We start from the raw sequence: 461,373 nt of genomic DNA, 5'->3' as shown, positions 1-461,373 counted from the left end.
ACGCACACCGCCGTAACCAGCGCGCCCAGCGCCGCGTTCTTACCATAGCGGGCCGAAATAAAATCGGCAATAGAGGTGAGCCGCTGCTGCCGGCTCACGCGGATAATCTTGCGCAGCACCAGCCACCACACCGGGGCAAGCAGCGTGGGCCCCAGGTAGATGCCCACAAACTCCAGCCCGTTGTGCGCGGCCCGGCCCACCGAGCCGTAGTACGTCCAGGCCGTGCAGTATACGGCCATGCTCAGGGCGTACACGTAGGGATTGCTCACCAGGCTTTTCCGGGCGGCCGAACGGCGCTCGGCGGCGTAGGCCACACCGAAAAGCAGGACCAGGTAGCCGAAGGAAAAGCCGATGACGAGCAGCTTGGACATGGGTGAAAGAATGGGCTGACTTAATGAATTAGGGTGTTAATCGGCTGTCATCCTGAGCTAACTTCTACGCTTGCGCACCAGCAGGCCGGTCAAGGTCACCAGCGCAATCCAGGTCAGCAGCACGTAGAGATATAGTACCGGCACGCCGCCCACTCGCCCGTCGTGGTCGAACAAGGCCAGCAGCGGGTAATTGAGCAGCACCCCGAACAGCACCGCGATGAACAGCAGGCGCGGCTCCTGACGCGGCGCGGGGCGGTCGGCGGGCACGAGATTGGGCAGAGAGTTATCGGGAGCGTCGGGCATGATAGTGGGGCGGCTTGGGACGGCCAATCTAAGAAAAAGTCCGCCGGGCACGGGGCCCGGCGGACTTTCACCTGGTCGCAGCGCGCGAACAGGTTAAGCGGCGGGCTGCTGCTCGTCAATCAGCTTCACGTTGCGCACGTCCTTCATCAGGGCCATACCAATGATGAAACAGATGAGGGCAATGGTAACCGGGTAAACCAGGCCTAATAGACTGCTATGCTCTTTGGCGAAGGTGCCGGCCGGCTGGGCGGCGGCCCACACACCAATGGCCGTGGCAATGAGCGGCACAAAGCCCCCAAACACGCCGTTGCCAATGTGATACGGTACCGACAGCGAGGTGTAGCGCACGCTGGTAGGGAACAGCTCAACCAGATAAGCCGCAATGGGGCCGTACACCATCGTCACGAACGTGACGAGGAAGAACACCATCGCAATCATGGCCGGGATGTTGGGCGTGAGGGCCTTCATCACGGCGGGCACGGCTTTGCCGGCGGCATCTACCGTGGCGGGCGTGATTTCCGTGAGGGGGCCGGCAAACGCCTTCAGGCCATAAAAAAGCGGAACGGTGAACAGGGCCCCGCAAATCATGCCGGTCATAATAATACGCTTGCGGCCAATGCGGTCAGACAGCGAGCCGAAGTACACGAACAGCGGCGTGCCCAGCAGCATGGCCACCACCATGATGATGCTGGAGTTCACGATGTCGAGCTTAAGAGTGGCATTCATGAACGTGAAGGCCTGAAACTGACTGGTGTAGAAAATTACGCCCTGGCCCATGGTCACACCAAACAACGCAATGAGGACGAGGCGGCGGTTCACCGGGTTCATGAACGAGTCGCGCAGGGGGCTTTTGCTGGTGGTGCCGGTGGCCTTGGCCTTGGCAAACAGCGGCGACTCGTGCAGCTGGCGGCGGATGTAGTACGAAGCAACCAGCAGGAAGCCCGAGAGCAGGAACGGAATGCGCCAGCCCCACTCCTTGAACGCATCCTCACCCAGCAGCTTGCGCGTAATCAGAATAACCGAAATGCTGAGGATGAGGCCGCCAGTGGCCGTTATCTGGATGAAACTAGTGAAATACCCCCGCTTGGCATCGGGTGCATACTCGGCCACGTAGGTCGCAGCACCGCCGTATTCGCCGCCCAGGGCCAGGCCCTGCAACAGGCGCAGCACCACCACAATGGCCGGGGCCGCGAGCCCGATTTTGTCGTAGCTCGGCACTAGGCCGGTGATGAACGTGGCCCCGCCCATAATCAGCAGCGTAACGAGGAAGGTGTACTTGCGACCAATCATGTCGCCGAGCCGGCCAAAGAACATGGCCCCGAACGGCCGCACCACAAAACCGGCCCCAAATACGGCCAGTGCCCCGAGCAGCGTGTCCTCAATCTTGCCCTTCGAGCCAAACAATACCGGCCCGATAATGGCTGCCAATGAGCCAAAAATGTAGAAGTCGTACCACTCGATGACCGTGCCCACCGACGAGGCGGTGATAACCTTCCAGATGACGCTGGTGGAGGTGGTGTTGTTGTCGTGCGCAACTTCATTGTCAGCCATATAGGGCGGGTTTAAACTCTGTTCCATACTGATTAGTCAAGAAAAAGGGTTAGCAAAGCAAGAAGAAGCAATATGCCGGGGCCTACAGGAATACCTGCGTTTGCAGCGTGACTTCGGGCCGGTACTTCACGTCGTTCACGTTGGTGAAATCGGGCCGGGCACGGTAGTTGAGCGTCACTTTAGCGTTGTGGCCGTCGAGGAGCACGTTCACGCCACCGTCGAATACGTTCGTACCCACTTGGTTGCCGCCGGAGTCACGCAGGCCTTCGTAGTTGCTGCGCAGGTAGGCCACGTAGGGCTGCAGGCGCGCCTTAGGCCCGAGGGTATTTTTGGGGAGCAGGAAGCCGCCCTGGAAATAGAATGAGCCTCCCGTACCCGACTGCGGCACGGCATTGCCGCGCAGGGCACTGGTGCCGTAGCCCGGGTTTTCGGCCCCCACAAAGCGCACGTAGTTGGGCCCCATGTTGAAGTTGTAGTACACGCCGTAGAGCGTAATGGCCGTGCGCGAGGTCGTATCGAGTGGCACATCGTAGAAGGCATCCACCCCGAACAGCGTCATGTCGTGCTTGGTGGTGCCAATGGTGCCGAACGGGTCGGCCGTAACGGCCGGCGTCACTGCTACGCTGCTGCTCGTGGAGCGCGAATACATGGCGTCTTTATTGTACAAAAAGCCCGCACCGACGCTAAAAACCCGCTTTGTGCCCAGATAGGAGCCCTGCGTATAGGGCAGCAGGTTGGCCTCGGACTCCAGGAAGTTATAGCTGAAGTAGCCCTGGTACACATGGCTGGTATTCTGCGGATTGTAGGCGGCCACGCCGGTGCCGGTGCTCACGCCCGCCGCGGTGGTGCCCAGCGCCAGCGGGGTGCTGGCCAGGTTGGTCAGGAAAGCGTCGCTCATCGACACGCGGTAGTCAAACTTGCCCACCCGGCCCTTGGCAAAAACGCCCAGCCAGCGGGCAAACTGGTCGGTGTTTTCGATGGTGGGGAAGTTGGTGAGCGGCAAATCCATCGTCAGGATGCTGGTAGTGCTGGCGTTGGTCAGCCGCGAAATGCCGTTGTAGTAGTGCAGACCGGCCCCCAGGCTGAGGTACTTGTTCACCTTGTACTCCGTAACGGCTTCGTGAATGAAGAACTGCGGCTTCTTGCCGTCGGTAGTGGGTGCCACGCCGCCGCTCACCGCATTCTGGTTGTTGATACCTAAGTGGGTATACACTAGAAAGCGCGGGTTGAGCTGGGCCATCACCACCATGCGCGAGCGCCGGATGCCGAAGTCGACCTGGCTTTCCTTAGGCGTGTTGGGGGCACGCAGGGTGCCCGTGTTGTTCTCGGTATAGCGGGCGTACACCTGCGTCCAGAGCAGGATGCGCACGTATTTGGAGCCGTCGGGCGAGAGGTTCATCTTCAGGCCCCCGCCATAGGGAGCTGACTTGGTGGGCGCGGCCGGCGCGGGAGCCGGTGCCGGGGCGGCCGGCGGCGGCGAGGTTGGATTGCCGACGGGTGGCGGCTGCACCTGAGCCGACACCGCTTCGGCGGCCAGCAGCGCAGTAATGGTCAGCGCGTAGCGAGAAAATTGCATGGATTTGTGGGAATAGTTAGAAAAGAGAGCAGCAAAACCAGCGCAGCCTTTTGGAAGTCGCCAATCAGTTTCCCCAAACCTATACATTCCCGGCCCGATGACGCCGCGCGGGCTATAGTTGCGCCCCGCTGCTATAGCTCAGCTCCCCCGGAACCGTTCCCAACGAATCACCATAAACTTGTCGCCCAGCTCCGTTACCATCATACCAGCACCTTTCAGGTTGCCGGGCTGTTGAAAAAACTCTGCCAGCTCCTTGTGATTGAGTATTTTATAGGTCGGGTGGTAGTCGGGCTGGCGCGGGGCTTTCACGCCGTATTTCTTCACCCAGTTCATCACGCTCACGTGACTCACGCCCAGCAAGCGCTCAATCTCGCGGTAGCTCACGCCCTCGATGTAGAGCTGCAACGCCTTGATGACGTAGTAGCTATCTACCTCGCGGCCTACCTTGGCCACCGTATAGTGGTAGCCGCATGCCCGACATTTAAACCGTTGCCGTCCGCTGATAACGCCACTTTTGGTGGCTTCGTCCGAATCACACTTTGGGCAAGCAGGCGTATTCATCAGGCACAATCGTTTGGGGTGAAGGCCAAAGCTACAGCTATTTAGCAAATATATATTAGTTTAGCAAAAATATAGCCCCTTCCGCCCGCTCAACTCCCCGCCAACACCGTTGCCAGCAGCGCATCCACGGCCAGGGCCAGCCGGCGGATATCGAGCCGGGCCAGGGTGTCGGTAGTTTGGTGGTAGCTCTGGTTGCGATAAAAAGCCGTGTCCGTGAGCAACACCGCCGGGTAACCGAACTTCCAGTAGTTGAGGTGGTCGGAAAAGTCGATACCCGGCAGCCAGGCCGGGGCCTTGAAGCGTTTCACGGGCAGCCCGGCCACCTGCCGGTACCGCCGGGCAAAGCGCCGCCCAAAAGGCCCGTTGCCGAATTTCTGGGCCACCGTTACGTAGTTGCCCCGGCTGCCATAAATGAGTTTCAGCGGCCCGATGGGGTACTGCTGCGAGCCCCGGCGGTCGTCGTAGTAGCCCAGCATTTCGAGCGCCACCATGCCGCGCACCGGCACCCCGGCGGCCTTGAGGGCGGCAGCGTGCACGTAGCTACCCATGTGGGCCGTGCGGAAAAACGGCGGCTCCTCCAGCGTGTAAGCTACCAGCTCGATGCGGTACGGCAGATTGGCTTGCTGGCCCAGCAGGCGGGCCAGCTCCAGCAGGGCGGCCACGCCGGTGCCGTTATCGTCGGCCCCCGGCTGCTCGCCGCACACGTCGTAGTGCGCCCCGATTACCAGCCGCGGGCCAGCCGCCGGACCGAAGGTGCCCAGCACGTTGCGGTAGGCACGGCCCTGCACCTGGTAGGGCTGCTCCCCCACTTCGCGCGCGCCGGCCGCCCGCAGCCGGTCTGCCACGTAGGCAGCCACCGAATCGAGCACGGCCGGGTGCGCGTAGTTGCGCGGCTGCGGCGTGGTGGTGAGATACGTGAGGTGCTGGCGCAGCCGGGCGGTGTCGGCGACAGCTACGGAGCGGGGCACCACCACTTGGGCCAGCGCTGACCGCCCCGGCAACAGCAGCAGCAGCAGCAGCAGCAGCAGCAGCAGCGTTGGCAGAATAATTTTCATGCCAGCAAGCTACTTAACGTAAATTACGGAGTGTATACGCAAGCCCCGTTGGGACGACATACCGGCAGAAAAATCTACAAAAAAGACGCCAGAGCCCCACCGGGGTGGCATTAAAGCTGTTTAGGAAGTCCGTTCTGGTTCGTTGCTCCGGTCCGACCGCCTAGGGCGGTCGGACCGGAGCAACACGATATTCTAAACAGCTTCATTTATTGAACGAGTGTCGCCCCGATGGGGCTCAAAAACGACTCACCAAGGGTTCTACTACCGATATGCCGCCCCTACGGGGCTAAGGTCGTTCGCAACTTGGACTACTTCCCGCGCTTCTGATTATTCGTAAAAATTGGCTCCCCTCTCCTTTTCGGAGAGGGGCCGGGGGTGAGGCGCACCGCTGAACGAGGGCACTACGAACCTGATAACCGCAGTAGCTTTGGTCACTCAACCCACCGCCCTACGCTCATGCTCGCGCCCAAGCCCGCTTTCCATTCCCTCACTCCTTCCGACCTCACCCCTGCCCAGTGGCACCCCTTCCTGGTGGGGGCCGTGGCCCCGCGCCCGGTGGCCTTCGCCAGCACCATCGACGCCGAGGGCCGCGTGAACCTGAGCCCCTACAGCTTCTTCAACGTCTTCAGCTCGAACCCGCCCATCCTGGTGTTCTCGCCCGCCAACCGCGTGCGCGACAACAGCCAGAAGCACACCCTGCAAAACGTGCGCGAAGTGCCCGAAGTCGTCATCAACATCTGCGATTACGCCCTGGTGGAGCAGATGTCCTTGTCCAGCACCGAGTATGGCAAGGGCGTGAACGAATTCACCAAAGCCGGCCTCACCGAGCTGGCCTCTGAGCTGGTGCGCCCGCCCCGCGTGGCCGAAGCGCCGGCCGCCTTCGAGTGCGTGGTGGAGCAGATTATTGAACTGGGCCAGAACAACGGAGCCGGCAACCTCATCATCTGCCGGGTGGTGCGGGCCCACTTCCGCCAGGACATTCTGCTAGCCGACGCCACCGGCATCGACCCGTTTAAACTCGACGCCGTGGCCCGCCTCGGTGGCGACTGGTACTGCCGCGCCAGCGGCAGCAGCCTCTTTGAAGTGCCCAAGCCCAACCGCCACATCGGCATCGGCATCGACCAGCTGCCCGAGCACCTGCGCACTTCCGACGTGCTCACCGGCAATGAACTGGGCCGCCTCGCCAACATCGAGCGCGATGCCCTGCCTACGCCTGAACAAGTCGAGGAATTCAAAACCGAGCCCATGGTGGCTTACCTCCTCAACAAGCACCGCGACGATGCCCCGGAGCTGACGCGGCAACTGCTGCAGCTGGGCCGCCAGCTGCTGGCCGAAGGGCGGCTGGTGGAGGCGTGGCAAGCGCTGCTGCTCAAAAGCTGATGATGGCCCCGATTGGGAAGCCATCCGGGAGCTGACTCAAAATTGAGGCCCGGGTGGGCAATACAAAAGGCGACCTTTTCTGTTGCCCTACTCAAAACACTCACCCCCGCCGCATGTCCGACATTTCCATTGCCGAATCCGTAGTCCTACCGCCCATTAAAGAGGTGGCCGCCCGCCTGGGCATTTCCGAGGACGACCTGGAGCCCTATGGCCGCCACAAGGCCAAGCTCCCGCTACACCTGATTGACCCGGGAAAAGTAGCTGCCGCCAAGCTGATTCTCGTCACGGCCATTACTCCCACGCCAGCCGGCGAAGGCAAAACCACGGTATCCATCGGCTTGGGCGACGGGCTGCACAAGCTGGGCAAAAAGGCCGTGGTGGTACTGCGCGAGCCCTCGCTGGGGCCCGTATTCGGAGCCAAAGGCGGGGCTACCGGCGGCGGCCGCTCGCAGGTGAGCCCGATGGTGGACATCAACCTGCACTTCACCGGCGACTTCAATGCCGTGGAAAAGGCCAATAACCTGCTGGCCGCCCTGCTCGATAACGCCATCCAGACGCCCAACCACCCGCTCAACATCGACCCGCGCACCGTGCTCTGGAAACGCTGCCTCGACCTGAACGACCGCAGCCTGCGCCAAATCATCATCGGGCTGGGCGGCAAGGCCAACGGGGTAATGCGCTCCGACGGCTTCAACATCACGGCCGCCTCCGAGGTCATGGCCATCCTGTGCCTGGCCACCAGCCTGCCCGACCTCAAGGCCAAGCTCGGCAACATCCTGGTGGCGTTCAGCTACGATAACAAGCCCATTTACGCCCGCCAGCTGCAGGCCGAGGACGCCATGGCCATTCTGCTGCGCGACGCGCTGAAGCCCAACCTGGTGCAAACCCTGGAGCAAACCCCCGCCCTGGTGCACGGCGGCCCCTTCGCCAACATTGCCCAGGGCACCAACACGGTGCTGGCCACCCGCATGGGCCTCTCGCTGGGCGACTACGTGGTGACGGAAGCCGGTTTCGGAGCCGACCTCGGGGCCGAGAAGTTTCTCAACATCAAGTGCGGCTACGCGGGCCTAGCCCCCGCTGCCGTGGTGCTGGTAGCCACCGTGCGGGCCCTGCGCCACCACGGCGGTGCCCCCGCCGCCGAGCTCAACACCCCCGACCTGGCCCGCTGCGAGCGGGGCTTTGCCAACCTGGCCCGGCACATCGAAAACACCCAGAAGTTCGGCTACCAGCCCGTGGTGGCCATCAACCACTTCGTAACCGACACGCCCGAAGAAGTGGCCCTGGTGCAGCAGCTGTGCCAGGCCCGCGGCGTGGAGGCCGTCCTCAGCACCAGCTGGGCCGACGGCGGCGCCGGCGCCACCGCCCTGGCCGAGGCCGTGCTGGCCAACATCGCCCAAGGCACCAACCACCTGCGCCCCCTCTATGCCTGGGACCAGCCGGTGAAAGCCAAAATCGAAACCATTGCCCGCGAGGTGTACGGCGCGGTCGGGGTCGACTATACGGCCCAGGCCGAAGCCGACCTGCGCCGCATCGACCGCCTGGGCCTGGCCGGGCTGCCCATTTGCATGGCCAAAACCCAAAAGTCGTTTTCCGACAACGAGAAGCTCATCGGCCGGCCCGAAGGCTTCCGCGTTACCGTACGCGAGTGTGAGCTGGCGGCCGGTGCGGGCTTCCTCATCCCCATCCTCGGCACGCTGCTGCGCATGCCGGGCCTGCCGCCCGTGCCCGCGTCCACCGGCATGGAAATAGACGACAGCGGAGTGATTACGGGGTTGTCGTAGGCCCAGCGGTTGCCGGTAGGGCCGCCGGCCTGATTGGCCGGCAGCCCTGCCGTTTCCGTAAACCGGGACATTTCCCCAACCATCGCCATCCCGTCCACCATGCCCAAAACCACCAGACCCCGCGTTATCTGCCACATGATGAGCTCGCTCGACGGGCGTACCATTCTCAGCCGCTGGGGCCAGTCGCCCGATACCAAGGAGTACGAAACCACCGCCGCCACCTTCGGGGCCGATGCCTGGATGTGCGGCCGCGTGACCATGGAAAAGGATTTCACCAAAGCCCTCGCCCCCGACCTGCAACCCGTGAGCCACCCGCTCGACCGCCAGGATTTCGTGGCCGACTACACCGCCGATTCCTTCGCCATTGCCGTGGACGCCCACGGCAAGCTGGGCTGGAAATCCGGCTCCATCGACGACGACCACCTCATCAGCATCCTCAGCGAGCAGGTGAGCGACGAGTACCTGGCCTACCTGCGCAACCAGGGCGTTTCCTACCTCTTCGGCGGCACAAAAGAGCTTGACTTGGCGCTGGTGCTCGACAAGCTGGGCCGCCTCTTTCCCATCAAAACTATCCTGCTGGAAGGCGGCGGCCATATCAACGGCTCAATGCTCAAAGCTGGGCTGATTGACGAACTCAGCCTGCTGCATTTCCCCGTCATTGATGGGGCGGCCACTTCGGCCACCATTTTTGAGCAGGGTGAAAACCCGGGGCCGGCGGCGCAATTGAAATTAATTAGCGTGGAGCAGCGGCCGCATGGGGTTATTTGGCTGCGGTATGAAGTGGCGGCTTAGAATGCCTTAAGATTCAATGTTCAGCGACAGAATAATCTTACCGCCGCTTTCCTTGTAAACCAAAACTTCTGCTAAAACTAAATCGGCAATGTCATGGCCCCAAATGCCGTAGGTTCCATTAGTATGGTTCCTATTATAGGTCGTGGTTCGCTTTTCAGCAGGAATTGTTTTAGTGGTAGCAGTACGCTCTTCCTCCTCGTAAATCTTGTAGTAAGCCCTGCTGATATCTCGTAAAAGCTGCGCTCTGGTGAACCCTATTTTTGATTCTGCATCAAATCGAAATTCCTTTGCCAATGGATAATCAATCACAATTGTGACCTTTTTTTCAGGAATAACTATTTTGTTTGCATCAACAAGTTTTGAGATTTCACTTTCGGGATTTTCGATACTGGCCCAAGGAATCAGGCCATTTGCAAATTCCTTTTTATCGTCAGTTCTAACTTCGAAGGAGATGTTATTAAGTAACTCCCCATAACCATTAGTTTGCCTTTTTGAATAAGCTGTTTCTTTTGCACGTAATGCTGTGCTATAATCCGTCAAACTATCAGCAGAATCTACTGGGGCTTGCTTAGAATCGTCTTTCTTACTTTCCCCACAGCCAAGTAGCGAGATACATAAGCCAAGAAAAATCAGCGAAAAAAGCGCTTTACTATTAGCTTTCATTCCGCAACGAATTAATTGCGCACCGCAATCAACAACCCCAACTCCTTATACCGCAAATTAAATTTCTTCGCAATCATCGCATTCGTCAGCGAGCCTCGGTAGATATACACGCCGCTGCGGAAATGCTCGTTGGTGAACAGCACTTCGTTGATGCCGCCGTGCTGGCTGATTTCCTGGAGGATGGGCGTGAAGATGTTGCTCAGCGCGTTGGTGGCGGTGCGGGGCACGCGGGAGGCGATGTTGGGCACGCAGTAGTGCACCACGTCGTATTTGCGGAAGATGGGGCTGCTGTGGCTGGTCATCTCGCTGGTTTCGAAGCAGCCGCCCTGGTCGATGCTCACGTCGATGATGACGGAGCCGGAGGCCATGCTGGCCACCATTTCCTCGGGCACCATGAAGGGAATGCGGCCGTCTTCCACCGCCAGCGCGCCGATGACCACGTCGGCCCGGCGAATTTGCTGGCTGAGCGCGAACGTGTCCAACGTGCTGGTATATAGCTGCATGCCCAGGTTGTGCTTGAGGCGGCGCAGCTTGTAGAGGTGGTTGTCGAACACCTTCACTTCGGCCCCGAGGCCGGTAGCGGCACGGGCGGCGTACTCGGCCACCGTGCCGGCCCCGAGGATGACCACCTGCGACGGCGGCACGCCCGTGATGCCACCCAGAATAATGCCCTTGCCCTCGTTGGAACGGGCCAGGTATTCGGCCGCAATCAGCATCACCGTCGAGCCTGCGATTTCGCTCATGGCGCGTACCACGGGGCGGGCGCCGCTGGGGTCTTTCATCAGCTCGAAGCCGATGGCGTTGATTTTTTTGCGCGAGAGGGCCGAAATGTATTCCTGCGTCATGGAGCCCATCTGGAGGGCCGAAATCAGGGTTTGGCCGGAGTGCAGCAGCTCAATTTCTTCGAGCGTGGGCGGGGCCACTTTCAGCAGAATATCGGCTTTGAACACCTCCTCGGTGGAGTAGGCAATCTGCGCTCCGGCTTCGGAGTAGTCGTGGTCGGCGTACTTGCTGGGCTCGCCCGCACCGGCTTCCATCACTACCTCGTGGCCGGCCGAAACGAGGTGATGCACGGCTTCGGGCGTGAGGCCGAGGCGGTTTTCCTGGAGCGAGGTTTCGCGCGGCATCCCGATGAAGAGCTTCCGCTTGCGCGTTTCCACGGCCAGCATCGATTCCTGCGTGAAATAGGCACGGCTGGTGGCCAAGGACTCAAAACCGGAGGGTAGCTGCTCGGGCATTACTGAAAATTAAAAATTATAAATCAAGAATTAAAAGTTACCAACAATCAATAATAGCTAAGCGAACTGGAAGCCATTTTTAATTATTAATTTATAATTTTTAATTCAATTTCCCGGGTTTCATCCGGCAATACCAACACGCGCACTTCGAGGTAGGGCACGGGCAAAAGAGCCGCCACGCGGGCTGGCCATTCTACCAAACAAAGATACCCGGAATCGAGGTACTCCGTTGCGCCCATCTGCTCGGCTTCGGCGATGGAGTCAATCCGGTAGAAGTCGAAGTGGTAAATAGGCGTGTCGCGGGCATCGCGGTACTCGTTTACCAGGGAGAATGTGGGGCTGCTGACGTCATCGACGACGCCCAGCGCGCCAGCCAGCGCCCGAATGAGGGTGGTTTTGCCCGCCCCCATCTCGCCCTGAAAGGCCACCACCGGGCAGCCGGCTTCGGCAATGGCCGCCTGCAGGCGGGTAGCGGCGGCGGGCAGGGCCGCCAGCGAAGGAACGGTGAGGATAAGGGGATGCATTGGGCGAAAATACCGCCGTAAAGGCAGAAATGGCTAGCTTTTTTTGGAATATCGCCGGCTCAACTACACCTTTACACTTTGGCGGGGCCGCTAAGCAGTTCATCCCAAAGACTATATCCCTAGCTTTCGCAATGCGGGCCTGGTGCCCGCCGGCAATCGACCGGGAGATTCTGCTTCCCAACTCCTTCCTCAGATTTCTACCCAATCGCTACCCGATGCCCCACTTTTACCCGCGCTGGTCTGGCAGAGGCACAACTGGTTTTTACCCGTTGATGCTCGCCGGAATCAGTTGTTTCGCACCATTAGCCGCCCAGGCCCAGAGCCGCTCCACGCTGAGCGGGACCGTGAGCAGCGCTGCGGGCTCGCCCGTGGAATTTGCCACCGTGACCCTGCACCGCGCCACCGATTCGGTGGCCGTAAAATCGGAGCTCAGCGACGTGCAGGGCCGGTTCCAGCTGGAGGCGGCTACGGGTGGCTCCTACCGGGTTTCGGTGGCGCAGGTGGGCTTTGCCCGGTACTGGAGCCCGGTGTATGCCCTGCCGGTGGCCGGCCTGGCCGTGCCGGTTATCCGCCTGGCAACCAGCAAGGCTACTACCCTGAAGGAAGTGACCGTAACGGCCCGCAAGCCCCTGTTTGAGCACCTGGCCGACCGCACCGTGGTGAACGTAGCCGACAGCCCGCTCACGGCCGGGGCCACCACGCTGGAGGTGCTGACCCGCGCGCCGGGCATGACCATGGCCGGGGATAATATCATGAGCCTGCGCGGCCGGCTGGGCCTGTTGGTGGTCATCGATGGCAAGCGCGTGCCCCTCACCGGCGCGGAGCTGGCCGACTACCTCAGGGCTCTGCCCGCCGAGCAGCTGCAAAGCATTGACCTGATTACCAACCCGCCGGCGCAGTACGACGCCCAGGGCGGCGCGGGCGTGATTGACATCCACCTGAAAAAGGACCAGCGCCTGGGCACCAACGGCAGCGCCAACGCCAGCTACGGGCGGGGGGAGTACGGCAAATTTACGGGGGGCTTCGGACTCAACCACCGGCGCAAACGCCTGAACCTGTACGGCAACTATGCTTACACCGACCGGCACGGGTTTGTGCGGGTCGATTTCAACCGGCAGTTTGGCACTACGGCGCTGCTGCCGGCAGCCAGCAGCGTGCAGGCCAACGAGCAGCTGTCGTGGCTGCGCTCGCACAGCGGGAAAGTTGGGCTGGATTTGACGCTTTCCAAACGCACGCAGCTCGGCGTTTCGGCCACCGCGCTGGCCAGCCAGACCACCAACACGACCACCAATCAGACCCAGCTCTACAACGCGGCCGGCGAGGCGGCCGACCATTATTCTGCGGCGGTAGCGCAGGACATTAACCGACCCAACGGCAGCGCCAACCTGAACCTGCGCCACGCCTTCGCCGACTCGGCCACGGCCGCCGTCCTCACCGCCGACGCCGACTACGCCCGCTACCACACCACCCGCCTGATGGCGCTGAATACGTATTTCGACGCGCCCGCGCTGCCTTCCACCCTGCTCACCGGCGACCAGCGCAACAACCTGAGCATTGGGGCGGCGAAGGTTGATTTCAGCCTGCCCCTGCCCCACCGAGCGCGCCTGGAAACCGGCGCGAAAGTGACCCGGGTAAAAACCGATAACGACGCCGTTTTTTGGTACAATGGCGCATTCAGCCCGGCTCTTTCGAGCAGCTTTCAGTACCGCGAAAATGTGAATGCCGCGTATGTCAGCCTGAAGGGTGCTGCCGCCCAAACCACCTGGCAGGCGGGCCTGCGCGCCGAGCAGACCAATACGCAGGCCGATTTCACGGGCGAAACCAGCCGTGAGCGGCACTACCTCAACCTGTTTCCCAGCGCCACGGTGCAGCGCACGCTCAGCGCCCGGCACGCGCTGGGCCTGGCCGTGGCCCGGCGCATCGACCGGCCCAACTACACGCAGCTGAACCCGTTGCGGACTTACCTCGACGCAACTTCCTATAGCGCCGGCAACCCCGATTTGGTGGCCCAGACCAGCTATTCGGTCGAGCTGACGCACACCTACCGCCAGAAGTTCATCAGCGCCCTGGCCTACGCCCGCACCGACCAACCCATTGTGAACGTGGTGCTGCCCGCCCCCGACGGCGGCCGCCTGGTGGTGAACCGCAACGTGAACCTGAGCACCCTGCACAACTACAGCCTCACCCTCACCGCACCCCTGGAGCTCAGCAAATGGTGGACGCTCTACGCCAACGGCACCTTCTACTACGCGCGCTACGTGGGCTACCTGGCCGGCACTGCCCTCGACCGGGGCCAGCTGGCCTGCACCCTCACTGCCAACAACAGCTTCACGATGCCCAACGGCTGGTCGGCCGACGTGAGCGGGCTCTACGAGTCACGGGAAGTGTATGGTTTTGAGGCCATCCGGCCACGCGGCCAGGTAGCGGCGGGGCTGCAAAAAAGCATCTGGAAAAAACAGGGCACCCTGCGCCTGAACGCGGCCGATATTTTCTACACCACGCCCCTGCACATCACCTCCACCTACGCCAGCTTCACCGAAACCTTTTTTACCCGACAGGACTCGCGGGTGGTTACGGCGGCCCTCACCTACCGTTTAGGCAGCAGCAGCGTGACGGCCGCCCGCAAGCGCGCCGCCGGGGCCGACGAGGAGCTGCGCCGCGCCGCCGGACAGTAGCGCCTGCGGCTGAATAAAAAGAAGAAAGTACGAGCACATCGAGCCGCTATCCAGGTTCTTCATTTTATTAAGCGCAACGTCTTTTACCTTCGTGGGCCGAAGCGGCATTCATTTCTCCGTTTTCCCCTATGCAAGTATCCAAGATGGCAGCCGGCCTTATCGGCTCCGAAATTATTCGAATTGGCAACCAGGTAAGCGAGCAGGTGCGCCAGGGCGCGAACATCTGCAACCTGACCATTGGTGATTTTGACTCCAAAATTTTTCCGATTCCGACCGGTCTCACCGCTGGCATTATCGCGGCCTACCAGGCCGGCATGACCAACTACCCGCCCGCCGCCGGCATGGGCGAGCTGCGCGACAGCGTATCGGCCTTCCTGAAAATCCGCCAGGGCCTGGAGTACGGCCCCAATGACATTCTGATTGCCGGCGGCTCGCGGCCGCTCATCTACGCCACCTACCGTGCTTTGCTGGACGAAGGCGACAAAGCTATTTTCCCGCTGCCCAGCTGGAACAACAACCACTACTGCCACCTTGTAGGAGCCACGCCGGTCGCCGTACCCACGCTGCCCGAAAACGACTTCATGCCCACGGCCGCCGACCTGGCCCCGCACGTGGCCGGTGCCACGCTGCTGGCCCTGTGCTCGCCGCTGAATCCCACCGGCACCTTATTCACCAAGGAAGGCCTGGAAGAGATATGCGACCTGGTGATTGCTGAAAACAAGCGCCGTGGTCCCGACGAAAAGCCGCTCTACATCCTCTACGACCAGATTTACTGGCTCCTCACCTTTGGCGATGCCAAGCACTTCGACCCCGTAAGCCTGCGCCCCGAGCTGCGCGATTACGTCATCTACATCGACGGTACTTCCAAGTGCTTTGCCGCCACTGGCGTACGCGTGGGCTATAGCTTCGGGCCAACCGGCATTATCGAGAAGATGAAGTCCATCCTGGGCCACGTTGGGGCCTGGGCTCCTAAAGCCGAACAGGTGGCCATGGGTAAATTCCTGCCCCAGACCGCCGCCGTTGATGAGTTCCTGACCAGCATTAAAGACCGCCTGCAAAGCTCCCTAACCGCGCTGTTCGAAGGCTTGAAGGAGCTGAAAGCTCAGGGCTACCCCGTCGATGCCGTGGTTCCCGCCGGGGCCATCTACCTCACCGCCAAAATCGACGTGCTGGGCCGCACCGCCCCCGACGGCACCGTGCTCACCACCACCGCCGAGCTCACCTCCTACCTCATCGCCGAGGCCAAGCTGGCGCTAGTGCCGTTCTCGGCCTTTGGCTCGCCGGCCACCGAGCCGTGGTTCCGCGCCTCGGTGGGCGCTGAGACGGTGGATTCGATTACGTCGGCGTTGCCACGTTTGAAGGCGGCGTTGGATAAGTTGAAGTAGCTTATTGCCGGCTAAAAGAGCGGTAGTATGACACGAAATGGTGCGACGAAGCCCGGTGGGCAATTCGTCGCACCATCTGCTTTTGAGCCATTGCCAAAAGGAAGCCCCTTCCCCGCTAAAATCAGGGATATAAAAAGGAGGTACGGTGCCGCTTTGAGATGCCTGCCGCCAAAACCCACGCAGCCCCGCCGGGACGCCTTTCAGGGGCCCTGGCGGGGCTGCGTGGGTTTTGGCGGCTTGTGTTGTTGTTGCTTGGTGCTTGGTGCTGGTTGCTTGGTGCTGGTTGCTTGGTGCTGGTTGCTTGGTGCTGGTTGCTGGTTGCTGGTTGCTGGTTTAATAGGACTTACACAGAAATAGTCGTATGCTCCGGTTCGACCGCCCTAGGCGGTCCAACCGGTTGTCGTGCGGACGAAATCGGGGGTGCTTCGACCGGTCGGACCGCCTAGGGCGGTCGGACCGGAGCGTACGACTACTTCGGCACAACTGCATACAGCAGTTTTCGCGCTACTGTCCGGCCCTGTACACCAGCTTGGAAGCCGCTCTAAAACGCCGTTTTCCGGACAACACAGTTACGTCGCGACAGCTCAATAAACCGGGAATTCAACGACTCCATTTTTCAGATTATCGTCTAACAAATAGAGTGCTGATGGTTTTCAATTTTTTACAATATACTGATTATCAATTACATAATAACTGTTTTATCTTTTGGCACTTCCTTGGCCTTGCCCCGGCCAAACGAACTACCATGCTTAACAAAACCGAAAAAATATTCCTGGTCGACGACGACCCTTATTGCCGCTGTTTGATAGAGCACGCGGTGCGCAGCCACGGCTTTAGTGACGTGCACCTGTTTGAAAGCGGCGGGGCCTGCCTGGATGCGCTCATCGAGGAACCAGACATCATTTTTCTGGACCAGAGCATGGGCAGCGTGTCAGGCACCGACGCCCTGCGGGCCATTAAGCGCTTCAACCCTGACACCTATGTGGTGCTCGTGAGTGGGCAGCGCCACGTGCAGGTAGCCGTGGACTCGCTCAAGCTCGGGGCGTTCGACTACGTGGTGAAGGACGACCATCTCACCACCCGGCTCATCACGGTACTCGACAAAATTGGCGCGGTGAGCCAGCTGCTGGCCCAGCGCCAGGCGCCCCAGCCCTCGCGGCTCAAGGCCTTTTTCTCTTCCTTTTCCAAGCCGGCACCCGTGGTGGGTGCGCCTTCCCTTTCCAATGCCCCTCATGATTCAACTAGTACACCTTCGCGGCCCACTGGGTCTGAGTCTCTTGCTCGTACTTGGCTTGCTGAGCAGCTGCACCCAAAACCTGTTCACTACTAAAAAGGCGCTGCCGGCACCCAGCACCCTCGACGTGGGCCCGGCCTACCAGTACCACCTGCGCAGGGACGATAAAGTCAGCCTCAGCGTGTGGGACCACGAGGAGCTGAGCGTGGGCTCCATCTACGGGCACTACAGCGTGAACGAAATAGAGGGCAAATGGCTGCTAGTGGACGCTACCGGCGGCCTGAACGTGCCCAAGGTGGGCTCCTACCACGTGGAGGGCCTTACGGTGCCCGAGGCGGAGGAAATGCTGGAGAAAGTGCTGAGCAAGTGGATTGTGAACCCGCAGCTGACCCTGAAAGTGCTGAACATGGAAGCCACCGTACTCGGTGAAGTGGGCATTCCCGGCAAGCAGCGCTTTGAGAAGGAGCGCAACACCCTGGTGGAGGTGCTGGGCAAGGCCGGCGACTTTGGCGCCTACGCCGACAAGCGCCATGTGAAAGTGCTGCGCCAGGATGCCACCGGCACCAAAACCACAGAAGTCGACCTGACCCAGCTCAGCAACTTCGAGCGCAACAACCTGGTGATTTTGCCCGGTGATGTGGTGTACGTACCGGCCAAAAACGGCAAGCAGTTTGACCGCAAAGCGCCGTCGGTGCTGGGCATTGCTTCCATCGTGAGCACCATTCTCATTCTCACCCGCTTCTTTTTATAATCTCATTACAATGAGCGAATTGAAACAAACTTCCCGCCTGCTGCGCCCCTTGTGGCGGGGCCTACCCGTGGTGCTGCTGTGCCTGAGCCTGAGCCTGGCTGCCGCCTGGCAATACCTGCGCTACGCCACGCCGATGTACGAAAGCACGGCCAAAATCAAGCTGGCCGATGTGAACGAAGGGGCCATGAACACGACCCTGATTAAGAACCTGGACGCCTTCTCGGGCACCGACCGCAGCAGCGCCGAAGCCGAGCTGGTGCGCTCGCCCCTGCTGCTGGGCCGCGCCCTGGACCGTCTGCCCTTCGACCTGAGCACCTACCGCGTGGGCAAGCTGCGCACCACCGAAATGTACCGCGCCAGCCCTTTTCGGGTGGCACTGACGCTGCGCAATCCAAAATGGACCGAGAAGGCCATCGACCTGCGCATCGACGCCGCCGGGGCCCTGACGCTGACCGCGCCTTCGGGCGAAGTGGTGAACGGCCGCCTGGGCCAGCCCATGCAGCTAACCGGCGCGGAAGTGACCATTACCCGCAACGAGGAGCAGCTGAAAAACCGCCCCGACGTGCCCCTCGCCGACCACTACCGCCTGGTGCAGCACGACCGTGGCCAGCTGATTGAGGCCCTCGGCAGCCAGCTCGACGTGAGCAGCACCGACCACAACGTGCCCGTGCTGCGCATCAGCTACCAGAGCCCGGTGCCCCAGAAGGCCGCCGATTTGGTGAATGCCCTCACGGCCGTGTATCTGGATGATTACCTGGCCACGAAGTACAAGGTAGTGAATGCCACCTCGCAGTCGATTGCCGAGCAGCTGAAGACCGTGCGCCGCACGCTCTCGCACTCGGAAGACACCGTGGAGCAATACCGCGACAAGAAGAGCATCGTCAACATCAAGCAGGAAACCGAAACCGACCTGCACAAGATTGCGGAGCTGAAAATCCAACGCGCCAACATCCAGATGAGCCTGGCCGCCGCCAACGACCTCTACCGCTACATGACCAACGGCAAGGACCACGCCCTAGCGCTGGCCCCCAACTTCGAGGCGTTCAACGACATGCTCTCGACGGATATCATCAAGAAAATCAAAGACCTGCAGGCGGAAAAACACGACCTGCTGCTCCGCTTCACGCCCGAAGATGCCCAGGTGCAGACCGTGGACCTGAAGCTGGCCGACCTCAACAGCTACCTGCTGGAAAGCATCCGGAACACGCGCACCAGCCTCACCATTCGCGCCCGCGACATCGACCGCACCATTCGGCAGTCGCAGGGCGTATTTGCGGGCCTGCCCACCCGTGAGAAGGATTTGGCCATTCTGGAGCGTGATTTTCAGCTGAATGAGAAGCTGTATACCTTCCTGCGGGAAAAGGAAACCGAGGCGGAGATTGCCAAGGCCACGCCCATTTCCTACCACCGCGTGATTGCCGATGGCCTGGTGCCCACCGAGCCCACCTCCCCGCACCGGGGCTTCGTGCTGCTGGTGTCCGGCTTTTTGGGCCTGCTGGTGGGCTCGTTGCTGGCCTACCTGATTGCGGGAGTGAGCGCGACGCCGGGCGATGCTTACTCGGTGCAAAAAGAAGCTTCTACGCCGCTGGCGGCCACTATTCCGCATTTGGGCGAAGACCTGGAAGGCCAGCTGGCCTTCTTCAAGCAGCTAGCCACGCGGCTGGCGCTCAAGGGCTTCTTCGTGCCCGGCAGCAAGCTGGTAGTGAGTGCTTTCTCGGACAAGGAAGGGCAGTCATTTTTCTTTGAGCACCTGCAGCAGGCTTTGGTCCTGCAGGGCCTGAAAGTGCGCGCCCTGGTGCTGCGCGATGCAACGTCGCCGGACCCCGACGCCCAGCCCGATGAGCTGCTGCTCATTCAAAACCTGACCCTGGCCCAGGACAGCCACGCCCTGGCCGTGATGACCGGTGCGCAGGCCAACTTGTTCGTCATCGACAGCCGCACCACGCCCACCGCCCGCCTCGCCGAGCTGGACCTGCTGGTGGCCGAATACCAACTGCCCAACGTGCAGCTCTGCCTGAACCGCGACGGCTACGACCCCGGCTTCCTGCGCATCGCGGCCCGCCGCCTGCGCCGCTGGACCCGCCGCGCCCCGCAAGCCGCCGCCGAATCCACGGGCCTGTCCCTGCCCGCCGGCCTCGACCTGCAGGCATGAACCCAACCCTGAACACGATGCTACCGAAGCCGCTCCGGGCCCTGCGCCTGGAGCGGCTTCGGCTGTCGCCGCGCTACTGGGTGGTGGCGGGCCAGGCCACGGTGAGCGCCACCAGCTTTCTGACCAACATCTTCATTGCCAAGCTATTCGGCCTGGCCACCTTTGGCGAGTACAGCGCCTGGCAGCTGGTGCTGCTGCTGCTGCTGGCGGTGCAGGGGGCCGTTATCACGCAGCCCATGCAGGTGGTGGTGGGCTCGCTGCCCGCCACCCGCCGGGCTGCCTACCAGCAACTGCTGCTGGCATTGCAGCTGATTTTTAGCCTGCTGGCGGTGGTGGGTGTGGTGGCGGGCGCCCGCATGCTGCCCCAGGCCGCCGCGGTGCTGCCGGCTTTTGTGGTACTGCTGGCCACCGCCGGGGGGCAGGATACGCTTCGCAAGCTGCTGCTGGCCGATGGCAAAGTGCAGGCGGCCCTGGCCAGCGACGTGCTCTCGGCCGGCGGGCAACTGCTGGTGCTGCTGGTCCTGGCGCTCCGCCCCCAACCGGCCACGCTGGCCCAGGTGATGTGGGCCGTGGGCCTTACTACCATGCCGGCGCTGCTGCTGGGCGGGCGGGCGCTGGGCGCGTGGCCCAACCTGCGCGGCCTGCGTCGCTTTGGGCGACGGCACTGGCGGCAGGCGCGCTGGCTGCTGCCCACGTCGCTGCTCCAGTGGGGCTCGGCCAACGTGCTGCTGGTGTTTGCGGGCTGGGCGGGCTCGCCGGCCATGCTGGGCGTGCTGCGGCTGGCCCAAACGGCCATGGGCATCTTCAACCTGGGGCTGCAGGCGGTGGAGAATTATGCGTTGCCGCGCCTCAGCCAGAGCTTCTACCACGCGCCCCAGCTGTTTGGCAAGCAGCGGGCGGCGCTGGCCCGCAAAATGCTGCTGGCGGCCGTGCCGGTACTGGCGCTGCTGGCCCTGGCGGCCGGGCCGCTGGTGGCGCGCTTTGGCCCGGCGGGCGGCAGCCAGTACGCTGATTTGCTGCGCTTGTGCTGTTTGCTCTACGTGGTAATTCTGCTGGTGTACCCGCTCCGGCTCACCATCCGCCTGCAGGCCGATTCGCGCCATTATTTCGTGGGCTACATGCTCAGTATCGTGGTTTCGCTGCTGTCGGTACGCTGGCTTACGGGGCACTACCAAGCCAGCGGCGTGGTACTGGGCTGGCTGCTGGCCCAGCTGGTGCTGGGCGGCTACTGGGCGCTGGCCCTGCGCCGCGCCGCGCCGGTGGTCAGGTGATAAGTAGTAAGGGGTATAGAAATACGACACTTTTCATTTCTATACCCCTTACTAACAGTTATTTACCACCAATATGCTGCCCTCTGGGTACGACCCCGCTGGGGCTCAGTGAATATGCTTCGTGTAATTCCTGACAAAACAACAATTGTGGGGACTGATTGAAATGGCTCCACTTTTCAGACGACACTCTGAAAAGTGGAGCCATTTCAATCTAATTCATATCAATACATACTGAAAATCAGTATTTTAAGTTTATTATCAAGTTCTGGCACTGCGTTGGCCTTAGCCTCTGCCAAACGAATTGCCACGCCGAACTGCACGCACCCAAGCCTACTGCTCGCCACTTACTAACTGCCATGAAAATCATTCACTTAATCCTCGGCAAAGCCAACCCCGAACGCATGAACGGGGTGAACAAGGTGGTGCACGCGCTGGCCACCCAGCAGCAGCGCGCCGGGGCCGATGTGGCCGTGTGGGGCATCACCGCCGACCTCAGCGAAAACTACCCGGCCCGCGAGTTTGCGACCCGGCTGTTTCCGGCGCAGCGCAACCCATTTGGGGTGGCCAAAGCGCTGCTGGCGGCCCTGGACGAGCTGAGCTGCCGCTCGGCGGTGGTGCATTTGCACGGGGCATTTATTCCGGCGTTTTATACGCTGGCGCGGCGGCTCACGGCGCTCGACATCCCGTATGTGCTCACGCCGCACGGCAGCTACAGCCCGGCGGCCCGGCGCAAAAGCTGGCTCACCAAGCTGGCCTACGCGTTTTTGTTTGAGGGCTACCTGCTGCGGCACTCGGCACGGGTACACTGCCTGGGCCTGAGCGAGGTAACGGGCGTGGAGCACATGAGCCACACCGTGCGCACCAACCTGATGCCGTACGGCTTTGAACCGCCCCAGGCAGTGCTGCCCCTGGTGCCGGCCGCGCGGGGCCGCTTCCGGGTGGGCTTCTGCGGCCGGCTCGATGACAACCACAAAGGACTGGACTGCCTGCTGGCCGGCTTTGCCGAATTTGCCCGGCTGGTGCCGGAGGCCGAGCTGTGGGTAATTGGCGACGGCCCCGACCGCCAGCTGGTGGCCGACTGGGCCGCCGAAGCGCCCGAGGGCTCGGTGCAGCTGCTGGGCAGCCGCTACGGCGATGAGAAAATTGCTCTGCTGGGCCAACTCGATGTATTTGCCCACACCTCCCACTACGAGGGCCTGCCCACCGCCGTGCTCGAAGCCGTGGCCCTGGGCATTCCGTGCGTGGTGACCGAGGCCACCAACCTGGGCAGCTACGTGCGCGAGTTTGGCTGCGGCGAGGTGCTGGCCACCGCCAGCCCGGCCCTGCTCACCGATGCCCTGCACCGCCTTTACGCCCAATGGACCGCTGCCCCGGCCGAAACCGAGGCGCTGGCCCTGCGCTGCCGCCGCATGGTGCGCACCGCCTTCAGCTGGCCCAACCTGCTGCCGGCCTACGAACAAATGTATCAGGAAGCCCTTGCGGCCTAACTTATTTATGGCCAAACTGCTACCTTCCGCCGCCGCGCCGCACCGGGTATTTCTGCGCACCATGGGCGGGCTGCTCACCCTGATTGTGCTCATCAAGCTCGCCGGCTTTTTTGCCTGGAACGACGACATTGGCGTCACCCGTATCCTCAAACTGGTGACCCGCCTGGGCATGACGGCCGCCGTCATCGGCGCGTATTCGCTGATAATTCGCCGGGGCGCGGTGGACTCGTTTCGCTGGCGCAACAGCCCGGTGCCGCTGCTCTACGGGGCCTACCTGGCGCTGGGCCTGGCCTCGCTGCTCTGGTCGCGCAACCCCGGCTACTCGTTTCTGCAGTGGATGATGGACATGGAAAGCCTCGTGTTTGCCTACTACTTCGTGAAGTGCTTTTTGCTGCTCAAGGAGTTTTTCCCGGATAGCCAGGTGCGCTTTTACCATGTGCTGGGCAATGCCGTGTTCGTGATTCTGCTGGTATTTCTGGTGGGCGCGCTGGTGGCCCCCGACGTGTTTTACCGCCTCACCCACGGCGGTGAGGAGGCCCGCCTGGGCGGCTACCTCATGAACCCCAACGAGCTGGGCATGCTTTGCGTGGTGGGCATTGCCTGCCTCATGTTTGACTTGCAGCGCCATCACCGCACGGGATTCACGGTGGTCAAAATTGGGTTGCTGCTGCTGGCGCTGGTGCTCACCGGGTCGCGGTCGTCGCTGGTGGGGTTTGTGCTGGTGCTGTTCTTTCACATCCGGCAGGCGGGCAACCCGCGTATTAAATGGGCCGCCAATGCGGCCGTGCTGCTGGGCGTGGTGGCCCTGGTGCCGCTGCTCTTCATCAAGCAGGGCGGGCTGGAGGAAGTGCTGAGCATGACCGGCCGGCTGCCCTTCTGGCACGCGCTGCTCACGGAGGCGCTGCCCCGTGAGCCGCTGCTGGGCTACGGCTTCATGCGCATCAGCTACGGCGAGTACTTCCAGAGCGTGCACACCTACGCCGCCCAGATGGCCCACAACACCTTCATTCAGGTGCTGCTGAACCTGGGGCTAGTGGGCTTCACCATTGCCATGCTCCAGCTGGGCTGCACCATCCGGGCCTTCGTACAGCAGGCCGACCCGCAGGTGCGGCTGCTGGGGGCGGGCCTGCTCATCCCCATTCTCATCAATTCCTTCACCGAGTTCGGCATTTTTGGCATGACGAACTACGGCATCCTGTTCTATCAATTCCTTATCTTTTTCGGTAGCCTGCACTACCACGCCCGGCTCTCGCCCGGCGAGCAGCAGTGGCTGCACCGCCGCCGCCCCGAGCTGGCATTGGCCGTGGCCTGAGCCGACCCCAGGCGCATTCAATTACCCAACCGTTACTGTTTCCACCAGTATATATCACTTAACCCCCGCTCCTGCCATTCGAAAACACCCCCTTTGCCCCTGCTCCGCATACCTGATTCGTCCTCCGACTTTGATGATAGCGCCGACCAGCGCCGCCGCGCGGTGGCCTGGATAGTAGCCCTCACGGCCAACATTCCGCGCCGGCATCACACCGCTACGCGCGGCAGCAGCTGGCACGCTACCAACGGGGCGACATCACCTTCGCCCAGCTTGTGGCGCGGCTGGAAACCAATGTATACCAGCGCCTGTACCGCAGCCGGTCCACGTATCGCCCCAGCGAGGCGCAGCTGCGGGAGATGCTCGCGCTGGCCCGCCTCCACAACTCCCGCAAGCAGATTACGGGGCTGCTGCTCTACAGCGAGGGCATTTTTGTGCAGATGATAGAAGGGCCCGCAGCCGAGATTCGGGAGCTGTACGCCCGCATTCAGTGCGACTCCCGGCACACGCAGGTAGAAACGGTGAGCGAAAGCCTCCTACCCAAGCGCAAGTTTGCCGAATGGAGCATGGACTTTGACCTGGCCGAAGCGCCCGAAGTGGAACGGGTGCTCGGCGCGATTAAGACCCAGCATCCACTGCCCGCGGCTGCCCGCGTTCTCCATCGTCAATACCCGCTTGCAAACGCTGCTCCAGGCGTTTATCGGCCGCCGGGCCAGTGGCCCCGCTGCATTATCCACGAATTTTTCCTCCGCTTTTCCCCTGCCTCATCCTGGGCAGGGCCGCCCTGTGCACCATCATCGGCCACCTGCTTACCGGCGGTAACTCCGGGCTAATGGTGCGTTCACTAACCCGATTTTTTGTTCCATGAAAACAGCTTTCTGCCCCCCGGTCGCGGCCTTACCTTTCCAAATGGCACTGGCAGCTGCCGAGCAGCGCATCCAGCAGCTCACCGCGGCCCTGGCGCAGGCCCGGAAAGCAGAGCAGATGGTGGAACACGTCTCCAAGGGGCTGCTCGAAGGCCTGCTGCTGCTGGATGCCACGGGCACCATTGTGCTGGCCAACCAGCGCTTTTTCAGCTTACTGGGCTTGTCCGATGAGCCGGATTCCTGGCACGGCCAGCCCTTGCAATGCCTGGCAGCCCTGGTGCAGCCGCTGGTGGCCGCGCCCGCCGAGCTGGTGCGCTGGGCCGAGCACGAGCCGCACAAGCTGCAGCAGGGCCGGCCGGAATTGCTCCGGCTTCACTGCGGCCCCGTGCTGGCCTGCGAGATAATGCCGGCAGCGGCTGATGCCGGCCCGGCGGGCACCTGGCTGGTACTGCTACGCGACGTGAGTGAGCAGCAGCAGTACCTGGCGGCACTAAAATCGATTTCCAATATTCCTTACGAAAACCCCAGCCCCATTGTGCGCATCGGGGCTAACCGGCAGCAGCTTTATGCCAACCCGGCGGCCAAGCGCGTGGGCCTGCGCCTGACGCGGTCCGAGCAGGTGCGGCTGCAAAAGCAGCTGCGCTGCGCCGCCGCCGCCGCCCTGGCGCAGGCCACGGCCCAGCAGCTCGAAGTATCGATGGGTGAGCTGCTATACAGCGTGGCCGTGATGCCATTCCCGCAGGAAGGCTACGTCAATCTGTATTTCTCCGACATCTCGGAGCGCGAAGCCATGCGCCGGCAGTTTGCCGAGCATCAGCAGTTTACCCAGCAGGTGCTCGATACCATTCCCGCCCTGGTTTTTGTGCGCGATACGAAGCAGGAGCTGGTTTTCCAGAACCCGGCTATGCGAGGCCTGATGGCCAACTCCGGCATGGTACGGCCCGACGCCGTGGCCCCGGATAGCGTGCAGGCCCGGGAGCTGGCCGGGTACGCGGCCGTCGATGCGCAGGTGCTGGCCACAGACCAGGAAATAACCGTCGAAGAGCCCCACACCTTGCTCGACGGCACCACGCACTGGTTCTATACCGTGAAGCGCCCCCTGCACCGGCCCGATGGCACGGTGCACGTACTGGGCGTGAGCACCGACATCACGGCCCTGAAGCAGAGCCGGCAAACCCTGGAGCGCAGCGAAAAGCAGTACCGCGTCATGGTGATGTACAGCCAAGCCCTCATTGGCACCTGTGACATGCAGGGCATCGTCATCAACGCGAGTCCGGCCCTGGCCCGCCTGCTGCACGAAGATGCGGCCAAGATGGTCGGCACGTCGGTAACCGTGCACATGACGGAGGAAGACCGCGAGGGCTTTTCATTTTACCTGGAGCAGATTGCCCGCACTGGTGAGGCAGCGGGGGTGTTACCGGTGCATCCGCGCGGCAGCGACCAGCTGCGCTACCTGCACTACCACAACTATGTGGTGCGCGAGCCTGGCCAGGAACCCTACATTGTATCGCACAGCCACGATATTACCGGGCGGGTATTGGCCAGCAAGGAGCTAAAGCGGGCCAAGGAAGCTGCTGAAGCCGCCGTGCGGGCCCGCGAAAACTTCCTGGCCAACATGAGTCACGAAATCCGCACGCCCATGAACGGAGTGCTGGGCGTGGCCAATTTGCTAGCTAAAACATCCCTCAGCCCCGAGCAGCAGGAGTACCTGCGCATCATCCGCCGCTCGGGGCAGCACCTGCTGGCGGTGCTCAACGATGTGCTCGACATGGCCAAAATCGCCTCCGGCAAGCTGGAGCTGAATCTGGAATCATTTAATCTGTGTGATTCGGTGACGCATGCTTTACAGCCGCTGGCCTTGCAGGCCCTGGAAAAGGGCCTGCGCTTCGAGGGCACGCCGCTGAGCGCCACCTGCCCCTACCCCATGGTGCAGGCCGATGCCCACCGCCTGAACCAGATTATGCTGAACCTGGTGAGCAACGCCATCAAATTCACGCCGGCGGGCGGGCGGGTGAAAGTGCAGAGCGAGCTACTGGGCGAAACCGCCGACACGCTCACCGTGCGGTTTCGCGTGACCGACACGGGCCTGGGCATGCTCCCCGAAGTGCAGGCACGCATCTTCGAAAGCTTCACCCAGGCCTACGCCGATACAGCGCGGCACTTTGGGGGCACGGGCCTGGGCCTGAGCATCAGCCGAGGCCTGGTAGAGCAGATGGGCGGTGAGCTGACGGTAACCAGCGCCCCCCACGTGGGCAGCTCCTTTGCCTTCAGCCTCACGCTGGCCAAGGCCGTGGTGCCGGCCGCAGAAAGCCTGGCGGAAGCCTTCGATACCGGCGTGCTGGCCGGCTTGCGGGTGCTGCTGGTGGAAGACAACGACATCAACCGCTTCGTGGCCCGGTGCACCATGCAGGAGTGGGGCGTGGTGGTGACCGAAGCCGAAGATGGCGCCAGCGGGGTGGCCCGGTTTGCCCAGGAGCCCTTCGACCTAGTGCTGATGGACATTCAGATGCCCGGCATGAGCGGCCTGGACGCCACGGCCATCATTCGGGCCCATCCCGAGCCGGCGCGGGCCGCCGTGCCCATCCTGGCCCTCACGGCCAACGCCTTCCACGCCGACCACGAGCGCTACCGCGCCGCCGGCATGAACGACTGCCTGGCCAAGCCCTTCGAAGAAGCCGAGCTCTACACCAAGCTCCTGAAGCTGCTGCGCTACTAATACGCTGAATTTTAGCTGCTAACACTGGATAAACCCAGCACTGGCTCATCACGATGCTTTCGGATTTGTCACCTCCTTCCATGAAAATCACTGCTTTTCTTCGTTGCAGCTTGCTAGCCTTTGCCACTGCGGCCTGCGTGGCACCCGGCCACGTGCTGCAGCACCTGCCTTCGGCCGTCAATAACCATCTGCTACCGCCCCTGGAGCCCACCGTAGCAACGGATGCGCTGAACAACATCGACAGCGCATCGCACGATGACCGGCTGCGCTTGTTCCAAAACGAAATTTACCGCAATGTGGCGGAGCCAACCAGCATGACCAGCCTGGGCTCGGCCCTGCTGCAGGTGCCCGAAGTTGAGGTGAAGCGTACCGGCCGCATGCTGCAAGTAGTTCAGCTGCTTACGATGCTCACGCCCAGCCTCGTGGGTCTGCCGCTGGAAACCTACCAAACCACCCTCACGGCCCGGGTACAAATCCGGGACCTGCAAGGCAAAGTGCTGGGCGAATACGAGGGCCACGGGCAGGCCAGGGTGCAGGTGGCGATGTACTACGGCTACTCGCAGCGGCACGCCCCCGGCCTGTCCGATGCCCTGGCCCTGCGCATGGCCCTGGCCCAGATTCGGCAGCAGCTCGACACGGCGGCCACCCGCCTGCGGCCGCTGCTGCTGGCCGCCGGCCCGGTCGTGACCACCGGCGGGCACCCCGAATCCAAGGCCGCCGCCGGCCAGCATTAGCGCTACCTGTCGCGGGTTCGCATAATCCTCCGATTGGAAGCCGGGCCGCTACTTTATGCCCCACCCCCTTTCTTCTTATCACCCTATTTCCATGGCTGCATTTATACATTTACGTACATTTTTAGCACTGATTACTTATATACTGATGTTACGCACGGAGTTGGCCGAGTTGGTGGTACATGGCTTTCAGGCCGACGGTATAGAGCTGGGCTTTGAGGCGGAAATGCCCGATGCCGCACTTGAGCTTAAGCACTTCCAGTTTGGTGTAGGCCAGCACGGCGGCGAAGAAATGGGTGGCCTGCGTGGCCGGGGTTTTGGTGGGCGCCTTGCCCATCGAGGCGTTCTTTTTGAGCGACTTGTGGTATTCTTCCACACAAAAAGCTTGATGCGCTTTTCCACCGTCTCTGGTAAATCGTGGTCAGTTGGGCCTGGTCCAGGTCGGTGTCGCTGCTGACCAAATACAGAATGCCCTGACTACCGTCTTGGTTTGTGAAGACTTGCTTAGTTACGAGCACCGCCTCTTGGACGGACCACAAATAGACGCGCAAAGGCTGCGTATCGGGAAACACCAGCGACTGCACGGCCTGGAGCTGGCCGGCGGCCCGCGCGGCCGCGCTCAAAGCCACGGTGCGGCTGCTTTCAAGGGCAAAAACAAAGTGGTGGCCCAGCGCCCGCACCAGGCTCATATTCTCGGCCGAGGCGTACCAGCTGTCGGCCAGCAAGTAGCGGTAGGCCACCTGTTGCTGAGCCACGCGCAGCATTTGCTGCAGTACTCATTCTTGGTGAATGGACTCTGGTAGCTGGTTTTCTGGGCCTTGGGCTGGTAAACGGGCACGGTTTTGCGCACCAGCTCGACGGCAATGGGCAGGGCCAGTTCGCCGGCCTGATAGAGTAGGCTGACAAAGTTGAGGCCCTTGACGTAGCGCTGCTGACTGTGGTCCCAATGCTTGCAAATCAGCTCGTTGGCATCGGTGTGCGCCTTCTCCAGCACCGAATCGTCCACGATGAGCACCGCGAACTCGTCGGCCGGTCGCCGGGCCTCGGCCTGGCGAATCAGGGGCTTGGCCTGCCGCCAGATGTCGGCCGGGCCGTAGGTGGTCTGGCTCAGCCAGCGCGTGACGTGGTCGTGGCTCAACGCCCCGTCCAGCAGCCGCGACAAGCCCGTGGCCGTGGTCGGGCCCGTCGAACTTAGCAAATAATCTGTGTACAGGTCCAGCGTGCAAGTCATCATAAGCAGTGTTAACCGGCCAACCAACTCAACGACTGCGTAATATCAGTTATATATTGACTACTCCGCTGCTGAGCTATGGGCAGGCAGGCAAACCCGTAGCCGGCCTGGCCGTGCTCACCGGCCGGGTGAGCGGCGCCACCACCGATTCGGTGGTCGTGTCGCTGCGCGAGAACCTGCTTGAGCCGGCGGAAAAGCTATTCCGCACGCGCCTGAGCAGCAAGGGCGAGTTCCGGCTGGCCGTGCCCGTGAGCGGCCCCACCAAGGCCGATTTGGTGTACGGCGACGACGTGGCACCGCTGTTTCTGGACCCCGGCACCGATATGGACGTGCGCTTCAGGGGCAGCGACATGGCGGGCACCTTGAAATTTAAAGCCAACGACGTGCCCACCGGCCTGGCCACCAAGCTGCGCAACGGCGCCAACCTGACCGACGAGCAGCGCCACCGCCAACAGGCCGCCAACGCCAACAACTACCTGGTAGAAGCCGATGCCCAGTTTGTGGAGAACGGTGGCTTCCAGGTACTGCCCGATAACATTCAGCTCTACGAAGCGCCGTTTCTGTCGTTTCTGGAGTACCGCCGCAAGCACGAGTTCGAGTTTCTGGAAGACCACGCGGCCAGGCAGTCGTTCACGCAGGATTTCTACAACTACGCCCACGCCGAAGTGGTGTACGCCTATGCCAACGACAAGCTGACGTTTCAGGACCTGCGCGAACAGGTGGTGAACACCGAAGGCCGCCTGAAAATGGCCCCCGACTACTACAGCTTCCTGCGCGAGCCCGACCTGCTCAACGAGCCAAGAAGCTGCCCGGCGTGCAGCTGCACCTCAGCGGTAGCCTGCGCTCGGCCCTGGCGCAGGTCTATGCCTTACAGGACGTGCCCACCTACCTGCTGGTGGGCGAAGACGGCACCTTTCTCAATATCAGGCCCAAGCGCCTGAGCAGCCGCGCCGCCATGGACGAAATCAATGAGTCGTTCGGCAAAGCCAGCACCTATACGATGGCCATTGAGCTGGCCGCCGGCAAGAAATAAGCGAAGGGTCAGGCCACGTTGCGCAGGCCCGCACGCGGCCGCCGCATCGCAACCCCGGACGCCACCACCACCCCCGCCATGGCCGCCGATAGCGCGGTGACCACAATCTCGAAATTATCGAGGGCAAAATCGGCCAACAGCAGGCGCAGCAGCAGCAGCGTCAGGGCCGTGCCGCTGGCCAGCAGCCAGTAGCGCCCAATGGTGCCGGCCGGCACGGCGGCTACTACCAGCTGGGGCAGCCGCCACACAAACCGCAGCAGCAGCGCGGCCCCAAAGGTGGAAGTGAATACCGCGAGTACCACGAATACCGCCGGCGAAAACGGCCCGATGTGCAGGTGCGCTTTCAGCCACGGGAAGTATGGCACCAGCTGGCCCCGGCGGTGCGTGAAGCTGTCCCAGATAAGATGCGTGGCGGCCCCGATGATAATGCTCAGTAGCACCACCACGTAGTGCCGGCGGAAGTAGCGCCCCCAATCCGCGTCCTGAAACCGCGCCAGCCGCTGCCGCAGGAACCGGGGCAGGTGCGCAATGAGCGGGTCGCGCACCACCCCGTGAAACAGAAACGCCAGCCCCAGCGAAACGGGGCAGCTGAAATACAGAATACTGGCCAAGGTATGGCTGTGCCCGTTGTACAGACCCAGCCGCAGAAACTTCTCAAAATCGGGGGCAATGCTGCTTATAATCAGCCCCGTAGCCGAAAGCCGGGTTTTGTGGTGGCGCAGCAGCGGCAGCACCGCCGCAACGTGAAACAGGGTAAAAGGCATTGGCAGGAAAAAAACGGAACGGCAAAGAACAATCCTTCAGCGCACAGCTGAAGCCTGCGCGGTGGGTATCAGGCATTGGCCCATCGGCTTTATTTCTGCGGAAGTGCGGTGCGCGGCATCCAGCGCGTCTAGTACGGCGGCATCCGGATTCGGCGCAAACTTGCGGGCCCAGAGCTTGGGCGAGGCCAGCAGGGCCGGCAGGTCGGCGCGGGTGAGGGTGCGGGGGCTGGGGCCGCCGCCGGCCCAGTCGATGTAGCGCAGGTTGTCGTTGACGATGCTGGGGCGGAGCGGCGAATTATACAGAATAGTGTGAATCAGAAACTCGTCGGAGCCCCAGGTGAGGCGGGCGAAACGTCGTAGCCGTGGCTGGCGGTCCAAGAAGGCGAGCAGGTAGGTAGCGGCGGCGCGGCTGAGCGTGTACCAGCCGCCCATGTTGCCGCCGTGCAGCACGTAGGGCAAGGGAAACCGGCGTTTGGGCAGCAGGGCATTCAGAACTTTCTGCACGGCGTGGCTCCCGGCAAACGGAAATTCCGTGAGGTGGTAGCGCTCCACGCGGCGCGCATTGGCCTGCCACCAGGCCGAGCCCAGCGGCTCGCACTCAATGAAGGACTGCCCCACCTGCTGCTGAAAAAACCGATGAATCTGCTCGGCCGATTTCAGCGGGTAGTCCTGGCCGCTCAGCACGTTGATGAAGTCGTAGTGGGCGAAATGGGCCAGGATTTCGCGGCTGCCCGCCAGAACCACGTTGGTCAGGCTGTAGCCGCCCCATTGCACGTCGAGGCGCGTGCGGGTGAAGAACACCCCGGCCCGGTCTTGCAGGCGGGCGAAGGGCGACAAATCGGCTTTTTTATCGATGTGGATGTAGCAATCAGCATTGGGGTGCGCCAGGGCAGCGAGCAGGCGCGCCAGCTGCGCGGGGCCCTGGTGCGTGAGGATAAGGTGGGCAATGCGCATTTGGAGAGTCGGTTAGCGGTTGGGTTTTGGCGTTGGGCGGCTCATATTCCAGGCCGCTGCGTCGTGGGCGGGTGCCAACATGGCCCGGCCCGTCAGGTGCCGGAACAGGCGTTGGATTTCCAGCAGCCCATCCCGCAGGATTTCCGGGATGGCAATGGGCAAGGACTTATTCAGCAGAAAGTAGCCGAACACAAACCCGGACACGATGGTGGGCAGGCTGGCCAGCGCCACGCCGTAGATGTTGTGGCAAAAATGAATGCCGATGAAGTCGCCGGCCACATTCACGGCCAGCATCAGCAGCACCTTCAGCAGGTTCAGGCGGGGCTTGTTCAGCACGTCGAGGGCCACGCCGCTGAAACGGTCGATGGGAAAGAGCACGGCCATGGCGATGGCAATACGGAGCAGGTTGGCGGCCTCGGTACCGGCATATTTGCTGCCCCCGATGAGGCGAATCGGCACATCGGCCAGTAGCACGGTGGCCACTATCACGGGCAGCAGCAGCCAGGTGAGCAGGCCCGCGTTGCGCCGGATAATGCGGGCCATTTCCGGCGTATTGCCCTGGTTGAAAGCGGCCGAGAGCGAGGGCATGGCCGTGGCCATAAAGCTGCGCAGCGGAATTTCGATGATTTCCATGAAGCGCTGGGCCAGGTTGTACACCGCCAGCGGGGCCGGCCCTAGCAGGAAGTTGATGATGAACGTATCGGAGCTGCGCAGCAGGCTGGAGCCGATGTAGCTGCCCACGCTATACTTGCCGAAGTGGCTCAGCTCCCGCACGCAGGCGGCGGTGCGGGCCGGCAGGTCGCCGATGCGCGTCCAGCCCATGAGCAGGGCCACGAGGCTGGTGAGCGCGGCAGCCACAAGGTTGCAGTACAGCACCCGTTCCAGCGTGGTTTGGTGCAACAGCATGAGCGTGATAATGCCCAGGATAAAGGTGCCCTGCGTGAGCAGCCGCAGGTAGAGCAGCTTGTCGAACCGCAGCTGGGCCTGCAGCACGCACGCCGCCAGAAACGACGGCAGCGTGAGCACAAACGTGACCGGAAACCACTTAATAAACAGCGCCAGGCTGATATTGGCCACCGGGCTGGGCCACAGCCGAGCCAGCAGCGCCAGCGCAATCAAAGTGCCGGTGATGAGCAGCGCCAGCACCCAAGTCGAGCCCACTACCTCGGCCGCTCGGACCCGCGACGCGCCCGAATACGAGCGAATAAACGCCGTGGTGATGCCCCCGGCTCGCAACGCATCGCCCAGGCCCAGGATGGAAACAAAAAACACCCAGGCCCCGATTTCCTGCACCGACAAGGCCCGAAACAACAGCGAAACCGACACTACCGTGAGCCCCGACGCCACCAGATTGCCGGCCAGCGACAGCGCCTGGTTGTTGCGCAGCAATGGCCTGAGCTTGTTGAGGAAGGGAATTTTCATGCGGCAGGAAATCAGAGCAAAAAGTACTTAGCGGCTATCTGGGTCGGACCGAAACTTTCCCTGGGCTGACAGGCTTACCGCGTTGGAGCGCCATAAGCCTGTCAGCCCAGGGAAAGTCGATTGATTGGGGCAGCTTATTTGTCGGTGGCTTAGTGGGCCGCCGGACGATGCATGCTGCGGCCGTTCTTCATGTAGCTACGAACATGCTTTTGATAGGCCGAAGGCTTTCCGAAGCCTAAAATGTTAATGGCGTTAGCAGTTGGCGCGAAGAACAGGATGGCGAGAATGATGGTGAGGGTACGCATGGTTGGATAGGGAAAGTGTGAATTCATTTAGAAAATTGTGGTGAGGGCAACAACGATGGCAACCAGGAGCACGGCTTCCGCGTCCGAGCCAAATTCGGGCTATCTTACGTTATTTCAATTGTTTATGGTTGATGCAAACCCAGGCGGCGTGCTTTGGGTCGGTGATAAGCGGGGGCCGCTGCTTGAAGCATGACCTCCTGTTTGGGTGCCTATTGCGCGGTGGCTACAGCGGCGCGCTGGGCCTTATCCCAGGCGGCCGGCTGGGCCTTGCGCACGAAGCGCCAAAAACCCTGGAACACAGCCACGTTCATCATCGTGAAGTAGAGTGGCACCAGCAGCGGGCCCGCCGCCCGGCCCCGCGCCGCCAGCCGCCAGCCCAGCCCGGCCGCCGCATAAAACCCCAGCTGCGCCGCCAGCATGAGCGTGTACCAGCCGCCCTCGGCCACGGCCAGCAAGCCATTGAGCGGCAGCAGCAGCGCCAGCAGCAGCGGCGTGAGGCTCCAGCGCAGCACCCGGTGCGACACGTACAGAAACACCACCACCGGCTGCCGCAGCGGGTTGAGCAGCGCCGGCAGCCGGCTTATGGCCTGCCAGCCGCCCGCGCAGATGCGCACCTTGCGCTTCATCTCCTCCCCCAGCGAAAAGGACGGCGGCTCCATGGCGTAGGCCCGGGGCTCGTACACCACGCGGTAGCCGGCATTCACGATGCGCATCGACTGCACGAAATCGTCCAGAATGGTATCGGCCTCCAGCGGTTTGAACAGCTCGGTGCGGAAGGAAACCAGCTCGCCCGCCGCGCCCATCAGGCTGTAAATGTCCGAGTCGCAGCGCTTGAGCAGCGACTCGTATTTCCAGTACAGGCCCTCCCCCGCGCCCGACGGGCTGCCGTCGGCCTGCACCCGCTTCTCGCCTGACACGGCCCCCACTTGCGGGTCGGCATAATGCTTCACCAGCTCGCGCACGGCCTCGGGGTTGAGCAGGGTGTTGCAGTCGGTGAAGACCACGCAGGGCGTGCTCACGTAGCGAATGGCGCGGTTTTCGGCCATCGACTTGCCACCCCGCGCCGGCAGGTGCAGGTGCCGCACGGTGGGATAGCGCGCCAGTACCTCGCCCGAATTATCGTCGGAGCCGTCGGTGATGAACAGCAGCTGGAGCTTATCGGCCGGGTAATCCAGGGCCAGGCAGTTCTGGACTTTGGCAGCCAGAATATCGGCCTCGTTATACGCCGGCACTACCAGCGTGACCTCGGGCTCGAAAGCAGGCTGCAGGGCTGGCCGGCGGCCCCGCGCCAGCTTCGCCCAGGCCCAGACTATCAGGCCGTAGCCCAAATAGGTGTACAGCACCACGGCCAGAAACAGCCAGAAAAGCAAGGTTAGCATCGTGTAGGGATTTTCATTGAAGTGATTGATTGTGCGGTGCCGCTCAGCGGCCGGGGAGCGGCGCGCTAGGCCGGAGGCCTTTCCCAATTGCCGGAAGCGGCGCTGTACTGGCGCAGAATGCGCGCCGGATTGCCGCCCACCACAGAATAGGGCGGCACGTCTTTGGTGACCACGCTGCCGCCGGCCACCACGGCGTGCTTGCCGATGCGCACACCGGCCGTAATCACGGCGTTGGCCCCAATCCAGACATCGTCTTCCACCACGATTTCGGCCGCCGTGCATTGCTGATAGCGGATGGGTTTGGTCACGTCCGCGTAGCCGTGGTTCATGCCCGAAAACACCACGTTCTGGGCAATAATCACGTCGTTGCCGATGCGCAGCGGGCCAATCAGCACGTTGGCGATACCCACCAGGGTACGCGCCCCAATCACGATGCCACCCATGCCGTTGGCCACCGTGGTGTAGTCTTCAATAATGGAATCGGCCCCCAGCACGAAGGCGTTAAAGGGAATCAAATCGCGGCGCACGCGGCGCAGCAGCGAGCCGCGCCCATAGGTATGCACGAAGGGGTTGGCAAGCCACTTCACCCACCAACGGGGCCGCGCCCGCCGCGGCTGAAACAGCAGGTACGCGGCCAGCTTTTTCAGGCGCGGGTCGCTTTTGATGCGGCGGGCGAAGCTGCTTTTTTGCGGCTCAGCGATGCTGGCAGCCGGGCTGGCTTGGGTAAGAATTGCGGCCATTGGATTGGTTGGGAATGGTGGGATAGCGGGAGGCGTAACCCCGGTCTGACCGCCCCAGGCGGTCAGACCGGTTGTCGTTGTTTATGCGACCGGTTGCCGTAGTTGTTTAGCGGAACGTGCTGGCGGCAACCGGTCAGACCGCCTGGGACGGTCAGACTGGGATTACGCGTTCTCACTAGCACGCAGGCCTTTCCAGAAGCCATAGCCGAGGCAAAGCAGGGCGGGCAGGGCGATGATGTCCCAGGGCATGAGGCGGGCTAGAGGACGCTGCTGGCTTTGGCAGCGTGCGGCGTAGGCAGGAAGGACGTTTTGGCTTTTTTGAGTTGGAGCAGCGCCAGCGCCATGGCCCCCAGCGCCACCGGCAGGTGCGCGGCGGCTCGCGCCACCTGCCGGCTGTAGAGGCGGCGGGGCAGCGCCAGCAGCAGCGCCGCGCCCGTGCCGCCCAGCAGCGCCGCCCAGAACCCCGGCGTGGGGCCAAAAGGCAGCACCCACGATATGAGCACTAGCAGGGTGAGCAGGCCCAGCAGCAGCACCCGGGGCAGCAGGGCAGTCTGCACTATTTTGTCGAAAAACTCCCAGTTGCCGCGCCCTAGCTGCCGGAAACCCTCGCCGGAATACTTCCCAAGGAATTCCCACTGGGCGGCCATCCAGCGGGTGCGCTGGGTGCCGAACACAGCGGCGCTGCCAATCTTTTCGTCGTAGACCAACGCGGCCGGCAGGTAGGCAATTTTCACCCGGTCGCGCAGGATGCGAAAGTCCAGCTCCTTGTCCTCGCCGGGCGTGTCGCCGATGTCCTGCAGTAGGCGTTTGAGGTAGTCGTATTCAAAGGCCATGCCCGAGCCGATGAGCGACGGCGACATACCCAGCCGGGCGTGGCCCAACCGGAAAATGTGGTTGTTGATTTCCTCGTTGCAGGCATCGAGCACGGCAAACGGCGAGTCCAGGTTTTTGGCGGTGCGGTGGCCCTGCACCACCCGGTAGCCGGCCGCGAAAGCGTTGTTCACCTGCGTCAGGAAATCAGCCCCCATCACATTGTCCACGTCCAGAATTACGGCCACGTCGTACTGGTCGGCGGGCAGGGCGGTGAGGGCGACGAGCAAGGCCTTGCCCTTGGTGCTTTGGGCGAAGTTGACTTCGACCACGTTCACGCCCTCAGCCTTCAGCGCTGCTACCGTATTGGCTTGCAGGCCGTCGGCGATAACGCAGACATCGACGGGAACGGCATAAGCGTGGGCCAGGGCGGCGGGGGCGGTTTCCCGAATCACGGCATCGGCGTGGTAGGCGGGCATTAGCACGCACATGCGGCGCGGCGGGCCGCTTGCGGCGCGGGCAGGGCGCGGGCGGGCGGGCAGGTGCCCCGCCAGCGCGAAAGCCAGTAGGTATACCACGTTCAGCAGCAAGTAGGCGGCGGCCACGTACAGCGGCAGGCCGACCCAGAAAAGCAGGCTATTCATGCCGCAGGTTTTTGATGGGTTTGGCCGGCACGCCGCCTACCAGCGTGTAGGGTGCCACGTCTTTGGTGACCACTGCGCCGGCGGCCACGGCCGCCCCCTCTCCTATCGTCACGCCCTTGAGGACCATGGCGCCCATGGCAATCCAGACGTTGTCGTGAATGCGGATGGCCCCGGTTTTACCGGCCGAAAAGTGGCTGGCGGCATCGTGAAAATCGTCGTCCATGATGACGACATTGGGCCCGATGCGGACGTTGCGGCCGATATCCACCCCGATGCTGACGGAAATATGCGCGCCGTTGATGCGTGAATTATCGCCCACGCGCAGGGTAGCGCCCCGGCTCACGAAGATTTTAGCCCGCTGAATATCAGACCATATGCGTACCTGGTCGCCCAGAATGACGCGGCCCGCGTTGCGAAACAGCGGCCGGCCCTTCACCGAGACCCGCTTGCCGAGCTGGGTATTATTCAGGTAGAAGCGGGCCGCCGCCATCTTCAGCAGGCCCGCGCCGAGGTCGCGCACCACGCCGAAAGCCAGGCCCAGCTTGCTCAAGCCGGGTTGCTGCTGCTGGAGCAGGGCCAGCCGCTGCACCAGCAGCGGCCGAAAATCAGATACCACAGTCATGGCGTTCGGACGGAAAGAAAGTGGTTGTGATGAACATTGTGCGGCTGCAAGTGCCAGCGCAGGCCGCGCCACAGGGCCCGCAGGTGGTCGTGCCGGGCACTGAGCAGGAAGGTGAGCGAATGCCTAGGCACAGCCACCAGCAGGAAAAACAGCACCCCGCTCCAGAGCTGCCAGCCCCGCACGTTGCGGCGCATAAACAGCAGCCGGTTGCGGTACATGTAGTGGGTTTTGAGCACCGAAGTCTTGCCCACCGACACCGATTCCTTGTGCAAAACCGTGGCCGCGCCCACGTAATGGCATTCGTAGCCGGCGCGCCGCACCATCTGGCACCAGTCGTGCTCCTCGTAGTAGAGGAAGTACAGCTCCGGCATCAGCCCCACCTCGCGGATGACGCGCATGGGCAGCATCATGGCCGCGCCGTGGGCCAGGCCGGTGGCGAAGGAGCCGTTGTGCTGGCCCGCATCTGGCTCCTGACTGCCAATGGTGTGGCCCCGGCCAGTCCAGGGGTTTATGCCCGCGCAGCCGGCGTACTGGATGAGACCGGCGGAATGGTAATAGCGGATTTTGGGGGAAGCAATGCCGGCGTGCGGGTTGGTTTCGAACAGTGCCACCAGCGGTTCCAGCAAGCCGGGGGCCACTTCGGTGTCGTTGTTGAGGAAGAAAACGTACTTGCCCCGAGCCGCTGCCACGCCCAGGTTGTTGCCCCCCGCGAAGCCCCGGTTTTGCGCCGAGCGGATGAGCTGCACCTCCGGAAACCGCGCGGCAATGGGCGCGGGGTCCTCCGTAGGCGAGCCGTTATCGACCACAATCACTTCGTAGTTGGAATAGGTCAGCAGCCGCAGCGAGGCCAGTAGCTCGCAGGTGATGCCGGGCTGGTTGTAGTTGACGGTGATGATGGAAACGAGCGGCTGCATAGGGAGTAAGTGGGAGTGATGTCGGGTAAAAAGCCGTCATGCAGAGCGCAGCGAAGCATCTCGCGTGCTGCCACTAATTCTACTAATTGAGTCACCATTGCACGCGAGATGCTTCGCTGCGCTCTGCATGACGGGCTGTTCAGCATCACGCTCTGCATATCCCTTATCCAGTGCCGGCCCCAGAAAAACGAAGGCCCAGCCGATGTACACAATCATGGCCGAGGGCATCTGATTCATGACTTCGTTGCCGTAGCTGCCCATCAGAATGCCCATGAACCCGGCCGTGAGGGCCAGCAGCTTTTGCCGCAGCAGCGGGTCGCGGATGCGCCAGACGATGCCGCAGCTTTTGCCCAGGATGTAGAGCATCATGCCGAACCAGATGAGGAAGCCCACGATGCCGTACATGGCCCACACTTTCACGAAATAGCTGTCGGGCGCAATGGTGGAAAGGTATTTATCGGCGTTGTACTTCTCGCCCCACATGCCAATCACACCCACGCCGCCGCCGAAAGGCCGGGGCCCCAGGTACTCGCGCAGCCGGGCCTGGTTGCGCAAGCGCACTTGCAGCGAGGGGTCGTTGGGGTCGAGAGAGGTGCGCATGCGGGCCACGCTGGGGCTGGCGTTGCCGATGGTGGTATACTTGAGCACACCAAACGCGCCCACGGCCAGCGCGCCGCCCAGCACCAGCACCTTCACCTGCTTGCTGAGCACGAGGTACATAAACACGCCCGCGATGAGCACGAACATGGCCCCGCGCGTACCCGAAATCAGCATGCCTTCCAGGCAGAGGGCGCTGGCAAGACCAAAAATCACCCGCTTCCACCACTTGAACGGGCCCAGCGCCAGCACCAGGCACACCACGCAGATGTGCGCCTGCGAAGCCCCGAACTGCGCCGCCTCGCTGTAGTAGGAAAATACCCGCAGCACCCCGAACAGGATGTGCGTTTTGGCCGCGCCCGAATCGAGCCAGAACTGCTCGGCCACATCCGGCCCGAAGGCCTTTTGCTTGAGCCCATAGAGCGCCCCGGCCACCGAAAAAAAGATGACCAGCGTGAGGAAAAGCTTGAGGTCTTTGGCCCGGTAAAACAGCATCATGGCCAGCGGCACGCTCAAAAACCAGTAGAACGTGGTGCCGCGCATCTCATAATACCAGCCCAGAATGCTGGCCCCGGCGGGGTTCACTATTTCGAGCACCGTGATGACGAACCAGGCCAGCCCCAGCTTGCACAGGTCGTTGTTCACCCGCGACCAGTCGGCCACTTCCCGGTTGCGGTGGAAGATAACGGCCAGCCACACCAGCACCAGAATAGCATCCATGCCCAGCCCAAACGGCGCGCCCTTCAGGTGCCGGTTGATGGTCATCACCAAAAAGCAATACCCAATGAAAGCCACCACGCCCAGCCTCGGATGCTGAAACAGCAGCGCCAGACACAACACCGCAATGGGCAGGCCCACCAGCAGGCCGGGTATCATAATACCCATCCGACTAGCCAGCCAGCCGGTGCCCAACGCCAGCAGCACGGCCCCCGGCAGCAGCAGCAGGCTGCCCAGGGCGGGGCTGAAGGATATGGGGAGGGACAGGGATTTCATGGGGGATTGGGGAAGGCTAGCTTAATTGACCGTTGTGCAGCGCATTCTGCTTTCAGGCCACTTTCGCGGCTGGAATAACCAAGTCTGTACTATCATAGCGGGCCACGCCGCAGAGCACGATTTCGACCGGCGCGGCGGTGGCGGCGCGGAGGTCGGCCACGGCTTGCTGGTCGGTGAGTTTCCAGCTGCGGCTGGCTTTGAGGGTGAGCAATACCAGGCTCAATTCCGGGAGCAGGGTGACGGGGTAGGTGGCTTCGAGCAGGGCCGGGAATTCGATGAGCACCAGCTGCACATCGGCGGCGCGGGGCTGGGTGAGCTCGGCCAGGTTCCAGCGGTGCAGGGTGGCTTGCGCGGGCGAGTAGTAGCGGGTGTAGTCGTTGGCCGGGCCGGCGTCGGTGCCTTCGGGGTAGAGGGCCAGCGTGGGCAGGCCGCCGGCATTGCAGCTTTGGGCCAATGACTGAACGACAGTGGTTTTACCCTCTTGGCGCAACGGGCTCAGCACGCCGGCCACAAAGGGCCGGGCGGGCGCGGCGCTCACCCGGCGCAGCACTTGCCGGGCCAGGTGCTCGGCGGCGGCGTGCTCGTAGCTGTGGTCGCGGGGCTTGGGGGCTTTGGCGGGCTTTTTGGTTTTTTTGAAGGGGTGGATGGGGTGCGCCGGGAGCAGGCCCAGCACCGGCAGGCCGGTTTGCGCCTGCGCCACCGAGGGCATCCGCAGCGATTTATCCAGCAGACCCATGCCCAGCAGGGTGGCCGCCACGAAGAAAAAGCCGCCAAACGCCCCGCCCGCCACCAGCACCAGGCGCTTGCCGCCCCTGGCCTGCGAGGGCAGAAAAGGCGGCGCCACAATCTTGAGATTGGTGGTCAGCTCATTGTTTTGCTGCGAGGCCTTGCTGTCGTTGAGGCTGGTGAACAGGGCGAAATAGGTTTTCTGGGTCAGGTCGATTTCCCGCTCGATGCGCTTGAGCATGGCCCCGAGGGGGGCCATTTTGTGATATTCTGCCATAAACTCGCCCTTGCGGCGGCCCATCACCTCCAGCTTGGCCTTGTTTTCGGTGGCTTCCAGCATGTTTTTCACCCATTCATCGAGCAGGCCCTTACTGGGAATGCCCTCCACGGAGTTGAGCTGGGCATAATGGTCGTTGAGGGTGGTGCGGATGGCCAGCACGGTTTCGGCGGCCTGCACCTGCAATTGCTGAGTGCGCGGGGCGGCATCAGTTTCCTGCTGCCGGGCAAACAGCTGCTGGTTAGCTATTTCCGTATTGAGGTTTTCCAGGTGCTTGCGCTGGCGCAGCAATTCGGCACTGCTGAGCAGCGACGCGCCCCGACCGGCCAGCTTCTTGTCCACGGCCGCCAGGGCGGCCAGGGCCCCTGCGTACTGCATCTCAATCTTGTTGATGTCGGAGTACAGGTACTCTCGTTCGCCGGCGATGTACTTCGTCTGCTCGTAATAGTTGATGATGTTGTTGTCGCGGTTGAAAACCAGGAATTTCTCTTCCGCATCGTTCAAACGCTTCAGGGCCTTTTCGGCTTCCACCTCGTAATAGCGGATTACGACGGCCGTCTGGCTCATGCGCAGGCTGCGGTACTCGGCCAGAAATACCTGCGTGGTAAGCGCCAGCGTGGCCCGGCAAATGGCGGCGTCCTCGGTTTCCAGCTCCAGCTTTATCAGGTCGCTGCTGTTGATACGGGTGGCATTCACCTTGCCCAGTGCCTCCACCGAGTACACAGGGTCGTGCGAGTTCAGCAGGCGGTACAGCTCGTTGGTATCGTTGGCACTGGCGTAGGCCGTCACGTTGCGCTGGGTAGCGGCCAGCGTGGGGCCGGTGAGCTGCCGGCGCAGCGCGGCCGGCAGCAGCGCCCGCATCCGCGAGAGCGAGGCCCAGCTCAATTGATTGGCATCCAGCTCTTTCAATTGCAGGTGGCTGGCCAGCAGGTAGCAGGCGGCATGCTCCTTGGTTTCGCGCGATTTTATCAGCGAGAGCAGGTTATCGAAGGCGTTGCTGGTCCGGAAATAGTCGCTTTCCGAGTTGCCCGTGAGCGAATAGCCCGAGGCAATGCCCGTGTAAATAGTGGTTTCCGAAGCGTAGGATTTGGCCTCATGGCGGGTAAAATAAAACAGCGAGCCGCCCAGCGCCAACGGCACCGCGAGCAGCAGTTTCCAGTTTTTCAACAGGAGGCGCAGGATATCGGTGGGACTCATTTAGCGGCGGCGGTCATCAGGACGGAGATTTTGCCGCCGACGAATTCTTCGAGGACCATGAAGGCAGTTTCGTACCGGCTGTGAGCATTTTGCTGCTCGATGGCGGCGTTGATGTATCGGTCATTCAGCTGCGACACCTCGCCAAGCAGCATTTCGCCGGCTTTGAACTGCTTCTCGGCCAGCTGATAGTTTACCTGGGCCGAGTAGTAGGCCTGCTGGCGCAGGGCCAGCACTTTGCGGTCGAGCAGCACGGTCTGGTACAGCTCAATGATGGACTGGCGCAGGCCGTCTTCCTGGGCCTGCTGCAAGTGCTCCAGCTTCTGGCATTGCAGCTGCTGCCGGTTTATCTGGTTGCGCCGGCTCAGGAGCCGGTCCAGCGGCAGGTTCAGGTTGATGGCCGTGGAATAGTGCGTATGCGACGAAGTGGTGCCGACATTGGGCAGCAGGCTTTGGTCGGCCACGGTCACGCTGGCAATGTTGCCGTAGCCGAAATTATTTGAGAGTATAATACTGCTCAGAATGGCCTTGCGGGCCATTTGCAGGTCTTCGTGCGTAATGCGCTGGTCGGTTTTGATGGCTTCGAGCGCGGCCGAGTGCTGCACGGCTGCCGCCACCAGCAGCGGCAGCGCCACCGCCGGAGCCTCAAAAAAAGTGGCTTGCCACGCCTCCGGCAGTGGTGCGGCTGCCTGGCCCAGGCCCGGCAGCACCAGCCCCAGCAGGCCCAGCAACAGCAGCACGAGTACCTTCATCACACGTTCTCCTTTTGGAACAGCGCCGGAATGGTGCGCAGTAGAATCTCCAGGTCTTTGCGCAACGAATGATGCTGGGCATACTCATTATCAAGGCCTTTACGCTCGTCTTCCGACATTGTGCCGCCCTTGCCGCGCTTCATCACCTGCCACAGGCCCGTGATGCCCGCCGGCGCAATAAACCGGGCCGCAAACTGGTCCGTCATCAGCTTTTCGGCCTCATACAGCGGCAGCGGACGGTTGCCCACAATGGCCATATCGCCGCGCAGCACGTTCCAGAGCTGCGGCAGCTCGTCAATGCTGGTGTTGCGGATGAAATGCCCCACGCGGGTAATGCGTGGGTCGTTGGCAATTTTCACGAAGGCCGCGCCGCCCTGCACCTTTTTATCGAGCCAGTACTGCTTCTCGCAAATCGCCGTGCCCGTGTCGTTGAAGAGCAGGCTTTGGCACCGGCCCGTGCCGCCAAGCACGCAGGCCGCGCACAGCCCAGCCGGGGCCGCAGCCGGGGCCGCAGCCGGGGCCGCAGCGTACTGGTTCAGGTTTTTCATCGAGGCCAGCAGCTGGTCGGCATCCGGGCGCATCGAGCGGAACTTCCAGAATTTAAACACCTTATAACCCGTGCCCACCCGGTACGAAAAGTAAAACACCGGGCCCTTCGATTCGAGCCGCACCAGCGCGGCCACCACCAGCAGCAGTGGCGAAAGCAGCACCAGCGCCGTGGCGGCGCACACTATGTCGAAGGCCCGCTTGCCCGGCGTTTTGCGGAAGGCATACTGGCTGGCCGCTTCGGGCGCGGCGGGCCGGTTCACGAAATAAATGCGCGCCAGCAGCTCCTTGCGGGCCATATTCGGGGGCAATACCTCCGCAATGCCCAGCAGCAGTGCCCGGGCGGCCGGAATCAGGTCGGCGTTGGCCAGCCAGAAAATGGGGCACGCCACGGCCAGCTCCTTTTTCAGCAGCCGCATCAGCTCCAGCCCCAGGCGGGAGGTGAGGGGCGCGACGTCGATGATGGCCTCAAAAGCGCGTTCGGGCTGCTGGCACAGGGCTACCATGCGGGCGGCGCTGTCGATGTGCAGCACCGCCAGGTCGTCGGCGTAGGTCTGCTGAAAGCGAGCCGCTTCCGCAGCATCGGCCGAGAGGTAAACGACGGTTTTTAGGGCCTTGGTCATGAGTCGCGGGGCTTAAAAGCTGAGCTTGCGCATCATGTTTTTCAGGCGCAGGGCCAGCTCTTCGGGGTTGAAGGGCTTCACCATGTAGTCGTCGGCCCCATGGCGCAGGCACTGGATTTTGCTACTACTTTCTTCCTTGCCCGAAAGCATGATGAGGGGAACGTGCCGGTGCAAAATACTGGTTCGCAGGCGCTTAATAAAGGCCGGGCCGTTCATCACGGGCATCTCGTAGTCGGCCACAATGGCGTCCACGTCGTTGCCGTCGTCCAGCCATTGCATTGCGGCCTGGCCGTTAGGCTGCGGCACTACCAAGTACTCATCCTCAAAGTAGCGCTTCAGGATAAGTTGGATAGTAGGCTCGTCGTCGACGACCAGTAAGGTTTTTTTCATGCTGATTTAACTTTAGAAAATCGAGGATTGGCCGGCCCGCCCGGGGTTACTGCTGGTATTCGATGGCCAGCTCCGCTACCGGGTGGTGGCGCAGTTTGCGGGGTGCCGCCGTGCTGCGCGGCACCTGCTGGTGGTAGAGCTGCTCGACCTGCCGGGTCATGGCCTCGGCCGTGAAGCCCGCCTGAATGGTCTGGTAGGCGTGCGCGCCCAGCGTGCGGCGCAGCTCCTGGCTGGCGACCAGCCGCTGGATGGCAGCGGCCAGCAGCTCGGGCGCTTTAACGGGCACGAGCAGCCCGTTCACGCCGTGCTCAACAATTTCCTTGGTGGCCTCAATAGTGCTGGCAATAACTGGTTTACCCATCGCCATCGCCTCCAGAATGCCAATGGGCAGGCCTTCCCACAGCGAAGGCAAACAGTAGATATCCAGCGCCTGCAGCACGTCGGGAATGTCCTGGCGGAAGTCGGTAAAAATGACCTTCGCTTCAATGCCCAGCTCCCGGGCCAGCTGCTGCGCCCCGGCCTTCAGGTCGCCGTTGCCCACCAGCAAAAACTTCACGTTGAGGCCCGCCGGCAGGGCTGCCACGGCCCGCAGCATGGTGAACGGGTCCTTCTGCGCCGTCATGCGGGCGATGTAGCCCACCAGCACCACGTCGGCGGCAATGCCCAGCTCGGCGCGCACGTTGTAGGTACGCAGGCTGGGGTTGAAGCGGTGCAGGTTGATGCCATTTTTGATGACCACGGCGTGGCGCATATCGCTGAATTCCAGACCATCGCGCCGGTTGCTTTCCGATACGCAGATGGTGGTTCCGGCCTGCCGCATCAGCAGCTTTTCGGCCAGCTGATAGACTTTGCGGACCAGCGGCTTCTGGTCGAGGTGAAACGACCAGCCGTGCACCGTGTAGATAACGGGCAGGCCCAGCTGCTTAGCGGCCCAAAAGGTGTTGGAATGCGCCCGCGTACCGTGTGCGTGCACCAGGTCAATCCGCTCCTCGCGCAGCAGCCGTTTTACCCGCCGCCAGGTGGCAACGTTGAAGGGCCGCTCGGTGTGGATGACGTGGGTTCTGACACCCATGGCCATGAGCCGGTCAATCATGGGGCCGGGCGTGAACGAGAGCACCACGGGCTCAAACTGCGACTTATCCAGGGCATGCACCAAGTCCAGGACGTGCGTTTCGCCGCCCCCAATCTGCCCCTGCCGAATGGTTTCCAGTACTCGTATTTTGCGTGGCATAAGGGGGTAGGGGGAGGTGGTAAGCGTTGGGGAAAGATTGGTTAGCGCGCCGGGGCCAGGGCCGGCACCAGCGCCGCCGGGGCCGGGCTCACGGCCCGCACGGCGGCGTAGAGCTTGGCCACGCTGGCCGCCCAGGTATGACTTTGGGCCAGGGCCACGCCACGGGCGGCGCGCCCGGGGTCGGGCGCTACCAGCACCTGCGCCAGCTGGGCCAGCCATTCGTACTGGTTGCCCGCCAGGTAGGCGTAGTCGGCAAACACTTCCATGGTGCGGGTGCGGGTGGCCACCACGGGCCGGCCCATGGCCAGGTACTCGTCAATTTTGAGCGGGTAATTGCCCTGGGTCACGTCGTTCACGGCCTGCGGATTGATGCACACATCGAAATGCTGCACGTAGGCCGGCAGCTGCGCGGGCGTTTTATTGCCCAGAAAATGCACGTTGGGCAGCTCGTGCAGGGCGCTTTGCCGGAAGTCCGCGTCCTCGGGGCCCACCAGCACCAAGTGGTAGTCGGGGCGCTTGCGGGCCAGGGCCAGCAGCAATTCCAGGTCGAGCCGCACGGTGGTCAGAAACCCGGTGTAGCCGATGCGGGGCAGCGGCACGGCGGCCAGGTCGGCGGGCACTTCGTGCCAGGTTTCGGCCTGGTACAGGGCCAGCACGCAGCCCTGACCGATGTCGTAGCTGTGCGGGTTGGCCTGGTGGGCGTAGTCGGTCAGGTAGGCCGAGTTGGCCGCCACCACGTCGGCCTGCTGCAACAGCCGCGCCTCCGCCGCCGGCCCGTGCCGCCGGAAATACGGCACCGTCACCATGTAGTCGCGCAGGTAATAAATGAACTTACGAGGCTTGAGGAGCCGCCTCAACTCGGTGCCCTGGAAGATGAGGCCGTCCTGCAACAGGTAGGGCGCATCGAAGCCCAGGGTGCGGGCAGCTTTGCGAATGCTACGTGCCAGCAGCCACGCGTTCAGCTTATTCCCCATCGAAAACAAGCGGGCCGAGGTCAGCCAGTTGATGGACAGCACCAGGCAATCGGGGGTGCACAGCCACACGTTGGGTTCGACGTAAGTAAGCCCCTGGGCCCAACCCAGCAGCACCCGAAAGCGCTGGCGCACCGCCGGCCGCCGAAAACCTAACACCAATGCACTGATATCCAGGGGCATATTTACGTATAGCACCCTGTTGTGCCGGGCAAACTCCCGGGCCAGGTTGCGGGCGTTGGTCCCCAGCTTCAGGTCCCAGTCCTGCTGGCACAGCATGATGATGTTTTCCTGGTTCATACGGTCAGGCCGCCAGGCGCAGCTCCTGTTCAAAAAGCCGCACCACCACGTCGGTCGTCGTGGCCACCACCTGCAGAATGGCTAGCAGCTCCAACTTGTCGCGGTGCTGGAAGGCAATGCGCTCCATCTCTTTCAGCAGGCCGGTGCTGGGCTCGATGCGCAGGTTGCCGAAGGTGGATTTCAGGCTGTGGGCATGGTAGGCAATGGTCACCCAGTCCTCACCTTCGATAGTAGCTTTGAGCTGCGCAATCTGCCCGGGCACCTGGTTCACAAACATCGACTGCATTTCCCGCACAAACGCGGAGTTATTAGCCAGCTTACCCAGCCCGGAAAAATCATATAGCGGCCGCGCTGCCGGGGGCATTATTTCAGCAGCCATAAGATGACCAGGGTTCGGGGGAGCGGTTTGGAAGAGGGCCTGGGTTTGCATGTTCAGCTGTAGTAGTGAGGGGGATATACCAAGAGAAAGTGCCTGGGGCGGGCAGCCAACGCCTGCCCCGGTCTGAAGCATCGGGCCTGGGTTACCGGCTGCAAAGCTAATGGGGTGCCAAAAGATTTTTATTTAATATATATTTCAAAATCAATTAATTATAAATAAACAAGCCCTGCAAACACTCCACCTTATAGAGTAAGCATCCAACATCTGGAGTGTGGGCAATTGGCATCCTCGCTTTGCTGCGAGTAGTGGTCGCACAGCTTACCAAACCCACATGGCAGACCGTTGACCGGCAGCCACGGAGTGGTAACGTATCAATAACAGAACCGGGAAGACAGCACGCTCAAGCCCGGTTGGGGCAACACTCGTTGACCAGGCACCGCTCCAACCGGGCTTCGAAAATTAATAATCCCCAGATTTCACCACCGACACCTCGCCGCCAACAGCAGGCTGCCCACCCGCAAAAAAGCCGTCTGAAACGCACGCGTTTCTGGTCCCGCTTCAGGGCTCCCCTGTTGCACTCATCTGCTATCGCATGAGGTCCGCCATCGTCAGGCCCGCCTTTCCCATCCTGCTTTGTTGCAAAAGAAGCGCGCCAGACTACCACTCCAGATGCTGGAAAGCCACTCCACGAGGTGGAGATAAGGCCAAGAGCACCATTAATAAAGCATTAATATTCAATTATTTAAAAATTATATTTTCTTTGGCACCCCATTCGCCCTGGGGCTGGCATGACTCATTCGCTACCCGTTTCCGACCACACTACCAACCCGGCCGATTTGCCCGCGCTGCTGGCCCGCCTGGGCTACGCTCCGGTAGCCACTGGCGGGGTGCGCCTGCGGGGCTGCCCCAACCCCGACGGCAGCCTGCGCTGGCTGTGGCCCACCACCCTGCGGCAGCCCCTGTTCCTAGAGCTGTATAATGCGGCGTCGCCCAAGGCGCGGCTATTTAGCGCCTTCGTGCAGCTGGTGTTCTTCTGCCGGCTGCAGGGGGTGTTTTTTCGGCGTTTGCCGGGCCGGTTTGCGGCAACCGGCCAGCAGGTGTGGCCCCGGGCCGATTTCGCCTTGTTTACCGGCACGCCCGGCCCCAACCGCAAGGCGGTGTGCTGCTACGCATTAGCCCCCGGCCAGCTGGTGTTTGCCAAGCTGCCGCTGGGCCCCGTTGCGGCCGAAAAAGTGCAGGCCGAAACCACTACCCTGCTCGACCTGAACCAGCGCGGCTTCACCGGGTTCGACCTGCCCCGGGTGCTCGACTACGAGCCCGGCCATCTGCTGCAAAGCAGCGTGCAGGTGCCCGGCGCGCGGCGCGCCACGCGCTTCGGGCCGGCCCACGCCAGCTGCCTCCAGGAGCTGCTGGCCACCACGGGCACGCGGCAGCCCCTGGCCGCCAGCAACTGCTGGGAAAGCATTGCCGGGCAGGTAGCCGAGCTGCAGGAGCTGAGCGAAACGCGGGTGCCCTTCGGCTTGCGCACCAAACTCCAGCACCTGCTCGCAACCCTCGACCCCAACCAGGAAATCTCGGTCGGTTTTGCCCACGGCGACTTCACGCCCTGGAACTGCTGGCTGGGGCCCGAGAAGCTGGCCATCTACGACCTAGAGCTGGCCCTGCCCGAGGCCTCGCTGCTCTACGACCTGTTCCATTTTGAGGTGCAGCAGGCCCTGCTCACCACGCACCGGTCGGCGGTTGATATCCGGACACAGGCGCTGACCACGGCCCAGCTGCACTTTGCCACGGTGCCGGCGGCCGAGCTGGGCGTGGCATGGCAGCTGTATCTGCTGCACCAGGTGGCAACCGGAGCGCTGCTCTACCACGCCCAAACGGCCTGGCACCCGCAGGTGAGCTGGCTGCTGAACGGCTGGAATGCCCTGCTCACCCTGGAGCTGGCCCCCACGATGGAGCACCGCCAGCTGGCCATTTTCGACCTGCTCGACTTCGTGCAGCTGCTGACCCGGCCGGGCGTGGTGCTCAAGCCCCGCGCCGCCAACGCCTACTACCCCGCCCCATCTTCCGACCTCGACCTGCTGCTGGAGGAAGCCGATATGGAAGCGGGCGTGCACTTCCTGCGCCATTATCCGCTGGCGCAATCGGCGGTGCTGCGGCCGGCCGCGCACATGCAGTCCGTCGATTGCTTGTTCCTAGACGGCTCCCTGCTGTCCGTCGACTTGCTGCACCAGCTCGAGCGCATGGAGCTGCGCCTGCTCGATACCGAGGCTGTGCTGAGCCAGGCCGAGCGGGCCGTGGCCGGCGTGCCCGTACCCAGCCTGCGCGACGATTTTGTGTACACCTGGCTGTTTTACTGGCTCAACCAGAGCAACTTGCCGCTGAACCACTTGCGGCACTTCCAGCAGCTGGCCGCCGGGCAGCAGGCGGCGCTGCTGGCCCACCTCACCGCCGCCTACGGCCTCACCTTCCACAGCCTGGCCGAAGCCAGCGTGTACGTGCCGGCCAAGGCCGAGCATTTGGCCTTCACCTTGCGCCAGGCCCCGGTCAACCGCCGGCTCCACCGCTGGGCGCGCGGCCTGCGCTACCTGCTGAGCACGGCGGTGGAGTTTGGGCGGCCGGGCGGCCTCATCATCACCTTCAGCGGGGTCGATGGCGCGGGCAAGTCCACGGTGATTGAGCACGTGAAGGAGCGGCTCGAAAAGAAGTGGCGCAAGCGCGTGGTGGTCATCCGCCACCGTCCGTCGGTGCTGCCCATCATCAGCGCCTGGAAGTATGGCAAGCAGGGTGCCGAGGCGCGCAGCGTGCAGAACCTGCCCCGCCAGGGGCAGAACTACGGCCTGGGCTCTTCGCTGGCCCGCTTTGCCTACTACTATGTCGATTATGTTTTTGGCCAGGCCGTCATCTGGCTCAGGCACACCCGGCGCGGCCACGTCGTGCTCTACGACCGGTATTATTTCGACTTCATCAACGACGGCCGGCGCAGCAACATCGACCTGCCCGTCCGCCTCACACAGGCGCTCTACGCCCTCGTGAATAAGCCCCGGCTCAACTTCTTTCTCTACGCCGACCCGCAGGAGATTCTGCGCCGCAAGCAGGAGCTTTCGGCCAGCACCATCACCCAGCTCACGCAGCAGTACAAAATACTGTTTGGGCAACTTGGAGCCCGCTACCGCGACTCCCGCTATGTGCCCATCGAAAACCAGGATTTAGACACCACGCTGGCCCTGATTGGCCAGTACATCCAGCAGGAAATTTAAGCGGCCACCATGAAATCTCTCCTCGAAAAATGGGTGCGCCGGCGCAACCCGCACTTTGCCCTGCACCCCAGCGTGAGCACCGCCGTACTGCTGGGCTTCGGCTTCCAGACGGCCCTGAGCCTGCTGCGCGGCAGCCAACTGTGGCTGCGCGGCCGGGCATCGGGCGGGGCCATGCTGGGCCAGGGCGTCCGGTTTCAGTACCTGGGGCTCATTCGCTTTGGGAAGTTCCTGAAAACGGGCGATAACGTACGCTTCAGCGGCCTGGGTACTGATGGGCTGACACTGGGCGACAACGTGAGCATCGGCGCTTTCAGTCAGGTCATTGTCTCGACTTCGCTCAGCGAGCCGGGCCGGTTTATCCGGGTGGGCAGCCGGGTGGGCATCGGCGAGTTTGCCTACCTGGGCGGCGGCGGCGGCCTCAGCATCGACGACGACTGCATCATCGGCCAGTACTTCAGCTGCCACCCCGAAAACCACAGGCACGCCGAGTTCGACACGCTCATCCGCCTGCAGGGCGTGGTGCGCCAGGGCATCAGCATCGGGGCCAACTGCTGGATTGGCAGCAAAGTAACCGTACTCGACGGTGTGACCATTGGCGCAGGCTGCGTGGTGGCCGCCGGAGCCGTGGTCACGCGCCCGGTGCCGGCCGGCTGCGTGGTAGCGGGCGTGCCGGCCCGCATCATCGCCTACCGCGAACCAGCCGAAACCGCCGCCGCAGAATTAATCAACGCACTCGCATGAACACCGTATTAATCACCGCCTACGCCGTCAATCCCTACAAAGGCTCGGAAGACGGCATGGGCTGGAATTTCATCCTCCAGGCCGCCCGCTTCCAGAAAGTGGTGGCCGTGACGCGCCGCAACAACGGCCCGCACATTGTGCGCTACCTGGCCGAAAACCCCGCCGTGGCCGCCCAGGCCGCCCGCGTCGAGTTTCTCTACTTCGACCTGCCCGCCTGGACGCGCTGGTGGAAAAAAGGCCCGCTGCTCTCGCTAATCTACTTCTACATGTGGCAGCTGGGCCTGGCGCTGTGGCTGCGCGCCCGCCGCCCGGCCGTGGACGTGGTGCACAACCTCAACTTCCACAACGACTGGACGCCCAGCTTCCTCTGGCTGCTGGGCCGGCCGCTGGTGTGGGGCCCCATCGGGCACCACCCGCCCATTCCGGCCAGCCACTTGGCCCGCTACGGCGCGGTGGCCTTCTGCAAAGACCGCCTCATTGGCAGCCTGAAACATTTTTTCTGGCACCTCGACCCATTTTTGTGGCTGACGCGCCGCACCGCCCACCGCGTGCTGTGCATGAACTCGACCGCCGGCCACCGCCTGGGCCGCCCCGCTTCGGCTTTTGAAATCATGCCCTCGGTGGCCATTGACTTGCCGGCCACCGCAGGGGAGCTGAACGCCGGAACAACGGTCAAAACCGGCTTCACGGCCATGATTGCAGCCCGCATGGTGCCGCTCAAGGGCTTTGACATGGTGGTTCTGGCCTTCGCCAGATTCTACCACGCCCTGCCCGCCGCCACCCGCGCCGAGGCCCGGCTGCTGCTCATCGGCAGCGGCCCAGAAGAAGGCCGCCTGAAAGAGCTGCTCGCCTATAATCAGCTGACTGACTGCGTGGTAATCCGGCCCTGGCTGGCCCGCGAGGAGCTGCTCACGCTGTACCAGCAGGCGTCGGTGTTCTTTTTTCCCTCGCACGAGGGGGCCGGCATGGTGGTGGCCGAGGCCATGAGCTACGGCGTGCCCGTGCTCTGCTACGAGAACGACGGCCCCGGCGAGCTTACCCCGGCTGCCTCCACCCTCAAAGTGCCCTACCGCTCCTTCGCGGCCAATGTGGAGGACTTTGCCGCCCAGCTCACGCGCCTGCACCACTCCCCCCTGCTGCAAGCCGCCGAGGCCGACCTGGCCCGCCGCCACGTGGCGCAGCACCACACCTGGGAGCGGCGCGGCCTCCAGCTTCACAGCGTGTACCAACAAGTGCTAGCCGCATGAAAAAGCCCCACATCCTCGCCGTTCACCTGCTCAACGACCGCAGCGGCAGCCCGCTGGTGCTGCGCCAGTCGCTGGAAGTGCTGGCCGAGGCCGGCTATGCCATCGACCTGCTCACGGCCACGCCCGGCGCACCGGGGTTCCTGAGCGACCTGCCCGGCGTGACCACCCACGCGCTGGCCTACCGCTGGTCGGCCAGCGCGTGGCGCACGCTGCTCAACTTTGGGCTGGTGCAGTGGCTGCTGTTCTGGAAAGTGCTGCGGCTGGCCACCGCCGACAGCACCGTGTATGTGAACACCCTGCTGCCGGCCGGGGCGGCGCTGGCGGCCCGCTGCCGGGGGGCGCGGGTGGTGTACCACCTGCACGAAGTGTCGCTGAGGCCCGCGCTGCTACGGCGGCTGCTGTGCGCGGTGGCCGCCCACACGGCCCACCAGGTGCTGTGCGTGTCGGAGCATGTGCGCACGGCGCTGGCGCTGCCGGTGGCCCGGCAGGTCGTGGTGCACAATGCCCTCGCGCCCGCCTTCGTTGCCAAAGCCAGCCAGACGCCCCTGCCCAACCGCAGCCCCGAGCCCTTCGTGGTGCTCATGGCCTGCTCGCTGCGCGACTACAAAGGCATTCCCGAATTCGTTGCCCTGGCCCGAGCCATGCCCGCGCTGCGGTTCGAGCTGGTGCTGAACGCCGCGCCCGCCGCCGTGGCCAGCTACCGGAACCAGATTTTGGTGCCGAACAACCTCACGCTTTTCCCGGCGGCGCACGACATGCACCCGCACTACCAGCGCGCCGCCGTGGTCTTAAACCTCTCGCGGCCCGATGAATGGGTCGAAACCTTCGGCATGACCATTCTGGAGGCCATGAGTTACGGCCGGCCCGTGATTGTGCCGCCCGTGGGCGGCGTGGCCGAGGTGAACGTGCACACCCACACCGGCTTTGCCATCAATGGCCGGCACCTGGAGGCCCTGCAGCAGGCCCTGGGGCTGCTGGCCCACAACAGCGCCTGCTACGTGCGCATGGCCACCGCCGCCCGGCAGCGGGCCGCCAGCTTTGCCCCCAGCCGCTTTGCCGGGCAGGTGCTCGCCACGTTCCGCGCCGAACAGCCCGGGGCCACTGCCCCGGCTCCCACACCGGTGCCCATGGCCCCGGACGCGCTGGCCGGGGCCTGACCGGGGCCGCACGGCCCCGCTTTTCTATCGCAAGTCCTTTTACCTACCTCCTCTGTTCGAATTTTACTGATGTCCACCAACACGCACAAGAAAGTTGCCATTATCGGCACCGTGGGGCTGCCGGCCTGCTACGGCGGCTTCGAAACCCTGACGGCCTACCTCGTCAAGTACCTGCACGAGCAGCACGACCTCACGGTGTATTGCAGCGGCAAAACCTACCCCAAGGCCGAGCGTCGCTCGCACTACGAAGGCGCCAAGCTAGTGTACCTACCCCTGCAAGCCAATGGTATGCAGAGTATTATCTACGATTGCCTGTCTATTCTGCACGCCGTGCTGTTTGCCGATGTGCTGCTGGTACTGGGCGTGCCGGGGGCGCTGATGCTGCCCTTCGTGCGCTGGTTCACCAACAAGAAAGTCATTGTTTCCATCGATGGCATCGAGTGGCGGCGCGAGAAGTGGAGCCCCTTTGCCAAGCGGTTTCTGCGCTGGTCCGAAAACCTGGCGGTGAAGTACTCGCACGCCGATATTTCCGACAACGACGCCATTCAGGACTACACGGCCCGCGCCTACAGCACGAGAAGCCGCGTCATCGAATACGGCGGCGACCACGCCCGCCCGCAGCCCATCACCGACGAGGCCCGGGCGCAGTACCCGTTTCTGGCCAAGCCCTATGCCTTCAAGGTATGCCGCATCGAGCCCGAAAACAACGTGAGCATGGTGCTGGAGGCCTTTGCTGCCCTGCACAGCTACACCTTCGTCATCGTGGGCAATTGGAAGAACAGCGTCTACGGCCGGCGCATTTTTGCCGAGTTCGGCAACGGGGCCTACCCCAACCTGCACCTGCTCGACCCCATCTACAACCAGCAGCAGCTCGACGTGCTGCGCAGCAACTGCGCCGTGTACGTGCACGGCCACAGCGCCGGCGGCACCAATCCCTCACTGGTGGAGGCCATGAGCCTGGGCCGGCCGGTGCTGGCCTTCCACGCCTCGTTCAACAAGGCCACCACCGAGAACAAGGCCATCTACTTCGCCACCAAAGCGGAGCTGATACAGCAAATCAAAGAAACCAGCATGGTGACCTGGCTGGAGCTGGGCCAGCAGATGCAGAGCGTGGCCAACCGCCGCTACAACTGGGCCGTTATCGCCCGCAAGTACAACTACCTCATCCTCAAAGTGGCCGGCATGGTGCGCAAGAACGCCAAAGCCGGCCTTCACTCCCAACTGAGCCAGCTGCCGCCCGCCGACCTGGTGGCCAACCAGCTGGGCCAGTACGCGGCCCTGAAGATGTTCTATGACGACGAAGTGTAGGGCTTCAACAGCGCAGGCCACCTGCATTCGCCCTTTCCCAACCAATGGAGTTGTTTAGAAAGTCACAAAAGGTACTCAACCGGTCATGCTTCGCTGCGCGCTGCATGACCGTTCGGGGACTTTCTAAACAGCTTCAATATTGCCTGTTTAAACAAAACACATAAACCATTTTTTAAACAAAAATGATTGTTTTTCATTTAACGAGTAATATAGCTCATTCATCGTCTTTATTGACTGGTTAATCGTGCATACCTTAAATGTATATTTTTATATTAAAACATAAATAAAATATAAATAATACCAACTTTTATCATTCAGTTACCTGAGATTTATTACATACTTTCAACCTTTCATCTGTACCGGCCTTTTTATAAGGTTGGGGGGTATCGGCCCGGCTGGTTAGTGTATACCGCAGCTAACTAGTCCTTAAGGCGTATCGCGCCACCTTACTGAGCCGGCAAAGTCAACTATGGAATCACCTTTCATCATCTTCATCGTTGAGGATGACCCCTGGTACGGGCAACTGCTGCACTACCACCTGTCCCTTAATCCGGAAAATACGGTTCACCTCTGGACGTCGGGGCAGGAATGCCTGGACAACATGCACTTGCTGCCCGATGTGGTAACCATCGACTTTTCGCTGCCCGACATCAGCGGCGACAAGCTGCTGAGCACCCTGCGGCAGCGCTGGCCCGAGGTGCCGCTCATCGTCATCAGTGCGCAAGATAAAATCGCGACGGCTGTGCACTTGCTCAAGATGGGCGCGTCCGACTACCTGGTGAAAGACGACAACACCAAGGATTTTCTCTGGAATACCGTGCAGAAGCTGCGCGAAACCAATGGCCTGCGCCAACGCGTGAAAAGCCTCGAAAGCCAGCTCCAGGCCAAGTACGATTTCAGCAAAATCATGAAGGGCAACAGCCCGGCCATCAAGCGCATTTTTGGGCTGATGGAGAAAGCGGCCCAAACGCCGGTCAACGTTTCCATCACCGGCGAAACGGGTACGGGCAAGGAGCTGGTGGCCAAGGCCATTCACATGAACTCGGGGCGGCACCGCAAGCCCTTTGTGGCCGTAAACATGGCCGCTATTCCCACCGAGCTGCTGGAAAGCGAGCTGTTTGGGCACGAGAAGGGCGCGTTCACCAGCGCGGTGGCCCGCAAAATCGGCAAGTTTGAGGAGGCCAACGGCGGCACGCTGTTTCTGGACGAAATCGGGGACCTGAACCCCGCCATTCAGAGCAAGCTACTGCGCGTGCTGCAGGAGCGCGAATTGCAGCGCGTGGGCGGCAACGAGCGCATCAAGCTCGACGTGCGCCTCATCACGGCCACGCACAAGAACCTGGCCGATGAAGTGCAGAAAAGCACGTTTCGCGAAGACCTGTACTACCGCATCATGGGCCTGCCACTGCTGCTGCCGCCCCTGCGCGAGCGCGGCCAGGACACGCTGTACCTAGCCAAATACTTCGTGGACGAGTTTTGCCGCGAGTATGGCAAGCCCGCCCTGGTGCTGGCCCCCGACACGCTGGCTAAGCTGCGGGCCTACGCCTACCCCGGCAACGTGCGCGAGCTGAAAACCATTGTGGAGTTGGCCGCCGTGCTCAGCAACGGGCCGGAGATTTCGCCCGCCGATGTGATGTTTGCCCCGGCCGGGCGCGACACCAGTTTCCTGAGCTCGGAAAAGACCCTGCGGGCCTACACCTGCGCCATTGTGCGGCACTACCTAGAGAAGTACGACGGCAATGTGCCGCAGGTGGCCCAAACCCTGGACGTGGGCAAGTCCACGATTTACAAGATGATACAGGACGGCGAAATATAACCGGCCGGCGTTTCCACTTCTCTGACCGTGCCCATGACCCCCAACACTACCCGTGCCACGCTCGAGCACACGCTGCGCCAGCGTGATGCCGAAATCGCCGAATTGCGCGCTCAGCTGGCGGCCGTCTCCGACGCGGCTCCTTTGGGTGAGGGCAGCCCGGCCGAGTTGCAGGAGCAGCTGCAAACCAGCTACTCCGGGCTCCTGCTCAGCGATTCGCGGGGCTGCATCATCTGGGCCAACCCGGCATTGCTGGCCATGTGCCGCTGCACGCTGGCCCACCTGATAGGCCGGCCGCTCTCCGACCTGCCCCCCGACATGCAGTCCAGCGCCGAGGTGCAGGCCACGGTGGCGGCCAGCCTGGCCCGGCAGGAGGCGTTTCAGTTTGAATTGCCAGACCACCCCGCGCAGGAAGGCAAGCGGCTGCGCCTGGATATGCATCCCCTGCACAAAACGTCGCAGGGAGAGTTTGAACTGTTTCTGGGCCTGCTGGAGGACCTTTCGCTTAAGCGGAAGGCCCAGCAGGTATTGGCCGAAAGCGAAGCCCGGTTCCGCATCCTGGCCGAAAGTGCGCCGTGCGTGCTCTACCGCGTGCGGCAGGACAACGATGACCCGCGCCGGTTCACGTACTGCAGCCCCAGGCTGAAGGAACTTTTCGGGATTGATGACATGGAGCACCTGAGCGACTTCGTGCATCCCGATGACCACCCGGCCAATTGGGCCATCTACCAGGCGGCCATCGCGGCCAACGTGCCGGTGATGCTGGAGTGCCGCCTGGTGGTACCGGGACAGCCCTTGCGCTGGTGCCGCCTCAGCTCGGCTATGTCGGGCCAGGACGACTACGGCCGGGACTTCAGCGGCAGCATCGAGGACATTACCCTCAGCAAGCTGGCCGAGGAGGAAGCGCGCCGCAGCATTCTGCGCGGGCTGCTCATGATGGAAGGCCTGGGCATGGGCACCTGGGAATACCACTACACCACAAAACACACGTCGGTATCGCACGAATGGCTGAACATGCTCGGCTACGACGACCAGGTCTGGGACGACGAGAGCATCACCCTCCTCGACTACGTGCATCTGGATGAGATTGCCCTGGTGAACCAGGAGTGGACTTCCTGCCAGAGCGGCGAAAAGGAGCTGTTTGCCTGCGAGCACCGCGTGCGCTGCCACGATGGAAGCTACAAATGGGTGCTGAACCGGGGCATGGTGACCAAGCGCAATGCGCTGGGCACGCCACTTATTTTCACAGGCATCATCGGGGATATTTCGGCGCGCCGGGAAGCCCAGAATGCCCTGGCTACCACGGCGCTGCGCCTCACTACTACGTTTAAAGAGCTGAAGCGCGGGGTGCTGCTGGTGGACGAAAATCACAAGGTGGTGCTGACCAACAATGCCTTTTGCCAGCTCTTCGAGCTCACGGCTGCGCCCGAGGAGCTCATCGGCACCGACTATCACCAGGTGGAAGCGCAGATACAAAGCTGCATTGCGCGGCCGGTGGCCGACGCGCCGGACATGGCCACCCAGGTAGTACGCCGGCTGGAAGAGCGCCTCAACCTGTTTCACATGAGTAATGGGCGCGTGGTAGAGCGCGAGTTCGGGCCGGTTTGGGACGGGGATACGGATATCGGGTTTCTTTGGAAATTTGAGGACATTACCGAGAGCTACAAAGCCAAAAAGGGCCTGCAGCTCCGCGAGGCCAAGTACCGCACCATCATCGACAACATGCAGCTGGGGCTGGTGGAGACGGACCTGGAGAAGCGCGTGCTCTATGCCAACCCGAACTACTGCAACTTTATTGGCTACACCAACGAAGAGCTGCTCGGCAACCCGCTGCCTTCGTTGCTGATGCCCTACGGCAGCCTGCCGCACATCGAGCAGCAATACCAGCTGCGGGAACAAGGGGTGAGCAGCTCTTATGAGATGCCCATCGTGACCAAGGACGGCAAGACGAAATGGCTTTTTACCGGAGCTGCCCCGCTCTACGACCAGGAACATGCCGTGATGGGCACCATTGGCATCAGCCTCGACATCACGCACATGAAACAGCTGGAACAAAACCTGCGCGAAGCCAAGCAGCAGGCCGAGTATTCGGCCAAAACCAAGGAGCTGTTCCTGGCCAACATGAGCCACGAAATCCGCACACCCATGAACGCCATCCTGGGCATGAGCCAGCTGCTGGCCAAAACCCCGCTGGCCACGCGCCAGAGTAATTACCTGCACGCCATCACCACCTCGGCCGAGAACCTGCTGGTTATCATCAACGACATCCTGGACCTGACCAAGCTCGATGCCGGCCAGATGACCATCGAGCAGGTAGGCTTCAACGTGACCCGCCTTTGCGCCCAGGTGGAAAAAACCCTGCTCTACAAAGCGGAGGAAAAGGGGCTGGCACTGAACACCGTCATCGATTCGCTGGTGCCGGACGTGGTGCTCGGCGACCCGTACCGCATCACCCAGATTTTGCTGAATCTGGCCGGCAATGCCGTAAAATTCACCAGCAAAGGCGCCGTAACCATTGAGTGCGAGGTAGCCGGTGTTGAAAGCGGGGCCGTATGGCTGGCGTTTACGGTGCGCGACACCGGCATCGGCATCGACCCGTCGTACCTGAAGTACATTTTTCAGGAATTCAGCCAGGAGGACGTATCCATTACCCGCAAATTTGGCGGTACGGGCCTGGGCCTAAGCATCTGTCGCAGCCTGGCCCGGCTGATGGGCAGCGAAATCGTGATTGAGAGCGAGAAAAACCAGGGCACCACCATTCACTTCGCCCTGGCGCTGCCCATTGGCACCGTCGATGACCTGCCGCCGCGCCGGTCGGCCACCAGCCCCAACGCGCAGGAGCTGCGTGGCAAGCACATCCTGCTAGTGGAAGACAACGAGTACAACCGCTTGATGGCCAAGACACTGCTCCTCAATGCCCATATCAAAGTAACCGAAGCAGAAAATGGTGAATTTGCCATTGCGTGTGTCCGCGAACAGCGCTTCGACCTGATTCTGATGGACGTGCAGATGCCGGTGATGGACGGCTTCGAAGCCACGCGCTACCTGCGCGAGCAAATGGGGCAGACCACGCCCATCATCGCCCTCACGGCATCGGCCACCAGCGGCGAGAAGGAAAAATGCCTGGCCGCCGGCATGGACGACTACCTCACCAAGCCGTTTTACGAGGACGAGCTCCTGCAACTCGTCTACGACTGGGTGCTCCGGCCGCCCGGCCGCCCGCTGCCCCCCGCTGCCCCCCCAAAGGTGGCCCCCGTGCCCCAGCGCCAGCTCTACGACCTGCGGCTGCTGGAGAGCATGGGCCAGGGCGACCAGAAGTTTATCGCGTCGATGCTGCAAACCTTTATCAGCAGCACCGGCACGGCGCTTCGCGACCTGCACGCGGCGCTGGCCGTGGGCAACCTGGCCAGCTTGCAGGCCGCCGCCCATAAGATGTGCCCCAGCCTGCGGCACCTGCACATTCAGCCGGCCATCGAGCTAATGGATACAATAGAAAACTGGGCCGGTCTTTTTTCCTACGACGACCTGCAGCCCATAGTCGAAGTCGTGGACCTGCAATTGCGCGAGGTCATCTTCGCAATGTCGGCCGAGTTGGAAGCCCGCCGCACCGGCGGCGCCTGAGTCCGGAAGTACATGCTCCGTTTTTCAGACATTTATTCTGAAAAACGGAGCTTCAGGCCTGAGTTTACACCTATAACTATCATACTATAAGCTATTTGGCGGCATTAATAAAAATTGGTATAGCAGTGGCTACAGACAGGAAAAAGCCCTGCTATGCCTCCAACTATACTGCTCGAAGAAACCCCCGCCAGCCCAAATTTCCGCCCCAGCACTTCGCGCAAGTGGCTGTGGCAGGTGGGCCTGTTGTTTAGCCTGCTGCCGCTGGGCCGCTGGAGCCGCACGGCATTGCCGCCGGCGGTAGCCACCATCCCGGCGCGGGCCGGGCTCGGGCCGCGCCTGCTGGTGCCGCTTCCGGCGCCGCTGGTGGCCACCCAGCACGAAGTACTGCCGATGCCGGCACGGTACTATCCGGCCGCGCTGCGCCCGGCACTGCCAACTACTGGATTATGAATCTTTTGTGGGCCTTGCGGACCGTGCTACTGAGCACCCGCGTCTGCTTGCCTTTACCGGTGGGCCTGCTAGCCGGCCACGCCATCATTTTCCTTCCTAAATACCACACCTTCATTCCGATGCTATTATCCTCTATTGTCGCACCAACCCGACCGGGCCGGGCCGGGCGCGGGCTGTTGCTGTTGCTGCTTCTGCTGGGCTTTGCCCCCGCCACGCACGCCGCCAACTACTATTGGGTGGGCGGCACCGGCCTCTGGAACGACCTGGACCACTGGGCCAGCAGCAGCGGCGGCAGCGCCACCCACGACCAGGTACCTCAAAGCACCGACAACGTTTATTTCGATGCTAATTCCTTCACGGCCAGCAACCAGACCATAACCATCGATGCCACCGTCACCTGCTTCGATATGGACTGGACCGGAGCCGTGCACGCGGTGGGCCGGGGCGGCACCACCGGCGGCGCGCGCCTCGTGGGCAGCGGCACCGTTGAGGTGAACGGCGACCTGCGCCTGGCCACTGGCCTGGGCCAACAGGACGCCAACGTCAGCCTGCTGGCCACCTCGACGGGGCACGTCCTTGATTTGCAGGCCGTGCCCATCAACGGCTGGCTGAGCTTCGATAGCAAGCTCGGCGGCTGGCTGTTTACCAGCGATGCCAACCTGGTGCAGTACGGCGCGACGCCCAGCCTACTGCTCAATACGGGCTCCATCGACTTTGGCAGCGCCCAGGTATCGTGCTATGGCGTGCGCAGCACGGGCAATCTGTATCGAACCATCCTTTTGAATAACAGCACGTTCAACCTGCTGTCGCCCGTTAATACCTGGGAGTTGTCGGGCACGAACCTGATTTTTGATGCGGGTGCCAGCATCCTGCGGCTGGGAACTACGGTGCGGGCCACGGCCAACGGGTACTCCTTCATCAGCACCGAGCAGGTTTACAACGTGGTGGAAGTAGCAGCCGGAACCACGGCTACCTTTAGCGTAGCGGGCTCGGCTTTTACGAAGCTCCTCATCAATGGCAATACTACCCTGACCAGCGCGGCCGCCATTGGCGGCACGCTGGCCGTGGGCCGCGATGTGGTATTGCGGGCGGCGGCCGGGCAAGCATTGTCCTTTGCCGGTACGGCACAAGTAGTATCGGGCGGCAGCTGCGCCGGCCTAGCCAGCCTGCAATCGAGCGTGCCGGGCAAGGCAGCGGTTTTTAACCGGACCGGGGGCTGGGGCAGTACCGCGCTCACCTACGCGGCGGTGCAGGACGTTGTCTTTAGCGGGAGCGGCGTGCCACTGCCGGCAACGGCCTGCCTGGACCGGGGCAACACCCAGGGAGCAGCATTCAGCACCCTGGCAGTGAGCGACCTGTACTGGGTGGGCGGCACGGGTGCCTGGCACGATGCCAGCCACTGGGCATCGGTCAGCGGCGGCAGTGCCAGCGGCAACAGCTGCCTGCCTTCGCTGGCCACCAACGTGCATTTCGACGCGAATTCCTTTACCGCCAGCGGCCAGGTAGTGACCCTGGACGGCGCCAATGCCTTTTGCCGCGACCTGGACTGGACGGACGCCAATGCCCCGGTTTTCAGCCGCGACGCGGCCAACCCGGGCCTCCAGCAACTGGGCATCGGGGGCTCACTGACGCTCAACACCACGATGACGCTGGCGCTGGCCACCGACCTGGTTTTTTACGGCTACGAAGCTGGCGCACCGAACCCCACGGTGCTAATGGCCAAACAGGTACTGACGGCCAACCTCTACTTCCGGGCCCCGGGCAGCACCTACACACTGCTCGATGCCCTGACGCTGGCACCCGGCATTACCTCGCCCAACGGCCGCATCTACGTAGAAGCCGGCACCCTTGATACCAACAGTCAGGACGTTGCCGCGCAGGGCTTCACCAGTGGCTACGCCGCCACGTCGTCCGTGTTCAGCACGGGCACGGCGGGGGGCGGCCCGGTCAGCGCAGCGCCGGTGGTGGTGAACCTGGGCAACAGCACGCTGACCCTGACGCCCGCCTCCGCCCTGGGCGACGTGGGCACGCGCGCTACCTATACCTGGGACGTAGCGGCCGGGGCGGTGCTCAACGCCGGCACCAGCACCATTCGCATTGGCACCAACGCCACCAACAACCAGCCGGCCTACTTTGTGGCGGGGCTGGGCCAGCAATACCACACGGTGGCCTTCACCGACCCCGCAGCGCTGTCGCTGCCCTGGCTGGTATCGGGCGGCGGCGCGCCGGCCACTTTTGATGAGCTCATCTTCGCCGGCTCGGCCGATATCAATTCCAGCAATGTCTTTACCCAGCAGCTAGTGCTGGCCCCGGGCCACGCCTACACGTTCAACAGCACCACCCAGACCTTTGCCCGCAACGCGCAGCTCAACGCCGTGGGAGGCTGCGGCGGCTTTCTAAGCATTAGCGGCACCAGTGCCACCGCCGGGGCCACATTCAGCAAGCCCGCCGGCGGCATCCTGCCCAATATGGTGCTGCAGTTCACCGCGCTGCGCGATGTCGCTTTCACGGGCGGAAGCACCTGGACGGCCAGCCAAAGCCTCAACAACGGCGGCACTACCGGGCTCGTGTTTACCAGCCCCCCGGTGGCCCGCACGCTGTATTGGGTGGGGGGCACCGGCCCGTGGAGCGCCCAGAGCCACTGGGCCCTGAGCAGCGGCGGCGCGGGCGGCAACTGTGCCCCCAACCAGCTGGACGATGCCCTTTTCGACGGGCAGTCGTTCACCGCTCCCAACCAAGTGGTGACGCTCGATGCGGTGCAGGCAGCCTGCCGTAGCCTCAATTGGGCCGCTGCCACCAATACCCCCACGTTCAGCGGCATCAGCACCAACAAGCTCAGCGTGCATGGCTCCCTCACCTGGAGCCCGGCCATGAGCCAGCAGCTGCTGGGCGAAACCCTGGTGCTGGGGGCGGCCACCATTACCAGCGCGGGGCAGGCATTCGGCGGGGCCCTCACCATCAATGCGCCCGGGGCCACCGTGGGGCTGGCCGATGCGTTGCAGCAGCCCCGCACGGCGGGCGCTGGCCTGACCCTGCTGGCCGGCACCTTCCTTACCAACAACCAGACGGTGCGGTTGCGCAATCTGCTAAGCAACCCCCTGCCCGGCACCGCCCCTGCCGCCCGCGCCCTGCGCCTGGGCAGCTCCACCGTAGAAATCACGGCCGGCAACTGGACCATTACCCAGCCAGCGTCGCTCACTTTTGATGCGGGCACCTCGACCATTTTCCTCAGCACCGGCACATTTTTCAACGGCAACGGCCTCACTTACAATACCGTGCAGCTGGGGCCTGGCATTCTGCACGTGATGGGCGGCAACAGCACCATTGCCACCCTGCTGCTGGCCGGCGTCAATCTTCTCACCGGCAGCAACACCATCACCAGCCAGCTAACCCTGGAGCCGGGCTCAACCTTCCGGTTTGGGGCGGGCACCACCACCACGTTTGCCGCGGCGGCCAACGTGCAGGCCAGCGGCACGGGCACCCGGGTTATCACCCTGCAAAGCACCATCAATGGCCAGGCCTTCATCTGGAGCAAGCCGGCGAGTGCCACTCCCGCCGGCACGGTGTGCGCCAGCTTCATCTACCTGCGCGACAGCCAGGCCCAGGGCGGCGCTTATTTCGAAACTGGCCAGCAGGCTAACAACCAAGGCAATACCAGCGGCTGGAGCTTTGCTACCCTACCGCAGGCCATATCCCGCAGCCAGCAGGTATGTCCGCAGCTTGGGGCGCATACGTTGCGCTTCACGTTCACGGGCCTCGACCGGCTCACCCAGCAGCCCACTGTCCTGGCGGCGGCCCAGTTCCCGCTCACGGTGGTGCTGCGCAACCTCACGGCCGGCACCAACCAGACGATTTCCGTACCCTACGCCACCTACGACCTTCCGATGCCCAACAGCACGGCCACTACCAACTACCAGGTGATAAGCGTGGCCACCAACAGCGCCAGCTGCAGCTCCCTGATTAATACCGGCACGTTCCCGGTGGTGACCGATGGGCCCCTGAATGGCCCGGCCGGACAGTGGACCGGGGCCGGTACCGGCCCCGACTGGCTCGATTGCCAGAACTGGGCCAGCGGCACCGTGCCCACCGCCACCACCAACGTGACGGTGGCCGCCAGCCCGCTGATGCCCGTACTGAACAGCCCCGGGGCAGCCGTGGCCACCCTGCGCGTGCTGCCCGGTGGCCAGCTAACCCTGGGCAGCGCCGCCGAGCTCGCCATAACCGGCGACTGGCTGAATACCGGCACCACCACCCTGGACCCCGCCAGCCAGGTATCGTTCGTTGGCAGCAGTGCCCAAGCGCTGGCCGGCAGCGCTTTTGGCCGCGCCGTGGTAAACAACCCCGCCGGCCTCGTGCTGCAAACCGATGCCGGCACGGCCACCAGCCTCACGCTCACGGCCGGACTCATCACCACGGGCTCGTACAAATGGCTGCATACCAATTCGGCGGCCACCAGCCTCACCACCAGCGGCAGCGGCAGCTACGTGGTGGGCAACCTGCGCCGCAGCATTGCCGATGGCGTGAGCGCCACCTACGCTTTCCCCGTGGGCACGGCGGGCCAGTATGCCCGCCTCGACCTGCTCAGCAGCCAGCTCGCGGGCACCAGCTTTCTCGATGCCCGGTTCAGCCTCAAAACCGACTCCGATGCCGGCCTGAGCTGCACCGAAACTACGCCCAGCGCCCTGCGCTACCTGGCCGTTTACCCGGCCGGCATCTGGACGCTGACGCCCGATGCGCAGCCGGCCAGCGGCACGTATGCCTTGCAGGCCTCCCTGATGCCGTTTGCCAACCTGGTTGATAATGAGTTCGGCCTGCTTCGGCGTCCGGACACCAGCCTCAGTGCCACCGACTGGAGCGCCGGCGGCGGAAGCCTCAGCCCCGGCAACGGCGCGGGCCGCCTCGTGGCCGATGGCTATACCCTACGCAGCAGCTTGCGCACCTTCGGCCAGTTTGGCCTGGGGCAGGCCAAGTCCTTCGCGCCCCTGCCGGTTACCCTGGTTTCGTTTCAGGCCGTGGCGCGCGGGCAGGCAGCCCTGCTCACCTGGACCACGGCCCAGGAGGTAAACAACGAACATTTTGACGTGGAATTTTCAACTGATGGCCAGGCATTTAAGACTATGAAGCGGGTGCCGGGCCACGGCTCCAGCACCGTGGCCCACACGTACAGCTTCACAGATGAGCAGCTCGCCAACTACGGCGCTAAGCTGGTGTACTACCGCCTGCGGCAGGCAGACGCAAACGGTAGCAGTCAGTTCTCGGCCGTACGCACGGTCGCAGTTAGCGGAACTACCGAAGCCTTTGCCGTCTACCCCAGCTTACTGGCCCCGGGCGAGCCCCTGCACTACGCCCTGGGCGAGGCCGTGGCCGCGCAAGCCACCGGGGCCGGGCTCCTCATCTACACCCTCACCGGCCAATGCCTGGCGACGCACGTGCTGGCAGCCGGCGCAACGGGCAGCATTGACACCGCCCGGCTGCTTCACGGCTGGTACCTGGCCCGCCTGCGCCTGGCCAACGGCCGCTTCCTGACGGCCAGCTTCGGGGTGCAATAGGCATCCCGGGGCATCAGAATGTTGACACAAATTTATATTATCCAGCCACTTATGATGCGCGTCAATGGAAAACTGCTTCCGGCTTTTCGTTGACGCGCGGTGCTGTTCGGTAGCCGGTAGCAGCCCGAGGTAGCCAAACCGTTTTTTCAAGAAGCCGCCAAAACCGACCAGCCGGCAAAAAAGCGGGACGCGCCCCCATTCGGCCACCCGAATTCTTTAGCGGCGACTTCCAGCTTTCGGCCAAGGCGGAAGTACCGCCGCACGGCGCGGCCGTTCTATGAGAACCGAAACACGGGAGAAAACACGGCTTTCGGCCCCGAAATCAGGGAAAGCTCAGCGTTTGTATCTTGGCTGGTGCGTACCTTTCCTGAACGCTCTACCCTTCGTGATGCCTGATTATGAGCCACTTCCTGTTTCCACTGCGCCACTCCAGCCGTTGGAGCAGCCCCAGCAGACTTTGGAGCAGCCCCTGCGCGCCCCTGCCGAGGAGCACCGCCTGCGCACCATCCTGCATCAGGTGCCGGCGTGCATGGCCAGCCTGGCTGGGCCCGAGTATATGGTGACCGTGACCAATGAGCTCTTCCGGCAGCTGTTTGGCGAGCGGCAGCTCATCGGCCTGCCCCTGCGCGAGGCCCTTCCGGAGCTGGTTGGGCAGCCTTTTTTTGACTTGCTGGACGAAGCCTGCCGCACCGGCGAGCCGTGCTACGGCTACGAAGCCGGGGCCTACGCCAGCGCCACACCTACGCCGGCCTGGACCGGCCCATCTATTTCAACTTCAGCGGCCAACCCGTGCGCGACGCCCTGAGCCGGGTTATGGGCATGCTGCTGTTTGCCTACAACGTGAGCACGCACGTCCGGACCCGCCAGCTGGCCGAGGCCGATGACCGGCCGCCGGCCACGGCGCATCAGCTGGCCATTGCCAACGAGGAGCTGTCGGTGAGCTACGAGGAGCTGGATGCCAGCAACCACCTGGCCGCCACCAACCAGGAGCTGGCCACCGCCAATGAGCGCCTCCGAACGTCCAATATCAGCATTCAGCAGCAGGCCCGGGAGCTGCACAAGTCGCACCTGGCCGTGCGCAAGCTCAACCAGCAGCTCGAAGCCCGCGTGGCCGAGCGCACCGGCCAGCTGCAAGTGGCCCTGCACGATATCGAGCGCGCCAATACTGCCCTGCTCCTGAGCAACCAGCAGCTCACCCGCACCAATCAGGACCTTTACAGCTTCGTGTATGCCTCCAGCCACAACCTCAAACAGCCCGTCAACAATCTGGCCGGCCTCATTGATGAGCTCCGCCGCAGCGTCACCTTTGCCGACCCCGCCGAAGAGCAGCTTCTGTTGCCCCTCATTCCTGACGCGTTGCGCCAGCTCAGTACCAATATTGACGACCTGGCGGCTCTGGGCCAGGCCCAGCAAGTAGCCCTGGCTCCCGCCCGAACCCGTGGACCTGCAGGCCCTGGTGCTGGACGTGCTCCAGACCCTGGAGCCGCAGGTGCGCGCCACCCGCGCCCGCATCACCACCGATTTTAGCGGCCGGCCCATCCTCTTCTACCCCCGGGCCAGCCTGCGGACCATTCTGCTCAACCTGCTCAGCAACGCCTTCAATTACACCGACCCCGCCCGCCCGTCCCGCGTGCACTGCTCGCTCTGGCTCGAAAACGGCCAACCCGTGCTCTGGGTGAAGGACAATGGCCTGGGGGTTTGATGCGGCGCGCTACGGGGCCGAGCTGTTCCAGCTGTTTCGCCGCTTCCACACCCACACCGAGGCAACCGGTGTGGGTGTGTACCTCGTCAATCGCCTGGTGCAGGTGCAGGGCGGCCACCTGGCAGTAGAAAGCCAGGTGGGCGAGGGTGCCACCTTTCGGGTGCACTTTGGGCGCGTTTAAGTACTCGTGCTACTCAAACCCACCACAACCGGGGAGCTCCAGCAAGGCTAATCACGAAAAATGCCGCCTCAATTGAGGCGGCATTTTTACGTTTAATTCCGGCTGTTCTGACTACCCTTTTGCCGTGAGCGTCACGTAAGGAATAATGCATTCCTCCAGCGAAATACCGCCGTGTTGGAACGTGTCCTTGTAGTAGTTCACGTAGTAGTTGTAGTTGTTGGGATAAGCGAAGAAGTAGTCGCCAATCGTAAATACATACGCGGTGCTCACATTCTCGCGGGGCAGGAAAATGGATTCCGGCTTGCGCACCACGTACACATCGCGCGAGTCCTCGAAGCCCAGGTTTTTGCCGTGCTTGTAGCGCAGGTTGGTATTCGTATTACGGTCGCCCACAATCTTATACGGGCGCTTGCAGCGGATGGTGCCGTGGTCGGTGGTGATGATGAGCTTGCCTTTTTTGTCGGCAATGGTCTGCATCATCTCATAGAGCGGCGAGTGCAGGAACCACGAGCGGGTGATGCTGCGGTAGGCCGATTCATCGGCGGCCAGCTCCCGAATCATGGCCATATCGGTGCGGGCGTGCGAGAGCATGTCCACGAAGTTGTACACGATGACGTTGCACTTATAGTTGTTGTGCAGGTTGCTCATCTTACCCAGCAAGTCCTTGCCGGCCTGCAGGTTGGTTACCTTGTGGTAGCTGTGCTTGGCCTTCTGATTGTTCTTCTGGAAGTTAATTTCCATGAACTCCGCCTCGTGCAGGTTTTTGCCCTCGTCGTCGTCGTCGGTCACCCACAGGTTGGGGTATTTCTTCTGAATATCGCTCGGCATCATGCCCGAGAAAATAGCATTGCGCGCATACGCCGTGGTGGTTGGCAGAATGGCATAGTACATCTCCTCGCTGTCCACCGTAAACATTTCGGTGATAATGGGCTCCAGCACTTTCCACTGGTCGTAGCGCAGGTTATCGATGAGCACGAAGTACACGGGCGTGTCGCCGGTGGCCTTCAGCGTGGGAAACACGCGCTCCTTGAACAACTGGTGCGACATGAGCGGCGCGTCCTTATCGCTACCGTCCACCCAATCTTCGTAATTCTCCGTGATGAAGCGGCCGAAGTAGGTATTGGCCTCGTCCTTCTGCATATTGAAGACCTCGGCCATGCTTTTGCCCTCGGTTTCATTTATTTCCAACTCCCAGTATACCAGCTTCTTGTATACTTCGGCCCATTCGACGGGCGTGAGGCGGTCGGAAAGCTGCATGCCGAGCTGGCGGAAATCGCGCTGGTAGCCCGAGTTGGTGGCCTCACTCACGAGGCGCTTGTTGTCGAGCACCTTTTTCACCGACAGTAGTATCTGACTGGGATTCACCGGCTTAATCAGATAATCAGCAATTTTCGCGCCGATGGCCGACTCCATGATGTGCTCTTCCTCGCTCTTGGTAATCATTACCACGGGCACGGTGGGCCGGATGGCCTTTATTTCGGTAAGCGTCTGTAAGCCAGTCAGCCCGGGCATGTTCTCATCGAGAAACACGAGGTCGTAGCTCTTCTCCTGAATCTCCTCAATGGCATCGGCGCCGCTGTTTACGGGCGTTACGTCGTAGCCTTTCTCCTTGAGAAACAGCAGGTGCGGCTTGAGCAGGTCGATTTCGTCGTCGGCCCAGAGAATGGTGGTTTGTTGCATAGTAGGGACTTGAGGTCTTGGGGACTTTAGCGTCTTGGTTAGTATAGCTAACGTAAGACGTCCCGAATGGATATATAGCCGGCTTACCACGTTGGCACTGCCGACTTCGCACAAAGGGTTGAGCTTGCCCAAACGGCCTGCCGTAGCTTCGCGTTCAGTTATTGACGGGTGAGCCGTGCAAATGTTGCTTGTTTTTGCCCATTCGCGGCGTATTTATCCTGTTCTGATTTCTGCCCGTCATCCCCTCCCCGCCCGTTCCGTGAACAAGAAAAAAATCTTCAACGACCCGGTTTACGGCTTCGTCACCATCCCGACGGAGTTCCTGTTTGACCTGATTGAGCACCCGTATTTTCAGCGGCTGCGGCGCATTCAGCAGCTCGGCCTCACCGGCTTTGTGTACCCCGGGGCGCTGCACACGCGCTTTCACCACGCGCTGGGAGCCATGCACCTGATGTCGCTGGCCCTGCGCACGCTCAAGGACAAGGGCGTGAAGATTTCGGCCGCGGAGGGCGAGGCGGCGCTGGCGGCCATCCTACTGCACGACGTGGGCCACGGCCCCCTATCCCACGCGCTGGAAACCGCCATTTTCCAGGATGTGCCGCACGAGCAGCTCTCGCTTTTCCTGATGGAGCGCCTGAACAAGGAATTTCACGGCAAGCTCGATTTGGCCATTGAAATATTTAAGGGCACCTACGGCCGGCCGTTTTTCCATCAGCTGGTGAGCAGCCAGCTCGACATGGACCGCCTCGATTACCTCAACCGCGACTCCTTCTATACCGGCGTGGAGGAAGGCCGCCCCGGCGCCGACCGCCTCATCAAGATGCTGCGCGTGCACGAAGAGCGGCTGGTGCTCGAAGAAAAAGCCGTGTATTCAGTCGAGAATTTCCTGGTGAGCCGCCGGCTGATGTACTGGCAGGTGTACCTGCACAAAACCGTGACGTCGGCCGAGCAGATGGTGATTCGGGTGGTGCAGCGCGCCCGTGACCTGGCCCGCCGGGGCGTGGAAGTGCCCGCCAACAGCTGCCTGGGCTACTTCCTGGGCCGCGCCGTGAGCCTGGGCGAGTTTGAGAAAGACGAGAAAATTCTCAGCCATTTCGTCGAGCTTGATGACTACGACATCTGGTCGGCCATCAAGGCCTGGGCCGGCCACCCCGATGTGGTGCTCAGCTACCTCGCCAAGAGCATTCTGCACCGCAACCTGCTCAAAATCGTGCTCGCCCCCGAACCGTTCGACGAGGAATTCCGCCTCGGCATCCAGGAGCTCATCGCTGCCAAGTTCGGCCTACCCATGAATGAAGCCGCGCTGCTCATGATATCCGGCCGCCTCAGCAACAGCGCCTACAACGCCGAAAGCCAGGAGCCCATCGAAATCCTGACCAAAAAAGGCGACGTGGTGAACGTAATGGAAGCCTCCGACCTGCCCAACATCCGCGCCCTGAGCCAGCGCGTGGAGAAATTCTACATCTGCTACCCGAAGGAGATTGTGTAAAAAAGAACGTCATGCAGAGCGCAGCGAAGCATCTTGCCCGCAATAAGTAATCCAATCGCAAGATTAAAAATTAGTGGTGGCGGGCAAGATGCTTCGCTGCGCTCTGCATGACCGTTCTGACTCTTACTTTTACCCCTTACTATGGAATTTACCGTTCAGCAAATTGCCGAAGTCCTCGGCGGCACCGTGGAAGGCGACGCTACCCTGCGCATCTTCAGCCTGGCCAAGATTGAAGAAGCCCGGGCCGGCTCCCTCACCTTCCTCTCGAATAGCAAATACGAGCCGTTTCTCTACGAAACCGGCGCTTCGGCCGTCATTGTGGGCCAGGCTCTGGAGCTGAAACACGCCATCACGCCTGCCCTGATTCGGGTCGAAAACCCGTACACTGCCTTCAGCCAGCTGCTGGAATTTTACGCGCAGGCCACCCGCACCGGCAAGCGCGGCGTGGAGCAGCCGTCGTTTATTGGGGAAAGCTCCGAGATTGGGGCTGGCCACTACCGGGGCGCGTTTTCCTACATCGGCGAGAGTTGCAAGCTGGGCGAAAACGTGCTGGTGTTCCCCCACGCCTACATCGGCGACCGGGTCACGATTGGCGCGGGCAGCGTTATCCACGCCGGGGCCAAAATTTACTCGGATACCGTCATTGGCCAGTTTTGCGTCGTTAAGGCCGGGGCCGTGGTCGGTTCCGATGGCTTCGGCTTCGCCCCGCAGCCCGACGGCTCCTACAAAGCCATTCCGCAAATCGGCAACGTGGTGCTCGAAGATTACGTGAGCATCGGAGCCAATGCCACCATCGACTGCGCCACGCTGGGCTCCACGCGCATCGGCCGGGGCAGCAAGATTGACAACCTCGTGCAGCTGGCCCACAACGTCGAAATTGGCCAGCACACCGTCATTGCCTCACAAACGGGCATTGCCGGCTCGGCCAAAATCGGCGACTATTGCGTGCTGGCGGGCCAGGTGGGCATGGCCGGCCACGTCACGCTGGCTAACAAAACCACCGTTACCGCGCAGTCCGGCATCGGCAAGAATGTGAAGCAGGAAGGCACCTTCCTGCAAGGCTCCACGGCCTTCGACTTCAAGCAGAACCAACGCGCCCAAATCGTTTTCCGCCGCCTGCCCGAACTCGAACAACGCGTGGCCTCGCTGGAGAAGGTGAAAAACGCGACGGAAAAGCCCTAGCTTTGCACTCAGTTGAGCTGTTAGCCATTAGCTTTTAGCTATTAGCATCTCGACTGGTCATTGTGAAGCTAAAAGCTAAAAGCTAATGGCTAACAGCTAATTAAATGAACGACAAGCAACACACCATTCAGGCACCCGTGACGGTGCGCGGCATCGGACTGCACACCGGCGTAGAGGCCACCATGACGTTTTGCCCCGCTCCGGTGGGCCACGGCTATAAGTTTCAACGGGTCGATTTGCCCGGGCAGCCCATCGTGGATGCCGACGTGGACAACGTGGTGGACCTGAGCCGCGGCACCACCATCGAGCAGAACGGCGCCCGCGTCAACACCGTGGAGCACACCCTGGCGGCCCTCGTGGGCCTGCAGCTCGACAACGTGCTCATTCAGCTCAGCGGCCCCGAGCCGCCCATCATGGACGGGTCGTCGGCCGAGTTCATCAAAGCCCTCACTTCGGTAGGCTTTGAAGAGCAGAACGCGCTGCGCAACTACTACGAAATCCCGGAAAGCATTCGGTACGTGGACAATGCGCGCGGCGTGGAAATCGCCGCCCTGCCCCTCACCGACTATCGCCTCACGGTGATGGTGGACTACAACTCGCCGGTGCTGGGCTCGCAGCACGCCACGCTGGACGACATTGGCAAGTTCAGCGAAGAAATTGCGTCGTCGCGCACCTTCTGCTTCTTGCACGAGCTGGAAATGCTCTACAAAAACAACCTCATTCGCGGCGGCGATTTGAGCAACGCCATCGTGGTTGTGGACCGCGTGGTGAGCGATGATGAGCTCTCGGACCTAGCCAAAATGCTGGGCAAGCCCCGCGTATCGGTCAAGAAAGAGGGCATTCTGAACAACGTGGACCTGCGCCACAAAAACGAGCCCGCCCGCCACAAGCTGCTCGACCTCGTGGGCGACCTCGCCCTGGTAGGCCGCCCGCTGAAAGGCCAGATTCTGGCCGCCCGCCCCGGCCACGCCGCCAACGTGGCCTTCGCCAAGAAAATCAAGAAAAAGATGCTGGAGTCGCGCACCAACCCGGTGCCCATGTACGACCCCAACCGCGAGCCGGTAATGGACATCAACCGCATCATGCAGGTGCTGCCCCACCGCTACCCGTTTGTGATGATTGACAAGGTCATTCACCTGGACGACCAAGTGGTAACGGCCGTCAAAAACGTGTCGATTAACGAGCCGTTCTTCCAGGGCCACTTCCCCGGCAACCCGGTGATGCCCGGCGTGCTCCAGATTGAAGGCCTGGCCCAGACCGGCGGCATTCTGGTCATGAACACCGTGTCGGACCCCGAAAACTACTGGCAGTATTTCCTGGGCATCGAGAATGCCCGCTTCCGCAAAAAGGTACTGCCCGGCGATACCATCGTGTATCATTGCCAGCTGCTGGCCCCCATCAAGCGCGGCATTGCCAAAATGCGCGGCCAGGCTTTCGTGAATGGCAAAGTGGTGTGCGAAGCCGAAATGAGCGCCGCCATTGTCCGCAAGGACAGTTAAAAGTTAAGAGTTAAGAATTAAGAATTGAACCGCACGCTTGCAATCCAATTGTTGACTCTTTCCAATGAAACCTCATAACTCTTAACTTTTATCTCTTAACTCTCAACTGAAGAATGCTTTCCCCCCTCGCCTATATTCACCCTTCTGCTCGCCTCGCGGCGGGCGTCACCGTTGAGCCGTTTACGACCATTGCGGCCGATGTCGAAATCGGGGAGGGCTCCTGGATTGGGCCGAATGTGACCATCATGGACGGGACGCGCATCGGGGCCAACTGCCAGATATTCCCCGGGGCCGTGATTGGGGCCGTGCCGCAGGACCTGAAGTTTGCCGGCGAGCAAACCACCGCCGTTATCGGCGACTACACCGTGGTTCGGGAGTGCGTGACCGTGAACCGCGGCACCGTGGACCAGGGCGAAACCCGCGTGGGCAGTTACTGCCTGCTGATGGCCTACGTGCACATCGCCCACGACTGTATCATTGGTAATCACTGCATTCTGGCCAATACCGTGCAGGTGGCGGGCCACGTCGAAATTGGCGACTACGCCATTGTGGGCGGGTCGTCGGCGGTGCACCAGTTTGTTAAAATCGGGGCACACGCCATGGTATCGGGCGGCTCGCTGGTGCGCAAGGACGTGCCGCCGTATGTGAAAGCGGGCCGCGAGCCCCTCTCCTACGCCGGGGCCAACTCGGTGGGCCTACGCCGCCGGGGCTTCTCCGAAGAATCCATCAACATGGTGCAGCAGCTATACCGCACGCTTTTTCTGGGCGGCCTGAACAACCACGATGCGCTAACGCAGATTGAACGCGAGCTGCCCGCTACGCCCGAGCGCGACCTGGCCCTGGAATTTGTGCGGGCCGCCACGCGGGGCATTATTAAAGGCCCCAAGCGCGGCCGGGCCGACGGCAGCGAGTCGGAGTAGTTACTTCTTGCCTTGGCATTGAGGCAAAAAAGAACGTCATGCTGAGCGTAGTCGAAGCAGCTCTCCCGCAGCAGTAATCCCAGTCGATTGGATTAGTTGCGCGGCAGAGCTGCTTCGACTACGCTCAGCATGACGTTCTCTTGTTAAAAAATCAACATTCCCGCTTTGCAAATCACCGCCACCGGCCTGGGTAAGCGCTTCCAGCGCGACTGGATTTTCAGGGGCCTGACACACACGTTTCGGCCGGGCAGCGCTACGGCCGTCCTTGGACCCAACGGCGCGGGCAAGAGCACGCTGCTGAACACTTTTTCGGGGCAGCTACTAACCACCGAGGGTACGCTGACCTACTCGCTGGCCGGCCGCGCCCTGACCGTGGAAGACGTGCCCCGGCACCTGGCCTACGCCGCGCCCTACCTGGAGCTACTGGAGGAGCTGACGCTGCTGGAGATGCTGCAGTTTCACACGCAGTTCAAGCCGCTGCGGCCCGGCGTAACGATTGACCAGCTTATCGGCATCATGTACCTCGAAAAGGCGCGGCACCAGCTGGTGCGCGAGTTTTCGTCGGGCATGAAGCAGCGGCTGAAGCTGGGGTTGGCGCTGTATGCCGATGCGCCCCTGCTCCTGCTCGACGAGCCCACCACCAACCTCGATACCACCGGCGTGGCCTGGTACCAGGAGCATGTGCAGGCCACCCGCGCCGGACGCACGCTGCTGCTCAGCTCCAATGTACCGGCCGAGTACAGCTTTTGCGACGAGCAATTAGTGGTAACAGATTTCCAACCGGTACGCGGGCAATAATCTTCAATTGCGGGCTTTTAACTACCTGATTTCTTGCCCGGAATAATATCTTGGCGGGCCGGTAGAAGTTCCATTCCCAAGCCTGAGCTTATCTTTTTTCTCCACACCAAAGAGGCGGAAATGGAACCGAAAATCCGCCACGGCCGTATCTTTGCGGCCTATTCAAGCATCATTTCTCACTTCAACCTAATCCGCCCCGGCCATGATTGATGACGACGACCTGGACGACGACTTGCTCGACGACGACGATAACCTAGACTCCTACGCCAAGAAAGGCGGCGCTGCCGCCATTGGCAATACCGAAGACCGCCTCTCGGCCAAATACGCCGATTACCTGATGTGGACCGACACGGGCTCGTCGCACGACGAGGCCCTGGACCTGGCCAACATGAGCGAAGAAGAATTTGTGGAAGCCGAGCGCGCCGAAAACTCCGACCGCGGCGGCTTCACCAGCCTCGACGATGACGACGACGATTTTGCCGACGACAACGATGATGAGGACGAAGGCTACAGCAGTGGCCGGGGCAGCCGCAGCGGCAGCAGCTTCGACAGCGACGACTATTAAACTGGTTTCTGGTTCATAAAAATGCCCCGACTGAAAATTCAGTCGGGGCATTTTTATGAACCAGAAACCAGCAACTTTTTATCGGCCAAATACCGACTTAAGAATGTCGCTGGTGCGAGCGGCGGGGTTCTTGCGGATTTTGGCTTCCTCATTGGCCAGCAGGATGAACAGGCCATTCACGGCTTTCTGGGTGGTGTAGTCGGCCAGGCTGAGGTTGACGGGCGTCATGAGCGGAATCTTGTTGTATTTGTCGGTCACGGTGGCGTAGGCGCGGCCGGCACCCACCTGGTCGATGGCGGTTTCAATGTCGGGGTGGAAGGCCATAATCAGCTGCTGCTGAGTCGACTTGCGCAGGAACTGCGTGGCCGCATCGGTCGAGCTGCTGGTTACCAACGTGAGAGCATCGGTGATGCTGATGTTAGCCAGGGCGTTGAGGAAAATATCCTTGGCTTTGGGCGCGGCAGCCTCGGCGGCGCGGTTGAGCTGCGTTTCGAGCTGGGTGAACACCAGACTCATGCCCGGCAGGCGGCCCACGGTGCTTTTCACGATTTCCAGGTCGGGCGGCACGGGAATGTGAATGTCGTCGTTCAGGTTGAAGCCGTCGGGCTCGGAGGCAAACTGCACGGCCTTCACAATGCCTTTATTCAGGGCTTCTTTGATGCCGGCGCTGGCCTGGGCTTCGGTGAGGGGCGCAACGGGCGCGGCCACGGGGGCCGGCGCTTTGGTAGCGGCGGTTTTGGCGGCGGCAGCTTTGGCAGCAGCGGCTTTTTTCGCGGCGGCCGTCTTGGCGGCGGCAGCTTTGGCGGCGGCAGCTTTCTTGGCAGCGGTGGTCTGGGCGTGGGCGGCGGGGGCCGAAGCGGCCAGCAGGCCGGCTACGAGCAAGGCACTGGCAATGCGAGTAAACATGAAATAAACTGACGCGACGGGAAAACCGGATGGCCCCTATGGCTGTCCTTGGACCGCCGCTTGTGCAAATTGAAGACAAATTTGCGGCCAAACCTATTTTTTTCGCCCAACACATGCCCACGGCACAGCTAACCCCCAAATCCAGCCCCTTATCGACTACCCACGCCGCGCCGCCCGATGTCGAAATCATGACCATCGGCGACGAGCTGCTGTACGGGCAGGTTATCGATACCAACTCGGCCTTTATGGGCCAGGAGCTAGGCAAAATCGGTCTGCGCGTGCGGCAGATTTCGTCGGTTTCGGACCGGGCCGATGAGATTGTGGCTGCCCTGGACCTAGCCCGGCAACGGGCGCAGGTAGTGCTCATCACCGGCGGCCTCGGCCCCACCAAGGACGACCTCACCAAGCACGTCCTCGCCCGCTACTTCGGCACCGGGCTGGTGATGCACGAGCCTACGCTGCTCCATGTGGAGGAAATATTCAAGCGCTTCCAGCGGCCCATGCTGGACGTGAACCGCCAGCAGGCCCTGGTGCCGGCCAACTGCGAGGTGCTGCACAACGCCGTGGGCACGGCCCCCGGCATGTGGTTTCTGGACCAGGGCACCATTTTTGTGAGCATGCCCGGCGTGCCCTTCGAAATGAAGCGCCTGATGACCGACCACGTGCTGCCGCGCCTGCAGGCCCAGTTTAATATCGCCCCTATCGAGCATGTGGTAGTGATGACGGCCGGCCTTGGCGAGTCGTTTCTGGCCCAGAGAATCGAGGATTGGGAAGATGCCCTGCCTGCCAACATCAAGCTGGCCTACCTGCCCAGCTTCGGGGCCGTGCGCCTGCGCCTGACCGGCTCCGACGACGGCTGGCCCGACCTGCGCGGCCGCATGCTGGCCCTGCTGCCCGCCTTGCGCGAACGCATCGGCGAATACATTTTTGCCGAAGAAGAAACCACCCTCGAAGCCGCCATCGGCAAGCTGCTGCTCGCCAAAAACCTCACCATTGGCACCGCCGAAAGCTGCACCGGCGGTCTGGTGGCCCAGCGCCTGACCAGCGTTTCGGGTAGCTCGGCTTATTTCCGGGGTAGCATCGTGGCCTACCACAACGACATCAAGCAGCAGGAGCTGGGCGTGAAAACCGAAACCCTGGCCGAATTCGGAGCCGTGAGCGAGGCCACGGTGCGCGAGATGGCCGAGAGCGCCCGTCGCCGCCTGGGCGTGGACGTGGCCGTGGCCACCAGCGGCATTGCCGGTCCCACCGGCGCCACGGAAACCAAGAAAGTGGGAACCGTGTGCCTCGCTTACGCCGATGCCACCCAAACCATCAGCCGCGAGTACGTGCTGGACCGGGGCCGCGCCCTGAACACAGAATACGCCGCGCAGTCGGTGCTTACGCTGCTGCGGCAGCAGCTGGCGCTGGGGTAGTACAGCGCCATAGCCCCAGCGGAGCGGCATATCGGTAGTATCCAACGCAAACAACATAACAAAGCCCCAGCGGGGCGACACTCGTTAAGCAAGTGTCGCCCCGCTGGGGCTTTAAAGCTAAAACAGGCAGCTGTCACTACCGACATGCCGTCCCTACGGGGCTTCGCTACGCCGCCGGCGTTTCGGCAGACACCACGCGCATAATCTCGTGACCCATCTTGTCGCGCTTGGTTGTCAGATACACCTCGTTGTGCGGATTTGAGTCGATTTCGATGGGCAGGGTTTCCACGATTTCGAGGCCGTAGCCGATGAGGCCAGTGCGCTTCTTGGGGTTGTTGGTGAGCAGGCGCATCTGGCGCACGCCGAGGTCGCGCAGGATGCTGGCTCCCACGCCGTAGTCGCGCTCGTCGCCCTGGAAGCCCAGGTCTTCGTTGGCTTCCACGGTGTCGCGGCCCTGCTCCTGGAGCTTGTAGGCTTTGAGCTTGTTGAGCAGGCCAATACCCCGGCCCTCCTGGTTCATGTACACAATCACGCCCCGGCCTTCGCGCTCAATCTGGCGCATGGCCTGGCGCAGCTGCGGGCCGCAGTCGCAGCGGCACGAGCCGAAGATATCGCCCGTCACGCACGAGCTGTGCACGCGCACGAGCACCGGCTCGGGGCCGCTGATATCGCCCTTTACCAAGGCCAGGTGCTTGGCCCCGTTTGAGTTCTGGGTAAAGGCATAGAGGTCGAAGTCGCCGTCCTCGGCAGGCATCCGCACCGAGATTTCGCGGGTAATGAGGCTTTCGGTAGCGAGGCGGTACTTGATGAGGTCCTGCACCGAAACCAGCTTCAGGTCCCATTTTTTGGCCACAATTTCGAGGTCGGGCAGGCGGGCCATCTCGCCGTCTTCCTTCAGAATTTCGACCAGCACCCCGGCCGGAGCCAGCCCGGCAAGGCGGGCCAAATCCACGGCCGCTTCGGTGTGACCGGCACGGCGTAGCACGCCTTCCTTACGGGCCTTGAGGGGGAAGATGTGACCGGGCTTGCCCAGCTCTTCGGGCTTGGTGGTGGGGTCGATGAGGGCCAGAATGGTCTTGCTGCGGTCGGAGGCCGAGATGCCGGTGGTCACGCCGTTCTTCAGCAAATCGACCGATACCGTAAACGGCGTGGCGTGCAGGGCCGTGTTGTGGCCCACCATCAAGTCAAGCCCCAGGGCTTCGCAGCGCTCTTCGGGCAGCGAGGCGCATACCAGGCCCCTGCCGTGGGTGGCCATGAAGTTGATAATTCCGGGCGTAGCGCACTCGGCAGCGCAAATGAAGTCGCCTTCGTTTTCGCGGTCTTCGTCGTCAACTACGATGACAACTTTGCCAGCCCGGATGTCGGCAATGGCGGATTCGATGGAGTCAAGCATGGGGTGGGGTATTTCGGGCCATAACAGCGGGGGCCGGTGCAAAGTTAGCCCCGGCCGGCTGCGTCCCCGTTTAGCACCTAGCAGTAGTGCGGACTTTTAGTCCGCATCCCCGCGCCGCTTGAATGACTTTAACGGCACGGGGGCACGGACTAAAAGTCCGCGCTACTTTACTTCGCCTGCTGAAAGCGTTGCGTAGGCTGCCAAACAGTGGTTTTAATGCCCCGCAGGTAGCGCCAGTAGCCCAGCAGCAGCGCCGCGTTCATGCTATAAAAGTGCGTGATAAAGCGCAAAAGCCGGGGGTGCCGGCCGGTGCGTTGCAGCGCGGCATCGAGCAGCAGCAGCAGCGGCAGGCCCACCTGGCCGACCAGCGCCAGCCAGAAAAACCACCCCGTCCCGCGCGCTACCAGGCCCACCGTGGCGGCCAGCAGCAGCAGCAGCAGCTGCGGCGTGCACCAGCGCAGCACCTTGTGCGACCACCACGCAAACGCCACGCCGCGCCAAGGCGGCCACAGCAGCCGGCGGAACTCGCCCAGATTTTGAAAGTTACCGGCCGAGATGCGGGCCTTCCGGCGGAACTCCTCGGGCAGATGGTCCGACACGTCCTCGTAGCAAATGGCGTCCAGCTCGTTGATGGCCTGGTAGCCATCGCGCAGCACGGCCATGGTGATGTAAAAGTCGTCGACCAGAAACTCGGCCGGGGCGGGGTGGTAGCAGGCGCGCCGCACGGCAAAGCAGCCGCCGAAAGCGCCCATCATCGCACCCCACACCACGCCCTCCTGGTATTTCATCCGGTTTTCGCGCTCCAGGTAGGCTTTCTCCTGGCCCGAAATACCTTCGGCCCGATGGTCGGGGTTGAGAATATTGCCGCCCACCAGACCGATGGCGGGATTATGAAAGTGCTTGACGAGCTCAAACAGCGTGTCAGGCTCGAAAAACACGTTCGCATCCGTGAGCACCAGCACCGGGGCGGTGGCCTTCCGGGCCAGCCGGTCAATCACGCCGGGCTTGCCGGTGCGCTGGCCGTAGGCTTCGACGTGCAGCTGCGGGTATTTTTCGGCCAACGCGGCCAGCAGGACATTGGTCTGGTCCGAGGAATTATCGGAGCCTACCAGCAGCCGCAGCCGGTCGAGCGGATACGTGGTGGCGAACGTGGAGCGGATTTTTTCGGCAATCACGGCTTCCTCGTTGTGCGCAGCCAGCAGGATATCCACGGCCGGCAGGTCGGAGGCACCGGCCGCGTACACGTCCGGGTTTTGCCGGCGGCCCCGGGCCAGCCGGCCCAGCAGCACCGGAAACAGCACGTAGGTATGCGCCACCAGCAGCAGGCAGCCCCAAAACACGAGCAGAAGCGCGGCCGTTATCATGCGGCCGGCACCGGCCGCAGCCGCTCGTAAAGGTCCACAAACTGCCCGGTTACCCGGCGGCGGTCGTAGGTATGGGTGGCGGTGTGGGCGGCGGCCGCGCCGATGGCAGCTACGGGCAGCTCCTGGCGGCCCCATGCGCGGAGCGCATCCAGCCACTCAGCGGCGGTGTCGCGCAGCACAATGTCGTGGCCGTCGCGCACGGCAATGCCTTCGGCGCCCAGCGTGGTGCTCAGCACGGCCTTGCCCAGGGCCATGGCCTCGATGATTTTTATGCGCATGCCGCCCCCGCTGAGCAGCGGCACCAGCATCAGCTCGTATTGCTGCATAAAGGCCGGGGCCGACGCTACAAAGCCGTGCACGAACACGTTGTCGGTGCGCGGGCGCAGCAGGTCGTCGGGGGTGCCGCTGCCGGCAATGTGCAGCTCCACATCGGGCATTTCGGCGTGGAGGATGGGCCAGACTTCGCGCAGCAGCCAGTGCAGGCCCTCCAGGTTGGGCAGCCAGTTCAGCGAGCCAATCATGAAGAGGGTACGCGGTTTGGACTTGACCAGCGGGTCGGGCTGAAAGCGGGCAAAATCGACGCCGGCCGGAATGAAAACCACCGGCTCGGGGCAGCCCATGGCTTGCAGCCGCTGCGCATCATCGTCGGTGATGGCGGCCACGGCATCGACCCGATGCAGCATCCACTTTTCAAATTTCTTGAGGCGGGCGGCCATGTCTCCCAGGTACCATTTTTTCAATGGGTTACCGCTTCGGCCCGCCAGCATTTCCCAAATGGAGTACTCAACATTGTGCGCCCGCAGCACAATTGGCGGCAGGTTTTGCGCAGTCGGCCGGTTGCTCTTCGCGCCCTGCGCGGTCAAAAAACCCGCATACCAGGCGGTAAATGTTCCTTCCAGCTGCACCACGTCGAAGGATTGAGTGGTGAGCAGCTCCTTAAACTTCGCCGCCACGGCCGGACTGATAAACCGCTCCACAATGTAGGGCTGGCGGCTCAGAAGCAAGTTTTTCAGGGCCCGCAGGGGGGTAATATCCGTATCCACATCCACGGTCACCAACCAAAAATTCGGTCCGAGGTGGACCAGCGCATCCGCCGGCTGGTGGTGCTTGGGCGTATTGATGGCCAGCATGGTCACGCGGTGGCCGGCCTGCACGAGGCCGGCGGCCACGTCATACATCGCAATGGCCCCGCCGGTAGTGAGCGGGTAAGGAACGCGCGGGCAGAGTTGCAGAATGTGCATTTAGATGGGTTAGGAGTTAAGGGTTAAGAGTTAAGAGTTACGAGAACTGGCTGATTCATCATCCCAACTCTTAACTTTTAACTCCTAACCCTTAACTCAATTACAGCTGCCGGAAGCGCACTTCGAAGTTTTCAATCTGCTCCTCGCTGCCGAGCACGAGCAGCACATCGCCGGCAATGGGTACGTAGTCCACGGGCGGGCTCACCAGCAGCGAGCCATTGGCCTGGCGCAGGCCGATAATGGTGGCCCCGGTGATGGAGCGCACATCAAGCTCGCGGATGGTGCGACCGTGCAAATCGCGCCGGATTTGCTGAAACGTCATTTCCTCAAGGCGCAGCTTGTCGGCGCTGAGGCCCGAAATCAGGTCCAGAAAGCGGATTACTTCGGGCCGCACCACCAGCTTGGCCATATGCGAGCCGCCGATTTCGTCGGGCATCACCACCGAGTCGGCCCCGGCCGAGAGGAGCTTGCTTTCCGAGGTTTTGAGCGAGGCGCGGGCGATGATTTTCATGCGCGGGTTCAGGGCGCGGGCCGAGAGGGCGACGAACACGTTGTCGGCATCCTTGGGCAGCGAGGTGATGAGAGCCGAGGCCCGCTCCACGCCGGCCTGCTTCAGCACCAAGTCGGTGGTGGCATCGCCAAAGACGGTGAAGATGCTGCCGCCGGGCACGCCATCGCCGTCGTAATCCTCGCCGGTATGGCCCCCGGTGATGTTTTTCATCAGCTCCTGATTGGATTCAATCACCACCACGCGGGCCCCGCTGGCCCGCAGCTCCTGGTAGGCGCGGCGGCCGTTGCGGCCAAAGCCGCACACAATAACGTGGCCGCTGAAACGCTTTATCTCCTGGTCGGTTCGAATCATTTTGTAAATTTTGCGCAGCTCGCCGTCAAAGATAAAAGAAGAGAAAACTGACACGAGGTAGGCCACCACCACCAGATTGTAGAGGATGTAGATGGATACGAACAGCCGCCCCATCTCCGAAAATGTGTGAATTTCGCCAAAGCCCACCGTGGCCACGGTGGTCACCGTCATGTAGAACGCATCGATGGGCCCGTAATGCTCGATGTAGGTGAAGCCGGTCATGCCAATAATCAGGCTCATCATAGTGAGGATGACGGCCAGAATCAGGCGATTGATGTTGAGGCGTTGGAGCATTCTAGTTTAATTAGGACTTACGCAGTTGAAACACTAACCAACTGAAAAACAGCAATATAACAAATATACGTCTTGAATGCAAGTCGTTGATTTTCAGGTTACATAGCTTTTGAAGTGCGTAAGTCCTATTAATGTAACCACTTAATTACCACGAGGTATGATTGTACCTAACTGTTTTGCCAACTCTTTGTCAATTGTCTCAAGCTCCATTTTACGGCGCATTATCATCACCATTTCATCCCACTCCATTGGTTTTGCTAGGGCATCTCGGCAGGCAATGATTTCCCGTTGGACATTGCACTTATTTAGCCGTCGAAGCGCATTCTCACAAGCTTGACCCATTAGGTCTACTTCGTTAAATACGTATATTTCTTTTGTACGCCAGTTGGGACTAATTTCGTAACGCTCCGTAGCCAAATCCGTGATTAGGGAGCGAATTTCCTCTCGCTCCGTCTGAACCAGTGTACGCACTTCGGGGAAACGGCCAGCAAGCAGTTCCTGCCGACAAGCCTCCCACATTTCTGCAAAGAGTGGCGTTTTAAATGGTGCATCATCGAGCTGACTCATAAAATAGGCCGCGACGCTAATTTCTGGCTCAACTTCACGCGGCGCATACAACACCATCAGCCGCAGTACCTCGCGCTCGCAGGTCTGGAGCACGTCCGGTACCGTATCAAACTCCCCAAAATCCTCAGCGGTATTGTTAATGCCCGCGCTTTGCAGTTCCGATGGGTCAGCTCCATACATGAGAGCTTGTATTTCCTCTTCGTGGGTCATGCCACGCGGTGCGGCTGGCTGGCCGGGCTGCTGGCCGTTACTCACGACGCCAGGGCGCGGCGCGGGCTTCCGCGCCACTTTGTTGTATTCGGTGATAAGCACCTGCTCATCAATACCGAATACCGTCGCTGTTTGCTGCAAAAACACTTGCCGCTTAATGGCATCAGGCACTTTGGCGATGCTGTGTAGCACATCGCGAATGGCTTCCGCCTTCTTCACCGGGTCGCCGGAGGCCTCGCGGGCCACTAGCGTTGTCTTAAATGAGATGAAGTCCTGGCTCTTAGTTTCGATATACTCGGTGAAGCGCTGGTCGCCCACTTTGCGGATGTAGCTATCGGGGTCGTCGCCGTCGGGGAAGAGCACAACGCGCACGTTCAGGCCGCCTTCGAGCAACAAATCGGTGCCGCGTAGCGAGGCCTTTATGCCGGCCGCATCGCCGTCATATAGCACCGTCACGTTATCAGAATACCGCTTGATAAGTCGAATCTGGCCTTCGGTGAGTGAAGTACCCGACGAGGCTACTACATTCTTAATGCCGCCCTGATACAGCGAGAGTACATCCAGGTATCCTTCCACTAGGTAGCAGACTTCTTCTGTCCGAATTGCCTGCCGGGCCTGAAACAGGCCATACAGCACGTCTGACTTGTGGTAAATTTCCGACTCCGGCGAGTTCAGGTACTTCGCCATCTTGTCGTCGCGCTTCAGGGTACGCGCACCGAAGCCTACCACCCGACCGCCGATGTTGTGAATCGGGAACATCACCCGGCCCCGAAACCGGTCGTAGCGCCGCCCAGTATCAGCCCCTTGGTCATCGGTACGAATGACTGTGAGGCCGGTTTTTTCGAGGTATTTCTTGTCGTAGCCCGCCGTTTCGGCGGCCTTCATCAGGTCGTCCCACGCGTCGAGCGAGTAGCCCAGCTCAAAGGTCTGAATGGTGCTCAGGTTCAGTCCCCGCTCCTTTAGGTAGCCATAGCCGATACTCATGCCCTCCTCCGAGTTTTGCAGCAGGCGGTGGAAGTGATTTTTGGCGAAGTCCGAAACAATGAACTGGGAGTCCCGCTCGTTCTGCTCCAGTTGCTGTTGCGGGGTCTTTTCTTCTTCCTGAACGGTAATCCCGTATTTGCGGGCGAGGTATTTTAACGCTTCGGGGTAGCTACTCCCCTCAATTTCCATGATGAATCGCACCGCATCGCCGGACTTGCCGCAGCCAAAACATTTGAAGAAGCCTTTGGCTGGCGTAACAGAAAACGAGGGCGATTTCTCGTTATGAAACGGACAGTTGGCCCATAGATTCTGGCCCTTGCGCTTGAGCTGCACAAAGTCGCCGACGACTTCCACGATGTCGGCGGTCTGGATAATCTGGTCAACTAATTCTTTGGGGATGCGGGCCATGGGTGGCGGAATATCGGGGGCAAATGGGGGCGTCAGGTAGTCGGGAGCGCCTCACCCCCTGACCCCCTCTCCGAAAAGGAGAGGGAGTACCGGTTATGCTCCCTACAAAGTCGGCTGGCTCCCCTCTCCGAAAAGGAGAGGGGCCAGGGGTGAGGCGCTGCCGGTTGCGTACTATTACAACAGTCGTCACAACAAATTTCGCCCTACTTTCTCCTACGTCCTACCTTTGCCCAGAATAAACTCCGCGCAAGATGCCCGCATACCGTCCCGAAGAAATTGAAAAGAAGTGGCAGGCCCACTGGAAAGCCCACCACACCTTCCAGGCCCACAACCACTCCGCCAAGCCCAAGTACTACGTACTCGACATGTTTCCCTACCCCAGCGGGGCGGGCCTGCACGTAGGGCACCCGCTGGGCTACATTGCCTCCGATATCGTGACGCGCTACAAGCGCCTGCGCGGCTTCAACGTGCTGCATCCCATGGGCTTTGACTCCTTCGGCCTGCCCGCCGAGCAGTACGCCATCCAGACCGGCCAGCACCCAGCGCTCACCACCGAGAAGAACATCGAAACCTACGTGCAGCAGCTCAGCAGCCTGGGTTTCAGCTACGACTGGAGCCGCGAAGTGCGCACTTCCGATACCTCCTACTACAAGTGGACGCAGTGGATTTTCCTCAAGCTGTTCAACTCCTGGTACAACCTCGACACCAACAAAGCCGAACCCCTCACCGACCTCACCGCCCGCTTTGCCACCACCGGCAGCGAGGGCATCCGCGCCGCCGGGGACGATGGTGACCGCCTCAGCTTCTCGGCCGGCCAGTGGCAGTTATTCAGCGAAAAGCAGAAGCTGGCCGCCGTGCTCCCCTACCGCCTCGCCTACCAGCAAGATACCTACGTGAACTGGTGCCCCGGCTTGGGCACAGTGCTCAGCAATGATGAAGTGAAAGACGGTCTGAGCGAGCGCGGCGGCTACCCCGTCGAGCGCCGCCTCATGCCGCAGTGGAACCTGCGCATCACCGCCTACGCCGACCGCCTTCTGCAGGGCCTCGACCAACTCGACTGGCCCGATGCCGTGAAAGAGATGCAGCGCAACTGGATTGGCAAGAGCATCGGGGCCGAAGTCACCTTCCCGGTGCAGGACCACGAAAACGCCCAAATCAAGGTATACACCACCCGCGTCGACACCATTTACGGGGCCACCTTCCTGGTGCTAGCCCCCGAGCACGAGCTGGTGGACACGCTCACCACGCCCGAGCAGCGCGCTGCCGTGGACGAGTACATCGCCGCCACCAAGCGCCGCTCGGAGCGCGACCGCATGACCGACGTGAAGGCCGTGTCCGGCGTGTTCACCGGGGCCTACGCCCTGAACCCGGTGAACAACGAGCCCGTGCAAATCTGGCTGGCCGACTACGTACTGGCCGGCTACGGCACCGGCGCCGTGATGGCCGTGCCCAGCGGCGACCAGCGCGACTACCTCTTCGCCAAGCACTTCGACCTCCCGATTCCGGCCATTTCCGACGCCCAAAAGGACCTCGACCAGCAGGCCGACCCCACCAAGGAAGGCCGCTACATCAACTCTGGCATCATCAACGGCCTCACCTATAGGGAGGCTACGCCCAAGCTCATTGCCTTCCTCGAAGAAAAGGGCCTGGGCAAAGGCAAGGTGAATTTCCGTCAGCGCGACGCCATTTTCGGCCGCCAGCGCTACTGGGGCGAGCCCATTCCGATTTACTACAAGGACGGCACCGCCTATGGCATTGCCGAGGCCGACCTGCCCCTCGTACTGCCCGAAATCGACGAATACAAGCCCACCGAGTCCGGCGAGCCGCCTCTGGGCCGCGCCCAGAACTGGCTTTATAAGGACAAATACCCCTACGAGCTGAGCACCATGCCTGGCTGGGCCGGCTCGTCGTGGTACTACCTCCGCTACATGGACCCCACCAACGAAGCCCGCTTCGTGTCGGAGGAGGCCGAGCACTACTGGGGCAGCGTGGACCTCTACATGGGCGGGGCCGAGCACGCCACCGGTCACCTGCTCTACGCCCGCTTCTGGTACCTGTTCCTGAAGGATTTGGGCCTCGTCAGCAGCAAAGAGCCCTTCCAGAAACTGATTAACCAGGGGATGATTCTGGGCCGGTCGAATTTCGTGTATCGGGCAAATCTTTCATTTACCTACAATCCAAAACCTGGCCGGAGTTTAGAAATTAGTCCTGAGGAACTTCCAACACTATTCGTTACCAAAAGCTTAACCGATTCTTTCCTATCTGACGATGCAGCCAAAAAAGCTGCTGCTACAGAAGTAATACTTTCGTGGTACCGCATTCGAATTAGCAGCTTGCTGAATAAATATCCTGATGCTGTTTTTCATGCCACAACAGCAGAAGATTTAAGTATAACTCCTCTGCACGTTGATGTCAGCATTGTAGAGAATGACGTGCTTGATATGCAAGCCTTCAAGAAATGGCGGCCTGATTATCATTTTGCTGAATTTATTCCTGAAGAAAACGGAACGTATATCAGCGGCTGGGAAGTTGAAAAAATGTCGAAAGCCAAATTCAACGTCGTCAATCCGAATGACTTAATTGGCAAATACGGCGCGGACGCCCTGCGCCTCTACGAGATGTTCCTCGGCCCGCTGGAGCAGTACAAGCCCTGGAACACCAACGGCATCAGCGGCGTGAGCGGCTTCCTCAAGAAGCTCTGGCGCCTCTTCCACCCCGAAGACGGTGACCTGGCCGTAACCGATGAGCCCGCCACGCCCGCCGAGCTGAAGGTGCTGCATCGCGCCATCCAGAAGGTGCAGGAAGACATTGAGAAGTTCAGCTTCAACACCTCCGTCAGCCTGTTCATGATTACCGTGAACGAGCTCACGGCCCTCAAGTGCCACAAGCGCACCATCCTGGAGCCGCTCGTGCTGCTGGTGTCGCCCTATGCCCCGCACCTCGCCGAGGAGCTGTGGCAGGAGCTGGGCCACGAGGCCGGCAGCATCAGCCACGCCGGCTACCCCGAGTTCCGCGAAGAATACCTGGTGGAAGCCAACGTGGTGTACCCGCTGGCCATCAACGGGAAAGTGCGCGAGCAAATGGAGTTTACCGCCGCCGCTACTCCCGCCGAGATTGAAGCCGCCGTGCTGGCGTCGGATTTCCTGGCCAAGCACGGCGAGGGAAAAACCGCCAAGAAGGTGATTGTGGTGAAAGGCCGGATGGTTAACGTGGTGGTGTAGTGAGTTGTGCGGCAAGCTTTAGCTTGCCGTATTATCGTCGCCAATACATAACGGCAAGCTAAAGCTTGCCGCACAAGCAAACGGCCCGCTGCAATTGCAGCGGGCCGTTTGCATTTAATTCTGATACTCGTCAGAATAGCATCTATTGCTTTATCTGAAGTTGTTGCTTGGTCGGACTTATCATAAATAGCGAGCAAATAAATTACGTCATCGACGAGCTTTACACAGGTGATTGCCCGCGCTCCTCCGCTTTTGCCGGTATTCTTGGCTTTTATTTTGACCCGGACTTTGTAGCAGTTGCGTCCCAGAGATTCGCCTGCTTACAGGTTGTCCTGCAACTCTGCCAGCAGAACAGATAAATCTGCTGCCGCTGAGTTATACTTTAGACTTGTTCCCGAATAAGAAATGCCTGAAAATTTTCGCTGCTTCGGGCAACAAGGCAGCGTGTTTAGCTTGGCTAAGCCAGTATCCTCGGATTCTTTGAACAGCGCCCGTTTCTGGCTCCGAATATGGCTTGGAAAATGTCCGATTTCTTATTGAAGAACAAGTCTATTTTCTTTAGCTCCTTGAACTGACGCTTGAAATCACCGGTAAAAATAATGCTATACTTCATCAAGCGAATCGTAAGCTGAAGGCAGTGTTATCTTTCCTTGCTGATGAAGTTCAACTTGGTGCAGTGAGTGTTCTAGAGCTTTAGCCAGTTGTTGTTGTTGCGCGACTGACAACGCAGAAGGCCTCTGCTTCGCGGCTTTAGCCGGCTTGACAGAGAGGTTAAGCTCCCGCAGAAGCTTCTTCACGAAATTCACCCGGTCGTCGGGTACGGTTACAATCAGGTCCATAGCTCAAAGTTAAGGGGGTACAGGCAAAGTTACCGATGGCGGGATGCCGCGATTGCCGCATTCAGAAATAACCCACTCGCACCTGATTTTGTGCCCTACCTTGTGGCTTCAAAACCACTATTTCGTTTTCGATGTTCGCGTATTGCTCCCGCTTGAAAAGGGCATTTCCTTTTCAAATCTCCAGTTTCCTGCGTCTGGCGGCCTTATTAGTCGCGGTGTTGGCCTGTAACCCCACCCGCGCCCAGACGCCTACTACCGACGCCATCGGCCCGCTGCTCACCCCCGAGCAGTTCCTGGGCTACAGACTGGGCGCGCAGTTCACGCCCCACGCCGAGCTGCTGCGCTACGTGGCCCACATCACCGCCCACACGCCCGGCCGCATGAAGCTGGTGCGCTACGGCAGCACCTACGAGAAGCGCCCGCTCGAAGTGGTTCAGATTGCCAGCGCCGAATCCTTCGGCCGCCTCGACGAGGTGCGTCACAACAACCTGCGCCTCGCCGGCCTCGAAAGCGGCAGCGCCAAACGCCAGGAGCCGGCCGTGTGCTGGCTGAGCTACAACGTGCACGGCAACGAAGCCGTGAGCTCGGAAGCCGTGATGCAGGTGCTCTACGACCTGGCCAACCCCCAGGACCAGCAGATGCAGAACTGGCTGAAAAATACCGTGGTCATCGTCGACCCCTGCATCAACCCCGACGGCCACGACCGGTACGTGAACTGGTACAACCGCGTGCGCAACCAATCGCCCAACACCAGCCCCGACTCCTGGGAGCACCACGAGCCCTGGCCCGGCGGCCGCTTCAACCACTACTACTTCGACCTGAACCGCGACTGGGCCTGGCAAACCCAGCAGGAAACCAAGCAGCGCATTGCCCTCTACAACCAGTGGCTGCCGGCCGTGCACGCCGACTTCCACGAGATGGGCCCCAACAACACCTACTACTTCTCGCCCGCCGCCAAGCCCTACCACGCCGACCTCACGGCATGGCAGCGCAAGTTCCAGGGCGTGCTGGGCGACTACAACAAGGTGGCTTTCGACAAGAATAACTGGCTGTATTTCACCCGCGAAGTCTACGACCTCTACGCTCCTACCTACGGCGACACCTGGCCCAGCTTCAACGGCGCCATCGGCATGACGTATGAGCAGGGCGGCGGTGGCCCCGCCGGCGTGGCCTACGCCCGCCTCGACGGCGACACCCTGACGCTAGCTCAGCGCATCGCGCACCACCACGCCGCCAGCCGCGCCACCATTCAGGCCACCGCCGAGCGGCACGACGACCTGCTGCGCGAGTTCCAGAGCTACTTCGCCAACGCCGCCAGCAAGCCCCAGGGCGAGTACAAAAGCTACGTGATGGCCGCCGGCAACGACCCCGGCCAGCTCCACGCCTTCACCCAGTACCTCGACCGCAACCAGATTCGCTACGGCTACGCGCCCAAGCGCACCAAAACGCGCGGCTTCAACTACACCACCGGCAAAAACGGCGACGTCACCATCGAGCCGCAGGATGTGGTTATCAGCATGTACCAGCCCAAGTCGACGCTGGTAAAGGTGCTGTTCGAGCCGCGCCCGCAGCTCGAAGACTCCCTCACCTACGACATCACCTCCTGGGCCCTGCCCTACGCGTTTGGCCTGAAAGCCTACGCCGTGGCCGGCCGCCTCGATGCCTCGGGTGCCGCCGCCTCCGCGCCGGCCGTGAAGGGCAGCGCCGCTACCGATGCCCGTCCCTACGCCTACCTGGCCCGCTGGAACAGCCTACAGGACGTGCGCTTCCTCAGCCGCCTGCTGCAGCAGAAAGTGAAGGTGCGGTACGCCGAAAAGGCGTTCGAGTCGGAAGGCCAGCAGTACGCGCCCGGCACGCTCATCATCACCCGCACCGGCAACGAGGGCCTCGGGGCTCGGTTCGACCAGCTGGTACGTGCCCAGGCCGACTCGGCCGGCACCACGGTTATGGCCGTGAAATCAGGCTTCTCCACCACGGGCCGCGACTTGGGCTCCGGCTCGGTGCACTTCGTGAAGACGCCCAACGTGGCCGTGGTGGCCGGTCCCGGCATCGATGCCACGGCCTTTGGCGAGGTGTGGCACTTCTTCGAGCAGCAGCTGAGCTACCCGCTCACGGTGCTGGGGTCCGATTATCTGAACCGGGTTTCGATGCAGAAATACGACGTCCTCATCCTGCCCAACGGCAACTATACCGACCTGTATTCGGATAAATCGCTGGAAAGCCTCAAGGCCTGGGTGCGCGACGGTGGCCGCCTCATCGCCCTCGAAGGCGCGGCCAAGTTCCTGGCCAACAAAAAGGATTTCCTCCTGAAAACCAAGGTTGCCGACAGCGTGGCCATCAAAAAAGCCGCCAAGGACAACCCCTACCAGCTGCTGCGCCGCTACGGCGACTCGGAGCGCGAAGAAGCCGAAGATGCCGTGCAGGGCAGCGTGTACCGCGTGCAGCTCGACAACACCCACCCGCTGGCCTTTGGCTACAGCGACACGTACTACGCCCTGGTGCGCAACCCGCTCAACTACAGCTTCCTAGGCAAGGGCGGCTGGAACGTAGGCGTCATCAAAAAGAATAGCTACTCGGCCGGCTTCATCGGCACCAAGGCCCGCAAGCAGCTGGCCGATACCTTCGTGCTCGGCACCCAGGATTTGGGACGCGGCGAAGTGGTGTACCTGGGCGATAACCCGCTGTTCCGCGCCTTCTGGCAGGGCGGCAAGCTGCTATTCGGCAACGCCGTGTTCCTGGTGGGACAGTAGCACAGTAGCTTGGACTCTGCGAGTCCGAGCGTGAGCGCAGCGAGCATGCGGAACCAAACGGTCTCCAATGCAAGATGCTCGCTACGCTCACGCTCGCAGAGTCCAAGCTACTATTGCTCCAACGCAGCCTTTACGCCCTTGGGGAGCGAGGTCCGCACCAAATCATACGAGTGGTCAATCAGCTCCCGCAGCTGGCTATCGGGCGCGCCGGCTCCGATGAGCACGGTATTCCAGAGCTGCTTGTTCATGTGGTAGCCGGGCAGCACGTAATCGTGCGCCTCGCGCAGTTCCACGGCCCGCTCGGGGTCGCACTTCAGGTTGATGCTGGCAAAGGTGTTGATGTCGGTCAGGGCGAACATTTTGCCGCCCACTTTAAACACCAAGGTATCGGGCCCGAACGGTGTGTGCTCGGTCACGCCGGATTTTAGCAGGCAGTAGTCGCGAAAATCCTCAATGTTCATAGCACTCCAAACGCTACAATACGTAGCGGAACAGCATCACCACCAGGCACACCAGGAACATGGCCAGGCTGAGCTTATTGATGAAGTGCATGGTCTTCATGTTGAAGTTATTCTTGCGGCTGGGGTCTTTACCACGGAAGTAATAGCCGAGTACAGGACCGAAATTGAAGAGGTTTTTACCGTTCATGGCGGGGCGGGTTTAGTTGCTTAAAGACAACATCAGAAGCGCCAGAAAGATTTGTGACGCGGCATGCTTTCCTTCGTCGCTGAATCCAATAAAACCAAGTAGATGAAGCTGATTCCCGTCCTGCTGCTGGTGGCCGCCGCCACGCCCGTCGCCCACGCCCAAAAAGCCGCTGCCGAAACCGCCGCCGTGAAACAAACCATCACCGCCTTTTTCGACGGCATGCGGCGCGGCGACAGCACCGCCGTGCGCCGCACGCTGGCCCCGGCGGCCGTATTCCACGGGTTCGGCGGCCAGCCCGGCCAGCCGCCCACGCTGGAAATCGAATCCATCAACGGCTTTCTGAAAGCCGTGGGCACGCCCCACTCCGAAAGCTGGGACGAACGGGTGCAGTTCGAGCGGGTGTTAATCGATGCTAACCTGGCCAGCGTGTGGGCGCCCTACGAGTTCTACCGGGGCAGCCATTTTAGCCACTGCGGCTACGACTCATTTCAGTTGGTGAAGCTGGCCGACGGCTGGAAAATTGCGCATATTATAGACACGCGAAGGAAAGAGAAGTGCAAATAGATTCTTGATTAACCACCGTAGCCTACGCCTTATTAAATCAGGCTTATTACACGCTGATTCAGTCCACAGAATTCTACATTAATTTCAGCACATTCTTCAATATCAGTGAGGCAAATACCACCGACACATTCCAGAATTTCATTAGTCGGAAGTACTCCGATTAATTCTAAACCTGCCAATGCTCGCCAATTGGGCTGTTGTATATGCCTGCGAAAGAAGGATTGAAACTCCGTTAAGTAAGCAGTTGAAGGCTGTAAGACCCCTCCTACTACGCCCATTGAATCATCAATAACTTTTGATTCAATTACCCCAAGGGCAATTGGGCCTGCAAATAGCTGGATTTTCATTCGCAAAAGAATTATTTAACTTCCCACCGGCTCCCCCAACACCTCCTTCTCAATCCACCTTCCGTCCTCGCGCATCAGCTCAATCAGGTCGTCCACGGCCCTCTCCTCGGGCACCGATTTCTTGATGACTTCCTGGCCACGGTAGAGGGCAATTTTGCCCTTGCCCACGCCCACGTAGCCATAGTCGGCATCGGCCATTTCGCCGGGACCGTTCACGATGCAGCCCATGATGCCGATTTTGATGCCCTTGAGGTGGTCGGTGCGCTTGCGAATCATGGCCGTGGTTTCCTGTAGGTCGAACAGGGTGCGGCCGCAGCTGGGGCAGCTGATGTATTCGGTTTTGCTCATGCGGGTGCGGGCCGCCTGCAGAATGCCGAAGCTGAGCTGGTTCAGGGTGTCGATATCGCGCAGCCAAGCGTCCTGCTCCTGGTTGGGCAGGGCATCGGTGCAGAGCGATATACCGTCGCCGAGACCGTCGATGAGCAGGCCGCCCACGTCGGTAGCGGCATCGAGCTGGGTTTGGGCGGGGTTCTCGATGGTATAGCAGCGGCGCACCACCACCGGGCAGGTGATGCCAGCGTTTATCAAATCGAAAAAGGCCCGGCGCAGCTCCGGCATGGCGTGGGCGTTACTGGTTTCGAGGGTGAGCACCACCGTTTGGTCGATGCGCAGGTGCTGGAGCATTTCGGAAGTGAGCGCCGCCAGGTCGGCCAGCAGGAAATTGAGCTGTGGGTGGCGCTGCGCGGGCGTGGTGGCCAGGTAGGCGTCAGGCGTCATCAGCGGGTAGTGCTCGGGGCGGTGGCCGGCGTCGCGCCAAGCCGTGAAGGTCACGATTTCCTTCAAGCCGTTGGGCAGCATGTAGGGCACGGGCCGCTCGCCGGTGTAGATGTAGTCGGCCCCCAGGTCGCCCATCTGAAACTTATCGAGGAAGGGCGAATACAGGTGGCCAGCGGCGCGCAGGTCGCCATACTCTAGGTGTGGCAGGCGCGATAAATCGGCTACGACGCGGGGCACGTTCTGCCCGCCGAAATTGACCACTTCGTGCGTGTGCCGGCGGAAATACTGGAATGGATTAATCGGCTCCTCGCCCACCAGCGGCTTGATGGGCCGGGCCGTGGCCGCCCGCCCCGTGTAGCGGTCAATCAGCATGCGGGCCACCGGGGCTTCGGCTTCGGGGGCTTCGGTGAGCGACACGCGCACAGTATCGCCGAGGCCGTCTTCGAGCAGCGTACCAATGCCCACGGCGCTCTTGATGCGGCCGTCTTCGGCCTCGCCGGCCTCGGTCACGCCCAGGTGCAGCGGGTAGGGCTGCAGGCCTTCCTCGTCGAGCTTCTGCACCAGCAGGCGGTAGGCCTGCACCATCACCTGGGTGTTGCTGGCCTTCATGCTCAGCACCACGTCGTAGTAATTCTCTTCCTCGCAGAGGCGCAGGAACTCCAGCGCCGACTCCACCATGCCCAGCGGCGTGTCGCCGTAGCGGCTCAGAATCCGGTCACTCAGCGAGCCGTGGTTGGTGCCGATGCGCATAGCGGTGCCGTGCTGCTTGCAAATCTGGACCAGCGGCCGGAACCGCTCGCGGATGCGTTCCACCTCGGCCGCGTAGGTGGCGTCGGTGTATTCAATTTCCTCGAATTTCTTTTTATCGGCGTAGTTGCCGGGGTTCACGCGCACCTTCTCCACGATGCGGGCGGCCAACTCGGCGGCATTGGGCGTGAAGTGAATGTCGGCGATGAGCGGCACGTTGCAGCCCCGCTTGCGCAGCTCTTTCCTGATTTCCAGCAGGTTTTGGGCCTCCTTCATACTGGGCGCGGTGATGCGCACGTATTCGCAGCCGGCCTCTACCATGCGCAGCGTCTGTTCCACCGAGCCCATCGTATCCATCGTATCCACGGTGGTCATGCTCTGCACGCGGATGGGGTAGTCGCCGCCCATCGGCACGCCGCCAATGTTGACCACGCGGGACACGCGGCGCTTGTATTCAGTGAGGCTGGGGCAATACGTTTTATTCATAATCCAAAAACCAGGGGCGGTAGGCGAAAGTTGCGCCCTACTACAAAGGTAAAGCGGGAGCGGCCGGCACCGTATGGCAGTTGCGCGATTCCATTGGCTGGCTGAGCTGTGGCTGGCCCATCTTTACCCTTGGACTGCGGATGGCCCGGCCCGCGCCTGAGCGGGTTCCCGTAACCCTCGGGCCGTACATCCTACTTGTCGCGCTTGAATGCTGCCGCTGGCTGGGCCGCTTGAAATGAGGTCATGCTAACGTTCTTTTACATCAAACTATACCTAAACCCCACCCCACATGCGTACGCCCAGCTATGATGCCGTCGTCGTCGGTTCCGGCCCCAATGGGCTGGCGGCGGCCATTGTAATGCAGCAGGCGGGCTTGTCGGTCCTACTGCTCGAAGGCAAGCGGGAAATCGGTGGCGGCCTGCGCACGGCTGAGCTGACTCTGCCCGGCTTTCGCCACGACATCTGCTCCGCCATTCACCCACTGGCGGCGGCCTCGCCCTATTTCCAGACGCTGCCACTGGCCCGCTACGGGCTGGAATACCTCACGCCGCCCGTGGCCGCCGCCCACCCGTTCGATGACGGTACCGCCGCCGTGGCCGCGTCGCTGGCCGATACCGCCCGCAGCCTCGGCCTCGATGCCGAGGCCTATCAGCACCTGCTTGGCCCGCTCGTGGCCCAGTGGCCCAACATTGCCAACGACGTGCTGGCCCCGCTGCATTTCCCCCGGCACCCGCTCGATATGGCCCGATTTGGCCTCTCGGCGCTGCTCCCAGCCACGGTGCTGGCGCGATGCTTCACCCACGAAAAAGCCAAAGGCCTACTGGCCGGCATGGCCGCCCACGCCATTCAGCCGCTGAGCAACCTCACCACGTCGGCCGCTGCCCTGGTGCTGCTCATTGCGGCCCACCGCGGCGGCTGGCCCCTGCCCAAAGGTGGCTCGCAGGCCATTGCCGATGCGCTGCTGGCGCATTTCATCGCCCTGGGCGGGCAGGTCGAAACCGGGACTTACGTGCTTTCGCTGGCGCAGCTGCCGGCGGCACGGGCCGTGCTGCTCGACGTCACGCCGGCGCAGCTGCTCCAGATTGCCGGGCACAGCCTGTCAAGCATTTACCAGTGGCAGCTGCGGCGCTACCGCTACGGCATGGGCGTATTCAAAATTGATTGGGCGCTGGCCGCGCCCATTCCTTTCACCGCCCCCGAATGTGCCCAAGCCGGCACCATACACCTGGGCAATACGCTGGCCGAGATTGCCGCCAGTGAGCAAGCCTCGGCACGGGGCCAGCACGCGGCGCAGCCCTTCGTGCTGCTGGCCCAGCAAAGCCTCTTCGACACCACCCGCGCCCCGGCCGGGCAGCACACCGCCTGGGCCTACTGCCACGTCCCCAACGGCTCGCGCGTGGACATGACGGCCGCCATCGAGCGCCAGGTCGAACGGTTTGCGCCCGGCTTTCGCGACCGCATTCTGGCCCGCCACACCTTCGACACCGCCCAGATGGAGGCGTACAACCCCAACTACGTGGGCGGCGACATCAACGGCGGCCTGCTCGATATCGGCCAGCTATTCACCCGTCCGGCCCTGCGGGCCTCGCCCTACCGTACCTCGCAGCGAGGGCTGTACCTCTGTTCTTCGGCCACGCCTCCCGGCGGCGGCGTGCACGGCATGTGCGGCTACTACGCGGCCCGCCGCGCCCTGCGCGATATATTCCGGCTGCCCGCACCACCGCTGCACGGGGAGTAGCGCAACCCTACTCCAGCTGCACGGACGCTGGATGAGCTTGGCTTCTTTATCAGGCCTTCTCCCCACCCATTTCCAACACAATCTTACCGATGTGGGCGCTGCTTTCCATTAGCTCGTGCGCCGCCGCCGCTTCGGCTAATGGGAAGGCTTTGTAGATAACCGGCCGGAACTTGCCCGCCGCAATCAGGGGCCAAACGTGCTTTTCTACCTCCGCCGCCAGCGCCGCTTTAAAATCGGCTGAGCGGGGCCGCAAAGTGCTTCCTGTGATGCTCAGCCGCCGCCGCATCACCTCCAGCGCGTTGAATTCGCCCTTGGCACCCTGCATGGCATTTATGAACACTAACCGGCCGTCGTCCTTCAGCAGGCGCAGGTTTTTGGCGATGTAGTCGCCACCAATCATGTCGAGCACTACGTCCACGCCTTCGGCATTCAGCACTTCTTCAAAGTCTTCGGTTTTGTAATTGATGGCCCAGTCGGCACCTAGTTCCCGGCAGGCGCTGCACTTGGCCTCATCCCCGGCCGTGATGGCCACGGGGCTGCCCAGCGCCCGCGCCAGCTGAATGGCTGTGGTGCCAATGCCGCTGCTGCCGCCGTGCACCAGCAGCGTTTCGCCGGGCTGCAGGTTGCCGCGCTGAAACACGTTGTGCCATACCGTGAACACGGTTTCGGGCAGGGCGGCGGCTTCGGTCATGCTCAGACCGGTGGGCACGGGCAGGCAGTGGCGGGCATCCACCACGGCATATTCGGCGTAGCCACCGGCGGGCAACAGGGCGCACACGGCATCGCCGGGGTGCCAGCGCGTCACCTCGGTACCGGTGGTTTCGATGGTGCCGGCTATTTCCAGGCCGGGTACCAGGCCGGTTACGTCGCCGCTGCCGGCATACTTACCCTGGCGCATCAGCACATCGGGCCGGTTTACGCCGGCGGCATGCACCCGGATAAGCACTTCGTGGGCGGCAGGCGTAGGTTTGGGCTGCGGCCGAAGCTGCAGAACCTCAGGCCCGCCGACCTGCTGAATAATAATGGCATTCATAAGTAGGAAACGCTGGGGCAGCCTGAGCGGCCCGGTGAATTGGCAAGTGCCACGTCTACTAACGAAAAACGGCTCCGAGGAGCCGTTTCAAATACTACTTATTCGATAATCTACTGCTTACCAGCCGCTTCGCGCAGCTCCTTCACCTCGCGCTCCAAATCCAGCGTCCGGAACATCACCTTGGCTTCGAGGTCCGAATAGGCGGCTTCCAGTTGCTCGCGCATCTGGCGCTGCTCCTGAATATCGGTGCAGGTGCCAAACCAGGCGATAATCTGGCGGTCGTCGCCCCGGCGCGGCAGAGCCTGCCCCAAAAACCAGCGGTACGAGCCATCCTTGGCTTTGAAACGGTACTCTATGTTGTAGTCGTCGCCGGTGGCCAACGAGTGGCCCCACACCTCCCGGACGCGGGAGCGGTCGTCGGGGTGCAGCAGGTTGTTCCACATATCCAGCCCCACGCTGTCGGCCAGCACGTAGCCCGTAAAGGCCGTCCAGCGCTGATTGAAATAGATATGGAACCCATTCTGGTCGGTAATCCAGACCAGTTGCGGAATCACATCAGCCAAAAAAGTGAACTACTCGGACCCAACCAGCCCGTTTTGGGCGATGGCGGGCAACGGGGTAACTGCTTGCGGAGTGCTCACGAGTAGAGAAGCTTAAAAACCAAAATAAGAATATACTAAGCGCGGTCGAGCTGCATTTCCATACCCGACGCAAAGTACAGGTTCAGTTGGCTATGCAAGCCATCGGCCGAGCGGCGCATGCGCGTGACAAGGGCACGCGTTGCTTCATTGGTCAACTCGAAGTTGAGGTATGGCCGGTTCATGAGCTCGTCGCGCAGCACCGCCCAATTGCCGGTCTGGCCGGGGCCGGGCGGCGCGGGCGTGGTTTCCAAATGGCCCGGCATGAGCGCCAGCTGCTCGGCCAGGGCCAGCGGGCTGCCGGGGTCGTTGCGGTTCAGCACCCGGCTGGCTACCCGCCATTCGCCCCCCAGATAGTCATCCGGCAGATGTTGTAAGTTTATATCCAGCAGCAAATCAGATATACAGAAGAAAAAGCACCACTCTTAGGCAGAAAGTTAATGGAGTTGTTTAGAAAGTCCCCGAACGGTCATGCTTCGCTGCGCGCTGCATGACCGTTCGGGGACCTTTTGTGACTTTCTAAACAACTCCATTAAGTGGGGGGCTAAAATTGCAATAGAAATTAGCGATAATTTCGAAATTTCCGTTGTCCTCTTCAATCACCACTCACCCGGACTTCTAACCCATTTGGGCATCGCTACGTTCCTTGTGCAAGGCACCCAGGCCCACTATTTTGTTATCAAATCATGAAAAAACCGCGTTTCCTGCCTGCTATACTTGGGGCTGCTCGCCTCACTGGCCTCGCGGCCTGGCAAACCGGCCGCCTGTTTCGCCAGCTGGCCGCCCGCGCCCTCGACAGCGTGCAGGACGTGCTGCGCGCCGAAGTAGAAAAAGGCAACCTCAAGCTGGTGGCCGATTTCCTGGCCGATAAGGCGCTGCCCGCCGCCCGTGTCCTGCTCATCGAGCAAATGACCGTGCGCCTGCTGCTGCGCCTGGGCCTGCGCGGGGCGCTGGCGTCCAACGTGGTGGGCTGGGTGCTGCCCTTCGTCATCGAGAAGCTAATCATGGTGGGCAACAAAAGCGGCTTATTCGACAAGCTGAAGGCCAATCCCACCATCAGCGAGGCCTTGAACAAGCTCGACGAGCTGCGCAGCGCCACCTGGAAAATGCTGGTACCCGACCCCGGCAGCAGCGCCGAGGTGCTGGCCAACGAGGCCGACGATGCGAAAACGCCCCGCCTGCCCCTGCTGCTGGCCGCCCCGGCTCCTAAATCTCCAAAAACGCCCAAAATACCCCAGGCAGATATAATTTCGGCATAAATACGCCCAAATATCGGCTGCAAACGATTGTGGTCGGTCACCAAAAAAAGCCACCTCACCCGAGATGGCTCTTTCAAAACCGGGGCGCGGCGAGAATTCCCACCCAACACCGGACCCGATTCCGTCCGCTGACGAATTACCGGCTGAACAATAGTTCGCGGTACTTCACCAGAGGCCAGTCCTCGTCGGCCACCATCTGCTCCAGCTTATCAACGGCGCGGCGGATGGGGTCGAATTTTGGTTTCACTTCTTCGCAGTATGCTACCGCCTTCTCGCGGGCATCTCCGATTTTGTTGGCTTGCTTACGCGCCTCCGTCATAGCGTCGGCGTTGGTTTTGATGGTTGAAACGTAGCGGGAAATAGCTTTAATCATTTCCAGCGTTACCTGGCTGTGCTCGTCGTCGAGGCCGAGCTCACGAAGGCCACGCACGTTGTTCACCAGCTTGGTCTGATACGAAAGCGCGGTCGGAATGATGTGGTTGATGGCCAAATCGCCCATTACGCGGCTTTCAATCTGGATTTTCTTCTGGTATTCCTCCAGCAAAATCTCGTGGCGGGCATGAAGCTCCACTTCCGAGAAGATGTTGTGGCGGGCAAACAGGTCGGCGGCGTCCTCGCGAATCAGGGCATCCAAAGCCTGGGGCGTGGTAGCAATATTGCTGAGGCCACGCTTTTCGGCTTCGTCTTTCCACTCATCGGAGTAACCGTTCCCCTCGAAACGAATATTCTTCGAAGATATTACATACTCGCGGAGAATCTCCACAATAGCCACTTCTTTCTTCTTGCCTTCCTCAATCAGGGCATCAACCGACTGCTTAAAATCGATGAGCTGCGTGGCAACGATGGTGTTGAGCACCGTCATGGCCGACGAGCAATTGGCCGACGAGCCCACGGCGCGCAGCTCGAACTTGTTGCCGGTGAAGGCGAACGGCGAGGTCCGGTTGCGGTCAGTGTTGTCGAGCAGGATGGCTGGAATCTTGTCGATGCCCAGCTTCAGGTAAATGTTGTCGCCTTTGTCGAGCGGCAGTTTGGCGGTGCGCTCCAGCTCATCGAGTACGCCGTCCAGCATCGAACCCAGGAACACCGACATGATGGCCGGCGGGGCCTCGTTGGCACCCAGGCGGTGGTCGTTGCTGGCCGAGGCGATGCTCGAACGCAGCAGGTCGGCGTAGCGGTGCACCGCTTTGATGGTGGTGATGAGGAAGGCCAGGAACTGCAGGTTCTCCTTGGGGCGGCGGCCGGGGGCGAGCAGGTTCACACCGGTATCGGTGCTCATTGCCCAGTTGTTGTGCTTGCCGCTGCCGTTTACACCGGCAAAAGGTTTCTCGTGCAACAGCACTTTGAAATTGTGACGCTCACCAACGCGGGCCATCACGTCCATCAGGAGCTGGTTGTGGTCGACAGCCAGGTTGGCATCCTCAAACGTGGGGGCGCACTCAAACTGGTTGGGGGCCACCTCGTTGTGGCGGGTGCGCAGCGGAATACCGAGCAGATTGGCCTCTTCCTCAAACTCCAGCATGAAGCCGTGCACGCGGGCCGGAATCGAGCCAAAATAATGGTCGTCGAGCTGCTGGCCTTTGGCGGGAATGTGACCGAACAGCGTGCGGCCGGTGAGCACGAGGTCGGGGCGGGCGTCGTACAACGCCTTATCAACCAGGAAGTACTCCTGCTCGATACCGAGCGTGGTGTTCACACGGTTTACGTCTTTGTCGAAATAGTGGCAAACGTCCAGGGCCGACTTTTCCAGCAGGGCCAGCGACTTCAACAGCGGAGCTTTATAGTCGAGGGCTTCGCCGGTGTAAGCCACGAAAATCGTGGGAATGCACAGCGTCTTAGCGCCTACCGTTTCGATGATGAAAGCGGGCGAGGTGGGGTCCCAGGCGGTGTAGCCACGGGCCTCAAACGTGTTGCGGATGCCGCCGTTGGGAAACGACGAGGCATCGGGCTCCTGCTGCACGAGGGCCGAGCCCTTGAAGTTCTCAATCGGCCGGCCGTCGGAATTGAGGTCGAAGAAGGAGTCGTGCTTTTCGGCGGTAGCGCCGGTCAGGGGCTGAAACCAGTGGGTGTAGTGCGTGGCACCCTTGGCCATGGCCCAGGTTTTCATGGCCGAGGCCACGGCATCGGCCACGTTGCGCTCCACGGTCGCGCCCTGCTTGATGGCAGCCTGCAGCTTTTTGAAATAGTCACCGGGCATGGTAGCCCGCATGGCTTCCAGATTGAACACGCTTTGCCCAAAGCTGTCGGAGCGACGGGCGGCAGCGGGTGCCACAGTAATGGGGCGGCGCAGATTGACGAGTTCTAAAGCTTTAAAGCGGAGGATGGCCATAGGAATTGACTACCAAACGGAAAAATAGTGAGGCGGATGAGTTCGTATTCTGGGGGCAAAGATAAAACATGAATCACAAACCGTAGCAAACCACCCTAAATTATTGAGGCTTTTTCTCAAATACGCTCATATTTTCCGGTAATATGCTTCTTTTTTTAACCTGATTTTTAAAATTCGGTCTTCATAAAGACAAAGCCGATTACGGCCTAATGTTTTGGGGCGTATCGGCGGGCTATATCTTTAGGGCGTGAAAAACCGCTTTGCGTTCCAGCCGCGCTACTTTTTTTTCTGGCTGGTATTTTTTGAGCTGTGCCGGGGCTTGTTTCTGGGATACCAATACAAGGCCACGGCTCAACTGTCGGTGGCGGAGGTATTGGGAAGCATGGGGCACGGCCTGCGGCTGGACGCTTCGGCGGCGGCCTATGTCTGCCTGATTCCGTTCCTATTGTTTGTAATTGGCAGCCTGCTGCCCCGTTTTCAATTGCAGCGGCTGATAACGGGGTATTCGGCCGTTATCGGCATTGTGCTGGCCGTGTTGGTCACGGCCGACCTGGAGCTGTACCGCGTGTGGGGTTTCCGGCTCGATGATACGCCCATCCAATACCTGAACTCGCCGCAGGAAATGGCGGCCTCGGCGGGCAGTGCGCCCATTGGCCTGCTGCTGGTGTTGCTGCTGGGCCTGCTAGGCGCGGGCACCTACTTATATAAGGTAGTGATAGGGCGGCTGGTGCCGCTGCCCGCATGGTTTGGGCGGGGCCGGGCAGCACTAGCCAGCTTGCTCTACGCCGGGCTGCTGGTGGTGCCGCTGCGGGGCGGCACCCAGCAGATTCCGGTGAACCAGAGCGACGTTTATTTTTCCAGCATTGCTTTCGCCAACCATGCGGCCCTCAATGCGCCGTGGAACATGATAAGTGCGTTGGTACTGCGCGCGGCCGAGCAGCCCATTAAGCCCTTTATGCCCGACAGCACAGCTCGCCGCCTGGTGGCGGGCCTGTACCCACTGGCTGTGGGTACCCCGGCTCCGCCCGATTCGTCGGCGCTGGTGCTGAGCGAGCCCCGGCCCAACGTGCTGTTTATCATCCTCGAAAGCTTCACCTCCAAGTTTGTGGGCAGCGTGGGCGGCGAAAAGGGCGTGACGCCCAACCTCGACAGCCTGGCCCGAACCGGCATCCTGTTCAACAACATTTTCGCGGCCGGCGACCGCAGCCAGAAAGGGCTGGTTTCGCTGCTTTCGGGCTACCCCAATCAGCCCACGACCAGCATCATCAAGTTCCCGCGCAAAACGGAGCGCCTGCCCCATTTGTGTCAGTCGCTGGCCTCGGTGGGCTACAGCTCGCACTATTACTACGGGGGCGAGCTGGCGTTTGCCAACATGCGCAGCTACCTGCAAGCGGGCGGATATCAAAAGTTTACGGAGCGCAACGACTTTGCAGCGGCCGACCAGAACTCGAAATGGGGCGCACACGACGGGGTGCTTTTCGACCGTATTCTGGGCGACTTGAGTAAGCAGCCGCAGCCGTTCTTCGTCACGGCCTTCACCCTCAGCAGCCATGAGCCCTTTGAGGTGCCCATGAAGCCGCATTTCTCCGGCACCAGCGAGGTAGAGCAGTTTCGCAACTCGGTTTACTACACCGATTATACGCTGGGTAAATTCCTGCGGGAGGCCAAGAAACAGCCCTGGTACGCCCATACGCTATTGGTACTGGTAGCCGACCACGGTCACCAGCAGCCCGGCAACTCCGCCAACCAAAGCCCCAATAAATTCCAGATTCCGCTGCTGCTGGCTGGCGGCGCGCTGCGGCCCGAAGCCCGTGGCCGGGTAATAAGTGCGCTGGGTTCGCAAACCGACGTGGCCGCTACCCTGCTGCACCAGCTGCAATTACCGGCTCAACATTTCGTCTGGAGCCGCAACCTGCTGGCTCAGCATAACCCGCCCTTCGTGTACTACTGCTTTAATAATGGTTTTGGCGCCGTTTCGCCGCAGGGTACCATCACCTTCGATAACGTGGGTAGCCACATTATGGACCGCGACCCCGGCACCCCCAACAGCCAGCTGAAGCTGGGCCAGGCCATGGAGCAGGTATCGATGGAAGACTTTGCGCGCAAGTAGAACGCGCCCGGGCCGTACCTTTGCCGGACTATGCCTACCCCCCAATCCGTTGCTTTTTATACCCTCGGCTGCAAGCTGAACTTCTCCGAAACGTCGGCCATCGGCCGGCAGTTTGAGGAAAAGGGCTTCCAGAAAATTCCTTTTGAGGCCGGGGCCGACCTCTACGTTATCAATACCTGCTCCGTCACGGACCACGCCGACCGCAAGTGCCGCAAAGTAGTGCAGCAGGCCCTGAAACATAATCCGGAGGCCTTTGTGGCCATTGTGGGCTGCTACGCCCAGCTCAAGCCGCAGGAAATCGCGGCCATTCCCGGCGTGAGCGCCGTGCTGGGCGCGGCCGAGAAATTTATGCTGGTCGATATTCTGGCCGATTTTCAGAAGCCGGCCGCCGGGCAGCCCGGCGCGGTGCATGCCTCGCCCATCTCAGCAGCCACCGAGTTTGTAGCCGCGCACTCCTTCGGCGACCGCACCCGGACCTTTATGAAGGTGCAGGACGGCTGCGACTATACCTGCTCGTTCTGCACCATTCCGCTGGCGCGGGGCGGCAGCCGCTCGGGTAGCATAGCCAGTGTGGTGGAGCGCGTGGAGAAGTTAGCTGAGAACGGCGTGAAGGAAATCGTGCTCACCGGCGTCAACCTCGGCGATTTTGGCCTGCAGGGCCCCGAGCGCGAGCGCCGCGAAGATTTTACCCAGCTGGTGCAGGCCCTCGATGCCGTGACCGGTATCCGCCGCTTTCGCATCAGCAGCTGCGAGCCCAACCTGCTCACCGACGAGATTCTGACCACCGTGGCCGCGTCGGAGCACTTTATGCCGCACTTCCACATCCCGCTGCAAAGTGGCTCGGACAAGATTCTGGGCCTCATGCGCCGCCGCTACCGCCGGGCCCTCTACACCCAGCGCGTGGCCCGCATCAAGGAGCTGATGCCACACGCCTGCATTGGAGTCGATGTCATCGTGGGCTTTCCCGGCGAGACGGACGCGGATTTTCTGGACACCTATAATTTCCTGAACGAGCTGCCGATTAGCTACCTGCACGTTTTCCCGTACTCGGAGCGGGCCGATACGCTGGCCCCCACCCTGCCCGGCCGGGTGCAGGACCGGGTGCGGCACGAGCGCACCACGCAATTGCGCAGCCTCTCGGAGAAGAAAAAGCGGTTTTTCTACGAAGAACACCTCGGCCTCGAAACCGAAGTGCTTTTTGAAGACGATGTGACCAATGGCCAGATGGAGGGCTTCACGCCCAACTACATCCGCGTGGCCGCCAAGTACGACCCGCTGCTGGTAGGCGAAATGAAGCCGCTACGCCTCACCAGCGTGAATGCCTTCGGGCTGATGGAAGCCGAGGAAATGGGTATTCTCGTCTGAACCGCAGATTCTGCTGATTAAACGGATTGAACGGATTCTCACTTAGGCTATTAGAAAACGCCTTTCCGAAACCGTAAAACAGCGAGGGCTGCCCATTGGGCAGCCCTCGCTGTTTTACGGTTTCTCAACCGGATGCCAAAATCTGTTCAATCCATTTAATCGGCAGAATCTGCGGTCTAGACCATGCTTTGTCGGGCCATGGCCAGCATTTCGCGCAGCATATTTTGCTGCTCCAGCAGGTGCTGGTTGCGCATTTCGGCGAGGGCCAGCTGGTGCTGTAAGTGTTGCGCATGCAATGCCGCCGCCACATAAACTTCGGGTGCGGATGCGCTGGGAGCCGGCGCGGGCACTGCCGGGGCTGGTGCAGGCGTGGGATGCGGAGCCGCCAACACCGGCACCGGCTCCTGAATCAGCGGGGCGCCTGGGGCTGCCGGGGCAACGGGCGCAGCGGGGGCTTCGGCAGCGGCAGCAACATGGGTTGCCACGGGATTTTCTGCCACGACAGGCGCAGCGGGAGCTGCCGCGGGCTGGGGCACTTCGGCCTCACCAAGAGCGGAGGCTCCGTTGGCGCGCACCGGCTGATTGGCGGCGGCAGCCAATGCCAGCGTAGCCGCTATTTCGGCTGGCTGAAGCCGGGAGCCGGCCACGCCCGGCCCGGAACGCCGCGCCGCATGCACCTCTACATCGGACAAATCGATGGGTTCGAATGCGGCTTCCGGCGCTACGGATGCGAGTGGCGCGGCGGGTGGCGTTACTGCTTTTGGTGCGTGCTCTCCACTCACCAACATCGGGCCACGGCCTAACAAAAGCCAGTCTCTGGACACATTTGGATAAATTTCAAACACCTTACACAACAGGTCATAGCCGGGTTTATTGCGGCCGTCGATGAGGTGCTGCACCACGCTGGCCGTCTTGCCCAGGGAGATGGCAAAGCTGTTTTTGGTCAACCCAAACTGCTGAATGAGTTGCGCAAAGCGCTGGTCGATGGGAACAGAAACGGGCACAGCCATACACTTACACAAATGAGTAGTTGTGCAAATGTATAAAAAAGCCGCTTATCAGCCCCGCTTTGCGTTTTGGCTATTCGTAGCGCAGCGAATCAATCGGGTCGAGCGCGGCGGCTTTACTAGCGGGGTAGTAGCCCGAGGCCATGCCCACCCCTACGCAGATAACCAGGCCCGCCGCCATCCACCCCCACGGCACCAGGAAGGAGCCCGAGCCCACGAACTTGGCCACCAGGTTGCCACCGAGCACACCGAGCAGAATACCCATGCCGCCGCCCATGAGGCAAATCACAATGGCTTCCATCAGAAACTGAAACCGGATTTGGCGGGCCGTCGCGCCCAGCGCCTTGCGAATGCCAATTTCACGGGTCCGCTCCGTTACCGACACCAGCATGATATTCATAAGGGCAATGCTGGCCCCGAGCAGCGTGACGAAGGCAATGATGCTGCCGCCGGCTTTCATCTTGCCCGAAATCGCATCCAGGTCATTGGCCAGCGACGTGCTGCTCTCGACCACGAAGCTCTCTTCTTTACCCAGCTTGTCGTGCCGCACGGCGCGCATGATGCCGGTGGCCTGGCCCATGACGAAGTTGAGGGTGCTGTGCTCGGCGGTGGCCGTTTTCACGTCGTAGCTGAGGGCGCGCTGGCGGGGCATCTGGTTGCCGGTTTCGAGGGGTAGCAGGGCCACGCGGTCGGCCCCGCCGCCGCCACCAGCTCCACTCCCACTCTTTTCGAGCAGGCCCACAATCAGGAAGCGGCGACCCATGGCGGCCACGTACTTGCCCACCGGGCTCTGCTTCGGAAATAACTTGGAACGAATTTCGTCGCCCACTATCATCACATTTGCCCCGCTGTTGAGCTCGGCTTGCGAGAAGGTGCGGCCATTGGCCAGGTTGTAGCCTTCTATTCGCAGGTAATTTTCATCGCCGGCCACCACCTGCATGTTAGGGTTGGTTTTGGTGCCGTTGGCTTTCATTTCCACGGCCCCGGCAATGAAAGCCGACACGCCAACCTGGGCATCGTCGCCCATGGCTTTTTTATACTGCTTGGCTTGCAGGAAGCTGATGGGCGGATACTGCCTGGACTGCACGCCGCCGCGCCGCCCGCGGTTGCTGTAGCCCTTGGCGTGCAGTTCGAAGGAGTTGGCCCCGAGGCTGGCGAAGGTTTCGGACAGCGAATTCTTCATCGCGTCGATGCCCGTGAGGATGCCCACCAGCGCAAACAGCCCGATGCTGAGAATAAGGGCCGTGAGAATGGTGCGCAGCAGGTTGGCGCGGATGGAGCGGAAGGCTTCGCGGACGTTTTCGAAAGGACTCATGGGCAGGGATTTGTAGCACATGCTATAGCTTGTGCACTCAGGAAGGCACAAGCTAAAGCATGTGCTACTGAGTCAAAGTTCGGCGGCCGACGCTTAACTTGAACCACTGGCGCGGCAACCTCGTTGGTTTGCTGCGTTTCTTTCCCCCAAAAACTATGCTGCTCAAGCGTTTTTTGTTGCTTTTGCTCGTGACCGTGGCCCCGCTGGCGGCCCGCGCCAACCACGTGTTCATCCCCATGGATAATACCCAGAAGGAGTGTCTGAAGGCCTACGGCGTGGCTTTCTGGCTGCTCCAGCGCGAAGTACCGGTCGATTGGCTGCTCAACTACCGGGGCGGCTCCTTTGCCTTCGAAAGCACGCCGGGGGCCGAGAACGAGCTGGCCGTGCGCGGCGTCAGCTTCCAGGTAATCAGTGAGGCGCAGTACACCGGCATTCTCCAGGAAATAGCCGACCCCAACGCCAACATGGACGTGATGAAGCTGGAGAAGGTGCCCAAAATAGCGGTGTACACGCCCAAGGGCAAGCAGCCCTGGGACGATGCCGTGACCATGGTGCTGGCCTACGCCGAAATTCCCTACACCCAGATTTACGACGACGAGGTGCTGAAGGGCGAGCTGCCCAAGTACGACTGGCTGCACCTGCACCACGAAGACTTCACGGGCGAGTACGGCAAGTTTTACGCCACCTACCGCAACTACCCCTGGTACCAGCAGCAAGTGCGCGACGCCGAAGCGGCCGCCAAGCGTAACGGCTTTGCCAAAGTGAGCCTGATGAAAGGCACAGTGGCCACCAAAATGCAGGAATTCATCGCCGGCGGCGGGTTTCTGTTCGCCATGTGCTCGGCCACCGACAGCTACGACATTGCGCTGGCCGGCCTAGGCATCGATATGGTGGAAAGTATGTACGACGGCGACCCGGCCGACCCGGCCGCGCAATCCAAGCTCAACTTCAACCGCTGCCTAGCCTTCCAGAATTTCCAGCTGGTGCGCGACCCGTACTTCTACGAGTACTCCAACATCGACATGCAACCCAACGAGCGCGGCCTGGGCGAGCAGAACGACTATTTCTCGCTCTTCACCTACTCGGCCAAGTACGACCCGGTGCCCACCATGCTCTGCCAGAACCACGACAAAACCATCCACGGCTTCATGGGCCAGACCACGGCCTTCCGCAAAAGCCTCATCAAGCCCGACGTCATCGTGATGGGCGAAACCAAGCAGACCGGCGAGGCCCGCTACATCCACGGCACGCTGGGCAAGGGCACCTGGACGTTCTACGGCGGCCACGACCCCGAAGACTACCAGCACCTGGTGGGTGAAGAGCCCACCGATTTGGCCCTGCACCCCAACTCGCCCGGCTACCGACTGATATTGAACAACATCCTATTCCCGGCGGCCAAAAAGAAGAAGCAGAAAACCTAAGAAGCTTCGCTCCCCCCGCGCCAATCCCCAACCTTCACCGATTGGGGCTTTTTTTGTCCTGAAACCTCCGGCAGGCGGACCCCAATGGCTTTATGCAGCGCCCGGCAACTCGCCTTGGCGGGAGTTTACCCGCTGTTCGCCCCACGCAGCGCGTCATTCACCGGTTTCGCGCTCATGATGAGGGCACTTATGGCTTAACTTTCAGGACCACATTAATATCCTTGCGCTTTGCTGCTACGCTTAAGCTTGTTCCTGTTTGTTCTGAGTGGCTTGGCAGCCCGTACGGCCCAGGCTCGCCAGCCCACGCATTTCCCTACTGACTCGGCGGTGCAGGCACTGCGGCCCATGCACAAGGGCCGCGCTGTGGCCATGCGCATTGCCGTGCCGTCGGCGCTGGTGGCCTTGGGCGTGATGGCCCACAGCCCCACCTACAGCACGGTGCTGTGCCAAGCTAAGCAGGACATGCAGGCCAAAACCCAGGAAGTTTTTGGGGGTTTCGATGCCCATGGCATCGACGACTACTCGCGCCATGCGCCCTTGGCGATTGCCTACGGCCTGATGGCCACCGGCCACCAAGGCGAACGCTCGGCCGTGGCCTTCACGCTCATTTACCTGGCCGCCCACGAGCTGAACGAAGGCATCGTGAGCAACCTCAAGCGCATCACCGCCGAACCCCGCCCCTACAACGCCCAGGATTTGAGCTCATTCCCGTCGTCGCACACGTCGCAGGCCTTTCTTACGGCCACGCTGCTGCACGAGCAATACGGCCGCCAGTACCCGTGGGTAAGCGTGAGCGGCTACGCCGTGGCCACCGCCACCGGGGCCATGCGCCTGATGGGCAACAAGCACTGGGCCACCGACGTGCTGGCCGGCGCCGCCATCGGCTTTCTTTCGGCCGAAACCGTGTGGCACCTCTATCCCGCGCTCACCAAAATGCTGCCGCCTCGCCTGGCCCACCGACTACTGCTGGTGCCCACCTACATGCCCGGCGCGGGCGCGGGGGCCGCGCTGGCCTTCCGGCCGTAGCCCGGCATTCATCGTTTGCAGAAGCCGACTCCTTTCGAATCAGAAAGTGGGCCGGCTTTTTTTGAGCGCGCGGGCCGGCTTCTGCTGTATCATTATTCGTCTTGTTTTCGTTTGGTAAGCAGCACGTTGCCAGCCGCCGATGGCTCCAGCAGTCTTTACGTTTCCTATTCGTATGGACGAACTGCATCAGGTAAACTACTCACTTTCCGCCAGCCAGCCCGAAGCCGCCGCTACCGAAGAAGCCGCCACCCCCCTGCCCCGGGCCGTGCTTCGGATGAACGGCCACATGCTGCTCGACGGCACCTGGCACTTCGCCGAAGACGCCGAAGACGTGGGCCTGCGCGAGAACTGGGCCCTGGGCCACGCCTACGAGCACACCGCCCAGTGGCCCGGCTCGGTCGAAGAGCACCTAGCCCAGGCGCGGGGCCACCAGAACGGCCCGGCGTGGCAAGACCAGGTGGTGGTGTGGTACGAGCGGGAATTCTACCTGCCCGAAGTAGGCGAATCGCAAAAGCGGTTGATGCTCCAGCTCACGTTTGGGGCCTGCGGCTACGACACCCGGGTGTGGCTCAACGGCAAGCCGCTGAAAACCATTGAAGGCGAAGAAATTCACCTGGGCGAATACACGTCGTTTTCTTATGAGCTGGACGAAGAATACCTGCATCTCGTCAACCGCCTCACGGTCCGCATTGCCGATACCATGGACGCCGAGGTGCCCCGCGGCAAGCAGGAATCGCACGTTTACAAGCGGGGCGGCATCTGGTACCAAACCTACACCGGGGCCGTGCGCAGCGTGTGGCTCGAAATGGTGGAGCGCAACCGGCTGCGCTCCCGGGTAGGCGTGGTGAGCGTGGTGGAAGACCGGCTGGTGCGCTTCAACCTCACCCTTCGCATTCACGATACTGGTGCTTATACCATTCGCCTACAGGCTTTTGAATCCGATACCAAAGACCGCACTACGCCCCTGGCCACCTCCGACTTCCCCCTGCTGCTGGTAGCCGGGCAGTGGCAGCAGCGGCTGGTGCTCGAAGTGCCGGGAGCCCGGCTGTGGTCGCCGGAAGCGCCGCACCGCTACCGGCTGGTAGCGCAGCTTATTCATGCCGATGGCTACGCGGCCCAGATTGAAACGCTGTTTGGCTTGCGCAAAATTGAAGCCCGGGGCCGCTACGTGTACCTCAACAACGAGCCGGTGTACCTCGATGGCATTCTGTACCAGCCCGGGCAGACCACCTACCAGGAAATGCAGCGCCACATGCACGCCATGAAGGCCCTGGGCTGCAACTTGGTGCGGGTGCACATTGCCGGCATCGACCCACGCATCTACAACCTGGCCGACGAGCTGGGCCTGCTGCTGTGGGTGGAAGTGCCCAGCCCGCACAGCTCTACCGCCCGCAGCCGCCAAAACCACCGGGCCGAGCTCCTGCGCCTGGTCACGCTCAGCGAAACTCACCCCAGCATCGTCATCTGGAGCCTGTACAACGAGGACTGGGGAGCCCAGGACATTGCCACCAACCCCGAAACCCGGCAGTATATCGTCGATACTTATCACTTTATGCAACTTGCCTACCCGCAGTTTCTGGTGGTGGATAACGACGGCTGGCACCACGTTTCCTACACCGGCCGCCTGAAGTCGGACCTGCTCACCGCCCACCTCTACACCCCCGACCTGAGCCGGTGGCAGGAGCTGCTCGACCGCCTGGTGGGCGGCGAGCTGGAGGGAACCGCCGCCTTCCCGCTGGTGGTGGGCGACCCGTTTTTCTACCGCCGCCAGGTGCCGCTCATTGTGAGCGAATGGGGCGGTTTTGGCTTTCCCGACTACGGCGGGCCGCAGGATGCGGGAGCCCGCACCAACACCATTCGCGCCTTCAAGCAGGAGCTGCGCCAGCGGCCCATTGCCAGCGACGTGTACACCCAGGCCACCAACATCGAAGACGAGCGCAACGGCTTGCTCGACCCGCATACCGGTGCGCTAAGCGTGCCCGCCGGCTTGCTAAACTCGCACCAGGTGCCGCCGCAACCGGTACAAGCCCCCGCCGCCGACCAGCTAGCGCCGGTTAGCGCGAAGGCTCGTTGGGGAAGCCGCCGCTAAGGTTGCCGTCATGCACCAGCCGACCCGCGTGGCGGTATTGCTGGCCTGTCGCTGCACACATAGCCGGGCCGGCACGGTAGTCGTCACGGAGTTCTCCTGCAAAATCAACGGGCCAATTTCCGGCTGCTGGCGTGGCAAAGCTATTTTTGCCGCCCTGGGCACAATCAGCTCAAATACGACTACTTGCTCTTGGTCTTCTTCACATGGCGCGCAGCATACAGGCTGCAGACCGTCGGTTCCGGATTCTTGGTCACGATGTTGCATAAGAGTTACAGGTAAAAGGTGAATGGATGACAGGCCGGAAAGTAAGGAAAATATTTTTTCTGTAAATATGATATCTATCAGCCAGAAAATCAAAATCTATGAAAAACTATTTTAATTATTTTTTTAATACTATCTCAATAATTCACTGCTCATTCTGCCGCTAGCGGCGGGGTAGCGGCCGGTTTCCGAACCACGCCGACCTTTCGGGGGTTATCTTTGCGGTACGCTGCCATTTGGCGCATTGCCTCCTCCATGACCATAACCAAAGAAGCCGTTCTCAAAGCGCTGAGCTACGTGGAAGAGCCCGACCTGGGCCAAGACCTCGTGACGCTCAACATGATTGAGAACATTGAGATTGACGGCCTCACCGTCGCGTTTACCGTGGTGCTCACCACCCCCGCCTGCCCGCTCAAGCAGCTCATTCACGATGCCTGCGAGCGCGCTATCCACACGATGGTGGATAAGGACGCCAACGTGGTGATTACCATGACCTCGCGCGTGACCACCCTGCGCAACAACCGCGGCGACCTGCTGCCCGGCGTCAAAAACATCATCGCCATTGCCTCGGGCAAGGGCGGCGTGGGCAAAAGCACCGTCACGGCCAACCTGGCGGTGGCGCTGGCCGCTACCGGGGCCAAAGTGGGCCTGGTTGATGCCGACATTTCCGGCCCCAGCATGCCCGTCATGTTTGACGTGGAAGACCAGGCGCCGCACGTATTTCAGGGGCCGAACGGCAAAAACCTGATTCAGCCCATCGAGAAATACGGCGTGAAGCTGATGAGCATCGGCTTTCTGGCGCCGGCCGAAAGCGCCATTGTGTGGCGCGGTCCCATGGCCTCGTCGGCGCTCAAGCAGTTCATTACCGAAGTAGATTGGGGCGAGCTCGATTACCTGCTGCTCGACCTGCCGCCCGGCACTTCCGACATTCACCTCACCCTGGTGCAAACCGTGCCCGTGACCGGGGCCGTTATCGTAACAACGCCGCAAAAAGTGGCGCTGGCCGATGCCCAGAAGGGTTTGCAGATGTTCCGCCAGCCCCAAATCAACGTGCCCGTGCTGGGCGTGGTGGAGAACATGGCCTGGTTTACCCCAGCTGAGCTGCCCGATAGCAAATACTTTATTTTTGGTGAAAACGGCGGCCAACGCCTCGCCGCGCAGCACGATGTACCGTTGCTGGGCCAGCTGCCGCTGGTGCAGAGCATCCGCGAAAACGGCGACCAGGGCCGGCCGGCCGTACTCGACCCGAAATCGGTGGTGGGCAAAATGTTCGCCGACCTGGCCGAGGCCGTAGCCCGCCAGGTGAGCATCCGCAACAACGTGGCCCCCAAAACGGCCGTCGTGCAAATGAACCCCTAACTACCTGTGGAAAACCAAGCTGCCTCCCCCATTTTCGACCATCCGCTCATGCCCCGCGTAGAGGCTGCGCTGGACAGCCTGCGCCCCTACCTGGCCACCGACGGCGGCAACGTGCGCGTGGCCAACATCACCCCCGAGGGCGTGCTGCAACTGGAATGGGAAGGTGCCTGCGGGGCCTGCCCCATGTCGCCAATGACCCGCGCCGGCCTGGAAGACACGGTGAAAAAAGCCGTACCCGAAATCACGGCCGTCGAGGCACGGTAGGGCTTTTCTCATTATCCTCAGGTCAAAAGACCATCGTCATGCAGCTCGCAGCGACGCATCTTTACCGCAGCAAGTAATCCTTTCGATTGGGCTACTATTGCGGTAAAGATGCGTCGCTGCGAGCTGCATGACGTTTTTTGATTCGACTCCCTTCCATATCCCCCCAACCTCACCACCCCCGTATGCCCAACGAACTCAACGCACCTTCGCTTCACTCCTGGATTGATATTCACCCCGAAAGTGACTTTCCAATCCAGAACCTACCCTTCGGCGTATTTGAAACCGATGAGCGGGGGCCGCACCTGGGCGTGGCAATTGGCGGCTATGTGCTTGATTTATATGCCGCCAGCCAGTTTGGTTTTTTTCAGGATTTGGATGAGTTGGGCGATGCCCAGCCCAAGGTATTTCGGCGGAAGTCGCTGAATGCATTTCTGCGGCTGGGCCGGCCGGCCTGGCGGGCCGTGCGCCAGCGCGTGAGCGAGCTGCTGCGTCACGACGAGCCCCGCCTGCGCGACAACGAGCTGGCCGTGCGCGACTGCCTCCTGCGCCAAACCGAAGTGCGCATGCTGCGCCCCGTGAAGCCGGCCAACTACACCGATTTTTACAGCAGCATCGAGCACGCCACCAACGTGGGCACCATGTTCCGCGACCCCGCCAACGCGCTGCTGCCCAACTGGCGGCACTTGCCCATTGGCTACCACGGGCGCACTAGCAGCATCGTGGCCTCGGGCACCGATATCCGCCGGCCCAATGGCCAGCGCAAGGCTCCGACCGAGGACGCGCCTACCTTCGGCCCCAGCCGCCAGCTCGACTTTGAGTTGGAAATGGCCTTTGTAGTAGGCACCGGCACCGAGCTGGGCACGACGGTATCCATCGACGAAGCTGAAAACCACATCTTCGGTCTGTGCCTGTTCAACGACTGGAGCGCCCGCGACCTGCAAAGCTGGGAATACGTGCCACTAGGGCCTTTTCTGGGCAAGAATTTCGGCAGTAGCATGGCCCCGTGGGTAGTGACGCTGGATGCGTTGGAGCCCTTCCGCATAGCTGGCCCCACGCAGGAACCCCAGCCCCTGCCCTACCTGAGCCAAAGCGGCGCGCACAACTTCGACGTGCACCTCGAAGTAGCCCTGACGCCCGCCAATGGCCCCGAAACCACCATCAGCCGGGCCAATTTCGGGCTCATGTACTGGAGCATGGCGCAGCAGCTCACCCACCACGCCTCCAACGGCTGCAACCTCGAAGCCGGCGACCTCTACGCCTCCGGCACCATCTCCGGTGCCACGCCCGATTCGCTGGGCTCCATGCTGGAGCTGAGCTGGCGCGGCACCCGCCCCGTGCCCCTGGCCGATGGCTCGGAACGGAGCTTCCTGCTCGACGGCGACACCGTGACCATGCGCGGCTACGCGGAGAAGGATGGTGTTCGCATTGGCTTTGGCGAAGTAAGCGGCACGGTGCTGCCAGCGCTGTAAGAAGTTTTGAGAGTTGAGTTTTGAGAGTCCATTCAAAACTCAACCCTCAAAATTCAACCCTTCTTAGTGCATACGGTCGTCGCGCACCGGCAAATTTGTCACGATTTCGCCTTCAATTACCAGCAATTCCTGCAACCGCTCTTCTACCAGTTTCGGGTCGCAATATTCTTTGGCCAGGTCGACGTAGCTCACGAAATGCGCGGCTTCGGACACCATCAATTCGTAATAGAATTTACTTAATTCCTGGTCGGCGATATTTTGCCACAGTAATTTGAACCGCTCGCAGCTGCGCGCCTCAATCAGGGCCGAAATCAAGAGTTGGTCCATGAGCTGGCGCTCGCGGGCACCGCCTTTGCGCACATGGGCCAGCAGCTGCACCACGTACTCGTCTTTGCGGGGACGGCCCAGGGCAAAACCGCGTTTACGCAGCTCCAGGAGCACTCGTTCGAAGTGGCTCCACTCCTCGGCTACCAGGTCGGTCAGCTCATCCACGAGGCGGGTTTTCTCGGGATAATGGATAATCATGCTGATGCCGGTGCTGGCGGCTTTCTGCTCGCACCAGGCGTGGTCAACCAGAATATCTTCGATATTTTTCTCCGCGATATTTACCCAGCGCGGGTCGGTATTGAGCTTTAATTTGAGAATGGTCTTTTCCTTTATCATCGTCATTCTAATTGAAGAAATTCCACTTTACGCCCAGCTGAAGCCGACGCGGATAGCCGGTGTAGAAAGGCGAAGCGTAATAGCCGTTGTAATTGAGTCCCTGGTTGACGTAAGCAATTTTCAGAAATATCGAAACCGTCTTGATATCGGCCACAAAAAACACGTCGGCAATGGCGTGAGCACCGATGGTGAAATGGTCCTGCTGGTAGAATTGCTGGGCCGTGGGATTGTAGGTGTAGCCCCGGAATGCAGACTGGTAATATACTTCGGCCCCAATCTGGTTGAACAGCGCTTTGTGGAAGATGTAGCTTTCGAAAAACACTCGCGAATTGGTTACCAGACTGGGAATACGCAGGCCTTCAGAGTCATTATCGCCCTTGGTGTAGGTGACCTGGTTATCGAAGCCCACGCGGCCCAGCATGGTGCGGTGGCGGGCGAAGACAATAACCAGATTACGGTTGGTGCCGAGCTGCTGCGGGGCTCCCGTGGTGCCATAATACACCAGATTGGCGATGTTTACGCCGCTCACGCTGGCCTCGAAGCGCTGGCCGGTGAGGAGGCCCAGACTGGGCAACTTCAGCTGCAGGCGGCCGGTGAACTGCTGGGTACTGATGTTTTTATCAAACGTGCCATCGACGGCATTGGTGGCGGGGCTGATATAGTTGCCGCTCCAGTGGCTCCAGGCATAGTGGTTGCCGATGAACTCCTGCTGGGTGAGCGTGGGCGAGTAGGAATTCACCAGCACCTCGGCCGAAAGCGGGCCGGTACGCACATTGCCCCGAAACCAGTATTCGGGGCTGAAATTACTCGAGCTAAGGCCACTCAGGGGCAGCAGGTACACTTCGCCGGCCGTTTCCACGGCGTAAATGGTGCGGTAGTTGAACGCAGCCGTGCCCCCAACAAAGAATTGGTTGAACAGCCGCGACGGAACGGGCTGGCGCAGCATCAGGTTGGCAGTAGTAGAGCCGGTGAGCAGCGTCTGGCTGACCAGGGAAGCATCGCGGTCGCGGGCGTAGAGGCGGTATTCGACGGCTTTGGTGCGGCCCAGCACCCCAATGGTGTTTTCGACCTGGCGGTACTCGGCCCGGTCGATGGTGGCGGTGGGGCTGTTGAAGGAGCTGGGGAAAAACGAGCGCTCCAGCGAGCCATCGGAGGCGCGGACCGTTTCCAGGCCCAGGTCGGCAAAGCTGTTGTACTGGCGCTTGGCGTCGAAGGTGTGGTAGACGGTGAGGCCGCGCCCGAGCAGGCGGTAGGTTTGGGTGAGGTAGAGCTCGTCGCGGTCCTCGTTGTTGGCCGCCTGGGTGAGCCACACCTGCTGCTCGCGGTACTTGAAGAGGTCCTGCGGCGTGTTTTCGCCTTCCAGCGGCTTGATGCCGCCCTGCTCCAGGGCCCGGTGGCGCACGTTGCTGAAGTTGAACAACAGGTGGTACCGCTCGTTATCATTTTGATACCGGCCGAAAAACAGCAGGTTGGAATGTTCCACCAGGCCATCGCGGGAGCCCTTGGCGGGCGCCAGCACCTTGTTCGAGGCAATTCGCTCGTAGGCCACACCCACGCTGAAGTTCTTTTTCAGGCTGCGGCTGTAGCTGATTTCAAAAACCTGTTCGCCCGCCCCCGACTGCACCACCCGGAAAAACGAATACGGCGAGCGGGAATCGTAGTACGGCACCGTGCGGGCATCGCGGGCATATTTGTCGAACGCGTTGCGCCCGAAGCGGGCCCCCAGCTCCAGATTGGGCTGATAAAGCAGCGGCCGCGAGGCCGAGCCCACCGTACCCAAATCCTGCTGGAAAGTGGTATCGTGAAACCAGAACCGCGCCTGCGGCCACTTGGTGAGCGTGGTATCGAGCGGGGTGCCGGAAGTGGAGTCGCGCAGCACCTCGGCCTCGTAGATGACGCGGGTCGTTTTGGGGCCGTACAGTACCTTGGTAGAGTCATCGACTACCTGGGCCCGGGCACAGGGCGCGGCCAGCAGCAGCAGGCAAACAAGGGGCCACAGGCGCGACCAGGAGCGTAAAAAAGGAGATTGCAGAGCCTTCAAGGAGGAAACAAAATAGACGGGCGGGCAATATTGCCGCCAGTCAAGTCAATGTAAATCAAGCACCCGCAGCGGGCACGGGCGGCAACAACTGTCGCAGAGCCACGCCACCATCGCCCAGAAACGCCGCCCGTACCGGAATGGTATAGAGCGGCAGGCCGGCCCGGGCGGCCCACAATTCGGGAGCCAGCAGGCGCGTGGCGTCCTTTTCCGTCGTAAAAATAGGCCAGCCCGGCTGCCAATGCGCCCGCAGCGCCGCGACATCCTCCGGCGTGAAGGCGTGATGGTCGGGGAAATTGGCGTGGTGCCGGATGCCATAACCCTGGTTTTCCAGGTATTCGCGCAGCGGGCTAGGCTGGGCAATACCCGTCAGCAGCAGGGCCGGACCGGCAGGTGTGGCGGGCAAAACAATGGACGAGGCACCTGGCAGCGCCCGGGGCGCGGCGTAGTCGTAAGCGGAAAAAAGCACGGGCGTACCGGGCCGGCTGTAGCGCCGAACTTGGTGCGCGACAGCCTGCTGGTCAGCGAATGAAAGGGTGAGCGGGCACTTGGTTACGATGATGATATCGGCGCGGGCGGCCCCGGCGCGGCTTTCGCGCAGGCGGCCAGCGGGCAGCACGTAGTCCGCATAAAAAGGCCGGGCCAGCTCCGTGAGAAGAATATTGAGCGCCGGGCGCACGGCGCGGTGCTGGTAAGCGTCGTCGAGCACGATGACGGTAATTTCCGGGTGTTCGCGCAGCAACAAGTGCGCGCCCAGCCGGCGCTCCTCGGCCACGGCCACCACCACGCTACGGGCCGCAAACTGCTCGAAATACTGCCAAGGCTCGTCGCCCACGGTCGCGGCCGAATCCTGGGGGCCGGCCAGGCGCGGGCCTTTGGTCTGGCGGCCGTAGCCCCGGCTGAGGATGGCCGGGCGGTGGCCCTGGCGCAGCAATTCTTCCACCAGCCATATTACGTGCGGCGTTTTGCCGGTGCCGCCTACGCGCAGGTTGCCCACATTGAGCAGCGGCACGGCGAAAGTTTCAGTCCGTTTCCAGCCGATGTCGTAAAGCCAATTGCGCACGGCCAGCACGGCGGCATAAAGCCAGGAAAACGGCAACACTAAAAAGGTTATAACGGACTGCACGCGCGAACTATTACCGGAGCAAAGGCCCGCAAAAGTACGGCGGTTGCCGAGCCACCCGCACAACTAAGCCCCGAAGCGGTTGCACCCAACCCGTCACCTCACGCTATTTACCATTTCCATGCGCTCGTTGTTCCTGCTTGGCTGCCTGTTGGCCGTGGCCCCAATAGTGCCCGCATGGGCTCAGGTCCCCGCCGATTCGTTGCCCCGGCAGCTGCCTGCCTCTTCGACTGGACTAACTGCTTTTGCTGCCGAGCGCACCCGGCTCGACCAGCGGGCGCTGGCAGTATTGGGCGGCTGGGCCGTGGGCAATTTAGTGGTCAGCGGCATTGCTACGAGCCAAACGGAAGGCTCGGCCCACTATTTTCATCAGATGAATGTTGGCTGGGGCGCCGTTAACCTGGCCCTGGCGGGCACCGGCTACCTGGCCGCCCGGCGGGCCAATCGGCCGCCGGCTGCCGACCGCGCCACCAACGTGCGCGCCCAGCTGCGTACCGAAAACCTCTACCTGTTCAACGCCGGCCTCGACGTGGCCTACCTGGCCACGGGCTTTTACCTGCTCGAAAAAGGCCGCAATCCCACCGCCTCAGGCTCCCCTGAGCGCTGGCGGGGCTACGGGCAGTCGCTGCTGCTGCAAGGCGGATTCCTACTTTTGTTCGATGGGTTGCAGTTTGCAGCCCACCACCAGCACGGCGCTCGGGCCCTCTACCCATTGCTAAGTCGGATTAGCATCGGCCCCGGCGCGGTGGCCCTGACATGGCCTCTGGGCGTCTCGAGGCATCGAACGGTCACCCCGGTTATTTCCCAATAAAGCCTTAATAATCCATGCCAAACCTGGCTACTTCCCTTCCGCGCCTTCTGCGCACCTTTCCCCTGCCCACGGCCCTACCGGCGGGGGTAGAAGCCCGTTCCGCGAGCCGGCCGTATTCGACCTGCTGAGCCAGTTTACCCATAAATTCTACCCCGAAGCGCCACCCCGCGTGGCCGTGCTGGGCATCAACCCCGGCCGGCTGGGCATGGGCCTTACCGGCGTGGCCTTCACCGACCCCACCGCCCTGACCGACCTTTGCGGCATCGAACACGACCTACCCCGGCAGCGGCCCGAAACCTCCACCCAGTTCGTGTACAAAGTCATTGCAGCCATGGGCGGCCCGGCGACATTTTATCAGCACTTCTATGTGGGCTCATTAGACCCACTGGTGCTACTGAAAAATGGCCTGAACTACAATTACTACGACTCCCCCGTTCTCACCAAAGCCCTGTGGCCGTATATCCAACTTTAGCTGCGCCAGCAGGTAGAATCGTTAGGTTTACGCCGCGATGTGGCCGTGAGCCTGGGCAAGCGCAACGGCGAATTCTTCAAGCGCCTCAACGCCGAGCTGAGCTTATTCGATAAAATCATCGTGCTCGACCACCCGCGCCACCTCATGCAGTACAAAAGCCGAGGCGAAGCCGCGAACGTAGCCCACTATGTAGAGATGCTGGGCCGCTGCCTACTCTACCCTACTATTTTTCTAGTGAATTGATATCGAGTAATTTGCCAGCAAAACCAGCGCAATACTGTTTCCACCATTCGGGCGAGCTTCTCAGCCGCCCCGGTACCGGGGCGGCTGAGCTGGCGCAGGATATTTAAGCCGTGTCGGCTAAGGCTCATGGCTCGGTAGCCGTGGTTTTTGCGGCCGATGGGCTGGCTTTTCCGGTCGGCTACCGTGCCCACGCCCAGGCAAAAGGCGTACGCCAGACTGACCAGGGCCACGAGCTTGCGCAACTTCAGGTGGCAGCGCAAGTGACTGGCCTCCAGGTTGAAGCCCCGACCTTTGAGGTTCTGAAAGCACTGCTCGATGGTCCAGCGCTTGGCGTAGAGCTGCCCCATGTACGGCAGGCCCACGTTGCCAAAAAGAAAGAGGAAATCCCCGTCCGTCAAGGCCTTGACCCAGACCTGTCCCCAGACCCCGTCGACCTGGCACTGGGCGAAGCGCCGGGTCTGTCCGACGGCCAGGCCCAGGTCCGTAATGGCTTGCCGGCGGCCACTCGGGTGAGTGAGCAGATGGTGCCGGGGTAGACGCATAACAAAAGGCAGTCCGTTGTCCTTGAGCCATTTGAACCAGGCATGGCCCACGAATTCGCGGTCGCCCAGCACCAGGCCAATCCGGTCTTTGCCCAGCACCTGGACGCAGACCCGGAGCAGGGCGATGCGGTCAGCCGCGTTGGAATTGCCGCTGCGGTTGTCGAGCAGTTCCCAGTAGAGGGGCACGTGAAACGCGCCCTGACCCACGGTCACGAGCAGGATATTGACCTGGCACTGGCCGAAATCCCACTCCGTGCGGTCCAGGCACAGGCGCAGCTTGCCCTGGGCCGGCAGCAGGCCCAGCACTAACTGCGCCAGCACCAGATAGTTCAGGTCCGTTTCGCGGAAAAAATCCTGAATCCGGGTTTCGTTCGAGGCCAACTTGACGGCATCGTTCAAGTGCTGGGCCACCTCGCAGAATTGGACGTTGCGGCTTTTTATCAGCGCGATGATGAACTGGCTCACAAACTTTTGGCGAGCCAGGTTGCGCACCACCGGCAGGTGTTGTAAAACGGTCGTAATTTTGGCGATGAGGCGTTGCTTCATGGGGCGGAACGAGTTGAGCGTGTAGGAACCTCAAAGGTCGGGCCGCCCCGTTTTTTTGCCTTGCCTGACTTTTAGTAGGGTAGAGTAGCCGCTGCCTACCCTGCTCATAACTCAACATTCAAAACTCAACCCTTCCCCCAAAGTGCCCACCGTTCAAGACCTTGCCCGCCTGCTGGAAGCCGCCGCGCCCCTCGCCTACCAGGAAAGCTACGACAACGCCGGCCTGCAATGCGGCGACCCGCAGGCCGAAATAGCCGGCGTACTGATAACGCTGGACTGCACCCCGGCCATCGTAGCCGAGGCCGTACGGCGCGGCTGCAACGTGGTGGTGGCCCACCATCCGGTTATTTTCCGGCCCCTCAAGCGCCTCACCGGGGCCAATGAAGTGGAGCAAACCATCATCGCGGCCCTCAAAAACGACGTGGCCATCTACGCCGCCCACACCAACCTCGACAACGTGCGCGGCGGCGTCAATGACAAGCTCGCCGAAAAACTTGGCCTGCTAAAAACCCGCGTGCTGGCTCCGCAAAGCGGCACCCTGGCCCGCCTCATCACCTACGTGCCCAACCGGCCCGAAGACCAGCAAACCGACTTAGCCGGCCGCGTGCTGGCCGCGCTCTACGCCGCCGGGGCCGGCCAGGTGGGCCAGTATTCCGACTGCAGCTTCCGCACCGAGGGCACCGGCACCTTCACGCCCGGCGCGGGTACTCAGCCCGCCATCGGTATCCAAAACCAGCCCGAAACCGTGGCCGAATTGCGCCTCGAAGTGCTGCTGCCGCTGCACCGGCAGGCGGCCGTGCTGCGGGCCTTGCGGGCCGCGCATCCTTATGAAGAAGTTGCCTATGAGCTGATTAAGCTCGAAAACACGCATCAGGAAATAGGTGCGGGCCTGGTGGGCGAGCTGCCTGAGGCGCTGGCCCCGGCCGCGTTCCGGCAACTACTGAAGCGGCAGCTGCTGGTGCCCGTGGTGCGCCACACGGCGTTTGATAAACTAATTAAAACGGTGGCCATCTGCGGCGGGGCGGGCGCGTTTCTCATTGGCGCGGCGCGGGCCGCGGGGGCCGATGCCTACGTGACCGGCGATGTGAAATACCACGAGTTTTTTGGGGCCGAGGGCCAGCTGATGCTCTGCGACGTGGGCCATTTTGAGAGCGAACAGTTCACCGGCGAAGTATTCCGGGATTTGCTAACGGCCGGATTTGAACGTACTTTTGCGGTCTTAATCGCTGAAACCCCTACGAACCCCGTTCAATATGACTGCTAAAAGTGCCGCCGTGGCTCCCGCCGACGTTCCCGTAGCCGCCAAGCTCGAAGCCATGCTCACCTTGCAGCACCTCGATTCGCAGCTCGACGAAATTCGGCGCGTGCGGGGCGATTTGCCCGAGGAAGTGAGCGACTTGGAAGACGAAATTGCTGGCTATGAGGTGCGTGTGAAGAAGTTCGACGAAGACATTCAGGGCCTGAACGACTTTATCAAGAGCCGCAAGCAAGCCAGCAAGGATGCCGAAACGCTCATCAAGAAGTACGACGAGCAGCAGCAGAACGTACGCAATAATCGCGAGTTCGAAGCCATTGCCAAGGAAATTGAGCTGCAGCGCCTGGAAATCCAGATTGCCGACAAGAAAATCAAGGAGTCGCAGTACCAGATTGACGTGAAAAACGCCGAAATCAGCGGTACGAAGTCGAAACTGGACGAGCGCCGCAAGGACCTCGACACCAAAAAGAGCGAGCTCGACACCATTATTTCGGAAAACGAAGAGGAAGAGCGCAACATCATGGCCCAGCGCGAGGAAGCTACCAAGCCGGTAGAAGAGCGCCTGTTGACGGCTTACACCCGCATTCGCGGCAACGTGCGCAACGGCCTGGCCGTGGTGCTGGTGCGCCGCGATGCCTGCGGTGGCTGCTTCAACACGGTGCCGCCCCAGCGCCAGGCCGATATCATCTCGCACAAGAAAATTATCGTGTGCGAGCACTGTGGCCGGATTCTGGCCGACGTGGAAGCTCGTGTTGCGTAGCTTTCGGTTGCTTTATGAATTGAAAAAAGGAACGGCAGTGCCGTTCCTTTTTTGTTGCCGGGTTTTGGGTCTTTGCGGTTTTATGGCTAGTCGATTGTTATCCGTTGCTGCGTTTTGCATCTGCGCCCGCCGGGTCGGGCTGGTGCTGGCGTTGGCGGGCGGCCCGCTGCTGGCCCCGGCGCGTTGCCTGAACCTCCCCGAAGCCGTCGAAATTCAGCACCTCCCTGATAACGTTGAACAGCTCGAAAATCAGAATCAAAAACCTGACGCCCTGAGCACCAACAGCCGCCGCGCCTACGCGGAAGTTATGAAGCTGCGCCTCGACGCGGGCCGCGCCCTGCTCCGGACTGAGCTGGCCAGTGCGCCCACCGCCCCCGCCCCCCTGCTGGTGGCCAACTGTGCCGATTTTGTGGAGCTGCTCATCACCCAGGATGCCAGCCGTTACGATGCGCTGACGGCCACGCAGACAGCCCGCCTCGACGCGCTGGATGATGCGCCGGCCAGCGCGTTGCGCGATTATGCCCGGGCCGAAATCACGCTACACCTGGGACTGAGCCAATTGCTATTCAAACACCTGGTGGTGGGGGGCTACCACCTGCGCAGCGGCTACCACCAGATGCAGGACGTGGTGAAGCAGTATCCCACCTTCCTGCCGGCACGCAAAACGCTGGGTGTTTGTGAGTTTGCAGTGGGCTCGCTGCCCGAGGGCTACCACTGGCTGCTGCGCCTGCTGGGCCTCACGGCCAACTCGGATACGGGCCTGCAACGCCTGGGCCAGGCCGCCGCTCAGCCAAATGATTTCCAACTCGAAAGCCAGATTTTTCTGGCCCTGATTCGGGAGAGCTACTATAAAAAGCCCGCTGAGGCCTTGCGCCTGGCCGAGCAGCTCACCACCCAACAGCATGATAATCTGTTATTTACCTACCTGCGCACCAGCGTGGAGAAGCGCCAGCACCACGGTGCGGCGGCCCTGGCCGCCTACCGCGCCCGGCCCACCGGCCCCGGCTACCTGCCCACGGCCTACCTGCACCACATGGCCGCCGACCTGTTGCTCTACCGGGGCGAATACGCCGCTTCGGAGCGCGAAAACCTGGCGTTTCTGCACGAGTTTCGGGGCCATCACTACCGCAAGGATGCGGCCTTTAAGCTCTACCTGGCCATGTGGCTGAGTGGGCAACCGGTGGCAGCCGCCAAGTATCGTGCGCTCATCAACCAAGCCGGCCCGGCCGATGTGGAGGAGGACGTGTACGCCCAGCATTACTACCAGGAGGCCACAGCCCTCAACCCCATCCTCACCAAAGCCCGGCTGCAATCCGACGGCGGCTACGACCGGGAGGCGCTCAGTACGCTGTGGGCCTTCCACACCAATCAGACCACGCTTTGGCGCGACCGCATTGAGGCCCCCTACCGCCGGGCCCGCGCCTATCAGGGTCTGGGCCGGCTCGATTCGGCTTGGTTCTATTTCGAACAAACCCAGACCGAGGCGGGCCCCAAAGCCCCTTATTACTACGCCCCCCAGGCCGCTCTGCAACAGGGCTACATGGCCCAAAGCGTGGGTAACAAGCCCACGGCGCGCCTTTATTTTCAGCGGGCGCTGCGTTACCCCTGGCACGAATACAAAAACAGCACCGATGCCAAAGCCAAATTGGCCCTGCGGGAGTTGAAGTAGCCCGGCCCGACCTTTACCGTCGAAAAATGCCGCATCAACCGTCTCTCTAGCTGTGCCTGCAACCTCTCCCGTGACCGTTCCGCTACATGCGCTGCCCGCCAATTTTCGGGTGCGGGCCCTGCGCTGGGGCGCGGCCTTTTCGCACTGCACCTACTTCGAGCCCAATGACCTGGAATATCCGCACGGCGCATTTGAGCGCCTGCTGGCGGTGGCCGCTGCGGGGAACAGAAGCCCTGATTCGCTGGCTGATTTATCCGGGCTGCTGGCGACGGAAACGCCGCGCTTTGGGTTCCTGACCTACGATTTAAAAAACGACATCGAAGCCCTGCAAAGCGCGAACTTCGCGGGGTTTACCTGGCCACGCCTGCATTTTTTCACGCCGGAAACCTGGCTGGTATGGCGGGCCGATACGCTAGAGATTCACGGGCAAACGGATGGGATTTTAGAACAGATTCTGGCACAGCCCGTGCCGCCCGCTGCGGTGCCAGCCGTTCCCGTGCTGCGCCCGCGCCTGCCCAAGGCCGATTACCTGCGGGCCGTGGAAGCCATTCGGGAAGATATTCTCAACGGCGAAGTGTACGAGCTGAACCTCTGCCAGGAGTTCTACGCCGAGAACGTGACGCTGAGCCCCGTGGAGGTTTTCTGGCAGCTCATGCAGGCCTCGCCCGCGCCGTTTGCGGGCTTCGTGCGCTGGCACGAGCATTTCCTGCTCTGCGCCTCGCCCGAGCGGTTTCTATCGCACCACGATGGGCGGTTGGTTTCCCAGCCCATCAAGGGCACCATCCGGCGCGGGGCCACGCCGGCGGCCGATGAGCAGCAGCGCCAGACCCTGCTGCACGACGAAAAGGAGCGGGCCGAAAACCTGATGATTGTGGACCTCGTGCGCAACGACCTCGCCCGCGTGGCCCGTACCGGCACCGTGCGCGTGCCCGAGCTCTTCGGCCTCTACCCCTTCCGCCACCTCTGGCAGATGATTTCGACCGTCACCGCCGACCTGCGCCCCGGCATCAGCCTGGCCGAAATCCTCCGCGCCACTTTCCCAATGGGCTCGATGACGGGTGCGCCGAAAATCAGGGCCATGCAGCTCATCGAGCACTACGAAAGCAGTCGGCGCGGCCTCTACAGCGGCAGCATCGGCTACGTGGGAGCCGATGGAAGTTTCGATTTCAACGTTGTTATCCGCTCGCTGCAATACCGGCAGGATACCGGCTACCTCAGTTTCCAGGTCGGTTCCGCCATCACCTACGACTCCGACCCGGAGCGCGAGTATGAAGAGTGTCTGCTAAAAGCCAGGGCTTTACTAGAAGTACTGGGAACGAGTATTGCCTAGGGGCGGGGCTCGTCCCCGCCCGTCGTTAAACGAATCGAATGGGTGTCGTTCAACGACGGGCGGGGACGAGCCCCGCCCCTACGTTATTCTGCCATTCTGTCATTTTAACCCCAATTAACGTATCTTTGCCCTCCCGCCGAAAAGCGTTTTGAATATGGCCCAACCCCTGCTAACCCTTGATTTTTTAGATAAAACCGCCCCCACCGCCGAGGCTACCCCCAGCGGCGAGGTACGGGTAACGGCCGCCACCCGCACCGGCCGCCAGCGCAAGCTCTACATCGAAAGCTACGGCTGCCAGATGAACTTCTCGGACTCCGAAATCGTGTCGAGCATCCTGTTCGACGAAGGCTTCGACACCACCGACGACCTTGCCAACGCCGACCTCGTGCTGCTCAATACCTGCTCCATCCGCGAGAAGGCCGAGCAGACCGTGCGAATGCGCCTCAAGCAGATAAACGCCCACAAAAAGCGCAAGCCCGGCATGCTGGTGGGCGTGCTCGGCTGCATGGCCGAGCGCCTGAAAAGCAAGTTTCTGGAAGAAGACAAAATTGTGGACCTCGTAGTCGGCCCCGATGCCTACCGCGACCTACCCGCCCTCATCAGCCAGGTCGATGGCGGGCAACGGGGCGTGAACGTGCTGCTGAGCCGCGAGGAAACCTACGCCGACATCACGCCCGTGCGCCTGAACTCCAACGGCGTGTCGGCCTTCATCAGCATCATGCGCGGCTGCGACAACATGTGCTCGTTCTGCGTGGTGCCCTTCACCCGGGGCCGCGAGCGTAGCCGCGATGCCCACAGCATCATTCAGGAAGCCACCGATTTGGTGGCGGCCGGCTATAAGGAAGTGACCCTGCTGGGCCAGAACGTGGACTCCTACAAGTGGGCTTCGGCCGACGGCACCGAGCACGTCAATTTCGCCCAGCTGCTGGAGCGCGTAGCCCTCATCAGCCCCGAGCTGCGGGTGCGCTTTTCCACCTCGCACCCCAAGGACATCACCGACGAGGTGCTGCACACCATGGCACGCTACGAGAACATCTGCAAGTACATTCACCTGCCGGCCCAGAGCGGCAACTCCCGCGTGCTGGCCCTGATGAACCGCACCTACGACCGCCCCTGGTACGAGGCGCGGGTGAACCGCATCCGCGAAATTCTGGGCGACGACTGCGCCATCTCGACGGATATGATTGCCGGCTTCTGCTCCGAAACCGAGGAGGAGCACGAGGACACCAAGAGCCTGATGCACTTCGTGCAGTATGACATGGCCTACCAATTCTTCTATTCGGAGCGCCCAGGCACACTGGCCGCCCGCAAGCTGGAGGACGATATTCCGCTCGAAACCAAGAAGCGCCGCTTGCAGGAGTTAATTGATATTCAGCAGGTTTACAGTGCCAAGCGCAATGCCCGCTCTGTGGGCCAGGTACATAGAGTCTTGGTTGAGAACTTCTCAAAGCGTTCCAAAGACGACCTGAGCGGCCGCAACAGCCAGAACCAGGTTGTCATTTTTCCGAAAGGCGATTTCAAGAAAGGTGATTACGTGAATGTGCTCGTGCATTCTTCTTCAGCCAGCACTTTATTAGGCGAAGCGGTTTCGTAATCCGTTTTCCGAATGGCTCGAAATAAATACCGCGAGTTAGCACCTGAGTACAAACGGAGGAAGAAGATTCAGCTGCTTAAGGTGGTGGGAAGCTTTTTGCTTCTGTTATCTGTCATTGCTGCTTTTCCAGTTGGGCTTGTTTTCTACTCCTCACTGCGCAGCTATTATTTACGAACCGAAGGCCTAATGACGAAAGGAGTTGTGATTGACGACAAAAACTATTTGGGAAATCGTAATATTCGGGGCAGGTTCACTTATTCCTATGAGTTTGTTGTCGAGTGCAAAAAATATACTGGCAACAGTCTTGACTCAAAATATAAGGTTGGTGATGTAGTCAAAATAAAATATGCGCCTACCTATCCTCGCTTTAACGAAATAGTTAAGTGAATTAAATCCTCGACCTAGTAGACATCCATCGCCTTGACCACACAAGAAATCCAATCCATCAAGCTCCGGTTCGGCATCATCGGCAATGCGCCGACGCTGAACTACGCCATTCAGGTGGCCGCGCAGGTCGCGCCGACTGACATGACGGTGCTCATTACCGGCGAAAGCGGGTCGGGCAAGGAGTCGTTTTCCAAGATTATCCATGCCCTTTCGCCGCGCAAGCATGGGCAGTTTATTGCCATCAACTGCGGCGCGATTCCGGAGGGCACGATTGACTCCGAGCTGTTTGGCCACGAAAAAGGGTCCTTCACCGGCGCCAATGAGGCCCGCAAGGGCTACTTCGAGGTAACCAACGGCGGCACCATTTTCCTGGACGAAATCGGCGAGATGCCGCTCGGCACCCAGGCCCGCCTGCTGCGCGTGCTGGAGAATGGCGAGTTTATTCGGGTAGGTTCCAGCAAGGTGCAGAAAACCGACGTGCGCGTGGTGGCTGCCACCAACGTGAATCTGCTCGACCGTGTGCAGGCCGGCACCTTTCGCGAAGACCTGTACTACCGCCTCAACACGGTGCCGATTACGGTGCCGCCGCTGCGCGAGCGCGGCGACGATATCTACCTGCTGTTCCGCAAGTTTGCTTCGGATGCGGCCGAGCGCTACCGCACCCGGCCCATCACACTGCTACCCGATGCCGTGCCGGTGCTCACGCGCTTCCGCTTCCCCGGCAACATTCGCCAGCTCAAGAACATCGCCGAGCAGATGTCGGTGCTCGAAACCGAGCGCGACATTGATGCCCACCGCCTGGCTCCCTACCTGCCGCAGGAGCAGACCAGCCGACTGCCCATGCTGTTGGGCTCCAGCGCGCCCGATGGGGCGGCCGGCTATTCGGAGCGGGACCTGCTCTACAAAATCCTGTTCGACATGCGCCGCGACATGACGGACCTCAAGAAAATGGTGCTGGAGCTAGCCACCGGTCAGCGCCCCCACGAGGCCCAGGAGTTGCTGCGCCAGAACAGCCACCTCTTCAGCAATAACAATACGGCACCTTCCGGCGCGTTTGACAACCGAGAAGCCGCCGAGTATTTTCTGCCCACCGCCCCTAACCCGTATAAAAACGAGCCGACGACGAGCTACGACGACGAAACTCCGGTGGAGGATATTTCGCACGAAACCGAGGAGGAAACGCTCTCGCTCGACATTAAGGAACGCGAGATGATTCTCAAGGCGTTGAAGAAGCACAACAACAAGCGCAAATACGCCGCCCACGACCTGGGCATCTCGGAACGCACGCTGTACCGCAAACTCAAGCAATATGACCTGGAGCAAGTGTAAAGCCGCTTTTTATTCGGCAGTAGTGCTTTGCGGGCTGCTGGGCCTGAGCGGCTGCGGCGTGTACTCGTTCAACGGCACCAACATCGACCCGGCGGTGCGTACCATTTCCATTGCCACTATTCAGAATAACTCGCCCTCGGGGCCGGCCTTTCTGACGCAACGCTTCACCGAGGATTTGAAGGACTATTTCCAGCGCAACACCAACCTGAAACTCGTGCCCCGCGACGGCGACCTGCAATTCGACGGCAACATTGTGGCCTACGACTTTGCCCCGGCCTCCATTCAGCAGGTCAACGGCGTATCGCAGGCCGGCTCGAACCGGCTCACCATTCAGGTCAAAATGCGCTTCACCAACACCAAGGACGACAAGCAGAGCTTCGAGCAGGTGTTCCAGAATTTCGACGACTACGCAGCCAACCGCAATATTTCGACCATCAACAACGACCCTACCGCCGTGCGCACCACCACGGATAAAATCATTACCGACATTTTCAATAAGTCGGTAGCTAACTGGTAGTCGGCGAAGAAATTGGGTGCTGAAGTAGTGAGGCGGGGGAGAAATTACGTGCTTAATTTTCCGGGAAATATTAATTAGCAGCACCGTAGCAGCCGGGGTATCTGCGTAAATTAGCGTAATGTTGCACCCCCATTTAGTGGGTCCGAATACGCTGATTAACGGTTTTATCCCGAACACCAGTCGTTATTTTTTCACCGCTTTCACTGCCTGTTTCATCCGTGACCCGCGCTACGCTCCTGCACGTTCTCGACCGCCCCACTTCCCTGGGTCCGGCCGAAGTGCGCGAGCTTGAGCAGCTGGCTCAGGCATTTCCCTACTGCCAGACGGCCCACCTGCTGCTGGCCAAAGCCGCCCACGACCAGGGCACCATGCTGGCCAGCCAGCGCCTGCGCCGTGCCGCCACCTACGCCGCCGACCGCAGCCTGCTGCGCCGCCTCATCGAGCTGGTAGAGCCGGAGCCCCTCCCCGCCGTTATTACGGCGCCCGAAGCTGCGGCCGCTATTGAAGCCCCGGCCCCGGCCCCGGCCCCGGCCGCCGAAGCCGCGCCGGTTATCCTCCCGCAGCCGGTAGCATCAGCCGCCGCCGAAATTGCCGCGCCACCGCTGCCAGCAGTGGTAATTAAAGCAATTGAGGTAATACCCGAACCAGTAGCAGCACCCGCGCCACCGCCAGCACCCGCGCCACCGCCAGCACCCGCGCCACCGCCAGCACCCGTGGCAATTGAAGTGACGCCCGAACCGGTAGCAGCACCCGCACCACCACTGGCAGCCGTTATCCCGGAGGTAATACCCGAACCGGTTGCGACAGCTGCGGAAGCGCAGCCAGCAGTTACAGTTCCAGCCGCTGTCGATGCTGAATACTCGTTAATACTCGCTGCTCCGCTGCCCGCCGCTCCTGCCATTCCGGTAGCTCCGGCAGCTATCATTGAAGTCCTCCCCGCCGTAGTTCCATTTATTGAGCCGGAACCGGTGCCAGTGCCAGTGGTTCCGGAAGTGCCGGTGGTGGCGTTGCCAGCAATACCCGAAAGCCCTTCGCTAGTGGCTAAGCCGGAAGCAGTAATACCGTTGATGGAGGTGATTCCGGTGGAGCCAGCCTTGGTGGATTTACCTCTATTGGTCGACCTGGAAGAAGCTACCATCATGGTAACCACCTTGGCCGAAACAGTAGAAACGCCCGCCGCGCTGCCCACCGAAGCACTCAAATTAGCTGAAGCAGCCGACGAGCTGCCGGCCCAGGCCCCCGCCATTCGGCCACCGGTAGAGGTGGGCGAAGCCCGGTTTGAGTTTGGTTTGGCCGATGCGTCACCGGTCATCGTGCCAACCTATCAGCTACCGGGCCTGGTTGACGAATGGGCTGCCTCGGCCGTTACCCGCAGCCTGGTTAGCCCCGCGGCATCGCCCTTGGCGGCACCAGTTCCGACCGCGCCGGTGTTCACCCCGGCCGCCTTCACCGGCGATGCCATGGTGGGCTATGCTTTCGGGGAAAGCAGCCGCCTGGGACTGTCCATGCAGCTACTCGACTTGCTGATTTCCAAGGCCGAAGCCGCCGAAACCTCCACCGCTGTGGAAGCGGCCGCCCAGCCGCCGGCCGTGCCGCTTCCGCCCACCGGTACCTTCTTCGAGCCCGACCCGCTGCTGCTCGACCACTGGGCCACGCACTGCCCGGTACCGCCCGAGCTGCCCAATAAGGCTGACCTCATCAACAACTTCCTCAAGCGCCAGCCGCGCCTCACGCGGCCCGGCATGCTACCGCCCGCGCCCGGCGGCCAGCCCGACCTGAGCGTGCGCAGCACCCGCGCCGAACCCGACCTGGTTTCCGAAAATCTGGCCCGCATCTTCGTGCGGCAGGGCAAAACGGCCCGGGCCATTGAGATTTATGAAAAGCTCATGGTGAAGCAGCCGGAAAAAATTGCGTACTTTGCAGCCCAGATTCAATCATTGCAACCTTCAGCGTAATTTGCTTTTTCAGCTTTTTTACCCCTCATGTACACTGCTCTAATCATCCTCATTCTCCTGGTGTGTTTCCTGCTGGCCCTCGTGGTACTGGCCCAAAACCCCAAAGGGGGTGGAATTTCCAGCCAGTTTAGCGCCGGCGGCGCGGCCAGCATGATGGGCGTGAAACGCACCGGCGACCTGCTCGAAAAACTCACCTGGGGCTTCGCCATTGGTCTGGTAGTGCTGTCGCTCGGCTCACATATGCTTACCTCCACCGGCGGTGGCACGGTGCGCAGCGTGAACCAGCAGCGCGCCCTCGAAACCAAGCTGCCGGCTCCTACGGCTCCTACGGCTCCTACGGCCCCCGCTGCCCCCGACGCTACCGCGCCGGCTACTACCCCCGACGCAACTGCACCGGCTACTGCTCCCGCTGGCACTACCACGCCAGCGCCGGCCAACACGCCTGCTCCGTAGTCGCGGCTCCCGTTCTGAACCTGCAAAAGCCGGTGCTTCTCTAGCGAGAGGCACCGGCTTTTTTGTTGCGCGCAACACTGGGCCGATGCGGTCGTATTGCACGGCGGAACCAGCCATTGGCACCGGCGCATCCGCCACTTCTGCCACATTTCGTTGATAAAATCTGCCCATTTTGTCAGGTTTGTGGCGCTGGCACGGGAAATGAGACAATACCAGACACCTAGTATTTCAACTTAATTCAACCCAAATACACCCAAAATGGCACTTAGCATGAAACCGCTGGCCGACCGCGTAATTGTTCGCGCCGCCGCCGCCGAGGAGAAAACCAAATCCGGCATCATCATCCCCGATACGGCCAAGGAGAAGCCCCAGCGTGGCGAAGTAGTGGCCGTGGGCGAAGGCAAAACCGCTGACAGCGGCACCATCATCAAGCCCCAGGTGAATGTGGGCGACCAGGTGCTGTACGGTAAGTACGCCGGCACCGAAATCACCGTTGACGGTGAGGACCTGCTCATCATGCGCGAGTCGGACATTTTCGCTGTGCTTTAGGCCCGCCGAAAATTTATAACTCATAATTCATAACTCATAATTCTTCCCAACGTGGCTAAGAACATCCAATTCGACACCGAAGGCCGCGCCCGCTTGCAGGCCGGTGTGAACAAACTGGCGAACGCCGTGAAAGTGACCCTCGGCCCCAAAGGCCGTAACGTCATCATCGACAAGAAATTTGGTGCGCCCACCATCACCAAGGACGGTGTGACCGTAGCCAAGGAAATTGAGCTGCGCGACCCGATTGAGAACATGGGCGCTCAGCTCGTGAAAGAAGTAGCGTCGAAAACGGCCGACCAGGCTGGCGACGGCACCACCACGGCTACGGTTTTGGCCCAGGCCATCTACACCGCCGGCTCGAAAAACGTGGCCGCCGGGGCCAACCCGATGGACCTGAAGCGCGGCATCGACAAGGCAGTTATCGCCGTAGTTGCCAACCTGAAGTCGCAGTCGAAGAAAATCGAGAACAACTCGGAAATTGCCCAGGTGGGTACGATTTCGGCCAACAACGATGCGGAAATCGGCAAAATGATTGCCGATGCCATGGACAAAGTTGGTAAGGAAGGCGTTATCACCGTGGAGGAAGCTCGCGGCACCGAAACCGAAGTAAAGACGGTGGAAGGCATGCAGTTTGACCGCGGCTACCTGTCGCCCTACTTCGTGACCAACCCCGAGAAAATGGAGGTTGAGTTCGAGTCGCCCTACGTTCTCATCTACGACAAAAAGGTGAGCACCATGAAGGAGCTGCTGCCCGTGTTGGAGCAGGTTCTGCAGACTGGCAAGCCCTTGGTTATCATCTCCGAAGATGTTGACGGTGAGGCCCTTGCTACGCTCGTAGTAAACAAGCTGCGCGGCTCGCTGAAAATCGCTGCCGTGAAGGCTCCCGGCTTCGGCGACCGCCGCAAGGCCATGCTGGAGGACATTGCTACCCTCACGGGTGGTACCGTTATCAGCGAAGAGCAGGGCTACAAGCTCGAAAACGCCACCCTGGAATACTTGGGCACGGCCGAGAAAATCATCATCGACAAGGACAATACGACCATTGTGAACGGCAAGGGCTCGAAAGAGGCCATCACCAGCCGCATCAGCCAGATTAAGGCCCAGATGGAAACCACGACGTCGGACTACGATAAGGAGAAATTGCAGGAGCGCCTCGCTAAATTGAGCGGCGGCGTGGCAATTCTCTACATCGGTGCCAGCACCGAAGTAGAGATGAAAGAGAAGAAAGACCGGGTTGACGATGCCCTGCACGCTACCCGCGCTGCCGTTGAGGAAGGCGTGGTACCCGGCGGTGGCGTAGCCCTGGTGCGGGCCATTGAGGCCCTGGCCGCAGTGGATACCCACAATGCTGACGAGCGCACCGGCGTGAACATCATCCGCACCGCCCTGGAGGCGCCACTGCGCTGCATCGTGCAGAACGCTGGCGGCGAAGGCTCGGTCATCGTGCAGAAAGTGCGCGAAGGCAGCGGTGACTTCGGCTACAACGCCCGTGAGGACCGTTTCGAGAACCTGGTGGCCGCCGGCATCATCGACCCCACCAAGGTAACCCGTTTGGCCCTCGAAAACGCCGCTTCCATCGCTGGCCTGCTGCTGACGACTGAGGCCGTGATTTCGGACGAGCCCGAGCCCAAGGATGCTGGTCATGGCCACGGCGATGGCGGCATGGGCGGTATGGGTGGCATGGGCGGCATGATGTAATTTTGCATTAGCTCCCAGCTTTTAGCCCTTAGCTATTAGCCTGAAAAGTCCCGCTGGCAGTGCCGGCGGGACTTTTTTATGTAATACTTATCTAACCTCACGGCTTACCCGCTAGCCGTGAGTCTATGACTCACAACGCAAGGGCCACCAGGTATAGGCGCATAATGCTGGCGGTTGCCAAACCAACGGCGAGTTGCAAACTCGCCTTACCCAAGGCCAGCAGTTACGTGCTTCGCGCTAAACTGCGGCCAGCGGCCAGCGGCCAGCGGTCAGCGGTCAGCGGTCAGCGGCCAGCGGCCAGCGGCCAGCGGCCAGCGGAACACTACGCGAAAAAGCCTCCGATGCAGCAGCATCGGAGGCTTTTTCAGGAGCTAAAAAAGACGCTGCCTTACGCCTGCACGACGGGCGCGGGGTAGTTGCGGGCGTCCATCATCTTGGCTAGCTTGCCGCTTATAAGGAACAGGATGATGGCGGCGGCAGCGGCCGAAACCACGAACACCATGAAGAAATCGTAGAGGCTGGTGATGTGGTAGCCCAGAATTTGCGGAGCGGGGGCCGTCGATTTGGGGTCGGGGTAGAGGCTGCTCATGTAGCCGGCCAGGTAGTTGGCGGCGGCGTTGGCGAGGAACCACACGGCCATCAGCAGGGAGGCAAATTTGGCGGGGGCCAGCTTGTTTACCAGCGACAGGCCGATGGGCGACAGGCAGAGCTCACCCACGGAGTGCAGGAAATAGAGCGCCACCAGGAAGAACATGCTCACCTTCACACCGGGCTGCAGGTCGTGCACACCGAAGCACATCACGAGGTAGCCGGCGGCCAGGAAGGCCAGGCCAATGGCCATTTTGAGGGGGGACGGCGGCTCGGCGCCGCGACGGCCCAGGGCCGTCCAGACCATGGCCATGAGTGGCGCGCCCACCACCACGAAGATGGCGTTGAGGTTCTGGAAGATACTGGCTGGCAGCGTGAAGCCAAAGATGGTGCGGTTCATCTGCTCATCGGCGAAGAAGGTGAGCGAGGCCGGGGCCTGCTCGAAGGCCGCCCAAAAGAACACCACGAAGAATGACACAATGAAAATCACCATAATGCCCTTGATATCGGCACCACTGAGGGATTTATCGCTGAAAATCATAAAGGCAATGCCGACGACTGCAATGCCCAGCAGTGGGGCAATGACGGATAGCTTATTGGAGTCGAGCCACAGAATGCCCAGAATCAGGGCCAGCAAAACGGGCAGTAGGGCATACACGCCCATGATGCCGCCCGAGGCTACGGGCGTGGTACCCACCTGTTCGCCGGTGGGCGTATGCAGGTACTTGCCTTTGCCCCAGTTGAATACACCCGTGCCCAGCAGCATGGCAATACCGCAGGCAAGGAACGCCCAACGGAAGGCCTCGGGATGGCCCTCTTTGTCGCCTATAAGGCTGGTAATGGTATTGCCCAGAAACGAACCCAGGTTGATGCCCATGTAGAAAATGGTATAAGCAGCATCTTTGCGTTTGTCGGTGGGCGAATACAGCGAGCCTACCATGCTCGAAATATTAGGCTTGAAGAAACCGTTACCCACAATCATCACGCCCAAGCCCAGGTAAAGGAGCCAGTGGCTCAGGACATGGGTGCTTTGCGGCCCATAGTCGGAAGCGGCAGCAAATAGCGTAAACTGCCCCAGTGCCATCATCAGGCCACCCGTGAGGATAGAGCGCCGGTTGCCCCAGTACCGGTCGGCAATGAAGCCGCCGATGAGCGGCGTGAGATATACCAGGCTGGTGTAGCCGCCGTAGAACTTCGACGCGAAGGCCTTGTCCATCATCATGGCCTTGGTGAGGAACAGCACCAGCACAGCACGCATGCCGTAGTAGCTGAACCGCTCCCACATTTCGGTGGCGAAGAGCAGGTACAGGCCGCGCGGGTGGCTCGTGGATTCCGCAGATTGCTCTAGAGGAGCAGGAATGGTTTGCATTGAAAGAAACTAGGGGTGAGAAATAAGAGGAAAGCAGTTGAAAAGCGGCCCGCTGCGCAAGCGCTGCAATACGGGCACGGTAAATCTAGGAAAGTTTCGGCATGTAGCGCGGACTTTTAGTCCGCGGCCCGCACCAGCCATGGGCATATTAGGGCGGGTCGCGGACTAAAAGTCCGCGCTACGGCTTCCCAGCCGAATCACTCCGGTACGCCTTGGCGCGATAAGCCCCCGGCGAGAGCCCGGTTTGCTTGCGGAAGAACCGCGTGAAATAGCCAGGGTCCACAAATTGCAGCTCGTAGGCAATTTCGGCCACCGAGAGCGAGGTATATAATAGGTAATTGTGCGCCCGCCGGATGGTGTGGGCCTGCACAATCTGCTGGGCCGTTTTGCCCTTCACGGCCTGACAGATGCGGTTGAGGTGCACCGGCGTAATTTTCAACTCCTGGGCAAAGTCGGATATTTTCTTCTCGAAGGGGGCCGTGCGCTCAATGGCTTTCTGGAACTCGCGGAAGTAGTGCAGGGCGCGGTTGGGGCTTTCTTCCTGGCCCCGGCGGTGGTGCAGCAGCCGGAATATTTTCACGAACAACAGCTTGAAATAGCCATTCAACGCGAGCTGCTTGCCGGGCAGCTCCGAATTGATTTCCTCGTGAATCTGCTGCTCCAGGGCCGATAAATCGGCGAAGCTGACTTCGGAGTTGAATTCGGATAGAATATGTAGCGCGTTGATTTCGACCAGTACGCCGGGCGTGGCTTGCAAAATGGTATCGAGCAGCGCTTCTGATAAGGTGAGGGTGCGGCCCTTCACCTGCGGGCTGAAGGTGAAGCCGTGCACGGTATTGGCCGGAATGATGACCAGGCAGGGCGTGCGCAGCTCCACCAGCTCGGTGGCCTCGAAGGCGGCGCGGCCGGCTTCGAGAAAAAACAGCTGAAACAGGTTTTCGTGCAGGTGCGGCTTCAGGCCCCAGTCGGTGAAGCGCTGACGGGGCACGATGAGCTGGCTTTGCAGGTAGTCGTGCGAAATCCGGGCCTTATGGTCGCCGTAGATTCCGTTGTAGCGAGCAATTTCGATGGCCATGGACAAAGATGCGAAAGACTGGGACAAAGCAAACCTAAAGATAAGCGTGCGTTGCATTACTCCCACCCTTGTGCGGCCCTGAGCCGTATACTTTCACCAGCGGAACAATTTGGGCCTGATGCAGTTTGATTTGTCCCATTAAAGAAAGGGTTTGTTTCACTGCTCCCAAGCGGCGATATTCTACCTTTGTACCAGAAGTCAAGAGAATTCCCACCCAACACTTTCATAGCCATGCAAGAAGCCTCCACCCTTGCCGCCGACACCCGCAATCGTTTGCAGGCCCTCGGCTTCGAAAAAACCGCCACCGTTCACCTCAATCCCACGCCGGCCGAGCTCATTGAGTACGCCCTGCGCAACGGCGAAGGCCACCTCACCGACACCGGCGCGCTGATGGCCGACACCGGCAAGTTTACCGGCCGCTCGCCCAAAGACCGGTTTGTGGTGAAGGATGCCAACACCGAAAACAGCGTGTGGTGGGGCGATATCAACATCCCTTTCGATACCGATAAGTTCGACCAGCTGCACCAGAAAATGGTGGCTTACCTGGCCGATAAGGAGTTGTACGTGCGCGAAGCCTACGCCGGGGCCAACCCCAACTACCAGCTCAAGCTGCGCATCGTGAACGAGCAGGCTTGGCACAACCTGTTCTGCTACAATATGTTTCTGCGCCCCGAAGAAGGTGCGGATACGTCCTGGACGCCCGATTTCAGCATCATCTGTGCCCCCGGCTTTGAGGCCGACCCGGCCGTGGACGGCACCCGCCAGCCCAACTTCGCCATCATCAACTTCACCAAGAAGATGATTCTGATTGGCGGCACGGGCTACGCCGGCGAGATGAAAAAAGGCATTTTTGGGGTGCTGAACTACCTGCTGCCCCACGAGCACGAAACGCTGAGCATGCACTGCTCGGCCAACGTGGGCAAAAAGGGCGACACCGCCATTTTCTTCGGCCTCTCCGGCACCGGCAAAACCACCCTTTCGGCCGACCCCAACCGCGGCCTCATCGGCGACGACGAGCACGGCTGGACGCCCGATGCCGGCATCTTCAACTTTGAAGGCGGCTGCTACGCCAAGGTGATTGACCTGAGTAAGGAGAAGGAGCCCGAGATTTTCGATGCCATCCGCTTCGGCTCCATCGTGGAGAACACGCGCTTCATCCCCGGCACGCACACGGTGGACTATGCCAACAAGTCGGTGACCGAAAACACGCGCACCGCCTACCCCATCAACTTCATCCCCAACGCCATTGAGCCCGGCGTAGCCGATGCGCCGAAGAACATTTTCTTCCTCACGGCCGATGCCTTTGGCGTAATTCCGCCCATCAGCAAGCTCGACAAGAGCCACGCCATGTACTTGTTCATGTCGGGCTACACGGCCAAGGTGGCCGGCACTGAAATGGGCGTTACCGAACCGCAGACGACGTTTTCGGCCTGTTTCGGCGCGGTATTTCTGCCGTTGCATCCCGCCAAATACGCCGAGATGCTGGGCAAAAAGATGGACGAGAACCCCGATATCAATGTGTGGCTCATCAACACGGGCTGGACGGGCGGTAGCTACGGCACCGGCCACCGCATGAAACTGCACTATACCCGCGCCATGATTACGGCGGCTCTCAACGGCCAGCTCGACGAGGTGAAATTCACCAAACACCCTGTGTTTGGCATGATGGTGCCCGGCGCGGTGCCCGGCGTGCCCACCGAAATTCTGGACCCGCGCAACACCTGGGCCGACAAAGAGGCCTATGACAAAACGGCTTCGGACCTGGCCGAGAAGTTCGTGGTGAACTTTAAGAAATACGCCGAATTTGCCAACGAGGAAATTCTGGCCGGTGCGCCGCGCGTGGCGGTAGAAGCGTAAGCTTCAGAGCAGTTCACTCACCAGAAAGCCCCGTCGGTTGCAGCCGACGGGGCTTTTGCGTTGTACTTGAATCCTCTTATTCTGCCGCCAACCCGGAGCCGTAGCGGCCCGAATGCAACTGCCAATACACTTCGACTCCGTTCTTTGCCCCTATGCATACCTTTTTCGCCCCCGACCTTGCCGGCCCCACCTACACACTCCCCGAAGACGAAAGCAAGCACGCCATCCGCGTGCTGCGCCTGGGCATCGGCGACGAAGTGGAACTACTCGACGGCCGGGGCGGCCTCTATAAGGCGGCCGTGGCCGATGCCAACCCCAAGCGCTGCCAGTTGCGCATCACGCACCACGAAGCGGTAGCGCCCCGCCCCTACTTCACCCACGTAGCCGTGGCCCCCACCAAAAACCTCGACCGCATGGAGTGGTTCGTGGAAAAAGCCGTGGAAATTGGCGTGGAGCGCATCAGCTTCCTGCGCTGCGCCCGCTCCGAGCGCCGCGAGCTGAAGCTGGAGCGGCTGGAGAAAATCGCCATCAGCGCCCTAAAGCAGTCGGGGCAGGCGTGGCTGCCGCAGCTGGATGAGCTGACCGATTTTGGGGCGTTTGTGGCGGGCGTGACGCCAGAAACCACCTTCATCGCGCACCTGGAAGCGGGCGAGCGCATGGCGCTGGCGCAGGTGGTGGGCAACGGGCCGGGCTGCTGCGTACTCATCGGACCGGAGGGCGATTTCACGCCGCAGGAAATTGCGCTGGCGTTGGGGCGCGGAATTCGACCGGTGACACTGGGCAACTCGCGGCTGCGGACGGAAACGGCGGCGCTGGCGGCTGTGTTCACGGCGCAATTGGCAGTGGTGTAGCTTGCCCCCGCCCGCCTTTGAACGGGACCCGATTAAATCGTTCAACGACGGGCGGGGACAAGCCCCGCACCCTACAGTGCCGACATATCCACCTGCGAATCGGCTGCGGCCTGCGCTTCTAAAGCAGCGGCGGCTTTCGCCAGCTTCTTTTTGCGCCAGGGGGCGTCCTGCTCCCAATCGCCGGCCATGATGCAGCCATAGGGCTGGATTTCATCGATGATGGTGGCTAGGTTGAAACCCGTGATTTGCTGCTTCACGTCCTCGGCGTTTTTGTAGGCGCTGGGCAGCTCGGAAATATCGATGCGGTTGAAGAAGAAGCGGGCGTCGATGCCCTGGGTTTCCTCGGCGAAAATCTGCTCGTTGGTCTGGCCGATTTTGCTGAATTTGTGGCGGGTGCGGCTGAGGTTGCGGCCCGCGCCGTGCGGGGCGAAGCCGAGGTTATTGGCGGTGGTGGCACCTTCCACAATGAGGATGGGCTGGGCCATGTTGAGCGGAATAATGCGCGGGCCGGTGATGTCGGGCATAAACTTGGGGTCGAGCGGCGTCGCGCCTTTGGCGTGGTAGAACACGTCGCCATCGCGAAACACGAAGTTGTGCTCGTTCCAGTAGCGCTGCAGCACGGCCGTTCCCAGCTGGGCGGCAATGGCTTCGTGTAGCACCTCGTGGTTGCGCTTGGTCCACTTGCGCACGGTTTGCAGGGCGCGCCAGTAATTTTCGCCCTCCGGGGTATCGCTGGGAATCCAGGCGTTGGCCGGGTGGGTTTCGGGCGAAATCTCACGGCGGAAAAACTCGGCTGTTTTCATCCCGTTGCCATACAGCACCGCGCCCACTCCCCGCGAGCCGTGGTGCGTCACGAGCATGGTATCGCCGGTGGCGGCCGACACGCCCACGTAGAGAAAGTGGTTGCCATCGCCCTGCGTGCCAAGGTGCTCGCGAGCCATTTTCAGGCTGCGCTCGGAGTTCAGAAACGGGTTGGCCTGCATCTCGGCCAGAATTTCAGCGGGCAGTGCAAATTGACTTTCCGCCGGCCGGCCGCCCGGGCCGAAGTGCGTGATGCCCTGGGCCACATCGAGCACGATTTTGGGGTCCACTTTGCCGAGGTTGGTTAGCATCACCGAGCAGCAGATATCGGCCGAGTGCATGCCGGGGTGAATGGCCCGGTGCGTGGCCACCACACCACCCACCGGAATGGTGCCCAGCGGCCCGGCCGGGCAGGCATCAGGCATAATGGCGCCGGCTACCACCGTGGGCGTGCGCATGAGCAGGTCCATCGACTGCTTCACGTAGTCGATATTCTGCTGCTCCACCACGGTTTCGGCCCGGATATTCTCGTGGAAAGGCACCGGCTGGGCCAGCAGCGGGATTTCCGGCGCGGGCTTCACGGTGTCGAGGTAGGCGTGCAGGGCATCGCCCTCAAAGGCGTGGGCATTGATGTGCTCCAGCGCCTCTTTAAACCATTTGCCGGGCTTGAGGCCCAGGTTTAGCAAGTCGTTTCCCGTTACCATTGGTTGGTGGTTGATGTTGGCCAGCTTGTTGGCCGGCGCTGCAAGAACGCAGACTTTCGCACGGCCAGCGGCCACGGCTGCTCGCGCAGTGTACCCTTAACAATGAGCAGCAGCCTGGCCCTACTGCACCAAAGTTTCGCTACCGACATGGGCCAGTTGCGCCACAAGGTAGCGGGCATGATTTACTTTGCAGGTATCCGGAGCCAGCCTCATTGCGAAATTAGTAACGGCCACGGCCGAACTTTCCCACGCCCCGCTTAATTATAGCGCTCAATAAGCTGCTCCTGTTTATCCGTCGCTATGCTGAAATCCCTGCTGCTATCCGTTGCCATTCTGCTCACCCTCACGGCCGCCGCGCCCGCCCCCAGCTTCCGAATTGCCAAGCTGCACTACGGCGGCGGCGGCGACTGGTACGCCAACAAAACCTCGCTGCCCAACCTCATCAGCTTCTGCAATCAGGCCCTGAAAACCAATATCGCGCCCGACGAAGCAACCGTGGAGCTCGACGCGCCCGAATTGCTCTCCTATCCCTTCATTCACATGACCGGGCACGGCAACGTAAGCTTTACCGCCGTGGAGGCCAAAAACCTGCGCCAGTACCTCATCGGCGGCGGCTTTCTGCACATTGACGACAATTACGGGCTCGATAAATTTATACGGCCCGAGATGAAGAAGGTGTTTCCCGAGCTCGAATTTGTGGAATTGCCCTTCTCGCATCCTATTTATCATCAGAAATACCAGTTTCCCCGGGGCCTGCCCAAGGTGCACGAGCACGATGGCAAACGGGCCCAGGGTTTCGGGCTGGTGTACAAAGGCCGGCTGGTGTGCTTCTACTCTTATGAGTGCGACCTCGGCAACGGCTGGGAAGACGTGGGCACCTACCCCGAAGACTCGCCCGCCACGCACGATGCCGCCCTGCGCATGGGGGCCAACCTGGTGAGCTACGCCCTGACCCAGGACTGAATAAAAGCCACCGCGCCGCGCTCAATGGCCTACTTTCGCCCAGCTAACGTTGTTCTATTTTATGCCCAACCCTCCGGAAAGCCCGGCTATTCTGCCGCGTCTTCGTCACGAAACCAGACCCTTCCACGATGCAGTGGAGCAAAACCCATTTAACCTGGCCTTGGCGGCAGGCACGGTAACGGCAGCCGATACCGCCCGGTTCCTGGCCAAGATGTACGGCTTTCTGGCACCGTACGAGGCGCAGCTGCACGCCCACGCTACTTTTTTCGGGCCAGCCTGGCAGCTCGACCAGCGCTACCGCGCGCCCCTCATCCTGAAAGATTTGGCTCGGCTGGGCCACGATGCCGCGCCGCCGCTCTACCCCGGGCTGCCGCCGCTCGGCACCCGCGCCCAGCTGCTGGGGGCCATGTACGTGCTCGAAGGCTCGACGCTGGGCGGGCAGGTCATTGCGCGGCAGCTCGATAAGGCGGGCATTGCCCCGCACGCCTTTTTCACGGGCCGGGCCGAGCGCACCGGGCCACTCTGGAAAGGCTTCTGCCAGCACCTGACCGAAGCCGCCGAAACCGGCTCCGAAGAGCCAGCGGCCATCGTGGCCTCGGCCGTTCATACGTTCCAAGCACTATCCGCATGGCTGAATCAGCGCTAACCCTTACCGATGAAAGCCTGCTTGGCCAGTCCATCACGCTTAGCAACTGCGACCGGGAGCCCATTCACCTCCCCGGCCTGATTCAGCCCTACGGCTTTTTGCTGTGCCTCGATGAGCAGAGCCGCCGCGTGGTGCAGGCCAGCGCCAACACGCTGGCGCTGCTAGGCATAATTCCCGAAAACATTATCGGGGCCGGCTTAGGCATTTTGCTGGAGCCCGAGCAGCTGGTGGCAGTAGAGCGCCTGTGGGCCACGCTGGGGCCGGAGGCGCGGCTGCTGGGCATTCGCCTGGGGCGGGTGGTAGGCCAGCCGGCCTACAAGCTCATCCTGCATCGCTACGATGGCCTGCTGTGGGTGGAAGGCGAGCCGGTGGCCGATACCACGGTCAGCGCCTTCGACCTGTCGGCGCTCAACATGAGCCTGGGCAGCCTGCTCGCGGCCGAAACCGTGCTCGACTGCTGCCAGCTAACGGCCGAGCAGGTGCGGGCCATCACCGGGTTCGACCGGGTGGCCATCTACCGTTTCGCGCCCGACGACAGCGGCGAAGTAATTGCCGAGGCCGTGCGCGAAGACCTGCCCCCCTGGCTGGGCATGCACTACCCGGCCACCGACATTCCGAAGCAGGCGCGGGCCATGTACCTCAAAAACTGGCTCCGCTTCATCCCCGATGCCCGGTACCAGCCGGTGCCGCTGGTGCCCGCCGTGGCACCCGGGGCCAGCCGCCCGCCCGACATGACGTATTCGGTGCTGCGCAGCGTGTCGCCCATTCACCTCGAATACCTGCATAACCTGGGCTCGGAGGCGACCATGACCATTTCGCTCATTCAGGAAGGGCAGCTGTGGGGCATGATAACCTGCCACCACCAAACCCCGCGCCTGGTGAGCTACGAGTTGCGCGACCTGTGCCAGTTTCTGGGCAAAGCGGTGTCGGCGCTACTCAAAAGCAAGGAGCAGCAGGACGAGCAGGCCTACCGCCTGCGCATGCGCGAGGCCCAGGTGCGGCTGTTCGATTTGGTGAGCACGCAGGTGAATTTTCTGGATGGCCTGCACCGCTTCACCCCCAGCCTGCTGGATGTGCTGGACTGCGGCGGCGCGGCCATTTGCTTCGCTGGTGAAATCATTACCCTCGGCCACACGCCCACGCCCGCCCAGATTACGGAGCTGGTGGAATGGCTGCGCACCCACAACCCGCACGATATTTTCGTGACCGATTCCTACGCACGGCTGAACCCGGCCGGTAAGGTCATCCGGAGCACGGCCAGCGGCATTCTGGCCGTGGCGCTGGCCCGCGAGGCGGGGGAGTACATCTTCTGGTTTCGGCCCGAGCAGCTGCAAACCGTGACCTGGGCCGGCCGCCACGAAAAAAACCAGACCATCGTGGATGGGCAGATTTTCCTCTCGCCCCGGCAGTCGTTTGAGGCCTGGAAGCAAACCGTGGAGGAAACGTCGGCCCCGTGGCGGCCCCTGGAAATTGAGGCGGCCAAAGAAATTCGCCTGCATATTTCCGACATCCGGCTAAAAATATTTAACGAGCTGCAAGCCAAGGCCATCAGCCTGGCCCGCCTCAACGCCGAGCTGGAGCGCAGCAACGACGAGCTGGACTCGTTTGCCTACGTGGCCTCGCACGACCTCAAGGAACCGTTGCGCGGCATTCATAACTACTCGCTGTTTTTGCTGGAAGACTACGCCGATAAGCTTGATAATGAGGGCGTGAGCAAGCTCCAGACCCTGGTGCGCCTCAGCCAGCGCATGGAGGCGCTGATTGAGGCGCTGCTGCAACTCTCGCGTGTGAGCCGGGTTGAAATGGCAGTGGAGGCCGTGAACCTGAACGATGCCCTGGCCGACATTATCGACCTGCTGCACCCCCGCCTGGAGCAAACCTGCACCACGGTGACGGTGCCCGTTTCCCTACCCACCGTGCGCGGCAACCGCACCTCGCTGCACGAGGTATTCAACAACTTGCTGACCAACGCCCTGCGCTACAATAACCACCCCGATAAGCACGTTATCATTGGCGTGGCCCCGCCCGCAATTCGCGGCCCCAAAGGCACCGGTGACCCGGCCGGTTTTACCGTTATTTACGTACACGATAACGGCATCGGCATCGACCCGAAGCACCACGACAATATTTTCAAAATATTCAAGCGCCTGCACGCGCAGGACAAGTACGGTGGAGGGACCGGCGCGGGCCTGGCCATTGCCCGGAAGATGGTGGAAAAACACGGCGGCGAGTTGTGGGTTGATTCCACACTCGGCCATGGTGCCACCTTTTATTTTTCGCTGGCCAACAATCTGTAAATCAATGAATCCCACCGCCCTCATCCCCATCCTCGTGGTGGAAGACAGCATCGAAGACTTTACGGCCCTGAGCCGGGCCTTCTACAAAAACGCGGTGACCAACCCCGTGCTGCGCTGCGAAGACGGCGACCAGGCCCTCGAATACCTCAAGGGCTACGGCAAGCACCCGAACTGGCCCAGCCAGCTGCCCGTCATCATCCTGCTCGACCTCAATATGCCCGGCACCGATGGCCGCGCCGTGCTCGACGCACTGAAAAATGACCCGGCCCTGCAGAGTATTCCGGTTATCGTATTCACTACTTCGTCTAATAGCACCGATATTGCCGAGTGCTACCGCCTGGGGGCCAACAGCTACCTCACCAAGCCCATTGGCTACCCCGAGCTGGAAGAAAAAGTGCGGCTTATTATTCATTATTGGCTGGAGGCTTCCGAGCTTCCGCTGGCTGGCTAAACCTCTGTGAAGCGAATTTTACTGATTGACGACAACCCGGAGGACCGAATGCTGTACCGGCGCTTCCTGGGACAGAACGCTGGATTTCAGCGTATTGAAATCATAGAGGCTTCTTCGGGGGCCGAGGGCCTGGAGCAATTTCAGCTGCAGCAGCCCGACTGCGTTCTGCTTGATTACAACCTACCCGACACTGACGGCCTCGACCTGCTCGATGCCCTGAACGAGCTGGCCCCACCCGATACGCTATGCGTGGTGATGATAACCGGCGGCGGCAACGAAGCCCTGGCCGTGCGCGCCCTCAACTCCGGCGCCCTCGACTACCTGGTGAAACAGCAGTTCGACCGCGAGCTGCTCAATAAAACCGTGCTGTACGCCATCGAGAAAAACGAGTGGCGCCAGTACGTGGCCCGCTACCACGGCGAGCTGCAGGACGTGAACCGCGAGCTGCGCGACTCCCTGGCCGCGCTCACCGAAACCCGGCAGGAGCTCCACGAGAAAAACACCCAGCTCAGCGCCGCCAACCAGGAAATCGGGGCGCGCAACCGCCTCCTGGCCCGCACCAATCAGGACCTCGACAACTTCGTGTACGCGGCCAGCCACGACCTGCGCCAGCCCCTCAACAACCTGCGCGGCCTCTTCGACGAGCTTCGCCGCAGTGCCACCTTCCAGGACCCCGAGGAGGCCGTAGTGCTGCGCCTGCTGGAAGAATCGCTGCACAGCCTGTCCACCACCATCACCGACCTGGCCGCCGTGGTGCAGGAGCAGCGCAGCCCCGGCAAGCAGGCCGCCGAGGAGGTTGCCCTGACCAGCCTCGTGGCCGACGTGCTAAAGACCCTGCGCCCGCAGCTAACAGCCACCGAAGCCCGCGTCGACACCGATTTTGCCGGTTTGCCCGCCCTGAGCTACGTGCGCAGCAACCTGCGCACCATCCTCATCAACTTGCTGGGCAATGCCCTCAAATACCGGCATCCGGCCCGGGTGCCTCATATTCAGGTTCGTACCTATCAGGACAGTGGCTGCCCGGTACTCGAAGTGCGCGACAACGGCCTGGGCATGAACCTGGACCGCTACGGCTCCGAGCTATTCCAGCTGTTCCGGCGGTTTCACCCGCAGGCAGGCGAAGGCACGGGCGTGGGCCTGTTCCTCGTCAACCGGCTGGTGCATTCCGAGGGCGGCCACATCGCCGTCGAAAGTGAGGAAGGCCAAGGCACGGTATTCCGGGTATTTCTGCACGGCGAGGGCGGCCATTGCTAGCATTCAACGTTGTCATTCCGACGCAGGAGGAATCTGAAATAAGCCTGACCGACAGCTCATCTCAGATTCCTCCTGCGTCGGAATGACAGTTTTGGTTTCAGCGCACGCCCTGCGCGGGGAAGCGCCCCGACTTAGTGCGGTAAAACGCTTTAATTCGGGCTTCGTCGGCCTCGTAGTCGCCCGTAGGCCACACGGCTTCGCCGATGCCGGCTTCCTTTTCAGCGTAGTCCAGATACCCCAGCCGAATGGGCACGTGCGCGCCCAGGGCAGCAAAATAGTAGCCCTTGCGCCAGCGCGGCTGGTAGGCGCGCGTGCCTTCCGGCGTGATGAGAATCACCAGGTCTTCGTGCGTATCAAACAGCTTCACCATGCCATCCACGAGGCTGTTGTTGCGGCTGCGGTCCACGGCCAGGCCCCCAATGGCCTTCACCAGCCAGCCCAGCGCCCAGTTTTCGGTCCACTCCTTTTTCACGGTGAAGCGCACCGGCACGCCCATCAGGTAGAAGGCGGCCCGGGCTATGATAATGTCCCAGTTGCTGGTGTGCGGGGCCGCAATTATCATGCTCTTCCTAATTTCGGGATTTTGAATCTCGCCCAGGTGCCAGCCGGCTACTTTGAACACGAGCGTGGCCATGGAATGCCAGAAGGGAGATTTTTCGCGAGGAGACATTGTCGAGGAATACGGGTAATAAGGGATGGGTTGGCTCTTCGGAACCCAACAGGGCCCCGAAGCAACTGGTAAAACTAGGCGTTTGAAGTAACTTATGGATGCCCGGCCCGGCCGAAAAGGACGAATATTAGCCTTCCGGAGGCGGCCAGTGCCTGCCGCCCATTCACAGCAGCGCCTGTAAAGCCTCGGCTTGGCCCATGGCGTAGCGGTAGCCAATTTCGAACAGCTCGGGGCCGCGCTTGTAGCTCAGGGGCCGGTAGTGGCGCAGCTCGGGCGGCTCCAGCAGCAGGTGGCACTGGCTTTTGCGGGCCGCCGTGTTGGCGTTGATGGCCAGGTGCAGGGTCCGCTCAACCAGGCGGCGGAAGGTGGGGATGCGGGCTTCGGGGTTGATGGGGTTGCAGTGCACGCCCACCACGCGCAGGTTGGGCTGGCCCAGCAGCGGCTCTACGGGCAGGTTATTGAGCAGGCCGCCGTCCACCAGCTGCCGGCCCTGGTACTCCACCGGCCGGTAGATAATGGGCACCGCCGACGAAGCCAGCAGCGGCGGCAGCAACGGCCCGGCGCTGAAATACACCGACTCGCCCACCATCAAATCCGTCGCCACCAAAGTCAGAGGCCGGCTCAAATCCTCAAAGTTGACCGTGCTGCCCAGGTGCCGGGCCAGCAGCTGCTCCACCGCATCGAGATGCAGCAGCCCAAACCGGCTAAACGCCGGCCGTGTGAGCCGAAAGACATTGGTGCTCAACAACAGCCGCAAAATCTCGCGCGGCGCAAAGCCCGCCGCATAAAACACGCTGGCAATGGCCCCCGAGCTCACGCCGGCCAGCCGCGCCACCGGCAGCTGCAGCTCATCGAGGGCCGCCAGCACGCCCAGATGCGCAATTCCGCGCGCGCCGCCTCCCGATAATGCCAACCCAAGCTGCGGACTGGTGGGTTGATGGATTGGTGGATTGACTGATTGTTGAGGAACCTGCACGTTGTTATCTATTGGTAGTTAGCCAGATACGGCTTTCTCATCCATCCGCCACTCCGCCAACTCACAAATCCGCCACTCGCAGGGTCTGGTCCAGGCGCACGCCTTTGTCGGTGAGGGTCACGGTGCAGGCTTCGTTGGTGGGATCGTGCTCCAGCAGCAGCACCCAATTTTCGACCGCAGCGCGGCGCAGCACGGCTTCTTTTTCGGGCATGGTAATGAGCGGGCGCACGTCGTAGCTCATCACGTAGGGCAACGGAATATGGGCGGCACTGGGCAGCAAATCGGCCATAAAGGCCAGGGTGTGGCCTTTGTAGTCCATCACCGGCACCATCATCTTCTCGGTGTGCCCGTCGGCCACAATAATTTCGCGGAACTGCGGCAGCGCATCAGGCACGCCCTTCTGCAGGTCGACAAACTTCAAATGCCCGCTTTCCTGAATCGGCAGAATATTCTCCTTCAGAAAGCTGGCCTTTTCGCGCGGGTTGGGCGTCACGGCCCAGTCCCAGTGCGCCTCGTTGCTCCAATAGGTAGCGTTGGGGAAAGCCAGCTGCAACACCCCATTGGGCCGGCGCTGCACCGAGCCGCCGCAGTGGTCGAAGTGCAGGTGCGTGAGAAAAACATCGGTAATATCGGCGCTGGTGAAGCCCAGCTTACGCAGGGATTTCTCCAGCGTGTCGTCGCCATGCAGGTAAAAATGCCCCCGAAACTTGTCGTCCTGCTTGTCGCCAATGCCGTTGTCGATGAGCAGCAACCGGCCGCCGTCCTCAATCAGCAGGCAGCGCATGGCCCAGGTGCACATGTTATTGGCATCGGGCGGATTCAGCTTCTGCCACATGCTCTTGGGCACCACGCCAAACATGGCGCCGCCATCGAGCTTGAAAAGGCCGGTATCAATGGTATGAACTTTCATTATTTTAGCTGTTAGCTGCTGGCTATTAGCTGTTAGCTTTTTCAAATAACAAGAGCTGCTGACAGCTAATTGCTATAAGCTAACGGCTTAAAAAACTACTCCACCACCACGCCCATCGCCGAAAACTTATCAATCCGCTGTGAAATCCGGTCCTCCACCGAAATCGCGCTCAGTTCTTTCAGCGTCTTAAGCAGGGTGTTTTTCAGCGTTTCAATCATCACCTCGGGCGCAGTATGTGCCCCGCCCAGCGGCTCCTTCACGATGCCATCGACCAGCCCGGCCGATTTCATATCCGTGGCCGTAAGCTTGAGTGCCTCGGCCGCCTGCTCTTTATAATCCCAGGAGCGCCACAGAATGCTGCTGCACGATTCCGGCGAAATAACTGAATACCAAGTGTTTTCCAGCATCAGCACCCGGTCGCCGATGGCAATACCCAGGGCCCCGCCGCTCGCTCCCTCCCCAATAACAACGCAGATAACCGGCACCTTCAGCATAAACATTTCCTTGAGGTTGCGGGCAATGGCCTCACCCTGCCCCCGCTCTTCGGCCTCCAGGCCCGGAAATGCACCGGGCGTATCAATCAATGTCACCACCGGCACGTTGAACTTTTCGGCCAGCTTCATCAGGCGCAGGGCCTTGCGGTAGCCCTCGGGGTTGGGCATGCCGAAGTTGCGAAACTGCCGCTGCTTGGTGTTGTGCCCCTTCTGCTGGCCAATAAACATAACGGCCTGCCCGTTAATCTCGCCGAAGCCGCCCACCATGGCCTTGTCGTCGCCCACGGTGCGGTCGCCGTGCAGTTCCACGAACTTATCGGCCATGCCATCTATATAGTCCAGGGTATAGGGCCGCTCCGGATGGCGCGACAGCTGCACCCGCTGCCAGCGCGTGAGGTTGGCGTAGGTTTCCTTTTTGAGGTCTTTAATACGTTTTTCCAGCGCCGCGACGGCTTCGCCTACTTCCACGTCGCTGTCGGCAGCGAGTTTCTGCATTTCAAGAAGCTTGCCTTCGAGGGCAGCAATAGGTTGTTCAAAATCAAGAAGCATGGACTGCGAAGCGTGTTTGCGTGGAGTGGGAAAGCGAAAATAGCGGGCGGCACAGTTAAAAAGGGGATTGGCCCTACTATCTGCGCCCCCAAATGCCGCTGCGAAGGCGGATGGCAAAGGTAAAACATCTGCCGTTGCGGCAAGGCGCAAAAATTAATGTTCCTGAGAAACAACCTCCAAGCTCCCAAACAGCCCTTTTTTAAAGAAATATTGGCCCCATACTTGCAGGGCGCAGTTTTCTTACCCTACCTTTGTATCACCAAAACGGAAAAGCACACGGCTTCTCCACCAAGGCAAACGGTTTGGTAGTTCAGTTGGTTAGAATGCCGCCCTGTCACGGCGGAGGTCGCGGGTTCGAGTCCCGTCCAGACCGCACTGGAATATCACTATTCCTTGCTACCGTTTAGCAAAAACCCTCATAGTCAGCCGATTATGAGGGTTTTTACTTTTTAGGAATAGTACAGAACTAAGAGTGATGCCCCAAGTAGCGCAGACTGTACCCTCCCATCCCAGTGGGTTCCGAGGGTTAAAATAATCTGTCCACGTATCTTGCGAGGGTACGTAACAGTGTTCTACCACATGTCTGATATGACGATTTTTGACGGGTTAATGAGTTTGGCTGGCCTTGGCGTTGCCAATAAGCACTCGGGGGTTTTTATCGAAAAGGTGTCCAATGCCATTGAAGGCGGCCTCAAACCGTGGCAGACCCGACGAATGGCACTGGCTGAGAAGGATGCAGCCATCACGAAAGCGGAAGCGGATATAGAAATTGCGGCAATGCAGAATCGGGCGTCTGTCCGGGTGCTCGCTGAAGAACTACGTGACCAGCGCAACATAGAAGCGCAGATCATGAAAGCGTTGCCGAACATCCGAGAAGACGCCAAGCCCGAGGACATGGACGATGATTGGATTGCCAACTTCTTCGACAAGAGCAGGCTGGTATCAAACGAAGAGATGCAGGACTTGTGGGCGCAGGTGTTGGCGGGCGAGGCAAATGAACCAGGCGCATTTTCGCACCGCACAGTAAATTTTTTGGCAACACTCACGAAGAAGGAAGCGCTGGAGTTCCGCAACTTCTGCTCCTATAACTGGAAGGATCAGAGCGGCAGGTACTTCCCTATCATATTTGAAGTCCGAGATAATTTGCCCGTCGCTTTCACATATTCTCAACTAAAGCATTTCGATGCAATAGGCCTGATTACGTTTGAATCTACAGGGTCCGGTATGGGCTTTACTACGGAAGCGTTGCAACTTTCTTATCATGGGCAATACTTCGATATAGCCTATATCAAACAACGAACCGACGACAAACACACTCGAGCTTCCATCCCTGCTGGCCGAGTATCATTAACTCAAATAGGCAACGAGTTAGCTTCTATTTGCAAGCCCGTGCCTGATGAGTGTGTAGTGGAATATGTCGTTAAGCACTGGATAAGCAGGAGCCGCAGCGTAAGCTGTTTGATACCCGTACCAAAGCCCACAGACTTGAGTTAGTCAGGACTTGTTACCCAAGGCGGCTTGTAGCAGTATCCGTGCCCGCTTGATGTAGTTCTTCACCGAGTACATCGGCAGGTTCAGCCGCACGGCGATCTCCTTGTACTCCGCCCCTTCCGTCAGCAGCTCCATGCAGTTGCGCAGCTCCGGCTTCAGACCGGCCATCGCTTTCCACAGCTTGCGGTTGTGCGTCTGCTGCTCGTCGTCTACCTCGTCGTCTTCTGGTTCCTCGTCACCCACGACGTTCAGGATGGTGAAGTCGCCCGACTCGGTCTCCACCTGGGCGTCGTAGCTGTACGTGCTCTTCGATTCCAGTGAAGTGAACTGCTGCGAGATGTTGTTGCTAACGGCCATGAACACGTAGGAGGCGAGGTGGCCGGTGTTGTTGAAGACCAGCGTTTCATCGATGCGCAGCCGCTGGTAGAGCTTGAAGGCCATCTGCTGGTAGGCCTCCTCAAACCGCTCGTGCTTGTAGCCGAACTTCATGTACATGCGCTTCTGGATGCCCGTGTGGATCTCTGGGGCGTAGACCTGGTTGATCCAGCGTTCGATGTCGGCGGCCCGCTCCGGGGTCGCTTCTGGCAGTTCCTTCGGCACCGACGTAGCCTTCACCCCGGCCGGCTTGGCCATGTGCGCCGGTAGCTTGGCGACTACGGTGCCAACGGGCTGCCCCTGCACGTTGAGTGCGTTGTGGAGGTAGTTGTACGCCCGTGAGTTGTTTATGCGGTCTTCCTTGCGGGGGTTGTAACCGAGGTGGCGGCACAGATCCGAGAGGGAGTAGGTGGCGCCGTTGTATTCAATCTGTGCGGGTTGTCTGCGCTGGGTAGTTGCGGCCACGTTTAGTGCGGGCGACTTTTATTGGTGCTGCGGAAAATTCACTCGTGGGAAACCCAGTTCTTCGAGTGCGTTGTCGTAGCAATTAGCGGCATCTTCGGCGTTCCAAAAGAGGCCGAGGTGCTTAAGGTGGCCGTCTATCCGGATCAACGCTTGGTAGCGTGCACCCTTTTCACGTCGTGGATCTATGTGAACGCCGACGAAACCACTCTTGTGTTTGCTGTTTATGCGGGGTGGTAAGTTTTGAGAGTTACCCCTTGGTGTTGTCCAGCGAAGGTTATTGTAATCGTTGTTGCCTCTGTGCCTGTCGATATGGTCAACTACGAAGTACTCGTCCGGCTTTGGATTCTCGACCCACAACTCGGCAACGTGTCGATGTACTGATTGAAGATTACCGCCTGCTAAGCAGAACTTTTTGTAACCGCTGTTGAGAAAGGTTTTGAGCCATTTGCCACGGGCACCTATGACTCCCCCAGTAGAGCTTATCCAGTATTTAGGGTATGCTGGTATTTGGCGAACTTCCACGCCGTCAACTATTTTGCTAAGAGTTATTTTCATAACTCTTGTATATTAATCGGACTAAAAAGTCCTGAAAAATATACTAGCGATTAGTACTGCAATACCCACGATAGCCATCCATAGGCCTTGCTTGAAGGTGAAGTCCCACTTGGCAGTTGATGTGCTGCTCCGGTAAGTGTAGTCTAGTTTGCGGCCATCGATGAGCTGGCGGCCCACCTCGTAGAAACCATTATGCACGAGGCTGAAACCGAGCCCCCAGGCGAGCCCGACGATTGCAAACTGATACATGCTCACTTGCGTTGCCAGGAGCCCACACAGGACGAATACGACACGTTGGGCAGTGAGCGTTAAGTGCTCGTTCCAGGAGAAGGCATCAGCCCCCATGCGTGAGTAGTACAAAGCATCGCAGAAGCCGTCTAGTGCGGCGTAGGCCAGCATGGCGGTGTATAGTAAGAATGTGAAGATCATTTGCGCTTTTGCGGCGTCTTGGGCTCTGCAACTTCAGGGGTTGCTGCCGGAGCTTCGGCTTCAGGGGCGTCGATCACGAAGTCGATGGCGAACCCACGATCGTCGAGCTTCACCCGAACGTGGATCACTTCAAGCTGCAGCAGCTCTACAGGCGTCATGCCACGCACAGTATCGAGGGCAGAGTAGTCTATTTTGACAGGAATACTGGTCATTCGTGGCGAGGACGTTTCCGCTATGTATTTCGCACAGTCGCCTACCCTACCGCTTATATCGGTTTATTTGACACATGGCCGAAGAAGAAGAAAGGACCGAACCCCTGGACAGGAGGAGAGGAAGGGTTATCCTCCTTTATGGAACACTTTACGTACCTAAACCCAGAAAATAAATCTCAAACTATCGAAAGGGAGGGCTCTATAACCCATACATAATCTAACAAAAGGTCACGGCATACCGGCTCATCAGCGGTGTGAAGCGCAGGGAGGAGTTCGAAAACCTCCTTGCCGCCTTCCGATTAAATAACTGATGAGCTGATGAACTAATGCCCAGAAAGAAACAACCCCTGCCCTACTGCGAAGGCTACCTGCCTCGTGGTCTCCGTGCCACCGAACTACACGACCTCTGCCACGGCAAGCCCTTCGACGCCGACCGCATTGTGGTCTTCTTCAAGTTCCTTTACAACCGCACCCGCAGCATCAGCGATGGCCGCATCACCCCCACCACGTTCGTCCAGATGCACTGGCAGCACATGGAAGAGCTGTTCAGCGCCAACAAGATCAAGGCTTACCGTGACTTCATGGTGGAGCACGAGTTGATCGAAGTACAGAACCCCCACGCCGCCTCGGCCACGTCTACCCGCTACCGTGTGCACCCCCGCTGCACCCTGTCGCTCGACCTGTTTGACATCTCGGCACCCACCTACACCCGTGTCGCCGTTACTTCGCCCCGGGCCATCCGGGCCAACCTGGCCTACAAGCAGTTCAAGTTCGAGGAGATGCTGAGCCGCCTGGAGTCGCCTTACAACGTGCTGGCACCGCTGATGCGCAACATCACCGTGGTCAACGACACCCCCGAAGCTGCTGCCATTCTGAGCGCCCTCCACAATAAGCCACGCTACAAGGACAAGTACGAGTTCGACGCTCAACTCGAAGCCATCAAGACCCAGGAGACCGAGTACTACTTCGCCTGCAACTTTGGCCGTCGCTTCCACAGCCAGTACACCAGTCTCAAGAAGGAGTTGCGTGCGTTGCTTCGCTTCCCCGGCTGCACCGAGCGCATGGCCGAGCTGGACATCGTGAACAGCCAGCCGTGGATCACGTCCATCGTGGATGCTGAACTGGTGAAGCAGTTCGTGCCCGAAGCCTACGACGAGGTAAAAGACATCCTGAACAGTAGCCTGACCGCCGCTTACGACTTCAAGGAGTACCGCCGCATCTGTGCCGAGGGAACGGTCTACGAGCGTTGGATGCAGCTGCTCAAGGAACACATCGGCGACGACTGGCGTGCCCAGATGGCGGCCCTCGACGAAGAGTGCGGATACGAAGACAGCGACGCTCAGGACGTTGAAATAGACGACCGCAGCCTCGTTAAGATTTTGTTCTTCCGGGTAATCTTCGCCAAGCAGGAAGGCACCATTGCCAAGAGCGGCCGGTTATCACGACTACCTGAGAACTTCCGCATCCTAAACGACGCCTTTAAGGCCGAGTGGCCATCGGTGTGGCAGTTGTTCGCCGCCATCAAGAAGACTCGTTTTGCCTGCAACAACAGCAAGAAGGAAGGCGCCCACTCCAACTTGGCGCTGATCATGCAGCGTATTGAGTCGGGCATCATGCAGGAGTTTCTGACCCGCTGCCTGGAGCACGGCATCAACGACATCGTGCCCATCTACGACGGTGCATTGGTAAAGCAGCAAGAGCTGGCCCTAGCCAAAGAGTTGTTCGTGGAGGTCGTAAAGGCATCAGGAGCCGTAACCGCACCCAAGGTCAAGTGAACGGAGGAAGGAAGGTTACCCTCCCTTATGGAACACTTTACGTACCTGAAAGTAAAAAGAAAACCCCATCCTAACGTTAGGATGGGGTTTCTCTGTCTTCCGCTAGACTAGCGTCGTTTAGTGAGTGAGAAATTAATACCGATGCCGAGGTACTGCTGCACCCCAACGGGCGTAATACCTACCCCAGCCTGGATCCCGGTGGTGATGCGTGGGTATTGCTTAGGCCGCACATACAGCCCCTCCACGTTCGCAGTTTCGAAGTACGGGGAAGTGTTTTGTACGCTAACCTGTGCGCCTCCTTTGTTGTCGTCGGTGACTAATATGGACTTGGTGTTGGTAAGTGAGAGGCTATCTATCATCAAGCCCACAGAGTCGCATTTAGCATCCACTACGAGGTCCGGGGTTTCCAGGTGGTATTTCGGCTTGTTGTCGGCATCGGATACGACACGGGTCAAATAATGATTGCGTATGACGATCCTTTCCTTGATCACGGTCTTGATGATGGTGTCGGTCGACTGCTCGCCAGGAGCGACCCAGGAAAGCGGCTGCTTCGCCGGTTGGTGTGGCATTGGTCCGCAGGTCTTGAGGCCGAAGAGCAGTAATACCGTCAGGCCGATGAAGACCAGAAACTTTGTCACGGTGCTCATTACTTGCGGCCGTCCACGATTTCGATGGTGACCTTACCGGCTGCGCAGCCCGCTTCAATCAGGGGGTAGACACGGTCGCAAGCATCACGACTTGCAGTAACCCGATCCTTTTGACGTTGTAGGCCTAAAATCAAGCAGCCAATACTGTCTTCAGCAGTGTTGCCGGAATGAAGCAAAATTCCGGAGTAGCCCGGTACTTTCTGCAGGCGTGGGGTGAAGAAGTCGTGGCCTTTCAGCTTGGACAGCCGTGGGCTCTTCTCGTAAGTGACGGCATAGGTACCGTAGGGGATGGCCGTCTTGCCGTCTACCTTCTCCCCTTTCGGGCGAACGACGTCTTCGAGTACGAAAGCGACAAGTTTGCCGTCGATGTATAGGGAGCCTACAGTGCTAGTTGGGGTGAATATTTCACGAATCAGTTTTAGTTTCAACGGCGGTGAGATCGTCTTTTTCTGCCGGGATTACCGGCTGGGCAGGTGCCTCAGCGGTACCTGCCTGCATTAAGGCGCCGTCAGCATCCTTGGTCTTGCGGTTGGTGAAGGCCTCGAACATGCGAGCGCCAGTCAGGCCAAAGGCGAGGGCGTAGTTGATCGTAATGACTTCGATGGACAGCGTCGGCCCGTACTTGATGGCCACGAACACCGAGAGGAAAGCGCCGATAACGTAGCTGATAAGCCGCATCAGCATGTTAGTCGAGAACAGGCCTCGGTCGTTCTTGAGGAGGTCGGAAGTCAGGCCCATTACTTGGCAAAGTGATTTTGTATTAAAGCGCCCAGGTCCTTGATGTCAGAGCGCAGCTCGTGCGTGGCTACTTTCAGGTCCGACTTGATTTCCTTCATGTCGTCCTTCATCGTTTTCATCTGCTCGGTGATCATCTCGAACTTGTTCTCCAGGCTAACGACTTTACCCGGTAGCGGCTCCAGCGCCGCCACTTTCTGGTTTAGTAACTGGTAGCGGGTATCGGCCGCAGCCTTTGCTTTGTCAAACTCGATCTGGTGCTGTTGGATGGACATCTCGTGGGTGGCAACGTGTTGCGAGAGCATGTCGTGCTTCTTTTCAAACGCTGCACGGGCGTCGTCTTTATCTTTCTGCCGGTCGGCGGTCGCCTTATCGGCACGGGCTATTTTCCACGTGATGAAAGCCCAGACGAAACCCAGGTTACCCAACACAAAAAGAACTATCTCCACACCAATAGACGGCAGCAGTGGCTGGTTAACCACGGTTGCGGCGGCGGCTTGGAGTAGTAGAGCAAGAAACATTGGGTAAAGGGTGGCGTAGTTTTTAGGTGTGCTACAGCAGATAAGGGTGCGTACCTTAATCGGCCGTACTGTTTACCGCTGCCGAATCCATTTCCATACTACACGCAAAATGGTGGCTGTCAGTACTCCGAGGAACACCAACAGCCACCATTTAGGAAACACGAGAGTCGCTACGCTAAATTGCTATAGCCTCGGCCTCCAGATGAAGACAATTTAATAATCAGTTTCGACGTACACTCGGTTCAAACCTAATTGGATTGCCGTTACCGTTGCCAATGCCGCATTGCTCGCAAGTACGCCGACCGATAACAATGTGTTTGCTGCTGGAGGAGTAAGCGCTGTTGTACCAGATGTCTCTGTTCCTGCGTTTATGTCTAAAATTCTCCAGCTATACGTACTTGAGCCCGGTGCATTAAAGATGTAAAGGTCATACCCTTTACCCGATACTGTAGTAAAACCTGTTGAAGTTTTAGTTACTGCGGTTCCTCTTGTCATAAAGTTGATCAGCCCGTTGTCAGTATCATCAATACAAAAGCCTACCGTGTTATTTAGCAAAGACGGGTTGGCTGAAATGACGGTAGTTGCGGTATGAAAACCGGCAAAAAATCTTCCGCCGTTTGCCCAAACATCAAACCCGCATCTCGCATAAAAAAAGAATCCGCCCTGGCCCGCAGTAGAAGGAGAAGACATGTACATAAGCTCAGAATTTCTTTGCCCTAATACTTGGTTCAACGTTGTAACGACATTTGCCCACCTGCCTCTTTTTGTAGAAGTGTACAGACTTGTTGTAGTAGGCAAGCCTGTTGCGTATGTACCTGCACCAGCTCCTGCTGTTCCTAACCAAACACCCGCTGTTGCTGTCGTGGGGTTCCACATTGTTATGTTGTTCTGCCAAAACGCAGCTTGCATCGGCATATCCAAACCAGATGGCCCCTTTACTTTGGGAAACATCCTACCTGCAATTTTCTTAGAGTAGTAGATTAAAGTATCTGCGACAGGGGTGACAGGTTCAGTTGTAATTCCTTTCATTACTATATCCGTATTGGAACCAAGTAACGAAAGGGCGTTGTTTACGTTGTCCCAGTTAAAGGACGAAGAGCCTGCTATAGCCCCGGCACTGTTAAATTGCACGTCTCCAGAAGCTCCGCCTGCCGTAGCTGAAGCCGTTGGACCAGTAGCACCGGTAGCGCCAGTAGCACCGGTAGGACCGGTAGCACCAGTAGCACCGGCCGGAATACCAAAGTTGAACTGTGCTGCACTAGACGTGCCTACATTGGTGACCGTAGGCGAGGCACCTACAGCTAATGCCGTTGCCGTACCAGCGGTAACTGTTGCTGCAGTACCTGTCGCACCAGTCGTGCCTTGTGGGCCTGTTGGTCCAGTAGGGCCGGTTGCACCAGTGGTACCTGTTGCGCCGGTTGCACCTGTGGCACCGGCTGGAATGCCGAAGTTGAACTGGGCGGCACTAGACGTACCTGCATTGGTGACCGTAGGCGTAGCGCCCGCAGCTAACGGTGATGCCGTACCAGCCGTAACTGTTGCTGCAGCACCTGTAGTACCAGTAGCACCCGTAGAGCCTGTAGCACCTTGTAAACCAGTCGTGCCTTGTGGTCCAATAGGACCAGTTGCACCCGTAGTGCCCGTAGTGCCGGTAGCACCTGTAGCACCGGCAGGAATACCGAAGTTAAACTGTGCAGCACTAGTAGTACCAGCGTACTCTACCCTACTATTTTTCAGGTACAAAAACGGGGCAGCCCGACCTTTGGGGTTACGACACCACCAAAAACCCGTTCTGCCCCGTGAAGCAACACTTCGCCGCTAAAATTACGACGCTTTTGCAGCAGGCCCCGTTTGTGGGCCACTTGTCCCGCCAAAAGTTTGTGGGCCAGTTTATTCTTGGCCTGATAAAGAGCCGCAACGTGCAATTCGGCGAGGTGGCCCAGCACCTCAATGACGCGGCCAAGCCCGCCTCGAACGAAACGCGCATTCAGGACTTTTTCCGCGAAGTAGACCTCAATTACGTACTGGTGGCCAGGATTTTACTGAGTTTGTTGCCTGCGCAGGGCAAGCTGCGCTTATGCCTCGACCGCACGGAGTGGGACTTCGGCCAGTGCCAAGTGAACATCCTGCTCGTCACCGTCGGCACGGGCGAGGTCCACGTGCCCCTTTATTGGCACCTGCTCGACAACCGCAGCGGCAACTCCAACGCCGCCGACCGCATCGCGGTGCTCGAAAAGTGCCTGGCCTTGCTGGGCAAAGACCGCATCGGCCTGGTCGTGGGCGACCGGGAATTTGTCGGCCATGCGTGGTTCAAGTGGCTCAAAGACAATGGGCTTAATTTTGTCATGCGCCTGCCCAAGCACCACTGCCTGACCCACGCCGACGGCCGGCGGCAGGCCGTGGCCGACCTGGGCCTGGTGCCGGGGCAGGTGCGCCGCTTCGCCCACGTGCAGGTCGACGGAGTCTGGGGGCAGGTCTGGGTCAAGGCCGTGGCGGCGGACGCGTTTGTCTTCCTGTTTGCCACGGCCGGTCTGAACCACCTCGAGCAACTCTATGCCAAGCGCTGGACGATTGAGCAATGCTTTCAAAATCTGAAAGGGCGGGGCTTTAACCTGGAAGCCACCCACTTGCGCTGTTTCCAAAAGCTGCGCAAGCTCGTGGCCCTGGTCAGCCTGGCCTACGCGTTTTGTCTGGGCGTGGGCGCGGCCGCCCACGGCGGCCGCCAGCCCATTGCCCGCAAAAACCACGGCTACCGGGCCGCCAGCCTGAGCCGCCACGGCCTCAATCTGCTCCGCCAACTCGCCCGCCCGCTGACCCTGCCCGAGGACCCATTGGCCCGCTTGGTTGAAACGCTACTGAACTGGATTACGAGGCAACTTGCTAAAAATCAATTACTAAAAATAGTAGGGTAGAGTAGTACCAGCGTTTACGATAGTCGGAGTAGCTCCTGCAGTCAACGGCGAAACGGTACCAACGGTTATTGTAGCCGCAGTACCAGTAGCACCTGTTGCACCAGCAGAGCCAGTAGCACCTGTAGAACCAGTAGCTCCTTGCAAGCCAGTAGCACCAGTAGTGCCAGTAGCACCGATTGGCCCTTGCGCACCAGTAGAACCAGTAGCACCTTGCAAACCGGTGGGGCCGGTAGCACCAACAGCGCCAGTAGCACCAGCGGGAATACCGAAGTTGAACTGTGCGGCAGTAGGCGTACCTACGTTGGTAACAGTAGCCGTAGTATCCGAAGCCAACGTGGTGACAGTGCCTACGGTGATTGTGGTTACTACTCCAGCGATGGCGTCGGAGATCGCCTTCTGCGTCATGCCAGCCGTGGTAGATACACCAGTAGAGCCAAGCAGTACCGGGATGGGCGTCAGTGTTGGGCCACTGATGCCGAGGTTGCCGAGTGCGTAGCTATCAGCGGTTTGAATGTTCTTAGTCATTTCATACTTTGGAATTTTTTAAGATTGGGAGGAGGTATTAGCCTCCTCCTTCACTATTTATTACATCTTGGCCAGTCTAACCCAAACAAGTGTACCGGCAGTACCAGGCATGTACTCATATAAGTAAACCTGGTACGAGAAGCGCATGCCGGCAACAGATCCGGTAAGGCTACCTGTCGTGCTGGTCATCTCGCTGTAGGCGTCATAGGAGCCCTGTACGACAGCCGTTCTCAAAGTTGAGCTGACATTGTACTGGTCGAACGAAGTCACGGCCTGGAGCGCCGTAATGGCGTTCGTGTTGCTCGTGATGTTGCTCGTGTTCGTCGCAACGTTCGTGTTCAGCGTGTTGATGCTGTTCGTATTCGTCGTGATGCTGTTCGTATTCGTCGTGATGCTGCTCGTGTTCGACGTGATCTGCGATCGCAGGTTGGCGTCAGCCGAGTCCACGTACGCCTTGTTCACGTCTGGTCCAGGCGTGGTGATACGCTCGTCAACAACTACCGCACCCTGCGACTGCAGGTAAGCGACGCTGTATGCTGCGGGCAAAACAGTAGAGCCACGCAATACAATGGTGGAGCCTGTTACGGCATTAACTAGTGCACCACCAACAACAGTTACGTCAGTCAGGCGCAGCGTAACGGTGCTTGCCGTCATCTGGAAGCCACCGTCAGTCTGACGTGCGGTCAGGTCGATCACACAGTCCTCTATCTCCAGCGTGGTGCTAGCGTTGAGCTGGCCAAGTGCTGCCGTTGCCGATACAAGCTTGATCTCGCCGTTACGTATCTTCGTAAAGCAAGTGTCGTACGAGTAGATGCCGAGAGCGTAACCGCCGATGATCATGTCTCCTACCAACTCGTACGTCGAGCCGTTGTTCATGTTCAGGCCGTAGCGTCCGCCATTGGATCGGACGTCGAACGAGCCACGGTGGAAGTAGTTACCCGAGCGGATAAGTGCGCCAGAGCCGTTGCCGTCCGCCTTGAGCGTGACGTCCAGGATGCGGTAGTTGCCGATTGCCGTGGAGTTCGTGTAGAAGCTGGACGAGCCGGGGTTGTACATGGTAGCACCGCCGCCGATGATGTCACCTGAGCCGGAGGACACGATGCTGATGCAGTCCTGGCGTCCAATACCTTGCACGCCGAACCCGTTCAGCACGACGTTGGAGCCGCCCTTCACTTTCAGGATGCCGTCGTAGTAACCAGCGTTGGGCATGTTTACGGGCGCCGTGATGTACACGTAGTCTCCGGTCGTTGCTGCTGCGAAGGCCTTCACGACGGCGTCGTCCGAGTTGGCTGGTGTGGCCGTCGCTGTGCCGTTGCCGGTGTAGTAGACCTTGGTGCGGTCCGCCTTCACTAGGATGGCTTTGTTTGCCGTCAGGTCGGTGTAGCCACTAGCCGTCACCACGTTGTTCGTGATGTCGATACCGTTACCAGCCGTGTAGACTGGTGCGGCAGGCAGCGTAGTGGTTGCCGAGCCGATGTTCGTCGTGATGGTCAGCACCTGTCCAGCGATGGAAGGCGTTACTGTGGTCACCTTTGTGGCCAGTGCGTTCGTGTTACTTGTCACCTGCGACTGCAGGTTGGCATCAGCCGAGTCCACGTAAGTCTTATCCGCCTTGCCTGCAACGCTCGTGTTCAGCGTGTTGATGCTGTTCGTGTTCGTCGTGATGCTGTTCGTGTTCGTCGTGATGCTGCTCGTGTTCGAACTGATGCTGTTCGTGTTCGTCGTGATGCTGTTCGTGTTCGACGTGATCTGCGACTGGAGGTTGGCATCAGCCGAGTCCACGTAGGACTTGTTCACGTCAGCGCTCGGTCCAGAAGCACCAGCAGTCGTTTGAACCGTGCCGTCAGGGAACTTGATGCCGCCAGTGGTCGTTTCGATCACACCAGCCACCGTAAGAGGCGAACCTGGCGTCTGAGTACCAATACCAACGTTGAGGGCGTCAACTCCCGCACCACCGATCACCATCGTGTTCGAGGTGGACGTCTTAGCGTTGCGGCCGATTGCCACAGTGTTGGAAAGTGCGCCCGTCAGAGGGCCAGCGTGGTCACCCAAGGCAACGTTGTAGTTACCAGTCGTGTTGCTTGCGCCAGTAGTGTCACCGACGAACACGTTGCCGGTACCGGTAGTCGTGTACAGGCCGTTGTCGATGCCGAGGAACACGTTGCTGTTACCTGTAGTGATCTGGTTACCGGCGCCGTTACCGATGCCAGTGTTGCGTGATCCGCTGGACAGCGAGTAGAGCGTGCGGTTACCCTGGCTCGTGTTGTTAGAGCCAGACCCGCCGTTGATGCCGTATCCAGCAGCAAAACCGATGTACGAGTTCTCCGAGCCATTCTGGTACTCGCCAGCGTGCGCTCCCATGATCGTGTTCTTTGCTGCAGTAGAGCTGTTGTAACCAGCGTTGTAGCCGATGTACGTGTTGCGTGCGCCAGTAGTGGTGTACATGCCTGCGCCGTTGCCAACGTAAGTGGCCTCGTACGCTGTCGTGTTTTGGAAGCCTGCGTAGTGGCCTACCGCAGTGTTGTTGTAGCCACTACCGTTCTGGTACATTGCGTACGTGCCGATTGCAGTGTTCTGGGTGCCTGTGCCAACCGTGTTGGTAGCTCCTCCGGCCATGTAGCCGAAGCCTAGGTTACCGTACACCGGTTTAACCTGCTTGAGGTCAAGCGCAGTCTGAACGGCAGTCACTGATGGAGCAAGCACCGTGGATGCGGCCAAGCTGTTCTGCACGTACGTGGTGGCCGGTGCGTTCGGAATCGTCACGTTTGCCGAGCCAATGTTCGTCGTGATCGTCAGCACGTTGGAGGCGTAAGACGGCGTCACGGTGGTTACCTTCGTCGCCAGTGCGTTCGTGTTGCTGTCAACCTTAATACGCAGCTCGCTGATGTTGGCCGTGTTGCCTGTAATAATTGTGGTGTTGGACGAGATTTGGCTAGTGTGCGACTGCTGCGTGGACAGGATGGCTGCAACACCGCTCTCGTCGGCTGCGATCTGGTCGGCGATCTCCTTCAGCGTGTCGAGTGCTGCAGGTGCGCCGGCAACGAGGGTGTTGATGCGGGTGTTGGTTGCAGTGTCAGCTGCGTCGATGTACGTCTTCACAGAGTCAACAGTGGGCGCCTTCGTGTCCGAACCAGGCGTCATGCTGTTCTGCACATTCGTGGGTAAGGTAGACAAACGGTGGTCTACGAGTTTAACATCGACAGCCAGGTTGTATGCGTTAGCGTTGTCATAGAGGTAGATGGTACCAAAACCAATGGGGCTGTACGCAACACTCGAACCGAATAGGTGCAGCTGCGAGGAGTCCAGGTTGGCTTGGACGATGTAGCTCTGGCCGTAGAAAGAAGCGACAGCCTCCTTGAACAAGAGGCTGCTAGGGTCTGCACTATCGCCGGTCAGCCCAAAGCCAGTAGCCGAAAAGGAGTCTGTGATAAGCAGTTGACCACCATTAGCCAGGCTTATCCCTGCTCCATTGCCAATAATGGTGGAATCCGACAGGAAGCGGTTACCCGTGAATTCGTTTTGGTACAGGTTGTTGAACTCGAAGTTGTAGTCTTCACTGGTAAAGGCGTCGTTAACGCTATCGTAGCCACGCAATCCGTTTACGCCACGAGACAACACCGGCTTGTCGGCTGCACCGCCCATTTCGGCGATAACCCAGTTAGTGTTGTCTCCAAGAGCTTCGGCTACCTCCAGTCCACTCCGCTTGGCAATATCACTGACCCTGAGTTGGTACACTTTATCCGTAGACGACACGTAGACGAACATACCGACCCTGCGGTGGCCACTAGAGATACCGTCAGCGTCTATCACGCCTTCCTCCACGTTGATGGCGTCACGCTCGGCGATGGTGGCGACAGACATCCAGCCCTGCTGGCCGAACGTGTCGTAGTGCGTCACGTTCGAGCCGAGCGGCACGAGGCCATCAGCGACGACGGTTCCTGTTAATTTGCTCATGTTAAATGGTACTTAATTTAGTTGGACGCCGATGGAGCCTGTGCCTTTGCCGCCGGAGCGGTACAAGAGGAAAGTAGCATCGTACCCGTTTTCGTTAGCGAACGTGAACGTCTTCGAGACGTACGCTGTGTTGGGAAGGCCGCCGACTACGAACGTTGCCGGGCCGTAAGACTCCAGGTAAGCGAAGTAGATGTACTCGTCGTTGAGCGTGAACGTCTTCGTCATCTGTCGGCTCGTAGCGAACTCCTTGTTGCCGCTCGAAAGGGCGTTGAGGCTATTGCTGAGGTCTTTGTCGAAGTAGCCGAGCTTATCGTCTGTCGCCGTGAACCAGATGCGGTTGTGTCTGAAGTTCACCGAAGCAGAAGCAGTGGCTGCCTCAGTTGCAGTGGCTACGCTCATGTAGTACGTAGCGTCCGTTGAGTTGTAGGTAAGCACACTTTCTGAGCCGCTGGTGAGCGTGATGTCCTGTGCGATGCCGTTTACCACGATCTCCGTGATCGGGTTGGTCTGCTGCGTTACGTTCCAGTTCATCACGACAGTGGGTGTGGCACCCATCAAGCGCACTGGATCGACTACCGAGAGGGAAGCGCCAGGACCAACCGCCGGATAGAGCAGGTTTTCGAGAACGTCGCCAACCGTTATGCCGCCGGGAGTGATGTGTGGCAAGCCGTCACGGGTGATTTGACGTGTTCCATCGAACGAAGTGTCTACTCCGCCGGTGAATTTACCCAGTGCCATCTGCTTGGTGTTGCCGTCATAAACGAGCGCACGCAGCGGAATGAGAGCCTGTGCGGGCTCCGTTTGTATCGTAGTAGCAACTAGGCTCTTTAACGTCTCCGGAGCCAACACGGAAGCTAAAATTGGCGTTAACGGGGTGAGCTGCTCCACTAATGGGAGATCCACCTTCATCTTCTTGTTACTAATGGTGAGTTTGGTCTCTTTCATTGCAAGTAGATAAGATTCAGGCTACTGGAAGTAGCGCTTTGGGGCGTAGTCGAAGACGATGCCACTGGCGTACAGATTCTGGTTCGGCGTGGTGCTGTTGGGCTCCGGGTAGAACTCCGGGAAGTAGGTCCGGTTGGCGTCCAGATAAGCCAGGATGCCGTTGCGCAGGAAGTCCGACTTGGCCTCAACGTCCTGCCGTTTGGCGGTTACCAGAGCCATGTCGGCGGCGTTCTGGTCGGTCGTGGCGCCCTTGTTGTTCAGGTTGAGCAGGTCGTACATCAGTTCCCGCTCTACCCGCAGGGCCATGTAGTAGGCGACCTGGTTGAATAGCTCGGTCTGCTTGACGTTGAGCGCCGTGGCGTTGGCAACATGGTCTTCCAGCAGGGCGTAAAGCGGTAGGCCCAGCAGGGGCTTGACGTTGATGACGGTAACAGTCTGCAAGGCCACCTTGAGCTTCTTGTCCTTCATCGAGGTGGCGATGTTGGTATTCTCCGTCAGGTAGCGGTCGTCGATGAGAAACGGGGTCATTGGGCGATAGGGCCGTGTTTATTGCGCTGCTACTGGAGCAGGTGCTGCTGGAGTAACTTCCGGCGTGAGGACGCTTGGTTTTAGGTCCTCTATTTTGAAACCGTACTTCGCAGCCAGTACCTCAGCCTTCACGTAATTCTGAAGGAAGAAGTCGGGGGTGATTTCCGACACGAGGTTGAGCGAGCCCACGTTGAAGTCGTACTCGGCCACGCCGTTGAACTTCATGACCTTCTTGAGGAAGGTGAGCATGGGCTGCTGGAGGCGCAGGATCACGTTGTTCTGAAACTGCTCCTGGGCGGTGCGCAGCAAGGCGGCATCTGAGCCGAAACCGGCCGATACCTGGATGCCCGCCAGCGAAGGGTTACCCCGGTGGGCGGTGGCAATGGCCTGCTGCGACTTCTCGGAGAGGGCCTGGAGCATGGGCGTGTTGTCGCCGGTTGCCAGCGGGGTCACCTTCACGGTGTCGTCCTGCTCGCTCACGATCACCATCAGCTTCGAGGCGTTCTCGCTGCCGGTGAAGGTGTGGTTGACGTTGCGGGTGAACATCTCCTTCTGCTCGTCGCTCATGCTGGCCTTCACGCTCATGATGGCCGAGCCGAAGAAGCCGTTGAGCATGGCGTTGAGGCCGTACTTACTGGTCTCGTACTCCATCTGCACGTAGTTCAGGCAGGAGGCGTAGGAGATCTCAGGCAGGAACGGCTGGCCGCTGGTGCGCTTGTGGTAGAAATACACCTGCGTCGTTTCCGTGGGCTTCTCGCCGCCGAAGCGCTCGTAGAACACGGGCGGGTACATCATGATGTTGCTCCAGTCCTCGCAGACCCAGTAGCCACTGATCTTACCGTTTGGGTTGCCTTCCGAGTCGGTCTGGAAGGTTTTACTAGGACGAACCAGTGTGGTGTCCAGGTAGTCGATGGCGGTAATCTTGGTGCGGGCCTTGTTGTAGCGCACGAAGCAGGCGAAGGTCTCCTGCACGGCCATGTCAGCCGACCACTCGCCCCACAGCTCCTCGATGGTAGTGCCTTCCTCGTCGAGGTTTTCCAGGAAGGGCTTGACGTTATCGGAGTAGCTCAGGCCGGAGCCTTTGATCATGTTCTCCCGCAGGTGAATGAAGGCCGAGTGGTTCTCGCTCTTCTTCACCGAGTCGCTGAGGAACTTCGGGAAGGCGTTGTTGTCGCCGTACAGCACCCAGTCCTTTGGGGACAGGCGCACCTGGTTGAGGTTAACCGTTGGGATCTTTACCTCGGCAAGGTTGACGACGTAGCTGGTAGCGGTTTTAGCTTGGGGTTTGCGGTTGCTCACGTAAAGGCATGGGTCGCTTTTTTAGTTGACGAAGCTGCTGACCAGCCATGCGCCGTTGTTGTAGGTGAAGGTGGCGGCACCAAAGTCGGTGCTGATGCTAAACGAGGCGTAACCGTCGATGAGCTTGCCGTTGCCGCTTACCGTGATGCTCGCCGTGGATGCGAGGCCATTGTAGTCTTTCACCGTGTGCTGCTGTCCGTTCAGGGCCACGGCGGGTAGCTTGACAGTGGTTGCCGGGGTAGCAAACACGAGGCCGATGCTGTCCAGGATTACGTAGTTATTCGGCGGGGCCGTCACGGTGTTCTGGAAGTTATTGGGCAGCGTGATTGGGGTCGTGGTGCCGCTGGTGGAAGTAGCCACCCGGATGTCGAGGGTCACACCATCCACGGCGTCAATGGACGTATTAAACATCGCCGCTGTGAGACCAGAAACGAACGCAGGCGTCATCTGCTTCACGTTGTCACGCTGGCGGCACGCAAGCTTTATGGCGTACTGGTTGGTGTCGTTGTCGAGCTTCTGCTCCTGCTGCACCATGCGCAGCGGCTGGTCCACGCCGATCAGCCACCAGCGGAAGTTCTTGTCCTCCACGATGGCCACCAGGTCGGTGTTGCGCATCGCCTCAAACAAGCGGTTCTTCTGGGTAGTCTGGATGGGTACCGTGAAACTGATCTCAGCGGTGTAAAGCGTGCCGTTGCGGGTGGCTTCCGGCGTGAGGATATAGCTCAGGTTGTCGAGGTTGTTGAACAGATTCCAATTCTCACCAGAGCGCCGGACAACATCATCCACTTCGTCTTTAGTGGCAAGCACGAGTTGCTGTACGGCATCAGCCTTTATAAGCATGAGCGTCTTAGCGCCAGGGATGAATAAAGTCGGGCTGTTCTCGTAGCCGTTCTGGAGGTAGTTGGTGTAGGCCATGTTATGCGGGGAGTTGTAGTTGGACGTCGCTGAAGTAAAGCCCCTGCCCTATCTCCAGTCGGGCGTTCAGTCCCAGTCGGGAAGTATCCACCTGGTCGACGGGAACGCTGATGAGGTAGCAGTTGGACAGCTCCTGCACGTTGCAATTCATCGTTACCTGGGTACCGTCAAAGCCCGTGAACCGCAGCGTACTTTGCGCAGGCAGCGGGGCGCTGACGTGGTTCTTGTGGACCTGGAATAAGATGTCGGTGGTAGTGGTGAGGGTTATCATCGGCAGTAGATAAGAGCCACCGAGGCCGAAAGCCACAAAATGAAAAGACCGCACTCCGGGTAGGGAGTGCGGTCTTTCAGTGTTGCCTTTTTGTTTGTTTAGGCTACACGGTTCAGGATGGCTGCGAGTTCGATAGCAGGCATAATTACCTCAGCAGCATGTCCGAGGTTACCACCTACCAGCGTGAACGTCATAGCGGAGTCGTCCTCACGCTTGGCGCCCGAGTTGGCGTTGCCGTCGCTCACCTTCAGACCGAAGTCCTTGCCGAGCAGATACCACTTGCCGTTCTTGCGCTTAACAAGGGCAACGTGGTCGTGGGTAAGTTGGATCTGGTGGGCCTGAGCGATGGCGGCGTCGCCGGAAGCGTCCACGGTGAAGTTCAGCGAGAGCTCCATGTAGCGCTTGGTGTTCGACGGCTTGAAAGCGTCGGTGTAGGAGGCGGAACCTTCTACGAAGCCGATCTCCTGGAATTTAACCAGCGGGTCAACCAGGTTGATGTCAGTCACCGAGGTAGTGGCGCCGAAGGCGTCTACTACGTTAACGGTATTGGCGATTTTCTTGAGGGGCAGCAGGTAAAGTTCTGCGATACCGCCCATCTCGAACTTGGCTTGCGATACGCCGCCGAAGGCCGAATTTAGGAAGGTGCTTGTGGGCATGGTTGAGTCTGATATTTTTTTAGGTTAGGCGGTTGAGGAGAGCGCCATTAAGCGCTCTCCCTTGTCCGGTTATTCAGACTTAGCCTTTGTAAAGCACTTTCTGAGCGGGCACTACCACGGCAGCATCCAGCGAGAAGGTAGCCTTTAGAAACATCTCGTCGCCCGTGTTATTCACCTTGCCAACTTCCAGCGAACCGAAGTCCGAGGCGAGGTCGGTGCCGAGGATCAAGTCAGACTTGCGGCCGGCGATCATGTTGTTGCCAGCGAGGTCAACGAACTGAACGGGGATGTTCAGGAACGAAACGCTGTCGCCGCTCACGGCAATCAGGTCACGGTACAGGGCGTTCTGGTTAGCGATGGCGATCAGCTGCTTCACCTTGCGGGGAACGTAGATGGTCACTTCGTTGCTGTCCATTGCTTCAGCGATAGCAGCAGAAGAGTAAACCTTCTGCAGCTCGGCAACGATGTTACCAGCGGTCAGCGCAACACCAACGATCTCCTCGCCAGCGTTCACGAGGTCCAGCTTAGCGGTCAGGTTAACCCAGAAGTCTTTCTCGATGCTGCGGCCGATCTTGGGAATGGCGTAAGCCAGTACCGCCTGGAGGAACTCGTTCGACTCCATGTTAGCGGCGCCGCTCTTCATGTCCTGGCCGAAACGAGTGGAGCGCATGGCGTCCATCGTGAAGGTGTGGTACACCTGCTTCTTAACAGGAGCGATTTCGGTGTCACCGAAAGTGATAGCACCTGCGGTTACGGGGTTAACAGCGTAAGCCTGAACCGTCAGGTCACCGCTGATCGTGGTGACAACCTGCTTGTATTTAATGTTCTCGAGAACACGCACCAGGCCTTTCGAAACGGTGTCATTGCTGTAGAGCATCTCGGAGAAAATCGGACCGAGAGTAGTGTTAGTCCATAGTTGGGGAGTGTAGTTCATGTATCATGTGCGACTACTTTTGGTACCGGGCCCAAGCACGCTGGGCTGGTGTTGCGTCTTGAGCGACGTGGCTTGAAAGGGTTACTTTCTTGTCTGCGGGCTTGGCTTCGATGTCGGCCAGTTGCACACTCAGGGTGGTGTTTGCTTCCGTGAGAGCAGCGTTGCCACTGGTCAGGGCGTCGATGGCGGCCTTGAGGTCGTCGATCTGCTTTTGCAGGTCGGCCATGGCGGCGGATTCGGCGGCAGCGGCGTCTGGTGTTTCGGTGACAGCAGGAGCAGCGGCGTCAGCGGCGGCTACAGGGGCGTCCTTGATGCTATCAAGTTTGCCTGTAGCGATAACCAGCGTGGTGCCGTCCTCCAACTCGTACTCGCCGTCAGCCTGACCACTCGTCACCTCTTGGGTGGCGTCGTCGATGCTGATGGTAGAGCCGTCTTTGGCGACGTAGTCTGCTAGTTTCACCTCAGCCTTCTCCGAGAAGCCAACCAGTGCGCCCAGTCGAGTCCAGATGGACTTCTTTTGGTCGTCGGTAAGTTCTTTCATTGAATGATGATGTATTTTTTGTTACACCAGCAGATAAGAAGCAGTGCGTAAAAAAGCCACGGAGACTGATGGTTATCCCTCAATAGCGTCGAGTATATCCAGCAGGTGCTCGTACAACCCTTTCTCCTCCATCAGCTGGACCTCGGCCTCGGTGAAGCGGCCTTCCAGGGAGAAGCCGGTCACGTTGCCGGTCAGCACCTCCTCGTTCCAGAACTGCTCGTCGGTGATCTGGTAGGTGGCCATCATGGTGCCCTTGGGCAGGTCGAAGCCGAGGGCTACTGCCTTGTCCATCTTGGGGTCGTCGATGATCCAGGACTCGATGAGCTGGGCTTGCACGACATCGCTCTCGACGTGGTTCTTGTTGCTCAGTCGCAGGTTGCCGGTGGACTGGAAGAACTTGTTGCGGATCTTCTCGATCTGGTCCACGCTGAACTGGATGTTGTAGTCGCCCCGGCGGGCGTCGGTGCGGAAGATCAGCTTGTCGGGGATGATGACGGCGCTGGTCAGGTAGCGCTTGTGGTCGTTGACGGCCTTGAGCGTCACCAGGGGCGCTTCCTGCTCAGCCAGTAGCACCGCCGCCACTTTCATGGCGGGGGCGTCGACCATCGAAATTAGGAACATGCCGGTTTCATCGTCGAACTCGTCGATCTCCAGTTGGAAAAGGGGTAATTGCATGGGGTGGGCGGCGTATTTAATTGATGAACAGGTCGTTGATGAATACCCGCTCAGCTTGGTAGTTGGCGATGTCGCTGGGGCGCACCGTAATGGGCTTCTCCAGCGCCACGGCGGTCTGGAGCTGCAGGGTGTTGAGCTGCTGCTGCATGGAGATAAGGACTGACATGTCCGGGCCGCTTCCGTTACCGGCTGCGGGGGCCGTGACCATGCCACCGGTAGCGTAGCCCAGGCCGTTGTTGACACGGGCCGACTCCAGCTGGGCGATGGTGGAGCTGAACTTGGGGGAAGTGACCATCCACTTGGGCAGGACGTACTCCCCTTCGTGTACCACCCCGGCCACCTTGAAGCCGGTGTCGTCTGGGGTGCCGTTTCCATTACCCGTGTAGCCACCTTCAGCAAATTTGACCGCCCCTTTCACGGCCACACCAGCAGCGACGATGCCCGCCGTTGCGGCCAGGATCAAAGCGATGTTGTCGTAGCCGAACTTGCCCTCCGCACCCGCTTTAGCGATGGCCCGAATAGAGGCATAAGCAGCGTAGGTTGCTTCCAACGCCGATGCAACGGCGGTGAGGGCGTTCATCTGGGCTTGTACCTTGGCCCGCTTGTCGGCTTCTGCCGTGCGCTGCTTCTCGATGGCCAGCTTGTCCTGCTCGGCCTTCTTGATGCGGTCGTCCTCCTTCTTTTTCTCGGCAGCGATCTCCTGCAAGCGCTTGCGCTCGATCGCCAGCTGGTCGATGATGCGCTGCCGCTGCTCGCCACGGGTAGTCAGGAGCTTGCCTTCGAGTTCATCGATGCGTCCCTGTGACTCGTCGAGCTGGCTTCTCAGCAGATCGGAGGCATCCTGGGCGGCCGTCATGGCGTCCTCCACTTCCTTCTGTTGGGCGTCCAGGGCCTTGGTACGGGCCTGTGCAGCCTGATCCAGGAGCGTAAAGAGCGCTTCTGCGGCGTAATTCATGGTATCGGAAATGCCACGCTTCGTGGCCTCCAACTGGTCTCCGGTCAAGCCAAACAGGCTCTTGAGGATGTCGGTCTCCAGATCGGCGGGTTTACTGGCCGCTTTAATGATTTCGCCCCGTTTTTTAGCCGCATCGGCGATGATCAGGGTACGTTTTGCCTCGTTTTCCTTCGTGTTTTCGAGGCTGGACAGCTCCACAAACATCTGGGCCGTCACCTGGTCAAGCAATGCCTGGATGTATGCCTTGGTACCCTCTTCCAAACCGAGCACTTTCACCTGCGCCAGGTCGGCTTCGCCTTGTGTCGCCGCTGCCAAACGCTCCTTCTCGAAGTCCGCACTGATCTTAAGGAAGGCTACGTTGCCATCTTTTTCAGCCGCCGTACGCTGTTTCAGCAGCGCTTCGGCCTCTTTTGGTCCAGCTTTCTTGATTTTGTCGTCGATGGCCTGGAGCGTGATGTTCAACTCCTCTACCTTTTGGCGACGCAGCAGCGTCAACTGCTGGTCGCTGCCCTTCACGGCGGCGGCCAGTTCTATTTCGATGGCCTTCTTCTGGATCTCACCCTCTACCACGTGGGCAGCGGTGTTATCGGCTAGGGCTTTCTCACGCAGTGCCTTTGTGATGGTGGCTGCTTTGGTTTCAGTGGCGGCCTTCTTGGCAATGGCCGCTTGATCGGCGGCCAGTTGCTGCTGGGTGAAACCCGATAGTTTAGCGGTCAGCTCGGCCTGCTTCTCCAGTGACTCCTTTTGCGTTTCGGCCCGCTTGGTCAACAGCTCGGCCAGGGCCTGACGGTCCTCGTTGGTATACTGGCCCTTGATCTTCTGGGCGGCTTTCAGGTTGGTAATCTGTTGGTTCTGCAGGTTCAGCTGCTTCACGCTGAGACCCTGCTCGATCTCAAATGACGTTTTAGCGGCTTCTGTCCGAACCTTCAGGCTCTTGGTGGCGTCGTCGGTGATGAGCTTCAACTCGGCGATCCGGGCCCGGCTGTTGGCACGTTCCACGTTGAGCTTGCTCTCCTCACGGGCAATGTTCTGGTTGCTGACGGCCAGCTTCTCCCCGGCGACGGCGGCGGCCTGTATTTCTTTACCTAGACCGGCGATGTTGTCGGCAAACGCTTTGGCTTTGGTCGTGGCGTTTTCGATGCCGGTACCCATCTGGATGAAACCGTTGGTGATCTTACCGAGGTCCTTGTTGACAATGCCGTCAAGGACCACGCTGAACGCTTTCAGGCGGTTGAGCAGGTTGGTCTCGATGAAGGACACGAGGTCCTGCAAACTCTTCTTGGGGTTACTGAACGCCTCGAAGATGGCCTTGCCGATGGCGATGGCCTTGGTGGTAAGCACTTGAAATACCGCCTGGAGCGCCGCCGTCTTACGGCTCAGGAAGTCCATGCCCTCCTGGCTCTTCGTGAAGTAGGTGACCAGGAAGCCGAAAGCGATCAGCAGGAGGCCGATGCCGGTGGAAGCGATGGCTGCCTTGAGGGAGCCGAATCCCCCCTTCACGACGTCAAGGCCGCCTTTTACGGAACTGAACCCGCCTTCCAGTCGCCCGAGGGCTGCGCCGGTATCACCAGCGGCGAGAGAAGCAATGCCGAAAGCACCCTTGAAGTCACCACCCATCTTCTTGGCGTTGGCACCGGCGGCATCAGCGCCCTGCCCGGCCTTTTTGACAGCATCTTGTACGCCGTCAAGGGCCTTCCTGGAAGCGTTCAACTCGGCGGTCAGCTTATCGAATTGCTCACTACCAAAGTCGGCACCGTGCAGCTCCTGCTCCAGCTGTGCCACCGTGGCCTTGAGCTGGGTCACATTCTTGATTGCGGTGTCTACGCCATTGATGCTGAGCGTTAAAATCTTAGTGTTGGTTGCCATAAAAAAATACGAGCGACCAGTTTTTACCAGTCGCTCGTAGATAAGAGCCGCTAACGCAAGGGAATTACATGCCCGGATCGGGGTCCTGTGTGCATGTCAGGCCGGTGTTGGCGTCAGAAATAGCAGTGTTGGTGGCCTGGGTATCGGCGTCGTCCTGACTGATGGTCGAGGTGGCCGTAGCAGTTGCCGTGGAAGAAGGACCCGAGTAGCCCGGACTACAATTGACGGTGACGGTCTGGGTGCTAGTGTAGGTCACAGTGGGCAAGTAGCAGACCAGCGTCGTGTTGGCGATGAGCGTGGCAGCATCGAGAGCTGCGGCGTCCGCTGCGGCTTGACTGATGAAGCTGACACGGGTGGCGGTACCGGTCGACCTACCAATCTCACCGGTCGGACAGGTGGCCGTGAAGCTCTGGGTGCTGGTGTAGCGCTGGGCTGGTGCGTCTTCGTCGGCGTTATTAGACACAAACTTGTATAGCTTGTAGACGCACAGCGACTTATCCACGTCGTAGTTCTTGATGCTCTCCAGCAGGAACAGGTCGTTGCCTAGGCGCAGGGTCTGGCGGCCGGTGAGGCGGGTGAAGAGGTCGGCGTTCATCCGACCCTGCCCCTCGAAGTAGTTGCTGAGCTGGCCGATGAGCAGGTCGTTGGCTTACAGCTTGTAGAAGAAGCCTTTCGGGTTAACCGAGCTGTCTACGTTGGTGGCCAGCGAGGTGCGCTCCAACGTCACCGTGCGGGTCACGTCGGTCAGGAAGTAAGCGTTACCCGCTCCAGCGTAAATGGTGGGCGTGGTGGCCTTCTCTACGGCAAAGCTGCGCAGCGACGTGTTGACCGTGACCTGGTAGGCAGGTTGGTGGTTGACGTCGAAGAACGTGAGCTTAGGAGCCGGGCCGGTGTAGTCGTAGCTGATGGGCACGGCACCGCCGCCAACGAAAATGTTAGACGTGCCCCGGTACTCCTTACCCAGACGCACGTTATAGTACTGGTAGCTTGGTGACGGCGTCGGCTGGATTAGCCTGGACTTGATCCAGTAGTTACCCTGGTACAAGCACAGGCGTGGGGTCCAGGCTCCGCCGACGGTGGCGTTGTCCATATCGGCCAGCACCGAGCTGTCCTCGGAAGTCTGGGCCGGTAGGATGGCGGGGATGTCGTCCTCACCGGTCTCGTTGCCGGTACCGTCTGCGTTGAGGGCCGTGTGGGTGATGCGCAGGAAGCCAAGGGGTGCGAAGGGCAGCTTGGTGCTCTCCTCCGGTGCGTCGCCGTTTACAAGCGCCATGTAGTCGGTGTGCTTGAGGATATGGTCGGCCTCGTCGGTCAGGTAGGTCAGGTAGGTCTTGGCAATCTCCTTGTCGCTGAGCGGGTACTCGTCCATGTTGGCCACGTTGAGGTGAGGCGTCAGGTCGATCACGTCTTTCAGGGTCTCCTTGAAGAACGAGTTGCGGGTCAGCAGCGTGATGGACTTCTGCTCGCCGTTGATCTCGTAGTAGAGGTTGAACAGCTTGAACATGGCGTTCACGAACTCCGACTGGCTCATGTCGGGCAGGAAGGTGGCGGGGTCCAGCAGGACCGGAGCTTCCACCAGCGAGCAGTGGAACTTGCCGCTGTTGGGGTTGTAGTAGAACGGCGGGGTGGCCGACTTGGCCACGGAGATGTAGCGCTGGACGGCGTACTGCTTACCCTCTTCCAGGCGGGCCACGAAGTTCATGTCCACGCCGCCGTCGCCGTTGCCTACTGCTATGGTGCCGTTGTCAAAGTAGAGTGGGTCTACCTGGGTGCTGAAGCTGCCGCTCGGAGGGAGCATGTTGTCGGGGATGGCCTCGTTGTCGGTGATGCAGCGGAAGGCCGTGAACGCCTGGGGCGAGGTGCTGCTACCGTTACCCGCAACCGCATCGCCACGCACCTGTAGGGTGTAGTTGCCGCTGAACTTGCAGGTGTAGACGCCGTCGGTGCCCATGCACTCAGCAAAGTCGCCGTCCGTTGCCACGAAGGGGTACGAGAAGACCAGCACGTTGTCGGACTGCCGCTCGATTACCTTGGACACGCCGCCGTCCCAGCTATTACCAAGGAAACCCACGGTGCACTCGCTGCGAAATGGTGCAAGAGTGCCGTAGTTCCAGGCCTGTTTTGCACTAGATGAGTACATAACCACCAGCTTCTGGAAAGTCTCGTTGCCAAAAATCTCGCCGTCCGCAGTGTAACCGGCGTCTACGAAGATGTTTTTCAGGATGGCGGCAGCGAAATGACTCACCCCGAGGTCCTCGTAGTTGGCCCGAAAGCCGAACTGGAGGTCTGAAAACGAGGTCGCCACGAAGGGAAAGCACACCTCGGCGTCGGGAAAGGACCCGGTGTTCTGCCAGGAGGCAGCGATGCTGGAGCTTCCTCTGTAATCCAGCTTCACGAAGGACTTGATGTCGGTCAGTTTCTTGTTGAGCAGCAGGTCGCCGATCTTCGGGTTGGACACTTTCGCCTCGCCGATGGCGCCCACGAAGCCCTTGCCGGTGTTCTTTACCTGCTGCCAGATGCCGTCCACCACGACCACGTTGTTCACGACCAGCTGCGCCTCGTAGCGACGACGGAACTTGCCCAGAAGCTGGTGGTCGTCTTCACCAAAGAAGAGTGCCTTGTTGTTGGCCGTGTAGGGCAGCGTGACCGGCAGGGATACCGTGCCGGTCTTCTTCAAAGGGTCACGCAGCTCGGAGACGATGCGGTCGAGCTGGATGCGCACGTCTTCGGAGAGGTCGGCGGGTTTGCGGTTAATGATTAGTTCAACAAGAGCCATTAAAGTCTGATAGAGTTTTCTTCGGCGTCTGGGCTGACGGTGATTTCCATGCTGAACAGGCCCAGCGAGGAGTCGAACTTGTAGGTGGTGTCCTGGGTGCGCACGTACTCACCGTCGATGTAGACGGCGGGCGAGAGCATCAGGTCCTTGAGCCAGGTGTACTCGACCTGGGTGAGCCAGCCGGAGTTGTAGGTGGTGCTGGTGGTGCTGTCGACCTGGAAGGTGCGGGCGCCGTAGCCGGTGGTGAACACGCTGGACTTGGTCTTGATGTCGGTGTTGCGGTCCCGGCGGAAGCTGAGGGTGTCCCAGCCGCCGAGTCGGTTCATGAAGGTTACCTCCACGGGGAGCTGCACGTCCTCGCCAACGGTGAAGGTGCGGCCCGAGGTCATGGTCGTGGTCAGGGTGTCGTCGAAGTAGTCGAGGTAGACGGTGTAACTTACCAGCTCGGCGTAGCGTGGGTGGGTGACGAGGCGCTGGGGCTTGGCGTCCACGAGGTAAAGGCCACCACCTTTGGCATCCAGGTCGAACTCGTTCACGAAGAAACCGCTCTGGCTGGTGCCGTCGAGGAAGGTGAGGTCGGCCATGACGAACGCACGGTTGATGAACGTGGGACCCTCGTTCTCTAAGGCGATGAAGTAGCTCAGGAGCGTGGGCTCGGATGGCTTGCGGCGGGCGTTGTCGGGGATGCTGGTCAGTGGCCGTACGGGCTCACCATCGAACTGGTAGACGTAATCTATCATCCAGTCCGTCTGGTTCAGCTTAAGTGCGGCACGCAATGCGTATGCGACTGTGGAGTTGAACAGGTAGGTCTTAACCGGTCGGTTCTGCTCGTCGTACTTGAGGGTGCCGGCCAGGAAGTAGTAGGGCACGTAGGCGCTCTCGTCCTTCTGGTGGGCGAGCACGGTGTTCGGTACGTATTGATTCTGCTCCTGGAACAGCGAGGAAAGGGAGTCGCTGATATCAATGGTGGCCTTACCAGTGGCGTCACCGTTCACGATGAGGGTGCGGTGCAGGGTGGCGTAAGCCTTAGGGGCGTTCAATAGCACACGGCGACCTGGTAGGGTCCAGACCTCGACGAAAAACAGGTCGCCAATCTTGTAGTCCGACTTCTGCAGCTGCACCAGCATCGGGTTGTACACGGCCTGGAGGTAGCCCGGCTTGGTGACCAGCGAGAACGTGGTGGGCACGTAAACGGCCGTGCCGGTGATGTTGAACTCCTGGTAGTCGGTCTCGGTGGTACCGTTGGCCAGGGTCTGGGTGCCCTGCACAGCGTGATCGCCGTCGGGCAGGTTAGTGAAGACGTTGGAGTACTGCTCCCGGATCTCACCGGTCTGCAGGTACAGCTTGTACTGGGTCAGCGTGGAAGAGCCGACGCCGAGGGTGACGGTGCGGTCGGTTACGGTAATCGCAATGGTGAAGGGCATGGGTGTGGGCGCTATTTCTGCAAGAAGATAAGGTCCAGCGTAGCGGCGATCTGGGGCAGGATGACGGTGTCAACCACCTTGTCCACCAGCTCGTCCCGAAACTGGATCGTGGCTTCCAGGAATGGCTTAGCCTTGATGCCGTGCAGGTAGATGCTGCGCTGGATGGCGTAGGCGGCAGAGTTTATACCACTCCCCTTTTGCACCTTTTTATTGCTGGCGATCTTGTACCGTAGCAGCCAGCCGATGATGGATTCGAGGGGTACTAACTTCCCTCCCGGTTTGCGGCCCTGGTCGATGGAGTCGGCGTAGGCGGGCAGACCGATAGAAACACCAGTAACATCAGCTGCTGCAGTTGCTGTAGAAGCTATCCCAGAGCCGGTGGTGCTGAGCTTGTGGCGGGCGTGGGCTTCCAGCTCGGCCAGCATGAACACCTTGATGGCGTCGGCTACGAGCTGCATCTCCTGGTTCAGCCGGGGTTTAATGCTGCCGGTGGGCGTGGGCGTGGGTTTGCCCAGGGATTGAACCACTTGGGCGATGCTTTGTGCTGCCATCTGAATGTGGGCGCAGGTTGTGGCCAGCCGATGAGGACTGGTTAGGCTGGGCGTGGGCTCCAGGTCAGGGGTGGGTATCCCTCCTTTATGGAACACTTTACGTACCTAAATCAATGGCGCTGGAGGGCGGAGGGCGCAAGCCACCGCAGCCCGAGCCAGAACAACTAAAAGAAACTCCAGCTTCTGGTGGGGCTGCAGCTTCTTAAGTTTCTCTTAGAATTGGAACAGCAGGTTCAGGTCGGGCTGGTCGGTGGCGACCATGTCGACGCTCACCGTGAACTCGGCACGCAGCCGGACAAGGTTGGCATCGTCGAAGCCGTTGAAGAGCAGCAGCGTGGCCGGGCCGACGTTGACATTACCGAACACCTCACGGCGCTCCAGGTAGGACTTGATCTCACTGAACACCTGCTTGAGCTTGTCGTGGGTCTGGACCAGCGTGGTGCGGTTGTGGGCCTCGGGCTGTCGGTCCAGGAGGTTCAGGGTGACGGTGTAGGTCTCGCCATTCTTGCTCTGGTTCTCCCCTACTTCGGTGATGGTCTCCAGGTAGGCCAGCGGGAACCGGTACTCGGTGCTGAACAGCTGGAGGTCGCCGCAGTCGTATTCGGTCACGGCAATGTGGGCGCTGCACACCTTCTCGAGGGTGGCGTATACCTTCTGTAGGGTGCTGGTGCGCTGGCTGTAATAGATGCTCATGTTATGTACTAGGTGGTTTTGTTGCGCTCGTATTCGGCACGTTGGAAGTCGGCTACTTCCCGATCATACTGGAGCTTGTCAAGGAGCGCCCTAACGTCCAGATGTAGCAGCGCAGGATGCTTGAGAACATCCGGTTCCAGGTCGTAGAGCGACGCTGCCCAACCGTACTTAGCGCCGATATAGCTGCCGAAAGCTTTCTCAGTCTTGGTGCCATAGCGGCTAGGTGCGAAGAGCGCAGCGTAGTCGTCGGTGAGGTCCTTGCGCTGAGCAAAAAAAAAGAGGCGAGGCCGAGCACCTGGCTGGGGCTGAGCATGGAACCGAACAGCTTGGCCCGCTTGGTCACCCAGCTCTCGTCGTTCTTAAACGCTTCGTATTCGACCCGTGCGGAGTCCGTTTCGGTTTTGCGACCCAGTAGCTTCTGCAGCAGCGTGGGCTTCACAGAGGCGACGGAATCCATGCGCCGCAGCAGGATGGCCAGGATGTAGGGCAGCTTCTGCCCCTCGGTCAACGAGTCGGCGTTATGTACCCGATCGAAAGCGGCCAGCTCCCCTACCGTGGTTATGTGCTGGGCATAGTAATTAACCCCGGCAATAGATACGTGCTCGATCATGGCAGCCTTGGGCGGCTCCTGCATGAACGCCAGCTCGTCGAAGAGCGGCACCACGAGCCCGATGCCAGCAGCTTCTAAAGTTTCTAAGGGCACTCCAGTAACTACAGCAACTATCCTGGTGGCCTTCTCGGTGCCGTTGAGGTCGTCGGGCAGGTCGGTGATCTGTACGTACTGGTCGTAGGTGACCTCACTCCAGTCTGTGGGCAGGTAGTAGGTGGCTTGGTTGAGCTTGAATGGCTTCTTCATCTGGTGGTAGATAAGATTTTTAGACTGCGGAGTAGTAGAAGTCCGAGGTCTTGGTGTCCTGGATGGCGTAGACCAGCACGTCGAGGCTGTCGTCGTGGCCGCTCTTGCCGTCGGTGAAGCTGGTGACCTCGTCGATGAAGGGGCCGTTCCATGCGCCCTGGAGCAGCCACACCCGACCCCCTTCCACGAAGGGCTGGCAGGCCACGGCACGTACCGCTTTGCTGTCACGGCCCGGCTGTAGTTCTTTGAATACCTGGTTGGGCACGTCCTGACGCAGCTGGGCAAGCAAGTGCTTGCCTACGCTCTTGCCTTCGATGTAGACCCGGCTGATGGGGTACATGCTGTGCTGGTGCTGAAGTATGTACTCTTTCGCATCACGTACCAAGTCGGTGAAGATCTTGCGCACCCATTTCACGTCGGCCACGAAGAGCTGGTTGTCCAGCTTACACGCTAAGAGATAGCAGGTGGCGTCGTTCTTGGCGTCAGCGGTCTCGGCGCCGTCGATGAACAGCTGCCACTGCGGGGTTCGGCCACTTAGCTTCTCAAGAAACTGCAGCTGCGAAAGCTTCTGGTGTTCCAGCCACTCGGCCTTGAACATGCCGCCTTCCTCGGGCCTGGGCTTCTGGAGTAGTTGGTTGGCGTACTGGGTGGCACCCAACTGGTCACGGTAGTCTTCTAGTACTGCGTGGGTGAAGCGGTCGGGCCAGAACAAGCCATCCACGTACCGGTCAGCCCATGCCTTCGGCATTAAATCCTCGGTGAGTACTGCGGGCACGCAGACGTGGCGGTACTTATCGGGGTTGTTGGCCAGCAGATAACCCGTCAGGTCTTCCTCGTGTAGCCGCTGTTGCACGCAGATGCGCACCCCGACGTCCAGCTTGTTCAGGCGTGAGTACAGTGTGGCCTTGTAGAAGTGTACCACCGAGTCACGGTCAGTCTTAGACGTAGCATTGCCCGGCGACTGGGGATCGTCGAGGATGATGAAGTCAGCACCCGAGCCGGTGATCTGGCCGCCGGTACCGACGCTCTTGCGGAAGCCACCCTTGTCGGTCTTGTAGAAACCTTTTTGGTTGGCGTCCGATGCCATCTTGTACTGGCTTCCCCAGAGACGCTGGTACCAGTCGCTGCTGATCAGGTCACGGGTGAGGGTAGCCAGCTCGAGCGCCAGCGAGGCCGAGTACGAGACGCCGATGAACTTCGCCTCGGGGAACCAGGTCCAGACCCAGGCGTTGTACATCACCGAAAAGATCAGGCTCTTGGCGCTACGGAACGGCGTGTTAACGAGCAGATCCTGGTGCTTCTGCGAGTTGCTGGAGATTCTTTCAGCTTCTAGTTGCAGCAGCTCACAGAACGCTTTTATGTGCCAGTTGTCGGTGTACTCTTCCCCAGGGTGCAAAACGGTAAACGCCGCACGAAAAAAATGGTAATAGGATTTGCGGTACAGCGCCCGCTGCACGTCTTCGAGCTTAGGTAGTTGCTTAGGATCCATCAGCGGCCGGCAGCGACGTTTTGGCCAGCAGCAACTGTAGCTTCTCCAGCTCCTCCAGTGTCAGGGTGTCATAGTTGTGGTTCACGAGCGTCTGGTTCGTCACGGCGCCCGTGTTCACCTGCACCACTGTATTATTCTGATGCAACCCCATCAGCTTCTCCACGGCCTGCAGCATCGCCCGTGCTTCCTTGCGGTCACCAGCCGCTTCAGCAGCAGCGGCCCAGGCGTAGTACTTCGCTTTGTGCCGCTCCACCGTGTCGTTGACCGTGTCCGGGTTCTGGTGTATCTCCAGCCACTCCTGCTTCGCCCAGGTCAAATCGTTCGAGGCCGTCTGGCGTGAGAACCCCTGCCCTTCCACGTAGGCGTAAATCTGCGGCACCAACCCAGCCGAGTACATCTCCAGCACCTTCAGCCGCCGTAGCTGCGTCAGGTCCTCGGAGCTGCGACCCTTCGTCACTCTCGTTAGCGACGTTACGTCGTTGAATACATCATCGTGTGTCATTGCGTCGTGCCCGAAAGCATTTGGTAGTATTTGTTAGAGATAAGGGTAGGTGGCTCGTGGCGTTAATGATGGGCGGCAGGTACGTAAAGTGTTCCATAAAGGAGGGATACCCCATCTCCCGGCCTACTCCGAGGTTGTTAAATACCAGTCCACCGTCTTGATGTGCTCACGCACCTTGGTCACCGCCTTCTGCACGTAGGAACGCTTGTAATCGGACTGGGCGATCAGCTCCTTCATGCTCCACTGGTTCAGGATGAAACTCTTGTAGAGCGAGACCTCATCAAACTTGAAGAAGCCGTCAGCCACGCAGTCATCGAGGTAGTCGAACAGCTTGCCCCACAGCTCGGCGTAGTAAGCATCCGTAAGGTCCTGGTCGGTCCTGTCGTGGTCGCTGGATACATCCGCCAGCTTATCGGCGTAGTCGTACACGTCCACCGTCTGGGCTTTGCTTCGGGTGATGCGGTGCTGCCCTTCCTCCAGCCACTCGGGGTCCTTGGTCTTGCGCTTCGCTTTGGCCTTGTTGCTGATCTTGCCCGCCTGCGTCCGGTAGTTGCACCACGCACCGAAGAGCACGTAGCCGATCATCTTGCCCTCGCTCTCGAACGACACCAGCCCTCTATCGTGGCGCTCGAGCATGTTGGCGACCACTTCGTTTACCAGGTCCATGACCTCGTCACGCCGCAGGGTGATGCGCAGCTTGAAGCGTATGCCGTTTTGCACCTTATCGAGCAGGAGGTCGTAGTTGTTGCCGATGGCCCGGCGCAGTTGGGCGTCTGTCAGGTGGCTGGTTTCGGGTTGGGCGGTAGAGGGGGCGGCGGGTGACAATTAGTACTTGGGGTGGATTTCGTCGTAGCGCTGGGCTATCAGGTTGCCGACGAAGTAGAGGTTGCCCGCTGTCTCGTAGTCCTCGGTCTTGGTGTAGCGCTCCTCTGCGTTGGTGCATGCGGCGATGGCCAGCAGCATCGTGGACTGGTCGTAGCACATCTCGATCACAAGCATCCGGGCGTCACGGTGGAAGGCGGCCTTGTCGGCTTTGGAGAGTGCCTTGCCCGACGTGATGCCGTAGTAGTCCATGTAGTCGCTCAGCTCGGCGATCATGTCGTTGTTGATGCCTGCGAACTCCTCGAGCACGGGTGCGGTCTTCTTCTTCGTGGCCATGTTATTTGGTGGCGTTGTTTGTCGTGGGCGTGAAGGCCTTCGTGTTGGTGCGGAAGTAGACCGGCTTGTCGGCACGCTGCAGGAGGATGTCGTAGAGCACGCTGCCCAGGTAGGAGCTGCTGGCGACAGTGATGGCGGTGAGAATGAGTAGCATAGCGGCGGTAAATCGTTTTTGTATATACTGCGCAGAGAGTGCTCCCTTTCACGTTTGGACAGAAAAAGCCCTGCTCCATTTGCATGAAGCAGGGGTTATCCATATCCGTGGGCTTATTTCTTTTCAGCCTGGACGTTGTAGATCACGGCCACGATGCCGAGCACCAGGCCGAATGCGCCGACGCTGGTGTAGGCCGCTTTGCTCAGGCCGTTCTGCTCGCCGATGGCAGCGAGGCAGCCGAACAGGATGATGATGACAGCAGCCTTGGGGGCCATCGCAATGGTGCCCAGGAAGAGGGCGTCGAAGAATCGTTTCATGATGTTATACCACGTTTTGAGCCGGTTGGCTTGCGGTATATACTGGCCGTGGGCCCTTCCCCTACCCCTCGAAAATAAATTGCAGCAATACAGTAAGGGAAGCGGTAATCGCTGATATATATGTTGTCCTCGCAGTAGAGGATTATAAAATAGTCCCACGTATAACATGGCACGCAACAGTAAAGACACCCAAGCAACCGTCCGCCGGGCAGAGATCAAGGAGCGCCAGTTCCTCGGCTGGTTCTTCCAGAAGCTGGCAACGAAGTACACCCTCGCCGACGTGGCCATCTCGGAGGTCGGCAACATGGAACGCTTCGACGCTCTCTTCGGCATCGTCGGCAAGGCCCGCACGGCCACCTGCATGATGGAAGCCAAGGTGCGCAACGGCCACTTCGACGTGCGCAGCATGCGTGACACCTTCCTCACCGTCTCCAAGTTCAAGGCCCTCTGCGCCCACCGCCAGGAGATGGGCATCGACCGGCTCTACCACGTCGCCTTCTACAAGGGCGGCGCCATGCTGCACGACCTCACCGACCACGCCGACGGCAAGAAGACCTTCGAGGTAGAACGTGTCGACGTGGCACAGACCAACTCCGAGGCCCACGCCGAAACCCGTGCCGAGGACAAGTACCTGATGATGCACGCCGACGGCAAGCTCATACCCTACCACCGTGACCCGGCTACCAACCAGGCCATCTACTACGCTTTGGCGACCATCCCCGACAAGTACTTGTAACCCGCCTGCGCCACCCCGTAAAACCAGAATTGCCCCTTCGGATAACGGAGGGGCAATTATTTTATATGAACTTTCAAAGGCGTAAGCCAAAGAGAGTGTGCACTTTAACTGTTTTTCAAAAACCGCACACTCTTCGTGCTGGGCGGAATTGGACACAAAGATAGGGGCTAGGAAACGGGTTTACAAGAATCTAATATTGTACTGTTATCATAATCGGTGGTAATGGTAGAAGGGGTTGAAGGACCCGGTATGCCCTTTGAATAGTGCGTGATGCGGTAGAACGGAAACCCGCACACCCCCCGTGTCATGACGCACGGCACCCGCACACTACCGAATACTGTAAGGCCATTTCTTTCGAAAGTAGTGGTATTGCAGCTGCTGTTACATTAGTCTATCGCTATAACTTCGACTTATTATTTAACCGATTTAACCCCCTTCTTTCTGTCATGAAAAAGTCTGAGAAGTTCTTCTTTGGAATGCACGACAAGCTCAGCCAACTGGTCGCCCACGGTCTCATAAGCAACGACACAAAAGTCAAAGCTATGTCCTCGCTGCGCTACGACCCGGCGTTCAAGCGCTGCAAGTAACCTCCTCTACCACAGTCTTCAATGGCTGGCATCCGTCAAGGGTGCCAGCCTTTTTTATTTCCAACCAACCCCAATTCCATCATGGAACACCACCACCACCCAAACTTCCGCAGCCTCAGCTTCCTAGAGAAGTGTAAGAAGCTCCACGACTGCCAAGCACTGGCGTCCCAAATGCGCAGCACAATGGTCGTCGACGCTGGCATTGATGCTGCCAAGCACCCAGAGCACGCCGCCGCCATATTCGAGTACGCCTTGAAATGGTGCGAGGCCCTTTCGCCGATCATGCACTATTACACGTGCGACTTCAAGGTGACCACTGCACCCATCGCCGAAGCGCTCGTCGAGGCATTCTGCGCAGTCGACGCTTTCCGAAAGTACTACCGTCGCTTCAGCATCGACAACCCGCCCTCCTTCAAGGAGCACAACCTCGCCATCTGGCGTGACCGCAATGACGCTTTCGCCGCTGACGAAGCTAACCTCAAAGCGATCCGCTATAAGCGCCGTGAACACCGTGAAGCCATTGCCGCAGCCTTCGAGCAAGAGGCAGAACAAGCAGTAGCCAAACAGCCCGATACGACAGTGAAAGGCATCGCTGCGGCCATTACGAAGGCAACACCCACCAAGCGCAGCTTTCACTACAAACGCAAGTAACCCACTAACATCATGAAACAACCCTTCATTACCAAACAGCAATTGCGTGACGACCTGGCCATGTCCCAGGAGTCACTCTACAGGCTCGGCGTCATCCTCAACATCAGTAGTAGCCTTATTGGTAAGCTGGAAGAGAAGCTGCGAACCGCACCGGCCGACGTCACGGACGTGCTCAACTACGTGGTGACGTGGCACGAGGAGGTCATGCCAGAGGTAGTCGTCCGTCACGACGACGCCGTCAAACTAAGCGAGTTCGACCCCGACTACATTTACGGCAACGTGCTGGCCAGCTACTACAGAGCCGAGGCCATTGAAGAACTACAGCGTGACGACCTGTGGCCCCGCAACCTCGACAGCAACCAGACGCTTGATCTAGACGACGTACGCAGCGCCGCATCTGACTACTTCGATGACCGCTACTGTACCGCCGAAGAACTTTTCGCCAATTAGTCCATGCGCAACGAACAAGACCGCAACGATAGCGTCAAAAAGCTGAAGAGTATTCATGCCAGTTTGAAAACATACTGCACAAATCCTAACGGCAGACACTTTGCTGCATATGGCGGAAGAGGCGCAACTATTTGCCCCGAATGGATGGATAAAAACGGCAATAGTCGGTTTGCTGATTGGGCGTTAGACAACGGCTATGAGCCTCGTCTTAACCTAATGCGTCGTGATAAAACCCTACCCTACAGCCCAGCCAACTGCTGCTTTGCTGACCGGAAAACCGTCCATCGAAATAAAGCAACGGTCCGCCCTGTGCATTTTAAGGGGGTAAAAACTTCGCTTGGTGAAGCGATTGAATCGTTCTTACCCTCCTACGATAATGTGGTCTACACCCGGGTGCGCTTACGTATTGACGCAGGCTGGTCTATAACAGACGCTGTAACCAAGCCGCCTAAATCGACCATGTAGTAACATCAACAGAAAAGCCCCGCAGCTCATCACTGCGGGGCTTTTTTTGTTTTAGGCCTACCCTACTCGCTCAGCTGCTTCGTACGCTGCACCAGGTGGCTGCCTGTGATGGCCAGATAGCCGCCCAACACCTTGGCGTCGCTGCTGCCGATCATCTCCAGGATCTCGTTCACCGAGAACCCCTTTGTGAACGAGTTCGTGATGAAGCTGCGCCGACCGCAGTGCATCGAGAGCAGCTTCCACATCGGCTCCTCGTAGACAACTGCCTCCCGCAGCTTGTGGCGGTAGTAGTGGACCGGCTTGTCGAGCCCCGCCATCTGCGCCAACTCCTTCACTGCGAGGTTGAGCTTGGGCAGCGGCACGACGTTCAGATCGCCGTTATACCTATCTAGGATGAGCCGTATGCGATCCGTCATCGGCACCTTAGCATTGCCCCTGTTTTTCTGTGTTAGGATCGTGAGCAAGCCGTTTTGCACAACCATCTGCTTGCTGCGAATGATGTCCGACCAGCGGAAGCCGGTGATGCAGGCGAACACGAAGATGTCACGGTAGCGGGCCATCGTGCCGTTCAGGTGCTTGATGGCCCACACCTTGTCGATCTCTTCCTCGGTCAGGAAGACGATCTCTTTTTCCTCCTGGTACACCTTCCACTTCCGGTAGGCTTGGTGCACCTTGACGTTGTGCTCGGTCTCGCACCACCGCAGGAACGCCTTCAGCTCCTTGATCCGCTTGCCGAAGATGTTGTTGAACCCACCCCGCACGTCGAGAAAGTACTTCGCCAGCCGCTCGTAGAACCAAGCGTCCATCTTTGCAAACTCCATCGGTGCGTCGTGCCACGCCTGAAACTCGTGGACCACCTTCACGAACAGCTTCTTGTCCTTCTTCGTGGAGGCGGCGTCGTGCACCGAGCCGTTGCCGTACATGATCAGCAGCTCGTGGAAGCGTCGTGACGTGCCCGTGGTCGGCAGCAGTACCGGTGTGGGCACGGGCTCGGTCAGAGTCCTGGCCGCTTCTTTTGCTGCCAAGTCTGCCTTGCTGGGTCGGCCCTTCTTCCTGGGCTCCGGGTCCGGTGCGAGCACTGGCGGTAACGCTTTGGGCTCGTGCAGCTTTACCTGCTTGGTTGGTGCTGACACCACGCCGTTGAGTTGGTCACGCACCAGATCGACGGTCGGCTCCAGCCCTCGCAGCACCACGTCCAAGGCGGCGTTCATCACGGCCGACCGCTTCAACTGGATAACGGCGTTGAGCTTGATGTTGTCGGGGTGTGACCTACGGATAGTGCCATTGTCCTCATCGAAGAACTTTGGCAAAATCGTTAGACCCGTGCGTACTGCGAAGTACTTGTGTTTGTGCGTGTACCTCACGCTGACGATGCTCTCTAGACTACGGGCCATCGGCCGCAGATATGCGCTGGTTTTCATTTGATTGTGCTATTTGATTCAGATCGAAGATAGCAAGCAGCTCTCACCGAATAGCAGTATTTATGGATTATTTAGTAGCGCAGTAAGCACAGCCCCAAGTGGCGCATCCGAAACACGCAAAAGTGTACATCCCTCTGGAAGCCAGCGGCTTACAGCACAGGTTCGAGTCCCGTCCAGACCGCTACCGTTTGCTAAAAAGGCCCTTCACTTGCAGTGAAGGGCCTTTTTGTTTTTTCAGTGACAGCCTGGCCTTTTGGTAGCGTAAAAATGGAATACTGTGCAGGCCATACGGGGGCTCATTACTGAAAGATGGTAGTGGTGTAAGTGACGGCGGGGTTAACGGCGCTGACCGTGGTGCCATAAGTTATTGATAGGTTGAGTGGAGCCGGTGAAAAGCGGATGGGGCAACGCGCCCAAGCCAGTACCGACAATGCAAATACCTGTATTCTTCAGGTTTGTGAAAGCAGGCCCCGCAGGTTTCTGTCTGTTCGCATCTGGTGCAACAGGCTCTCCCGGGCCTGCGACGCCCACAACCACCTGCTGGCACTTCCCGATAGCTACCTTGACGAACAAGTGGGCCGAACGATATCAGGTGGTCCCACTACGCTTCCACCCGCTTTGTGAGCAGGGTGGCCAGCTAGCTGCGCGCAAAACAATAGCAACCGTCTGGTAATGAAACGGCGGCTATTTACCAACAGCCGGCTGCCCACTTCTAAAAAAGCAATTGGCTGCCGAAACTGTTTAGCTGCTTGCAGCAACCAATTGCTGTTGCGAAAACCCTTTAATAGAACTTACGCACTCGACTATACAAGTGCTTGAATGAGTGGTTTTTGGAGCAAATCCCGCAGGTAGGGTGCCCATTGCTGTTGGTACGCCTGATAAATAGTTTGCCCCATGCGGCGGACGTGTTGACGCAGCGATACCCAGGCCAAGTAACAACAGACCAAGTGGTTGCGTTGCGCCATCTCCTTCCGGCACTGGCACTTCTCCGACCCCCGTCAACTGTTTGAAGCTGCGGTGAAACTCCTCTACCTGCCAACGCACCTGCACGGCTTCAATCACCATTTCGCGGGTCAGATGAGCAGCCAAGTGGTTGGTAATGAACCATTCAATGGGGTGCAACCCAAATTGTCGCATTGTCAGCCCTGCGCGTAGCGCTGAATGGGCCACCGTTGGTGCCTGGGCCGATAACAACGTAAATCCGGCACCATTGCCGAAGGGTGGAAGCGACAATTTGGGTTGCACCCATTCAATGTCGCCGTTCGTGGCCACTAGCTTGAAGCGTTTTACGCCAAAGGGCACTTCTTTCAGGCGCACTTCCACGCCCTGACTCCAACCGCCGGGCGGCGGCTCCAGCGTAGTCAGGCCTTGGTAGCCGCTTTCTTTGGCCAGGCTCACCAACCGGTTGCTTTTCAGGGTCGTGAAAAACGTCCAACCGGCACGATGAATGCGTTTCAAATTCGTGCTGCCCGCATACCAGGAATCAAATAAAATGGTGCGTGCCAGTAGTTTGCCCTCCGCCGCAACCTGGTCAAACATGGCCAGAAAATGGTCGTTTTTCGTCTGTTCGTCTTGGTCTTCTTGGTCGGGCGCGCAGGTGCGCGTAGGTGCGGTAATCCAGGGGTAGGAAATCCCCGGCTTCGCCGCTACTATGCCCCAAATTGACCAGCCCAATGCCGGTGACCATGCCGTGCGCGTTGCCCGAATACAGCCGCTTGGTCAGGGCGATAAAGCGGTTGTGGCGTTGGTCTTGTACGCTGTCGTCGACGAGCAGAAAAACCGCAGGCGAATCGTGGAGCAAGGGCTGAACTAATTCGCGCAACTAATTGATGGGCAGTGTGCTCGTGCGCAAAAACTGATTTGCCTGGTCGTGGCTTACATCGGGCAGATGGGCTGTCAAATGCGTGCAGGTGTAGTTCGTGGGCGTACTGAGCAGGTACTCGATGTAAGCGGTTTGGGTCAGCATGAGCGGGCGGTTTTGCTTAAAGTACCCCAAAATGCGTAAGTCCTATTTAATCAAGTACTCGCATGAAAATTGGAATCATTGGAGCCGGCCACATCGGCAGCGCCCTTGCCGTGCGGCTCACAAGTCTCGGTCACTCGGTCCTCATTGCCAACTCCCGCGGCCCCGAAACCCTAAAGGGTGTGGCCCAGAAAACCGGCGCAACACCCGCCACGGCTCAGGAAGCGGCCCACTACGGTGAAATTATCGTGGTAACCATTCCGCTGAAAAACATCCCCGACCTGCCCAAAGACCTGTTTGAGGGTGTGCCAGCTGATGTGCCGATTATTGATACGAGCAACTATTACCCCCTGCTGCGCGATGGCCGGATACCCGAGCTGGAAAGCAGCGACCTGACCGAAAGCGAATGGGTGCAGCAGCACCTGGGCCGCCCCGTGGTGAAGGTGTTCAACAACATCTACGCCGACCACCTCAAAAAAAAGGGCCAGCCCGCTGGCATGCCTGGCCGTATTTCCCTGCCCGTGGCCGGCGATGATGCCGCCGCCAAGCAACAAGTAATGGCCCTGGTGGATGAACTGGGCTTTGATGCCGTGGACGATGGCAGCCTGCATGAGTCGTGGCGGCAGCAGCCCGGCACGCCGTACTATGGGGCCGATATGCCCGCCGATAAGCTGCGCGAGCACCTGGCCAGTCTGGGCACTCAACGTACGCCGGAGCAGCACGCCGAATTCCTGGCCAACCACGCCAAGCAGGGAAAGGAAATGATGAAGCAGTTTCAGCAGTCTTCTTCGGCCGAATAGTCAGCTGATGGATAAAACGTTATGAAAAGAGCCGTGGCGAAAGTCATGGCTCTTTTTTTGGCAATCCCTATGGCAGTACGTTCTTGCAGCTTCTATTTGCCTCATCTGCACCACCAAATGAAACTCATCCGCTACGGCCAGCCCGGCCACGAGAAGCCGGGCGTCATCATCCAGGACCAACAATTCGACGTTTCGGCCTTCGGAGAAGATTACAACGAGACGTTTTTCGCCTCCCACGGCCTGCAACGACTCCGGGAATTCCTGCTGGCCAACGAAGGCCAACTCGCGCCCATCGCCGCTGACGAACGGCTCGGCCCGCCCGTGGCCCGGCCTTCCAAAATCCTGTGCATCGGCCTGAACTACGCCGACCATGCCCGCGAAACCGGCGCTACGCCCCCGCCCGAGCCGGTACTGTTCATGAAGTCGACCACGGCCTACGTAGGGCCGAACGACGACCTCATCATCCCCAAAAACTCGGTGAAAACCGACTGGGAAGTGGAGCTGGCCGTGGTTATAGGCAAACGCGCTTCCTACATCACGGAGGCTGATGCGCCCGCTTACATCGCCGGCTACGCGCTGCACAACGACGTGTCGGAGCGTGAGTTCCAGCTGGAGCGCAGCGGCACCTGGGACAAGGGCAAGGGCTGCGACACCTTTGCGCCGGTCGGCCCGTTCCTGGCCACGCCCGATGAGATTGGCGATGTCGACAACCTACGCCTCTGGCTCTCGGTGAACGGCCAAATGATGCAGGACGGCACCACCGCCAACCTCATTTTCAAGATTCCCTTCCTGATTTCCTATCTCAGCCAGTTTATGACGCTGCTGCCCGGCGACATCATCTCGACCGGTACGCCGGCCGGCGTGGGCCTGGGCATGCAGCCGCCCGTGTACCTCCGGCCCGGCGATGTGGTGGAGTTGGGCATCGACGGCCTGGGCACTTCGCGGCAGGAGGTGAAAGCGTATTCAGCAGCTTCCTAACGCACAAAACCCCCACTACTGGTCAAAAAACATTAAATAATCGGGTATAATCGGCTTAATTTAATGCGGGCATCAGCGGTTTTGAATTGCCAGTTGCGCGGTTTTAGGTTGGCATTTTGCTTGTTTTTCCACCGTTCGACGACCGCCTGCACGGCTTCTTTGCTCGAAAAGGAGCGGTCAAGCACTTGGCGCGTGAGGACGGAGAATTCAATTTCAGCCATATTCAGCCACGACCCGTGGACGGGGGTGTAAATGATTTCCATCCGCTGCACATAGGCCCGGGCGACTTCCGGTGGGAAGTGGGCGTAGAAGTTGCTGATTCGGTGCGTACTCAGGTTGTCCATCACCCAGCGCACTTTTTTCGCTTCCCGGGAGGTCGTGTCCATTAGCCGGGCCACGAACTGCACCCACGTGGCGGCTTTGTGGTCGTTCTCCACGGTCAACTCGCGCCAACCGCGCAACGGTTCGGTGGCGACGAACAACTCCACCACGCCCCGGCGCACGTATTCCGAATCGCGGTGTGGCTGCCCGTTGGAAGCAGTAAATTCTTGGTAATCGAGTAGTTGTTTAGGCGATTCGTCCAGGCACACGACGGGAAAATCCGCGTCGTAGGGCTGCTCGTACACGTCGAGCACCTGCTCCATCTGGCACACAAAGGCCGCGTTCTCTTCGGCCGGAATCACCCATTGCATGGGGCCCTGAAAAGGCTTAAGTTCGTTTTTTTTAGCAGCCGCACCACCATTGTGGTCGAAATATGCTCGACTACCTGCAACTCCACCAGCCGGTTGGCCAGCATCCCCAACTGCCAGCGCGGGTGGTCGTCGGGGGGACTTTGGCAGAGCAAGACCGTCAGATGGGCTTCTACCCGACCATCTATCTTCTTGTCAGAGCGCGTTTTACGTACTTTCGGCTCGAACATCTTCAGGCCTTCCTCGCAGAACTGACGGCGTACCCGTTCCACCGTGCGCGTGCAGATGCCCAGCACGGCAGCCAGTTCCAGGGCCGGGCGGCGCCCGGTCTGCTCGTCGCTGTTCAACAAAATTTGAATGTCCCGAAGTTTAGCCGAATGGGCTTTATACTTCTTCTGCCACCCCTCTAGGGTCTGGCGTTCGTCGGCGGTCAGGTAAAGGCGATAAAGGGTCATAACGAAGGACTTAGTCACCCTTAATCCGACACGACCAATTAAAGTTTTTGGACCACTACTTCATAAAAGAAATCAGCCTGCAATTACCGCCCCATCCAGCCGCCATCCACGGTGAGGATGGTGCCGTGCACGTAATCGGAAGCGGCCGAGGTGAGGAACACGGTGGGGCCTTTAAAATCCGCCGGGGTGCCCCAGCGGCCGGCCGGAATGCGGCCCAGAATGGTCTGGCTACGCTCTGCGTCCTGGCGCAGGGCAGTGGTATTGTCGGTGGCGATGTAGCCGGGGGCAATGGCATTTACGTGCACTCCCTGGCCGACCCATTCGTTGGCCAGCGCCTTCACCAGGCTGCCAAGGGCACCCTTGCTGGCCGTGTAGCCGGGCACGTTGAGGCCGCCCTGGAAGGTGAGCAGCGAAGCCGTGAAGATGATTTTGCCGCTGCCCTGCCGCAGCATCTGGCCGCCAATGGCGCGGGCCTGGCGAAACGGCGCGTCAAGGTTAATGGCCAGCATGTCGTCCTGGTCCGAATGTTCGGCGGCGGGGGCGCGACGGATAGTGTCGGCGTTGTTGATGAAGATGTCGATGCGCGGGAAATCCTGCTGCACCCGTGCGATGAAGGCATCGGTGGCGGTACGCTGGCTGAAATCGGCCTGGTAGGCGTGGAAAGCGCGACCCAGCGCCCGCACCTAGCGGCCGGTGTCACCGCCATCGGCCGCCAGCGTGGCCGATACACCGATGATGTCGGCCCCGGCTTCGGCCAGCCCCAGGACCATGGCCTGGCCAATACCTTTGTTACAGCCGGTTACCAGCGCAATTTTTCCGGTCAGGCTGAAGGCGGAATTACTGTTCATGCGGCAAGAAATGGATGGCTGAAAAATGTGACTACCCAAAAATAGCGCCGCCCGCCCGGCGCGCTCTGCCACCCGCTACCGGGTATCGTCGGCGCTTATGCCACGCGCAATGAGCAGCCCGAACAGATTTAGCCATTCTACCCATGCACATTCGGCAAGCCAAACCACTGCAAACCAGAAAGATGAGGCACGGGCAACTCGCAAAATAATTGCACCTTGCGGCAGCTTTCACCGGCCAGTTTGCACGGCTAATTCACTTCGTAAACCATGAAGAAAACGCTTTTCAGCGTCTCATTGAGCCTGCTAATGGCGCTCAGCAGCGCGAAACCTGCTTTCGCCCAAAGCACCCCGGCGGTCAGCCACGTCGCGCTCTACGTCTTCGACCTGCAGAAGAGCGTGGATTTCTACGGCAAGGTGCTGGAGTTGCAGCAGATTCCGGAGCCGTTTAAGGACGGCCGGCACGTCTGGTTTCGGATGGGGCCGCACAGCCAGCTGCACATCATTCAGGGCGCGGCCAAAGTGGAGCCGCACGATAAGAACCTGCACCTGGCTTTCAGCGTGAAAGACCTGAAGAAATTCACCGCCCACCTCGACCAGCTCGCCACCACCTACGGCAGCTGGGCCGGGCTGGCCAAGGAATCGACCGCCCGGCCCGATGGGGTAAAACAAGTATATCTGCAGGACCCGGATAATTACTGGGTGGAGGTGAACGACGACCCGTTTTAGGGTATGCGGGCAGTAATAAACTGACCGTCATGCAGCGCGCAGCGAAGCATCTTTACCGCTCAACGCAATCAATCACCATTGCGATAAAGATGCTTCGCTGCGCGCTGCATGACAGCATTTTGCCTGATATCCACGGGTCCTAGACCTGCCCCGCTTCTACCAGCCCGGCTGATACGTGCGCTTCACAAACTGGTTGGCCTCCTCGAAATTGGTGACGCGCAGCTGCTGCGGGTCCCAAAGCAGCTCGATGCCGCGGCCGGGGTAGTCGAAGCCCGTGCCGATGGTTTTGGGCCGCTGAATATCGTAGCCGCGAATGGCGAGGTTGGCCATGAGCAGGGCTTCGGTGAGCGGGCCGGCCAGCTCAAAGGGCGAACTGACGGCTTACTCTACCCTATGATTTTCACAGATATTTGATAATGAGGTACTTGTTTGATAACCCAATCCAGTAGCTGTTCAACCAACTGATTGACTGTTGTTTGCGCGCCCGTCGTCGGACGGGTGAGTTGGCGCACGATGTTCAAGCCGTGGCGGCTCAGGCTCGTGGCCCGGTACCCGTGTTTTTTGCGGGCGATGGGCTGGCGTCGGTCTGCGGCGTGCCCCACGGCCAGACAAAAGGCGTAGGCCAGACTGACCAGGGCCAGGAGTTTACGCAGCTTGTGGTGGCAGGCCAAGTGACTATTTTCCAGGTTAAACCCCCGGCCTTTCAGATTCTGGAAGCACTGCTCGATGGTCCAGCGCTTGGCGTAGAGCTGGCCCAACTGCTGCAAGCCCGAGGTGCCAAAGAGAAAAAGAAACTCGCCGCCGACCAGCGCCTTGACCTGCGCCCCGCCACGGCCGCCGTCACGCCGTGGCCGACTGGGGCCTGCACCCGGGCCAGTGCCGCCAACTGGCCGCGTGCCAGGTCGACGGGGTCTGGGGCGGGGCGCAGGTCACGGCCCTGACCGGGGGCGGGTACCTGTTCCTTTTCGGCACGGCCAACGTCGCTTTTTTGGGCCAGTTCTACCGCAAGCGCTGGACCATCGAAGCCTGCTTTCAGAACCTGAAAGGGCGCGGCTTTGCCTTGCGCGGGACGCATTTGCAGTGCCGCGGCAAGCTCAAAAAACTCGTTGGCCTCGTGAGCCTGGCCTACGCGCTGTGTGTCAGCGTGGGCACCTGGCTCCACGAAAAGGTGCAACCCATCAAAACCAAAAACAACGGCTACAAACGCGCCAGTTTCAGCCGCCACGGCCTCAACGCTCTGCGGCAATACACGCGGCCCGGCCGCAGCACTGACCCGGCCTTCATCGCTAGCATGAACGCCGTGTTTCGATTTATTATTTGCCAACTAACTCTTTATCAATTAACTAAAACAGTAGGGTAGAGTAGTTTCGATGTACACCTCGTAGCCCAGCGGCTCGAAGAGGCGGCGGGGCCAGTCGGGACCGGGCGCGGAGACGACGGCCACTTTAATGGCCAGCGGCATCGCTTCGTTGGGCAGGTCGGACTTGTCTTTGCAGGTGCTGTTCATAGCCGTGCCGAAGGCTTTGCTCAGGGCCGCGCTCAGGAAGGACGAGGCCACGTAGGGCCGGTCGTTCACGTATTGCTCCAGGGCAAAGCCTTCGCCGCGGCCGCCGCTCCGGCCGCGCACCAGACCGATGGGGTCGAGGTCGAGGAGCAGGGCGGCAGTACAGCGCTCGGCGGTGGCTTCGGGATAGAAAACGTGGGCCTGGCCGCCGGCTACTTCAATCCTTGTAGGCGCGCCGGGTTCTTGTGCAGCAGGTAGCCCAGGTCGGTGGCGGGCTGGTAGGTGGCGGGCTGGCAGGTGGTGGAGATAGTGAGGAGCATGGGCGACAGGCAGAAATTCAGGGGCCCGAATGTAGCACGGGCGTGGCCAGCGCAGGGTGAGGTTACAAGTTGAGAAGTAGGTTTGCGGACTGCTAAGCCGTTTCCCGGCCCCGTTTTTCCCGTTACCGCTGCTTCCCGTGCCCGACTCCCCTCCCGCTTCCGCCCCCATCGGCCCGTCCCTCACCGATTTCGCCAGCTTCTACCTCTACGGCCTCACCAACCAGCCCTACCAGCAATCGGCTGATTTGGGGATGTTTGGCGAGCTGTACCAGCAGGTTATCGGGGCGCATGGCGGCCTGGGCATCGCCAGCTCCTTCCACCCTTACCAGCTGGTCAATCAGGCCGGTATTACGGTGTGGTACGCGGCCTACGCGCAGCTCTACTCCCAGCCCAACCGGCTCGAGCTATTTGCCGAAATGACCGTCGAAAAGGCTTCTTTCGTGGTGGAGCCGCCGGCCTCGTTCGCCGAATTTCACATCTGGCCCGATACCCGCCTCACCACCGACGAAAACCCGATTTTCGGCCGCTTCGTGCCCTTCGTTATTCCCTTCCTGGTCCGCAAAGACCCCGAATTATTGCGCTGGGATGCCGAATTTGCCGCCGCCGAGGGCAACCAGGCCCGCATCAATCCTTACCTGAAAACGGTGAATGCTGCCCTCAAATTTGTGCAGCCCAAGCCGGCTTTCGTACTGGGCTTTGGGGAGTTTGATGAGCAGCAACCAGAGCTGTTGATTGAGAAGTTTCTGAACTGCCGCGATATGCTGCTGTAGCACGGACTTTTAGTCCGCGTAGTGCGCGAGTGGCCGCTTACCGGCCCAAGTTGTGCGAGCCACGGACTACAAAGTCCACGTTACTTTCTACCGCCTGTCCGCCCAGAAACGCCTGGTACCAGCGCCCCGAGTCCTTCACAATCCGCTCCTGCGTTTCGTAATCGACGTGAATCAACCCGAAGCGCGGCCCGTAGCCCTCGGCCCATTCGAAGTTATCGGTGAGGCTCCAGGCGAAGTAGCCGCTCACGTCCACGCCATCGCGCCGGGCCCGCAGCACCTGCCCGATGGCCGCCTGCAGGTACGCCCGGCGGGCGGCATCGGGCACCTGGCCCTCCGCTGCCACATCCGGAAACGCTGAGCCACTTTCAGTTATCATCAAAGTTGGTGCATTTGGATAAGCAGCAAACTGTTTCAACATTTGGTAAACCGACTCGGGATATACCTCCCAGCCCATGTCGGTATAAGGCACGCCGCGCTGCCTGGCGGATACCAGCGCCGCCCATTGCAGCGGCAGCCAGGGCGAAAATTTCACCACCTCACGAGTGTAGTTCTGGATGCCCCAGAAGTCGAAATCAAAGGCCATGCGCTGCTCGTCGCCGGGTTTCTGGTAGCGGTCCAGCAGCCAGCGCAGGGCTGGCAGCTCGGCCACGGGGTAGCCCAGGCCAAGGGTGGGCTCCACGAAAAAGCGGTTCAGCAGGGCATCGGCGCGGCGGGTGGCGGCTTCGTCATAGGCATTGCCGGGGCGGTGCGGCGTGAGGTGCGAGCACGAAAACGTGGTGCCAATCCGGGCCGAGTCCGGTAGCATGGCGCGCAGGGCGCGGCCGCCCTCGGCCTGGGCCAGCGTGGCATGGTGGGCCGCCGACAGGAAGGCCCCAAGGTGCCGCCGGCCGGGCGCGTGCACCCCCAGCAGGTGGCCCGCGCCCACAAATACCATGGGCTCATTCAGCACGGCCCATTGCGGCACCCGGTCGCCGAGGCGACGGGCCATGAGCTGGGCATACTCCGAAAACCAGCCCACGATGCTGCGATTCGCCCAGCCGCCTTTGGCCTGCAGGGCGCTGGGCAAATCCCAGTGGTAGAGCGTGAGCAGGGGCCGCAGGTCGCGCTCCAGACAGGCATCCACCAGCCGGTCGTAGTAGTCGAGGCCGCGGCGGTTCACGGCCCCGGTGCCCTCGGGCAGCACCCGCGACCACGCGGCCGAGAACCGGAAATCGGTCAGGCCCATGCCGCTGGCCAGGTCCAGGTCGGTTTCGTAACGGTTGTAGAAATCGGCGGCCACGCGCCCATGCTCGTTGCGCCGGATGGTGCCCTTGCGGCGCGTAAAATCGTCCCAGATGCTGGGGCCTTTGCCCTGGTGCTGCCACGCGCCCTCCGTCTGGTAAGCGGCGGCCGAGGCACCCCACTGGAAATCGGGACCAAAATCGGCCCGGGAAAAGGGTAACGGAGCGGAGGCCGGGTAGAATGCGGCGGGCAGCGGCTCGGAGTAGTTAGGCGGCAGTTTAATCATGCGCGGGGCGCGGAGAATTTATTAATAGTGAGTCATGCAGACTGGACGTCATGCTTCGCTGCGCTCTGCATGACGTTCTTTTTCGCTTTTTACTGGCCCACAACCGTCCCAACACCACTTCCATACAATTGCTCCCGCAGCAGCTTATCAATCACGGCGGCCGTTTGGTCGGGGTAATCCACGGGGATGGTTTCGTCGCGGTTCAGCCACTGGTCCACCTTGTCCAGGTTCTTGTCTTTGAAGTTTTTGATGACGGGCACGCCCATCTGGACCAGCGCGGCGGCGTTGCATTGCTGCTCGTATTGCTGCTTCATGGGCATCACCAGCAGCTTTTTGCCCAGGTACAGCGCCTCGGCGGGGGTTTCGAAACCGGCCCCGCAGAGCACGCCGGCCGAGCGGGCCAGGCTGTCGAGAAAGGCCGGGCCGCTCACGGGCCACACCTGCACGTTGCCGTAGGTGGCAGGCGTCTGGCTGTGCTTGCTGAACACCTCCCAGCGCACGCGGTGGCTCAGGTGCTGCAGGCGCTCCACCAGTATTTCCTCCTCGTAGGCCGGCAGATAAACGGTGTAGTGGCCTTCGTTGGTGGGGCTCAGCTCGCGCACCTGCTGGCGGATAACGGGCGTAGAAATCTCCGGCGCATACGACTGAAAATGAAAGCCGTACTGCGCCGTATTGGGGGCGTAGTGCTTCAGCACGGCGCGGCCGGCGGGGTCTTCAGCATCGGGGCGCGGCGAGGCCGGATTGAGCACGGCACTTTGGTGGCTGAGGGCCACGCAGGGCACTTGCCGCAGCTTGCAGGCCCAGCTACTCACCGGCTCAAAATCACTGATAACCAAATCGTATTCCTCCACCGGCAGGTGCCGGACTTCGTGCAGAAATTTGGCCGAGTTGAACTGCAAAAACGTCTTCACGAAGTTGATGCCGCCCTTTTTACCAAACACAAACCCCATGCCCTGCGCCCTGTACTTCACCTCAAAAGGCAGGGGCAAATCGGCGGGCGGGCCGCTCACAAGCAGGTCGAGCTGCTGGCAGCGGCTTTGCAGCAGCGGCACCACATCGAGGGCGCGGCTAAGATGGCCGTTGCCGGTGCCCTGGATGGCGTAGAGGATTCGGGACATTTAATAGTTTCAGATTGTTTCAGACTGAATAGTAGCGTAATAAACTGAACGTCATGCTGAGCGTAGTCGAAGCATCTCTACCGCTTCGTTATGGGAGCAATTAATTACTCTCGCGGTAGAGATGCTTCGACTGCGCTCAGCATGACGTGCTTTATTACTGTTCAACACCACCGTTTACGCCTTAATCTTAAACTCGGCCAACAACACTTCCAGCAGCTGCGCCGGGTTGGCATCGGCGAGTTCCTCGGCGGCATCGGCCGCGTCGGCATCGGCGGCCTGCTGCATGCGGGGGTCGTCGTTGTAATAATAGAGCTGCCAGCCGGCCTCAGCCGTGTATTCGAGGGCCGTCAGATTTTCCACCCAATCGCCGGAATTCAGGTAAACTACCTCCCCTTTTTCGGTGGGCAGGGGCTTGATTTCGGGCTGATGAATGTGCCCGCAGGCCACGTAGCGGTAGCCCCCATCGGCGGCAATGGCAGCGGCCGTTTCCTCGAAGTTGCTCACCGCCGAAACCGCCGATTTCACCCGCTCCTTCACCAGCTTGCTCAGGGCCACGCGGGGCCGGCCCAGCCTGGCCAGCAGGTAGTTCACGCAGCGGTTGATGAGAATCAGCAAATCGTAGCCGTGGCCACCCAGCCGGGCCAGCCAGCGCGAGTGCCGCATGGTCACGTCAAACACGTCGCCGTGAAACAGCCAAGTGCGGCCGTGGGGCAGGTCGAGCACCAGCTTGTTGTCGAGGCGGAAATTGCCCAGCTTCAGGCCGGCAAACTTGCGCAGCAGCTCGTCGTGGTTGCCGGTCAGGTAATGGATTTTGACGCCCTTGGCGGCCAGGCCGGTCAGGTAGCGCACCACCCGCATGTGGGCCGGCGGCCAGTAGTTTTTGCTGAACTGCCAGATGTCCACGATGTCGCCGTTTAGTACCAGCACCTGCGGCCGGATGCTCTTGAGGTAGCGCAGCAGTTCGGTGGCGTGGCAGCCATAGGTACCCAGGTGCACGTCGCTGATGACGGCCACCTGCACGCGGCGCTTGCGGCGGGCTTTAGGCCTGGGCACAATCACCGGGGGCATTTCCCCAATCCGGACGAAGGCGCGGGGGCTATCCTCATGCCGCCGCCGGTTGAATGAACCGCCCCCCACGCGCCGGCCCCGCCTGCCGACGCGGCCGGATGGCTGGCCCCGTCGACCGGCGGCCAAACCCGCCGCCCAGGGCCGAGCGCAAGCTACCCAGCGTGTGCAGGGCATACGCACACTACAAGGCCAGCCGAAACACCTCGTACACGAGCCAGCGCCCCAGACGGCGCAGCCCCGAAATCAAAGCCGGAAAGTACATAGCAGGAAAGTTGATAACCGGTGAAAATCCTGCTTTCAAAGTTCGTCCATGCCTGTGAAGCCTGCATTACGACCGGATTACGCTTAAATCAACAAGTACCCGGTGGGACCAGTCCAATTTTCCAGGGGGTAATGCAGGGGATTCCGGCGGGGCCTTCGTTTCTTTGCAGCCCCAATTATTCATAATACGAATCCGTCCTCTTAAACTCCATATTTTAATTTTTCTGATGCAGTTTCTACCCCGCCTGGCCCGTCATTTCCTCACCATCAGCCTGCTCCTGCTGTGCGCCGGGGCCGCCCTGGCCCAGCCCACCGGCAAGGCCGCAAAAGGCCGTAAGCGCTACACCTTCGCCCAGAAGGACGAGGAGTCGCCCTACGTGAAAAACGTAACCAAAAACACCGACGACGAGCAGGACGTCGACGGCTCCTTCACCCGCCTCGGCTACCGCTCCTACACCGACATCCTCACGGAAATCACCCACCTCAAAAAGCTGCACGACTGGGCCGATACCACCTACCAGCGCCGCGTGGCCGCCATTCCGGCCGGTGGCACGCTGGTGGTCATCGTGCACCGCCAGGGCCCCAAAGGCGTGGAAATGTCCAACCTCACCCTCACCGCCACCGACAAAGCCGGCAAGGAAGTCTTCACCCAAACCCTGGCCCCCGCCACCGGCCGCTTCTTCGGCCGCGACCTCTACCAGGGCAAGGCCGTCATCCCCTTCCCCAAAATGGACCCGCAGGAACTCAACGTGAGCATCCGCGACGCCAAGCTGTACCAGACGTTTGATTACACGCTGGAAATGCCGGCAGCGCAGTAGCGCTGCCACAGGGCCGCTGCTTTCGACTGGTCTGCATTCACATGAAGCTTAAACTGGCCAATTGGGCTTATAACTTTAAGATAAAAAATTGATAATCATTGCTTAAGGGCTTTATCAAGAGCCTTGCTGATAGTATCTATATCGGAAGGTCGCGGAGCATAGGACTGGAAAATATTTCCATTGCGACCAATAATGAAATAGCTTGGAAAAGAGTCTACATTGTAAAGCCTGGCTATCTCACCATTAGTTGAGCGCAAGTGAATGCTGTTAAAGCTGGTAAAATGCTCATTCGCTATGGTTTTTAGCCACTTATTCTCAGCGTCCCCTACCGATATGTAAAGAAAAACCACGTCTTGCCCGCCTAATTTTTGTCGGAGGTCGGGTGCAAACTCATTCAACTCGCGCATACAAGGTGCGCACCAAGTTCCCCAAAAATCCAGGTACACGACTTTGCCCCGGAAATCGCTCAGGGAAACCGGCTTCTTATTTCTATCCATTAGCGTAAAACCAGGGGCTGGTTTACCCTTGAGCTTTTCAAGTGCCAACAGGCTTTCCCGGAGGCTTCTAGCCAAAGTTGAATCCATATTAACCCGCTTGAAGCTCTGATAAAATGCTTTAGCACCAGCTGCATTTTCGAGTAAATTATTTTGGAAAAGCAATCCGATAGCCCATTTACGCGCTTGCCCGTTTCCCAGTTCTTTGGTGGCAGTATCATAGATGAGCGCCCCCTGTAGCGGGTCCATACTTAGTTTGCCTTGCGGCGCTAATCGGACTGGGTAGCCAAATATTAGATTGGCTAATCTGGAATTATCAATGAGGCCACGGGTGCTCAGCCGCTCTATTTCCCGGACCGGCACCTGACGCATAAAATCGAAATAACCGGCCGGCATCGCGTCACTGCGGTGTTTAAAAGCGTATCCAAGCTGCTGCGTTGCCCAGGTGCAATCAAAGGCAATCTGTTGCTCCTGCACGAAAGCAGCGGGCAAAGCATGAACTTTATCGTAAACGGCCAGAAAATCCCGCCTAGCCTGACGTAATGAATCGGCTGCTGTTCTGGCATCGGCTGGCGTACCCTTTGGGAAACTGCTTAAGCGTAAAGCGCCAGTTGGTTGCCCATATTCGAATGTATAATCCGACTGGGCTAAGTAATCATTGACTTTGCATCCCCTTCCCCGGTAAACGATGGATTGGCTAAAGTGCTTGTAATCCACTCGCATAACCAGTTGGTCACCCGGAGTGAGATAAAGCTGTGTTTGCTTATTCCCGTACTCGAACTTGGTCGGAGTAGATTGTTTAAGGCTTGTCAGCTTCCAAAAGAAATCACCCCGCTTGTCGACGGCTATGATTGTGTCTTTGAAGGCAACTGTCAAACGAATTGAGTCCGTAGCAAGCGCATTCTCAATGTGTCCACGGAAAGTGGTAAGCGGTGGATTAGGCGTTTGAGCAACTAGTCCTAATGCCAGAGTGAATAATAAGAACATATTCAGCGAAGAAAGAAGTGGCTTTATTTTCTACCAATCTGATACTCTGATTCATTCGGTGGAAGCCTGCTATATCGTCGGCCGACCGTAAGCTTCCCCACGAAACAGGCCCAACAAGCAGTGGCCCTACGCTTACCCCCGCAACCTCACCCATTGCACGGCAATCACCGTCTTCGCATCCCTTAGCGGCTCGGCTACCAGCGCTTCCCAGCTCAGCTCCACCATTTCGATGCGCTCGTTTTCCTCGGCCAGCCCGCCGCCTTCGCCGGTGCGGCGGCTCACCTCGGCGTAGTACACGGTGATTTCCTCGGAGCTGGTGCCCGGCGAGGGCCAGATGCACACTATCTCTTCCAGCTTGTCTACCTCGTAGCCCAGCTCCTCGTGAATCTCGCGGCGCACGGCCGTTTCGGGGGCTTCTCCCTGGTCAATCATGCCGGCGGCTATTTCCAGAATCTCGGCTTCCGGGCCGATGCGGAACTGGCGGGTGAGCACGTACACCTGCCGGGCCGTGTCGTAGACCAGCGCGGCCACGGCCTTGCCGGGCGCAAACTGCTCGCGCTTGAGCTGCGCGTCGCCGTCCTGCACCAAGAGCTGGTTGACTTTGTAGTGGCCGTTGAAAACGCGGGTACGCTCGATAATCTGCATGGTGGCGGAAGGGAAAGGTGAATGTTGGTGCGGTCAAAGAACGGGCAGCGGAACAAGAAATCGACCCTGGCACTCCCTAGCTAGGGGCAACAATAATGCGCAGGGCATCGGCCAGGGGCTCGAAGCTGGTGATTTCGGCTATGTGAGGCAGGGGCCGTGCGGTCCCCAACCGGTTGAGCCACACTGGCCGGATGCTCATGGCCAGCGCGCCCAGCACGTCGGCCTGCCAGTTGTCGCCCACCAATACGGTTTCCTCGGGCCGGGCCGACAGGCGCTGCAGGGCCACCTCAAAAATGCGGGGGCTGGGCTTGGGCACACCCACGTCTTCGGAGGTGATAAGGGCATCCACCAGGCCCGTCATTCCCAAAAAGCGGAGCTTTTCTTCCTGTTCCGCTGTGCGGTTGTTGGTCACTATCCCAATGCGGTAGTGCGGTTTCAAGGCTTGTAGCAGGGCCAGCGCCCCGGCCATGGGCTGGCGCAGCCGGGGATAATGCACCTGGTTGGCCTGCACAAACTGGTCGATTTCGGCGGCAGTGGCCCGGGGCCAGTACGGGGCTAGCAGCCGCTCAAACCGCAGGCGCCGCGCCTCCTCATAGGAGTAGCGGCCGGCCATCAGCAGGGCGTGGTATTCTTCCAGCAGCTCACTGTAGAGCTGGTAGAATCCTTCGAAATCAATGGCTTGAAAGAAGGCCAGCGGGGCGGCACTGGCCCGCAGCGACGCCCGCGCCGTGGCAATATGGTCGAATAAGGTATCATCCAAATCGAAGAGAACGGTGGTCAGGCGGGTGGGTAGCGCGGATTTTTCGGCGGGCAGTAGCATGAATGCGGGTAAGGGTATTGGCCCGGCCGGAAGTTGAAGGACGAGCTGTGGAACGATGAAAACCGGCCGCGGAGCCCACTACCCGGAGGGGCTGGCGGGCCCTTCCCGGGCCAGGCCGCTGGTCCGGCAGTAGCTCAGACGGGCATTCGCGCATCTGTGTTGTACCTTTGTGCCCACCAGGGCCGCCGTCGGAGCAGCCCGCTGCCCGGCCGCGTCGGGCAAAGCCCCGCGCCTCGGCTGCCTCCGCAAGTAAGCGCACCTCACCCCAACTTCTCTTCAGACAGGGAATCTGACGGCCTCCGACGAGCCGCCAACCCCGCCCACGCTTGGCCTCGTCCGGCGTGGCCATGCCCGCCTGTGCTACGCCACAGGCTCAACCACTCATTCCGTGGACGACTGTCCACCAATATTTTACTTCAGCACAATGGGCCTGCTTTTACCAGTCCGTCATGCTGAGCGCAGTCGAAGCATCTCGCTCGGGGCCGTGATTCAATCGTAAGAAAAGGATTACTACCCCACGCGAGATGCTTCGGCTACGCTCAGCATGACGAACCGAAAGGTTTGATTCCAGTGCGCCCAATTTCCCCTCAACATGACGTTTGACGAGTTAAATTTAATTGACCCCATCCTCAAAGCCCTCAAAGAAGAAGGCTACACCACCCCTACTCCTATCCAGGAGCAGGCCATTCCCCACGTGCTCGAAGGCAAAGACCTGCTCGGCGTGGCCCAGACCGGCACCGGCAAAACGGCGGCCTTCACCGTGCCCATCCTGCAGGTACTGCACCGCACGGCCCAGGTGGCCAGCCAAGCGCGGGGTGCCATCCGCTGCCTCGTGCTCACGCCAACCCGCGAGCTGGCCATCCAGATTAACGAAAGCTTCGGCGCCTACGGCCGCCACCTGAGCCAGATTCGCCACACCGTTATTTTCGGTGGCGTGAGCCAGGGCTCGCAGGTTGCGCAGCTCAAGCGCGGCGTGGAGGTGCTTATTGCCACCCCCGGCCGCCTGCTCGACCTCATGAACCAGGGCTTCGTGGACCTGCGCCAGGTAGAAGTGTTTGTGCTTGACGAAGCCGACCGCATGCTCGACATGGGCTTCATCAACGACATTAAGCGCATTCTGCCCAAGCTGCCCGCCAAGCGCCAGACCCTGTTCTTCTCGGCCACCATGCCCGGCCAGATTCAGGAGCTCGCCAGCACCATCCTGCGCCCCAACCCGGTGCGCGTAGCCGTCACGCCCGTCAGCAGCACCGCCGATACCGTGACCCAATCGGTGTATCTGGTGGAGAACAACGACAAGCCCGCCCTGCTCCGCCACATTCTGGAGGACAAAGCCATCAAGCGCGTACTCGTGTTCACCCGCACCAAGCACGGCGCCGATAAGGTTGTGAAAGCCCTGGCCGCCAACCAGATTCAGGCCGAAGCCATCCACGGCAACAAAAGCCAGAACCACCGGCAGCGCGCCCTCTCGAACTTCAAAGCCGGCAGCACCCGCGTGCTGGTTGCTACCGACATCGCTGCCCGCGGCATCGACGTGGACGAGCTGACCCACGTTATTAACTACGAAATTCCTAACGAGCCCGAAACCTACGTGCACCGCATCGGCCGCACCGGCCGGGCCGGCGCGTTCGGCACCGCCTTCTCCTTCGTGGAAGACGAGGAGCGCGCCTACCTGCAGGATATCCAGAAGCTCATCAGCCGCCAGATTGACGTGGAAGCCGTGCATCCGTTCGTATCGGGCCGCATCAAACCCGTGATGCTGCACGGCAACGAGCGCATCATCCGGCCTAAGGGCCCGGCTGGTCGTCCGGCCCGTGGTCCCCGCGAGGGTGGCCAGGGTGGCGGCGGTCGTTCGGGCGGTGGCCAGGGCGGCGGGCGTCCCAGCGGCGGTCAGGGCGGTGGTCGCCCGAGCGGCGAGCGCAGCCGGCCGGCCGCGCCAGCCGGCGGTGGCCAGTCCGATACCGCGCGTCGCTTCGGCAGCGGCGGGGCCCGCGTGAACGTGGGCGGTAGCCGCGAAGGCGGTGACCAGGGCGGCCGTCGTCGCGGCGATGCCGGTGGCACCCGCCGCGGCTCGTTCTAAACACTTTTAGCCAGAGCAGTCGGAAAGGAGTCATGCTGAGCGCAGCCGAAGCATCTCTACCGCGTAACTAGAGATGTTTCGGAGTCTACGTACACGATGTAGAGACGCAACATTTGCGTCTCGTCGTTGAACGACCGGGACCGCACAAACCTGCGCAGTTATAACAACATCAGCAACGACGAAACTCCAACTATTGCGTCTCTATATCGTGTACACGGACCTTGAGTTTGTTCTAATCCTTTTGATTGGACTTACCATTGCGGTAGAGATGCTTCGGCTGCGCTCAGCATGACAACCTTTTTTATTGACAACCGATTTATCAAAAAGCAGCAGGCCCCGGAAAACTTTTTCCGGGGCCTGCTGCTTTTTAGGGCAGATTACTTGCTGCTTCGCAACTAACTTTTTGCTTCTTTATGGCTCAGCCTACGCTTCCCGTCATTCAGGCCCTGCGCGACACGGCCCAGCGCCTCGCCACCCAGGCCCCCTACCAGTGGGGCCACATGGGCAGCTGCAACTGCGGCCACCTCGCCCAGACCATTACACAGCTGACCAAAGCCGAAATCCACGCCCGCGCCATGCAGCGCTACGGCGACTGGGAGCGTCAGATTATCGACTATTGCCCCACCAGCGGCCTGCCCATCGACCAGACCATTGACGAGATGCTGGCCCTCGGCTTCACCCGCTCCGACCTCACGCACCTCGAACGCATCTCGGACGCCACCATCCGGGCCGCCATTCCTTTCGAGCGCCGCGACACCCTGCGCCACAACCAGCGCGACGATGTAGTGCTCTACCTCCGCACCTGGGCCGACCTGCTGGAGCGCGACCTGCTGGCCGGCATCACCCTGCCGAACTTCGACGCTGCGCCGGTACCCACACCGGTACTGGTTGCCGTTTACTAAGCCGGTCGGGCCACCCGGCCCCGATGGACAAAAGCTGACGACACAGAAAAAGCCCCCGCCAAAAATCTGGCGGGGGCTTTTTCTGTGTTTTATCAGGCGCGGCTGCTAAGCCAGCCGCTGGCCTTAGTTGCGGGTCACGTTGGAGCGTTGAGCTTCGCGGTAGCCTTCGGCGCGGTGGCCACGCTTGTAGGCGGCATCAGCGGAAGGGTCTTTCTCAGCCTCAGCGGCATCGGGGGCCTGGGCGCAAGAGGCCGTCAGGAGCATTGCCGCGGCGGCGGCCAACCAAAGATTCGTGCGGGTCAGTTTCATGCTACGAAGGTAGCCAACGGCCGCCAAACGAACAACCCGACCAGACAAGCAAGCGCGCAATCATCACAGCGCCGAATGCCATTATCGCGCCGCCATAAGGCCACGCCAGCAAAGCCGCACACACTTATTTACGGTCATTTACAATTGACAATACAAGCATTTTTCAGCCCTGATGCCTAGCAAGATTCCCCCGTTGCATCTGACCTAGCCCCAAGCCTTTAAAAGAACATGAATCGACTGATGTGTTGGCCTGCAATGACAAGCCAATGGTCTCAAAACCGGGCTCATTATGTTAGTAGCCCTTGTACTGCCACAAAAACACTCATAGCATTTAACAACGTTGCTTAAGCTGCCTGACATGTCAAATTCGTTAGCAGCAGACAGCTAATGCTAGTGTAACACCCGATATTTTACTACTCAAATAGCTGGGATTATCAAGCGTATCAACTACAAGCCAAAGCCGTGGCAACCTCGTATATTAAACCAAACCAGCACTTTCGTTAGCTTAATGCAAATCATTGAAAAAAAACGTTTTATGAACTCAAATAGCTTCCATATAGACAACACGAAGTCAGACCACAAAAATTAGCATTTGGTGCAATATAATATCGTTATATTCATAGGGCATCACGACATTGGAACGATACCACGGGAAGCTGCTAAAAGCCTCACTAAAAGACCTGACAAGTTGAATATTTTTTATACAGGCAGCAGTATTACAGCTCTATAAAGGGAAGCCTGAAATCAAGATACAGGCGGGGCTTTGACAGTAGCGCCAGGTTGGGAAGAGTGAGCCAAATCCCGGAATCTGCACCGTTACGCAGCATGCGTGAAACGGCTGTACCAGCATACATTCTCTATGATATACGCCAGACTAAGGCTGGCAGATTGCCGCTTCATACCCGGCCATGGTCTGACAACAGTCACCTGACAAGGGAGTGGCATAGCAGCAAATATCACGGCCGCTCAACCCGCAAATTACTCGGGTTGATAATCGGCAAAGGAGCCGTCGCGGTAGAAAATCACAATCCGGCGGATGGGCTTGTCGCCGCCCGCAAACAGCGCCGAAGCCAGAGCATCGCCCGGCGTAGCAGGGGCCGGCAGCGGCTGGAATGGAGCAGCCGTAGCCGGTACCTCTACCACATGCGTGAGCAGGGAGGCGGAAGGGCCAGTGATAGCCTCCTGCATCGGCATCATCGTCGGCGGCAACTCCGCTTCTAAAGTGGGGGGCGGAGGTGGGGCCTGGCTGGTATCCGAAGCCGTTGGCAATGCATCCAAGGGGGCTGCACTAGCTATAAAACGCTTGGTTACAACCAGGCTACGGGCCGGAGTCGGTATACTGGCACGTAGCGGGGCGACTGGAAGGGCCGCAGTATTTAACAACTTACTACCAACCATTTGAGCACTTAATTCAGGAGCTTGGGGCGCCTCCACAGTAGCCAACACAGGGGCTTGAGCGCGCTCATCGTCCACTACGGACACTGGGCTGGGGGTAGTTGGGGCAGCCGCCCCACTGGCGGCCTCCGGCGACATCGCAGGCATGGCGGCCGCTGGGGCCAGCATGGGTCCGGCACCGTTCAGCAGCCACGGCATGGCCAAATCGGGCATAGCGGCCAGAATGCGTTGGACGACTTCCAGACTAGGCTTGTTGCGGCCCGAGAGAATGTGGCTGACAATAGGCCGGGCCACGCCAATAAGGTCTGCAAACTGCGTGGGCGTGAGCTGTCGGCTTTCTAGTATTTCTCTGATGCGCTCAACCATAGTTGGTATTTTGGTTACAAATGTAGCGCTTAGAATCAAGAGGGCGGATATTATTACTTATACTGTGCAGATTACAATTGTATCAATACAGCTAAGTCCTATGTGTTTACATCTGTTAATAGCATGCAGTGCATACTCCTTTAGCACACTTTCAAACAAATGTAATCAGCCATGGAGTACTCCTTTTCCCTGTTTTTGGCGCGGCCAGACACGCGTAATTTTGCTTCCCGTCCGGGGCTACGTGCTCGGCAAATCTTCCCTTTTACCAGAGTTCCGCTAGTACCAATACCAAGCGGTAGCGCATCTTTTTCAGCCCGAATTAAGCCCTGGCTTTCGCATGGCTTATCCGAATACAGGTGCGAAAAAAGGCCCGGCAACCTCTCGGTTGCCGGGCCTTTTCAGTAGTCTTTGCCGCTGGCCCGGGAGCAGGGGCACGGATAGGATTGGGGCTAGTCGAAGTACTCGCGGGCGAGCTTTTTGTCCAGCCCGTAGATGTCGTCGCGGAAGTGAGGATGGCCGGCGGCATCAGCCCAGGCCGTGAAATAGACCAGGTAAACGGGCAACTTTTTCTTCAGCGTAATATACTTTTCGCGGTGCTTGGCAATGGTATCCAGGATGGTGGCCTGGTCCCATTCGGGCCGATTGCGCAGCAGGTAGGTGGCCAGTTTAATGGGCTCGGAAACCCGCACGCAGCCGTGGCTGAAGCTGCGGTTGCTCTGCGAAAACAGCTCGTCGTGGGGCGTGTCGTGCAGGTAAATATCGTTCGAGTTGGGGAAGATAAACTTCACGTCACCCAGGTCATTCTTGGGACCAGGACGGCGGCGCAGCGTGTATTTGAATGTCGACTGCGTCACGTTGGCCCAGTCCACGGAGGCCGGGTTGACGGCGGTCGCCTTACGGCCATAGCCCTTCACCACCTCCATATCGAGGCGGTCAAGGTAGTTGGGGTTGGCCACCAGCTTGCTGCGCAGCTCATTTGCGATGATGCTGAACGGCACGTTCCAGTAAGGAGCCAGCACTACATATTCCATTTTATCGCTGAACACCGGCGTTTCGTGCAGCACCTTACCCACGATGACGCGCATATTGAACACCTCCTTGTCGGCTTCGATTACGTGCAGCGTGTACTCCGGAATATTCACGAGCAGGTAGTCCGGCTCGAACTTTTTGGGCAGCCAGCGCCAGCGCTCCATGTTCAAAATGAGCTGGTCGATACGCGAGCCAATGGGAACGTTAAGCTGCTTTAGCGTCTCACCGCTGACAATGCCGGTTGGCTTCAAGCCAGCATCCTGCTGAAATAACTTAACGGCCTGCACCAATTCGGGGTCGTAAACCTGGGCATTGGGAGCTGCAACAGCCGGGGCTCCAAGCTTGGCAGCAGCGGGCGCGGGCGTACTGGCATCGGCCCCGCCAACGCTATCGAGCAGGCGCTTGCGCAGGGCAGCTACCGCCGGCGAGGCGGCTCCGGGCTTCAGGTTGAGGGTGGCGGGCAGGGTGGGCCAGCCACCGGCCCGCTCCTGGGCCCGGTAAGTGGCAAGGGCCTGTTTCAACTGGTCGTACTCGGGGTGCAGGGGGGCAAACTCGTAGTAGTTGTAACGGCTTTTGCGCTCGCCCAGGAAGGTGAACAGCGCCTTATTAAGCTTGATTTTATTGGGTTTGACCATCCACGAAGTGTCCTTCTTATCGTGCGGATTGGCGATGCCCCGATAGTAGTCGTTGGCCCATTTCATGTACGTGCCTGTCAGGGCAATATCTGCCTGGCGCTCCAGCGTATTGCGGCGCACGGAGTCGCTCTGAACCTTTTCCAGCTCAGCCAGCATCTGGGATATGTCCTTAATCTGGTAGTCTTTAGGGTTTAGCCCCTCATTGCCAGCTTTAGCAATGATGTCCTGCAAGGTCTTCACCCGTTCTACGGGTTTGTGGTCCTTAAACCAGCCTAGCCTGAAGCCCCTTTCCCGGTAGAAGCGGCGCGCCGGAAGCAGCTGCGCCGTGAATTTGGGTTCGGCCTGGAAGGCCTTGATAAACGCCATACTGTCGAGCAGCAGCTGGGGGCCGGCCACGGTGGTAACCTCCGACGAGTCGGTCGCCGTTTGACCGGCGGTCTGGGTCTGCGAATCGGAGCCGCAGGAAGCAAAGGTAGTGCTGCCGAGGGCTGCCAACAGGAGCAGCCACAGCAGGGAAGTAGTTCGGAGAATAAAATTCATTAAAGGGAATAAAGCGGGCGGAAAGTAGCCCTGGCCGGGACCGGGGAATGTGCGTTGTACTGCCAAGCTGCTGGCGGGGTTGCACCGGGCCACCCGCAGGCAGTCCGGTTGCAAAGTACGCCATTGCGGGCCACAGCGTGTTGCCACAGGGCCGGAATCGTACCAAATCCAGCGCAAAAAAAATGCTCCCATTATCGGGCTGGCTCAAACAGCCGTATTTAACGGGGTATAGTAGGCTTCCGGCGCTCGCTCGCTGGCACACACTATTCCTTCCACCGGGGCCAAACCGCCGGGCTGGCTGTTATTTCGGACCGGCACTTTAATACGGGCCGGCGCGGCGCAACCCGCTGGGCCCACCTACGCATTTTCGGTAACCTCTTCGCTTCCCTCCTCTTCGCTTCCCTATATGACTCCTTCTGCTTTCGACCCCACCGCCGCCACCCTGCCCGCCGACCCGCACAGCTACGCCGGCGACAGCCCCGTGCGGGTGCGCCACCTCGCCCTGGCCCTGGCCGTCGACTTCGACCAGCATACGCTGGCTGGCACCGTCACCTGGCACCTCGCCAATCCCGGGGCGGCAACCGAGCTTGTGCTCGACACCCGCGACCTGAGCATCGAAGCCGTGGAAACCCTTGATGCCACCGGACGGGCTACGCCCACCGCATTCACGCTGGGCCCGCCCGATGCTATACTGGGCCAGGCCCTGCGCGTGGCACTGCCGCCCACCGCTACGGCTGTGCACATTCGCTACCGCACGGCTCCGCACGCGGCAGCCTTGCAGTGGCTGGCCCCGGAGCAAACGGCCGGCACCGAGCCGTTCCTCTTCACGCAGTCGCAGGCCATTCTGGCGCGCACCTGGCTGCCGTGCCAGGACTCGCCGGGCATCCGCTTTACCTACGAGGCCACAGTGCACGTGCCCGCGCATCTGCTGGCCCTGATGAGCGCCGAGAACCCGCAGGCGCTGGACCCGAGCGGCGAGTACCACTTCCGCATGGCCCAGCCCATTCCGGCCTACCTCATGGCGCTGGCCGTGGGCGACCTGGCTTTTGCCCCGCTCAGCAACCGCACGGGCATCTACGCCGAGCCGGCTACGCTACCGGCAGCAACCCACGAATTTGCCGACCTGGAGAACATGGTGGCCGCCGCCGAGCAGCTGTACGGCCCCTACCGCTGGGAGCGCTACGATTTGCTGGTGCTGCCTCCCTCCTTCCCCTTCGGCGGCATGGAAAACCCTCGGTTAACATTTGTAACACCAACCATTCTGGCCGGCGACCGCAGCCTGACCAGCTTGGTGGCGCACGAGCTGGCCCACTCCTGGTCGGGCAACCTGGTTACAAATGGAACGTGGAATGATTTCTGGCTGAATGAAGGGTTTACGGTGTATTTCGAGCGCCGCATCATGGAACATTTGTATGGGCGCGAATATGCCGACATGCTCCAGGTGCTGGGCCGCACCGCGCTGCATCATACCATTGAAGAAATTGGTGCGGCCAGCCCCGACACCCATTTGCACTTGGCCCTGGCCGGCCGCGACCCCGACGAAGGCCTCACTGAGATTGCCTACGAGAAAGGCTGCGCCCTGCTCCTGACATTGGAGTCGCTCATCAGCCGGCCCCGGCTCGATGCCTTTATTAAGGAGTACTTCGCCCGCTTCAGTTTTCAGGCGATGGACACGGCCACCTTCCTGCACTACCTCCGCGCCGAACTACTGGACCGGGAGACCGGCCTCGAAGCCCGCCTGAACCTGGCCGCCTGGGTCGATGGCCCCGGCCTCCCACCCAACGCGCCGACACCAACTTCCCGCCGTTTCGCCGAGGTCGACCAGGCGCTGGCCGGCCTGCAGGCGGGCACCGCGCCGACGGCTCTGCTCCCACTCGCTACCGAATGGGGCAGCCACGAGTGGGTTCATTTTCTGCACGGTCTCTCCCCGACCCTGGCGGCTGAGCAGCTGGCGGCACTCGATGATTCCTTCCACTTCACCACTTCCGGTAATGCCGAAATTCTGGCCGCCTGGTTTCCGCACACCATCCGGGCCGGCTACGCGGCGGCCGATGGAGCGGTGAAAAAATTTCTACTTCACGTGGGCCGTCGCAAATTTGTGGTGCCGCTCTACCAGGCCCTGCTGGCTACGCCCGACGGACTGGCGCGGGCCCGCGCCATCTACGCCGAAGCACGGCCGAACTACCATTCCGTGACGACCAGTACGCTTGATTCTTTACTCGCCGCCCGGCCCGCGCGTGATTAATTCCCATCCGGCCCGAACTTTGCCCCGGGTTCAGCCCCGGCCCGGCTGCCGCCAAGTATTTTCGTTTTTGCATCACTCCGTTATATCCCCCATCCGTTGAAAACCATCATCCCGCTAGGCAAACTCATCGCCGTGGGCGGCAACGAGGACAAGGGCACGTACCCCAACCCTCGAACCCGCCGCAAGTATTACCTCAACTTTTTCGAGTTGGGCATCCTAAAGCGGATTGTGCTCGAAAGCGGCAAAATCGACCCGCGCATCGAAGTCATCACCACCGCCTCCATGATTCCGGAGGAAGTAGGCCCGATTTATATCGGCTCCTTCGCCATGCTTAACTGCCTGAACGTCGGCATCATGGACATTCGCACGCCCGAAGATGCCCGCCAGCCCGAGTTTCTGGAGCGCCTGATGGCCGCCGATGTGGTCATGTTTTCGGGCGGCAACCAGTCGCGCCTGCGGGAGATGTTCGGCGAAACCGACTTTCTCGACCGCATGACGCAGCGCTACTACGCCGAGCCGAATTTCGTGATTGCCGGCACCAGTGCCGGGGCCGTGGCCATGTCGCATTCCATGATTCGGGGCGGCTCGGTGCCCGATGCCCTGCTGAAAGGAGCCGTGAAAATGGGCGTTGGCCTGAGTCTGCTACCCGCCGCCATCATCGACTCACACTTTGTGAAGCGCGGCCGCTTTGGCCGGCTCATCGAGGCGGTAGCGCTGCACCCCAAGCTCATCGGCATTGGACTGGGCGAGGACACCGGCGTGCTCATCACCCAAGGCAATCTGGTCGAAACCATTGGCTCTAACCTCGTTATCATCCTCGACGGCCATAATATCCAGCACAACAACGCCGCCGCCGCCAAAAAAGGCACGGTGCTTTCCATCGAAAACGTGACCATGCACATCCTAGCCAAGGGCAATGTATACGACATGCGGGAGCGGAAATTCTATCCCAGCAAAGACGTATTGGCCCCTGTCATAACCCCAAGCGTGGCCATTGATGTTTCGCCCGGCAAATAAAACCTGACGGTATTTTACTAAAGGAAGCCCGCTCATTATGTAAATGAGCGGGCTTTTTTGTTCCCGTTGCAGCACTTTTGCCGTACGCAGGTTTAGCTATTATCACTTCGCGAAGCCGAATTCACCACTTCCTCTCAACCCAACATCAACCGTATATGAACTACCGCAAGCTTGGTAAAACCGAATTTTCCGTTTCTGAAATCAGCCTGGGCACCTGGCAGGTGGGCGGCAAGTGGGGCGACCCATTCAGCCACGCCAACGCCGATAAAATCCTTAATGCTGCCGTCGATGCCGGCATCAACTTCATCGACACGGCCGATGTGTACGGCGACGGCGAGAGCGAAAAAGCTGTGGGCCGGCTGGTCCGCTCCCGCTCCGAGCGCATTTTTGTGGCCACGAAGTGCGGCCGGCGCCTGCAGCCCCACACGGCCGAGGCCTACCAGCCCGCCGTGCTCCGCCGGTTTGTGGAAGACAGCCTGCGCAACATGCAGCTGGAAACCATCGACTTAATCCAATTACATTGCCCGCCCACCGAGGTGTACTACCGCCCCGAGATTTTTGGGGAGTTTGACCGTCTGCGCGAGGAAGGCAAAATCCGACACCTTGGCGTGAGCATCGAGAAAGTGGAAGAAGGCCTGAAAGCCATCGAATTTCCCAACGTGACTACGGTGCAGTTGATTTTCAACCTGTTCCGCCAGCGGCCGCCGGAGCTGCTGTTCAAAGAAGCTGCCCGGCGCAACATTGGTCTGATTGTGCGGGTGCCCCTGGCCAGCGGCCTGCTCACCGGCAAGTTTTCGCCGCAAACCCATTTCGCGGCCGACGACCACCGCAATTTCAACCGACACGGCGAGGCCTTCGACAAAGGCGAAACCTTCGCCGGCGTGGATTACGAAACCGGCCTGGCTGCCGTGGAAGAATTGAAACGTGTTTTCGGGCCTCAAATGCCCCTCGCCGCCCAGGCCCTGCGCTGGATTCTGATGTTCGAGGAAGTGAGCTGCGTTATCCCCGGCGCTTCCCGCCCCGAACAGATTCTCTCGAACCTGCAAGCCGCCGACCTGCTCGCGCTATCGCCGGAGCAGATACAGGCCGTGCGGGATATCTACAACGAGCGGATTCGACCGCTGGTGCATTACAGCTGGTAAGATTATTCTCTCAGAAAAAAGAACGTCATGCTGAGCGCAGCCGAAGCATGACGTTCTTTTTATGCTCCCAGCACTCGGGCTACTCCTTATAGATAGCCACCTGCGCTTTGCCGCCCTCCACGCGGCTGGCGCGGTACATACCTTCCGAATTGAAAGGCAGGGTGATATTCCCGGCCGCGTCCACGGCAATCAGCCCGCCTTCGCCACCCACGGGGGCCAGCTTGTCCTGCACCACGATACGGGCCGCCTCTTCCAGAGATAATTCCTTGTATTCCATTAAACAAGCTATATCGTAAGCCGCCACGGCCCGGATAAAATACTCCCCGTTACCGGTGCAGCTGATGGCGCAGCGGGCATCGGCCCAGGTGCCGGCTCCGATGAGCGGCGTGTCGCCGATGCGGGAGTAGCGCTTGTTGGTCATGCCGCCGGTGCTGGTGGCAGCGGCCAAGTGGCCATGCTGGTCGCGGGCCACGGCTCCTACGGTGCCCTTTTTCCAGTTTGGGTCGGCGGCGTGGTCTAGCTGCATTTTGCCCGAGGCAATGGCATCCTGGAGCTGGTCGAAGCGCTTTTGGGTGAAGAAATACTCCACCGGTTGCAGTGGCAGGCCGTGCTCGCGGGCCAGCTCGTCGGCGCCGGGGTAGCTTAGCAGTACGTGCTCGGTGTGCTCCATCACGAGGCGGGCGGCCCGGATGGGGTTTTGTACCTGGCGCACGCCGGCCACGGCTCCGGCCAGCTTGTTGTGGCCGCTCATGAGGGCGGCGTCCATTTCGTGGTGGCCGTCGTGGGTGAACACGGCCCCGCGCCCGGCGTTGAACAGGGGGCAGTCTTCGAGGCTGCGCACGGCCGCTTCTACGGCATCGAGGGCGGCGGCGCCTTCGCGGAGCAGCTCATAGCCGGTGCTGAGGGCCGCTTCGAGGGCTGCGCGGTAGAGCTGTTCATCGGCGGGAGAAAGCGAGGCGCGGGCAATGGTACCGGCACCGCCGTGGATGGCAAGGGCGAACATATATATAAGGAGTAAAAAAGCCCGAAAGAAATCAGGAGAAAAGCGTCCGCAAAGGTAGCCGGAGGGAACGGCGAAGGGGCCGCTTGCGTTTTTTTTCGTAGGTTTGATGTTCAAGTCTACAAATCAAAAAACACCCCATTTTTATGGCATACGACGTAACCGGCCGGCTGCACGAAATATTTGACGAACAGCAGGTAAGCGAAAAGTTTCGCAAGCGCGAGTTCGTGCTGGAAGTCCAGGACGGCCAGTATCCCGAGCATATTAAGTTTCAGATGGTTCAGGACAAAACCAGCCTCATCGACCCTTTCAAAATGGGCGACGAAGTGAAGGTGACCTTCAACCTGCGCGGCCGTGGCTTCAACAAAAATGGCCAGATGCTGTACTTCACCAATCTGGAGGCCTGGAAAATTGAGCCCGCCGGCGCTGCCAACTACGGTGGTGGTGGTGGCCAGCAGCAAGCGGCTCCCCGCCCCGCTGCTGCTCAGAACCAGAACCCCACGCTGCGCGCCCAGCCCTCGGCCGCACCCATCGCCAGCGACGACGACAACGACCTGCCCTTCTAGTTAGCTGTTAGCTGTTAGCTGTTAGCTGTTAGCTGTTAGCTGTTAGCTGAAGAAAGAAAAATGCCGCTCCTGATAATCAGGAGCGGCATTTTTTGTGTCTGTTTTTTCGTATGATTAGGCTATGGATATACACGAGCTGATAGCGCGGGGCGAGGGCGAGGAGCTAGAATTCAAGCAAAAAACCACACACCCGCACCGCATTTCGCGCACTTTGGTTTCGCTGGCCAACACGCGGGGCGGGCAGGTGCTGGTGGGCGTCGATGATGCCGGCCGCATTTTGGGCGTGCGCGATGCCGAGGAAGAATTATTTGTGCTGCGCGAAGCGGCGGAGCACTATGTCGAGCCGCCGCTGACCACCCTTCGCTACCAGGAAATTGAGGAAGACGGCCGCACGGTGCTCATCGTGACCGTACCCGAGAGTGCTCAAAAGCCCCACCGCGCCCAGGTAGCACCCAACGACTGGCGCGGCTTTGTGCGCGTGCGCGATGCCAGCGTGCAAACCAGCGGCCTCACAGAGAAAGTGCTGGAACGCCAGCAGCCCGAATCCCGCTTCGAGCAAATCCCACTCAACAAGCAGGAGCTGGCCGTTATCGACTACCTAAAGTCCCACCCCCGCATCACCTTGGCCCAGTTCATGAAACTGGTAAATTTTGGCAAGCGCCGCGCCTACCAAACCCTAATAAAGCTGGTGCTCCACGGCTACATCCGCCACCACGACAAGGAGAAGGAACCATACTACACTGCCTGAACTACAGGTTTTATGGTCTTTCAGGTAGTTGCAAGGCCTGAGTGTCTCATTCTGGCGAGCGCCTCACCCCCTGCCCCCAGAGCCATTAAGTTCTACTGTCGTCGCCCCCCTCTCCAAAAAAGAGAGAGGACACCGGCCCTGCTAATGCCGCCTCCCCTCTCCTTTTCGGCAAGGGAGCCGGGGGATAAGGCGTATAGTCGCGCGGTTTGTACAAAGCATTTTATACGACTACTTAAAACAGAACAGCCTGCTCGATGAGCAGGCTGTTCTGTTTTGGAAACTATTCCTGCTTGCGGGCGCGGGCTACTTTTTTCTCGTCTTTTTCCGCCTTTTTTTCTTTGGTGGTTTTTACGGGTTCTTTCTTTTTCTCTTTGCGAGCATCTTGCGCTTTGGCCATTATTGAAAAGAAGTTTAGGTGAGGGATTAGGTTTCGGTGGTTTCAACGAACGGCCGGGCCGCTGTGTTGTAAGGGGCGAAGGTAGAAACTTTACCGAAAAGCCGCTACAAAATGGGCAAATACCACTCGCGGATGATGTTGAGATGGTGCCGCTCGTGGCCGGGCACAATAAAGAGCAACGCCCGCACCGTGTTGGGGCCGCCGTTGGCCGTGCCTCGCCGGTCGAGCTGCTCTTCGGTGAACGTATCGAACAAAGCTACCGTAGCGGCGCGGGTGGCATCGTACTCGGCCAGCAGGCTGGCAATGGAGCGGGCATTGGCCCCGCTGTGCGCCACGTAGTCATCCTGCTCGAAACCGAGCAGGTCCTGGCCATCGCCGCGGGCGAAGCGCATGGCGCGGTAGGTGAATACCCGCTCAGAATCAATCTGATGCAGCAGCATTTCCTTCAGGCTCCACTTGCCGGGAGCATAGGCTTTTTCGGCCTGCTCTTCGCTCAGACCCGCAAATACGGCGCGGATTTCGGCGGGTTGGGAGCGCAATACCTCGCGCGGGTCGGCATCGGCCGGTACCAGGTTAATATAGCCGGCGGCGTACGGCAAGAAGTCGCCATCGATAGGACGAGTCAGGGACATAGAATTAAAAATTAGGTGATTATCAAGGACTAACGCAGCCGGATGGTGTTGCCCGGCGGCACTTTCAGCATCCGGCAGCAGCAGCAGCGCGGCAACCGGCGCGACCGGCAAAGCCGACGGCAGCAGAATGGCCGGGGCCAGGTGCGGGTCGAGCTGCAGGCGCACTATCGGCAATGGAGCGGGCAACGTGACGGGGCCTTCCGCCGCCCCAAATGCCCAAATCAGGAAATCGGGCATCACCCGGCCCCAAGTATCGGGGTGGTGGTGGCCGCCTTCTACCTGCACGTAGCGCAGGGCATTTTGCACATCTAAGCCACAGGCAATCAATGCTTCCACCAAATCGAGGCAATCCTCAATCGAGTCGATGACGCCGTTTTCATTGCGGTCGCCGCGCTCGTCGAGCGTGCCCACCTGCAGCCAGAAACGATGGTTGGGATGCAGGCTGCCGGCCCGCACCAAGCCGTGCATAATGCGGTCGGCGGGCGTGTAGCCGGCCCCCACGGCCCGCTGCCGCCACCAGAACGAGCCCGAAAATGCCCCGGCCCGCGCAAACGCCTCCGGGTGGTGCCATACCAAATCGAACGCCGATAATCCGCCGAGTGAAAACCCCGCCATTACCGCCTCATCCGGGTTGGCCGAAGCCTGGTAATGCGCTTGGGCAAAGGGCAATAGCTCTTCCAGCACAAACTGGGCATACACGCCGGCCAGACTGCCCCGACCGTTGAAATCGGGATAACCGGCCGTGCCGTACTCCTGCACCCGCAGCTCGTTGGCGTGCACGCCTACTAGTATAAAGGGCCGCACCGCCCCCCGGGCATACAGCGCATCGAGCGTGGCTTGCAGGTGCAGCCGCTCAAAATCCTGCCCATCGTTGAGGTACAGCACCGGGTAACGAGCCGGCACGGCCAGGTCCGCCGGGGGCAACAGAATACTCAGCTCGACCTCACGCGCCAGAAAGCTGGACGCCAGCACTTCCCGGCAAAGGCGGGTGCCAACGGATGACATGACGGGGCTGATTGGGTCTGCGAGCATCAAACAAAGTAACGCTACCCGGCTGGAATGCGCTTCGGAATCAAATTAAAACCGGATAAATGCAGCCGGTCCATGATTTCTTCACTAGTTTGCCGCACCGCTCCACAACTAATTCTCCGCCCCCCCCTTCCCCCCACCCCGTGCAGGAACAACATCGCCGCTTTTATTCGCATCACCTCGGCCAGGACATCGATATGCTGGTTTTCGGCACCTGGGGCTACCCGGTGGTCATCTTCCCAACCTCCGGCGGCCGCGAGTATGAGGCCCGCGACTTCAAGCTCATCGAGGCGGTGCGCCCGCTGATAGATGCCGGACGAGTTAAGCTGTTCTGCATCAACAGCATCGACCAGCACTCCTGGTATGCCAAGCACTTGGAGCCCCGCATCCGGATTCAGAACCACGTTTTTTACGACCAGTTTCTGAGCGAGGAGCTCGTGCCAATGCTCCAGCAGGAGTGCAACGTTGACAAAATTGCCGTGGCAGGCTGCAGCTTCGGCGGCTTCCACGCGCTCAATTTTGCCTTCCGCCACCCCGACCAAGTGGCCCACTTATTCACGATGGGCGCGGCCTTCGACATCCGTCAGTTTATGGACGGCTACCACGACGACAACGTATACTACAACAACCCGCCCGAGTACCTGCCCGGGGCCTACAACGAGCATTTCCAGTGGATGAACATCATTCTGGGCACTGCCGAGCATGACTTCTGCAAGGAATCCAACTTCCAGATGGCCCGCCTGCTCAGCGAAAAAGGCATTCATTATACCCTGGATGTGAAGCCGTTCGGCAACCACGACTGGCCCGTATGGCGCGAAATGTTCCCCCAATACCTCGCCACCATCGGCTAAGCCGCTTCCTAATCCGTACCCCCTACTGCCCCACAAACACCTCTTTACCCATGAAAAAAATTGGCATCCTCTTCGGACAAGAAAATACTTTCCCCCAGGCCTTCGTCGACCGCGTGAATGAGAAAGCCGTGGACGGCATTACGGCCGAGTTTGTGAACATTGAGCAAGTGGAGCAGGCCGTGCCCTGCGGCTACGACGTCATCATCGACCGGATTTCGCAGGACGTTCCATTCTACCGCGCCTACCTGAAAAACGCCGCCCTGACCGGCACGGCCGTTATCAACAACGCCTTCTGGTGGAGCGCCGACGAAAAGTTTTTCAACAACGCCCTGGCCGTGCAGCTGGGCGTGCCAGTACCCAAAACGCTGCTGCTGCCCAGCAAGGCCCGCCCCGACGACACCTCCGAAAATTCGTTTCGCAACTTGTCCATGTTCAACTGGGAGCGGGCGTTCGAGCGCATTGGCTTCCCGGCTTTTATGAAGCCTCATTCCGGCGGCGGCTGGAAAAGCGTGTATAAAGTAGACAACCCCGAGGAAGCCTGGCGCGCCTACGATGAAACCGGCCAGCTGGTGATGCTCTACCAGGAAGCCATTGAGTTTGACGACTACTTCCGGTGCTACTGCCTGGGCGGCAAGCATGTGCTCATTATGCCCTACGAGCCGCGCAACGCGCCCCACCAGCGCTACCAAACCACGATGAAAACCCAGGGCGAAGCCGGCCAGCAGCTCCTCGATACCATTAAGGACTACACCCTGCGGCTGTGCCAGGGCCTGGGCTACGACTTCAACACGGTGGAATTTGCCGTGCGCGACGGGGTGCCCATAGCCATCGACTTCGGCAACCCCGCCCCCGATGCCGATGTAAACTCCGTTGGTGCTGAAAACTTTGAGTGGGTGGTAGAGCACGCGGCCCAGCTGGCCATTGAGCGCGCCCAGGCCAACCAGGCCGGTAAAACCAACCTCACCTGGGGCAGCTTTGTGCACGATTCGGTGGGTGCTTTCCCAAAGAAATCCGCCAGCAAAGCCGACATGCCGGTAGGCAGCGCCGTGAACGAAACCAACGACCTGGGTGCCACCGGCGCCCCCAAGCCCGCCGCCAAAAAAGTCGCGCCAAAAAAAGCAGCCAGCGCTCCCCGGCCCGAGCCGCCCATCGGCGAAGTACCCGTAAAAGCCCCGGCCGCTAAGAAAGCCGCCACGCCCAAAGCGCCGGCCGCCAAAAAAGCTGCACCCACGAAGGCCAAATAGCCTTTTTAAGCATCGCCGTACCTATCTGCGTCATCCCGACGTGATGGGTACGGCGGCGCTTATCCTTTTCGATTTTATTCGTCCCGTCCATGCCAACTCCCGTGTTTACCCTCGGCATCGAGGAAGAATTTCAGACCATCGACCCGGAAACCCGGGAGCTTCGCTCACACCTCTCGCAAATCGTTGAAAACGGCAAAATCACGCTCCATGAGCAAGTGAAGGCCGAAATGCACGAGTCTGTGGTGGAAGTGGGCACCAATATCTGCCAGAATATCGGCGAGGCGCGCACCGAGGTGCTGCATTTGCGCCGCCAGGTAATTGAGCTAGCCGACCGGCAGGGCCTGAAAATCGGGGCGGCCGGCACGCACCCATTTTCGCGCTGGCAGGACCAGCCCATCACGCCCGATGTGCGCTACGACAAAATTGTGGAGGAATTGCAGGAAGCTGCGCGCTCCAATCTCGTTTTTGGCATGCACGTCCACGTCGGCATCGAAAACAGGGAAATGGGCGTGTACATGATGAATACGCTGCGGTATTTCCTGCCGCACCTGTTTGCACTCAGCACCAACTCTCCTTTCTGGGAAGGCCGCGAAACTGGTTATAAATCATTCAGAACCAAAGTTTTCGAACGTTTTCCGCGCACGGGTATCCCGGGCTTTTTCCACAGCGCCAGCGACTACGACGAGTTTATCGCGCTGCTGATAAAAACTGGCTGCATCGACAACGGTAAGAAAATATGGTGGGACGTGCGCCTGCACCCCTTCTTCGACACCATCGAGTACCGCATCTGCGACATGATGATGCGCGCCGATGAAACCATCGCCGTAGCCGCTATTATGCAGGCGCTGGTAGCCAAAATCTATAAGCTCAAAACCCAGAACCTGAATTTTCGCGTTTACCGGAGCGCCCTTATCAAGGAAAATAAGTGGCGCGCCGCCCGCTATGGCCTCGATGGCAACATGATTGATTTCGGCATTCAGGAGGAGGTGCCTACCCGCAAGCTTATTTTGGAGCTACTCGACTTCATCGACGATGTGGTGGACGACCTCGGGAGCCGCCACGAAGTAGAATACGTGCTGAAAATGATGGAAATGGGCACCGGCGCCGACCGTCAGCTCAAGGTTTTCCGCGAAACCGGCGACCTAACCAAGGTAGTCGACTATATTCTGGCCGAAACCACATTCGGCCTGTAGCGGAATTATCTTTGCCTTCGCAACGCCAGCCTCCCGGTTGGCGTTATTTATTTTACGCCTGGCTCCGGCTTGGCTTTTTTCTATTTTTTGGCCATAACAGCCTATTCATCAAATAATATATGAAAGCTATTCGCATTGCTATTTTAGATATGTATGACAACGCGCGCAACGAAGGAATGCGCTGCATCCGGCAGCTACTGGCCCGTAGCGCGGAAGAAAACGGGGCCCGGTTTCGCGTCGACACCTTTAATGTACGGGCCGAAAATGAGCTGCCTGGCCTGGATTACGACATTTACGTTTCGAGCGGTGGCCCCGGTAGTCCACTCCCCTCCGGTGAGCTGTGGGAACCCCGTTATTTTCGATTAATTGACGCGATACTTGCTCACAATAAAACCAGTGAGCAGAAGAAACACTTATTACTGATTTGCCACTCGTTTCAGCTGGTGAGCCGCCACCTGGGCGTGGGCACCATTAGCCGGCGCAAATCAACCTCGTTTGGCGTGCTGCCGGTGCATTTCACCCCGGCCGGCAAGGCAGAGCCTACCCTACGCGGATTAGCCGACCCATTTTACGTGGTCGATTCGCGCGATTATCAATTGGCAGACCTTAATACGCGACGCATCGAGGAATTAGGAGCCAAAATTTTGTGCTTAGAAAAAGAGCGCCCCCATGTGCCGCTGGCCCGCGCCGTAATGGCCATTCGCTTCACGCCGGAAGTACTAGGCACCCAGTTCCACCCCGAGGCCGATGGCGAGGGCATGCTGCGCTACATGCTCACTGATGAGCGCAAACACCAGGTAATCACCACATACGGCGAAGCCAAATACCACGAAATGGTGCGCCTGCTGGCCGACCCGGACACGATTGAATACACCGAGTCCATCATCCTGCCTACTTTTTTACGGCGCGCGTTAGCTCAGCTAGGCCAACTCACTGCCGCTTAACTCCTGCCTGTATTCAGCCGCTCCCTGCCTTATGATTCCTGAGTACCGCCACCGCTACAACGCCGCTTTCACCCCCGCGAAATACCAGGAAATGCTGGCCGATATCGACCAGAAATTTCCCGGGCAATTAGAATTTCGGGTGGCCGAAACACCGGTATTTATCCCGGCTGATTTGCGTGATAAATTAATTGCGGCCGGCAGCTCAATTATTGATGTTATTCAGCAGGGTAATTTCAAAGAATTAACTGAAGCGGCTATTCCAGCACACCAGCGCGTGCCCGGCAACGAAGGCCGGCCGGATTTTTTAACGTTTGATTTTGCCGTGTGCCGAAATGCAAACGGCGAGCTGGAACCCCAGCTTATCGAGATGCAGGGCTTTCCTTCTCTCTATGCCTTTCAGTCATGGTTACCAGGCATTTTTGAGCGGCATTTCCCTATTCCCAGCTCCGTTTCGGCTTTTATAAATTCTCCGAATGCAGTAGATTACCGGGAAGAGATGCGGCGCTTTTTACTGGGTGATGAAGCGCCGGAAAACGTCATTCTACTGGAAATATATCCGGACACACAAAAAACCCGAATTGACTTTATTTTGACGAAAGAATTCTGGGGAATTAATATCGTTTGTCTCACCAAAATTCGTAAAAATGGTCGTCAATTATTCTATGAAAAAGATGGCCGACAAATTCCAATTAAGCGTATTTACAACCGCGTTATTTTTGACGAGTTAGCGCGGTACCCGGATTTACCCGGCGAGTTTCACCTCACCGATGAGGTGGACGTAACCTGGGTGGGCCATCCCAACTGGTTTTTTCGCGTGAGCAAACACACGCTGCCGCTGCTCAGCGGGCCGTTTGTGCCGCCCAGCTATTACCTGCACGAATTAACTGCTTATCCGGAAGACCTGGAAAACTACGTGCTCAAGCCACTCTTTTCTTTTGCGGGAGCCGGCGTGCGGCTGCACGTCACGGCCGCCGACCTGGATGCCATCACGAACAAGGAAAACTATTTATTGCAGCGCAAAGTGCAATACGAGCCCGCAGTACAATCACCTGACGGCCTGGTGAAAAGCGAAATTCGCTTGCTTTATATCTGGCACCCTGACCAGGCACGGCCGACACTACTTTGTGGCCTGAGCCGCCTGAGCCGGGGCGAGATGATTGGCGTCGATTTCAATAAGAACAAGGATTGGGTAGGCGGCACTACGCCCCTGTTTGAGCGCTAGGAACACAGGTGTGGGGGGAAGCCGGCGAAAAAAACGAGGGGCCATTGCGCGTAAAGCCCGCCCAAAACCCCTTCACCCGCATTGCTATGCCCATGTCTCCGCTGGCCGAAAAAGGCCTCAAAATTTCTAAAAATGCACTTTTCAACGTCTTCATTGTTCGCGCGACCAAGCTCCTGGGTAAGCCGTTCAAGGTAGTTACCATCCTGAATGAAACGGCTGACAAGCTGGCCAGTAAGAATAATAAGGACAACAAGTTCAAGCAGCTGTTCGACGTGGCCCTGACGCTGGTGCGGCTGGTGCGCGCCTTCATCAGCGGTGAGTACCGGGACATTTCTACCAACACCGTTATTTCGGGCCTGGCCGTGCTGCTTTATGTGCTGTCGCCCATCGACTTAGTTCCCGATTTCATTCCGGTTATCGGCTTTCTTGATGATTTGAGCCTGATAAGCTGGTTTTTAGGTAAGTTTCAGGGCGAAATCACCCGTTTCCGCGAGTGGGAGCAAACCGGGCACCGCGCCGCCGTTGCCACCACTGGCCCCGATGAAGCCGCCGAGCCTGCCCAGGGCGACCAGACCCAGGCCAGCGTAGCCGAGCTCGGGCATTCGTAAATTACGCGTTGCTATTGGAACCTCAGCTTCGGCTGGGGCTTTTTTTGTTGCTCCGCTCACCAAGCCGACTGTTTTTACTGCTGCCCACCCCAGCCAGATTCCGGCCGCCCGCTTCTCTTTATTTTTGGCGAGACTCGCCCTCCGCCACTGTGTCGTTTCGCTTGTTTGTATGCCAACTTTCGTTGTTTCCCTCCGCCTGCCAGATGTTTTTAACGAGGAGTTTATTGCCGTTATTCTGCGCCACCGCGATTTCATTAATCGGCTGCTGAACGAGAAAATTGTGGAATCCTACGCCATTAGCAGCGACCGGAGTCGGGGCTGGGTCACCATGAACGGAGCTGATGCCGCCGCTGTTCAGGCCCTTGTCGAACAGTTTCCACTCTATCGTTTTCTGCGTGGCGTGGAAATTGATGAGTTGTTTATCTTCGACAGCGCGGCCTCGCGCTTTCCCCATATCAATCTCAATTAATTCCCGGCTTTTGCTCCGCAATTCTGGGGCAGCCGGCCGCTAACGCTAACCCTTTTTATGCCCGCTTTTTCCATCACTGCTTCTACTGCGCTGCGCTTTGCTATTCCGGGAGGCCTGTTGGCTTTAATGGCCGCCACCGCTCCCACCGACGCGCCCGCCATCACTACGGAGCAGCTTGCCACGCGCATGAACTCGGCCATCGAAAGCCTGAAATACCTGCGCTGCACCGTGAAGGCGCAGGAGCGCATAGACGGCAGCATCCACCAGGCGCGCAGCATCATGAAGCTGACTTACAACCCCTTGCGCATTTACATTAAAAATCAAAAGGGTGTCGAAGTGCTTTGGCTGGCGGGCCAGAACGGGGGCGATGCCTGGGTAAACCCGGCATCTTTCCCCTACGTCACCCTCAGCCTGGACCCCAATGGCAAGCTCATGCGCGGTGCCCAGCACCACACGGCATTGCAGGCTGGTTTCGGCACTATTTCGGACTTGCTGCGCTCCACCGCCCTGCGCCAGGATAATTCCTACAGCCGCTCGTTCCGCTACGTAGGCGACACTACGCTGCAGGGCCGTACCAACCACGTGCTTCGCTCCGACTACCCGCAATACCGTTATGTGAGCTACAAAGCCGGCAAGAACGAAACCATTGGCACTGTCGCCGAGCGGTTTAGCTGCGGCGAGTTCCGCGTCATCGAGCGCAACGGCCTGAGCATCGGCGATAAAATCCCCGAAGGCAAAGTGCTGCAAGTGCCTAATTCCTACGGCCGCCGCACCACGCTCTGCGTCGACCCTAAAACGTTCCTCCCCACCATGGTGCAGGTGAATGACGAAAAAGGCTTGTTTGAGAAGTTTGAATTCTCCGATGTAATCCCCAATCAGCCCATTCCACTGGATGAATTCAGCAAAGATTACAAAGGCTACAAACTATAGACCACGGATGAGCACGGATTTTAGCGGATTTCACAAATTTTGTGGACGGCGTTGGATTCTTAAGGAAAAGGGAAAAGGCTTGCCAGTAGGCAAGCCTTTTCCCTTTTATGCCAGCCAATTATGCCAGCCTATAACGAACTATGAGTACGTCCACAAAATTCGTGAAATCCGCTGAAATCCGCGTAATCCGTGATTTAGCGGCGCATGGTTTTTTCGATGGTATCCCACATATCGGGCGTCAGCATTTCGAGCTTATTGAATTCGCCCGCACCGTTCAGCCACTCGCCGCCGTCGATGGTCACCACTTCGCCATTCACATAGGCCGAGAAATCCGACACTAAGTAGGCCGCCAGGTTGGCCAGCTCCTGGTACTGGCCCACGCGCTTGAGCGGTACGCTGGCGGCAGGGTCCAGCTTACTGGCCAGCGGCTCGGGGAAAAGGCGGCTCCAGGCACCCTCCGTCGGGAATGGGCCGGGCGCAATGGCGTTGGAGCGAATGCCGTACTTGGCCCATTCGACTGCTAATGAGCGCGTCATGGCCAGCACGCCGGCCTTGGCCGTAGCCGAGGGCACCACAAAGGCCGAACCTACCGAGGCATAGGTAGTCACGATATTGAGGATGGTGCCGGGCTTCTTATCAGCAATCCAACGCTTGCCCACGGCCAGCGTGCAGTTGTAGGAGCCGCGCAGCACAATGTCCACAATCACATCGAACGCCTTGTGGCTCAGGCGCTCGGTGGGGCTGATGAAATTGCCAGCCGCGTTGTTCAGCAGCACATCTACACCGCCAAATTCCTGAATGGTACGCGCCAGCATGGCTTCCACTTCGTCGTACTTGCGCACGTCGCAGGCAATGGCCAGCACCTTGCCCCCGGTTTGCTGGCGAAGCTCGTCGGCCGTTTTTTCCAGCACGTCCAGCTTGCGGCTGGTAATGGTGACGTTGGCCCCCAGCTGGAGGAAATAGGTGGTCATGGCCCGGCCCAGGCCAGTGCCGCCGCCAGTTACGATGATGGTTTTGCCAGCCAGGGCGTTATCGCGCAGCATGGGCTGGGTGTAGGGTGCATCCATTCGAGTGAAAGTCAATAAGAGTGGGAATGCGGGTCGGTCCGCCGCCCGAAGGTACTAAGCTGCTGGTGCGAATATTAACCAAGCTCGGCTCAGGAGCCAGAATATTTATTTTCATTGCCGAATATAGTGTTTCGCATTTTTTTCCCACCTTCGCAGCTTGAAGGCATTAAAAGGCACTGACACTGCATGACTAGTTCCAATTCCTGGGGCTCCACTAGCCCGGCTTCGGGAGCGGGGCTCCCTACAGTATTAGTGCTGGGCTGCGGCTGGCTGGGCATGGCCCTGGCCCGGCAGCTGGCGACCTCGGGCCACCCCGTGCTTGGCACCACCACCACCCCCGACACCCTGCCGCTGATGGCTGCCGCCGGCATAGAAGGCCATTTGCTGCGGCTTGGGTCTGATTTTGGCGCGCCAACCGAAGCCCTCCTGCACCGCCTGCTCAGCGCTGCCGATGTGCTGGTGCTGAACGTGCCGCCCCGCGCCGCCGCTGCCGGGGCCTACCCCACCCTACTACGACCCATTCACCGAGCCGTGGCCGCCGCCGGCACGCCGCACGTATTATTTGTAAGCTCGACGGGCGTGTATCCAAACGAGCCCCGCCTCATGCGCGAAGCCGATGCCATCAGCACTCGCGACGCGGCTTCGGATGTGTTGCGGGCCGAAGGTCATTTCGTGCCGCGCTACAGCCAGTGGAAAAGCACCGTGGTGCGGCTGGGTGGCCTTATTGGTCCGGAGCGTGCCCCCGGCCGCTTCCTGGCGGGCCGCCAGGACCTCGAACAAGGCAATGCGCCCGTCAACCTCGTGCACCTGACTGATGTAGTGGGCGTGCTGTCCTGCATCATCGAGCGTGGGACCTGGGGCCACACCTTCAACGTGTGCGCCGACCAGCACCCGCGCCGGCGCGACTTCTACCCCGCTGCCGCACAGTTTCTTAACCTGGCCGCACCAACCTTCAAGGACGAGCAGGGCGTGAGCGGCAAAACCATTGACAGCAGTCTGGTGCGCAGCATCGTGCCCTACCAGTTCAAGCACGATGATGTGCTGGCGGCGCTGGCGTACTGCTAGATTTGGTATAGCATTAGCTTGTGCGGCGGTGGACGTTCCGGCGTGTAGCACAAGCTAACGCTTAATGCTACACGCCGGCCGTACCTTTGTCCCGTGAAAAAAGATGCTGCCCAACCCCTCGTGGCCGTACTCGGCGGCGGAGCGGCCGGCTTTTTTGGTGCCATTGCCTGCGCCGAAGCCAACCCTGACATAGCTGTCATTTTATTGGAAAAGACGGGGAAGCTCCTCGCCAAAGTGCGTGTTTCGGGCGGTGGCCGCTGCAACGTGACCCACGCCTGCGACACGCCCGCGCAGCTGGTGGCGCACTACCCGCGCGGCAGCAGACAGCTCAAGGCTGCCTTTCAGCAATTTGGCGTGGCCGAAACCATCGCCTGGTTTGCCAAACGCGGCGTGGCGCTGAAAACGGAAGCCGACGGCCGCATGTTCCCCACCACCGATTCGAGCGAAACCATTGCCCGCGCCCTGGAGGAGGCTGCCCGCCAGGCCGGCGTCCGCATCGTGACCAATGCCAGCGTCGATGAAATACTGCCCTTGGCGCAGGGTGGTTTCAACCTGAAAATCAGCGGTTCGGGTACTGCGCAGCTGGGCGCATCGTTGCAGGTTTCGCAGCTGCTCATCGCCACCGGGGGCAACCCCAAATCGGCTAACTACGACTGGCTGCGCGCCCTCGGCCATCACATTGCCGCGCCGGTGCCCTCGCTATTCACCTTCAACGTGCCCAATTCGCCCCTGAGCGAGCTGATGGGTGTGAGCGTGCCCCAAGCCCGCGTGGTGCTGGCCGGCGAAAAGCTCCAGTACGAAGGCCCACTGCTGGTCACGCACTGGGGCGTGAGCGGTCCGGCCGTGCTCAAGCTCTCGGCTTGGGGTGCGCGCCGCCTCAGCGAGCTTGGCTACGTGGGCACCGCCCTTATCAACTGGATACCAGCCTTTAGCGAAGAAACTCTGCGCCCCTGGCTGCAACAGTTCCGGCAGGACAATGGCCGGAAAATAGTAGCCAGCAACCCGCAATTCGGCCTGCCGCAGCGCCTATGGCGCAACCTGACCGAGCAAGCCGGCATCACCTCCGAAATTCGCTGGAGCGACCTGCCCGCCAAGGCCCAGAACCGTCTGCTTGAATTATTGCTCCGAATGCCGCTGGCCGTGCGCGGCAAAACCACTTATAAAGAGGAATTTGTGACCTGCGGCGGCATCGTGCTCGATGAAGTCGACCTAAAAACCATGCAGAGCCGCCGCGTACCCGGCCTATATTTTGCCGGCGAGGTACTCGATATTGATGGCATTACCGGCGGCTTCAACTTTCAGGCGGCCTGGACTACTGGCTTTTTAGCCGGACGAGCTATGGCCAAACCGTTGGCCGTGGTAGTGTAACCTTACGAGCGGGCAGGCAGTAAAGATATTCATAATCTTTCACCTCAAATTCACCTTTCCTCATGGAAGCCAAAGCCACCCAAGCCCTGCTCAACGAATTGGTTGAAACCCTCAAAGACGGTCAGAAAGGCTACGCCGAAGCCATGGTCGATGTGCAAGACGCCGACCTGAAGGACACGTTCAAGCATTTTGCCGCCCAGCGCTCGAGCTACCTTAATGAAATTGAGGACCAAATGTTCAAGCTGGACCTCAAGCCCGACACCAATGAAGGTGCCCAGGGCTCCATCACCGGTGCCGTGCACCGCGCCTGGATTGACCTGAAATCGGCCGTAACCGGCAAAGACCGTCACAGCATTCTCGTCGAGTGCGAGCGCGGCGAAGACTACGCCAAGAAAGCTTACCAAACCGCGCTGAAGGCCGATGGCCTACCAGCTACCCTGAAATCGGTCATCGAAAAGCAGTACCAGGGTGTGGTTGAAGGCCACGACAAAATAAAAGCCCTGCGTGATGCGTCGAAATAAGGACCGCAGATTTTAACGGATTGGACGGATAAGAACGGATTCAAATTATTCTTTTCAAAAGGTCCTTATAATTGCTCCGAATAAATGAAAAAAGGCCCCTCGAATAATCGAGGGGCCTTTTTTATAGCACTGACGTTAACAATACAGGTATCCTAACTATCACCAACAAACAATAAACATATAACGAACAACTACCTAAACTGGTGGATATCGGCCGGGTTGCAATAACCCGACCGAATCCGTACTTGTCCGACTGATTCTTTAGAATCTGCAGTCTTTATTCGTCGAAGCTCTCGTTGCGGGGAGTACGGGGTGCCGGACGGGTATCATACTCGCGGGGCGTACCGTAGCTCGGCTTGTTGCCATAGCTGGGCTTGTCGCCGTAGCTGGCTTTGTTGCCGTAGGCCGGCTTGTTACCGTAGCTGCTGCCGCCTTCGCGACGCTCGCCACCGCCGTAGCTGGGCTTGTTGCCGTAGCCGCTGCCACCGTCGCGGTTGCCTTTGTAGCCACCACCGTAGCCGCTGCCACCTTCGCGACGCTCGCCACCGCCGAAGCTGCCACCACCACGGTTACCGCCTTTGTAGCCGCCGCCGTAGCCGCTGCCACCCTCACGACGCTCACCGCCGTTGAAGGGACGACGCTCGCGGTCGCCGCCGAAGCCGCCGGGACCACCCGTGCCGCCCGTGCGGTTGAAACCTTCCTCTTTAGCGGCGCCTTCCTGCACGGGAGTAGCGATGCTGAAGCTAACCGGAGTGCCCTGGATGCTGGTGCGGCCCAGTTTACCCACAATCTCATCGGCGTATTCCGACGGTACTTCCACGAAGCTGAACTTGTCGTAGAGGGCGATATCGCCTACTTTGGCACCGGTCAGGTTGCTCGATTCCGAAATCAGGTCCACGATGTCGCGGGGGTGAATCCGGTCTTTCTTGCCCATCGTCACGAACAGGCGGGTGTAGCCGGGGCGCGCCTGGCCGGCGGCCTTGCTGGCGTCGAGGCTCTGCTGAGCACTCTTATCCTCCTTCATGGTCATTTTCAGCAGCGCGGCGGCGATGTCGAGCGAAGTGATTTCCTCGCTCTGGTCGAGCAGACGCTGCACGCGGCCCACGTACTTCTCCAGGTTACCTTTCTCCACGATTTCCTTAATCTGGTTCAGGAACAGCGTGGTTTTCACTTCCGAAACATCGGCAAACGACGGCACCTGCGCCAACTTGATGTCGGCCTTGGTGAAGCGCATGATGTCGCGCAGCTTGTAAATGTCGCGGCCGCTCACGAACGTGAAGGCTTTGCCCGACTTGCCAGCGCGGCCCGTGCGGCCAATGCGGTGTACGTAATATTCTTCGTCGGCCGGCAGGTCGTAGTTGAATACGGCTTCCACGTTATCTACGTCGATGCCGCGGGCGGCTACGTCGGTCGCAACCAGCACTTCGATGGTCGACTTGCGGAATTTATCGAGCGTGTTCTGGCGCTGCTGCTGGCCCATGTCGCCGTGCAGACCTTCGGCGAAGTAGCCTTTGGCTTGCAGGTCGGCCACAATTTCGTCCACCATCCGCTTCGTGTTAGCGAAAACGATGGTCGACTTCAGGTTGTACATGTCGAGGATGCGGGTCAGGACGTCCTTTTTCTGGGGACCGCGCACCTCGAAGTAGCTCTGCTCGATGTTGGTCACCGTCATCGTCTTATGGTTCACCTTCACTACCTGCGGGTCGCGCTGGTACTTCTTGGTGAGCTCCATGATGGGCTTGCTCATCGTGGCCGAGAAGAACACCGTCTGGCGCTCCTTGGGCATCTTGCTCAGGATGAACTCGATGTCGTCTCGGAAGCCCATGTCGAGCATTTCGTCGGCTTCATCCAGAATGATTTTGGTAGTGTTTTCCAGCTTCAGGGTGCCACGCTCGATGTGGTCCATGATGCGACCGGGCGTACCGATAACAATCTGTACACCACGCTCCAGGGCGCGGAGCTGACGGTCGTAAGGGCTGCCGCCGTAGATGGGCACCACCATCAGGCCACGCTTATACTTGCCCAGCTTCTGGATTTCGCCCGAAACCTGCACCGCGAGTTCGCGGGTGGGGCAGAGCACCAATACCTGCACGTCTTTGCTCTCGGTATCGATATTATCGATGGCGGGAATGGAGAAGGCAGCGGTTTTGCCGGTACCCGTCTGGGCCTGGCCGATAACGTCTTTGCCAGCGAGCAGCACGGGAATAGCAGCGGCCTGAATGGCCGAAGCTTCCTCGTAGCCCATCTCGGTGATGGCGCGTTGTACTTCCTCAGAGAGGTTCAGTTCGTCAAAGCGAACTACAATTTTTTCAGCTTCCATGATTGGAGTTGATAAGGGGGGGAAAAAGAGACTCAGCTCTGAAAACAGCCGTACTCAGCGACGTTTCCCCTCCTTCTACCTTGTCACAATCAGGCGGGAAAAAACAACCAAAAAACTACGCGGCCAATGCGTTAGCGCCTCTCTCGGGCTTGCGCGGACTTGGGCCGTCCTCAAATGCGGGTGCAAAGGTAGGATTTATTTTTTGGAAAAGCTAGACAATAGCTGAAATGAATTTTAGAACCCCTGTTGGAACGTCATGCTGAGCGTAGCCAAAGCATCTCGCGTGCCGCCACTAATCCTTTTAACGATTGAGTCACTACCACACGCGAGATGCTTCGGCTACGCTCAGCATGACGTTCTGGATTTGTTCAATGTCACCAAACGGGCATAAAAAAAGCCCGCCAGGAGGCGGGCTTTCTTATTAAGAACAAAGCTAGGACAGGACTAAACCAGCGTCACTTTCACAGCGTTCGGGCCTTTTTTGCCCTGAGCCACTTCGAATTGAACTTTGTCATTTTCGCGAATCGAGCTTACTTGCAAGTCGCTGATGTGTACGAAAATGTCATCGCCAGTTTCGTCGTTTTTGATGAAACCAAAGCCTTTGGTCTCATTAAAGAATTTTACCGTTCCGGTGGGCATGGTGGTTGTGTTGTGGGTTTCCCTAAGCTTTTGGGCCACCGTGGCTTGGTTTCTTAGGTTGCATCAAAGATAGGCATAATTTCCAAATGACCAAGTCCATAGGTATTTTTTTTCAATGAATGTCGACCTTTGCGCGCTCCCCTATATACATACAGTATGCCCGACGCGCCCGCCCACGCTTTTTCGCACGATTTTCAAGTTCCGACCAGTGCCATTGATGCGCTGGGCCACGCCAATAATGTCGAATACGTGCGCTGGGTACAGGATGTGGCCGGCGCGCACTGGCTGAGCATTTGCCCCGCCGAGCTGCACGACCAGATTATTTGGGTAGTGCGCGAACATCGCATCCGCTACCTGCAATCGGCCTTCGCGGGCGAGACGCTGCGGGCCAGCACCTGGGTGGGCGAAACCAGCGGGGCCACGTCGCTGCGCTACACCCGCCTCACCCGCGCCGCCGATGGCGTGCTGCTGTGCGAGGCGGAAACGACTTGGGTACTACTCGACCCCAAGAGCGGCAGGCCAGTACGTGTAACGGCAGAGATGGTGAGTTGGCTGACCGTTTCGACAAATCCTTAACTGCTCTCCCACGGGTCACTGAAATCTTTCCAGTTACTCCAATTTGCCTTGAGTGAGTCTGTGATTATTGGTCCAATGAACATGACCGTATTTTCATGAGAAAAGTAGATTGCCCATTCTCCTTTCTCATCGAAATATATTTTCTCAATCCCAGAATATTCTTCTAATTCATTAATATTGATTTTTTCATCCTCTTCAGTTTCAGTGATGACATTCAATCTATCGAATCCAAGTTGGGTTATTAATGCAACAAGCTTTTCGATACCGAATTTTTCAAGGAAAACGTCCTCTTCGAAATATTCCGAATTAAGCGGCTTAGGGTCGTGCAGTGGATACCAATAGAAATGCTCAAACCCCAAGTTATTACGCAGCATTTCTCTACCCTGAACATTCTTGGAATATTTCTTATCATCAGCAAACAGCCCGAAAATCGACATATTTAGTTTGATTTTGTACAGTTCAATTCACAACGTGCTTTCTTAATGCCTCCCTCCTTCCGCATCTACTCCTCTTCGGCCGGCTCCGGCAAGACGTACCAATTAACGAAAGAATACCTGCTGCTGGCGCTGGGGGCCGACGACCCGGCGTATTTCAAGCGGGTGCTGGCCATTACGTTTACCAACGATGCGGCGGGGGAAATGAAGCACCGCATTGTGGATGCGCTGCGGGATTTTGCCTACCCCAGGGAGGGCAAAACAGATACGCTGCTGGCCGACATTGCGGCCGAACTGAAGCTGCCGGCGGCGGAGGTGCGGCGGCGGGCGGCAGCCACGTTCCGGCTGGTGCTGTACCACTATGCCGATTTTGGGGTGAGCACGATTGACTCGTTTGTGCAGCGGATTGTGACGGCGTTTACCCGGGAGCTGGGCTTGCCGGCCACGTTTGAGGTAGAGCTGGATACGGACAGCGTGCTGCAAAGCGCGGTGGCCGCGCTGCTGGACAAGGTGAACCGCGACCCGAACAGCAAGCTACTGTCGCAGACGCTGGCGGAATATGCGCTGGGGCAGGCCGAGGAGGGCAAAAGCTGGAGCCGCCTGCCCGAGGAGCTGGCGGGGTTTGGCCGGGTGCTATTTAATGAGACGGTGCAGGAGGCGGTGGCGCAACTGGACAAGCTGAGCCTAGCCGATTTCCGGCGGCTGGACAAGGAAATCCGGACGCGGCGGGGGGAGATTGAGGCGGCATTTGCGCAGACGCAGGAGGTGGGCGCGGCAATTCTGGAGCAGGCCGATGTGAGCGTGGATGACCTTTATTACGGCAAAAGCGGCATCGGCCAGTACGTGCAGAAGGGCGTGGCGCTGCTGCAGGCCGACGCGGGGCCGAACAGCTACGTGCGCAAAACGCTGGCCGAGGATAAATGGCACGGCGGGAAAATTAAATCGCCCGCCGACAAAGCCCGCGTAGATGCGGTGCGCGAGCCGCTGACGGCGCTGGTAACCACGCTGGACAAAATGCGGGCCGAATACCTGCCGAATTACACGTTGCTGGCAGCAATGCAGCCGTATTTATTTCACGCTTCGCTGCTGAGTGAATTAAATAAAATAGTGGAACAAATCAGCCGCGAGCGCAACGTGGTGTTGATTTCGGAATTTAACCGGCGCATTGCCAGCATTGTGCTAACGGAACCGGTGCCATTTTTATACGAGCGGCTGGGCGAGAAATACGAGCATATTCTGATTGACGAGTTTCAGGATACGTCGGTCTTGCAATGGAATAACCTGCTGCCGCTGGTGGAAAATACACTGGCGAATGGGCACAGCAGCCTGGCGGTAGGCGATGCCAAGCAGGCTATTTACCGCTGGCGTGGGGGCGAGATGGAGCAGATTCTGCGGTTGCATCAGGGCAACACGGAGGCGCTGGCGGCGCGGGCCCGGGAACCGGAGATGCGCGAGCTGCTGCGGGGGCGGTATGCGTCTTTCGCGGGCAAGCTAGATGCGAAGGCCTTGCAGGTAAATTACCGGTCGGCGCGGGAGATTATTGCGTTTAACAACTCGTTTTTTGAGGCGGTAAGCGCGCGGCACGAGGCGCTGGGGCTGGTGACGGGGATTTATGATGCGCATTTTGGGCAGGAGGCGCCCGGAGCCGCGCCCACGTCAACCTCACCCCCTGACCCCCTCTCCAAAAAAGAGGGGGCACCGGCTCGTGAGGACGATTCCGCTGGAAGCATTTCCGGTGCCCCCTCTCTTTTGGAGAGGGGGTCAGGGGGTGAGGTTCCGGCGGGGGGCGTGAGCGGGCATGTGGAGCTATTATTCACCCAAAAGGACGCCCCGGCCCTCATCTATGACCCGAGCACCGGCATCTATACCACCTCGCCCCTCCCCGGCCACGCCCCGGAGGCGCTGCTGGGCTACGACGAAAGCACCTGCTACCTCACCCTGCAGTTGGTGGAACAGGTCCTGCGCGACGGGTATGAGCTCCAGGATATATCGGTACTGTGCCGCACGCGCTACGCCAGTAAAATTATTGCCAAGTTCCTGAAAGAGCGGGGCTATGCCATTATTTCGGCCGATTCGCTGGCGCTGGAATTTGCGGAGGTGGTGAACCTGCTGGTGAGTATTTTGCGGGTGCTGCATCAGCCGGCCGACACGCTGGCGCGGGCCGAAGCCCTGCTGCTGGTGGATAAGGTGGTGCGCGGGCTGGCCCCCACGCCGGCGCGCGCCCGGCACATTGCCACGGTGGCGAATGCGGCGGGCGGCACGTCGTTTTTTGATGAGCTGCGCGAGCTGGGCTACGATGTGAACGAGAAGGAAACCGGCAACCTCGGCCTCTATGAGCTTGCCGAGCGGCTGCTGAACTTGTTCGGGCTGCTGGGGCGGAATGGGGAGAGCGAGTACCTGTTCCGCTTCCTGGATTTGACGCTGGAATACAGCCTGAAATTCGGCAACAATTTGGGCAATTTCCTCACGCACTGGGAGGAACGCAAGGGGCGAGTTAGCATCAACGCGCCGGGCGGGCGGGCGGCTATTACCATCACCACGGTGCACAAAGCCAAGGGCCTGGCGTATGGGGTGGTGATTGTGCCGTTTGCCGACTGGAGCCTGGAGCCGCACCGGGGCACCCTGCTCTGGGGCCATCTCGAAACCGACCAAAAGCCGCTGGAAAATATGCCCGAAGTAGCAGTGGTGCGCCTAAGCCAGACCATGCAGCAAACAGCTCTGGGAACGCAGTACGACGAGGAGCGCGAAAAAACCTTTCTCGAAGGGCTAAATACGCTGTACGTGGCCCTCACCCGGCCGCGCCACCGCCTCTACATCATCAGCAAAAAACCTGAGGACAAGAAAAGCGCCAAGACGACGGAAGAAACCGACGCAGCGGCCCCCATGGCCGCCGCCCGCACCGTGGCCGACCTGCTGCATGGCTACCTGCTGGGCCGGGGCGAATGGCAAGATGAGCAAGTATCCTTTGTAGTATCACAAGGCACCCCAGCCATCCAAAAACCTAATAGCAAACAACTAACAACTAACAATTACAACTTAACGAACCTCGCCGCCGCGCCCTGGGAAGACCGCCTGAAGCTGCGCCGCCACGCCACCACGCTCTTCGATTTTGACGAACAAAAGGCCCAGGGCGAGTGGGACCGCAAGCTGCACTTTGCCCTGCGCCGCCTGCTCACGGCGGCCGATGTGGACCGGGTAGCCGGCCAGCTCGTGGCCGAAGGCATCCTGAGCGCCAAAGAGCGGCCCGCGCTGGTGGCTAGTCTGGAACGGCTGGTGACTGACCCACGCCTGGCCCCCTACTTCGCCCCGCACCTGAGCGTGGAAACGGAGCGCGAAATCCTGGTGGGCGGCGTGAAGCTGCGCGACTACAAGCCCGACCGCGTGGTGCTCGAACCCTCCCTCGAAGCCCACCACCGCCTCGGCGGCCGCGTCACGCTGCTCGATTTCCGCCTGCCCCCGCCGCAGGAGAAACACCAGCGGCTGCTGCGGAATTATGCCACACTATTCGAGCAATTGGGGTACGCGGAAGTGCGCGGGGTTATCTATTACTTCGGGACGGGGGAAGTGGTGGAGGTATGAGGGGTTAAGCTGCGAAAAACTCCTTATTTACTGCATCTCCCCAGCCATGGAATTCCGAAAATTCCGACCTTTCAAACCGAGCTAAATCAGGTAATGGCAATTGTGATTCATTCATCAAATCAATTACACTCATTGTTTCATCAAATGTGCCTTTGCTGTAACCAGTAGTACCTGCATACAAATTATCAAAGCCAATATCTGCAACTGTATCTATCATTGTGACCAATGTTTCTGGGAGAGACAGGTACATCTTCTCATACGCTTTGGACTGCGAATGTTTCAAAAAAGAGACGTTTTCGAATTTCTCGCTGGCGCTACTATTTAAGACAATAATTGGTAAAAATCCTTTAATCTCATACTCCCATTTATCTAATGAGTTGGATGAAACAAACTCCCACATCTTTTCCAAAAGCCCTTTCACCAAAGTATCATCTTGCAGATTCAGGTGTTCGAAATATATTTCCAGACAAGTAATACCAAAGGCTACCCGCCCTCGGATTGAAGTTTCTTTCAGTCGGTCAGCAATTGTTAGGTGTTGCATATTTTTCAAATATCACAAGAAACGACCCTTCAAAAATGGGCAAAGAATACTAGACTTGTTGCGAGCTATTAATCACAGATTTAAGCTGAAATTCCACAAGCCCGCACACACTCCCAGCACGTCATTGTACAGGTTCAAATTATGCAAACGTAATCGGTCTTCCAAAATTCGATAACGTTTCAATCCGCCAATGCTATGCTCTACGGTAATTCGTTCACTTGCTTGTTTTGTATTTATTTCTCGTTGTTCATCGGTGAGTTCTTTCCCTTTCGGCTTTTTGATAGGAATAAAAACTTTCCGGCAAACGTAGTCTTTCGCGAAGCCCAAAAACCCCAGGTCCAACCGCACCTTGAACTTTTTAAACCACTCTTTATCAACTGGTAAAATGCTTTTTAGCACACTGTAGTCGTGGTGTCTTCCGCCGTAACAACGGCTGATAAAACCAATCCAGCGGATGGTCGTTGAAATAACTATCTCTTTTACGGCGTGCATTTTTTTTTACCGCTATAGTAGTCTTTTTGCATCTCTTTATTTCCTGGTCGTTGCTTGCGTTGCTCCGTTCCATCGACCAATAACGTCTCGTGTTCCTGAAAATAGGCTTCAAATTCGGCCACTGTCGTAAATTCCCGCTTTGGCGCATGCCCGGTTTGCTCCAGCGCTTCTTGGAGCACCGTAATGCCTAATTCCTGGTTGCGTTTCGCGTTGGAACCGTCCATCCCACTGACCAATCCCAACAAATCATACGTCAAGTTTGCTTTGAAGCTGAATAGGGTGAAAAGCAGTAATTCTTCTTCTGTTTTAAGGGCTACTTCATACGGCGCAAAAGCCCCACGTTCAATCATATCTGTTCCATTCAACCGAAAATACGCCTGCTTAAAATGCGCCAAAAGCTGCGCAAAACGCTCCGCCGTGAGTCCCGTGGCAGCACGCCATTTACGCGAAGTAGTGAGGTTTTTTACGGAAAAGTTCATGTTCTAAATTTAAGTACAGTTTGTCGAAAATTCCGCACTTCACTCACTTCGCAACAAGTCTACTACATCAAATGTCAGAAGCTCGATACCCAAGCAACTCGGCAGTTTCTTGAGCAGCGCTTTATTGTATCGGTGACAGAAGACGGAAGTTTTGAGCTTTCTCTACAAAACGCGAAAGCAGAGCCCGCAGATAATTGGGCACCCGTAATGGTCAGTTTGGAGCCGGAGGGAATTTATTTCATCAACAATTTGGCTTCTCCATTGCAAGCGGCAAGCATTTTCATGCAGCTGATAGACTTTCTTTTGTCGAAAGCGGAAGCAATTACGATAACTGAGCCTTAATCCCTGCAGACGCGCGCCAGCGGGTGGCGCTGCTCTTTCGGAGTTGTACTCCGGAAGCCGAACTGCTGGGGGCTTGCAGCCCCCAATAGAGGCCTAGGCAGCCTTCGCAGCGGAGGGAGCTGCAAGCCCCCGACAGGCCCGCTTTCGGAGTTACACTCCGAAAGAGCAATGCACTGATGACGGGTAAACCGACCGACCTTTGCCCCCATGCACACCCTTGCCCAACTGCGCGCCGGCCAGCTCCACGGCGTTACCCGCCTCGACCTCGCCGAAGGCCTCACCGAATTTCCCCGCGAAATCTTCGCCCTCGCCGATACGCTCGAAGTCCTCAACCTTACCGGCAACGCCCTTTCGGCGCTGCCCGACGACCTCGGGCGACTGCACAAATTGCAGGTGCTTTTCTGCTCCGATAACCAGTTTACCGAAGTGCCCGCCGTGCTGGGCCAATGCCCCCGGCTGAGCATGGTGGGCTTCAAGGCCAACCGGATACGCACGCTGCCGGCGGCGGCTCTCACTCCGGCCCTGCGCTGGCTCATCCTTACTGATAATCAGCTGGAGGAATTGCCCGCCGAAATTGGTAATTGCCAGCACCTGCAAAAGCTGATGCTGGCGGGAAACCGCCTCACCGCACTGCCCAAAGCCCTGGCCCGGTGCACCAATCTGGAGCTGCTGCGCATTGCCGCCAATGAGCTGCGGGAACTACCGCAGTGGCTGCTGGCCCTGCCGCGCCTCTCATGGCTGGCCTACGCGGGCAACCCCTTTAGCGCGGTGGCCGAAGCCCGCGTGGAAGCGCAGCAGCGCATCGGCCCCATTGCCTGGGACACGCTGGCGGTGGAAGAAAAGCTGGGTGAAGGGGCCTCCGGCGTCATTTACCGCGCTAGTTGGACGCGGCCCAACGTGGGAGACACGGAAGTGGCCGTGAAGCTATTCAAGGGTGCGGTGACCAGCGACGGCCTCCCCCACTGCGAAATGCTGGCCTGCATCGCGGCCGGGGCCCACCCCAACCTGATTGCGGTGGAAGGCAAAGTGAGCGGGCACCCTACCGGGGCCGAAGGCCTGGTACTGGAGCTGATTGACGACGTGTTTGGCAACCTGGCCGGGCCGCCCAGCCTGGCCACCTGCACCCGCGACGTGTACAAGCCAGGTACTGCATTCAGCCTGGAAGCGGCCCTCAACATCGCGCAGGGCATTGCGGCTTCCGCCGGGCACCTGCACGCAAAGGGCATCATGCACGGCGATTTATACGCTCACAATATTCTGAATACGGCCGAAGGAAATGCCTTGCTGGGCGATTTCGGCGCGGCCAGCTTCTTTAATTTCGAGGACATTGCTACTGCCCAGGCCTTGCAGCGGTTGGAGGTGCGGGCCTTCGGCTGCCTGCTGGAAGAATTATTGACGCATTGTGATGAGGCTGATAAAGCTCCGGCAGCGGTCGCGGCGCTCTGGGACTTGCAGCGGCGCTGCGGGCAGCCGGAAACGGGGGCGCGGCCGTTGTTTGGGGAGATAGAAAAGGTGCTGGCTGGGTTGTAGCGCGGACTTTTAGTCCGCGAGTGGATGGCGCACACGCGGACTACACACGCGGACTAAAAGTCCGCGCTACATTAGACTTGTTGCGAAGTGAGTGAAGTGCGGAATTTTCGACAAACTGTACTTAAATTTAGAACATGAACTTTTCCGTAAAAAACCTCACTACTTCGCGTAAATGGCGTGCTGCCACGGGACTCACGGCGGAGCGTTTTGCGCAGCTTTTGGCGCATTTTAAGCAGGCGTATTTTCGGTTGAATGGAACAGATATGATTGAACGTGGGGCTTTTGCGCCGTATGAAGTAGCCCTTAAAACAGAAGAAGAATTACTGCTTTTCACCCTATTCAGCTTCAAAGCAAACTTGACGTATGATTTGTTGGGATTGGTCAGTGGGATGGACGGTTCCAACGCGAAACGCAACCAGGAATTAGGCATTACGGTGCTCCAAGAAGCGCTGGAGCAAACCGGGCATGCGCCAAAGCGGGAATTTACGACAGTGGCCGAATTTGAAGCCTATTTTCAGGAACACGAGACGTTATTGGTCGATGGAACGGAGCAACGCAAGCAACGACCAGGAAATAAAGAGATGCAAAAAGACTACTATAGCGGTAAAAAAAAATGCACGCCGTAAAAGAGATAGTTATTTCAACGACCATCCGCTGGATTGGTTTTATCAGCCGTTGTTACGGCGGAAGACACCACGACTACAGTGTGCTAAAAAGCATTTTACCAGTTGATAAAGAGTGGTTTAAAAAGTTCAAGGTGCGGTTGGACCTGGGGTTTTTGGGCTTCGCGAAAGACTACGTTTGCCGGAAAGTTTTTATTCCTATCAAAAAGCCGAAAGGGAAAGAACTCACCGATGAACAACGAGAAATAAATACAAAACAAGCAAGTGAACGAATTACCGTAGAGCATAGCATTGGCGGATTGAAACGTTATCGAATTTTGGAAGACCGATTACGTTTGCATAATTTGAACCTGTACAATGACGTGCTGGGAGTGTGTGCGGGCTTGTGGAATTTCAGCTTAAATCTGTGATTAATAGCTCGCAACAAGTCTATTACTCTGCCAGGCGCTGGTAGCGGATGCGCGGCTGCACGCTGCTGGTGTCCACGTAGAAGGCGAAGGTGGTTTCGGCGCTATTTATTTCAAAGCGCACTTCGGCCAGCCGTTTGGGCGGGGTGAAGCGCGGCATGGCGGCGAAGCGCATTTCGACGGGCACGCCCGTGCCGCTCAGCGGCAGCAGGTAGAGGCCACGTTTGTCATCGAGCAAATACTGCGTGGCTGTGGCCCGTAGCTGGAAGCTGGGGATGGTGTAGCCCATTTCCTCGTAGAAGCCGTGGTAGTGGAAGCGGCGCAGCACGCGCCCGGTCCGGATATTGCGCACGAAGGCATTGGGGGCGCGCAGCTGCTGCACGGTAGGCGTGCGGCCGTAGCCCTCCAGGCCATCGGCAAAGCGGATGAGGTGCGCCTTGCCAGGCGCATACACCACCAGCACAGTACTATCGCTAAGAAAAGAAGCCCCCACCAGTTCGGCATCGGGCCGCTCCAGGCGCATGGGCGGGCGGCCGGGCCGCAGCAGCTCCGAGGCCGTGAGCAGGGCCCAGCCATCGGGCGAGAGCGCGGGCTCGCACTCGGGGCCGCCGCCGGGGCCCCGGCCTTCGCTCAGGCGCAGCACGTTGCCGGCCAGGTCCAGCAGCAGCACTACCTGGCCGCCCACGTCGCTGTCGGGCACCATAAAATCGAGGGTGAAAACCAGCGCGCCCAGCGGCCGGCTGTAGCCCAGAAACTGCGGCAGGTAGGCTTCGCTCTCGGTCACGACATCAATCCCGGCCTTTTTGAAAAAAGCGGCTTTGCGCAGCTTACGGCTGAAAATCTGACGGCCGGTTTTCTCACGCAGCGTCACGGTATAGTACCCTTCGAAGCCGCGCACCCGCCGGGGGTGGCCGGGGGTTTCCTCGTAGGTGGCCGTGAGGCGGTGGGTCGAGTCGGTTTCGGCGGCCAGCAGCAGGTGGTAGGGCTGGCCGTTGAGCAGCACAATCGTATCGGCGGCAGCGGGCAGCGCCCAGCCGGGAATTTCGGGCGGCGGCTTGGGTTTGGCCACGGGCGGCAGGGCGGCGGGCGGCGGTTCCGGCGCAGGCGCGACTACCACGCTGGGCATCGCCCGCGCATCCGACCTGGTAGAATGAAGTTTCTGCTCGCAGCCCGCCAGCAGTGCCAGCAGCCCAACGGCAACGATATTGCGCATTATTTTGAGAGCCAACCGTTGGCGTCGAGCCAGTTGCGTAGGCGGTCGGTCCAGAGGTCTTTGGTGGTTTTATTGTTGAGGCCAAAGCCGTGGCCGCCCTTGGGGTAGAGGTGCATTTCGGCTGGCACGCCGTGGCGTAGGCAGGCCTGGTAAAACACGATGCTGTTGTTGACGGGCACCGTTTTGTCGTCCTCGGCGTGCACCAGGAAGGTGGGCGGCGTCTGGGCCGTCACCTGCAGCTCGTTGGAATACTGCCGGATTTGCTCGGCCGAAGGCGTTTTACCCAGCAAATTATCCCGCGACGCCGGGTGCCGGAGCGTATCGCTGAAACTGATGACCGGGTACATGAGCACCAGAAACGCGGGCCGCACCGAGGTCGGCCCCACATTATCGCCCACCGGCTTGGCAAACTGGGTGCCCGCCCACGCCGCCAGATGCCCACCCGCCGAAAAGCCCATCAGGCCAATGCGCTCGGGGTTGATGCTGTATTTGACGGCTTGCTGGCGCACGAGGCGTAGCGCCTGCTGGGCATCGAGCAGCGGGGCGATAGACTTATCGGGCTGGCTTTGGTCGTTGGGCAAGCGGTATTTCAGCACGAAGGCCGTCACGCCGAACTCATTCAGCCGCTTGGCTACATCGTAGCCCTCACTGTCGATGGATAGCCGGGCATAGCCGCCGCCGGGGCAAATGATGACTGCCGTGCCGTTGGCCGTGCCCGCCGCCGGCAAAAAAGCCGTGAGGCTGGGCTGCACCACGTTGGAAATTCGCACGCCGCCGTTGGCCAGCGTAATGCTGGTTTCCTGCACCGCACTGGGCTGCGAATCGGGCACGGTGCCCGTGTAAATCGGGAAAGTCTGCTGCGCAAACAAAGGCCCGGCGGCCAGCAGAAGTCCCACAAAGGCAATAGTAGCGGTTATTTTCATACGTCGAAGTATTCTACGCAAAAGTACGTCATGCAGCCATATGGTGGCATTATTAAACAAGCTCGTGGTACTATCGGAAGAAATTTATGTAAGCGCAACCCGATTTGAATTATTCCGTAGCCCCGGAGGTCTTTATGGCCATGCGCAAGACCACTCTGCTGGCCGCAGCCGCCCTGCTGGGCAGCCCCGGCCTCACCCTGGCCCAGAACACGCCGGACGAAAACAACCCCAATGTGGATGCCCCGTTCGTGCGCAACATTCGCGCCGACCGGCCCGGCCAAACCATCACCGCCCAGGTCCTTCGCCCCGGCCGCTTTCAGCTCGAAACGGGCTTCCAGCGCCAGTTTGGCGGCGTGGGCCTGGCCCAGAGCCTGAGCGCCGCCACCCTGCGCATCGGCTTTTTCAACAGCATGGAGCTGCGCGTGAGCCAGCCCTATTTCCACAACAGCCCGGCGCGGGTGGCCGAAGCCGGCCGCGTCGATTCCAGCGGCTGGGCTCCGGTGATGGTGGGGGCCAAGTTCATGCTGTCGCCCAACTACGACACCCGTACGCAGGTAGCCATTCTGGTAGAGTCGGCGGTGCCCGGCACGGGCAGCCCGGGCCTGCGCGGCACCACTTGGGGCCCCGGCGGCCGCCTACTGGTGAGCGAGCAGCTGGGCGAGCGGTTCGGCCTCGAAGCCAACTTCGGCTTCAGCCAACGCGGCCTCACTACCAAAGACATCGAAAAAGGCCAGTTCCTGGGCACGCTGGCCCTCAATGGCCCCCTGAGCGAGAAGGCCGGCTTCTTTGTGGAAGCCTACGGCTATGGCCGCCAGGCCCTTACTACCGGCACCACGGCGGGGATGTATTTCCGTCCCATTCCGGCCATGCGCCTCGATATCACGGCCGGCCAGGCCATGAGCGGACTGGCGGCCGGCACGTCCACTATTGGGGCCGGGCTCACGTTTAAAGTGGGCAAGTAGAACCGGCGGCAAGCGCTACGCAAATAACGTTCAGCAAAAGGCCTGCGTAGTAACGCAGGCCTTTTTGCATAAAATCAGTCTTTCAACGCGTTTGCTATGCACCTTTCCTTTTTGCCCTTGGCCCTGCTGGCCGCCGGTTGCCAAACCCGCACCGCTGCGGAAACGGCCGCCACCACTCCCCCACCCGCCCGCGCCGCGCCCGACGCACCACTGCGCGAAACGCACTGGGTAGCCAGCTGGCTGGCCAGCCCATCACCGTGCCAGCCGATACCAGGGAGCCTTACCTGCTACTCCGCGCCGATGGCACGGCCGAGGACAATGGCAGCTGCAACCGCTTCCGGGGCAGTTTTTTCAGCGAAAATCCCAGTGAGCTGAAATTCACGCCGCTGATGAGTACACGGATGACCTGCCCGGCGATTGACACGGAAAATGCCTTTACCCGCGCCCTGGGGCAGGCCAGCACTTACCGCATCAGCGGCGATACGCTGCGGATGCTGGATGCCACCGGGGCGGCCGTAGTCCGGCTGGAGGCCGTGTACCTGCGGTAGCCGCTACTTGCCGCTGGTGCTTTCGGGCGCAATGCGGGTGGGCGTTTGCCGGCCCGAAGCGAGGCCGGAGGCGCTTTGCGCGATGGCCTGAATGACGGCCGTCATGTTCTGCAAATTGAGGCTTTCCACTTCGTCATCAACGGAATGGTAGAGCTTGTCGGTCGGAATCTGGTCGGTGCTGATGCTGTGGGCGGGCACGCCCAGGCGGGCGAGGGTGGCGTTATCGGAGCGGTAGAACAGGTTCTGCTCGGGGTACGGGTCGGGCTCGAAGCGGAACTTGCTGCCGGCCAGGTTGGCTTGCAGCAGCGGGCCGAAATCGGAACGGTCGTAGCCAGTGATGAAAGCGGTGTTGGGGCCGAATTTGGCTTCCTTGCCAATCATCTCAATGTTGAACATGGCCGTCACCTGCTGCGGGTCGAGCTGCTTCGAGAAGAATTGTGAGCCGAAGCCGCCCACTTCCTCGGCCGCGAAGGCCACGAACATGAGCGGGCGGGCGTTGTCGTTTTTCTTCTTGAAATACTCGGCCAGCGCTACTACGGCGGTGGTGCCGCTGGCATCGTCGTCGGCCCCGTTGGCAATGGAATCGCCTTCGGCCGAAGACTTCACGATGCCTAGATGGTCGTAGTGGCCCGAAAAAACCACGTTTTCTTTGCTGCGCTGCGGGTCGCGGCCGGGCAGCACGCCCACCACGTTGCGAAGCTCAATGGGCTGCCCGACAGTGCTGGCGGTGATGCGATAAGTGAGGGTTGAGGGCCTGGCTCCCAGCACGTACACGGTAGAATATGGCCCCGCCTGCTCCGGGCTTATTTTGGGGCGCGCCGCGTATTGGGCAATTTGGCCGAATAGTTTGGTGTGAGCGGTATCAACAAAAACAAGCGTATTGGCAGTAGGCCGCCGAAGCGCGAGCAGCTTGCACCGCTCCGTCTGGTCCGGCCCTATTGTTACGACTGCAACGGGCGTAGCGTCATCACTCGTCCAGCTCAGGGCCGGCGCGCCGGAAATAACCGCCACTTGGGTTGGCGGCAAGGCTTTCTCATTGAGCACGGCCGTGGCTGCGCCGGGCTTGGTCTGGTACACCTTAAACGTTTGCTCGAAGCCGTTGAGGCCCGGCAGCGGCTGCAGACCAATGCGCGCAAACTCGCCGGCCAGAAACTGCGCCGCCCGCAGGCCGCCGGGCTGGCCGGTGCCGCGCCCCTGCATATCGTCCGAAGCGAGCGTGCGCATGACGCGGCTTACCGTGGCGGCCGAAACTTCGGTTTCGGCCGCCCGGCCGGGCTTCACTTTAACTTTGAATTTGGATTGCGCGGCTACGGGCAGCGCCGCCAGCAGGCAGCCGGCGAGAAGCAGGTTTTTCAAGGCAAAAGCTAGTTCAGCGTCAGGACCAGGTCATCGGCACTCACGCGGGCACCTTCGGCCAGCACCACATCGGCCACGGTCAGGTCTTGCGGGGCGGTGATGGTGGTTTCCATCTTCATGGCTTCGATGACGAAGAGCGGGGTGTTTTTGGGCACGGCCTGGCCGGGTTTCACCAGCACTTTGCTCAGCATGCCCTGCAACGGGGCCCCCAGCTGGTGCGGGTTGGCCTTGTCGGCTTTGGCGTTGCTGATTTTGGTGACTTCCACCGATTGGTCGCGCACCTGCAGGTTGCGGGTCTGGCCGTTGAGGGTGAAGAAGATGGTGCGGCAGCCATCTTCGTTGATGTCGCCCACCGACTCCAGACGCACGATAACCGACTTGCCCCGGGCTATTTCAATGATGGTTTCCTGCCCCGATTTCAGGCCGTAGAAGAAGGCCGAAGTGGGCACCTTGCTCACGTTGCCAAACTTCTGGCGGAAGGCCCAATAGTCCTCAAATACCTTGGGGTAGAGCAGCGACGACAGCATATCGGTGAACTTGCCGCCGGGGAATTTCTCCTGAAACGCCGTCCACTCCTCATCGAAGTCAATCGGGGCCAGATGCTCGTTGGGCCGGTCGGTGAAGGGCGTTTCGTTCTTGAGAATAAGCTTTTGCAGCTCGGCGGGCCAGCCGCCCTCGGGCTGGCCGATGTCGCCGCGAAACAGCTCGCGCACCGACTCCGGGAAGTTCAGGGTTTCGCCCTTTTCCATCACGTCCTGGGGCGTGAGGCTGTTGCTGACCATAAACAGGGCCATGTCGCCCACTACTTTACTGCTGGGCGTCACCTTCACGATGTCGCCAAACATCTGGTTCACATCGGCGAAGCGCTGCTTCACTTCCTCAAACTTATCGAGCAGGCCCAGCGAGGCCGCCTGCGGGCGCAGGTTGGAATACTGCCCGCCCGGAATCTCGTGCTGAAAAACCTCCGAAGTACCGGCTTTCAGGCCCGACTCAAACGGATAATACATCTCGCGCACTGCCTCCCAGTAGTTACTGAACTCGTTGAGAGAATGCTGGTTGAACTCGCGGTGGCGCGGCGTGTGGCGCAGCATTTCGACCACCGAGTTGAAGTTGGGCTGCGAGGTGAGGCCCGAGAGCGAGCCCATCGCCACGTCGATGACGTTGACGCCGGCTTCCACGGCTTGCAGGTAGGTGGCGGACTGCAGCGACGAGGTGTCGTGGGTGTGCAGGTGGATGGGCAGCTTCACGGTATCGCGCAGGCCGGCAATGAGCTCGGTAGCGGCGTAGGGTTTCAGCAACCCGGCCATGTCCTTGATGCAGAGGATGTGCGCCCCGGCATCCTCTAGCTGCTTGGCCAGCTTGAGGTAGTAGTCGAGGGTGTATTTGGTGCGGTTCGGGTCCATGATGTCCCCGGTGTAGCAGATGCTGGCTTCAGCCAGCCGGTCGGTTTTGTTGCGCACGAAGCCGATGCAGGCCTCCAGCCCCTTCATCCAGTTCAGCGAGTCGAAAATGCGGAACACATCGACGCCGGTTTCGGCGGCCTGCATCACGAACCGCTCCGTCAGGTTGTCCGGATATGCCTTGTAGCCCACGCCGTTGGCCCCGCGAATGAGCATTTGCAGGAGGATGTTTGGGATGGCTTCGCGCAGCTTGGCGAGGCGCTCCCAGGGGTCTTCGTGCAGGAAGCGCAGGGCCACGTCGAACGTGGCACCGCCCCAGACTTCGAGCGAGAAGGTCTGGGGATGCTGCTGGGCGTAGGCGCGGGCCACTTTCAGCATGTCCCAGGTGCGCATGCGGGTAGCCAGCAGGCTTTGGTGAGCATCGCGCAGGGTGGTGTCGGTGTAGTGAATGAGGGGCTCGTTGCGAAGCCACTCGGCAAACTTCTCGGGGCCCAGCTCGTCGAGCTTCTGCTTGGTGCCGGGGGCGGGCGCGGTGTACTCGAAGGCGGGAATGCGCGGCTGGCGCGGGTTGGCGCGCGGGTCGAGCAGGTCGCGCACATCGGGGTTGCCGTTCACCACCGTATCGCCGATGAAGCCGAGCAGGCGCGTGGCCCGGTCCTGGCGCTTCTCGAACTCAAACAGCTCGGGGTGGTCCTTGATGAAATCGACGGTGGCGTGGCCCTCCTGAAACTCCTTGTTGCCAACGATATTCTTTAGGAACGGAATGTTGGTTTTCACGCCGCGAATCCGGAACTCGTCGAGGGCGCGCAGCATTTTCTGGGCCGCGCCGTGCAGCGTGGGGGCGTGGGCCGAGATTTTGACCAGCATCGAGTCGAAAAACGGCGAAACCACCGCGCCCTGGTACACGGAGCCCTCATCGAGCCGGATGCCAAAGCCGCCGGCCGAGCGGTAAGCCACGATGGTGCCGTAGTCGGGCTTGAAGTCGTTGGCCGGGTTTTCGGTGGTTACGCGGCACTGCACCGCGAAGCCCGTGCGCAGCGGCACCACATCGGGCCCGAGGCCGATTTCGGGGTCGGCCAGGTTGAAGCCGGCGGCAATGTAAATCTGGGTTTTAATCAAATCCACGCCCGTAATCATCTCGGTCACCGTGTGTTCCACCTGAATGCGGGGGTTCACCTCGATGAAGTAGATGCGGTCGTGCTCGGGGTTTACCAGAAATTCCACGGTGCCCACGTTGTCGTAGCCCACGGCCCGGCCGATGCGCAGGGCATACTCATACAAAAGGTGGCGCTGGTGGTCGGGCAGGTCCATAGCGGGCGCTACCTCCACCACTTTCTGGAAGCGGCGCTGCACCGAGCAGTCGCGCTCGTAGAGGTGCACGAGGTTGCCGTAATGGTCGCCCACGAGCTGAATCTCGATGTGCTTGGGGCGCTCCACGAATTTTTCGAGGAACACCGTGTCGTCGCCGAAGGCATTCAGCGCCTCGTTGCGGGCCTCAAAAAAGCCCTTTTCCATCTGCTCATCGTCGCGGATGATGCGCATGCCGCGCCCGCCGCCGCCGCTGGCCGCCTTCAGCATCACGGGGTAGCCAATGCGGTGGGCCTCGGCCTGGGCAGTTTCGAAGTCGACCAAATCGGCCTCGCTGCTTTCAATCTGGGGCACCTGGCACTGCTGGGCCACGACCTTGGCGCGCACTTTGTCGCCGAGAGCTTCCATCACCTCTGGCCGGGGGCCGATGAAAACGATGCCTTCTTCGGCGCAGCGGCGCGAAAGGGTAGCGTTTTCGGAGAGAAAGCCGTAGCCGGGGTGGATGGCATTGGCCCCGTTCTCTTTGGCCACGCGGATGATGCCCTCGATGTCGAGGTAGGGCTTCAGGGGCTCATCGTCGCGGCCAATCTGATAGGCTTCGTCGGCCTTGTAGCGGTGCTGCGAGTATCGGTCCTCGTAGGTGTACACGGCCACCGTGGGAATATTGAGCTCGTTGGAGGCGCGCATTACGCGAATCGCAATTTCGCCACGGTTGGCGACCAGAAGTTTAGTTATGTTCATAGAAGCAGGAATCCATTTGGCGCGGATACGGCGAAACTACGCCAAAGGCTGTGTATTTTTTTAAACAATCGTTTGCACCTGTTGCAATTGCCACCAGACCAGTTGAGAAGCTGGTATGTTATCAATTTATTACCTGATTAATCACGGCGCCATGTCCGCGTTGGCATCCCAAATAATCGGCTATGATGAATGTGCCGGGCAATCTTGCGAATCGACCGAAACATATCAATCCACAGAAATCACCCGCCCCCAGGCCCGAAGACGGAGTACGTGGGGACCTACTCACGCCCGTAAAACCACTCAAAATGCAGCCCTTGGCACCGCCCCGGGCAAACAAGTAGGCCAAAACAGCGTTATGGCAGCACTCACTTATTATCTCGCGGACCATGCAGTTTTCCGACAAAAACATTCTCATCATCGGGGCCTCCTCCGGCATTGGCCTGGCCACGGCCACGTTGCTGCACGGCCTGGGAGCCAACCTATTCACCGCTTCGCGCCACCAGTCGCCCGAGCTGGAAGCCCTGCAAACCACCCATTTCGACTACGATGCCACCCAGGCCGTGGACAACACCTTTGATGCCCTGCCCGACGTGCTGCACGGCGTGATATACTGCCCCGGCAGCATCAAGCTGCGGCCCTTCGAGCGCATTCCGGTGGCCGATTTCGCCGCCGATTTCGACCTGAACGTGCTGGGCGCGGTGCGCGTAATTCAGGCCACCATCAAGCGGCTGAAGAAGGCTGAAGGCACGGCCTCCGTCGTACTATTCAGCACCGTGGCGGCCGATACGGGCATGAGTTTCCACGCCAGTATTGCCACCGCCAAGGCGGCCGTGGAAGGCCTCACCCGCGCCCTGGCCGCCGAGTACGCCGCCACCGGCGTGCGCGTGAACTGCATTGCCCCTTCGCTCACCAACACGCCCCTGGCCGCCGCCCTGCTCAACTCGCCCGAAAAGATGGAAGCCGGTGGCAAGCGCCACCCCTTGCAGCGTATAGGCCAGCCCGAGGATTTGGCCTACACGGCCTCGTTCCTGCTATCGGACCACAGCTCGTTTGTGACCGGCCAGGTGCTGGCCGTGGACGGCGGAATGGGGAAATTGAAGTAAGTTTTCTCTGGACGCCGCCCTCCGTGTCAACCTCACCCCCTGACCCCCTCTCCAAAAAAGAGGGGGTCAGGGGGTGAGGTTGACACGGCAGGCGATACGCAAATCATCTACTATGAAAATCTGCATTTTCTGGCACCGGCGCGACCTGCGCGTTCACGACAATGCCGGGCTGGCGGCCGCGCTGGCCAGCGGCCTGCCGGTGCTGCCGCTATTCATCTACGACAAGGACATTCTCGACCATCTGCCGGAAAAAGCCGATGCCCGGCTCACCTTCATTTTTGATGAGGTGGAGAAGCTGGCCAAGGAAACCGAAGCGGCGGGCGGCACTTTTCTGGCCCGCTACGGCACGCCGCTGGCGGTGCTGGAGCAACTAGTTAAGGACTTCGAAGTGGCGGCCGTGCACACCAACGAGGACTACGAGCCTTACGCCACGAAGCGCGATGCCGCCGTGGGTGAGCTGCTGCAAAAGCACGGAGCAGATTTCTACTTATACAAGGACCAGGTCATTTTCGCCAAGGAGGAGATTATGACCAAATCGGGCACGGTGCCCAAGGTTTTTGGCGCTTATTTGAAGGCCTACACCGCGAAGCTGACGGATGAGCTGCTGCTGCCCTACGGCTCGCAAGGCGATTTCAAGCGGGAAAATCTGCACCACGTTTCTGCTGCCAAAGCCGGTGAGCGGCCCACGCTGGAAAGCATGGGGTTCGAGCCCAAAGAGCAATACTTCCCGCCGGTGCAGCTGCCGGCGGAAAGCATTGTGCGCCACTACCACCAAACCCGCAATACGCCCGCCGACGAGCACGGCACCACCCGCGAATCGCTGAACCTGCGCTTCGGAACCCTGAGTGTGCGCGAGGTGCTGCGCCAGGCCAAAGCCCTGAATCAAAAGCTGCTGGCCGAAATTATCTGGCGCGACTTTTTTATGATGCTGCTCTGGCATTTCCCCAACACGGCCACCGAGAGCTACGACCCCAAGATGCGGCACATCGACTACCGCAACAACGAGGACGAATTTCGGGCCTGGTGCGAGGGCCGCACCGGCTACCCGCTGGTAGATGCCGGCATGCGCGAGCTCAACGAAACCGGCTACCTACCCAACCGCGTGCGTATGACCGTGGCCGGCTTTCTCACCAAGCACCTTTTCATCGACTGGCGCTGGGGCGAACGGTATTTCGCCGATAAGCTCCTCGACTACGACATGGCCAACAACGTGGGCAACTGGCAGTGGATGGCCGGCACCGGCGCCATCTCGGCCCCCTGGTTCCGGGTGTACAGCCCCGAGAGTCAGCTCGAAAAAGTAGACCCCGAGATGAAGTACGTGAAGCGCTGGGTGCCCGAAGTGGGAACCTCGAAATACCCGGCCCCGATAGTAGAGCACAAGTTTGGGCGCGAGCGGGCTGTGGAGGCCATTCGGGCGGCGCGCATTGCGGCTTCGTAGCGCGGACTTTTAGTCCACGAGGAAACAAGTTTCAACAAGTTCTCTCGCGGACTAAAAGTCCGCGCTACGGCCGAACCGTACCCCCCCCGAAGCGGTTATACCGGCATGGAAAAGGACCGCATCAAACAAGCCTATCTCGACTTCGTGCGCAACGAAGGCCACCCGCCGCAATCGGTGTTCAAGCTCACCCAGCAGCTGGGCATGGCCGAAGCCGAATTCTACCAGCACTACCCCAATTTCGAGTCCATCGACCGCGAGATATGGGCTGATTTCGGCCGGCAGGCGCGCGAAACCGCCGCCTCCGAGCCCGTGTGGGAGGGCTACGGCAGCCGCGAAAAGCTACTGGCCTTCTACTACACGCTGCTCGAAATCCTCAAGGGCAATCGCTCTTACGCCCTGATGAGCCTGCGCCGCTCGCAGCACCGCATCCCGGCGCTATCGCCCCGCGTACTCGACGATTTCCGGCAGGATTTCGAGCTATTCGTGAGCGACTTGCTGCGCGATGGCCGCGTAACGGGCGAAATCGCCAACCGCCCGCTAGTACAGGAGGGCTACCCCCGCTTCTTCTGGCAGCAAGTGCTGTTTGTACTCGGCTTTTTTGCCAAAGACGATACCGTGAACTTCGAGCGCACCGACGCCGCCGTGGAAAAAGCCGTGACCCTGAGCTTCAATTTGGTGGGCCGCAATACGCTGGACGCGGCCGTGGATTTCGTGCGGTTTCTGGTGCGGCGGTAGCTTGTGAGGTAAGCGTTAGCTGGCACCGCAGGGCCGTCGGCTGTAATTATTTGTATCTCATTACACTATACATCACGGCAAGCTAAAGCTTACCTCACAGATGGACGAACCCCAAACCTCCCTGCCGACCACCAAAGTGGCCCGTGCTGCCCGCTTTGCCAAAACCGGCTTCAATGTGGGCACCAACTACATTAAGCACTACGCCAAAAAGGCCGTTGGCGCAGAGTCGACCACCGAAAGCCTGCACGCCGCCAATGCCGCCGAGCTCTACGGCACGCTAAGCGAGATGAAGGGCTCCGTTCTGAAAGTGGCCCAGATGCTAGCTATGGAGAAAAACATGCTGCCCACGGCCTACGCCGACCAGTTTGCCAAAGCCCAGTATTCGACCCCGCCCCTCTCCGGCCCGCTGGTAACCAAGGCTTTCCGCGATGCTTTTGGGAAGTCGCCTTACCAATTATTCGATGCGTTTGAGCCCGAGGCGCGGCAGGCGGCCAGCATCGGGCAGGTGCACTTTGCCCGCAAGGATGGGAAGGAGCTGGCTGTGAAGGTGCAATACCCCGGCGTGGCCGACAGCATCAAGTCCGATATCCGCCTCGTTAAGCCCATTGCCCTGCGCGTGATGGGCCTGAACGAAGCTCAGGTGCGTCCCTACCTGGAGGAAGTAGAAACGCGCCTGCTCGAAGAAACCGACTACAAGCTGGAGCTGCGGCGCGGCCAGGAAATCGCCGCCAAATGCCAGGAATTACACAACCTGGAGTTCGCGACCTACTATCCGGAGTTCTCCACGGCCCGCATTCTGACCATGGACTGGCTCCCCGGCCAGCACCTGAAGGAGTTTCTGGCCACCAACCCATCGCAGGAAATCCGCAACCAAATCGGCCAGGCGCTGTGGGATTTCTACCAGTTTCAGTTCAACGAGCTGCACCAGCTGCACGCCGACCCGCACCCCGGCAATTTCCTGATGCGAGCCGACAACGGCGGCACCCTCGGCGTACTCGATTTCGGCTGCGTGAAAGACGTGCCGATGGACGTGTACCAGCTGTTCAAAGACCTGCTGGCCGCCGAAACCTTTACTGACGAAAACCGCCTCGCCGCCCTGCTCACTCAAGGCGGCGTGCTTCGCGCCACCGATGCCCCGGCCATGCGGGCGCTGTATATGCGCACCATGCGCGTGTCGCTGGAGCTTGTGGGCCGCCCCTTCCGTCAGGCCACTTTCGATTTCGGCGACCCCGCCTACATGGCCGCCCTCTACGCCCTCGGCGACGACCTGATGGCCGACCCCGAGCTGCGCAAGCAGCGCGAGCCACGCGGCTCCGAGCACTTCATATACCTGAACCGGACTTACGTGGGGCTGTTTGCGCTGCTCACGGAGTTGGGCGCTTCAATTCAGACCGGTATCATGTAGCACATGCTTTAGCTTGTGCCCGGCTGGTCGTTCCGGCAGGCACAGACTGAAGCGTGTGCTACATTTCGGCCCTGTGAACCTCCGCCAAGAGCTACTGCGGGAACACTCGGCCCGCCAGACTCAGCGGCTGGCCGACTACACCTGCGCCCACCCCAAGGCTCTGGCCGAGTTGCTTCAGCTGTTCTGATACGGCGCGGAGCGCGAGCGCCAGCTGGCCGCCGATGTACTGGACTGGGTGGGCCAGCGCCGACCCAGGTGGCTGGTGCCGCACCTGCCGGGCCTGCTGGCCGCCGCCCAGCCCGCGCCCGGACAACACCCGGCCGTGCGGCGGGCCGTGGCGCGGGTGCTGCAATTCGTGCCCGTGCCCGCAGAGTGGCAGGCCCTGGCCTTCGATACCTGCCTGGCATTGCTGCATGCGCCCAGCGAGCCGGTCGCCATTCGCGCCTATGCCCTTACTGCTGCGGCACGCCTGGCAACCCCCTATCCGGAACTAGCGGCCGAATTAATTCTTGTAGCTGATAATGCCCTTGCTACCAGTCGTTCAGCTACCATACACAGCCGGGCCAGCCGGGAACTACCCGAACTTCGTCGCTTGGTACGGGAACATTTTGCCAATTAGCTGTTGGTACATGAGTTCAATCTATTTTTCCTCCCCAACTAATGAAAAAGTTTCTTACCCTCGGTGCGGCGCTGTTCAGCCTCTCGTTCTCGGCTTCGGCCCAACAGATGGCCAGCTGCTGCGCCCGCCCAGCCGGCAACCTCTCGGCTTCGGCCACCGAGGTTTTCGCCAAACTCGCCGCCGATAAGGATTTTTCGGGCGGCCACGACGCGCCCCTGCCCTACGAATTCAAAGGCGAAGGCAAAATGATTGAGTTCAAAACCCCCGATGGCAGCACCGGCAAGGGCTTCGAAATCAAGAGCGCCAAGCCCTCCAACAAGTACCTGTTCGTAATTCACGAGTGGTGGGGCCTGAACGATTACATCAAGAAGGAAGCCGCCACTTTCGCCGCCGAAATGCCCGGTGTCAACGTCATCGCCGTCGACCTCTACGATGGTAAAATTGCCACCACGCCCGAGGAAGCCGGCAAATATATGGGCGAGGTGAAAACCGACCGCGCCACGGCCATCCTCAAAGGGGTGGAAATGTACGCTGGCCCCAAGGCCCAATTGGCCAGCATCGGCTGGTGCTTCGGCGGCGGCTGGAGCCTGCAGGAAGCCCTGCTCGGCGGCAAGCAGACCGTGGGCTGCGTGATGTACTACGGCATGCCCGAAAAGGACGTGACCAAGCTCAAAACCCTGAACACCGACGTGCTGGGCATCTTCGCCAGCCAGGATAAGTGGATTAACCCCGAGGTGGTGGGCCAGTTCAAGAAGGACATGGTGGCCGCCGGCAAAAGCGTCACCATCGAAAGCTACGATGCCGACCACGCCTTCGCCAACCCGTCCAACCCCAAATTCAACAAGGAATACGCTGCCAAAGCCCACGGCCAGGCGCTGAACTACCTGCGCGGCCGCTTCAAGCTGAAAGCTTAAGCTGCAGTTATTCGCATCAAACGAAAACGCCTCCCCGCTCGGGGAGGCGTTTTTTTTGCTACTTTGGTGAGCTTGAATTCCAGCCTGTAGCGCGGACTTTTTGTCCGCGCCGGCATCCTTCTCACTCACGGACTAAAAGCCCGCGCTACTTTCATCCCATGGCCCCGCTCACCGCCCTGCTGTCCGAATACGGCGAAAGCCACCAAAACTCCACCAACAAGCTGGTGCACTGGGTGTGCGTACCGCTGATTATGTTCTCACTCATCGGCCTGCTTTGGTCCATTCTCGTACCCGATTTCGTGCAGCGCATCAGCCCGTGGCTGAACTGGGGCACGCTGGTCATGGCCCTGGCCCTGCTCTACTACGTGCGGCTGAGCGGGCGGCTGACCCTGGGCATAGTGCTGGTGTGGGTGACCATGGCGCTGGCCCTGCGGGTGGTGGCGGGTGCGGCGGTGCTGCCGCTGTGGTCTATTTGCCTCATCATTTTCGCGCTGGCCTGGGTGGGCCAGTTCTGGGGCCACAAGGTGGAGGGCAAGAAACCCAGCTTCCTCAAGGACCTGCAGTTTCTGCTTATCGGGCCGCTGTGGCTGCTGCATTTCGTGTACCGCCGGCTGGGCTGGAGGTATTAACGCTCCTTATTATGCTGATAACAAACAGAAAATGAATGTCATGCAGAGCGCAGCGAAGCATGACATTTTGGAAAATCCAGCTCCCACTACCGCACTCCAGCCAGCATCCCCGCCAATTCCTCCACGCACTCGGTCAGCTGCTCCCAGACGGGCAGCATGAAATACTGGTTCTGGTAGCGGGCACCGGTAACGGGCGTGCCCAATACAGTAGCAAGGTCGAAGGCCGGGCGCGGGGTGAACTCGTTCACGCAGTGGTGGATTTCGCCAGCCGACGACAGCAGGCCCGCCCCGTAGAGGCACGGCTTGCCCTCGTGCTGCACCATGCCAAACTCGGCCGTGAAGAAGTAGAGCGCCCAGAGCTGCTCGCGGGCCGGCGAGCCGGCGGGCTGGGCTATGTACGCTTGCCCCAACTCGTGCAGAAAGTTGGCCAGGCCCTCATCGAGCAGCATGGGCACATGCCCGAACAAATCGTGGAACAAGTCGGGCTCGGGACTGAAATCGAACGCCTGCATGGACCGGATGCGCGTCACAATCGGGAACTTCCGCTCGGCCAGGAGGGCGAAAAATGCGGCCGGTTCGAACGGCCGGCCCACCGGGGCCAGCTGCCAGCCGGTTTCGGCCTCCACCACGGCGCTCAGCTCCCGGATATCGGGGATGGCCTCGCGCCGCAAACCCAACCGGGCCAGGCCCTGGCTGAAAGCCGGGGCCGCCCGCCGGTGCAGCAGCGCGGTCTGGCGGTCAAACAACATTTTCCAAATGAGTTGGTCCTGGCTGACGGAGTTGGGCGTGGTAAACATAGCGTAACGATTGGGGAAAGTGTGGTTAAAACAGGGCGAAAAAAAAGCCCGACATCCTGGCGGATTCGGGCTTTTGAAAGTTTCTAGAGAAGTTCGGGTTTCATGCCTCGTCTTCCGTTAGCGCCAATCGCAGCCCGTACCCACCCTGTTTGGGGGCAGTCATTAGGATGTTAATGCAATTGACGAGTTGGTGGCGCATGAGTGAGACGAATTTAAGAACCGATTTTGGAAATGCAAGCATTTGCCTACATTAATTTTTCTTTACTCCAGCTCCTGGCGCAGCTGGTACACGCGCCGCAGGTTGCGAATCAGCCGGGCCGACTCGTCGAAATCCAGCGTCTGCGCGCCATCCGAAGCGGCGGTTTCGGGCGTTTCGTGCGTCTCGTACACGATGCCGTCGGCCCCGGCCATTACGCCGGCCAGCGCCATCGTGGGCACGTACTCGCGAATGCCGATGCCGTGTGAGGGGTCCACAATCACGGGCAGGTGGCTCTTGGCTTTGAGAATAGGCACGGCGTTCAAATCCAGCGTATTGCGGCTGGCCGTTTCAAACGTGCGAATGCCGCGCTCACAAAGAATAAGCTTCTCGTTACCGCCCGAAAACACATATTCGGCTGAGGACAGCAATTCTTCAATCGAGCCCGAGATACCCCGCTTCAGCAGTACCGGCTTGTCCACGCCACCCAAGGCATCGAGCAGGTTGAAGTTCTGGGTGTTGCGAGCACCCACCTGGAACACGTCCACGAAATCGTACATTTCCTCTACCTGCGATACCTGCATCACCTCAGTCACGATTTTGAGACCGCGCGCCCGGGCCATGCGGTGGAAATCGCGCAGGCCTTCGAGGCCCAGACCGCGAAAGGCATAGGGCGACGAGCGGGGCTTGAATACGCCGCCGCGCATCAGGCGCACGCCGTTGGCTACGAGGTGGTCCATCACCTTTTCCATCTGGGCTTCGCTCTCGATGCTGCACGGGCCGGCGCAGATGGCCAGCGAGCTGCCGCCGATACTCACGCCGTCGCCGAGGTCGAGCACGGTGGGCTTCACGCGCCATTTGCGGCTCACGAGCTTGTAGTCGTCGCTCACGCGGTGCACGTCGCGCACGCCCGGCAGCTGGCCGATGGTGCGAATGTCGAACTCCTTCTTCCCAATCGCCACCAGGTAATGGGCGTGCTGGGTAGTGACTTCGGTGGCTTTGTAGCCCTGCTGCTTCAGGTGCTCGGTAATGGTGGCTACCGAGGCATTTTTTTCGAGTTGGATTATCATCGTTTCGGGGGTCACCTCACCCCCCGGCCCCCTCTCCTTTGGGAGAGGGGGAGCCACGGCGGCGCGGTCATTATAAATCTCGTTAAGTGAAATCGTCTGGCTCCCCCTCTCCCATAAGGAGAGGGGCCGTGCCCGGCAGGGGCCGGGGGGTGAGGTTACGCCTTAATGCCCCGCACAAAGCGCCCGGCGGCGGCCGGCGCATCGTCCACATCCTCCAGCGCGCGGATGAGGGCCGAGCCGATGATGGCCCCCTCAGCATGCTCGCAGGCGCGGTCGAAACCAGCTTTATCGGCAATGCCGAAGCCAATGAGGCGGGGGTTGCGCAGCTTCAGCGCGGTAATGCGCTCGAAATACTGGGCCTGGGTCACGGCATCGGGCTGGGTAGTGCCGCCGGTGGTGCCAGGGCCCGACACGAGGTAGAGGAAGGCGTCGGAGAGGCTATCGAGGTGGCGAATCCGTTCCGCTGAAGTTTGCGGCGTGATGAGGAAAACTGCTTTCAGGCCGTGCTTTTTGAAGGTTTCCAGGTAGAACTCTTCGTACTCAGCAAGCGGCAGGTCGGGCAGAATGACGCCATCGACGCCCACGGCGGCCGCCTGGCGGCAGAACTCTTCCACCCCAAACTGCATCACCGGGTTGAGGTAGCCCATGAGAAATACCGGCGTTTCGGGCACGGCGGCGCGCAAGCCCTGCAACTGCTCGAACAGCACAGGGATGCTCATGCCATTAGCCAGCGCCACCGAGCTGCTGCCCTGGATGACCGGGCCATCGGCCAGCGGGTCGGAGAACGGCATCCCGATTTCGAGGATGTCGGCCCCGGCCTCAACCAGGGCTTTGGCCAGCGGAATAGTGTCGTGCAGGCTGGGGTAGCCGGCGGTGAAATAGGTATTGAGCAGGTTGGTTTTGCTCGCGAAGGCGTTGGCTATTCGGTTCATGAGTTGGTTTCTCGCGGAGGGCGCGGAGGATTGCGCAGAAGTCGCAGAACGTTCAGCGTCTTCTGCGCAACCCTCCGCGCCCTCTGCGGGCTAAAATTTTTAAACGAGCTTATCCATATTCTTGAGGTAGGTATCGAGGTCCTTATCGCCGCGACCCGACAGGTTCACCACCACTATATCGTCCGGGCCCGCCCCCAGCTGGCCAAGGGCAGCCAGCGCGTGGGCCGTTTCCAGGGCCGGGATGATGCCTTCGAGGCGGCTGCATTCGCTCACGGCCGCCAGCGCGTCGTCGTCGGTGATGGCAATGAACTCGGACCGGCCTACTTCACCCAAATAGGCGTGCAGCGGACCGATGCCGGGGTAGTCGAGGCCCGCGCTCAACGAGTAGGGCTCGGTAATCTGGCCGTGCTTATCCTGCATCAGCAGGGTACGGCTGCCGTGGATGATGCCCGGCGTGCCCAGCACCGACGTGGCCGCCGAGTGGCCGGAATTGATGCCGTGTCCGGCCGCTTCCACCGCAATCAGGCGCACCGAGGGCTCATCCAGGAAGTGGTAGAACGCGCCGGCCGCGTTGGAGCCGCCGCCTACGCAGGCCACCACAAAATCGGGCAGCTCGGAGCCGGTTTTTTCCAATAGCTGCTTCCGCATCTCTTCGCTGATAACGGCCTGCAGCCGAGCCACCAAATCGGGGTACGGGTGCGGGCCCACCACCGAGCCGATGATGTAGTGGGTATCAATCGGGTTGGCAATCCAGTCGCGGATGGCCTCGTTGGTGGCGTCTTTCAGGGTCTGGCTGCCGCTTTCGGCGCGACGCACCTCGGCCCCGAGCAGGCGCATGCGGGCTACGTTGGGTGCCTGGCGCTCGATGTCGACCGCGCCCATGTACACCACGCAGGGCAGGCCCATCAGGGCGCACACGGTGGCGGTGGCCACGCCGTGCTGCCCGGCCCCGGTTTCGGCGATGATGCGCGTTTTACCCAACCGCTTGGCCAGCAGAATCTGCCCCACGGTGTTGTTGATTTTGTGGGCGCCGGTGTGGCAAAGGTCCTCGCGCTTGAGAAAAATACGCGTGTTGTACTTGGCTGACAAGCGCTTGGCCTCAAACAACGGCGTGGGCCGACCCACGTAGTCGCGCAGCAGCGCCTGCATCTCGATTTGAAAATCCGGCTCGGCCATGATTTCCAGGTATTGCGTGCGCAGCTCCTCCACGTTGGGATAAAGCATTTCGGGCACGAATGCGCCGCCGAACTGGCCGTAGTAGCCGCGGGCCGTGGGCTTTTGATAGGAGATTGTGGGGGTCATATCAGTTTCTGTTTTGATTTGTATCGGCTTGTCATGCTGAGCTTGCGGAAGCATGGCTTTCTTTTTTATTCGTTTACACGGTTCAAATGCAGTGCCCTTAGCATTTCGCCCAGCCGCCCGACATCTTTCACGCCCGGCGCGGTTTCGAAGCTGCTGTTAAGGTCAACCCCAACCAGGCCGGGCAGGCGCAGCGCCGCCAGCTCGGCGGCGTGTTCCAGGCCCAGCCCGCCGGCCAGAAAATAGGGCACGGGCAGGTTGTAGGCTAATAACAAATTCCAGTCGAAAATGGCCCCGTTGCCGCCGGGCGCAGCCCCTTTTGTATCAAAAAGAAAGAAGTCGCAATACGGTACGTAGGGCAGCAACGCGTTAAAATCGACCGCCTCCCCTACCGAAAATGCCTTCATTACCAGCAGGCCGGCCTCGTTTAGCTCCTCGCACTGGGCGGGAGTTTCTTTTCCGTGCAGCTGCACGGCGGCAAGGCTAAAGCGGTGCGCCGTGGCAAGGATGTTTTCAGTGGTTTCATTCACAAACACCCCTACTTTCCAAATGGTGGGCGGCAGGGCCCGCACCAGCTCGGGGGCCAGCACGTCGCCCACAAAGCGGGGCGATTTGGGTGCGAAGATGAACCCCAGGAAATCCGGCCCCAACGCGGCGATTGCAGCCAGTGCGGCCGCGTCGCGCATGCCGCACACCTTCACCAGCAACCGCGCCGGAGCGGCAGCCGCTGGCTCGGGGGCCGTGGCACCGAGCACACCGGCGGCCAGGGCCAGCGCAGGCAGGTTGGGGCGGGGCGTTTTCATATCCGACAACTAGGCAACAACCGATTCGATTTTCGACAGCGCGGCGATTTCCTGCACCAATGCGGCGCAGGCCCGCTCGGGCCGGGCGTGGCGCATAAAAGCCTCGCCCAACAGGAAGCCCCGGTAGCCCACCTCGCGCAGCTGGCCAATGGCCGTGGCAGTCGAAATACCGCTCTCCGACACCTTCACGAACTCATTCGGAATGGCTTCGGCCAAGGTCATCGACGTATCGAGGCTCAGGCTGAAGTCGTGCAGGTTGCGGTTGTTCACGCCGATAAGGTTCACGGCTTCGGTATTAGCCGAGCGGGCCAGCTCTTCGCCATCGTGCACTTCGAGCAGCACTTCGAGGCCCAGCGAACGGGCCAGACGGCCCAGCGAATCGATTTCCTGGGGCGTGAGCACGGCCGCAATCAGCAGCACGGCATCGGCCCCCATGCCCTTGGCTTCGAGAATCTGGTACTCATCCACCACAAAGTCCTTGCGCAGAATGGGGCAGAAATTGAATTTGCGCGCCGTGGTCAAATCCTCATTTTTGCCACCAAAGAATTCGGTATCGGTGAGAATGGACAGGGCCGCCGCCCCAGCCTGCATGTAGCCCAGCGTGGTGCGCTCTACCGGCGCATACTGGTTTATCCAGCCCTTGGAGGGCGACTTGCGCTTAAACTCTGCAATGAGCCCGCTGCCGCCTTCGCGCAGCAGGTACTTCCGCAGCGACAGCGGCTGCGAGTTGAAATACAAGCTGGTTTCGAGCAGCTTGGTGGGTACCAGCTCACGGCGGCTGGCTACTTCCTTGCGCTTGTAGGCGACGATGGTATCGAGAATCGTTGATTGAGACATGACTTGAAAAACAACAGCGCGCAGGATTTGCTTCGCGCCATGCAGAAAATTTATTGAGTATTTAACATGGTTTCAAACGCCCGCCGGGCCGCGCCCGAGTCCAGTGACTCGCGGCTGAGGCCCAGGGCCTCTTCCCAGCCCAGGCCGGGGCGAGCGCACTGCAGGGCCAGGGCGGCGTTTGCGGTGGTTACGTTGCGTTGGGCGGCTGTGCCGTACCCGTCGAGGACGTGCTTGAACAGCTCGGCCGAAGCGGCTACGGTGCTACCACCGGCCAGGTCGCCGGCGGTGCAAGCGGGCAAGCCCAGCGTGTCGGCGGTAAAGAGGCGCTCGCCTTCGAACGACGACACCACTTTGGCCAGGCCGGTGAGGGCCAGCTCGTCGTAGCCATCAAGGGCGTGCACCACGGCGTAACGTGCGCCGGTGGGCTGCATGAGGTAGTGATAGATGCGTTGCAGCTCCAGGCTGAACACACCCAGCAGCTGAGCCGCCGGCCGGGCCGGGTTCACCAGCGGGCCGAGGATGTTGAAGAAGGTGCGCAGGCCCAACTCGCGCCGGATTGGCCCCGCGTGCCGCATGGCCGGATGAAAAGCCGGCGCGTGCAGAAAGCAGATGCCTGCGCGGTCGAGCTGCCGCCGCAGCTGGTCGGAGCTGGCTTCGAAATTGTAGCCAAAATGTGCCAGCACATTCGAAGCGCCCGACACCGACGACACGCCGAAATTGCCGTGCTTGGCCACCAGCGTGCCCGCCCCGGCCACAATGAAACAGGCCAGCGTGGAGATGTTGAGCGTGTTCTTACCATCGCCACCCGTGCCCACAATGTCCACCAATTCGTGCGTGCCCAACTCGGGGTCGCGGCTGAGGTCGAGCAAGGCTTGGCGGAAGCCGGCCAGCTCGACCACCGTGATGGGCCGCATGCGGTACACGGCCAGGAACGCCGCCGTTTCGGCCGGGTTGGCCCCGCCCTCGCCCAGCTGGCGCATAGCGGCGTGGGCCTCGGCATGCGTCAGGGGCTGGTGGTCGAAAAGCTTAGTGAGAATCTGTTTCAAGTTGAGGTAGGGTGCGGGGCTTGTCCCCGCCCGTCGTTGAACGGGTTTGTTTTTGATTGTATTATTATGGAAGCCGCTTTTTCAACGGGCCAGATATCCGGGCGGGGACAAGCCCCGCCCCTACTTCAGCCAGTTTTCCAGCATTTGCGCGCCGTGCTCGGTGAGGATGCTTTCGGGATGGAACTGCACGCCGCGCACGTCGTACTCGCGGTGGCGGAAGGCCAGCACTTCGCCGTTGGCGTCGCGGGCCGTTACTTCCAGCGTCGCGGGCATCGACTCGGGCCGCACCGCCCACGAATGGTAGCGCCCCACCTGAAACCGCGTCGGCAGGCCCGCGAACAGGCGTTCACCGGGCACCGTCACTTCGGCTTCGTTGGCTACGCCGTGCAGCACGGCGGGGATGTTGTATAGCTCCGCGCCAAAGCTTTCGGCCAGGCCCTGATGGCCCAGGCACACGCCCAGAATGCGCTTGGTGGGCGCGTATTTCTGAATGATGGCCGGCATCAGGCCCGCCTCCAGCGGAATGCCGGGGCCGGGCGAAAGCAGAATGGCATCGTAAGCGTCTACGGCTTCGAGGGTGAGCTGGTCGTTGCGCGTCACCGTCAGGTTGGGGCCGTGGCCGAGGTCGCGCAGCAGGTGCACCAGGTTGTAGGTGAAGGAGTCGTAGTTATCGAGAACGAGGATTTTCATTTGACTTTGAACTTGAGAAGGACCGTCATGTCGAGGGCAGCCGAGACATCTCGCCCGCTTCGCTGCAACTACTGAGTTAGTGATAGCATGCGAGATGTCTCGGCTGCGCTCGACATGACGTTCTAATATGACTACCGCACCTCCGCTGCCGCTTTCAGGGCGGCCCGCAGCGCGCCCAGCTTGTGGTGCACCTCCTCCAGCTCCGACTGCACTTTTGATGCCGCCACCACGCCCGCGCCGGCCTGGAAATAAAGCTGATTGCCGGTGCTCAGAAACGAGCGAATCATGATGGCATGGTTGAAGCTGCCATCGAAACCCAAGTGGCCCAGGCAGCCGCCATAGTAGCCGCGCGCGGTAGTCTCCAGTCCATCAATGAGTTGGAGGGCGCGGAACTTGGGGGCGCCGGAGAGCGTGCCGGCTGGGAAGGTATCGGCCACCACTTGCAGGGTATCGGTGCCCTCGGCCAGTTCGGCCGTGACTTTGCTCACAAGGTGAATGACGTGCGAGTAGAACTGGATTTCGCGCAGCGTGCGCACTTCTACTTTGGTGCCGTGGCGGGCAAGGTCATTGCGGGCCAGGTCCACCAGCATTACGTGCTCGGCGTTTTCTTTGGGGTCGGCGGCCAGGCGCTGGGCAGCGGCGGCATCGGCGGCGTCGTCGCCGGTGCGGCGGTAGGTGCCCGCGATGGGGAACAGCGTGGCCTCGCGGCCCTGCACCAGTACCTGCGCTTCGGGCGAGGAGCCGAAGATTTTATAGTCGCCGTAGTCGAAATAAAACAGGTAGGGCGAGGGGTTGATGGACCGCAAGGCGCGGTACACATTGAACTCATCGCCCGAAAAGCCCTGCTGAAACCGGCGCGACAGCACAATCTGAAACACGTCGCCGCGCAGGCAGTGGGCCTGGCCCTGGGTGAGGCGGGCCAGAAATTCCTCGTCGGTCTGGTTGGTCTGCTCCTCGCCTACCGTGGCAAAATCGAACGCGGGCACGCTCGGGTGGCGCACCAGGTTTTCGAGGCGGTCGAGGCCGTCATTCTCTACCGGGGCTTCACCGGCCACGCTGTGCTCAAACAAATGCAGCTCCTGCCGGAAGTGGTTGAAGGCAATAACATAACGGTACACGCCGTAGCGAATCAGCGGAATATCGCCGGCCGGCACTTTCGCCGGGTCCAGCTGCACGTCTTCGAAGCTTTGCACGGCCTCGTAGCCCATGTAGCCAAACAGGCCGGTATTGATGAAGGGCAGCTTGGCCGATGCCGCATCGGGCGTGCCGGCGGCGGCAAAGTCACGCAGCCGGCCCAGCGCCTCACGCGGGTGGGCCAGGGTTTCGATGGTTTCGGGCGCGCCGGGTAGCAGCTGGCGCAGCACCCCGCCGCGCCGCAGCTCAAACGTGGCCAGCGGCTCGCACACCAGGTAGCTGAAGGCGTTTTGCTGGCCGTGGTAGTCGGCGCTTTCCAGCAGCAGGCAGTTGGCGTACTGGTCGCGCAACCGCAGAAACAGGCCCACGGGCGTCACAGTATCGGCGAGCAGGCGGCGGGAGCGGGTGATGAGTTGGTAAGGCACGAGATTCAAAAGGGAGCAAATGAGGCGGATGGGTTGCCTCAGAGAAAAACAGAAACAAAAAAAGCCCGGCTGTGGGCCGGGCTTTTTGTGACTAATAGCAAAATCAGGATGACTTCACTAGGCGCACAGGCAGGCCGGTCCGATGTTTCGGAGCTGCCACCACCAAGCCTGGGAAGTACGATGTGAATTCATGTTGAGCAAGCGCTTTTCTTGAAACGCGACGCAAAGATAAGGCTGCATTTTTAAAACTCCGGCAACCGCAGACAAAAAACTATACGAGCCTGTCAACTGGTTGTTGCAAACGCCACCAATTTCACAACCACCCCAACCATCATGAGCACCCCCATATCACTATTTATGCGGCGCAAAGTCTCTGGTTTTCACCGCCGAACTAAACAGAAACCGATAAGCCGCTGGAAACTCCCGCCGCCAGAACCATTCCCGGTGCTGGCCATCGGCCGGAGCCGAAAAAGCCAGGTTGGCCGCCGGCACACCCTCGGCCCGCAGCTCGTCGCGCCACTGCGCCATCAGGGGCAGCATGGTTTCTGATTCCTTCGGGCCGCACACGAAATAGAAGCGCGCCGTGCGCGCCGCCGGGTGGGTTTTGGCATAGGCTCGCAACGAGTCGTTGCAGACCCAGAAGGCCGGCGAAAACGCCCCTACTTCCCCGAAAACCTTCGGGTATTTCAGGGCTGCGTACACCGATATCAGCCCGCCCAGGCTGGAGCCGGCGATGCCGGTGTGCGCCGCCTCGGGCCGGGTGCGGTAGTGCGCGTCGATATAAGGCTTGAGCGTGAGGGCCAGAAAGTCGACGTAGGCTCCGCCCTGGCCACCCGGGTGGGGCTGGTCTTTGAGCGCGGCGCTGGGCCAGGGAATGTACTCGTCGGACCGGAACTGGTCGCCGTTGTCCACGGCCACCACAATGCTGCCGATGGCATCCTGGCCGGCCTGGCGCAGACGGTCGAGGGTTTCGTCTACGCCCCACTCGCCGCCGAAGCTGGTGGCGTCGTCGAATACGTTCTGGCCATCGTGCAGGTATAGCACGGGGTAGCGCCGGGCGGGGTTGGCCACGTAGTCGGCGGGCAGGTACAGCCAGATGCGCCGCTGCCGCCCCAGCTGCGGCATGGTAAACGCGGCAGACAGCAGGCGTACCTGCGGCGTAGCAGTATGCTTTTTGGGAGCCGCTACTGCGCCGCTCTGGTCGTCCCAGGCCAGCACCTGACTGGCGATTTCGCGGGCCATGGTCAGGTCAGCTTTGCGGTTGGCAATCTGCTGGTTTTTGCCGTCTACCTCCACCGTTGGCCAGCTGCCGCGGGTAAACTTGTATTCGATGCTGCCCAGGCTGGGCGGCAGGCTGATTTGGTACGTGCCGTCGGCTTGCTTCTGCAGGACATAGCGGGGGCTGCGGGGGTTCCAGTCATTGAAAGAGCCAGCCACGAAGAGGGAATCCCGGGGCGGCCAGGCAGCCGGCACCTGGGTTATTTTCAGGATAACCTGGGCGTTGGCAGTTCCCCACGCCAAGGCCAGGACACTGGCCAGCAGCGCCGGGCGTTTCAGCAAGAATCGTTGGCTCATCAGTTATCGAATGGTTTCGCCGCTGCCGGCGCCGCGTTCAGATGAATCCGTTTTGCGCAGCGTGTACACGGCCCGCACCGAATCGACGCCCGGCAGGCCGTTGGCCTGGAAGTCGAGCAGCGCGCCCTTCTTCTGGGGGCCTTTCACAAAATGCCGGTATTCTTCGGCCGACTCGCGCACCACGTACAACACGCCCGGCGACGGCACTTTCAGGCGGGAGAAGAAGCTGCGGCCATCGCCGGCGGGGCGGCGCGTGGTTTCGGCCACGGCGCTGGTACCCAGCAGCCGGAATTTGGCCACGTCGCTCCCCGGCAGGGTCAGGTTGCCCAGACCATCCACAAATATTTCGCGGCGGGCCATGAGGTGCTCCAGGTCCAGGGTTTTGAGCAGGCCCAGGTTTTCCTCGGACAGGATGAGCTGCTGCACCGATTTGCCGGGGGCCGGCTCCTCATAATACACCAGCACAGGCTTCTTCAGCTTCATCTTGCTCACGACCAGGGGCGTCGGCGCGTCCTCGGTATCGCTGACACGCTGGGTGGTGATGGGCGTGTACACCGGCGGCGGCTTCACCACTCCACGGGCACCGGGCGCGGGCTTGGGGGCCGGCTTGCGCGAGCCAGGCCGGGACTGGGCCGTGGCACCGGTTACGGTACCGGCCAGCAACAACGCGAGTAATGGTAGGTGCTTTTTCATTTTCTAAGGAAAAGCCAAAATTAGCTAGGAGAATATGGCCCGGCAAGGCAATTACTGCGGTAATTAACGAACAACAGTACCATTATCAGCCGAGCCATACCGAAATGTGGTAAGGGCAAAGGTGGTTAATCCGGAATTGCCGACCGCGCCCCGAGCCTTCGGGCACTTGCCCAGCCGCTGTTTTTTTGCCCGCGGCAGCCCAGGACAAAGGAAAGCACACGGCACCCCAAAAACGCACCTAATGAGTAACTACACACCCCCGATGAGTAAACACACACCCAAAAAATACGGGCCTTTTAAACTTATTTTTTGCTGAAAAATCTTTAAAAAAGCCTCATTCCAACGCGTTATGCGCACCATATCCGAATCGTTTGCATTGCGCACCCGGTTGGTAGGCATGCCACCACACCAGTTAAAGACTTATTAAACAATGCATAGCTCACAAAATTAATATGATTTTTAAACTACTTCCTACTTAAATATCGACAAAAAGTCGCCGAATTTGAGCAAACGTTTTTTCGATTTTAAGATGTGCTGGAATTTTTCCAAAAATGCCTTTAAACCTTCTGTAACGCAAGTTTTTGGTAACTTGCAGCCCCAATTCTTTTAAAAATTTCCCACCACCAACACATTTAAGAAGTTTCCCATGAGACAACCTTATTTAGCGAAGCTCCTGTTTCTGCTATTATTAGCAGGATTTGGCTTCCTCCCCTCGACTGCATTTGCTCAGTCGACCGGTTCGGTCAGCGGCCGGGTCACCGATAGCAAAAACGAAGGCATTCCCGGCGCTACGGTCCTCATCGAGGGCACTTCGCTGGGCAGCTCTTCAAACATAGACGGAACTTACAGCATCCAGAGCGTGCCCGCCGGACCGCACACAGTCGTGATTTCGTTTGTGGGCTACAACCCCGTTCGCCGTGCCGTGACGGTAGTTGCTGGCCAGAACGCCGAAGTATCGGCCGGCCTGAGCGAGAATACGACCCAGCTGGCCGAGGCCGTGGTAGTAGGCTACGGCACCCAGCGCCGCCAGGACGTGACCGGGGCTGTGGCCACGGTTGATGCCAAGCAGTTTGTGCAGGGCCAGGTAACCAACCCCGAGCAGCTCATCCAGGGCAAAGTGGCCGGTGTGAGCATCACCACGGCCGGCGGCGCGCCCGGCACGGGCAGCGTTATCCGCATCCGGGGCAACTCGTCGCTGAACGCTAACAGCGACCCGCTGTACGTGATTGACGGCGTGCCCGTAGACAAGGAAGGCATCAGCGGCGCCTCCAACCCGCTCTCCCTGATTAACCCCAGCGACATTGCGACCTTCACGGTGCTGAAAGACGCTTCGGCCACCGCCATCTACGGCAACCGAGCTTCGGGCGGCGTTATCCTCATCACCACCAAAAAAGGCCTGCAGGGCGAAAAGCTCCGCGTGGAGCTGAACTCGCAAGTGGGCGTTTCGACCGTGGCCCGCCGCTACGAGACGCTGAGCACCGACCAGTTCCGCAGCCTGATTCAGACCAATGGCGCGGCTTCGCAGTTTGCCACGCTGGGCAAAGGCGACACCAACTGGCAGAAGGAAATTTCCCGCACTGCCGCCACCTACGACAACACGGTGAGCCTGATTGGCTCGGTGGCCAAAGTGCCGTTCCGGGTTTCGTACGGCAACCTCTACCAGGAGGGCATCATCATCACCAACCTGCTGAAGCGGAACTCGGGCTCGGTGAGCCTATCGCCCACGCTGCTCGACAACCACCTGCGCATCGACGTGAACGCCAAAGGTTCGGTTGTGGATAACCGCTTTGTGGACTACGGCACCGTGTCCGGGGCTGCGCTCTACGACCCCACCCAATCGGTTACGTCGACCGAGTCGCGCTTTACGCGCTACGGCGGCTACTCCCAGTTCACCAACTCGGTGGGCCAGCCCTTGGGCAACGCCCCCGGCAACCCGGTGGCCGCCCTCAACAACTCCAACAACACCAGTCAGGTGAAGCGCCTCATCGGCAACGTGCAGTTCGACTACAAAGTCCACGGCATTGACGGCCTGCGCGCCAACCTGAACCTGGGCCTGGATGTGTCGCGCGGACGCGGCAGCAACATCATTCAGCCCACGGACTTCGGTAACTACAACACGGCCGCCGCCGCCGCCACCAACGCCGGTATTAACGGCCGCTATACTCAGTACGCCCAGGACAAGGACATGAAGCTGCTCGAAGCCTACCTGGCTTACGGCAAGCAAGTGGGCGGCACCAAATTCGACGTGCAGGGCGGCTATGCCTACCAAACCTTCGTGTACCAGGGCCCTAACTTCCTGGACTACCGCTACGACCGCAAGACCAAGGTGAACTCGAGCGATACCCTGACTGTGCCGAACTACTACGGCAAGCTGGTGATGCTCTCGTACTTCGGCCGCGCCACGATGAACGTGAAGGATAAGTACCTGCTGACGGCTACCCTGCGTAATGACCAGACCTCGCGCTTCCGTCCGGGCTACCGCAGCGGCTTGTTCCCGGCCGTAGGCCTGGCCTGGCGCGTGAAGAACGAGGATTTCCTGAAAGATAACAACCTGTTTTCGGAGTTGAAGCTGCGGGCCGGCTACGGCCGCACGGGCCAGCAGGACCTGGGCCAGGGCTACTACGACACGCAACCGCGCTACGTACTCAGCGGCTCGTCGACGACCTACCCGCTCGGCAACACGGGCAGCACGACCGTGCCGACCTATAGCCCCCAGGGCTACAACGCCATCCTAACCTGGGAAACCACCAACACCTACAACGCCGGCCTGGACCTGGGCTTCCTGGATAACCGCCTGACGGCTACGGTAGACGTGTATGAGCGCCGCGCCAGCAACCTGCTGGCCCGCGTGAACTTCTCGGCCGGCTCCAACCTTACCAACCAGCTCGACGCCAACATCGGCTCGCTGCGCAACCGCGGCATCGAGGTAGGCCTGAACTACGGCATCCTGCAGGGTTCTGACCTGAACTGGAACGTGAACCTGAACGGCGCCTACAACGTGAACAAAATCACTGACCTCGGCCAGCAGGCCGAAAACTTCAACGGCTACAAGGTGGGCGGCATTGGCGGCGGCACCGGCAACACCATCCAGATTCAGGGCGTGGGCCAGCCCATCAACTCTTTCTTCGTGGCTAAGCAGGTGTACGGTGCCGATGGCCGCCCCGTGGAAGGGCTGTATGTAGACAAAGACGGCAACGGCATCATCAACGACGCCGACTACGTTTCCTACAAGCAGTCCGCGCCGCTCGTTACGCTGGGCTTCAGCTCGAACCTGACGTACAAGAAGCTGGTTTTTGCCTTCACCCTGCGCAGCAACCTGGGCAACTACGTGTATAATGCCAACGCCGCAAACTTTGGTACCTATGCCAACGCCCAAGGCTCCACTCTTTTCGTAAGTAACCTGAGCCCCGACGTGCTGAACACCGGCTTCACCCGTCAGCAGCTGTTTTCGGACTATTACGTCCAGAATGCTTCGTTCCTGCGGGCCGAAAACATCTCGCTGGGCTACAACGTTGGCAAGGTGCTCGGCGCTTCATCGCTCCGCGTAACGGCCAACGTGCAAAATGCTTTCCTCGTGACCAAGTACAAAGGGGTTGACCCCGAAGTATCCGGTGGCATCGACAGCAACTTTTACCCGCGTGCCCGTACTTTCACCCTCGGCCTCGCCCTAGGCATTTAATTCCCACCAGTACTCATGAAAAACGCATTATACCGGGGGCTAACGGCCCTCACGCTGAGCACCGCCCTGGCGGGCTTCAGCACGTCCTGCACCAAAGACCTGGACCAGACGCCGAAGTATGAGCTCACCGGCGACAAGGTGTACGTTGGGCTGGCCGGCTATAAGCAGGTGCTGGCCAAGCTCTACGGCGGCTTCGCCCTCACCGGGGCTTCGGGCCCCGGCTCGGGCGACATCACCGGTATCGACGCCGGCACTTCCGACTACATCCGCCAGTGGTGGAGTGCCCAGGAGCTGACCACCGACGAAGCCGTGATTGCCTGGAACGACCCGGGCGTGCAGGAGTGGCACAAGCTGAGCTGGGATGCCAGCGACCCGCTGACCCGGGGTTTCTACAGCCGCCTGTACTACGAAATTGCCATCTGCAACGAATTCCTGCGCGAAGCCACCGACGACAAGCTCAGCAGCCGCCTGAGCAGCAGCGAGCAGGAACAGGGCAAGCTGTTCCGGGCCGAGGCCCGGTTCCTGCGGGCCGTAGCCTACTACCACGTCATCGACCTGTTCGGCAACGGCCCGTTCGTGACCGAGAAAGACCCCGTGGGTGGCCCGCTGCCCGTGTACAACACCCGCCAGCAGCTCTATAGCTTCGTGGAAAGCGAGCTGCTCGCTCTCACCAACGACCTGGCTACCCCCCGAACCAATGAGTATGGCCGCGTAGACCAGGCCGCCGCGCACGGCTTCCTGGCCCGCCTCTACCTCAATGCCGGCGTGTATACCGGTACCCCGCAGTACGCCAAGGCCGCCACCGAAGCCAAGGCCGTGATTGACGCAGGCTACACGCTCAGCACCACGGCTGCGCCGGCGGTTGCCTCAGCCTACGGCCGCCTGTTTCTGGCCGACAATCACTTGGCGTCGGCCAAAAGTGAAATCATCTGGCCCGTCATTTTTGATGTAAACAGCGTGCAGAGCTACGGCGGCACCACGTTCCTCATCAACGGTGCCACAAGTGGGGCTGATGCCAGCTGGCAGCGCCTGGTAGGCCAAACCACCGGCTGGGGCGGTCTGCGTACCACTAGTGCTTTGTTCGACAAGTTTTTCCTGGCTGGCGGCGACACCACCCGCGACCGCCGGGGCCGCTTCTACACCAAGGGCCAGACGCTGGCCATCACCGACCTGAGCCAGTTCACGCAAGGCCTGGGCGTGGTGAAGTACCGCAACGTGAACTCGGCAGGCGTGGCGCAGGGGGCTTCGCTCAACTTTTCGAGCGTGGACTTCCCCATGTTGCGCCTAGCCGACATGATGCTCATCTACGCCGAAGCCGCTACCCGTGGCAGCGGTGACCGCACCCTGGCGCTGGGCTACGTGAACCAGATTCGTCGTCGGGGCTTCGGCCTGCCCACGACCACGGCCAGCGCCACGGCCGACATCACCGATGCCCAGCTGACCTCCGACTTCATCCTCGACGAGCGCGCCCGCGAGCTGCACTGGGAAGGCACCCGCCGCACCGACCTTATCCGCTACAGCAAGTTTGTGACCGGCGCCTACCTCTGGCCCTGGAAAGGCGGCATTTCGGGAGGCAAAGCGGTGGATGACAAGTACAAGCTGTTTCCGATTCCGGCCTCTGACCTCACGGCCAACCCGAACCTGAAGCAGAACCCCGGCTACTAAGCTTTTTCTGCCTGCCCGGCGGCAACTCCGGGCAGGCAGTATCCTTTGTTCTCACTCAACTCACTTATTCTTATGTATCGCTTATTTTCCAAAACGGCGGCCCTGGCCGGCCTGCTGGCCCTCAGCCTCACAGCCTGTAAGAAGGACGAGGTGCGGGTTAATTCCGAGTTCAGCGCCCCGCCGGTGCTGACGGCGAGCACCACCAACGCCGGGGCCCTGGCGAAGGCCAATGCCCAGAACACGGCCGTGACCTACACCTGGACGCCCTACACCATCACGACGTCGGACGATTCCAAAGTAGCCTCCACGGTAACCTACACCCTGCAGATTGCCAAGGCGGGCACCAACTTCGCCACGGTACGGGAAATCAGCGGCGGCGTGGGCACGGCTTCTTCCCTGGCCATCAAAACCATTGACCTGAACTCGGCCCTGCTGTTTCTGGGCCTGCCGTTTGGCCAGCCGGGCCTGGTTGATGTACGCCTGAAAACCTTCGTGGCTGGTAACCTGCCTACCCTCTACTCCACCACGAAACAGCTCACGGCCACCCCCTACGACGAGTGCACGGCCCCCAACGCCGACACCTGGGGCCTGGTGGGCCCGGCCGGCGATGGCTGGCCCGGTGCTACCGCCACTGACCGCATGCTGAAGTGGGACTGTGTGGCCAATGCCTACGTGCTGCGCTCGGCCCTCAACGTCGGCGACTTCAAGTTCCGCAAGAACCAGGACTGGGCCATCAACCTGGGCGCGCTGACCAAGCCCCTGATGCCCGGCGCCACCGCCACTACGCTGAAGATTAACGGCGAAGACATGTCAATTGCCGTGGCCGGCACCTACACGGTGAAGCTGACGATAACCGGCAGCGGAGCCAACGTGACGGCCGGTACGCTCACCGTCACACCCTAATTAAAAGCATTCGTTTCGGAATCGAACGGACATAAAAAAGCCGCTGGCCATGTCAGCGGCTTTTTTATGTCCGTTCGATTCCGAAACGAAGCAGAGCGTATGCTGGCAGCCGCTGGATTGAAAACAGCCTTTTGAGTAAGTAACGGTTTCGTAATTAAAGTAGTGCGCCATGCTTCGACAAGCTCAGTATTGCCTCCTGTTTGGATACGCTCTAAGCGGCTGCATACTGCTCCGGGCGCAGCATCGTGCGTACGGAAGTGATTCCAATCGTGAAAGCAATGGCAACGTCCCGCCGGATGCATGGCTACGCCAGTATGCGGCCTATGCTTCGCGTGGCGAAGTCACTATGTTGCTGCCTTTCTTCCTGCACATGCACCGGGCAGGCACCGGCCACGAAAAAACGCAGTTTAGAGGGCGTATCGGCCGTGCACAGATTCAGCAAAATGGAGGAGCCAGCCCCGTGAAAGCTGACGAGCTAGCCACGGCCTACTTACTTACCGGCCGAAGCCGCTCAGATTTCGGAAGCATTGAGGATGTTACCCACCCAAGTGCGAAACTGACCAAGGTTTCAGCCGGGGAAGGACACAGCCAAAACAGGTTATCTGGCGTCATCCCGGCTTTTTTCAAACCAAGAACAACGGTTTTTTCGAAAAAAGTTTTCTGCAATCGTTTGTTCGCTTTCGGCCACTCAGCCGGTTCCCACACTACTTGCTACTTTCGTTGTCTGCTTCATAATTCCCTCTCCTATGATACTTATTGCCGACGGCGGCTCAACGAAATGCAGCTGGTGCCAGCTCGACGACGCGCACAACCGCGTGTACTTTAACACGGAGGGCTATAACCCTGATTTCATGGACACGGCGGCCATTGTGGCCTCGCTCAACCAGCACCTGCCCAGTACGCTGCCCCGCGAGGAGGTGACCGACGTGCATTTCTACGGCGCGGGCGTATCGTCGGCGCAGAAGGCGGAGGTGATTGCGGCGGCCCTGCGCCAGGTATTTCCCAAGGCCAAGACCCACGTAACCGAAGACCTGCTGGCCGCGGCCCGCGCCCTGCTGGGCCACAAGCCCGGCTTCGCGGCCATTCTGGGCACGGGCACCAACTCCTGCCTGTATGATGGCGAGAAAATCACGTACAACGTGGATTCGCTGGGGTATTTCCTAGGCGATGAGGGTTCGGGCTCGTACTTCGGCAAGCGGCTGCTGCGCGACTACCTACGTGGCCTGCTGCCCGATGGCCTGCAGGAGATTTTCAAGGAGACATACGCGCTGGGCTCGCGCAACGACATTCTGGACCGCCTCTACAACCAGCCGCTGCCCAACCGCTACCTGGCCAATTTCGCCAAGTTTGCCTACGACCACAACAACGTGAGCTACTGCCGCGAAATCGTACTCGAAGGCTTCGAAACCTTCTTCCAGAACCTGGTGCTGCACTACCCGCGCTTTCAGGAATACACCTTCAACTGCGTGGGCTCGGTGGGCTACAATTTCCGCGATGTGCTGACGCAGGTGGCCAAAACCCACGGCATGGAAGTGGGCAAGATTATCCGCTCCCCTATCGACGATTTGGTGGCGTACCACGACGAATTGCCGGTGCGGTAAACGCTGGTTTTGTTAGTACTGAGATGCGTCTCAGAACGTCATGCTGAGCGCAGCCGAAGCAGCTCGCGTGTGGTAGTAACTCAATCGATTGGATACTATGGCACGCGAGCTGCTTCGGCTGCGCTCAGCATGACGTTCTGAATAACCGCTTCACAAAAAAAGGCCGCTTCCAACTGGAAGCGGCCTTTTTCGTGGCCCTGGTTAGGCAGCGTTAGTGCTGCACTACAATGCGGGTAGTTTGCATAAGCTGGCCGGTGCTGAGGCGCACCACATAAATGCCATTGGCCAGGTCCTGCACGGGCAGGGCGAGCTCGTGCGCGCCGGCAGCCTGCGTGGCGCGGCTGCTGATGGTGCGTACGGTAGCGCCCAGCACGTTGTGCACCGTTACGGTAACGGCGGACGGCGCGGCCAGCTCATACCGGAGGCTGGTGCTGCTGCTGCTGGGGTTGGGCACGGCCACGAGGCGCAGGGCATCGGTGCGGCTGGCTTTAGTGCCCAGCAGAACAGCCTTTTTGAGGCGGCGCGTGGTGTAAACGGCGTAGGCGCCGGGAGCCAACGTGATGAGCGCATTGGCGTTGGTCACGGTGATGCTGTCGCCGGACAGGTAGTTGTACCACTTGCCGGTGCGCTGGAAGGCGGGGTCGATGGTGGTGCTGGTCACGTCGAAGTTACCGATGATGGTGATGTTCTGCGTGGCGTTGCTGACGTGGATGGACTTGGCGGCGCCGGCCAGCTGCTGCGTGTAGCCGGTGGGGTTGGCAAAGGCGGACTCCTGCTTTTTGAGGGCAATCAGGGCGCGCTGCACATCGTAGAGCTGGCGGCGGTTGGCATCCTGGTAGTAGGCCCACACGGGCTGCTTGGCGCTCAGCTTGCACTGGTCGTTGCCATAGGGCGTGGGCACGGTGCCATTCGAGCAGGCGAAGATGGACTTGTCGTAGCCCAGCTCGCCAAACTGCCACACCATTTTGGGGCCGGGCACGGTGAAGAAGAAGGCCGAGGCCAGCTCGATGCGCGCCAGGGCGGTGTTGAGGTCGCGGGTGCTGTAGGTGCCGGCCGAATTGCCGAAGGTGAGGTTCTTGTACATCAGGCGCTCCTCGTCGTGGCTTTCCATGTAGGTTACCAGGTTGGGGCTGTTCCAGCCGCGACCACCCTGGGCGGTGCTGCCGTAGTAGCCGTAGCTGAAGTTCGAATTGGGCAGGTAGCCCATCGTGGCCTCGTTGTAGTTATTAACGGCGTTGCCCCATATCATGAAGCCGGCGTCGGCCAGGGCCTTACCCTCGCGGTTTTCGGGGAAATGCTCCAGAATGGGGTACAGGTTAGCATCGACGCCAATCATGTGTTGGTAATAATCTAGCCAGATGTTGATGCGCGATTGGTCGTAGTTGCCGTAGGTGTTGCCCGTGCTGGGCTGCTGCGTGAAGCCGCCAGCCAGGTCAAAGCGGTAGCCATCAATGTGGTATTCCTGAAGCCAGAACGACATCACCTGCTTCGAGAAGGACCTGGTGAGGGCGCTTTCGTGGTTGAAGTCGTTGTACACACTATACGGGTGCGGGGCCGTCACGTTGAACCACGGGTTATCGGACGAAGGGCCGCCGTTGGCCCCGGCGTATAGCTGCACCATTGGGCTCTGGCCGGTGGAGTGGTTGAGCACCATGTCCAGAATTACGGCGATGCCGCGGCGGTGGCATTCATCTATGAACTGCTTGAAGGCCTGCTTGGTGCCATAGTATTTATCGGGCGCGAAGAAGAAATCGGGGCTGTAGCCCCAGTTGTCGTTGCCGTCGAATTCATTGATGGGCATCAGCTCGATGGCATTCACGCCGAGGCGCGAGAGGTAGTTCAGGGTGTCGCGCAGGGTCTGGTAGTCGTGGCGGGCGATGAAGTCGCGCATCAGCAGCTCATACACCACGAGGTTGGTGCGGCTGGGGCGCTGGAAGGTGGTAGCTGTCCACACGTAGGGCGTCTGGTTGGTTTGCAGCACCGACACAATGCCCGTGGTGCGGCCCGTGGGGTAGGCCTTGAGGCCGGGGTAGGTCACGGCCGGGATGTACTGGTCGTCGTTCGGGTCCAGGATTTTCTCGCAGTAGGGGTCGGCCACGCGCAGGGTGCCGTCCACGAGGTACTGGTAGGCGTATTCGCGGCCGGCGGTGAGGCCGTTGATTTGCACCCACCAGCGGTTGCCGTCGGGCGTTTTGTTCATGTAGCTGGCGTTGGTTGTCTGCCAGTTGTTGAACTCGCCCAGGACATAAGCAAACTGCTTGTTTGGGGCCGTGAGGTTGAGGATGACCGACGTGCCGCCATTCAGGTACGTAACGCCGTCCTTGGCCCCGGCGGGCAGCGCGGCAACGGTAACGGTGGGGCGCACCACAAAAATCAGCGAATCGACCGCCTGGTTGGTACCGCTGACGGCGCTGAAGCGCACCACGTTGCGGCCGGTGGCCGCTGTGACGGTGGTGGTGAGGGTGGTGGCGCTGGCCTGCTGGGCCACCTGCGTACCATTGAGACTGAAGGCCAGGTTGGCCGTGGCGGAGGCCGTACCCGTTACGCTTACTTGTGCGCCCAGGGCCACGAACAGCGGGTTGCCGCTGGCGTTGGAAGTCGGGTTGGTGATGCGGACCGACAGGGCAGTCGTGGACGCATCCACGAAAATGTCGCCGCCGCCGGTGGCCCGGCCCACCGTGGAGCCGTCGGCATTCTTGAAAATCATGCCCAGGCGCAGCAGCGTTTCGGCCGCCGGAATGGGGTAGAACGTGCGCGGCGTGAAGGTGATGGTGTAGATGTTGGGGTTGCTGGCGCTACGGGTCATCTGCGCCGAGGGGTCGGCCACGCCGAAGCTGGGGCTGTGCACGTTGCGCCAGTTGGTGTTGCTGGAGCTCAGGTTGGTCACGGTGCCGGTCCAGATGTAGACGTTGCCGGTGAAATTGGCCAGCGCCCCGTTGCCCTGACTGGCATCGTAGGTGATGGTGACGGGCGTGGTATCGGTGAAGAAAACCGGCGAGGTAGTTACCTGCGCCTGGGCGGTCCAGGCCAGCAGGGTCAACAGCAGGGCGGTGAGGTGTCGAAGTTTTTGCATTGGGAATTTTTAGGATGCGAAATGAGAAGGAAGTGGTTGATTAAAAATTATTTAGATAGCTGAAATAAAAGCTTGCGGAAACGTTTGCCAAGCCTGTAATTAATTGTTTTTGTTGACAAACCAAGTCGCAAGATACGCCATTGGAGCCAGCAGCCGGCTTTATGGGGCATACCTTTAGGCACTATTTATAGCCTGCATGGCGCTTGTCTCGTTGATTTTAGATTTGTTCGGGCGCGGGCGGCTGGCCGGGCTGGCCATGGGCGGTGCGCTGGCGGTGCCACTGGCCGGGCGCGGGCAGGTGCCGCTCCGTACCGACAGTGCGAGTGGCCCGCCGGTTCGCTCGGTTGATGTCTCCTCACGCAGCAACTTTCCGGTTGATTCGGTGGCACTGCGCAAGCGCCGCTTGCGTCTACTCGTGAGCGGCACGGCGCTGAGCTACGGCGTTATTTACACCGGCCTCACCACGGCCTGGTACACCGGCGAGCGGGTGCAGCTGCACTGGTTCAACGACCTGCCCGAGTGGCAGCAGCTCGACAAGTGCGGGCATTTCTGGGGCGCGTTTCAGGAAAGCCGGGGCGCGGTGGATATGCTGCGCTGGGCCGGCCTGAGCGAGAAAAAGGCCATCTGGTACGGCTCGTTTGTGGGCTTCGTGGTGCAGAGCCCGATTGAAATCCTCGACGGCTTCGACCCGGCTTACGGCGCGTCGGCTACTGATTTGGCGGCCAATTTCCTGGGTTCCTCGGCCCTGCTGGCCCAACAGCTGGCCTGGCACGATGTCCGCATCATGCCCAAATGGTCGTTTCATCTCACCAGCTACGCCGCCATGCGCCCCAACGTGCTGGGCAGCAACGTGCCTGAGCGCTGGCTGAAGGACTACAACGGCCAGACCTACTGGCTTTGCACCGATGTAGGCGCGTTCCTAAAGCCCGGCAACCGCTGGCCCCGCTGGCTGCAACCCGCCGTGGGCTACGGCGGCCAGGACATGGTGTATAACGACGACGGCACCAACGCCGAAAAAGGCCTGCGCCCCTACCGCCAGTTTTACCTTTCGCTCGACGTAGATTTGCGCCGCATTCCCACCCGTAGCCCGCTGCTGAAAAAGATATTCTACACCCTCAGCATTTTCCACTTGCCAGCCCCGGCGCTGGAGTACAACGGGCGCGACGGTTTTGGCTTTCACGGCCTATACATGTAAATCACGGATTACGCGGGTTTTACGGATTTTTTAGGTGAGTATGCTAATGATATTCTGCACATTATCACTGGTATTTGTGGGCATTTTTGTGTGGCATGATGGGAGGCTTTCTACCTTAAAAAAGAGGTAAGGCATCTGTCGGCACGCCAAAAACGTACTTTTGTAGACCCAGCCCATCCGGGCGGGTCAAAATGAAGAAAAACGGACTACTTCCGGCGGCCGATAATCGTCCACAAAACCCGTGAAATCCGTTTAAATCTGCCAAATCCGTGATTTATGAACGTAGGAGATAGAGTCCGGCTCCTGACCGGCACCGAAGAAGGAATTGTTACCCGCCTGCTCGACAGTGAGCTGGTAGAAGTAGCTATTGACAACGATTTTACCATTCCCGTGCTTCGGCGCGAAGTAGTGGTAGTGGCCCAGGAAGAAGGCAAGAACTTCGACCGCGCCGCCGTGGACTACGGCCCCGGCCAGACGCCCGGCAAAAATGCCAACGCCAGCAAGAAGGACAACAGCAAGCGGCCGTCGGCTACGCCGGCTGCGCCCAAGCCGGTGCAGCCTTCGTTGCAGGAGGCCCTGGCTGCTGTGGCTTCGAGCGGCAAAGGCGTGGCCAAAATCAGCGGGCCGGCCGCCGGGGCCAGGCAGCCGGCAGCGGCCAAAGGCCTGTTCCTGGCCCTGGTGCACCAGTCCCCGGAGCTGCTGGGCGTCACGCTCATCAACAACACCGAGGCCGACGTGCTCTTCACCTATGGCGAGGAAACCAGCGCCCGCCCCTACCGCGCCCTGGCCGCCGACAAGCTTGGCCCCAAAACCAGCACCAAGCCCCTCTCCTTCCTGCACATGAAGGATTTTGAGGCTTGGCCCGCGGTCATCTTCCAGCTGCTGCCCAGCAAGCCGAATGGCGACGCGGCCTACGAGCTGCTCACCAAGCGGCAGGCCTTCAAGGCCAGCACGTTCTACGGTAGCCAAAAGCCCGCGCCGGTGATTGGCAAGGATGCCTACCTCTTCCAGCTGGACGAGAAAGCGGCCGCCGCCATCGCCCCCGAGCAGCTGGCCGAAGAAACTCCTGCCCCGGCTCCCACCGCCCCGGCCAAGCCCGCCGGTGTGGATATTGCCGCCCTCAAAGCCCAGCTCAGCGGCGACGCACCGGCCAAGCCGGCCGCTGTGGTAGCCGCCGCCACGCCAGCCAAGCCGGCCGGCCCTATCGTGGCCCCGCCCCACGAGCTCGACCTGCACCTCGAAGCCCTGCGCCCCGATAACACCGAGGAGCTGAGCAACACCGCCATTCTGCGCCTGCAGCTCGATGCGTTTGAGGACGCGCTGAGCCGCGCCCTGGCCACCAACATGCACGAAATCGTGTTTATTCACGGCATGGGCAATGGGGTACTGCGCAAGGAAATCCACCGCCAGCTGAGCCGGAACAAGGACATCAAGTTCTTCGAGGACGCCCGCAAGGAGAAGTTCGGCTTCGGTGCCACGCTGGTGCGGCTGAAGTAGGTTCTCAAGTTTTGTGACGGCTGTTTTGAACGTCATGCTGAGCTTATCGGAGCATTTCTACCGCGCAACTAATCAGATTTAGTCGCGCGGTAGAAATGCTCCGATAAGCTCAGCATGACGTTCTGATTTTCTACCCATTCCACTCCTACATTCCATGTACGACCTTATCGGCGATATTCATGGCCATGCGGCGGAGCTCCGCCAGCTTCTGCAGCAGCTTGGGTACGCGCCCGATGCCCTCGGGACCTACCGGCACCCGGCGGGCCGGCAAGTCATTTTCGTTGGTGATTTTATTGACCGTGGCCCGGCCATTCGTGAGACGCTGCAAGTGGTGCGCGCCATGGTAGACGGCGGCGCGGCCCTGGCCGTGATGGGCAACCACGAGTACAACGCCCTCGCCTTCTGGGCCTCCGACCCCGCCGGCGGGCACCTGCGGTCCCACCGACCGCATCACATTTTGCAGCACCTCGCCACCATTCAGGAGTTCAGCACCAAGGAGCTATTTGCCGAATGGCAGGGCTGCCTGGCGTGGTTTCGCACGCTGCCGCTGTTTCTGGAGCTGCCGGGCTTACGCGTGGTGCACGCCTGCTGGGATGCCCGCTACATTGCCCAGCTGCGCGGGTGGCTGCCCGATGCCCGGCTCACGCCGGAATTTCTACTGGCGGCCAGCCGGGTGGGTTCCGACGAGTTCAATGCCATCGAAGTCACGCTGAAAGGCCACGAAACAAAGCTGCCCGGCGGCCACCATTTCTTCGATAAAGACGGCCACCGCCGCACCATGGTGCGCACCGCGTGGTGGCGCGACCCGGCCATTTCCACCTACCACAACTACTACCTGGAATCCGTTGAGGCGCTGGCCGACCAGCCCGTGGATGTGGCCACCTTGCCCAACGCCAGCTACTACCAGGACGAAACGCCGGTGTTCTTCGGGCATTACTGGCTGCGGGGCGAGCCCCAGCTGCTCACACCGCACTCCGTGTGCCTCGACTACAGCGTGGCAAAAGGCGGTGAGCTGGTGGCCTACCGCTGGCACGGGGAGCAGACGCTGACGCCAACTGGCCTGGTTCGGGCCAATTCGTAGCTGCTATTTTCTTTGTGCCTATTCCTTTCGCAGCGCCTGCTGCTACTTTGTTGCTTATGAAACCATTTGGTCGGATTGCCGCTGCCCTTTTTCTACTGGTCTCAGTGGCCCGCGCCCAGCCCGCGCTGCCCGTACCGCGCAACCTGCAAGCCACCTACGCCAAAGGCACCCGCGCCGAAACCGGCCTGCCCGGCCCCAACTATTGGCAAAACACCGCCGACTACGACCTGGCCGTGAATTTCAACCCCGATACCCGCCTCGTGTCGGGCACGGTAGACATCAAGTACGTCAACAACAGCCCCGATTCGCTCAAGCAGCTCTGGTTCAAGCTCTACCCCAACCTCTACCAGAAGGGGGCGCCCCGCAGCCGCGCCATTGCCCCGGAAGACGTGAGCGACGGCGTTAAAATATTCAACCTCAGCATCAACGGCGAAACCTTCGATGTGAGCAAGCTGGCCCCCGACGCCACCAACCTGCCCATAACCCTGCGCCGTGCCCTCAGGGCGCACCAGATTGCCACGGTGCGTGCCACCTACGCCTACACCCTCAACAAGAGCTCGCACCAGCGCACCGGCGAAGTTGAGCCGGGGGCCGCTTTCGTGGCTTACTTCTTCCCGCGCATCGCCGTGTACGACGACCTCGACGGCTGGAACCGCGTGCCCTACACCGGCGACCAGGAGTTCTACAACGACTTCGCCAATTTCAAAGCCGCCATCACCGTGCCCAAGAATTTCGTGGTTTGGGCCACCGGCGACCTCACCAACGCCGCCGAAGTGCTGGCCCCAAGGTACGCCCAGCGCCTGCGCGATGCCGAGCAGCAGGACACCGTGGTGAGCATCATCAGCGAGGACGATGCGAAGCGCCGCGACATCACCGCCCAGACCGACCAGAATACCTGGCGTTTCGAGGCCAAAAACGTTACCGATTTCGTATTCGCCACCGCCGACCATTACGTGTGGCAGAGCACCAGCCTGGTGGTGGACCCCGCCACCAAGCGCCGCACCCGCGTCGATGCCGTGTACAATCCCAAGCACGAAGACTACAAGGAAGTCATCAACTTCAGCCGCAAAACGGTGGAGGCCATGAGCTACACCTTCCCGAAGTGGCCCTTTCCCTACGCCCACGAAACCGTGTTCGACGGCCTCGACCAGATGGAGTACCCCATGATGGTGAACGACAACCCCACCGCCACCCGCGAGGACGCCATCACCCTCACCGACCACGAAATCTTCCACACGATGTTCCCCTTCTACATGGGCATCAACGAAACCAAGTACGGCTGGATGGACGAGGGCTGGGCCACCATCGGCGAGTGGCTCATTTCGGGTATCATCGACCCCAAACTGGACGACGACTACGGCGTGGCCCGCTACGCCGCCCAGGCCGCCACCGAAAACGACCTGCCCATCGTCACGCTCAGCACCCAGCAAACGGGGATGCCGTTTTTTCTCAACTCGTACCCCAAGCCCGGCATGGGCTACCTCTACGTGAAGGATATGCTCGGCGATGAGCTGTTCACCAAGTCGCTGCACACCTACATTCGGAACTGGAACGGCAAGCACCCCATGCCCTACGACTTCTTCAACAGCATGAACGCCGGGGCGGGCCGCAACCTTAACTGGTTCTGGCAGCGCTGGTTTTTTGATGATGGCTACCCCGACCTGGCCATCGCCCGCGTCACCAAAAGCACCGCCGGCTACGACATCCAGGTGCAGGCCAAAGGCACTAAACCCGTCCCGGTCGACCTCACCATCACCTTCGCCGATAACACCACCCAGAAAATCCACCGCAGCATCGGCGTATGGGAAACCGGGACCAATTCCGTCACCGTTCCCGTCGCCACCAAGCAGCCCCTGAAACGCGTAACCCTGGGCAGCACCCTGGTGCCGGACAGCTACCCGAAGGATAATGTGTGGGAGGGGAAGTAATGGCACCTCTAGACAAACTAGCGCCTCCTCTGCGGCACATACTTAAAAAGGAATTGGCTGCTGGTAATGAGATTATGGAAATAGTAGCTAACCCAGGCTGGCCTCCTGATTGTGAATTATTCATTGCACTGAAACGAAAGTTTAGTAGAATGCACGATATGCCGTCAGAAGTCACATTTAGGAGTTGTTTAGAAAGTCACAAAAGGTACTCAAACGGTCATGCAGCGCGCAGCGAAGCATCTTGCTCGCATCGTTGAACGGGCCTGACGATGCGAGCAAGATGTTTTGCTGCGCGCTGCATGACCGTTCGGGGACTTTCTAAACAGCTTCTTAATCAGATTGATGATTACCACTATTGGTTTGCCGACTACAATTACAATGGGAGCCAGCAACTTTTAACTTGCCAATTTGCCCCGCCGATTCCAGGCTTTGAGCTATTCCTAACAAAACTTGGGAGAATCTTTGCGCGGTAGAGATGCTTCGACTTCACTCAGGATAACGTTCTAGTTTATTCGTGTGCTACCTTTGCCCGCAGTGATGGGTCGCCTCACCGCGGCGCTTTCGGGCGACGAGGAAAGTCCGGGCAACACAGAGCACCTTGCTTCCTAACGGGAAGGACTGGCGCGCATAACGCAACCCAGGACAGCAAGTGCCACAGAAAATTACCGCCTACGTACCGGCCTTCGGGCCGGTGCCGGTAAGGGTGAAAAGGTGCGGTAAGAGCGCACCAGCGGGCGGGCAACCGTCCCGGCTGGGTAAACCTCAGGGGTTGAAAGACCAAATAAGCTGGTACGCCGGCGCAGCCTTCGGGCGGCATCGGCTCCGGGCGGCTCGTCCGGCGCCAGCGGGTAGGTTGATGGAGCCTTTCCGCGAGGACTGGCCTAGATAAATGGTGAGGCAGGGGCTTCGGCCCCGGACAAAACCCGGCTTACAGACCCATCACCAATCATCAAAAAAGGCCACTCCCGCGCGGGAGTGGCCTTTTTTGGTGTCGTGCCGGTCCGACCGCCCTAGGCGGTCTGACCGGTTGTCGTTGCTATAACCGATTGATGTTGCGCACCAAGATAGGCACACATCAACCGGTCTGACCGCCTAGGGCGGTCAGACCGGCACGGCTACTTCTTCCCAGCCGCCCGCACGGTCTTCACCTCGCTCACCGTCACGGCGCTGGCCTTGTTCCCGAACGAGTTACGCACGTACGTCAGCACATCGGCCATTTGCTGGTCGTTGAGGTAACTCTGCGAGGGCATCACGCCGTGGTATTCCTCGCCGTTGATGTCCACGCCTTTCAGGCCGTTGACCAGCACGCCTATCAGGCGGGTTTTGTCGCCCAGCACGTAGTCGGTTTTGGCTAGGGGCGGGTTCATGCCGTCCACACCGAGGCCATCGGCCTGGTGGCAGGTGAGGCAGTATTGGGTGTAGATGGACTTGCCCTGCAACAGCGTGGCGGCCGAAACGCCGGACACGGCTTTTTTGGCCGGGGCTTTGGCGGCTGGTTTTTTCTGGGCGAAGGCCGGGACGCTGGTCAGGGCCAGCAGGGCCAGTATCACAAAAGACTTCTTCACGAACACGCTTATTTCTGGTTGTATACGATGCGGTAGATGGTGCCGGCCTTATCGTCGCTCACGTAGAGCGAGCCATCGGGGCCCTGGGCCAAGCCGCAGGGCTTGTGGTCGGCGCGGCCGGCGGCCGCCTTGGCATCCGAGCCGGCGAAGTTATCGGCAAACACTTCCCACTGGCCGCTGGGCTTGCCGTTTTTGAAGGGCTGAAACACCACGTAATAGCCTTTTTGGGGCTCGGGAGCCCGGTTCCAGGACCCGTGGAAGGCGATGAACGCGCCGTTGCGGTACTTGGCCGGAAACATGGTGCCGGTGTAGAACAGCAGGCCATCGGGGGCCATGTGGGCGGGGTAGGCGGCGGCGGGCTCCAGGTACTTGGGGTCGGCCAGCTTCTTGCCGTCGCCGCCGTACTCGGGGGCCAGTATTTTCTGGTGCGTCAGGCCATTATAGTACAGGAAGGGCCAGCCGGCGTTGGCGCCCTTCGTGATTTCGTAGAGGCACTCGGCCGGCTGCTCCGCCGACTCCTTGGTGTCGTACATCGCGGGGAAGATGTCGTGGAGCTGGTCGCGGCCGTGCTGCATCACGAAAAGCTGGTTGTTCTGCGCGTTCCAGTCGAGGCCCACCACGTTGCGCAGGCCGGTGGCGTAGCGCGTGCCCGAGCCGTAGGTCTGGTTGGCCTTATCGGCCCGGAACTGCCAGATGCCGCCCGCCGAATCCAGAATCGGGCAGTCGGGCCGGCCCATCGAGCCTTTCTCCCGGTCCTTCACCTGGCAGGAATTCGAATACGCCCCGACGTTGACATAGACGTTGCCGGCATTATCCAGCACAATGGATTTGCTCTCGTGCTCGCCCCGGTTCAGCAGGCCGGTGATGATTTTTTCGGGCTGCGCGGGGTTGGTCACCTCCCCTTTCGCATCCAGCTTATAGCGGTACACGTCCTCATCCGAAGAGGCGTACAGATAGCCGTCCTTAGCATAAATGCCCGTGCCGCCGTAGCTACCGAAGCCGCCCGAAACAGTGGCCTTACCGGTGGCGGTGGGCTTTAGCTCCAGAATGCCTTTGCCGTCTTTGGGCCGGTTCAACTTTACAAAAATATTGCCTTCCGGCGTCACGGCCAGGTGCCGGGCGCGGCCGCCTGTTTCGGCCACCACCAGCGCGCCGAAGCCGGCGGGCAGCTTCAGGCCAGCATTATCAGCGTCGGGGGCCACGGTGGGCTTGCTGGTGAGGGAGTAGAGGCTGAAGCTGCCGGCCAGGGCTGCCGTGAGCAGCAACGGGCGGGTTATCGATTTTTTCATGCAGGAAATTAGATTGGATTGAGCGAAGGTAAAGCTGTTTGCAGCTCGGTGTAGAAACGGCTGGCCGCAGTTGTTGTTTGTTACGTCCTTAAACTACACGCGGCGCTTTTCATTACCTTCGCTGCTCGCTGTTCGCATTCCATCTGTATTCCGCCCCGCATGCCCCGCATCCTTATCATCGACGACGAAAAAGCCATCCGCAACACGCTGAAGGAGATTCTGGAATTTGAAAACTACAAAGTAGACCAGGCCGAAGACGGCCCCGCCGGCCTCGACCTGCTCATCCAGCAAAAATACGACGTGGTGCTCTGCGACATCCGCATGCCCAAAATGGACGGCCTCGAAGTCCTGACCCGCGCCCAGGCCATGGGCACCGACGCCGCCTTCATCATGGTATCGGCCCACGGCAACATCGAAACCGCCGTCGATGCCACCAAAAAAGGGGCCTACGATTTCATTTCCAAGCCCCCGGACCTCAACCGCCTCCTCCTGACGGTGCGCAACGCCCTCGACCGCACCAAGCTCGTCAGCGAAACCAAGACGCTGAAAAAGAAGCTCTCCGTCACGAAAGGCTCGGAAATGGTGGGGTCCTCGGCCGCCCTTGGGGCCGTGCGCAAAGCCATCGAAAAGGTCGCCCCGACGGATGCCCGCGTCCTCATCACCGGCCCCAACGGCGCGGGCAAGGAGATGGTGGCCCGCCAGCTCCACGAGCTCAGCAACCGCGCCAACGGCCCCATGGTGGAAGTAAACTGCGCCGCCATCCCCTCCGAGCTGATTGAGAGCGAGCTGTTCGGTCACGAAAAAGGCTCCTTCACCTCGGCCGTGAAGCAGCGCATCGGCAAGTTTGAGCAGGCCGACGGTGGCACCCTTTTCCTGGACGAAATCGGCGACATGAGCCTCTCGGCCCAGGCCAAGGTGCTACGGGCCTTGCAGGAGAGCAAAATCACCCGCGTGGGCGGCGAAAAAGAAATCTCGGTGAACGTGCGCGTCCTCGCCGCCACCAACAAAGACCTGCTGCAGGAAATCACCGACAAAAATTTCCGCGAAGACCTCTACCACCGCCTCTCCGTCATTCTAATCCAGGTTCCTTCGCTGAATGACCGCCGCGAAGACATCCCGGAATTGATTCAGAAGTTCCTCAACGACATCGCCGCCGACTACGGCAACAAGCCCAAGAAAATCGACGCTGCTGCGCTGGAGTATTTGAAAGGCCTCGACTGGCGCGGCAATATCCGCGAGCTGCGCAACGTGGTGGAACGCTTAGTCATTATGAGCGACGACACGATTACGGAAGGCGACGCGAAGGCATTTGCGGGGAAGTAGCAGGGTTTGTTTGCAAATAAAAAAAGCAGCGCCAGAATCGGTTGATTCTGGCGCTGCTTTTTTTATTTGATATCTAAATTATGGAAAATTCAGTCTGTCTCAACTTGTGAATATTGTTTATAACCAAGAAATAATGAAGCCGCATAAAACAAAGCAAACAATGCTGTCGGAATAATGAAAGCAAAGTAATTGAAGAGTTCAATTGGCACTGCGTTCATTCTACTTACAAGAGGCGACGCTAATAAAATGAAACACAAAAAGTCAAGTATCAAGATTCTTGATGTTCGTGTTTTATTATGATTTATGTAAATCGTCACAAGGCCTGTAATAGCCAAAAGTCCATATAGCTGGTCAATACTGCCAACATCAAACATTGTAAACAGCAGCCAAAGAAAAAATGGCAGTGCCATCATTTGCCCCATTAGCATGATAAGCAGATAGGAAACAACTGCAATTAATCTAAATGACTTTTGCTGTATCAAAACAAAGTTTTTTTAGTTTATATAAATTAATTTTGTTTGACTAAGATAATGCCTATGTAGTTTTTTTACGTCACTTTCTACACCATCTGATTACACCCGCGAACATCCGAATTATCCATCCGGCCCAGCACCTCAAAACTCCCATCCGGGTGCATCCGCGCTAAATCCTTTGTCTCGACAAAGGCGCAGGAATCCACGTTCGCCAAATCAATTACATTAACAGCCCCGTCACCCCTACCGCCAATCGAGAACGGGTCCGACGGGTCGCGCAGCAGCACCCGCAACGGTGCGGGGCTGTGGAAGCGGCCATCGCCCAACGAATAGGCCTGGCTGAGTAATTCCGTCATGCCGTATTCGGAATGAATGCCGGCCGGCCCAAATGCCTGCTGCAATTCGGCGTGCAGCTCTTCCCGAATCATCTCGCGGCGGCGACCCTTCATGCCGCCGGTTTCGAGCACGGTGAGGCCTTGCAGCTCCGGCGCGGGGCCGGCTTCCAGAGCGAAATCCAGCAGCGCGTAGCTCACACCGATGAGCATTACGCGGCGGCCGGGTTCCTGCTTCGCCTCGGCCAGCGCGGTGCGCAGGACGGCGTGGTCGTGCAGAAAAAACGCCGGCTGCGCCTGACCCGATTGCTGCGCGAAATAGTCCACCATCGCCACCAGTGAGGAATTGCCCTGCTCCAGATACGACGGCAGCAGCGCCAGAAACGTCCAGTCCGTGAGCGGGCCGTAATACTGTTCGAAGATGCGGGCGGCGTTTTCGCGGTACAGGGCCGGCTCGCGCACGAGGTGGCGGCTGCGCTGCTGGAGCGTGGTGCCGCTGCTCAGAAACAGCTCCTGCGGCTCCCATGCGGCCGGGTTGGTGCAGACTTCGTGGGTTTTGAAAAACTCGATGGGCAGGAACGGAATATCCGTCAGCCGGGTCACGGCAGCCTGGTCGCGCCCTAGTTGCGCGAGGTAGGCCGTGTAGGGCGGGCAGTGCGCGGCCTGGTACCGGAACAGCGCCAGCGCAGCCGTCTCAAAGGTGGCGACCGTAACGGAAGGCAAGCCTTGCAAAAAATCAGAACGGAAACTCATGAGCCAATAACCAGTTTAGCGAATACCCCCGAACCAACCACCTTGGCTATTCGTTGGGAAGAACGTACTTTGGGGCCACTTCGGCCGTTGTGCTTCTGACTTCTCACTTCCTGTCTTTATGAACCTGTTTCGTACCCTGCGCGGAATTGCTTTCTTTGGCCTGGCCGGGGCGGGCCTCAGCGGCTGCCTCAGCGCTCCCAGTTACTCGAATACGCCCGAAATTGAGTTCCGGGATGTTAAGGTGACACGCATTCCTGCCGTGAATGGCAACGTGGGCCGCGATACGCTGGAATTCGTGCTCGGCTTCCGCGATGGCGACGGCGACTTGGGCCTGGGCCCGGAAGACCTCGCCAGGGCCCCCTTCAACACCAAAACCGGCGGGCACAACAACCGGGGCTACAGCTACAACTACTTCATTCAGCCCTACAAAAAGAACGCCGTTACTAAGAATTTCGATTTTTTTGTGACGCCAGCCCAGCCGCCTTTTCCCGCCGGTATCGCGGGCGAATACGACAGCCAGTACCCCCGCCTCAACGGGGCCGACGGCCGCGCCGCCCCGCTGAAAGGCGAGCTGCGCTATAAGCTGCCTCTTTCCCTCGACGGCACGGTATTCGCGCCCGGCCAGGTTTTCCGGTTCGAAATCAGCATCCTGGACCGTGGCCTGCACGAGAGCAACAAAATCACCACCAGCGAGGTAACGCTGTAGGCCCGCGGGCCGGCCTACAGCGTTACCTGCTTAGAACCCATCCAAAAAGCACGTCATGCAGAGCGCAGCGAAGCATCTTTACCGCAATAGTAATTGATTGCGTTACGCGGTAAAGATGCTTCGCTGCGCTCTGCATGACGTGCTTTTTGGTGCCTATTTGAATAGGCTATTAGTAGATAGCTGGAAACTGCTCCGGCGCGTCCTCGCTCATCATCTCATAGATGGTGTCGAACACGTCTTCGGCGTTGGGCTTGCTGAAGTAGTCGCCGTCGGAGCTGTAGGCTGGGCGGTGGGCCTGCGCGGCCAGGCAGCGCGGCTGCGCGTCGAGGAAGCGGTAGGCCTGCTGCTCGTCCAGCACCTGTTGCATCATAAAGGCGGTGCCGCCGCCGGGTACGTCCTCATCGGTAAACAGCACGCGGTTGGTTTTCTGGAGGCTGTCGGCGATGAGGTGGTCGGTGTCGAAGGGCAGCAGGGTTTGCACGTCGATAACTTCCACGGAAATGCCCACGTCGGCCAGCTGCTTGGCGGCGTCCATTACGATGCGGCACATCGAGCCGTAGGTGACCACCGTTACGTCGGTGCCTTTTTTCAGCACCTCGGGGCGGCCCAACGGTAGGGTAAATTCGCCCACGTTGCTGGGCGTTTTTTCCTTCAGGCGGTAGCCATTCAGGCACTCAATCACGATGGCGGGCTCGTCGCTCCGCAGCAGCGTGTTGTAGAAGCCGGCGGCCTGCACCATGTTGCGCGGTACGCACAAATGAATGCCCCGGATGCTGCCCAGAATCATCTGCATGGGCGAGCCGGAGTGCCACACGCCCTCCAGCCGGTGCCCCCGCGTCCGGACGATGAGGGGGGCCTTCTGGCCGCCCTTGGTGCGGTATTGCAGGCAGGCCAGGTCGTCGCTCAGAATCTGGATGGCATATAGCAGATAATCAAGGTACTGGATTTCGGTAATCGGCCGCAGGCCTCGCAGGGCCGCCCCAATCCCCTGCCCCACAATGGTGCACTCGCGGATGCCGGTATCGGTCACGCGCAGCTCGCCAAACTTGTCCTGCAAGCCTGCAAAGGCCTGGTTCACATCACCAATCTTGCCCACGTCCTCGCCGATGGCGAAGATTTTGGGGTCGCGCTGGAAGTTGGCGTCGAAGCAGGCTTGGAGCACCTCGCGGCCGTCCACCACGGGAGCATCGGGCGCGTAGGTGGCGGCCACTTCCTCAATGTTGCCCACCGCCAGCTCGCTCTGACTGAACAGGTTGGAGTTGTAGCGGTCGGCGTTTTCGGCCAGCAATTGCTCCAGGTGGCGCTGCACCGAGCGACGGCCGAAGCTGCGCTTCTCGTTGCGCACCTGGCGCAGCACGCGGCGCATGGTCCGCACAATGTCGGCCCGGATGGGCGTGGGGTTGGTTTTCAGCTGCTCCACCTGCTCGTGCAGCGTGTTTTCGGTGCCGGTGTCGGCCACCAGCTTTTCGAGCAGGGCCACAGCCTCGTCGCGCTCTGCTTTGATGGGGTCGAAGAAGGCGGCCCAGGCGGCTGTGCGGGCGGCTTTGATAACGGCAGCGGCTTGTTTCTCAATTTCGTCGAGTTCCAGCTCGGTGGCGTGGCCTTCGGCCAGCAGCCACTCGCGCAGCTTGTGCAGGCAGTCGTGGTCCTCCTCCCAGGTCAGGCGGTCCTTGCTCTTGTAGCGCTCGTGCGAGCCGCTGGTGCTGTGGCCCTGCGGCTGCGTGAGCTCGGTGACGTGGATGAGCACGGGCACGTGCTGCTCGCGGCACACGGCGGCGGCGCGCTGGTACGTATCGACCAAACCGGCATAATCCCAGCCGCGCACTACGTAAATCTCGAAGCCCGACTGGCCTTCGCCCTCACGCTGCAAGCCCATCATAATTTCACTGATGCTCTGCTTGGTAGTCTGATATTCAGCCGGTACGGAGATGCCGTAATGGTCGTCCCACACGCTCACCAGCATGGGCACCTGCAGCACGCCGGCCGCATTCAGGGCCTCAAAAAACATGCCCTCCGAGGTGCTGGCATTACCGATGGTACCGAACGCCACCTCGTTGCCGTTGGTGGAAAGCGTGTCGAACTGATGCAGCTCGGGGTTCTGGCGGAACAGCTTGGAGGCGTAGGCCAGGCCCAGCAGGCGCGGCATCTGGCCGGCGGTGGGCGAGATGTCGGCCGAGGAATTCTTGGTGTGGGCGAGGTCGGTCAGGTTGCCGTCCTCATCCAGCATGCGGGTGGCGAAGTGGCCGTTCATGGCGCGGCCGGCCGTGGCGGGCTCGGCCTCCACGTCGGGGTTGGCATAGAGCTGCGAGAAATACTGCTCCCAGGTGAGCTGGCCAATGGCGGCCATAAACGTCTGGTCGCGGTAGTAGCCGGCGCGGAAATCGCCGTCCTGAAAGGCGCGGGCCATGGCCAGCTGTGGCACCTCCTTGCCATCGCCGAAGATACCAAACTTGGCTTTGCCCATGAATACTTCTTTACGGCCGGCCAGCGAGGCGTGGCGGCTTTCCCAGGCCAGGCGGTAATCGGTGAGAAAGTCGGCCTTGGTGAGGGGCGCGGCTAGCGCGGGCACGACGGTTTCGGCTACGGACATATAATAGGGGTCAGGATACGTAGGAATTTTGAAGCAGGAAGGGCGGACGGCCGGAGCCGTGATGCAAAAATACGGAATCGGGGCCGGGTAGGTGGCGTGGTGGGGTTTGGACGTATATTTGGGGTACGGTGGTGGCAGACTTTGGGGGCTGATTCTCAGCCCGACACTGTTACTGCCGGTTTTGTTTTTCTCCTTCAAAACCGCCCGCGCTGGCTTTTGATTACCGGCTCAGGGTTTAGAAATCATGAAGAAATTCCTTACTATTTGCCTGCTGGCCCTGGCCGGCGCGGCCCACGCCCAGGGCGTGATGCAGTTCACGACCGACGGCCACGACTTCGGCAACGTGCCCGAGGGCACAATGGCCACCCACGAGTTCAAGTTTAAAAACACCGGCAATCAGCCCGTTATCATTTCCAACGTGCAGGCCAGCTGCGGCTGCACCACCCCGGACTGGACCAAAACCCCGGTGCTGCCCGGCAAAATGGGCGTCATCAAAGCCATGTACAGCAGCGCCGGCCGCCCCGGCGTGTTCAACAAAACGGTGACCGTGACCAGCAACGCCACCGAGGCCAGCAAAGTCCTCAGCATCAAAGGTACGGTACTCACCAAAGACCAGATTAAGCCCACACTCACGCCGGCCCAGCTGGCCGCCTCGCCCCACCTGATACTCGACCAAAGCGCCCACGATTTTGGCAAGATGGAAGCCGGCCAGCAGCCCACCGCCCGTTTCACGGTGAAGAACACCGGCAAAACCGAGCTCGTGCTTGGGGCCCTGTCGTCGGGCTGCTACTGCGTGGGCTACAAAAATAACCCCGCCCCCATCGCGCCCGGCCAGAGCGCCATGGTGGAGCTACTATATAGCCAGCGCCAGCTCGGGCAGGTGAGCGACGTCGTCACCATCACGTCCAACGACGTGAGCGGCGACGCCAAAATCACGCTCAAGGCCAATATTGTGCGCGACCTCAGCGGCAACAGCATGGTGAAGGAGAGCGGCACGGCCGTGCCCTTCAAATAAGACCACGGATTAGCCCGGATTTTAGCGGATTTCACGGATTTTGTAGCCGGTTTGTTTTTGGAGCCCTGCCATTGTGGCGGGGCTCCTTTTTTTGGATTGATGTTGGTACATTGGTAACTTGTCAATCAACTGAAATCTTATGGAAAACGCAGTTTCCGGTGCCGCTCCCGCAGCCAGCGCCTCTTACGAAGCATCGGCGCAGACGCGCATCGGCCACGTTCACCTGCAGGTAACGGACATTGACAAAGCCCTGGGTTTTTACCGCGACATTCTGGGCTTCCAGGTCATGCAGCGGTTTGGCAACCAGGCGACTTTTATTTCGGCCGGGGGCTACCACCACCACATTGGGCTCAATACCTGGAACAGCCTGGGTGGGCCGCCCGCCCGCAAGCACGGCGCGGGGCTGTACCACACGGCCATTCTGTACGCCACGCGGGCCGAGCTGGCGGGCGCGCTCCGGCAGCTGGCAGCGGCCAATTACCCCATCACCGGCTCGGCCGACCACGGCGTGTCGGAAGCCATTTACCTCGACGACCCCGATGGCAACGGCGTGGAGCTGTACTGGGACCGGCCGCGCGCGCAGTGGCCCCTGGCCGCCAACGGCGAAGTGCAGATGTACACCCGCGCCCTCGACCTGAATGCGCTGCTGGCAACCGCGTAGCCTGAACCAAATCTTGACGCGCCGGGTAGTAGCCCCGCGCCCTATCTTTGCGGCTCGAAGTCTAACCTCACCTCATCCCTCTTATTCCCACCTTCGCTCATGATTATTGGCGTTCCTAAGGAGATTAAAAATAACGAAAACCGCGTGGGCCTCACGCCCGCCGGCGTAGCCGAGCTGCGCAAGCACGGCCACAACGTGCTGGTGCAAAGCACTGCCGGCGAAGGCTCGGGCTTCTCGGACGAGGAGTACACTTCGGCCGGTGCGACCATGCTGCCCACCATTGCCGACGTGTACGGGCAAGCGGAGATGATTATCAAAGTGAAGGAGCCGATTGCGGAAGAGTATCCGCTCATCAAGGAGAACCAGCTGCTGTTCACCTACTTCCACTTCGCCAGCGGCGAGGAGCTGACCCACGCCATGATTGAGCGCAAGGCTATTTGCCTGGCTTATGAGACGGTGGAGCTCAGCAACCGTGCCCTGCCCCTGCTCATTCCGATGAGCGAAGTGGCCGGCCGCATGGCCCCCCAGGAAGGTGCCAAGTACCTGGAGAAACCCCTGAAAGGCCGTGGCATTCTGCTCGGCGGCGTGCCCGGCGTGAAGCCGGCGCACGTACTCGTGCTCGGGGCCGGTATCGTGGGTACGCAGGCGGCCAAAGTAGCCGCCGGCCTCGGTGCCCAGGTTACCATCATGGACATCAACCTGAACCGTCTGCGCGAACTCGACGACTTCATGCCCAAGAATGTGGTGACGCAGTACTCAAACGAGTACAACATCCGCGAAGCCATCAAAACTGCCGACCTGATTGTGGGCGCGGTGCTGATTCCCGGCGCGAAGGCTCCGCACCTCATCACCCGCGACATGCTGAAGACCATGCGCCCCGGCACCGTGGTGGTAGACGTGGCCGTGGACCAGGGCGGCTGCATTGAAACCTGCCATCCCACGACCCACGAAAATCCGACCTTCATCATCGACGACGTGGTGCACTACTGCGTGGCCAACATGCCCGGCGCGGTGCCCTACACCAGCACTCTGGCCCTCACCAACGCCACGCTGCCCTACGCCGTGAAACTGGCCAACCAGGGCTGGCAGGAAGCCTGCCGCCGCGACGAGGCCCTGCGCCTCGGCCTGAACGTGGTGCACGGCGAGGTGGTTTACAAAGGCGTGGCCGATGCCTGGGGCCTGCCCCTGGTGAACGTGGAAACCGTGCTGGAACTGGCGGCTGTTTGAGTTAAAAGTTAAGAGTTAGAAGTTAAAAGCCTTCCCGACCATGTGTTGGGAAGGCTTTACTTTGTTGATGCTCTCGCGCTGGTTTTAACTCTTCACTTTTAACTCCTAACTCTCAACTCCACCTTGCTTCCCTCTCCCGCCATCCGCCTGCTGCTGCGTCGCTTTGCGCTGCTGCTGGCCGTTTATACGCTGCTCCGCCTGGGTTTTTACGGCCTCAACCTGGTCACGTTCCGGGGAATTGGACCGGGGGCGGTGGCGGCGGCTTTCGTGCACGGGCTGCGGTTTGATGTGGCCGCGCTGCTGTGGCTTAACCTGCTGCTGGTGCTGCCTTCGCTGCTGATGCCGGTAGCATCGCGGCGCGGGCAGCAGTGGCTGCGCGGCCTGTTTGTGCTGCTAAACGTGCCGGGCATCCTACTCAATATCATTGACTGGGAATACTTTAAGTTCATTGGGCGGCGGCTGAGCAACGAGTGGAACACCATTGGCCACGACATTGCCCAACAGGCCGGGCAGATTGGCCTGCACTACTGGTACCTGGCCATTCCGCTGGCGGGGCTGGTGTATTTGCTGTGGCGCTTGTGCCCCATGCCCACGCGGGCCGAGCTGGCGGCACCGGCCGGCCGCGGGCGCTGGGTGCAGCGCGGCATGGAGTTTCTGCTGGTGGTGGGCCTGGTGGTGCTGGGCCTGCGCGGCGGCTGGCAGCTGAAGCCGCTGCGCACCGGCATTGCCTTCGAGCAGCAGCCCGCCGTGCTCGGCCACCTGGCCCTGAACAGCGCGTTCACGGTCCTGAAATCATTTGATGAAGTGCAGATTGACCGGGTGAACTATTTTCCCACCACCACGGCGCTGCGGCCGGCCCTGAATGCTGCCCCGCTACCCGCCCGCGCCGCCGCCCCCACCCCGCCCGACAACGTGGTGCTGCTGCTGCTGGAAAGCTTCGGCTCGGAATACACCGGCGTGGAAAACGGGGGCCAGGTTAGCTTCACGCCCTTTTTCGATTCGCTGGCGGTGGCTCCCGGGGCGCGGCTCATGCGGGAGAACTACGCCAACGGCCGCCGCTCCATCGAGGCGCTGCCGGCCGTGCTCTCGGGTCTGCCTTCGCTCATGGATGAGCCGTTTATCACCTCCAGCTTTCAGACGGCGGAGCTGCACGGGCTGGGCGAAATTCTGGGCCGCCACGGCTACAACACGGCCATGTACCACGCCGGCTCCAACGGCACCATGGGCTTCGATATGTTTGCCGGCATTGCCGGCATGCAGCACTACTACGGCCTGAATGAATACCCCGGCGGGGCCGGCAGCCCCGACTACGACGGCCACTGGGGCATTTTTGATGAGCCCTACCTGCAGTATCTCAACCGCCGGCTCACAGCCACCAAACAGCCGTTTATGGCCACGGTGTTCACGCTCAGCGCGCACGAGCCGTTCTCGCTGCCCGCCAAGTACCAGGGCAAATTTTCGGTGGGCACGCAGCCCATCCACCCCACCATTGCCTACGCGGATATGGCGTTGCGGCGCTTTTTTGCGGCGGCCAGCCGCGAGCCGTGGTACGCGCACACGCTGTTCGTGCTCACGGCCGACCACACATCGCAGTCGGACCGCGCCGGCTACCAGAACCCGCTGGGCGTGCACAAAACGCCACTGCTATTTTTCCGGCCCGGCCCGCCGCTGCCGGCCGCCAACCCGCACCGCATCACGCAGCAGGTAGATGTGCCCGCCTCAGTGCTCGACGTGCTGGGCCTGGCGCAGGAGCAGCCGGCCCTGCTGCCCTTCGGTGCGTCGGTGTTCGACCCCGCCGCTTCGGGCCGCGCCATATTCCGCGACGGCGATTCGTACTTCCTCGTGCATTCTGACTTCGTGACCGAGCTCACCAACAAGAATGAAGTGCGCCTCTACCCCTACCAGACCCATTTTATTCCCAATGAACCCGTTGCCAACCCCGACCCGGCCCTGGTTCAACAATACGGTGATGAGTTGCGGGCCAACGTGCAGTTCTACGTGAACGGGCTGCTGGATAACAGGCTTTATAAATAGTGGCTTAGCGGGATTACAACGACGAGCGCAAATGCTTGTTCGGAGGATTTCAGGCTACCTATTTGCGCTTTATCAGAACCCGGAATTGCTTTTCCTCATTAAAGCCACCCCAATTGGCCGTGCTCTAGCCAGCGCGGGCAATTTGTTTCACGCAATTTTTTGGTCCTATGAAAAAGCTACTCTACCCTACTATTTTTAGTAATTGATTTTTAGCAAGTTGCCTCGTAATCCAGTTCAGTAGCGTTTCAACCAAGCGGGCCAATGGGTCCTCGGGCAGGGTCAGCGGGCGGGCGAGTTGGCGGAGCAGATTGAGGCCGTGGCGGCTCAGGCTGGCGGCCCGGTAGCCGTGGTTTTTGCGGGCAATGGGCTGGCGGCCGCCGTGGGCGGCCGCGCCCACGCCCAGACAAAACGCGTAGGCCAGGCTGACCAGGGCCACGAGCTTGCGCAGCTTTTGGAAACAGCGCAAGTGGGTGGCTTCCAGGTTAAAGCCCCGCCCTTTCAGATTTTGAAAGCATTGCTCAATCGTCCAGCGCTTGGCATAGAGTTGCTCGAGGTGGTTCAGACCGGCCGTGGCAAACAGGAAGACAAACGCGTCCGCCGCCACGGCCTTGACCCAGACCTGCCCCCAGACTCCGTCGACCTGCACGTGGGCGAAGCGGCGCACCTGCCCCGGCACCAGGCCCAGGTCGGCCACGGCCTGCCGCCGGCCGTCGGCGTGGGTCAGGCAGTGGTGCTTGGGCAGGCGCATGACAAAATTAAGCCCATTGTCTTTGAGCCACTTGAACCACGCATGGCCGACAAATTCCCGGTCGCCCACGACCAGGCCGATGCGGTCTTTGCCCAGCAAGGCCAGGCACTTTTCGAGCACCGCGATGCGGTCGGCGGCGTTGGAGTTGCCGCTGCGGTTGTCGAGCAGGTGCCAATAAAGGGGCACGTGGACCTCGCCCGTGCCGACGGTGACGAGCAGGATGTTCACTTGGCACTGGCCGAAGTCCCACTCCGTGCGGTCGAGGCATAAGCGCAGCTTGCCCTGCGCAGGCAACAAACTCAGTAAAATCCTGGCCACCAGTACGTAATTGAGGTCTACTTCGCGGAAAAAGTCCTGAATGCGCGTTTCGTTCGAGGCGGGCTTGGCCGCGTCATTGAGGTGCTGGGCCACCTCGCCGAATTGCACGTTGCGGCTCTTTATCAGGCCAAGAATAAACTGGCCCACAAACTTTTGGCGGGACAAGTGGCCCACAAACGGGGCCTGCTGCAAAAGCGTCGTAATTTTAGCGGCGAAGTGTTGCTTCACGGGGCAGAACGGGTTTTTGGTGGTGTCGTAACCCCAAAGGTCGGGCTGCCCCGTTTTTGTACCTGAAAAATAGTAGGGTAGAGTATCAAACCCCAAAACCAGGGCTTTCAGCCCTCGTTTTTAGCTTGAAAAGCCCGGCCGCATGCAGTTGCGACCGGGCTTTTTGCAATAAAGCTATTCAGAAAGCAACTTGCTGAACAGCTCTCGATGTAGTTGCCGGCGTTGCGCAGGTAATTCCCGTGTCAGATACTACCGCTACCGGCGCAGCAATTTGAGGTGGGCCTGGGTGTGCCCGCTGGTTAGGTGCAGCATGTAAACGCCGCTGGCCTGCATTTACCGGGAGAAATCGAGCCGCAGGGCCGTGGTCCCGTTGGCGGCCTGAAGGGTGCCACTGCTCACTTTTGCCCCGAGCGCCGATACCAGCGTGTAGGAAACCTCGCCCTGCAAAGCCTCCGGCAATAGCAGGCTTACCTGCCCGTCGGAGGGGTTTGGATACGCCTTCACCAGCGCCGTAAACTCCGTTCCGACCGCTGCTTTGCGGGCAGCGGTGGCCAGACTGGCAGCCGCAGAAGCCAGGGTGGTGCGGGCCACGCCATCGGTCACGCTGAAGGCGATGGAGCGCGGGGTGCCCGCGATGCCGCCGGCCGTGTAGGATGTCGCGGTCAGGGTATAGCCGCCGGCCGTGGGAGTCCAGGCGAAATAGTTGCCCGCACCATTGTCGCCGAACAGTGCGTATGGAGGCACCATTTCGGTCTGGCTCCAGGTCTGGGCGCCGCAGAGGGCAAATTCGACCCGGCCCACCGTAGCAGGATTTGTGTTGGCCCGGATGTTCAGGTTGCGCGTGAGCAGCGTGGACAAGTTGAGCGTGGCCCCGTTCACAAGCGCCTGAATATCGAGGCCGGTATTTGCATTGACCAGGGTGTAGGCGATATTGCCTGCCGTAACTGGCTCATTGACTACGGTGAAGGTGATTTCCAACGGGGTACCCGCGCAGCCGGTGGTGGAGTACGGCTGGGCCAACAAGGACACGTAACGCCCCAGGGTCAGGGTCCGGCCGAAGTAGTCGCCCGCACCGTCGTCGCCGAACAGCGCGTACGGGGCTACCAGCTCGGTCTGGTTCTGGCTGGTGGGCCCATTAAGGCTAAATACGACACTGCCAACGTTGGCCGGGCTGGTATTGGCCCGGACGTTCAGGTTCTGCGTGGGCAGGTTGAGCACCATCCGGTCGGTCAGGGGCTGCGGGTCGGTGTCGGTATCGGTATCGGTATCGGCATTGACTAAGGTGAAGCTGGTGACGACCTGCGCGGCCGGATTGATGACTATCGACAGCGGAGCGGAGGTGCAGCCGTTCGCCGCCGTCAGCGTGAGGCTGTAGGTGCCCGGCGGCAGGAACGAGAACAGAAAAGCGTTGCCCCCGGACGGTCTGGGCGCATTCGGCGTGAGCTGGTCCGTGGCGCCCGCCGGCGGATTCAGCACCTGAATATAGCCGGTAGTGGTGGTGCAGGCAGGTTGCGTTACCCTAACATTGGCCAGCGTGAGCACCGGTGCAGGAGCCGGATTGATGACGATGGTGCGCGGGGCCGAGGTGCAGCCGTTCACCGTCAGGGTGAGGCGGTAGGTACCGGGCACCAGGTAGGAGAACAGATAGGGGTTGCCCCCGGAAGGCTTGGGCGCGTTCGGCGTAAGTTGGGCCACGCTGTTGAACGGCGCATTGAGCACTTGTATATAACCGGTTGAATTGGTGCAGGTAGGTTGCGTCACCTTAACGTTGGCGCTCGAAAGCACCGGGGGCGAAGGGCAATGGCTGGCACTGACGCCTGTGCCAGCGCCAGCCACCATATCCAAGGGCGCGGCATGACCAAAGCTCACCGTTGAAAAAGAGAAAACGGCGGCCATCACCGCCAGCACAAGCCATTGCCAACCGGCCGTGGTCTTCAGGCTTTGTGCATGGTTCGCTGGCTCGTGCCGGCAAGGCAATACGACACCGCCCCGAGGCTTATCCGGGGCACCGGCACATGAGATAATTGATTCATGGTTTTTCATGGCAGCTGACAAAAAATAGTGGATGAATAGAGCAAGTGCCCGGCAGCCGTTGCGGTGCCGGTAGCCACAACACCATTCTAAAATGCGGAGTCAGGGGGGGTGCGCCCTTGCCTGGGCGCAATACACGGCCAGGCTGGCGGCGGGGCCGCCAGGCGCAAGCGCGTGGGGCGCTACCAGGGCAGCACCAGCTGGAATGGGGATTGGTTACCAACTACTGTTACGCCAGTAACTTTTGAACCAGAAGTTTCTACTGGTTTAAGCGGGTTGCTGGTTGGTTTTCGGCCGGCAACCCGGCTCAATCGCGTTAAACCAGCAACGAGCAACCAGAAACAGAAGCCCCAGTTACCAAGCAGAGCCGGGAGAGCGGCTTTCGATGCTTAAGGGGCTGCCAGCGGGGGTGCAACGCTGGCTCAGCATCCCCGCTGGCGGGCGCTACGCGGCGGTGTTTTCGGGATGCAGCAAGCAATAAGCTACCGCTTTGGGGGCCGGGAGGTTCCGGCCTCATCAGGGAATGAAAAGTATGCTATTCGTCCCTGATGATGGATTCAATTCGGGAAAACGTGTAGTTAAGGTGGCATAAGAATGCTATTTTCAGGTGGAAAAAATCCTCCTAATGCTCAGCTTTCCTCCAACAGGCCACTGCAGGCATGTTAGGACGCTATCCAGTATTGATTTAAATATATTATATTTTATATATTAATAATACCGCCGCGCTTCTGCCACTAAAAAAATGTCCCGTATTGCTCCACATAGCTAACCTCCGCGTTTTTGAATGCGGCCGGAAGCGGCCGGCATACTGCTTCCGGCTGGCGCACTACGCCTGGAACCAGGGGTGCAGCCGGATTTGGCCAAACCGGCTCACGAATTCCCCGGGGAAGCAACCGGCGCGCAGCGCAGCGGGGAACCTACAGCCCCACTGCAACCGAAAACGCCGGAATCTCCTCCAGCCGCTCATTGGTTCGCGTCGCGAAATCGACCCGCCAGCAGTAGTGCACCAGGCCGTTGGTGAGCAGCAGCAGCGGCGCACCGATGGTTTGGTTGTAGGTGGTAGCTTGGCGGGCCACGGCCGCGTCGATGGCCACGGAGGGCGCTTTGCACTCCACCAGCAGCAGCGGCTGGCCGGTGGGGCCGAGGGCCAGCAGGTCGGTGCGCTTCCGGCGCTGGTTATAGCGCAGGCCGCGCTCCAGGGCCAGCAGGCCGCGCGGGTAGCCCAGGTGGCTTATCAAATAATGAACAACGTGCTGACGCACCCACTCTTCGGGGGTGAGCACGACGTGCTTACGCCGCAGCCCATCCCAGATGAGCGGCTGATTTGTGGCCGATTGCGTAAGTTTGGCTTCGAAAGGCGGCAGGTCCAAGGCTTGCATCACCTCCAAAAATAGTACTTGGTACTTTGTGCCTGGTGCTTGGTGTTCTTCGCCTCGTGCCAATGGGTTTCAAAAGCCGGGATTCTCACCAGCCAAGCACCGGCGGACGGAGGTCTACTGTACAAAACAGCCAAGCACTAAGCACCAATAACCAAGCACTTGCTTATGAAGACCAAAGAAGAGATTGTAAATAACTGGTTGCCACGCTACACGGGCGTAGCCCTCGATGATTTTGGGCAGTACATTCTGCTGACCAATTTCAGCAACTACGTGTACATGTTTGCCGAGCAGTTCGACGTGAAGGTGAACGGGTTGGACAAGCCCATGCAGTCGGCCACGGCTAACGGCATCACCATCATCAACTTCGGCATGGGCTCGCCCATGGCGGCCACGGTTATGGATTTGCTGTCGGCCATCAAGCCCAAGGCAGCCCTGTTTCTGGGCAAGTGCGGCGGCCTGAAAAAGACCAAGCTCGGCGATTTGGTGCTGCCCATCGCGGCCATTCGCGGCGAAGGAACTTCGGATGATTACCTGCCCAAGGAAATTCCGGCCCTGCCCTCGTTCCGCCTGCAGCGCGCCGTGTCGTCGATGATTAAGAAGCACGAGATGGACTACTACACCGGCACGGTATATACCACCAACCGCCGCGTGTGGGAGCACGATACCGAGTTCAAGGACTACCTGCGCCGCGTGCGCGCCCTGGCCGTGGACATGGAAACGGCCACCATTTTCGTGTGCGGCTTCATGAACGACATCCCGCACGGCGCCCTGCTGCTGGTGAGCGACAACCCGATGACGCCCGAGGGCGTGAAAACCTCGGAGTCGGATTCGAAAGTGACCACCGATTTCGTGAAGCGCCACCTGCAAATCGGCATCGAGTCGCTGCAGGAGCTGCAGTTTTCGGGCGAGTCGGTGAAGCACATGCGCTTCGACTAAAGACCGCAGATTTTAACGGATTTAACGGATTTCGCAGATTCAAACTGACCCTTTCGTATGTGGAGCTTTACTGATTTTCGGATGCGGGGCGGGGCAATTTTTATGCTGGCGCTCGGCCTTGTGGGCTGCGACCGGACGAAGCACGAGGCCACAGAAACATTGCGCAAACCCAGTGAGACGGCCAGCCCATCGGCCACGGCGCTGGCCGATGGGCTGGCCACCGGTGCCCGGCGCGAAACGGCCCAAACCAACCTCAGCCCGACCTTACGGGCGCGGGGCCTGCGGCTGGGCAAGTCGTTTGTGGCGGGCGACGATAGCGTGCGCGCCGGCCGGCCGCAGCTGTCGCTCTACGTCATTTTCGAGCGGGCCTTCCGTGATACCGTGCGGGTGCGCCTGCTGGATAACAATGGCATGGAATACGGCCGCAGCCGCGTGCTCCTGCAGGGCAAGGCCCATGAGGCCCAGCCATTCCCGGTTCGCTTCAACCCGCACCTCCATTTTGAGCTGGGCACGCAGGTGGTGGTGGAATAATCCTGAAAGTCCACAACAAAAAGAACGTCATGTTGAGCGCTGCCGAAGCCGCTCGCATGTAGTAGTAGTAACTGATGTTACGCAGCAAGCCTCGCGCCTCACGTTCGCCTCACCCCCTGGCCCCCTCTCCGAAAAGGAGAGGGGGCCAGGGGGTGAGGCGAACAGTAGAACGACCCGGCTGCGTAACATCAGGCAGTAATTCAATCGCCCAAACGAATTGACTACTATTGCACGCGAGATGCTTCGACAAGCTCAGCATGACGTTTTCTTTTCATCCCACTTCACTCATTAATGTCTCGTTCCAACCATTCTTCGCTCCGCCATTTCTTCGCCCCCCTGCTGCTGCTCGCGCTGCTCAGCGGCTGCCAGTCGCCCCGCGAAGCCGTTGATTTGCTGGTCACCAACGCCACGGTTTACACCGTCGATTCGACCTTCGCCAAAGCCGAAGCCTTTGCGGTGAAGAATGGCAAATTCGTGGCCGTGGGTTCGGCGGCCGAGCTCAAGGCGAAGTACCAGGCGGCGCAAGAAGTAGACGCGGGCGGCAAGTTCATCTACCCCGGCTTTTACGACGCGCACTGCCACTTCTACCGCTACGCGCTGGCCCTGCCGAGCGCCGATTTGGTGGGCACCAACTCGTGGAAAGCGGTGATTGAGAAGCTGCAGGAGAACCGGAAGAAATACCCGCAGGCCGCCTGGCTCACGGGCCGCGGCTGGGACCAGAACGACTGGCCGAGCAAGCAGTTCCCCACCAAAGACACGCTTGACCGGCTGTTTCCCGACGTGCCCGTGCTCATCACCCGTGTAGACGGCCACGCCGCCCTCGTGAACCAGAAGGCCCTGGATTTGGCCGGCGTCACGGCCCGCACGCCCATCAGCGGCGGCACCATTACGCGCGACGCGCAGGGCCGCCTCACCGGCCTGCTCGTGGACAATGCCACGCGCCTGGTGAGCAGTAAAATCGCCGACCCGGCCCCGGCCGAAGCCGCCCAGCTGCTGCTGCAGGCCCAGCAAAACTGCCTGGCCGTGGGCCTCACCAGCCTCGCCGATGCCGGCCTCGACAAAGCGGACATCGACCAGATGGCCGCCCTCCAGCAGCAAAAGAAGCTGAAGCTGCGCCTCTACGCCATGCTGGCCCCCACGCCCGAAAACCGGGCCTACTACCTTAAAAACGGCCCGGTTTTCACCGACCAGCTCACCATCAATTCCTTCAAGGTGTATGCCGATGGCGCGCTGGGCTCGCGTGGGGCCTGCCTGGTGAAGCCGTATGCCGACAAGCCCAAGGAAACCGGCTTCCTGCTTTCTACCGAAAAGCAGTTCCGCGACCTGGCCAAAGAATTGGCGGCATCGAAATTTCAGATGAACACCCACGCCATCGGCGACTCGGCCAACCGCATCATCCTCAACATCTACGGCGAGGCGCTGAAGGGGCAAAAGGACCGCCGCTGGCGCATTGAACACGCCCAGGTCATCACGCCGGCCGACATGCCCAAGTTCGGGCAGTTCGGCATCGTGCCCTCGGTGCAGCCCACCCACGCCACGTCCGATATGTACTGGGCCGGCGAGCGCCTCGGAGCCGAGCGCCTGAAAACGGCCTACGCCTACGCCGAATTGCTGAAGCAGTACGGCCAGCTGGCCCTGGGCTCCGATTTCCCGGTGGAGGACATCAACCCGCTGTTTGGCTTTCACTCGGCCGTGGCCCGGCAGGATGCCAAGAACTTCCCCAAAGACGGCTTCCAGATGGAAAACGCCATTTCGCGCGAGCAGGCGTTGCGCGGCATGACCACCTGGGCCGCCCACGCCGGCTTCGAGGAGAAGCGCAAAGGGCAAATCAAGCCCGGCATGCTGGCCGATTTTGTGGTGCTGGATACAGACTTGCTGACCGCGCCCAAGGAGCAGCTGCGCGGTGCCGCCGTGCTGCAAACCTGGATTGGCGGGCAACTAGTTTTTGACCGCAAATAGCCAGCTTCTACCGCTGCGGGGCCTCGTCGGCCGAGCCGCCGTAGATGGCGGGCACCGGAATGTCGAGCAGGCGCAGGTACACGCTCATCTGGCCGCGGTGGTGGATGAGGTGGTTGAGCACGAGCACGCGGGCCACCGCGGTGCGGGGCATGGCCATGAGGGTTTGTTCGCCGCGGCGCATGGTCCACATGGCGCTGAAAGTGGCATCGTCCACGTCGGCCAGGGCTTTGTGGATGTTCTCGGCGTTCACGTCGAAGCGCCGGAGCACCTCGTCGGTGGTGGTGGGCGACTCGGGCATTTGCATGGTGGCCATGTCCGTGGCATCGGCGCTGAGGGACATTTGCAGGAAGCCAATGAGGTTGGCCATGTGCGAGGCCAGCGTCCCGAGCTTCATGCTCTTGGCGTGCGGCTGCCAGCCAAACTGCTCGGTGGGCACCCGCTCCAGCAGGCGGCGGGTGATGGCCAGCTCGCGCTTCAGCTCCTGGCTGAGGAGGGCTTGCACGGAAGGATTGGCGGTGGTGGGGTCGCTCATAAAGAAAGATGGGGAGATGGAAGGTGAACGGATGAGGGCGCGGCCCTCGCGTAGGGTCAGGACGCTCCAGCGGCGGAAATACTTTACCGGGACATGGGCGCGCCCATTTCGGCCCCGGCCGAGGCGGGCGGCGGCGGCGGCAGCGATATCGGCCCCAGGGATTCTTCGCGCAACTTCTTGCCGCGCAACGTCAGCAGAAAGCCCAGGCCGAAAATGAAGAACACAATCAGCGAAAGAATGCTGTTACGCATCGAGCCCGTGATTTGCGCAATCAGGCCGAAGGAGAGGGTGCCGATAACGATGCCGAGCTTCTCAACCACGTCGAAAAAGCTGAAATAGGCGGCCGAATTCGGGGTGTTTTCGGGTATAATCTTGGAATAGGTGCTGCGCGACAGGCTTTGCACGGCCCCCATGGTGAGGCCAATGACGGAGGCCAGCGCGTAGAAGCTCCAGCCGGCCTGCACGAAATAGCCGGCCACGCAAATCAGCATCCAGATAAACACCGCGATGCTCAACGCCCGCGTGTTGCCGATGCGGTCCGAGATTTTAGCAAACATCCAGGCGCCGAGAATACCCACAATCTGGAGCAGCAGAATGGTGACGATGAGCGAGGTGCTATCGAGCTTCAGCACCTTGTCGCCGAAGATGGTGGCCACGTACATCACTGTTTGCACGCCCATGTTGTAGGTGAAGTAGGCCAGCAGGAAGCGCTTGAGGTTGGGCTGCTGCTTGAGCTGGTCCCACACCTTGCCCAGCTCGCGGAAGCCGTTGAGCAGCCAGCCGTCCTGGCTGACGGGGGCATCGGCGGGGCGGCCGGCATCGGCCGGCAGGGTGAAGAACGGGATTTGGGCAAAGCCCACCCACCAGATGCCCGTGAGCAGGAAACTGAGCCGCGTGGCCTTGCCGGTGCTCATGCCAAACAGGGCCACGCCCTCGGGGCCGCCCGCGATGTGCGGGCCCATGATGATGCCCAGGCAGATAACCAGCAGCAGCACCGAGCCGATGTAGCCCATGGAAAAGCCCCGCGCCGAGAGCGAGTCAAAATTCGCCTCGGAGCTAATTTCGGGCAGGTAGGAATTGTAGAACACGATGCTGCCGCTGAAGCCTACCGTGGCCGCAATAAAAATGAAGGTGCTCAGCGTGAGGTTGTCTTCGGTGAAGAAGTACAGCGCCGCGCAGCTAATGGCCCCGATGTAGCAGAAAATTTGCAGGAATAGCTTCTTACGCCCCGAGTAGTCGGCCAGCGACGTGAGAAACGGGCTGACCAAGGCAATGAGCAGGAAGGCGAACGAAATGGCATAAGTGAGCAGCGAAGAGCCCGGCACCTTAAACCCCAGGAAATCGACCACGTCGGTGGGGTTAATAGCCTTGGTGATGCTGCCCCAGTAAATCGGGAAAATTGAGCTGGTAATCACCAGCGGGTACACCGAGTTGGCCCAGTCGTAGAAGGTCCAGCCGGTGGTGATGCGCTTGTTGTCTTTTTCGACCGCGCCAGCGGCGGCAGCGGGAAGCGTCGGAGTTGGGGTCATAAGTGAGCGCCGGGAAGGTGAGGGATTGCGCCGGGGAAGGTAACGGGTTTTTACGGCTCAGGTTGGGCCGGGCGGCAATGCCGGCGGCCGGCGGGGCACTGCCAGCCACCGGCAGGCCGGACTTACCCCCTGCCCGGAAGGGGCATTTTGGTGAACGGTGATAAATATTCACTTTTTATTATATTTTCATAGCCCTGGCAACTCCGCTCCCGCTCAACTCCTCTGGCTATGGCAAACCTCCCTTGTATCTCCTTTAGCGGCTGGTGTCGCTCGGCGGCCCTGCTGGCCTTTGGCCTACCGCTGCTGCTGGCTTGCAGCAAAGACAGCCCTGCCGCCCAGCCCTCCATCACCTACGGCCCCACCGTGCAGGTGGGCAGCGGCTCGGCCCGCAGCTTTATCTCGGCCGATGCCAGTGGCAAGCCCACGGAAATCGACATGGCGCTCACAGAAACTGCCCTGACCGGCCTGCCCGCCACGCCGGCCACGGGCACGATATACGACATGACCCTGCCCGCCGGCAGCAGCGCCGCCACGCAAATGCCGTTCGACCACCTCTCCTTTGGCTGGAACCCCAACGGCCACGACCCCATCCCCATCTACGGCGTGCCGCACTTCGATGCGCACTTCTACATGCAGCCCATGGCCGCGCAGCATACCATCACCCTCGACGACCCCAAGGACGACATTTTCCCGGCCACCAACAAGCTGCTGGCCGGCTACAGCACGCCGCCCAACGTGGTGCCCGGCCGCACCATGCCCATGATGGGCCGCCACTGGATAGACCCCACCAGCCCCGAATACACGCCGGGCACGGCCTTCACCCACACCTTCGTCTACGGCACCTACGATGGCCACGTCACCTTCGTGGAACCGATGCTCACCAAGGCCATGTTGGTACCCAGCGTGAACGTGGTGAAGGCCATTCCGCGAACCACGGTGTATGAGGTAACGGGCAAGTACTTCCCCACCAATTACACTATCCGCTACGATGCCGGCACCAAGGAATATATCATTTCGCTAAAGGATATGATGATACGCTGAGGAAGGGCGGCTCAGGCTTTAGCGTTGCAGCAGATACGAGCAAGCGGACCATACCGGCGTATTCGGCTGAGGCCAAGGCGGCCTGCTGATACGCATGCGTCGCTTGGATTATATGCCAGCGAAGCTTTTCCTCGGAGCCGTACGCTAATCAGCTTCTCCAAATCCACAAGAGCCGGGTCGAAATCGCAGAGTCGCGCCAGCAGCTCGTCGTTTCGCAGGCAGCGCAAGGTATTCGAGCAGGCCAACTACACCCAGGACTGGGGCAGCGCCCCCGACGTAGCCGCCGGCCAAACCTGGAAAGGCTGGCTCGAAGTAGTAAAATAGCTTCGCATCAAGGCAAACAAAAGCCCGTTTCCAATCTGAAAACGGGCTTTTGTTTGCTTATGTTGAGGGGGTGGGATTCGAACCCACGATGAGCTTGAGACCCATACACACTTTCCAGGCGTGCTCCTTCGACCACTCGGACACCCCTCAAGGATGGTGGTTCGTGGGGCAAAGATAGGGGAAGAATTGAGTTAAAAGTGAAGAGTTAGGAGTTAAGAGTTGCCGTTCTGCTAACTTTTAACTCCTAATGCCTAACTCTTAGCTCATTTTCAAAGCGTTATCTCGCCGCGCAGGTCGGTGGCCAGCAGCTCGCGGGTGCGGGCTTCGCTCACGCCCAAGCCCAGTACGAACATGAGCTTGGTCACGGCCGCCTCGGTGGTAATATCTTCGCCGCCCACGATGCCCATTTCCGCAAAGCGGGCGCTGGTTTCGTACTTGCCCTGCACCACGCGGCCTTCTTCGCACTGGCTCACATTCAGGAGCCACACGCCGCGTTGGCGGGCCTCGGCCAGGCAGGCCAGAAACCACGGCGCGGTGGGCGCATTGCCCGAGCCGTAGGTTTCGAGCACGCAGCCGCGCAGGCCCGGAACGCCCAGAATGGCCGAAACCACCGCCTCCGTAATGCCCGGGAACAGGCGCAGCACGGCCACGCCGGTTTCGAGCTGGCCGTGCACCTTGAGGCGCGCGCCGGGCAGCAGGCGAATGCTATTGTCGTCGAATTCCAGGCTGATGCCAGCACGGGCCAGGGGCGGGTAATTCTCGCTTTTGAAAGCAGCAAACTGCTGACTTTCAACCTTCTTAGCGCGGGTACCGCGAATGAGCACATCGTTGAAGAACACGCACACCTCGGGCACGCGCACAGTGTGGACGCGGGGGTGACGGGCGGCCGCAATTTCCAGGGCCGTGATGAGGTTGCGCTGGGCGTCGGAACGGTTGGCCCCCACCGGCACCTGCGCCCCGGTGAATACCACGGCCTTGCCCAAATGCTCCAATACGTAGCTCAGCGCCGCCGCCGAATAGGCCATGGTATCGGTACCGTGCAGCACCACGAAGCCGTCGAAATCGAGGTAGTGCTGGTCAATGAGGCCGGCCAGAAAGAGCCAGTCGGCGGGCGTCACGTTGCTGCTGTCGATGGGCGCGGGCAGGCTCAGCAGTTCCAGGCGAAACTGCAGGTGGGCCAACTCGGGCATCTGGCGGTCGAGGTGGCCAAATTCCATGGGCACCAGCTCGCCACTGCTGTTCAGGGCCATGCCTACCGTGCCACCCGTGTAGATGATGAGCAGACGCGGGGCCGTGGCATCGGCGCGGGTGGGCAGGGGCAGCAGGGGCAGGTTGAGGTCGGGCATTGGGGGAAGCGACGCGTGGGGTTGGGAAGCGGGCCAAACGGCAACGCGTCGGTTACTCCCACCAGTTCGGGGGCGCAAGGTAGGCCCGAGCAGTTTTCTTCGCCAACAAACAGCCCTGGCCGACTGTCCCCCGTATTGCCAGCGACTATTTTCTCTTTTTCGCTATGACCCCAGCTATTTCCAACCCTGCCAAACCCGTTTCCGACGTCATCCTTATTGGCGCGGGCATTATGAGCGCCACGCTTGGCGTGCTGCTTAAGGCCCTAGACCCCAGCCTGACCATCTCGGTCTTCGAGCGCCTCGACGCCGTGGGCGCCGAGAGCTCCGACGCCTGGAACAACGCCGGCACCGGCCACTCGGCCTTCTGCGAGCTGAACTACACGCCCGAGCGGCCCGATGGCTCCATCGACATCAACAAGGCCGACAAAATTGCTGAGCAGTTTGAACTGAGCAAGCAGTTCTGGTCGACGCTGGTACTGGAAGGGCAGCTGCCCGACCCCACGGCGTTCGTCCACACCATCCCGCACATGAGCTTCGTGTGGGGTGCCGGCAACGTGGAATACCTGCGCAAGCGGCACGCCGCGCTGCTGTACTCGCCCCTGTTTCAGGGCATGGAATTCAGCACCGACCCGGCCCAGATTGCCCAGTGGATTCCGCTGGTGATGGACGGGCGCGACCCGGCCACGCCCGTGGCCGCCACGCGCATGGCCATTGGCACCGACGTGAACTTTGGGGCCCTCACCCGAGCGCTGTTTGATTATTTGAAGGGGCAGCCAGGCGTGGAGTTTCATTTAGGCCACGAGATTGAGGATTTTCGGCAAAAGGACGACGGTATCTGGCGGTTGAAAGTCAATTACCTGGGGCTCGATGTGAGCCGCATCGAGCGCGCGCGCTTCGTGTTTATCGGGGCCGGCGGGGGCTCGCTGCCGCTGCTTGAAAAGTCGGGCATTCCGGAGGCAAATGGCTTCGGCGGCTTCCCCGTGAGTGGGCAGTGGCTGAAGTGCCAGAACCCGGACATAATTGCCCGGCACGAGGCCAAAGTGTATGGCAAGCCGGCAGTGGGCTCGCCGCCCATGTCGATGCCCCACCTCGACACGCGCCAGATAAACGGCCGCAAAGAGCTGCTGTTCGGCCCCTACGCCGGCTTCAGCACCAAGTTTTTGAAGCAGGGCTCGTACACCGACTTGTTCAAATCCATCGAGCTGGGCAACATCCGGCCGCTGCTTTATGCCGGGGCGCGCAACCTGGGCCTCACCAAATACCTCATCGGCCAGGTGCTGCAAACGCCCCGGGAGCGCACCGCCGCCCTACGCGAGTATTACCCCAAAGCCAACCCCGCCGACTGGCAGCTCGAAGTGGCCGGCCAGCGCGTACAGGTCATCAAAAAGGACAAGAAAGAAGGCGGAGTGCTCGAATTCGGCACCGAGATGGTGACGGCCGCCGATGGCTCCATCGCCGCGCTGCTGGGCGCTTCGCCGGGGGCCAGCACGGCCGTGGCCATCATGCTGGAGCTGGTGCAGAAGTGCTTCCCCGCCCGCGCCGCCTCGCCCGAATGGCAGGCCCGGTTCCGGCAGCTGGTACCTTCCTTCGGCCAGAAGCTGGCCGATAACCCAGCGCTGGCCGCCGCCGTGCGCAAGCATAGCCGCGCGGTGCTGCGGCTGGAGGCGTAAAGCGCTTTCCTAAACGATAATAAAAAGGCGGTCATGCAGAGCGCAGCGAAGCATGACTGTTCGATTTTCATCCAATTTATCCCATCGAAAGTCCCAAAATTCGGCTAGCTTTGCGCAACACCTCAATTCTGCGCAAACATGCTGAAAACCTACTTCTTCGCGCCACTGCTGCTGCTGGCCGGCGCGGCCCAAGCCCAAACCCCACCCCCCGAAACCCTGCTGCTGCGCGAGCCGGCCCTGAGCCGCGACAAGCTGTCCTTCAGCTACGCCGGCGACATCTGGCTGGCCAACCGCGACGGCTCGAATCCGCAGCGCCTGACTGTGGGCGCGGGTGTGGAAACCAACCCCCACTTCTCACCCGATGGCCAGTTCATTGCCTTCACCGGCGACTACGACCGCAACGCCGACGTGTACGTGGTAGCAGTGAGCGGCGGGCAGCCGCGCCGCCTGACGTGGCACCCCTCGGCCGAGGTGGTGCGCGACTGGACGCCCGACGGGCAGCGCATCCTCTTCAGCAGCTCGCAGGAAGCCTATGCGCGCTCGTTGCAGCTCTTCACCGTGCCGATGAGCGGGGGGCTGCCCACCCGCCTACCCCTGCTGATGGGTGAGAAGGGCAGCTACTCGCCCGATGGCAAAACCTTGGCCCACACGCATATTACCAACCCCACCACTACCTGGAAGCACTACCGCGGCGGCCAGACCGGCCCCATCTGGCTGACGGATTTGCAGACGCTAGCCACCGAGGAGATTCCGCACGAGAACGCCACCGACACCAGCCCGCTGTGGCTGGGCGGCAAGGTCTATTTCCTGAGTGACCGCGCCCGTACCAACAACGTGTTCGTATATGACCCGGCCACCAAAAAAGTGGAGCAGCTGACCCGCCACACCGATTATGACGTGAAAGCGCTGAGCGGCAACGGCACCGATTTGGTGTATGAGCAGGCCGGCCGGCTGCACCTAATGAATACCGGCTCGGGCCAGACGACCGACCTCAGAATCAGTATCTCGCCCGAGGTGCTGGCCCTGCGGCCGCAGTACCGCAGCGTGGCCGGCATGCTGCACGGGGCAGCCATCTCCCCCACAGGCGTGCGCGCCGTGGTGGAGGCGCGCGGCGATGTGTTCACCGTGCCGGCCAAAAAAGGCGAAAGCCGCAACCTGACCCATTCCGATACCTCGCACGAGCGCTACCCGGCCTGGGCCCCCGACGGCGCGCACATCGCCTACCTGTCCGACGCTTCAGGCGAGTACCAGCTGATGGTGCAGGACCAGCGCGGGCTGAAACCGGCGCAGGCGTATTCGCTGGGGCCGAACTCCTTCTACTTCCGCCCCCTGTGGTCGCCGGACAGCAAGAAAATTGCCTACACCGACAAGAAGCTGAACCTATGGTATCTCGACCTGGCTTCGAAGAAAACCACCCGCGTGGCCGCCGATACCTACGGCCCGCTGTTGGGCGAGCCGGCCCTCGACCCGGCCTGGTCGCCCGACGGGCAGTGGCTGGCCTACGCCCAGCAGATGCCCAACCACATGCGTACCGTGAGGATGTACCACCTGCCCAGCGGCCGCCGCGTGGCCGTGAGCGACGGCCGCAGCGACGCCACCGCGCCCGCCTTCAGCCGCGACGGCAAGTACCTGTTTTTTACGGCCAGCAACGACGTGGCCCTGCGCGCTACCTGGCTGGACATGTCGTCGTATGACCGCAACAGCAAGCGCACGCTGTATGTGGCCGTGCTCAACCGCCGCGACACTTCGCCCTTCGCCCCGCAGAGCGACGAGGAAAAAGCGGCCATCAGCAAGCCCGACTCGATTATTGTGGGCAAGCCGGTGGGCAACCGCCCCGCGCCCAAAGTGGCCGTGAAGGATTTGAAGCCGCGCAAGCCCGTTGCCACCGCCAAAATCGTAATTGATACCGTGGGCCTGGGGCAGCGCATTCTGGCCCTGCCCGGCTCGGTGGTGGGTGAGCTCAGCAACGTGCAGGTGGCCGACGGCGACAAAATATTCTACCTGGAGCAGGTGCCCGCCAGCGTGGCCGCCGGCCCCGATGCCACGCCTACTGCCCCCACCCACCGCCTGCACCGCTACGATTTGAAAGAGCGCAAAAGCGAGCTGTACCTGGCCGAAGTGAACGACTACGCCGTGAGCGCCGACGGTAAGAAGCTGCTCTACATGGCGCCGCACGATGCCTACGGCATTGTGGAAGCGGCCGGCAAACCAGTGGCCAACGACGGCAAAATGGCGCTGACGAGCCTCGACGCCTACGTGGACCCGCGCCACGAATGGGCCCAGATGTTCGACGAAGTGTGGCGCCTGGAGCGCGACTACTTCTACGACCCCGGCATGCACGGGCTCGACTGGGCCGCCACCAAAAAGAAGTACGCCGGCTTTCTGCCCTACGTGGCGCACCGGGCCGACCTCAACTACCTATTTGCCGAGATGATAGGCGAGATGGTGGTGGGCCACAACTACGTAAGCGGCGGCGACATGCCCAGCCTCACGGCCAACCCCGTGGGTCTGCTCGGGGCCGACTACGAGGTAGTGGACGGGGTTTACCGCTTCAAAAAGGTATTCAACGGCGAGAGCTTCAACCCCAGCCTGCGCGCGCCCCTCACCGGCCCCGGCGTGGGCGTGCGGGCCGGCGACTACCTGCTGGCCGTGAACAACCGCCCACTGCGCGGCACCGACAACGTGTATAGCTTCTTCGAGAACACCGTGGGCAAGCAGATTACCCTGCTGGTGAACGATAAGCCCGGCCCCAAAGGAGCCCGCGAGGTAACCGTGGTGCCCGTGGCCAGCGAAGCCACCCTACGCCGCATTGCCTGGGTCGAGGATAACCGCCGCACCGTAGACCGGCTCACGGGTGGCAAGGTGGCCTACGTGTACCTGCCCAACACCGGAGCCGAAGGCTACGAGTTTTTCAACCGCTACTATTTCAGCCAGCTCGATAAGCAGGCCGTAATTGTGGACGAGCGGTTCAATGGCGGCGGCTTCGTGGCCGACTACATTTTGGACCTGCTCAACCGGCCCCTGCTCAGCTACTGGGCCCCGCGGGAGGGCCGGCCGTTTACCTCGCCGGGCTCGTCCATCTACGGACCCAAGGTGATGCTGGTGAACGAGTTTGCTGGCTCCGGTGGCGATGCGCTGCCGGCGTTTTTCCGGCAGCGCGGGCTGGGCACGGTCATCGGCAAGCGCACCTGGGGCGGCCTGGTGGGTATTTCTGGCTACCCGCCGCTCATCGACGGCGGCAGCGTAACCTCGCCCAGCTTTGCCGTGTACAGCCCCGATGGCAAGTGGGAAATTGAGAACGAAGGCGTGGCCCCCGACATCGAAGTAGACGTGCGCCCCGCCGACACCCAGAACGGTGCCGACCCGCAGCTGGCCAAAGCCATTGAGGTGATTTTGCAGGACCTGGCCAAGCAGCCGGCCAAGTCGCAGGGCATTCCGGCGCAGTACCCGCTGCGCGGCCGGGAGTAACCAACTGTCATGCTGAACGCAGTGAAGCATCTGAGTAAAGCAAAGCGTCCGGAACTTATCCAGGCACTTTACTCAGATGCTTCACTGCGTTCAGCATAAGGAGTTGTTTAGAAAGTCACAAAGGTCCCCGAACGGTCATGCTGCGCTGCGCTCTGCATGACCGTTCGGGGATTTTCTAAACAACTCCTAATAGTAGAAATGCCTACCGGTTATTCATCGCCCGAAACTGCTCGTCCAGCTCGGCCCGCGAGGCCAGGCGCGACTTTTCGGAGCTGCCGTAGCCCACTTCCTGCTCGCCGGCCGCCAGCCGCGCCATTACGGAATCGGCAAAGTCATCAACCGGCACGCCAAAGGTGTGCAGACCAGGACCACCGAGGTCAGTATTCACAGCTGGCGGCACAATTTCGAGCACCGCAATGCCCGTGGGCACCAGCTGGTGGCGCAGCGAGAGCGTGAACGAGTGCAATGCCGCCTTGGTGGCGCTGTAGATGGGCACGAACGCCGCCGGCGCAAACGACAGCCCCGACGTGACGTTGACAATGGCCGCGCCCGGCTGCTGGCGCAGGTGCGGCACCAGCAGCATAGCCAAATGAATGGGCGCTTCCACGTTGATAACCAGCTCTTGGCGGCGGGTTTCCCAGTCGGCCGCGGCATCATCGGCCAGCTGAATGCGGTTCTGGATGCCGGCGTTGTTCACCAGCACGTTGAGGGCGGGGTATTCGGTGGTGGCCCAGCGCACCAGCTCGGTGCGCTCGGCGGCGGTGGCAATGTCGCCCTGGCGCGTAATCAGGCCGGGGTAGCGCTGCTGGGCTTCGGCCAGCTTATCGGCCCGGCGGCCCACGATAATGACGGTGCTGCCGGCCTGCAGAAAACGGATGGCCAGTGCCAAGCCAATGCCCGAGGCCCCGCCGGTGAGCAGGATGGTGTTGGTGGCTAAGTTCATGGAGAAAAATAGAGGGTTTGAGAAGCAGGCGGCTAACAAGCCAGCCGCCCGGTTGGTTAGCAAAGCACCCCCGCGGGGCCTTATCTTGCGGGCTTATTGCCGGGCTTATCGGCCCGGTGCGTCTCTTTTTTTATATGATTATACTGGAACCCTTCAGGTCCGACGATTTCGCTCAGCTCATGGAATGGGTCGACGACGAGCGGCTGATGAAAGAGTGGAGCGGCTCGATGTTCTCCTTCCCTCTTACCGAGGCCGGCCTGAGCTGGTACATCGAAGGCTCCAATGATATGAATGACCCCAACGTCTTCATCTACAAAGCAGTGGATTCGAAAACCAGCGTCACCGTCGGGCACATCTCACTGGGCGGCATCAGCGAGCGCGACCGGGCCGGGCGCATCACCCGCGTGCTGGTGGGCAACACGACCGAGCGCCGCCGGGGCATCTGCCAGGCCATGGTGAAGGCCATGCTGCGCCTCGGGTTCGAGGACCTGAAATTGCACCGCATCAGCCTGGGCGTCTACGATTTCAACCACGCGGCCATCAACTGCTACCTCAAGTGCGGCTTCCAGGAGGAGGGCCGCATGCGCGACGTGGTGCGCCACGGCGACGGCTACTGGACGCTCATCGAAATGGGCATTCTGGAGGATGAGTGGCGGGCGCTGTACCCGGCAATTCATGCCGTTTAGTAGTTACCCGAACAGGGCGTTTTCATTCCGACGAAGGAGAAATCTGAGGGTGGAATTTACCCAGATTCCTCCTTCGTCGGAATGACAAGCCTGCGGTGTCCTAATCCAGCAATTTCACCCCCGTGAGCACCTCGCTCAGCGCCCAGAGCCGCTGGGCATTTTCGGGCGTATTGAAGGAGCTTTTCACGGGCTCGGCCTTTTTCTTGTCGAAATAGCCACCGCTGACGGTGCCCACCTCGGGCGCGGAGGCCAGGAAAATGCTGGTTTCGGCCCCTTTTTCCACCGAAATCATGAAGGGCCGACCCAGCTGCGTGAGAAAGCCCATCAGCCCACCCGAACTGTTGCCGAAGCCGCTGGCCACCACGCCGGGATGCAGCACGTTGGTGGTAATGTTGGCAATGCCATGGGTGCGCAGGCGGCGGGCCAGCTCCTGCGTGAACATGATGTTGTAGAGCTTGGTGTTGGCGTACACGCGCAAGCCGCCGTAGCCGCTGGCCGACTGAAAGTCAGCCAAATCCGGCCGGGCAATGCGGTACGCTTCGGAGGCTACGTTGACCACGCGGGCGGCGGGGCTGGCCTTGAGCTTATCGAAGAGCAGGGCCGTGAGCAGGAACGGGCCGAGGTGGTTGGTGGCCACCCCCAGCTCGTTGCCATCGGGCGAGAGCTGGCGCTCGGCCCCGAAAATCAGCCCGGCGTTATTCACCAGCACGTCGAGGCGCGGGTAGCGGGCATTGAACTCGGCAGCGGCGCGGCGCACCTGGTCGAGGTCGGCGAGGTCGGCGAGCAGGATGTCGACATGGTTGTGGCCGGCGGCGGCTTTAATTTCCTGCTGAGTATCGGCTGCTTTTTCGGCGCTGCGGGCCAGAATGACGATGTGAGCACCCTTTTTGGCCAGCTCAGTGGCCGTGACTTTGCCGATGCCGGAGGTAGCTCCGGTGACGAGGATTATCTGATTTTGAAGGTCGGGCATGAGGGATGAGCGTAGGTTTGTTCTGGGGTAAACGTAACTCCGGCCAGAATGCTTGGTTTATTTCCGGTCGCAATCAAAAAGAACGTCATGCCGAGCGCAGCCGAGGCATCTCGCGTGAGTCGTTGAACGACCCCAAATAACCCCGAGCGAGATGCCTCGGCTCCGCTCGGCATGACGTTCTTTTGTGCCCTTCCCTATTCAAACCACATTGCCCATCTCCCCTACCCATGAAAGTCCTCCTGCTCATCGATATTCAAAACGATTTCCTGCCCGGCGGCCGGCTGGCCGTGCCCGAGGGCGACGCCATTATACCGCTGGCGAATGCGTTGCAAGCGCATTTCGACCTGGTGGTGGCCACCCAGGACTGGCACCCGGCCAGCCACGAGAGCTTCGCCAGCAACCACGCCGGCCGCAGCCAGTTCGAGCAGATTGACTTGCACGGCCTACCGCAGGTGCTCTGGCCCGACCACTGCACCCAGGCCAGCAACGGCGCGGCCCTGGCCCCCGCGCTGCATACGGAACGCATCGAAGCCATCTTCCGCAAGGGCATGAACCCGGAAATTGACAGCTATAGCGCATTTTTTGACAATGGCCACCGCAAAAGCACCGGCCTGGCCGACTACCTGCGCGGCCGGGGCGTGACCGAAGTTTTCGTGGCCGGCCTGGCCGCCGACTATTGTGTGTACTACTCGGCCCTCGACGCGCTGGCCGCCGGCTTTGCCACCACCGTCGTCACCGATGCTACCCGCGCTATCTCGGCCGAGGGCTGGGCAGCAGCGCAGGCCGATTTGCAAGCAAAAGGAGCTTGCCTTATGGCGAGCCCGGTCCTGCTATCAGCCGCAGTTTAAGTAAGCGCTGCTATAAAGCTAGCAGTAGTTTAAGCTACAGCCGCTTGCTCAGCAGCATGCCCGAATACGCATAGCCGTTGGCATTCAGCCCCTGCAAGGGCATCAATGACAGGCCGCGGCGGCCGGCCACTTTGTGCAGCTGCGGCACTACCACGCCCATGGTTGCGCCCACGGCGTAGCCCACGAGGTTGTCGGTGAGGAAGTGCTTGCCGGCTTCGATGCGGAAGTAGGCCACGGCGACGGGTATTACGGCCGCCGCGCCCCACACGAAGGGCTCGCCGGCGTAGCCGGGATTGAAATCGTGCATGACTTTGGCGGCGAAGAAGGTGGCCGTGGCTGTGTGGCCGGTGTGCCCGGCGAAGAAGGAATTGGTGGCGATTTTGCCCGAGCGCCCACCGCCGCCCTCGGTGCCGTAGAGATAGGGCCGGTAGCGATAGATATTGCCCACCGAGGTAGTGAACAGGGCATCGGTGGCCAGCATTGTTTCGATATACAGGCCTACTACCTGGCCGTAGTGGCCGCGCACGTTGTCGTTGAGGGCCAGCAGGGCGGGCGCGATGACCAGCGTGGGGTAGCAGAGCAAGTCGCTGGCGGTCTGGGCGCGGTCGCTGTACCAGCCAGCCGAGAAGCGGTCGATTTTTGGAATATCGTTTTTGTTGAGCGCGGCCAACTCGGCATCGCTCAGGCCGCTTTTCTGCTGCACGCGGTAGAGACCGAAAGCGCTGGTCGCGCCCAGCCCCAGGATGATGGGGCCATCGATGGCGAAGTGGGTGTGATAGGGCGAAGCTGAGTGCTGCGCCTGGGCGACGGGGGCGGCACCGGTAAGCAGGGAGCCCACAAGAGCGAGCGCGGGAAAAAATTTCATAGGTAAATAATTGGGTAACTGCGGTTACGCAGGCAACTTTTGCGTCAGGTGGTTTAACTCGTTTTTAGTTACTGGTTTCTCGTTGCTGGTCCCCGTCTTAAAAACGGCTCAAACGCGTTAAACCAGCAACAGCAACACATACCGCAGAAAGCCCTGCGTAACCGCAACTGGGTAATATGGCCCAAAACGAAATTCTGCGCCCTGGGTTTCGGGGTGGTGATGGTCGCGAAAGGCTGGGGCTGCTTCCCTGCGCCTTTGGCACCGGCCCGAACGGCGCCGGGCCTTTGCAACGGCCGGACGGCTTTTCCCGTTGCCACGAAGGCGCTTGCTCTGCACCAACTTTCTTATGATTTTTCGCTTATTCCTTCTATTGCTGCTGGCCGCGCCTTTGGCCCCTGCCGCCGCCTATGCCGTGCTCACCCATCAGGCCGTCATCGACTCGACCTGGGACAAAACTCTGGTGCCGCTGCTGCGCCACCACTACCCCGGGGCCACCACCGAGCAGCTCGAAGAGGCCAAAAGCTACGCCTACGGCGGCTCCATTTTGCAGGATATGGGCTACTACCCGCTGGGCTCCACGCTCTTCACCAACCTCATGCACTACGTGCGGTCCGGCGACTTTGTGCGCAACCTGCTGGGCCAGGCCCACAACCGCAACGAGTATGCCTACGCCCTGGGCGCGCTGGCCCACTACGCCACCGACAATGTGGGCCACCCCGAGGGCACCAACCAGATTATGCCCACCGTGTACCCCGATTTGCGGGCGCAGTTCGGACCGGTCGTCACCTACGAGCAGGCCACCAAGCGCCACACCGAGCTGGAATTTTCGTTTGATGTGGTGCAGGTGGCCGCCGGACGCTACCGCAGCCAGGAGTACCACAAATTCATCGGCTTCCGGGTGAGCAACCCGGTGCTGGAGCGCGCTTTTCAACAAACCTACGGGCTGGAGCTGGGGCAGGTAATTCTGAACGTGGATGTGAGCATTGCCACCTTTCGCTTCGCCGTAAACCAGCTGCTGCCGGCCACGGCCCGCGCCGCCTGGCACAGCCAACGCAAGGCAATCAGGAAGATGAGTCCCCAGGCCCGGCGGCGCGACTATCGCTACAAGGCCAGCCCCCGGGCGTTTCGCAAGGAATTTGGTGATGGGTATGAGCGGCCCGGCTTCGGGGCGCGGGTAATGGCCTTCTTCATCAACCTGCTGCCCAAAATAGGCCCGCTGAAAACCTATGCCTTCAAGCTGCCCGATGCGGCGGGCGAGGCGAAGTTCCGCGCCAGCTACCGGGCGGTGCTGGTGCGCTTCGCCACGCTGGTGCGCGAGCAGCCCACCGACACCGCCCGCACCCGGCCCCTGCCCGACACCAACCTCGACACCGGCAAACCCACCCGCCCCATCACTTACGCCTTGGCCGACCAAACGTACAACGAGCTGCTACGCGAGCTGCACAAGCGTAAGTTCGAGCACCTCACCCCCGCCCTGCGCCAGGCCCTGCTGGCCTACTACGCCAAGGGGGTACCCACCCCAACTCAGGAAACCAAGCACGGCGACGCCAAAACCGAACGCAAGGTGGAGAAAAAGCGGCCGGAAACGGAGGAGGCATTGGCGGCGCTGCGGGCCTTGCCGCAGTAGCACAAGCAGAAACGAGCCGGGAAATGTCATGCTCATCTGGCGTCCGCGTAGCGGCAGCATCTCTGCCGCGTAAGCAATTATTCAAGTACTTAGTGCTTTTACGCAGCCGCTGCGGCTGCGCGGACGCCAGATGAGCATGACGTTCTGATTTAGCTTCCCCAATCTACCCGCCCGCCTTTTCCAGCAGACGCACGACCAAGCCGGTCCAGCCGGTTTGGTGGCTGGCGCCGAGGCCGTGGCCGTCGTCGCCGTGGAAGTACTCGTGAAAGAGCAGGTTGTCGCGAAAGTGCGGGTCGGTCTGGTGGATTTCGGTATCGCCCAGGGCGGGGCGGCGGCCGTTCTCATCCTTGAGAAACAGGCGGGCGAGGCGGGCTGAAAGCGCATCGGCCACCTGCGCCAGCGTGTGCAGCTGGCCCGAGCCGGTGGGGCACTCAATGGTAAACGCATCGCCGTAGTAGCTATGGTAGCGCTGCAGCGACTCGATGATGAGGCAGTTGACGGGTAACCACACCGGCCCGCGCCAGTTGGAGTTGCCGCCAAACATGTCCGACTCAGCCTCGCCGGCCACGTAAGTCACGGAGAAGCTGTCGGCCTCGCCCATGTGGTAATAGTACGGGTTGTCGAGGTGGTAACGCGAGAGCGAGCGGATGCCGAATTCGGAGAGGAATTCGGTTTCATCCAACATGCGGGTAAGCACGCTGCGCAGGCGGCTTTGGCGCATGAGGCCCATAAGGTGGCGCGCGCCCTGGCCGGGCTCCTGCCAGCGGCTCACCAGCTCGGCCAGGCGCGGGCGACGCTGGATGAGGGCCAGGGCGCGGGCGTGGAACTCGGGCACGGTAGCCAGCAGCTCATCGTCAATTACCTCTATGGCAAACAGCGGGATGAGGCCCACCATGGAGCGGATGCGCAGGCGGGTGCGCGAGTCGTCGGGGGCGTGCAGGACGTCGTAGTAGAACTGGTCTTCTTCGTCCCAGAGATTGAAGTGGCCGCCGCCGCCGCGGGTCATGGCTTCGGCGATGTACAGGAAATGCTCGAAGAACTTGCTGGCCATTTCCTGGTACACGGGCGTGGTTTGGGCCAGCTCCAGGGCCATGCGCATGAGGTTGAGGGCGAACATGGCCATCCAGCTGGTGCCGTCGCTCTGCTCGATTTTGCCGCCGGTGGGCAATGGTGACGAGCGGTCGAAAACCCCAATATTGTCCATACCCAGGAAGCCGCCCTCGAAGATGTTGCGCTCGTCGCGGTCCTTGCGGTTCACCCACCAGGTGAAAGTCATCACCAGCTTCTGGAACACGGCTTCGAGGAAGGCGGTGTCGCCCCGGCCCTCGTGCAGTTTGCGGTCCATCTGGTACACGCGCCAGGTGGCCCAGGCGTGCACGGGCGCGTTCACGTCGCTGAAATGCCACTCGTAGGCGGGCATCTGGCCGTTGGGGTGCAGGTAGCCATCCTGGCAGAGCAGGCGGAGCTGCTGCTTGGCGAAGTCGGCGTCCACCATGGCCAGCGGCAGGCAGTGAAAGGCGAGGTCCCAGGCCGCGTACCAGGGGTATTCCCACTTGTCGGGCATCGAGACGATGTCGGCGTTGTGCAGGTGCCGCCAGGCGGCGTTGCGACCGGTGAGGCGCTCGGGCGGCGGCACGGGGCGGCCAGGGTCGCCGTCGAGCCACTGGCTCACATCGTAGTAATAATATTGCTTGCTCCAGAGCATGCCGGCGAAGGCCTGGCGCTGCACGTTGCGGGCGTCGGCATTGCGGAGGCCCTCCTGAATGCAGTCGTAGAACTCGTCGGCCTCGGCGCGGCGGGTGGCGAAAAGGGGGTCGAAATCGGCAAACGGCGCTTCGTGCGTGGGCTGGCTGAGGCGCAGGCGCAGCACGCGGGCTTCGCCGGCCGGAATGTTGAACTGGTAGCGGGCGGCGGCCTTGGTGCCGGTTTCGGCGGGGTTCACGGCCGTGGCCTGGCCCTGTACGATGTACTCATTGATGCCGTCTTTGAAGTAGCGGCCGGCCTTGTTTTTCTTCTCGCGCTTCTTGCCAAAGAGCGTGGGGCTGGTTTCGTTTTCGCAGAACAGCAGCTCCTCGGCGCGGTCGCAATACAGCTGATAGCGACCCAGGTCGCGGTGCTCGGCTTCCATCGCAGCGGCCTGGGTACGACGGATTTCGGGCCGGTGGTCGTCGTAGCCCAGCGTCCAGGTATTGCGAAACCAGAGCTGCGGCAGCACCGTGAGCGGCGCGGCCTCGGGACCCCGGTTGTGGATGGTGAGCTGAATGAGCACGTCCTGGGGGCCCGCTTTGGCATACTCAATGAACACGTCGAAGTAGCGGCTTTCGGCGAAAACACCGGTGTCGAGCAGCTCGAATTCGGGCTCCTGGCGGGTGCGGGCGGCATTTTCATCCCGCAGCTCATCGTAAGGGAAAGCAGCCTGCGGGTACTTGTACAGCATCCGCATGTAGGAGTGCGTGGGGGTGCTGTCGAGGTAGTAGTAGTGCTCCTTCACGTCCTCGCCGTGGTTGCCCTGGCCGTTAGTGAGGCCGAAGAGGCGCTCCTTCAGCTGGTTATCGACCCCGTTCCAGAGGCCGATACCGAAGCACAGCCGCTGCTGGTCGTCGCTGATGCCGCCGAGGCCTTCCTCACCCCAGCGGTAGGCGTAGGCGCGCGCCATGTCGTGGGTGATGTAGTTCCAGGCGTCGCCGTTGGCGCTGTAGTCTTCGCGCACAGTACCCCACTGGCGCTCGGTGAGATAGGGGCCAAATTGTTTCCAGTCGGTGGTTTTGGCGCGGGCTTCGAGGAGGCGGATTTGTTCTTGCATACAGGGACGGACGCGAGCGGGGCCGGGCGCGACAAACGCGGCGCGGGCGCGGCTGGCGGGGTTGGCGGGAAATCGGGCTTACGGAATCAGGCGGGTGGGCGGCTATTTGCGGGGTATTGAACAAATGGCGCGGGCCCTCATGCCTGCCAGTTTAGAGCAGCATAACCCTTGCTGGCGCGAGTTTAGCGCAGCGTAACTCGTGACCGGCCTTACGGGGGAGGCTGTGCCTCCCATAGAACGACCCATCTTGCGCAATTCCGCCTTGCCGCTGGCGCGGCAGTGGAGGTATAACCTCCACTCAAAACCGGGCACGAGTTACGCTGCGCTAAACTCGCGCCAGCTACCGGGCCAACCTCGCCCGTTTGGTCTTAGTCAGGGATACGAGCCGCAAAGTTTGCGCTACAGCGCCCGTGCAAAGCGCACACCGCCGTAGGCATAGCCGTTCATGTTCTGCCCCTGCACCGGCCCCAGCGAAACACCCGTGCCGTGCAGCTTTTTATAGAAATGCAAGGTCACCAGCCCCGCCGCCGCTCCCACCCCCACGCCCACCGCCGAATCGAGGAAGCGCTGGGGCGGCACGTTGGCGGGGTAAAACACGGTTTCGTTGCGGTGCAGGCGCGGCACCATCACGCCCACGGTGGCCCCCACGGCGTAGCCCACCAGGTTATCGGAGAGGAAGTGCTTGCCGGCCTGCACGCGGAAGTAGGCCACCACGGCGGGCACGGCGGCGGCCACACCCCACACGTAGGGCTCGGCTTGGGAGCCAGGGTTAAAATCGTGAAAAACCTGAGCCGCGAAAAACGTGGCCGTGGCCGTATGCGCCGTGTGGCCGCCAAAAAACGCATCGGTGGTCACCGGGCCGTGGCGCAGCGCGCGCCCCCCTCGGGGCCGTAGAGGTAGGGCCGGTAGCGGTATACGGTGCCCACCGTGAGCGTGAACAGGGCGGCCGTGCTGCTCATGGTTTCGAGATAGAGGCCGGCCACCTGCCCGTAGCGCCCGTGCACGTTGGGCTGGAAAGCCAGCAGCGCGGGCACCAGCGCCAGGGTGCAGTAGCAAAAACCGTCGCTCACGACCTGGGCCCGGTTGCTGAACCGGCCGGCCGAAAACCGGTCGATACGGGGAATATTGGCCCGGTCCAGAGCGGCCAGGTCGGCCTCGGTGGCGGTGCGCTTGTGCTGCACCAGCAGCAGGCCGGCGGCGCTCAGCCCCAGCAGCCCGGCCGTGATGGGGGCATCGACGGCGAAGCGGGTGGTGTAGGGCGAAGTGGCCTGCTGGACCCGGGCAGGCGGGCGGCAGCCCAGCAGTAGCGCCCCGGCGAGGAACAGCGTAGGACGAAGCTTCATAAAACTGTAAATCAATCATTTATACAACCATGAGGCGCAAGGTACGCGGCCGGTGGGGCTGGGTAACGGTTCGGTACCTTATCTGCGGCTGGTTGCGGCGGCAGCGGCTGGCGCACCTGGAACGGTTGCCGCGCTACCCCGCGCCAGCAGCCATCCGCAAACTGAAAGCACCGCGCCGGCAGAGCTCCGGGTTAGACCACAAACAGGCGTTCCGTTTTGCAAACAGCCCGCTGCACGCCCCCGGGGCAGGCACCGAAGCCACGAACCTTTACAGCCAATCGAAGGTACACCTTGCTCATGTTGCAGCGGCCCGACGGGCTGCTCCGCCGTTGGCTATGACCGAAAAATTCGCCCCAATCTTCTCAAATTTTCCTGATATTCTGACCACGCTGGCCGTGTTGCTGGGCGGCCTGGCGGCCGGCCTGGTGGCCCGGCTCATGGTTTTTGCCCTGTTGCGGGCCTACAACCGGCGCGAGGACTCGGCCCTGGCCCGCTCCGTGAGCAGCAACCTGAGCTCCGTCAGTAGCTGGTTTTTTCCGGTGCTGGCCATTTCACTGCTGCTGCCGCTGGTGCCACTGCCGCCCAAGCCCTTTGAGGTACTACGCCGCGTGGTGGAGTTCACCCTGATTCTCTCTTTCGCCTGGGGCCTCATCCGCACCCTCGACGTGGTGCAGGACCTCGTGCAGCAGTATTACCAACTCAGCGGCAGCGACAACCTGCGGGTACGCAAGCTGTTCACACAGCTTCAGTTCATCAAAAAAATTGCCGTTTCGCTCATTGCCTTCATCGGGGTGGGCCTGGTGCTTATGAGCTTCGAAACGGTACGCCGCCTGGGCACGGGCCTGCTCACGTCGGCCGGTATTGCCAGTGTGATTGTAGGTTTTGCCGCCCAGCGCTCCATCAGCAACCTTCTGGCGGGCTTCCAGATTGCTTTCACCCAGCCCATTCGCATCGATGATGTGCTGGTGGTGGAGGGCGAGTGGGGCCGCGTAGAGGAAATCACCTTCACCTACGTGGTGCTCAACATCTGGGACCAGCGCCGGCTGGTACTGCCGCTCAACTACTTCATCGAGAAGCCTTTTCAGAACTGGACGCGCAGCAACGCCGAGCTCCTGGGCTCGGTATTCATCCACACCGACTACTCGGTGCCGGTAGGCGCGGTGCGTGCCGAACTGGAACGCCTCACCGCCCACCACCCGCTCTGGGACGGCCGCGTGTGCAAGCTCCACGTCACCGATTCCAAGGAAACCACCCTGGAGCTGCGCGCCCTGGTGAGCGCCCGCAACGGCAGCGACGCCTGGGACCTGCGCTGCGACATCCGCGAGCAGCTGGTCGCCTTCCTGCAACGCGATTACCCCGGCAGCCTGCCCCGCGTGCGGGCCGAAGTAGCTACCCCCGGGCCAAACCGCCTGGGTTTCGGGCCAGCCAGCCCCGAAACCACCTACTCGAAATAACGGCAGCCCCGCACTGGCTTGAGGCAATAGCAAAGGGCACAAAAAAACGTCATGCCTGGGCTATGCCCGGCATGACGTTTTAAGTAGGTAGTCAGTAATCAGATTTCAGCTATCTAAAAATCAGTCAATTGATTTCTGTCTGACTACCGATTACTGATAACTAACTACTTAGTTTGCCGGCTATCCGGCAGCAGTAGGCTACTTCAGCTGGATGCCCTGGTCGGCCATTTGCTGCTCCGCCTTGGCGTGGTTGGCCAGGTACTCGGCGTGCTGGGCCTCGGTGCGTTTGGTGCCCAGGCTGGCGAAGTGCTCGCGTAGCTTGTCGGCGGGCAGGTCGGCCCCGTACGAAGGGGTGCCAGGCTGCTGCCGCCACGACTCGTGCAGGCTGCCGTCGTCCACGGCGTCGAAACCCAGCTCTTCTACAAGGGCCATTACTTTCTGCTTGGCGGCTGGCTCGTCGCCGGCCACGGGCAGCGCAATGCGGCCGGGGGTTCCGGCGGCCTGCCCCTTATTTTCGAGGTGGTCGGCGTAGATGTTGTTGAACACCTTCACCACCGGGCGGCCCAGGTGCTGCTGCACCCATTCGCTTTCGGTGAGGTCGCCGGTTTCCAGCTCCGGCATCTGGCCGTCGCGCAGCATGGGGTAGTAATTGCTCGTGTCGATGACGGGCACGTCGGCGGCCACACCCTCGAACAGGTCTTTGGGCAGGTCGGGAATGTTTTTCAGTGGAATGGTCACCACGATAATTTCGCCGTATTGGGCCGCTTCCCGGGCTGTAACGGGGGTAGCGCCCGTTTTCTGGGCCACGTCCGTCAGCGTTTCGGGGCCGCGGGAGTTGGCGATTTTAACTGAGTGGCCGAGGCTGGTGAGCCGCACGGCAAGCGCGCTGCCGATGTGACCGGCGCCGATGATTCCAATGTTCATAGTGGGAAAGTTTAGGGTTTGCGCGGCGGCGATGCGCTGCCGCAAGTAGCTTAACAACTACGGCGGCCAGTTGCTTTTGTTCGGCGGACAGTTGTTAGGGATGGCGGCGGGCCAAAGGGGGTTGGACCGCTGGAAAAGCACGTCATGCCGAGCGGAGTCGAGGCATCTCGCATGCAGTCACTAATCCTTACGATTGGTTTACTACCCCACGCGAGATGCCTCGGCTCCGCTCGGTTTAATTAACGCTACCCTACTTCAGCCCCGGAATCTTCGCGCCGCGCTCCCGCGCCACGTCCTGCGCCAGCTCGTAGCCAGCATCGGCGTGGCGGAAGATGCCCATGCCGGGTTCGGTGGTTAATACCCGTTTCAGACGTTCGGCTTTTTCGGGGGTTCCTGTCGCTACTATCACCATGCCGGAGTGGGTGGAGTTGCCGATGCCCACGCCGCCGTTGTGCAGGCTCACCCAGTCGGCCCCGCTGGCGCAGTTGGCCAGGACATTGAGCAGGGGCCAATCGGCTACAGCGTCGGAGCCATCCTTCATGCCTTCGGTTTCGCGGTTGGGCGAGACCACCGAGCCGCAGTCGAGGTGGTCGCGGCCGATAACGATGGGGGCCGATACTTCGCCCCGCGCCACAAGGTCGTTTATCACGAGGCCGAACTACTCACGCTCGCCGTAGCCCAGCCAGCACACGCGGGCCGGCAGGCCGATAAAAGGAACTTTGGCCTGGGCCTTTTCAATCCAGCGGGCCAGCAGCTTGTTGTCGGGGAAGGTTTCGAGCAGGGCGCGGTCGATTCGCAGTATGTCGGCCGGGTCACCGCTGAGGGCGGCCCAGCGGAACGGCCCCTTGCCCTCGCAAAACAGCGGGCGGATGTAGCCGGGCACGAAGCCGGGGTACAGGAACTGGCCGGCTTCGTCGCGCACCGTGAGGCCGCCTTTTTCGGCCTGGCCGCGCAGGTTGTTGCCGTAGTCCACAGCGATGGCACCGCGCCGCTGTATCTCCAGAATAGCCTCTACATGCTTTACGATGGAGGCCAGGGCCTGCTTCTTGAACTCCTCGGGGTTGGCTTCGCGCAGGGCCAGCACCTCCCCAATTTCGCCTTCGGGCAGGTAATCCATCAGGTCGTGGGCCGAGGTTTGGTCGGTCACGATGTCGGCCGGGAAGCCCAGTTCTACGAGCTTAGGCAGAATGGTGGCCGCATTGCCAACAAGGCCGATTGACCAAGCATTGCCTTCGGCTTTAGCTTTATTACACAGTTCTAAGGCATGGTTCAAGCTGACAGCGGCTTTGTCCAAGTACCCTTCACGCACCTTCCAATAAATACGCTCAGCAATCGGCTCGATGACGAGGCACACGCCGTCGTTCATGGTCACGGCCAGGGGCTGCGCCCCGCTCATGCCGCCCAGGCCGGCCGTGACGGTGATAGTACCGCGCAGGCTACCGCCAAAATGCTTGTCCGCCATCGCGGCAAACGTCTCGTACGTGCCCTGCAAAATGCCCTGGGTGGCGATGTAAATCCAGGAGCCGGCCGTCATCTGTCCGTACATCATCAGGCCCATTTTGTCCAGCTCGTCGAAGTATTACTGGGTACTCCAAGCGGGCACGATGTTGCTGTTGGCGATGAGCACGCGGGGCGCGTGGGGCCAGGTTTTGAGTACGCCCACGGCTTTACCGCTCTGCACCAGCATGGTTTCGTCGGCCTCCAGCTCCTTCAGGGTTTTCACGATAATCTGATATTCCTTCCAGTTGCGGGCGGCGCGGCCGGCCCCACCGCACACAATCAGCTCATCATAGACGAGGCTCACGGCGGGGTCGAGGTTATTTTCCAGCATGCGCAGGGCGGCTTCGGCCTCCCAGGTTTTGCAGCGCAGGGTGGTGCCGTGGGCCGCCTTCACGGTTTCTTCGGGCTTGAACTCGTAGAACATCGGGCGCTGGCCGGCCGTCTGTTGCGGGGCCGCGCCGGTGGGCGTAGAGAGGGAATTGGCTTCGAGGTTGAGCTCGGGCGTGGTTGTGGGCATCATCGGGTGGGAAGCAGTTTGGGTGGGCGGCGAAGACAGGAAAATGTACCGTGGTCGTACCCGGCAGGGTCGCTGCAAGGCCGTGCGCCGGCACGCAGCCCGACCAGCACGCAACCCACTGCCAGCCCGTACCTTCACGGTGCGCTTGTGGCGGTAGTACTCTCCCCGTCCGGCCCCGTCCTCATGTCCTTCACCTACCGCGACTTGCGCTACTTGGTGGCCTACACCCTGCCCCTCACAGCCGCAGTGGGCCTGGCCCTGGGCGGAGCCGCTACCTGGCTCACCCTGGGCTACACGTTTGGGCTAATCCCGCTAATCGAATGGCTGCGGCCGCCCAACCGGGCCCTGATACCCGCCGGAGTGCCCGCTGCCTCCGAGGCCAAGCGGCATCCCTTCTTCGACGGCCTGCTCTACCTCAACGTGCCGCTGCAATATGCCCTATTGGCCTACTTTTTCTACTCGGTGGCCCACCGCAACTTTTCGGCCGCCGAAATAGCCGGCGCAGTGTTCGGCGTAGGCATCTGCTGCGGGGCGCTCGGCATTAATGTAGCGCACGAGCTGGGCCACCGCAGCCGCAGTTGGGAGCAGCGCCTGGCGCAGGCACTGCTGCTGAGCAGCTGGTACCCGCACTTTTTCATCGAGCACAACCGCGGCCACCACCGCCACGTAGCCACGCCGCACGACCCCGCCACGGCCCGCCTGCACGAGGGTTTCTGGCGCTTTCTACCCCGCGCCGTGGTCGGCGAGCTGCGCTCGGCCTGGGCCCTGGAAGCCACGCGCCTGCACCGCGTGGGGCAGTCGTCGTGGTCGGGTCACAACGAGCTGCTGCAGCTGCTGGCGGCGCAGGCGGGACTGGCCGCGCTGGTGCTGGCCTGGGTGGGGCCGGCGGGCCTACTGGCCTGGCTGGCGGCCGCTGCCGTGGGCTACGTGCTGTTTCAGCTGGTGAACTACGTGGAGCACTACGGCCTGCTGCGCCGCCAAACCGCCCCCGGCACCTACGAGCGGGTGCAGCCCCACCATTCCTGGAACTCTGAACACGCGCTGGGCCGCATCCTGCTCTATGAGCTCACCCGCCACTCCGACCACCACTACCAGGCCGCCCGCCCCTACCACAGCCTGCGCCACCAGCCCGCCGCCCCCCAAATGCCCACCGGCTACCCCGGCATGATGCTGCTGGCCACCATGCCGCCGCTTTGGTTTCGGGTAATGAACCCGCGCGTCGCGGCCGCAACCTGACCCGCGCCCGGCCATCTTCACACCTTTACTCCCCTCATCCCATGAGCCCCGACTACACGCCCATCGACTGCCATTTCTACGACCTGCTCGAAGCCGCCGCTACCCAGCACCGCCGCGTAGCCCTGCAATACTTCAACGACCTGCGCCAGCTCTGCCTGGGCTCGGGCGTGATTCACACCTTTTTCGTGCGCGACAAAGTGGAGTTTATGCAGCTGAAATCGGGCGAGGAAATCCGGCTCGACCACATTATCCGACTCGATGATACGCCCGCGCCGCTGTATGCGGATTATCCGGATTTCAGCTGCGGGTGTTGATTCCGTAGAACAAAAAAAGAACGTCATGCCTCGACTACGCTCGGCATGACGTTCTTTTTTTACGGGTCAACCGGCCGCGACTAATCCCGTTCCTGGCTCACATCAATGCCGCCGTTCGTGGTCACGGCCTTCACGGTGGCACCACCCTGGCCTAGGCTGGCCGTCCCTTCCTTGTGAAACATGCCCGATTTTATGACCGGCAGGCTGGTGCGGATGCCCCCCATGTCGGTACTGGTGAAGAGCTGGGCCGAATACGTACGGGGCAGTTTCCAGCGAATGCCGCCGTTGGTAGTGGCCACGTCGAGGCCCTTGCCCTCCCACTTGCTGCCGCTGAGCGTGATATTGACGCCGCCGTTGGTGGTTTCGCCCTTTACGTGGCCGCCCAGATTGGCGAGGTTCACGCCGCCGTTAGTGGTTTCGAAGGTGATAGCCGCCTGAAGGTTATCGAGGCTGATGCCACCATTCACCGTATTGATGGCCAGCGCAGTAGTGCGGGGCACGAAGATTTCATAGCTCACGCTCCAGTTGTTTTCCTTTTCGGGGTCGGTAGTGCGCACACTATTATTACTGGCGCTCACAACCAGGCGCCGGGCCCGGGCGGCAGCCTCGGCTTCGGTATTCGACCAAGTTTGAATTTTGGCGCGGATACGGACATTGGGCCCGTCCCAGCCGTGCACGGTGATGCCGCCGTTGGGGTCGGCGCTCACGGTGAGGGGCTGGCCGGCGGGGGCGACCATGGCCAGGTCGCGGGTTTCGCATAATTACTTCAGGGCCTTGCCGTTGCTCCAGGAGCTATTGTTATCGCAGGTAGTTTTGAAGGTGGGCTTGGGGGCCGTCTGGGCCTGGGTGCTGAGGGCGGCAGCCAGCAGGGCCAACGTGGAAAGCGGGGTTTTCATGGGGCAAGGAGTTAATGGTTTGAGAAGTGGAATGAGCAGATGCCGGGAGTAGACATGGGAGGGTTACCAAGTTGGAGCTGATTCGTTACACGGCTCTGCTTTTTTTAGAGCGAGGTTTCGAGGATGCTATCCAAAGGGGGGGCATTAGATTGATAAACAAAAATAATTTTCCTTAAAACAGATAATATTTATTGTTATTCAATAAATATCTCCTTCTTTTGCCTCACGCTTTCACCCGCCCCAGACCCAGCCTTACTGCAATGACCCGCTCCACCATTTTCCTGCTCAAGCTCCTGCGCTACGCCTCATTTCCTCGCGCCCACAGTCGGTGCCTTACGTGCTGACGACCATGCTCTTTTGCCTGCTGGTGTACCGGATTATGAGCGATATCCGGCCGGGAGTGCCCTTCACGCCGGCCAACGTGCGCCGACTGCGCGGGCTTGGCCTGCTGCTGATTGGCTGCGACGTATACCACTAGACCCTGACCTGGTGGCTGACCCGGCAGCTGGCCGCCGTGGCTCCGGCCGGGCTGGCGGGCCTGCAACCGGTGTCGCCCTTCGGCGCTTCGCTGGTGGCCAACTGGCTCATTGGGCTGATGCTGCCGATGGTAGCCGCCGGCTATCAGCGCGGCGTGGAGCTGGCCGAAGACGCCGAATTCACGGTCTGAGGCCACCTTTATTTTCTTATCAAGTAGTCAGTAATCGGTAGTCAGACAGAAATCAATTGACTGATTTTTAGATGGAGTTGTTTAGAAAGTCACAAAAGGTACTCAAACGGTCATGCAGCGCGCAGCGCAGCATGACCGTTCGGGGACTTTCTAAACAGCTTCGATAGCTGAAATCTGACTACTTATTACTGACTACCTACTTAATCCCTGACTACCATGCCCATCATCGTTCGCCTCGACGTTATGCTGGCCCGGCGCAAAATGTCGCTCAGCGCCCTGGCCGCCGCCGTCGACATCACCCTGGCCAACCTCTCCATTCTCAAAAGCGACAAGGCCAAGGCCATGCGCTTCTCCACCCTCGAAGCCATTTGCCAGGCGCTGGACTGCCAGCCCGGCGACCTGCTGGAATACGTGCCCGGCGACGGCCCCATCGCCCACTCCGACGACGGCTAACGCCAGGAATCTGCCGCCAGATTGCTGCTGTCCCATAATTTTTCCGCTCACCATATTTCCGCCTCCTTTCATGAAAAACCCCTTTTTTCTGCTCGTTTCTCGCGGCTTCGCTGCTGCTCCAGGTGCCGGCCACTCAGGCCCAGAACGTTTCCAAACAGCTCGATGCGCTGGCCACGCAATATGCCAAAGCCGGCCAGCTCAACGGCACGGTGCTGGTGGCCGAGCACGGCAAAGTCGTGTTTGCCAAAGGCTACGGCCTTGCCAACCGCGAGTGGAACCAGCCCAACGCTGCTGATACCAAGTTCCGGCTGGGCTCGCTCACCAAGCAGTTCACCTCGATGCTGGTGATGCAGCTGGTCGAAAAAGGCCAGCTCCGGCTCGATGCCCCCATCAGCACCTACCTGCCCGATTACCCCAAAGCTGCCGGCGATAAAATCACGCTGCACCACCTGCTCACCCACACCTCGGGCATCCCGAACTACACGGCCCAGCCTGGTTTTTAAGGCCCTCAGCATACTGCCTACTACGCCGGCGGCCTTCGTCCGCACGTTTGCCGGGCTACCGCTCGATTTTGAGCCGGGCACGGCATTTCGGTACAGTAATTCCGGCTATTTCCTGCTCGGGGCCATTATTGAGAAAGTAACGGGCAAGCCCTACGCCCAGGTGCTGACTGAAAACATCCTGCAGCCGCTACACATGCAGGACACCGGCTACGACCAATCCGATATCATCCTGCCCAGGCGCGCCAGCGGCTACGACCACAGCCCAACCGGTATTTACAATACTTCCTACCTCGATATGGCAGTACCCTACGCGGCTGGCTCGCTCTACTCCACCGTACTCGACCTCTATAAGTGGGACCAGGCGCTGTACACCACGCAGCTGCTATCCGAAGCCGGCAAAGCCCTGGTGTTCAAAGCCTATAAAAAAAACTACGCCTACGCCTGGACCAACTCAAAGGCCGTAATCGGCCCGGACACGGTGGCGCTGCTGGGCCACAGCGGCCACGTCAACGGCTTTGGCACCTACCTGCTGCGCACGCCCAAAGAACACAATCTGGTGGTAGTGCTTGATAATGAGGGCGGCCCGGCCGTACAGGAAGTGAGTCTGGACCTGTTGCGCGTACTCTACCACCGCCCCACCACCGGCCCCAAACCGGGACCCCCGGCCCCCAAACCCATAGCCGTGGACGCCGCCACGGTAGCACCCTACGTGGGCAAATACCAGCTGTCGCCCACGTTTTTCATTACCGTGAAGGCCGAAGGCAGCCAGCTCTCGGCCCAGGCCACCGGGCAGCCGCCGTTTTCGCTGGTGGCCACGGCCCCTACCCGCTTCACGGTACAAGGCGTACCGGCCGAAGTTGAATTCGTGAAAAACGCCAGCGGGACGGTCGAGAAGCTGATTCTGCACCAGGGCGGGCACGATTCGCCGGGGGCCAAAGTGGAATAAAGAGCATCTCGCCGGCCAAATCTGCGTACAGATTTGTTCCACCAACCCTTTTCATGCCCTATGGATACCCTAGCCGCCGGCGTCACGCAGCTGCGCATTCAGCGCTTCGTCAATGTTTACTTCGTCGAAACCGACACCCCCGACGAATGAGTGCTGATTGATACCGGCCTGCCCAACAGCAAGAAAGCCATTCTCGCCGCCGCCCATAAGCTGTTCTACCCGGGCTCCCACCCCGAGGCCATCATTCTCACCCACGGCCACCTCGACCATATGGGCGCGGCCAAAGAGCTGGCCGACCACTGGAACGTGCCCGTCATCGTGCACCCGCTGGAGCTACCCTACCTGACCGGCCCAGGCCCTCTACCCGCCCCGCGACCCCACCGTGGGCGGCTCACTGGCCTTCATGAGCCGCTTCTTACCCACCCAGCTGCCCAACCTCGGCAACCGGGTGCAGGCCCTCGACCCCGACGACCCCAGCACGCCCCACCTCATGGCCTGGCAGTGGCTACACGTGCCCGGCCACGCCCCCGGCCAGCTGGCCTTCTTCCGCGAAGCCGACCGCGTGTTGATTGGGGCCGATGCCTTCGCCACCACGCACCACGACTCTATACCGGCCGTATTGCTCGGCATTCCCAAAATCAGCCGGGCCGGCACGCCGTTCAACTACGATTGGGAGGCGGCCCGCACCTCGGTTCAAACCCTGGCCGCGCTGGAGCCCAAGGCCATTGGCTGCGGCCACGGCCCGGTTATCATCGGCTCGGAGGCAGCCGCCGGCCTGCACCAGCTAGCCGATAATTACCCCGTGCCCGCCCACGGCCGCTACGTGCACGAGCCCGCCCGCACCGATGCCAGCGGCGTAGAGCACCTCCCACCCGCCCCCAAAGACAAGCTGCTAATACAGGCCGCTATCATCGGCGGGAGCCTGTTGGCAGCCGGCGCGGCCTGGCTACTCACCGGCGGCCGGCGCAAAATCAAGAAGTCGAAAGCCTATAAGAAGGCCTACAAAGCGGCCAAAAAATCCGGCAAGCACCAGCCGCCCCCCCCACCACCACTCTACCGGAGCGGGGTGGGGAGTTGATAGTTAGGGGTTAGGGGTTAGGGGTTAGGGGTTAGGAAAGCTCATTTGCAACTCCTAACTATCAACTCTTAACTCCTAACCCTCAACTCTCCCCTCGCCACTCCTGTCAGATAGGCGGTGATGATTGGCGGCTAAGCGGGCGGTCTGGTTGTCTCGGTCGTAGAGCGGGTTTAGCTCGACGATTTCGAACAGCCGGAACGCTTCTTTTTGGCCCGCCAGAAACGCAGCTTCCACTGCCTGGCGGGGTGTGAATCCGTCGGCGCTCGGGGCCGATACGGCCGGGGCAAAGGCCTCGGCGCAGCCATCAATATCGAAGCTCACGAAGGCGGGCCCGGCGGCAGTGGCGCGGGCCAGGGCGCGGCTGACATACAGTTCCATGCCAGCCTCTTGCACATGGGCCAGCGGCACAATATGGGCCTGCTGCTGGTGCAGAAATGCAATATCTTCCCGGGTATTCAGGTTGGAATGCAGGCCGATTTCCGTGAACCGCTCACCCGATAAAAACCCCTCCCGCAGCAGCCGCCCAAACGGCGTGCCGCTGCTGATTTCGGGCTTGTCCTTCACGTCGGCGTGAGCATCGAAGTTGATGCCGCCCACCGGCCGCCCCTAATTGGCATCAAACAGGCCGCGCACCGTGGAGTAGGTCCCATCGTGCGAGCCGCCCAGCACCACTACGCGCGGGTACTGGCGCAGCAGCTGGCCCAGCCGCTCCCGGATGTGGGCATGGTTTTGGGCGTGCTCGGGGTGGCGCAGGCCGAGATTACCGGCATCGGCAATACGCAGATTATCAAGGCTTATGTCGTGCTCCAGATTATAGGTTTTGTGGTAGCGGCGCAGCTCGCGCCGAATGGCGGCGGGCGCACCAGCCGCACCGGCCCGTCCACCTTCCAGCACCGTACCGAAATCGAGGGGCAGGCCCACGAGGCACACGTCGGCTTTGGGCAGCTCGGCGGCGGGGCGGATGAGGTCGCGGAGAAACGTTGGCATAAAGCCAAAAGCAGTGCTCCGTGCCGTTTGCGGCATGGGCCGGCTTGGCAACGCGCCCGGGCACTGTCTTTGCCAGTGCCCACAGCACTCCGCCCGCCCAAACCCCATTCGCTCCTACCTTCGGCCTCCGTTTTCGGACGCTGCTTATTTCCCCGCCGCCATGCTTTTCCGTTTCTCACTGCACCCGCTTCTCGTTGCCACTGGGCTGCTCCTAACGTTGCCAGCGCAGGCGCAGGCTCCGGCCCCGGCCGCCATATTGTCTCCGCCCACGTTCTACACCACCTATCGCTACACGGCTTATACCGTGTACGATACCACCAGCCTCGACCCGCCCACCCTGGTAGGCGGCGTGAGTGGCACGCTCACGTTGCGCCCGGCCGGCACCTACGAAAAACGCCTCACCATCCCCGGCAATGATGGCCCGATGCTGTTCCGGCAGGATGGCACCTTCACGCTGGCCGACGACAGCATCAGCTTCGCCTTTGAGGATAAAAAGGGGGCCGATGTGCAGCGCGGCACCTTCCGCTTCGACCCCGCCACCCGGCACCTCACCATCACCATCCTCGGCTACCCGACCGGCAACCGGGGCGTGTACGAGCTGGAGGCGACGGAGCCAATTGCCCCCGCCCCCATTCCGCGCCCCAAAGCCCACGGCAAGCGCCGCCCCTGAAGCCAATCGCACCCCGCGCATTTGGCTCCCCCCGCGCCTTCTGGCTAACTTGCGGCCCGTTTCGCCGGGATAGGTTTCGGCGAAGCCCGCGCAGCTACGGCTTCGCACCCCCAACACTCATTCATTCAGTTACTCAGTCACAGCAAATGGGACGCGCATTCGAATTTCGCAAAGGCCGCAAAATGAAGCGGTGGGATAAAATGTCGAAGGACTTTACCCGTATCGGCAAGGAAATCGTGATGGCCGTGAAGGAAAACGGCCCCAACCCCGATTCCAACGCCCGCCTGCGCGCCGCCATGCAAAACGCCAAGGGCGTGAATATGCCCAAGGACCGGGTAGAAGCCGCCATCAAGCGCGCCAGCAGCAAGGAGGAAAAAGATTACGCCGAAGTGGTGTACGAAGGCTACCTGCCCCACGGCGTGGCCATCGTCATCGAAACAGCCACCGACAACCCTACCCGCACGGTAAGCAACGTGCGCCTCATCTTCAACCGCAACGACGGCACCCTGGGCACCGCCGGCAGCAGCGACTACACTTTCACCCGCAAGGGCGTGTTCAAGCTGGCCGCCGAGGGCCTCGACCGCGACGAGCTGGAGCTGGAGCTGATTGACTTCGGTGCCGAAGACGTGTACGAAACCACCGAGGAAGACGAGCACGGCGCCGAGCACAAGTTCATCGTGGTCGAGACTGCCTTCACCGATTTCGGCCAGATGCAGAAAGCCCTCGAAGCCCAGGGCCGCCACGCAGTAAGCGTGAATCTGCAGCGCGTGCCCAACACCACCGTTGCCCTCAACGACGAGCAGCTGGAGGAAATCATGACCATCATCGAGAAGTTTGAAGACGACGAGGACGTGCAGGCCGTGTACCACACCGTGGGCTAAGGCTGTTTGTCATGCTGAACGCAGTGAAGCATCTGGGTAAAAGTCATTGGACGATTACACTAGATGCTTCACTGCGTTCAGCATGACAGGCCCCCTCCATCAACCTCCCTCCTCCGCCATGTCCTCTCCCGCCCGCCCCCTTGCCTACCGTCCCGGGCTGGATGCCGTGCGCGCCGTGGCCATTCTGCTGGTCGTGGTGGGCCACTGGACGCTGCCATCCTTCCCCATGAGCCTGATGGGCAGCATGACGTTTTTTGTGCTGAGCGGCTATTTTATTTCGGGTATCGTCTGGAAAAAGGAGGTGTATGTGGGCGCGCCCGGGCGCTGGGAGCGGCGGCTGGGCGTATTTTTCCTCCGGCGCCTGATACGTACCCTCCCCCCCTACTATATGTCGGTGGCGCTGGGGTTTGCGCTGCCGCTCGTCACGCTGCACCAATACCCCGGCTGGTTTCTGGTGCCGGTTTCCAACCTCCTGTTCTACCGGTTGCAGCACTGGGGCGAAGGCGTGGGCCACTACTGGACCATGGCCGTCGATGAGCAGTTTTACCTGCTGTGGCCGGTGCTGCTGGCCGTGGTGCCCAAGCGAACGCGCTGGCTGCTGCTGGTAGCCGCCTGTGGCCTGATTTTTCGCATTGCCTGGAGCACCTGGGTACGGCCCAAGCTGGCTTTTGCGCTGCTTCCCGGCTGCCTCGATTTATTCGCGGCCGGAGCCATTCTGCGCCACGTCGAGCAGCTGCCGGTGGTGCGGCGGTTTGCCCATTTCCGCTGGGTAGCGCTGTCCTGGCTGGCCTGGAGCGCCCTTTGGGGCATCCTCTACCTCACGGAACTGCACTACGTCTGGCTGCTCATCTATGGCAGCGCCGGTTGCGTGCCCGCCGTAATCACCCTCAACTGGGCCGTGCATCAGGCCACACGCCCCGCCCACGAAAAGCCCGTGCTCACCGCCCTGCGCTGGGTGGGCCAGCGCAGCTACGGCTGCTACCTCTACCACCTGATGCTGCCGGTATTTTACCAGCGGGCCATTTATCACCTGTTTGCCGCCCCCGAAACCCGTAGTTTCTGGCTCAGCCCCCTGCCAACGGTGATGCTGCTACTGCCCGCCATGCTGCTGCTGGCCGCCGCTTCCTGGCACTGGCTCGAAACCCCGCTCAACCATTGGAAAAACCGGCTGGCTTACGATTGAAGGCGTAGCGACGCACTTTGTGTCTATATATCGCCAGACCGACTTTCTAAACAGCTTCACTAATAGCCCAGCGCTTCAGCGCGCATTTTTCGGGCGGTATTTCGTTTAATTATCCGGTTCCAGCCTTCCATTTTGGCCAGTTGCCATCCCGAAAAGGCCCGACAAAACCTCCTGCATTTGGCCTGCCAACCCAGCGCCCCGGCCTTATTCTCCGCTTCCACCGCCCATTTCCTACTACTACACTCAACTATCTCATCAATTCCTTCAAGCGGAAAATGGCCCGCCGCATCACCCAAAAGCACCCGATGGTGCTCGACACGTTCACCATTCCCGGCACCGGCAGCGGGCAGGTGCAGTTTGCCAACTGGGAAAATCCGCTGGTTGAGAAGAAGGTATTCACCAAAGAAACGGTCGACTTTTTCAAGAAATTTCTCCACCCCAGCGACTTCGCCATCGACATAGGGGCCAACATCGGCCACACCACCGTGCAGATAGCCCTGTCCACCGGCCCCACTGGCCTCACCCTCGGCTTCGACCCCAATCTCTATGTCTTCGAAATTCTGCAACGCAACGCCGCGCTCAACCCCGAGCTGGTTCGCATCGGAGCCCACAACCTGGCCATTTCCGAGCAGGACGACGAATTCTACTACAACTCCTCCGAAGCTTCCTTCAACAACGGCGGCATCTCCAAAACACCAACGAATAAACACGGCAAATACTCCCTCAGCACCAAGATAAAGGGCGTTAATCTCGAAGGTACTCTACCCTACTATTTTTAGTAATTGATTTTTAGCAAGTTGCCTCGTAATCCAGTTCAGTAGCGTTTCAACCAAGCGGGCCAATGGGTCCTCGGGCAGGGTCAGCGGGCGGGCGAGTTGGCGGAGCAGATTGAGGCCGTGGCGGCTCAGGCTGGCGGCCCGGTAGCCGTGGTTTTTGCGGGCAATGGGCTGGCGGCCGCCGTGGGCGGCCGCGCCCACGCCCAGACAAAACGCGTAGGCCAGGCTGACCAGGGCCACGAGCTTGCGCAGCTTTTGGAAACAGCGCAAGTGGGTGGCTTCCAGGTTAAAGCCCCGCCCTTTCAGATTTTGAAAGCATTGCTCAATCGTCCAGCGCTTGGCATAGAGTTGCTCGAGGTGGTTCAGACCGGCCGTGGCAAACAGGAAGACAAACGCGTCCGCCGCCACGGCCTTGACCCAGACCTGCCCCCAGACTCCGTCGACCTGCACGTGGGCGAAGCGGCGCACCTGCCCCGGCACCAGGCCCAGGTCGGCCACGGCCTGCCGCCGGCCGTCGGCGTGGGTCAGGCAGTGGTGCTTGGGCAGGCGCATGACAAAATTAAGCCCATTGTCTTTGAGCCACTTGAACCACGCATGGCCGACAAATTCCCGGTCGCCCACGACCAGGCCGATGCGGTCTTTGCCCAGCAAGGCCAGGCACTTTTCGAGCACCGCGATGCGGTCGGCGGCGTTGGAGTTGCCGCTGCGGTTGTCGAGCAGGTGCCAATAAAGGGGCACGTGGACCTCGCCCGTGCCGACGGTGACGAGCAGGATGTTCACTTGGCACTGGCCGAAGTCCCACTCCGTGCGGTCGAGGCATAAGCGCAGCTTGCCCTGCGCAGGCAACAAACTCAGTAAAATCCTGGCCACCAGTACGTAATTGAGGTCTACTTCGCGGAAAAAGTCCTGAATGCGCGTTTCGTTCGAGGCGGGCTTGGCCGCGTCATTGAGGTGCTGGGCCACCTCGCCGAATTGCACGTTGCGGCTCTTTATCAGGCCAAGAATAAACTGGCCCACAAACTTTTGGCGGGACAAGTGGCCCACAAACGGGGCCTGCTGCAAAAGCGTCGTAATTTTAGCGGCGAAGTGTTGCTTCACGGGGCAGAACGGGTTTTTGGTGGTGTCGTAACCCCAAAGGTCGGGCTGCCCCGTTTTTGTACCTGAAAAATAGTAGGGTAGAGTATCTCGAAGGCTTTCTGGAAAAACAATACCCCGATTTCCTCCAAAAGCTCACGCTGATTAAAATCGATACCGAAGGCTACGACAAGGAAATTATCCGCTCCATTTCCAGCCTCATCACCAAATACATACAAGCCCGTCATCATCTCCGAATGCTTCGGCAAGAATTCCGACGAGGAGAAATTCGAGCAGTTCAACCTGCTGGAATCCCTGGGATATTCGCTGTTCTATTTCACCGACTTTGTCGCTACCACGGAAATCATCACCATCAAGCGCAAGGAGGAAATGCTGAAATACAAGCACTTCGATTTCTACGCCACGCCCAGTGCTTAAAAGCAATAATTAAGTACTTACGAGTGCTTCTGCTTGGCTATTTAACACCAATAAAAAGGCCGCCGCTGAAATTTCAGCGGCGGCCTTTTTATTGACATTCGACCAATTACCTAGTCCACATTATCGTGCAGAAACCGGTTATCGCCCAGCAACTCATTATCATCCGACAAGTTGAAGCGAGAGATATTCTGGGCCGAGCTAGGCTCCACGTTCTCCAGCTTCACCTGGCGGCGCAGGTAGGCGGGCGTATCATATTGGCTCACCGCCTCGGGCGGCAGGCCGTTGCTCAGCTCCTGCAAGCGGCGCCGACGCTCCAGCGCCTGGGCATCCATGGCCGGGCGGGGACGGTGAGAATCCGGGCCGGCGGCGGGCGCAGGCGCAGCAGCACTCGACGTGAGCACGGGCTCCGTGGGCGCGCTGGCCGGGATGCCGGCCAGCGGCGGCGCGTTGTGCGCCGAAGGGCCGTTCAAATCGTGCATCACGCGGGCCGGCTCCGGCGCGCCAAAGCTGGGCACGAACGGGGCCGAAGTAGCCGATGTGTACGATGTCGCCTCCGGCTTAGGCGTTTCGGCCACCGGGGCCCCGATTGGCTCGTGCGAGGTGCTAGCAGCGCCCATGGTGGGCGTAGTGATGGAGTGCGCGTCGCGGGCAAAACCCGTGGCAATCACCGTCACGCGAATGCTCTGGCCCAGCGTATCGTCGATGCCGTGGCCGAAAATCATTTCGGCGTCCTGTCCGGCTTTCTCCTGGATGTACTCCGTGATTTCCGTCAGCTCGTCCATTTCCAACTCGTGCTCGACGCCCGACATGATGGAGAGGAGGATGCGCTGCGCACCGTGAATGTCGGTATTGTTGAGCAGCGGCGAGTTCAGGGCTTCCTCGGCGGCGCGGCGGGCGCGGTTTTCGCCTTCGGTCACGCTGCTGCCCATCACGGCGGCCCCGCTGTCCTTCATCACCGTTTTCACGTCCTCAAAGTCCACGTTCACATCGGCCGTTACGGTGATGATTTCAGCGATGGACTTAGCGGCCGTGGTCAGCACGGTATCGGCTTTGGCGAAGGCGGCACCCATCGTCAGGTTGCCGTAAATCTGCGGCAGCTTGTCGTTGAGAATCACCAGCACCGTATCGCAGTGCTCGCTCAGCGCCTTGATGCCCTCTTCGGCCTGCTGGCGCTTCTTCTTGCCCTCAAACATAAACGGGGCCGTCACGATACCTACCGTGAGAATGCCCAGTTCCTGCGCCACCTGCGCAATCACAGGAGCAGCACCCGTACCGGTGCCACCGCCCATGCCGGCCGTGATGAAGAGCATTTTGGTGCCCTGGTTCAGCAGGTCGCGGATTTGCTCCTTGCTCTCGATGGCCGCCTGGCGGCCGCGCTCGGGCTTGGCACCCGCACCGAGACCTTCGGTGAGGTCGACGCCAATTTGCAGCTTATTGGGCACCGTGGAGCTTTGCAGCGCCTGGTGGTCGGTGTTGCAGATGATAAACTCCACGTCCTTGATGCCCTGCTTGTGCATGTGCTTCACGGCATTGGAGCCACCGCCACCAACCCCAATCACCTTGATGATGGACTTACTCTGGGCGGGAATATCGAATTTGTAATTCATATTTTTGAATTATAAATTATGAATTATAAATTATAAATCATGGGTTGACCTGGTTCATTTGGCCAATTCATAATTCATAATTTATAATTTATAATTATTTCCTAGTAGGATTTATCGTCGTAATCGTCAATCAGCAGCCCTTTGGTGCGGGAGATGATGTCCTTAAAGAAGCGGCTGGCGGCACCGGGCTCCTTGGCCTTGGCAGGCTGCGGCGCGGGGGCCGGAGCCGCTGGCGTAGCGGCCACCCGGGTTTCTACCGGCGCGGGCGCGGCCTGGGCTACGGGCGCGGCGGCGGCGGCGTAGTAGGACGGCACGGCTGCCTGCTCCTCTTCGTAGCTGGGGCGCGTCACCTGCCGCTCGTCGAGCGAGTGGTAGCCCGACAGCACGAGACCCACAGTAGTGGCGTACATCGGCGATTTCACGGCTTCGATGCGGCTCTTGCCGAGGTGCTGGTTGGGGTAGCCGATACGAGTATCGAGGCCGGTGATGTATTCGGTGAGCTGCTCCAGATTCTGGAGCTGCGAGCCGCCACCGGTGAGCACGATGCCCGCCGACAGCTTGTCGTGCAGGCCCATGCGGTAGATTTCGGCATACACCAGCTCCATGATTTCCGACATGCGGGCCTCAATGATATACGCCAGGTTTTTCAGCGAAACTTCCTTGGGCGGGCGGTTGGGCAGGCCAGGAATGCTCACGATTTCGTAGTCGCTGGCTTCCTGGGCAATGGCTTTGCCAAACTTCACCTTCAGCTGCTCGGCCTGGCCGGGAGCCACGTTGCAGCCGGTTTTGATGTCCTGCGTGATGATATTGCCCCCGAACGGCAGCACCGCCGCGTGGCGGATAATGCCGTCCTTGAACACCGCCAAGTCGGTGGTGCCGCCCCCAATGTCAATCAGGGCCACGCCGGCCTCCTTCTCCTCCTCCGAGAGGATGGACATGGAACTGGCGAGGGGTTCGAGAATCAGGTCGGCGATTTCGAGGCCGGCCTTGGTCACGCACTTGTTGATGTTGTTGATGGCCGTGCTCTGGGCCGTGATGATGTGGAAGTTGCCTTCCAGGCGCACGCCTTCGTAGCCCACGGGGTCGGAAATACCTTCCTCGTAGTCCACTTTGTAGTCCTGCGGCATCACGTGAATAATTTGGGAGCCGGGCTGGGTCACGAGGCGGTACATGTCCTGCGTGAGGCGCGCCACGTCATCCGGCCCGATGGTGTCGTGCGAGTTGCGCGTGATGCTGCCGTTGTGCTGGAGGCTCTTGATGTGCTGGCCGGCAATGCCGACGTTTACCACTCCAATGCTAATTCCGGACTGTTCTTCGGCCTGCCGAATGGCCCGTTTGATGGCGTCTACGGTCTTGTCGATGTTGAGCACGATGCCCCGCGAAACCCCTTCGGAAACGGCTTTGCCCATGCCCAGGATTTCGAGTTTGCCGAACTCATTTTTGCGGCCCACCAGGGCGCAGATTTTTGTGGTACCAATGTCGAGCCCGACGACGATTTTGTCTTGTTGCATAGGATGCGGTGCTGGCGAGCAGTGAAGAAGCAGTGGGTTGGAAGTGAATTTTTTTGACCTAACGGCCTATTTTTCAGCGAATTGCTATTCGCAAATAATCTGATTTTGATATTCGACGTTTACGCGATGGTACGTGTCCCACCCCAAAACTGACGGAATTTGACGGTAAAATACCATAAGCTTTGCGAATTTCTCCGAAATATTTTCGGGGAGCCCGAATTCAATACGTTGGTCGCCTACTTGCTGCGTGAACGACATCTTACCACCGGGCTCAACAAATACCTCCGAGACCTGCGCTTTCCAAAATTCGTGCTCATCCACGTAGCGCAAAAACTCCAGGTAGCGTCGCCCAGTGCTATCCTGGAAAAATCCAGTTGGCAGGCTGCCGCCGCCGGGCCGCGCCACGGTGGCCACACGGGCCGTAAACAGCGGTGATAGCGGCAGGGTGTGTCCTTCGGCATCAACGTAGGTATCGAGGCGGGTATCGGGGTGCGTGAGGCGGGCAATGGGGCGGTTCTGGCGCACGTCGGCGTGCAGGTTGCCGGCCAGGTCGCGGTACACCTGGGCGTCGCGCACGAAGGGGTGGGCCTTCAAGCGGACCTCCAGCTCGCGCAGGCGCGGGCCCTCGGCCTGGGTACCCAACACGGGCTCCTTGCCACCCTTGGTGAGCAGGGCTGTGACGCCGCGCTCGGAGATAAAATAGTTATCGAACTCGTTGGCAATGTTCACCTTCACGGCATTGACCGAGCGGTTGGACTGGCGCACGGCGGCAAAAGCGCCGAGGGCACCCAGCACCAGCAGGCAGGCGGCGGCAACAAGTAAGTTTCTAACGGTGCGTTCCAAATGGTGGAGTGGTGGGGTTATGGATTGGTGGGTTGACCGTCATGCTTCAGCTGCGCTCAGCATGACGGTCTATAAGCCATTCATTGACTACTTCCAGCGCTCCGTCAGCATCAGTTTCAGCTGCGGCACCAGCGTATCAATATCCCCCGCGCCTACCGTGGCCAGCACATCGAAAGACGTGTCGGTTTGGACGGCGGCAAGGACTTGTTCTTTGGTCACGAGGGCTTTGGTGGGGGCGGTAATTTCAGCCAGAAGCATTTCGGCAGTTATGCCGGGTAGCGGCTTCTCACGGGCGGGGTAAATATCCAACAAAAACACCTCATCTGCAATACTCAAGCTCTTGGAAAAGCCGGCGGCAAAGTCGCGGGTTCGAGTGAACAGATGAGGTTGAAAAATGACGCGCAGGCGCTTGTTCGGGTAGAGTGCCCGCACCGAACGCAGGAAGGCTTCGATTTCGCGTGGATGGTGGGCATAATCATCTAAATAAACGTTTTCGGGCGCGGTCACCACGAATTCGAACCGGCGCTTCACGCCCCGATAGGCGGCCACGCCGGCGCGGAGCAGCTCCTCTCCTACTCCCTGCAATTGGGCTACGGCGGCGGCGGCCAGCATATTTTCGACGTTGTGGAAGCCGGGAACAGCAAGTTCCAGGCCAGGCACGGTGCTTTCGGGGCGATGCAGGTCGAAATGGAAGCGGTGGCCCGCGGCGGTGATGTTGGCGGCGTACAGCTCGGGGCCCTGCTCGGGCGAGAGACCGTAGCGGATGACGCGGGTGCCGGGCGGCACGGCGGCGGCCACGCTGGTATCGGCGGTATGATTGAGGAGAAGCGTGCCGCCGGGCTTAATCTGGGCCACAAACTGACGGAACGAATCAATGAGAGCCGCCTGGTTGCCGTAGATGTCGAGGTGGTCAGCGTCGGTGCTGGTCACGATGGCCACGTCGGGGAACAGGGTCAGGAAGCTGCGGTCGTACTCGTCGGCTTCGACCACGATGGGGGCTTCGGGCGTAGCGGGCAGTAGCAGGTTGCTGCCCAGGTTCACCGAAATGCCGCCGAGGAAGGCCCCGGCATCGAGGCCGGCGTGGTGCAGCAGATGGGCTACCATACTGCTGGTGGTGGTTTTGCCGTGGGTGCCGGCCACCGCGATGGTGTAGCGGCCCTGCGTCAGCACGCCCAGCACCTGGCTGCGCTTGCGGATGTCGTAGCCCTCGGCCCGCAGCCAGGCCCATTCCAGGCTGTCGGCCGGGATGGCGGGCGTGAGGATGACCAGCGTCTGGGAGCGGTTTTCGCGGATTTCGGCGGGAATATTTTCTACCGCGTCGGCGTAGTGAATGGCAATGCCTTCGGCAGTGAGGGCGCGGGTGAGGGGCGTTTCGGTTTTATCGTAGCCGCTCACCTGGTGGCCGTTGGCGCGGAACCAGCGGGCCAGGGCCGACATGCCGATGCCACCGATACCGAGGAAGAAAACGTAGGGAAACTGGTTCAAATTCGTTGCTTTATATTTTGTCGAAACGTCATGCCGAGCGCAGCCGAGGCATCTCGCTCGCTTCGTTGCAACGATTCAGTTACTGCTGCACGCGAGATGCTTCGGCTACGCTCAGCATGACGTTCTACTTATTAATTAACTTCAATAGCTCGTCCACAATCGTCACAGTTGCATCGGGGCGGGCCAGCTCATGCACGCGCAGGCTGAGCTGCTGCTGACGCTCGGGGTCGGCGAGCAGGCGCAGGGCTTCGTCGTAGAGACGGGCGGGGGCGTGCTCGTCGGTGATGAGCACGGCGGCACCTTTGCTGACCAGGGCCAGCGCGTTTTTGGTCTGGTGGTCTTCGGCTACGTTGGGCGAGGGCACCAGGATGCTGGCCTTGCCGGTGAGGCAAAGCTCGGACACCGACAGCGCCCCGGCGCGGCTGATGACGGTATCGGCGGCGGCGTAGGCCAGGTCCATGCGTTGGATGAACTCCAGGGCGTGGAGGCCGGCGGCCTGGTCGGCCTGCTGCTGGGCTTCGGGGAAGTAGAGCTTGCCGGTTTGCCAGAGCAGTTGGATGCCGGCTTCGAGCAGGCGCGGCAGCGCGGCGGCCGTAGCCTGGTTGAGGGTGCGCGCGCCGAGGCTGCCCCCGACAACCAAAATGGTTTTCCTGTTCGGGTCGAGGCCGAAGAAGTGTTGGGCCTCGGCGCGGTCGCCGCGGGAAATTTCGGTGCGGACGGGGTTGCCGGTGAGCACGAGCTTATCGGCGGGAAAGAATTTCTCCATGCCATCGTAGGCCACGCAGATACGATTTACGCGCTTGGCCAGCAGCTTATTCACGAGGCCGGCGTAGGAGTTCTGTTCCTGAATGAGCGAGGGAATGGCCCGCGAAGTAGCGGCCAGCAGTACCGGGGCCGAGGCGTACCCTCCCACCCCGACCACGGCATCGGGCCGGAACTCTTCAATCAGCCTCCCGGCCTTACGCACCGAGCGAATTACCCGCAACGGAAATATCAGGTTCTGGGGCGTGAGGCGGCGCTGCAGGCCGGTAATGTCGAGGCCCACTATTTTGTAGCCGGCATCGGGCACGCGGGTCATTTCCATGCGGCCGTTGGCCCCGACGAAAAGGATTTCGGCGTTGGGGTAACGAAACCGAATTTCATTGGCGATGGCCACGGCCGGGAAAATGTGCCCGCCTGTGCCGCCGCCGCTGATAATAATGCGCAACGGTTCGGTTGAATTCACAGCCATATAATTTGATTCTTCAAGTTTCCAGCGTGTCATCGGAACGCCAAACATTTCCAACGCAAATTCTTGAGCGTCTAATTCGGTGTCTTGGAGGTAATCAAACTGAGTACTTCCGTTGAGGTAACAGTACAAATAAGACCCTACCCCTGATGAGTCATTCTCAATTTCAAACCTTATTCCACCGTACTCGGCGGCCAGCACTTGCCGAGGTTTCATTAGTAGCTGACCGATACTTTGGGAATGCGGGCCGTGTCCTCCGGCTCGCCGGTCATGGGGCGGATTTCGCGTTCGCCCCGACTCACGGCCAAAATGATGCCGATGCTGATGCCGGTGAAGATAAGCGAGGTGCCGCCCATGCTCAGCAGCGGCAGCGGCAGGCCGGTGATGGGCCCGAGGCCCACGGCCACGCCCATGTTCACCAGCGCCTGCAAAACCAGGCTGAAACTGAGGCCCGCCGAGAGCAGGCCGCCAAACGCGCCGTAGCTGTTCATCACCGTTTTCAGCCCTCGATAGAGGAAGGCCAAGTAGAGGAACAGGATGACGAACCCGCCCAGCAGGCCATATTCTTCGATGATGACGGCGTAGATGAAGTCGGAATACGGGTGCGGCAGGATATTGCGCTCGGTGCTTTTGCCGGGGCCCTTGCCCACGATGCCGCCCGTGGCAATGGCGATGTAGCTGTGTTCCAGCTGAAAGGGCGTTTTCTTGGTTTTGTCGGTGAAGTTGGTAACGCGCGACATCACCGTGCCCAGGCGCTGGCCGGCGGCCAGGCCAATTCCGCCCAGCACCACGAAAATGCCCACCATCACGGCCATGTGCCGAAGCGGCACCCGGCCGATGAACATGAGCAGCATGCAGGTGGCAAACAGGAGCAGCGCCGTGGAGGCATTACTCAGAATGATGAGGCTGCAAATGGTGCCCACCCACAGCATCACCGGCAGCAGGGTCGATTTGAAGTCGTCGAGGTGCTGCTGGCGGCGGCTGAGCATGCTGGCCAGGTGCGAAATCAGCGCCAGCTTGGCCAAATCGGAGGGCTGGAAGGTCTGGTTAATTACCGGGATGGTCATCCAGCGCGAGGCCCCGTTAGTTTCGCCGCCCATGAAAAACGTGAACAGCAGCAGCGGCACCGAAATCAGCAGTGCGTAGAGCGACAGCCGCGAGTAGTGCCGGTAATCGATGCGATGGGCCAGCCACATGAAGAGCAGCCCCATCAATATCAGGCCCGTGTGCTTCAGGAGGAAGGCTTCGGTATTGCCGTTCATCTTCTTGTAGGCCAGCGTGCCGGTGGCCGAATACACCACGGCAATGCTGATGAACGAGAACAGCAGCACGATGGCCCACAGAATGGGGTCGCCTTTGAGGTTGCGTTGCAGCCAGTCTTTCATGAGTAAAATGGTGAGTGGTGAACTGGTGGGTAATTTTAGAACGTCATGCTTTATCTGGCGTCCGCGCAGCCGAAGCACCTCGCTCGCATCGTTCAACGATTAGATTAGTGGTGGCACGCGAGATGCCTCGGCTGCGCTCGGCATGACGTGCTATTTGCTTAGCTCCCCGACCGCCGCCGCAAACTGCTGGCCGCGGTCTTCGTAGTTTTTGAACAGGTCGAAGCTGGCGCAGCAGGGCGAGAGCAGCACGACGTCGCCGGGGGCGGCGAGGGCGGTGGCACGGGCCACGGCATCGGCCATGCTTTGGGTTTCCTCGACATGCGGGATGATGGGGTCGAAGGTGGCGCGGAGCTTGGCATTGTCGACGCCAAGGCAGACAAGGGCTTTCACGCGGTGCTCGGCCAGGTTGAGCAGGCTGCTGTAGTCGTTGCCCTTGTCGGTGCCGCCGGCAATCCAGACAATAGGCTGCTGAATGCCGTCGAGGGCGTACCAGGCGGCTTCCACGTTGGTCGCTTTACTGTCGTTGATGTAGCGCACACCGTTGATTTCGCCCACTGACTGCAGGCGATGGTCGGCGTTGTGGAAGGTGGCCAGGGCAGCCTCAATCTGCGCGGTTTCGAGGCCAGCCACGCGGGCGGCGAGCACGGCGGCCAGCGTGTTCTGGCGGTTGTGCTGGCCAATGAGGAGCGAGTTGGCGGTGCTTACCTTATTGGTTTTGCTGTAGTAGCCGGGCAGCATGTCCACGCACATCAGGTCGGTGGTTTCGTAGTAGGCTGCCAGGTGAATATCGGGCCGGTGGTGCAGGCTGAACGGCATTTGGTGCACCGGCCGCAACGCCGACTTAAAGTACCGCTGAATATTCTCATCATCAGCATTATAGATGAACGTGCCGCTGCTGTCCTGATTGCGCACGATGCGCAGCTTGGCCTGCGCATACTGCTCCAGCGAGTAGCCGTAGCGGTCGAGATGGTCGGGCGTGATATTGAGCAGGATGGCAATCCAGGGCTGGAAGTCGTGGGTATCATCGAGCTGGAAGCTACTGAGCTCCACCACGTAGTAGTCGTGCTTATCCTCAATCACCTGCTCGGCCAGCGAGTAACCTACGTTGCCGGCCAGGCCCACATTCAGGCCCGCGCTTTTCAGCAGGTGATGGATGAGCAGCGTGGTGGTGGTTTTGCCGTTGGTGCCCGTGATACAGATGCACCGGGCCCTGGTGTAGCGGCCAGCCAGCTCAATCTCGGAGATTATCGGGGTTTTCTTCTCGCGCAGCGCCTGGATAACCGGTGCTTTCTCCGGAATGCCGGGGCTTTTCACGACTTCATCGGCCGTCAGAATTTTATCCAGCGAGTGCTGGTTTTCCTCGAATTCGATGCCGGCTTCGGTGAGCTGCTGCTTATAATCGGGCTGGATGGGGCCGCGGTCCGACACGAAAACGGTGTGGCCTTTGGCCTGGGCCAGCAGGGCCGCGCCCACGCCGCTTTCGGCCGCTCCTAGAATGACAATGTGCATAGGGGAAGTAATTTCTCGCTGAGGTCCGCTGAGGGTTTCGCTGAGGTTCGCAGTGGACGAGCTCCGCGAACCTCAGCGAGAAAGATAATTAGCGCAATTTCAAGGTAACCAGGGTAATAACTGCCAGCATGATGCCGACAATCCAGAAGCGCGACACGATTTTCGACTCGTGGTAGCCCAGCTTTTGGTAGTGGTGATGCAGCGGCGACATGCGCAGCAGGCGGCGGCCCTCGCCGTATTTCTTACGGGTGTATTTAAAATACCCAACCTGCACAATAACCGACAGGTTCTCAACAAGAAACACTCCGCACAGAATCGGAATCAGCAGCTCTTTGCGCACGATGAGGGCCAGCACGGCAATGATGCCGCCCAGCGCCAGCGAGCCCGTGTCGCCCATAAAAACCTGCGCCGGGTAGCTATTGTACCAAAGAAACCCAATGCAGGCTCCCACGAAAGCCGTACAGAAAATAACCAGCTCGCCCGAATCGGGAATGAACATAACATCCAGATAATCAGCCAACAACGCATTGCCACTCACGAAAGCGAAAATAGCCAGCGTGATACCGATGATGGCCGAAGTGCCTGCCGCCAGCCCGTCGAGGCCGTCGGTAATGTTGGCCCCGTTGCTCACGGCCGTAATCAAGAAAATGACGATGGGGATGTAGAGCAGTCCGTAGAGGCCGTTGAAAATTGTGCCCGCTGAGGCGAATAAATCGCCGTAATTCAGCTCGTTGTTCTTCATAAACGGCACCGTGGTAATCATCAGGTGCACGTCTTTGAATACTTTACTGGATTCAATCGCCGAAAAAGTGCCGTTGGGCAGCAGATACTCGCGCACCGTGATTTCGTTGCTATAGAACAGGACCCAGCCCACCGTGATGCCCAAGCCCACCTGCCCCAGCACTTTGAAGCGGCCGCTCAGCCCCTCCTTGTTCTTGCGAAACACCTTGATGTAGTCGTCCAGGAAGCCAATCAGACCCAGCCACACCGTACTCATAATCATGAGGATGATGTAGATATTGCGGAGCCGGCACAGCAAAATAACCGGCACCAGAATGGCCAGAATGATGATGAGGCCGCCCATCGTGGGCGTACCTTTCTTCTCGTTCTGACCTTGCAGGCCGAGGTCGCGGATGCTTTCGCCCACCTGCTTCATTTGCAGCACCCGAATCAGGCGGTGCCCGAAAATCTGGGCGATGAGCAGGGAAATGACAACCGCCAGCCCGGCGCGGAATGTGGTGTACTGGAACACGCCGGTTCCCGCCAGGTGGTAATGTTCGTGCAGGTAACGGAAGAGGTAATAAAGCATTCGGTAAGCGGTTCTTGGCGGATGTCGTCTGCCGGTCCGACCGCCCTAGGCGGTCGGACCGATTATTGGGCGAACGATGGCCGGGGGTTGTCGTTCGGGAATTGTTCACACTTCAACCGGTCCGACCGCCTAGGGCGGTCGGACCGGCAAGCGGCGCGCTATTTATTCAGCTCAGCAAAAATTTCGACAAGAATCAGCTTGTCATCAAAAGGCATTTTCACGCCGCTAATCTCCTGATAATTTTCGTGGCCCTTGCCGGCGACCAGTACAATATCGTGCGGACCGGCCAGGCGCACAGCGGCTTCGATGGCGGCGCGGCGGTCGGGCACGGTCTGGACTTTGGCCGAATCGGGGGCCGTCACACCGGCCGCCATCTGGGCCAGGATTTCGGCGGGGTCCTCGAAACGGGGGTTATCAGAGGTGAGGATGACTTTGTTGGAAAGCCGGGCGGCCAGGTTGGCCATGATGGGGCGCTTGGCCGCGTCGCGGTTGCCGCCGCAGCCCACCACCGTGATGATGTGCTGGCTGGGCTGGCGGATTTCGTGCAGGGTTTGCAGCACGTTCTCCAGCGCGTCGGGCGTGTGGGCGTAGTCGATAATGCCCGTGATGCTTTGCTGGCCCGACAGCACCGACTCGAAGCGGCCGGGCGCGGTGGTCAGGCCCGAGAGGATGGTGAGAACCTCGGTGGGGTCCTCGCCCAGCAGCACGGCCGCGCCGTACACGGCCATCAAATTGTAGGCATTGAACACGCCGATGAGACGGAAAAGAATTTCGCGGCCGTCGACTTCGAGGTGCAGGCCGTGGACTTCATTGGCCACCAGCTTGGCGCGAAAATCGGCAGCCCCGCGCAGCGAGTAGGTGGCGCGGCGGGCCACGGTGTTTTGCAGCATCACCGGGCCGCGCTTGTCGTCGGCGTTGGTGAGGGCGAAGGCGGTTTTGGGCAGCGCGTCGAAGAAGCCCTTTTTAGCCTTCAGGTAATTATCGAACGTGCCGTGGTAGTCGAGATGGTCGTGGGTGAGGTTGGTGAAGACGCCGCCCGCGAAGCGCAGCCCCGTGATGCGGTGCTGCGCCACGGCGTGGCTGCTCACCTCCATGCAGGCGTGGGTGCAGCCGGCCCCTACCATGCGGGCCAGCAGCGCATTCAGCCGAATGGCATCGGGCGTGGTGTGGGTGCTCGGGATGACTTCCTCGTCAATCTGGTTCTGCACCGTGCTCAGCAGGCCGGCGTGGTAGCCCAGCTCGCGGAATAGCTTGTGCAGCAGCGTGGCGCAGGTGGTTTTGCCGTTGGTACCCGTTACGCCAACCAGCGTGAGCTGGCGCGAGGGATGGCCGTGAAACGCCGCCGCCACATGGCCCAGTGCCTCGGCCGAATCGGCTACCAGCACGTAGGTCGTGGCGGGGTTCAGCACGGCCGGCAGCTCTTCGCAGATAACGGCGGCCAGCCCTTTTGCCACCGCGCCTTCGATGAACCGGTGGCCGTCGGTGGCCGTGCCGCGCAGGGCGCAGAAGGCCACGCCCGGCCCGGCTTCGCGCGAGTCGAGGGTGAGGCCGGTGATGGGCACGTCGGTGGAACCGTGCTGGGCGAGCACGTTCACGTCGGTAAGCAGGGAAAAGAGCGGCAGGGAAATCATCCTTTGAGTTAGGAGTTAAGAGTTAAAGGTTAAGAGTTATGGGTTGTCTGATTTGATTTTTTCAACTTTTAACTCTTGACCTTTAACTCTTAACTGATTCAAGCGCGGCGCACGGCGGGTTTAGCCGGCGCGGGCTTTTTGGGGTTTTTGCCCGCAGCGGACTGGCGGGAATCTTTGGATTTATCGGTAGCTTTTGCGCCTCCGGTTGCTGCTGGCCGGGCAGCTGGCGAGACAGTGGCGGGCTTGGCCGTGGGCTTGCCGGCTTTAGCATTGGGCTTCACGCCGGCCGAGCGTTCAGCCACGGCGGCCTGCACGTGGGCCTTCTCGCCATCGGAGAAGGAACGGCGGGCTTTGGCGGGCTCCATATCCACGGGCACCAGCAGCTTGTTCTCGGCCAGGTCGGTGTGCTCGGGCTCGGGCAGGGCTACGGGCGCGGCGATGCGGGGGCCGGATTCTTCCAGTTTCAGCGTAATCAGGTCGCCGCGCTTGATGGGCGAGCCCGGGGCCAGCGACTGCTCACGCACCCGGCCCGAGCCCACGGCCCGCACGTGCAGGCCCCGGTTTTCGAGCAGGAAAAGAGCATCGCGCAGGCTCAGGCCCCGGGCCTGCGGCACGCGGTTGGGGCGCACAGGATTCACTACCAACGTCACGGTGCGGGCGTGGAAAGCGGTGTCGGAAGCGCCGCGTACCCACTCCTCGCCGCCGGTGGCCTGGGTGTTGCCCACCAGGCCCAGCCGCTGACACACGAGGGCCAGTTCGTCCTGCATACCGGCGCGCACCAGCGGCACGTGGCTCTTGTTCAGGCGGGCCTTGGCCAGCAGCGGGCGCTGGCTGAGCAGGTCGCGGGCCATGCACTTGTCGGCCACCTCGCGGAACACCGGCGCGGCCACGTCGGCCCCGTAGATGCGGCCGTTGCGGGGCGAGTCCACCACCACGATGCAGCTGTACTTCGGCTTATCGGCCGGGAAATAGCCCACGAAGCTGGTCGAATACGTCTTGGTGTACTGCCCGTTCTTGAATTTCCAGGCCGTGCCGGTTTTGCCGGCAATGCTGTAGTCCTTGGGGCGGATGCTGCGGGCCGTACCGGCCGTCACCACCCCTTCCATCATCGACTTCACCTTAATCAGCGTAGCGTCCGAGCAGATTTTGGGGTTCAGCACCTTGGTTTCGTTGTGCATCAGCACCTGGTCGGCCTGCTTGATTTCGCGCACAATCATGGGCTGCACTTTCACGCCGCCGTTGGCAATGGCGTTGTAGAGGGCCAGCGTTTGCAGCGGGGCCAGCTTCAGCTCGTAGCCAATGCTCATGGTGGTGAGCGAGGTGCGGCTCCAGCTGCGGTCCTTGGTATCCTTCACGTAGGGCAGCGCCTCACCGGTCATCTGGAAACCCAGCGGCTTATCCAAGCCGAATTTCTTCAGGTAATCGGTGTACTCACTGGGGTTGCGCGAGAAGTATTTATCGACCAGCTTGGCCACGCCGATATTACTCGATTTCTCAAATACTTGCTGCACCGTGATGCGGCCGTAGCCGTGCGAGTCTGATTTCACGGCCCCGCCCACGTACATTCGGCCGTTGCCGGTGTCCACAATGTCGTCGAGCGTGAGCTCCGGATGCGCCTCAAACAGCGCCATCATCGAGGCCAGCTTAAAAGTGGAGCCCGGCTCGGTCCGGCCCTGGTCGGCAAAGGCGTAGTTGTAGTCCTCCTTATAGGTATCGTCCGACGCCTTGCCGAGGTTAGCCACGGCCTTGATTTCACCGGTGGCCACTTCCATCAGAATCACGCAGCCATACTGGGCATTGTTATCAACCAGCGACTTGTAGAGGGCATTTTCGGCCACGTCCTGCAAGTTGATGTCGAGCGTGGTTTTCACGTCGTAGCCCGGCAGGGGCTTGATTTCAGTGCCGTCGTACACCGGCTTCACGCCGCCGGGCACACGCTCAAACAGCGCCTCGCCCGACTTCCCGGCCAGGCTCTGCTCAAAGGTGTACTCCAGGCCCGCGCCGTGCTTGTCCTCGTTCACGAAGCCGATGGTGCGCTGCGCCAGCCCGCCAAATGGCCGAAAACGCTTATCCACCTTCTCAAAAATGGCTCCACCCCGGTTACGCCGCTCACGGAATACCGGCCAGGTGGCCATCAGCTTCTTCTCCTGAAAATTGATTTGCCGGGAGTTGAGGCGGATGTAGCGCTGCTTGGCCGAGTGCGCGTTCACCAGCCGGCGGCGATATTCCTGCACGCTGCGGTCGCCGAAAAAATGCGACAAGTGCCAGGCCAGCGAGTCAATTCCGGCCCGAAACACCCCGTCCTCCACCACGCCCGGGTCCCAGGCCACGCGGTAAAATGGCAGCGAAGTCGCCATAATACTCTCATTATCGGAGTAAATATTACCCCGCGTGGCTGGCACCGACTGGTAGCTGATGCGCCGCTCCTGCTCCAGAGCGCGCCACTTGGCCCCCTCCTGAAACTGAATTTTGGTTGCCTTCCAGAAAATGGCGCACGAAAACACGGCCACCCCCAAAAAAGCCAGCCGCACCCGCGTAACTATCGACTTCTTAACGCTGCCTTTCATCGGTTACGGGCTTTAACGGCCTGCTTATCTGCTGATTGTTTCTTGTGCGAGCTTGTGCTTTTTTGTGCCTTATTCTTATGGTCGGGCTTATTAATGACAGCACGGTGCGAAGCTTGCGGCGCTGCTATCCGGGTCGGCACAGAGTCGCCATCCAGCGCCTGGGGCGGAGCAATGATTTCGGGACCACTATCCTCGTCGCTGCCATCGACCGGACGGCGGCGGCCGGCCAGCTGGTCGGCGCGCAGGGCGGCGGTGGAGTCGCGGGCGGCGCGGGCGGCCAGCGTATCGGCCGTGAGCACGGGCATCAGCTCCAATTCGGCGGCGTCGAGATGGCCGGCCGGAACCGTGATGCGGAAAGGCGGCGACGAGCTTTCGACCAGCCCGATGGCGGCCACTTTGCGGGCCACCTCGCTTTGCTTGCTGGCCTCCATGTAATCCGATTTCAGGGTAGTGTAGTCGGCCCGCAGGTCTTCAGTTTCCTGTTTGAGGCGCTGAATGTTGCGGTTCATGCGGTTGCCGTAGTGCGTGTTGCCGATGTAGAGCAGCACCAGCAGCATCACAAACAGCAGATGCGGCAGGAAGCGTACGGGCAAGCCTTCCCGAAACAGGCCGTCCACGCTCGTGGCGCGGTCGAGCAGCGAAAACAGGCTCCATGAGCTGCGCGGGGCTATTTCGGTAGCAGGCTCGCGGCGAGGCTTCTCACGCTTTGGGGCAGCGGGGGCCGGGGCAGGCTCCGGCGCGGGGGCCACGTATTCGGCCACGGGGGGCGCGGGGGCTTCCTCCGGCTCGGGCGCGGCTACCGGACGCGGCACGTTTGCGCGGCGCGGGGCATCGGTGGGACGGAGCGTATTAGCGGCCATTGACTTCAATTAAAAATTAAAAATTGATGGGCAACAGGACTAGGGTTGAATCCATTTTTAATTGGTCATTTTTAATTTTTAATTCTCTGTCCGGATTGCAACCCGCAATTTAGCACTTCGGGCGCGGCTATTCAGCGCGACTTCGGCCGGGTCGGCTTCTTCAGGTTTGCGGTTCACGGCTTCAAAGGGCTTGCTTTCATTGCCGAAGAAGTCTTTATCGACGGTTCCGAAGAATTTACCCTTCGCGATGAAGTTTTTCACCAGTCGGTCTTCCAGCGAATGGTAGCTCATCACCACCAGCCGACCACCGGGGCGCAGCACGTCGGCCGTTTGCAGCAGCATTTCCTGCAAGGCCTGCATTTCCTGGTTAACCTCGATGCGCAGGGCCTGGAAAACCTGGGCCAGATACTTGTTTTCCTTGCCGCGCGGCGTGCAGGGCACAATGGCCTGCTTGAGCTCAGCAATGGTTTCGAGGCGGCGGCCGCGCCGAGCCGCGCCCACGGTGGCGGCCAGCGTACGGGCGTTGGTCACCTCGCCGTACATACCAAAAATGCGGTGCAGGTCGGCTTCCTTATAATCGTTGAGGATATCGGCGGCCGTGAGCGGGCCGTCGGGGTCCATGCGCATATCCAGCGGGCCGTCGAAGCGGGTCGAGAAACCGCGCTCGGGCGTGTCGAACTGGTGCGAGCTCACCCCCAGGTCGGCCAGCAGGCTATCCACGGGTAGCCCGCCAATCTGCTGTAGCTCAGCGAATAAGTCCCGGAAGTTGGCTTTCACAAACGTAAACTGCGGGCGGGCCAGCTTGGCCGCCTCGGCTTCGGCATCGGCGTCCTGGTCGAAGCTGAAGAGGTGGCCGGTAGTGAGTTTTTCGAGGATGCGGGCCGAATGGCCGCCACCGCCAAAGGTCACGTCGACATAGCGCCCATCGGGCTGTAAGTCCATGGCGGCCAGGCACTGGGCCAGCATTACGGGGCGGTGATAGGCCTGGTCGTTATCGTATTCGGTCATGCTCATGCGGCCAGGCCGGCGAGCGGCGGGGTTTCAACAGATAAAAACTTCTGGGCCAGCTTACTAAAGCTTTGCTGGTCCTTGATGAGGAACTCGTCGTAGCGGGCCGGGTCCCATATTTCACAGCGGTTGCCCAGGCCCACGATAATGGCCTCCTTCTCGATACCAGCGTAGCGCAACATGCTGCGCGGCAACATAAAACGGCTGATGCTGTCGAGCTCTACCTCGGTCATGCCCCGGAAAAAATTGCGCTGAAACTGCCGGTATTCCTCGTTGAACTCGTCCAGCGCCATCACCTTTTCGTGAATCACGCCCCAGGCGGCCCGCGGATACAGCACCAGACAGGGCTCGAAGCCCCGCACCAGCACCAGCTGGTTGCCCGATTCCTCGGGCAGATTCCCCTTCACTTTGGCCGGCAATACCAGCCGCCCCTTCGGGTCGAGCTTGCATTCGTATTCGCCGGAGAGCAGGTTCATGGGCACGGGTGGCCGGGTGGAGAAGCGGCGACATTAGCAAATGTACGGGAACCCCCTCAAAAACCAACCACGATTTACCATTTCCTACCACAAATGCAAAACTGCCTTTAGAGCGTTTAAATGCAGTTTTTGAATACTTCAACTGGTGCTGCCGGCATTATGGGACTGCGTTTGCAGAGTGTTTACCAGAATGTCAGGGCGGTTATGGGCAACAGATGAAGCCCGGCGACTTGGGGCACCGCCTTCAGCTTGTGCCGGGACCGCGCCACGATAAACAAGCCGAAGCCGGTGCCCCAGTCGTCGGGCTCCCACCGTACCTTTGCGGGTAGCTATGCGCCCTCATTCATTGTCCCTTCGCCTCGCCAGTGTTCTGCTGGCCGTGCTGGTGCTCATCACCTCGGTGGGCCTCACGGTGCAGCGCCTGACCTGCCGCATGAGCGGCCGGAGCATGGTGGCCGTTTCCGTAGCTGGTCGGGCCGAGCTGCGCGGCTGCGTAGGCGAGCTGGCCCCGGCCACCCCCAAAGCCTCGGATGGCTGCTGCGATTTTAGCAAGCTCGAGCATAAGCTGAGCAGCCCGGTGCACGAGCTGGCCACCAAAACTCTGGTGCCGGCTCCGGCGCTGACGGGTATCGTGCCGCCCCTGGGCGGGCCGGTAGCCCCGGCCGCCGGGGCCGTGCGAGCCAATGCCGGCCCGCGCTGGTTTGCAGCCGATGCCTCGCCCCCACCCCTCGGGGGCCGGGCACTGCTGACCTTCGCCTGCACGTTGGAAGTCTAGGTTTTTTCTGAGCAACTCCCTTGCTGCGTTGACGGCGAAGGGAGGTGTCGCGGCATCTATCGCGTTGATTCATCAGAAACACCTAACTTCCAGACATTATGATATTTATCGGCGGTATTATTCCGCATCTGCGGCTTTCGACCCTGTTGCTGGTACTGCTGCCGGCCGGGCAGGCCGCCGCGCAGTCGTCGGCCATTGCGCCGGTGCGCGGCGAAGTGACCGAGGCCGGCAAGGCCACTCCCCTACCCGGCGCGGTGCTGCGCTGGCTCTACGACGCGGCCGATGGCGGTGCGCCGGTTATCACCACCACTTCGGACGCGGGCGGACACTTTACGCTGGTGCGGCCGGCGCGGGCGACCTCGCGGCTGGTGGTGCAGGCCCTGGGCTACCGGCCGGATACGCTGGCCGTGCCCGCCACCGGCGCGCCCTACCTGCGGGTGGGCCTGCGCGCTGGGGCCGAACTGGGCGAAGTAGTGGTGACGGACCGCGCCCCGGCCTACTCGTCCCTCACGCCGGCCAATGTGCAGATGATTTCGGGCCGCGACCTCACCAAATCGGCCTGCTGCAACCTGGCCGAAAGCTTCGAAACCAACGCCTCGGTGGAAGTCACAACTTCCGATGCCGTGTCGGGGGCGAAGCAGATTCAGCTGCTCGGGCTCGATGGCAGCTACTCGCTGCTGACCGTGGACAACCAGCCGGCCCTGCGCGGGCTGGCCGCTCCCTACCGCCTGGGCTACCTGGCCGGCCCCTGGATTGAGAACATCGAAATCATTAAGGGCACGGGCTCGGTGGTGAATGGCTACGAGGCTATCTCGGGGCAGGTGAACGTGAAGCTGAAAGAGCCGGAAAAGACGGACCAGCTGCTGTTCAATGCCTACGCCAACGACCTCGGCAAATTCGATGTCAATCTGAACGCCTCGGCCCGCATCAGTCCGAAGTGGAGCACGGTGCTGCTGCTGCACACCGACCACCTCGGCAACCGCCTGGACCGGAACAAGGACGGCTTCCTCGATTTGCCGCTGGCCACGCAGTTCAACGCCTTCAATAAGTGGAAGTACGTCTCGGGCCACGGCATTGTGAGCGAGGTGGGCCTGGGCGCGCTACGCGAAACCCGGCAGGGCGGGCAGCTTGATTTCCGCGATACGGGCAAAGCCGCATTCACGCAGAATTATGGCACCACGCAGGCCACTACCCGCTACACCGGCTACGCCAAAACGTCCTACACCTGGCCCGCACGCCCCTTCCAGAGCCTGGGCCTGCTGCTCACCGGCACCGACCACGACTTCACCTCGCGCTACTCCTACGGCTACCAGACGCTTCATACCAACCACGACCCCAGCCTGCCGGCCTACTTCGTCAGCAACCGTACGTCGCGGGCCTACGATGGAAATCAGCGCACCGGCCTGGCCACGCTGCTGTTCCAGAGCGCCCTCGGCAATACGGCCCACGTCTACCGCACGGGGCTGAGCTTTCTCTACGACAACTACGATGAGCGCCTGACCGCCGGCCGTAGCTACAGCACCGAAACGCCCGCCCAAACCGAGGCCCGCGAGCACCGCCTGCGCCGTGAGCTGGTGCCCGGGGCCTTTGCCGAATACACCTACCAGAACAGCCGCAACCTGACCGTAGTAGCCGGCCTGCGCGCCGACCGCCACAACCTCTACGGCTGGCAAATTACGCCCCGCCTCAACGTGAAGTACGACGTGCTGAAAAATACGGTATTGCGCGCCGCCGCAGGCAGCGGCTTCCGCGTGGCCAACCCCGTTGCCGACAATGCCGCCATGCTGGCCAGCGCCCGCGAGTTCATCATCGGCCCCAATCTGCGGCCCGAAAAGGCCTGGAACATGGGCGGTAGCGCCACGCAGTACTTCACGGCGCTGGGCCACCCGGCCACCTTAATCCTCGACTACTACCACACCGAATTCTCGAACCAGGTGGTGGCAGATATGTACACCTCGCCCGATATCATTGCCCTTGATAACCTGCAGCCCGGGGGCCGCTCCTTCGCCCGCAGCATGCAGGCCGAGCTGCAGGTGGAGCCGCTGAAAGGCCTGCAGGTGAAGGGTGCCTACAAGTACCTCGACGTTCGCACGACCTACGACAACGTGTTGCTGCCCAAGCCCCTCACCCCGGCCCACCGCGCTTTCCTTAACCTGGGCTACGCCAGTGCCTTCGATAAGTGGCGGGCCGATTTCACGGTACAGTGGTTTGGGCAGCGGCCAGTGGCGCATATCGGCAGCACGCACGCCCACGGCACAGGCCAGGAATACGCGCCCGAAACCGCGCCGCGCTACGCCCTGCTCAACACCCAGCTCACGCGCGCCTTCAAGCGGCTGGAGGTGTACGCGGGCGTCGAAAACATCAGCAACTACCGCCAGCCCAACCCCATTGAAGGCGCGGCTAACCCCTTCGGGCCCACGTTTGATGCCGCCATGGTGTGGGGGCCAGTGTATGGCCGCGTGACTTACGCGGGCCTGCGCTATCGCATTGAATAGCAGTGTGCGGCAAGCTTTAGCTGGCACCGCATAACCAATTTTTCCGGCAGCAATTTTGTTAGCTGACCATCACCCCGACTTTACTTCATTCCTACATATGAAATCCCTCCTCGCCCTCCCGTTTTTCGCCCTCCTCAGCCTCACTTCTACCGCCCAGACCCAGACCCAAGCCCAAACCGTTCCCGCAGCCGTACAAGCCGCCACCAACGGCACCGCCACGGCCCAGTTCAAAACCTCGGCCGTGTGCGACATGTGCAAAGCCCGCATCGAAAAGAGCCTCGCCTATGAAAAAGGCGTGCAAAGCGCCGTGCTCGACGTGCCCACCAAAGTTCTCACCGTGACGTACAAAGCCGACAAAACCACTCCGGCCGCCCTGCGCACCGCCGTGCAGAAAACCGGCTACGATGCCGACGAGCTCACCGCCGATGCCCGCGCCTACAACCGCCTGCCCGACTGCTGCAAGAAAACCAACCCAACTCACTAGACCACGGATTAGCACGGATTTTAGCGGATTTCACGGATTTTGTGAACGTTCCCCGCCGTCTTGTGTATCAAAAAAAGGCTTGCCAAATGGCAAGCCTTTTTTTAGTCAACAGTTACCGTCCACAAAATCCGTGAAATCGGCTAAAATCCGTGCTAATCCGTGTTCTTCGTCCGCCACAGCCGCCACCATGGCAAATAGGGCTGGTCGTGGTGTTCGTAGTGATAACCAAAGAAATAGCAGCTTACAAACGCCCATAGGTGGTGCCGAAACTGGCTGCGCGACTTGTGCAGATTATCAACCGCGTGCTCGCCCCGGTGCGGCAGGTAGGTACCGAAAAAGAACAGCTGAAGCGTAGCCAGCACCGCCGGTATCATCCAGAAGGCGATGACGTTGGCCTGCGGGAAAAACAGCTTCAGCACGTTGTAGGTCGCGGCCATCAGCAGCACCTGCCACCAGGTCACGTAGTTCCAGGCGAAGCGCAGGAACCAGGGCAGGAAACCAGGGTGGCGACCGTCGTGAAAATCGGGGTCGTCCTGGGTGCCGACGTGGCGGTGATGGGCGTGGTGCTTCGCCAGCATGCCAGGGAACCAGTTGAAGGCAAACAAGCCGGCGGCCAGCGTACCCAGCGCGTTATTGAGGCGCTTATTGGGGCTCACTACGCCGTGCATGGCATCGTGCGCCGTAATGAACAGGCCCGTATAGAGGTGCGTTTGCAACAGGGCCAGCAGGTAGGGCGCGGGCGAGTGCCAGTCGGGCTCGTACCACGCCAGCAGAAAGCCCAGCAGCGCCGCCCACAGCACCAGAATCAGCTCTCCAATGACCGCGCCGGTAGTGCCAATGGGCGTGGGGGCTACACGCCGGGCGGCCACCGGGGCCGATGTTGCCAGCGCCTCCATTCAGTCGACAATAAAAAGTGAAGCCCCGCCCAGGCTGCGGCTGCGGTGCGCCTCGGCACCGTCGGCTACCTGGTAGCTCATGCCCGGCGTGAGGGAGAATGTGCGGCCATCGGCTAGCTCGGTCAGTAGCTCGCCGGCCGTTACCAGCAGGAAATGCCCTTTCTGGCACCAATGGTCGGCCAGGTAGTTGGGGCTATAATCCACCATGCGCACCCGCACCGGGCCAAACTGCCGGGTGCGCCAGGTAGCCACGCCAGTAGTGCCGGCATGCTCCACCCCCGCTACTGTCGACCAATCTGTTACGCCGAAAGGCAAGTCCAGTATCTGCATGATTAATCCGTTAAAGCCCTACAGGCTCAGCAGCCGGTCGCGCACCTGCTCCATTAGCCACATGGGGGTACTGGTAGCACCACAAATGCCCACCGACTGCCCCGGCGCAAACCAGACCGCGTCGATTTCGCCCAAGTTGGAGATGAAATGCGTTTGCGCATTGGTTTCCTTGCAGACCTGGTAGAGCACCTTGCCGTTGGAGCTTTTGGTGCCCGACACAAACACAATCTGGTCGTACTGCGCGGCGAAGCGGCGCAGGTCCTTGTCGCGGTTGCTCACCTGCCGGCAGATGGTGTCATTGGCATTCACCTGGTAGCCACGGGTTTCCAGTTGGTTCTTGATATTGTAGAAGCTGTTGGTGCTCTTGGTAGTCTGGCTGTAGAGGGTGATATTCTCGGGCAGCTCATGGCTCAGCAGCTCGTCGAGGCTTTCGAAAACGACGGCGTTGCCGCTGGTCTGGCCCAGCAGGCCCAGCACTTCGGCGTGGCCGTGCTTGCCGTAGATGAAAATCTGCTCTTTTTTATCGTAGCTGGTTTTGATGCGGTTTTGCAGCTTGAGCACCACCGGACAGCTGGCATCAATTAGGGTCAGGTTGTTCTCCAGGGCCATCTGGTAGGTGGCCGGGGGCTCACCGTGGGCCCGGATGAGCACGGCCTCGTCGCGCAGCTCGGCCAGCTGCTCGTGGCAGATAATGCGCAGGCCGCGCGCTTCCAGACGTTGCACCTCTTCATCGTTGTGCACGATATCGCCCAGGCAATAGAGGTAGCCTTGCTCATCGAGCAGGTCTTCGGCCATTTGAATGGCGTATATAACACCAAAGCAAAAGCCGGAGTTAGGGTCAATTCGGACGCTGAGCGACAGGTTCGGCATAGGACCTCGGTAACCGGTAACCTACCCGCAAGGTTGCGTAAAGAAGGCCGGATGGCCGAAAATACGTAATTCTTACCTAATTCAGTTTGCCTTAGACCAAAATCAGGTTGAACGCATATAAATTTTGAGAACTGAATCCAGCCTGCCAGGGTACTTTTTTATTTTGGACCTGACGCTTTTTTAAAACCTAAAATGCCCTGTGAGACAATGGAGGCCCATGACTCCATTTATATGCGTTCAACCTGGACCAAAATGAAGCAAATGCCTAAACTTGTACTATGCGCGCAGCGGGGGTATTTGTTGAACGGTGCCAACGCTAATACTCGCTATGCTCGTCACAAGCTGAAGCTTGTGATACAAGGGATTAGGCCGGCTGGCTACTCCTTTACTTTGTTCAGGCGCTGGGCCTCCTCCTCGCTCACGTGCCCACGCCCCACCAGGAAGCCGCGCACCGTGCGGAAGGCTTCCGCGTCGAGCCCCGTGCCGGGGTGTTTGAGCGCGGCGTTGAGCAGCAGCCCCTTGTCTTCATCCACGTGCTTGCTCAGGCCCAGGAAGGCGGGCAGGTTGCTTTCGACTGAGAAGCGGAGGAAGCGGATTTCGGGATTTTGCGGGTCGATGCTCACGGCCTGGTCGAACGTTTTGGCCGCGTCCTGCACGTAGGTGAGCTTGTTGAACATTGAGGCATCGCGGGCCCTGATGGCCTCTGATGCACCTTTATAGGCCAGCACCAAGCCGTCGCGGTCTTTGTATTCGGCCAGTAACTGGTAGAATTTTTCGCCGGCCGACTTATCGGCGGCCGCCAGCTCGTAATGGCGGCGCAAGTTGGCGGGATGGTAAGGAGACGACGACACGGGAGGAATGGGGAAGTTTAAGAAAAAGGGGCGAACGACTGCAGCGGCCCGCCCGGCAATACTACACAAACCGGCCGCCGACGACGACGAGCCAACCCCTAAAACCAGCGCAAGAAACAAGAACCCGGGAATTCGCATATCAGCAAAACTACGGCGTAAGGCCGCAATGCAGATGCTCTCAGGCAAAAGCCAGGCCCAAAATTGCCTCAAATGCGCGAGAGTCGGTAGCGGAGATAAGAACCCAGCAGCAACAGCAGCTTGGTGTTGTCGGGCACGCGCACCCGCTCGCCCAGAATACGGGCCGCCGACAGCTTTTTAATTTTATAGAACAGCTTGAGATAGTACACGTAAGCCAGGTACACGCCCAGCTTGGCACTGCGCGGTAGCTGCTGAATGCCCGCGTAGGCCGCCTCAAAATCGGCTTTAATATCAGCTTCAATTTCGGCTTTGGCAGCGTCGTTGAAGCGGGCGTACACCACGCCGGGGAAGTACACGCGGCCCCGGTCCTCGTAGTCGGAGCGAATATCGCGCAGAAAATTCACCTTCTGAAACGCCGAGCCCAGCCGCCGGGCCGGCTCGCGCAGCCGCTCAAACATGGCCACATCGCCATCGCAGAAAATGCGCAGGCACATCAGCCCCACCACTTCGGCCGAGCCGTAGATATAGTCCTGATACAGGCCGGGATGGTAGTTCTGGTCCTCCAAATCGAGGGCCATGCTGTGCAGAAAAGCCTCAATAAACTCCCGGTCGATGCCATAGCGGTGCACTACGTGCTGGAACGCGTGCAACACCGGATTGAAGCTCAGGCGGGTATCGAGCGCCTCGTAGGTCTGCCGGCGAAAGTCGGCCAGCAGCGCGGCCTTGTCGTGGTCGTGAAAAGTATCCACGATTTCATCGGCCCAGCGCACGAAGCCATACACGGCATACACCGGCAGGTGCAGCCGCTCGTCGAGCGTGCGAATGCCCAGCGTAAACGAGGTGCTGTAGCGCCCCGTAATGAGCTTGCTACACGCCAGACTGGTGTCGGTAAAGAGTTTAACGTGGTCCATTTGATGAATTAAGAATTAAGAATTATTAATTAAGAATAACCAGAAACCTGCCGGCAAGCTCAATTTTTAATTCTTAATTATCAATTATTAATTCTCTTTCAATACTTCCCCCGCCACTACCTGCCCCGAAATGAGCGAAGGCGGCACGCCGGGACCAGGCACAGTGAGCTGGCCGGTGAAATACAAATTTGCTACTTTTTTACTCTTGAGCGTGGGCTTTAGAATAGCCGTTTGCTTGAGGGTGTTGGCCAGGCCGTAGGCGTTGCCCTTGAAGCTGTGGTAGTCGGCAATGAAGTCGCGGTGGGCGTAGCTGCGCTTGTACACCACATGCTCGCGGATGGGGTGGCCGCAATGCTTTTCCAGGCGGTCCATCAGCAGGTCGTAGTAGCGCTCGCGGGTGGCCTCGTCGTCGGTGAGGTCGGGGGCCACGGGAATGAGCAAGAACAGGTTTTCCTGGCCTTCGGGCGCTACGGTGGGGTCTGTTTTGCTGGGCACCGAGGCGTAGTAGAGCGGCCGCGTGGGCCACTGCGGCTGCTCGTAAATCTCGCGGGCGTGCTGGGTCAGGTCCTCGTCGAAGAATAGGTTGTGGTGGCGCAGCTTGTCGAGCTTGCGGTTCACGCCGAGGTAGAACAACAGACTGGACGGGGCCATGGTGCGCGAATCCCAATATTTGGCATCGTAGTGCCGGAACTCCGGTTTGAGCACCTGTTGCTCGATGTGGTGGTAGTCGGCACCGGCCACCACGGCATCGGCCGCAAAAAAGCCGCTGGCCGTGCGTACGCCGGTGCTGAGGCCGTTTTCGACCACAATTTCCGTCACTTCCTGGTTGTATTCGATTTCAACGCCAAGTTCTTCGGCCAGGCGCACCATGCCTTCCACAATCTTGTGCATGCCGCCTTTGGGGTACCAGGTGCCCAACGCCAGGTCGGCGTAGTTCATCAGCGAGTAGAGCGCGGGCGTGTTTTCCGAAGTCGCGCCGAGAAAGAGGATAGGAAACTCCACCAGCTCCAACAGCCGCGGGTCTTTGAAAAAACGGCGTACGTGCTTGTGCATGCTTTGCAGCACGTCCATCCGCACCATGTCAACCAGCAATTTCGGGTCGGCAAACTCGAAAACCGAGCGGCTGGGCGCGTACACCAGCCGGTTGATGCCGACCTCATACTTATACGCCGCCTGCTTCAGGAACTCGTCGAGGCGGGCGGCGCTGCCGGGCTCGTAGTGCTCGAACAGCGCCCGCAGCTCGCTCATCTTAGCCGGAATATCCACGGCCTCGGGCCCCTTAAAAATCACCTGGTATGATGGGTCGAGGCGTATCAGCTCATAGTAATCCGTCACTTTGCGGCCGAAGCGGGCGAAGTACTTCTCAAACACGTCGGGCATCCAGTACCAGCTCGGGCCCATGTCGAAGGTGAAGCCCTGGGCGTGAAAAACCCGGGCCCGCCCGCCGGGGCCCTCATTTTTTTCGAGGAGGGTGACGCGCCAGCCGGCCTGGGCCAGGGTGGTAGCGGCCGCCAGTCCGGCAAAGCCGGCCCCGATTACGACGGCCTGTTTCGGGATAGTGGGGTTGGAGGGCAAAGGCAGGTAAGAACAGATTTGGTTGAACGGACGGGCGAAGTACGCCCAAAAAAGAAGCCGCCGGCCCAGCGCCGCAAGTGCAGCAGCAGAGCCGGCGGCCATCGCACGGGCAGAAACTGGCTAGTCTTCCAGAACTTCAGCCGCTTCGGTTGCGGCAGAGGCACCCACCGGGGCATACACCTGCAAGGCTGCTTTCAGGTCCTTGCGGGCAATGTGGATGCGGTTTTTAACGGTACCAATCGGGATTTGTAGCTTCTCGGCAATCTCCATGTACTTGTAGCCGATGTAGTACATCATAAACGGCGTGCGGTAGTCGGTACCGAGGCTGGAAATGGCCTCGTTGATATCGCGCACCACGAAATCCGACGTAGCGCCGTTGTGGGTGATGTAGTTCTGGTCAGTGTTGAAATACTGGAAATACTCCGTCGAATCGATGTTGGAGCTGCGCTTGGTAATCTTGTTGTAGTTGTTGATGAAGGTGTTGCGCATGATGGTATACAACCACGCCTTCAGGTTGGTACCGGCCTTAAACTTGTCCTTGTTAAGCAGGGCCTTGAGAAGGGTTTCCTGCACTAAGTCTTTAGCATCATCAGCGTCTCGCGTCAAGTTCATGGCGGCGGGCCGGAGGGTGAGCGAAATCTTCTGCACTTGCGAGGTGAATTCTAGCGAAGTCATACTGTTTAGCTTTTCGTGGCCGATTGTTAAACAAATATACGTACCAACCGCAAATTCGACCAGCTCCGGCCAAAATTATTTTACTCGGCACGCCTACTTCTTTCGGGTAGGAGCGGCAAATTACACCTGGCAAGCATTTTGGCAGCGGTTCGGGTCCAGTTTTATTATTATCGTTTTGTGAAGGCTGCGCCCACCTACGGGATTTGCTGGACGGCAAATTGCTACTCAGGCCGCCTCGGACTCGGTCGCCTCGGCAGAAATCAGGGCCAGGAAATCGGTCATCAGCAGCGGCGACACGCAGTTGGCGGGCAGCTCCAGCCCTTCCTGCCGGGCCAGCGGGCCATATAGCACCAGCTGGGCCTCGGGAAACAGGGTGCGCAGCTCGCGGGTGTACTCGGCCACCCGGCCGCGCTCGGGCTGGGTAGTAAGCACCGTAGCCACGGCGTAGGGCCGGTAGGCCGCGTTCACATTGGTGAGGCCGACCGTAGGCAGGTTCTGACCCAGGTAGAGCGTATGCTGGCCCCGGGCGCGCAGCAGGTAGTTCATAAAGAGCAGGGCCAGCTCGTGCAGCTCATCGCCGGGCAAAAACAGCACCCAGCGGCGGGCCGTAGTGGGTATCTTGGGCAGGGCATCGGTGGCGGCCAGCAGCTTCTGGCGCAGCAAGTGGGCCAGCATGTGCTCCTGGCCCAGGTCCACGGTACCGGCCAGCCACATTAGGCCAATGCGCTGCAGCAGCGGGTAGGCCACGCGCAGCATCGTATTCTCGAAGCCAAGGCGGACGGAGGCTTCGCTTAATAGCTGGTCGAGGCGGGGCTCATCGAAGCCCAGCATGGCGGCCAGCAGGTCGTTTACCTGGCGGTGGTAGTCATGCGAGTCATCGCAGCAGGCCAGCACGGCTTCACTGATTTCAGCATCCGTAAGGCGGGCCACCTGCGAGATGCGCTGGCCCCGGCCGCAGAGCGTGGTTACGTTGAGCAACCGCCGCAAGTCATCATCGCAATACGTGCGAATGTTGGTGGCCGTGCGTACCGGATGCAGCAGGCCGTAGCGCTGTTCCCACATGCGAATAGTGTGCGCTTTGATGCCCGAAAGCTGCTCTAAGTCACTGATAGAGAATTGGCCCATTTTTTTAATTAAAAATTATAACCTTATAAATCGAGAATCACCTGATAAAACCTATAATTATTCCAGTTTAAAACCAATGTTCTATTGGTCATGTTTTAATTTCCCGTCTTTATTTTTTTCCTCCGCGCCAGCTGCAAGTATTTTGGCGAAACCCACAGCAGGCCAAACTCGGCCGAACTATCGCGGCCCGTGGTTTTGTGGTGGGTTTTGTGGGCCATATTGAGGGCCCGCAGGTAGGTATTCTGCGATTTTTTCCAGAAGCGCAGCCGGCCGTGAATCAGTACGTCGTGCACGAAGAAGTACACCGTGCCGTAGCAGGCAATGCCCACGCCCACCCAGAACCACCAGCGCCCGCCATTGTCGCCGGTAATGAACAGTACGGCCGAAATGGCCCCGTAAATGAGGAAAAACAAGTCGTTGCGCTCCACTGGGTGCGGGTGCCGCACATGGTGCGAGCGGTGCAGAAACCATAGCGGCCCGTGCTGCACAAACTTGTGCATAAACCACGCCCAGAATTCCATGAATCCGAAGGTAGCGAGGGTGATGCCAATGGCGGCCAGTGTTGTCATGTGGAAGTAACCGGAACTGGAAAAGGGTTGTTTGGAAATAACGCGGAAACGCCGTTCCGTCCCCAATAAATTCCGGGACGGAACGGCGTTGTTGCAAAGCTATTGGAGTTGTTTAGAAAGTCACAAAAGGTGCTCAAACGGTCATGCAGAGCGCAGCGAAGCATGACCGTTCGGGGACTTTCTAAACAGCTTCATCAGCTAACAGCTTATTCAAGCTACCAGCCAATCTTTTCTTTGCTGAGGCAGGCGGCAATGCCTTTGCGGCAATCCTCCGAGCCCCGGGCTTCGGCGTTGCGCTGGGCGGCATAGCGCAGGCCTTCTTCGAGGTCGAGCTCGGGCAGGTGGGCCAGCATCTCCTTGGTTACTTCCATGCTCTGGCCCGAGTTTTCGCGGCACAGGCGCTGGGCGAAGGTGTGCACGTTCGCGGCCAGCTCCTCTTTGGGGGCCAGAAAGGTGATAAGGCCCATGTCGAGGGCCACCTGGGCCGAAACGGGGTCGCCGGTGAGCAGCAGCTGCTTGGTGCGCGACTCGCCGATTTTGCGCAGCAGAAACACGCTCACGATGGCCGGCAGGAAGCCAATTTTCACTTCGGTGTAGCCAAACTTGGCCTCGGGCACGGCAAAGCTCAGGTCGCAGATGGCGGCCAGGCCGCAGCCGCCGGCCAGGGCGTGGCCCTGCACCTGGGCAATCACCACTTTTTTGAGGGTATAAATCTGGTGGAAGAGCTGCATGAGGTGCGTGCTGTCTTCCAGGTTGTCGGTGTAGCCGTAGCCCTGCAGCTCCTGAATGTAGGCCAAATCGGCCCCGACGCAGAACACATCGCCGGCCGAGCGCAGCACAATAACCTTGGTTTCCTCATCATCTTCGGCGAATTCGAACGCCTGTTTCAACTCGGTTATTACGTCGGCGTTCAGGACATTACGCTTGTCGGGACGGTTGAGGGTGATGTAGCCGATGCGGTCCTGGGCTTCGTACTGAATGTAGCGGAGGGCTTCGAGTTCGGGCGTGAGCAGGTTTTCCATAGGGGCGGGTTTGGCGCAGACGGATGGTTTCAGCAGGGATACCGCCGGCGGGGCAATGGTGGCATCTCTTGGGGCAATTAACGCAAAAAGTGGATGGATGGACTACTCCGCTCGACTAAACGCCCGACCAAAACGACGAAACACGCTGGCTATCGGTCCGTTGGCGGCGTTGGGGTCAACCCGGAGCGGGCGCAACTTTTTTTGTGCGCCAGGCTTTCGCGGGCCCCGCCTACCGCCCCCCCCAGCGGCGGCGCACAGGAGAAAGCACCCCGCGCCGTGACGTCCCAGGTGCGGAAACCCTGGGCGCGCAGCAGGGAATCCTGCCGGGCCACGTACCAGATTTTGCAGCTCGAGTCGAACACCACCTGCACCTGTGGGCCGAATACGGCGGCCACGGTTTCGGGCTTCAGGCGGGCGTTGCGGCGCAGCACCAGCACATCGACGGGCGCGGGCCGGGTAGCGCTCGAAATGCGGTTGGAAACGAAAGCCACCCGCAAGCCGTGCCAGCGGGCCAGCACCACGGGGCCGGGCTTGAAGTATAGGGCTGAGTTGGCACTATCGGGGTCGGCCAGGCGCTGCACGGGGATGGTGCAGCCGCGCCAGCCCACGCGGTAGGCCGTGCGCCGCGCTGCCCGCCGGATGATGCCCGGCAGCAGACGGTAGGTGCGCTCGGTTTCGGTGAGCGGCAGCGAGTCGGGCGTGACAAACTCGGCCGCCGCGCCCTGCCAGAACCCCACCACCGAGCGGCGCGGAATGCTGTACACAATGAATTCTTCGGTGGGGGCCACGGCGCGGGCTTCGGCCACGCGGCTACCGCCGTAGCAGAGTAGCAGCAACGCCATGCCGCGCAGCCAGCCCAGCCGGCGGGTGTTCAGCCAGGCCAGGCCGGCCCCGATTATACCAAATAGTAGCACCGTTTGCAGCGCCGAAACGTGGATATCGCGCACCACCCAGCCGGAGAAGTAGCGGCTTATCAGGAAGATGTATTCGTTGAAGGCCCACACCATCCATTCGAATAGCTGCGCCACGGCCCGGGGCAGCAAATCGAGCCACCACGCCGCGCCGGCGGGCAACAGCAGGTTGATGGTGGCCATAATGCCCTTCACCGCCAGCAAGGCCAGCCCCACATACACCGCCCCGCTGGAAATGGGCACGGCCACGAGGTTGGAAAGCAAAAAGCTGAACGGGAACTGGTGAAAGTAATACAGCCCCAGCCCAAACGTGGCCACCTGCGCCGCCAGCGACAGCGCCACCGCCTGCCACACCTTATCCAGAAACCAGCCGCTGCCGCGCCAGGCCCACTGCACGGCCTTGGGCTGCCAGGGCCGGCGGCGGGCATAGAAATATGCTTCAACATCCACCCAGCGGGCAATGCGCGGCTGCACGTACACGATGCTGAGCACCGCCAGAAACGAAAGCTGAAAGCCCACGTCGGCCACCAGAAACGGGTTCCACATCAGCAAGCCAAACGCGGCCACGCCCAGCGTATTAAAGATGGAATCCTGCCGCCCCAGGGCCCGGCCGATGATGATGACCGTGAACATCACCGTGGCCCGCAGCACCGATGCCGACAGCCCCGTGAGAAAGGCGTAGCTCCAGATAACGGCCAGCCCCACCAGCGACGACCACAGCAAAAAGCCCCGCACCCGCCCAAATAGCTTGCGCAGCACCCACGACATGGCCGCGAACAACAAGCCCACCTGCAAGCCGCTCACGGCCATAATGTGCGTGGTGCCGGTGGCGGTGTAGGCCTGCTTGGTGGCCAAATCCACGTCGTCCTTAATGCCCAGCACCAGTGCCGAGGCAATGGCGTACTCGCGTTTGGCCTTGATGTAGTGCCGGAAAACGCCGTCGAGCTGCGTGGCCGCCCGCATGCTGACGGCCACCAGGATATTGGGCGGGGCCAACCGCAGCATCCGGTATTGGTCGGGGTGAATATATTGCTGGTGATAGACTTGCCGGTACTCCAGGTAGCGGGCGTAGTCGAACTCGCCGGGGTTGAGCGGGGGCTTGCTGGGGTCGGGGTGGCCGCGAATAAGCCAGACCTCGCCGTACTGCGGCTGCGCGATGCCCGCCACGCGGGGCAGCGATACCCGCACGCCGCCCGTGGCCCGGCGCCAGCGGCCGGCCACGCGCACAGCCTGCACTTTCAGGGTGGTGGCATAGGTAGCGGCCCGCACCACGGTAGCCTCGTCCACCACGGCCTGGTAGCTTTCTACTTTATCACCGAAGCGGTAGAGGTGGTCGGCGCGGCGGCTTTCGGTGGCGCGCTGGGTGAGCGTGGCCCCCAGCACGACGATAGTGAGCAGCGACACAACCCCGGCCATGTCGGCGGCGGCCGGCGTGCGCTGCCGCACGGCCCAGAAAATCAGCCCCATGCTCAGAACAGCCAGGGACACGGCCACGGGCCACAACTCCGGCCAACCAGCGCCGAGGTAGAGGTAGCCCACGATGCCGAGAATGAGCGCGGGGGTATAGCGCACGAAGGGAAAGGTAGCCCAGGCAATCATCAGAAGGGTAGAAGAAGGAAAGGATATTGGGCTGGCAATGTAGCGGTTTGGGCCGAAACAGCCAACTGCGGCCCGGCCACGCCTGCCCGCAGCCGTATCTTGGCTCCCTGAAAAACTCCTACCCCACTCATGCTTTCCCTGCTCCGCCGCCTCAAGCTCAGCTATGCCGTCTACAACGTTTTCCAGCGCCGCCGGCTGGCCCACAACCTGCCCATCTACCAGAAGCTGGGGCTGAGCAAGCGCTACTTCTCCCCCATCAGCAGCCGCGATTTTGCGGGTTTGCCTACGAATGCCGGCTTGCCCGCCGTACTGCCCCTGGCCGAGCGCCTAGCGGCTACGCCAGCCTTCGCGGCGCAGCCCGCCGCCAGCCAGGCCAGCCTGCGAGCGTTTGAGGACCAGGGATTTGCTATTCTACCGGGGTTTTTCAGCAGCGATACCGTCGATGGTATCAACCAGGAGCTGCACCAGCTTATTGCCAGCCAGGAAATCAGCGTGCGCTATGTCAATAAATTCATGTTTGCGTTTCGGAAGTCGGCCCGCATCCGGGCGGCGGGCGAGGGCGCGCTCCGGGAGCTGGTGGCTGCCCTGCTGGGCCACGAAACCAAGCTCTTCCAAAGCATCAACTTCCTCACCGGCAGCCAGCAGCGCACCCATTCCGACAGCATTCACATGAGCACCTTCCCATTGGGCGGCATGGCGGCGGCCTGGATAGCGCTGGAAGACATCACGCCCGATAATGGCCCGCTGCACTACTACCCCGGCAGCCACCAGCTGCCCTACTACCTCAACGCCGACTACCAGAACGAAGGCACCGAGTGGCTCATCGGCGACAAAGCCTACACGGAATACGAGGCTTACATCAACCAGAAAATCCTCGAAGCCGGCATTCCCAAGCAGGTTTTCCTGGCCCGCAAGGGCGACGTATTCATCTGGCACGCCAACCTGATGCACGGTAGCGAGCCGCACCTCGACAAGTTTCAAACCCGTAAGAGCATGGTGTTCCACTACTTCAGCCAGGGCCACATCTGCTACCACGAAATCACGCAGCGGCCGGCGCTGCTTTAGCGGCGAGTGCGGTTGTCAGGCCGCGAGCACCCGCTCGGCCACGCGCCGAAAAAACGGGGTATGGTGAGTAGTCGCATACTGTACCACGCGCTGCTGGGCCTGTGCGGCAGCGGGCGCATCGGCCGCCATCACGGCCAGATGCAGGTCGACCAAATCGATATGAACCTGGTAGTAATCGAGCAGCCAGTGGTGAGTTTCGAACTGCGCCAACGGGTGCGTTTGGGCGGGTGGGCAACCGGGAGCCGCCCGTCCGGTGCGCAGCCGGGCCACGCGCAGAAACGCCCGTAATAGCTCGTTATATACGTTAAGCTCCAACGTGGCTAGTTCGGGAAAGGCGGTGTTCGTTTCGGCTATCCATTCAACCAGCTCCTCGAACTGAGCGGTGAGAAACAGCGCCTCGGCCACGAAAAAGTGGTAGCCCGCCGGAAACGAGTTGTAGAACGCTGGCAGCGGCGGGGCGGGCGCGGCGGTGGCGCGGGGCGCGGCGATGGCTTCCCGCCGCAGGCGTGGCAACAACTCGGGGGACAAGACGGCTTCGGGCGCAGCGTGCCAGGCGGCCACGATTTCGGCGAACGCACGCCGTCCGCGCGGGAAGGCGTGGACGGCCGGCGGCACGGGCAGGGCCAGCAGCTGCGGTAGCCGCGCCCGCCAGGCCGCTTCGTCTTCGGCCAGAAACTCACCCAGAAACAAGGTGCCGTGTCCGAACAATTGGGCTTCGGGCGTAAGCTTGTGGCGCAGGTATTCGCACAGCACTTCGCCGTAGGCCCCGTTGAGGTGGGCCAGGTCGACAAATGACTCCACGAAAAATTCCTGGCCGGCCGGGTGGGCCGCCAGCCGTAGGGCAAGCGGAGCCGCCGCGCCGCCGGGCTGAACGGGCCGCGTCACGCGCCCCAGAAAGTAGCCCAGCAGCAGGCGCTCGGGCGGGGCCAGCCGTGCCATCGCCAGCAGCTCGGGAATGTCGGTGGGGAAGTTAGGGGCGGCGGCAGCGCCAGCGGCTTGCGCGAGGCCCGCCACGGCCTGCCCAAAGGCCGCGAAATCGGCGTGGCCGGCGTAGCGGGCCAGCGTGTCGAGGGTGTGCAGGTGGTAGCCGCCTTCCTTCTCAACCAGCCCAAAAAACCGGCGCAACGTGCTCGGGCTCAACCGCCGGCCGCCGGAACCGGCTGTTTTGGCTAATTCGGTTTCGAGGGCGTCGCAGTGGCTGGGGTAGCGCAGCGGCTGGCCGAAGCGGGTAGCGACGGCTTCGCGCAATGCAGTGTGGAGCGGGGGAGTGAGAGCGGGCACGGGGTAGAATAAGGTTGAGGTTGCCAAAGAAAAGAAATTTTTGGCCTTTGCGCCAGCGGGGTTCGGGCCGGCACCTTTGTCCATCACTTTTTCACAACTCCTGTATGAAGCTCACTTGTACCTCCTGCGGCCGGGGTCGCGTCTTCTTCGGCGATACCTGCACGCTCTGCGGTGCCCGCAACCGCAACAATACGCAGTCGATGGACCAGTTCTGGGGCAAGGGCAACGCCCGTCGCGAATCGTCGTCGGGCGGCGGCTCCTTTTTTAGCCCCGGCTGGGCCATTCCTTTCAAGCTGCTGTGGCTGCCCGTGCGCTTGGTGTGGTGGCTGGTGAAAATCCCATTTTAAGCTATTGGTACCATGAAATATTTCCGCTCTTTTCTCTTGCTGGCCTCATTCGTGGGCTTGGCCCTGCACGGTCAGGCCCAGAAGGCCACCGCCGCCAAGGCGCTCATCAAGCGCACGTACTACGACTACCAAGGCCGGCAGCTGCACGAGGAATATCAGTACGTTTCGACTCCGACCAACCGCTTCAGCAAGCAGGGCTATTACAAGGAATACAACGAAGATGGCACGCTGTGGCGCAAGCATAGCTACCGCAACAACAAGGCCGACGGCCGGCAATTGGAATACAGCACTTCGGAAGGCGAAACGTGGCTGGAATACGACATCATGGTGCGCAACAACCTGCGCAACGGCCCTTACATCCGCTACAGCGGGCCGAACGAGCAAATGTCGGCCGGCAACTACGTTAATGGAAGCCGCGAAGGGCAATGGAAATTCTATTATCCCGAAGGTCACGAGGTTTGCACCTACCGCAACGATAAAAAGGAAGGGCCCGCCACGCTCTTCTACAAAAGCGGTAAGGTGGCCGACCAATATGCCTACCGGGAAGACGAGAAATACAACGACGGCGACGTAAAAGCCTTTTACGAAGACGGCAGCCCGAAAAAGTCCGGTCACTTCACCGACGGGCAAATGGATGGCAAGTTCCTAGCCTGGTACCCCAACGGGCAACTGCGCTACGAGGAAAACTACGTAGCTGATAGCCGGGAGGGCCGCATTCTGGCTTTTGACCAGCACGGCGATACCCTGGCTAATGACCGATATGTGAACGATATAATGGTGGCGCACCGCAAGTCGGCGCAGGAACTGGCGTTGCAAGCCGAGAAGGACCAAAGAGCCAAGCGGGAAAAGGCCTCTGAAACGCTGGCAAAAGCTCGTAACGTGCTCGATGATGTCTTGTTCCTTGAAGACCGCCGCAGAGAAAAATCTGGCACTTCGGCTGCTCTTTCATCGGCGCGGTCTCCCTACGCAACTATCTACGATACGCTGGTACTTGCCTGTCAAAAAGCAGGCCTTGCCTCGGATAATCCCGATAAGGAACTCGCTATAGCTCAACGTTTGCTGGCTGCGATGCAACTGGCCCAAGAGATGTACAGCGGGAAAAATCCTGGTTTACAAGAAAAAATCGGCACCGAAACCGACCCGGCTAAAATATTTGCCTTAATGGGTATTTGATTTAACAAGACCCAATTTTTTATTAACCGTTTTCCCAATCGGCCCCTGGCTTAAACCAACAATTGGAAATAGATTTTCTCACCATTTCCCCCTTATAATCAATTATATGAAAAAAGTTTTTCTTCCCTTATTGGTTGCCATCGGCATTGCACTGGCTGGCTGCGGCACTACCCAAAACGACACTTCTGCGGTGGCCGCTACCCCCGAAACCGCTGTTATCGGCTCCGACTCAACCGCTGAACCGGCAATGGAACCGGCTACTGCTATCGAAGCCTCCGCCAGCGTTTCGCCAGCGCCAGAGGCGGCGGCCGAGGCACCAGCGTCAGCCGATGATGATTCGGCCTGCGACAAATTTCTGACCGACTACGAGGACTACGCCAATTCCTACGCGGTGCTGGCGGCCAAATACGCCAAGAACCCGATGGACATGACCATCATGCAGAAATACACCGACATGGCCACTAAAGCACAGCAGATGCAACAAGATAAGCCCGATGCCTGCGAGGCCGACGTTGCCTTTATGAAGCGCTACACCCGCATCACCGCCAAGGTAACGAAAGCTATGGCCGCCCAAACCGCCGGCTCGGCCAAAATGATGGAGCAAATGAGTAAGCAGATGGGCCAATAAGCACAGTTTGCCGAGACTCAACGCAACAAAGCCGCTCCAAGGGTTACTGGAGCGGCTTTGTTGCGTTTGAGCAATTTCAAATTTGAACCCCTTCTACCCCAGTACCATCCGGTAGTGCTGGATATTAGCTTCCTCAAACATCTCCCCTTCCTTCCGAAACCCGTGGCGCTCATAAAACGGCACGGCCCGCAGCTGCGCGTTCAGGTACACTTCGGCATCGGGTAGCTCGGCGCGTACGTCGGCCAGTACGGCATGTAGAATAGTGGCCCCTACTTCTTGGTTGCGGAAGCCTTCGAGCACGGCGAAGCGCTCCAGCTTCACGCCGTTTTCGGTTTCGCGCCAGCGGGCGGCGCCGGCGGGGGTGCCGTCGTCGGTGCGGGCGAGGTAGTGGCGGGCATCGGTGCGGTCGTGGAGGTCGTTTTCGAGGGTAGCGGGCACGCCCTGACCTTCCACAAATACTTTTTCGCGGATGGTGAAGGCGGCGTCCAGGTCGCGCAGGTCGGTGATGCGGAAGGCGGTGGCGGGCATGGTGGCAAGGCTATAAAATTATCATCCTGAGCGCCGTGAAGGACCTTGCCACGAGTGAACTTGTCGTTCGACTGTGATAAGGTCCTTCGCAAGCTCAGGATGACAGATGTTGAAAATATCAGACAGCAGCCACTACAGCGGCTGCTCGTGGTTTACGGGCAGTTCGGGCTCATCCGAAATAGGCTGGCCGTCTTCGGCCAGACCTTGCTCGCGCAAGCGGCGCTCGTGGCGCTCGTCGCGGCGCGGGGTGCCGTTGGCCTGGGCCGTGCGGGTCATTTCCTCGGTGTCGAATTTATCGTAGGCCTCCACGATTTCCTTCACCAGGCGGTGGCGCACCACGTCTTCGGAGGTCATCTCGACGTAGCCGATGCCTTGCACATTTTTGAGGATGTCCATGGCCTGCATCAGGCCCGATTTCTGGCGGGTGGGCAGGTCAATCTGGCTGCGGTCGCCGTTCACCATCACCTTGGCCGTGGGGCCCATGCGGGTCAGAAACATCTTAATCTGGCTCGGCGTGGTGTTCTGGGCTTCATCGAGAAGCACGAAAGCATTGTTAAGCGTGCGGCCACGCATGTAGGCCAGCGGAGCGATTTCGATGATTTTATTTTCCTGGTAAAACTTCAGCTTTTCGGCCGGAATCATGTCTTCCAGGGCATCGTAAATCGGCCGCAGGTAGGGGTCGACCTTCTCCTTCATGTCGCCGGGCAGGAAGCCCAGGCTTTCGCCGGCCTCCACTACGGGGCGCGAGATAATGATTTTTTTGACCTCCTTGTTTTTGAGCGCCCGCACGGCCAGCGCCACCGAAATGTAGGTTTTGCCGGTACCGGCCGGTCCCAGGGTGAAGGTGAGGTCGTGGGTCATTACGGTGTCCACCAGCTTCTGCTGGTTGGGCGTTTTGGCCTTGATGACGCCGCCCTTAGCCCCGAACAAAATGACGTCGGGCGAGGCAGCCAGCACCCGACCTTCGGCCTCCTCAGAGGTAGCTGAGAGGTACTGATTTACCGTTTTGTCGGTAATCTGACCGTATTGGTGGTAGTGCTCGATGAGCGAGGAGAAGATGTCATTGATGCGGGAGATGACTTCCGTCTGACCCTGAATTTTGATTTCGTTGCCGCGGCTAATGATTTTAGAGCCGGGAAACGCGGCCGCCAGCTGGCGGATATTCTGATTGTCGGGGCCGAGGAAATCGACCAAAGACATGTTTTCGAGGGTGATGATTTTTTCGACCAAGTTGGAAGAGAGGGGGAAAGAGAAAGGGGGTAGGAAAAACGGGCTGTTTTCGACCCGAACCGGCTACTTTTGCCCCGGTTCGGACGCTGGAACAATACTACGAATAACTACGGAACGCAAGCATGGGTTTGATTACGCTGCTCACAGATTTTGGCTACCGCGACCATTACGTGGCAGCCCTGAAAGCGCGGCTGCTGCACTTGGCCCCGGCAGTTCCGGTGGTCGACATCAGCCACGGCGTCGAATCCTTTAACATCGCACACGCCGTTCACGTTCTCCAAAGCGTATTTCGGGATTTCCCGCTGGGCACGGTCCACGTTATCGGCGTGGCCGACCACGGCGCGGGCCCCGAGCCCAACTGGCTGGCCGCCGAGCTGGACGGCCACTACTTCGTGACCGGCGACAACGGCATTCTGGCCCTGCTGGCCAACGGCATCCCCGAAAAAATGGTGGCCCTGCCGGCCGCCATCACTGCCTCGCCCACCCGCGACGTGCTGCTACCCGCCGCCGTAGCCCTGGCCCAGGGCGCTATGCTAAGCGACCTCGGCCCGGCCGTTACCGCGCTGCATCAACTCAATAACCGCCAGCTGCGGCTGCAGGACCACCGCGTCACGGGCCACGTAGCGCACGTTGACCACTACGGCAACCTCGTCACCAACATTTCGCGCACGGCGGTGGAAGCCGTGGGCCACGGCCGGCCGCTGGCCATCCACTTCGGGCGCGACGTGGTGCGCGACCTGCACCCGCACTTCTCGGCCGTGCCACCCGGCGAGGCGGTGGTGGTGTTCAACAGCCAGGATTTTTTGTGTCTGGGTATTTGCCAAGGCAACGCTTCGGAGCTGCTGGGGTTAAATTTCGACTCGCAGGTGGACGTGCGGTTTCAGACAGAGTAGGTAACAGGCAAAAAAAGGCCGTCATGCTGCGCGCAGCATGACGGCTTGAACCACAGAATTCGGTTCACTCAGAAAGCAATGCTCCTACTTCAGGGCACCTTTCAGGTCGCTGGCGGCCAGGGCTTCGGCTTCTTTGGCCTCGGGCACCACGGCGCCCATGCCGAAGAATTCGTGCGTGGTGCCATCGTAGAGCTTATAATTGGTTTTCACGCCGGCGGCGGTAAGCCTATCGGCCAGGGTTTTGCCCTCGCTCATCAACGGGTCGTACTCAGCACTGATGACGGTGGTTGGCTCCAGTCCTTTCAGGTTGGCGGCCACCAGGTTCACGCGCGGGTCTTTGCCATCGGCGGGGCTGCGGAGGTAGTTTTTGAAGAACCAGGCCATCGCCGGAGCGTTTAGAGGCGCGGTGTCGGTGAATTTCTGGTACGAAGGCGTGGTCATGTCGTAGCCCGCAATGGGGTACACCAGCACCTGGTACTTGGGGAGGGCCACCTTGCGGTCGCGGGCCATCATGCTCACGGCACAAGCCAGGCCGCCACCAGCGCTTTCGCCCATCACGGCCACTCGGGCGGGGTCGCCCTTCATCAAAGCGGCATTTTTCAGCACGTACTGGTAGGCGGCGAAGGCATCGTCGTGGGCGGTGGGGAACTTGTACTCCGGGCCCTTGCGATACTCCACCGACACCAGTACGGCACCCACCTGCTCGCACATGGCCTGGGCCGATGCGGCGTAGGTATCATTGTTGGCAATTACCCAGCCGCCGCCGTGGTAGTACACGATAACGGGGTACGGGGCCGTACCGCTCTTGGGCGTGTACACACGGGCTTTCACGCCGGGAGCCACCGTTGCGCTCATCGTGTCGCAGTTCATTGGGGGCATGGCGATGTTGCTCACCTGCATCTGCTTTTTAAGGGCATCGGCAAAATTAGGCCCCTTACGTGCCTGGGCGGCGGTAAGCGAGGGCAATGGCTTCGGGTTGAAGCTCATCAACTGCTCAATCACGGCTGCCATCTCGGGCTTGAGGTTGGGACCCCAAGCCGGATTGGGGCCGGTTGGCTTCACGGCACTCATGCCATCGGCAATGGCCGTTACCGCCGAGCTATCGGAGACAGCATTGGTTTCGCCGGAAACCACCGTGGCCGTTTTGTCGGTTTCGGTGGCGATGGGCTGGCTGTTGCAGCTGCTAAATAGCAGGCCGCCAGCTAAAGCAGGAGCGGTGAGCCACGCAAATGCTGATGAACGGGAGAAGAAATTTTTCATGGAAAAGAATAGGTAAAGTATGACGGTATAAAGAGCAGGTGTTTGCGGCAGGTTCTACGCTGAGCAGTACACATAGTTGGTATAAGCCCGAGTTTTGACGCCTGATGCAGCATTCTGGTATCAGAAATAATACAAATACACCAATATTATTATTTTAATAATCAAGTAATTAATCAGTGGGGTTGTTTAGAAAGTCACAAAAGGTACTCAAACGGTCATGCAGCGCGCAGCGCAGCATGACCGTTCGGGGACTTTCTAAACAGCTTCAGTATCAACACCCGAATATCGACAAATATGAGGCTCTACCCACTTCATAAGAGAATGTCACTCTTTGCCGGCGTAGGTGGTCAAATAGTGGCACCACGTTTCGGGAGCGTCTGCACATGGTGCGCCATTGGTTTTACAGGCTGATGAAAAATACATCATGCTTCATTGCCCGCCGTTGGACAGACCTGAGAACTGCTTTAGAAGCTATTCGCCTCGGGCGCTGGTTTGGCTTTGCGGAGCCGGGGTCTTTTACTTTTGTTGCTTACCCTCTCACTTTCCGAATGCTGATTCGTATTGTTCGCATGAGTTTTGAACCGGCACAGGTACCGGCCTTTCTTGCCCTTTTCCGGGCCACCGAGCACCGCATCCGGCAACAGCCCGGCTGCCGCTACCTGGAGCTGTGGCAGGATGCCGACCACCCGGCCACCTACTGCACCCACAGCCACTGGGACGATGCGGCCGCACTCAATGCCTACCGTAAGTCGGGCCTGTTCGGCGAGGTGTGGCCGGCCACCAAGCGGCTATTTGCCGCGCCGCCCGTGGCCTTTTCGGTGAATCCGGTGTTGTAGCCGTATTCCCCCCTGACTAATTCTCGTTTTCTATGTCCCCCGATTACTTCGCCTTCTACGGCCTGCCCCACTCCTTCCGGCCCGATGAGACCGCCCTCAAACGCCTCTACTACGCCAAAAGCCGCGAAACGCACCCCGATTTCCACGCCACCACTTCGCCCGAAAACCAGGCCGAGATGCTGCGCCAAGCCACCCTCAACACCAACGCCTACCGCACCCTTTCCGACCCCGACCAGCGCATGGCATACCTGCTGCGCGAAAATGGCCTGCTCGAAGAAGGCAAGCAAGAGCAGCTCCCGCCCGATTTCCTAATGGACATGATGGACCTCAACGAGGAGCTTATGGAGCTGGGAATGGACGCCGACCCGGCCGGCATCACCAAAGTGGCCGCCGAAGTCACCGCCCTGGCCGGTACCCTCGACGCGGGCATCGAGCCCGTTCTCGCTGGCTATGAGCAGCTCCCCACCGACCACCACCAGGCCGCGCTCCAGCAAATCCGCACCTACTACCTAAAAAAGCGGTATCTGTTGCGCATCCAGCAGCAAGTTGCTACCTTTGCAACCCGCTCCTGATACCGGCAGAGCGGAATTGTTCTAAAAGCTTATCCTGCCCGGATGGCGGAACCGGTAGACGCGTTGGTCTCAAACACCAATATCGCAAGATGTGCCGGTTCGACTCCGGCTCCGGGTACTAGGAATTACCAACGGAAGGCCCTAAATACTGCTCTAGCGTACGCTAAAGCAGTTTTTAGGGCCTTTTTGCGTCCGGAGCTTTTTGCATTTACACTCATTTACGGCCGCATTTGTGCTACCAAATCTGCTACCAAAAAATGACTGTTAAATTCGTCCTCCGAGAAGACAAAACCGACAAAAACGGGCTGGTGCCGGTGTTCCTCAACGCCAACTTTGAAGGGCTGCGGCTGCAGTGCTTCACGCGGGAAAAGTGCCTGCCCAAGGAATGGAACCCCGACAAACAGCGGTTCCGGAAAGCGAAAACCGGCGCTGATGAAGCCAACAATGTGCTGGAAGCCATTGCCGAGCGCGTGCAAAAGCGCTACCGGGACTTGCGCACGGCAGGCATCCCTCCTTCCTTGGCCCTGATACGCGACGTGGTTAATCCGGCCGCGGCCAAGCCTGAGCTGGGCATGGTCGAGGCCATGACGGCGTTTATTGAGGTGCTGCGCGGGCGGGGCTATGCCTTCCATACGGTGCGGCACTACAACACGGCCCGCAATCACCTGGCCACCTTCCTGACCGCGAAGCGGCGCAAGAAAATAAGCCTGGCCGAGTACGACGGGGCCATGCACGACGACTTTGTCAAGTACCTGCGCACCACCTGCGGACTGGGGGCCAACGGCATTTATTCCATCGTGAAAGACCTGAAAACGTTTCTGCGCCATTCGCAGGACGAGCGACAGCAGGCGCTGGGGGTGGAATTGAAGCGCGTCGAGGTGCGCTACACCGACCAGGCCAAAACCTACCTCACGGGAGCCGATATCGCGGCGCTGGTGGCGGTGAAGCTGCCCGCGACGCTCGCGCCGGCGCGGGACGTGTTTTTGTTTTGCTGCTACACGGGGCTGCGGTATTCCGACGTGGCGGCGCTGCACGGCGGCAATTTGCACGGCCTGGGGGCGAACGGGACCGGTGACCGGGTGCTCCGGCTGGTGCAAACCAAGACGCGGGCCACGGTGAGCATCTACCTGAGCCGGTTGGCGGCGGAAATTCTAGACCGCTACGCCGCGCCGGAGCGGTCGGGGGATGGCGCCAAGCTATTGCCCGTGCTGGCCAACCAGCCGATGAACAGGTACCTAAAGAAAATCACGCAGCTGGCGGGTCTGACGCGCTTGGTGGAAGTGGTGGGCATGGCCGGCGGCCGGGTGGTGAAAGAAGCGGTGCCGCTGCACGAAATGGTGACGATGCACACTGCCCGCCACACGTTTGCGGTGCAGAGCCTACTGCGTGGGATGCCGGTGGCGGTGCTGCAGCGGGTGATGGGTCACACCAAGATTCAAAACACCATGCGGTATGCTCAGGTGGTGGAAGAGCTGCAGCATCAAGCCATGCGGGCAGCCTGGGATGAGCCAACTACTACAGCGATTGATGCGCTGCCAGATGGGGCGGTCTGCTCAGTGATGACAGCAGCCTAACTTGATTCGCTACAGCAAAAAAGCCCGGTCGGAAAGTATTCCGCGCCGGGCTTTTTACTTCACCGCCTGATTACGGAGTATAGGGGCGGAATAGGCTCCGAGTACGGGCGGAGGTGGGGCGGAGGTGGGGCGGCGCTTAGTGGTTGAGCGCCGCGGATACCTCGGCTTCATCGAGGCCGGTGAGGCGGCAGAAGTCTTGGACGGAGACGAGGGCACCGGCGGGCTTGCCGGCGGCCTGGCGGGCACGGCGCACGAGCCGCTTGGCAGCGTCGTAGCTGCGGCCGGTGAGGAGGGCCACGTCTTTGGGGTATAAGCAGATGCGCGGCATGGGGGTATGAGGGAGCAAACCGGGCTTAGCTGGGCACCCGACTTGGTTGTACAAAAATAGTAGATGAATTTTGGTTCAACATCCAGCACCACGAACGTCTTGGGCGCTGGGATGCACTTTCATCATCAAACTATTTTTTACCAATGGCACAACAAACTGGAATTCTTGGGATTCGGGGGACGGTGGGCGGGCTGGTCTTCCGGAAGGACGGCAGCATCTCGCAGAAGCCGGCCAGCAACCGGGCGGCCTTTCAATCGGCACCAGGCCTGGCGCGGACCCGCGAAAACGCGGCTGAATTTGGCCTCTCGGCGAAGTACAGCAAGCTGCTGCGTGACTCGCTGCGCGTAGCCATTGCCTCGGCCAGCGACAGCCGGCTGGCCTCGCGACTCACCAAAGCAATGCGGGAAGTCATCGGCCTCGATGATACGAATGACCGGGGCCAGCGCATGTTCGACTCGTCCAACTCGGCCCCGCTCTTGGGCTTCAACTTCAACGCGGGAGCTGGCATCGGGCAGACGATGTACTTTCCGTACGAAGTGGCCGGCAACGGCGCGGATGTGACGATGAGCATTTCGGCACTGAATCCGGCCTCGGACATTGCCGCGCCGCAGGGCACGACCCACTTTGAAGTGGTGTTCGCGGCTTCGTCGCTGGACATGGAGACGCTAACCTACACTAATGCCGTGGTGGCCGCGCCGCTGGGCATTCTGGCCGTGAACAGCGTGGCCCTGGCCAATCAGGCGGTGGTGGCCAGCTTCCCGGTGGCACCGCCCGCGGCCAACCTGGTGGTGGGCGTAGTGGGCATCAACTTCTACCAGCAGGTGAACGGCAAGTTCTACCCGCTCAACAACAACAGCACCAACCCGCTGGCGATTGAGTACGTGGCCTAGGCCGTAGCAAGTGGCACGAAACGGCCAGCCAGTAAAAGGGCTGGCCGTTTTTTCTTCCCTCATCCCTCTCCTTCCCATGGCACTCACTGGCTACCAACTGCAGTACAAGCGGCGCATGAAAAAGGCCCTGGCCCTGCGGGCGAAGGCCGACCGGCAGGCCCGTTTCCTGGTGGCCCGGCTGGCCACGGTATTGGCCCTGGGCGAAACGGCCGCCGACCATATCGGGCGGATTAATACGCTGTACGGCACCAACCTGAGTCTGCGCACGGACCTGGTGGACGGCTACCGGCTGGCCGGCACGGCGGCGGCGCTGAATCAGATAGCGGCAGCCAGCCTGGGCGGGGCTCCGGCGGCGGTGTTCGTCAACTTGTCGGCCAATGCGGGCGGGGTAATGCTGCCGCCCGATGTTGACTTGGATTAAGTCTTTCTTTTCACTTTCTAATTTTCTCAATTATGGCACTCACGGCCTATCAACAGCAATTTAAGCGGCGCATGAAGCGCGCCATAAGCCTGCGGGCGAAAGCCGACCAGAAGGCCCGGCGCTACACCCAACTCCTGGCGGATGCCATCGGCGCGGCCGAGGATGCGGCCATGCAGATGAATGAGCTCAACCAGCTCTACAACGTCGATGTGAGTACCTACACGCTGCTCACACAGGCGCTGCACGCCAATAGCGGGCAGGAAGTGCTGGAAGACCATCTGGCGCAGAGCACACCCGGTGAAGAGGTTGTTATCTTCAACCAGGTGCCGGACGCCAATGGCGGTCAGCCGCTGCCGGCTAATCCGCTGTTTGGGGAAGTGGTAACGGGCACGCCGATTATTGCGCCCTTGCAGACGGCCAAAGTGTCGACTAAGCAGAAGGCCTTTGTGCAGGATGCTGCGCCAGCAACGGAGGCAACTATTCAGGAACCAGCAGGTTAGGCTAGCTGGGCAATACCAAAATCCACAGGTGTGAAAGCCGGTCCCTACAGGGGCCGGCTTTTTCATTTAGCGCGTTATAACATTGTAATTCAGCACTAAGGAATGCGACCCCAATAGGCGTTTTCTTAGGTCAAGCGGCCAGGAATGCGTAAATTACAGCACGTAGCGGCGCTGTAAAAAGTCTGTATTTCTTCACCTCCAACCCCTATTGCATGGAACAGTTGACACCTTTACGCACCGTGTATAATTTGCTTATCCTCGACGAGAGCGGCTCGATGGAAGTCGTACGTGAGGCCACTATCCGTGGATTCAATGAGTTGGTGCAGTCTGTGCAAGGCTTGGCCCGGGAGTTCACCGATAAGAAGCAAGTGGTGAGCTTGACGACGTTTAACGGTGCCGGCATTCGGGAGACGCTGTTTTTGCAGGATGCCAGCGCGCTCAAGCCGCTGACGCTGGCCGACTACCGGCCCGACTCGATGACCCCGCTGCATGATGCCATCGGGCAAAGCGTGAGCAAGCTGCGCAATGTACTGGTCACAACTGGAGCAACGGATTACCAAGTGCTGGTAACGGTGCTCACGGACGGGGAAGAAAACGCGTCGAAGGAGTTTACACGGCCGATTACCCGCCAGCTGATTGAGCAGTTGAAAGAGCAAGGCTGGACGTTTACCTACATCGGCACCAACCACGACGTGGACCGGGCGGCCGATGGGCTGGCCATTGACAACAAGCTGGCCTTTACACAGAATGCAGAGGAAATGGACGTCATGTTTACCAAGGAACGGATTTCGCGCCGGCGCTATAATATGAAGCCGTTGGAAGACTTCGCCCCGGGAAGGTCCAAGGCAGATTATTTCGACGACGATGAGCCGGCACAGCCCACCCCTCCAGCCGATGCGGCCCGGACCTAGCAAGGGCCTAATGGTCGTTGCTATATTCAGCTAATAAAATACCCGGTTCCTAAAGGAACCGGGTATTTCTGCTTAAATAGGGTCCTGCCATACTCTCAAGTAGGACTTATGTAATTCGTGCAGGCCTTTTGCAGAAGCTCCTGAATGTGGCAGCGTAAGCTATCTGGGGCAATTACTTCTACATCTGCACCAAAGTTCAGAATCAGGCTGATTAACTCACGGGTTGGAATGAGCTGAAGTGAGAATTCTATTCCCTCTGCTGATTCGGCCAGCATCATCTGAGTTGGGTGCAATGGTTTGGTTACGATGTACGGCGCTCTGGCATGGGAGAAGCGCAGCCGGATTTCTACCACTTTCCCATTAGGTGGCACAGACGCTCCAATCACATGCTGAAAATACGTGTTCGGGTCTATTTCCCCGGGCCGATACTGGGTGCCTGCGGGTTCGACGTCCACAATGCGGTCAAGGGCATAGGTACTCGTTGTGTGGACATTTTGCCCATTGAGCCCGAGCAAGAACCATCGGTGGTTAAACTCTTTCAATAAGTGAGGATGTACCAATTCACGGCGGGCGCTGGGAGCCAGGAAAGGCTGGTATGTAACCCACAGGGCTTCTTGCTGACGGATGGCCTGGTATAACGGGCGGAGCCATGCCAAGCCAGTATAAGTGGGGACTTGCTCAAAGTGCACCACCTCCTGTGAAGGAGTAGCGCCGGACTCGGTGAGGCGCTGCTCGATGCGCTGAACGACTTCATCGAGCTCATCGGACAACCCGAAGGCCTGAAGCTGCCTTAGGACAGACAGGCTCTGATGGAGCACAGGCAAGTCATCGAGGGTAAGCGGCGTGTTTGAGATGGAGAAGCTGTTGTCGCTGTAGTAATAGCCCTGGCTTGGCTCCGTATCAATTGGGGCGTTGTAGTTTAAACGCAGGTTCTTGATGTCTTCCTGGATAGTGCGTTTGCTCACGCTGGCGGGGCCGCCGTCTTCGCGCAATGCTGCACCTACTTTCTCCATGAGGTCTTCGAGCGACCAATAGCGGCCACGGCGTTTGAGGCAATCGTCGAGGATTTTATAGCGAAGCAGCGCGTTTTTATTGGCGGGCATCAGAAATTTTGAAAAGAATTTTTGCGACGCAGATAGGCTGCATTTGAGGGGAGCACCTTTGTTGCAACAATACGCACAAAAGCATTTCCCTATGAGCCAACCCACTGCTTCGCCTCGCCAGACCACCCCCGCCGAATTGCTACATACTGTTGTATGCGGTCGGTGCAGCGGCCGGGGCAGCATACCGATGTACGGGCACGTGGAAGGCGGCATCTGCTTCGCTTGCCGCGGCGCAAAGCGGCTAGTGGTACAGCGCTAAAAAATATTTGCGAGAATAATTTCCTGACGCAGATAGGCTGCATTCCGGGCCAACACCTTTGTATCGTCATCCACCTCAAAGCAAAAACAGCCATGAAATTCTACACGCTGGATACCGTTTTTTCCTTTGGCCGTCATCAAGGCCAGACTGTGGCAGAGGTGCTAGTTGAGAATCCTGGCTACCTGAATTTCTGCCTTCAGGTGCTCGACCATTTTGGCCTGTACCGGGCTGATGTTGAAGCCTGGCAGGTTGAGTATCCGAAGCTGAAAGCGCAGATGACGGAGGCAGCATGGAACAAGCTTGATGAAAAAGAGAGAGAACTGATGGCACAGCAAGCGCGACTGCAAGCTGCTTCTTACAACGATGACCACTACGATTCCAGCGACTACTATAGCCGCGATGATGCTGAACGAGACACCTTTGATGCTCTCACCGATGGGCAGTACGGGGACTATGACGACTTCAACGGCGACATGGATTCGCTGCGTGATGCGATGGGTTACTAGCTTTCTGCCCTTAAAGTGTCGTATTTGCGGCGCTGACTAAAATTTCCGGTTACCGAACTGCGGTAGCCTTCTGTTCTTTGAAAGTACCTGCGTCTGGGCCTTTGACCCCGTGCGGCGTTGCGCCGCGCCCGTTTTTAAACGGTAGCAATGACATTTGATTTAATTAATTGATTTGACTTAATTAATTGATTTGATTTAATTCCTTGCATAGTCAGCTCTGAATAATTTGAGCTTTGAAGTCTGTTTAGTTTCAGACCTGAATTTTCCCGGCAGGTACTTTCTAAGGTTTTTTTATAAAACTACCCAATGTCTGAACAAGACCCTCCCGAACAACCAACCGATGAACCCGGCCCTGGCCAGGAAGAATTCGAAGGTGCGTTTGAGGAATCTCAACGTGAACATTCAGAAGAAGAGGCGGAACTATTGGCTGAAATCAAAGCCGAACTGCAAGCTGAATTATACGCGGATTTAGAAGCTGATTTACGCAGTGAGATGCAGAATGAGCTCGCCAGCGAAAGCTTATTTGGTACGTACAGCGCTAATAAGTCACTTTCTGATGATGTAATTGAAGAAATAAAAAGGTGGGGAGCATTTATGGCTGTATTGACGGCGGCTACCACACTCAACGACTTGGCTGAGCCATTTCGAAGAGCAACAAACGCGAAATACCTCGCAGCGGTACTTAATGCCGTGCTGCGGCTCAACCTACTTGAGAATCCAAGTCGCAAAGCAAAACCAGTCAGCTTTAAGCTGCTGAACTATTACGCTTTCCACAAAGGGGAAAGGCGTTACCGCACCTTTCTGATATCAAAGCGCACGCCTGGCGAGCAACGTGAGATTAAGGCTCCAGACTATGGCCTAATGCGACTGCAAAGGTTACTTCTTGGATGCCTCACGGCTGCGTTTAGCACTTGTGACGACGCTGCGCATGGATTCGTAAGCGGCCGGAGCGTTCTGACTAATGCCTTGCCACATGCTGGTCGACGCTACGTACTGAACCTAGATTTGGAAAATTTTTTTCCAAATACACCAGTGCAGCGTGTTGTAAAGGTTTTACAGCTGCAGCCATTTGGCCTCGTTAAACCTGTAGCACATTTGATTGCTAGCCTTTGCTGCGACCAGGGCAGCCTTCCACAAGGGGCACCTACCTCGCCCTTGCTTACGAACGCTGTCTGCCAACGTCTCGACCGCCGCTTGCGCCAGCTAGCATTTCGTCACCGGTGTACCTATACGCGCTATGCAGATGACCTTACCTTCTCTAGCAATAGACCTGCATTCCAGGAACTGTTCCACAAGGAGCTAAACGCCATTCTAACCTTGGAAGGGTATAAGCAAAACCCGAATAAACAGCGGCTACAAACTCCGAACCAACGCCAAGAAGTTACTGGAGTAGTTGTTAACCAGCGTCCTAACGTTACTCGCGAGTATGCTCGGCAAATACGGGCTATGTTGCATAACTGGGAAACCAAAGGCTATGCAGTAGCTAGTACTACATTGCGACAGTTTTACCCACAAACCAAGGCACACGCACGCCACGAAGGGAAGGTTCCCAAGTTGGAAAAAGTTCTAGCTGGAAAAATTGCCTACTTAGGCATGTTACGCGGTAAAGCGGATGTAATGTTTCTTGATTTCAAGTCTAAACTTTCCACCTTATCAGCAGCTGCCTTACCCCATGACAACTAACCATCAGGAGCGAGTCGCTAAACTGTTTGAGGATGAGAGTTCTCTTATCACTGAATTATATGCTGCCGTCACTGAAGATGAGGCCAAGAAGCTATTTGCTGACCGAGTCTCGTCCATTGTAGGTAGACAGGATGGTCGGCTGCAGACGCTCACGAATGAAATAGCATTGCGGGCCAGTTTGCCTGAACTAGTGCGTATGGTTGGCGACCTATTACTTAGCCAGCAGGTAGCTGATAGCAAACTAAAGGAACGTGCGAGACTACTTTATGCACAGAAACCTATTGCCAGTTTGCCTTTGACTGCAGACGACCAAACTGAGTTAGCAGAAAACTACGTCCGCATGGAATTAGCTCAGCGACAAGGAGAGATTTTTTGGTTTGGGTCTTATGTACACAGACAACTTGAGGCGCTAACCAACATTTTTCTGAGCAAGCTGACAGTTCAACAGATAAACGACGACATGAAAGTCTCAGTAAACGCTGAAAAAACTGGAAGCCCGCCAGTCTTATTAGTTGAACGGTTATTCAATTCAACAGGATTTTCCATAGCTCATGACAACAATGTCAACAATGTTAAATCAGGAAAGAGCATTGTTCACAAAGACTTTGATTTCCGCGCAACTGTAAAATATTTCTACTGGTATTACAAGCAAAAGAACGAGGGAAAGCCTGGCAGCTTTTTCATTATTGATAATCCCTATCACCTTCTTATAACTGCCAGAAATGTTGATTCCCATGGAGGGAATTCAGGAAAAAGCAGAAATAACGAAGAGAGAAAGCGAATAGAAACTTTGCGTGGTAATACTGCCTTTTACTTCTGCTTGTTTAGTGCCATCCTGAATGAGTGTCACAAAATTGTTTTTGAAATAAAATATCTGACCTTATAAAGGGTTAGACAATCTTGATTTGGTTAAGAATGTCATAGCAATATAGATGAAATTTTGACCTCAGATAAAGCGACAATTTGCCCGCATAGGACTCACTTATAAAAAGCTTTTGATGGTCCATCTGGCCCGCTCCCCCCTCCCCATTACTATGGAGAAGCTATTGGAATTGTCTCCACCGGAGGCGCAAGCTCAATTACAAGAATATTGGCAGTTGAATTCATTGGAAGTAATTGGGTGCTACATCCCGCATCCAGAGAAGTCTTTTGGATGGTTTAAGGAATTGTGTAATCCAACTACTGGTGAACTATTACAATTACCAGCGCTTGGTGTGTTACCAAGCGCATTCGTGTTTAAGGGAGTAGACGAATCAAATCTTGCACTAGAAGCAAACAAACTATATCAATTTAGACTGGAAATAACAGCTCCAGCTACACGACAAAAACCTCATGAACTACTTCGTGCAGTAGCTAAAAGCGTCCGCAGAGTCGTTGAAGGCAGTGAGCAAATTATTTCTCATTTGCTAGAACGGCCAGAGCTTTTACAACGACGTCGGGCACAGCTAGGGGATTATATTAACCTACAGACTCGAAAGTCAGAAATACAAGCAGCGTTGGCACGGCGCACAAATCTAGGAGACTGGGGGGATAACATAGTATCCGGTTTACTAAGCCAAGTGAGTGCTCGACTGGCTACAGCCTCAGAACGCATGTTTTGGGAGCTACTTCAAAATGCTGACGACAAGCCCGATATCAAAGGAAAACCACCTACAGTCACTTTCCGGCTTCTGGATAATTACCTCTTGTTTCTGCATAATGGTGAGCCGTTCTCACTGGCTGATGTAGAGGGCATTTCCGATGCCACTCATGGAACAAAGCCAGAGGCAGAAAACATGACCGGGTATAAAGGCATTGGCTTTAAATCCGTTTTTGCAAAGAGTACGGCGGTCTACATATTGTCCGGTGGTTACTCTTTTAGATTCAAGCCTGAACCAACGGAAGACCCCGACCTGGTACCGTGGCAAGTTTGGCCGCGCTGGACGGAGCTCAATCAGTTTCCAGAGGAGATTTATGCATATGACCCTTTTTTCCAGTCTGCAGCCAGCACTGTTGCAATAGGGCTCCAGATGGGAAGCGAGCAAATGCTCCGCTATGAAGCCCTGCTCCCACAGGTATTCGCGCGACCAACTTTCCTGCTGTTTCTCCGCGCTATTCGCACGGTCCGTTTGGAGGGCGTTAGTGGCTCACTCAATCTGCGCCGGCAGGACAATGTTGATTGTGAAATAGTCCTTTGGGCAAATGAGGCGAGTGAAAATTACTGGCGCCAGGACTTTGTAGTATCGGTGCCCGTTGCTACTCAAGAGCTGGCGCAAGCAGACAAACAAATGCCGCCGGCTTTACGGCGAGCAACTTCGGCCACTATTACACTAGCTGTCCCGCTTACAGATGACGGCCCGGCTCCTGTAACTGCCGATGAAGCCATTCTCTATTGCTATCTACCAACAACTGACCGCGGCTATCACCTGCCTGCTTTGGTTAACGCGGACTTTCTAACTGACCCAAGTCGCGAAAGGGTATTGCCAGAGAAGGAATGGAACAACTTTCTATTTGAAGAACTGGGCAGACTATGGCCTAGCTGGCTGGCATCTATACTAGGGAAAAGGCCAGAATGGGCCGCAAAGGTGTATCATCTCCTACCGCTGCTGTACACCGGTCCTAAACTGGATGCTAACCAGCAGCATTTCAATACTGGATTTCAAACGGGTCTTGCTAAGGATGCTTTTATCCAAACGGCAAGCGGAGCATTAGTAACGCCTTCTGAGGCGGTGCTTGATGTAGCTGGCCTGGCTAACGTATTGCCTGAACTTTACACTAAGTTGCTACAGGGAGGCAAACAGCAGGTGGCGGCCTCCGCAACGCATGCATTGGTAAAGCATTCGGAGATGCTTGGGCTGCCCAAAATAATGCAGGCCCATGTCATTGCTGCGCTTAACCAGCCACAGACGGCACCGGGCTACTCGCCGGAGGCAGCGGTGAATTTATTGGTATATCTGCAGTTCAGTTCCGATACTGAGCTACTAACTAAATTAAAGACGTGCACTTGGCTATTTGACCAAAACGGCAAACCCCTCGCCCCCAACGCTGCTAGCCAGTTTGGTATAATTGACGAAGAGCTAGATGCTGACATGCCGTATTATGCCAGTTTGCGTTACCTGCATGCTGATTTACAGACGGCACTGCATAACAATCTATCATTACGCGAATGGTTTGAAGCACAGTTTCCGTTACTAGTTGCGTTGAATCGTGCGAGAGCAATAGAAGTAATAGGAGCAAAGATTAGCGGCGGTCAGATAACACAGGAAGAGGCTCCCTCCGTAGCCAATTATTTGTATAAGCTTCACGTGGTTGGCGAGCTTAAGCTAGCCGGAGCGGAACCGGTGTTATCTAAGCTTCTCGTGCGCACAAAATCTGGGCAGTGGCTACCAATAGGGCAAACTTATCTATCGGACTTTTATCAACCCGGATACCCACTTGAGGCTTTGGCTGCAGAGTTGGGACAGGACAAATTCTCATTCATAGCGAAGGACTACTGCACAGAAACAGATGCGCGAGCGTGGGGTGAGTTTTGGGGCAAGATGGGAGCCAGACGTCCGGTTGCTGGTGAATTACTGACCGGTAAACTATTGCCCCTGTTGACGGCCAATCAACTAGCAGAAACCTCGCATGACGCGCTGGCAAAATTTGCTCTGCAGCTCTATACAAATGCAACACGGGGGGAATTAGACAGTCACTGGGCTAAGCTGGGGGCATTACGTCTACGCACAAAGGGCGGCACACGGCAGCTCTTGACTGAGTGCCTTAAATGGGAAACCTACCCAGAGGTGCCAGACCTTTTGAGCCAACTGCTCCCACAAGGCCTGCCGAAAATGTTGGCTACCGACTACGCAACATCAACGCAAATACCTGTTGCAGTAGTAAGGCAATTTCTAGTTGATGCTACTGCCAAACCAGCAACAACGACCGTCGGTCTTATAAAAGACGGGATTGAATACCTAACGAGTGGAGGCGCACCGGCAACGATAGCTGAATCAGTGCGTGTCGTGCAATTATTGGCAAAAGCAGTTAGCGAATGCACTTTGTCGGCTTCTCTAAAGTCAACACTGGTCCACCTGCCGCTTTTCTTAAAGAATGGAGAAACAATAGCTGCGGGTCGTTGCTACTTAGGAACAGAATATCAGCCACTGGTAGACATTGAGAAGCTTAGTGGTGGGGTGGAAAAGGCTGTGCTGAGCGCTGAGTATTTGAAAGGTGCTTCATCGCTTGCTGCTTTAAAATCTTTTATGACTGACTGGTTGAAAACCAGAGAGAAATTTGAGCCGGTCTGGTACCCCAAGGTTTCCATCCATAAATCCACGCTCGTACCGTTTATGGAGCCCTACTGGAATTATGCTAAAACTCATAATTCTACCCTGCTTGACCAAACAATTCAATTTACTAGCCTACTTGTCGTCAATAATATTGAATTAGTCAAGAACGACGCTGTTGCAGCTCAATTTGCGGCTGCTTTAACAGCGCCTTGGGAGGGCAAGCCGGAGGAATTAGATACCCCTACTTATCAGATTATTGGTAAGTCGTCGGTTTTACCGTTTTCGCCGTGGTTGGACTACAAACAAGGTATTTGTCTTAACGGCAAAGCGGGCAGATTACCGATTAAAGGCGAACGATACCTAAGTAAGAGCTTACAGGAAGAAGCGCCGAAAAGCGCGTGGGTGTCGATGCATAGCTATGGTAGCCCATCAATGGAACGTTACTGGGGCTTGCAGACCGAACTAACATTAGCTGAACGGCTAGAGGCCTTTGAAGACCGAATTCTGACTTTACAGCAACAAGTATCGATAGACAAGGAAAAAACAAAGCGCGAATTTGAACGTCTGGCTTTACCTCTCTTGGCCCTTTTTGCTCAGCCACCAAAAGATGCTACCCTCCCGACCTGGAAAGACAAGCTGAGTTGGCTTGCGGCTGATGGAAGTTGGCATAAGCTCAGCAAACTATATTGGTTGAACTCCGATGCTGCCCGTTATTTCTCTACTACTAGTTCCAAGCTTGTTTTGAGAATAGCTGGGCAAATTTCCGAACTGAATAATTTCTGTGTTGCGCTGGGAGTAAGAATTGTTATGCTCGAAGATTTTCAGCCAGAGATACCAACCGGAGGGGGTGAAAATCAGTCGACCGTGGTACAACAACAGGCTAAGCAGAACCAATTGATGCGCCTGCTCATCCATCAACGACTAGCTTACGACAACCTTGAGCAGATATCGGTTATGGAAAACCGTCTGTTAGCATTGACTTTCCTGAAGGTGCCGGCTGTACAGCTCGTCTGCAGCCGAATACCGGATTATGTAGTGCCTATTGAGGCCCGGTGTATTGCAGACCCAAGTTCTAAGACCTTCTACTTCAGTGGCACGCTCCTGAATACTTGGCGTCATTATGAGCAGTTGGGCAAATTCATAAGTAAACAGCTTTCATACGATTGTAGCCCACTTGTACTTGCTGATTTGCTCAGGGCACGCAATAACACAGAATTGCGCGGGTATTTGGAAGATGCAGAGTGGTTGGTGCCAGACTGGCTAAAAGCACCTGAAGCACAACCGCAAAGTGCGTCGGTGAAGGCAGAAAATGAACCTGCTGCAAACCCAAAAACTAGCGCTGTTGAATTTGCCGCAGATGATGATTCAACCCTTGACTTCGATGGTGATGGCGGAGCCAGCGTTGTCAATGGTTCGGATTTATCAGAGGATAAGCGCAAAGCGTACCAACGTGAAGCTCGCGAGGCCTTGGAAGATTGGCTGGGAGAAAACGGTTATAATCAGGCCAATGCAACGATGGATGAAGCTTCTATTATGAAGGATGTCTATCATACTGCAACGGATTCAATTTGGCAAATTGTAGTTAAAAGCTATCGGAACGGCATTCTCTACATTAACCCTAATGAGTGGATTACGCTAGCAGGTGAAAACAGCTTTCTGCTATTGTATAAGCCTGCTAAGAGAAAGGCAAAATCTGCTGCTTTTGAGGTAGTACGTAATTTAAATGAGGTCCTTCAGCGCAACCCCAACATCATTGTGCGCATGGCTAATACCGACCCACGAGCGGAACTGAACGAACTCACTCTGATGGCAGAGAAATACAAGCTATCTAAAAGCTTCAAGTACATATTCGACTCCATAAGCAATAAGCCGTTTGACTTTGAACTTGAGGTGAACGAGAATCCTACTGAACCATTAGCCGACCAAGGGGGCGACTTCAATATTAATTAAGGTATGGCGTCCATTACCCGTGATAACCATGCAGCATTGCTCCTCCGGGAGTACAAGCAGCAAAAAATAGAATTTGACAAAATTCTTAATTCCAGTGCTAGTAAGCTTCGCGAAGCTGGCACTGTACTTCTTGGCAAATATGTCGGATTCGACAAAGTAAGGGGCAATGTATTGTTCTGGTTTCCATCATCCAGGCCACTACCAAGACGCGGTGAGCCGTTGTTCAGCTTTGTGCCCAAAGTGGAACTAGCTAATCCAACCAGTTGGGGGGCCTTGACATATATTGGACTAAGAAAAGACCATTTGATGGCTGCTGAGCTCACTCCGCGTTTTTGGCAAGCCAAGCCAGAAACGAAGGGGTATCACATCGGCTTCACGGGAGCGAATGCCAAGTTTGTGGAATACGTGACACCGGGACGTATCCTTTGCTTCGGCCCACAAGAGCCACCTTTGGAGTACCTGGAAAACCTGTACAACCTAGTTGGAAGTATGGGGGCCTTTATGTCGCCAGCGGTTCAAGCACTGCTGGACCTGCAGCTAAACGCCCCTAGTTGGATGCCGGATGATTTGGTTTCTGGGCCAAACCAGGCAGTACGAGTATTATCTGAACTGGCAGCTCGGGACGCAGCAATTATTCAAGGTCCCCCCGGGACTGGAAAGACTCATCTGACTGCTGAACTCTGTGGAAACTTTATCGCACAAGGCAAGCGAGTATTGGTAACTGCTTTGACCAATCGGGCATTAATGGAATTACTCACCAAACCCGGGCTTGCATCCGCCCTAACGGCTGGACTTGTATTCAAAGCAGGAATGAGCGAGGACGAAAAGCGAGCGATACCAAACCTGCGCGAAGGCAAGGATGTAAAACCTCAGCCTGGGACCCTTCTGCTACTGACATATTACCGCATGAGTCGATTGGCATTGGTAGCTAGCAGCGCACCTTTCGATACTGTAGTAGTCGAAGAGGCGAGTCAAGCGTACCTGGCTACAATAGCTGCTGCTCAGGCCTTGGGCACTCAGCTTTTATTGGTAGGTGACCCACAGCAGTTACCTCCAATTATGGGCGTCACCATACCTGAAAATGATGTTCAAAAGCTGGAGGCTGCTCGCGACGGACTGCGCACCGTTTGCGACCATTGGAAAACACCAGCTGGTTTAATGCTGACTGAATCCTTCCGCTTACCGCCCCGGGCAGTTGCGTGTACCAATCAATTTTATAATGGCCGGTTAAAGTCAGGGGCCACCGTACCGGCTCAATTTACCAATGCGCCTGGGTTAAGCTCCATATTCAATCCCGAAGGTGGGCCATCATTGCTTCGCATGAATATGCCTTTGGGTGAGCTGGACCCTCTGGAGGCAATCACCATGGCTGCCCGTTTGGTTAAAGAACTATTACACGCTGAGCCAAAACTTGACATTGCTGTGCTTGCAACTTACCGCCACACAGTGCGTGCGCTCCAACAGGCAGTGCTAGTTGAAGTTGGTGTGAAAGAACATGTATTGGTTGATACAGTGGCCCGTATTCAAGGGCTGACCACTGACGTTTTGATATATGTTTTAGTAAACGAGGGCAGATTCAACCAAGTGCAAGCCCCACATTTTAACGTAGCTACGAGTCGAGCGCGGCGGCATACACTGCTTATCGTACCTAGCGAATTTCCTAATGGTTGGGACCTTGGAAAACAGGTGGCCGCTTATGTTGAAGTAGCAGAGAAATAGACAAGAATTAACTCATTTCTCCGGTGGGTGTCCCACAAACATCTTGTATCCTCACCCGCCATTGACACATCACTTAACACATCAGTGATACAGGAAAAAAGGTGTAACTGATGCTCAGTCAGGGCACGATGGTCTTACTCTCAATACAGAAGTTTGTATCAGAATCTGACGTTGTATCATTGCATAAGCTACTCTAAACCAGCGAAAGCTGTTTTATATCGATATACAATACCTAGCTTAAGTCTTCGATGCGGGCGTTAGGCGCATCCTGCAGCACGACCTGGATGCCGTGGTCACGGGATTGGGCGGTGGTGTACTTCTCGCTGCGGCCGATGATTTCCCCGTTTGCTGCGACGTGATTGAAACCGTACTGGCCGGCGTTGAAAAAGGACTCGAAGCGCTGGGGCTGGCAATTGGCCTGCACGGACCGGATGCCGTTCTGGCAGCTGGCCTTGGTGGTGTAGCCCTCGCCGGACTGGACAATCTCACCGTTGCCGGCGCGCAGGTGGTACCAGTACTGGCCGCTGGTGTGGGAAATCTGAAAAGTTGCCATAGGGATAAACAGATTGAGGGAGAAATGATTAACAGCAAGTTAGGCAGCCAGCGCCAACGGCGCTGGCATGGTGAACGGAATAGATAAGCCGGCGGCTTGCCGGGCATGGTGGCGCAGCAGCGCCGCGTATTTCTTACGGCCCTGCTCGATGAGACCGGGCATGGCGGTCAGCTCAACGCGCCACACTTCGTGCGGGGCCCGCTTCTGCACCCCGATGATAAGAAAGCGCGTGGCACCGAGTACGTCCAGGTATAGAGCGGCCTGGCGGTCGTAGTCGTACTGCTCGATGGTGGTCAGGAAGCGGGCCCGGTCGGGGCTACTAGTGGTTTTGAAGTCGATGAGCGTGAGCTGGCGGCCGGCGCGGCTGCGCACCAGTAAGTCCGGGCGGAGCTTCACCCCTACTCCCGTGGCGGTGTGGGTGGCGGTGTAGGACCGTTCGGCCTGGCCCCGGTAGAGCAGGTCGCGGCAGTAGCGTTGGCGGCGCACCTGGCGGGCCAGCGTCTCTATGTCGGCCCAACGGATGCCACGCTCCTCGGTGCGACTGTAGGTGGCCGGCTCCAATACGGCGGTGTGAAAGTAGCTACCATAGGAAAGGGCTACGGGGTTGGGCCGGCGCAGCTGGCCCATGATGCCGGCTTTGAGCTCGGAGAGGTCGGTATTGGAAACCTGGGGTAGGGCGCGGTGCTGGGCCTGGGTCAGGTCGGGGTGGTGGATAAGGGAGTGAAACATGACGCTACGCTTAATGAAAAATGAGAAATCAGGAATTAGCAGATGAGAGCCAGGCGCTGGGGGTCGTTGGCGCGGGCTAGCCAGATGTGGGCCCCGCCGCAACCGACTCGGTAGGCGGGCTCGGGAAAGAGCTGGCGAATGGCCGGGGCCAGGTCGCGCAGGTCAGGCAGCGGGTCGGTGGTGGCCACCAGGTCGGTGAGCTGGGCCAGGCTGGCGGCTTCGGCCTCGTCGTGGGGCGGCTGCTCGATGAGCAATTGGGGCGGGTCTGCGGGATTCATGATGGGGTATTTTGGAAGTGAGTAGCCAAGTGGCCCCCACGGCGGGCACCGTGGGAGCCGGGGCATTAGGCAGCCTGGGGCAGGGCCAGCGCATCGGCGGCCGGTTCGGGGCTGGTGGGCTCGTCCTCAACGGGCACGGTGTAGGCGTGCTGGATGCGCAGGTCGGCGTTGCCGGTGTAGGTTTCGGCGCGCCAGATGGGGAAGTCACGGGCGTAGTCGCAGCGGGCAGCCACCTCGGCCGCGTCGGCGGCTTCGTAGCTGAACTGGGCGATGTAGTAGGTGGCCGTCTTGCCGTCCTTGGTGGTCTGCTTCTTCTCGGCCGTAACCTTTACCGTCACGTCGGCCAGGGTCAGGTCGTCGTAAAACAGGGGCTCAATGAGGCGGTACAGGTTTTCGACGCTGTAGCCGTGGAAGAGCACGGCGCAGATAGCGCCTTTGTCGTCGGCAAAAAACAGCTCTGCCCACAGCTTGCGGCCCATGTTCAGAATGTCGTCCTGAAACACGCGCCAGGCCAGCGGAATGAAGGAAAGCGAGTTGCCAAGCGGCACGGTGCCGCTGATGTTGAACTGGCCGGCCTTGGCATCGAAACGCACTTGGCGCGGGTGGCCGGGCAGGTAACGAAAGCGGGAAACCTGCACGACTTCGCCCGTGGCCTCGTCGGCTTTCTCAGTGAGGTAGGCGGGCACGGCAGTAATTGGGCCGCTGAGCGTGAACACGGGAGCCTCGGGGGCGGTGGCGGTGCCGGCTTCGGTGGTGGCGCTGCGCTGGGGTTTGGCTTTAGTGGACATGATGAAAAATGGTTGGGGGTTGGAAATGAAAAAGGTGGGGCCCGTTGGCGGCCGGCCCCGACGCCGTGGGTATTCTATTTAAATTGCTTGTCGTGGCAGAGGATGGCACGGCCGACGATGCTGTCGATGCCCCGCGCCTCGGGCTGGTGGTGGTACCAGAGGTAGGTGGCCACCAGATTGAGGTAAGCCGGGTTGCGGAACTTGCCCTCGTCGTCGATGATGAGAATGAGCTCGGGCGTGAGGCGGATGACATCGACCAGACGGCAGTCGAGCAGCCGGTACAACTCGGCCAGCTTGAAGCTGCGGCCGTTGGCGGGGCTGACCGGCTGCGGCGCGGCGCTGTGCGGGTCTAGCAATTGGGGTTGGTAGGCAGTAGCGGTTTTTGACATGATGGGGCGGGATTGGTGGGGCCGCCCGGCTTGGCGGCCCCTGGTGAAAGAATGGGGGTGGTGAGGCGGGCCTAGTAGCCTTCGACCTCGAAAATCATCTGCTCATATTCGCCTTCTTCCCACGCTTCTTGCTCCTGCTCGTGGTGGTAGGCCTGGCGTTCCCACTCCTCTTGCTGCTCGTAGTAGGCTGCCTGGGCTTCATCGGCGGCCATTTCGTCGCCGCTCAGGCCGTTTAGCTCGGCCTCCGTTGGTTCGTACTGCATGGTAGGGGCTTTAGGGCCCGCGCTGGCTAGGGCGCGGGCCGGGTGGCTAAAAGCGGGGGTACTTGGCGCGGGCGACCTGCAAAGCGGCACCGGCGGGGCTGGCGTGGAAAGCAGCGGCGGCGGCGGCATAAGTGGCCTGAGCCTCGCGGCAGCGGATGATGGCGGCGCGCAGCTGGGCAAAGCGGCCGGGCCCGGAGCGGTAATCGTCGCGCAGCGCATACTTGGCGGCGCGGGCATCGAACATGGCCGAATGAGCACGGGCCAGTGCGTGGCGGGCGGCGGTGGCGGCCGGGTCGATGGGAGCCGGCGCGGGCGCTACCTGTGGCCGGGGCGGGTACTTGGCCGCCAATCGTGCCAGGGTGGCCTGCAAGGCGGCCATTTTGATAGCGGCTTGGCCACCAGCCGCACCCGTAGCGGGCGCGGCTGGGGCTAGAACCAGGCTAAGCATGGGCCAGCACGCCGGCAAAATCATCCTCGGCCTTGATAACCTCCCACACGGCCCCGAAAGCATAGCCGGGGTAAATGGCGCGCATGGAGCGGAAGGCCTCGCGCAGCGCGTGAAACGGGCACTTGCCGGTGCCTTTGAAGTCCGGGCGGGGCTGCCCTTCGGCGGGCTGCTCGGCCAGCTTGAGGCTGATGTACCAAGAGGTACCGCCCTGGTCGTAGGTGGCGGCGGACTGCGAAACCCAAATACCAGCGAACGGGCAGAGGGCGGGGCCTTTCCAGGCGGCAGCGGCGAGCTGCAAAAGTTGATTGGGTTGCATGGCTGTATGTGTTAGCCGTGGGGTGCCCGCGCCGTAGGCCTCCGGGTGGGCGAGTAGCTAGGTCCTTCCTTTCTACTCACTAAAGATACAAATAAAATTTGTAATTACAAATTAAATATTTATAAAAGTTTGTTACACTACAGGTATTTATTTCGTATCTTTAAGCATGGAAAAAGACAATAAAAGAGTAGTGGCGGTGGTGGGCAGCCGGAGCGTGAAAAGCTGCGCCGCCCTGCTGGCGCGGCTGGCTGAACTGGAGCCGGCGGAAGTGGTGAGCGGCGGGGCGGCCGGGGTGGACGCCCTGGCGGCCAGCTGGGCCCGGACCCACGGGGTACCGCTGACCGAGCTGCGGCCGGACTATGCCACCCACGGCCCCACGGCGGCCACCCACGTGCGCAACGCCGAGATAGTGAAGCAGGCCGCCCTGGTGCTGGTGGTGTGGGACGGCCGCAGCAAGGGCACGCTGAGCACGCTGAAGGCCGCCCGACGCCTGGGCCGCAAGATGGAGCTGCTGCCCCTGGACTGAGCCCACGCCAAGCGGCCCCGCTGGCCCCGGCCGGGCACCTGACTAAAGAAGCTGAATGCCTTGGCCTGGGGGTTTGGGGGCGGCCTGAGGCCCCCAATGGATACTCGGCGGAGCCGGCCTTGTGAGGCGGTAGCGGCCGACCAACGGGAGGCTGCGGAACCCGAGGAAGATGACCGGGCATCAGCCAGGGCATGATGGCGGGGGCTTGGGGCTCTCCCCAATGAAACCCTCCGCGAAGCGGGCCTAATTGTTTGGCCTGCGTGGCCTGAACGCAGACTTCAGGGGCAGGTTGCCGGCGTTTTCCAGCCGGTGGCCTGCGGCCGCATCAGGGGGTGCTGGCGGGCGGCGTGAGGGCCTTTTTGGGGCCTTGCGCGGCCTGACAGTGGTGTGGTGGGTCGGCGGTGGGGGCTGGCTGACCATCGGGAAGCGGGCCGTGGGGTGGTTTTTCAGTAGCGTAGGCTGGCCGAATGCAGCGACCGGAGCCATAGCAAGCTGAGTGAAGAGTGACGCCAGGAGCGATGAACGGGGCGCCGCGTTGGTGTAGGGAGCGAAATGAGGTGGGCCGGAGCGTAGGGCGGTCGTCACGCTCAGCAGCTTTAGCATCGGGGGAATGCGGGAAGGATGGGAAGGGCACGACCAACGGGAGTGGTGCGCAGCACGGCAGCGAAGCGGACCCCTGGACAGCCTGACCCCGGCCCGGAGCAGCGCGGAGGGCCGGGGGGCCGCCCAACTACTGCATGTTACTCAACACATCAATTCTTCAACTATTAAAAATGCAATTACACTGGCATTCATAAAGCCGTCTAGTATATACAATCAAAGTTGTCTATTTAGTGTAAATTTGCAAGGTCAATAGTGAATATCAACTTTTTTAGACAACATGCATATGTTTAGCAGCACGAAAGCCGGGCACTTGGCCCACATTGGAATGACGGCCCTGCTTGGGCAAGTGGCCACGCACGAATTAGTGCCGCCCGACCCGACGGCGATTGAGCACTACGGACGGCTGATAATTCAGGCACTGGTGGCCATTGTGACCATTTGGGCGACAATACGCAAGACCCTGCAGAAGCCCGAGGAAGTGGTGAGGATACCGGTGGAAGCAGTGCCCGGGGAGAAGGCCGGCAATAACGGCAACGGGAGCAATGGCAACGGAGCAGAATAGCGCGTCGACGAGGTTACGGCTGCTTCCGCCGCCGCGGCTGAACGTGGCGCAACGGCTGCGGCAGGCCACGCGGCTATCGCAGGTGCGGACGGAACTGGTGGAAGCCTACCAGGTAGCATTGCGGCGCTGGATGGGTGACCCGGTTCTGATGGCGCTGGGGCTGCCATTTGTGAGCGAAGGGTACCGGTCACCGGAACGGCAGGATGAGCTGTACACCCACGGGCGGAGCGCACCGGGGCCCATCGTAACGTATAAGCGCGGCGGGGAAAGCAAGCACAACACGCTCCCAAGCCGGGCGCTGGACGTGGCCTTTCTACTGGCCGATGGGTCGGTGTCGTGGTCTGGGCTCTTGCTGAGCAAGTTTGCGCGGCTGATGAAAGCGGCCGATGCGCGGGTGCGCTGGGGCGGCGACTGGCCTAAGTTCAAGGACCGGCCGCACTTTGAGGTGTAGGGTGTAAACGAAACGAGCGGGCCAAATGGTCCGCTCGTTTTAGTTTTAGGACATGCGCGATAGTACCGCGGGGACTACAAACTAAATTTTATTATTCATGAAGTCAATTAGTTAAAACTAAAATTGGCATAACCGTTAGCAAACAATAAACTAAATTTGTTAGCCGGGTTGTATACTTGTGGCGGCTAAGCAACTAAATAGGCTTAGCTGTCTACAATATTTAACAATCTTAACTTACCATCAGATGGACCAGGTCATTTTACTGGGCAAAGCCTATCCCCTACTTTCAGCGCACCCCCTGCCGATGGTGAGTGCGTTGCTGTCGTGCGGGTTTCCGTCGCCGGCCGGTGACTACGAATTAGAGCTGGTGGATTTAAACCGGTTGATGCTGCGGCACCCGGACGCTTCGTTCCTGGCGCGGGCCCACGGCCAGAGCATGACGGGCGCGGGCATCCACGACGGCGACGTGCTGGCGGTGGACCGCAGCATGCAGGCGCAAGACGGCGACATTGTGGTGGCCTGTGTAGAGGGGGAGTACACGGTGAAACGGTTGTCGCAGCGGGTTGACTCGGTAGCGTTGGTGGCGGAGAATCCAGCCTATAAGCCCATTGTGGTACGGAATGCCGATGATTTGAGAATTTTTGGGGTGGTGGTGTTGGTGTTGCATCCGCTCGTGACGGAGGGAAGACGGGGATTGAGCTACGTGCGGCCCCAATAACTATATAGGCCCAGCTGGGCCCCTGGCTTCTTAGGCAAAGAGCACCTGACTTCTTGGTATTTACCCTGGCCCCTTCCCAAAGAAGCGAGCCCACTACCCTACTGCCGTATGTTTGGCCTGGTCGATTGCAACAATTTTTACGCTTCGTGTGAGCGAGTGTTCCGGCCGGAGCTGGAAGGACGGCCGGTGGTGGTGCTTTCCAATAATGACGGGTGTGTGGTGGCCCGGTCGCAGGAAGCCAAGGCGCTGGGGCTTAAAATGGGTGTGCCTTACTTCCAGGTGAAGGAGGAATATGAGCGGCTCGGCGGGGTGGCCTGCTCCTCGAACTATGAGCTGTACGGGGACATGAGCCGGCGCGTGATGTGGTACCTGCAGCAGCGGGCCCCGGCAGTGGAAATCTATTCGATTGACGAGGCCTTTCTGGACTTGCACGGTATGCAGCGACATTTCGACCTAGCGGGCTGGGCCAGCGACGTGCGCGGGGCGGTGAGGCAACGCACCGGCATTCCAGTGTGCGTGGGCGTGGCTCCGACCAAGACATTGGCCAAGTTGGCCAACCGACTGGCCAAGTTGGCCAACCAGATGGCCAACTCGGCCAACCCGGGCTCGGGGGTGGTGGTGCTGGACGACGAGGAGCAGCGGCGCGAGGCGCTGGCGCAGGTGGCGGTGGAGGACGTGTGGGGCGTGGGGTATCGGTCGGCTGCCAAGCTGCACACGGCGGGCATTCGCACGGCCGCGCAGCTGGCGGGGGTGGGCGATGCCTGGGCGCGTAAGAATCTAGGCGGCGTGGTGGGGGCGCGGATGCTGCATGAGCTGCGGGGGTTACCGTGCTCGAGCGTGACGGTGGAAGACGAGGCGCGCAAGTCGTTGTGCTGCTCTCGCTCGTTTGGACAGGTGCTGACGCGGATGGAAGACGTGGCCGGGGCGGTGGCCACCCACGCGACGCGGGCGGGTGAGAAGCTGCGGGCGCAGGTCATGGCGGCGCGGCTGATGACGGTGTTTATCGAAACCAGCCGGTACGGCAACACGCCCCCGCCCTACTCCTTTTCGGCGCAGCTGACCCTGCCCACGGCGACAGATGACACGCTGGTGCTGGCGGGTTGGGCGCGGCGGGGGCTGGAGCGGCTGTGGCGACCGGGCATGCGGTACGTGAAGGCCGGGATTGTGCTGGATGGGCTGGAGCGGGCGGGCGCGAACCAACAGGCGGCGCTGTTCGCGGATGTGGCCTGCTCGCCGGAGCGCACTAAACTGATGGGGGCGCTGGATGCGCTGAATAAGCGCTACGGGGGTGGCGCGGTGCGGGTGGGCGCGGCCGTGAAAACGGCAGGTCAGCAGGAGCCGTGGGGAATGAAGCGGGGAGCGAAAAGCCCGGCGTTTACGACGAAGTGGGGCGAACTGTGGCAGGTGCGGTGTTAAGCACTTCCCGCCCCTGAATCAGGAATCAAATTATTTGGACAGTTTTTACAGAAACGAAATGGCAAACTTGATAATGTTGCTGGGGGTGCGGGTGGAGAGCACGCCAGGGGTGGTACGGGAATTGGTGGTTACCCGACCGGGCGCTTCCTGGGAGTGGCGGGCCGGGCTGCCGGCGCTGATGGACCAGCGGCCGGCCCCGGCCGTGCTAGTGGAATACTTGGTGCGGCTGTTTCAGCGGCAGCGGCCGACCGAAGCGGCGTCGGTGGGGCTGCTGAGCCTGGCAGCGGTGGTACGGATGGCGCTAGCAAGGGCGAATGAAGAAGACGAGGAGTGGGAATGGGCGCAAGAGGTGGCGTGAGGCGTATCCGCAAGCCGGACAGGTGTGAGCACAGGCCGGACATCAGTGTCCGCGTAGTAAATAATGTTCGGCCAAAGTTTCATCACAGCAATAGCCATGCAAAAGGTAACAGGCCTAACTTTGGAAGCAAGGATGAACTTGATGTCGCAATCTTCTGCAAAAACCAAAGTGCTGAAGACTCCTAACTGAACACCACGTCATTCCGCCCACCTAAGCTATTTTAGGGAAACACATCTGCAACGAAGGTTGAGTCACTCAACTGAAGTTTACAACACAATAAGCATTTAGGCCCTCCGTAATGGCTAAAGAGAAAAAAGCACCGAAAAAACCGGTCAAGGAAAAAGCAATCGAAGTATCCCTCTGGGAGTCGGCAAACAAGCTGCGCGGCTCCGTCGAGCCGGCCGAATATAAGCACGTCGTGCTTGGGCTGGTATTCCTCAAGTTCGCCTCCGACAAGTTTGCCGAGCGCCGGCAGGAGCTGGTGGCCGAGGGCAAGGACAAGTACATCGAAATGCCCGACTTCTACAACATGAAAAACGTGTTTTTCCTGGAAGAGAAGTCGCGCTGGGGCTACATTCAGGACCGGGCCAAGCAGCCCGATTTGGCGCTCATCATCGACACGGCGTTGCACACCATAGAGAAGGACAACAAGGCGCTGAAGGGCGCACTGCCCGATAACTACTTTTCGCGCCTCGGGCTGGACCCAACCAAGCTGGCGGCGCTGGTGGATGAAATAAGCAACATCGACACGCTCAAGGACAAGAAACAGGACGTGGTGGGCAAGGTGTACCAGTACTTCCTGAGCAAGTTTGCGCTGGCCGAGGGCAAGGGCAAAGGCGAGTTCTATACCCCGGCCAGCATCGTAAACCTGATTGCCGAGATGATTGAGCCCTACGAGGGCATCATCTACGACCCGGCGTGCGGCTCGGGCGGCATGTTCGTGCAGAGCATCAAGTTCATCGAGAGCCACCACGGCAGCAAGCAGAAGGTGTCCATCTACGGGCAGGAGTATACCAATACCACATACAAGCTGGCCAAGATGAACCTGGCCATCCGGGGCATCTCGGCCAACCTGGGCGAGAAGGCCGCCGATACTTTCGGCCAGGACCAGCACCCCGACCTCAAGGCCGACTACATTATGGCCAACCCGCCCTTCAACCAAGGAAAAGAATGGCGTGGCGAAAACGAGCTGACCGATGACGCCCGCTGGCGCGGTTACGACGTGCCGCCCCGCTCCAACGCTAATTACGGCTGGATTCTGAACATGGTGGCTAAGCTTTCTGATAATGGCGTGGCAGGCTTTATACTAGCTAATGGCGCCCTCAGTAGTCGCGGTGAAGAGTATAAAATCCGCCGCAAGCTTATTGAAAATGACCTAGTGGAGGCCATCTTAATCATTCCAATGAAAGTGTTCTATACAACAGATATAAGTGTGACGCTATGGATTTTGAATAAGAATAAGAATGAAAGAATCGTTGAGGTTGGCGATAAGGTGAAAAGGTATCGTAATCGCCAGGGCGAGATATTGTTTATGGATTTGCGCAAGTGGGGCCAAGAATTCGAAAAGCAATTTATCGAATTAACGAATGAGGAAGTTGCGCTGGTATCAAACAATTACCATAATTGGCAGCAACTAGGTTTCGAGGATTCTTACAAAGATGTTGCCGAGTATTGTCGTTCAGTAAAATTTGACCTTGTTAAAGCCAATGATTTTTCCTTGGTCCCTAGCAAGTATATTGAATTTGTTGACCGGGATGCAGGAATAGATTTTGATTCTGAAATGAAGCAAATCCAGGGGAAATTCAAACTGTTGATGAGCGAGGAAGATGAATCTCAGCAGGAATTAGTTAATGCCTTTAAAGCACTGGGTTATGAAATTTGAGCGCATAGGCAGTCATGTCCGTTTGATAGATGTCAGGAATAAAGACCTAGCTGTAACCAATTTACTAGGAGTAAATGTTGCGAAAAAATTCATGCCATCTGTAGCAAATACTTCCGGCGTAGACTTGTCTAAGTATAAGATTATCAAAAGAAACCAATTTGCCGCCAATGTTATGCACGTTGGCAGAGATGCAAGGTTACCAGTGGCTCTATACGATGAAGTTAGGCTATCCATTGTTTCGCCTGCGTACATGACTTTTGAGGTTATTGATGAAGCAGAATTGCTTCCTGAATACTTGATGCTTCAATTTAGCCGTACTGAGCTTGATAGATTGAGCTGGTATTACTGTGATTCAAGTGTTCGTGGCGGCCTAGAATGGGACAGGTTGTGTGATATTGAAATCCCCGTGCCAAGTATTAATGAGCAACACAAGTATGTTTCTCTGTATAGGTCTTTGATTTCAAATCAAAAAACCTATGAAGAAAGCTTGTTACATCTGCAATTCATTTGTAATATATACTTGGAGACCTTAACTGATAAAAAGCTGTTGCAGTCTATTGGCAGTATCATCGAATCAGTCGATAGAAGAAATGTTGATGGGCAAGTGAAAAATCTTCTTGGTGTTAATATCAAAAAGAGGTTTATGCCGTCAAAGGCTAATGTGCCAGAAAGTAGTCTAAGTAATTATAAAATAATTAGCAATGGCATATTTGCGGCGAATATAATGCACGTAGGCAGAGATGAAATGCTGCCAGTATCTCTGTATCAAAGTGACATAAAGGCAATAGTATCGCCGGCTTATAAAACATTTAAGGTCAAGCAAGATGTAGAAGTATTGCCTGAGTTTCTCATGCTTTGGTTTCATCGCACTGAGTTTGATAGACTAGCTTGGTTTTATTGTGATTCAAGCGTTAGAGGAGGTTTGGACTGGGATAGATTTCTGGAAATCGAAGTACCAATTCCAGATAAAGATATTCAGGAAGCAATTGTCACTATTTATCATACTCTGCAAACACGAAAGAATATCAACGAGCAATTAAAAAATTCCCTGAAACTCCTTTCTCCAGTATTAATGAAAGGAATTTCAGATAAGTGTAATAGGAATCCCGTACCCAAACCCGCCGCCACCGGTCCCGCGCAGCTAACCCTTTCCTTCGCCTGATATGAAGTTCACCGAAGCTAAGCTGGAGGAGGTTTTTTGTGAGCTACTGGCCGGGCAGGGCTACCCCCATCAGCTGGGCAACACACTGGCCCGCGCGCCCGAAGAAGTGCTGCTCGAAGCCGACCTGCGGGCCTTTCTGCTGGCCCACTACGCGGCCGAGGGCCTCACCCCGGCCGAAGCCGATGCCGTCGTGCGGCGGCTGCGCGCCCTGCCCGCCTCCGACCTCTACGAGAGCAACAAGGCCGTGATGGGGCTGCTGGCTGACGGCTTTATCCTCAAGCGCGACGACCCCGGCCAGAAAGACATCTGGGTGCAGCTGCTCGACTACGCCGGCCTCACCCGACAGCAGCAGTCCCCCGCCGACCAGCTGCCCCACCTGGCCGCCGAAGCCGACGCGCCGGCCGACCACAATATCTACCGCTTCGTGACGCAGCTCGAAATCGTGGGCAGCGAAAAGCGCATCCCCGACGGCATCCTCTACATCAACGGCTTGCCGCTGGTGGTGTTCGAGTTCAAAACGGCCATCCAGCCCGACTGCACTATTCACGACGCCTACGTGCAGCTCACCGTGCGCTACGAGCGCGACATTCCGGAGCTGTTCAAGTATAATGCGTTTTGCGTCCTCAGCGACGGCGTGAACAACAAGGCCGGTTCCTTCTTCGCCCCTTATGAGTTTTACTACGCCTGGCGGCGCGTGGCTGGCCTGGCCCAAGACGTAGATGGCATCAACACCCTCTACACCCTGGTGGAGGGCATGCTCGACAAAAGCCGCCTGCGCGACATCATCCGCAACTTCATTTACCTGCCCGACAGCTCGAAGAAAGACGAGAAGGTGGTTTGCCGCTATCCGCAGTACTACGCGGCCCACAAGCTGTATAACCAGATTTGGGCGGCCCGCAAGCCCACCGGCAACGGCAAGGGCGGCACCTACTTCGGGGCCACCGGCTGCGGCAAGAGCTACACTATGCTTTTCCTCACGCGGCTGCTCATGCGCAGCGAGGATTTTGCCAGCCCCACCGTGGTGCTCATTACCGACCGCACCGACCTCGACGACCAGCTGGCCGGTCAGTTCACCAATGCGAAGAAATACATCGGCGACCAGAACGTAGTGAGCGTGGAAAGCCGCGAGCACCTGCGCGAGCTACTGGCCGGCCGCCAAAGCGGCGGCGTGTTCCTCACCACTATCCACAAATTCACGGAAGGCACCGAGCTGCTGAGCCGCCGCGCCAACATCGTGTGCATCTCCGACGAAGCCCACCGCAGCCAGGTGAACCTAGAACAGAAAGTGCGCGTGACGGCCGCCGGCGTCAGCAAAACCTATGGCTTCGCCAAATACCTGCACGACTCGCTGCCCCAGGCCACTTACGTCGGCTTCACCGGTACCCCGATAGATGCCACACTGGATGTATTCGGCCCGGTGGTGGACGAGTACACCATGACCGAATCGGTGAAGGATGAAATCACCGTCCGCATCGTGTATGAAGGCCGCGCCGCCAAAGTAGTGCTGCACAACGGCGAGCTGGAAAAGATAGAGCGCTACTACGCGCAGGCCGCCGAAGACGGGGCCAACGCCTACCAAATCGAGCAAAGCAAGGAAGAAACCGCCCAGATGCGGGCTATCCTTGGCGACCCTAAACGCCTGCAGGTACTGGCCGCCGACTTCGTGCAGCACTACGAAAAGCGCGTGAGCGAAGGCGCGACCGTCAAGGGCAAAGCCATGTTCGTGTGCAGCTCCCGTGAAATCGCCTACGCCCTGTATCAGAACATCATCGAGCTGCGCCCGGCCTGGGCCGAGGTGCTGGCCGCCGAAGAAGGGGCCGAACTGACCGACAAGGAAAAGCGCGAGCTGAAGCCGATGGCGCGGGTGAAGATGATAATGACCCGCGGTAAGGACGACCCGAAGGACATGTACGACCTGCTGGGTACCAAAGAGTACCGCAAAGAGCTGGACCGGCAGTTCAAAAACGCAAAGTCCAACTTCAAAATCGCCCTCATCGTGGACATGTGGCTCACCGGCTTCGACGTGCCCTTCCTCGACACCATCTACATTGACAAGCCCATTCAGCAGCACAACCTGATTCAGGCCATTTCGCGTGTCAACCGCACTTATGAGGGCAAGAGTAAAGGCCTGGTGGTCGATTACATCGGTTTCAAAAACCAGATGAATCTGGCCCTGGCTCATTACAACAAAGGAGACAAGAAGAATTTCGAAGACATTGACCAGTCGCTGGTGGTGGTTCGGGACCATCTGGACCTGCTAGCCCGCCTGTTCCACACCTTCGACAGCAGCAAGTATTTCAAGGGCACCGCCCTGCAACAGCTGCACACGCTGAACATGGCCGCCGAATTCGTACAGCTGACCAAGGAGCAGGAAACCCGCTTTATGGGCTTGGTCAAGCGCCTGAAAGCCGCCTACGACATCTGCGCCGGCAGCGAGAAACTAACCCAGCCCCAGCGCGACCAGACGCATTTTTACCTGGCAGTTCGCTCTATCTTGTTCAAGCTCACAAAGAGCGACGCCCCCGATACGGCTCAGATGAGCGCTCAAGTGCGCAAGATGATACAAGATGCCCTGGCCAGCGACGGCGTAGAGGAAATCATCAAGCTAGGTACCGACGGCGACACCGAACAGGACATCTTCGACGAAGCATACCTCGAAAAAATCGGCAAAATCAAGCTGCCCAACACCAAGATAAAACTACTTCAGCAGCTCCTGGCCCGCGTTATCGGTCAGATGAGAAAGGTGAACCAAGTGAAGGGCATCGACTTCACCAAGAAGATGCAGGCCCTAGTGGCCCGCTACAACGAGCGCGACGAAAACGACATCCTGCGCAGCGAAGTGTACGAGGAAATAGCCGAGCAGCTCACCAACCTGATTTGGGAAGTTCAAAACGAGTTTTCGGCCGGCGACATTCTTGGCATCGATTTCGAAGAAAAGGCCTTCTACGACATCCTGTTGGCTCTATGCGCCAAGTACGATTTCCGCTACCCTGATGAAAAGCTGGTCACCTTGGCCAAAGCCATCAAAGCCCTGGTAGATGAGCAGGCGCGCTTCCCCGACTGGAACAAGCGCGAGGACATCAAATCAACGCTGAAAGTGGGCCTGATTCTCCTCCTGGATGAATTTGGCTACCCACCTGTGGAACGCGACGAGGTGTATGGCGAGATATTCGGCCAAGCCGAGAATTTCAAGAAGAATAGAGTCGTGGCTTAACAAGTCGAGCAACCTCAAAAGACCATTTAATAGAAGGCAAAATGGATTTTGAGGTTGCCAAGGCAGTTGTATTATTTTCTGGCACCAGCACTCCAATAGCTCTACTCTCCTACCCAATCCAACTGTAGGCGGCTCTCGAAACCACCACGGGACCGAAGGCGCTGCTCCTGTACTTGACGCACCTGGGACAAGGTGAGCTTGTGAATTGCAAGCAGGTTGTCTAATACCTCCATGAGGTCGGCCAACTCGTTAAGTAGTTCCGTGGGGGCTGCAATTTGAACTTCCTGCGCTTCCTCTACTAATTTGGCGAGTAAGGCAGTCCGGTAAGCTGGCTCGGTTAGCACAGTTGTGCGGCACTGGCGACCAGTCTCAGTAATCATGGCTGGAATGCGGTCGCGAACGAGCTTATTGTACTGCATGGGCTAGAAGCGCTGGACGTAGCGAGCGGCGGCTACGTCGTCAATAAAGCGGACAGCACGGCTAGCTAGGATGGTAGCAAAAGTATGGTCTGAGCCGAGGCCGGAAAATCGTAGGGCAGCATCTTCGCGCATGGCTTTCTGAAGAGCTGGCGACTGGTGGTAGGTGTTATAAGCAGCAGCTAGCAATGGCTCGGCAGCAGCCAGGCGCTTGGCATCAGGCACCTTGTCACGCTTTTTGTGCTGGTTGAATTCGCGGTCGACAGGCAGCAGATTCCAAAGCTCGTTGACGGGGTACACGGCCAAAGGTAGTAGGTGGTCAAGGTCGTAGTGCTGCGGCTGGGTAAGGCGCTTTTGCGTCCATGGGCAAATGAAATGGATGTTTTCGTGCAGTAGGATATCGACTTGATTGCGCTCCCACGAAAGCGGGCGGCGATTGTCGGGGCGTGCGGTGAGCAGGGTGTAAACTTCCCCGCGGGTAGCCTGGCGGTCGTTTTCCTGGGTGACTCCCTCGGTGAATAAGCACCACTCGTGTAGGCAGAGGGCTTCGACGTAGAGCGAGAGACGATGAAAAGCTTCCCACAAACTGGCCGGCACTACGACGCAGGTGTCCTGAGGCTGAGTTCCGGGCAGTGGCAGGACGGTGGGCGGCAGCTGGTCGTAGCGGACGGGGGCATCAAATACTGACCAGTGGCCAGGGCCAGCGTACTTGATGGGCATCTGAATAGCCTTGGCCGTGGCCGCGACGGTTTGGCGGTAGGCCTGCTGCAGCTCGGGTGAGTAGGTGGCGCGCCGGCGGGGAGTGCGCATCTCGGTGAGCAGAAAGAAGCCGTCGGCGGGCTAGGGCGTGAGCTGCACCAGCTGAAGCCACACGGCGCGTAGGTTGGTGAGGGCTGGCCGGAATGCTATGTCATTGCGGGTGGCTTCGTCGCGGATAGCGCGGGCACCCTGGTAGATAGGTTGCTGCGCGTCGGCAAAGGGCCAATAGTAAGCTACCCACAATTCAGCCAAGCGGCTCAACGGTACGGCTACGGGCTGGCCTTGGCGGGCCACGTCGGGGTACATGAGCACCACGTCGTTGATGGCCCGGAGCAGGGCTATTTTGTAGCTGGTGGTTTTGTTGTCGTGCTTGAGGATGGTGGCAATGGCTTGCTCGCCGCTAGTAAATGCCATTTGCCAACAGAGTTAACATCATCTCAATTTGATACAATTTGTGAATTATTAATTCGGATAAATTCTGCATACTGCCAATGGTACATAAGTATTTACAAAGCTTTCATGAGCAGCTTTCGGAACAATTGTGACAGTGGCATTAGTGACATTAAGCTCAAAAGTCCCCCCACAACACGAATTGTTACTTTTCCCTTTAGCAAATGCTGCGTTAAGGTGACTATTAGAAGCTAAAGGGGGTAATTTAGCGCAGGATTTTGACAATTGCGTACAAGAAATATAAGCCAATGGCAACAACGCTTTTATCGTTGACACGATTTCCATCCTCGGGGTGCCGTATTTGCCACGCCCAGTTGAAAAAAGAACGGTGTTAGGGGAAACCAATTGACAAAAATGGGTTGTAAAATCTGCGAGATTATTAGTATCAGCATTACCTCCATGGTGAGGAAAAACGGCAACTTGAGCCTCTATATTAAATCCTAGTTTTTTAATTTGCTCTAATCCGAACTCATCAACATCACCCGGCAAAAGAAGTGCAGAAACCTGCGTAGTTAACACTTTGATAACTGCACTTAATCCATTAGAGCTCATACTATGGCCATCCGGTGATATTCCACCGGGACCAGTTTTAATTAATGAATAAGTTGGATAAACAACTTCTAGCTTGAACTCACCAATATCAATTAGTGCGCCTGTCCGATAAAGTTCAACAGGATTTTCATCCATTCTGTTGTTTATTATTGCATCTTCAATTAAAAATATTACATCTTTCCAAAACTTATCTGTGTTGGCAGAACGTGTAGAGTCCGTATTTAAGTACAATTTACCTATACTTATCGTTGCCAAAGACAACAAAGCAATCAATCCTCGCAAATGGTCAGAATCTGCATGAGAAACCATTATTTGGTCTATTCGTGTAATTCTGGCCTGTTGAAGGAAGTTTAATAAGCCGTCGCCAAAACCGGCATCAATTATGACATTTTGAGCATCTTGAATTACCGTACAATTACCGTGACCAACGTCCAATACACTTATAATAGCCATTAGATTCTAGTACTCAAAAGACTTAACAAATATTTGTGAATATTTTTCTGCGCCTATGTTAGACTGCGCGAAGAAGCGGCTTTTACCCTCTTTTAAGAATCTATCCCTTATCATTTCAGGTACCTTCTCAAACTTTAGGCGTACCAGCGGAGCATCTTGAGGGTTGTCCCATGCCGGTATTTCAACTTCAAACATTCGGGAATTCTCATCAAATCTTTCGAACCTTATCAAGGTTCTCCAAGCAACTCTACTTTCTTCCCTTTTGATGTTAAACGCTTCTTTAGCAGACTTCTCTATGGCATGTGCAAGCACATCTATATCTTCTCCTACCTCAGAGTGGAGAAGCATGACAGGAATCCCATCCAGGTAGGGCCGAATTTCATTGTCTATGGTGTCTCTATTCGCAATATTACTCGTAATCAATACGCCTGGAAAAGAATTTTCTGAACAATAGGCAACCAACTGGGCCCCAGAAAAATTTGCATAATTTCTTACTTTAAGATTCAAGTCGCACAGCGCGGCATCCGAAATTGATTTTATTTGCTTGAACGTATCGTAGCAATTGGATAATGGCCCTGCAAGCAACATTGGCTCCAAATCCAAATCCTCAATTTCATCACTAAGCGCTTCTCGCATATCTTTTAAGTCATCAATGACAGAAATTCTAGACAGCGACTTTCCCGACACATTTATTGACATGGTTCAATTCAATTTTTTAAGGTTGGGATTGTCAATATGAATTCTGCTCCGCCATCGCGACCATGGGCTTTAGCTTCAGCTGTGCCTCCTAAATCACGTATGGAGTCTCTCACAATTGTCAAGCCCAAACCTGTGCCATCACTGTAGCCAGTTTGCCCAGGAGTCCATATGTCTTTAACATCAATGGCCTCAATTCCTGGTCCATTATCTGACACAATTACACGCACTTCATTTCCAGAGATTTCAGCAGTAATGTTAATAATCCTGATGCCTATCTCAACATCGGTGAATGCTTTGATGCTGTTCACTAACAGGTTTGTGATTATTGATTCAATCGAAGCCTCGCTACCCCTGATGAACGGGTTGCCCTCTAAACTATCAGCGCTTACCCTTACATCTCTTTCATCAAATAGGGGTTTAAATTTTGTGAGGACATTAGAAATAGTCTTGTAAACATCCACCCTAGTGTTCCGTCGTTTGTCCTTTTCAACAAACCCAAGCATAAGGTCTTGAAAGCTGCTAATCTGTTTTGATTGCTTAATGATTTGCTTTGCTGGATTTGACAACCTTTCCTTGTCTTCAACTTCCCCTTTTTTAATACGCCTTAATATAGTTTTAGCACGGCGCTCAATCAAAGAGACTGGATGTTTGGTTTCATGAGCAAAAACAGCTGCGACAACCCCCACAGTACTAAGAGTGCGATACAATTGAACTTCCCCTCTTAGCGAGTTGGCTTCTTTTTCCCAAGCGCTATCATAGCTTTTTACTATGGTGCTAATTACTTCTTGCTCATTCTGTTTTAGTTTAGAAATAGCCTGTTTCAGATTTTTCTTCTGAATTACAATTTCTTCTGAATTATTCTTCCTGGTTTGTTCACGTCGTAATTCAGCCTCACGCAGCCTTTCACGAGCCATGAAGTTCAATGCCTCTTGAGCAAACTCCACAACTTCGTTGAAAGCGTCATTTTCTATTAGTCCGGTTCGGTCCGTTTTCTGTTGAAATCTCGAATCGACATGGTTTATGGCTATTCTCCCAATTGACGAATTCGTACTGGGTCTAACTTCAGGGTTCCTAACACGTGCAAGGTTTAAACTTAGCCAGTCGTCACCGTTATTACCGTAAGGAGCTACCCTTATTCCGTTCATATATAGATAAACACCGCCAAACTCCTGTAGCCAATTTCTTACCTCACCCATCGCAACTGGTCGAGTAGCGAAAGTTTCGGTATTGAGGATAAAGACCCATAAATCAAACTCGACTCCATGTACGGAATAGTTTTGATTTTTCCGCTTTAGTCTTAAAGAATCATGGTCGGCCCCGAAGAGTAATCCTCCTCTATGGTCATAAACATTAGCTGAACCGTAACCAGCCTCGTCTATTCTTGCTTTTAAGTGAAATTCTGAGTTTTCAAAATACCGCTGTTCTACTAAACGCTCTAAATCAGCAAAAGCAGCAGCCTTGAGCTTTGGTTGAAAGCTACCAGGAGTATCCGAAAATGGGTCACCTAGCATGAGCATTCCACGGGCCAGACGTTTAACATCCATCCTGCCGAGTCTATTTCTCAGATTGATTATTTCAATCACAGAGCCCGTGCCTCTACCCGCTAGATTCAATTCTGCATAAATATCTATCGGAACATCGTCTACGCTATCTACATCGACGAACTGGTCCCAGTCAATTGAAACTTCATATGTGACCATCGGGTCTTCGAAGTAAGTAGTAGTAAGTTGCGCTACCGTACCCATTCTAAGCGCAGCGAGCCTACCCAATCCTTTATTACCGGCTGGCACCCTGTTCAAACGCGTACGTTTAGTTGGGTCTTTCTGTGACTCCCCCAGAAGCAGCCAGCCATTATAGAGCTGGTCTGGAGTCATGCCATCACCATCGTCAGTTACACGGATAATAGTGCCCGCATCATTATCGATTATTTCAACTAAGCAATTGTATGCATTTGCGTCATATGCGTTTTTAACTAATTCTAGGATTCCTTGGTCATATCCTATATTCAATTCTTCACCCAACCGACTTAGAATTGAGGGTGAAAATCTTATGTGAGCTGTTCTAAGCCTTTTTTTGCTCATAAGATGCTGTGATGAATTATTTGATGGATTTTATAATAAATGCCAAGGAGTACTTACAAGCCTGCAGCACCTTTAGAAATCTCACTTATTGGAAGCAGTCGTAACAAGGTCTTAGCTTAAACTAACCGAGCTGCAATCTCATAGCGTGCAGATTAATAACAGGAAATCTTAATTAAATCGTTGTTGGTAAGTTAGTTATTAATGCAAGCATAGAGGCTAACCCAGTAAACTTATGGAAATGTAATCAATTCCGGCCACTGCCGTTTGCTGCACTGCGAGGGCCTTAAGACTTGTCCTCAACATGAGGTCCGAGGAAACGCGTGCCGTTGAAGTGCAGCATGTGGGTTGGAGAATCGGCAAACCATACCTCTGTCTCCCATGATATGTCAACCCTGTACTTGGCCATCGACTTGCGGTCAGGAAAAGCACTTACGAAAACCAGTTTGTCTTTAACAGCGGCGAACAACTGGCTCAACTCCTCGTGCCGCTTGTTGTCAACGGGGCCGTGACTGGTAACGGATTCAATCAGTAGTAGCCAATCCTTCTCACCGTAATACAACACAACGTCGGGCATTTTGCCATGCTTGTCCACCGTCACGCCCAATTCAGCCAGCCTCTCCCGGTCAAAAAACTCATTCTGCGGCTTCGTGTCGCCGATATAGATAACCTCCGCTCCTGGTGCGTAGCGAGGGCCAAATACCTTGATGATATCGTGAATGAGTTGGCTATGCGCACCGGCGCTCAGCGTAACCTCCTTACCGTTGGGCAGCACCAATGGAATCAACGCCATGTTTCGCTCCTTTGCGTTTTTCTCTATTAGGGTCGGCCGGTCGCGGAGGTGCTGCTCCAGCTTCGAGGCCCAAGCTGGCGTACCAAACGTAGTAAGCAGCTCCCCAAGCTGTTCATACACCTGATAGCAAGCCTTCGGTGAGTTGACAGGACGTGAACGGTTGTCCGGGTTATAGTCGACAATTCCGGCGCTGCCAAACTGATGTAACGTTTGTCGGCGGAAAGTCTCACGCGAGTTCGGAGCATAGGTCGTCTGGTAATTATCTCGACACCAGTCCATTATGGGTGTTACCCCCATTACCGGGCGCTCTAGCTTCTGCCAAGAGCCATCCGGTTTTAGATTGAGTAAAGCCAACAGCGTCAGCGCCGAGCGGTCGTTTAGCTGGGCCCGCGGCATGCCAAGGGCCTTGAGAATCTGTAGGCTCTCTTGGACTTTCTGCTGCTTAGGTGTAAACGTCGATTCTAGCTCAAATAGCGTGTTATTCATTTTACGGTCGGTTACTACTTCCTGTACAATTGCGTCTAGCTCATCTATGCCTTTATCCTTCACTCTTTCCCCTATCTCCTCAATGGTTTTCAGGGACGGCATTGGAAGAGCTCGGGCCTCGGTGGCACTTACTTGAGTATTACCGTTGAAAACTCGGAAGAAGGCATCATAAAGGTTGCTGTTCAGCAGAGCGGTCAGGCCTGCTACCTGTTGCTCCGTTAGTTCAGCCTTTATGGAATAGAAGTAGTTCAGCTTATTTTCTAGCCCCACACCATCGTATTCCGCCCAATCCTTCTTGTAATAGGGTGCGGCTATGAGGCGGTGCTTGTCATCCTTGGCGCTGAAACGGCGCAGCAGCACATAGTTACGGTTGGGTAATAACCCGGCGCGCTTGCCGCCAGCCAGCGCAATGAACTGATGCCTACCGCGCGCGTTGGGCCAGTCGATGCGACCACGGCGCACGTGGTCAATCCAAAACAGCGGAACGTAGCCAGCGCTGGCCTCTTCGTTGAGGTGCTCGGTAACTCGAAAAGCCACTACCGGACCAGTAGATACTTCGATGCCGAAATCCCTGAGTCTATGCCGCCACATTTTGAAATCCGCAATTAGACTTCGTTCTGCGTTGCTTGTGGGCAGAAAAAGTACCTTTTCCTGACTGCCCAAGTCAACTAGTTCATCAAGCATGCACTGCTGCACCGTCGTTTCGTGCACGTCGTGGCCAGCCTCAGAAGCCAGGACGCGCACCGGATAGTCTTGTTCGCCGGCATGATTAACCCGCGTAGCTTTAAAAATCATGTTCTCCTGCAGCACGGCATCTTTCTCGAATGCCTTGCTGCGTGAGTGGAACAGATGAAATACGTCCAGCTGCAAGTGCTGATACATGAAGCCTCGGAACCGCTCGAAGTAGGGCCCTGAGCAAAAGCTACGAGGTATGATGAAAATAAGCTCGCCGCCTTGTTTAGTGAGCAAAGCAGCCTGTACAATAAAGAGAGAATAAATATTAGGCTGCTCCTGTTCTTGCTGGCGTGCTAGGTCATTGCGCGGGTCTTGCTTGCTTAGCTTAAAGTATGGCGGGTTAGAGATAACCACGTCATAAATGGGCTGAGCTGATTCGAGTGCAGAACCCCATAGTTGCTGATTCTCCAGAATGAAATCACGCGGAATTAACCGTGGGTGGCAGGAAATCCCTTTGCTGCCCAACCAGTCAGATAAGTGAACAAGTACAGCATGGGCATATGGCTCGATGCCGGCGTCAACGTCATAAGCGTCCAGGTATAGGACGGTGAGCTGAGGACTAGTTCGTACCAAATGTTCAACTAACGAGCAAGCCAGCACACCAGTACCAAATCCGGGGTCCAGTAGCCGGGCCTCAGTGCCGGTAAACGTAGCTAGACTGGCTAGATAGGCCCCGATTTCATGGGGCGTGAAGAACTGCCCCAATTCCTTTTTATGAGTATCACTAGCCGCTGCTGCGTACTCAGAGGCAAGTTGGGAGGCGTAAGCACTAGGTAACGCTTGGGCAGTTGGGGGGGATATAGATAGAATATCGGTGTCTACTTCTGGTGTCATGTCTACAAAGCTATGGCATTTGCCTAACCATGCTAGAATTGTAGCGGAAATGATTTTCGCTTATATCCGCACGTTCAGAAGGTCAGTAAACACCCCCCGACGCAAGTTGCAGGCAGCTACTACTTCGTCAGTGGCGCCGTTGCGATGCTTAGCCATGTCGAAAAGAACCGTATCAGCCGTGGCAGTGCCGTCCTCGTACTCGGTGATGTTGTAGTACTCGCCGCGCCAGAGGAAGATGATGCAGTCGGCGTCCTGCTCGATGCTGCCGGACTCGCGTAGGTCCGAGAGCATGGGGCGTTTCTCTCCTCCCCTTTTCTCTACGTCGCGGGAAAGCTGACTGAGGGCGATGACGGGGGCATTTAGCTCTTTGGCCAGTTCCTTCAGGCCGCGGCTGATGCTGCCTACTTCCTGCTCGCGGTTTCCTTTGGTGTCGCCGCGCATGAGTTGAATATAGTCTACCAGGACCAGGCTTAGCGGCTGCTGGGCGTGGAGGCGGGCGCACTTGGCGCGCAGCTGCTGAATGCTCAGGCCGGGCGTGTCGTCAATGTAGAGCTGGTGGCCATGGGTCTTGATTCGTTGGGCCTGCTGGCGGATGTGGGCCACTTGCTCGAGGCCGCCGGGTAGGTTGCCACGGCGCAGGTCGGAGTTGCTGTAGCCGGGGACTTCGCTGGCCACCATCCGCTGCATGAGTTGCAGGGTGGGCATTTCGAGGCTGAAGGCGGCGGTGTGGTGGCCGTGGTCGAGGGCGGCGGTGCGGGCGAAATGCAGCAAAGCAGCGGTTTTGCCCATCCCGGGCCTGGCGGCTAGGATGATGAGGTCGCCGGGCTGCCAGCCGCCGGTAAGGCCATCGAGGGCGGCGAGGCCGGTGGGCACGCCGGTGAGGCCCTGCTGTTGAACGGCCTGCGTGAGGCGTTCAAACGTGGGCTCAAACGCATCGGCGGCGGTTTGGCCGGGCCGGGTTTCGAGGGCTCGATGCAAGCCCGTGAGGTGGGCCTGGGCGTTGGCCAGCAGCTCCAACGGGTCGCGGGTCTGGTCGTAGCCGTGGGCGGTTAGCTCGGTGCCGACGCGGATGACGACGCGGCGGGCGTGCTGCTCCTGCAACAGGCGGCAGTGGGTTTCAAAGTGGGCGGCGGAATTGATGCGGCTGGTGAGGCCGGCGACGAAGTAAGGGCCGCCGGTGCGGTCCAGGGTGCCGCGCTGGCGCAACTGCTGGGTGACGGTGAGCAAGTCGGCGTGGTCGCCGCGCTGCACCAAGTCGCGGATGGCCAGGTACACCTGCTGGTGAGCGGGGCAGTAGAACACGTCCTCGGTGGGCAGAATGGCCAGCAGGGTGCGTTGGGCGTCGGCTTCGAGCAGAGCGGCCCCGAGCACGGCGGCTTCGAGGTCGAGGGCCTGGGGTGGCAGGTGGCCGCTGCTGGGAGCCGAAATGACGGAGCGGCGGGTAGCGTAGGGCTTTGGTTGAGTTTCGGACATGGCGGAATGGGGTTAGCTCCAGCGGGAGGGGTCGAGGGGTTTGGGGGAGGTGCGGGCCCGGGGCGGCGGGGTTGCGGATGCTGCGCCGGTGGGCTGGAACTGGGCGCGGCGGTGCATCCAGCGGCGGAAGGCAGCGCGCCAGTCGGCCATGGGGGTTTTGCCGCTCACGCGCCAGCCATTACTTTGGAAGTGGTCGCAGAACGCGGCCGCCTCGGCTTGGGCGTCGGCGCTGTTGGGTTGGTACTCCGCGGCGTAGGCCTGGACCTCGGCCAAAGTGGGCGGCGCGGGGGGGCCTTTCTTCCGGGCGTCAGCCGGTTTTTTAGCTGACTTCTCCTTCACATTTTTTTCAATGAGAAGAGCGGTCGCGGTGGCGTCAGCCACCTCTCTTTCTTTTATTGAAGATGTAATTGAAGATGAAGATGAAGGGGTTGGAATTTGCTTAACCCCGGTGGTTGGCGTTTGCTTGGGGGGGTGGTTGGCAGTTTGGTTGGCAGTTTGGTTAAGCAAACGTGGATTTCCGCCCTTTTTGCCCGATTCGGTCCGCACTTGCCGCAACCGCTCGTCTTTAACCATGCGGCGACAAAACAGTGCGCCGTCGGACTCGCGGCGGCTGGCGACGCCATAGGTTAGCAGGGTGGTTAGGATTTGGTTGGCACTTTGGTTATCCAAACCGAGGCGGCGGGCAATGACGGCGTCGGGCATGGGGGCGCCGTTGACGAGCAACACGCCGCGCTCGTCACTGTCGTGCATCATCAACAGCAGCTCGAACCAGGCCCCGCGCTGCAGCAGGTCGAGGGCCTGGACGCCCTGGTCCTTGTGCCAGTCGCCGGGGTAGAATTGGATAGCCGGGAGCTTCATGCCTCGGGACGAGTCGACACAAGTGAAATGGAGGCTGCTCCTGACTGCTCGAACAGGTCGAGCTGACGGTAGTCGGTGCATTTGCCGCGTAGGGCGGCTTCGACCTCGGCCAGGGCTTCGCTTAGCTCGGTTTCCAGCAGGGGGGCATAGGCGTAGGCAGCATCGGTTTCGTCATCGAAGCTGATGTAGGGGCTCGTAAGATTGAGCACCTTGCCGGTGGTAAGGGCACGCTGGCCGATGAGGGTAACGCCGGACTGGCCCTTGCCCATTGAGAAGCCGGTGACGGTGAAGGCCTGGAAACGGGCGGGCAACTCCTCGGCCGTATCGGGCCAGAAGTCGGGCGTTTCGTTCAGCTGCTCGGTGAGCAGGCAGAGGTGCGGCACCAGGCGACTGAGGCGGTGGGCCAGGTCGGGGTGAATCTGCTCGGCGCAAGTGAGGGCGAAAGCCCGCGGCGGAGCCTCCTGTATGCGCTGCTCGGTGAATTCGCAGGTCAGGTGCTGGTCTTTGAGCTTGACCTTCTGGATGGTGATGATGGATGCGGTGGCCTCTGGCGCACCGGGGCCGGGCCCAACCGGGCCGACGATGGGGAGTAGTGGGGACATGACAGGGGATTAGGCGGCCTGGGCCATCAGCGGGCGGCCCAAGGGCATGGTGGTGGGGGGCGGCAGCTGGCGGTGGTAGCGTTTGACGTACCGGTCGAGTTCGTAGAGGCGAAAGCCCCACTCCTTCTCGTTGAGACGCACGCCCGACAGGCGGCCGGCGCGGCGGGCCTTGCGGATGCCTTCTGGCGTGAAGCGCAGGTACTCGGCGGCCTCGCGGACGTTGAAAAGCCGGTCGGGTGGCGCGGGGGCGGGCTTGGTGGCGTCTTCCAGGGCCTTAAGGCGCTGCACGTCGGCCAGCAGCTGCCGCCACTCTTGTTCGGGGACTAGGAGAGCTACTTGCATGGCTAGGCGGCGGTGGCTTTGGTGGCACGGACCTGGAGGGCGGCAACCCGCTTCTTTTCGGCCTCCACCACGCTGATGAAGGCCTCGGCCACGTCGGTGTTGTGGTAGCGGCCCAGGAGGATGTTGTAGACCTGCTGCTTGGAGTAAATCAGGCCCTTGGTGGCCAATAATTCGACCGTGCGCTTGGCAAAATCGTTGCGCTTGGGCAGCGTGGCCCGTAGCTCAGAAATAATCTTTGCGAACTGTTCCATTTTGTTTGCTATTACGTATCTTTGTTTAGACTTCGAAGCCCAAATGTGGCTATTAAAGTTTGTAACAACAAAAAAAATTTATTGAGTAACAGCAAAAATAATGGACCCTAGAGCACACGTTGGCACCCGCATCAGTGAACTGATGACCCATTACAACTTGTCGGCTTACCAGTTAGCCAAAAATTTAGGCTACGAAGGTCCACAAAAGTTGTATAAGCTAATTCAGAATAAATCCAAGCCGGGCTATGAAACTCTGATGGATATTCTGGACCATTACCCGCAGATGCGGTCGGAGTGGCTGATGCGCGGCGACGAGCCGATGTTTAAGACCACGGACGCCAAATCGGAGGTGAAGGCAGCGGCGGGCTTTACTGGGATGCCCTCGGTCGTGACGGTGGATGCCAATGGCCTGGAGGTTATTAGCGTGGTGCCGAGGAAGGCCGAGGCCGGCTACCTGCTGGCCCGCGACGTAGAGGACACGATGGTTGAACAGGAGACGCTGAGCATCCCGGGTATGCCGGGTGGTAAGACGGTGCGGGCCTTTGAGGTGTCCGGCAACAGCATGCAGCCGACGCTGAACCAGGGCGACCTAGTGGTGGCCACCTGCACCGAGCGGCTGGACCTGATTCAGCCCAAGCACGTTTACGTGGTGGTGGCCCGCGACCGGATTATGGTCAAGCGGCTGCGGGGGCCGGTGAAGCGCGACGAGCCCATTGAACTGCTGTCAGACAACCGGTTTTACGACCCGTTCATCCTGCCGCAAAATGATTTGAAGGAGTTGTGGCAGGTGCAAGCGGTAGTTACGCGCAGCGTACCGGCCAACACCAATGAGTCCTTTGACCGGATGCTGGTGCTGCTGGAAATGCTGGCCCACGACTCGACCCAGCTGCGCAGCATTCTGCTGGACGTGGCGGCTCGTTACGACGTGAAATTAGTGGGTGAAGCAAGCTAATTGAGCTGCTGCTACCAATACTGCTACCAAGACCAAAACAACCGCGTTTAGAGGCGGAGTGAATGGGTAGTAAATGAAGGAGTTAGGGCCGTAAATCTGATAGTTCCAAGTACCCCGGCTCCGGGTACATTCGATAAAATAACGCCAGAAATGGAGCTTAGACACTTGGTGTCGGCCCTGTTTCTGGTATTTTTATTTACAAAAGATTGCCAGTCGCTTGCAAACAGAAAGAAGGCCTTATCCGATGCAACAGTAACGAAACGGGGTGATTCTTGGAAGGTCTGTCCCCTACCCCTTATCCCACCTCACAGCGAACTCCTGCTTGCTGCAATGCATCCACAGGCGGGAAACGGGGTTGATGATAATGATTTCAGCCGGGCGCTCATCGTCGGCGGGGCTCAGGCCTAGTTCAAGCTCGTATTCCTGGCCGTTGCGGAAACCAGCGTAGCCATCCATGCCGCGAAACGTGTACTTCTTTTTCTGAAACTCCATGCGGCAAAGGTAGGACCACGGCGCACGGCGGGGCCAACGGTATTGGGCTTTTTAGCGCGGCGGGGCTTGTTCGCCGGGCGCAAGGCCAGGGAGTGGCAACCGGGCAAACTTGTTTTCGGCCAGGGTATAGCTCATCCGGAACAGGCGGTCCTGGCAAATGTGCTGGTCGCCGGTGGGCTCCGTGATGACCCAGTCGCCCGCAAACACGGTGATGCGGCCCTTGCGGCTGGTGAGGTAGGCGTGTGGCGACATGGGCAGCAGGCTGTCGTTGCCCGCAAAGGCTGGGACCTCATCGGCCACCCCGGCCACTTGCAGGCCCGGAAACCACTGGCGGGCTTCAATCAGGTTGGTATCGGTGGGGAGGCGGGTGAAAAAAGGCATGATGGGGTACTGGGCAACAGTCTGATTAGCAACAGATATAAGCGGCGTTGAATGATGGGCCGGCGGTGCTTTTTCTGCAAAATTAAGGCGCGTCAGGTGAATATTTTATGAGGCGCGGCGACGGGGCGCTTCCGGCGGTGGGCCCACCTGCTGGACTTTTATTTTTGGTAGTGAAGCAGTTTTTTTCGTGGTTGGAGCCGATTTTTTACGTCCGGAACGCTGGGCACGGCGGGTTTTGTGCATTTTTGCACCTTATATTTTGACTTCTCTATGACTAATTTTCCTGTATTTCGCGGCCGGATGCGCTTCCTGAACGGGCTGGGGCTGCTTTCCATCACGCTGTTGGCGGGCTGTGCGCGGCCGGCCGGGAGCAGTAGCGCTATCGCCAAGGACTACTGGCTGTACGTGGGCACCAACGTGGGCAATGAGCAGGCAAGCACCATTTTCCTGTACCGCGTGGATGCCGCTACCGGCGCTTTCACCAGGGTGAGCGCGCAGCACGGCGGCGCCAGCCCCACCTACCTCACCCTCTCGGCCAACCACCGCTTCCTGTACGCGGTAAGCGAAACCCAGACGTTTCGGGGTGCGCCGGGCGGCGGCGTGAGTGCCTTTGCCGTGGCCCCGCGCACCGGCGACCTGACCCTGCTCAACCAGCAGCCTTCCAACGGGGCCGCGCCCTGCTACATCAGCCTCGACCACACCGGCCATACAGCCCTGGTGGCCAACTACGTGAGCGGCAACGTGAGCGCGCTCCCCGTGGCCGCCGACGGCCAGCTGGGTGCCCCCACTACGGACCAGCACACCGGCAGCGGCCCGCACAAGAACCAAACCAGTCCGCACGCCCACTGCCTCCTCCCCGACCCCGCCAATACGTTTGCCTTCGCCGTAAACCTGGGCACCGACCGGGTGTACGGCTACCGCCTCGACCCCGCCAGGGCCCAGCTCACCCGCGCGGCCGAGCCAGCTTTCGTGGCCAAGCCCGGCGCGGGGCCGCGCCACCTGGTTTTTCACCCCGATGGCAAGCACGCCTACCTCATCAACGAGCTGAACTCGACCGTGACGGCGCTGGCGTATGACGCGGCCGCCGGGCGCTTCCGCGAGCTCCAGACGCTGTCGGCGCTGCCGGCCGGCTACACGGGCGAAAATTCCTGCGCCGACATTCATGTTTCGCGTAACGGGCTGTTTCTCTATGCTTCTAACCGGGGCCACAACAGCATCGCGGTATTTGCCATCGATACCAGCAACGGTACGCTGGTGCCCATCCAGGATGTGGACACGCAGGGCAAAACGCCCCGCAATTTCACCCTCGACCCCAGCGGCCGTCTGCTGCTGGTGGCCAACCAGAACTCCAACAACATTTTCAGCTACCACGTTGACCCGCAATCGGGCCTGCTCACGCCCACCGGCCAGAGCACGGAGGTGCCCTCGCCCATGTTCCTGCAGGTGACGGAGGATTTCGGGCGGTAGGCCGGGTCGACATGCTGACGAAGGAGGAATCTGGGGAAAACCGTTCAAATGGATTTTCTCAGATTCCGCCTTCGTTGGAATGACAACCAATGCACTGGCCGGGAATTCCGCTCCCCCCACCGAAACCCGACAACGTGGCGGCCAAGGGCACGTAAGCGGGCAAACCGGCCGGCATGTTGCCCCAGCCGGCTCTTTTTTCACCCTTTCGATGCCTTCCCCCTCCGACTCCCAACCCCGCGAGCTCCGGTTTCCGCTCTACGTGAAAGCTCCGCTCATCCTGCTGGGGCTGGCGCTGCTGGTATTCACGCTGCACATTGCCAGCGACATCATATTTCCGCTCTTTTTCGCGGCCATTTTTGCCATCATGCTGCATCCGGTGGAGCAGTGGCTGCTGCGCCACCGGGTGCCGCCGCTGCTGGCCATCCTGCTTACGGTGGTGCTGGGCGTGGCGGCGGTGCTGGGGCTGGTGTATTTCATCAGCGTGGAGGCCGCCCAGCTATCGGACCAGATGCCGATGTTCAAGAAGAAATTCACCGAAACCGCAACCCAGGTGCACGAGTGGCTGCAATCGCGCGTGGGCCTGAGCGACCAGAAGCTACAGGGCTGGATGAGCGAGGCCGGCACCAAGGCCCAGGGCCTGCTGGGCGGCACGCTCTCGGCGGTATCGGGCCTGCTCGTTACGTTCACCCTCATTCCAGTCTATATTTTCCTGCTGTTTCTGTACCAGAAGCGGCTGGTCGATTTCCTGGTGCAGGCCTTTTCGGGCCGGCGCCGCGATACCAGCGTGAGCGAAGTGCTGCGCGAAAGCAAAACCGCCATTCAGAGCTACATGGTGGGCCTGCTGATTGAGGGCAGCATCGTGGCCGCGCTCAACGTTACGGCCCTGCTCATTATTGGGGTGCCCTACGGCCTGCTGCTGGGCGTGATGGGCGCGCTGCTCAACTTCATTCCCTACATCGGCGGGCTCATTGCCATTGCCCTGCCCATGCTCATGGCCTTTGTGGCCAACGATGGCTACGGCCACGCCCTGGCGGTGCTGGGAGCCTATATGCTCATTCAGTTCATCGACAACCACTACCTGATTCCGCGCATCGTAGCGTCCAAAATTCAGGTAAATGCCCTGGTGGCCATTGTGGGCGTGCTAGTGGGCAATGCCATTGGCGGCGTGGCGGGCATGTTTCTGGCCCTGCCGGTCATCGCCATCCTCAAAATCGTGTTCGACCGCATCGGGCCGCTCAAACCCTGGGGCATGGTGCTGGGTGATGAAGAAACCCCGCGCGGCCGCAAAATCAACCCCGCCAAAAAGAGCGTGTTAGCCGCCGAAAAAGGGGATACGGTACCGGAGATTGAGGCGGCCTGAGTAGCCGTGCAAACGGCACGAATAACTGCTCCTGCTCCTTGCTTTGCTTCAACAAACCCTCTTCTGCACAGCTGTTTAACGGCTTAGCTCGGCCTCTTGCAGCCATTTCTCAGCATCTCCCATCGTGGAGAAGCGTTGGAAAATCAGGCCCGCCGGGGCGCCGCTCACCACCGACTGCGTGGAGAGCCGGTGCATGGGGTCGGCCCCTTCCACGATGGCGCAGTACTGAGCCCGCGCCTCGTTGATGGCCCGCGGAATCCAGTGCCCGATGAGCCACTCCTGGGCCGCACCGGAGAGGGGCGCCCGCTGGCCGTGTTCGGAGAGAATCTTGCGGGTGGCCGTGCGCAGCATCAGCGTCATCACCTGCTCGTAGAAGGTCTGGATGGCTTCCAGCACCGCCCGCTCGGGGGCCCACACCAAACGCACAAAGCCTGACGGCTGGTAAAAAACCTTACCGGCCGTATTTTGAAACAACAGCGTTTCCTGAGCGCGCGACAGCAATGGCATAAAAGGGAGGGGCACCCGATACCAGCGGCGATAGTGCGCGGTTTCGGAACCAGACAAAATTACGCCCGGACCGGCCTACTCAGCCTCCATCCCACAAATTATACCTGCTTGCCTGAATCAGTTTCGGGCAGCCATTATCATCAGGCTGAGCCATTATTGCGCTTTCTACATATCTACCAGTACGTTAGCAGGCCTAGCATGCGCTTGTTCTCGGATAATCCGTTTGGGCGTTTGCTGGCGCCCCTCGATGGTTGTGCCCTGACGCAGAAATTATCAACGCAGCCCCCCTCTCCTGCGGAGCAGAAAAGCCTAACGGTTTAATTTCAACTGGTTTGTCGAGTTCGATTTTATGTGGCTTGACTGGCCCGCTGGGCGGGGCATTATCACGGTGCTTTACGCAATAGAACTTACGCAAGGGTGCATTTTACCAGCCCCAGCGGGGTTGTACCCGGCAGGGCTTCGTAAACAGGGGTTTGCGCAAGTCCTATGTACGTTTAATTAGGGGAAACAGCCTGTGCGCTACTTCACAATTACCAGCTCCACGCGGCGGTTGAGGCGGCGGGTTTCTTCGCGGTCGTTGCCGAATTTCGGCTTCGAGCCGCCGAAACCTACAGTGGTGATGCGGCTTTCAGCCACGCCCCGGCCCACGAGGTAGCGCTTCACTTCGGCTATCCGGTCTTCGGAAAGCTGTTGGTTTTTGTCGGCTGGGCCCACGTTATCGGTGTGGCCTTCGAGGCGCACTTCAGTGGTGGTGGCGGCTTGCAGGGCAATGGCGAGGCGGTTCAGCTCGGTGTAGGCTGAGCCCAGCAGCGTGGCTTTGCCCTGGGCGAAGATGATGCTGGGCAGGTCTACTTTGGCCCCCACGGCGGCGGGCAGCAGCAGGATATCGCGCCGGGGCGAGCCAGCGGCTACCAGCGTGTCGCCCATTGTGAGCAGGCCCGCGCCGTTGGCCGAGAGGTAGTACCGGCCGGGCAGCAGCGACATCTGGTAGTTGCCCTGGTTGTCGGCAGTGCTGGTGGCCAGGAACTGCGGACTGGTTTTGCTGGTACCCAGCAGGTTGGCCTTCACCACCGCGCCTGCTACCGGCTGCTTGGTGCGGGCATCCAGCACGCGGCCGCTCAGGAAAGCACGGCCCGAATTCTCATTGGCCTCGGCCACCACGGCGGGCTTGGGCAGCGAGTCGGGCGGTGTGGCGCGGCCCGTGCGCAGGATATCCTTGGTGCCGTTGGGCGTGGCCGAGGACGAGAAATAGGCCGTTTTGCCGTCGGGCGTGAGCGTCAGGTAGGCGTTGAAGCCGGGGCCGTTCAGGGCCGGGCCCAGGTTGCGGGGCTCGCTCCAGCGGGTCCAGCTGTCGTCGAGGCGCTGGCTCACGAACATATCGGCCGAGCCGTAGCCCATGTGGCCGTACGACGCAAAATACAGCGTTTTGCCATCGGGCGTGAGCCAGGGCGCGAAGTCGAAACCGGGCGAGTTGAGCACCGGCCCCAGGCTTTTGGGCTCGGTGTAACCGCTGCTGCCATCGGGGCGGCTCAGGTAAATATCGTTGCCGCCCTCGGAGTCGCCGCGCTCCAGCGAGAGCAGCAGCGTTTGCCCATCGGCCGACATATAAAACCCCGTGCCCGTCACCGCCGAGTAGAAATTGGCAATGCGCAGGGCCTCGGGCCGGGTGGTTTTGGGCGTAGCGCCGGGGGCCACGGCGGCAGATTGCGCCACCCGGCTCAGGCCCTCGTCGTGGAAGGTGCCGTCGCGCTCGTAGGTGCCGCGCACCACCAGGAGCTGGCCACCGGTGCCGGTGGTGGCTTCCACGGCGTTGTTCTGGGGCGTGTTCAGGCCGTCGAGGCGGGTGGGCGCGCCCCAGGTTTTGCCCTGGTCGGGGCTCTGGCTCAGCCAGGCATCGCCGGAGTCGGTGTTGCCCTCGGTGTTGCCGGCAAACTTGGTGCGGGCGAAGTACAATGTCTTGCCATCGGGGCTCAGCACGGGGTGCACCTCGTTGCCGGGCGAGTTGATGGCCCCGGCCAGCGGCAGCGGCGCTCCGAAGGGCGACGGCCCTTCCAGCACATTCAGGCGCAGCCGAAACAGGCGCCACTGCTGGCTGGCGCGGCCGTTGTTCTTCTGGGCCACCACGGGCGTACCGTTGAATTTATCGGCTGCGGCCAGCGCGGCACAGCGGGCTTCGCTGCGGTTTTCGAGCTGAAAGCTCCCCAAAGGGCCGGCCGGCACCAGCCGCCACTGCTGCTGCTCGCTGCCCTGAAAGGGGCGTTGCACCAGGCCCAGGCCCTCGCCGGGCTTGTCCACGGTCAGGCACTGACTGCTGTGGCGGGCTTCGATGCGGTAATATTCGCTGCCGGCCCGAATGGGCACAAAGCGCCATTGCTGGCTGGGGGCGTGCGTGAACTCCCACTGCACGGCCGCCGCGCCGCTGGCCGTGCTGGCGCTGGCAATGTCAAGGCAGCGCCCGCTGCCCCGGTCAATTAGTCCGTAATAAGCCCGCTCATCGGGCACGAAGGGCGTTTGGGCGGAGGCAAAGAAGGGCAGGAACAGCAGCAGCGACAGGAATCGAAACATCATGGGGGGCGCGCAGAATGGCAGCACGCATGGTTGAACTACGCAAAAGAACGGCGAAATGGCGGAGTAGGGCCACCAATGGCCCAGTGCCCGCGCCCCAACCCGCCCTGCAACGACAGCCCGCCGTTGGCAGTACACGTACTCTCAACTCATTTTAGTGACTGAATTCCCGCACTTTCTCCCTGGTTTTATGCGCAAAGGCACCCAAGTCTCCTGGAAATACGGCACCGGCACGGCCACCGGCAAGATTGAATCGGCACACAAAGAGCCCATCAGCCGCACCATCAAGGGTAGCGTCATCCACCGCAACGGTTCGGCCGATGACCCCGCCTTCGTCATCGTGCAGGAAAACGGCGACCGGGTGCTCAAGCTCAAAAGCGAGGTGAAGGCAGCATCAACAAAAAAACCCGCTGGCTAATGCCAGCGGGTTTTTTTGTTGAGTTAAGAGTTGAAAAGACTAACGCTCAACCTTTAACTCTTAACTCAGTACTACCGGTTGTTCTTATCGGGCTTGATGAAGGCTTCTTCTTCCATTTCGGAGGGCACCACTACCACGCCCTTCTGGAGCATGGAGTTACGCTGGCCGTAGAGGAAGTACACGATGAAGCCCAGCAGCATCCAGCCCACTGCTACCTGCAGCGTGAACGAATCGAGGCCCACGATGAGCAGCGTGCACACCAACGCGCCCATAATGGGCACCAGCGGGAAGCTGGGCGACGAGAGCGGCGCGCGGAAAGGCCGCGGCTGGGCGGGGTCCGACTTGCGCATAATCCACACGCCCAGGCTCACGAGCACGAAGGCCAGCAGCGTCCCGAACGAGGTGAGGTCGCCGGCCAGCGAGCCGGGCACGAAGGCCGCGAACAAGCCCACGAACACCATCAACATCAGGTTGGATTTGTAGGGCGTGTTGAAGCGCGGGTGCAGCTCCGAGAATGCCTTGGGCATGAGGCCGTCCTTGGCCATCGAGAAGAATACGCGGCTCTGGCCCATGAGCATCACCAGGATAACCGACGTGAAACCGAGCAGGATGCCCACCGTCACGCCCGTGGCCAGCCAGCCGTAGCCGGGCATGTGCGCCCGAATGGCATAGGCTACCGACGCCTCGCCGCCTAAAGCCGGGTCGGCAAACTCGCGCCAGCTGGCTACGCCCGTCAGTACGTGTCCGAACAGAATGTAGAGCACTGTGCAAATAGCCAGCGAACCCAGAATGCCGATGGGCATGTCGCGCTTGGGGTTGCGGGCTTCCTGCGCCGCCGTGCTCACGGCGTCGAAACCGATGAAGGCAAAGAATACAATGCCCGCCCCACCGATAATGCCGCCAATGCCGTGCTTAAAGAACCCTTCGTAGGTCCGCACCACTTCGCCGGCCGCGTTTTTCACCACGGCATCGGCCGGAATGAGGTAGGGCGTGTGGTTGACGGGGTTGATGAACTGCCAGCCCACGGCGATGAACACGACCACAATCAGCACTTTCAGCACCACAATCACGGCGTTGAACATGGCCGACTCCTGCGTGCCTTTCACCAGCAACAGACTGAGCATCACAATAATGAACAGCGCGGGCAGGTTGACAACCCCGTGCTGGTCTACGCCATTAATAATGGCGTGCTCGAAAGGTGAGTGGGAAAGATTGTACGGCATACTGGTCCCAAAGACCTCCAGCAGCTTGTTGAGGTACTCGCTCCAGGCAATGCTCACGGTGGCCGCGCCCAGGGCGTATTCCATAATCAGGGCCCAGCCGATTACCCAGGCCACAAACTCACCCATGGTGGTGTAGGCATAGGTGTAGGCCGAGCCGGCAATGGGAATCATGGCCGCGAACTCGGCGTAGCACAGGCCCGCAAACACGCAGCCGAAAGCGGCCAGAATGAAGGCCAGCGTCACGCCCGGCCCGGCGGCCTGCGCCGAAGCGGCGGCGGTGCGCACAAACAGGCCCGCCCCGATGATGGCGCCCACGCCCAGCGCCACGAGGTTGCCCGCGCCCAGCGTCCGTTTCAGGGTGCCGTGCCCGGTCGAGTTGGCCTCGCCCAAGAGCACAGCCAGTGGTTTTTTGGCGAAAATACTTGCCATGTGTTAGATGTAAAGAAGGAAGAAGTTTGAAATAAATGAAAGAATTAAAAATCCCCATCCGGCCCGTTGAGCAACGAAAATACTCCCGGGCGCTAGTGGCGGAGCCGAAATATAGGCAGCATTTTCCCACCGCCGGGGCACTGCCCCCGCGTGAGCGTGGTTCTACGGGCCGGCCCACGGCCGAAATCCCCGCGCCCAAGCCGGTTTAGTCACGTGCATTCCAGCGTCGATATTACTTTCGTTACCCTAATCCCCCCCCCTGCCTACCATGAAAAAGCTCCTTTTTATCATTGCTGTCAGCGCGGCCACGGCCGGTACCAGCCTTGCGCAGACTCCCGCTACTGCTACCGTTCCGGCCCAGGCCGGTACCACCCCCGCCCCCGACCAGCTGGCCCAGCGCCGCGCCCAGTACCTCGGCAAAGAACTAGGCCTCACTGCCAACCAGCAGGCCCGCCTGGGCCCCATCCTCATGGCCCAGCGCCAGCAACTGCAGCTGTTGCGCGAGCAGCGCACCACCGGCGGCCGCAAACTGGGCACCGCCCAGGACCTGAAAGCCAGCGAAACCCGCACCGACGAGCAGATTAAAACCGTGCTTACCCCGGAGCAATTCACCAAATTCAGCCAGATGCGCGACGAGCAGCGCGAGAAGATGCGCGAGCACCGCGCTGCTAATGCCAACGCCCCGGCTGCCCAGCCCGAATAGGATGGCGCTTCGTCAATAAAAAGCGGCTTTGCGTCGATGAACTGGCTCTGGAAGCCGGTTGGCGAAATGCTGGCATACTGCTTGTAATTACCCCGGCAGGCACCAAAGCCACTCCCGCACCGGGCCTGGTGCTCCCCTCATCCTCAACCAACCCATTTTTGCTTATTCCCGCCATGAAGAAGAACCTGTTTCTGCTCGCCGCCCTCGCTTTTGCTACCGCTGGCACCAGCTTCGCCCAAACCGCCGTGAAAACCACTGGCTCCGATGCCAACCAGACGGCCCGCCACTACAGCAAAGACAACCAGGGGCCGAAAGACCCCGCCAAGATGGCCGACCACCGCGCCGGCAAAATGGCCAAAGAGCTCGGCCTCAACGCCGACCAGGAAGCCAAAGTAGAGCAGCTGATGCTGGCCCGCCAGCAGGAAATGACGGCCCTCAAAACCAAGTACGGCACCGACAAAAAAGCCGGCCGCCCCGAAATGAAAGCCGCCCACGACCGCTACGAGGCCCAGATGAAGACCATCCTCACCCCCGAGCAATTCGCCAAGATGGACAAGATGAAAGCCGAGCACCACGGCCACGGCCGTGATGGCGGCAAGATGAAGACCAAGGCATAATACCCTGCCCGCCGCATAAAAAAAGCTCCCGCCTTGAGGCGGGAGCTTTTTTTATGCACCTGTTTCCCCATTATGCCAGAATAAACGCTGTTTCGTGAGGCCCGGGCGGGGCCAATCCGGGCACGTAGCCCCAAATTCGCATTAATCTAACCTTTCCTAACCACTTTCAAGGCCTTATAGAAACGTGTTCTACCGAAACGCATCACGCTTTTTGTGGCTGCTTATCAGCGGCTTTGTGCTGCAGGCTGCTACTCCAAGCCTACCGCTATTTGCCCAGTCATCGGCGGCGGCGAGCTTTCGCGTCATGAGCTGTCAGACGATGAAAAAGCCGGGAGCGGGGTTTGTGCTGGAACAAGGCGTGCTCGGCACCGACGGCACCGCAACGCATCCCGTTGCGGCCATACCGCGAGGCTTTGAGTTGACAGCAGCAGCGCAAAGCGGAACGCGCAACTTGTATCTGCTGCGCAAAACCGGCCCACCGAATCAGTGATGCTGCTGCTCACTGATTCGGTGGGCCGGACGCTGCAACAGCCTCGACAGTACATGCCTCAGCTGGGTGGCGACGCCAAAATGCTAGTGCCGCCCCGCTTGTTTGGCCTGCCAGACGGAAAGGGTTTTGTGCTCACTTACCCCTCGGGCAAATCGGGCCGGCCCAACCTTGAGGTACGGGCGCTGAGTCCGACACTGGCCCCGCTGTGGGAGCAGCAGCTCACCCCTGCCTGCTTAACTACTGTTGAGCATATAGTAGCCAGCGATACTACTCTACCCTACTATTTTTCAGGTACAAAAACGGGGCAGCCCGACCTTTGGGGTTACGACACCACCAAAAACCCGTTCTGCCCCGTGAAGCAACACTTCGCTGCTAAAATTACGACGCTTTTGCAACAGGCCCCGTTTGTGGGCCACTTGTCCCGCCAAAAGTTTGTGGGCCAGTTCATTCTTGGCCTGATAAAGAGCCGCAACGTGCAATTCGGCGAGGTGGCCCAGCACCTCAATGACGCGGCCAAGCCCGCCTCGAACGAAACGCGCATTCAGGACTTTTTCCGCGAAGTAGACCTCAATTACGTACTGTTGGCCAGGCTTTTACTGAGTTTTTTGCCTGCGTAGGGCAAGCTGCGCTTATGCCTCGACCGCACGGAGTGGGACTTCGGCCAGTGCCAGGTGAACATCCTGCTCGTCACCGTCGGCACGGGCGAGGTCCACGTGCCCCTTTATTGGCACCTGCTCGACAACCGCAGCGGCAACTCCAACGCCGCCGACCGCATCGCGGTGCTCGAAAAGTGCCTGGCCTTGCTGGGCAAAGACCGCATCGGCCTGGTCGTGGGCGACCGGGAATTTGTCGGCCATGCGTGGTTCAAGTGGCTCAAAGACAATGGGCTTAATTTTGTCATGCGCCTGCCCAAGCACCACTGCCTGACCCACGCCGACGGCCGGCGGCAGGCCGTGGCCGACCTGGGCCTGGTGCCGGGGCAGGTGCGCCGCTTCGCCCACGTGCAGGTCGACGGAGTCTGGGGGCAGGTCTGGGTCAAGGCCGTGGCGGCGGACGCGTTTGTCTTCCTGTTTGCCACGGCCGGTCTGAACCACCTCGAGCAACTCTATGCCAAGCGCTGGACGATTGAGCAATGCTTTCAAAATCTGAAAGGGCGGGGCTTTAACCTGGAAGCCACCCACTTGCGCTGTTTCCAAAAGCTGCGCAAGCTCGTGGCCCTGGTCAGCCTGGCCTACGCGTTTTGTCTGGGCGTGGGCGCGGCCGCCCACGGCGGCCGCCAGCCCATTGCCCGCAAAAACCACGGCTACCGGGCCGCCAGCCTGAGCCGCCACGGCCTCAACCTGCTCCGCCAACTCGCCCGCCCGCTGACCCTGCCCGAGGACCCATTGGCCCGCTTGGTTGAAACGCTACTGAACTGGATTACGAGGCAACTTGCTAAAAATCAATTACTAAAAATAGTAGGGTAGAGTACAGCGATACCCACCTATGGCTTGTGCTCAGGGAGTATTTGGCCCTGGCCATGCGGCCGCGCGTGTTGAGCTTCCGCCTGACAACCGGAGATGCCGAATGCAACCAGCCGCTGGCTTCCAATGATGAGCTGGATGTAGCGGCGGTAGTACCAGCCGGGCTGCTGCTATTGGGCACTTCAGACCGCCGCACTTCTTACACGGCACCTGCCGAGCAAGGCAAAGCGTCGGAGTATCGGCGCGACTTTGCCCTGCTGCTAAGCCCCGTGGGCCAACGCCAATTTGGGGTCGGTCTGGCATGGCCGTTATCCGGCCGGCCGGCTCATTACCGGTGGCAGTCGGCGGGCCAACTACCCGATGGCAGCTACCAGCTAATTGGCGAAACCTACCGCAACATACCCAATGCAATCACTATTGTCCGGGGTTACTCTACCCTACTATTTTTAGTAATTGATTTTTAGCAAGTTGCCTCGTAATCCAGTTCAGTAGCGTTTCAACCAAGCGGGCCAATGGGTCCTCGGGCAGGGTCAGCGGGCGGGCGAGTTGGCGGAGCAGATTGAGGCCGTGGCGGCTCAGGCTGGCGGCCCGGTAGCCGTGGTTTTTGCGGGCAATGGGCTGGCGGCCGCCGTGGGCGGCCGCGCCCACGCCCAGACAAAACGCGTAGGCCAGGCTGACCAGGGCCACGAGCTTGCGCAGCTTTTGGAAACAGCGCAAGTGGGTGGCTTCCAGGTTAAAGCCCCGCCCTTTCAGATTTTGAAAGCATTGCTCAATCGTCCAGCGCTTGGCATAGAGTTGCTCGAGGTGGTTCAGACCGGCCGTGGCAAACAGGAAGACAAACGCGTCCGCCGCCACGGCCTTGACCCAGACCTGCCCCCAGACTCCGTCGACCTGCACGTGGGCGAAGCGGCGCACCTGCCCCGGCACCAGGCCCAGGTCGGCCACGGCCTGCCGCCGGCCGTCGGCGTGGGTCAGGCAGTGGTGCTTGGGCAGGCGCATGACAAAATTAAGCCCATTGTCTTTGAGCCACTTGAACCACGCATGGCCGACAAATTCCCGGTCGCCCACGACCAGGCCGATGCGGTCTTTGCCCAGCAAGGCCAGGCACTTTTCGAGCACCGCGATGCGGTCGGCGGCGTTGGAGTTGCCGCTGCGGTTGTCGAGCAGGTGCCAATAAAGGGGCACGTGGACCTCGCCCGTGCCGACGGTGACGAGCAGGATGTTCACTTGGCACTGGCCGAAGTCCCACTCCGTGCGGTCGAGGCATAAGCGCAGCTTGCCCTGCGCAGGCAACAAACTCAGTAAAATCCTGGCCACCAGTACGTAATTGAGGTCTACTTCGCGGAAAAAGTCCTGAATGCGCGTTTCGTTCGAGGCGGGCTTGGCCGCGTCATTGAGGTGCTGGGCCACCTCGCCGAATTGCACGTTGCGGCTCTTTATCAGGCCAAGAATAAACTGGCCCACAAACTTTTGGCGGGACAAGTGGCCCACAAACGGGGCCTGCTGCAAAAGCGTCGTAATTTTAGCGGCGAAGTGTTGCTTCACGGGGCAGAACGGGTTTTTGGTGGTGTCGTAACCCCAAAGGTCGGGCTGCCCCGTTTTTGTACCTGAAAAATAGTAGGGTAGAGTAGTCCGGGGTATGATTGGCATAGGTATTATTGGAGCTGGCGGCACGGGTATAATTCCGCTGAGTGGCTACAGCAACGAGCAACCAGTAGGGTTAATTTTGGCTCAGCTCGGCGATGCAGGCCAGTTGGCAGGCGTGCACGAGCTGGCGATTCCGGAAATAGTGAACGATGCCGCCCCAGCTCCCAACCTCGAAGGTCCCCTTCCAAGTTATCCAGCCAGCTTTCGTTTTCGGGGAATCAGTGCTGACTATCAGCACGTAATATTGAATACCAGTCGCCAAGTGCTGGCTTATGACATTGCCACCCAGCAGCTGCGGCCGCTTACGCCCGCCCGCAATGCCATTCCCACAGTACGCTGTATCGAAGCCGACCGCGTGAGCGTCAGCTGGTCGGTTAAGCCAGCCGGTGCCCGTTCCGAATTCGAACAGATAGCCCTGCCCTAATCTGGCTAGAGCAACGGAGGTTCTACCCCCAGCATTTATATTTGGATTCTTACCCACCCACATCGGGCAAGAAAGGCCCTGCCTCACCATCCCCCCTCGTTCCCCCATGCCTCCCCTTCCCAGTAGCACAGCCTCGGCCGTGCAAATCCAGCAGTTTTACGACAAGGGCCTGGCCCACGCCAGCTACGCCGTGCGTTGCGGCCGCCAGGTCGCCATCATCGACCCGGCCCGCGACCCGCAGCCGTACTACGACTTTGCCGACGAGCACGAGGCCCGCATCATCGCCGTGATTGAGACGCACCCGCACGCCGATTTTGTGTCGTCGCACCTGGAAATTGCTGAGGAAACCGAGGCCACCATCTACTGCAGCAAATTGGTAGGAGCCAAATATCCCCACAAGAATTTCGACGACGGCGACCGCATCAAGCTGGGCAGCTACGAGCTGCACGCCATCAACACCCCCGGCCACTCGCCGGACTCCATCAGCATTTTGCTGATGGATGAGCTAGCCCAGAGCCGCGCCGTATTCACCGGCGACACCCTGTTTGTGGGCGATGTGGGCCGGCCCGACCTGCGCGAGGACGAAGCCGTGGGCGGCCACCAGCGCGAGGAGCTGGCCGCGCAGCTGTATAAAAGCACCCGCAACAAGCTCATGACCCTGCCCGGCAGCACCAGGGTGTACCCCGCCCACGGCCCCGGCTCGCTCTGCGGCACAACCACCAGCCCCGACCTCGATTCCACCATCGCCAAAGAGCTGAAAACCAACTACGCCCTGCAACCCATGTCGCAGGATGAGTTTATTAAGGTGCTGCTCGCAGACCAGCCCTTCGTACCCAAGTATTTCGGCCACAACGTGGCCCTGAACAAGCAGGGCGCGCCCAGCTTCGAGGACAGCATTCGGGCGGTACCACACCCGAACACCGGCGCGGTGCTGGAACCCGGCGTACTGCTCATCGACACGCGGCCGGCGGCCCAGTTCCGGGCCGGCCATCTGCCGGGAGCCCTCAACTTGCAGGATGGTGGCAAGTTCGAAACCTGGCTGGGCTCTATCGTTGGCCCCAAAGAGCCGTTTTACCTGTTGGCTGATTCCAAAATCGCGCTGGACACGGTCATCCGCAAAACAGCCAAAATTGGCTACGAAGGCAACATCAAGGGCGCGCTAATGGCCCCGGCCGACCTGCCCGCCACCTCCCCCACCGTAGACGTAGCGGCCGTGCGCGAGCACCCCGAAGCCTTTACCATCGTCGACATCCGCAACCGGGCCGAAGCTCAAACGCCGGTTTTTCAGAATGCCCTGGTCATTCCCCTGCCCGAGCTGCGCGAGCGCGCCCACGAAATCCCCACTGATAAGCCGATTCTGGTTCACTGCGCAGGTGGCTACCGCTCGGCCGTAGGGACCAGTATTGTGCAGCAGGCATTGCCAGACGCGAAGGTTTTGGATTTGGGCGAGGCGGTTACGGAGTTTCAGCCGCAGGCGCATTAGCGTAGCGACTGGCTTCCGGAAATCACAATAAAAAAGAACGTCATGCTGAGCGGAGCTCAGCATGACGTTCTTTTTTATGAAACGCTCGCTCCCCCCACTCAGTCCATCACCGTTTCCGGCACCACGGCCGCGGCTGGTGCGCCTTTGGGCTTCTGGCTCACCAGCCACACGCCCACGAAAATGAGCATGGCCTGCCCAGCCTTGCTCCAGGTGAGATGGTCTTTGCCCAGGGCCACGGCGAAGAGCACCGCCAACACCGGCTGCAAATAAATGTAGACGCCCAGCAGGGCCGGCGAGGCATATTTCAGCGCCCAGTTATTGAGCAAATAGGCCACAATGGTGAGAAAAACTACCATGTAACCCACTTCGAGCCAGATTTTGAGCGGAAAGCTGGCATAATTGGTACCCAGCGCCTCGCGCCAGCCGAAGGGCACCGCCACGATGGCCCCCACCAGAAACACCCGCGCCAACACCGTGAAGGCGTGATACTTGCGCATCAACGGCTGCACCAGTACCAGGTAGAGGCCAAAAACCGTGGCATTGGCCAGGATGAACAGGTTGCCCAGCGTGGCGTGCGGGTAGATGGCCGCCTGCGCGTTGCGGCTGAGGATGAGCGAGGCTGCGCCCACTGCCCCCACCGCAATGCCCAGCGCACGCGGCACGGTGATTTTCTCGCTCAATAAAACAGCCGAGGCGATGACTACCACAATGGGTGCGATGGTTTGCAGCAGCGAGGCGCTGATGGGCGAAGTCAGGTTCAGCCCCGAAAAAAACAGCAGTTGATTGACCCCAATGCCGCACACGCCACAGATAATGGAGCGCCAGTTGTCGGCCCAACCGATGATTTTGTCCTGCGGGGCCACGAAGTATTTGATGAGGGCGAAGAAGCTCGACGCCCCCAGCACCCGCAGCGTGACGATGCCAAAGGGGGTCATGTACTGCGGCATCACGTCTTTCGACAGGGAATAATTGGCCGCGTAAATGACCGTGACGAAGAAAAGGGCCGCGTGGACGCGGAATTGATTGGACATAAAGTGAGGTAAGCTTTAGCTTGACATTACGTACAAAGCAAAGCAAGCTGCGGTGATTCAACCGAACTTTGCCGGGCTTGTTACCGATACGGCAAGCTAAAGCTTACCGCACCATGAATCTCTTCCCCGACGACGAACCCACCGCCTTCACCCCCGCCGCCGCGCCCGGCCCCGATGCGCCACTGGCCGAGCGCCAGCGCCCCCGCCGCCTAGCCGACTACGCCGGCCAGCAGCACCTGGTGGGCGAAACCGGCGTGCTGCGCCGCTATTTGAATTCCGGGCGTCTGCCCAGCCTCATCCTATGGGGTCCGCCGGGCGTGGGCAAAACCACCCTGGCCCACCTGCTGGCCTCGGAGCTGAAACAGCCATTCTCAGCCCTGAGCGCCATCAATGCCGGCGTGAAGGACGTGCGCGACGTGATTGAAAAGGCCAGGCGGCAGCGCGGAACGGTGTTGTTTATCGATGAAATACACCGTTTCAGCAAGGCGCAGCAGGATGCGCTGCTGGGCGCGGTGGAGCACGGCACCGTCACGCTCATTGGGGCCACTACGGAAAATCCTTCCTTTGAAGTCATCCCGGCCCTACTCTCGCGCTGCCAAGTGTATGTGCTGGAGGCGCTGAGTGCGGACACCCTGCGCGGACTGGTGCAAAAAGCTCTGACCGAGGATGCAGCGCTCAAGCAGAAAAAGGTGGTGCTGAAGGAAGACCACGCCCTGCTGGCCCTCAGCGGAGGCGATGCCCGCAAGCTGCTCAACCTCTTAGAAATCGTAGTCCAAAGCACGCCGCCCAACAAAAAAGGCGTCATCGAAATCACCGATGCCGTGGTGCAAACCGTGGCCCAGCGCCCACTGGCCCGCTACGACAAGGGCGGCGAAATGCACTACGACGTGATTTCGGCCTTCATCAAGTCCATGCGCGGCTCCGACCCCAACGCCGCGCTCTACTACCTGGCCGTGATGCTGGAAGGCGGCGAAGACGTGAAATTCATCGCCCGCCGCATGCTCATCCTGGCCTCCGAGGACATCGGCAATGCCAACCCCAACGCCCTGATGCTGGCCACCAGCTGCTTCCAGGCCTGCACCGTCATCGGCCTGCCCGAATCGGATTTGATTCTCGCCCAAACCGTCATCTACCTCGCCACCTCACCCAAGAGCAACGCCGCCTACATGGCCATCCGCGCGGCGCAGGCCGAGGTGAAGGCCAATGGCGTGTACCCCGTACCGGTGCCCCTGCGCAACGCCCCCACCCGCCTGCTCAAGCAGCTCGGCTACGGCCAGGAATACGCCTACTCGCACAACGGAGAGGGCAATTTTGAGGCCCAGGAGTTTCTGCCCGACGCCCTGAGCGGCACCCGCTTCTACGCCCCGGGCCTGAACGCCAGCGAGGCCAAAATTCAGGAACGCCTGCGCGGCTGGTGGGGCGAGAAATACGGATATTAGCGTTATAGGCCCGCAACCGGCGCGAGTTTAGCGCAGCGTAACTCGTGACTGCTTATCGGGCGAGGCTCTGCCTCACATCAGAACGGCTAGCCTGAACGGTGCGAACATGGCTTGCCGCTGGCGCGGCAGGGAGGCGCAGCCTCCCCCACAATAACGGTCACGAGTTACGCTGCGCTAAACTCGCGCCAGTCCACAGCCAGCCCACGAAGGCCAAACGATACAGCCGCGTGTAACTTGCCAGCTGATTAGACAATCTGAGTGGCACGGAACCACAAAAAATCCGTTCAATTCGTTAAATCTGTGGTCTCATGCGACAATTTTTGAAATATGTGCTAGCTACCATCGTGGGGCTGGCTGCGTTTGGGTTCTTATGTTTTGTGGGGGTGGCCATCTTCATCGGGGCCACGGTGAACAGCTCCAAAGGCCCGAAGCAAACCACCGCCAACTCGGTGCTGGAGCTCAAGCTGAATGACCCGCTCAATGAGCGCGGGCGCGAAGGCCGTTTCGGCGGGCTGGGCGGGGGCGGCAGCACCGGGCTGGTTGAGCTGAAGGAGGCCATCTACCGGGCCAAGGGCGACGACGACATCAAGGGCATTCTGCTGAACCTGGGCATTGTGCAGGGCGGCATGGCTTCGCTGGAGGAAGTGCGCAACGCGCTGCTCGACTTCAAAAAGAGCGGCAAATTCGTGGTAGCCTACCATGAAATTGCCTCCGAAAAGAGCTTCTACCTCTCTTCGATGGCCAATGAAATCTACCTCAACCCGCAGGGCACGCTCGAATTCAACGGCCTGAGTACAGAGGTGATGTTCTACAAGCGCCTCTTCGAAAAGGCCGGCATCGAGCCCTATATTTTTCGGGTGGGCTCCTTCAAAAGTGCCGTCGAGCCGTTTTTCCGCGAGAACTTCTCCGATTCGGCCCGCTACCAGACCGTGTCGTTCCTGAACTCCATCAACGGCTATATGATTGGCGAGGTGGCCAAAACCCGGGGCATCGCCCCGGCCCGCCTCAAGGTAATTTCCGACTCGATGCTGGTGCACAACGCCCCCGATGCCCTGCGCCTGAAGCTCGTCACCAAAATCGGCTACTTCGATGAGGTGCAGGATTATATGCGCGGCAAGCTGGGTGTGGCCAAAGACAAAAAGCCCAGCCTGGTGAGCCTCTCCGACTACGTCAACAACGGCGACGCGGAGGCGCGCGTGAGCAGCAGCACCAGCAACCGCATTGCCGTGATTTACGCCGAGGGCGACATCGTGACCGGCAAGGGCTCCGACGATAACATCGGCAGCACCAAGTTTGCCGAAGCCATCCGCAAGGCCCGGCTCGATGAGAAAGTGAAGGCCGTGGTGCTGCGCATCAACTCGCCGGGCGGCTCGTCGCTGGCCTCGGACATCATCTACCGCGAAGTGCTGCTAACCAAAAAGGTGAAGCCGATTATCGCCAGCATGAGCGACGTGGCGGCTTCCGGCGGCTACTACATTGCCATGGCCTGCGATACCATCGTGGCCCACCCGAACACGATTACGGGCTCCATTGGCGTGTTTGGCGTGCTGCCCAACATCCAGCCGCTGCTGGCCGACAAGCTGGGCATCACCGTGGACCGCGTGACGACGGGCAAGTTCTCGGACCTGCCCACCATCACGCGCCCGCTCACCGACTTCGAGAAGCGCACTTTGCAGGAGGAGGTGAACCGCATCTACGCCGACTTTACCAGCAAGGCCGCCCTGGGCCGCCATATGCCCCTGGAGCGCCTGCGCCGCCTGGCCTCGGGCCGCGTCTGGAGCGGCCTCGAAGCCAAAAACAACGGCCTCGTGGACGTACTCGGCGACTACCAGGACGCGCTCAACATTGCCGCCGCCCGCGCCCACCTCAAAGCCGACGACTATTACGTGCAGCGCCTGCCCCGCCAGAAATCGGCGCTGGAAGGCTTCATTTCCATGTTCAGCGACGACGATGCGGCCAAAACCCGCGCCATCAAGACCGAGCTGGGGCCGCTGTACCCCGCCTACGCCCAGTACCAGCAACTGATGCAGATGCGCGGCGTGCAGGCCCGCCTGCCGTATTCGCTGGATATCCAGTAGTTTATTTCATCATTTGTCATCCTGACTCGGCTGTCATCCTGAGCGCAGCGAAGGACCTTATCACGCCAGAATACTTTGTTCAGCCGTGAGAAGGTCCTTCGCTATGCTCAGGATGACCGTTTTTTTCCTACCCCACCAATGCTCCAACACCTCCAAGAAGCCGCCGCCTACATCAAAGCCAGCTCCCAGGCCTTCCAGCCCGAAACGGGCATCATCCTCGGTACCGGGCTGGGCGCGCTGGCGAATGAAGTCGACGTTGAATACGAAATCAACTACGCTGACATCCCGCATTTCCCCCTCAGCACCGTGGAAAGCCACGCCGGCCGGCTGCTGCTGGGCCGCATGGGCGGCAAAAAAGTAGCCGTGCTGCAAGGCCGTTTCCACTACTACGAGGGCTACACCATGCAGCAGGTGGCCATACCCGTGCGCGTGCTCAAGCTGCTGGGCATTGCCCGCCTACTGGTGAGCAACGCCGCCGGCGGCCTCAACCCCGATTTCAATCTTGCTGATTTGATGCTAATTGACGACCACATCAACCTGCAACCCGGCAACCCGCTCATCGGGGCCAACCTCGACGAAATGGGTCCGCGCTTCCCGGATATGTTCGCGCCCTACGATGCCGACCTGCTCCGCCGGGCCGAAGCCGCCGCCCAGGCGCTGGGGCAGGCCGGCACCACCCGGCGCGGCGTGTACGCCAGCGTGCCCGGCCCCATGCTCGAAACCCCCGCCGAATACCGCTACCTGCGCACCATCGGGGCCGATGCCGTGGGCATGAGCACGGTGCCGGAGGTGATAGCTGCCCGCCACCTGGGCCTGCCGGTGCTGGCCGTGTCGGTCATCACCGATTTGTGCGCCCCCGGCCACCTCAAGCCCGTGGTGCTGGCCGACATTTTCGCTGCCGCCGGCGCGGCCGAGCCCCGCCTCACAGCCCTGATAAAGGCCGTGGTGGCGGGCTTGTAGCTTGTAGCACATGCTTCAGCTTGTGCGTCGTTGAACGGCCGGTCACTTACCGGCACAAGCTGAAGCATATGCTACAAGTCCTTATTTCGCTATAATCTTCTGGGCGGTGGCGCCGCTCAGCACGCCGAAGATGCCGATGCCGCCCTGCACGTTGCCATAAATGGCGGACGGCTGAGCAAAGGGGTTGCCGTTGGCCTGGCGCGCGTCGCGCACCGATTGCCGGAAGCGGTACATGGCCCGCTCGGTGTGGTAGAGCGTGGCCGTAACGGTATCGCCGGGGTGGAAGCGATAGCTGGTGCCCAGCACGAATTCCTGGCCGTTGAGCAGCCGGTCTTCTACCGACATGTCCATTTCCGGGCTTTTGAGCAGGGCTCCCTTGGCGGGGTTGCCCTTGTGCAGCTGCAGGCGGTAACAGTCGTCGAGCGGGGCCGGGTCGCGGAAGCTGGTGAGGAAAAGGGCCTTGCGCTCGGAGCCGGTTTTGTCGTTGAACTGGTAGCTCACCGAGTCGATGGGCACGGGGGCCAGCATGGTGGTGGTGGCGGTGGCGTGGCGGCCTTTGGTGTCCACCACGTCGAGCTTGAATACGTCGCCGGCTTTGGCCACCAGCGGGTCGCGGCCGATGTGGGAGTGGAATTTCACGCCCGAAGTGGTGTCAACCAGCGCCCGGTAATTGGGGTTGAAGGCCAGCGGCACCAGCGTGCCGTTGGGCATGGTGAGCGTAACGGTGACATCGGTGGGCACCTGCGGCAGCACGACGCTGATGTAGGGCACCGACGTGGTGACAACCAGCTCCGGCACCTTGCCCGGCTGCAGGTAGCATTCCACCACCAAATCGGATGAGAAAGCCGGCAGCGGCACGTTGATGTCGTTTTGCAGCTTGCCGCAACCGGCCAGCACCAGCAGGACACTACCAAAAACAAGCCGGTTCATCTTCCTTTTCATAAAAAATGCTGTTAAAAACACTCATAAAAAAACCCTGCAATACCGTCCACAAAATCCGTGGAATCCGCTAAAATCCGCGCTAATCCGTGGTCAGAAGCGGAAATTATACGTCAGCGACGGGATGACCGGAAACAGCGACACCTGCTTAGCCTGGAAGCCCGTGGTGCGGCCGCTGGCATTGTCCTTCACGGTATCAAAAAACACGAAGTAGGCGTTGCGACGGTTATAGGCGTTGTAGATGCTCAGGGTGAGGTCCTGGTCGCGCCGGGCGCCGATTTTGTACACCACGCCGAGGTCGAGGCGGTGGTACGGGATGAGGCGGTAGGAATTGCGGTCGGGGTACACGGGCACCGGGCGCGGGTCGATGCCTACGCTGGAGCCCGGAATATCCTGCACCCCAAACCGGCCCAGCGGCAGCGTGGTCAGGTTACCCGAGGTATAAATAAAGCTGGCTGTGAGGCTGATACGGGTATTGAGCTTGTGTATTACTACCACAGTCAAATTGTGGCGGCGGTCGTAGTTGGGGTGGAAATCCTGGCCGCCGTTCACGCCATTGGTGCCATTCTGGGGCTGAAAATTGCGCCAGCTCCAGGCCAGGGTGTAGCCAATCCAGCCGGTGGTTTTGCCGGTTTTCTTCTCCAGATAAAGCTCGTTGCCATAGGCCCAGCTCTTACCGAAAATGAATTCCTGGTCCAAATCGGGGTTCACGAACAGCTGCGCGCCATCCCGAAAATCGACCTGATTGCGGCCCCACTTATAATACACCTCATTGGTGAGCAAGTACTTGCCACCGCCCAGCAGGAAGCTTGCCCCCCCGCTCACCTGCTGCGACTGCTGCGGCTTCACCGACAGCCGCGAGGGGTACCAGATATCAGTGGGCAGCGACGCGCCCGAATTCGTGACCAGGTGCACGTACTGGTACATCATGGCGTAGTTGAGCTTGAACGACGTCTTATCGTTCAGGGCGTAGCGGGCGGCGGCGCGGGGCTCCAGGCCGCCGTACTGGTTGGTGCCGCTGCGGAAACCGGTCAGGCGCAGGCCGCCTTCGAGCTGGAGCTTGTCGGTGGCCTTGTAATTATCGGAGGCGTAAACGGCCCCATCGAGGGCATCGTACCGCACGTCGGAACCGATGTCGAGGCGGCCATCGCCGGTGCTGGCGCTGAGGCGGCCCACGCCGAAGTGGTGCTGCGTAAACATGGCCCCGGTCTTAATCTGGTGCCGGTCGTTGGGCATGTACTCGAAGTCGGTGCGCCCGGTGTAGTCCGTGATTTGCGAGCCCAGGTTGAAGCTGAACACGTTGGCCAACTGGTTGGTAAGCGTGTATTTGTAATCCGACACCGACACGGTAGTATTCACGAACAGCTTGGGCGAAAAAGTGTGGTTCCAGCGCAGCGAGCCGAGGGTATTGCCCCACTGGAAGCTGAATTTGAAGCCGTTCGGGCTGCTGAAGCCGAAGATGTCGCGGCCCAGATAGCCGGTTAGAAACACCTGGTCTTTCTCGCCGAGGGTATAATTGGCCTTGGCGTTGAGGTCATAGAAATAGTAGTCGGGAATGGGGCTGTAGTCCTCCTTGCCCTCGTTGGCCTTGTTGAGCGCCCGCGTGAAAATGTCGAAGTACGTGCGCCGCCCACTCACGATGAACGAACCTTTGCCCTTATTAATTGGCCCCTCGTAGGTAAGGCGCGACGAAATCAAGCCCACGCCGCCGGTGGCCACGTAGTGCTGACGGTCGCCCTCGCGCAGCTTCACATCTACCACCGACGACAGCCGCCCGCCAAACTGCGCCGGGAAACCCGATTTGTAGAGGTCCACGCTCTGGACGGCATCGGAGTTAAAAACCGAAAACAGCCCGAACAAGTGATTGGGGTTGTACACCAACGTGTTATCAACCAGCACCAGGTTCTGGTCGGCCGAGCCGCCGCGCACAAACAGGCCGCTGGTGCCCTCGCCCCCACTCTGCACCCCGGGCTTTAATTGCAGCGTTTTCAGAATATCGACCTCGCCAAACAAGGCCGGCAGCAACTTGGCCTCGTTGATGCTGAGGTGCTCGACGCCCATTTGCGTGGTTTTGAGCTTCTGCGCCAGGGTCACGGTGCCCTCCACCACCACTTCGCCCAGCTCGTTGCCGCTTTCTTCGAGGTTGAGGCTGAGGCGCTGGTTTTTAGTCAAAGTCACCTCGCGGGTGATTGGCTGGTAGCCGATAAAGGCGATGACCAGCTGATGGCGGCCCGCCGG

The 461,373-nt window shown here is 59.8% G+C and carries 406 protein-coding genes, 3 tRNA genes, 1 other RNA gene and 10 pseudogenes (2 of these 420 cut by a window edge); 201 read left to right on the top strand and 219 right to left on the bottom strand.

Going from position 1 to position 461,373, the window contains the following annotated elements:
- The 7 genes and pseudogenes from KQ659_RS10205 to KQ659_RS10180 all read right to left on the bottom strand — a co-directional run.
- A protein-coding gene (locus KQ659_RS10205) for an ATP-binding protein (RefSeq protein WP_216688881.1) crosses the window boundary here: on the bottom strand, positions 1–371 show its 5' end (the start). Its footprint begins 2,425 nt before the window's first position; the window shows 371 of its 2,796 coding nt (coding positions 1–371); it begins with the start codon at positions 369–371; its stop codon lies off the left edge, out of view.
- Between the two features lie 57 nt (positions 372–428).
- A complete protein-coding gene (locus KQ659_RS10200; protein WP_226915569.1) occupies positions 429–674 on the bottom strand; it encodes a hypothetical protein in 246 nt (81 codons plus the stop codon).
- Positions 675–767: 93 nt separating this feature from the next.
- Positions 768–2,225 carry an MFS transporter gene (locus KQ659_RS10195; protein WP_216688882.1) on the bottom strand — a complete coding sequence of 486 codons (1,458 nt, stop codon included), beginning with the start codon at positions 2,223–2,225 and terminating at the stop codon, positions 768–770.
- A gap of 82 nt (positions 2,226–2,307) precedes the next feature.
- Complete coding sequence (locus KQ659_RS10190) at positions 2,308–3,801, bottom strand: hypothetical protein (protein WP_226929925.1); 1,494 nt, start codon at positions 3,799–3,801, stop codon at positions 2,308–2,310.
- Between the two features lie 138 nt (positions 3,802–3,939).
- The gene (locus KQ659_RS10185; protein ID WP_216690829.1) at positions 3,940–4,254 is read right to left on the bottom strand and encodes a helix-turn-helix domain-containing protein; all 315 of its coding nucleotides are present in this window, start codon (positions 4,252–4,254) and stop codon (positions 3,940–3,942) included.
- A gap of 12 nt (positions 4,255–4,266) precedes the next feature.
- Positions 4,267–4,362, bottom strand: a pseudogene (locus KQ659_RS22220) (transposase-like zinc-binding domain-containing protein); the annotation flags it as partial.
- A gap of 89 nt (positions 4,363–4,451) precedes the next feature.
- Positions 4,452–5,417: a M28 family peptidase gene (locus tag KQ659_RS10180; RefSeq protein WP_216688883.1), complete on the bottom strand. Its 966-nt coding sequence runs from the start codon at positions 5,415–5,417 to the stop codon at positions 4,452–4,454.
- Between the two features lie 456 nt (positions 5,418–5,873).
- Here KQ659_RS10180 and KQ659_RS10175 point away from each other — a divergent pair, with 456 nt between their 5' ends.
- The 3 genes from KQ659_RS10175 (at position 5,874) to KQ659_RS10165 (ending at position 9,370) form a co-directional block, all read left to right on the top strand.
- Positions 5,874–6,797 carry a flavin reductase family protein gene (locus KQ659_RS10175; RefSeq protein ID WP_216688884.1) on the top strand — a complete coding sequence of 308 codons (924 nt, stop codon included), beginning with the start codon at positions 5,874–5,876 and terminating at the stop codon, positions 6,795–6,797.
- Positions 6,798–6,910: 113 nt separating this feature from the next.
- A complete protein-coding gene (locus KQ659_RS10170; RefSeq protein WP_216688885.1) occupies positions 6,911–8,578 on the top strand; it encodes a formate--tetrahydrofolate ligase in 1,668 nt (555 codons plus the stop codon).
- Between the two features lie 99 nt (positions 8,579–8,677).
- Positions 8,678–9,370 carry a RibD family protein gene (locus tag KQ659_RS10165; protein ID WP_216688886.1) on the top strand — a complete coding sequence of 231 codons (693 nt, stop codon included), beginning with the start codon at positions 8,678–8,680 and terminating at the stop codon, positions 9,368–9,370.
- Between the two features lie 6 nt (positions 9,371–9,376).
- Here the strand turns inward: KQ659_RS10165 and KQ659_RS10160 are convergent, their stop codons facing one another.
- The 3 genes from KQ659_RS10160 to tsaE all read right to left on the bottom strand — a co-directional run bounded on the left by KQ659_RS10160 (position 9,377) and on the right by tsaE (position 11,795).
- Positions 9,377–10,033: a hypothetical protein gene (locus KQ659_RS10160; RefSeq protein WP_216688887.1), complete on the bottom strand. Its 657-nt coding sequence runs from the start codon at positions 10,031–10,033 to the stop codon at positions 9,377–9,379.
- An 11-nt stretch (positions 10,034–10,044) separates the two neighbouring features.
- Positions 10,045–11,271, bottom strand: a complete 1,227-nt coding sequence (locus tag KQ659_RS10155; RefSeq protein WP_216688888.1) for an alanine dehydrogenase — start codon at positions 11,269–11,271, stop codon at positions 10,045–10,047.
- 86 nt (positions 11,272–11,357) lie between these two features.
- The gene (gene tsaE / locus KQ659_RS10150) at positions 11,358–11,795 is read right to left on the bottom strand and encodes a tRNA (adenosine(37)-N6)-threonylcarbamoyltransferase complex ATPase subunit type 1 TsaE (RefSeq protein WP_216688889.1); all 438 of its coding nucleotides are present in this window, start codon (positions 11,793–11,795) and stop codon (positions 11,358–11,360) included.
- 272 nt (positions 11,796–12,067) lie between these two features.
- On the opposite strand from tsaE, the gene KQ659_RS10145 reads away from it, so the two are divergent.
- The 11 genes from KQ659_RS10145 to KQ659_RS10095 all read left to right on the top strand — a co-directional run bounded on the left by KQ659_RS10145 (position 12,068) and on the right by KQ659_RS10095 (position 28,375).
- Complete coding sequence (locus tag KQ659_RS10145; RefSeq protein ID WP_216688890.1) at positions 12,068–14,470, top strand: outer membrane beta-barrel protein; 2,403 nt, start codon at positions 12,068–12,070, stop codon at positions 14,468–14,470.
- 128 nt (positions 14,471–14,598) lie between these two features.
- Positions 14,599–15,855 (top strand): pyridoxal phosphate-dependent aminotransferase, encoded by a 1,257-nt coding sequence (locus tag KQ659_RS10140; RefSeq protein ID WP_226929924.1) that lies wholly within the window; start codon positions 14,599–14,601, stop codon positions 15,853–15,855.
- Between the two features lie 745 nt (positions 15,856–16,600).
- Complete coding sequence (locus tag KQ659_RS10135) at positions 16,601–17,185, top strand: response regulator (RefSeq protein WP_216688891.1); 585 nt, start codon at positions 16,601–16,603, stop codon at positions 17,183–17,185.
- Positions 17,133–17,840 carry a polysaccharide biosynthesis/export family protein gene (locus KQ659_RS10130; protein WP_216688892.1) on the top strand — a complete coding sequence of 236 codons (708 nt, stop codon included), beginning with the start codon at positions 17,133–17,135 and terminating at the stop codon, positions 17,838–17,840. The genes KQ659_RS10135 and KQ659_RS10130 overlap by 53 nt, the downstream gene beginning before the upstream one ends.
- Positions 17,841–17,859: 19 nt before the next feature.
- The gene (locus KQ659_RS10125) at positions 17,860–19,992 is read left to right on the top strand and encodes a GNVR domain-containing protein (RefSeq protein WP_216688893.1); all 2,133 of its coding nucleotides are present in this window, start codon (positions 17,860–17,862) and stop codon (positions 19,990–19,992) included.
- Entirely contained in the window at positions 19,989–21,263 is a 1,275-nt protein-coding gene (locus KQ659_RS10120; RefSeq protein WP_216688894.1) for an MATE family efflux transporter, read from the top strand. The genes KQ659_RS10125 and KQ659_RS10120 overlap by 4 nt, the downstream gene beginning before the upstream one ends.
- A gap of 356 nt (positions 21,264–21,619) precedes the next feature.
- Positions 21,620–22,750 carry a glycosyltransferase family 4 protein gene (locus KQ659_RS10115; protein ID WP_216688895.1) on the top strand — a complete coding sequence of 377 codons (1,131 nt, stop codon included), beginning with the start codon at positions 21,620–21,622 and terminating at the stop codon, positions 22,748–22,750.
- A gap of 7 nt (positions 22,751–22,757) precedes the next feature.
- Positions 22,758–24,062, top strand: coding sequence for an O-antigen ligase family protein (locus KQ659_RS10110; protein ID WP_216688896.1), 1,305 nt, complete (start codon positions 22,758–22,760; stop codon positions 24,060–24,062).
- Positions 24,063–24,334: 272 nt separating this feature from the next.
- A complete protein-coding gene (locus KQ659_RS10105) occupies positions 24,335–24,892 on the top strand; it encodes a BLUF domain-containing protein (RefSeq protein WP_216688897.1) in 558 nt (185 codons plus the stop codon).
- A gap of 76 nt (positions 24,893–24,968) precedes the next feature.
- Positions 24,969–27,641 (top strand): hybrid sensor histidine kinase/response regulator, encoded by a 2,673-nt coding sequence (locus tag KQ659_RS10100; RefSeq protein WP_216688898.1) that lies wholly within the window; start codon positions 24,969–24,971, stop codon positions 27,639–27,641.
- Between the two features lie 80 nt (positions 27,642–27,721).
- A complete protein-coding gene (locus KQ659_RS10095; RefSeq protein WP_216688899.1) occupies positions 27,722–28,375 on the top strand; it encodes a hypothetical protein in 654 nt (217 codons plus the stop codon).
- Positions 28,376–28,523: 148 nt separating this feature from the next.
- Here KQ659_RS10095 and KQ659_RS22215 read toward each other — a convergent pair.
- A pseudogene (locus KQ659_RS22215) lies at positions 28,524–29,606 on the bottom strand (IS701 family transposase).
- 53 nt (positions 29,607–29,659) lie between these two features.
- Between KQ659_RS22215 and KQ659_RS10080 the strand changes: the two are divergent.
- Both KQ659_RS10080 and KQ659_RS10075 read left to right on the top strand, forming a co-directional pair.
- On the top strand, positions 29,660–30,544 hold the full coding sequence (locus tag KQ659_RS10080) for a hypothetical protein (RefSeq protein WP_216688902.1): 885 nt from the start codon (positions 29,660–29,662) through the stop codon (positions 30,542–30,544).
- A complete protein-coding gene (locus tag KQ659_RS10075; RefSeq protein WP_216688903.1) occupies positions 30,481–30,636 on the top strand; it encodes a hypothetical protein in 156 nt (51 codons plus the stop codon). Before KQ659_RS10080 ends, KQ659_RS10075 begins: the two co-directional genes overlap by 64 nt.
- A gap of 8 nt (positions 30,637–30,644) precedes the next feature.
- Here the strand turns inward: KQ659_RS10075 and KQ659_RS10070 are convergent, their stop codons facing one another.
- From KQ659_RS10070 to KQ659_RS09990, 17 genes are all read right to left on the bottom strand, one after another.
- Positions 30,645–31,400, bottom strand: coding sequence for a DUF4184 family protein (locus KQ659_RS10070; RefSeq protein WP_216688904.1), 756 nt, complete (start codon positions 31,398–31,400; stop codon positions 30,645–30,647).
- A 36-nt stretch (positions 31,401–31,436) separates the two neighbouring features.
- On the bottom strand, positions 31,437–32,354 hold the full coding sequence (locus KQ659_RS10065) for a beta-1,6-N-acetylglucosaminyltransferase (RefSeq protein ID WP_216688905.1): 918 nt from the start codon (positions 32,352–32,354) through the stop codon (positions 31,437–31,439).
- 12 nt (positions 32,355–32,366) lie between these two features.
- On the bottom strand, positions 32,367–33,776 hold the full coding sequence (locus KQ659_RS10060) for a lipopolysaccharide biosynthesis protein (RefSeq protein ID WP_216688906.1): 1,410 nt from the start codon (positions 33,774–33,776) through the stop codon (positions 32,367–32,369).
- 149 nt (positions 33,777–33,925) lie between these two features.
- Positions 33,926–34,081, bottom strand: a complete 156-nt coding sequence (locus KQ659_RS10055) for a hypothetical protein (RefSeq protein WP_216688907.1) — start codon at positions 34,079–34,081, stop codon at positions 33,926–33,928.
- A gap of 209 nt (positions 34,082–34,290) precedes the next feature.
- A complete protein-coding gene (locus KQ659_RS10050) occupies positions 34,291–35,460 on the bottom strand; it encodes a glycosyltransferase family 2 protein (protein WP_216688908.1) in 1,170 nt (389 codons plus the stop codon).
- Between the two features lie 65 nt (positions 35,461–35,525).
- Entirely contained in the window at positions 35,526–36,200 is a 675-nt protein-coding gene (locus KQ659_RS10045) for an acyltransferase (RefSeq protein WP_216688909.1), read from the bottom strand.
- A 257-nt stretch (positions 36,201–36,457) separates the two neighbouring features.
- Complete coding sequence (locus KQ659_RS10040) at positions 36,458–37,654, bottom strand: glycosyltransferase (protein ID WP_216688910.1); 1,197 nt, start codon at positions 37,652–37,654, stop codon at positions 36,458–36,460.
- Entirely contained in the window at positions 37,647–38,276 is a 630-nt protein-coding gene (locus KQ659_RS10035) for an acyltransferase (protein ID WP_216688911.1), read from the bottom strand. The genes KQ659_RS10040 and KQ659_RS10035 overlap by 8 nt, the downstream gene beginning before the upstream one ends.
- A complete protein-coding gene (locus tag KQ659_RS10030) occupies positions 38,273–39,190 on the bottom strand; it encodes a glycosyltransferase family 2 protein (RefSeq protein WP_216688912.1) in 918 nt (305 codons plus the stop codon). Before KQ659_RS10030 ends, KQ659_RS10035 begins: the two co-directional genes overlap by 4 nt.
- Positions 39,191–39,226: 36 nt before the next feature.
- Positions 39,227–40,780, bottom strand: a complete 1,554-nt coding sequence (locus tag KQ659_RS10025) for an O-antigen ligase family protein (RefSeq protein ID WP_216688913.1) — start codon at positions 40,778–40,780, stop codon at positions 39,227–39,229.
- Positions 40,781–40,832: 52 nt separating this feature from the next.
- Positions 40,833–42,980 carry a GumC domain-containing protein gene (locus tag KQ659_RS10020; protein WP_216688914.1) on the bottom strand — a complete coding sequence of 716 codons (2,148 nt, stop codon included), beginning with the start codon at positions 42,978–42,980 and terminating at the stop codon, positions 40,833–40,835.
- Positions 42,977–43,729 (bottom strand): TolC family protein, encoded by a 753-nt coding sequence (locus KQ659_RS10015; RefSeq protein WP_226915810.1) that lies wholly within the window; start codon positions 43,727–43,729, stop codon positions 42,977–42,979. The genes KQ659_RS10020 and KQ659_RS10015 overlap by 4 nt, the downstream gene beginning before the upstream one ends.
- Positions 43,729–44,898 (bottom strand): sugar transferase, encoded by a 1,170-nt coding sequence (locus KQ659_RS10010; RefSeq protein ID WP_226915572.1) that lies wholly within the window; start codon positions 44,896–44,898, stop codon positions 43,729–43,731. Before KQ659_RS10010 ends, KQ659_RS10015 begins: the two co-directional genes overlap by 1 nt.
- Before the next feature lie 12 nt (positions 44,899–44,910).
- Positions 44,911–45,288, bottom strand: coding sequence for a response regulator transcription factor (locus tag KQ659_RS10005; protein ID WP_216688916.1), 378 nt, complete (start codon positions 45,286–45,288; stop codon positions 44,911–44,913).
- Between the two features lie 46 nt (positions 45,289–45,334).
- Positions 45,335–46,519, bottom strand: a complete 1,185-nt coding sequence (locus KQ659_RS10000) for a glycosyltransferase family 4 protein (protein WP_216688917.1) — start codon at positions 46,517–46,519, stop codon at positions 45,335–45,337.
- Positions 46,520–46,560: 41 nt separating this feature from the next.
- On the bottom strand, positions 46,561–47,790 hold the full coding sequence (locus KQ659_RS09995) for a glycosyltransferase (protein ID WP_216688918.1): 1,230 nt from the start codon (positions 47,788–47,790) through the stop codon (positions 46,561–46,563).
- A gap of 4 nt (positions 47,791–47,794) precedes the next feature.
- On the bottom strand, positions 47,795–48,169 hold the full coding sequence (locus KQ659_RS09990; protein WP_216688919.1) for an Hpt domain-containing protein: 375 nt from the start codon (positions 48,167–48,169) through the stop codon (positions 47,795–47,797).
- Between the two features lie 788 nt (positions 48,170–48,957).
- Between KQ659_RS09990 and KQ659_RS09985 the strand changes: the two genes are divergently transcribed.
- The 13 genes from KQ659_RS09985 to KQ659_RS09925 all read left to right on the top strand — a co-directional run bounded on the left by KQ659_RS09985 (position 48,958) and on the right by KQ659_RS09925 (position 69,195).
- Positions 48,958–51,426, top strand: a complete 2,469-nt coding sequence (locus KQ659_RS09985; RefSeq protein WP_216688920.1) for a nucleoside/nucleotide kinase family protein — start codon at positions 48,958–48,960, stop codon at positions 51,424–51,426.
- 9 nt (positions 51,427–51,435) lie between these two features.
- Complete coding sequence (locus KQ659_RS09980) at positions 51,436–52,167, top strand: acyltransferase (protein WP_216688921.1); 732 nt, start codon at positions 51,436–51,438, stop codon at positions 52,165–52,167.
- A complete protein-coding gene (locus tag KQ659_RS09975) occupies positions 52,164–53,414 on the top strand; it encodes a glycosyltransferase family 4 protein (RefSeq protein WP_216688922.1) in 1,251 nt (416 codons plus the stop codon). Before KQ659_RS09980 ends, KQ659_RS09975 begins: the two co-directional genes overlap by 4 nt.
- Positions 53,411–54,571: a glycosyltransferase family 4 protein gene (locus KQ659_RS09970; protein ID WP_216688923.1), complete on the top strand. Its 1,161-nt coding sequence runs from the start codon at positions 53,411–53,413 to the stop codon at positions 54,569–54,571. Before KQ659_RS09975 ends, KQ659_RS09970 begins: the two co-directional genes overlap by 4 nt.
- Before the next feature lie 69 nt (positions 54,572–54,640).
- Complete coding sequence (locus KQ659_RS09965; RefSeq protein WP_216688924.1) at positions 54,641–55,879, top strand: DUF1972 domain-containing protein; 1,239 nt, start codon at positions 54,641–54,643, stop codon at positions 55,877–55,879.
- Positions 55,880–56,348: 469 nt separating this feature from the next.
- Positions 56,349–57,695, top strand: coding sequence for a sigma-54-dependent transcriptional regulator (locus KQ659_RS09960; RefSeq protein ID WP_216688925.1), 1,347 nt, complete (start codon positions 56,349–56,351; stop codon positions 57,693–57,695).
- 33 nt (positions 57,696–57,728) lie between these two features.
- Positions 57,729–61,313 (top strand): PAS domain S-box protein, encoded by a 3,585-nt coding sequence (locus KQ659_RS09955; RefSeq protein ID WP_216688926.1) that lies wholly within the window; start codon positions 57,729–57,731, stop codon positions 61,311–61,313.
- A 153-nt stretch (positions 61,314–61,466) separates the two neighbouring features.
- Positions 61,467–61,763: a hypothetical protein gene (locus tag KQ659_RS09950; protein ID WP_216688927.1), complete on the top strand. Its 297-nt coding sequence runs from the start codon at positions 61,467–61,469 to the stop codon at positions 61,761–61,763.
- The gene (locus tag KQ659_RS09945; protein WP_216688928.1) at positions 61,760–67,312 is read left to right on the top strand and encodes a beta strand repeat-containing protein; all 5,553 of its coding nucleotides are present in this window, start codon (positions 61,760–61,762) and stop codon (positions 67,310–67,312) included. The genes KQ659_RS09950 and KQ659_RS09945 overlap by 4 nt, the downstream gene beginning before the upstream one ends.
- A gap of 388 nt (positions 67,313–67,700) precedes the next feature.
- Complete coding sequence (locus KQ659_RS09940) at positions 67,701–68,117, top strand: nitrogen regulation protein NR(II) (protein WP_216688929.1); 417 nt, start codon at positions 67,701–67,703, stop codon at positions 68,115–68,117.
- On the top strand, positions 68,012–68,839 hold the full coding sequence (locus tag KQ659_RS09935) for a phytochrome family protein (protein WP_216688930.1): 828 nt from the start codon (positions 68,012–68,014) through the stop codon (positions 68,837–68,839). Before KQ659_RS09940 ends, KQ659_RS09935 begins: the two co-directional genes overlap by 106 nt.
- Entirely contained in the window at positions 68,751–69,014 is a 264-nt protein-coding gene (locus KQ659_RS09930; RefSeq protein WP_216688931.1) for a hypothetical protein, read from the top strand. Before KQ659_RS09935 ends, KQ659_RS09930 begins: the two co-directional genes overlap by 89 nt.
- A complete protein-coding gene (locus tag KQ659_RS09925) occupies positions 68,998–69,195 on the top strand; it encodes an ATP-binding protein (protein WP_216688932.1) in 198 nt (65 codons plus the stop codon). Before KQ659_RS09930 ends, KQ659_RS09925 begins: the two co-directional genes overlap by 17 nt.
- Positions 69,196–69,306: 111 nt before the next feature.
- On the opposite strand, the gene porX is transcribed toward KQ659_RS09925, so the two are convergent.
- Positions 69,307–70,875, bottom strand: a complete 1,569-nt coding sequence (gene porX, locus KQ659_RS09920) for a T9SS response regulator signal transducer PorX (RefSeq protein WP_216688933.1) — start codon at positions 70,873–70,875, stop codon at positions 69,307–69,309.
- A 259-nt stretch (positions 70,876–71,134) separates the two neighbouring features.
- Between porX and KQ659_RS09915 the strand changes: the two genes are divergently transcribed.
- The 6 genes from KQ659_RS09915 (at position 71,135) to KQ659_RS09890 (ending at position 77,328) form a co-directional block, all read left to right on the top strand.
- Positions 71,135–72,364 carry an HD domain-containing protein gene (locus KQ659_RS09915; RefSeq protein WP_216688934.1) on the top strand — a complete coding sequence of 410 codons (1,230 nt, stop codon included), beginning with the start codon at positions 71,135–71,137 and terminating at the stop codon, positions 72,362–72,364.
- Between the two features lie 141 nt (positions 72,365–72,505).
- Complete coding sequence (gene lpxD / locus KQ659_RS09910) at positions 72,506–73,546, top strand: UDP-3-O-(3-hydroxymyristoyl)glucosamine N-acyltransferase (RefSeq protein WP_216688935.1); 1,041 nt, start codon at positions 72,506–72,508, stop codon at positions 73,544–73,546.
- A 104-nt stretch (positions 73,547–73,650) separates the two neighbouring features.
- Positions 73,651–75,045, top strand: a complete 1,395-nt coding sequence (locus tag KQ659_RS09905; RefSeq protein WP_216688936.1) for a bifunctional UDP-3-O-[3-hydroxymyristoyl] N-acetylglucosamine deacetylase/3-hydroxyacyl-ACP dehydratase — start codon at positions 73,651–73,653, stop codon at positions 75,043–75,045.
- A 113-nt stretch (positions 75,046–75,158) separates the two neighbouring features.
- Positions 75,159–75,965 (top strand): acyl-ACP--UDP-N-acetylglucosamine O-acyltransferase, encoded by an 807-nt coding sequence (lpxA, locus tag KQ659_RS09900; protein ID WP_216688937.1) that lies wholly within the window; start codon positions 75,159–75,161, stop codon positions 75,963–75,965.
- Between the two features lie 165 nt (positions 75,966–76,130).
- Positions 76,131–76,763 carry an ABC transporter ATP-binding protein gene (locus KQ659_RS09895; protein WP_216688938.1) on the top strand — a complete coding sequence of 211 codons (633 nt, stop codon included), beginning with the start codon at positions 76,131–76,133 and terminating at the stop codon, positions 76,761–76,763.
- 202 nt (positions 76,764–76,965) lie between these two features.
- Positions 76,966–77,328, top strand: a complete 363-nt coding sequence (locus tag KQ659_RS09890; protein ID WP_216688939.1) for a hypothetical protein — start codon at positions 76,966–76,968, stop codon at positions 77,326–77,328.
- Between the two features lie 78 nt (positions 77,329–77,406).
- Here KQ659_RS09890 and KQ659_RS09885 read toward each other — a convergent pair whose 3' ends face one another.
- Entirely contained in the window at positions 77,407–78,234 is an 828-nt protein-coding gene (locus tag KQ659_RS09885) for a DUF4197 domain-containing protein (protein WP_216688940.1), read from the bottom strand.
- Between the two features lie 113 nt (positions 78,235–78,347).
- Here KQ659_RS09885 and KQ659_RS09880 point away from each other — a divergent pair, with 113 nt between their 5' ends.
- Positions 78,348–79,649 (top strand): competence/damage-inducible protein A, encoded by a 1,302-nt coding sequence (locus tag KQ659_RS09880; RefSeq protein WP_216688941.1) that lies wholly within the window; start codon positions 78,348–78,350, stop codon positions 79,647–79,649.
- 166 nt (positions 79,650–79,815) lie between these two features.
- Here the strand turns inward: KQ659_RS09880 and KQ659_RS09875 are convergent, their stop codons facing one another.
- The 5 genes from KQ659_RS09875 to dnaG form a co-directional block, all read right to left on the bottom strand.
- A complete protein-coding gene (locus KQ659_RS09875) occupies positions 79,816–81,042 on the bottom strand; it encodes a bifunctional 3,4-dihydroxy-2-butanone-4-phosphate synthase/GTP cyclohydrolase II (RefSeq protein ID WP_216688942.1) in 1,227 nt (408 codons plus the stop codon).
- Between the two features lie 167 nt (positions 81,043–81,209).
- On the bottom strand, positions 81,210–82,382 hold the full coding sequence (locus KQ659_RS09870; protein ID WP_216688943.1) for a glycosyltransferase: 1,173 nt from the start codon (positions 82,380–82,382) through the stop codon (positions 81,210–81,212).
- A 20-nt stretch (positions 82,383–82,402) separates the two neighbouring features.
- The gene (locus KQ659_RS09865) at positions 82,403–83,647 is read right to left on the bottom strand and encodes a glycosyltransferase family 4 protein (protein ID WP_216688944.1); all 1,245 of its coding nucleotides are present in this window, start codon (positions 83,645–83,647) and stop codon (positions 82,403–82,405) included.
- 100 nt (positions 83,648–83,747) lie between these two features.
- The gene (locus KQ659_RS09860; RefSeq protein WP_216688945.1) at positions 83,748–84,803 is read right to left on the bottom strand and encodes a potassium channel family protein; all 1,056 of its coding nucleotides are present in this window, start codon (positions 84,801–84,803) and stop codon (positions 83,748–83,750) included.
- 141 nt (positions 84,804–84,944) lie between these two features.
- Positions 84,945–86,972, bottom strand: a complete 2,028-nt coding sequence (dnaG, locus tag KQ659_RS09855) for a DNA primase (protein WP_216688946.1) — start codon at positions 86,970–86,972, stop codon at positions 84,945–84,947.
- 251 nt (positions 86,973–87,223) lie between these two features.
- Between dnaG and KQ659_RS09850 the strand changes: the two genes are divergently transcribed.
- A complete protein-coding gene (locus KQ659_RS09850; RefSeq protein ID WP_216688947.1) occupies positions 87,224–90,193 on the top strand; it encodes a leucine--tRNA ligase in 2,970 nt (989 codons plus the stop codon).
- 602 nt (positions 90,194–90,795) lie between these two features.
- On the opposite strand, the gene KQ659_RS09845 is transcribed toward KQ659_RS09850, so the two are convergent.
- On the bottom strand, positions 90,796–91,032 hold the full coding sequence (locus tag KQ659_RS09845; protein ID WP_216688948.1) for a hypothetical protein: 237 nt from the start codon (positions 91,030–91,032) through the stop codon (positions 90,796–90,798).
- Positions 91,033–91,247: 215 nt separating this feature from the next.
- On the opposite strand from KQ659_RS09845, the gene KQ659_RS09840 reads away from it, so the two are divergent.
- Positions 91,248–93,782 (top strand): M14 family metallopeptidase, encoded by a 2,535-nt coding sequence (locus KQ659_RS09840; RefSeq protein WP_226929920.1) that lies wholly within the window; start codon positions 91,248–91,250, stop codon positions 93,780–93,782.
- 110 nt (positions 93,783–93,892) lie between these two features.
- On the opposite strand, the gene KQ659_RS09835 is transcribed toward KQ659_RS09840, so the two are convergent.
- On the bottom strand, positions 93,893–94,243 hold the full coding sequence (locus tag KQ659_RS09835; RefSeq protein ID WP_216688950.1) for an MmcQ/YjbR family DNA-binding protein: 351 nt from the start codon (positions 94,241–94,243) through the stop codon (positions 93,893–93,895).
- 13 nt (positions 94,244–94,256) lie between these two features.
- The gene (locus tag KQ659_RS09830; protein ID WP_216688951.1) at positions 94,257–94,430 is read right to left on the bottom strand and encodes a DUF6728 family protein; all 174 of its coding nucleotides are present in this window, start codon (positions 94,428–94,430) and stop codon (positions 94,257–94,259) included.
- Between the two features lie 102 nt (positions 94,431–94,532).
- Between KQ659_RS09830 and KQ659_RS09825 the strand changes: the two genes are divergently transcribed.
- Positions 94,533–94,994, top strand: coding sequence for a nuclear transport factor 2 family protein (locus KQ659_RS09825; protein WP_216688952.1), 462 nt, complete (start codon positions 94,533–94,535; stop codon positions 94,992–94,994).
- 32 nt (positions 94,995–95,026) lie between these two features.
- Here the strand turns inward: KQ659_RS09825 and KQ659_RS09820 are convergent, their stop codons facing one another.
- Positions 95,027–95,341 carry a hypothetical protein gene (locus KQ659_RS09820; protein ID WP_216688953.1) on the bottom strand — a complete coding sequence of 105 codons (315 nt, stop codon included), beginning with the start codon at positions 95,339–95,341 and terminating at the stop codon, positions 95,027–95,029.
- Between the two features lie 15 nt (positions 95,342–95,356).
- Positions 95,357–97,351 carry a (E)-4-hydroxy-3-methylbut-2-enyl-diphosphate synthase gene (gene ispG, locus KQ659_RS09815; RefSeq protein WP_216688954.1) on the bottom strand — a complete coding sequence of 665 codons (1,995 nt, stop codon included), beginning with the start codon at positions 97,349–97,351 and terminating at the stop codon, positions 95,357–95,359.
- Positions 97,352–97,640: 289 nt separating this feature from the next.
- Here ispG and KQ659_RS09810 point away from each other — a divergent pair, with 289 nt between their 5' ends.
- On the top strand, positions 97,641–99,089 hold the full coding sequence (locus tag KQ659_RS09810) for a phytoene desaturase family protein (RefSeq protein ID WP_216688955.1): 1,449 nt from the start codon (positions 97,641–97,643) through the stop codon (positions 99,087–99,089).
- A gap of 49 nt (positions 99,090–99,138) precedes the next feature.
- On the opposite strand, the gene KQ659_RS09805 is transcribed toward KQ659_RS09810, so the two are convergent.
- From KQ659_RS09805 to KQ659_RS09795, 3 genes are all read right to left on the bottom strand, one after another.
- A complete protein-coding gene (locus KQ659_RS09805; RefSeq protein WP_216688956.1) occupies positions 99,139–100,122 on the bottom strand; it encodes an NAD(P)H-quinone oxidoreductase in 984 nt (327 codons plus the stop codon).
- Positions 100,123–100,232: 110 nt separating this feature from the next.
- A complete protein-coding gene (locus KQ659_RS09800) occupies positions 100,233–100,676 on the bottom strand; it encodes a PAS domain-containing protein (RefSeq protein ID WP_216688957.1) in 444 nt (147 codons plus the stop codon).
- A gap of 122 nt (positions 100,677–100,798) precedes the next feature.
- Positions 100,799–101,155 (bottom strand): hypothetical protein, encoded by a 357-nt coding sequence (locus KQ659_RS09795; protein WP_216688958.1) that lies wholly within the window; start codon positions 101,153–101,155, stop codon positions 100,799–100,801.
- A gap of 291 nt (positions 101,156–101,446) precedes the next feature.
- On the opposite strand from KQ659_RS09795, the gene KQ659_RS09790 reads away from it, so the two are divergent.
- Complete coding sequence (locus tag KQ659_RS09790; RefSeq protein ID WP_216688959.1) at positions 101,447–102,019, top strand: hypothetical protein; 573 nt, start codon at positions 101,447–101,449, stop codon at positions 102,017–102,019.
- 136 nt (positions 102,020–102,155) lie between these two features.
- On the opposite strand, the gene KQ659_RS09785 is transcribed toward KQ659_RS09790, so the two are convergent.
- Positions 102,156–104,345, bottom strand: coding sequence for a glutamine synthetase III family protein (locus tag KQ659_RS09785; RefSeq protein ID WP_216688960.1), 2,190 nt, complete (start codon positions 104,343–104,345; stop codon positions 102,156–102,158).
- Positions 104,346–104,592: 247 nt separating this feature from the next.
- Between KQ659_RS09785 and KQ659_RS21800 the strand changes: the two genes are divergently transcribed.
- Entirely contained in the window at positions 104,593–106,455 is a 1,863-nt protein-coding gene (locus KQ659_RS21800) for an LTA synthase family protein (RefSeq protein ID WP_216688961.1), read from the top strand.
- Positions 106,456–106,485: 30 nt separating this feature from the next.
- Positions 106,486–107,820: a tRNA (N(6)-L-threonylcarbamoyladenosine(37)-C(2))-methylthiotransferase MtaB gene (gene mtaB / locus KQ659_RS09775; protein ID WP_216688962.1), complete on the top strand. Its 1,335-nt coding sequence runs from the start codon at positions 106,486–106,488 to the stop codon at positions 107,818–107,820.
- 176 nt (positions 107,821–107,996) lie between these two features.
- Here mtaB and KQ659_RS09770 read toward each other — a convergent pair whose 3' ends face one another.
- Positions 107,997–108,824 carry a helix-turn-helix transcriptional regulator gene (locus KQ659_RS09770; RefSeq protein WP_216726264.1) on the bottom strand — a complete coding sequence of 276 codons (828 nt, stop codon included), beginning with the start codon at positions 108,822–108,824 and terminating at the stop codon, positions 107,997–107,999.
- Between the two features lie 76 nt (positions 108,825–108,900).
- On the bottom strand, positions 108,901–110,142 hold the full coding sequence (locus KQ659_RS09765; protein ID WP_216688964.1) for an ABC transporter permease: 1,242 nt from the start codon (positions 110,140–110,142) through the stop codon (positions 108,901–108,903).
- A gap of 155 nt (positions 110,143–110,297) precedes the next feature.
- On the opposite strand from KQ659_RS09765, the gene KQ659_RS09760 reads away from it, so the two are divergent.
- The 3 genes from KQ659_RS09760 (at position 110,298) to KQ659_RS09750 (ending at position 114,678) form a co-directional block, all read left to right on the top strand.
- The gene (locus KQ659_RS09760; RefSeq protein WP_216688965.1) at positions 110,298–111,563 is read left to right on the top strand and encodes an asparagine synthetase B; all 1,266 of its coding nucleotides are present in this window, start codon (positions 110,298–110,300) and stop codon (positions 111,561–111,563) included.
- A 228-nt stretch (positions 111,564–111,791) separates the two neighbouring features.
- The gene (locus KQ659_RS09755; protein WP_216688966.1) at positions 111,792–112,589 is read left to right on the top strand and encodes a phosphatase PAP2 family protein; all 798 of its coding nucleotides are present in this window, start codon (positions 111,792–111,794) and stop codon (positions 112,587–112,589) included.
- A gap of 172 nt (positions 112,590–112,761) precedes the next feature.
- Entirely contained in the window at positions 112,762–114,678 is a 1,917-nt protein-coding gene (locus KQ659_RS09750; RefSeq protein ID WP_216688967.1) for a glycoside hydrolase family 2 TIM barrel-domain containing protein, read from the top strand.
- On the opposite strand, the gene KQ659_RS09745 is transcribed toward KQ659_RS09750, so the two are convergent.
- Positions 114,634–115,035 (bottom strand): hypothetical protein, encoded by a 402-nt coding sequence (locus KQ659_RS09745; protein ID WP_216688968.1) that lies wholly within the window; start codon positions 115,033–115,035, stop codon positions 114,634–114,636. The two genes, KQ659_RS09750 and KQ659_RS09745, sit on opposite strands and share 45 nt — an antisense overlap.
- 159 nt (positions 115,036–115,194) lie before the next feature.
- On the opposite strand from KQ659_RS09745, the gene KQ659_RS09740 reads away from it, so the two are divergent.
- The 3 genes from KQ659_RS09740 to fahA all read left to right on the top strand — a co-directional run bounded on the left by KQ659_RS09740 (position 115,195) and on the right by fahA (position 118,031).
- Positions 115,195–116,298: an Mrp/NBP35 family ATP-binding protein gene (locus KQ659_RS09740; protein ID WP_216688969.1), complete on the top strand. Its 1,104-nt coding sequence runs from the start codon at positions 115,195–115,197 to the stop codon at positions 116,296–116,298.
- A gap of 48 nt (positions 116,299–116,346) precedes the next feature.
- Positions 116,347–116,562 carry a NifU family protein gene (locus tag KQ659_RS09735; protein WP_216690704.1) on the top strand — a complete coding sequence of 72 codons (216 nt, stop codon included), beginning with the start codon at positions 116,347–116,349 and terminating at the stop codon, positions 116,560–116,562.
- Between the two features lie 182 nt (positions 116,563–116,744).
- On the top strand, positions 116,745–118,031 hold the full coding sequence (gene fahA / locus KQ659_RS09730; RefSeq protein ID WP_216688970.1) for a fumarylacetoacetase: 1,287 nt from the start codon (positions 116,745–116,747) through the stop codon (positions 118,029–118,031).
- A 63-nt stretch (positions 118,032–118,094) separates the two neighbouring features.
- Here the strand turns inward: fahA and miaE are convergent, their stop codons facing one another.
- From miaE to lpxK, 3 genes are read right to left on the bottom strand one after another with little or no spacing between them, the layout of a single operon-like run.
- Positions 118,095–118,694: a tRNA-(ms[2]io[6]A)-hydroxylase gene (miaE, locus tag KQ659_RS09725; RefSeq protein ID WP_216688971.1), complete on the bottom strand. Its 600-nt coding sequence runs from the start codon at positions 118,692–118,694 to the stop codon at positions 118,095–118,097.
- 7 nt (positions 118,695–118,701) lie between these two features.
- A complete protein-coding gene (locus KQ659_RS09720) occupies positions 118,702–120,735 on the bottom strand; it encodes a putative porin (protein WP_216688972.1) in 2,034 nt (677 codons plus the stop codon).
- Between the two features lie 55 nt (positions 120,736–120,790).
- On the bottom strand, positions 120,791–121,834 hold the full coding sequence (lpxK, locus tag KQ659_RS09715; protein ID WP_226929918.1) for a tetraacyldisaccharide 4'-kinase: 1,044 nt from the start codon (positions 121,832–121,834) through the stop codon (positions 120,791–120,793).
- Between the two features lie 142 nt (positions 121,835–121,976).
- On the opposite strand from lpxK, the gene KQ659_RS09710 reads away from it, so the two are divergent.
- The 3 genes from KQ659_RS09710 to KQ659_RS21790 all read left to right on the top strand — a co-directional run bounded on the left by KQ659_RS09710 (position 121,977) and on the right by KQ659_RS21790 (position 123,381).
- Entirely contained in the window at positions 121,977–122,666 is a 690-nt protein-coding gene (locus KQ659_RS09710; RefSeq protein ID WP_216688973.1) for a DUF6992 family protein, read from the top strand.
- Positions 122,667–122,835: 169 nt separating this feature from the next.
- Positions 122,836–123,138 (top strand): uracil-DNA glycosylase family protein, encoded by a 303-nt coding sequence (locus tag KQ659_RS21795; RefSeq protein ID WP_332875063.1) that lies wholly within the window; start codon positions 122,836–122,838, stop codon positions 123,136–123,138.
- A gap of 39 nt (positions 123,139–123,177) precedes the next feature.
- A complete protein-coding gene (locus KQ659_RS21790) occupies positions 123,178–123,381 on the top strand; it encodes a uracil-DNA glycosylase family protein (protein ID WP_216688974.1) in 204 nt (67 codons plus the stop codon).
- On the opposite strand, the gene KQ659_RS09700 is transcribed toward KQ659_RS21790, so the two are convergent.
- Positions 123,354–124,469 carry an IS4 family transposase gene (locus tag KQ659_RS09700; protein ID WP_216685403.1) on the bottom strand — a complete coding sequence of 372 codons (1,116 nt, stop codon included), beginning with the start codon at positions 124,467–124,469 and terminating at the stop codon, positions 123,354–123,356. The genes KQ659_RS21790 and KQ659_RS09700 overlap by 28 nt on opposite strands.
- Before the next feature lie 142 nt (positions 124,470–124,611).
- Between KQ659_RS09700 and KQ659_RS09695 the strand changes: the two genes are divergently transcribed.
- From KQ659_RS09695 to groL, 12 genes are all read left to right on the top strand, one after another.
- Positions 124,612–125,733 carry a Nif3-like dinuclear metal center hexameric protein gene (locus tag KQ659_RS09695; protein WP_216688975.1) on the top strand — a complete coding sequence of 374 codons (1,122 nt, stop codon included), beginning with the start codon at positions 124,612–124,614 and terminating at the stop codon, positions 125,731–125,733.
- Positions 125,723–126,484: a zinc ribbon domain-containing protein gene (locus tag KQ659_RS09690; RefSeq protein ID WP_168673163.1), complete on the top strand. Its 762-nt coding sequence runs from the start codon at positions 125,723–125,725 to the stop codon at positions 126,482–126,484. The genes KQ659_RS09695 and KQ659_RS09690 overlap by 11 nt, the downstream gene beginning before the upstream one ends.
- Positions 126,485–126,566: 82 nt before the next feature.
- Positions 126,567–128,153, top strand: a complete 1,587-nt coding sequence (locus tag KQ659_RS09685; RefSeq protein ID WP_216688976.1) for a DUF3808 domain-containing protein — start codon at positions 126,567–126,569, stop codon at positions 128,151–128,153.
- A gap of 52 nt (positions 128,154–128,205) precedes the next feature.
- On the top strand, positions 128,206–129,483 hold the full coding sequence (locus KQ659_RS09680) for an anthranilate synthase component I family protein (RefSeq protein WP_226929916.1): 1,278 nt from the start codon (positions 128,206–128,208) through the stop codon (positions 129,481–129,483).
- Between the two features lie 154 nt (positions 129,484–129,637).
- Positions 129,638–131,077, top strand: a complete 1,440-nt coding sequence (miaB, locus tag KQ659_RS09675) for a tRNA (N6-isopentenyl adenosine(37)-C2)-methylthiotransferase MiaB (RefSeq protein WP_216688977.1) — start codon at positions 129,638–129,640, stop codon at positions 131,075–131,077.
- 12 nt (positions 131,078–131,089) lie between these two features.
- Positions 131,090–131,464 (top strand): hypothetical protein, encoded by a 375-nt coding sequence (locus tag KQ659_RS09670; protein ID WP_216688978.1) that lies wholly within the window; start codon positions 131,090–131,092, stop codon positions 131,462–131,464.
- A gap of 33 nt (positions 131,465–131,497) precedes the next feature.
- The gene (locus KQ659_RS09665; RefSeq protein WP_216688979.1) at positions 131,498–132,793 is read left to right on the top strand and encodes a sigma-54 interaction domain-containing protein; all 1,296 of its coding nucleotides are present in this window, start codon (positions 131,498–131,500) and stop codon (positions 132,791–132,793) included.
- Between the two features lie 22 nt (positions 132,794–132,815).
- Positions 132,816–133,310 (top strand): LptE family protein, encoded by a 495-nt coding sequence (locus tag KQ659_RS09660; protein ID WP_226915576.1) that lies wholly within the window; start codon positions 132,816–132,818, stop codon positions 133,308–133,310.
- 218 nt (positions 133,311–133,528) lie between these two features.
- A complete protein-coding gene (locus tag KQ659_RS09655; RefSeq protein WP_216688980.1) occupies positions 133,529–135,265 on the top strand; it encodes a hypothetical protein in 1,737 nt (578 codons plus the stop codon).
- A gap of 27 nt (positions 135,266–135,292) precedes the next feature.
- Positions 135,293–135,718, top strand: a complete 426-nt coding sequence (gene secG, locus KQ659_RS09650; RefSeq protein ID WP_216688981.1) for a preprotein translocase subunit SecG — start codon at positions 135,293–135,295, stop codon at positions 135,716–135,718.
- 258 nt (positions 135,719–135,976) lie between these two features.
- Positions 135,977–136,267, top strand: a complete 291-nt coding sequence (groES, locus tag KQ659_RS09645) for a co-chaperone GroES (protein ID WP_216688982.1) — start codon at positions 135,977–135,979, stop codon at positions 136,265–136,267.
- A 51-nt stretch (positions 136,268–136,318) separates the two neighbouring features.
- Positions 136,319–137,965: a chaperonin GroEL gene (gene groL / locus KQ659_RS09640; RefSeq protein ID WP_216688983.1), complete on the top strand. Its 1,647-nt coding sequence runs from the start codon at positions 136,319–136,321 to the stop codon at positions 137,963–137,965.
- 388 nt (positions 137,966–138,353) lie between these two features.
- On the opposite strand, the gene KQ659_RS09635 is transcribed toward groL, so the two are convergent.
- Positions 138,354–139,922 carry a peptide MFS transporter gene (locus KQ659_RS09635; protein WP_216688984.1) on the bottom strand — a complete coding sequence of 523 codons (1,569 nt, stop codon included), beginning with the start codon at positions 139,920–139,922 and terminating at the stop codon, positions 138,354–138,356.
- Between the two features lie 178 nt (positions 139,923–140,100).
- Positions 140,101–140,997, bottom strand: coding sequence for a helix-turn-helix domain-containing protein (locus tag KQ659_RS09630; protein ID WP_216688985.1), 897 nt, complete (start codon positions 140,995–140,997; stop codon positions 140,101–140,103).
- A 231-nt stretch (positions 140,998–141,228) separates the two neighbouring features.
- On the opposite strand from KQ659_RS09630, the gene pckA reads away from it, so the two are divergent.
- Together pckA and KQ659_RS09620 are read left to right on the top strand one after the other, a co-directional pair.
- Positions 141,229–142,854 (top strand): phosphoenolpyruvate carboxykinase (ATP), encoded by a 1,626-nt coding sequence (pckA, locus tag KQ659_RS09625; RefSeq protein WP_216688986.1) that lies wholly within the window; start codon positions 141,229–141,231, stop codon positions 142,852–142,854.
- 152 nt (positions 142,855–143,006) lie between these two features.
- Positions 143,007–143,705, top strand: a complete 699-nt coding sequence (locus KQ659_RS09620) for a 16S rRNA (uracil(1498)-N(3))-methyltransferase (protein WP_216688987.1) — start codon at positions 143,007–143,009, stop codon at positions 143,703–143,705.
- A 71-nt stretch (positions 143,706–143,776) separates the two neighbouring features.
- On the opposite strand, the gene KQ659_RS09615 is transcribed toward KQ659_RS09620, so the two are convergent.
- Positions 143,777–145,210 carry an RtcB family protein gene (locus KQ659_RS09615; protein WP_216688988.1) on the bottom strand — a complete coding sequence of 478 codons (1,434 nt, stop codon included), beginning with the start codon at positions 145,208–145,210 and terminating at the stop codon, positions 143,777–143,779.
- Between the two features lie 300 nt (positions 145,211–145,510).
- Here KQ659_RS09615 and KQ659_RS09610 point away from each other — a divergent pair, with 300 nt between their 5' ends.
- From KQ659_RS09610 to KQ659_RS09590, 5 genes are all read left to right on the top strand, one after another.
- Positions 145,511–146,173, top strand: coding sequence for a DUF4159 domain-containing protein (locus tag KQ659_RS09610; protein WP_216688989.1), 663 nt, complete (start codon positions 145,511–145,513; stop codon positions 146,171–146,173).
- A gap of 61 nt (positions 146,174–146,234) precedes the next feature.
- Positions 146,235–146,819: a biliverdin-producing heme oxygenase gene (locus KQ659_RS09605; protein WP_216688990.1), complete on the top strand. Its 585-nt coding sequence runs from the start codon at positions 146,235–146,237 to the stop codon at positions 146,817–146,819.
- Positions 146,801–149,116, top strand: coding sequence for an ATP-binding protein (locus KQ659_RS09600; protein ID WP_216688991.1), 2,316 nt, complete (start codon positions 146,801–146,803; stop codon positions 149,114–149,116). Before KQ659_RS09605 ends, KQ659_RS09600 begins: the two co-directional genes overlap by 19 nt.
- A gap of 4 nt (positions 149,117–149,120) precedes the next feature.
- Complete coding sequence (locus tag KQ659_RS09595; protein WP_216688992.1) at positions 149,121–149,567, top strand: response regulator; 447 nt, start codon at positions 149,121–149,123, stop codon at positions 149,565–149,567.
- Positions 149,568–149,573: 6 nt separating this feature from the next.
- The gene (locus KQ659_RS09590) at positions 149,574–150,821 is read left to right on the top strand and encodes a sensor histidine kinase (RefSeq protein WP_216688993.1); all 1,248 of its coding nucleotides are present in this window, start codon (positions 149,574–149,576) and stop codon (positions 150,819–150,821) included.
- Positions 150,822–150,918: 97 nt separating this feature from the next.
- On the opposite strand, the gene KQ659_RS09585 is transcribed toward KQ659_RS09590, so the two are convergent.
- The 4 genes from KQ659_RS09585 to KQ659_RS09570 form a co-directional block, all read right to left on the bottom strand.
- Positions 150,919–151,491: a 1-acyl-sn-glycerol-3-phosphate acyltransferase gene (locus KQ659_RS09585; protein WP_216688994.1), complete on the bottom strand. Its 573-nt coding sequence runs from the start codon at positions 151,489–151,491 to the stop codon at positions 150,919–150,921.
- 163 nt (positions 151,492–151,654) lie between these two features.
- Positions 151,655–152,404 carry a patatin-like phospholipase family protein gene (locus KQ659_RS09580; RefSeq protein ID WP_226915579.1) on the bottom strand — a complete coding sequence of 250 codons (750 nt, stop codon included), beginning with the start codon at positions 152,402–152,404 and terminating at the stop codon, positions 151,655–151,657.
- Between the two features lie 124 nt (positions 152,405–152,528).
- Positions 152,529–153,377, bottom strand: coding sequence for an MBL fold metallo-hydrolase (locus KQ659_RS09575; RefSeq protein WP_216688995.1), 849 nt, complete (start codon positions 153,375–153,377; stop codon positions 152,529–152,531).
- 95 nt (positions 153,378–153,472) lie between these two features.
- Positions 153,473–154,420, bottom strand: coding sequence for an acetyl-CoA carboxylase carboxyltransferase subunit alpha (locus tag KQ659_RS09570; protein ID WP_216688996.1), 948 nt, complete (start codon positions 154,418–154,420; stop codon positions 153,473–153,475).
- 299 nt (positions 154,421–154,719) lie between these two features.
- On the opposite strand from KQ659_RS09570, the gene KQ659_RS09565 reads away from it, so the two are divergent.
- Positions 154,720–154,793 (top strand) — tRNA-Asp (locus tag KQ659_RS09565).
- Between the two features lie 215 nt (positions 154,794–155,008).
- Positions 155,009–155,914, top strand: coding sequence for a DUF2806 domain-containing protein (locus tag KQ659_RS09560; RefSeq protein WP_216688997.1), 906 nt, complete (start codon positions 155,009–155,011; stop codon positions 155,912–155,914).
- On the opposite strand, the gene KQ659_RS21785 is transcribed toward KQ659_RS09560, so the two are convergent.
- The 4 genes from KQ659_RS21785 to KQ659_RS09540 are packed head-to-tail and all read right to left on the bottom strand — an operon-like array spanning position 155,915 to position 157,947.
- Positions 155,915–156,751 carry an RNA polymerase sigma factor gene (locus KQ659_RS21785; protein ID WP_216688998.1) on the bottom strand — a complete coding sequence of 279 codons (837 nt, stop codon included), beginning with the start codon at positions 156,749–156,751 and terminating at the stop codon, positions 155,915–155,917.
- A gap of 18 nt (positions 156,752–156,769) precedes the next feature.
- Positions 156,770–157,306, bottom strand: coding sequence for an HNH endonuclease (locus KQ659_RS09550; protein ID WP_216688999.1), 537 nt, complete (start codon positions 157,304–157,306; stop codon positions 156,770–156,772).
- 21 nt (positions 157,307–157,327) lie between these two features.
- Positions 157,328–157,705 carry a hypothetical protein gene (locus KQ659_RS09545; protein ID WP_216689000.1) on the bottom strand — a complete coding sequence of 126 codons (378 nt, stop codon included), beginning with the start codon at positions 157,703–157,705 and terminating at the stop codon, positions 157,328–157,330.
- 26 nt (positions 157,706–157,731) lie between these two features.
- Positions 157,732–157,947, bottom strand: coding sequence for a hypothetical protein (locus tag KQ659_RS09540; RefSeq protein ID WP_216689001.1), 216 nt, complete (start codon positions 157,945–157,947; stop codon positions 157,732–157,734).
- A 326-nt stretch (positions 157,948–158,273) separates the two neighbouring features.
- Between KQ659_RS09540 and KQ659_RS09535 the strand changes: the two genes are divergently transcribed.
- On the top strand, positions 158,274–159,722 hold the full coding sequence (locus KQ659_RS09535) for a hypothetical protein (protein WP_216689002.1): 1,449 nt from the start codon (positions 158,274–158,276) through the stop codon (positions 159,720–159,722).
- Between the two features lie 107 nt (positions 159,723–159,829).
- Here the strand turns inward: KQ659_RS09535 and KQ659_RS09530 are convergent, their stop codons facing one another.
- From KQ659_RS09530 to KQ659_RS21460, 5 genes are all read right to left on the bottom strand, one after another.
- Complete coding sequence (locus KQ659_RS09530; protein ID WP_216689003.1) at positions 159,830–160,360, bottom strand: DUF6808 domain-containing protein; 531 nt, start codon at positions 160,358–160,360, stop codon at positions 159,830–159,832.
- 8 nt (positions 160,361–160,368) lie between these two features.
- Complete coding sequence (locus KQ659_RS09525) at positions 160,369–160,797, bottom strand: DUF5675 family protein (protein WP_216689004.1); 429 nt, start codon at positions 160,795–160,797, stop codon at positions 160,369–160,371.
- Positions 160,775–161,107, bottom strand: a complete 333-nt coding sequence (locus tag KQ659_RS09520; protein ID WP_216689005.1) for a hypothetical protein — start codon at positions 161,105–161,107, stop codon at positions 160,775–160,777. The genes KQ659_RS09525 and KQ659_RS09520 overlap by 23 nt, the downstream gene beginning before the upstream one ends.
- Positions 161,107–161,625: a hypothetical protein gene (locus tag KQ659_RS09515; protein ID WP_216689006.1), complete on the bottom strand. Its 519-nt coding sequence runs from the start codon at positions 161,623–161,625 to the stop codon at positions 161,107–161,109. Before KQ659_RS09515 ends, KQ659_RS09520 begins: the two co-directional genes overlap by 1 nt.
- Positions 161,626–161,838: 213 nt before the next feature.
- Positions 161,839–163,368, bottom strand: a complete 1,530-nt coding sequence (locus tag KQ659_RS21460; protein WP_216689007.1) for a hypothetical protein — start codon at positions 163,366–163,368, stop codon at positions 161,839–161,841.
- Positions 163,369–163,424: 56 nt separating this feature from the next.
- On the opposite strand from KQ659_RS21460, the gene KQ659_RS09500 reads away from it, so the two are divergent.
- A complete protein-coding gene (locus KQ659_RS09500; protein WP_216688119.1) occupies positions 163,425–164,537 on the top strand; it encodes an IS4 family transposase in 1,113 nt (370 codons plus the stop codon).
- 65 nt (positions 164,538–164,602) lie between these two features.
- On the opposite strand, the gene KQ659_RS09495 is transcribed toward KQ659_RS09500, so the two are convergent.
- The 24 genes from KQ659_RS09495 to KQ659_RS09380 all read right to left on the bottom strand — a co-directional run bounded on the left by KQ659_RS09495 (position 164,603) and on the right by KQ659_RS09380 (position 188,521).
- Positions 164,603–164,791 (bottom strand): hypothetical protein, encoded by a 189-nt coding sequence (locus tag KQ659_RS09495; RefSeq protein WP_262905486.1) that lies wholly within the window; start codon positions 164,789–164,791, stop codon positions 164,603–164,605.
- Between the two features lie 331 nt (positions 164,792–165,122).
- The gene (locus KQ659_RS09490; RefSeq protein WP_216689008.1) at positions 165,123–169,016 is read right to left on the bottom strand and encodes a beta strand repeat-containing protein; all 3,894 of its coding nucleotides are present in this window, start codon (positions 169,014–169,016) and stop codon (positions 165,123–165,125) included.
- A gap of 12 nt (positions 169,017–169,028) precedes the next feature.
- The gene (locus tag KQ659_RS09485) at positions 169,029–169,961 is read right to left on the bottom strand and encodes a hypothetical protein (protein ID WP_216689009.1); all 933 of its coding nucleotides are present in this window, start codon (positions 169,959–169,961) and stop codon (positions 169,029–169,031) included.
- Positions 169,962–169,982: 21 nt separating this feature from the next.
- Positions 169,983–170,489, bottom strand: a complete 507-nt coding sequence (locus KQ659_RS09480; protein WP_216689010.1) for a hypothetical protein — start codon at positions 170,487–170,489, stop codon at positions 169,983–169,985.
- Positions 170,490–170,507: 18 nt separating this feature from the next.
- Positions 170,508–171,788, bottom strand: a complete 1,281-nt coding sequence (locus KQ659_RS09475; protein ID WP_216689011.1) for a phage portal protein — start codon at positions 171,786–171,788, stop codon at positions 170,508–170,510.
- 21 nt (positions 171,789–171,809) lie between these two features.
- Positions 171,810–172,703, bottom strand: coding sequence for a hypothetical protein (locus tag KQ659_RS09470; RefSeq protein ID WP_216689012.1), 894 nt, complete (start codon positions 172,701–172,703; stop codon positions 171,810–171,812).
- Between the two features lies 1 nt (position 172,704).
- Positions 172,705–172,974 carry a hypothetical protein gene (locus tag KQ659_RS09465; RefSeq protein WP_216689013.1) on the bottom strand — a complete coding sequence of 90 codons (270 nt, stop codon included), beginning with the start codon at positions 172,972–172,974 and terminating at the stop codon, positions 172,705–172,707.
- A gap of 98 nt (positions 172,975–173,072) precedes the next feature.
- Positions 173,073–173,630: a hypothetical protein gene (locus tag KQ659_RS09460; RefSeq protein WP_216689014.1), complete on the bottom strand. Its 558-nt coding sequence runs from the start codon at positions 173,628–173,630 to the stop codon at positions 173,073–173,075.
- A 79-nt stretch (positions 173,631–173,709) separates the two neighbouring features.
- Positions 173,710–174,564 carry a hypothetical protein gene (locus KQ659_RS09455; RefSeq protein ID WP_216689015.1) on the bottom strand — a complete coding sequence of 285 codons (855 nt, stop codon included), beginning with the start codon at positions 174,562–174,564 and terminating at the stop codon, positions 173,710–173,712.
- Positions 174,565–174,577: 13 nt separating this feature from the next.
- Positions 174,578–175,105, bottom strand: a complete 528-nt coding sequence (locus tag KQ659_RS09450; protein ID WP_216689016.1) for a hypothetical protein — start codon at positions 175,103–175,105, stop codon at positions 174,578–174,580.
- Positions 175,106–175,177: 72 nt separating this feature from the next.
- A complete protein-coding gene (locus KQ659_RS09445; protein ID WP_216689017.1) occupies positions 175,178–175,780 on the bottom strand; it encodes an XkdF-like putative serine protease domain-containing protein in 603 nt (200 codons plus the stop codon).
- Positions 175,781–175,796: 16 nt separating this feature from the next.
- A complete protein-coding gene (locus tag KQ659_RS09440) occupies positions 175,797–178,601 on the bottom strand; it encodes a coiled-coil domain-containing protein (RefSeq protein WP_216689018.1) in 2,805 nt (934 codons plus the stop codon).
- 64 nt (positions 178,602–178,665) lie between these two features.
- Positions 178,666–179,196 (bottom strand): DUF5977 domain-containing protein, encoded by a 531-nt coding sequence (locus KQ659_RS09435; RefSeq protein WP_216689019.1) that lies wholly within the window; start codon positions 179,194–179,196, stop codon positions 178,666–178,668.
- Positions 179,197–179,250: 54 nt separating this feature from the next.
- Positions 179,251–181,377: a hypothetical protein gene (locus tag KQ659_RS09430; protein WP_216689020.1), complete on the bottom strand. Its 2,127-nt coding sequence runs from the start codon at positions 181,375–181,377 to the stop codon at positions 179,251–179,253.
- Complete coding sequence (locus KQ659_RS09425; protein WP_216689021.1) at positions 181,377–182,801, bottom strand: hypothetical protein; 1,425 nt, start codon at positions 182,799–182,801, stop codon at positions 181,377–181,379. The genes KQ659_RS09430 and KQ659_RS09425 overlap by 1 nt, the downstream gene beginning before the upstream one ends.
- An 11-nt stretch (positions 182,802–182,812) precedes the next feature.
- A complete protein-coding gene (locus KQ659_RS09420; RefSeq protein ID WP_226929909.1) occupies positions 182,813–183,352 on the bottom strand; it encodes a hypothetical protein in 540 nt (179 codons plus the stop codon).
- Positions 183,353–183,565: 213 nt separating this feature from the next.
- Positions 183,566–184,045, bottom strand: coding sequence for a hypothetical protein (locus KQ659_RS09415; protein WP_216689023.1), 480 nt, complete (start codon positions 184,043–184,045; stop codon positions 183,566–183,568).
- A 52-nt stretch (positions 184,046–184,097) separates the two neighbouring features.
- Positions 184,098–184,901: a hypothetical protein gene (locus KQ659_RS09410; RefSeq protein WP_216689024.1), complete on the bottom strand. Its 804-nt coding sequence runs from the start codon at positions 184,899–184,901 to the stop codon at positions 184,098–184,100.
- Positions 184,902–184,920: 19 nt separating this feature from the next.
- Positions 184,921–186,390, bottom strand: coding sequence for a phage terminase large subunit family protein (locus KQ659_RS09405; protein WP_216689025.1), 1,470 nt, complete (start codon positions 186,388–186,390; stop codon positions 184,921–184,923).
- A complete protein-coding gene (locus KQ659_RS09400) occupies positions 186,380–186,892 on the bottom strand; it encodes a hypothetical protein (RefSeq protein WP_216689026.1) in 513 nt (170 codons plus the stop codon). Before KQ659_RS09400 ends, KQ659_RS09405 begins: the two co-directional genes overlap by 11 nt.
- Positions 186,893–187,015: 123 nt before the next feature.
- Positions 187,016–187,717 (bottom strand): hypothetical protein, encoded by a 702-nt coding sequence (locus tag KQ659_RS09395; RefSeq protein WP_216689027.1) that lies wholly within the window; start codon positions 187,715–187,717, stop codon positions 187,016–187,018.
- Positions 187,718–188,050, bottom strand: coding sequence for a hypothetical protein (locus tag KQ659_RS09390; protein ID WP_216689028.1), 333 nt, complete (start codon positions 188,048–188,050; stop codon positions 187,718–187,720).
- 1 nt (position 188,051) lies between these two features.
- Complete coding sequence (locus KQ659_RS09385; protein WP_216689029.1) at positions 188,052–188,204, bottom strand: hypothetical protein; 153 nt, start codon at positions 188,202–188,204, stop codon at positions 188,052–188,054.
- A 113-nt stretch (positions 188,205–188,317) separates the two neighbouring features.
- Complete coding sequence (locus KQ659_RS09380) at positions 188,318–188,521, bottom strand: hypothetical protein (RefSeq protein WP_216689030.1); 204 nt, start codon at positions 188,519–188,521, stop codon at positions 188,318–188,320.
- Between the two features lie 280 nt (positions 188,522–188,801).
- Here KQ659_RS09380 and KQ659_RS09375 point away from each other — a divergent pair, with 280 nt between their 5' ends.
- The 5 genes from KQ659_RS09375 (at position 188,802) to KQ659_RS09355 (ending at position 191,410) form a co-directional block, all read left to right on the top strand.
- A complete protein-coding gene (locus tag KQ659_RS09375) occupies positions 188,802–189,257 on the top strand; it encodes a hypothetical protein (RefSeq protein ID WP_216689031.1) in 456 nt (151 codons plus the stop codon).
- A gap of 446 nt (positions 189,258–189,703) precedes the next feature.
- A complete protein-coding gene (locus KQ659_RS09370) occupies positions 189,704–189,844 on the top strand; it encodes a hypothetical protein (RefSeq protein WP_216689032.1) in 141 nt (46 codons plus the stop codon).
- 81 nt (positions 189,845–189,925) lie between these two features.
- On the top strand, positions 189,926–190,495 hold the full coding sequence (locus KQ659_RS09365) for a hypothetical protein (RefSeq protein ID WP_216689033.1): 570 nt from the start codon (positions 189,926–189,928) through the stop codon (positions 190,493–190,495).
- A gap of 12 nt (positions 190,496–190,507) precedes the next feature.
- Positions 190,508–190,945 carry a hypothetical protein gene (locus KQ659_RS09360; RefSeq protein WP_216689034.1) on the top strand — a complete coding sequence of 146 codons (438 nt, stop codon included), beginning with the start codon at positions 190,508–190,510 and terminating at the stop codon, positions 190,943–190,945.
- 3 nt (positions 190,946–190,948) lie between these two features.
- Positions 190,949–191,410, top strand: coding sequence for a hypothetical protein (locus KQ659_RS09355; RefSeq protein ID WP_216689035.1), 462 nt, complete (start codon positions 190,949–190,951; stop codon positions 191,408–191,410).
- Positions 191,411–191,472: 62 nt separating this feature from the next.
- On the opposite strand, the gene KQ659_RS09350 is transcribed toward KQ659_RS09355, so the two are convergent.
- Complete coding sequence (locus tag KQ659_RS09350) at positions 191,473–192,831, bottom strand: hypothetical protein (RefSeq protein WP_216689036.1); 1,359 nt, start codon at positions 192,829–192,831, stop codon at positions 191,473–191,475.
- A 741-nt stretch (positions 192,832–193,572) separates the two neighbouring features.
- Positions 193,573–194,797: pseudogene (locus KQ659_RS09345) on the bottom strand (transposase).
- 62 nt (positions 194,798–194,859) lie between these two features.
- Between KQ659_RS09345 and KQ659_RS09330 the strand changes: the two are divergent.
- Together KQ659_RS09330 and KQ659_RS09325 are read left to right on the top strand one after the other, a co-directional pair.
- Positions 194,860–195,594 carry an NADPH-dependent F420 reductase gene (locus KQ659_RS09330; RefSeq protein ID WP_216689040.1) on the top strand — a complete coding sequence of 245 codons (735 nt, stop codon included), beginning with the start codon at positions 194,860–194,862 and terminating at the stop codon, positions 195,592–195,594.
- A gap of 117 nt (positions 195,595–195,711) precedes the next feature.
- The gene (locus tag KQ659_RS09325) at positions 195,712–196,572 is read left to right on the top strand and encodes a fumarylacetoacetate hydrolase family protein (protein WP_216689041.1); all 861 of its coding nucleotides are present in this window, start codon (positions 195,712–195,714) and stop codon (positions 196,570–196,572) included.
- Between the two features lie 32 nt (positions 196,573–196,604).
- Here KQ659_RS09325 and KQ659_RS09320 read toward each other — a convergent pair whose 3' ends face one another.
- The 3 genes and pseudogenes from KQ659_RS09320 to KQ659_RS09310 all read right to left on the bottom strand — a co-directional run bounded on the left by KQ659_RS09320 (position 196,605) and on the right by KQ659_RS09310 (position 198,564).
- A complete protein-coding gene (locus KQ659_RS09320) occupies positions 196,605–197,264 on the bottom strand; it encodes an IS630 family transposase (protein WP_216689042.1) in 660 nt (219 codons plus the stop codon).
- A complete protein-coding gene (locus KQ659_RS09315) occupies positions 197,252–197,716 on the bottom strand; it encodes a helix-turn-helix domain-containing protein (RefSeq protein WP_216689043.1) in 465 nt (154 codons plus the stop codon). The genes KQ659_RS09320 and KQ659_RS09315 overlap by 13 nt, the downstream gene beginning before the upstream one ends.
- Before the next feature lie 83 nt (positions 197,717–197,799).
- A pseudogene (locus tag KQ659_RS09310) lies at positions 197,800–198,564 on the bottom strand (SDR family oxidoreductase).
- A 267-nt stretch (positions 198,565–198,831) separates the two neighbouring features.
- Between KQ659_RS09310 and KQ659_RS09305 the strand changes: the two are divergent.
- Positions 198,832–199,290, top strand: a complete 459-nt coding sequence (locus tag KQ659_RS09305; protein WP_216689044.1) for a VOC family protein — start codon at positions 198,832–198,834, stop codon at positions 199,288–199,290.
- A 156-nt stretch (positions 199,291–199,446) separates the two neighbouring features.
- Here KQ659_RS09305 and KQ659_RS09300 read toward each other — a convergent pair.
- Together KQ659_RS09300 and KQ659_RS09295 are read right to left on the bottom strand one after the other, a co-directional pair.
- A pseudogene (locus KQ659_RS09300) lies at positions 199,447–199,668 on the bottom strand (gfo/Idh/MocA family oxidoreductase); the annotation flags it as partial.
- Positions 199,669–199,676: 8 nt separating this feature from the next.
- A complete protein-coding gene (locus KQ659_RS09295) occupies positions 199,677–200,057 on the bottom strand; it encodes a transposase (protein WP_216689046.1) in 381 nt (126 codons plus the stop codon).
- A gap of 80 nt (positions 200,058–200,137) precedes the next feature.
- Between KQ659_RS09295 and KQ659_RS09290 the strand changes: the two genes are divergently transcribed.
- Positions 200,138–200,650, top strand: coding sequence for a hypothetical protein (locus KQ659_RS09290; protein ID WP_216689047.1), 513 nt, complete (start codon positions 200,138–200,140; stop codon positions 200,648–200,650).
- Here KQ659_RS09290 and KQ659_RS09285 read toward each other — a convergent pair.
- Positions 200,630–201,114 (bottom strand): annotated as a pseudogene (locus KQ659_RS09285) (hypothetical protein). The gene KQ659_RS09290 and the pseudogene KQ659_RS09285 overlap by 21 nt on opposite strands.
- Before the next feature lie 137 nt (positions 201,115–201,251).
- Between KQ659_RS09285 and KQ659_RS09280 the strand changes: the two are divergent.
- Complete coding sequence (locus tag KQ659_RS09280) at positions 201,252–201,884, top strand: hypothetical protein (RefSeq protein WP_216689048.1); 633 nt, start codon at positions 201,252–201,254, stop codon at positions 201,882–201,884.
- Positions 201,885–201,921: 37 nt separating this feature from the next.
- On the opposite strand, the gene KQ659_RS09275 is transcribed toward KQ659_RS09280, so the two are convergent.
- The 3 genes from KQ659_RS09275 to KQ659_RS09265 all read right to left on the bottom strand — a co-directional run bounded on the left by KQ659_RS09275 (position 201,922) and on the right by KQ659_RS09265 (position 205,562).
- Complete coding sequence (locus KQ659_RS09275) at positions 201,922–203,391, bottom strand: GH1 family beta-glucosidase (RefSeq protein ID WP_216689049.1); 1,470 nt, start codon at positions 203,389–203,391, stop codon at positions 201,922–201,924.
- A gap of 89 nt (positions 203,392–203,480) precedes the next feature.
- Positions 203,481–204,509: a glycosyltransferase family protein gene (locus KQ659_RS09270; protein WP_216689050.1), complete on the bottom strand. Its 1,029-nt coding sequence runs from the start codon at positions 204,507–204,509 to the stop codon at positions 203,481–203,483.
- A 174-nt stretch (positions 204,510–204,683) separates the two neighbouring features.
- On the bottom strand, positions 204,684–205,562 hold the full coding sequence (locus tag KQ659_RS09265; protein ID WP_226929908.1) for a UDP-2,3-diacylglucosamine diphosphatase: 879 nt from the start codon (positions 205,560–205,562) through the stop codon (positions 204,684–204,686).
- 503 nt (positions 205,563–206,065) lie between these two features.
- Here KQ659_RS09265 and KQ659_RS09260 point away from each other — a divergent pair.
- Entirely contained in the window at positions 206,066–206,656 is a 591-nt protein-coding gene (locus KQ659_RS09260) for a hypothetical protein (protein ID WP_216689052.1), read from the top strand.
- A 95-nt stretch (positions 206,657–206,751) separates the two neighbouring features.
- Here the strand turns inward: KQ659_RS09260 and KQ659_RS09255 are convergent, their stop codons facing one another.
- The 3 genes from KQ659_RS09255 to KQ659_RS09245 all read right to left on the bottom strand — a co-directional run bounded on the left by KQ659_RS09255 (position 206,752) and on the right by KQ659_RS09245 (position 209,602).
- Complete coding sequence (locus tag KQ659_RS09255) at positions 206,752–208,137, bottom strand: peroxiredoxin family protein (protein ID WP_216689053.1); 1,386 nt, start codon at positions 208,135–208,137, stop codon at positions 206,752–206,754.
- Between the two features lie 132 nt (positions 208,138–208,269).
- Positions 208,270–208,782, bottom strand: a complete 513-nt coding sequence (locus tag KQ659_RS09250; protein WP_216689054.1) for an NUDIX domain-containing protein — start codon at positions 208,780–208,782, stop codon at positions 208,270–208,272.
- A 76-nt stretch (positions 208,783–208,858) separates the two neighbouring features.
- Positions 208,859–209,602 carry an HAD family hydrolase gene (locus tag KQ659_RS09245; protein ID WP_216689055.1) on the bottom strand — a complete coding sequence of 248 codons (744 nt, stop codon included), beginning with the start codon at positions 209,600–209,602 and terminating at the stop codon, positions 208,859–208,861.
- 592 nt (positions 209,603–210,194) lie between these two features.
- Here KQ659_RS09245 and KQ659_RS09240 point away from each other — a divergent pair.
- Both KQ659_RS09240 and KQ659_RS09235 read left to right on the top strand, forming a co-directional pair.
- The gene (locus KQ659_RS09240; RefSeq protein ID WP_216689056.1) at positions 210,195–211,679 is read left to right on the top strand and encodes a DEAD/DEAH box helicase; all 1,485 of its coding nucleotides are present in this window, start codon (positions 210,195–210,197) and stop codon (positions 211,677–211,679) included.
- Positions 211,680–212,092: 413 nt separating this feature from the next.
- Positions 212,093–212,581, top strand: coding sequence for a hypothetical protein (locus KQ659_RS09235; RefSeq protein WP_216689057.1), 489 nt, complete (start codon positions 212,093–212,095; stop codon positions 212,579–212,581).
- A gap of 123 nt (positions 212,582–212,704) precedes the next feature.
- Here KQ659_RS09235 and KQ659_RS09230 read toward each other — a convergent pair whose 3' ends face one another.
- The 4 genes and pseudogenes from KQ659_RS09230 to KQ659_RS09215 form a co-directional block, all read right to left on the bottom strand.
- Complete coding sequence (locus tag KQ659_RS09230; RefSeq protein ID WP_216689058.1) at positions 212,705–212,890, bottom strand: hypothetical protein; 186 nt, start codon at positions 212,888–212,890, stop codon at positions 212,705–212,707.
- 978 nt (positions 212,891–213,868) lie between these two features.
- Positions 213,869–214,078 carry a hypothetical protein gene (locus KQ659_RS09225; RefSeq protein ID WP_226930147.1) on the bottom strand — a complete coding sequence of 70 codons (210 nt, stop codon included), beginning with the start codon at positions 214,076–214,078 and terminating at the stop codon, positions 213,869–213,871.
- A 429-nt stretch (positions 214,079–214,507) separates the two neighbouring features.
- Positions 214,508–214,651, bottom strand: a pseudogene (locus KQ659_RS22100) (helix-turn-helix transcriptional regulator); the annotation flags it as partial.
- 449 nt (positions 214,652–215,100) lie between these two features.
- Complete coding sequence (locus KQ659_RS09215; protein WP_216689060.1) at positions 215,101–216,855, bottom strand: L,D-transpeptidase family protein; 1,755 nt, start codon at positions 216,853–216,855, stop codon at positions 215,101–215,103.
- A gap of 406 nt (positions 216,856–217,261) precedes the next feature.
- Here KQ659_RS09215 and KQ659_RS09210 point away from each other — a divergent pair, with 406 nt between their 5' ends.
- The 3 genes from KQ659_RS09210 (at position 217,262) to KQ659_RS09200 (ending at position 221,259) form a co-directional block, all read left to right on the top strand.
- Positions 217,262–219,100 carry a M1 family metallopeptidase gene (locus KQ659_RS09210; RefSeq protein WP_216689061.1) on the top strand — a complete coding sequence of 613 codons (1,839 nt, stop codon included), beginning with the start codon at positions 217,262–217,264 and terminating at the stop codon, positions 219,098–219,100.
- A gap of 96 nt (positions 219,101–219,196) precedes the next feature.
- Complete coding sequence (locus tag KQ659_RS09205) at positions 219,197–220,117, top strand: cyanophycinase (RefSeq protein ID WP_216689062.1); 921 nt, start codon at positions 219,197–219,199, stop codon at positions 220,115–220,117.
- Between the two features lie 155 nt (positions 220,118–220,272).
- Positions 220,273–221,259 (top strand): aldo/keto reductase, encoded by a 987-nt coding sequence (locus KQ659_RS09200; protein ID WP_216689063.1) that lies wholly within the window; start codon positions 220,273–220,275, stop codon positions 221,257–221,259.
- Positions 221,260–221,338: 79 nt separating this feature from the next.
- Here the strand turns inward: KQ659_RS09200 and KQ659_RS09195 are convergent, their stop codons facing one another.
- Entirely contained in the window at positions 221,339–222,262 is a 924-nt protein-coding gene (locus KQ659_RS09195) for an isoaspartyl peptidase/L-asparaginase family protein (RefSeq protein WP_216689064.1), read from the bottom strand.
- A gap of 143 nt (positions 222,263–222,405) precedes the next feature.
- Between KQ659_RS09195 and KQ659_RS09190 the strand changes: the two genes are divergently transcribed.
- Together KQ659_RS09190 and KQ659_RS09185 are read left to right on the top strand one after the other, a co-directional pair.
- Positions 222,406–222,825, top strand: a complete 420-nt coding sequence (locus KQ659_RS09190) for a DUF3127 domain-containing protein (RefSeq protein ID WP_168673046.1) — start codon at positions 222,406–222,408, stop codon at positions 222,823–222,825.
- A 121-nt stretch (positions 222,826–222,946) separates the two neighbouring features.
- Entirely contained in the window at positions 222,947–223,573 is a 627-nt protein-coding gene (locus KQ659_RS09185) for an AlbA family DNA-binding domain-containing protein (RefSeq protein ID WP_216689065.1), read from the top strand.
- Between the two features lie 501 nt (positions 223,574–224,074).
- Here the strand turns inward: KQ659_RS09185 and KQ659_RS09180 are convergent.
- Complete coding sequence (locus KQ659_RS09180) at positions 224,075–225,607, bottom strand: alpha/beta hydrolase-fold protein (RefSeq protein ID WP_226929907.1); 1,533 nt, start codon at positions 225,605–225,607, stop codon at positions 224,075–224,077.
- A gap of 167 nt (positions 225,608–225,774) precedes the next feature.
- On the opposite strand from KQ659_RS09180, the gene KQ659_RS09175 reads away from it, so the two are divergent.
- From KQ659_RS09175 to KQ659_RS09140, 8 genes are all read left to right on the top strand, one after another.
- Entirely contained in the window at positions 225,775–226,482 is a 708-nt protein-coding gene (locus KQ659_RS09175) for an esterase family protein (RefSeq protein ID WP_216689066.1), read from the top strand.
- 50 nt (positions 226,483–226,532) lie between these two features.
- Positions 226,533–227,726 (top strand): ATP-grasp domain-containing protein, encoded by a 1,194-nt coding sequence (locus tag KQ659_RS09170; protein ID WP_216689067.1) that lies wholly within the window; start codon positions 226,533–226,535, stop codon positions 227,724–227,726.
- A gap of 89 nt (positions 227,727–227,815) precedes the next feature.
- Positions 227,816–228,919, top strand: coding sequence for a carboxylate-amine ligase (locus KQ659_RS09165; protein ID WP_216689068.1), 1,104 nt, complete (start codon positions 227,816–227,818; stop codon positions 228,917–228,919).
- Between the two features lie 119 nt (positions 228,920–229,038).
- The gene (locus tag KQ659_RS09160; RefSeq protein WP_216689069.1) at positions 229,039–229,863 is read left to right on the top strand and encodes a type 1 glutamine amidotransferase; all 825 of its coding nucleotides are present in this window, start codon (positions 229,039–229,041) and stop codon (positions 229,861–229,863) included.
- Between the two features lie 31 nt (positions 229,864–229,894).
- Complete coding sequence (locus tag KQ659_RS09155; RefSeq protein ID WP_216689070.1) at positions 229,895–231,085, top strand: hypothetical protein; 1,191 nt, start codon at positions 229,895–229,897, stop codon at positions 231,083–231,085.
- Positions 231,086–231,171: 86 nt separating this feature from the next.
- Positions 231,172–231,693, top strand: coding sequence for a YkvA family protein (locus tag KQ659_RS22095; RefSeq protein ID WP_216689071.1), 522 nt, complete (start codon positions 231,172–231,174; stop codon positions 231,691–231,693).
- A gap of 169 nt (positions 231,694–231,862) precedes the next feature.
- Positions 231,863–232,162 (top strand): hypothetical protein, encoded by a 300-nt coding sequence (locus KQ659_RS09145; protein ID WP_216689072.1) that lies wholly within the window; start codon positions 231,863–231,865, stop codon positions 232,160–232,162.
- 57 nt (positions 232,163–232,219) lie between these two features.
- Positions 232,220–233,092 (top strand): DUF1571 domain-containing protein, encoded by an 873-nt coding sequence (locus KQ659_RS09140; protein ID WP_216689073.1) that lies wholly within the window; start codon positions 232,220–232,222, stop codon positions 233,090–233,092.
- 194 nt (positions 233,093–233,286) lie between these two features.
- Here the strand turns inward: KQ659_RS09140 and KQ659_RS09135 are convergent, their stop codons facing one another.
- On the bottom strand, positions 233,287–234,135 hold the full coding sequence (locus KQ659_RS09135) for an SDR family oxidoreductase (protein WP_210428027.1): 849 nt from the start codon (positions 234,133–234,135) through the stop codon (positions 233,287–233,289).
- A gap of 210 nt (positions 234,136–234,345) precedes the next feature.
- Here KQ659_RS09135 and KQ659_RS09130 point away from each other — a divergent pair, with 210 nt between their 5' ends.
- From KQ659_RS09130 to KQ659_RS09120, 3 genes are all read left to right on the top strand, one after another.
- Complete coding sequence (locus tag KQ659_RS09130) at positions 234,346–235,224, top strand: Rossmann-fold NAD(P)-binding domain-containing protein (protein ID WP_216689074.1); 879 nt, start codon at positions 234,346–234,348, stop codon at positions 235,222–235,224.
- 93 nt (positions 235,225–235,317) lie between these two features.
- A complete protein-coding gene (locus KQ659_RS09125) occupies positions 235,318–236,592 on the top strand; it encodes a BaiN/RdsA family NAD(P)/FAD-dependent oxidoreductase (protein WP_226929904.1) in 1,275 nt (424 codons plus the stop codon).
- A 62-nt stretch (positions 236,593–236,654) separates the two neighbouring features.
- Entirely contained in the window at positions 236,655–237,113 is a 459-nt protein-coding gene (locus KQ659_RS09120; RefSeq protein WP_216689075.1) for a PA2169 family four-helix-bundle protein, read from the top strand.
- A gap of 277 nt (positions 237,114–237,390) precedes the next feature.
- Here KQ659_RS09120 and KQ659_RS09115 read toward each other — a convergent pair whose 3' ends face one another.
- Together KQ659_RS09115 and KQ659_RS09110 are read right to left on the bottom strand one after the other, a co-directional pair.
- Entirely contained in the window at positions 237,391–239,433 is a 2,043-nt protein-coding gene (locus KQ659_RS09115) for a DEAD/DEAH box helicase (RefSeq protein ID WP_216689076.1), read from the bottom strand.
- Between the two features lie 444 nt (positions 239,434–239,877).
- Positions 239,878–240,072 (bottom strand): cold-shock protein, encoded by a 195-nt coding sequence (locus tag KQ659_RS09110; RefSeq protein ID WP_168673032.1) that lies wholly within the window; start codon positions 240,070–240,072, stop codon positions 239,878–239,880.
- A gap of 156 nt (positions 240,073–240,228) precedes the next feature.
- Here KQ659_RS09110 and KQ659_RS09105 point away from each other — a divergent pair, with 156 nt between their 5' ends.
- Entirely contained in the window at positions 240,229–240,648 is a 420-nt protein-coding gene (locus tag KQ659_RS09105; protein WP_216689077.1) for an acyl-CoA thioesterase, read from the top strand.
- On the opposite strand, the gene KQ659_RS09100 is transcribed toward KQ659_RS09105, so the two are convergent.
- Positions 240,645–241,085, bottom strand: a complete 441-nt coding sequence (locus KQ659_RS09100; RefSeq protein ID WP_216689078.1) for a hypothetical protein — start codon at positions 241,083–241,085, stop codon at positions 240,645–240,647. The genes KQ659_RS09105 and KQ659_RS09100 overlap by 4 nt on opposite strands.
- A gap of 45 nt (positions 241,086–241,130) precedes the next feature.
- On the opposite strand from KQ659_RS09100, the gene KQ659_RS09095 reads away from it, so the two are divergent.
- Positions 241,131–244,661 (top strand): UvrD-helicase domain-containing protein, encoded by a 3,531-nt coding sequence (locus KQ659_RS09095; RefSeq protein WP_216689079.1) that lies wholly within the window; start codon positions 241,131–241,133, stop codon positions 244,659–244,661.
- Between the two features lie 4 nt (positions 244,662–244,665).
- Here KQ659_RS09095 and KQ659_RS09090 read toward each other — a convergent pair whose 3' ends face one another.
- From KQ659_RS09090 to KQ659_RS09080, 3 genes are all read right to left on the bottom strand, one after another.
- Positions 244,666–245,202: a hypothetical protein gene (locus KQ659_RS09090; protein ID WP_216689080.1), complete on the bottom strand. Its 537-nt coding sequence runs from the start codon at positions 245,200–245,202 to the stop codon at positions 244,666–244,668.
- 72 nt (positions 245,203–245,274) lie between these two features.
- Positions 245,275–245,694, bottom strand: a complete 420-nt coding sequence (locus KQ659_RS09085) for a transposase family protein (protein WP_216680677.1) — start codon at positions 245,692–245,694, stop codon at positions 245,275–245,277.
- Positions 245,682–246,173: a transposase family protein gene (locus tag KQ659_RS09080; RefSeq protein WP_216680531.1), complete on the bottom strand. Its 492-nt coding sequence runs from the start codon at positions 246,171–246,173 to the stop codon at positions 245,682–245,684. The genes KQ659_RS09085 and KQ659_RS09080 overlap by 13 nt, the downstream gene beginning before the upstream one ends.
- Positions 246,174–246,722: 549 nt before the next feature.
- Here KQ659_RS09080 and KQ659_RS09075 point away from each other — a divergent pair.
- The 3 genes from KQ659_RS09075 to KQ659_RS09065 all read left to right on the top strand — a co-directional run bounded on the left by KQ659_RS09075 (position 246,723) and on the right by KQ659_RS09065 (position 249,078).
- Entirely contained in the window at positions 246,723–248,045 is a 1,323-nt protein-coding gene (locus tag KQ659_RS09075) for a leucine-rich repeat-containing protein kinase family protein (protein WP_216689081.1), read from the top strand.
- A gap of 134 nt (positions 248,046–248,179) precedes the next feature.
- Positions 248,180–248,671 carry a transposase family protein gene (locus KQ659_RS09070; protein ID WP_216680531.1) on the top strand — a complete coding sequence of 164 codons (492 nt, stop codon included), beginning with the start codon at positions 248,180–248,182 and terminating at the stop codon, positions 248,669–248,671.
- Positions 248,659–249,078 carry a transposase family protein gene (locus tag KQ659_RS09065; protein ID WP_216680677.1) on the top strand — a complete coding sequence of 140 codons (420 nt, stop codon included), beginning with the start codon at positions 248,659–248,661 and terminating at the stop codon, positions 249,076–249,078. The genes KQ659_RS09070 and KQ659_RS09065 overlap by 13 nt, the downstream gene beginning before the upstream one ends.
- A gap of 22 nt (positions 249,079–249,100) precedes the next feature.
- Here KQ659_RS09065 and KQ659_RS09060 read toward each other — a convergent pair whose 3' ends face one another.
- Positions 249,101–250,288 carry a hypothetical protein gene (locus KQ659_RS09060; protein WP_216689082.1) on the bottom strand — a complete coding sequence of 396 codons (1,188 nt, stop codon included), beginning with the start codon at positions 250,286–250,288 and terminating at the stop codon, positions 249,101–249,103.
- Positions 250,288–251,211: an alpha/beta hydrolase gene (locus KQ659_RS09055; RefSeq protein ID WP_216689083.1), complete on the bottom strand. Its 924-nt coding sequence runs from the start codon at positions 251,209–251,211 to the stop codon at positions 250,288–250,290. Before KQ659_RS09055 ends, KQ659_RS09060 begins: the two co-directional genes overlap by 1 nt.
- A gap of 140 nt (positions 251,212–251,351) precedes the next feature.
- Here KQ659_RS09055 and KQ659_RS09050 point away from each other — a divergent pair, with 140 nt between their 5' ends.
- Both KQ659_RS09050 and KQ659_RS09045 read left to right on the top strand, forming a co-directional pair.
- Complete coding sequence (locus tag KQ659_RS09050; protein ID WP_216689084.1) at positions 251,352–252,173, top strand: transporter; 822 nt, start codon at positions 251,352–251,354, stop codon at positions 252,171–252,173.
- A 137-nt stretch (positions 252,174–252,310) separates the two neighbouring features.
- Positions 252,311–252,721, top strand: coding sequence for an META domain-containing protein (locus KQ659_RS09045; protein ID WP_216689085.1), 411 nt, complete (start codon positions 252,311–252,313; stop codon positions 252,719–252,721).
- A gap of 3 nt (positions 252,722–252,724) precedes the next feature.
- Here KQ659_RS09045 and KQ659_RS09040 read toward each other — a convergent pair whose 3' ends face one another.
- The gene (locus KQ659_RS09040; protein ID WP_216689086.1) at positions 252,725–254,077 is read right to left on the bottom strand and encodes a M20/M25/M40 family metallo-hydrolase; all 1,353 of its coding nucleotides are present in this window, start codon (positions 254,075–254,077) and stop codon (positions 252,725–252,727) included.
- Positions 254,078–254,085: 8 nt separating this feature from the next.
- Positions 254,086–257,526: a pyruvate carboxylase gene (locus KQ659_RS09035; protein WP_216689087.1), complete on the bottom strand. Its 3,441-nt coding sequence runs from the start codon at positions 257,524–257,526 to the stop codon at positions 254,086–254,088.
- A gap of 386 nt (positions 257,527–257,912) precedes the next feature.
- Here KQ659_RS09035 and KQ659_RS09030 point away from each other — a divergent pair, with 386 nt between their 5' ends.
- The 7 genes from KQ659_RS09030 (at position 257,913) to KQ659_RS09000 (ending at position 264,369) form a co-directional block, all read left to right on the top strand.
- A complete protein-coding gene (locus KQ659_RS09030) occupies positions 257,913–258,629 on the top strand; it encodes an SDR family NAD(P)-dependent oxidoreductase (RefSeq protein WP_216689088.1) in 717 nt (238 codons plus the stop codon).
- Positions 258,630–258,741: 112 nt separating this feature from the next.
- Positions 258,742–260,067, top strand: a complete 1,326-nt coding sequence (locus KQ659_RS09025) for a cryptochrome/photolyase family protein (protein ID WP_216689089.1) — start codon at positions 258,742–258,744, stop codon at positions 260,065–260,067.
- 105 nt (positions 260,068–260,172) lie between these two features.
- Complete coding sequence (locus tag KQ659_RS09020) at positions 260,173–260,802, top strand: TetR family transcriptional regulator C-terminal domain-containing protein (RefSeq protein ID WP_216689090.1); 630 nt, start codon at positions 260,173–260,175, stop codon at positions 260,800–260,802.
- A gap of 100 nt (positions 260,803–260,902) precedes the next feature.
- Positions 260,903–262,207 (top strand): ABC1 kinase family protein, encoded by a 1,305-nt coding sequence (locus KQ659_RS09015; RefSeq protein WP_216689091.1) that lies wholly within the window; start codon positions 260,903–260,905, stop codon positions 262,205–262,207.
- A gap of 235 nt (positions 262,208–262,442) precedes the next feature.
- Positions 262,443–262,826: a hypothetical protein gene (locus KQ659_RS09010; RefSeq protein WP_216689092.1), complete on the top strand. Its 384-nt coding sequence runs from the start codon at positions 262,443–262,445 to the stop codon at positions 262,824–262,826.
- A 41-nt stretch (positions 262,827–262,867) separates the two neighbouring features.
- Positions 262,868–263,740: a dienelactone hydrolase family protein gene (locus KQ659_RS09005; RefSeq protein ID WP_216689093.1), complete on the top strand. Its 873-nt coding sequence runs from the start codon at positions 262,868–262,870 to the stop codon at positions 263,738–263,740.
- 158 nt (positions 263,741–263,898) lie between these two features.
- Positions 263,899–264,369 carry an Mpo1 family 2-hydroxy fatty acid dioxygenase gene (locus tag KQ659_RS09000; protein ID WP_216689094.1) on the top strand — a complete coding sequence of 157 codons (471 nt, stop codon included), beginning with the start codon at positions 263,899–263,901 and terminating at the stop codon, positions 264,367–264,369.
- A gap of 86 nt (positions 264,370–264,455) precedes the next feature.
- On the opposite strand, the gene KQ659_RS08995 is transcribed toward KQ659_RS09000, so the two are convergent.
- From KQ659_RS08995 to KQ659_RS08945, 11 genes are all read right to left on the bottom strand, one after another.
- Complete coding sequence (locus KQ659_RS08995) at positions 264,456–265,166, bottom strand: phenylalanine-4-hydroxylase (RefSeq protein ID WP_216689095.1); 711 nt, start codon at positions 265,164–265,166, stop codon at positions 264,456–264,458.
- A 261-nt stretch (positions 265,167–265,427) separates the two neighbouring features.
- The gene (gene aroF / locus KQ659_RS08990; RefSeq protein WP_216689096.1) at positions 265,428–266,432 is read right to left on the bottom strand and encodes a 3-deoxy-7-phosphoheptulonate synthase; all 1,005 of its coding nucleotides are present in this window, start codon (positions 266,430–266,432) and stop codon (positions 265,428–265,430) included.
- 155 nt (positions 266,433–266,587) lie between these two features.
- The gene (gene trpA / locus KQ659_RS08985; protein ID WP_216689097.1) at positions 266,588–267,364 is read right to left on the bottom strand and encodes a tryptophan synthase subunit alpha; all 777 of its coding nucleotides are present in this window, start codon (positions 267,362–267,364) and stop codon (positions 266,588–266,590) included.
- A 99-nt stretch (positions 267,365–267,463) separates the two neighbouring features.
- The gene (gene trpB / locus KQ659_RS08980) at positions 267,464–268,666 is read right to left on the bottom strand and encodes a tryptophan synthase subunit beta (protein ID WP_216689098.1); all 1,203 of its coding nucleotides are present in this window, start codon (positions 268,664–268,666) and stop codon (positions 267,464–267,466) included.
- A 65-nt stretch (positions 268,667–268,731) separates the two neighbouring features.
- Positions 268,732–269,466 (bottom strand): phosphoribosylanthranilate isomerase, encoded by a 735-nt coding sequence (locus KQ659_RS08975; RefSeq protein WP_226929903.1) that lies wholly within the window; start codon positions 269,464–269,466, stop codon positions 268,732–268,734.
- Positions 269,467–269,475: 9 nt separating this feature from the next.
- Complete coding sequence (trpC, locus tag KQ659_RS08970; RefSeq protein ID WP_216689099.1) at positions 269,476–270,303, bottom strand: indole-3-glycerol phosphate synthase TrpC; 828 nt, start codon at positions 270,301–270,303, stop codon at positions 269,476–269,478.
- A 50-nt stretch (positions 270,304–270,353) separates the two neighbouring features.
- Positions 270,354–271,349 carry an anthranilate phosphoribosyltransferase gene (trpD, locus tag KQ659_RS08965; RefSeq protein ID WP_216689100.1) on the bottom strand — a complete coding sequence of 332 codons (996 nt, stop codon included), beginning with the start codon at positions 271,347–271,349 and terminating at the stop codon, positions 270,354–270,356.
- A gap of 120 nt (positions 271,350–271,469) precedes the next feature.
- Positions 271,470–272,039, bottom strand: coding sequence for an anthranilate synthase component II (locus KQ659_RS08960; protein WP_216689101.1), 570 nt, complete (start codon positions 272,037–272,039; stop codon positions 271,470–271,472).
- Between the two features lie 131 nt (positions 272,040–272,170).
- Complete coding sequence (locus tag KQ659_RS08955) at positions 272,171–273,598, bottom strand: anthranilate synthase component I family protein (protein ID WP_216689102.1); 1,428 nt, start codon at positions 273,596–273,598, stop codon at positions 272,171–272,173.
- A 351-nt stretch (positions 273,599–273,949) separates the two neighbouring features.
- Positions 273,950–275,173 carry an alpha/beta hydrolase-fold protein gene (locus tag KQ659_RS08950; protein WP_216689103.1) on the bottom strand — a complete coding sequence of 408 codons (1,224 nt, stop codon included), beginning with the start codon at positions 275,171–275,173 and terminating at the stop codon, positions 273,950–273,952.
- Between the two features lie 3 nt (positions 275,174–275,176).
- Entirely contained in the window at positions 275,177–275,866 is a 690-nt protein-coding gene (locus KQ659_RS08945; protein WP_216689104.1) for a hypothetical protein, read from the bottom strand.
- 646 nt (positions 275,867–276,512) lie between these two features.
- Here KQ659_RS08945 and KQ659_RS08940 point away from each other — a divergent pair.
- The 4 genes from KQ659_RS08940 to KQ659_RS08925 all read left to right on the top strand — a co-directional run bounded on the left by KQ659_RS08940 (position 276,513) and on the right by KQ659_RS08925 (position 283,714).
- Positions 276,513–279,545: a SusC/RagA family TonB-linked outer membrane protein gene (locus KQ659_RS08940; protein ID WP_216689105.1), complete on the top strand. Its 3,033-nt coding sequence runs from the start codon at positions 276,513–276,515 to the stop codon at positions 279,543–279,545.
- Positions 279,546–279,560: 15 nt separating this feature from the next.
- Positions 279,561–281,210: a RagB/SusD family nutrient uptake outer membrane protein gene (locus tag KQ659_RS08935; RefSeq protein ID WP_216689106.1), complete on the top strand. Its 1,650-nt coding sequence runs from the start codon at positions 279,561–279,563 to the stop codon at positions 281,208–281,210.
- 72 nt (positions 281,211–281,282) lie between these two features.
- On the top strand, positions 281,283–282,113 hold the full coding sequence (locus tag KQ659_RS08930; RefSeq protein WP_216689107.1) for a SusE domain-containing protein: 831 nt from the start codon (positions 281,283–281,285) through the stop codon (positions 282,111–282,113).
- Positions 282,114–282,859: 746 nt separating this feature from the next.
- Positions 282,860–283,714, top strand: a complete 855-nt coding sequence (locus tag KQ659_RS08925; RefSeq protein WP_216689108.1) for an N-acetylglucosamine kinase — start codon at positions 282,860–282,862, stop codon at positions 283,712–283,714.
- A gap of 211 nt (positions 283,715–283,925) precedes the next feature.
- On the opposite strand, the gene KQ659_RS08920 is transcribed toward KQ659_RS08925, so the two are convergent.
- Positions 283,926–286,787: a DUF4961 domain-containing protein gene (locus tag KQ659_RS08920; protein WP_216689109.1), complete on the bottom strand. Its 2,862-nt coding sequence runs from the start codon at positions 286,785–286,787 to the stop codon at positions 283,926–283,928.
- Between the two features lie 196 nt (positions 286,788–286,983).
- Between KQ659_RS08920 and KQ659_RS08915 the strand changes: the two genes are divergently transcribed.
- From KQ659_RS08915 to rnpB, 5 genes are all read left to right on the top strand, one after another.
- Positions 286,984–287,982 carry a DUF2279 domain-containing protein gene (locus tag KQ659_RS08915; RefSeq protein ID WP_226915599.1) on the top strand — a complete coding sequence of 333 codons (999 nt, stop codon included), beginning with the start codon at positions 286,984–286,986 and terminating at the stop codon, positions 287,980–287,982.
- A gap of 276 nt (positions 287,983–288,258) precedes the next feature.
- Positions 288,259–289,479, top strand: coding sequence for a Smr/MutS family protein (locus KQ659_RS08910; protein WP_216689110.1), 1,221 nt, complete (start codon positions 288,259–288,261; stop codon positions 289,477–289,479).
- A 154-nt stretch (positions 289,480–289,633) separates the two neighbouring features.
- Positions 289,634–290,560, top strand: a complete 927-nt coding sequence (locus KQ659_RS08905; RefSeq protein WP_216689111.1) for a metallophosphoesterase — start codon at positions 289,634–289,636, stop codon at positions 290,558–290,560.
- 56 nt (positions 290,561–290,616) lie between these two features.
- Positions 290,617–292,488 (top strand): M1 family metallopeptidase, encoded by a 1,872-nt coding sequence (locus tag KQ659_RS08900; protein WP_216689112.1) that lies wholly within the window; start codon positions 290,617–290,619, stop codon positions 292,486–292,488.
- A gap of 534 nt (positions 292,489–293,022) precedes the next feature.
- Positions 293,023–293,435: RNase P RNA component class A (gene rnpB, locus KQ659_RS08895), an RNA gene on the top strand.
- Between the two features lie 168 nt (positions 293,436–293,603).
- On the opposite strand, the gene KQ659_RS08890 is transcribed toward rnpB, so the two are convergent.
- Together KQ659_RS08890 and KQ659_RS08885 are read right to left on the bottom strand one after the other, a co-directional pair.
- The gene (locus tag KQ659_RS08890) at positions 293,604–294,053 is read right to left on the bottom strand and encodes a c-type cytochrome (protein ID WP_226929901.1); all 450 of its coding nucleotides are present in this window, start codon (positions 294,051–294,053) and stop codon (positions 293,604–293,606) included.
- Between the two features lie 8 nt (positions 294,054–294,061).
- Positions 294,062–295,342 carry a PQQ-dependent sugar dehydrogenase gene (locus KQ659_RS08885; RefSeq protein ID WP_216689113.1) on the bottom strand — a complete coding sequence of 427 codons (1,281 nt, stop codon included), beginning with the start codon at positions 295,340–295,342 and terminating at the stop codon, positions 294,062–294,064.
- A gap of 159 nt (positions 295,343–295,501) precedes the next feature.
- Here KQ659_RS08885 and KQ659_RS08880 point away from each other — a divergent pair, with 159 nt between their 5' ends.
- Positions 295,502–296,665, top strand: a complete 1,164-nt coding sequence (locus tag KQ659_RS08880; protein WP_216689114.1) for a sigma-54-dependent transcriptional regulator — start codon at positions 295,502–295,504, stop codon at positions 296,663–296,665.
- 89 nt (positions 296,666–296,754) lie between these two features.
- Here the strand turns inward: KQ659_RS08880 and KQ659_RS08875 are convergent, their stop codons facing one another.
- Both KQ659_RS08875 and KQ659_RS08870 read right to left on the bottom strand, forming a co-directional pair.
- A complete protein-coding gene (locus tag KQ659_RS08875; RefSeq protein ID WP_216689115.1) occupies positions 296,755–297,147 on the bottom strand; it encodes a hypothetical protein in 393 nt (130 codons plus the stop codon).
- Between the two features lie 77 nt (positions 297,148–297,224).
- Positions 297,225–298,223 carry an acyl-CoA synthetase family protein gene (locus KQ659_RS08870; RefSeq protein WP_216689116.1) on the bottom strand — a complete coding sequence of 333 codons (999 nt, stop codon included), beginning with the start codon at positions 298,221–298,223 and terminating at the stop codon, positions 297,225–297,227.
- Between the two features lie 118 nt (positions 298,224–298,341).
- Here KQ659_RS08870 and KQ659_RS08865 point away from each other — a divergent pair, with 118 nt between their 5' ends.
- Positions 298,342–298,929: a hypothetical protein gene (locus KQ659_RS08865; protein ID WP_216689117.1), complete on the top strand. Its 588-nt coding sequence runs from the start codon at positions 298,342–298,344 to the stop codon at positions 298,927–298,929.
- Between the two features lie 169 nt (positions 298,930–299,098).
- Here KQ659_RS08865 and KQ659_RS08860 read toward each other — a convergent pair whose 3' ends face one another.
- Positions 299,099–301,519 (bottom strand): alpha-ketoacid dehydrogenase subunit alpha/beta, encoded by a 2,421-nt coding sequence (locus KQ659_RS08860; protein WP_216689118.1) that lies wholly within the window; start codon positions 301,517–301,519, stop codon positions 299,099–299,101.
- Positions 301,520–301,763: 244 nt separating this feature from the next.
- On the opposite strand from KQ659_RS08860, the gene KQ659_RS08855 reads away from it, so the two are divergent.
- The 4 genes from KQ659_RS08855 to KQ659_RS08840 all read left to right on the top strand — a co-directional run bounded on the left by KQ659_RS08855 (position 301,764) and on the right by KQ659_RS08840 (position 306,456).
- A complete protein-coding gene (locus tag KQ659_RS08855; protein ID WP_216689119.1) occupies positions 301,764–302,534 on the top strand; it encodes a DUF1573 domain-containing protein in 771 nt (256 codons plus the stop codon).
- 139 nt (positions 302,535–302,673) lie between these two features.
- Entirely contained in the window at positions 302,674–303,195 is a 522-nt protein-coding gene (locus tag KQ659_RS08850) for a VOC family protein (protein ID WP_216689120.1), read from the top strand.
- 99 nt (positions 303,196–303,294) lie between these two features.
- Positions 303,295–304,422, top strand: a complete 1,128-nt coding sequence (ald, locus tag KQ659_RS08845; RefSeq protein ID WP_216689121.1) for an alanine dehydrogenase — start codon at positions 303,295–303,297, stop codon at positions 304,420–304,422.
- Positions 304,423–304,545: 123 nt separating this feature from the next.
- The gene (locus KQ659_RS08840) at positions 304,546–306,456 is read left to right on the top strand and encodes an LTA synthase family protein (protein ID WP_216689122.1); all 1,911 of its coding nucleotides are present in this window, start codon (positions 304,546–304,548) and stop codon (positions 306,454–306,456) included.
- A gap of 181 nt (positions 306,457–306,637) precedes the next feature.
- On the opposite strand, the gene KQ659_RS08835 is transcribed toward KQ659_RS08840, so the two are convergent.
- The 3 genes from KQ659_RS08835 to KQ659_RS08825 form a co-directional block, all read right to left on the bottom strand.
- Complete coding sequence (locus KQ659_RS08835) at positions 306,638–307,750, bottom strand: IS4 family transposase (protein WP_216688119.1); 1,113 nt, start codon at positions 307,748–307,750, stop codon at positions 306,638–306,640.
- 333 nt (positions 307,751–308,083) lie between these two features.
- Entirely contained in the window at positions 308,084–309,469 is a 1,386-nt protein-coding gene (locus KQ659_RS08830) for a hypothetical protein (protein ID WP_216689123.1), read from the bottom strand.
- 1,229 nt (positions 309,470–310,698) lie between these two features.
- Positions 310,699–311,160 carry a type I restriction enzyme HsdR N-terminal domain-containing protein gene (locus tag KQ659_RS08825; RefSeq protein WP_216690715.1) on the bottom strand — a complete coding sequence of 154 codons (462 nt, stop codon included), beginning with the start codon at positions 311,158–311,160 and terminating at the stop codon, positions 310,699–310,701.
- Positions 311,161–311,325: 165 nt separating this feature from the next.
- Between KQ659_RS08825 and KQ659_RS08820 the strand changes: the two genes are divergently transcribed.
- The 3 genes from KQ659_RS08820 (at position 311,326) to KQ659_RS08810 (ending at position 314,586) form a co-directional block, all read left to right on the top strand.
- Positions 311,326–312,096 (top strand): AMP nucleosidase, encoded by a 771-nt coding sequence (locus KQ659_RS08820; protein ID WP_216689124.1) that lies wholly within the window; start codon positions 311,326–311,328, stop codon positions 312,094–312,096.
- Between the two features lie 57 nt (positions 312,097–312,153).
- Positions 312,154–312,627 (top strand): hypothetical protein, encoded by a 474-nt coding sequence (locus tag KQ659_RS08815; RefSeq protein ID WP_216689125.1) that lies wholly within the window; start codon positions 312,154–312,156, stop codon positions 312,625–312,627.
- A 291-nt stretch (positions 312,628–312,918) separates the two neighbouring features.
- Positions 312,919–314,586 (top strand): amidohydrolase, encoded by a 1,668-nt coding sequence (locus KQ659_RS08810; RefSeq protein WP_216689126.1) that lies wholly within the window; start codon positions 312,919–312,921, stop codon positions 314,584–314,586.
- 7 nt (positions 314,587–314,593) lie between these two features.
- On the opposite strand, the gene KQ659_RS08805 is transcribed toward KQ659_RS08810, so the two are convergent.
- The gene (locus KQ659_RS08805; RefSeq protein WP_216689127.1) at positions 314,594–315,118 is read right to left on the bottom strand and encodes a DinB family protein; all 525 of its coding nucleotides are present in this window, start codon (positions 315,116–315,118) and stop codon (positions 314,594–314,596) included.
- 83 nt (positions 315,119–315,201) lie between these two features.
- Positions 315,202–316,647: an MFS transporter gene (locus KQ659_RS08800; RefSeq protein ID WP_226915601.1), complete on the bottom strand. Its 1,446-nt coding sequence runs from the start codon at positions 316,645–316,647 to the stop codon at positions 315,202–315,204.
- A 228-nt stretch (positions 316,648–316,875) separates the two neighbouring features.
- Between KQ659_RS08800 and KQ659_RS08795 the strand changes: the two genes are divergently transcribed.
- The gene (locus tag KQ659_RS08795) at positions 316,876–317,688 is read left to right on the top strand and encodes a DUF5602 domain-containing protein (RefSeq protein ID WP_216689128.1); all 813 of its coding nucleotides are present in this window, start codon (positions 316,876–316,878) and stop codon (positions 317,686–317,688) included.
- A 386-nt stretch (positions 317,689–318,074) separates the two neighbouring features.
- Here KQ659_RS08795 and KQ659_RS08790 read toward each other — a convergent pair.
- A tRNA-Ser gene (locus KQ659_RS08790) sits at positions 318,075–318,162 on the bottom strand.
- A 119-nt stretch (positions 318,163–318,281) separates the two neighbouring features.
- Positions 318,282–319,358, bottom strand: coding sequence for an asparaginase (locus tag KQ659_RS08785; protein WP_216689129.1), 1,077 nt, complete (start codon positions 319,356–319,358; stop codon positions 318,282–318,284).
- Between the two features lie 164 nt (positions 319,359–319,522).
- Here KQ659_RS08785 and mqo point away from each other — a divergent pair, with 164 nt between their 5' ends.
- Both mqo and KQ659_RS08775 read left to right on the top strand, forming a co-directional pair.
- Entirely contained in the window at positions 319,523–321,028 is a 1,506-nt protein-coding gene (gene mqo / locus KQ659_RS08780) for a malate dehydrogenase (quinone) (protein WP_216689130.1), read from the top strand.
- 138 nt (positions 321,029–321,166) lie between these two features.
- Positions 321,167–324,496, top strand: a complete 3,330-nt coding sequence (locus KQ659_RS08775) for a S41 family peptidase (RefSeq protein WP_216689131.1) — start codon at positions 321,167–321,169, stop codon at positions 324,494–324,496.
- A 202-nt stretch (positions 324,497–324,698) separates the two neighbouring features.
- On the opposite strand, the gene KQ659_RS08770 is transcribed toward KQ659_RS08775, so the two are convergent.
- On the bottom strand, positions 324,699–325,439 hold the full coding sequence (locus tag KQ659_RS08770) for an SDR family oxidoreductase (RefSeq protein WP_216689132.1): 741 nt from the start codon (positions 325,437–325,439) through the stop codon (positions 324,699–324,701).
- 134 nt (positions 325,440–325,573) lie between these two features.
- On the opposite strand from KQ659_RS08770, the gene KQ659_RS08765 reads away from it, so the two are divergent.
- The gene (locus KQ659_RS08765) at positions 325,574–326,125 is read left to right on the top strand and encodes a GNAT family N-acetyltransferase (RefSeq protein ID WP_216689133.1); all 552 of its coding nucleotides are present in this window, start codon (positions 325,574–325,576) and stop codon (positions 326,123–326,125) included.
- Positions 326,126–326,225: 100 nt separating this feature from the next.
- Here the strand turns inward: KQ659_RS08765 and KQ659_RS08760 are convergent, their stop codons facing one another.
- Positions 326,226–327,095: an SDR family oxidoreductase gene (locus tag KQ659_RS08760; RefSeq protein ID WP_216689134.1), complete on the bottom strand. Its 870-nt coding sequence runs from the start codon at positions 327,093–327,095 to the stop codon at positions 326,226–326,228.
- A gap of 227 nt (positions 327,096–327,322) precedes the next feature.
- Here KQ659_RS08760 and pncA point away from each other — a divergent pair, with 227 nt between their 5' ends.
- The gene (gene pncA / locus KQ659_RS08755; protein ID WP_216689135.1) at positions 327,323–327,943 is read left to right on the top strand and encodes a bifunctional nicotinamidase/pyrazinamidase; all 621 of its coding nucleotides are present in this window, start codon (positions 327,323–327,325) and stop codon (positions 327,941–327,943) included.
- A 34-nt stretch (positions 327,944–327,977) separates the two neighbouring features.
- Here pncA and KQ659_RS08750 read toward each other — a convergent pair whose 3' ends face one another.
- Positions 327,978–328,808 carry a phosphatase PAP2 family protein gene (locus KQ659_RS08750; protein ID WP_216689136.1) on the bottom strand — a complete coding sequence of 277 codons (831 nt, stop codon included), beginning with the start codon at positions 328,806–328,808 and terminating at the stop codon, positions 327,978–327,980.
- Positions 328,809–329,154: 346 nt separating this feature from the next.
- Between KQ659_RS08750 and KQ659_RS21455 the strand changes: the two genes are divergently transcribed.
- The gene (locus KQ659_RS21455; protein WP_216689137.1) at positions 329,155–330,435 is read left to right on the top strand and encodes a zinc dependent phospholipase C family protein; all 1,281 of its coding nucleotides are present in this window, start codon (positions 329,155–329,157) and stop codon (positions 330,433–330,435) included.
- A 163-nt stretch (positions 330,436–330,598) separates the two neighbouring features.
- Here the strand turns inward: KQ659_RS21455 and KQ659_RS08735 are convergent, their stop codons facing one another.
- The 3 genes from KQ659_RS08735 to KQ659_RS08725 all read right to left on the bottom strand — a co-directional run bounded on the left by KQ659_RS08735 (position 330,599) and on the right by KQ659_RS08725 (position 334,581).
- Positions 330,599–333,238, bottom strand: coding sequence for an MGH1-like glycoside hydrolase domain-containing protein (locus KQ659_RS08735; protein WP_216689138.1), 2,640 nt, complete (start codon positions 333,236–333,238; stop codon positions 330,599–330,601).
- Between the two features lie 399 nt (positions 333,239–333,637).
- Positions 333,638–334,093 (bottom strand): phosphatase PAP2 family protein, encoded by a 456-nt coding sequence (locus KQ659_RS08730; RefSeq protein ID WP_216689139.1) that lies wholly within the window; start codon positions 334,091–334,093, stop codon positions 333,638–333,640.
- The gene (locus tag KQ659_RS08725) at positions 334,090–334,581 is read right to left on the bottom strand and encodes a hypothetical protein (protein WP_216689140.1); all 492 of its coding nucleotides are present in this window, start codon (positions 334,579–334,581) and stop codon (positions 334,090–334,092) included. Before KQ659_RS08725 ends, KQ659_RS08730 begins: the two co-directional genes overlap by 4 nt.
- 335 nt (positions 334,582–334,916) lie before the next feature.
- Between KQ659_RS08725 and KQ659_RS08720 the strand changes: the two genes are divergently transcribed.
- Positions 334,917–336,035 carry a mechanosensitive ion channel family protein gene (locus KQ659_RS08720; protein WP_216689141.1) on the top strand — a complete coding sequence of 373 codons (1,119 nt, stop codon included), beginning with the start codon at positions 334,917–334,919 and terminating at the stop codon, positions 336,033–336,035.
- A 198-nt stretch (positions 336,036–336,233) separates the two neighbouring features.
- On the opposite strand, the gene KQ659_RS08715 is transcribed toward KQ659_RS08720, so the two are convergent.
- Positions 336,234–337,004, bottom strand: a complete 771-nt coding sequence (locus KQ659_RS08715; protein WP_408610778.1) for an NADPH-dependent F420 reductase — start codon at positions 337,002–337,004, stop codon at positions 336,234–336,236.
- A gap of 205 nt (positions 337,005–337,209) precedes the next feature.
- Positions 337,210–338,883: pseudogene (gene hutU, locus KQ659_RS08710) on the bottom strand (urocanate hydratase).
- A 276-nt stretch (positions 338,884–339,159) separates the two neighbouring features.
- Here hutU and KQ659_RS08705 point away from each other — a divergent pair.
- Positions 339,160–340,212: an alkane 1-monooxygenase gene (locus KQ659_RS08705; RefSeq protein ID WP_216689143.1), complete on the top strand. Its 1,053-nt coding sequence runs from the start codon at positions 339,160–339,162 to the stop codon at positions 340,210–340,212.
- A 41-nt stretch (positions 340,213–340,253) separates the two neighbouring features.
- Positions 340,254–340,526 (top strand): hypothetical protein, encoded by a 273-nt coding sequence (locus KQ659_RS08700; protein WP_216689144.1) that lies wholly within the window; start codon positions 340,254–340,256, stop codon positions 340,524–340,526.
- Positions 340,527–340,606: 80 nt separating this feature from the next.
- Here the strand turns inward: KQ659_RS08700 and KQ659_RS08695 are convergent, their stop codons facing one another.
- On the bottom strand, positions 340,607–341,263 hold the full coding sequence (locus KQ659_RS08695; RefSeq protein WP_216689145.1) for a DUF4097 family beta strand repeat-containing protein: 657 nt from the start codon (positions 341,261–341,263) through the stop codon (positions 340,607–340,609).
- A gap of 24 nt (positions 341,264–341,287) precedes the next feature.
- The gene (locus tag KQ659_RS21450; RefSeq protein WP_262905485.1) at positions 341,288–341,422 is read right to left on the bottom strand and encodes a hypothetical protein; all 135 of its coding nucleotides are present in this window, start codon (positions 341,420–341,422) and stop codon (positions 341,288–341,290) included.
- Positions 341,423–341,750: 328 nt separating this feature from the next.
- On the opposite strand from KQ659_RS21450, the gene KQ659_RS08690 reads away from it, so the two are divergent.
- The 7 genes and pseudogenes from KQ659_RS08690 (at position 341,751) to KQ659_RS08665 (ending at position 345,069) form a co-directional block, all read left to right on the top strand.
- Entirely contained in the window at positions 341,751–341,900 is a 150-nt protein-coding gene (locus tag KQ659_RS08690) for a hypothetical protein (protein WP_216689146.1), read from the top strand.
- Between the two features lie 36 nt (positions 341,901–341,936).
- Complete coding sequence (locus KQ659_RS08685; protein WP_216689147.1) at positions 341,937–342,089, top strand: hypothetical protein; 153 nt, start codon at positions 341,937–341,939, stop codon at positions 342,087–342,089.
- Between the two features lie 216 nt (positions 342,090–342,305).
- Positions 342,306–342,542 carry a helix-turn-helix domain-containing protein gene (locus KQ659_RS08680; protein ID WP_216689148.1) on the top strand — a complete coding sequence of 79 codons (237 nt, stop codon included), beginning with the start codon at positions 342,306–342,308 and terminating at the stop codon, positions 342,540–342,542.
- 122 nt (positions 342,543–342,664) lie between these two features.
- Positions 342,665–343,045 carry a serine hydrolase domain-containing protein gene (locus KQ659_RS21445; RefSeq protein WP_317197786.1) on the top strand — a complete coding sequence of 127 codons (381 nt, stop codon included), beginning with the start codon at positions 342,665–342,667 and terminating at the stop codon, positions 343,043–343,045.
- A complete protein-coding gene (locus KQ659_RS21440) occupies positions 342,951–343,991 on the top strand; it encodes a serine hydrolase (protein ID WP_332875082.1) in 1,041 nt (346 codons plus the stop codon). Before KQ659_RS21445 ends, KQ659_RS21440 begins: the two co-directional genes overlap by 95 nt.
- A gap of 150 nt (positions 343,992–344,141) precedes the next feature.
- Positions 344,142–344,381, top strand: a pseudogene (locus tag KQ659_RS22090) (MBL fold metallo-hydrolase); the annotation flags it as partial.
- Positions 344,382–344,394: 13 nt separating this feature from the next.
- On the top strand, positions 344,395–345,069 hold the full coding sequence (locus KQ659_RS08665) for an MBL fold metallo-hydrolase (protein ID WP_216689150.1): 675 nt from the start codon (positions 344,395–344,397) through the stop codon (positions 345,067–345,069).
- Positions 345,070–345,144: 75 nt separating this feature from the next.
- Here the strand turns inward: KQ659_RS08665 and KQ659_RS08660 are convergent.
- Positions 345,145–346,056 (bottom strand): annotated as a pseudogene (locus KQ659_RS08660) (arginase family protein).
- A gap of 160 nt (positions 346,057–346,216) precedes the next feature.
- Between KQ659_RS08660 and KQ659_RS08655 the strand changes: the two are divergent.
- The 4 genes from KQ659_RS08655 (at position 346,217) to KQ659_RS08640 (ending at position 349,569) form a co-directional block, all read left to right on the top strand.
- Positions 346,217–346,726 carry a hypothetical protein gene (locus tag KQ659_RS08655; RefSeq protein WP_216689153.1) on the top strand — a complete coding sequence of 170 codons (510 nt, stop codon included), beginning with the start codon at positions 346,217–346,219 and terminating at the stop codon, positions 346,724–346,726.
- Positions 346,727–346,872: 146 nt separating this feature from the next.
- Complete coding sequence (locus KQ659_RS08650) at positions 346,873–347,607, top strand: YebC/PmpR family DNA-binding transcriptional regulator (protein ID WP_216689154.1); 735 nt, start codon at positions 346,873–346,875, stop codon at positions 347,605–347,607.
- A 118-nt stretch (positions 347,608–347,725) separates the two neighbouring features.
- Positions 347,726–348,790 (top strand): acyltransferase family protein, encoded by a 1,065-nt coding sequence (locus KQ659_RS08645; protein ID WP_216689155.1) that lies wholly within the window; start codon positions 347,726–347,728, stop codon positions 348,788–348,790.
- Between the two features lie 275 nt (positions 348,791–349,065).
- On the top strand, positions 349,066–349,569 hold the full coding sequence (locus KQ659_RS08640) for an FkbM family methyltransferase (RefSeq protein ID WP_216689156.1): 504 nt from the start codon (positions 349,066–349,068) through the stop codon (positions 349,567–349,569).
- Here KQ659_RS08640 and KQ659_RS08635 read toward each other — a convergent pair.
- The 16 genes from KQ659_RS08635 to mraZ all read right to left on the bottom strand — a co-directional run bounded on the left by KQ659_RS08635 (position 349,552) and on the right by mraZ (position 368,497).
- Complete coding sequence (locus KQ659_RS08635) at positions 349,552–350,664, bottom strand: IS4 family transposase (RefSeq protein WP_216688119.1); 1,113 nt, start codon at positions 350,662–350,664, stop codon at positions 349,552–349,554. The two genes, KQ659_RS08640 and KQ659_RS08635, sit on opposite strands and share 18 nt — an antisense overlap.
- Positions 350,661–350,891, bottom strand: a complete 231-nt coding sequence (locus tag KQ659_RS08630) for a hypothetical protein (protein WP_226929900.1) — start codon at positions 350,889–350,891, stop codon at positions 350,661–350,663. The genes KQ659_RS08635 and KQ659_RS08630 overlap by 4 nt, the downstream gene beginning before the upstream one ends.
- Positions 350,863–351,084: a hypothetical protein gene (locus KQ659_RS08625; protein ID WP_226929899.1), complete on the bottom strand. Its 222-nt coding sequence runs from the start codon at positions 351,082–351,084 to the stop codon at positions 350,863–350,865. Before KQ659_RS08625 ends, KQ659_RS08630 begins: the two co-directional genes overlap by 29 nt.
- 104 nt (positions 351,085–351,188) lie before the next feature.
- Positions 351,189–352,685, bottom strand: a complete 1,497-nt coding sequence (gene ftsZ, locus KQ659_RS08620; RefSeq protein ID WP_216689158.1) for a cell division protein FtsZ — start codon at positions 352,683–352,685, stop codon at positions 351,189–351,191.
- Positions 352,686–352,786: 101 nt separating this feature from the next.
- Positions 352,787–354,196, bottom strand: coding sequence for a cell division protein FtsA (ftsA, locus tag KQ659_RS08615; RefSeq protein ID WP_216689159.1), 1,410 nt, complete (start codon positions 354,194–354,196; stop codon positions 352,787–352,789).
- Positions 354,197–354,280: 84 nt separating this feature from the next.
- Complete coding sequence (locus KQ659_RS08610; protein ID WP_216689160.1) at positions 354,281–355,039, bottom strand: cell division protein FtsQ/DivIB; 759 nt, start codon at positions 355,037–355,039, stop codon at positions 354,281–354,283.
- Positions 355,040–355,126: 87 nt separating this feature from the next.
- On the bottom strand, positions 355,127–356,524 hold the full coding sequence (gene murC / locus KQ659_RS08605; RefSeq protein WP_216689161.1) for a UDP-N-acetylmuramate--L-alanine ligase: 1,398 nt from the start codon (positions 356,522–356,524) through the stop codon (positions 355,127–355,129).
- A gap of 124 nt (positions 356,525–356,648) precedes the next feature.
- On the bottom strand, positions 356,649–357,755 hold the full coding sequence (gene murG, locus KQ659_RS08600; RefSeq protein ID WP_216689162.1) for an undecaprenyldiphospho-muramoylpentapeptide beta-N-acetylglucosaminyltransferase: 1,107 nt from the start codon (positions 357,753–357,755) through the stop codon (positions 356,649–356,651).
- 212 nt (positions 357,756–357,967) lie between these two features.
- Positions 357,968–359,137 carry an FtsW/RodA/SpoVE family cell cycle protein gene (locus tag KQ659_RS08595; RefSeq protein ID WP_168674032.1) on the bottom strand — a complete coding sequence of 390 codons (1,170 nt, stop codon included), beginning with the start codon at positions 359,135–359,137 and terminating at the stop codon, positions 357,968–357,970.
- A gap of 150 nt (positions 359,138–359,287) precedes the next feature.
- On the bottom strand, positions 359,288–360,646 hold the full coding sequence (gene murD / locus KQ659_RS08590; protein ID WP_216689163.1) for a UDP-N-acetylmuramoyl-L-alanine--D-glutamate ligase: 1,359 nt from the start codon (positions 360,644–360,646) through the stop codon (positions 359,288–359,290).
- 88 nt (positions 360,647–360,734) lie between these two features.
- Positions 360,735–361,955 (bottom strand): phospho-N-acetylmuramoyl-pentapeptide-transferase, encoded by a 1,221-nt coding sequence (gene mraY, locus KQ659_RS08585; RefSeq protein WP_216689164.1) that lies wholly within the window; start codon positions 361,953–361,955, stop codon positions 360,735–360,737.
- A 158-nt stretch (positions 361,956–362,113) separates the two neighbouring features.
- Complete coding sequence (locus tag KQ659_RS08580; RefSeq protein WP_216689165.1) at positions 362,114–363,586, bottom strand: UDP-N-acetylmuramoyl-L-alanyl-D-glutamate--2,6-diaminopimelate ligase; 1,473 nt, start codon at positions 363,584–363,586, stop codon at positions 362,114–362,116.
- A 98-nt stretch (positions 363,587–363,684) separates the two neighbouring features.
- Positions 363,685–366,153: a penicillin-binding protein gene (locus tag KQ659_RS08575; RefSeq protein ID WP_216689166.1), complete on the bottom strand. Its 2,469-nt coding sequence runs from the start codon at positions 366,151–366,153 to the stop codon at positions 363,685–363,687.
- Positions 366,150–367,013 (bottom strand): FtsL-like putative cell division protein, encoded by an 864-nt coding sequence (locus tag KQ659_RS08570; RefSeq protein ID WP_216689167.1) that lies wholly within the window; start codon positions 367,011–367,013, stop codon positions 366,150–366,152. Before KQ659_RS08570 ends, KQ659_RS08575 begins: the two co-directional genes overlap by 4 nt.
- A 78-nt stretch (positions 367,014–367,091) precedes the next feature.
- Positions 367,092–368,021, bottom strand: a complete 930-nt coding sequence (gene rsmH, locus KQ659_RS08565) for a 16S rRNA (cytosine(1402)-N(4))-methyltransferase RsmH (protein WP_216690716.1) — start codon at positions 368,019–368,021, stop codon at positions 367,092–367,094.
- A 2-nt stretch (positions 368,022–368,023) separates the two neighbouring features.
- Complete coding sequence (mraZ, locus tag KQ659_RS08560) at positions 368,024–368,497, bottom strand: division/cell wall cluster transcriptional repressor MraZ (RefSeq protein WP_168674036.1); 474 nt, start codon at positions 368,495–368,497, stop codon at positions 368,024–368,026.
- 346 nt (positions 368,498–368,843) lie between these two features.
- Between mraZ and KQ659_RS08555 the strand changes: the two genes are divergently transcribed.
- The 3 genes from KQ659_RS08555 to KQ659_RS08545 all read left to right on the top strand — a co-directional run bounded on the left by KQ659_RS08555 (position 368,844) and on the right by KQ659_RS08545 (position 372,251).
- Entirely contained in the window at positions 368,844–369,272 is a 429-nt protein-coding gene (locus KQ659_RS08555) for a hypothetical protein (protein ID WP_216689168.1), read from the top strand.
- 98 nt (positions 369,273–369,370) lie between these two features.
- Complete coding sequence (locus tag KQ659_RS08550; protein WP_216689169.1) at positions 369,371–371,767, top strand: TonB-dependent receptor; 2,397 nt, start codon at positions 369,371–369,373, stop codon at positions 371,765–371,767.
- A gap of 97 nt (positions 371,768–371,864) precedes the next feature.
- The gene (locus KQ659_RS08545) at positions 371,865–372,251 is read left to right on the top strand and encodes a heavy-metal-associated domain-containing protein (protein WP_216689170.1); all 387 of its coding nucleotides are present in this window, start codon (positions 371,865–371,867) and stop codon (positions 372,249–372,251) included.
- Positions 372,252–372,403: 152 nt separating this feature from the next.
- On the opposite strand, the gene KQ659_RS08540 is transcribed toward KQ659_RS08545, so the two are convergent.
- From KQ659_RS08540 to KQ659_RS08490, 11 genes are all read right to left on the bottom strand, one after another.
- Entirely contained in the window at positions 372,404–373,147 is a 744-nt protein-coding gene (locus tag KQ659_RS08540; RefSeq protein WP_216689171.1) for a fatty acid desaturase, read from the bottom strand.
- Positions 373,148–373,477, bottom strand: coding sequence for a DHCW motif cupin fold protein (locus KQ659_RS08535; protein WP_216689172.1), 330 nt, complete (start codon positions 373,475–373,477; stop codon positions 373,148–373,150). It abuts the gene before it with no gap.
- An 18-nt stretch (positions 373,478–373,495) separates the two neighbouring features.
- A complete protein-coding gene (locus tag KQ659_RS08530) occupies positions 373,496–374,347 on the bottom strand; it encodes a 4-hydroxy-3-methylbut-2-enyl diphosphate reductase (RefSeq protein WP_216689173.1) in 852 nt (283 codons plus the stop codon).
- Positions 374,348–374,724: 377 nt separating this feature from the next.
- Complete coding sequence (locus tag KQ659_RS08525; RefSeq protein ID WP_168674043.1) at positions 374,725–375,198, bottom strand: hypothetical protein; 474 nt, start codon at positions 375,196–375,198, stop codon at positions 374,725–374,727.
- Positions 375,199–375,404: 206 nt separating this feature from the next.
- Complete coding sequence (locus tag KQ659_RS08520; protein WP_216689174.1) at positions 375,405–376,247, bottom strand: phytoene/squalene synthase family protein; 843 nt, start codon at positions 376,245–376,247, stop codon at positions 375,405–375,407.
- An 87-nt stretch (positions 376,248–376,334) separates the two neighbouring features.
- The gene (locus KQ659_RS08515) at positions 376,335–377,804 is read right to left on the bottom strand and encodes a phytoene desaturase family protein (RefSeq protein WP_216690717.1); all 1,470 of its coding nucleotides are present in this window, start codon (positions 377,802–377,804) and stop codon (positions 376,335–376,337) included.
- 138 nt (positions 377,805–377,942) lie between these two features.
- Positions 377,943–378,497, bottom strand: coding sequence for a sigma-70 family RNA polymerase sigma factor (locus KQ659_RS08510; protein ID WP_168674046.1), 555 nt, complete (start codon positions 378,495–378,497; stop codon positions 377,943–377,945).
- Positions 378,498–378,722: 225 nt separating this feature from the next.
- Complete coding sequence (locus KQ659_RS08505) at positions 378,723–379,622, bottom strand: MerR family transcriptional regulator (protein WP_216689175.1); 900 nt, start codon at positions 379,620–379,622, stop codon at positions 378,723–378,725.
- 95 nt (positions 379,623–379,717) lie between these two features.
- Positions 379,718–380,191, bottom strand: a complete 474-nt coding sequence (locus KQ659_RS08500; protein ID WP_216689176.1) for a sterol desaturase family protein — start codon at positions 380,189–380,191, stop codon at positions 379,718–379,720.
- Positions 380,192–380,406: 215 nt separating this feature from the next.
- The gene (locus KQ659_RS08495) at positions 380,407–381,213 is read right to left on the bottom strand and encodes an enoyl-CoA hydratase/isomerase family protein (protein WP_216689177.1); all 807 of its coding nucleotides are present in this window, start codon (positions 381,211–381,213) and stop codon (positions 380,407–380,409) included.
- Positions 381,214–381,362: 149 nt separating this feature from the next.
- Positions 381,363–383,723 carry a ComEC/Rec2 family competence protein gene (locus KQ659_RS08490; protein ID WP_216689178.1) on the bottom strand — a complete coding sequence of 787 codons (2,361 nt, stop codon included), beginning with the start codon at positions 383,721–383,723 and terminating at the stop codon, positions 381,363–381,365.
- Positions 383,724–383,852: 129 nt separating this feature from the next.
- Between KQ659_RS08490 and KQ659_RS08485 the strand changes: the two genes are divergently transcribed.
- Positions 383,853–384,788 (top strand): phytanoyl-CoA dioxygenase family protein, encoded by a 936-nt coding sequence (locus KQ659_RS08485; RefSeq protein ID WP_216689179.1) that lies wholly within the window; start codon positions 383,853–383,855, stop codon positions 384,786–384,788.
- 15 nt (positions 384,789–384,803) lie between these two features.
- Here KQ659_RS08485 and KQ659_RS08480 read toward each other — a convergent pair whose 3' ends face one another.
- Complete coding sequence (locus KQ659_RS08480) at positions 384,804–386,069, bottom strand: hypothetical protein (RefSeq protein ID WP_216689180.1); 1,266 nt, start codon at positions 386,067–386,069, stop codon at positions 384,804–384,806.
- Between the two features lie 104 nt (positions 386,070–386,173).
- Here KQ659_RS08480 and KQ659_RS08475 point away from each other — a divergent pair, with 104 nt between their 5' ends.
- From KQ659_RS08475 to KQ659_RS08465, 3 genes are all read left to right on the top strand, one after another.
- Entirely contained in the window at positions 386,174–386,416 is a 243-nt protein-coding gene (locus KQ659_RS08475; protein WP_216689181.1) for a hypothetical protein, read from the top strand.
- Positions 386,417–386,428: 12 nt separating this feature from the next.
- Positions 386,429–387,589, top strand: coding sequence for a toxin-antitoxin system YwqK family antitoxin (locus KQ659_RS08470; RefSeq protein WP_216689182.1), 1,161 nt, complete (start codon positions 386,429–386,431; stop codon positions 387,587–387,589).
- Between the two features lie 106 nt (positions 387,590–387,695).
- Positions 387,696–388,217 (top strand): hypothetical protein, encoded by a 522-nt coding sequence (locus KQ659_RS08465; protein WP_216689183.1) that lies wholly within the window; start codon positions 387,696–387,698, stop codon positions 388,215–388,217.
- A gap of 93 nt (positions 388,218–388,310) precedes the next feature.
- On the opposite strand, the gene KQ659_RS08460 is transcribed toward KQ659_RS08465, so the two are convergent.
- Positions 388,311–388,745 (bottom strand): GNAT family N-acetyltransferase, encoded by a 435-nt coding sequence (locus KQ659_RS08460; RefSeq protein WP_216689184.1) that lies wholly within the window; start codon positions 388,743–388,745, stop codon positions 388,311–388,313.
- Between the two features lie 132 nt (positions 388,746–388,877).
- Complete coding sequence (locus KQ659_RS08455) at positions 388,878–389,975, bottom strand: PhoH family protein (RefSeq protein ID WP_216689185.1); 1,098 nt, start codon at positions 389,973–389,975, stop codon at positions 388,878–388,880.
- A 122-nt stretch (positions 389,976–390,097) separates the two neighbouring features.
- Here KQ659_RS08455 and KQ659_RS08450 point away from each other — a divergent pair, with 122 nt between their 5' ends.
- The gene (locus tag KQ659_RS08450; RefSeq protein WP_216689186.1) at positions 390,098–390,868 is read left to right on the top strand and encodes an SAM hydrolase/SAM-dependent halogenase family protein; all 771 of its coding nucleotides are present in this window, start codon (positions 390,098–390,100) and stop codon (positions 390,866–390,868) included.
- An 84-nt stretch (positions 390,869–390,952) separates the two neighbouring features.
- On the opposite strand, the gene KQ659_RS08445 is transcribed toward KQ659_RS08450, so the two are convergent.
- Positions 390,953–392,128: an alpha/beta hydrolase gene (locus tag KQ659_RS08445; RefSeq protein WP_216689187.1), complete on the bottom strand. Its 1,176-nt coding sequence runs from the start codon at positions 392,126–392,128 to the stop codon at positions 390,953–390,955.
- A gap of 548 nt (positions 392,129–392,676) precedes the next feature.
- On the opposite strand from KQ659_RS08445, the gene KQ659_RS08440 reads away from it, so the two are divergent.
- The 4 genes from KQ659_RS08440 (at position 392,677) to KQ659_RS08425 (ending at position 395,110) form a co-directional block, all read left to right on the top strand.
- The gene (locus tag KQ659_RS08440; RefSeq protein WP_216689188.1) at positions 392,677–392,964 is read left to right on the top strand and encodes a putative quinol monooxygenase; all 288 of its coding nucleotides are present in this window, start codon (positions 392,677–392,679) and stop codon (positions 392,962–392,964) included.
- 32 nt (positions 392,965–392,996) lie between these two features.
- Positions 392,997–393,536, top strand: coding sequence for an iron-sulfur cluster co-chaperone HscB C-terminal domain-containing protein (locus KQ659_RS08435; RefSeq protein ID WP_216689189.1), 540 nt, complete (start codon positions 392,997–392,999; stop codon positions 393,534–393,536).
- A 36-nt stretch (positions 393,537–393,572) separates the two neighbouring features.
- Positions 393,573–393,654: transfer RNA gene (locus KQ659_RS08430), tRNA-Leu, on the top strand.
- Between the two features lie 139 nt (positions 393,655–393,793).
- Positions 393,794–395,110, top strand: coding sequence for a site-specific integrase (locus tag KQ659_RS08425; RefSeq protein ID WP_216689190.1), 1,317 nt, complete (start codon positions 393,794–393,796; stop codon positions 395,108–395,110).
- 136 nt (positions 395,111–395,246) lie between these two features.
- Here KQ659_RS08425 and KQ659_RS08420 read toward each other — a convergent pair whose 3' ends face one another.
- Positions 395,247–395,438 carry a hypothetical protein gene (locus tag KQ659_RS08420; RefSeq protein ID WP_035563966.1) on the bottom strand — a complete coding sequence of 64 codons (192 nt, stop codon included), beginning with the start codon at positions 395,436–395,438 and terminating at the stop codon, positions 395,247–395,249.
- A 143-nt stretch (positions 395,439–395,581) separates the two neighbouring features.
- Between KQ659_RS08420 and KQ659_RS08415 the strand changes: the two genes are divergently transcribed.
- The 4 genes from KQ659_RS08415 (at position 395,582) to KQ659_RS08400 (ending at position 398,160) form a co-directional block, all read left to right on the top strand.
- Positions 395,582–396,328, top strand: a complete 747-nt coding sequence (locus tag KQ659_RS08415) for a hypothetical protein (RefSeq protein WP_216689191.1) — start codon at positions 395,582–395,584, stop codon at positions 396,326–396,328.
- Positions 396,329–396,404: 76 nt separating this feature from the next.
- Positions 396,405–396,749: a hypothetical protein gene (locus tag KQ659_RS08410; RefSeq protein WP_216689192.1), complete on the top strand. Its 345-nt coding sequence runs from the start codon at positions 396,405–396,407 to the stop codon at positions 396,747–396,749.
- Between the two features lie 32 nt (positions 396,750–396,781).
- Positions 396,782–397,249 carry a hypothetical protein gene (locus KQ659_RS08405; RefSeq protein WP_216689193.1) on the top strand — a complete coding sequence of 156 codons (468 nt, stop codon included), beginning with the start codon at positions 396,782–396,784 and terminating at the stop codon, positions 397,247–397,249.
- A 212-nt stretch (positions 397,250–397,461) separates the two neighbouring features.
- Positions 397,462–398,160, top strand: a complete 699-nt coding sequence (locus KQ659_RS08400) for a VWA domain-containing protein (RefSeq protein WP_216689194.1) — start codon at positions 397,462–397,464, stop codon at positions 398,158–398,160.
- Positions 398,161–398,255: 95 nt separating this feature from the next.
- Here the strand turns inward: KQ659_RS08400 and KQ659_RS08395 are convergent, their stop codons facing one another.
- Positions 398,256–399,263, bottom strand: coding sequence for a helix-turn-helix transcriptional regulator (locus tag KQ659_RS08395; RefSeq protein WP_216689195.1), 1,008 nt, complete (start codon positions 399,261–399,263; stop codon positions 398,256–398,258).
- Positions 399,264–399,614: 351 nt separating this feature from the next.
- Here KQ659_RS08395 and KQ659_RS08390 point away from each other — a divergent pair, with 351 nt between their 5' ends.
- The 5 genes from KQ659_RS08390 to KQ659_RS08370 all read left to right on the top strand — a co-directional run bounded on the left by KQ659_RS08390 (position 399,615) and on the right by KQ659_RS08370 (position 409,630).
- Positions 399,615–400,028 carry an exodeoxyribonuclease X C-terminal domain-containing protein gene (locus tag KQ659_RS08390; protein ID WP_216689196.1) on the top strand — a complete coding sequence of 138 codons (414 nt, stop codon included), beginning with the start codon at positions 399,615–399,617 and terminating at the stop codon, positions 400,026–400,028.
- Between the two features lie 306 nt (positions 400,029–400,334).
- A complete protein-coding gene (locus KQ659_RS08385; RefSeq protein WP_216689197.1) occupies positions 400,335–401,711 on the top strand; it encodes a reverse transcriptase domain-containing protein in 1,377 nt (458 codons plus the stop codon).
- Complete coding sequence (locus tag KQ659_RS08380) at positions 401,701–402,597, top strand: hypothetical protein (RefSeq protein WP_216689198.1); 897 nt, start codon at positions 401,701–401,703, stop codon at positions 402,595–402,597. Before KQ659_RS08385 ends, KQ659_RS08380 begins: the two co-directional genes overlap by 11 nt.
- Positions 402,598–402,745: 148 nt before the next feature.
- Positions 402,746–407,911 (top strand): sacsin N-terminal ATP-binding-like domain-containing protein, encoded by a 5,166-nt coding sequence (locus tag KQ659_RS08375; RefSeq protein ID WP_216689199.1) that lies wholly within the window; start codon positions 402,746–402,748, stop codon positions 407,909–407,911.
- Between the two features lie 3 nt (positions 407,912–407,914).
- Positions 407,915–409,630, top strand: coding sequence for an AAA domain-containing protein (locus tag KQ659_RS08370; RefSeq protein WP_216689200.1), 1,716 nt, complete (start codon positions 407,915–407,917; stop codon positions 409,628–409,630).
- A gap of 232 nt (positions 409,631–409,862) precedes the next feature.
- Here the strand turns inward: KQ659_RS08370 and KQ659_RS08365 are convergent, their stop codons facing one another.
- The 8 genes from KQ659_RS08365 to KQ659_RS08330 all read right to left on the bottom strand — a co-directional run bounded on the left by KQ659_RS08365 (position 409,863) and on the right by KQ659_RS08330 (position 413,394).
- Positions 409,863–410,183 carry a YegP family protein gene (locus tag KQ659_RS08365; RefSeq protein ID WP_216689201.1) on the bottom strand — a complete coding sequence of 107 codons (321 nt, stop codon included), beginning with the start codon at positions 410,181–410,183 and terminating at the stop codon, positions 409,863–409,865.
- A gap of 39 nt (positions 410,184–410,222) precedes the next feature.
- Positions 410,223–410,912: a PD-(D/E)XK nuclease-like domain-containing protein gene (locus tag KQ659_RS08360; RefSeq protein WP_216689202.1), complete on the bottom strand. Its 690-nt coding sequence runs from the start codon at positions 410,910–410,912 to the stop codon at positions 410,223–410,225.
- 35 nt (positions 410,913–410,947) lie between these two features.
- Positions 410,948–411,190, bottom strand: coding sequence for a hypothetical protein (locus KQ659_RS08355; RefSeq protein ID WP_216689203.1), 243 nt, complete (start codon positions 411,188–411,190; stop codon positions 410,948–410,950).
- A gap of 65 nt (positions 411,191–411,255) precedes the next feature.
- Entirely contained in the window at positions 411,256–411,978 is a 723-nt protein-coding gene (locus tag KQ659_RS08350) for a hypothetical protein (protein WP_226929897.1), read from the bottom strand.
- A 74-nt stretch (positions 411,979–412,052) separates the two neighbouring features.
- Positions 412,053–412,367, bottom strand: coding sequence for a DUF3846 domain-containing protein (locus tag KQ659_RS08345; RefSeq protein ID WP_216689204.1), 315 nt, complete (start codon positions 412,365–412,367; stop codon positions 412,053–412,055).
- Between the two features lie 71 nt (positions 412,368–412,438).
- Positions 412,439–412,630 carry a hypothetical protein gene (locus KQ659_RS08340; RefSeq protein WP_216689205.1) on the bottom strand — a complete coding sequence of 64 codons (192 nt, stop codon included), beginning with the start codon at positions 412,628–412,630 and terminating at the stop codon, positions 412,439–412,441.
- 46 nt (positions 412,631–412,676) lie between these two features.
- On the bottom strand, positions 412,677–413,078 hold the full coding sequence (locus KQ659_RS08335; protein ID WP_216689206.1) for a hypothetical protein: 402 nt from the start codon (positions 413,076–413,078) through the stop codon (positions 412,677–412,679).
- Complete coding sequence (locus tag KQ659_RS08330; RefSeq protein ID WP_216689207.1) at positions 413,071–413,394, bottom strand: hypothetical protein; 324 nt, start codon at positions 413,392–413,394, stop codon at positions 413,071–413,073. The genes KQ659_RS08335 and KQ659_RS08330 overlap by 8 nt, the downstream gene beginning before the upstream one ends.
- Before the next feature lie 166 nt (positions 413,395–413,560).
- Between KQ659_RS08330 and KQ659_RS08325 the strand changes: the two genes are divergently transcribed.
- From KQ659_RS08325 to KQ659_RS08285, 9 genes are all read left to right on the top strand, one after another.
- Positions 413,561–413,920, top strand: coding sequence for an SLOG family protein (locus KQ659_RS08325; protein WP_216689208.1), 360 nt, complete (start codon positions 413,561–413,563; stop codon positions 413,918–413,920).
- 928 nt (positions 413,921–414,848) lie between these two features.
- Complete coding sequence (locus KQ659_RS08320) at positions 414,849–415,085, top strand: hypothetical protein (protein WP_216689209.1); 237 nt, start codon at positions 414,849–414,851, stop codon at positions 415,083–415,085.
- Positions 415,086–415,128: 43 nt separating this feature from the next.
- A complete protein-coding gene (locus tag KQ659_RS08315) occupies positions 415,129–415,536 on the top strand; it encodes a M15 family metallopeptidase (protein WP_226929895.1) in 408 nt (135 codons plus the stop codon).
- Positions 415,537–415,780: 244 nt separating this feature from the next.
- On the top strand, positions 415,781–416,254 hold the full coding sequence (gene umuD, locus KQ659_RS08310) for a translesion error-prone DNA polymerase V autoproteolytic subunit (protein WP_216689211.1): 474 nt from the start codon (positions 415,781–415,783) through the stop codon (positions 416,252–416,254).
- 108 nt (positions 416,255–416,362) lie between these two features.
- Complete coding sequence (locus KQ659_RS08305) at positions 416,363–417,670, top strand: Y-family DNA polymerase (protein ID WP_216689212.1); 1,308 nt, start codon at positions 416,363–416,365, stop codon at positions 417,668–417,670.
- Between the two features lie 58 nt (positions 417,671–417,728).
- Positions 417,729–418,028, top strand: a complete 300-nt coding sequence (locus KQ659_RS08300; RefSeq protein WP_216689213.1) for a hypothetical protein — start codon at positions 417,729–417,731, stop codon at positions 418,026–418,028.
- Between the two features lie 298 nt (positions 418,029–418,326).
- The gene (locus tag KQ659_RS08295) at positions 418,327–419,910 is read left to right on the top strand and encodes a type I restriction-modification system subunit M (protein WP_216689214.1); all 1,584 of its coding nucleotides are present in this window, start codon (positions 418,327–418,329) and stop codon (positions 419,908–419,910) included.
- Positions 419,900–421,072 (top strand): restriction endonuclease subunit S, encoded by a 1,173-nt coding sequence (locus tag KQ659_RS08290; protein ID WP_226929893.1) that lies wholly within the window; start codon positions 419,900–419,902, stop codon positions 421,070–421,072. The genes KQ659_RS08295 and KQ659_RS08290 overlap by 11 nt, the downstream gene beginning before the upstream one ends.
- Before the next feature lies 1 nt (position 421,073).
- Positions 421,074–424,286, top strand: a complete 3,213-nt coding sequence (locus tag KQ659_RS08285; protein WP_216689216.1) for a type I restriction endonuclease subunit R — start codon at positions 421,074–421,076, stop codon at positions 424,284–424,286.
- 101 nt (positions 424,287–424,387) lie between these two features.
- On the opposite strand, the gene KQ659_RS22085 is transcribed toward KQ659_RS08285, so the two are convergent.
- The 12 genes from KQ659_RS22085 to KQ659_RS08230 all read right to left on the bottom strand — a co-directional run bounded on the left by KQ659_RS22085 (position 424,388) and on the right by KQ659_RS08230 (position 436,067).
- Positions 424,388–424,666, bottom strand: coding sequence for a pyrophosphohydrolase domain-containing protein (locus KQ659_RS22085; protein WP_408610792.1), 279 nt, complete (start codon positions 424,664–424,666; stop codon positions 424,388–424,390).
- A 42-nt stretch (positions 424,667–424,708) separates the two neighbouring features.
- On the bottom strand, positions 424,709–425,512 hold the full coding sequence (locus KQ659_RS08280) for an HNH endonuclease domain-containing protein (RefSeq protein WP_216689218.1): 804 nt from the start codon (positions 425,510–425,512) through the stop codon (positions 424,709–424,711).
- A 30-nt stretch (positions 425,513–425,542) separates the two neighbouring features.
- Entirely contained in the window at positions 425,543–425,875 is a 333-nt protein-coding gene (locus KQ659_RS08275; protein WP_216689219.1) for a hypothetical protein, read from the bottom strand.
- Positions 425,876–425,923: 48 nt separating this feature from the next.
- Entirely contained in the window at positions 425,924–426,916 is a 993-nt protein-coding gene (locus KQ659_RS08270; RefSeq protein ID WP_216689220.1) for a ComEC/Rec2 family competence protein, read from the bottom strand.
- Between the two features lie 6 nt (positions 426,917–426,922).
- Complete coding sequence (locus KQ659_RS08265) at positions 426,923–427,615, bottom strand: hypothetical protein (RefSeq protein ID WP_216689221.1); 693 nt, start codon at positions 427,613–427,615, stop codon at positions 426,923–426,925.
- A gap of 8 nt (positions 427,616–427,623) precedes the next feature.
- Complete coding sequence (locus KQ659_RS08260; RefSeq protein WP_216689222.1) at positions 427,624–429,696, bottom strand: sensor histidine kinase; 2,073 nt, start codon at positions 429,694–429,696, stop codon at positions 427,624–427,626.
- Positions 429,697–429,979: 283 nt separating this feature from the next.
- Complete coding sequence (locus KQ659_RS08255; protein ID WP_216689223.1) at positions 429,980–432,541, bottom strand: BsuBI/PstI family type II restriction endonuclease; 2,562 nt, start codon at positions 432,539–432,541, stop codon at positions 429,980–429,982.
- A 60-nt stretch (positions 432,542–432,601) separates the two neighbouring features.
- Positions 432,602–434,014 (bottom strand): replicative DNA helicase, encoded by a 1,413-nt coding sequence (gene dnaB, locus KQ659_RS08250; RefSeq protein WP_216689224.1) that lies wholly within the window; start codon positions 434,012–434,014, stop codon positions 432,602–432,604.
- A gap of 12 nt (positions 434,015–434,026) precedes the next feature.
- On the bottom strand, positions 434,027–434,872 hold the full coding sequence (locus KQ659_RS08245; protein ID WP_216689225.1) for a hypothetical protein: 846 nt from the start codon (positions 434,870–434,872) through the stop codon (positions 434,027–434,029).
- Positions 434,869–435,474, bottom strand: coding sequence for a hypothetical protein (locus tag KQ659_RS08240; RefSeq protein WP_216689226.1), 606 nt, complete (start codon positions 435,472–435,474; stop codon positions 434,869–434,871). The genes KQ659_RS08245 and KQ659_RS08240 overlap by 4 nt, the downstream gene beginning before the upstream one ends.
- A gap of 9 nt (positions 435,475–435,483) precedes the next feature.
- Entirely contained in the window at positions 435,484–435,816 is a 333-nt protein-coding gene (locus tag KQ659_RS08235; RefSeq protein WP_216689227.1) for a helix-turn-helix domain-containing protein, read from the bottom strand.
- A 2-nt stretch (positions 435,817–435,818) separates the two neighbouring features.
- Positions 435,819–436,067 carry a hypothetical protein gene (locus KQ659_RS08230; protein ID WP_035558046.1) on the bottom strand — a complete coding sequence of 83 codons (249 nt, stop codon included), beginning with the start codon at positions 436,065–436,067 and terminating at the stop codon, positions 435,819–435,821.
- A gap of 256 nt (positions 436,068–436,323) precedes the next feature.
- Here KQ659_RS08230 and KQ659_RS08225 point away from each other — a divergent pair, with 256 nt between their 5' ends.
- The gene (locus KQ659_RS08225; RefSeq protein ID WP_216689228.1) at positions 436,324–437,019 is read left to right on the top strand and encodes a S24 family peptidase; all 696 of its coding nucleotides are present in this window, start codon (positions 436,324–436,326) and stop codon (positions 437,017–437,019) included.
- Between the two features lie 288 nt (positions 437,020–437,307).
- On the opposite strand, the gene KQ659_RS08220 is transcribed toward KQ659_RS08225, so the two are convergent.
- Both KQ659_RS08220 and KQ659_RS08215 read right to left on the bottom strand, forming a co-directional pair.
- Entirely contained in the window at positions 437,308–437,511 is a 204-nt protein-coding gene (locus KQ659_RS08220; protein ID WP_168674057.1) for a hypothetical protein, read from the bottom strand.
- A gap of 51 nt (positions 437,512–437,562) precedes the next feature.
- Positions 437,563–437,892, bottom strand: a complete 330-nt coding sequence (locus KQ659_RS08215) for a hypothetical protein (protein ID WP_216689229.1) — start codon at positions 437,890–437,892, stop codon at positions 437,563–437,565.
- Between the two features lie 270 nt (positions 437,893–438,162).
- On the opposite strand from KQ659_RS08215, the gene KQ659_RS08210 reads away from it, so the two are divergent.
- Both KQ659_RS08210 and KQ659_RS08205 read left to right on the top strand, forming a co-directional pair.
- Complete coding sequence (locus KQ659_RS08210; RefSeq protein ID WP_216689230.1) at positions 438,163–439,359, top strand: lactonase family protein; 1,197 nt, start codon at positions 438,163–438,165, stop codon at positions 439,357–439,359.
- Positions 439,360–439,567: 208 nt separating this feature from the next.
- Positions 439,568–440,719 (top strand): AI-2E family transporter, encoded by a 1,152-nt coding sequence (locus tag KQ659_RS08205; RefSeq protein ID WP_216689231.1) that lies wholly within the window; start codon positions 439,568–439,570, stop codon positions 440,717–440,719.
- 75 nt (positions 440,720–440,794) lie between these two features.
- Here the strand turns inward: KQ659_RS08205 and KQ659_RS08200 are convergent, their stop codons facing one another.
- Together KQ659_RS08200 and KQ659_RS08195 are read right to left on the bottom strand one after the other, a co-directional pair.
- Positions 440,795–441,226, bottom strand: a complete 432-nt coding sequence (locus tag KQ659_RS08200; RefSeq protein ID WP_216689232.1) for a hypothetical protein — start codon at positions 441,224–441,226, stop codon at positions 440,795–440,797.
- 519 nt (positions 441,227–441,745) lie between these two features.
- Positions 441,746–443,794 (bottom strand): RICIN domain-containing protein, encoded by a 2,049-nt coding sequence (locus KQ659_RS08195; RefSeq protein WP_216689233.1) that lies wholly within the window; start codon positions 443,792–443,794, stop codon positions 441,746–441,748.
- Between the two features lie 187 nt (positions 443,795–443,981).
- Here KQ659_RS08195 and KQ659_RS08190 point away from each other — a divergent pair, with 187 nt between their 5' ends.
- Entirely contained in the window at positions 443,982–444,209 is a 228-nt protein-coding gene (locus KQ659_RS08190) for a hypervirulence associated TUDOR domain-containing protein (protein WP_216689234.1), read from the top strand.
- 71 nt (positions 444,210–444,280) lie between these two features.
- Here the strand turns inward: KQ659_RS08190 and KQ659_RS08185 are convergent, their stop codons facing one another.
- The gene (locus tag KQ659_RS08185) at positions 444,281–445,861 is read right to left on the bottom strand and encodes an amino acid permease (protein ID WP_216689235.1); all 1,581 of its coding nucleotides are present in this window, start codon (positions 445,859–445,861) and stop codon (positions 444,281–444,283) included.
- Between the two features lie 268 nt (positions 445,862–446,129).
- Between KQ659_RS08185 and KQ659_RS08180 the strand changes: the two genes are divergently transcribed.
- The 6 genes from KQ659_RS08180 to KQ659_RS08155 all read left to right on the top strand — a co-directional run bounded on the left by KQ659_RS08180 (position 446,130) and on the right by KQ659_RS08155 (position 449,598).
- Complete coding sequence (locus KQ659_RS08180; protein ID WP_216689236.1) at positions 446,130–446,564, top strand: hypothetical protein; 435 nt, start codon at positions 446,130–446,132, stop codon at positions 446,562–446,564.
- Positions 446,565–446,722: 158 nt separating this feature from the next.
- Entirely contained in the window at positions 446,723–447,181 is a 459-nt protein-coding gene (locus tag KQ659_RS08175) for a DUF4890 domain-containing protein (protein ID WP_216689237.1), read from the top strand.
- Positions 447,182–447,365: 184 nt separating this feature from the next.
- Positions 447,366–447,671, top strand: coding sequence for a hypothetical protein (locus KQ659_RS08170; protein WP_226929888.1), 306 nt, complete (start codon positions 447,366–447,368; stop codon positions 447,669–447,671).
- Entirely contained in the window at positions 447,671–448,288 is a 618-nt protein-coding gene (locus tag KQ659_RS08165) for a hypothetical protein (protein WP_216689239.1), read from the top strand. The genes KQ659_RS08170 and KQ659_RS08165 overlap by 1 nt, the downstream gene beginning before the upstream one ends.
- 6 nt (positions 448,289–448,294) lie before the next feature.
- Complete coding sequence (locus KQ659_RS08160; protein ID WP_216690718.1) at positions 448,295–449,137, top strand: IS4 family transposase; 843 nt, start codon at positions 448,295–448,297, stop codon at positions 449,135–449,137.
- 26 nt (positions 449,138–449,163) lie between these two features.
- Entirely contained in the window at positions 449,164–449,598 is a 435-nt protein-coding gene (locus tag KQ659_RS08155; RefSeq protein ID WP_216689240.1) for a hypothetical protein, read from the top strand.
- Here KQ659_RS08155 and KQ659_RS08150 read toward each other — a convergent pair.
- Positions 449,567–450,679, bottom strand: coding sequence for an IS4 family transposase (locus KQ659_RS08150; RefSeq protein WP_216688119.1), 1,113 nt, complete (start codon positions 450,677–450,679; stop codon positions 449,567–449,569). The two genes, KQ659_RS08155 and KQ659_RS08150, sit on opposite strands and share 32 nt — an antisense overlap.
- A 181-nt stretch (positions 450,680–450,860) precedes the next feature.
- Between KQ659_RS08150 and KQ659_RS08145 the strand changes: the two genes are divergently transcribed.
- Together KQ659_RS08145 and KQ659_RS08140 are read left to right on the top strand one after the other, a co-directional pair.
- A complete protein-coding gene (locus KQ659_RS08145; protein ID WP_216689241.1) occupies positions 450,861–451,205 on the top strand; it encodes a hypothetical protein in 345 nt (114 codons plus the stop codon).
- 106 nt (positions 451,206–451,311) lie between these two features.
- A complete protein-coding gene (locus tag KQ659_RS08140; RefSeq protein ID WP_226915606.1) occupies positions 451,312–452,688 on the top strand; it encodes an MBL fold metallo-hydrolase in 1,377 nt (458 codons plus the stop codon).
- Between the two features lie 98 nt (positions 452,689–452,786).
- Here KQ659_RS08140 and KQ659_RS08135 read toward each other — a convergent pair whose 3' ends face one another.
- Positions 452,787–453,719, bottom strand: a complete 933-nt coding sequence (locus KQ659_RS08135; RefSeq protein WP_216689242.1) for a DMT family transporter — start codon at positions 453,717–453,719, stop codon at positions 452,787–452,789.
- Between the two features lie 113 nt (positions 453,720–453,832).
- On the opposite strand from KQ659_RS08135, the gene KQ659_RS08130 reads away from it, so the two are divergent.
- From KQ659_RS08130 to KQ659_RS08120, 3 genes are all read left to right on the top strand, one after another.
- Positions 453,833–455,158, top strand: coding sequence for a replication-associated recombination protein A (locus tag KQ659_RS08130; protein WP_216689243.1), 1,326 nt, complete (start codon positions 453,833–453,835; stop codon positions 455,156–455,158).
- Between the two features lie 329 nt (positions 455,159–455,487).
- Complete coding sequence (sppA, locus tag KQ659_RS08125; protein WP_332875062.1) at positions 455,488–457,236, top strand: signal peptide peptidase SppA; 1,749 nt, start codon at positions 455,488–455,490, stop codon at positions 457,234–457,236.
- A gap of 138 nt (positions 457,237–457,374) precedes the next feature.
- A complete protein-coding gene (locus tag KQ659_RS08120) occupies positions 457,375–458,196 on the top strand; it encodes a purine-nucleoside phosphorylase (protein ID WP_216689245.1) in 822 nt (273 codons plus the stop codon).
- A gap of 81 nt (positions 458,197–458,277) precedes the next feature.
- Here the strand turns inward: KQ659_RS08120 and KQ659_RS08115 are convergent, their stop codons facing one another.
- Both KQ659_RS08115 and KQ659_RS08110 read right to left on the bottom strand, forming a co-directional pair.
- A complete protein-coding gene (locus tag KQ659_RS08115; protein ID WP_216689246.1) occupies positions 458,278–459,126 on the bottom strand; it encodes a DUF4249 domain-containing protein in 849 nt (282 codons plus the stop codon).
- Between the two features lie 102 nt (positions 459,127–459,228).
- Positions 459,229–461,373, bottom strand: partial view of a TonB-dependent receptor gene (locus tag KQ659_RS08110; RefSeq protein WP_216689247.1) — the 3' portion only. Its footprint extends 216 nt past the window's final position; the window shows 2,145 of its 2,361 coding nt (coding positions 217–2,361); its start codon lies off the right edge, out of view; it ends in the stop codon at positions 459,229–459,231.

The sequence above is a fragment of the Hymenobacter siberiensis genome (genome assembly GCF_018967865.2).
In the GTDB taxonomy this organism is placed as follows: Bacteria; Bacteroidota; Bacteroidia; order Cytophagales; family Hymenobacteraceae; genus Hymenobacter; species Hymenobacter siberiensis.
Note: the sequence above shows the minus strand (reverse complement) of the source record. Positions and strands in the feature narration are given on the sequence as shown.

Coding starts and splice junctions, on each gene's coding strand:
- mraZ (WP_168674036.1), bottom strand. CDS start 368,497: ATGAACCTGCTCTCCGGCGAATACGAATGCAAGCTCGACCCGAAGGGG.
- KQ659_RS10120 (WP_216688894.1), top strand. CDS start 19,989: ATGAACCCAACCCTGAACACGATGCTACCGAAGCCGCTCCGGGCCCTG.
- KQ659_RS10065 (WP_216688905.1), bottom strand. CDS start 32,354: ATGCGCATTGCCCACCTTATCCTCACGCACCAGGGCCCCGCGCAGCTG.
- KQ659_RS09000 (WP_216689094.1), top strand. CDS start 263,899: ATGGCCCCGCTCACCGCCCTGCTGTCCGAATACGGCGAAAGCCACCAA.
- KQ659_RS09515 (WP_216689006.1), bottom strand. CDS start 161,625: ATGTTTCTTGCTCTACTACTCCAAGCCGCCGCCGCAACCGTGGTTAAC.
- KQ659_RS08370 (WP_216689200.1), top strand. CDS start 407,915: ATGGCGTCCATTACCCGTGATAACCATGCAGCATTGCTCCTCCGGGAG.
- KQ659_RS08260 (WP_216689222.1), bottom strand. CDS start 429,696: ATGAGCAAAAAAAGGCTTAGAACAGCTCACATAAGATTTTCACCCTCA.
- KQ659_RS09015 (WP_216689091.1), top strand. CDS start 260,903: ATGGACGAACCCCAAACCTCCCTGCCGACCACCAAAGTGGCCCGTGCT.
- KQ659_RS09740 (WP_216688969.1), top strand. CDS start 115,195: ATGACCATAACCAAAGAAGCCGTTCTCAAAGCGCTGAGCTACGTGGAA.
- KQ659_RS09315 (WP_216689043.1), bottom strand. CDS start 197,716: ATGACCCTTTATCGCCTTTACCTGACCGCCGACGAACGCCAGACCCTA.
- KQ659_RS08705 (WP_216689143.1), top strand. CDS start 339,160: ATGTCCTTCACCTACCGCGACTTGCGCTACTTGGTGGCCTACACCCTG.
- KQ659_RS09535 (WP_216689002.1), top strand. CDS start 158,274: ATGCCCAGAAAGAAACAACCCCTGCCCTACTGCGAAGGCTACCTGCCT.
- KQ659_RS09020 (WP_216689090.1), top strand. CDS start 260,173: ATGGAAAAGGACCGCATCAAACAAGCCTATCTCGACTTCGTGCGCAAC.
- KQ659_RS09975 (WP_216688922.1), top strand. CDS start 52,164: ATGAACACCGTATTAATCACCGCCTACGCCGTCAATCCCTACAAAGGC.
- KQ659_RS09400 (WP_216689026.1), bottom strand. CDS start 186,892: ATGACACACGATGATGTATTCAACGACGTAACGTCGCTAACGAGAGTG.
- KQ659_RS08910 (WP_216689110.1), top strand. CDS start 288,259: ATGAACGTAGGAGATAGAGTCCGGCTCCTGACCGGCACCGAAGAAGGA.
- KQ659_RS08665 (WP_216689150.1), top strand. CDS start 344,395: ATGAGCCGCTTCTTACCCACCCAGCTGCCCAACCTCGGCAACCGGGTG.
- KQ659_RS09880 (WP_216688941.1), top strand. CDS start 78,348: ATGCCCACGGCACAGCTAACCCCCAAATCCAGCCCCTTATCGACTACC.
- KQ659_RS09540 (WP_216689001.1), bottom strand. CDS start 157,947: ATGACCAGTATTCCTGTCAAAATAGACTACTCTGCCCTCGATACTGTG.
- KQ659_RS08330 (WP_216689207.1), bottom strand. CDS start 413,394: ATGCAACCCAATCAACTTTTGCAGCTCGCCGCTGCCGCCTGGAAAGGC.
- KQ659_RS10010 (WP_226915572.1), bottom strand. CDS start 44,898: ATGACCAAGGCCCTAAAAACCGTCGTTTACCTCTCGGCCGATGCTGCG.
- trpC (WP_216689099.1), bottom strand. CDS start 270,303: ATGTCTCAATCAACGATTCTCGATACCATCGTCGCCTACAAGCGCAAG.
- KQ659_RS10040 (WP_216688910.1), bottom strand. CDS start 37,654: ATGAATAGCCTGCTTTTCTGGGTCGGCCTGCCGCTGTACGTGGCCGCC.
- KQ659_RS09985 (WP_216688920.1), top strand. CDS start 48,958: ATGACTCATTCGCTACCCGTTTCCGACCACACTACCAACCCGGCCGAT.
- KQ659_RS08210 (WP_216689230.1), top strand. CDS start 438,163: ATGACTAATTTTCCTGTATTTCGCGGCCGGATGCGCTTCCTGAACGGG.
- KQ659_RS09135 (WP_210428027.1), bottom strand. CDS start 234,135: ATGCTGCGCGATAACGCCCTGGCTGGCAAAACCATCATCGTAACTGGC.
- pckA (WP_216688986.1), top strand. CDS start 141,229: ATGCAAGAAGCCTCCACCCTTGCCGCCGACACCCGCAATCGTTTGCAG.
- KQ659_RS09075 (WP_216689081.1), top strand. CDS start 246,723: ATGCACACCCTTGCCCAACTGCGCGCCGGCCAGCTCCACGGCGTTACC.
- KQ659_RS08200 (WP_216689232.1), bottom strand. CDS start 441,226: ATGCCATTGCTGTCGCGCGCTCAGGAAACGCTGTTGTTTCAAAATACG.
- KQ659_RS08900 (WP_216689112.1), top strand. CDS start 290,617: ATGAAACCATTTGGTCGGATTGCCGCTGCCCTTTTTCTACTGGTCTCA.
- KQ659_RS08115 (WP_216689246.1), bottom strand. CDS start 459,126: ATGAACCGGCTTGTTTTTGGTAGTGTCCTGCTGGTGCTGGCCGGTTGC.
- KQ659_RS08915 (WP_226915599.1), top strand. CDS start 286,984: ATGGCGCTTGTCTCGTTGATTTTAGATTTGTTCGGGCGCGGGCGGCTG.
- dnaG (WP_216688946.1), bottom strand. CDS start 86,972: ATGGCCCGCATCCCCAAAGAATTAGTTGACCAGATTATCCAGACCGCC.
- KQ659_RS08205 (WP_216689231.1), top strand. CDS start 439,568: ATGCCTTCCCCCTCCGACTCCCAACCCCGCGAGCTCCGGTTTCCGCTC.
- KQ659_RS09365 (WP_216689033.1), top strand. CDS start 189,926: ATGGAACACCACCACCACCCAAACTTCCGCAGCCTCAGCTTCCTAGAG.
- KQ659_RS09830 (WP_216688951.1), bottom strand. CDS start 94,430: ATGAACGGTAAAAACCTCTTCAATTTCGGTCCTGTACTCGGCTATTAC.
- KQ659_RS08215 (WP_216689229.1), bottom strand. CDS start 437,892: ATGCCTTTTTTCACCCGCCTCCCCACCGATACCAACCTGATTGAAGCC.
- KQ659_RS09130 (WP_216689074.1), top strand. CDS start 234,346: ATGACTAGTTCCAATTCCTGGGGCTCCACTAGCCCGGCTTCGGGAGCG.
- KQ659_RS10025 (WP_216688913.1), bottom strand. CDS start 40,780: ATGAAATCCCTGTCCCTCCCCATATCCTTCAGCCCCGCCCTGGGCAGC.
- KQ659_RS10165 (WP_216688886.1), top strand. CDS start 8,678: ATGCCCAAAACCACCAGACCCCGCGTTATCTGCCACATGATGAGCTCG.
- mraY (WP_216689164.1), bottom strand. CDS start 361,955: ATGCTTTATTACCTCTTCCGTTACCTGCACGAACATTACCACCTGGCG.
- KQ659_RS09455 (WP_216689015.1), bottom strand. CDS start 174,564: ATGAACTACACTCCCCAACTATGGACTAACACTACTCTCGGTCCGATT.
- KQ659_RS09550 (WP_216688999.1), bottom strand. CDS start 157,306: ATGAAAATAACTCTTAGCAAAATAGTTGACGGCGTGGAAGTTCGCCAA.
- KQ659_RS09585 (WP_216688994.1), bottom strand. CDS start 151,491: ATGTCTCCTCGCGAAAAATCTCCCTTCTGGCATTCCATGGCCACGCTC.
- KQ659_RS08825 (WP_216690715.1), bottom strand. CDS start 311,160: ATGCAAGCCTTGGACCTGCCGCCTTTCGAAGCCAAACTTACGCAATCG.
- KQ659_RS09925 (WP_216688932.1), top strand. CDS start 68,998: ATGGCCTGGGGGTTTGATGCGGCGCGCTACGGGGCCGAGCTGTTCCAG.
- miaE (WP_216688971.1), bottom strand. CDS start 118,694: ATGATAAAGGAAAAGACCATTCTCAAATTAAAGCTCAATACCGACCCG.
- KQ659_RS08945 (WP_216689104.1), bottom strand. CDS start 275,866: ATGAAAAAGCACCTACCATTACTCGCGTTGTTGCTGGCCGGTACCGTA.
- KQ659_RS08235 (WP_216689227.1), bottom strand. CDS start 435,816: ATGCAAGTAGCTCTCCTAGTCCCCGAACAAGAGTGGCGGCAGCTGCTG.
- KQ659_RS10030 (WP_216688912.1), bottom strand. CDS start 39,190: ATGCAGCCGCTCGTTTCCATCATCACCGTCAACTACAACCAGCCCGGC.
- KQ659_RS08850 (WP_216689120.1), top strand. CDS start 302,674: ATGGAAAACGCAGTTTCCGGTGCCGCTCCCGCAGCCAGCGCCTCTTAC.
- KQ659_RS08860 (WP_216689118.1), bottom strand. CDS start 301,519: ATGTCCGTAGCCGAAACCGTCGTGCCCGCGCTAGCCGCGCCCCTCACC.
- KQ659_RS09145 (WP_216689072.1), top strand. CDS start 231,863: ATGCCAACTTTCGTTGTTTCCCTCCGCCTGCCAGATGTTTTTAACGAG.
- ftsA (WP_216689159.1), bottom strand. CDS start 354,196: ATGCAACAAGACAAAATCGTCGTCGGGCTCGACATTGGTACCACAAAA.
- KQ659_RS09805 (WP_216688956.1), bottom strand. CDS start 100,122: ATGAATGCCATTATTATTCAGCAGGTCGGCGGGCCTGAGGTTCTGCAG.
- lpxA (WP_216688937.1), top strand. CDS start 75,159: ATGCTTTCCCCCCTCGCCTATATTCACCCTTCTGCTCGCCTCGCGGCG.
- KQ659_RS09610 (WP_216688989.1), top strand. CDS start 145,511: ATGCTGAAATCCCTGCTGCTATCCGTTGCCATTCTGCTCACCCTCACG.
- KQ659_RS08390 (WP_216689196.1), top strand. CDS start 399,615: ATGAAATTCTACACGCTGGATACCGTTTTTTCCTTTGGCCGTCATCAA.
- KQ659_RS08490 (WP_216689178.1), bottom strand. CDS start 383,723: ATGATTGCCTGGGCTACCTTTCCCTTCGTGCGCTATACCCCCGCGCTC.
- KQ659_RS09825 (WP_216688952.1), top strand. CDS start 94,533: ATGAAGCTGATTCCCGTCCTGCTGCTGGTGGCCGCCGCCACGCCCGTC.
- KQ659_RS09225 (WP_226930147.1), bottom strand. CDS start 214,078: ATGCAGGAGGCTATCACTGGCCCTTCCGCCTCCCTGCTCACGCATGTG.
- KQ659_RS09210 (WP_216689061.1), top strand. CDS start 217,262: ATGACTCCTTCTGCTTTCGACCCCACCGCCGCCACCCTGCCCGCCGAC.
- KQ659_RS09785 (WP_216688960.1), bottom strand. CDS start 104,345: ATGGCCATCCTCCGCTTTAAAGCTTTAGAACTCGTCAATCTGCGCCGC.
- KQ659_RS09955 (WP_216688926.1), top strand. CDS start 57,729: ATGACCCCCAACACTACCCGTGCCACGCTCGAGCACACGCTGCGCCAG.
- KQ659_RS08420 (WP_035563966.1), bottom strand. CDS start 395,438: ATGCCGCGCATCTGCTTATACCCCAAAGACGTGGCCCTCCTCACCGGC.
- KQ659_RS09055 (WP_216689083.1), bottom strand. CDS start 251,211: ATGAAAATAACCGCTACTATTGCCTTTGTGGGACTTCTGCTGGCCGCC.
- pncA (WP_216689135.1), top strand. CDS start 327,323: ATGAAAGTCCTCCTGCTCATCGATATTCAAAACGATTTCCTGCCCGGC.
- KQ659_RS09325 (WP_216689041.1), top strand. CDS start 195,712: ATGAAACTCATCCGCTACGGCCAGCCCGGCCACGAGAAGCCGGGCGTC.
- KQ659_RS08450 (WP_216689186.1), top strand. CDS start 390,098: ATGGGTTTGATTACGCTGCTCACAGATTTTGGCTACCGCGACCATTAC.
- KQ659_RS08810 (WP_216689126.1), top strand. CDS start 312,919: ATGTCTCGTTCCAACCATTCTTCGCTCCGCCATTTCTTCGCCCCCCTG.
- KQ659_RS22095 (WP_216689071.1), top strand. CDS start 231,172: ATGCCCATGTCTCCGCTGGCCGAAAAAGGCCTCAAAATTTCTAAAAAT.
- KQ659_RS08520 (WP_216689174.1), bottom strand. CDS start 376,247: ATGGACCACGTTAAACTCTTTACCGACACCAGTCTGGCGTGTAGCAAG.
- KQ659_RS08550 (WP_216689169.1), top strand. CDS start 369,371: ATGATATTTATCGGCGGTATTATTCCGCATCTGCGGCTTTCGACCCTG.
- murD (WP_216689163.1), bottom strand. CDS start 360,646: ATGCACATTGTCATTCTAGGAGCGGCCGAAAGCGGCGTGGGCGCGGCC.
- KQ659_RS21455 (WP_216689137.1), top strand. CDS start 329,155: ATGATTTTTCGCTTATTCCTTCTATTGCTGCTGGCCGCGCCTTTGGCC.
- KQ659_RS08510 (WP_168674046.1), bottom strand. CDS start 378,497: ATGACTTCGCTAGAATTCACCTCGCAAGTGCAGAAGATTTCGCTCACC.
- KQ659_RS09940 (WP_216688929.1), top strand. CDS start 67,701: ATGCCTGATTATGAGCCACTTCCTGTTTCCACTGCGCCACTCCAGCCG.
- murG (WP_216689162.1), bottom strand. CDS start 357,755: ATGGCTGTGAATTCAACCGAACCGTTGCGCATTATTATCAGCGGCGGC.
- KQ659_RS09950 (WP_216688927.1), top strand. CDS start 61,467: ATGCCTCCAACTATACTGCTCGAAGAAACCCCCGCCAGCCCAAATTTC.
- KQ659_RS09690 (WP_168673163.1), top strand. CDS start 125,723: ATGACTGCTAAAAGTGCCGCCGTGGCTCCCGCCGACGTTCCCGTAGCC.
- KQ659_RS09595 (WP_216688992.1), top strand. CDS start 149,121: ATGAATCCCACCGCCCTCATCCCCATCCTCGTGGTGGAAGACAGCATC.
- KQ659_RS09200 (WP_216689063.1), top strand. CDS start 220,273: ATGAACTACCGCAAGCTTGGTAAAACCGAATTTTCCGTTTCTGAAATC.
- KQ659_RS09190 (WP_168673046.1), top strand. CDS start 222,406: ATGGCATACGACGTAACCGGCCGGCTGCACGAAATATTTGACGAACAG.
- KQ659_RS09970 (WP_216688923.1), top strand. CDS start 53,411: ATGAAAAAGCCCCACATCCTCGCCGTTCACCTGCTCAACGACCGCAGC.
- KQ659_RS08360 (WP_216689202.1), bottom strand. CDS start 410,912: ATGTTTCACTCCCTTATCCACCACCCCGACCTGACCCAGGCCCAGCAC.
- KQ659_RS10135 (WP_216688891.1), top strand. CDS start 16,601: ATGCTTAACAAAACCGAAAAAATATTCCTGGTCGACGACGACCCTTAT.
- KQ659_RS08865 (WP_216689117.1), top strand. CDS start 298,342: ATGAACCTGTTTCGTACCCTGCGCGGAATTGCTTTCTTTGGCCTGGCC.
- KQ659_RS09030 (WP_216689088.1), top strand. CDS start 257,913: ATGCAGTTTTCCGACAAAAACATTCTCATCATCGGGGCCTCCTCCGGC.
- KQ659_RS09380 (WP_216689030.1), bottom strand. CDS start 188,521: ATGAAACGATTCTTCGACGCCCTCTTCCTGGGCACCATTGCGATGGCC.
- KQ659_RS08220 (WP_168674057.1), bottom strand. CDS start 437,511: ATGGAGTTTCAGAAAAAGAAGTACACGTTTCGCGGCATGGATGGCTAC.
- KQ659_RS09810 (WP_216688955.1), top strand. CDS start 97,641: ATGCGTACGCCCAGCTATGATGCCGTCGTCGTCGGTTCCGGCCCCAAT.
- KQ659_RS08245 (WP_216689225.1), bottom strand. CDS start 434,872: ATGAAGCTCCCGGCTATCCAATTCTACCCCGGCGACTGGCACAAGGAC.
- KQ659_RS09875 (WP_216688942.1), bottom strand. CDS start 81,042: ATGCTTGACTCCATCGAATCCGCCATTGCCGACATCCGGGCTGGCAAA.
- KQ659_RS08195 (WP_216689233.1), bottom strand. CDS start 443,794: ATGATGTTTCGATTCCTGTCGCTGCTGCTGTTCCTGCCCTTCTTTGCC.
- KQ659_RS08535 (WP_216689172.1), bottom strand. CDS start 373,477: ATGCAGATACTGGACTTGCCTTTCGGCGTAACAGATTGGTCGACAGTA.
- KQ659_RS08575 (WP_216689166.1), bottom strand. CDS start 366,153: ATGAAAGGCAGCGTTAAGAAGTCGATAGTTACGCGGGTGCGGCTGGCT.
- KQ659_RS08280 (WP_216689218.1), bottom strand. CDS start 425,512: ATGCGCACTCCCCGCCGGCGCGCCACCTACTCACCCGAGCTGCAGCAG.
- KQ659_RS09160 (WP_216689069.1), top strand. CDS start 229,039: ATGAAAGCTATTCGCATTGCTATTTTAGATATGTATGACAACGCGCGC.
- KQ659_RS08650 (WP_216689154.1), top strand. CDS start 346,873: ATGGGACGCGCATTCGAATTTCGCAAAGGCCGCAAAATGAAGCGGTGG.
- KQ659_RS08580 (WP_216689165.1), bottom strand. CDS start 363,586: ATGATTTCCCTGCCGCTCTTTTCCCTGCTTACCGACGTGAACGTGCTC.
- KQ659_RS09270 (WP_216689050.1), bottom strand. CDS start 204,509: ATGTCCCGAATCCTCTACGCCATCCAGGGCACCGGCAACGGCCATCTT.
- KQ659_RS08905 (WP_216689111.1), top strand. CDS start 289,634: ATGTACGACCTTATCGGCGATATTCATGGCCATGCGGCGGAGCTCCGC.
- KQ659_RS09430 (WP_216689020.1), bottom strand. CDS start 181,377: ATGGCTCTTGTTGAACTAATCATTAACCGCAAACCCGCCGACCTCTCC.
- KQ659_RS08805 (WP_216689127.1), bottom strand. CDS start 315,118: ATGAGCGACCCCACCACCGCCAATCCTTCCGTGCAAGCCCTCCTCAGC.
- KQ659_RS09245 (WP_216689055.1), bottom strand. CDS start 209,602: ATGCTACTGCCCGCCGAAAAATCCGCGCTACCCACCCGCCTGACCACC.
- KQ659_RS08940 (WP_216689105.1), top strand. CDS start 276,513: ATGAGACAACCTTATTTAGCGAAGCTCCTGTTTCTGCTATTATTAGCA.
- secG (WP_216688981.1), top strand. CDS start 135,293: ATGTACACTGCTCTAATCATCCTCATTCTCCTGGTGTGTTTCCTGCTG.
- KQ659_RS09060 (WP_216689082.1), bottom strand. CDS start 250,288: ATGCGCAATATCGTTGCCGTTGGGCTGCTGGCACTGCTGGCGGGCTGC.
- KQ659_RS08545 (WP_216689170.1), top strand. CDS start 371,865: ATGAAATCCCTCCTCGCCCTCCCGTTTTTCGCCCTCCTCAGCCTCACT.
- KQ659_RS09635 (WP_216688984.1), bottom strand. CDS start 139,922: ATGCAAACCATTCCTGCTCCTCTAGAGCAATCTGCGGAATCCACGAGC.
- KQ659_RS08695 (WP_216689145.1), bottom strand. CDS start 341,263: ATGGTCGCCCCCGCCGGCCAGCCCCTCACCGTGAGCGCCGACCCCAAC.
- KQ659_RS09110 (WP_168673032.1), bottom strand. CDS start 240,072: ATGCCCACCGGAACGGTAAAATTCTTTAATGAGACCAAAGGCTTTGGT.
- KQ659_RS08255 (WP_216689223.1), bottom strand. CDS start 432,541: ATGACACCAGAAGTAGACACCGATATTCTATCTATATCCCCCCCAACT.
- KQ659_RS09990 (WP_216688919.1), bottom strand. CDS start 48,169: ATGGCTGCTGAAATAATGCCCCCGGCAGCGCGGCCGCTATATGATTTT.
- KQ659_RS08350 (WP_226929897.1), bottom strand. CDS start 411,978: ATGTCCACTAAAGCCAAACCCCAGCGCAGCGCCACCACCGAAGCCGGC.
- KQ659_RS08410 (WP_216689192.1), top strand. CDS start 396,405: ATGGCACTCACTGGCTACCAACTGCAGTACAAGCGGCGCATGAAAAAG.
- KQ659_RS08925 (WP_216689108.1), top strand. CDS start 282,860: ATGATACTTATTGCCGACGGCGGCTCAACGAAATGCAGCTGGTGCCAG.
- KQ659_RS08870 (WP_216689116.1), bottom strand. CDS start 298,223: ATGAGTTTCCGTTCTGATTTTTTGCAAGGCTTGCCTTCCGTTACGGTC.
- KQ659_RS09140 (WP_216689073.1), top strand. CDS start 232,220: ATGCCCGCTTTTTCCATCACTGCTTCTACTGCGCTGCGCTTTGCTATT.
- KQ659_RS08185 (WP_216689235.1), bottom strand. CDS start 445,861: ATGGCAAGTATTTTCGCCAAAAAACCACTGGCTGTGCTCTTGGGCGAG.
- KQ659_RS08735 (WP_216689138.1), bottom strand. CDS start 333,238: ATGCAAGAACAAATCCGCCTCCTCGAAGCCCGCGCCAAAACCACCGAC.
- KQ659_RS10180 (WP_216688883.1), bottom strand. CDS start 5,417: ATGAAAATTATTCTGCCAACGCTGCTGCTGCTGCTGCTGCTGCTGCTG.
- KQ659_RS08130 (WP_216689243.1), top strand. CDS start 453,833: ATGAATCTCTTCCCCGACGACGAACCCACCGCCTTCACCCCCGCCGCC.
- KQ659_RS09390 (WP_216689028.1), bottom strand. CDS start 188,050: ATGGCCACGAAGAAGAAGACCGCACCCGTGCTCGAGGAGTTCGCAGGC.
- KQ659_RS09005 (WP_216689093.1), top strand. CDS start 262,868: ATGAAAAAGTTTCTTACCCTCGGTGCGGCGCTGTTCAGCCTCTCGTTC.
- fahA (WP_216688970.1), top strand. CDS start 116,745: ATGCCCAACGAACTCAACGCACCTTCGCTTCACTCCTGGATTGATATT.
- KQ659_RS08140 (WP_226915606.1), top strand. CDS start 451,312: ATGCCTCCCCTTCCCAGTAGCACAGCCTCGGCCGTGCAAATCCAGCAG.
- KQ659_RS09560 (WP_216688997.1), top strand. CDS start 155,009: ATGACGATTTTTGACGGGTTAATGAGTTTGGCTGGCCTTGGCGTTGCC.
- KQ659_RS10155 (WP_216688888.1), bottom strand. CDS start 11,271: ATGCCCGAGCAGCTACCCTCCGGTTTTGAGTCCTTGGCCACCAGCCGT.
- KQ659_RS08275 (WP_216689219.1), bottom strand. CDS start 425,875: ATGGCATTTACTAGCGGCGAGCAAGCCATTGCCACCATCCTCAAGCAC.
- KQ659_RS09085 (WP_216680677.1), bottom strand. CDS start 245,694: ATGCACGCCGTAAAAGAGATAGTTATTTCAACGACCATCCGCTGGATT.
- KQ659_RS09845 (WP_216688948.1), bottom strand. CDS start 91,032: ATGGACCTGATTGTAACCGTACCCGACGACCGGGTGAATTTCGTGAAG.
- KQ659_RS09370 (WP_216689032.1), top strand. CDS start 189,704: ATGAAAAAGTCTGAGAAGTTCTTCTTTGGAATGCACGACAAGCTCAGC.
- KQ659_RS08240 (WP_216689226.1), bottom strand. CDS start 435,474: ATGTCCCCACTACTCCCCATCGTCGGCCCGGTTGGGCCCGGCCCCGGT.
- KQ659_RS09440 (WP_216689018.1), bottom strand. CDS start 178,601: ATGGCAACCAACACTAAGATTTTAACGCTCAGCATCAATGGCGTAGAC.
- KQ659_RS09865 (WP_216688944.1), bottom strand. CDS start 83,647: ATGCACATTCTGCAACTCTGCCCGCGCGTTCCTTACCCGCTCACTACC.
- KQ659_RS10050 (WP_216688908.1), bottom strand. CDS start 35,460: ATGCTAACCTTGCTTTTCTGGCTGTTTCTGGCCGTGGTGCTGTACACC.
- KQ659_RS09700 (WP_216685403.1), bottom strand. CDS start 124,469: ATGAAGCAACGCCTCATCGCCAAAATTACGACCGTTTTACAACACCTG.
- KQ659_RS08775 (WP_216689131.1), top strand. CDS start 321,167: ATGCTGAAAACCTACTTCTTCGCGCCACTGCTGCTGCTGGCCGGCGCG.
- KQ659_RS08505 (WP_216689175.1), bottom strand. CDS start 379,622: ATGGGCCAATTCTCTATCAGTGACTTAGAGCAGCTTTCGGGCATCAAA.
- KQ659_RS09155 (WP_216689070.1), top strand. CDS start 229,895: ATGATTCCTGAGTACCGCCACCGCTACAACGCCGCTTTCACCCCCGCG.
- KQ659_RS09765 (WP_216688964.1), bottom strand. CDS start 110,142: ATGAGTCCTTTCGAAAACGTCCGCGAAGCCTTCCGCTCCATCCGCGCC.
- KQ659_RS09255 (WP_216689053.1), bottom strand. CDS start 208,137: ATGTTCTTATTATTCACTCTGGCATTAGGACTAGTTGCTCAAACGCCT.
- mtaB (WP_216688962.1), top strand. CDS start 106,486: ATGCCTACCCCCCAATCCGTTGCTTTTTATACCCTCGGCTGCAAGCTG.
- trpA (WP_216689097.1), bottom strand. CDS start 267,364: ATGAACCGAATAGCCAACGCCTTCGCGAGCAAAACCAACCTGCTCAAT.
- KQ659_RS09305 (WP_216689044.1), top strand. CDS start 198,832: ATGAAGAAAACGCTTTTCAGCGTCTCATTGAGCCTGCTAATGGCGCTC.
- KQ659_RS09965 (WP_216688924.1), top strand. CDS start 54,641: ATGTCCACCAACACGCACAAGAAAGTTGCCATTATCGGCACCGTGGGG.
- KQ659_RS09215 (WP_216689060.1), bottom strand. CDS start 216,855: ATGAATTTTATTCTCCGAACTACTTCCCTGCTGTGGCTGCTCCTGTTG.
- KQ659_RS10110 (WP_216688896.1), top strand. CDS start 22,758: ATGGCCAAACTGCTACCTTCCGCCGCCGCGCCGCACCGGGTATTTCTG.
- KQ659_RS09835 (WP_216688950.1), bottom strand. CDS start 94,243: ATGAACATTGAGGATTTTCGCGACTACTGCCTGCTAAAATCCGGCGTG.
- KQ659_RS08725 (WP_216689140.1), bottom strand. CDS start 334,581: ATGAAGCTTCGTCCTACGCTGTTCCTCGCCGGGGCGCTACTGCTGGGC.
- KQ659_RS09460 (WP_216689014.1), bottom strand. CDS start 173,630: ATGCCCACAAGCACCTTCCTAAATTCGGCCTTCGGCGGCGTATCGCAA.
- KQ659_RS08305 (WP_216689212.1), top strand. CDS start 416,363: ATGTTTGGCCTGGTCGATTGCAACAATTTTTACGCTTCGTGTGAGCGA.
- KQ659_RS08265 (WP_216689221.1), bottom strand. CDS start 427,615: ATGTCAATAAATGTGTCGGGAAAGTCGCTGTCTAGAATTTCTGTCATT.
- KQ659_RS10000 (WP_216688917.1), bottom strand. CDS start 46,519: ATGCCACGCAAAATACGAGTACTGGAAACCATTCGGCAGGGGCAGATT.
- KQ659_RS08655 (WP_216689153.1), top strand. CDS start 346,217: ATGCTTTTCCGTTTCTCACTGCACCCGCTTCTCGTTGCCACTGGGCTG.
- KQ659_RS10035 (WP_216688911.1), bottom strand. CDS start 38,276: ATGACTGTGGTATCTGATTTTCGGCCGCTGCTGGTGCAGCGGCTGGCC.
- KQ659_RS08485 (WP_216689179.1), top strand. CDS start 383,853: ATGCTTTCCCTGCTCCGCCGCCTCAAGCTCAGCTATGCCGTCTACAAC.
- KQ659_RS08230 (WP_035558046.1), bottom strand. CDS start 436,067: ATGGAACAGTTCGCAAAGATTATTTCTGAGCTACGGGCCACGCTGCCC.
- KQ659_RS09860 (WP_216688945.1), bottom strand. CDS start 84,803: ATGCTCCAACGCCTCAACATCAATCGCCTGATTCTGGCCGTCATCCTC.
- KQ659_RS09115 (WP_216689076.1), bottom strand. CDS start 239,433: ATGGAAGCTGAAAAAATTGTAGTTCGCTTTGACGAACTGAACCTCTCT.
- KQ659_RS08950 (WP_216689103.1), bottom strand. CDS start 275,173: ATGAGCCAACGATTCTTGCTGAAACGCCCGGCGCTGCTGGCCAGTGTC.
- KQ659_RS09320 (WP_216689042.1), bottom strand. CDS start 197,264: ATGCAATGGGTGATTCCGGCCGAAGAGAACGCGGCCTTTGTGTGCCAG.
- KQ659_RS08380 (WP_216689198.1), top strand. CDS start 401,701: ATGACAACTAACCATCAGGAGCGAGTCGCTAAACTGTTTGAGGATGAG.
- KQ659_RS09445 (WP_216689017.1), bottom strand. CDS start 175,780: ATGCAATTACCCCTTTTCCAACTGGAGATCGACGAGTTCGACGATGAA.
- KQ659_RS10100 (WP_216688898.1), top strand. CDS start 24,969: ATGGCACTGGCAGCTGCCGAGCAGCGCATCCAGCAGCTCACCGCGGCC.
- KQ659_RS08180 (WP_216689236.1), top strand. CDS start 446,130: ATGAAAAAGCTCCTTTTTATCATTGCTGTCAGCGCGGCCACGGCCGGT.
- KQ659_RS08225 (WP_216689228.1), top strand. CDS start 436,324: ATGGATATTCTGGACCATTACCCGCAGATGCGGTCGGAGTGGCTGATG.
- KQ659_RS08500 (WP_216689176.1), bottom strand. CDS start 380,191: ATGACAACACTGGCCGCCATTGGCATCACCCTCGCTACCTTCGGATTC.
- KQ659_RS09250 (WP_216689054.1), bottom strand. CDS start 208,782: ATGCAGATTATCGAGCGTACCCGCGTTTTCAACGGCCACTACAAAGTC.
- KQ659_RS08425 (WP_216689190.1), top strand. CDS start 393,794: ATGACTGTTAAATTCGTCCTCCGAGAAGACAAAACCGACAAAAACGGG.
- KQ659_RS08800 (WP_226915601.1), bottom strand. CDS start 316,647: ATGACCCCAACTCCGACGCTTCCCGCTGCCGCCGCTGGCGCGGTCGAA.
- KQ659_RS09615 (WP_216688988.1), bottom strand. CDS start 145,210: ATGGTAACGGGAAACGACTTGCTAAACCTGGGCCTCAAGCCCGGCAAA.
- KQ659_RS09050 (WP_216689084.1), top strand. CDS start 251,352: ATGCGCAAGACCACTCTGCTGGCCGCAGCCGCCCTGCTGGGCAGCCCC.
- KQ659_RS09080 (WP_216680531.1), bottom strand. CDS start 246,173: ATGAACTTTTCCGTAAAAAACCTCACTACTTCGCGTAAATGGCGTGCT.
- KQ659_RS21450 (WP_262905485.1), bottom strand. CDS start 341,422: ATGAAAACCCCGCTTTCCACGTTGGCCCTGCTGGCTGCCGCCCTCAGC.
- KQ659_RS09620 (WP_216688987.1), top strand. CDS start 143,007: ATGCATACCTTTTTCGCCCCCGACCTTGCCGGCCCCACCTACACACTC.
- KQ659_RS10005 (WP_216688916.1), bottom strand. CDS start 45,288: ATGAAAAAAACCTTACTGGTCGTCGACGACGAGCCTACTATCCAACTT.
- KQ659_RS08785 (WP_216689129.1), bottom strand. CDS start 319,358: ATGCCCGACCTCAACCTGCCCCTGCTGCCCCTGCCCACCCGCGCCGAT.
- KQ659_RS08355 (WP_216689203.1), bottom strand. CDS start 411,190: ATGAATCCCGCAGACCCGCCCCAATTGCTCATCGAGCAGCCGCCCCAC.
- KQ659_RS09025 (WP_216689089.1), top strand. CDS start 258,742: ATGAAAATCTGCATTTTCTGGCACCGGCGCGACCTGCGCGTTCACGAC.
- KQ659_RS09670 (WP_216688978.1), top strand. CDS start 131,090: ATGGCTCGAAATAAATACCGCGAGTTAGCACCTGAGTACAAACGGAGG.
- KQ659_RS09570 (WP_216688996.1), bottom strand. CDS start 154,420: ATGCTTCTTGATTTTGAACAACCTATTGCTGCCCTCGAAGGCAAGCTT.
- KQ659_RS09820 (WP_216688953.1), bottom strand. CDS start 95,341: ATGAAAATCCAGCTATTTGCAGGCCCAATTGCCCTTGGGGTAATTGAA.
- KQ659_RS08460 (WP_216689184.1), bottom strand. CDS start 388,745: ATGCCCGCCACCGCCTTCCGCATCACCGACCTGCGCGACCTGGACGCC.
- KQ659_RS09425 (WP_216689021.1), bottom strand. CDS start 182,801: ATGCCCTTCACCATTGCGATTACCGTAACCGACCGCACCGTCACCCTC.
- KQ659_RS08190 (WP_216689234.1), top strand. CDS start 443,982: ATGCGCAAAGGCACCCAAGTCTCCTGGAAATACGGCACCGGCACGGCC.
- KQ659_RS08530 (WP_216689173.1), bottom strand. CDS start 374,347: ATGCCGAACCTGTCGCTCAGCGTCCGAATTGACCCTAACTCCGGCTTT.
- KQ659_RS09095 (WP_216689079.1), top strand. CDS start 241,131: ATGCCTCCCTCCTTCCGCATCTACTCCTCTTCGGCCGGCTCCGGCAAG.
- KQ659_RS08440 (WP_216689188.1), top strand. CDS start 392,677: ATGCTGATTCGTATTGTTCGCATGAGTTTTGAACCGGCACAGGTACCG.
- KQ659_RS08345 (WP_216689204.1), bottom strand. CDS start 412,367: ATGTCAAAAACCGCTACTGCCTACCAACCCCAATTGCTAGACCCGCAC.
- KQ659_RS08880 (WP_216689114.1), top strand. CDS start 295,502: ATGCCCCGCATCCTTATCATCGACGACGAAAAAGCCATCCGCAACACG.
- KQ659_RS08475 (WP_216689181.1), top strand. CDS start 386,174: ATGAAGCTCACTTGTACCTCCTGCGGCCGGGGTCGCGTCTTCTTCGGC.
- trpB (WP_216689098.1), bottom strand. CDS start 268,666: ATGACCCCCACAATCTCCTATCAAAAGCCCACGGCCCGCGGCTACTAC.
- dnaB (WP_216689224.1), bottom strand. CDS start 434,014: ATGTCCGAAACTCAACCAAAGCCCTACGCTACCCGCCGCTCCGTCATT.
- KQ659_RS09600 (WP_216688991.1), top strand. CDS start 146,801: ATGGCTGAATCAGCGCTAACCCTTACCGATGAAAGCCTGCTTGGCCAG.
- KQ659_RS09165 (WP_216689068.1), top strand. CDS start 227,816: ATGCCAACTCCCGTGTTTACCCTCGGCATCGAGGAAGAATTTCAGACC.
- KQ659_RS09415 (WP_216689023.1), bottom strand. CDS start 184,045: ATGAGCATCTATTACAGCCAGCGCACCAGCACCCTACAGAAGGTATAC.
- KQ659_RS10095 (WP_216688899.1), top strand. CDS start 27,722: ATGAAAATCACTGCTTTTCTTCGTTGCAGCTTGCTAGCCTTTGCCACT.
- KQ659_RS10200 (WP_226915569.1), bottom strand. CDS start 674: ATGCCCGACGCTCCCGATAACTCTCTGCCCAATCTCGTGCCCGCCGAC.
- ispG (WP_216688954.1), bottom strand. CDS start 97,351: ATGAATAAAACGTATTGCCCCAGCCTCACTGAATACAAGCGCCGCGTG.
- KQ659_RS09100 (WP_216689078.1), bottom strand. CDS start 241,085: ATGTCGATTTTCGGGCTGTTTGCTGATGATAAGAAATATTCCAAGAAT.
- KQ659_RS09275 (WP_216689049.1), bottom strand. CDS start 203,391: ATGATTAAACTGCCGCCTAACTACTCCGAGCCGCTGCCCGCCGCATTC.
- rsmH (WP_216690716.1), bottom strand. CDS start 368,021: ATGACCGAATACGATAACGACCAGGCCTATCACCGCCCCGTAATGCTG.
- KQ659_RS10045 (WP_216688909.1), bottom strand. CDS start 36,200: ATGGCCGCAATTCTTACCCAAGCCAGCCCGGCTGCCAGCATCGCTGAG.
- KQ659_RS08300 (WP_216689213.1), top strand. CDS start 417,729: ATGGCAAACTTGATAATGTTGCTGGGGGTGCGGGTGGAGAGCACGCCA.
- KQ659_RS09485 (WP_216689009.1), bottom strand. CDS start 169,961: ATGAAAGAGACCAAACTCACCATTAGTAACAAGAAGATGAAGGTGGAT.
- KQ659_RS08385 (WP_216689197.1), top strand. CDS start 400,335: ATGTCTGAACAAGACCCTCCCGAACAACCAACCGATGAACCCGGCCCT.
- KQ659_RS09180 (WP_226929907.1), bottom strand. CDS start 225,607: ATGTCATCCGTTGGCACCCGCCTTTGCCGGGAAGTGCTGGCGTCCAGC.
- KQ659_RS09850 (WP_216688947.1), top strand. CDS start 87,224: ATGCCCGCATACCGTCCCGAAGAAATTGAAAAGAAGTGGCAGGCCCAC.
- KQ659_RS09105 (WP_216689077.1), top strand. CDS start 240,229: ATGCCCGACGCGCCCGCCCACGCTTTTTCGCACGATTTTCAAGTTCCG.
- KQ659_RS08495 (WP_216689177.1), bottom strand. CDS start 381,213: ATGGAAAACCTGCTCACGCCCGAACTCGAAGCCCTCCGCTACATTCAG.
- KQ659_RS09120 (WP_216689075.1), top strand. CDS start 236,655: ATGGAAGCCAAAGCCACCCAAGCCCTGCTCAACGAATTGGTTGAAACC.
- KQ659_RS08595 (WP_168674032.1), bottom strand. CDS start 359,137: ATGAAAGACTGGCTGCAACGCAACCTCAAAGGCGACCCCATTCTGTGG.
- KQ659_RS08325 (WP_216689208.1), top strand. CDS start 413,561: ATGGAAAAAGACAATAAAAGAGTAGTGGCGGTGGTGGGCAGCCGGAGC.
- KQ659_RS08375 (WP_216689199.1), top strand. CDS start 402,746: ATGGAGAAGCTATTGGAATTGTCTCCACCGGAGGCGCAAGCTCAATTA.
- KQ659_RS08795 (WP_216689128.1), top strand. CDS start 316,876: ATGGCAAACCTCCCTTGTATCTCCTTTAGCGGCTGGTGTCGCTCGGCG.
- KQ659_RS08930 (WP_216689107.1), top strand. CDS start 281,283: ATGTATCGCTTATTTTCCAAAACGGCGGCCCTGGCCGGCCTGCTGGCC.
- lpxD (WP_216688935.1), top strand. CDS start 72,506: ATGGAATTTACCGTTCAGCAAATTGCCGAAGTCCTCGGCGGCACCGTG.
- KQ659_RS08470 (WP_216689182.1), top strand. CDS start 386,429: ATGAAATATTTCCGCTCTTTTCTCTTGCTGGCCTCATTCGTGGGCTTG.
- KQ659_RS09350 (WP_216689036.1), bottom strand. CDS start 192,831: ATGAAAACCAGCGCATATCTGCGGCCGATGGCCCGTAGTCTAGAGAGC.
- KQ659_RS10175 (WP_216688884.1), top strand. CDS start 5,874: ATGCTCGCGCCCAAGCCCGCTTTCCATTCCCTCACTCCTTCCGACCTC.
- KQ659_RS08290 (WP_226929893.1), top strand. CDS start 419,900: ATGAAATTTGAGCGCATAGGCAGTCATGTCCGTTTGATAGATGTCAGG.
- porX (WP_216688933.1), bottom strand. CDS start 70,875: ATGCAACAAACCACCATTCTCTGGGCCGACGACGAAATCGACCTGCTC.
- KQ659_RS10070 (WP_216688904.1), bottom strand. CDS start 31,400: ATGCCTTTTACCCTGTTTCACGTTGCGGCGGTGCTGCCGCTGCTGCGC.
- KQ659_RS09545 (WP_216689000.1), bottom strand. CDS start 157,705: ATGCTGGCCTACGCCGCACTAGACGGCTTCTGCGATGCTTTGTACTAC.
- KQ659_RS09605 (WP_216688990.1), top strand. CDS start 146,235: ATGCCCAACCCTCCGGAAAGCCCGGCTATTCTGCCGCGTCTTCGTCAC.
- KQ659_RS10140 (WP_226929924.1), top strand. CDS start 14,599: ATGCAAGTATCCAAGATGGCAGCCGGCCTTATCGGCTCCGAAATTATT.
- KQ659_RS08120 (WP_216689245.1), top strand. CDS start 457,375: ATGCTCCAACACCTCCAAGAAGCCGCCGCCTACATCAAAGCCAGCTCC.
- KQ659_RS09790 (WP_216688959.1), top strand. CDS start 101,447: ATGAAAAAACCGCGTTTCCTGCCTGCTATACTTGGGGCTGCTCGCCTC.
- KQ659_RS08920 (WP_216689109.1), bottom strand. CDS start 286,787: ATGCAAAAACTTCGACACCTCACCGCCCTGCTGTTGACCCTGCTGGCC.
- KQ659_RS08855 (WP_216689119.1), top strand. CDS start 301,764: ATGAAGAAATTCCTTACTATTTGCCTGCTGGCCCTGGCCGGCGCGGCC.
- KQ659_RS09630 (WP_216688985.1), bottom strand. CDS start 140,997: ATGGCCATCGAAATTGCTCGCTACAACGGAATCTACGGCGACCATAAG.
- KQ659_RS08445 (WP_216689187.1), bottom strand. CDS start 392,128: ATGAAAAATTTCTTCTCCCGTTCATCAGCATTTGCGTGGCTCACCGCT.
- KQ659_RS10145 (WP_216688890.1), top strand. CDS start 12,068: ATGCTCGCCGGAATCAGTTGTTTCGCACCATTAGCCGCCCAGGCCCAG.
- KQ659_RS08630 (WP_226929900.1), bottom strand. CDS start 350,891: ATGATGACGGGCTTGTATGTATTTGGTGATGAGGCTGGAAATGGAGCG.
- KQ659_RS09945 (WP_216688928.1), top strand. CDS start 61,760: ATGAATCTTTTGTGGGCCTTGCGGACCGTGCTACTGAGCACCCGCGTC.
- tsaE (WP_216688889.1), bottom strand. CDS start 11,795: ATGCATCCCCTTATCCTCACCGTTCCTTCGCTGGCGGCCCTGCCCGCC.
- KQ659_RS09480 (WP_216689010.1), bottom strand. CDS start 170,489: ATGACCCCGTTTCTCATCGACGACCGCTACCTGACGGAGAATACCAAC.
- KQ659_RS09090 (WP_216689080.1), bottom strand. CDS start 245,202: ATGCAACACCTAACAATTGCTGACCGACTGAAAGAAACTTCAATCCGA.
- KQ659_RS09360 (WP_216689034.1), top strand. CDS start 190,508: ATGAAACAACCCTTCATTACCAAACAGCAATTGCGTGACGACCTGGCC.
- KQ659_RS09450 (WP_216689016.1), bottom strand. CDS start 175,105: ATGAAAGAACTTACCGACGACCAAAAGAAGTCCATCTGGACTCGACTG.
- KQ659_RS08640 (WP_216689156.1), top strand. CDS start 349,066: ATGGCCCGCCGCATCACCCAAAAGCACCCGATGGTGCTCGACACGTTC.
- KQ659_RS09750 (WP_216688967.1), top strand. CDS start 112,762: ATGGACGAACTGCATCAGGTAAACTACTCACTTTCCGCCAGCCAGCCC.
- KQ659_RS10160 (WP_216688887.1), bottom strand. CDS start 10,033: ATGAAAGCTAATAGTAAAGCGCTTTTTTCGCTGATTTTTCTTGGCTTA.
- KQ659_RS08340 (WP_216689205.1), bottom strand. CDS start 412,630: ATGCAGTACGAACCAACGGAGGCCGAGCTAAACGGCCTGAGCGGCGAC.
- KQ659_RS09065 (WP_216680677.1), top strand. CDS start 248,659: ATGCACGCCGTAAAAGAGATAGTTATTTCAACGACCATCCGCTGGATT.
- KQ659_RS10190 (WP_226929925.1), bottom strand. CDS start 3,801: ATGCAATTTTCTCGCTACGCGCTGACCATTACTGCGCTGCTGGCCGCC.
- KQ659_RS09685 (WP_216688976.1), top strand. CDS start 126,567: ATGGCTAGTCGATTGTTATCCGTTGCTGCGTTTTGCATCTGCGCCCGC.
- KQ659_RS08720 (WP_216689141.1), top strand. CDS start 334,917: ATGACCGAAAAATTCGCCCCAATCTTCTCAAATTTTCCTGATATTCTG.
- KQ659_RS22085 (WP_408610792.1), bottom strand. CDS start 424,666: ATGATTACTGAGACTGGTCGCCAGTGCCGCACAACTGTGCTAACCGAG.
- KQ659_RS09260 (WP_216689052.1), top strand. CDS start 206,066: ATGCAGTTTCTACCCCGCCTGGCCCGTCATTTCCTCACCATCAGCCTG.
- KQ659_RS09735 (WP_216690704.1), top strand. CDS start 116,347: ATGCCCCGCGTAGAGGCTGCGCTGGACAGCCTGCGCCCCTACCTGGCC.
- KQ659_RS09240 (WP_216689056.1), top strand. CDS start 210,195: ATGACGTTTGACGAGTTAAATTTAATTGACCCCATCCTCAAAGCCCTC.
- KQ659_RS08885 (WP_216689113.1), bottom strand. CDS start 295,342: ATGAAAAAATCGATAACCCGCCCGTTGCTGCTCACGGCAGCCCTGGCC.
- KQ659_RS08765 (WP_216689133.1), top strand. CDS start 325,574: ATGATTATACTGGAACCCTTCAGGTCCGACGATTTCGCTCAGCTCATG.
- KQ659_RS09575 (WP_216688995.1), bottom strand. CDS start 153,377: ATGAAAGTTCATACCATTGATACCGGCCTTTTCAAGCTCGATGGCGGC.
- KQ659_RS09890 (WP_216688939.1), top strand. CDS start 76,966: ATGATTGATGACGACGACCTGGACGACGACTTGCTCGACGACGACGAT.
- KQ659_RS08645 (WP_216689155.1), top strand. CDS start 347,726: ATGTCCTCTCCCGCCCGCCCCCTTGCCTACCGTCCCGGGCTGGATGCC.
- KQ659_RS10115 (WP_216688895.1), top strand. CDS start 21,620: ATGAAAATCATTCACTTAATCCTCGGCAAAGCCAACCCCGAACGCATG.
- KQ659_RS08540 (WP_216689171.1), bottom strand. CDS start 373,147: ATGGAGGCGCTGGCAACATCGGCCCCGGTGGCCGCCCGGCGTGTAGCC.
- KQ659_RS08165 (WP_216689239.1), top strand. CDS start 447,671: ATGCTGCTGCTCACTGATTCGGTGGGCCGGACGCTGCAACAGCCTCGA.
- KQ659_RS09330 (WP_216689040.1), top strand. CDS start 194,860: ATGAAAATTGGAATCATTGGAGCCGGCCACATCGGCAGCGCCCTTGCC.
- KQ659_RS08820 (WP_216689124.1), top strand. CDS start 311,326: ATGAAGACCAAAGAAGAGATTGTAAATAACTGGTTGCCACGCTACACG.
- KQ659_RS09435 (WP_216689019.1), bottom strand. CDS start 179,196: ATGAACGCCGACCTCTTCACCCGCCTCACCGGCCGCCAGACCCTGCGC.
- KQ659_RS09405 (WP_216689025.1), bottom strand. CDS start 186,390: ATGGATCCTAAGCAACTACCTAAGCTCGAAGACGTGCAGCGGGCGCTG.
- KQ659_RS09385 (WP_216689029.1), bottom strand. CDS start 188,204: ATGCTACTCATTCTCACCGCCATCACTGTCGCCAGCAGCTCCTACCTG.
- KQ659_RS08700 (WP_216689144.1), top strand. CDS start 340,254: ATGAGCCCCGACTACACGCCCATCGACTGCCATTTCTACGACCTGCTC.
- KQ659_RS09170 (WP_216689067.1), top strand. CDS start 226,533: ATGAAAAAAATTGGCATCCTCTTCGGACAAGAAAATACTTTCCCCCAG.
- KQ659_RS10020 (WP_216688914.1), bottom strand. CDS start 42,980: ATGAGTCCCACCGATATCCTGCGCCTCCTGTTGAAAAACTGGAAACTG.
- KQ659_RS08295 (WP_216689214.1), top strand. CDS start 418,327: ATGGCTAAAGAGAAAAAAGCACCGAAAAAACCGGTCAAGGAAAAAGCA.
- KQ659_RS09235 (WP_216689057.1), top strand. CDS start 212,093: ATGGCTCAGCCTACGCTTCCCGTCATTCAGGCCCTGCGCGACACGGCC.
- KQ659_RS08405 (WP_216689193.1), top strand. CDS start 396,782: ATGGCACTCACGGCCTATCAACAGCAATTTAAGCGGCGCATGAAGCGC.
- KQ659_RS08570 (WP_216689167.1), bottom strand. CDS start 367,013: ATGGCCGCTAATACGCTCCGTCCCACCGATGCCCCGCGCCGCGCAAAC.
- KQ659_RS08270 (WP_216689220.1), bottom strand. CDS start 426,916: ATGGCTATTATAAGTGTATTGGACGTTGGTCACGGTAATTGTACGGTA.
- miaB (WP_216688977.1), top strand. CDS start 129,638: ATGGCCCAACCCCTGCTAACCCTTGATTTTTTAGATAAAACCGCCCCC.
- KQ659_RS08995 (WP_216689095.1), bottom strand. CDS start 265,166: ATGTTTACCACGCCCAACTCCGTCAGCCAGGACCAACTCATTTGGAAA.
- KQ659_RS09195 (WP_216689064.1), bottom strand. CDS start 222,262: ATGTTCGCCCTTGCCATCCACGGCGGTGCCGGTACCATTGCCCGCGCC.
- KQ659_RS09905 (WP_216688936.1), top strand. CDS start 73,651: ATGAACGACAAGCAACACACCATTCAGGCACCCGTGACGGTGCGCGGC.
- KQ659_RS09760 (WP_216688965.1), top strand. CDS start 110,298: ATGCTGCTCAAGCGTTTTTTGTTGCTTTTGCTCGTGACCGTGGCCCCG.
- KQ659_RS09070 (WP_216680531.1), top strand. CDS start 248,180: ATGAACTTTTCCGTAAAAAACCTCACTACTTCGCGTAAATGGCGTGCT.
- KQ659_RS09035 (WP_216689087.1), bottom strand. CDS start 257,526: ATGAACATAACTAAACTTCTGGTCGCCAACCGTGGCGAAATTGCGATT.
- KQ659_RS08935 (WP_216689106.1), top strand. CDS start 279,561: ATGAAAAACGCATTATACCGGGGGCTAACGGCCCTCACGCTGAGCACC.
- groES (WP_216688982.1), top strand. CDS start 135,977: ATGGCACTTAGCATGAAACCGCTGGCCGACCGCGTAATTGTTCGCGCC.
- KQ659_RS08415 (WP_216689191.1), top strand. CDS start 395,582: ATGGCACAACAAACTGGAATTCTTGGGATTCGGGGGACGGTGGGCGGG.
- KQ659_RS10060 (WP_216688906.1), bottom strand. CDS start 33,776: ATGAAAATTCCCTTCCTCAACAAGCTCAGGCCATTGCTGCGCAACAAC.
- KQ659_RS09710 (WP_216688973.1), top strand. CDS start 121,977: ATGCGCTCGTTGTTCCTGCTTGGCTGCCTGTTGGCCGTGGCCCCAATA.
- KQ659_RS08335 (WP_216689206.1), bottom strand. CDS start 413,078: ATGCTTAGCCTGGTTCTAGCCCCAGCCGCGCCCGCTACGGGTGCGGCT.
- mqo (WP_216689130.1), top strand. CDS start 319,523: ATGACCCCAGCTATTTCCAACCCTGCCAAACCCGTTTCCGACGTCATC.
- KQ659_RS09490 (WP_216689008.1), bottom strand. CDS start 169,016: ATGAGCAAATTAACAGGAACCGTCGTCGCTGATGGCCTCGTGCCGCTC.
- aroF (WP_216689096.1), bottom strand. CDS start 266,432: ATGATAATCCAACTCGAAAAAAATGCCTCGGTAGCCACCATTACCGAG.
- KQ659_RS09980 (WP_216688921.1), top strand. CDS start 51,436: ATGAAATCTCTCCTCGAAAAATGGGTGCGCCGGCGCAACCCGCACTTT.
- ald (WP_216689121.1), top strand. CDS start 303,295: ATGATTATTGGCGTTCCTAAGGAGATTAAAAATAACGAAAACCGCGTG.
- KQ659_RS08435 (WP_216689189.1), top strand. CDS start 392,997: ATGTCCCCCGATTACTTCGCCTTCTACGGCCTGCCCCACTCCTTCCGG.
- KQ659_RS09355 (WP_216689035.1), top strand. CDS start 190,949: ATGCGCAACGAACAAGACCGCAACGATAGCGTCAAAAAGCTGAAGAGT.
- KQ659_RS08400 (WP_216689194.1), top strand. CDS start 397,462: ATGGAACAGTTGACACCTTTACGCACCGTGTATAATTTGCTTATCCTC.
- KQ659_RS09410 (WP_216689024.1), bottom strand. CDS start 184,901: ATGAAGAAGCCATTCAAGCTCAACCAAGCCACCTACTACCTGCCCACA.
- KQ659_RS10170 (WP_216688885.1), top strand. CDS start 6,911: ATGTCCGACATTTCCATTGCCGAATCCGTAGTCCTACCGCCCATTAAA.
- ftsZ (WP_216689158.1), bottom strand. CDS start 352,685: ATGAATTACAAATTCGATATTCCCGCCCAGAGTAAGTCCATCATCAAG.
- KQ659_RS08365 (WP_216689201.1), bottom strand. CDS start 410,183: ATGGCAACTTTTCAGATTTCCCACACCAGCGGCCAGTACTGGTACCAC.
- KQ659_RS08320 (WP_216689209.1), top strand. CDS start 414,849: ATGACGGCCCTGCTTGGGCAAGTGGCCACGCACGAATTAGTGCCGCCC.
- KQ659_RS09470 (WP_216689012.1), bottom strand. CDS start 172,703: ATGGCCTACACCAACTACCTCCAGAACGGCTACGAGAACAGCCCGACT.
- KQ659_RS08760 (WP_216689134.1), bottom strand. CDS start 327,095: ATGCCCGACCTTCAAAATCAGATAATCCTCGTCACCGGAGCTACCTCC.
- KQ659_RS09420 (WP_226929909.1), bottom strand. CDS start 183,352: ATGGCAGCACAAAGCATCGCCCAAGTGGTTCAATCCCTGGGCAAACCC.
- KQ659_RS09465 (WP_216689013.1), bottom strand. CDS start 172,974: ATGATAACCCTCACCACTACCACCGACATCTTATTCCAGGTCCACAAG.
- KQ659_RS08465 (WP_216689183.1), top strand. CDS start 387,696: ATGAAAAAAGTTTTTCTTCCCTTATTGGTTGCCATCGGCATTGCACTG.
- KQ659_RS08975 (WP_226929903.1), bottom strand. CDS start 269,466: ATGAAAACGCCCCGCCCCAACCTGCCTGCGCTGGCCCTGGCCGCCGGT.
- KQ659_RS08750 (WP_216689136.1), bottom strand. CDS start 328,808: ATGAAATTTTTTCCCGCGCTCGCTCTTGTGGGCTCCCTGCTTACCGGT.
- KQ659_RS08395 (WP_216689195.1), bottom strand. CDS start 399,263: ATGCCCGCCAATAAAAACGCGCTGCTTCGCTATAAAATCCTCGACGAT.
- KQ659_RS08135 (WP_216689242.1), bottom strand. CDS start 453,719: ATGTCCAATCAATTCCGCGTCCACGCGGCCCTTTTCTTCGTCACGGTC.
- KQ659_RS10015 (WP_226915810.1), bottom strand. CDS start 43,729: ATGAAGGTACTCGTGCTGCTGTTGCTGGGCCTGCTGGGGCTGGTGCTG.
- KQ659_RS09520 (WP_216689005.1), bottom strand. CDS start 161,107: ATGGGCCTGACTTCCGACCTCCTCAAGAACGACCGAGGCCTGTTCTCG.
- KQ659_RS09960 (WP_216688925.1), top strand. CDS start 56,349: ATGGAATCACCTTTCATCATCTTCATCGTTGAGGATGACCCCTGGTAC.
- KQ659_RS09885 (WP_216688940.1), bottom strand. CDS start 78,234: ATGTTTACTCGCATTGCCAGTGCCTTGCTCGTAGCCGGCCTGCTGGCC.
- KQ659_RS09185 (WP_216689065.1), top strand. CDS start 222,947: ATGGATATACACGAGCTGATAGCGCGGGGCGAGGGCGAGGAGCTAGAA.
- KQ659_RS09230 (WP_216689058.1), bottom strand. CDS start 212,890: ATGAAACTGACCCGCACGAATCTTTGGTTGGCCGCCGCCGCGGCAATG.
- KQ659_RS10195 (WP_216688882.1), bottom strand. CDS start 2,225: ATGGCTGACAATGAAGTTGCGCACGACAACAACACCACCTCCACCAGC.
- KQ659_RS09995 (WP_216688918.1), bottom strand. CDS start 47,790: ATGAACCAGGAAAACATCATCATGCTGTGCCAGCAGGACTGGGACCTG.
- KQ659_RS10055 (WP_216688907.1), bottom strand. CDS start 34,081: ATGCGTACCCTCACCATCATTCTCGCCATCCTGTTCTTCGCGCCAACT.
- KQ659_RS08680 (WP_216689148.1), top strand. CDS start 342,306: ATGCCCATCATCGTTCGCCTCGACGTTATGCTGGCCCGGCGCAAAATG.
- KQ659_RS08815 (WP_216689125.1), top strand. CDS start 312,154: ATGTGGAGCTTTACTGATTTTCGGATGCGGGGCGGGGCAATTTTTATG.
- KQ659_RS08960 (WP_216689101.1), bottom strand. CDS start 272,039: ATGAAAATCCTCGTTCTCGATAACTACGACTCCTTCACCTACAACCTG.
- KQ659_RS08285 (WP_216689216.1), top strand. CDS start 421,074: ATGAAGTTCACCGAAGCTAAGCTGGAGGAGGTTTTTTGTGAGCTACTG.
- umuD (WP_216689211.1), top strand. CDS start 415,781: ATGGACCAGGTCATTTTACTGGGCAAAGCCTATCCCCTACTTTCAGCG.
- KQ659_RS08770 (WP_216689132.1), bottom strand. CDS start 325,439: ATGAACTTAGCCACCAACACCATCCTGCTCACCGGCGGGGCCTCGGGC.